At 44.2% G+C, this 461,373-nt stretch carries 393 protein-coding genes, 7 tRNA genes, 2 rRNA genes, 5 pseudogenes and 1 riboswitch (2 of these 408 only partly in view); of the genes and pseudogenes, 155 read left to right on the top strand and 252 right to left on the bottom strand.

Annotated elements, in window-relative coordinates; all coding sequences use genetic code 11:
- A protein-coding gene (locus tag MUK70_RS25860; RefSeq protein ID WP_234657280.1) for an alkaline phosphatase family protein crosses the window boundary here: on the top strand, positions 1–1,023 show its 3' portion. The gene continues 219 nt to the left of window position 1, outside the view; 1,023 of the gene's 1,242 nt are visible here — the last part of the coding sequence; its start codon lies beyond the left edge, outside the window; its stop codon occupies positions 1,021–1,023.
- 3 nt (positions 1,024–1,026) lie between these two features.
- On the opposite strand, the gene MUK70_RS25855 is transcribed toward MUK70_RS25860, so the two are convergent.
- The gene (locus MUK70_RS25855) at positions 1,027–1,689 is read right to left on the bottom strand and encodes a hypothetical protein (protein ID WP_234657281.1); all 663 of its coding nucleotides are present in this window, start codon (positions 1,687–1,689) and stop codon (positions 1,027–1,029) included.
- 102 nt (positions 1,690–1,791) lie between these two features.
- Between MUK70_RS25855 and MUK70_RS25850 the strand changes: the two genes are divergently transcribed.
- Positions 1,792–3,249 carry an NADH-quinone oxidoreductase subunit N gene (locus MUK70_RS25850; protein ID WP_234605442.1) on the top strand — a complete coding sequence of 486 codons (1,458 nt, stop codon included), beginning with the start codon at positions 1,792–1,794 and terminating at the stop codon, positions 3,247–3,249.
- Positions 3,250–3,251: 2 nt separating this feature from the next.
- Here MUK70_RS25850 and MUK70_RS25845 read toward each other — a convergent pair whose 3' ends face one another.
- The 4 genes from MUK70_RS25845 to MUK70_RS25830 all read right to left on the bottom strand — a co-directional run bounded on the left by MUK70_RS25845 (position 3,252) and on the right by MUK70_RS25830 (position 6,946).
- Positions 3,252–4,112, bottom strand: coding sequence for a TraB/GumN family protein (locus tag MUK70_RS25845; protein WP_234657283.1), 861 nt, complete (start codon positions 4,110–4,112; stop codon positions 3,252–3,254).
- Positions 4,113–4,125: 13 nt separating this feature from the next.
- Positions 4,126–5,718, bottom strand: coding sequence for a M28 family peptidase (locus MUK70_RS25840; RefSeq protein ID WP_234657284.1), 1,593 nt, complete (start codon positions 5,716–5,718; stop codon positions 4,126–4,128).
- A 213-nt stretch (positions 5,719–5,931) separates the two neighbouring features.
- A complete protein-coding gene (locus MUK70_RS25835; protein WP_234605446.1) occupies positions 5,932–6,156 on the bottom strand; it encodes a DUF2158 domain-containing protein in 225 nt (74 codons plus the stop codon).
- Between the two features lie 34 nt (positions 6,157–6,190).
- Positions 6,191–6,946 (bottom strand): hypothetical protein, encoded by a 756-nt coding sequence (locus MUK70_RS25830; RefSeq protein ID WP_234657285.1) that lies wholly within the window; start codon positions 6,944–6,946, stop codon positions 6,191–6,193.
- A gap of 340 nt (positions 6,947–7,286) precedes the next feature.
- Between MUK70_RS25830 and MUK70_RS25825 the strand changes: the two genes are divergently transcribed.
- The gene (locus tag MUK70_RS25825) at positions 7,287–8,864 is read left to right on the top strand and encodes a tail fiber domain-containing protein (protein ID WP_234657286.1); all 1,578 of its coding nucleotides are present in this window, start codon (positions 7,287–7,289) and stop codon (positions 8,862–8,864) included.
- 52 nt (positions 8,865–8,916) lie between these two features.
- Here MUK70_RS25825 and MUK70_RS25820 read toward each other — a convergent pair whose 3' ends face one another.
- Together MUK70_RS25820 and MUK70_RS25815 are read right to left on the bottom strand one after the other, a co-directional pair.
- A complete protein-coding gene (locus MUK70_RS25820; protein ID WP_234657287.1) occupies positions 8,917–9,258 on the bottom strand; it encodes a hypothetical protein in 342 nt (113 codons plus the stop codon).
- A 47-nt stretch (positions 9,259–9,305) separates the two neighbouring features.
- Positions 9,306–12,869 (bottom strand): sensor histidine kinase, encoded by a 3,564-nt coding sequence (locus MUK70_RS25815; protein ID WP_256464059.1) that lies wholly within the window; start codon positions 12,867–12,869, stop codon positions 9,306–9,308.
- A 581-nt stretch (positions 12,870–13,450) separates the two neighbouring features.
- Here MUK70_RS25815 and MUK70_RS25810 point away from each other — a divergent pair.
- The 15 genes from MUK70_RS25810 (at position 13,451) to MUK70_RS25740 (ending at position 30,747) form a co-directional block, all read left to right on the top strand.
- A complete protein-coding gene (locus tag MUK70_RS25810) occupies positions 13,451–16,171 on the top strand; it encodes a hypothetical protein (protein WP_244784539.1) in 2,721 nt (906 codons plus the stop codon).
- 217 nt (positions 16,172–16,388) lie between these two features.
- Positions 16,389–17,249 carry a T9SS type A sorting domain-containing protein gene (locus MUK70_RS25805; RefSeq protein ID WP_234657290.1) on the top strand — a complete coding sequence of 287 codons (861 nt, stop codon included), beginning with the start codon at positions 16,389–16,391 and terminating at the stop codon, positions 17,247–17,249.
- A gap of 123 nt (positions 17,250–17,372) precedes the next feature.
- Positions 17,373–17,756, top strand: a complete 384-nt coding sequence (locus MUK70_RS25800) for a hypothetical protein (protein ID WP_234657291.1) — start codon at positions 17,373–17,375, stop codon at positions 17,754–17,756.
- Between the two features lie 325 nt (positions 17,757–18,081).
- A complete protein-coding gene (gene typA, locus MUK70_RS25795; protein ID WP_234605459.1) occupies positions 18,082–19,896 on the top strand; it encodes a translational GTPase TypA in 1,815 nt (604 codons plus the stop codon).
- A 294-nt stretch (positions 19,897–20,190) separates the two neighbouring features.
- Positions 20,191–21,465, top strand: a complete 1,275-nt coding sequence (locus tag MUK70_RS25790; RefSeq protein ID WP_234657292.1) for a Glu/Leu/Phe/Val family dehydrogenase — start codon at positions 20,191–20,193, stop codon at positions 21,463–21,465.
- 199 nt (positions 21,466–21,664) lie between these two features.
- Entirely contained in the window at positions 21,665–22,756 is a 1,092-nt protein-coding gene (locus MUK70_RS25785) for a sensor histidine kinase (protein WP_234605465.1), read from the top strand.
- Positions 22,757–22,783: 27 nt separating this feature from the next.
- Complete coding sequence (locus tag MUK70_RS25780) at positions 22,784–23,083, top strand: Dabb family protein (protein WP_234605467.1); 300 nt, start codon at positions 22,784–22,786, stop codon at positions 23,081–23,083.
- Between the two features lie 219 nt (positions 23,084–23,302).
- A complete protein-coding gene (locus tag MUK70_RS25775; RefSeq protein ID WP_234657293.1) occupies positions 23,303–23,617 on the top strand; it encodes a hypothetical protein in 315 nt (104 codons plus the stop codon).
- Between the two features lie 78 nt (positions 23,618–23,695).
- A complete protein-coding gene (locus MUK70_RS25770; protein ID WP_374759731.1) occupies positions 23,696–25,009 on the top strand; it encodes an AMP-binding protein in 1,314 nt (437 codons plus the stop codon).
- A gap of 44 nt (positions 25,010–25,053) precedes the next feature.
- The gene (locus tag MUK70_RS25765) at positions 25,054–25,335 is read left to right on the top strand and encodes a hypothetical protein (RefSeq protein WP_234657475.1); all 282 of its coding nucleotides are present in this window, start codon (positions 25,054–25,056) and stop codon (positions 25,333–25,335) included.
- Positions 25,336–25,444: 109 nt separating this feature from the next.
- Positions 25,445–25,693 carry an acyl carrier protein gene (locus tag MUK70_RS25760; protein ID WP_234605472.1) on the top strand — a complete coding sequence of 83 codons (249 nt, stop codon included), beginning with the start codon at positions 25,445–25,447 and terminating at the stop codon, positions 25,691–25,693.
- A gap of 49 nt (positions 25,694–25,742) precedes the next feature.
- Positions 25,743–26,936, top strand: coding sequence for a cytochrome P450 (locus MUK70_RS25755; RefSeq protein ID WP_234657295.1), 1,194 nt, complete (start codon positions 25,743–25,745; stop codon positions 26,934–26,936).
- Positions 26,937–26,942: 6 nt separating this feature from the next.
- Positions 26,943–28,352 carry an MBOAT family O-acyltransferase gene (locus tag MUK70_RS25750; protein WP_234657296.1) on the top strand — a complete coding sequence of 470 codons (1,410 nt, stop codon included), beginning with the start codon at positions 26,943–26,945 and terminating at the stop codon, positions 28,350–28,352.
- Positions 28,353–28,383: 31 nt separating this feature from the next.
- On the top strand, positions 28,384–29,355 hold the full coding sequence (locus MUK70_RS25745) for a hypothetical protein (protein WP_234657297.1): 972 nt from the start codon (positions 28,384–28,386) through the stop codon (positions 29,353–29,355).
- 9 nt (positions 29,356–29,364) lie between these two features.
- The gene (locus MUK70_RS25740; protein WP_234657298.1) at positions 29,365–30,747 is read left to right on the top strand and encodes a high affinity choline transporter 1; all 1,383 of its coding nucleotides are present in this window, start codon (positions 29,365–29,367) and stop codon (positions 30,745–30,747) included.
- A 4-nt stretch (positions 30,748–30,751) separates the two neighbouring features.
- On the opposite strand, the gene MUK70_RS25735 is transcribed toward MUK70_RS25740, so the two are convergent.
- From MUK70_RS25735 to MUK70_RS25725, 3 genes are all read right to left on the bottom strand, one after another.
- Positions 30,752–31,753, bottom strand: a complete 1,002-nt coding sequence (locus MUK70_RS25735) for a quinone oxidoreductase family protein (RefSeq protein WP_234657299.1) — start codon at positions 31,751–31,753, stop codon at positions 30,752–30,754.
- Between the two features lie 50 nt (positions 31,754–31,803).
- Complete coding sequence (locus MUK70_RS25730) at positions 31,804–32,382, bottom strand: TetR/AcrR family transcriptional regulator (protein WP_234657300.1); 579 nt, start codon at positions 32,380–32,382, stop codon at positions 31,804–31,806.
- An 85-nt stretch (positions 32,383–32,467) separates the two neighbouring features.
- Positions 32,468–33,262 (bottom strand): SDR family NAD(P)-dependent oxidoreductase, encoded by a 795-nt coding sequence (locus MUK70_RS25725; RefSeq protein ID WP_234657301.1) that lies wholly within the window; start codon positions 33,260–33,262, stop codon positions 32,468–32,470.
- A 56-nt stretch (positions 33,263–33,318) separates the two neighbouring features.
- Here MUK70_RS25725 and MUK70_RS25720 point away from each other — a divergent pair, with 56 nt between their 5' ends.
- Positions 33,319–34,197 (top strand): PIG-L family deacetylase, encoded by an 879-nt coding sequence (locus MUK70_RS25720; protein WP_234657302.1) that lies wholly within the window; start codon positions 33,319–33,321, stop codon positions 34,195–34,197.
- A gap of 11 nt (positions 34,198–34,208) precedes the next feature.
- On the opposite strand, the gene MUK70_RS25715 is transcribed toward MUK70_RS25720, so the two are convergent.
- The 5 genes from MUK70_RS25715 to MUK70_RS25695 all read right to left on the bottom strand — a co-directional run bounded on the left by MUK70_RS25715 (position 34,209) and on the right by MUK70_RS25695 (position 38,819).
- Positions 34,209–34,979: a class I SAM-dependent methyltransferase gene (locus tag MUK70_RS25715; protein WP_234657303.1), complete on the bottom strand. Its 771-nt coding sequence runs from the start codon at positions 34,977–34,979 to the stop codon at positions 34,209–34,211.
- A complete protein-coding gene (locus tag MUK70_RS25710; protein ID WP_234605488.1) occupies positions 34,976–35,896 on the bottom strand; it encodes a glycosyltransferase family 2 protein in 921 nt (306 codons plus the stop codon). Before MUK70_RS25710 ends, MUK70_RS25715 begins: the two co-directional genes overlap by 4 nt.
- Positions 35,893–36,990: a DegT/DnrJ/EryC1/StrS family aminotransferase gene (locus MUK70_RS25705; RefSeq protein WP_234657305.1), complete on the bottom strand. Its 1,098-nt coding sequence runs from the start codon at positions 36,988–36,990 to the stop codon at positions 35,893–35,895. The genes MUK70_RS25710 and MUK70_RS25705 overlap by 4 nt, the downstream gene beginning before the upstream one ends.
- The gene (locus MUK70_RS25700; RefSeq protein ID WP_234657307.1) at positions 36,987–37,373 is read right to left on the bottom strand and encodes a sugar 3,4-ketoisomerase; all 387 of its coding nucleotides are present in this window, start codon (positions 37,371–37,373) and stop codon (positions 36,987–36,989) included. The genes MUK70_RS25705 and MUK70_RS25700 overlap by 4 nt, the downstream gene beginning before the upstream one ends.
- A gap of 246 nt (positions 37,374–37,619) precedes the next feature.
- Positions 37,620–38,819, bottom strand: a complete 1,200-nt coding sequence (locus MUK70_RS25695) for a hypothetical protein (protein WP_234657309.1) — start codon at positions 38,817–38,819, stop codon at positions 37,620–37,622.
- A 151-nt stretch (positions 38,820–38,970) separates the two neighbouring features.
- Between MUK70_RS25695 and MUK70_RS25690 the strand changes: the two genes are divergently transcribed.
- The 3 genes from MUK70_RS25690 (at position 38,971) to MUK70_RS25680 (ending at position 40,928) form a co-directional block, all read left to right on the top strand.
- The gene (locus tag MUK70_RS25690; RefSeq protein ID WP_234605495.1) at positions 38,971–39,516 is read left to right on the top strand and encodes a hypothetical protein; all 546 of its coding nucleotides are present in this window, start codon (positions 38,971–38,973) and stop codon (positions 39,514–39,516) included.
- 93 nt (positions 39,517–39,609) lie between these two features.
- A complete protein-coding gene (locus tag MUK70_RS25685; protein ID WP_234657311.1) occupies positions 39,610–40,719 on the top strand; it encodes a hypothetical protein in 1,110 nt (369 codons plus the stop codon).
- A gap of 32 nt (positions 40,720–40,751) precedes the next feature.
- Positions 40,752–40,928, top strand: coding sequence for a hypothetical protein (locus MUK70_RS25680; RefSeq protein ID WP_234657314.1), 177 nt, complete (start codon positions 40,752–40,754; stop codon positions 40,926–40,928).
- Positions 40,929–41,020: 92 nt separating this feature from the next.
- Here the strand turns inward: MUK70_RS25680 and MUK70_RS25675 are convergent, their stop codons facing one another.
- From MUK70_RS25675 to rocD, 5 genes and pseudogenes are all read right to left on the bottom strand, one after another.
- Positions 41,021–44,119: an SbcC/MukB-like Walker B domain-containing protein gene (locus MUK70_RS25675; protein WP_234657316.1), complete on the bottom strand. Its 3,099-nt coding sequence runs from the start codon at positions 44,117–44,119 to the stop codon at positions 41,021–41,023.
- A 102-nt stretch (positions 44,120–44,221) separates the two neighbouring features.
- Positions 44,222–45,736, bottom strand: coding sequence for a GH3 auxin-responsive promoter family protein (locus MUK70_RS25670; RefSeq protein WP_234657318.1), 1,515 nt, complete (start codon positions 45,734–45,736; stop codon positions 44,222–44,224).
- 109 nt (positions 45,737–45,845) lie between these two features.
- Positions 45,846–46,100, bottom strand: a complete 255-nt coding sequence (locus MUK70_RS25665; protein ID WP_234615083.1) for a GlsB/YeaQ/YmgE family stress response membrane protein — start codon at positions 46,098–46,100, stop codon at positions 45,846–45,848.
- A 64-nt stretch (positions 46,101–46,164) separates the two neighbouring features.
- Positions 46,165–47,559: a S41 family peptidase gene (locus MUK70_RS25660; RefSeq protein ID WP_234657319.1), complete on the bottom strand. Its 1,395-nt coding sequence runs from the start codon at positions 47,557–47,559 to the stop codon at positions 46,165–46,167.
- Positions 47,560–47,565: 6 nt separating this feature from the next.
- Positions 47,566–48,818: pseudogene (gene rocD / locus MUK70_RS25655) on the bottom strand (ornithine--oxo-acid transaminase).
- A 173-nt stretch (positions 48,819–48,991) separates the two neighbouring features.
- Here rocD and MUK70_RS25650 point away from each other — a divergent pair.
- The 4 genes from MUK70_RS25650 to MUK70_RS25635 all read left to right on the top strand — a co-directional run bounded on the left by MUK70_RS25650 (position 48,992) and on the right by MUK70_RS25635 (position 53,498).
- Positions 48,992–49,216 carry a hypothetical protein gene (locus MUK70_RS25650; protein ID WP_234657321.1) on the top strand — a complete coding sequence of 75 codons (225 nt, stop codon included), beginning with the start codon at positions 48,992–48,994 and terminating at the stop codon, positions 49,214–49,216.
- A gap of 100 nt (positions 49,217–49,316) precedes the next feature.
- A riboswitch (TPP riboswitch) is annotated at positions 49,317–49,413 on the top strand.
- Between the two features lie 38 nt (positions 49,414–49,451).
- Positions 49,452–51,902, top strand: coding sequence for a TonB-dependent receptor (locus MUK70_RS25645; protein ID WP_234657322.1), 2,451 nt, complete (start codon positions 49,452–49,454; stop codon positions 51,900–51,902).
- A gap of 28 nt (positions 51,903–51,930) precedes the next feature.
- Positions 51,931–52,956 carry a uroporphyrinogen decarboxylase gene (hemE, locus tag MUK70_RS25640; protein WP_234605512.1) on the top strand — a complete coding sequence of 342 codons (1,026 nt, stop codon included), beginning with the start codon at positions 51,931–51,933 and terminating at the stop codon, positions 52,954–52,956.
- An 11-nt stretch (positions 52,957–52,967) separates the two neighbouring features.
- The gene (locus MUK70_RS25635; RefSeq protein WP_234657323.1) at positions 52,968–53,498 is read left to right on the top strand and encodes a D-glycero-alpha-D-manno-heptose-1,7-bisphosphate 7-phosphatase; all 531 of its coding nucleotides are present in this window, start codon (positions 52,968–52,970) and stop codon (positions 53,496–53,498) included.
- Between the two features lie 6 nt (positions 53,499–53,504).
- Here the strand turns inward: MUK70_RS25635 and MUK70_RS30885 are convergent, their stop codons facing one another.
- Both MUK70_RS30885 and MUK70_RS25630 read right to left on the bottom strand, forming a co-directional pair.
- The gene (locus MUK70_RS30885; RefSeq protein WP_255713504.1) at positions 53,505–53,636 is read right to left on the bottom strand and encodes a hypothetical protein; all 132 of its coding nucleotides are present in this window, start codon (positions 53,634–53,636) and stop codon (positions 53,505–53,507) included.
- A gap of 110 nt (positions 53,637–53,746) precedes the next feature.
- Positions 53,747–55,228: a type III PLP-dependent enzyme domain-containing protein gene (locus MUK70_RS25630; RefSeq protein WP_234605515.1), complete on the bottom strand. Its 1,482-nt coding sequence runs from the start codon at positions 55,226–55,228 to the stop codon at positions 53,747–53,749.
- A gap of 443 nt (positions 55,229–55,671) precedes the next feature.
- Between MUK70_RS25630 and MUK70_RS25625 the strand changes: the two genes are divergently transcribed.
- The 5 genes from MUK70_RS25625 (at position 55,672) to MUK70_RS25605 (ending at position 62,542) form a co-directional block, all read left to right on the top strand.
- Entirely contained in the window at positions 55,672–56,298 is a 627-nt protein-coding gene (locus MUK70_RS25625; protein ID WP_234605516.1) for a TetR/AcrR family transcriptional regulator, read from the top strand.
- The gene (locus tag MUK70_RS25620) at positions 56,288–57,655 is read left to right on the top strand and encodes a TolC family protein (RefSeq protein ID WP_234657324.1); all 1,368 of its coding nucleotides are present in this window, start codon (positions 56,288–56,290) and stop codon (positions 57,653–57,655) included. The genes MUK70_RS25625 and MUK70_RS25620 overlap by 11 nt, the downstream gene beginning before the upstream one ends.
- A 49-nt stretch (positions 57,656–57,704) precedes the next feature.
- Positions 57,705–58,841 (top strand): efflux RND transporter periplasmic adaptor subunit, encoded by a 1,137-nt coding sequence (locus MUK70_RS25615; RefSeq protein WP_234657325.1) that lies wholly within the window; start codon positions 57,705–57,707, stop codon positions 58,839–58,841.
- 80 nt (positions 58,842–58,921) lie between these two features.
- Entirely contained in the window at positions 58,922–62,353 is a 3,432-nt protein-coding gene (locus MUK70_RS25610) for an efflux RND transporter permease subunit (protein WP_234657326.1), read from the top strand.
- A 115-nt stretch (positions 62,354–62,468) separates the two neighbouring features.
- A tRNA-Pro gene (locus tag MUK70_RS25605) sits at positions 62,469–62,542 on the top strand.
- A gap of 665 nt (positions 62,543–63,207) precedes the next feature.
- Here the strand turns inward: MUK70_RS25605 and MUK70_RS25600 are convergent.
- From MUK70_RS25600 to MUK70_RS25505, 20 genes are all read right to left on the bottom strand, one after another.
- Complete coding sequence (locus tag MUK70_RS25600; RefSeq protein ID WP_256464058.1) at positions 63,208–64,392, bottom strand: radical SAM protein; 1,185 nt, start codon at positions 64,390–64,392, stop codon at positions 63,208–63,210.
- A 170-nt stretch (positions 64,393–64,562) separates the two neighbouring features.
- The gene (locus MUK70_RS25595) at positions 64,563–64,754 is read right to left on the bottom strand and encodes a hypothetical protein (protein WP_234657329.1); all 192 of its coding nucleotides are present in this window, start codon (positions 64,752–64,754) and stop codon (positions 64,563–64,565) included.
- Positions 64,755–64,906: 152 nt separating this feature from the next.
- The gene (locus MUK70_RS25590) at positions 64,907–65,653 is read right to left on the bottom strand and encodes a glycosyltransferase (RefSeq protein ID WP_234657331.1); all 747 of its coding nucleotides are present in this window, start codon (positions 65,651–65,653) and stop codon (positions 64,907–64,909) included.
- Positions 65,654–65,672: 19 nt separating this feature from the next.
- Positions 65,673–67,577, bottom strand: coding sequence for a glycosyltransferase family 2 protein (locus tag MUK70_RS25585; RefSeq protein WP_234657333.1), 1,905 nt, complete (start codon positions 67,575–67,577; stop codon positions 65,673–65,675).
- 68 nt (positions 67,578–67,645) lie between these two features.
- On the bottom strand, positions 67,646–69,583 hold the full coding sequence (locus MUK70_RS25580) for a glycosyltransferase family 2 protein (RefSeq protein ID WP_234657334.1): 1,938 nt from the start codon (positions 69,581–69,583) through the stop codon (positions 67,646–67,648).
- A 71-nt stretch (positions 69,584–69,654) separates the two neighbouring features.
- Complete coding sequence (locus MUK70_RS25575; protein ID WP_234657335.1) at positions 69,655–70,380, bottom strand: HlyD family secretion protein; 726 nt, start codon at positions 70,378–70,380, stop codon at positions 69,655–69,657.
- Positions 70,381–70,390: 10 nt separating this feature from the next.
- Complete coding sequence (locus MUK70_RS25570; protein WP_234657472.1) at positions 70,391–72,580, bottom strand: peptidase domain-containing ABC transporter; 2,190 nt, start codon at positions 72,578–72,580, stop codon at positions 70,391–70,393.
- Between the two features lie 81 nt (positions 72,581–72,661).
- Positions 72,662–75,052, bottom strand: coding sequence for a TonB-dependent receptor (locus MUK70_RS25565; protein WP_234657336.1), 2,391 nt, complete (start codon positions 75,050–75,052; stop codon positions 72,662–72,664).
- Positions 75,053–75,100: 48 nt separating this feature from the next.
- A complete protein-coding gene (locus tag MUK70_RS25560) occupies positions 75,101–76,114 on the bottom strand; it encodes a 2OG-Fe(II) oxygenase (protein ID WP_234657337.1) in 1,014 nt (337 codons plus the stop codon).
- Positions 76,115–76,125: 11 nt separating this feature from the next.
- The gene (locus tag MUK70_RS25555) at positions 76,126–77,106 is read right to left on the bottom strand and encodes a hypothetical protein (RefSeq protein WP_234657338.1); all 981 of its coding nucleotides are present in this window, start codon (positions 77,104–77,106) and stop codon (positions 76,126–76,128) included.
- Between the two features lie 47 nt (positions 77,107–77,153).
- The gene (locus MUK70_RS25550) at positions 77,154–78,527 is read right to left on the bottom strand and encodes a radical SAM/SPASM domain-containing protein (RefSeq protein WP_234657339.1); all 1,374 of its coding nucleotides are present in this window, start codon (positions 78,525–78,527) and stop codon (positions 77,154–77,156) included.
- A gap of 133 nt (positions 78,528–78,660) precedes the next feature.
- Positions 78,661–78,825: a hypothetical protein gene (locus tag MUK70_RS25545; RefSeq protein ID WP_234657340.1), complete on the bottom strand. Its 165-nt coding sequence runs from the start codon at positions 78,823–78,825 to the stop codon at positions 78,661–78,663.
- 84 nt (positions 78,826–78,909) lie between these two features.
- Complete coding sequence (locus MUK70_RS25540) at positions 78,910–79,062, bottom strand: hypothetical protein (protein ID WP_244784537.1); 153 nt, start codon at positions 79,060–79,062, stop codon at positions 78,910–78,912.
- Positions 79,063–79,470: 408 nt separating this feature from the next.
- Entirely contained in the window at positions 79,471–80,859 is a 1,389-nt protein-coding gene (locus MUK70_RS25535) for a glycoside hydrolase family protein (protein ID WP_234657341.1), read from the bottom strand.
- Positions 80,860–80,862: 3 nt separating this feature from the next.
- Positions 80,863–81,756 carry a DUF6734 family protein gene (locus MUK70_RS25530; RefSeq protein ID WP_234657342.1) on the bottom strand — a complete coding sequence of 298 codons (894 nt, stop codon included), beginning with the start codon at positions 81,754–81,756 and terminating at the stop codon, positions 80,863–80,865.
- Between the two features lie 134 nt (positions 81,757–81,890).
- Positions 81,891–82,262 (bottom strand): hypothetical protein, encoded by a 372-nt coding sequence (locus MUK70_RS25525; RefSeq protein WP_234657344.1) that lies wholly within the window; start codon positions 82,260–82,262, stop codon positions 81,891–81,893.
- A gap of 340 nt (positions 82,263–82,602) precedes the next feature.
- Positions 82,603–82,770: a hypothetical protein gene (locus MUK70_RS25520; RefSeq protein WP_234657345.1), complete on the bottom strand. Its 168-nt coding sequence runs from the start codon at positions 82,768–82,770 to the stop codon at positions 82,603–82,605.
- Positions 82,771–83,041: 271 nt separating this feature from the next.
- Complete coding sequence (locus tag MUK70_RS25515; protein WP_234657346.1) at positions 83,042–86,119, bottom strand: lantibiotic dehydratase; 3,078 nt, start codon at positions 86,117–86,119, stop codon at positions 83,042–83,044.
- A 275-nt stretch (positions 86,120–86,394) separates the two neighbouring features.
- Complete coding sequence (locus MUK70_RS25510) at positions 86,395–87,159, bottom strand: LytR/AlgR family response regulator transcription factor (RefSeq protein WP_234657348.1); 765 nt, start codon at positions 87,157–87,159, stop codon at positions 86,395–86,397.
- Positions 87,156–88,154 (bottom strand): sensor histidine kinase, encoded by a 999-nt coding sequence (locus MUK70_RS25505; protein WP_234657350.1) that lies wholly within the window; start codon positions 88,152–88,154, stop codon positions 87,156–87,158. The genes MUK70_RS25510 and MUK70_RS25505 overlap by 4 nt, the downstream gene beginning before the upstream one ends.
- A gap of 577 nt (positions 88,155–88,731) precedes the next feature.
- On the opposite strand from MUK70_RS25505, the gene MUK70_RS25500 reads away from it, so the two are divergent.
- On the top strand, positions 88,732–91,806 hold the full coding sequence (locus MUK70_RS25500; RefSeq protein ID WP_234657351.1) for a SusC/RagA family TonB-linked outer membrane protein: 3,075 nt from the start codon (positions 88,732–88,734) through the stop codon (positions 91,804–91,806).
- An 18-nt stretch (positions 91,807–91,824) separates the two neighbouring features.
- The gene (locus MUK70_RS25495; RefSeq protein ID WP_234657353.1) at positions 91,825–93,171 is read left to right on the top strand and encodes a RagB/SusD family nutrient uptake outer membrane protein; all 1,347 of its coding nucleotides are present in this window, start codon (positions 91,825–91,827) and stop codon (positions 93,169–93,171) included.
- A gap of 226 nt (positions 93,172–93,397) precedes the next feature.
- Here the strand turns inward: MUK70_RS25495 and MUK70_RS25490 are convergent, their stop codons facing one another.
- The 12 genes and pseudogenes from MUK70_RS25490 to MUK70_RS25445 form a co-directional block, all read right to left on the bottom strand.
- Positions 93,398–93,583 (bottom strand): integrase core domain-containing protein, encoded by a 186-nt coding sequence (locus MUK70_RS25490; protein WP_234657355.1) that lies wholly within the window; start codon positions 93,581–93,583, stop codon positions 93,398–93,400.
- A 259-nt stretch (positions 93,584–93,842) separates the two neighbouring features.
- Positions 93,843–94,427, bottom strand: coding sequence for a hypothetical protein (locus MUK70_RS25485; protein ID WP_234657357.1), 585 nt, complete (start codon positions 94,425–94,427; stop codon positions 93,843–93,845).
- Positions 94,424–94,921 (bottom strand): hypothetical protein, encoded by a 498-nt coding sequence (locus MUK70_RS31255; RefSeq protein ID WP_374759732.1) that lies wholly within the window; start codon positions 94,919–94,921, stop codon positions 94,424–94,426. The genes MUK70_RS25485 and MUK70_RS31255 overlap by 4 nt, the downstream gene beginning before the upstream one ends.
- A 20-nt stretch (positions 94,922–94,941) precedes the next feature.
- Entirely contained in the window at positions 94,942–95,304 is a 363-nt protein-coding gene (locus tag MUK70_RS31250; protein ID WP_374759733.1) for a relaxase/mobilization nuclease domain-containing protein, read from the bottom strand.
- 43 nt (positions 95,305–95,347) lie between these two features.
- Positions 95,348–95,725: a plasmid mobilization protein gene (locus MUK70_RS25475; RefSeq protein WP_234657359.1), complete on the bottom strand. Its 378-nt coding sequence runs from the start codon at positions 95,723–95,725 to the stop codon at positions 95,348–95,350.
- Positions 95,726–95,847: 122 nt separating this feature from the next.
- Positions 95,848–96,132, bottom strand: coding sequence for a toprim domain-containing protein (locus tag MUK70_RS31245; protein WP_374759734.1), 285 nt, complete (start codon positions 96,130–96,132; stop codon positions 95,848–95,850).
- Positions 96,133–96,238: 106 nt separating this feature from the next.
- Positions 96,239–96,409 (bottom strand): annotated as a pseudogene (locus MUK70_RS31325) (DUF8464 domain-containing protein); the annotation flags it as partial.
- 583 nt (positions 96,410–96,992) lie between these two features.
- Entirely contained in the window at positions 96,993–97,361 is a 369-nt protein-coding gene (locus MUK70_RS25465; RefSeq protein WP_234657363.1) for a hypothetical protein, read from the bottom strand.
- Positions 97,362–97,462: 101 nt separating this feature from the next.
- Positions 97,463–98,023, bottom strand: coding sequence for a primase-helicase family protein (locus MUK70_RS25460; protein WP_234657364.1), 561 nt, complete (start codon positions 98,021–98,023; stop codon positions 97,463–97,465).
- Between the two features lie 162 nt (positions 98,024–98,185).
- Entirely contained in the window at positions 98,186–98,485 is a 300-nt protein-coding gene (locus tag MUK70_RS25455) for a helix-turn-helix domain-containing protein (protein WP_234657365.1), read from the bottom strand.
- A gap of 67 nt (positions 98,486–98,552) precedes the next feature.
- Positions 98,553–99,398 carry a hypothetical protein gene (locus MUK70_RS25450; RefSeq protein WP_244784534.1) on the bottom strand — a complete coding sequence of 282 codons (846 nt, stop codon included), beginning with the start codon at positions 99,396–99,398 and terminating at the stop codon, positions 98,553–98,555.
- A gap of 226 nt (positions 99,399–99,624) precedes the next feature.
- Complete coding sequence (locus tag MUK70_RS25445) at positions 99,625–100,863, bottom strand: site-specific integrase (RefSeq protein ID WP_234657367.1); 1,239 nt, start codon at positions 100,861–100,863, stop codon at positions 99,625–99,627.
- 307 nt (positions 100,864–101,170) lie between these two features.
- On the opposite strand from MUK70_RS25445, the gene MUK70_RS25440 reads away from it, so the two are divergent.
- Positions 101,171–101,725: a hypothetical protein gene (locus tag MUK70_RS25440; protein ID WP_234657368.1), complete on the top strand. Its 555-nt coding sequence runs from the start codon at positions 101,171–101,173 to the stop codon at positions 101,723–101,725.
- 320 nt (positions 101,726–102,045) lie between these two features.
- A complete protein-coding gene (locus tag MUK70_RS25435) occupies positions 102,046–105,267 on the top strand; it encodes a T9SS type A sorting domain-containing protein (protein ID WP_234657369.1) in 3,222 nt (1,073 codons plus the stop codon).
- A gap of 377 nt (positions 105,268–105,644) precedes the next feature.
- On the opposite strand, the gene MUK70_RS25430 is transcribed toward MUK70_RS25435, so the two are convergent.
- Positions 105,645–106,682, bottom strand: coding sequence for a chemotaxis protein CheB (locus MUK70_RS25430; RefSeq protein WP_234657370.1), 1,038 nt, complete (start codon positions 106,680–106,682; stop codon positions 105,645–105,647).
- Positions 106,683–106,881: 199 nt separating this feature from the next.
- Here MUK70_RS25430 and MUK70_RS25425 point away from each other — a divergent pair, with 199 nt between their 5' ends.
- Both MUK70_RS25425 and MUK70_RS25420 read left to right on the top strand, forming a co-directional pair.
- The gene (locus MUK70_RS25425) at positions 106,882–107,274 is read left to right on the top strand and encodes a response regulator (RefSeq protein WP_234657372.1); all 393 of its coding nucleotides are present in this window, start codon (positions 106,882–106,884) and stop codon (positions 107,272–107,274) included.
- Between the two features lie 329 nt (positions 107,275–107,603).
- Complete coding sequence (locus MUK70_RS25420) at positions 107,604–110,780, top strand: CheR family methyltransferase (protein ID WP_234657373.1); 3,177 nt, start codon at positions 107,604–107,606, stop codon at positions 110,778–110,780.
- Between the two features lie 173 nt (positions 110,781–110,953).
- On the opposite strand, the gene MUK70_RS25415 is transcribed toward MUK70_RS25420, so the two are convergent.
- Positions 110,954–111,502 carry a serine O-acetyltransferase gene (locus MUK70_RS25415; protein ID WP_234605530.1) on the bottom strand — a complete coding sequence of 183 codons (549 nt, stop codon included), beginning with the start codon at positions 111,500–111,502 and terminating at the stop codon, positions 110,954–110,956.
- 313 nt (positions 111,503–111,815) lie between these two features.
- On the opposite strand from MUK70_RS25415, the gene MUK70_RS25410 reads away from it, so the two are divergent.
- Complete coding sequence (locus tag MUK70_RS25410; RefSeq protein ID WP_234657375.1) at positions 111,816–113,066, top strand: condensation domain-containing protein; 1,251 nt, start codon at positions 111,816–111,818, stop codon at positions 113,064–113,066.
- Here MUK70_RS25410 and MUK70_RS25405 read toward each other — a convergent pair.
- Entirely contained in the window at positions 113,041–113,304 is a 264-nt protein-coding gene (locus MUK70_RS25405) for a winged helix-turn-helix transcriptional regulator (protein ID WP_256464083.1), read from the bottom strand. The two genes, MUK70_RS25410 and MUK70_RS25405, sit on opposite strands and share 26 nt — an antisense overlap.
- A 232-nt stretch (positions 113,305–113,536) precedes the next feature.
- Here MUK70_RS25405 and MUK70_RS31230 point away from each other — a divergent pair.
- Positions 113,537–113,927 (top strand): annotated as a pseudogene (locus MUK70_RS31230) (SDR family oxidoreductase); the annotation flags it as partial.
- Positions 113,928–113,993: 66 nt separating this feature from the next.
- The gene (locus MUK70_RS25395) at positions 113,994–114,317 is read left to right on the top strand and encodes a nuclear transport factor 2 family protein (RefSeq protein WP_234657378.1); all 324 of its coding nucleotides are present in this window, start codon (positions 113,994–113,996) and stop codon (positions 114,315–114,317) included.
- 5 nt (positions 114,318–114,322) lie between these two features.
- On the opposite strand, the gene MUK70_RS25390 is transcribed toward MUK70_RS25395, so the two are convergent.
- Positions 114,323–115,129 (bottom strand): hypothetical protein, encoded by an 807-nt coding sequence (locus MUK70_RS25390; RefSeq protein ID WP_234657380.1) that lies wholly within the window; start codon positions 115,127–115,129, stop codon positions 114,323–114,325.
- Positions 115,130–115,227: 98 nt separating this feature from the next.
- Between MUK70_RS25390 and MUK70_RS25385 the strand changes: the two genes are divergently transcribed.
- The 3 genes from MUK70_RS25385 to MUK70_RS25375 all read left to right on the top strand — a co-directional run bounded on the left by MUK70_RS25385 (position 115,228) and on the right by MUK70_RS25375 (position 118,155).
- Positions 115,228–116,157, top strand: a complete 930-nt coding sequence (locus MUK70_RS25385; protein ID WP_234657381.1) for a hypothetical protein — start codon at positions 115,228–115,230, stop codon at positions 116,155–116,157.
- 148 nt (positions 116,158–116,305) lie between these two features.
- On the top strand, positions 116,306–117,211 hold the full coding sequence (locus MUK70_RS25380; RefSeq protein WP_234657383.1) for an alpha/beta fold hydrolase: 906 nt from the start codon (positions 116,306–116,308) through the stop codon (positions 117,209–117,211).
- A gap of 95 nt (positions 117,212–117,306) precedes the next feature.
- On the top strand, positions 117,307–118,155 hold the full coding sequence (locus MUK70_RS25375) for a helix-turn-helix domain-containing protein (protein ID WP_234657385.1): 849 nt from the start codon (positions 117,307–117,309) through the stop codon (positions 118,153–118,155).
- A 91-nt stretch (positions 118,156–118,246) separates the two neighbouring features.
- Here the strand turns inward: MUK70_RS25375 and MUK70_RS25370 are convergent, their stop codons facing one another.
- The 3 genes from MUK70_RS25370 to MUK70_RS25360 form a co-directional block, all read right to left on the bottom strand.
- Positions 118,247–118,771, bottom strand: coding sequence for a DUF4142 domain-containing protein (locus MUK70_RS25370; protein WP_234605552.1), 525 nt, complete (start codon positions 118,769–118,771; stop codon positions 118,247–118,249).
- Between the two features lie 173 nt (positions 118,772–118,944).
- On the bottom strand, positions 118,945–120,327 hold the full coding sequence (locus tag MUK70_RS25365) for a hypothetical protein (protein ID WP_234657386.1): 1,383 nt from the start codon (positions 120,325–120,327) through the stop codon (positions 118,945–118,947).
- Positions 120,328–120,476: 149 nt separating this feature from the next.
- Positions 120,477–120,899 carry a response regulator gene (locus tag MUK70_RS25360; protein WP_234657388.1) on the bottom strand — a complete coding sequence of 141 codons (423 nt, stop codon included), beginning with the start codon at positions 120,897–120,899 and terminating at the stop codon, positions 120,477–120,479.
- 276 nt (positions 120,900–121,175) lie between these two features.
- Between MUK70_RS25360 and porU2 the strand changes: the two genes are divergently transcribed.
- Positions 121,176–124,580, top strand: coding sequence for a putative type IX secretion system sortase PorU2 (porU2, locus tag MUK70_RS25355; RefSeq protein ID WP_234657390.1), 3,405 nt, complete (start codon positions 121,176–121,178; stop codon positions 124,578–124,580).
- Positions 124,581–124,648: 68 nt separating this feature from the next.
- Here porU2 and MUK70_RS25350 read toward each other — a convergent pair whose 3' ends face one another.
- Positions 124,649–125,032, bottom strand: coding sequence for a hypothetical protein (locus MUK70_RS25350; protein ID WP_234605556.1), 384 nt, complete (start codon positions 125,030–125,032; stop codon positions 124,649–124,651).
- 35 nt (positions 125,033–125,067) lie between these two features.
- Entirely contained in the window at positions 125,068–128,517 is a 3,450-nt protein-coding gene (locus MUK70_RS25345) for a ThuA domain-containing protein (protein WP_374759735.1), read from the bottom strand.
- Positions 128,518–128,639: 122 nt separating this feature from the next.
- Here MUK70_RS25345 and MUK70_RS25340 point away from each other — a divergent pair, with 122 nt between their 5' ends.
- The 3 genes from MUK70_RS25340 to MUK70_RS25330 all read left to right on the top strand — a co-directional run bounded on the left by MUK70_RS25340 (position 128,640) and on the right by MUK70_RS25330 (position 130,924).
- Positions 128,640–129,365, top strand: a complete 726-nt coding sequence (locus tag MUK70_RS25340) for an NUDIX hydrolase (protein WP_234657474.1) — start codon at positions 128,640–128,642, stop codon at positions 129,363–129,365.
- A gap of 248 nt (positions 129,366–129,613) precedes the next feature.
- A complete protein-coding gene (locus tag MUK70_RS25335) occupies positions 129,614–130,156 on the top strand; it encodes a DUF6985 domain-containing protein (protein WP_234657392.1) in 543 nt (180 codons plus the stop codon).
- A 51-nt stretch (positions 130,157–130,207) separates the two neighbouring features.
- Positions 130,208–130,924 carry a hypothetical protein gene (locus MUK70_RS25330; RefSeq protein WP_234657393.1) on the top strand — a complete coding sequence of 239 codons (717 nt, stop codon included), beginning with the start codon at positions 130,208–130,210 and terminating at the stop codon, positions 130,922–130,924.
- Between the two features lie 94 nt (positions 130,925–131,018).
- Here MUK70_RS25330 and MUK70_RS25325 read toward each other — a convergent pair whose 3' ends face one another.
- Both MUK70_RS25325 and MUK70_RS25320 read right to left on the bottom strand, forming a co-directional pair.
- A complete protein-coding gene (locus MUK70_RS25325; protein ID WP_234657395.1) occupies positions 131,019–132,485 on the bottom strand; it encodes a Gfo/Idh/MocA family protein in 1,467 nt (488 codons plus the stop codon).
- A 210-nt stretch (positions 132,486–132,695) separates the two neighbouring features.
- The gene (locus MUK70_RS25320; protein ID WP_234657397.1) at positions 132,696–134,918 is read right to left on the bottom strand and encodes an outer membrane beta-barrel family protein; all 2,223 of its coding nucleotides are present in this window, start codon (positions 134,916–134,918) and stop codon (positions 132,696–132,698) included.
- 245 nt (positions 134,919–135,163) lie between these two features.
- Between MUK70_RS25320 and MUK70_RS25315 the strand changes: the two genes are divergently transcribed.
- The gene (locus tag MUK70_RS25315) at positions 135,164–136,204 is read left to right on the top strand and encodes a sensor histidine kinase (protein WP_234657398.1); all 1,041 of its coding nucleotides are present in this window, start codon (positions 135,164–135,166) and stop codon (positions 136,202–136,204) included.
- A gap of 22 nt (positions 136,205–136,226) precedes the next feature.
- Positions 136,227–136,937 carry a LytR/AlgR family response regulator transcription factor gene (locus MUK70_RS25310; protein WP_234657400.1) on the top strand — a complete coding sequence of 237 codons (711 nt, stop codon included), beginning with the start codon at positions 136,227–136,229 and terminating at the stop codon, positions 136,935–136,937.
- A gap of 12 nt (positions 136,938–136,949) precedes the next feature.
- Here MUK70_RS25310 and MUK70_RS25305 read toward each other — a convergent pair whose 3' ends face one another.
- The 5 genes from MUK70_RS25305 to MUK70_RS25285 form a co-directional block, all read right to left on the bottom strand.
- Positions 136,950–137,915 (bottom strand): FAD:protein FMN transferase, encoded by a 966-nt coding sequence (locus MUK70_RS25305; RefSeq protein WP_234657401.1) that lies wholly within the window; start codon positions 137,913–137,915, stop codon positions 136,950–136,952.
- Between the two features lie 72 nt (positions 137,916–137,987).
- Positions 137,988–139,202, bottom strand: a complete 1,215-nt coding sequence (locus MUK70_RS25300; protein ID WP_234657402.1) for a Gfo/Idh/MocA family protein — start codon at positions 139,200–139,202, stop codon at positions 137,988–137,990.
- 99 nt (positions 139,203–139,301) lie between these two features.
- On the bottom strand, positions 139,302–140,618 hold the full coding sequence (locus MUK70_RS25295) for a hypothetical protein (protein WP_234657403.1): 1,317 nt from the start codon (positions 140,616–140,618) through the stop codon (positions 139,302–139,304).
- Positions 140,619–140,630: 12 nt separating this feature from the next.
- Positions 140,631–141,380 (bottom strand): glucosamine-6-phosphate deaminase, encoded by a 750-nt coding sequence (locus MUK70_RS25290; RefSeq protein WP_234657404.1) that lies wholly within the window; start codon positions 141,378–141,380, stop codon positions 140,631–140,633.
- 37 nt (positions 141,381–141,417) lie between these two features.
- Positions 141,418–142,848: a Gfo/Idh/MocA family protein gene (locus tag MUK70_RS25285; RefSeq protein ID WP_234657405.1), complete on the bottom strand. Its 1,431-nt coding sequence runs from the start codon at positions 142,846–142,848 to the stop codon at positions 141,418–141,420.
- Positions 142,849–142,971: 123 nt separating this feature from the next.
- On the opposite strand from MUK70_RS25285, the gene MUK70_RS25280 reads away from it, so the two are divergent.
- On the top strand, positions 142,972–143,988 hold the full coding sequence (locus tag MUK70_RS25280; protein ID WP_234657406.1) for a LacI family DNA-binding transcriptional regulator: 1,017 nt from the start codon (positions 142,972–142,974) through the stop codon (positions 143,986–143,988).
- On the opposite strand, the gene MUK70_RS25275 is transcribed toward MUK70_RS25280, so the two are convergent.
- Complete coding sequence (locus MUK70_RS25275; protein ID WP_234657407.1) at positions 143,985–144,833, bottom strand: AraC family transcriptional regulator; 849 nt, start codon at positions 144,831–144,833, stop codon at positions 143,985–143,987. The genes MUK70_RS25280 and MUK70_RS25275 overlap by 4 nt on opposite strands.
- A gap of 79 nt (positions 144,834–144,912) precedes the next feature.
- On the opposite strand from MUK70_RS25275, the gene MUK70_RS25270 reads away from it, so the two are divergent.
- On the top strand, positions 144,913–145,983 hold the full coding sequence (locus MUK70_RS25270; RefSeq protein ID WP_234657408.1) for an SDR family oxidoreductase: 1,071 nt from the start codon (positions 144,913–144,915) through the stop codon (positions 145,981–145,983).
- 54 nt (positions 145,984–146,037) lie between these two features.
- Here the strand turns inward: MUK70_RS25270 and MUK70_RS25265 are convergent, their stop codons facing one another.
- Positions 146,038–146,400, bottom strand: a complete 363-nt coding sequence (locus MUK70_RS25265; protein ID WP_234657410.1) for a hypothetical protein — start codon at positions 146,398–146,400, stop codon at positions 146,038–146,040.
- Between the two features lie 126 nt (positions 146,401–146,526).
- Between MUK70_RS25265 and MUK70_RS25260 the strand changes: the two genes are divergently transcribed.
- Positions 146,527–147,843, top strand: a complete 1,317-nt coding sequence (locus tag MUK70_RS25260; protein WP_234657411.1) for a YihY/virulence factor BrkB family protein — start codon at positions 146,527–146,529, stop codon at positions 147,841–147,843.
- Positions 147,844–148,235: 392 nt separating this feature from the next.
- Positions 148,236–148,484 (top strand): hypothetical protein, encoded by a 249-nt coding sequence (locus tag MUK70_RS25255; RefSeq protein WP_234605582.1) that lies wholly within the window; start codon positions 148,236–148,238, stop codon positions 148,482–148,484.
- A gap of 104 nt (positions 148,485–148,588) precedes the next feature.
- Here MUK70_RS25255 and MUK70_RS25250 read toward each other — a convergent pair whose 3' ends face one another.
- The 22 genes from MUK70_RS25250 to MUK70_RS25145 form a co-directional block, all read right to left on the bottom strand.
- Positions 148,589–148,984 carry a hypothetical protein gene (locus MUK70_RS25250; protein ID WP_234657413.1) on the bottom strand — a complete coding sequence of 132 codons (396 nt, stop codon included), beginning with the start codon at positions 148,982–148,984 and terminating at the stop codon, positions 148,589–148,591.
- A 284-nt stretch (positions 148,985–149,268) separates the two neighbouring features.
- On the bottom strand, positions 149,269–151,209 hold the full coding sequence (locus MUK70_RS25245) for a KUP/HAK/KT family potassium transporter (protein WP_234657415.1): 1,941 nt from the start codon (positions 151,207–151,209) through the stop codon (positions 149,269–149,271).
- 40 nt (positions 151,210–151,249) lie between these two features.
- Entirely contained in the window at positions 151,250–152,215 is a 966-nt protein-coding gene (locus MUK70_RS25240; RefSeq protein ID WP_234657417.1) for a hypothetical protein, read from the bottom strand.
- 92 nt (positions 152,216–152,307) lie between these two features.
- Entirely contained in the window at positions 152,308–154,452 is a 2,145-nt protein-coding gene (locus MUK70_RS25235) for a xanthine dehydrogenase family protein molybdopterin-binding subunit (protein WP_234657418.1), read from the bottom strand.
- Between the two features lie 2 nt (positions 154,453–154,454).
- The gene (locus MUK70_RS25230; protein WP_234605587.1) at positions 154,455–154,916 is read right to left on the bottom strand and encodes a (2Fe-2S)-binding protein; all 462 of its coding nucleotides are present in this window, start codon (positions 154,914–154,916) and stop codon (positions 154,455–154,457) included.
- A 141-nt stretch (positions 154,917–155,057) separates the two neighbouring features.
- Positions 155,058–155,387 (bottom strand): DUF3467 domain-containing protein, encoded by a 330-nt coding sequence (locus MUK70_RS25225; RefSeq protein WP_234605588.1) that lies wholly within the window; start codon positions 155,385–155,387, stop codon positions 155,058–155,060.
- A gap of 138 nt (positions 155,388–155,525) precedes the next feature.
- On the bottom strand, positions 155,526–159,848 hold the full coding sequence (gene rpoC, locus MUK70_RS25220) for a DNA-directed RNA polymerase subunit beta' (protein WP_234657419.1): 4,323 nt from the start codon (positions 159,846–159,848) through the stop codon (positions 155,526–155,528).
- Positions 159,849–159,917: 69 nt separating this feature from the next.
- On the bottom strand, positions 159,918–163,781 hold the full coding sequence (gene rpoB, locus MUK70_RS25215) for a DNA-directed RNA polymerase subunit beta (RefSeq protein ID WP_234657420.1): 3,864 nt from the start codon (positions 163,779–163,781) through the stop codon (positions 159,918–159,920).
- A gap of 321 nt (positions 163,782–164,102) precedes the next feature.
- Complete coding sequence (gene rplL / locus MUK70_RS25210; RefSeq protein ID WP_233854903.1) at positions 164,103–164,489, bottom strand: 50S ribosomal protein L7/L12; 387 nt, start codon at positions 164,487–164,489, stop codon at positions 164,103–164,105.
- A gap of 85 nt (positions 164,490–164,574) precedes the next feature.
- On the bottom strand, positions 164,575–165,105 hold the full coding sequence (gene rplJ, locus MUK70_RS25205) for a 50S ribosomal protein L10 (protein WP_234657421.1): 531 nt from the start codon (positions 165,103–165,105) through the stop codon (positions 164,575–164,577).
- Between the two features lies 1 nt (position 165,106).
- Complete coding sequence (gene rplA, locus MUK70_RS25200) at positions 165,107–165,805, bottom strand: 50S ribosomal protein L1 (RefSeq protein WP_233854906.1); 699 nt, start codon at positions 165,803–165,805, stop codon at positions 165,107–165,109.
- A 37-nt stretch (positions 165,806–165,842) separates the two neighbouring features.
- Positions 165,843–166,292 carry a 50S ribosomal protein L11 gene (gene rplK, locus MUK70_RS25195; RefSeq protein ID WP_026631777.1) on the bottom strand — a complete coding sequence of 150 codons (450 nt, stop codon included), beginning with the start codon at positions 166,290–166,292 and terminating at the stop codon, positions 165,843–165,845.
- A gap of 76 nt (positions 166,293–166,368) precedes the next feature.
- Positions 166,369–166,923 carry a transcription termination/antitermination protein NusG gene (nusG, locus tag MUK70_RS25190; protein WP_082216648.1) on the bottom strand — a complete coding sequence of 185 codons (555 nt, stop codon included), beginning with the start codon at positions 166,921–166,923 and terminating at the stop codon, positions 166,369–166,371.
- Between the two features lie 39 nt (positions 166,924–166,962).
- Positions 166,963–167,154: a preprotein translocase subunit SecE gene (secE, locus tag MUK70_RS25185; RefSeq protein WP_234657422.1), complete on the bottom strand. Its 192-nt coding sequence runs from the start codon at positions 167,152–167,154 to the stop codon at positions 166,963–166,965.
- A gap of 16 nt (positions 167,155–167,170) precedes the next feature.
- Positions 167,171–167,241: transfer RNA gene (locus tag MUK70_RS25180), tRNA-Trp, on the bottom strand.
- A 102-nt stretch (positions 167,242–167,343) separates the two neighbouring features.
- Positions 167,344–168,531, bottom strand: coding sequence for an elongation factor Tu (tuf, locus tag MUK70_RS25175; RefSeq protein ID WP_234605594.1), 1,188 nt, complete (start codon positions 168,529–168,531; stop codon positions 167,344–167,346).
- A 303-nt stretch (positions 168,532–168,834) separates the two neighbouring features.
- Positions 168,835–168,906 (bottom strand) — tRNA-Thr (locus MUK70_RS25170).
- Positions 168,907–169,027: 121 nt separating this feature from the next.
- Positions 169,028–169,100, bottom strand: a tRNA-Gly gene (locus MUK70_RS25165).
- A 60-nt stretch (positions 169,101–169,160) separates the two neighbouring features.
- A tRNA-Tyr gene (locus MUK70_RS25160) sits at positions 169,161–169,243 on the bottom strand.
- Between the two features lie 167 nt (positions 169,244–169,410).
- Positions 169,411–170,511 (bottom strand): hypothetical protein, encoded by a 1,101-nt coding sequence (locus MUK70_RS25155; protein ID WP_234657423.1) that lies wholly within the window; start codon positions 170,509–170,511, stop codon positions 169,411–169,413.
- Between the two features lie 8 nt (positions 170,512–170,519).
- Entirely contained in the window at positions 170,520–171,308 is a 789-nt protein-coding gene (locus MUK70_RS25150) for a hypothetical protein (protein ID WP_234657424.1), read from the bottom strand.
- On the bottom strand, positions 171,289–171,879 hold the full coding sequence (locus MUK70_RS25145; protein ID WP_234657425.1) for an RNA polymerase sigma factor: 591 nt from the start codon (positions 171,877–171,879) through the stop codon (positions 171,289–171,291). The genes MUK70_RS25150 and MUK70_RS25145 overlap by 20 nt, the downstream gene beginning before the upstream one ends.
- A 162-nt stretch (positions 171,880–172,041) precedes the next feature.
- Between MUK70_RS25145 and murI the strand changes: the two genes are divergently transcribed.
- Complete coding sequence (gene murI, locus MUK70_RS25140) at positions 172,042–172,851, top strand: glutamate racemase (protein ID WP_234657426.1); 810 nt, start codon at positions 172,042–172,044, stop codon at positions 172,849–172,851.
- Between the two features lie 4 nt (positions 172,852–172,855).
- Here the strand turns inward: murI and MUK70_RS25135 are convergent, their stop codons facing one another.
- The 21 genes from MUK70_RS25135 to smpB all read right to left on the bottom strand — a co-directional run bounded on the left by MUK70_RS25135 (position 172,856) and on the right by smpB (position 195,658).
- A complete protein-coding gene (locus MUK70_RS25135; RefSeq protein ID WP_234657427.1) occupies positions 172,856–175,372 on the bottom strand; it encodes a glycosyl hydrolase in 2,517 nt (838 codons plus the stop codon).
- 132 nt (positions 175,373–175,504) lie between these two features.
- A complete protein-coding gene (locus MUK70_RS25130) occupies positions 175,505–175,786 on the bottom strand; it encodes a CAMCR motif-containing small membrane protein (protein WP_234605604.1) in 282 nt (93 codons plus the stop codon).
- A complete protein-coding gene (locus tag MUK70_RS25125) occupies positions 175,783–176,322 on the bottom strand; it encodes a DUF420 domain-containing protein (RefSeq protein ID WP_234657429.1) in 540 nt (179 codons plus the stop codon). Before MUK70_RS25125 ends, MUK70_RS25130 begins: the two co-directional genes overlap by 4 nt.
- 2 nt (positions 176,323–176,324) lie before the next feature.
- The gene (locus MUK70_RS25120) at positions 176,325–176,954 is read right to left on the bottom strand and encodes a hypothetical protein (RefSeq protein WP_234657431.1); all 630 of its coding nucleotides are present in this window, start codon (positions 176,952–176,954) and stop codon (positions 176,325–176,327) included.
- Between the two features lie 9 nt (positions 176,955–176,963).
- The gene (locus MUK70_RS25115) at positions 176,964–177,293 is read right to left on the bottom strand and encodes a cytochrome C oxidase subunit IV family protein (protein WP_234657432.1); all 330 of its coding nucleotides are present in this window, start codon (positions 177,291–177,293) and stop codon (positions 176,964–176,966) included.
- A 29-nt stretch (positions 177,294–177,322) separates the two neighbouring features.
- The gene (locus MUK70_RS25110; RefSeq protein WP_234605620.1) at positions 177,323–178,093 is read right to left on the bottom strand and encodes a cytochrome c oxidase subunit 3; all 771 of its coding nucleotides are present in this window, start codon (positions 178,091–178,093) and stop codon (positions 177,323–177,325) included.
- A 10-nt stretch (positions 178,094–178,103) separates the two neighbouring features.
- Positions 178,104–178,691, bottom strand: coding sequence for a cytochrome c oxidase subunit 3 (locus MUK70_RS25105; RefSeq protein WP_234605621.1), 588 nt, complete (start codon positions 178,689–178,691; stop codon positions 178,104–178,106).
- Positions 178,692–178,709: 18 nt separating this feature from the next.
- Positions 178,710–179,603 carry a heme o synthase gene (gene cyoE, locus MUK70_RS25100; protein WP_234605622.1) on the bottom strand — a complete coding sequence of 298 codons (894 nt, stop codon included), beginning with the start codon at positions 179,601–179,603 and terminating at the stop codon, positions 178,710–178,712.
- A gap of 17 nt (positions 179,604–179,620) precedes the next feature.
- Positions 179,621–180,646, bottom strand: coding sequence for a COX15/CtaA family protein (locus MUK70_RS25095; protein ID WP_234657434.1), 1,026 nt, complete (start codon positions 180,644–180,646; stop codon positions 179,621–179,623).
- Entirely contained in the window at positions 180,624–182,504 is a 1,881-nt protein-coding gene (locus tag MUK70_RS25090) for a cytochrome c oxidase subunit I (protein WP_234605624.1), read from the bottom strand. The genes MUK70_RS25095 and MUK70_RS25090 overlap by 23 nt, the downstream gene beginning before the upstream one ends.
- A 28-nt stretch (positions 182,505–182,532) precedes the next feature.
- Complete coding sequence (locus MUK70_RS25085) at positions 182,533–183,639, bottom strand: cytochrome c oxidase subunit II (protein ID WP_234657436.1); 1,107 nt, start codon at positions 183,637–183,639, stop codon at positions 182,533–182,535.
- 21 nt (positions 183,640–183,660) lie between these two features.
- Positions 183,661–185,016 (bottom strand): quinol:cytochrome C oxidoreductase, encoded by a 1,356-nt coding sequence (locus MUK70_RS25080; protein WP_234605626.1) that lies wholly within the window; start codon positions 185,014–185,016, stop codon positions 183,661–183,663.
- A gap of 32 nt (positions 185,017–185,048) precedes the next feature.
- Positions 185,049–185,672, bottom strand: a complete 624-nt coding sequence (locus tag MUK70_RS25075; RefSeq protein WP_234605627.1) for a c-type cytochrome — start codon at positions 185,670–185,672, stop codon at positions 185,049–185,051.
- A complete protein-coding gene (locus tag MUK70_RS25070; protein ID WP_026631756.1) occupies positions 185,672–186,202 on the bottom strand; it encodes a DUF3341 domain-containing protein in 531 nt (176 codons plus the stop codon). The genes MUK70_RS25075 and MUK70_RS25070 overlap by 1 nt, the downstream gene beginning before the upstream one ends.
- A gap of 34 nt (positions 186,203–186,236) precedes the next feature.
- The gene (gene nrfD, locus MUK70_RS25065) at positions 186,237–187,670 is read right to left on the bottom strand and encodes an NrfD/PsrC family molybdoenzyme membrane anchor subunit (RefSeq protein WP_234657438.1); all 1,434 of its coding nucleotides are present in this window, start codon (positions 187,668–187,670) and stop codon (positions 186,237–186,239) included.
- A 49-nt stretch (positions 187,671–187,719) separates the two neighbouring features.
- Positions 187,720–190,812 carry a TAT-variant-translocated molybdopterin oxidoreductase gene (locus tag MUK70_RS25060; protein ID WP_234657439.1) on the bottom strand — a complete coding sequence of 1,031 codons (3,093 nt, stop codon included), beginning with the start codon at positions 190,810–190,812 and terminating at the stop codon, positions 187,720–187,722.
- Between the two features lie 46 nt (positions 190,813–190,858).
- Positions 190,859–192,169 (bottom strand): c-type cytochrome, encoded by a 1,311-nt coding sequence (locus tag MUK70_RS25055; protein ID WP_234605633.1) that lies wholly within the window; start codon positions 192,167–192,169, stop codon positions 190,859–190,861.
- A 261-nt stretch (positions 192,170–192,430) separates the two neighbouring features.
- Positions 192,431–192,504 (bottom strand) — tRNA-Cys (locus MUK70_RS25050).
- 82 nt (positions 192,505–192,586) lie between these two features.
- Positions 192,587–194,413 carry a 30S ribosomal protein S1 gene (gene rpsA / locus MUK70_RS25045; RefSeq protein ID WP_234605635.1) on the bottom strand — a complete coding sequence of 609 codons (1,827 nt, stop codon included), beginning with the start codon at positions 194,411–194,413 and terminating at the stop codon, positions 192,587–192,589.
- Between the two features lie 199 nt (positions 194,414–194,612).
- On the bottom strand, positions 194,613–195,122 hold the full coding sequence (locus tag MUK70_RS25040; protein ID WP_234605637.1) for an HNH endonuclease: 510 nt from the start codon (positions 195,120–195,122) through the stop codon (positions 194,613–194,615).
- Positions 195,123–195,199: 77 nt separating this feature from the next.
- On the bottom strand, positions 195,200–195,658 hold the full coding sequence (gene smpB, locus MUK70_RS25035; protein ID WP_234605639.1) for an SsrA-binding protein SmpB: 459 nt from the start codon (positions 195,656–195,658) through the stop codon (positions 195,200–195,202).
- Positions 195,659–195,718: 60 nt separating this feature from the next.
- Here smpB and MUK70_RS25030 point away from each other — a divergent pair, with 60 nt between their 5' ends.
- On the top strand, positions 195,719–196,201 hold the full coding sequence (locus MUK70_RS25030; RefSeq protein WP_234657440.1) for a nuclear transport factor 2 family protein: 483 nt from the start codon (positions 195,719–195,721) through the stop codon (positions 196,199–196,201).
- Here the strand turns inward: MUK70_RS25030 and MUK70_RS25025 are convergent.
- Positions 196,198–197,175: a radical SAM protein gene (locus tag MUK70_RS25025; protein ID WP_234657441.1), complete on the bottom strand. Its 978-nt coding sequence runs from the start codon at positions 197,173–197,175 to the stop codon at positions 196,198–196,200. The genes MUK70_RS25030 and MUK70_RS25025 overlap by 4 nt on opposite strands.
- Position 197,176: 1 nt before the next feature.
- A complete protein-coding gene (gene accD / locus MUK70_RS25020; RefSeq protein ID WP_234605654.1) occupies positions 197,177–198,019 on the bottom strand; it encodes an acetyl-CoA carboxylase, carboxyltransferase subunit beta in 843 nt (280 codons plus the stop codon).
- Positions 198,020–198,260: 241 nt separating this feature from the next.
- Between accD and MUK70_RS25015 the strand changes: the two genes are divergently transcribed.
- Entirely contained in the window at positions 198,261–198,803 is a 543-nt protein-coding gene (locus MUK70_RS25015; protein ID WP_255713505.1) for an NADPH-dependent FMN reductase, read from the top strand.
- 38 nt (positions 198,804–198,841) lie between these two features.
- Here the strand turns inward: MUK70_RS25015 and ftsZ are convergent, their stop codons facing one another.
- The 15 genes from ftsZ to MUK70_RS24940 all read right to left on the bottom strand — a co-directional run bounded on the left by ftsZ (position 198,842) and on the right by MUK70_RS24940 (position 213,516).
- Entirely contained in the window at positions 198,842–200,275 is a 1,434-nt protein-coding gene (gene ftsZ, locus MUK70_RS25010; RefSeq protein ID WP_234657442.1) for a cell division protein FtsZ, read from the bottom strand.
- Between the two features lie 35 nt (positions 200,276–200,310).
- Entirely contained in the window at positions 200,311–201,669 is a 1,359-nt protein-coding gene (gene ftsA / locus MUK70_RS25005) for a cell division protein FtsA (RefSeq protein ID WP_234657443.1), read from the bottom strand.
- A 15-nt stretch (positions 201,670–201,684) separates the two neighbouring features.
- Positions 201,685–202,461: a cell division protein FtsQ/DivIB gene (locus MUK70_RS25000; protein ID WP_234605659.1), complete on the bottom strand. Its 777-nt coding sequence runs from the start codon at positions 202,459–202,461 to the stop codon at positions 201,685–201,687.
- Positions 202,462–202,486: 25 nt separating this feature from the next.
- Positions 202,487–203,878, bottom strand: coding sequence for a UDP-N-acetylmuramate--L-alanine ligase (murC, locus tag MUK70_RS24995; protein WP_234657444.1), 1,392 nt, complete (start codon positions 203,876–203,878; stop codon positions 202,487–202,489).
- 33 nt (positions 203,879–203,911) lie between these two features.
- Positions 203,912–205,009 carry an undecaprenyldiphospho-muramoylpentapeptide beta-N-acetylglucosaminyltransferase gene (gene murG / locus MUK70_RS24990; protein ID WP_234657445.1) on the bottom strand — a complete coding sequence of 366 codons (1,098 nt, stop codon included), beginning with the start codon at positions 205,007–205,009 and terminating at the stop codon, positions 203,912–203,914.
- Between the two features lies 1 nt (position 205,010).
- On the bottom strand, positions 205,011–206,165 hold the full coding sequence (locus MUK70_RS24985) for an FtsW/RodA/SpoVE family cell cycle protein (protein WP_082216680.1): 1,155 nt from the start codon (positions 206,163–206,165) through the stop codon (positions 205,011–205,013).
- A gap of 25 nt (positions 206,166–206,190) precedes the next feature.
- Complete coding sequence (gene murD / locus MUK70_RS24980; protein ID WP_234657446.1) at positions 206,191–207,558, bottom strand: UDP-N-acetylmuramoyl-L-alanine--D-glutamate ligase; 1,368 nt, start codon at positions 207,556–207,558, stop codon at positions 206,191–206,193.
- Positions 207,559–207,686: 128 nt separating this feature from the next.
- Complete coding sequence (mscL, locus tag MUK70_RS24975) at positions 207,687–208,019, bottom strand: large-conductance mechanosensitive channel protein MscL (RefSeq protein ID WP_234605697.1); 333 nt, start codon at positions 208,017–208,019, stop codon at positions 207,687–207,689.
- Between the two features lie 25 nt (positions 208,020–208,044).
- On the bottom strand, positions 208,045–208,968 hold the full coding sequence (locus MUK70_RS24970; RefSeq protein WP_234605699.1) for a DUF3078 domain-containing protein: 924 nt from the start codon (positions 208,966–208,968) through the stop codon (positions 208,045–208,047).
- A gap of 100 nt (positions 208,969–209,068) precedes the next feature.
- Positions 209,069–209,665 carry an RNA polymerase sigma factor gene (locus MUK70_RS24965; RefSeq protein ID WP_234605701.1) on the bottom strand — a complete coding sequence of 199 codons (597 nt, stop codon included), beginning with the start codon at positions 209,663–209,665 and terminating at the stop codon, positions 209,069–209,071.
- Positions 209,666–209,799: 134 nt separating this feature from the next.
- Positions 209,800–210,636, bottom strand: coding sequence for a translation elongation factor Ts (gene tsf, locus MUK70_RS24960; RefSeq protein ID WP_234657447.1), 837 nt, complete (start codon positions 210,634–210,636; stop codon positions 209,800–209,802).
- A 186-nt stretch (positions 210,637–210,822) separates the two neighbouring features.
- A complete protein-coding gene (gene rpsB / locus MUK70_RS24955) occupies positions 210,823–211,653 on the bottom strand; it encodes a 30S ribosomal protein S2 (RefSeq protein WP_234657448.1) in 831 nt (276 codons plus the stop codon).
- Between the two features lie 158 nt (positions 211,654–211,811).
- On the bottom strand, positions 211,812–212,198 hold the full coding sequence (rpsI, locus tag MUK70_RS24950; RefSeq protein WP_234605709.1) for a 30S ribosomal protein S9: 387 nt from the start codon (positions 212,196–212,198) through the stop codon (positions 211,812–211,814).
- A gap of 3 nt (positions 212,199–212,201) precedes the next feature.
- Positions 212,202–212,645 carry a 50S ribosomal protein L13 gene (gene rplM, locus MUK70_RS24945; RefSeq protein WP_138283238.1) on the bottom strand — a complete coding sequence of 148 codons (444 nt, stop codon included), beginning with the start codon at positions 212,643–212,645 and terminating at the stop codon, positions 212,202–212,204.
- 166 nt (positions 212,646–212,811) lie between these two features.
- Positions 212,812–213,516, bottom strand: a complete 705-nt coding sequence (locus MUK70_RS24940) for a hypothetical protein (RefSeq protein ID WP_234657449.1) — start codon at positions 213,514–213,516, stop codon at positions 212,812–212,814.
- A gap of 139 nt (positions 213,517–213,655) precedes the next feature.
- On the opposite strand from MUK70_RS24940, the gene MUK70_RS24935 reads away from it, so the two are divergent.
- From MUK70_RS24935 to MUK70_RS24920, 4 genes are all read left to right on the top strand, one after another.
- Positions 213,656–214,375 carry a 3-keto-disaccharide hydrolase gene (locus tag MUK70_RS24935; RefSeq protein WP_234657451.1) on the top strand — a complete coding sequence of 240 codons (720 nt, stop codon included), beginning with the start codon at positions 213,656–213,658 and terminating at the stop codon, positions 214,373–214,375.
- Between the two features lie 52 nt (positions 214,376–214,427).
- Positions 214,428–215,231: a Rossmann-like and DUF2520 domain-containing protein gene (locus MUK70_RS24930; RefSeq protein WP_234657452.1), complete on the top strand. Its 804-nt coding sequence runs from the start codon at positions 214,428–214,430 to the stop codon at positions 215,229–215,231.
- 65 nt (positions 215,232–215,296) lie between these two features.
- Positions 215,297–215,818 carry a KdsC family phosphatase gene (locus MUK70_RS24925; RefSeq protein WP_234657453.1) on the top strand — a complete coding sequence of 174 codons (522 nt, stop codon included), beginning with the start codon at positions 215,297–215,299 and terminating at the stop codon, positions 215,816–215,818.
- A 31-nt stretch (positions 215,819–215,849) separates the two neighbouring features.
- Complete coding sequence (locus MUK70_RS24920; RefSeq protein ID WP_234657454.1) at positions 215,850–216,965, top strand: acyltransferase family protein; 1,116 nt, start codon at positions 215,850–215,852, stop codon at positions 216,963–216,965.
- A gap of 3 nt (positions 216,966–216,968) precedes the next feature.
- On the opposite strand, the gene MUK70_RS24915 is transcribed toward MUK70_RS24920, so the two are convergent.
- Complete coding sequence (locus MUK70_RS24915) at positions 216,969–217,721, bottom strand: polysaccharide deacetylase family protein (RefSeq protein ID WP_234657455.1); 753 nt, start codon at positions 217,719–217,721, stop codon at positions 216,969–216,971.
- A 117-nt stretch (positions 217,722–217,838) separates the two neighbouring features.
- Between MUK70_RS24915 and MUK70_RS24910 the strand changes: the two genes are divergently transcribed.
- The gene (locus tag MUK70_RS24910) at positions 217,839–219,062 is read left to right on the top strand and encodes a metallophosphoesterase family protein (protein ID WP_234657456.1); all 1,224 of its coding nucleotides are present in this window, start codon (positions 217,839–217,841) and stop codon (positions 219,060–219,062) included.
- 1 nt (position 219,063) lies between these two features.
- Here the strand turns inward: MUK70_RS24910 and MUK70_RS24905 are convergent, their stop codons facing one another.
- The 7 genes from MUK70_RS24905 to MUK70_RS24880 all read right to left on the bottom strand — a co-directional run bounded on the left by MUK70_RS24905 (position 219,064) and on the right by MUK70_RS24880 (position 228,677).
- The gene (locus MUK70_RS24905; RefSeq protein WP_234657457.1) at positions 219,064–219,702 is read right to left on the bottom strand and encodes a nucleotidyl transferase AbiEii/AbiGii toxin family protein; all 639 of its coding nucleotides are present in this window, start codon (positions 219,700–219,702) and stop codon (positions 219,064–219,066) included.
- Positions 219,692–219,952, bottom strand: a complete 261-nt coding sequence (locus tag MUK70_RS31225) for a DUF6922 domain-containing protein (RefSeq protein ID WP_374760176.1) — start codon at positions 219,950–219,952, stop codon at positions 219,692–219,694. The genes MUK70_RS24905 and MUK70_RS31225 overlap by 11 nt, the downstream gene beginning before the upstream one ends.
- A 125-nt stretch (positions 219,953–220,077) precedes the next feature.
- Positions 220,078–220,464, bottom strand: coding sequence for a TraR/DksA family transcriptional regulator (locus MUK70_RS24900; protein ID WP_234606066.1), 387 nt, complete (start codon positions 220,462–220,464; stop codon positions 220,078–220,080).
- Positions 220,465–220,654: 190 nt separating this feature from the next.
- A complete protein-coding gene (locus MUK70_RS24895) occupies positions 220,655–221,635 on the bottom strand; it encodes a pyruvate dehydrogenase complex E1 component subunit beta (RefSeq protein WP_234605726.1) in 981 nt (326 codons plus the stop codon).
- 171 nt (positions 221,636–221,806) lie between these two features.
- Entirely contained in the window at positions 221,807–222,682 is an 876-nt protein-coding gene (locus MUK70_RS24890; protein WP_234605727.1) for a transglutaminase family protein, read from the bottom strand.
- Positions 222,672–225,209 carry a circularly permuted type 2 ATP-grasp protein gene (locus MUK70_RS24885; protein WP_234657458.1) on the bottom strand — a complete coding sequence of 846 codons (2,538 nt, stop codon included), beginning with the start codon at positions 225,207–225,209 and terminating at the stop codon, positions 222,672–222,674. Before MUK70_RS24885 ends, MUK70_RS24890 begins: the two co-directional genes overlap by 11 nt.
- Positions 225,210–225,254: 45 nt before the next feature.
- Complete coding sequence (locus MUK70_RS24880; RefSeq protein WP_234657459.1) at positions 225,255–228,677, bottom strand: transglutaminase family protein; 3,423 nt, start codon at positions 228,675–228,677, stop codon at positions 225,255–225,257.
- A gap of 311 nt (positions 228,678–228,988) precedes the next feature.
- Between MUK70_RS24880 and proC the strand changes: the two genes are divergently transcribed.
- Together proC and MUK70_RS24870 are read left to right on the top strand one after the other, a co-directional pair.
- Positions 228,989–229,792, top strand: coding sequence for a pyrroline-5-carboxylate reductase (gene proC, locus MUK70_RS24875; protein WP_234657460.1), 804 nt, complete (start codon positions 228,989–228,991; stop codon positions 229,790–229,792).
- A 12-nt stretch (positions 229,793–229,804) separates the two neighbouring features.
- Positions 229,805–230,713 carry a DUF1338 domain-containing protein gene (locus tag MUK70_RS24870; protein WP_234605736.1) on the top strand — a complete coding sequence of 303 codons (909 nt, stop codon included), beginning with the start codon at positions 229,805–229,807 and terminating at the stop codon, positions 230,711–230,713.
- Here the strand turns inward: MUK70_RS24870 and MUK70_RS24865 are convergent, their stop codons facing one another.
- The 3 genes from MUK70_RS24865 to MUK70_RS24855 form a co-directional block, all read right to left on the bottom strand.
- Positions 230,714–231,013 carry a hypothetical protein gene (locus tag MUK70_RS24865; RefSeq protein WP_234605738.1) on the bottom strand — a complete coding sequence of 100 codons (300 nt, stop codon included), beginning with the start codon at positions 231,011–231,013 and terminating at the stop codon, positions 230,714–230,716. It lies immediately after the preceding gene.
- Positions 231,013–231,276 (bottom strand): DUF4160 domain-containing protein, encoded by a 264-nt coding sequence (locus MUK70_RS24860; RefSeq protein WP_234657461.1) that lies wholly within the window; start codon positions 231,274–231,276, stop codon positions 231,013–231,015. The genes MUK70_RS24865 and MUK70_RS24860 overlap by 1 nt, the downstream gene beginning before the upstream one ends.
- 67 nt (positions 231,277–231,343) lie before the next feature.
- Positions 231,344–233,284, bottom strand: coding sequence for an SGNH/GDSL hydrolase family protein (locus tag MUK70_RS24855; RefSeq protein ID WP_234657462.1), 1,941 nt, complete (start codon positions 233,282–233,284; stop codon positions 231,344–231,346).
- A 93-nt stretch (positions 233,285–233,377) separates the two neighbouring features.
- Between MUK70_RS24855 and MUK70_RS24850 the strand changes: the two genes are divergently transcribed.
- The 3 genes from MUK70_RS24850 (at position 233,378) to MUK70_RS24840 (ending at position 235,100) form a co-directional block, all read left to right on the top strand.
- On the top strand, positions 233,378–233,668 hold the full coding sequence (locus tag MUK70_RS24850) for a hypothetical protein (protein WP_234605743.1): 291 nt from the start codon (positions 233,378–233,380) through the stop codon (positions 233,666–233,668).
- Between the two features lie 74 nt (positions 233,669–233,742).
- Entirely contained in the window at positions 233,743–234,261 is a 519-nt protein-coding gene (locus MUK70_RS24845; protein ID WP_234658927.1) for a helix-turn-helix domain-containing protein, read from the top strand.
- The gene (locus MUK70_RS24840; RefSeq protein ID WP_244784531.1) at positions 234,258–235,100 is read left to right on the top strand and encodes an IS3 family transposase; all 843 of its coding nucleotides are present in this window, start codon (positions 234,258–234,260) and stop codon (positions 235,098–235,100) included. Before MUK70_RS24845 ends, MUK70_RS24840 begins: the two co-directional genes overlap by 4 nt.
- Before the next feature lie 49 nt (positions 235,101–235,149).
- Here the strand turns inward: MUK70_RS24840 and MUK70_RS24835 are convergent, their stop codons facing one another.
- The 4 genes from MUK70_RS24835 to MUK70_RS24820 form a co-directional block, all read right to left on the bottom strand.
- Entirely contained in the window at positions 235,150–236,028 is an 879-nt protein-coding gene (locus MUK70_RS24835) for an NAD(P)-dependent oxidoreductase (protein ID WP_234658328.1), read from the bottom strand.
- A gap of 21 nt (positions 236,029–236,049) precedes the next feature.
- Positions 236,050–237,663 carry an acyl-CoA carboxylase subunit beta gene (locus MUK70_RS24830; protein WP_234658330.1) on the bottom strand — a complete coding sequence of 538 codons (1,614 nt, stop codon included), beginning with the start codon at positions 237,661–237,663 and terminating at the stop codon, positions 236,050–236,052.
- A gap of 122 nt (positions 237,664–237,785) precedes the next feature.
- Complete coding sequence (locus MUK70_RS24825) at positions 237,786–238,751, bottom strand: MlaD family protein (protein ID WP_234658331.1); 966 nt, start codon at positions 238,749–238,751, stop codon at positions 237,786–237,788.
- A gap of 40 nt (positions 238,752–238,791) precedes the next feature.
- Positions 238,792–239,586 (bottom strand): N-acetylmuramoyl-L-alanine amidase family protein, encoded by a 795-nt coding sequence (locus MUK70_RS24820; RefSeq protein WP_234605752.1) that lies wholly within the window; start codon positions 239,584–239,586, stop codon positions 238,792–238,794.
- 151 nt (positions 239,587–239,737) lie between these two features.
- Here MUK70_RS24820 and MUK70_RS24815 point away from each other — a divergent pair, with 151 nt between their 5' ends.
- Positions 239,738–242,572 (top strand): putative LPS assembly protein LptD, encoded by a 2,835-nt coding sequence (locus MUK70_RS24815; RefSeq protein ID WP_244784528.1) that lies wholly within the window; start codon positions 239,738–239,740, stop codon positions 242,570–242,572.
- A 70-nt stretch (positions 242,573–242,642) separates the two neighbouring features.
- On the opposite strand, the gene MUK70_RS24810 is transcribed toward MUK70_RS24815, so the two are convergent.
- Complete coding sequence (locus tag MUK70_RS24810; RefSeq protein WP_082216708.1) at positions 242,643–243,038, bottom strand: DUF1573 domain-containing protein; 396 nt, start codon at positions 243,036–243,038, stop codon at positions 242,643–242,645.
- 210 nt (positions 243,039–243,248) lie between these two features.
- Between MUK70_RS24810 and MUK70_RS24805 the strand changes: the two genes are divergently transcribed.
- The 4 genes from MUK70_RS24805 to MUK70_RS24790 are packed head-to-tail and all read left to right on the top strand — an operon-like array spanning position 243,249 to position 248,018.
- Entirely contained in the window at positions 243,249–245,657 is a 2,409-nt protein-coding gene (locus MUK70_RS24805; RefSeq protein ID WP_234658334.1) for an alpha-ketoacid dehydrogenase subunit alpha/beta, read from the top strand.
- Positions 245,548–246,267, top strand: coding sequence for a sugar transferase (locus tag MUK70_RS24800; protein WP_310590017.1), 720 nt, complete (start codon positions 245,548–245,550; stop codon positions 246,265–246,267). The genes MUK70_RS24805 and MUK70_RS24800 overlap by 110 nt, the downstream gene beginning before the upstream one ends.
- A 25-nt stretch (positions 246,268–246,292) precedes the next feature.
- A complete protein-coding gene (locus MUK70_RS24795) occupies positions 246,293–246,964 on the top strand; it encodes an acetyltransferase (protein ID WP_234658336.1) in 672 nt (223 codons plus the stop codon).
- The gene (locus tag MUK70_RS24790; RefSeq protein ID WP_234658338.1) at positions 246,891–248,018 is read left to right on the top strand and encodes a DegT/DnrJ/EryC1/StrS family aminotransferase; all 1,128 of its coding nucleotides are present in this window, start codon (positions 246,891–246,893) and stop codon (positions 248,016–248,018) included. Before MUK70_RS24795 ends, MUK70_RS24790 begins: the two co-directional genes overlap by 74 nt.
- 65 nt (positions 248,019–248,083) lie before the next feature.
- On the opposite strand, the gene MUK70_RS24785 is transcribed toward MUK70_RS24790, so the two are convergent.
- The 4 genes from MUK70_RS24785 to MUK70_RS24770 form a co-directional block, all read right to left on the bottom strand.
- On the bottom strand, positions 248,084–248,947 hold the full coding sequence (locus MUK70_RS24785) for an FKBP-type peptidyl-prolyl cis-trans isomerase (protein WP_234658340.1): 864 nt from the start codon (positions 248,945–248,947) through the stop codon (positions 248,084–248,086).
- 77 nt (positions 248,948–249,024) lie between these two features.
- Positions 249,025–249,687 carry an endonuclease III gene (gene nth, locus MUK70_RS24780; RefSeq protein ID WP_234606070.1) on the bottom strand — a complete coding sequence of 221 codons (663 nt, stop codon included), beginning with the start codon at positions 249,685–249,687 and terminating at the stop codon, positions 249,025–249,027.
- A gap of 64 nt (positions 249,688–249,751) precedes the next feature.
- The gene (locus MUK70_RS24775; RefSeq protein WP_234605762.1) at positions 249,752–250,000 is read right to left on the bottom strand and encodes a hypothetical protein; all 249 of its coding nucleotides are present in this window, start codon (positions 249,998–250,000) and stop codon (positions 249,752–249,754) included.
- Complete coding sequence (locus tag MUK70_RS24770; protein ID WP_026632052.1) at positions 249,975–250,574, bottom strand: RNA polymerase sigma factor; 600 nt, start codon at positions 250,572–250,574, stop codon at positions 249,975–249,977. The genes MUK70_RS24775 and MUK70_RS24770 overlap by 26 nt, the downstream gene beginning before the upstream one ends.
- 381 nt (positions 250,575–250,955) lie before the next feature.
- Here MUK70_RS24770 and MUK70_RS24765 point away from each other — a divergent pair, with 381 nt between their 5' ends.
- A complete protein-coding gene (locus MUK70_RS24765) occupies positions 250,956–251,651 on the top strand; it encodes a YjjG family noncanonical pyrimidine nucleotidase (protein WP_234605764.1) in 696 nt (231 codons plus the stop codon).
- On the opposite strand, the gene MUK70_RS24760 is transcribed toward MUK70_RS24765, so the two are convergent.
- The 4 genes from MUK70_RS24760 to MUK70_RS24745 all read right to left on the bottom strand — a co-directional run bounded on the left by MUK70_RS24760 (position 251,648) and on the right by MUK70_RS24745 (position 254,827).
- Entirely contained in the window at positions 251,648–252,538 is an 891-nt protein-coding gene (locus MUK70_RS24760; RefSeq protein WP_234605766.1) for a trypsin-like peptidase domain-containing protein, read from the bottom strand. The genes MUK70_RS24765 and MUK70_RS24760 overlap by 4 nt on opposite strands.
- A gap of 21 nt (positions 252,539–252,559) precedes the next feature.
- Positions 252,560–253,099: a DUF2911 domain-containing protein gene (locus tag MUK70_RS24755; protein WP_234658342.1), complete on the bottom strand. Its 540-nt coding sequence runs from the start codon at positions 253,097–253,099 to the stop codon at positions 252,560–252,562.
- 3 nt (positions 253,100–253,102) lie between these two features.
- Entirely contained in the window at positions 253,103–253,711 is a 609-nt protein-coding gene (gene porG / locus MUK70_RS24750; RefSeq protein WP_234658344.1) for a type IX secretion system protein PorG, read from the bottom strand.
- A 105-nt stretch (positions 253,712–253,816) separates the two neighbouring features.
- A complete protein-coding gene (locus MUK70_RS24745; protein WP_234605772.1) occupies positions 253,817–254,827 on the bottom strand; it encodes a hypothetical protein in 1,011 nt (336 codons plus the stop codon).
- 163 nt (positions 254,828–254,990) lie between these two features.
- Between MUK70_RS24745 and MUK70_RS24740 the strand changes: the two genes are divergently transcribed.
- From MUK70_RS24740 to MUK70_RS24730, 3 genes are read left to right on the top strand one after another with little or no spacing between them, the layout of a single operon-like run.
- Entirely contained in the window at positions 254,991–255,617 is a 627-nt protein-coding gene (locus MUK70_RS24740) for an ABC transporter ATP-binding protein (protein ID WP_234658346.1), read from the top strand.
- Positions 255,618–255,644: 27 nt separating this feature from the next.
- Positions 255,645–256,850, top strand: coding sequence for an ABC transporter permease (locus MUK70_RS24735; RefSeq protein WP_234658347.1), 1,206 nt, complete (start codon positions 255,645–255,647; stop codon positions 256,848–256,850).
- A gap of 58 nt (positions 256,851–256,908) precedes the next feature.
- Positions 256,909–257,361 (top strand): DUF3299 domain-containing protein, encoded by a 453-nt coding sequence (locus MUK70_RS24730; protein ID WP_234605778.1) that lies wholly within the window; start codon positions 256,909–256,911, stop codon positions 257,359–257,361.
- A gap of 3 nt (positions 257,362–257,364) precedes the next feature.
- Here MUK70_RS24730 and MUK70_RS24725 read toward each other — a convergent pair whose 3' ends face one another.
- Both MUK70_RS24725 and MUK70_RS24720 read right to left on the bottom strand, forming a co-directional pair.
- Positions 257,365–258,450 carry a complex I subunit 1/NuoH family protein gene (locus MUK70_RS24725; RefSeq protein WP_234658506.1) on the bottom strand — a complete coding sequence of 362 codons (1,086 nt, stop codon included), beginning with the start codon at positions 258,448–258,450 and terminating at the stop codon, positions 257,365–257,367.
- Positions 258,451–258,499: 49 nt separating this feature from the next.
- Positions 258,500–259,510 (bottom strand): gliding motility protein GldB-related protein, encoded by a 1,011-nt coding sequence (locus MUK70_RS24720; protein WP_234658348.1) that lies wholly within the window; start codon positions 259,508–259,510, stop codon positions 258,500–258,502.
- Positions 259,511–259,524: 14 nt separating this feature from the next.
- Between MUK70_RS24720 and MUK70_RS24715 the strand changes: the two genes are divergently transcribed.
- Positions 259,525–260,406 (top strand): Rossmann-fold NAD(P)-binding domain-containing protein, encoded by an 882-nt coding sequence (locus MUK70_RS24715; RefSeq protein ID WP_234658349.1) that lies wholly within the window; start codon positions 259,525–259,527, stop codon positions 260,404–260,406.
- Between the two features lie 50 nt (positions 260,407–260,456).
- Here MUK70_RS24715 and MUK70_RS24710 read toward each other — a convergent pair whose 3' ends face one another.
- From MUK70_RS24710 to MUK70_RS24700, 3 genes are all read right to left on the bottom strand, one after another.
- On the bottom strand, positions 260,457–261,611 hold the full coding sequence (locus tag MUK70_RS24710; RefSeq protein ID WP_234658350.1) for a peroxiredoxin family protein: 1,155 nt from the start codon (positions 261,609–261,611) through the stop codon (positions 260,457–260,459).
- Between the two features lie 32 nt (positions 261,612–261,643).
- Positions 261,644–263,137, bottom strand: a complete 1,494-nt coding sequence (gene gatB, locus MUK70_RS24705; RefSeq protein WP_234658351.1) for an Asp-tRNA(Asn)/Glu-tRNA(Gln) amidotransferase subunit GatB — start codon at positions 263,135–263,137, stop codon at positions 261,644–261,646.
- An 88-nt stretch (positions 263,138–263,225) separates the two neighbouring features.
- Complete coding sequence (locus tag MUK70_RS24700; RefSeq protein ID WP_234658352.1) at positions 263,226–263,813, bottom strand: c-type cytochrome; 588 nt, start codon at positions 263,811–263,813, stop codon at positions 263,226–263,228.
- A 276-nt stretch (positions 263,814–264,089) separates the two neighbouring features.
- Here MUK70_RS24700 and rpmG point away from each other — a divergent pair, with 276 nt between their 5' ends.
- From rpmG to MUK70_RS24675, 5 genes are all read left to right on the top strand, one after another.
- A complete protein-coding gene (gene rpmG, locus MUK70_RS24695; protein WP_026632037.1) occupies positions 264,090–264,272 on the top strand; it encodes a 50S ribosomal protein L33 in 183 nt (60 codons plus the stop codon).
- A gap of 28 nt (positions 264,273–264,300) precedes the next feature.
- Positions 264,301–264,453, top strand: a complete 153-nt coding sequence (locus MUK70_RS24690; RefSeq protein ID WP_015813059.1) for a DUF4295 domain-containing protein — start codon at positions 264,301–264,303, stop codon at positions 264,451–264,453.
- A gap of 195 nt (positions 264,454–264,648) precedes the next feature.
- Positions 264,649–265,611, top strand: coding sequence for a signal recognition particle-docking protein FtsY (gene ftsY, locus MUK70_RS24685; protein WP_234605790.1), 963 nt, complete (start codon positions 264,649–264,651; stop codon positions 265,609–265,611).
- A 420-nt stretch (positions 265,612–266,031) separates the two neighbouring features.
- Positions 266,032–267,342: a 30S ribosomal protein S12 methylthiotransferase RimO gene (gene rimO, locus MUK70_RS24680; protein ID WP_234605792.1), complete on the top strand. Its 1,311-nt coding sequence runs from the start codon at positions 266,032–266,034 to the stop codon at positions 267,340–267,342.
- Between the two features lie 72 nt (positions 267,343–267,414).
- Positions 267,415–267,891 (top strand): DUF4293 domain-containing protein, encoded by a 477-nt coding sequence (locus MUK70_RS24675; RefSeq protein ID WP_234605793.1) that lies wholly within the window; start codon positions 267,415–267,417, stop codon positions 267,889–267,891.
- 103 nt (positions 267,892–267,994) lie between these two features.
- On the opposite strand, the gene MUK70_RS24670 is transcribed toward MUK70_RS24675, so the two are convergent.
- Complete coding sequence (locus MUK70_RS24670) at positions 267,995–268,969, bottom strand: KpsF/GutQ family sugar-phosphate isomerase (protein WP_234658353.1); 975 nt, start codon at positions 268,967–268,969, stop codon at positions 267,995–267,997.
- A 92-nt stretch (positions 268,970–269,061) separates the two neighbouring features.
- Here MUK70_RS24670 and recQ point away from each other — a divergent pair, with 92 nt between their 5' ends.
- The 5 genes from recQ to lhgD all read left to right on the top strand — a co-directional run bounded on the left by recQ (position 269,062) and on the right by lhgD (position 276,471).
- On the top strand, positions 269,062–271,272 hold the full coding sequence (recQ, locus tag MUK70_RS24665; RefSeq protein WP_234658354.1) for a DNA helicase RecQ: 2,211 nt from the start codon (positions 269,062–269,064) through the stop codon (positions 271,270–271,272).
- Positions 271,273–271,322: 50 nt separating this feature from the next.
- A complete protein-coding gene (gene purD, locus MUK70_RS24660; protein ID WP_234658355.1) occupies positions 271,323–272,612 on the top strand; it encodes a phosphoribosylamine--glycine ligase in 1,290 nt (429 codons plus the stop codon).
- Positions 272,613–272,728: 116 nt separating this feature from the next.
- The gene (locus MUK70_RS24655) at positions 272,729–273,823 is read left to right on the top strand and encodes a PSP1 domain-containing protein (protein ID WP_234658357.1); all 1,095 of its coding nucleotides are present in this window, start codon (positions 272,729–272,731) and stop codon (positions 273,821–273,823) included.
- 98 nt (positions 273,824–273,921) lie between these two features.
- Complete coding sequence (locus MUK70_RS24650) at positions 273,922–275,115, top strand: anhydro-N-acetylmuramic acid kinase (RefSeq protein WP_234658358.1); 1,194 nt, start codon at positions 273,922–273,924, stop codon at positions 275,113–275,115.
- 156 nt (positions 275,116–275,271) lie between these two features.
- Positions 275,272–276,471, top strand: a complete 1,200-nt coding sequence (lhgD, locus tag MUK70_RS24645; protein ID WP_234658361.1) for an L-2-hydroxyglutarate dehydrogenase — start codon at positions 275,272–275,274, stop codon at positions 276,469–276,471.
- 154 nt (positions 276,472–276,625) lie between these two features.
- Here lhgD and MUK70_RS24640 read toward each other — a convergent pair whose 3' ends face one another.
- The 12 genes from MUK70_RS24640 to MUK70_RS24585 all read right to left on the bottom strand — a co-directional run bounded on the left by MUK70_RS24640 (position 276,626) and on the right by MUK70_RS24585 (position 290,591).
- Positions 276,626–278,077: an amino acid permease gene (locus MUK70_RS24640; protein ID WP_234605804.1), complete on the bottom strand. Its 1,452-nt coding sequence runs from the start codon at positions 278,075–278,077 to the stop codon at positions 276,626–276,628.
- Between the two features lie 125 nt (positions 278,078–278,202).
- Positions 278,203–281,178 carry a protein translocase subunit SecDF gene (gene secDF / locus MUK70_RS24635; RefSeq protein WP_234658362.1) on the bottom strand — a complete coding sequence of 992 codons (2,976 nt, stop codon included), beginning with the start codon at positions 281,176–281,178 and terminating at the stop codon, positions 278,203–278,205.
- A 179-nt stretch (positions 281,179–281,357) separates the two neighbouring features.
- On the bottom strand, positions 281,358–281,777 hold the full coding sequence (locus tag MUK70_RS24630) for a hypothetical protein (protein ID WP_234658365.1): 420 nt from the start codon (positions 281,775–281,777) through the stop codon (positions 281,358–281,360).
- 71 nt (positions 281,778–281,848) lie between these two features.
- A complete protein-coding gene (locus tag MUK70_RS24625; protein WP_234605807.1) occupies positions 281,849–282,970 on the bottom strand; it encodes a DmpA family aminopeptidase in 1,122 nt (373 codons plus the stop codon).
- 81 nt (positions 282,971–283,051) lie between these two features.
- On the bottom strand, positions 283,052–283,990 hold the full coding sequence (locus MUK70_RS24620) for a DUF4249 domain-containing protein (RefSeq protein WP_234605808.1): 939 nt from the start codon (positions 283,988–283,990) through the stop codon (positions 283,052–283,054).
- 35 nt (positions 283,991–284,025) lie between these two features.
- Positions 284,026–286,392 carry a TonB-dependent receptor gene (locus MUK70_RS24615; protein ID WP_234658366.1) on the bottom strand — a complete coding sequence of 789 codons (2,367 nt, stop codon included), beginning with the start codon at positions 286,390–286,392 and terminating at the stop codon, positions 284,026–284,028.
- Positions 286,393–286,613: 221 nt separating this feature from the next.
- Positions 286,614–287,105, bottom strand: coding sequence for a 2-amino-4-hydroxy-6-hydroxymethyldihydropteridine diphosphokinase (gene folK, locus MUK70_RS24610; protein ID WP_234658368.1), 492 nt, complete (start codon positions 287,103–287,105; stop codon positions 286,614–286,616).
- A gap of 87 nt (positions 287,106–287,192) precedes the next feature.
- Positions 287,193–287,432 (bottom strand): 50S ribosomal protein L28, encoded by a 240-nt coding sequence (rpmB, locus tag MUK70_RS24605; protein ID WP_026632020.1) that lies wholly within the window; start codon positions 287,430–287,432, stop codon positions 287,193–287,195.
- A gap of 91 nt (positions 287,433–287,523) precedes the next feature.
- Entirely contained in the window at positions 287,524–288,210 is a 687-nt protein-coding gene (locus MUK70_RS24600) for a response regulator transcription factor (protein ID WP_234658369.1), read from the bottom strand.
- Positions 288,211–289,461 carry a sensor histidine kinase gene (locus MUK70_RS24595; protein ID WP_234658370.1) on the bottom strand — a complete coding sequence of 417 codons (1,251 nt, stop codon included), beginning with the start codon at positions 289,459–289,461 and terminating at the stop codon, positions 288,211–288,213.
- Between the two features lie 41 nt (positions 289,462–289,502).
- Positions 289,503–290,348 carry an N-acetylglucosamine kinase gene (locus MUK70_RS24590; protein ID WP_234658371.1) on the bottom strand — a complete coding sequence of 282 codons (846 nt, stop codon included), beginning with the start codon at positions 290,346–290,348 and terminating at the stop codon, positions 289,503–289,505.
- Between the two features lie 3 nt (positions 290,349–290,351).
- Positions 290,352–290,591, bottom strand: coding sequence for a cytochrome b5 domain-containing protein (locus MUK70_RS24585; protein ID WP_234658372.1), 240 nt, complete (start codon positions 290,589–290,591; stop codon positions 290,352–290,354).
- Between the two features lie 137 nt (positions 290,592–290,728).
- Between MUK70_RS24585 and MUK70_RS24580 the strand changes: the two genes are divergently transcribed.
- The 3 genes from MUK70_RS24580 to MUK70_RS24570 all read left to right on the top strand — a co-directional run bounded on the left by MUK70_RS24580 (position 290,729) and on the right by MUK70_RS24570 (position 293,295).
- Positions 290,729–291,184, top strand: a complete 456-nt coding sequence (locus MUK70_RS24580; protein WP_234658373.1) for a lipocalin family protein — start codon at positions 290,729–290,731, stop codon at positions 291,182–291,184.
- Positions 291,185–291,287: 103 nt separating this feature from the next.
- A complete protein-coding gene (gene thiL / locus MUK70_RS24575) occupies positions 291,288–292,307 on the top strand; it encodes a thiamine-phosphate kinase (protein WP_234658374.1) in 1,020 nt (339 codons plus the stop codon).
- Positions 292,308–292,431: 124 nt separating this feature from the next.
- Positions 292,432–293,295, top strand: a complete 864-nt coding sequence (locus MUK70_RS24570) for a hypothetical protein (RefSeq protein WP_234658375.1) — start codon at positions 292,432–292,434, stop codon at positions 293,293–293,295.
- A gap of 55 nt (positions 293,296–293,350) precedes the next feature.
- On the opposite strand, the gene MUK70_RS24565 is transcribed toward MUK70_RS24570, so the two are convergent.
- Positions 293,351–294,181: an aminotransferase class IV gene (locus tag MUK70_RS24565; RefSeq protein WP_234658376.1), complete on the bottom strand. Its 831-nt coding sequence runs from the start codon at positions 294,179–294,181 to the stop codon at positions 293,351–293,353.
- 139 nt (positions 294,182–294,320) lie between these two features.
- Between MUK70_RS24565 and MUK70_RS24560 the strand changes: the two genes are divergently transcribed.
- Both MUK70_RS24560 and MUK70_RS24555 read left to right on the top strand, forming a co-directional pair.
- On the top strand, positions 294,321–295,292 hold the full coding sequence (locus MUK70_RS24560) for a polyprenyl synthetase family protein (protein ID WP_374759744.1): 972 nt from the start codon (positions 294,321–294,323) through the stop codon (positions 295,290–295,292).
- A 28-nt stretch (positions 295,293–295,320) separates the two neighbouring features.
- Positions 295,321–295,941 (top strand): rhomboid family intramembrane serine protease, encoded by a 621-nt coding sequence (locus tag MUK70_RS24555; protein ID WP_234605830.1) that lies wholly within the window; start codon positions 295,321–295,323, stop codon positions 295,939–295,941.
- Here the strand turns inward: MUK70_RS24555 and MUK70_RS24550 are convergent.
- Together MUK70_RS24550 and secA are read right to left on the bottom strand one after the other, a co-directional pair.
- Positions 295,933–296,592 (bottom strand): phosphatidylserine decarboxylase family protein, encoded by a 660-nt coding sequence (locus MUK70_RS24550; protein WP_234658378.1) that lies wholly within the window; start codon positions 296,590–296,592, stop codon positions 295,933–295,935. The two genes, MUK70_RS24555 and MUK70_RS24550, sit on opposite strands and share 9 nt — an antisense overlap.
- A 134-nt stretch (positions 296,593–296,726) precedes the next feature.
- Positions 296,727–300,074, bottom strand: coding sequence for a preprotein translocase subunit SecA (gene secA / locus MUK70_RS24545; RefSeq protein ID WP_234658379.1), 3,348 nt, complete (start codon positions 300,072–300,074; stop codon positions 296,727–296,729).
- Between the two features lie 293 nt (positions 300,075–300,367).
- On the opposite strand from secA, the gene MUK70_RS24540 reads away from it, so the two are divergent.
- The 7 genes from MUK70_RS24540 to bshC all read left to right on the top strand — a co-directional run bounded on the left by MUK70_RS24540 (position 300,368) and on the right by bshC (position 310,834).
- The gene (locus MUK70_RS24540; protein WP_234605835.1) at positions 300,368–300,601 is read left to right on the top strand and encodes a PspC domain-containing protein; all 234 of its coding nucleotides are present in this window, start codon (positions 300,368–300,370) and stop codon (positions 300,599–300,601) included.
- Positions 300,602–300,763: 162 nt separating this feature from the next.
- Positions 300,764–301,942: an acetyl-CoA C-acyltransferase gene (locus MUK70_RS24535; protein ID WP_234658380.1), complete on the top strand. Its 1,179-nt coding sequence runs from the start codon at positions 300,764–300,766 to the stop codon at positions 301,940–301,942.
- A gap of 103 nt (positions 301,943–302,045) precedes the next feature.
- Positions 302,046–303,062 (top strand): glycosyltransferase family 2 protein, encoded by a 1,017-nt coding sequence (locus MUK70_RS24530; protein ID WP_234658381.1) that lies wholly within the window; start codon positions 302,046–302,048, stop codon positions 303,060–303,062.
- Complete coding sequence (locus MUK70_RS24525; RefSeq protein ID WP_234658382.1) at positions 303,049–304,164, top strand: glycosyltransferase; 1,116 nt, start codon at positions 303,049–303,051, stop codon at positions 304,162–304,164. The genes MUK70_RS24530 and MUK70_RS24525 overlap by 14 nt, the downstream gene beginning before the upstream one ends.
- A 1-nt stretch (position 304,165) precedes the next feature.
- Positions 304,166–307,054 (top strand): putative Ig domain-containing protein, encoded by a 2,889-nt coding sequence (locus tag MUK70_RS24520; RefSeq protein ID WP_234658384.1) that lies wholly within the window; start codon positions 304,166–304,168, stop codon positions 307,052–307,054.
- Between the two features lie 146 nt (positions 307,055–307,200).
- Complete coding sequence (locus MUK70_RS24515) at positions 307,201–309,015, top strand: acyl-CoA dehydrogenase FadE (protein WP_234658386.1); 1,815 nt, start codon at positions 307,201–307,203, stop codon at positions 309,013–309,015.
- 265 nt (positions 309,016–309,280) lie between these two features.
- Complete coding sequence (gene bshC, locus MUK70_RS24510; protein ID WP_234658388.1) at positions 309,281–310,834, top strand: bacillithiol biosynthesis cysteine-adding enzyme BshC; 1,554 nt, start codon at positions 309,281–309,283, stop codon at positions 310,832–310,834.
- A gap of 15 nt (positions 310,835–310,849) precedes the next feature.
- Here the strand turns inward: bshC and MUK70_RS24505 are convergent, their stop codons facing one another.
- From MUK70_RS24505 to MUK70_RS24495, 3 genes are all read right to left on the bottom strand, one after another.
- Complete coding sequence (locus MUK70_RS24505) at positions 310,850–311,908, bottom strand: hypothetical protein (RefSeq protein WP_234658390.1); 1,059 nt, start codon at positions 311,906–311,908, stop codon at positions 310,850–310,852.
- Positions 311,868–312,476 carry a hypothetical protein gene (locus MUK70_RS24500; RefSeq protein WP_234605863.1) on the bottom strand — a complete coding sequence of 203 codons (609 nt, stop codon included), beginning with the start codon at positions 312,474–312,476 and terminating at the stop codon, positions 311,868–311,870. The genes MUK70_RS24505 and MUK70_RS24500 overlap by 41 nt, the downstream gene beginning before the upstream one ends.
- Before the next feature lie 93 nt (positions 312,477–312,569).
- The gene (locus tag MUK70_RS24495) at positions 312,570–313,133 is read right to left on the bottom strand and encodes an RNA polymerase sigma factor (RefSeq protein WP_234658392.1); all 564 of its coding nucleotides are present in this window, start codon (positions 313,131–313,133) and stop codon (positions 312,570–312,572) included.
- Positions 313,134–313,336: 203 nt separating this feature from the next.
- Between MUK70_RS24495 and MUK70_RS24490 the strand changes: the two genes are divergently transcribed.
- Together MUK70_RS24490 and MUK70_RS24485 are read left to right on the top strand one after the other, a co-directional pair.
- Positions 313,337–314,560, top strand: coding sequence for a 4-hydroxy-3-methylbut-2-enyl diphosphate reductase (locus tag MUK70_RS24490; protein ID WP_234658393.1), 1,224 nt, complete (start codon positions 313,337–313,339; stop codon positions 314,558–314,560).
- 151 nt (positions 314,561–314,711) lie between these two features.
- A complete protein-coding gene (locus tag MUK70_RS24485) occupies positions 314,712–320,171 on the top strand; it encodes an alpha-2-macroglobulin family protein (RefSeq protein ID WP_244784526.1) in 5,460 nt (1,819 codons plus the stop codon).
- On the opposite strand, the gene MUK70_RS24480 is transcribed toward MUK70_RS24485, so the two are convergent.
- Positions 320,172–320,912 carry an MIP/aquaporin family protein gene (locus tag MUK70_RS24480; protein ID WP_234605871.1) on the bottom strand — a complete coding sequence of 247 codons (741 nt, stop codon included), beginning with the start codon at positions 320,910–320,912 and terminating at the stop codon, positions 320,172–320,174.
- A 151-nt stretch (positions 320,913–321,063) separates the two neighbouring features.
- Here MUK70_RS24480 and purB point away from each other — a divergent pair, with 151 nt between their 5' ends.
- Positions 321,064–322,419 carry an adenylosuccinate lyase gene (gene purB / locus MUK70_RS24475; RefSeq protein WP_234605872.1) on the top strand — a complete coding sequence of 452 codons (1,356 nt, stop codon included), beginning with the start codon at positions 321,064–321,066 and terminating at the stop codon, positions 322,417–322,419.
- A 48-nt stretch (positions 322,420–322,467) separates the two neighbouring features.
- Here purB and MUK70_RS24470 read toward each other — a convergent pair whose 3' ends face one another.
- From MUK70_RS24470 to MUK70_RS24450, 5 genes are all read right to left on the bottom strand, one after another.
- Complete coding sequence (locus tag MUK70_RS24470; RefSeq protein ID WP_234658395.1) at positions 322,468–325,017, bottom strand: adenosylcobalamin-dependent ribonucleoside-diphosphate reductase; 2,550 nt, start codon at positions 325,015–325,017, stop codon at positions 322,468–322,470.
- 290 nt (positions 325,018–325,307) lie between these two features.
- Positions 325,308–326,354, bottom strand: coding sequence for a hemin-degrading factor (locus MUK70_RS24465; RefSeq protein ID WP_234658396.1), 1,047 nt, complete (start codon positions 326,352–326,354; stop codon positions 325,308–325,310).
- 24 nt (positions 326,355–326,378) lie between these two features.
- Complete coding sequence (locus MUK70_RS24460) at positions 326,379–327,173, bottom strand: heme ABC transporter ATP-binding protein (RefSeq protein ID WP_234658397.1); 795 nt, start codon at positions 327,171–327,173, stop codon at positions 326,379–326,381.
- The gene (locus MUK70_RS24455) at positions 327,170–328,279 is read right to left on the bottom strand and encodes a FecCD family ABC transporter permease (RefSeq protein ID WP_234658398.1); all 1,110 of its coding nucleotides are present in this window, start codon (positions 328,277–328,279) and stop codon (positions 327,170–327,172) included. The genes MUK70_RS24460 and MUK70_RS24455 overlap by 4 nt, the downstream gene beginning before the upstream one ends.
- Positions 328,280–328,285: 6 nt before the next feature.
- On the bottom strand, positions 328,286–329,125 hold the full coding sequence (locus tag MUK70_RS24450; protein ID WP_234658399.1) for a heme/hemin ABC transporter substrate-binding protein: 840 nt from the start codon (positions 329,123–329,125) through the stop codon (positions 328,286–328,288).
- Between the two features lie 177 nt (positions 329,126–329,302).
- Between MUK70_RS24450 and MUK70_RS24445 the strand changes: the two genes are divergently transcribed.
- The 6 genes from MUK70_RS24445 (at position 329,303) to MUK70_RS24420 (ending at position 336,614) form a co-directional block, all read left to right on the top strand.
- Entirely contained in the window at positions 329,303–330,532 is a 1,230-nt protein-coding gene (locus tag MUK70_RS24445) for a cation:dicarboxylate symporter family transporter (protein WP_275975540.1), read from the top strand.
- A 90-nt stretch (positions 330,533–330,622) separates the two neighbouring features.
- The gene (locus MUK70_RS24440) at positions 330,623–332,353 is read left to right on the top strand and encodes a M3 family oligoendopeptidase (RefSeq protein WP_234658400.1); all 1,731 of its coding nucleotides are present in this window, start codon (positions 330,623–330,625) and stop codon (positions 332,351–332,353) included.
- A 77-nt stretch (positions 332,354–332,430) separates the two neighbouring features.
- Positions 332,431–332,682 (top strand): hypothetical protein, encoded by a 252-nt coding sequence (locus MUK70_RS24435; protein WP_234605888.1) that lies wholly within the window; start codon positions 332,431–332,433, stop codon positions 332,680–332,682.
- Between the two features lie 239 nt (positions 332,683–332,921).
- Positions 332,922–333,998, top strand: coding sequence for an NAD-dependent epimerase/dehydratase family protein (locus MUK70_RS24430; RefSeq protein ID WP_234605890.1), 1,077 nt, complete (start codon positions 332,922–332,924; stop codon positions 333,996–333,998).
- Positions 333,999–334,054: 56 nt separating this feature from the next.
- Entirely contained in the window at positions 334,055–335,002 is a 948-nt protein-coding gene (locus MUK70_RS24425; protein ID WP_234658401.1) for a glycosyltransferase, read from the top strand.
- 4 nt (positions 335,003–335,006) lie between these two features.
- Complete coding sequence (locus MUK70_RS24420) at positions 335,007–336,614, top strand: hypothetical protein (RefSeq protein WP_234658403.1); 1,608 nt, start codon at positions 335,007–335,009, stop codon at positions 336,612–336,614.
- Here MUK70_RS24420 and MUK70_RS24415 read toward each other — a convergent pair.
- The 4 genes from MUK70_RS24415 to MUK70_RS24400 all read right to left on the bottom strand — a co-directional run bounded on the left by MUK70_RS24415 (position 336,609) and on the right by MUK70_RS24400 (position 341,523).
- Positions 336,609–337,058: an RrF2 family transcriptional regulator gene (locus MUK70_RS24415; protein WP_234605898.1), complete on the bottom strand. Its 450-nt coding sequence runs from the start codon at positions 337,056–337,058 to the stop codon at positions 336,609–336,611. The genes MUK70_RS24420 and MUK70_RS24415 overlap by 6 nt on opposite strands.
- A gap of 181 nt (positions 337,059–337,239) precedes the next feature.
- A complete protein-coding gene (locus MUK70_RS24410) occupies positions 337,240–339,645 on the bottom strand; it encodes a 3-hydroxyacyl-CoA dehydrogenase/enoyl-CoA hydratase family protein (protein WP_234658404.1) in 2,406 nt (801 codons plus the stop codon).
- Between the two features lie 16 nt (positions 339,646–339,661).
- Entirely contained in the window at positions 339,662–340,126 is a 465-nt protein-coding gene (locus MUK70_RS24405; protein WP_026631983.1) for a MarR family winged helix-turn-helix transcriptional regulator, read from the bottom strand.
- Positions 340,127–340,275: 149 nt separating this feature from the next.
- On the bottom strand, positions 340,276–341,523 hold the full coding sequence (locus tag MUK70_RS24400; protein WP_234658405.1) for a peroxiredoxin family protein: 1,248 nt from the start codon (positions 341,521–341,523) through the stop codon (positions 340,276–340,278).
- A 140-nt stretch (positions 341,524–341,663) separates the two neighbouring features.
- Here MUK70_RS24400 and rsmH point away from each other — a divergent pair, with 140 nt between their 5' ends.
- The 5 genes from rsmH to mraY all read left to right on the top strand — a co-directional run bounded on the left by rsmH (position 341,664) and on the right by mraY (position 348,018).
- Positions 341,664–342,581, top strand: a complete 918-nt coding sequence (gene rsmH, locus MUK70_RS24395; RefSeq protein ID WP_234658406.1) for a 16S rRNA (cytosine(1402)-N(4))-methyltransferase RsmH — start codon at positions 341,664–341,666, stop codon at positions 342,579–342,581.
- 22 nt (positions 342,582–342,603) lie between these two features.
- Positions 342,604–343,029: an FtsL-like putative cell division protein gene (locus MUK70_RS24390; RefSeq protein ID WP_234605905.1), complete on the top strand. Its 426-nt coding sequence runs from the start codon at positions 342,604–342,606 to the stop codon at positions 343,027–343,029.
- A gap of 60 nt (positions 343,030–343,089) precedes the next feature.
- Positions 343,090–345,234, top strand: coding sequence for a PASTA domain-containing penicillin-binding protein (locus tag MUK70_RS24385; protein ID WP_234658407.1), 2,145 nt, complete (start codon positions 343,090–343,092; stop codon positions 345,232–345,234).
- A gap of 7 nt (positions 345,235–345,241) precedes the next feature.
- Complete coding sequence (locus MUK70_RS24380) at positions 345,242–346,720, top strand: UDP-N-acetylmuramoyl-L-alanyl-D-glutamate--2,6-diaminopimelate ligase (protein WP_234658408.1); 1,479 nt, start codon at positions 345,242–345,244, stop codon at positions 346,718–346,720.
- Positions 346,721–346,803: 83 nt separating this feature from the next.
- Positions 346,804–348,018, top strand: coding sequence for a phospho-N-acetylmuramoyl-pentapeptide-transferase (mraY, locus tag MUK70_RS24375; protein ID WP_234605908.1), 1,215 nt, complete (start codon positions 346,804–346,806; stop codon positions 348,016–348,018).
- A 109-nt stretch (positions 348,019–348,127) separates the two neighbouring features.
- Here the strand turns inward: mraY and MUK70_RS24370 are convergent, their stop codons facing one another.
- Positions 348,128–348,703 (bottom strand): DUF4136 domain-containing protein, encoded by a 576-nt coding sequence (locus MUK70_RS24370; RefSeq protein WP_234606076.1) that lies wholly within the window; start codon positions 348,701–348,703, stop codon positions 348,128–348,130.
- A gap of 88 nt (positions 348,704–348,791) precedes the next feature.
- The gene (aroB, locus tag MUK70_RS24365) at positions 348,792–349,826 is read right to left on the bottom strand and encodes a 3-dehydroquinate synthase (protein ID WP_234658409.1); all 1,035 of its coding nucleotides are present in this window, start codon (positions 349,824–349,826) and stop codon (positions 348,792–348,794) included.
- A 291-nt stretch (positions 349,827–350,117) separates the two neighbouring features.
- Between aroB and MUK70_RS24360 the strand changes: the two genes are divergently transcribed.
- Positions 350,118–351,173 (top strand): VOC family protein, encoded by a 1,056-nt coding sequence (locus MUK70_RS24360; protein WP_234605910.1) that lies wholly within the window; start codon positions 350,118–350,120, stop codon positions 351,171–351,173.
- Positions 351,174–351,224: 51 nt separating this feature from the next.
- Here MUK70_RS24360 and MUK70_RS24355 read toward each other — a convergent pair whose 3' ends face one another.
- Positions 351,225–352,199, bottom strand: a complete 975-nt coding sequence (locus MUK70_RS24355; RefSeq protein ID WP_234658410.1) for a 1-acyl-sn-glycerol-3-phosphate acyltransferase — start codon at positions 352,197–352,199, stop codon at positions 351,225–351,227.
- A gap of 149 nt (positions 352,200–352,348) precedes the next feature.
- On the opposite strand from MUK70_RS24355, the gene MUK70_RS24350 reads away from it, so the two are divergent.
- Together MUK70_RS24350 and MUK70_RS24345 are read left to right on the top strand one after the other, a co-directional pair.
- Positions 352,349–353,389 (top strand): aminoglycoside phosphotransferase/kinase family protein, encoded by a 1,041-nt coding sequence (locus MUK70_RS24350; RefSeq protein WP_234605912.1) that lies wholly within the window; start codon positions 352,349–352,351, stop codon positions 353,387–353,389.
- Positions 353,390–353,434: 45 nt separating this feature from the next.
- Positions 353,435–354,283 carry a TIGR01459 family HAD-type hydrolase gene (locus tag MUK70_RS24345; protein ID WP_234605913.1) on the top strand — a complete coding sequence of 283 codons (849 nt, stop codon included), beginning with the start codon at positions 353,435–353,437 and terminating at the stop codon, positions 354,281–354,283.
- An 11-nt stretch (positions 354,284–354,294) separates the two neighbouring features.
- On the opposite strand, the gene MUK70_RS24340 is transcribed toward MUK70_RS24345, so the two are convergent.
- The gene (locus tag MUK70_RS24340; protein ID WP_234658411.1) at positions 354,295–355,290 is read right to left on the bottom strand and encodes an N-acetylmuramoyl-L-alanine amidase family protein; all 996 of its coding nucleotides are present in this window, start codon (positions 355,288–355,290) and stop codon (positions 354,295–354,297) included.
- Between the two features lie 60 nt (positions 355,291–355,350).
- Here MUK70_RS24340 and MUK70_RS24335 point away from each other — a divergent pair, with 60 nt between their 5' ends.
- A complete protein-coding gene (locus tag MUK70_RS24335) occupies positions 355,351–356,892 on the top strand; it encodes a YifB family Mg chelatase-like AAA ATPase (protein WP_234658412.1) in 1,542 nt (513 codons plus the stop codon).
- A gap of 26 nt (positions 356,893–356,918) precedes the next feature.
- Positions 356,919–357,578 (top strand): Uma2 family endonuclease, encoded by a 660-nt coding sequence (locus MUK70_RS24330; protein ID WP_234658413.1) that lies wholly within the window; start codon positions 356,919–356,921, stop codon positions 357,576–357,578.
- Between the two features lie 9 nt (positions 357,579–357,587).
- On the opposite strand, the gene MUK70_RS24325 is transcribed toward MUK70_RS24330, so the two are convergent.
- The 3 genes from MUK70_RS24325 to MUK70_RS24315 all read right to left on the bottom strand — a co-directional run bounded on the left by MUK70_RS24325 (position 357,588) and on the right by MUK70_RS24315 (position 360,501).
- Positions 357,588–358,328 carry a hypothetical protein gene (locus MUK70_RS24325; RefSeq protein WP_234658508.1) on the bottom strand — a complete coding sequence of 247 codons (741 nt, stop codon included), beginning with the start codon at positions 358,326–358,328 and terminating at the stop codon, positions 357,588–357,590.
- Positions 358,329–358,545: 217 nt separating this feature from the next.
- On the bottom strand, positions 358,546–359,367 hold the full coding sequence (locus MUK70_RS24320) for an enoyl-ACP reductase FabI (RefSeq protein ID WP_234605919.1): 822 nt from the start codon (positions 359,365–359,367) through the stop codon (positions 358,546–358,548).
- A 114-nt stretch (positions 359,368–359,481) separates the two neighbouring features.
- Complete coding sequence (locus MUK70_RS24315; protein WP_234658415.1) at positions 359,482–360,501, bottom strand: alpha/beta hydrolase; 1,020 nt, start codon at positions 360,499–360,501, stop codon at positions 359,482–359,484.
- A 63-nt stretch (positions 360,502–360,564) separates the two neighbouring features.
- On the opposite strand from MUK70_RS24315, the gene MUK70_RS24310 reads away from it, so the two are divergent.
- The 5 genes from MUK70_RS24310 to MUK70_RS24290 all read left to right on the top strand — a co-directional run bounded on the left by MUK70_RS24310 (position 360,565) and on the right by MUK70_RS24290 (position 364,630).
- Positions 360,565–361,251: a response regulator transcription factor gene (locus tag MUK70_RS24310; RefSeq protein ID WP_234605921.1), complete on the top strand. Its 687-nt coding sequence runs from the start codon at positions 360,565–360,567 to the stop codon at positions 361,249–361,251.
- Positions 361,252–361,374: 123 nt separating this feature from the next.
- Positions 361,375–362,361, top strand: a complete 987-nt coding sequence (hemB, locus tag MUK70_RS24305; protein ID WP_234658416.1) for a porphobilinogen synthase — start codon at positions 361,375–361,377, stop codon at positions 362,359–362,361.
- A gap of 20 nt (positions 362,362–362,381) precedes the next feature.
- Positions 362,382–362,657, top strand: coding sequence for a hypothetical protein (locus MUK70_RS24300; RefSeq protein WP_234658417.1), 276 nt, complete (start codon positions 362,382–362,384; stop codon positions 362,655–362,657).
- A gap of 3 nt (positions 362,658–362,660) precedes the next feature.
- Entirely contained in the window at positions 362,661–363,068 is a 408-nt protein-coding gene (locus MUK70_RS24295) for a type II toxin-antitoxin system VapC family toxin (protein ID WP_234658418.1), read from the top strand.
- A gap of 32 nt (positions 363,069–363,100) precedes the next feature.
- On the top strand, positions 363,101–364,630 hold the full coding sequence (locus MUK70_RS24290; RefSeq protein ID WP_234658419.1) for a M28 family peptidase: 1,530 nt from the start codon (positions 363,101–363,103) through the stop codon (positions 364,628–364,630).
- A 133-nt stretch (positions 364,631–364,763) separates the two neighbouring features.
- Here the strand turns inward: MUK70_RS24290 and MUK70_RS24285 are convergent, their stop codons facing one another.
- The 5 genes from MUK70_RS24285 to MUK70_RS24265 form a co-directional block, all read right to left on the bottom strand.
- Positions 364,764–365,513: a hypothetical protein gene (locus MUK70_RS24285; protein WP_234658420.1), complete on the bottom strand. Its 750-nt coding sequence runs from the start codon at positions 365,511–365,513 to the stop codon at positions 364,764–364,766.
- Positions 365,513–367,693: a S9 family peptidase gene (locus MUK70_RS24280; protein WP_234658421.1), complete on the bottom strand. Its 2,181-nt coding sequence runs from the start codon at positions 367,691–367,693 to the stop codon at positions 365,513–365,515. The genes MUK70_RS24285 and MUK70_RS24280 overlap by 1 nt, the downstream gene beginning before the upstream one ends.
- Before the next feature lie 73 nt (positions 367,694–367,766).
- Positions 367,767–367,955 (bottom strand): type II toxin-antitoxin system antitoxin, encoded by a 189-nt coding sequence (locus tag MUK70_RS24275; protein ID WP_234658422.1) that lies wholly within the window; start codon positions 367,953–367,955, stop codon positions 367,767–367,769.
- Position 367,956: 1 nt separating this feature from the next.
- Positions 367,957–368,820 carry an SPFH domain-containing protein gene (locus MUK70_RS24270; RefSeq protein WP_234605928.1) on the bottom strand — a complete coding sequence of 288 codons (864 nt, stop codon included), beginning with the start codon at positions 368,818–368,820 and terminating at the stop codon, positions 367,957–367,959.
- Between the two features lie 132 nt (positions 368,821–368,952).
- Positions 368,953–370,401 carry an energy transducer TonB gene (locus MUK70_RS24265; protein WP_234658423.1) on the bottom strand — a complete coding sequence of 483 codons (1,449 nt, stop codon included), beginning with the start codon at positions 370,399–370,401 and terminating at the stop codon, positions 368,953–368,955.
- Positions 370,402–370,578: 177 nt separating this feature from the next.
- On the opposite strand from MUK70_RS24265, the gene MUK70_RS24260 reads away from it, so the two are divergent.
- Both MUK70_RS24260 and MUK70_RS24255 read left to right on the top strand, forming a co-directional pair.
- The gene (locus tag MUK70_RS24260) at positions 370,579–371,451 is read left to right on the top strand and encodes a UDP-2,3-diacylglucosamine diphosphatase (RefSeq protein WP_234658424.1); all 873 of its coding nucleotides are present in this window, start codon (positions 370,579–370,581) and stop codon (positions 371,449–371,451) included.
- Positions 371,448–372,554, top strand: a complete 1,107-nt coding sequence (locus MUK70_RS24255) for a glycosyltransferase family protein (protein WP_234658426.1) — start codon at positions 371,448–371,450, stop codon at positions 372,552–372,554. Before MUK70_RS24260 ends, MUK70_RS24255 begins: the two co-directional genes overlap by 4 nt.
- Here the strand turns inward: MUK70_RS24255 and MUK70_RS24250 are convergent.
- The 6 genes from MUK70_RS24250 to MUK70_RS24225 form a co-directional block, all read right to left on the bottom strand.
- Positions 372,541–373,020 (bottom strand): META domain-containing protein, encoded by a 480-nt coding sequence (locus MUK70_RS24250; protein WP_234658428.1) that lies wholly within the window; start codon positions 373,018–373,020, stop codon positions 372,541–372,543. The genes MUK70_RS24255 and MUK70_RS24250 overlap by 14 nt on opposite strands.
- Positions 373,021–373,024: 4 nt before the next feature.
- Positions 373,025–373,594, bottom strand: coding sequence for a hypothetical protein (locus MUK70_RS24245; protein WP_234658429.1), 570 nt, complete (start codon positions 373,592–373,594; stop codon positions 373,025–373,027).
- Positions 373,595–373,638: 44 nt separating this feature from the next.
- Positions 373,639–374,928, bottom strand: coding sequence for an LVIVD repeat-containing protein (locus tag MUK70_RS24240; protein WP_234658430.1), 1,290 nt, complete (start codon positions 374,926–374,928; stop codon positions 373,639–373,641).
- 190 nt (positions 374,929–375,118) lie between these two features.
- The gene (locus MUK70_RS24235) at positions 375,119–376,354 is read right to left on the bottom strand and encodes a serpin family protein (RefSeq protein ID WP_234658431.1); all 1,236 of its coding nucleotides are present in this window, start codon (positions 376,352–376,354) and stop codon (positions 375,119–375,121) included.
- Positions 376,355–376,431: 77 nt separating this feature from the next.
- The gene (locus tag MUK70_RS24230) at positions 376,432–377,976 is read right to left on the bottom strand and encodes an outer membrane beta-barrel protein (RefSeq protein WP_234658432.1); all 1,545 of its coding nucleotides are present in this window, start codon (positions 377,974–377,976) and stop codon (positions 376,432–376,434) included.
- A complete protein-coding gene (locus tag MUK70_RS24225) occupies positions 377,945–378,514 on the bottom strand; it encodes an RNA polymerase sigma factor (protein ID WP_082216802.1) in 570 nt (189 codons plus the stop codon). The genes MUK70_RS24230 and MUK70_RS24225 overlap by 32 nt, the downstream gene beginning before the upstream one ends.
- Positions 378,515–378,793: 279 nt before the next feature.
- Here MUK70_RS24225 and MUK70_RS24220 point away from each other — a divergent pair, with 279 nt between their 5' ends.
- The gene (locus tag MUK70_RS24220; protein ID WP_234605939.1) at positions 378,794–379,090 is read left to right on the top strand and encodes a muconolactone Delta-isomerase family protein; all 297 of its coding nucleotides are present in this window, start codon (positions 378,794–378,796) and stop codon (positions 379,088–379,090) included.
- Positions 379,091–379,154: 64 nt separating this feature from the next.
- On the opposite strand, the gene msrC is transcribed toward MUK70_RS24220, so the two are convergent.
- Complete coding sequence (msrC, locus tag MUK70_RS24215) at positions 379,155–379,640, bottom strand: free L-methionine (R)-S-oxide reductase MsrC (protein WP_234658433.1); 486 nt, start codon at positions 379,638–379,640, stop codon at positions 379,155–379,157.
- 141 nt (positions 379,641–379,781) lie between these two features.
- Here msrC and purU point away from each other — a divergent pair, with 141 nt between their 5' ends.
- Positions 379,782–380,591 carry a formyltetrahydrofolate deformylase gene (gene purU / locus MUK70_RS24210; RefSeq protein ID WP_229208519.1) on the top strand — a complete coding sequence of 270 codons (810 nt, stop codon included), beginning with the start codon at positions 379,782–379,784 and terminating at the stop codon, positions 380,589–380,591.
- A 138-nt stretch (positions 380,592–380,729) separates the two neighbouring features.
- Here purU and MUK70_RS24205 read toward each other — a convergent pair whose 3' ends face one another.
- From MUK70_RS24205 to ilvD, 13 genes are all read right to left on the bottom strand, one after another.
- Positions 380,730–381,887 carry a 2-isopropylmalate synthase gene (locus tag MUK70_RS24205; protein WP_234658434.1) on the bottom strand — a complete coding sequence of 386 codons (1,158 nt, stop codon included), beginning with the start codon at positions 381,885–381,887 and terminating at the stop codon, positions 380,730–380,732.
- A gap of 262 nt (positions 381,888–382,149) precedes the next feature.
- Positions 382,150–383,220: a 3-isopropylmalate dehydrogenase gene (gene leuB, locus MUK70_RS24200; protein WP_234658435.1), complete on the bottom strand. Its 1,071-nt coding sequence runs from the start codon at positions 383,218–383,220 to the stop codon at positions 382,150–382,152.
- Between the two features lie 58 nt (positions 383,221–383,278).
- Positions 383,279–384,850 carry a hydroxymethylglutaryl-CoA lyase-like TIM-barrel protein gene (locus tag MUK70_RS24195; RefSeq protein WP_234658436.1) on the bottom strand — a complete coding sequence of 524 codons (1,572 nt, stop codon included), beginning with the start codon at positions 384,848–384,850 and terminating at the stop codon, positions 383,279–383,281.
- Between the two features lie 83 nt (positions 384,851–384,933).
- The gene (leuD, locus tag MUK70_RS24190) at positions 384,934–385,530 is read right to left on the bottom strand and encodes a 3-isopropylmalate dehydratase small subunit (RefSeq protein ID WP_234605950.1); all 597 of its coding nucleotides are present in this window, start codon (positions 385,528–385,530) and stop codon (positions 384,934–384,936) included.
- Positions 385,531–385,548: 18 nt separating this feature from the next.
- Positions 385,549–386,952 carry a 3-isopropylmalate dehydratase large subunit gene (gene leuC / locus MUK70_RS24185; protein ID WP_234658437.1) on the bottom strand — a complete coding sequence of 468 codons (1,404 nt, stop codon included), beginning with the start codon at positions 386,950–386,952 and terminating at the stop codon, positions 385,549–385,551.
- 191 nt (positions 386,953–387,143) lie between these two features.
- Positions 387,144–387,494, bottom strand: a complete 351-nt coding sequence (locus MUK70_RS24180; protein WP_234605953.1) for a HepT-like ribonuclease domain-containing protein — start codon at positions 387,492–387,494, stop codon at positions 387,144–387,146.
- Entirely contained in the window at positions 387,487–387,774 is a 288-nt protein-coding gene (locus tag MUK70_RS24175; protein WP_234605954.1) for a nucleotidyltransferase family protein, read from the bottom strand. The genes MUK70_RS24180 and MUK70_RS24175 overlap by 8 nt, the downstream gene beginning before the upstream one ends.
- Positions 387,775–387,825: 51 nt before the next feature.
- Positions 387,826–388,674 carry an AraC family transcriptional regulator gene (locus tag MUK70_RS24170; protein ID WP_234605955.1) on the bottom strand — a complete coding sequence of 283 codons (849 nt, stop codon included), beginning with the start codon at positions 388,672–388,674 and terminating at the stop codon, positions 387,826–387,828.
- A gap of 1 nt (position 388,675) precedes the next feature.
- Positions 388,676–389,932: a threonine ammonia-lyase gene (ilvA, locus tag MUK70_RS24165; RefSeq protein ID WP_234658439.1), complete on the bottom strand. Its 1,257-nt coding sequence runs from the start codon at positions 389,930–389,932 to the stop codon at positions 388,676–388,678.
- Between the two features lie 116 nt (positions 389,933–390,048).
- The gene (gene ilvC, locus MUK70_RS24160) at positions 390,049–391,095 is read right to left on the bottom strand and encodes a ketol-acid reductoisomerase (RefSeq protein ID WP_234658440.1); all 1,047 of its coding nucleotides are present in this window, start codon (positions 391,093–391,095) and stop codon (positions 390,049–390,051) included.
- A 61-nt stretch (positions 391,096–391,156) separates the two neighbouring features.
- Positions 391,157–391,690: an acetolactate synthase small subunit gene (ilvN, locus tag MUK70_RS24155; RefSeq protein WP_026631940.1), complete on the bottom strand. Its 534-nt coding sequence runs from the start codon at positions 391,688–391,690 to the stop codon at positions 391,157–391,159.
- An 18-nt stretch (positions 391,691–391,708) separates the two neighbouring features.
- Positions 391,709–393,439: a biosynthetic-type acetolactate synthase large subunit gene (gene ilvB, locus MUK70_RS24150; protein WP_234658441.1), complete on the bottom strand. Its 1,731-nt coding sequence runs from the start codon at positions 393,437–393,439 to the stop codon at positions 391,709–391,711.
- A 69-nt stretch (positions 393,440–393,508) separates the two neighbouring features.
- Complete coding sequence (ilvD, locus tag MUK70_RS24145; protein WP_234658442.1) at positions 393,509–395,194, bottom strand: dihydroxy-acid dehydratase; 1,686 nt, start codon at positions 395,192–395,194, stop codon at positions 393,509–393,511.
- 320 nt (positions 395,195–395,514) lie between these two features.
- Between ilvD and murQ the strand changes: the two genes are divergently transcribed.
- Complete coding sequence (murQ, locus tag MUK70_RS24140; protein WP_234658443.1) at positions 395,515–396,318, top strand: N-acetylmuramic acid 6-phosphate etherase; 804 nt, start codon at positions 395,515–395,517, stop codon at positions 396,316–396,318.
- Positions 396,319–396,321: 3 nt separating this feature from the next.
- Here the strand turns inward: murQ and MUK70_RS24135 are convergent, their stop codons facing one another.
- The 3 genes from MUK70_RS24135 to MUK70_RS24125 form a co-directional block, all read right to left on the bottom strand.
- Positions 396,322–397,332, bottom strand: a complete 1,011-nt coding sequence (locus MUK70_RS24135; RefSeq protein WP_234605960.1) for a zinc-binding dehydrogenase — start codon at positions 397,330–397,332, stop codon at positions 396,322–396,324.
- A 10-nt stretch (positions 397,333–397,342) separates the two neighbouring features.
- On the bottom strand, positions 397,343–398,131 hold the full coding sequence (locus MUK70_RS24130) for an NIPSNAP family protein (RefSeq protein ID WP_234658444.1): 789 nt from the start codon (positions 398,129–398,131) through the stop codon (positions 397,343–397,345).
- Between the two features lie 100 nt (positions 398,132–398,231).
- Entirely contained in the window at positions 398,232–399,263 is a 1,032-nt protein-coding gene (locus tag MUK70_RS24125) for a PorP/SprF family type IX secretion system membrane protein (RefSeq protein WP_234658445.1), read from the bottom strand.
- A gap of 225 nt (positions 399,264–399,488) precedes the next feature.
- Between MUK70_RS24125 and MUK70_RS24120 the strand changes: the two genes are divergently transcribed.
- From MUK70_RS24120 to MUK70_RS24110, 3 genes are all read left to right on the top strand, one after another.
- Positions 399,489–402,359 carry a T9SS type B sorting domain-containing protein gene (locus MUK70_RS24120; RefSeq protein WP_234658446.1) on the top strand — a complete coding sequence of 957 codons (2,871 nt, stop codon included), beginning with the start codon at positions 399,489–399,491 and terminating at the stop codon, positions 402,357–402,359.
- A gap of 57 nt (positions 402,360–402,416) precedes the next feature.
- Entirely contained in the window at positions 402,417–403,442 is a 1,026-nt protein-coding gene (gene ruvB / locus MUK70_RS24115; RefSeq protein ID WP_234658447.1) for a Holliday junction branch migration DNA helicase RuvB, read from the top strand.
- 83 nt (positions 403,443–403,525) lie between these two features.
- Complete coding sequence (locus tag MUK70_RS24110; RefSeq protein WP_234605968.1) at positions 403,526–403,951, top strand: (deoxy)nucleoside triphosphate pyrophosphohydrolase; 426 nt, start codon at positions 403,526–403,528, stop codon at positions 403,949–403,951.
- On the opposite strand, the gene MUK70_RS24105 is transcribed toward MUK70_RS24110, so the two are convergent.
- Positions 403,934–405,295 carry a dihydroorotase gene (locus tag MUK70_RS24105; protein ID WP_234605970.1) on the bottom strand — a complete coding sequence of 454 codons (1,362 nt, stop codon included), beginning with the start codon at positions 405,293–405,295 and terminating at the stop codon, positions 403,934–403,936. The two genes, MUK70_RS24110 and MUK70_RS24105, sit on opposite strands and share 18 nt — an antisense overlap.
- A gap of 47 nt (positions 405,296–405,342) precedes the next feature.
- Between MUK70_RS24105 and MUK70_RS24100 the strand changes: the two genes are divergently transcribed.
- A complete protein-coding gene (locus MUK70_RS24100; RefSeq protein ID WP_234658448.1) occupies positions 405,343–406,035 on the top strand; it encodes a ComF family protein in 693 nt (230 codons plus the stop codon).
- Positions 406,036–406,087: 52 nt separating this feature from the next.
- Here the strand turns inward: MUK70_RS24100 and MUK70_RS24095 are convergent, their stop codons facing one another.
- Both MUK70_RS24095 and mfd read right to left on the bottom strand, forming a co-directional pair.
- Positions 406,088–407,359 carry an SUMF1/EgtB/PvdO family nonheme iron enzyme gene (locus tag MUK70_RS24095; protein WP_234658449.1) on the bottom strand — a complete coding sequence of 424 codons (1,272 nt, stop codon included), beginning with the start codon at positions 407,357–407,359 and terminating at the stop codon, positions 406,088–406,090.
- A 146-nt stretch (positions 407,360–407,505) separates the two neighbouring features.
- Positions 407,506–410,859 (bottom strand): transcription-repair coupling factor, encoded by a 3,354-nt coding sequence (gene mfd, locus MUK70_RS24090; RefSeq protein ID WP_234658451.1) that lies wholly within the window; start codon positions 410,857–410,859, stop codon positions 407,506–407,508.
- Positions 410,860–411,357: 498 nt separating this feature from the next.
- Between mfd and pnuC the strand changes: the two genes are divergently transcribed.
- On the top strand, positions 411,358–411,975 hold the full coding sequence (gene pnuC, locus MUK70_RS24085) for a nicotinamide riboside transporter PnuC (protein WP_234658453.1): 618 nt from the start codon (positions 411,358–411,360) through the stop codon (positions 411,973–411,975).
- 6 nt (positions 411,976–411,981) lie between these two features.
- Here the strand turns inward: pnuC and MUK70_RS24080 are convergent, their stop codons facing one another.
- The 4 genes from MUK70_RS24080 to MUK70_RS24065 form a co-directional block, all read right to left on the bottom strand.
- Positions 411,982–412,428 (bottom strand): barstar family protein, encoded by a 447-nt coding sequence (locus tag MUK70_RS24080; protein ID WP_234605981.1) that lies wholly within the window; start codon positions 412,426–412,428, stop codon positions 411,982–411,984.
- Between the two features lie 56 nt (positions 412,429–412,484).
- The gene (locus MUK70_RS24075; RefSeq protein ID WP_234658455.1) at positions 412,485–413,984 is read right to left on the bottom strand and encodes a c-type cytochrome domain-containing protein; all 1,500 of its coding nucleotides are present in this window, start codon (positions 413,982–413,984) and stop codon (positions 412,485–412,487) included.
- 13 nt (positions 413,985–413,997) lie between these two features.
- Entirely contained in the window at positions 413,998–414,330 is a 333-nt protein-coding gene (gene rhaM, locus MUK70_RS24070) for an L-rhamnose mutarotase (RefSeq protein WP_234658457.1), read from the bottom strand.
- A gap of 102 nt (positions 414,331–414,432) precedes the next feature.
- Positions 414,433–415,251: a phytanoyl-CoA dioxygenase family protein gene (locus MUK70_RS24065; RefSeq protein ID WP_234658459.1), complete on the bottom strand. Its 819-nt coding sequence runs from the start codon at positions 415,249–415,251 to the stop codon at positions 414,433–414,435.
- Positions 415,252–415,386: 135 nt separating this feature from the next.
- Between MUK70_RS24065 and MUK70_RS24060 the strand changes: the two genes are divergently transcribed.
- A complete protein-coding gene (locus MUK70_RS24060; RefSeq protein WP_234605988.1) occupies positions 415,387–416,256 on the top strand; it encodes an AraC family transcriptional regulator in 870 nt (289 codons plus the stop codon).
- A gap of 2 nt (positions 416,257–416,258) precedes the next feature.
- On the opposite strand, the gene MUK70_RS24055 is transcribed toward MUK70_RS24060, so the two are convergent.
- The 6 genes from MUK70_RS24055 to MUK70_RS24030 all read right to left on the bottom strand — a co-directional run bounded on the left by MUK70_RS24055 (position 416,259) and on the right by MUK70_RS24030 (position 421,196).
- On the bottom strand, positions 416,259–419,084 hold the full coding sequence (locus MUK70_RS24055; RefSeq protein ID WP_234658461.1) for a PVC-type heme-binding CxxCH protein: 2,826 nt from the start codon (positions 419,082–419,084) through the stop codon (positions 416,259–416,261).
- An 86-nt stretch (positions 419,085–419,170) separates the two neighbouring features.
- Positions 419,171–419,635: a sugar phosphate isomerase/epimerase family protein gene (locus MUK70_RS24050; RefSeq protein ID WP_234658463.1), complete on the bottom strand. Its 465-nt coding sequence runs from the start codon at positions 419,633–419,635 to the stop codon at positions 419,171–419,173.
- Positions 419,572–420,024 (bottom strand): IolE/MocC family protein, encoded by a 453-nt coding sequence (locus MUK70_RS24045; RefSeq protein ID WP_244784523.1) that lies wholly within the window; start codon positions 420,022–420,024, stop codon positions 419,572–419,574. Before MUK70_RS24045 ends, MUK70_RS24050 begins: the two co-directional genes overlap by 64 nt.
- Positions 420,025–420,145: 121 nt before the next feature.
- Entirely contained in the window at positions 420,146–420,478 is a 333-nt protein-coding gene (locus MUK70_RS24040; RefSeq protein ID WP_234658468.1) for a HigA family addiction module antitoxin, read from the bottom strand.
- Between the two features lie 9 nt (positions 420,479–420,487).
- Positions 420,488–420,766, bottom strand: a complete 279-nt coding sequence (locus MUK70_RS24035) for a type II toxin-antitoxin system RelE/ParE family toxin (RefSeq protein ID WP_234658469.1) — start codon at positions 420,764–420,766, stop codon at positions 420,488–420,490.
- 70 nt (positions 420,767–420,836) lie between these two features.
- Entirely contained in the window at positions 420,837–421,196 is a 360-nt protein-coding gene (locus MUK70_RS24030) for a YraN family protein (RefSeq protein WP_234658471.1), read from the bottom strand.
- An 89-nt stretch (positions 421,197–421,285) separates the two neighbouring features.
- Here MUK70_RS24030 and lipB point away from each other — a divergent pair, with 89 nt between their 5' ends.
- The 4 genes from lipB to rnr all read left to right on the top strand — a co-directional run bounded on the left by lipB (position 421,286) and on the right by rnr (position 425,631).
- Positions 421,286–421,999 carry a lipoyl(octanoyl) transferase LipB gene (lipB, locus tag MUK70_RS24025; protein ID WP_244784521.1) on the top strand — a complete coding sequence of 238 codons (714 nt, stop codon included), beginning with the start codon at positions 421,286–421,288 and terminating at the stop codon, positions 421,997–421,999.
- A gap of 11 nt (positions 422,000–422,010) precedes the next feature.
- The gene (locus MUK70_RS24020; RefSeq protein ID WP_244784519.1) at positions 422,011–422,424 is read left to right on the top strand and encodes a hypothetical protein; all 414 of its coding nucleotides are present in this window, start codon (positions 422,011–422,013) and stop codon (positions 422,422–422,424) included.
- Positions 422,425–422,451: 27 nt separating this feature from the next.
- The gene (locus tag MUK70_RS24015; RefSeq protein ID WP_234658474.1) at positions 422,452–423,186 is read left to right on the top strand and encodes a 3'-5' exonuclease; all 735 of its coding nucleotides are present in this window, start codon (positions 422,452–422,454) and stop codon (positions 423,184–423,186) included.
- A gap of 63 nt (positions 423,187–423,249) precedes the next feature.
- Positions 423,250–425,631 carry a ribonuclease R gene (gene rnr, locus MUK70_RS24010; RefSeq protein WP_234658475.1) on the top strand — a complete coding sequence of 794 codons (2,382 nt, stop codon included), beginning with the start codon at positions 423,250–423,252 and terminating at the stop codon, positions 425,629–425,631.
- Here rnr and MUK70_RS24005 read toward each other — a convergent pair whose 3' ends face one another.
- On the bottom strand, positions 425,632–425,847 hold the full coding sequence (locus MUK70_RS24005) for a hypothetical protein (RefSeq protein ID WP_234658476.1): 216 nt from the start codon (positions 425,845–425,847) through the stop codon (positions 425,632–425,634).
- Between the two features lie 344 nt (positions 425,848–426,191).
- Between MUK70_RS24005 and MUK70_RS24000 the strand changes: the two are divergent.
- From MUK70_RS24000 to MUK70_RS23970, 7 genes and pseudogenes are all read left to right on the top strand, one after another.
- Positions 426,192–427,085: pseudogene (locus MUK70_RS24000) on the top strand (3-keto-disaccharide hydrolase).
- 87 nt (positions 427,086–427,172) lie between these two features.
- On the top strand, positions 427,173–428,180 hold the full coding sequence (locus MUK70_RS23995; protein WP_234658478.1) for a phytanoyl-CoA dioxygenase family protein: 1,008 nt from the start codon (positions 427,173–427,175) through the stop codon (positions 428,178–428,180).
- Positions 428,181–428,298: 118 nt separating this feature from the next.
- Positions 428,299–429,954: a gliding motility-associated ABC transporter substrate-binding protein GldG gene (gene gldG, locus MUK70_RS23990; RefSeq protein ID WP_234658480.1), complete on the top strand. Its 1,656-nt coding sequence runs from the start codon at positions 428,299–428,301 to the stop codon at positions 429,952–429,954.
- Positions 429,955–430,059: 105 nt separating this feature from the next.
- Complete coding sequence (gene dnaN / locus MUK70_RS23985) at positions 430,060–431,184, top strand: DNA polymerase III subunit beta (protein ID WP_234606011.1); 1,125 nt, start codon at positions 430,060–430,062, stop codon at positions 431,182–431,184.
- A gap of 311 nt (positions 431,185–431,495) precedes the next feature.
- Positions 431,496–431,870: a BlaI/MecI/CopY family transcriptional regulator gene (locus MUK70_RS23980; protein ID WP_234606012.1), complete on the top strand. Its 375-nt coding sequence runs from the start codon at positions 431,496–431,498 to the stop codon at positions 431,868–431,870.
- A gap of 144 nt (positions 431,871–432,014) precedes the next feature.
- Entirely contained in the window at positions 432,015–432,431 is a 417-nt protein-coding gene (locus MUK70_RS23975; RefSeq protein WP_244784517.1) for a hypothetical protein, read from the top strand.
- Positions 432,346–433,779 (top strand): M56 family metallopeptidase, encoded by a 1,434-nt coding sequence (locus MUK70_RS23970; RefSeq protein WP_244784515.1) that lies wholly within the window; start codon positions 432,346–432,348, stop codon positions 433,777–433,779. Before MUK70_RS23975 ends, MUK70_RS23970 begins: the two co-directional genes overlap by 86 nt.
- Before the next feature lie 58 nt (positions 433,780–433,837).
- Here MUK70_RS23970 and MUK70_RS23965 read toward each other — a convergent pair whose 3' ends face one another.
- Together MUK70_RS23965 and MUK70_RS23960 are read right to left on the bottom strand one after the other, a co-directional pair.
- Complete coding sequence (locus MUK70_RS23965) at positions 433,838–434,905, bottom strand: ferredoxin--NADP reductase (RefSeq protein WP_234658484.1); 1,068 nt, start codon at positions 434,903–434,905, stop codon at positions 433,838–433,840.
- Between the two features lie 96 nt (positions 434,906–435,001).
- A complete protein-coding gene (locus MUK70_RS23960; RefSeq protein WP_234606015.1) occupies positions 435,002–436,231 on the bottom strand; it encodes a pyridoxal phosphate-dependent aminotransferase in 1,230 nt (409 codons plus the stop codon).
- A gap of 182 nt (positions 436,232–436,413) precedes the next feature.
- Here MUK70_RS23960 and MUK70_RS23955 point away from each other — a divergent pair, with 182 nt between their 5' ends.
- Positions 436,414–437,940 carry an RtcB family protein gene (locus MUK70_RS23955; protein ID WP_234658485.1) on the top strand — a complete coding sequence of 509 codons (1,527 nt, stop codon included), beginning with the start codon at positions 436,414–436,416 and terminating at the stop codon, positions 437,938–437,940.
- A 1-nt stretch (position 437,941) separates the two neighbouring features.
- Here MUK70_RS23955 and MUK70_RS23950 read toward each other — a convergent pair whose 3' ends face one another.
- The 4 genes from MUK70_RS23950 to MUK70_RS23935 all read right to left on the bottom strand — a co-directional run bounded on the left by MUK70_RS23950 (position 437,942) and on the right by MUK70_RS23935 (position 441,048).
- Positions 437,942–438,148 carry a prevent-host-death family protein gene (locus MUK70_RS23950; RefSeq protein WP_234658486.1) on the bottom strand — a complete coding sequence of 69 codons (207 nt, stop codon included), beginning with the start codon at positions 438,146–438,148 and terminating at the stop codon, positions 437,942–437,944.
- Positions 438,148–438,405 carry a type II toxin-antitoxin system RelE family toxin gene (locus tag MUK70_RS23945; RefSeq protein WP_234658487.1) on the bottom strand — a complete coding sequence of 86 codons (258 nt, stop codon included), beginning with the start codon at positions 438,403–438,405 and terminating at the stop codon, positions 438,148–438,150. Before MUK70_RS23945 ends, MUK70_RS23950 begins: the two co-directional genes overlap by 1 nt.
- A gap of 73 nt (positions 438,406–438,478) precedes the next feature.
- A complete protein-coding gene (locus MUK70_RS23940; RefSeq protein ID WP_234658488.1) occupies positions 438,479–439,642 on the bottom strand; it encodes a BamA/TamA family outer membrane protein in 1,164 nt (387 codons plus the stop codon).
- A 194-nt stretch (positions 439,643–439,836) separates the two neighbouring features.
- Positions 439,837–441,048: an NADP-dependent isocitrate dehydrogenase gene (locus tag MUK70_RS23935; RefSeq protein ID WP_234658489.1), complete on the bottom strand. Its 1,212-nt coding sequence runs from the start codon at positions 441,046–441,048 to the stop codon at positions 439,837–439,839.
- A gap of 160 nt (positions 441,049–441,208) precedes the next feature.
- On the opposite strand from MUK70_RS23935, the gene MUK70_RS23930 reads away from it, so the two are divergent.
- The gene (locus MUK70_RS23930) at positions 441,209–441,787 is read left to right on the top strand and encodes a 5-formyltetrahydrofolate cyclo-ligase (RefSeq protein ID WP_234658490.1); all 579 of its coding nucleotides are present in this window, start codon (positions 441,209–441,211) and stop codon (positions 441,785–441,787) included.
- Between the two features lie 150 nt (positions 441,788–441,937).
- A complete protein-coding gene (locus MUK70_RS23925; protein WP_234606022.1) occupies positions 441,938–442,948 on the top strand; it encodes an aspartate-semialdehyde dehydrogenase in 1,011 nt (336 codons plus the stop codon).
- A 123-nt stretch (positions 442,949–443,071) separates the two neighbouring features.
- On the opposite strand, the pseudogene MUK70_RS23920 reads toward MUK70_RS23925, so the two are convergent.
- A pseudogene (locus tag MUK70_RS23920) lies at positions 443,072–444,287 on the bottom strand (NADH-quinone oxidoreductase subunit D).
- Between the two features lie 2 nt (positions 444,288–444,289).
- Positions 444,290–445,807 carry a glycoside hydrolase family 10-like protein gene (locus tag MUK70_RS23915; RefSeq protein ID WP_234658492.1) on the bottom strand — a complete coding sequence of 506 codons (1,518 nt, stop codon included), beginning with the start codon at positions 445,805–445,807 and terminating at the stop codon, positions 444,290–444,292.
- Between the two features lie 380 nt (positions 445,808–446,187).
- Here MUK70_RS23915 and MUK70_RS23910 point away from each other — a divergent pair, with 380 nt between their 5' ends.
- Complete coding sequence (locus MUK70_RS23910; RefSeq protein WP_234658493.1) at positions 446,188–448,002, top strand: glycosyltransferase family protein; 1,815 nt, start codon at positions 446,188–446,190, stop codon at positions 448,000–448,002.
- Between the two features lie 51 nt (positions 448,003–448,053).
- On the opposite strand, the gene MUK70_RS23905 is transcribed toward MUK70_RS23910, so the two are convergent.
- Entirely contained in the window at positions 448,054–448,452 is a 399-nt protein-coding gene (locus tag MUK70_RS23905; protein WP_234658495.1) for a type II toxin-antitoxin system VapC family toxin, read from the bottom strand.
- Complete coding sequence (locus MUK70_RS23900) at positions 448,453–448,686, bottom strand: hypothetical protein (RefSeq protein ID WP_234658496.1); 234 nt, start codon at positions 448,684–448,686, stop codon at positions 448,453–448,455.
- A gap of 126 nt (positions 448,687–448,812) precedes the next feature.
- Between MUK70_RS23900 and prmA the strand changes: the two genes are divergently transcribed.
- From prmA to MUK70_RS23880, 4 genes are all read left to right on the top strand, one after another.
- A complete protein-coding gene (gene prmA / locus MUK70_RS23895; RefSeq protein WP_234658498.1) occupies positions 448,813–449,643 on the top strand; it encodes a 50S ribosomal protein L11 methyltransferase in 831 nt (276 codons plus the stop codon).
- Between the two features lie 12 nt (positions 449,644–449,655).
- The gene (locus tag MUK70_RS23890; RefSeq protein WP_234658499.1) at positions 449,656–454,338 is read left to right on the top strand and encodes a hypothetical protein; all 4,683 of its coding nucleotides are present in this window, start codon (positions 449,656–449,658) and stop codon (positions 454,336–454,338) included.
- Between the two features lie 153 nt (positions 454,339–454,491).
- A complete protein-coding gene (plsY, locus tag MUK70_RS23885) occupies positions 454,492–455,145 on the top strand; it encodes a glycerol-3-phosphate 1-O-acyltransferase PlsY (RefSeq protein WP_234606038.1) in 654 nt (217 codons plus the stop codon).
- 103 nt (positions 455,146–455,248) lie between these two features.
- Positions 455,249–456,622, top strand: coding sequence for a dipeptidase (locus tag MUK70_RS23880; protein ID WP_234658501.1), 1,374 nt, complete (start codon positions 455,249–455,251; stop codon positions 456,620–456,622).
- 16 nt (positions 456,623–456,638) lie between these two features.
- On the opposite strand, the gene MUK70_RS23875 is transcribed toward MUK70_RS23880, so the two are convergent.
- Positions 456,639–457,865 carry a tetratricopeptide repeat protein gene (locus tag MUK70_RS23875; RefSeq protein WP_234658502.1) on the bottom strand — a complete coding sequence of 409 codons (1,227 nt, stop codon included), beginning with the start codon at positions 457,863–457,865 and terminating at the stop codon, positions 456,639–456,641.
- 175 nt (positions 457,866–458,040) lie between these two features.
- Between MUK70_RS23875 and hpt the strand changes: the two genes are divergently transcribed.
- The 3 genes from hpt to MUK70_RS23860 all read left to right on the top strand — a co-directional run bounded on the left by hpt (position 458,041) and on the right by MUK70_RS23860 (position 460,140).
- Positions 458,041–458,568 carry a hypoxanthine phosphoribosyltransferase gene (gene hpt / locus MUK70_RS23870; RefSeq protein WP_234658503.1) on the top strand — a complete coding sequence of 176 codons (528 nt, stop codon included), beginning with the start codon at positions 458,041–458,043 and terminating at the stop codon, positions 458,566–458,568.
- Positions 458,569–458,582: 14 nt separating this feature from the next.
- A complete protein-coding gene (locus MUK70_RS23865; RefSeq protein ID WP_234658504.1) occupies positions 458,583–459,983 on the top strand; it encodes an MBL fold metallo-hydrolase RNA specificity domain-containing protein in 1,401 nt (466 codons plus the stop codon).
- Positions 459,984–460,056: 73 nt separating this feature from the next.
- Positions 460,057–460,140: transfer RNA gene (locus MUK70_RS23860), tRNA-Leu, on the top strand.
- Between the two features lie 228 nt (positions 460,141–460,368).
- Here MUK70_RS23860 and rrf read toward each other — a convergent pair.
- Both rrf and MUK70_RS23850 read right to left on the bottom strand, forming a co-directional pair.
- Positions 460,369–460,480 (bottom strand): 5S ribosomal RNA (rrf, locus tag MUK70_RS23855).
- 139 nt (positions 460,481–460,619) lie between these two features.
- Positions 460,620–461,373, bottom strand: a 23S ribosomal RNA gene (locus MUK70_RS23850) (it continues 2,067 nt past the right edge of the window).

Below are 461,373 nucleotides of genomic sequence, written 5' to 3'. Positions count from 1 at the left end.
CAAACGCCTACCATTTCTGCCGTGGGCTATAATAGCTTATTAACAGGCACTTGGGTCAATAAGCACAATGTTTGGGACAATGATATCGCCGATCCAAACTACCATTACTGGACGATTTTCAGGTTTTTAGAAACACAATATCCACAGAAGAAAACAGCCATTTTCTCAACCTGGCTTGATAACCGTACCAAGTTGGCTGGCGAAGGGCTTCCGCAAACCGGTAAGCTTCAACTCGACTATTTTTTCGATGGCTTTGAGCTGGATACGATTCATTTTAAGCATGATAAAGACAAGCAATACATTCACAAGATCGATGAAAAGGTGGTGAATGAGGCCGCCTCATACATTCAGCAAAATGGCCCCGACCTTTCCTGGGTTTACCTCGAATTTACAGATGACATGGGCCACAGATACGGTGATAGTGAGCAATTTACAAAGGCGATCCAGATCATGGACGATCAAATGGGCCGACTTTGGAAAGCGGTTTCAAATCGTGAAAAGGATTTTAATGAAGACTGGCTCGTCGTGATCACAACCGATCATGGGCGCGATGCAAAAACGGGAAAAGGACACGGTGGACAATCGGATCGTGAGCGCGGCACATGGATCGTGACCAATGCAAAAGATCTTAATCAAACATTCAAGGAAACACCTGGTATTGTCGACATTATGCCCACGCTCGCAAAGCATCTTGACATTAATTTTCCAAAAGAACAGGCATTTGAAGTGGACGGAACGGCTTTTACCGGAAAAATTTCGATTGCCAAGCCCATTGTGACAAGAGCTTCCAAAAAGCTGAATGTCTCCTGGAAAGCATTGGATAAGGCTGGGAAAGTGAAAATTTGGCTGACTAGAACCAATCATTTCGCCAAAGGCGAGCGCGACCTTTATCATTTAGTTGGTGAGGCGGATGCCGCCAATGAAAAAGCCGAAATAGATATATCGCAATATCCTTCCGGCTTTTTCAAAATCGTTCTTGAAGGGGAATTAAATAGTGTTAATCAATGGGTTGTTGAAAAATAACCCTTAATTTCCACCGCGACCTGCTTTATAGGAATCATATTCCTCCAAAAGCGTTCTTAGATCATCATCGCCCGCAAAGTCCAGCTGCGATTCTCTGATCACATAATTCATTTTGTTTTTCTCGTCGGTCAGCAGTTTCAAAAAGCTGTTCCGGTTGTTTAACTGAACGGGATTGAGCTTATCATTTTTCATGATATAAAGCTTCGCATCCGGCTCCAATGTGCGCGTTGCACTTGCTTTCTCCACCTTGATGGGCGCCACATACTTTTTCAAAAGCTTGGTGTTCCCGTCATAAATCACCCTGTAAAAGCTCTTATCTGTTTGTTCTCCGACGGCAGGATAACCGTTTTTGAAGATGTACAAATCAGTGCCTGTGGGGATCGTAAATTCCTTAACGCCAGTGGAAACCCTGTATAAACCAGAGTCAGCCATATACTCGACCTCGTCTTTTTTCAGATCATATCGGATTTTTACGCCGTCGTGCACAATGTCATCATTGGTGCGAACAGTGCCCATATACCATTCTTTAAAAAGGTAAGGCGAGCTTCCTCCGTCGGCAGCCGCCTCTTTATAGGGAGTTCCCGACAACCCGGTTGAATCCTGCGCAATAATTGTATTGCTCCAAAGAAAGAATGTGAGCAAAAAAAATCTTAGTACATATTTCATGATTAAGTTGGTTAATTTGATAAGTTCGAAGTCTGATAATGCGAGAATTTAGATTGCTGGCATCTTTCTGTACTTTTGCCAAAAAAATTGTACCCGCTCAAATTGGATATTAACGAACAGCTTATACATATACGCCGGAGCCTGGCGGGAATCACTCCTGAAATTTTTCTGGCATTGCTCTTTTGCTTTTTCCTCTTTGCGGAACTGGTTTTTTTGCGTTGGCTTAAAAAAGACAAAATTGCCTCCTATCTTCAAAATATAGCGCTTGCAGGCAGCATTATAACACTTTTGCTGATACTCGGTCAATGGAACACCGAACCTGCCTTTCGATTTCAACCACTTCTGTTCCTGGATAGGCAGGCCGTTTTTTTCAAAATCATGATCACGCTCGCCTGGATTTTCACGCTGATCCATGTGCGCGTATTGAAATATGATTTCCCGCCTGAATTCAATGCGCTGCTGATTGCCGCTGTTGCAGGAATGAATCTGCTGACAATGTCGACACATTTGCTGACTATTTACCTTTCTTTAGAATTGATTTCCATCAGTTCTTACTTGCTCGTATCCATATCTCCCTTTAAAAAAGCGGCCGAAGGAGGCATTAAATATTTGCTTTTTGGTGCAGCAAGCTCAGCAGTAATGCTTTATGGAATCTCATTGATTTACGGCTTAACCGGCACAATGGACATTACCAGCGAAGCCATGACGGCCGGGTTGATGAATAATTCGCCGCTGGTGATAACGGTAACCATTGTACTTACGCTGGCTGGACTGCTTTTCAAGCTTTCGCTCGTGCCCTTTCATGTCTGGACGCCAGACATTTACGAGGCTGCTCCTACTCCACTTGTCTCGTTTTTGTCTGTTGCGCCAAAAGCTGCAGTAGTTCTTGTTTTAATGCGTTTAGCCGGAATTTTACCCGCGCAATATTTCCCTGTTTTAGGCGGAATCGCATTAATCAGCATGACGATTGGAAATGTCGCTGCCCTTCTGCAAAGCAATGCCAGGCGACTGCTAGCTTATTCTTCTATCGCGCAAGCTGGATATTTGCTGGTTGGGATTGCGGCTTACAGCCGTTTTGGGTTCGAATCCGCCGTTTTCTATACAGCCGCATATCTGATTATCAACCTGACCGTTTTCTTCCTGATTGATCTGTTACAACCGGTGTCCAACACAAGCCTAGCCAGTTTTGAAGGGTTAGGCCGCAGAAACATGTGGATTTCCAGCATTCTGACCATTGCCATGATCGCATTGGCTGGTCTGCCGCCAACGGCCGGTTTCACCTCTAAACTATTGGTCTTTTCTGCGCTTTGGGAAAGTTATCATCAGCAGGCATTTCCATGGATGCTGTGGCTGCTTATTGGCGGAATTTTGAATGCGGCGATATCGCTTGCTTACTATTTGCGAATCCCTTATTTACTATTTTTCAAAGCATTAAATCAAAAGAGAGCACTTCCAAATCAAAGCATAACCGGCAAAGTAATTGCCGGCTTGCTCGTCATAACGATCTTTTTATTGTTTTTCAACCCAGGTCTGGTAACCAGTTTCATTTCAGCATTTTAAGATCAATTTATAGCTCTGACCTTAAATCCTGCTTTTCTTAATAAAGAAATCACACCGCGATTACCTCCAAGGTGACCCGCTCCGACGGCAAAAAAGGTTGGTTTTTCAGCTGCAATTTTCTTGATCCGGGGCACCCATTTTTTGTTTCTGGCAAAAAGCATTACCTCTTCATTTCCATCCATCCCATAATTGCTCGCCATCATAAGATTGTACAAATCGTTGATTCTCTGTGATTTGTACAAAGCAACAAGATTACTAAATTCTTTTCGCGCCTGAGGGAGGCTGTCAATCATCGCAATGATCGTTTTAATCTGATCTTTATACGGAATAGTGTCAAAAATAGCCATTTGTTCCTCCAATGTCTCAATCCCAATCACTTCTGACTTCTGTTTTCCAGCTAATTCAACCAGCGACATTTCATAGGACTGGGGCTGGCAGGATAACACAGCATTGAAAAGCGGCCCCATTAAAATAAAAGGCTTCGCTTTTTCAAACATATCAATCCCTACACCAACTGAATCCTTATAGAACGTGCTCAGCTTTGCGTATTCCTGCTCTGTCACCAACTTTTTCAATTCATTACCACCCGACATATTCATCGATTTCATCATGCTGGCCATCATACCGGGATCATCCATATCTATTTCCAGGGCAACTTGTTCACTGCGCGCTAATGTTGCTCTCAATGAGTCACTCAACGAGAAATCAGCAGGGCAAATCAAATGTATGGTCCCAAACAGATAGGACGGTTTTGCCTGCCCCGGTGATGTAATTTCCCATAGCAGGGAATTCTCAACCGGCGCCTGCGCTGTGGCAAAAAAGCATGTAATAAGCAGAAGAACACTTAAAAGTAATTTTTTCATAGCCTTATGGTCGTTACTCTTTGTTGCTGTCAACCTCAATGCGCTCTTCCCGATTTACCAATTCCCATGCGGTATGAAAAACCAGTTTCACAATCGGCGCTTGCTTGTCAAAAAGAATCTTTTCCACATCATCGCCCGGCTTGTGATAATCCTCGTGGACACCTGTAAAGTAGAAAATGACAGGAACGCCCATTTTGGCAAAATTATAATGATCCGAGCGGTAATAGAACCGGTTAGGGTCTTTCGGATCGTTAAATGTGTAATCCAGTTTGTAGTTAACATATTTCTTGTTTGCTTCCTCGCTGATTGCGTGCAATTTGGAAGAAAGCTTATCCGAACCGATCAGATAAACATATTTGTGATCATTGGCATGTGCCTGGTCTACACGCCCGATCATATCAATATTTAGATCCGCAATCGTGTTTTTCAGCGGAAAGAGAGGATTTTCAGAATAATATTCCGATCCAAAAAGCCCCTTTTCCTCACCGGTAACATTCAGGAATAAGATACTTCTCCGTGGCCCCTTACCGTCGGCTTTTGCTTTGCTGAAAGCCTCCGCAATTTCAAGCAGGGACACTGTGCCCGATCCATCATCATCTGCACCATTGTTAATCTCCCCATTTTCAGAAATTCCAATGTGGTCCAAATGCGCGCTAATGACAAGGACCTCATCTTTCTTATCAGAACCTTCCATAAAGGCGGCAACATTCTCGGTTTCCATAGTCTCGCTCTTACGCTCCGCTTTGACCGCTACATTCCCCGTCATTTGCTTTAAGAGCGGCTTACCCGACTTGTCAATAGATGCCTTTTCCTTCAAAAGCTTATTGGTAGAAGTATTCATGATCTGAGCAGCAATACCGGGAGAAACGGCAAACGCCGCAACACTGTTGGGTGCTTCTACAACCGGCTTTAACGTAGGCGCGCTGAAACGTCTGGCCATCACTGCACGCTGCCGGATTTCCTTGTCAAGATCCTCGCCCGTCTTTTCCGTGATGATAAAAATATAAGTTGCACCTCTGTCCAGCGCAACCCTGGCCTTTGCCTGCCAGGAAACCGGACCGCTCCACTTTGTTTTTTCCGTAGTGCCGCTTACCAGATATTTGCCATCAGCACTTCTCGGTTCGCCTTCGAACATGACGACGGATTTTCCTTTCACATCCAGATTATTGTAGTCCGTGTAGCTCGGATCATCAATTCCGTAGCCAACTAAAATCACCTCAGAGCTCGATTCCTGAGGGACATTCAAAAGGCCGTTGACATAAAAGTCTTTGTTAAATTCATACTTTTTCCCACCTACTTTCACATAAACTTCGCCCCAGCTCCTCTTGTAGAGATTGTATTTTTGTAAATAACTTTTGGAACTGTCAGGAGCGGTTGCAGCCGGTGCCAAGCCGTATTGCTTATAAAATCCAGAAACATATTCGGCTGCCTTTTTTTGACCAGGGGAGCCCGTATCACGCCCTTCGAGGCTATCTGAAGCAATGATTACCAAATGCTTTTTTAAATCGGCGGGCGTTATACTTTCAGCGTATTTGGCAGCGTCATCCTGCGCAAAAGCCAAAGTTGTAAATGACAGGAACATTCCTGCCAGCAAATTTCTGTTCATAAGAAGATAATCTAGAATCAATTCTTGCAAAGAAACTAAACACCCCCGCCATTGCAAAATTTGATTAGACTGAGCCAGCGCAACATTATTTCCCTGCCTCCAAGAATGAGCAGACCATTGCAAGGGAATAGACACAAAAAAGTCCCTGAACAGCCTGACTCACTTGAAAGTAAAGTCAGAAAGCCAGGGACTTTCGCTTGTATCTCAACCTTGCTACTGGTTTTCAGACTTGTTCTTGGCTGAGAATTTTAGTGTATGCTCGGTCGTCGTCAAACTAAGCTGATTGAAATATTCAGAAACAGCATTTCCTTCGTCATTAAACCAAAAACATCTGTAAAAATTTTTAGAAGTCTGGTGAAACCCATCCACCGTCATCGAAGGACTCCCCGATTTCAGCCAAACGACGTCGCCTATTTGAATTTCTTCTTGTTGTTGCATTATAATAGTATTAATGAAAAAAGTTTGGTTGCACTTAGTGGCCGCTTATATTGCCATAGAACACATTACCATTTTTGTACTTCACATAAGGACGGACGTATAGATGAGAAACAGAATTTCCCGGAGTCGGTAATGTAATTTCTTGTTTTCCCAATTTGATAGGGATGGCTGATTTAGCTTTGTGATCAGCCAATGTTGGCCTTGAGCTGATGGGATCGTTACTATTGACTTTGTAAGAATATACAAGCCCATATTCCTCTACATCAACCGCTCCCAAGCTTGATATATCTACGGTGCCGGAGATAGGTGCACTTTTTCCGGACACATCCGTTACACGTATGCCAACTATGTCAAGAGGTGTAAACTTCATAATCTCGCCGTAAATGACTTGCCCGTCGGCTAATTCTGCATAGGCGCGATAATACACTTCTGCTATCTCATCGCGCTCAAAGCCGCCTTCCGTAAATGTATGCTCTCCAAGACTTGGCGCTTCTTCGATTGACAAAGTTTGATTACTGGTGGTGGGCTGTTCCGTATAATCATTGTCTCCAATCCAGTGAATGGAAATGACAAGCCCAAATTCTTTTACAGGTTTAATTCCCAATTTTTCTATGGCTACCCCAAGTTTCGTGCGACTATATTCTCCATTGGTCGGAGATTCTATAGGCAAAGTTTTGATTTGTAATGTTTCAGGTTCCGGTTCCTCCGGCACATAATGATCCTGGCAAGAAAAAGCAAAGAGAAACAATGCGGCGAGCAGCACTGAGAATTGAAGAGAAATACGTCTCATAATCGTGTTGTTTTTTGTGAGTAATGTTCCTAACTGCAATAATAGATCAGAACACTCTTCCGGACACAATGCAGCAGGCAGCCAATGAATTAACGGCCTTCGCGCAATTATTTAACGGTTAAATTTTAGGACTTGTCTACTTTGCCCTGATCCCGGTTCGACCTGCATTGCGACTATATTGAGCCAGCGACATAACTTTTTTGATAGGCATATTAACCGATCATTCATTAGCTATACCTGTAAATAAACGCTTTTGAGAATTGAGGTCTTTAAAGTTTACTTCCCCTAATCTTCTGGTTTGAGAAGATGAAATCATCATGTAAACTTAATCACGCTATCAATGAAACAACTTCTTTTAGTGTTTTCGATTTTTCTTTTTAGCCACATTTCATTGGCACAGGCACCTGTTAAATTTAGGTTTCAAGGTGTTGCCCGGGATGCAACCGGCAAAATTATAGCAAGCAAATCCGTCGGAATCCGAACGACAATCAGGCAGAATATAAGCGCTGATGACCCTGACTTTCTAGCTAGGGAAGTCCATGGGCCGATAACGGATGCAAACGGAATTTTCAATATTACTATTGGAGATGGAATAATCAAGGATGGTGATATGAGCACCATTTCATGGCAGGACGGAAGTTATTACCTGCAGCTCGAATTAGACGTCGACGGCAGCTTTAATTATGTAAATCTTGGCGTTACTCAAATGCTTAGCGTCCCATATGCGTTACATACAAAAACTGCCGAGCAGGCTGTGACCGCAAAAACTTCGGACAAGTGGATAGATGGAGCGCCGATTATTCAAAGTGGGACTTTGGGTGGCGGGAAAGTGCTCGACTTCCTCGGCAATGGAGTCAACTTGTTATGGTACCCTCATAATGCCGCTTTTCGGGCCGGAAGTCATACCGGGCAATGGACTCCTGAGAACTTGGGCAATTACTCCTTTGCTGCGGGACAAAATACGTTGGGGTTAGGCACATATAGCACAGCCCTCGGAAACAACACAAAAGCACAAGGCATTGCTTCCACCGCACTCGGTCATTTTGCCAATGCCTTCGGTGTTTCGTCCCTTGCGGCAGGCTCATCGGCCGAAGCAAATGGTGATGCTTCCGTTTCAATCGGAGAAGCAACCGTGACTAAAACTTTCGCCGGTATTGCGCTGGGGGCCTATAATAATGTTCAGGATAATCCGGAAGGAAGCGCAAAAGTTAACGCAAAGCCAACTGACCGAATCTTTCAGATCGGCAACGGACTAAGCAGCCAATCTCTTTCCAATGCAGTTACTATTTTACGAAACGGGAATATGGGAATTGGGCATGATGTCTTAGTGCCAACGCACACACTTGACATAGGTGCACGCGCACGAATCAGGCACAGCGCTCAGTCAGCGGGCATTTATTTCGATGGTTCTGAAATCACTCAGGACGCTTTTGTAGGAATGAAGCAAAATGATCAGGTGGGTTTCTATTTGGGAGGTATGTGGCGATTATGGGTAGATAAGCAAGGATTAGGATATGTTGACAGCGGCATTCTGCAAACTTCCGACCGCCGCCTCAAACGAAACTTCACATCCCTTTCAGAAAGTCTAAGTAAGCTCAGTGCTCTTCAAGGTTACAATTACTATTGGAGAGACACGCTGAAAGATCAAACTATTCAGACTGGCCTTATTGCTCAGGAAGTTGAAACACTATTCCCTGAATTGGTAAAAACAGATGATAAAGGCTTCAAATCAGTCAACTACGTCGGCTTGGTGCCACATTTGATTGAAGCTGTTAAAGAATTGCATCAAGCGAACAATAAGCTTGAAAAAGAAAATAAAAATATGTCGTCAGAAAACAGCAAAAACAGTGAGGCTATTAAATCCCTGGAAGCCAAGCTTGATCAACTGCTTTTAAATGCAGCATCAGCCTCGAAGTAGCTATTTCCCATATTGGCGCGCTAGATCGTTTTGTTTTTAAGGATCTAGCGCCTCAAAATTGGCCGATGAAGTTCACAAAAACCACCTCTTTTTGATTTTTGACCAGATACTTAATTCTCACTTTAGCGCCGACCTTCACAAAACTGACGTAGGCCCGCGGTACATCTGTCAATTCCGTAACGAAGTTTCGTCCCATAACAGGCTCTACCTGAATTTGAATTTTAAATGGCTGACTTGTTGCGTCATCCCCTTCCTCGATAAAGAGGATGGTTGCTTGTGCCTCTATTCCCAGGAGTTTGATTTTTGCCTTTTTGGCCAGTTCCAGGCTTTTAGGAAGACCGAAGTAAAAATAGAATGTGGCAAGAAGAATGATTATGCATAAACCTAATTCCATTGCTCCTGTGTATTAAGTAAGTAAAACTTTAAGAATGAGCAACTAGCCTATTTCAAGAAGCTGGACAGCTTTACTATCACCAACGTTCCCGCCGCCTCCCCATTCTCATGCATTTTGTCAATAAAATTAACTTCCGCATGATGACCTTGCCTTGTCAGCACTTGCAGGCGGTCACTGGAAATGCCTAACCCTCTGGAAACGTGATGCCTGGATTTACTGGTGAATGCCTTGATCTCAAAAGATTTTTTTCTGCCAATTCCATTGTCATCAATCCTGCACTCAAACATATCCTCGTCGATCTTTTTGAACTCGATTAATAGTTTCCGTTCCAACTTTGAATGCATCAGGCCATGCCATAGTGCATTTTCCACATAAGGCTGAATTAGCATTGCGGGAACCAGTATTTCTTCCACTTCAAGATCTTCATCAACACGGATTTCGTAGGAGAAGCTTCTGGAGAACCGCATCTCTTCCAACTGCAGGTATAGTTCCAGCACATGCAGTTCCTCTTCGATCGTTACCAGGTTTTTGCTTGAGTTATTCAATAATGTTCGGAATAGTTTCGAAAAAAGATTCAGATAAATACTTGCCTCCTGAAATTTTTCCGTCACAATACATTCTTGAATACTGTTCAGGCAATTAAAAACAAAGTGCGGGTTCATTTGTGCACGTAAAGCCATTAATTGGCTTTCAGCCAGCATTTTATTGATCTCCAAAAGCTCAATTTCTTTTTCCTTTGTAGCAGCCTGAGCGAGTGCTTCGGCGATTTTGCCTGAGCTAATCGATGCAATGATAGACAGAGCCTTCAGATGTTCATCCTTAAAATAGTCTCTTTCCTCATGTTCCGTATCTATAACACCGATCACTCTCCCGTCGTGTATCAAAGGCACTGCCAGCTCGGAAAGCCGCCTTTCCTCGCTTACAATATATCTTTCATCTTTTGAAGTGTCGGAAATTATCAAGTGCTTCCCTGTGGTTGCCACAGTTCCTACAATTCCCCTGCCAAGCGGGATATCGACAAGGTTATCCAATTCCGCCTCCTTACTGGCTTTATTGATGATTACTGCTTTTTGTACAAGCACATCTCTCTTCTTATCCAACAAATAGACCACACAATCCTGGAAATCGAGCTGAGAGATGCAATTACGCGCAATGTCCCAGCAGATCTCATTCACTGAGTTCGATCCATAAACTGAATTAGCAAAATAATCGATGCTTGCTTCCATCATCCGCGCTCGTCTTCTTCTTATCAGGTAAAAATGCAAAGCGACACCTATATATGCCAGAATGATGAAAATGCATGCCATAAACCAGGACGATTTCCACCACGGAGGCATAATGTAAATTTCCAGAGAGCTAAACTGCTTCATCCAATTACCATGCTCATCTGTACTTCTTACCTTGAATGTATACTTGCCCCAAGGCAGATTTTTATAGGAAGCTACCAACGAACGGCCCGCATTGATCCATTTTTTGTCATACCCTTCAAGTATGTAACTATATTTCAATGTGGGAACATCCCGGTGATCCAGGGATGCGTATTGAAAGGTGAGATAGTCCTCATCGGATTCAAGATTAAGCTGCGTATTCTTGGCAAAATCTTCTTTTTCATTTCCAAGGACTTTTACGGATGTGATATGCGGTGGTTTCTTCACCTTTACTGATGCGAATTTCGAAGGATCGATTACGACGACATGATCTAACATTGCAGCATATACACGTTTGTTTGCCACGTAAATGTCATTCCAATAATCCTGAAGATTCTGGCCCAGATCAATTTTAACTTCCGTAACAGCTTTCGAATCTGGATTAAAGAACAACAGACCTTCGCTACCCCCAGCCCACACATTTCCTAAATGATCCACCGCAATGCTGCTCAGATTATCGTAAGGAAAACCGTTGCCGGTATGAAGGCTATCGACGAGGTTATTTTGTCTGTCTAATTTTAAAATCCCCCTGCCCAAAACGGCAGCCCAAACATTTCCGACGCGATCCTCGGTTAAATCGTAAGCAACAAATTTGTTTGGGTTGCCAACAGGCACCTGGGAGAATTTTTGAAGTTTTGCATCAAATTTTAAAAGGCCCAGACCATTCACCGCAAACAAAATGTCCCCATTTCTCCTGACCACAAAACTCTGACTACTGCTGTAATTGAACTCCCCATAATTTTTGTCCGTTCCATCAAACCGGTCTAATTTACCGGTCTTGGGAGAATACCGATAAATTGCGTCTTTCCAAATCTGAAACCAGACCTGTTCGTTACGATCAGCGAAGATGAAGTTAGAGAATTTGTTTGCAGACTTATATTTGATTTTCTCAAAAGACTCAAACCTGGTACTCCCTGCCCTTAAAAAATGAATTCCATCAACGCCTCCGCACCACCATGTGTCATCAATTTTCGTCGACATCATAAATCTATTCCGAACTAGCTGCTGCTTGTTTCGGGTCACCACATGCCGGCGATAGGATTTGTGATTCATGTCATACATAATAAGTCCTTCTTCTTTGGACGCAATTATCTTTTCCTTATCAATGACGATAGAATTGGAATGTGCGAATCCGGTTTGCAAAAAAAATTCAAAGCTAGGCAACTGATAGATCGCCTGAACAGGCGTGTTGGCGGGTGCCTCGCTAATCCCGTTAATTGTGGCTATCCAGACATTTTGTTCATTATCATCAATGATATGTCTGAAAGATCCGTAGCCTATAGAGTATGTACGGTTCTGACTATACGGTATCTGCTTTATGTCCTTTCCCGGCTCCTTCATGAATGCAGAATACATTGGTGTCGAGATCCATAACCGTTGCTTGCTATCTAAGTATAGATAATTACATCCCCCGAAATTCTTTTTTCCGTCCAGTTCTACAAAAGTCGTGACTATATTCTTGTCAGCGTTCCAAAAATTCAATGATTGATTAGCATTGCAACCATACCATATGTTAGACGCCATATCAACGGCAATTGCGTATACATCCTGTGTATCTAAAAGTGGTATTCTATTCGGATTATTTAATTTGTGATAAATCGTCCGGTTCTTACAATCGATAAAGAAGGTTTTCTTACCTCCAAGCCAAAAACCTATTCTCTTCGCATCCCAGGTTATTACAGAGGTTTCATAACCCTCTTGTTGAATGATTTTTAAGTCTGGAATCACTTTTTCAGCGATCACAAGCTCATTGTCTAGAAAAACATATATTTCTGAGCTGGTGAATATCCACAACCTGTTATATACATCCGAGTTGATGCTGACTACATCCTTGTTGTCCAATGCTATAAATCGCTGGTCACTATGAAATGCACCCAATCGCTTATCGAAAATCTTTACTCCTTCCTTGGTTCCGATCAACATCTCTGATGCTCCGAAAGGCTGAATGGCATTGATATAAAAATCTTTCATGCCCGGCCCGCTTCGATATTGCTTTACAACTGCACCGTCGTAACGATTTAAGCCCTTAGTTGTACCAATCCATAGAATGCCGTCATTATCCTTATATAGACATTCTATCATTTTGCTGCTAAGACCGTCAGCTGTGCGCAAATTTTGAAAGATAAACTGCCCGTGCACCAGACTTGGTAAAAGACAAAGCAACAAGCCAATTTTATACACCATTGCGACTCCCGAGATAGAATAAAATTTAAGTTCAGATTTTTTGTAAAAACACTGCAATGCATTTATTAAACGGCTGGCGATAATTGATAAAAGGGATTTCGGCCTTCAAAGATGGTGGCTTACGAGGAGAATGGTTTTGCTTTAACACCTGTTTTTGAGCACTAATCCTACGCAGAAGCTATTTGTATATACTACTAATAAATAGAGCTATTTCTGCTTTGCAAGCCGAACATTATCAAGCACTAACGATGCCAGATAAAGCTGATTCAGCAAAACATTGCCGTTAATTCACTCATGCCCGCCCTTCAATCATCGCTTTCGACAAATTCAAAATATCGCTTTCAAATTCGAGCCTTGATTTGACTTACAAGGTCGACTGGTCTTTTTTAATCACTTAATCCATCACTCTATTATGAAGAAACACACATGACAACACGCAATTCCGACACAGCGTTTGCTGGCCATGACTGCCACAAGCCCGACAAATCACAACGCCTGACATTTACCTCCCTATTTAGCTGACAACATGAAAACAGAGATTTTTCCAGGGCTGAAAACCTGACACACTAAACAGTAATACGATGAAAAGATTAATATTTTACTTACTGCCAATTATACTATTAAGCGCACACTTCCTTAAGGCGCAGAATGCTTCGACAGCAGGTGTGATTCCTGGCAAATTTCCACCCACCTTATGGTTTAACTATGCAGACTACGAACCTGGTCACACCTCTAACATTACTCATGAGTCAGGCCAGTCCGGTGGTATTGGTTTTAATCGGCCCTGGTTTCCTGCGTTAAAACCTATTCCATCAGGAAACAACACTTTTCTCTCTATATTTAATCAGCTAGGTTCGCCTTCACAGGTTGCTCATAAAGGCGCAGCCGCGGCGTTTATTAAGGATCTAATTCCGGGGAGGAAATACTGGCTGGAATATCATATGCTCTCAGCTTCAATGCAATATCAAGGATCAGATATTCCTGTAACATCTTATGGCACAAGTGGAACACTAACTCTTTCTAACGGTGCAAGCGGGACTCAAACAATACCTTTTGACCCCCTGCCGCCATTAGATAATGTTGGCTCGTGGGTTCCCGGTTTTATTGAATTTACGGCAACTTCAACACAAGCAACTTTGGTATTTACTGGAACAGCGGGTTATGAAGGTGGATTTACAGCCTTGGACATTGGGCCTACCGGTATTAAACTTGCATGTAATGCATCAGGCACTTCTCAAGTGTTACTATCATCAACAACGCTTGCTGCCGATTGCGCCGGGACAGTGGATCTTAAAAATTCATACTCCGGGACACCTCCTCCAGGCACTGTTGTGGCTTGGTACTATACTCCAAATCATGTCAAGAATACAGTCGTAGCTGATCCCTCGCATGCTATGCCTGGCACTTACTACGCTTTCTATTTTGACAATTCAAGTAATCAGTGCTTTAATACCGATAATTCCAGCGCAAAGGTGGTCGTTTTACCATCTCCTTCTAAAGCTGGCACACAGCAGGTGAAGTTGACAGACGACTACTTAAATCTTGGATCTTGCACAAATAATCCGACAGTAAATCTAAATAGCTTACTCAAAGACCCTATACCCGTAGGTGTGCAAGTACGTTGGTTTAACAACCCTGCTCATACAGGCAATCACTACTCCTTTGTCTCCCAGATCAAGACACCAGGGATCTATTATGTCTTTTACTATGACAGTAACGCCAATTGTTATAATACTAATAATTCAACATCCAAGGTAGCAGTTTCTGAACAAGTTGTTTTACGAAAAAATAATGCTTCTAATCAATGTCCTGACAAGTTAGTAAACCTGAATAACGAATATGATAGTCCAATTCCCTCCGGATCTAAGCTAGTTTGGTATACTAATCCGACACATCATGGGCTGGCCGTTTCAGATCCTACACAGGTTACCACAGGAAATTACTATGCATTTTTCTACAATTCCGCCAACAATTGTTTTAATACAGACCTTTCTTTCGCAGTAATTGAGGTAAGTATATTTCTTCCATGTCCTTGCAATGCGGGTACAAGTGAAGTTACACTGAAGGCGAATTCCTATAACGTTGATTGTCCGCTGACAATGGACCTTGCAACGAGTGTCTCCACAATCTCACCTCCCAATACAACAATCCAGTGGTTTTTGGATCCAAAACACACAACATCTGTACCAAATCCCGAGGCAGTGGGAATCGGCACCTATTATGCTTTCATTTATGATGCCGTTAACAAATGTTACAATACTGATAACTCTACTGCCCAAGTCACAATTACAGGAGCTGCGTGTTGTAATGCTGGAAACGAACAAGTTTCTCTAAATCGCACAAACATATCAAATACGTGTCCTAGCCAAACGGCGAACTTAACTAAATTAATTGTTTCAAATAAGCCGCAAGGATCTTCTATCGTGTGGTTTACAGATGCTTCTCATACGAGTGCTGTTCCAGACCCTACAAAAGTCGGATCCGGAACTTACTACGCATTCTTCAAGGATGATGCGCTCGAATGCTTTAATACGGATGTCTCAACAGCAAAAGTGACGGTGGCTATTTTGCTTTGCGAAACAAAGGTCTCCCTCAATCTGAAGGTCTTCCTCCAAGGCGCAACGACGCAAGAAAACGGCGTAGCAACGATGCGGAATGATCTGCAAGTTTATAAAACTGGCCCTTCCACTTTCGGATTACTTCCCACCCAAGACCCTTACGGCGGCGACGCGGTTTATCCGGAAATTAAAAACACCTTCTCAAAAGCTGGCAATGTAGTCGATTGGGTGAAAGTGGAGATCCGTAGTATGCAAAATCCATCAATCATTCTGGAATCCAAAAGTCTCTTGCTTCGAGTAGATGGAACCGTATTGGATGTGGATGGTTTCGCTCCGAAGTTTAATCCGCAGTTTGGAGGCGTTCGAATTGCTGTCAAACACAGGAACCACTTGGGTGTCCTTGGACTTGGCTTGGTTTCCTTCAATGCTGGAACTGTTAATTATGATTTTTCTGCGGAGTTATCCAAGGCTTACAACGTAGGAGCAACCGCCCAAATGGTCTTGAGTAATGGGGTATGGTGTATGATTAGCGGCGAGATTCAACAGGATTTCACAATAGACAACGCGGATTTTTCCACTGAAAGAATCTCGTTCAACAATGGCGATTTTGATACATATAAAGCAGAAGATTTAAACCTTGATGGAATCGTAGATAATGTCGACATCTCTCTTTTTTCAAGATCAGTTTTAACAAAGGATATTTTTCAACTCTTATTAACTATTAAATATGAAACGACTTTTTAGAAATCTTTTTGCAGTATTACTAATATTAACTCTAGCAAAATCTGCCATTGCTCAGAATGTTCCAATCATTCTTGACTTTACGAACAGAAAAGTTAGTGCTGACGGCCTAAGTTGGACATTTGATCTAGAAGCCAAAGCTGATGCGGGATATGTCGGGCCAAATAATAATGGGTGGATAGCTTTCAATATTAGGCTAGATCTCCTTCTTCCATCGGGAGTGACAATACTGAATGGAACGGGAAGCGGTAACACTGATTTCACGACTGGAACGGTCGGAGTTCAAACAATTGTACCCGGATCACCTCCATTAGGACAAAGTGAATTAGGCCTCACATTAGAAAGAAATAATGAGACAGACCTTAATACGTTATCTTTTGTAAAGCTCGCTACTTTTACCATTAATTTCTCGGGACCAGTGAACCAAGGCGATCCTGCAACACCTCGTCCAAATGCAATAGCCCAAGGCAGTTCATGGACGAATCTTGCTAACGACCCCCCTCTTAATCCAATCGGATTGAGAAGACCATTTCAAATGGCGCAAAGCTTCGCACTACCAGTTAAGTTGCTTTCGTTCGACGCATCCAGTGAGGGCAACGCAATCAACCTCGCTTGGTCTTCCACCGAAGAAACTAACAGCGACCACTTTGATGTGCAGCGTAGTGCTAATGGTAAGGATTGGAAAACGATTACGACTGTTGCTGCCAAAGGAGAAAGCCGTTCAACTGTCGATTATTCGGCGGTCGATAATGATCCGTTCGAAGGTGAGAACCTTTATCGTCTGCACATGATCGATAAAGATGGGACTAGCGCTTACAGCCGGATTCTCTCTGTAAAGTTTGAAGGAGTTGCTGCTTATATGTACCCTAATCCTGTCTCAGATGAACTGACTATTAAAGCAGCGGATTGGAGCAAAATTAAGAAAGTTGAGATCGTAGGTTCTAATGGCAAAAAGGTTTACTCTTCCGAAAAGCCGTCACCAAATGTCAAAGTTAAGAATTTGCTGAATGGCGTTTATCTGGTGCGTTTTACTAACACAAATGGCTCCGAAAAGACCTATAAGATCGTGGTGAACAACTAGTAGAAGACCACTAATGTTTACACTGGCCAGACTCGACTAATTCAATAACAAGACGAGTTTGGCCATTATAAATATCATAAAATTGAGATTAGCGGGATAACCACACTAGTAAACCAGAATGTTATGGTGAAGCGAATATTGATATTTTTCCTGGTAATCTTTATCGCCTCAGCTTGCGATAAAGACAAAGATGAACCTTGCGTACCGCCTGCTTTTGCTAAAAATATCCTGGGAACGTGGCTAGGATCATTAGAATCCAGCCCAAAACACACGGATGAGTTATCGTTTTTAGAAGATGGAACATTCACTGAGTCGGGCGGGATGCTTTTTGGTAAGCAGAACGAACCAATTATGACCTGGACAGCTGAAAAAGACTCCCTCAAAATCTCAGGCAAGTTCAAAAATAACACTAACGCCGTTTATGCCTTTTCAGCATTGACCAACGCTTGCGACTCAATTGTCCTTGATGTAGAAGGAATCGACAAAATATTTCTGAAAAGAAAATGAGTTAATGCAGGTTTTTCATTAAGTGTGTTGAAGTCAAAGGAGGCGCCATATTGGCGTCTCTTTTCTTGTTTATAGGCTGTTGTACTCACATTCGAAAAATTGTAACCATCCAACAATAAAAATAACTTTTTGCACTTCTCTCATTACAAACCGCCTTTTTCGGCAGGTAACAATAAATTAATTGTAAAATACTGTTATTCAGCAGAAAAAGTCCGTACATTTGCACCCTATTTGACAAAAAATCAGTCAAACTAAAAGCAAAACGGTTTACTGCCGGTTTTAAGCCGCCGAAAGGAAAAACCGTAAACAATTGATCTATAAAACAATGCAAGCCATTCGTAACATCGCAATCATTGCGCACGTTGACCACGGTAAAACTACATTGGTTGACAAAATCATTCACGCTTCAAAGTTATTTCGCGATAACCAGGAGTTTGATGACCTAATCCTTGATAATAATGATCTTGAAAGGGAGCGTGGTATCACTATCACTTCTAAGAACGTATCGGTGCGTTACAAAGACGTAAAAATCAATGTAATTGATACACCAGGTCACGCAGACTTTGGTGGTGAAGTGGAACGCGTACTTAAAATGTCGGATGGCGTTTTGTTGCTTGTTGATGCATTCGAAGGGCCTATGCCACAAACACGTTTTGTACTAGGCAAGGCAATTGGCCTGGGCCTGAAGCCAATCGTGGTCGTTAATAAAGTTGATAAAGAAAACTGCCGCCCGGAAGAAGTTCAGGAAAATGTATTTGACCTGATGTTCAACCTTGGCGCTACGGAAGACCAGCTTGATTTTGTAACTGTTTACGGCTCTTCCAAACAAGGATGGATGGGCCCGGATTGGAAAACACCAACCGATAATATTACATTCCTGCTTGATACCATCATCAGTTCGATCCCCGCTCCGGTAATCGACGAAGGGAATGCCCAAATGCAGATTACTTCACTTGACTACAACGCATTCGTAGGTCGTATCGCAATCGGTCGTGTGAAACGTGGCGTTTTGAAAGAAGGGGCTAACATGATGCTTTGTAAAGCGGACGGCGTTTTCAAAAAAGTGAAAATCAAAGAATTACAGATATTTGAAGGACTGGGTCGTGTGAAAGTTTCGGAAGTTACAGCTGGCGATATCTGCGCAGTGACTGGTATCGAAGATTTTGAGATCGGTGATACACTTGCTGATGCTGAAAATCCGGAACCACTTCCACGTATTGCGGTGGATGAGCCTACAATGAACATGCTTTTCACAATCAACAACTCTCCTTTCTTTGGTAAGGAAGGCAAGTTTGTAACATCACGTCACCTTCGTGACCGTTTGATGAAAGAAACTGAAAAGAACCTTGCACTCCGCGTAGAAGCAACAGACACAGAAGATAAATTCCTTGTTTTCGGACGTGGTATTCTTCACTTGTCTGTATTGATCGAAACAATGCGTCGCGAGGGTTACGAATTGCAACTAGGCCAGCCTCAGGTTCTTTTCAAGGAAAACGAAAAAGGCGAGCGCCTTGAACCAATAGAAACATTGGTTGTAGACGTGCCAGAATCGACAGCTGGAAAAGTGATCGAATTGGCAACGCAGCGTAAAGGTGAATTGTTGATTATGGAACCGAAAGGAGATTTGCAACACCTTGAATTCGAAATTCCTTCAAGAGGTTTGATCGGATTGCGTTCAAATGTATTGACTGCAACACAAGGTGAAGCTGTAATGACGCACCGTTTCAAAGAATTCGGTACATTCCGTGGACCAATTCCAGGACGTATCAGCGGATCTATTATCTCTAAAAATACAGGACCTGCAACAGGTTACACCATTGATAAATTGCAGGATCGCGGACGTTTCTTCGTTGAGCCGGGTGATGAAATCTACGGTGGTCAGGTTATCGGTGAGCACAATCGTCCAAATGACATCGTTGTTAACTTGCAGGAAGCCAAAAAATTAACAAACATGCGTGCATCAGGAACAGATGATGGTTTGCGGATCGCTCCGAAAATCAACTTCTCTCTTGAAGAGTCGATGGAATATATCCAGAAGGATGAATATCTGGAAGTTACGCCTCAGAGCATGCGTATGCGTAAAATATATCTGGAGGAAAACGATCGTAAACGTAATTCCGGAAAAATGGAAATGGCTTAAACAACCATTTAAGATTATATTGAAAGGAGGCATAAATTTTATGCCTCCTTTTGTATTTTTTACCAATTCACATTTTATAGAAACCCTTGCAGGAAATTTGGAAGAATCCGCGAATGGAACGCCATAATTTCAAAGAATGTATTACTCTTAATACATTCTACGTTATTGCATATTTTATACTATTTCAAGATTAAATGGTTTTTTATTTTTATAAAATATAATCAATTATGTTTGTAAGGACAAACAGATATTATTCATTAACATTCTTAATATCAATACTTTAAATAATTAAAAATGTCATATATAGAACCGGCTCCAATAAAGGATAAAGAAAATCCATTGGAATCAATGATGCAAAGGTTTGATAAGGCCGTTGACCTTCTGGGGATTTCGGAGGAAATGTATCACATCTTAAAAGTGCCGCGTAAGCAAGTCATTGTAGGACTGCCTGTTATGATGGATTCAGGGCAGATAAAAACTTTTGAAGGTTACCGGGTTATACATTCAACGATTCTCGGCCCAAGCAAAGGCGGCATCCGCTTTGATCCGGACGTGAACCTGGACGAGGTACGCGCGCTGGCTGCCTGGATGACCTGGAAATGTGCCGTTGTGGATATTCCGTATGGCGGCGCAAAAGGCGGCGTTGCCTGTAACCCGCGCGAAATGTCGGCGGGAGAAATCGAACGATTGATGCGGGCTTACACGACTGCGCTACTGGACGTTTTAGGTCCTGATCAGGATATTCCTGCGCCAGATATGGGAACGGGACCGAGAGAAATGGCCTGGTTAATGGACGAATATTCAAAATCAAAAGGAATGACAATCCCTGCGGTCGTTACTGGAAAACCCCTTGTACTGGGTGGTTCGCTGGGCCGGACTGAGGCAACCGGGCGCGGCGTAATGGTTTCGGCGTTGGCTGGAATGGAAAAATTGCGTATTAACCCTTATCGCGCAACGGCTGTGGTCCAGGGTTTTGGGAATGTGGGCTCGCATGCCGCATTGCTTTTGCGTGAAAGAGGCGTTGCAATCCATGCCATCAGCGATATTTCCGGTGCTTATTACAATGACAAAGGAATAGATATTGCGGCAGCTGTTGCGTACAGGGACGCAAATAAGGGATCGCTGGAAGGCTTTTCTGGCGCAGAGCCTATTCCAGGAGATGATTTACTAACATTGCCGGTTGATGTGCTTGTTCCGGCTGCCAAGGAAGATGTAATCACCAGGAAGAATGTGGCAGGAATTCAGGCGAAAATGATCGTAGAAGGCGCGAATGGCCCTACATCTTTTAAAGCCGACGACATTATTAATGAAAAAGGCATCATGGTTGTGCCAGATATCCTGGCGAATGCGGGAGGCGTAACGGTTTCCTATTTTGAATGGGTCCAAAACCGGATCGGTTATAAATGGACGTTAGAACGCATTAATCGCCGCACGGACCGTATCATGCAGGATTCTTTTAGCAAAGTGTACGAAACATCACTGAAATACAAAGTCTCATTGCGGATCGCAGCCTACATTGTCGCGATCGACAAAGTATCAAGCACTTACAAATTCCGCGGCGGATTTTAATTTTAGTCTTCCGATAAAAGGCAGCTTTCTTCATAGAGAGCTGCCTTTTTGCATAAAAATCTCCTTGTTAACATGAAGGAAATATTATTAAACCACAAGCCCACCTGCGCAATAGAGTTTTCTTGCAAACAGATTGTTAACTTTAAGGCTGAAATAAGACGGCTGACGGCCGAATGCCGAAGCTATTTACACCAAGATTATGTCACTAAGTCCTCGTTTTATTGCATTTATACTGGCAATCCTGATATCGCTTATCACCACTTCTTTTCTGACTTTTGTGGAAGGTGTATCAAGAGGAATGCTTTTCGTTTCGGCTATTTCCGCTTTCATTTCCTCCTTTTTTCTGGTGCTTTACACGGTTGATATTTTGGTATTCCGGGAGGTGAACAAAATGTACAGAACGATTCATAAGCTCAAAATGAAAGATTTCAACCTCGCCCCAAGAAAGAAATTGATCACAGAGTCGAACCCGTTGAAGACCATTAACGATGAAATTTTTGTTTACGTAACCAAAAAACAAAAGGAAATTGACGAGCTGAAAAAGCTGGAATTGTTTCGTCGCGAGTTTCTGGCGGATGTTTCCCATGAATTCAAAACACCGATTTTCGCGGCGCAGGGCTTTATTCATACACTGCTGGATGGCGCGATGGAGGATGAAAATGTGCGGGAGCGCTTCCTGATCAAGGCGGCGAAAAATCTCGACAGCCTGGATGTCCTGGTTAAAGACCTGCTGGTCCTCTCTCAAATGGAAACGGGCGACATCAAGATGAACATTGCGCCTATGGATATTCGCCTGCTGGCCCTGAACATTTTCAGCAGGCTCGAAAACATTGCTAAAGACAGGGATGTAACATTCAAAGTGAAACCCGATGAACTTTCCGGAGTTTGGGTAATGGCGGATGCCGACCGTATGGAACAGGTGATGCTTAATCTGATTGAGAACGCTGTCAAATATGGTAATGAAGGCGGAAAAGTGATCGTTCATTTTAGCGAAGGAAAGAAATTGGTTGAAGTGTCTGTCCGCGATAACGGGCCGGGCATTCCGCACGAGCATTTGAACCGCATCTTCGAGCGGTTTTACCGGATCGACAAAAGCCGAAGCAAAGAAATCGGCGGGACAGGCCTTGGTTTGGCCATCGTAAAGCACATTTTGAATGCACATGATACGAAGATCGCCGTAATGTCCAAACCCGACAAAGGCACTACTTTTTCATTTAAGCTTGAAAAGGCATACATTAGCCCTATATCAGAAAACCTGCCGGAAACGGCTGTCACCCAAGCGAATCCTTAATTATTTTTAACACATAAACAATTATCCATGTTTGTTCACAACGTATTTTTTTGGCTAAAAGAAAAAGATAACGAGGAAGCAAGGCAGGCACTTCTTGCTGGCATTAAATCCCTGGAGGCCATAGAATCCATTGAATCTGTATACATAGGCGCTCCTGCTGCCACACGCCGCCCGGTTATTGACGCCACTTACGACTTTGCCGAAATACTTGTATTTGCAGATGAGGCAGCGCATGACGTGTATCAAGTTCACCCTTTGCATAAAAAATTTGTAGATGAATGCGCACATCTTTGGGAGCGCGTTCTGATCTATGACGTGGAAGCTTAATTCCTAATGTTTGTTAACAAGTTATCCACAACGCACATGTGGATAACTTGTTAACAAACCTGTATTTACTGCATTTTGAGCCATTTACTGCTCATTTACCTCTTTGAAAACCTGTGGATAACTTTGTTTATAAGCGGTTTAAAGGAACGCTGAAAACCTGAAAAGGCACTATTAACCGGCGGAAATCGTTTTATGATTAGTACAAAACGAAACGAAGCCGTGAGAACAAATAGAATCCTGCTGTCAGTTATCGTCACGATCATTGCAGCGATAAGCATATCTTCCTGTGCATACCGGTCACCTGGCCCGGGCTATGGTTATGATTACGGATACGGCCCTGCATACGGCTATGGTTACAGATACCACCGCGTGCCGCCTCCACCGCCAAGAGTTGTGGTTGTGAAACCGGCCCATCCGAGAGTGATTCATGCAGACCGTTACAGGTCGAGCCGTTATGACAAAAAAGCTTATAGTCGTCAATACAATAATGGCAATCATTACGGTCAGCGAGGCAGAACCCGGGGTCCGAGATAAGCTGACAATAAAACATTGAAAAGCAGTATGGTTAAGATCATTTCTTAGTCATACTGCTTTTTTTATACCTTTGGTTTCATGGATCTATTTAGCAGACTGGAACTATTCGCCGAGCAATTCCCTGACAAGCTGGCTTATGGTTTTGTAGAAAAAGACGGAAACCTTTCGGAAGAGCTAAACTACCAAATGTTGTTGAAAGCGGTTTTAGGCGCTTCGTGTCAGTTAGCGAAGATTAGCATTGCAAATGCACGGGTTATCATTCTACTGCCCGCTGAGGCGGCTTTCATAAAGGTTTTCCTGGGCTCGTTGCACGCTGGTCTGATCGCCGTTCCCTGCCCTGTTGGCTTTTCGGAGCCGGCCATTCAAAGAATTATAAACATTATACAGGACTGCGGCGCTTCCCTTGTCATTACCAATCGCAAATCGCTCAAAATGCTTTCGCAACGGCAAACGGAAACTTCCAGGACATTAAGGGATTTGCCGGTTGATTGGTTTTTTACCGATGACCTTACCGACTGCGTTTCAGATCAAATTACAAAGCAGTTTTCACCGTCGGATAAACCTGCCTATCTCCAGTATACGTCCGGTTCAACGGGCCGGCCAAAAGGCGTAATGATTAGTCATGCTAACCTCACTGCCAATTTGAATGCCATTAATAATTGCTTTGGCAGAACAGCGGCAGACGTGTCTGTAACATGGCTTCCGCATTATCATGATATGGGACTTGTGGACGGATTGCTATCTCCTATATTTACGGGCGGAAGCGGCCTCGTTATTTCTCCTATTTTATTCATTACCAAGCCAATTCTGTTACTTGAAACCATTTCGAAACACCAGGCAGGATTTTGCGGCGGCCCGGGTTTCGGGCTGGACCATTGCGTTTCCCGGATAAGACCTGAGCAACTACAAACATTGGATTTGAGCTCCTTACGCGTCTTATATGTAGGCGCGGAACCCGTCCGGATTTCCAGTCTTGAAAAATTTTCCGAAACAATGCAGGTTACCGGCTTCAAACGCAACAGCCTGGTGCCCGCTTACGGCCTGGCCGAAGCAACTTTGGCCGTAAGTCTGCATTTGCATACAAAAACGATGATCTTCAAACCCATCTCTGAGGCAAATCCCAAAATGGTTGTCGCCTGCGGTCCGCCTGTTGAGTTTACGAATGTTGTCATTGTTGAACCTGAGCTGCATTCAATCCTTGAAGAAGGCGAAATTGGGGAGATTTGGGTTAAAATGAGGCTGTTGCGATGGGTTACTGGCAAAATCCTGACGCCACTACGGCAACCTTCAAAGCACGCACTACTTGCGGAAAAGGCCCGTTCCTCAGAACCGGTGATCTGGGATTTCTCGCTGATGGTCAACTTTTCATCACAGGCAGAAAGAAGGAATTAATCATTATCAGAGGCACAAATTATTATCCCCAAGACATTGAGGAAGTGGTTGGCTCATGCCACGAACATATTCAGCCGCACGGCACAGCTGCATTTGCCATAGAAACAGATCAGGGTGAGGAATTGATGATCGTGAGTGAAGTTAGAAGTAGTGCTCAGAATGAGCCTGATCATCATTCCATCAGAACAAACATTGCTAACAGCATCGGATTAGCATTCGGGTTAGTGCCCCATAAAATAGTGTTGGCTCCTGTGGGTAAGCTGCCGAAGACATCCAGTGGAAAGATTCAAAGACTAAAAGCGCGGGATATCTTTAATCCGGGTTGAGCTGATTTGCAGCCGCTGGATCATTTGAACATCTGTTTTCTTTAAAAAATAGATAAAATCCTTATTTTCACAACAACAAAGCATACTAACGCTCCCTTTGACATTTGAAATGAATAAAACCTATACTGAAATCTCCGGCTGGATCGTCGAACGTATAGCCCATCATGCGGAATTGGAACCAAGGCAAATAACCCTGGATACCGAAATAGTTAACTTCCGCCTCGACTCCCTTTTGATGGTTAACATTACTTCTGAGCTGGAAGAATGGCTCGGCATGGACCTTAGCCCGTCCATATTCTGGGAAATGGGTACAATAGGTGCCACAACCGAATGGATTCTGGAAAATCAGGAAGCCTGATCAATCTCCAATCTTCCGTCTTACTCAACATTTACATACCGAATTCCCCATGTCCGTAGCGGCTATCTGGTCTTCCCAAAACAACATCAGTCAAAATTACGCTGAACTGATCGACGATGTGCGCAACACAAATCCGGTGCATCTCAATGTTTTCGGTGACCTGGTTGTAATGGATTACAAACATGTGAAAAAGATCTTCGCAGACGCCGATAACTTCCAGAATTTCGATTTTACCGAGCGGTTCAAGGTTGTATCCGCAATCGCGAACAATGATCCTGTATTGCTGGAATTTGGCGAAAGTTTGCGATACTGGCTGCTTTTCATGAACGGCGAGGCACACGCGGAGCATCGCAAAATGGTCAACAAGAAGTTCTATGAGGCTAATTATGAAACCATTACGATGGATGCGATCCGGGAAGTGATCGAAACATATCAGGACCAGGAAGAAGCAGATTTGGTTGAGATTACAAGAAAATTCAGTTTTCTGATCATTAGTAAAATCATTGGTTTAAAACGTGAAGATTATGATTTCATTCAAAAATTCTCCTACGTTATCACGCTGATTTTTGAAAAAACATTAAATCTAAAAGACTTGCTGGAATGCGCGCACATGTCGGCGCAATTCCGAAATTACATGGGCGAAACGTTATCCCGGCAGGAAAAAGAACTGACAAACAGCCTTTTGCTTGAAATGAAGGAAATCATGGGAAGTTCAAGGGTGAACGAACTGATCGGAACCTGGGAGTTTCTGGTGAATGCTGCAACGGAAACTACCACATTGCTGCTTACCAGAAGCATTGCTGCATTGATAGAACACAAGGAAAAACAAATCAACTGGCACGCGCACGACAGCTGCGCAATTGCCATCGAGGAACTGATCCGCTATGTTAGCCCGGTAAACTGGATCCCACGACAGGTGAAAGCAGACATGGAATTCGAAGGTCTTGAACTCAAAAAAGGCAAAACCGTGCTGCTGGGCATTGCTTCCGCCAATCGTGACCCGGAAATCTTTGACAATCCCGAAACGTTTATACCCACACGTAAACCAAATCCGCACATTGGTTTTGGTTTCGGCATCCATCATTGCATGGGCGCCCGGCTTTCCCGCTTCGAAATGCAGAAGTTTTTGCCAAGGTTCATGGCAGCTTTTCCAAATATCCGCCTTCATCCCGAAAAGCCCGGCGAGTGGGATTCAAAGGTGTTTTTCAGAGGTCATAAGAATTTGCCTGTGCTTCTAAAATAAAGCATAATGATCAAATTCACTGATTTTACGTATTTTCTGATCCTTTTCATCATCGTTGCTGCTTATTACAACACGCCGCAAACCAGGAAATGGATTTTGCTGCTCGTCCTCAGCGTGCTTTTCAATGTGAGTTGGAGCGGCTACTATGTGCTGGTCTGGCTTGGGCTTACGGCCCTTTGTTTTTTTGGTGGTAAATATTTGGGAAATCCGGAACATTCAAAAAGAAAGCGCAAAACATTGCTGGCGCTTTTGGTGGTCATTAGCTTATTGCCATTGTTGCTTTTCAAATATCTCATCCCCATCAACAATTCATTTTCCCTGGTCGTTTTGAATTGGCTGGCTCCCATTGGAATCTCTTATTACACGTTCCTGATCATTGGTTACCTCACGGACGTCCATCGGAAATACATCAAACCGGAGCCGCATTACGGCTATCTCGCCTTGTATCTGGGATTTTTCCCAACCATGCTCGCAGGTCCGCTGGAACGCGCGCGGCATCTGATCCCGCAATTAAAAAAACCGGTTAGCTACGATCCCGAGAACATTAAGGCAGGCATTTTTTTCATTGTTTGGGGTTTGTTTAAAAAAATGGTTTTAGCGGCAAGGTTCGCAGACCACGTCAATCCAGTTTTCGACCAACCCGAAAAATACACGGCATTTTCCGTAACATTGGCCGTCTTGCTTTTTTCTATTCAGCTTTATTGCGACTTCTCCGGCTACTGCGACATTGCTATGGGATCAGCAAGGTTACTCGGCATCAGGCTCAATAAAAACTTTGCAAACCGTTATTATTTCACGCCTTCCCGGACCGAATCCTGGAATTCCTGGAACATTACCGTCACTTCCTGGTTCCGGGATTATGTGTTTTTCAACATCAGCAAAGGCATTACCAATAAAACCCGGTTAGAATTTAACCGTTTGCTGACATTCGTGATCACCGGCTTATGGCATGGGCCGAGCTGGTCGTTTGTGATCTGGGGATTTTTGCAATGGGCTTATATTAATTTTGAGATAAGGACAAAACGATTCTGGGAGCAGTTTTACGGGAGCTTAGGGCTTAGGATCGGATCCAATCCGCACACTGTTTTACGCATTACCGTGCGCCTCCTCACCGGAACCCTCATTATGGGCTGGTTCCGGGCGGCGGAGCTCGAAAGCGGTTTGAGATTATACAGCGCAATGTTTGGTTTACATTCCGGCACACACTCGATTTTAACATCCGGGTTCGGGTTAACGCTTGTCCTGTTTTTGATATTGGATCTTATAAATTATCAAATGGGTGAGAAAGAGGACATTGCTTCCTTTTTATTAAAAAAAAGTCCGATGCAGCGCAACTTGTCATTCCTGGTCCTGGCCCAGCTAGTGCTTATTTTCGGGCAGATCACCGTTGCTGATTTTTATTACATTCAATTTTAACATTCCAACCATTCATGTACATCCGCGCACAATGGTTAAAAAAATACTGCTTTGGCTTACCTTCTTTCTTACTTTCAAAATAGCCCTCGTTTTGTTGGTTGGCCAGTTTACAGTGGACCCCAGAAGAGACATTGCAACACGGAAAGCGCATTACAACGCATTCGATCCCAACTCGGTTTTTATCGGGACCAGCCGCACGCTTTACGGAATTAATCCTGCCATTTTTGATTCATTGAATACCGGAAAAACGAGAAGCTACAACATGGGACTGTTTAGTCTTTCTTTTGCTAATTCCCTTGACATCGCGCGCGATCTGATCCAAAATAATCCGGAAACCAAAACTATTTTCGTGGAATTAAGTGCACTGGATTACAGCACGATACATTTGAAACCAAATTATTTTGTCAATGATGTGTATTTCAGAACGCAGGTGATGCATGGGGCTACAAGTGTGGGTAATCAAGAAAAATGGAGTGATTTTTTGACTGGATTAAACACCACGATCTTTCAAACATTATCCATTGCTCCACAAATTGCGGCTGTCAAGAAAATGACCAAGCCGGTAAATGATCCCATCGAAGGACCGCCGGATCTTGAAAAAAATGGCATGCAACGCGTCGGTTTAAGGATATCCGGTTTAAATACAATGGTTATCAACAACCGGTTCTATACATATAAACTATTGACATTGGACAAAAAGCTTCCTACAAACGCCTATTTTCTTTCCGAAATAAACGAAGTCATTGCACAAGGTAAGGCGCATGGAAAACGGGTTATTTTTTACATGCCTAACAACATTACGACGGGTGAATTTGAAATTCTGTCGCAAGTTGCACCTTACATACCGGAAGTGAATTTCATTGCATTACAAAAAGATCCGGGTTTGGACGTTATCTTCAAACCGGAGAATTTATTTGATTCGCATCACCTGAATGCAAAAGGATCGGCCATTTACACGCGCTATTTGCAAGAACAGTTTACGAAAAAAACCGACACTTTATAATCCTTTCCAATGCTTGCTTTTTCTATTCTTGCATATTTGCTGGCAAACCTGGGCATTGGACTTTGGGCTTCGCGCAGAATTTCGACCACGCAGGATTTTGTTCTGGCAGGCAGGCGGTTACCGCTTGTTTTAGCCGCATCCGCAACATTCGCAACCTGGTTTGGCTCAGAAACCATCATGGGCGCACCCACAGAATTCATTGAGCACGGCATTCTGGGTGTTATAGAAGATCCTTTTGGTGCTTCATTGTGCCTTTTGCTGGTCGGGCTGTTTTTTGCACGGCGGTTTTATAAGATGAACATTATCACATTCTGTGACTTTTTCAGGATCCGATATGGCCGTTATGCCGAGTTGCTCTCTGCCGTTTTAATCATCCCATCCTATTTCAGCTGGATAGCTGCACAATTATTAGCGATGGGCATTGTATTGAAAGTCGTCCTGGGATGGTCGTTAACAACCTGTATTATAGGCAGTTCCATTATTGTGATATTTTATACCATCTGGGGCGGCATGTGGTCTATTTCCATCACAGATTTCGTACAGACGATCATGATCATTGTAGGGCTGATCGTGGTTGCAGCTGTGCTTTATGACAAAGTGGGCGGATTAGGGCCGCTGATCGAGGCTGCACCGGAAGGATTTTTCCGGTTTTACCCTGAATTTACTTTCAAAGCATCCATCGAATATTTTGCTGCCTGGATCACAATCGGGCTGGGGTCTATACCGCAACAGGATGTATTTCAGCGGGTTATGTCTGCAAAATCTGCCGATGTCTCGGTGAAAGCAACATTGCTGTCTTCGCTGATGTATCTTACCGTGGCGCTGCTGCCTCTTTTCATTGGCTTATGTGGGCACCATCTTTATCCGGAAACCGCCAACGACGGACAACTGATCATTCCCAATATGGTTTTGAAGCATATGAGCCTGCCATTGCAAATCGTATTTTTTGGTGCGCTGGTTTCCGCGATTCTCAGCACAACGAGCAGCGCAATCATGGCGCCTGCGGCCGTTTTGGGAGAAAATATTTTCAAATTCTTCAACCCGGCACTGACTGATCAGCAGCTGCTTCGCATCATCCGCTGGGGCATTGTGGTGATCACCGCCATTTGCATTTTCATGGCTGTGAGAAGTGACAGCATTTTCGATCTCGTTGCAGAATCCTCCGCTTTCAGTCTTGTTTCCCTGTTTGTACCGCTCGCCGCAGGGCTATACTGGAAAGCAACCAATGAGCTGGGATGCATAATATCAATGGTCGCAGGACTGTTCGCATGGCTCTTCTGCGCTTATATCGAAACGGAATATCCCCCGCTGATTTTTGGTTTGCTGGCAAGTCTGGGTGGAATGGTCACGGGCATTATCTGGAATCAGTTTTTTGGCCCAAAAGCTGCCTGAACGCTCAGGGAATCATGATTACAGATCCCGTTGTTTCCCGGGATTCAATGTCTTTATGCGCCTGAGCTGCCTCTGAAAGCGGATATGCCGTGATATTAAGTTTGCCAAATATGCCTGATTGCAGTGCAGAAAAAGTATCCCTGGCAAACAAATGCAAACTATCGTAGTCAGAAATATAGGCATTCAAAACCGGCGTCAGCATATTGATCGACCTGGCGCGCAGCGCCGCATGGTCAATGTGCTCTGGCTGGCCAGAAGATGAGCCGTACAACACAATCTTACCGCCTCTTTTGATGACGCCTGTGGATTCCGAAAAAGTATCCTTTCCAACGCCGTCAAACACCGCATCCACACCGCGGCCCCCGGTAATTTCCAGAACAGACTTTGCAAATCCCTCGCAATGTGTAAGAAACACGTGATCCGCGCCATTTTCGAGGGCAATTTTCTTCTTGTTAGCGTGCCCCACAGTGCCAATGACCGTTGCACCCAGCGCCTTTGCCCATTTGGAAACAAGTGATCCCACGCCGCCGGCAGCAGCATGCACAAGCACCACGTCTCCCGGTTTGACCTTATATGTTTCCTTAACGAGCATTCTGGCAGTAAAACCTTTTACCATAACAGCAGCGGCCTCTTCCAGACTTACATTGTCAGGAACATGCACAAGCTGATGCGTTCCCACGATACGGACTTCTGCATAAGCGCCCGGGATGAAATGATATGCGACACGATCTCCGACTTTAAAATCAGTCACCCAAGGCCCGGTCTCTTCAATGACCCCCGCAGCTTCAATGCCGGGCACATATGGAAACGCTTTTACCGGAAACATTCCGCTTCTGAAATACGTATCTACAAAATTCAATCCGATAGCGGCCTGCCGTATTTTCACTTCGCCCGGTCCCGGCTCACCCAAAACTTCCTGACTATATGTGAGTACAGAAGGATCTCCCTGCCTGCTTATGCTTACAGAGCCTGATGGATAGGATACTTCTTTATTTTTATTTGACATGGCTTTATTCAAAAAATTACGGAACGATCGTTCCGTAATTGGTCTTTACATTACTTTTTTATGGATCTGATCAGAAAGTCAGCCTGCTGCTTCACCATTTCCGAATCTCCGTACACAAGGAAGAGCTGCCAAAACCCGGTAAAATTGGAAACGATAAAGTTGGCCAGCATGACCGGATCTCTTTTTGTGCTGATCTCGTCTACCTTTTGAGCCTTTTTGATCAGGTCTTTGAGCACGGTAACAATGCTATCCGTATTCTCTTTCAAAATCGAATGCACTTCCTCGTCTTCTGAGGCAAGTTCAAAGGCCGATTTGATGCCTAAGCAGGTCTTCCCTTCCTCGATTGTCCTTGCAGCAGCTCTTCTTACTATTTTTTCTATGGCTTTAACCGGCGACTTTGCCAGGTCAGTTGCCTGCACGTAATCATTGAGCATTCCATCCGAATAACTTTTCAGGCACATTAGAAAAAGACTATGCTTATCTCCGTAGGTGTCGTAAATGCTTCCCCGGTTCAGGCCCATTGTGTCAACCAGGTCCTGCATAGATGTGCCTTGATATCCCTTTTGCCAAAAGACGTTCTTCGCCTTTTCCAATTTCTCTCCGGGTTCGAATGCTTTGTTACGTGCCATGATTATCAGACAATTATTTCAGAACGATTGTTCCAAAATAAACCGTTTTTTTGTTTAACTAATCTAACAAAATGAAAATCAGCACTTAAATGATAAATTTAGCAACGCCGCCATCCGCTTTCAATGCTGCACCATTTGTGCCTGACGACAGCGGACTTGCCACATAAGTGACCAGGTTCGCAATTTCCTCCACTGATATAAACCGTTGCAGCAACGAAGTTGGCCGTGCATCTTTAAAGAAATCCTTTTCTGCCTGCTCCGATGAAACGTTATTGGCAGCACCCAGTTGTTTCACGAATTCCGTCACCCCTTCGGACTTTGTAGGTCCTGGTAAAACCGAATTTACGGTAACATTTGTGCCTTTTGTCAATTCCGACAATCCCCTGCTCACAGCCAGCTGCGCCGTTTTCGTCATCCCGTAATGGATCATTTCTTCCGGAATATTGACCGCCGATTCACTCGAAATAAAGATAATGCGGCCCCAATCCCTGGCAACCATCTTCGGAAAATAATGTCTTGCTAACCGCACGCCGCTCAGCACGTTCACCTCGAAGAATCTGAACCAGCTTTCGTCTGTAATGTCAGCAAATGCCTGAGGTTCAAATATTCCTGCATTATTAACCAGTATATCAATTTCAGGAAGGCGTTCCAGCAATGCATTTACTTCTTCCACTTTTGAAAAATCGGCCGCTATGCCGGAAACAATGCCAGACGGGTTCTCATTCTGCAATCGCTGTACAGCTTCTTCCACTTTCAATTGCGTTCTGCCGTTGATCACGACATATGCTCCTTCTTTTAACAAATTCTGAGCTATTGCAAAACCTATTCCCTGGGTAGAACCGCTGATAAATGCTGTTTTCCCTTTCAGTTGTAAATCCATATGATGTATATTTTGTAAATTATGTTGATAACACGTCACTCTAAAAAATCGTCCGTATGAAGAACATTTATCTTTTCGCTTTTTTCATCATCGCATTTACCGCACAAGCACAAAGTCCTCGCGTATTGATCGTTACAGCACACCCGGACGATGAAACTACTTTTCCGGTCACTATATTTAAAATTACGCACGAGCTCAAAGGATCGGCTGACCTGGCGCTCATTACCGATGCGTCCGGTGGCTATAACGGGCTCGTGGCGTCGTCTTATTATGGAATGAACCTTGTGGATTCGGTCATCGGCAGAAAGCACTTGCCGCTGATCCGTAAAAAGGAAATCCTGGCTGCGGGTGAAGTGCTGGGCATTGGCAATTTTTTCTTCCTGGACCAGCTTGACGATTATTATAACCGCAACGAAAAACCTTATCTGGAAGGTAAGAACTGGAACATTAAATATGTAGAAAGCCGCCTGGACGAGATTTTGGCAAAAGGAAATTACGACTTTATTTTTTGCCTCGTTCCGGGCGAAGGCCAGCACGCACATCACAAAACAGCTTCTATCAGCGCCATAAGGGCCGTTCAGCGATACAAAGGGGATAAAAAGCCAATCGTTTTGGGTGGCCAAACGCAGAATAAAGGTACCATTTCAAAATTCACACGACTGGATGGCTACCCGGAAACGGCAATCAGCTTAACGGCCCCTATTTTTGAATTTGACAGGACTTACGGCTTTGGCGAGGACAAAAAGCACAGCTACATGATCGTTGCGGATTGGGTAAAGGCAGCGCACAAATCGCAGAGCGGCGATATGAACCAGGCCATGCACCGTGGCGATCTGGAAACTTTTTTGTACTTCGAGATCAATGGCGCTTCACGCGTTGACGAAGTGAGAGCGCTATTTGAAAAGATCAGTAACGCAGGCTTTTCAAAAAAATAGCGCTGATTCGATTAATTTTCCGAGGTCATGGTCATAAATAAGGAGCTGCCGAACGGAGCTTTAGGGACCAGCAATTGTTCCGTTTTGGTGATTCCCTTTAATATTGAATTAATCAGCGAGCCTGGAAATTTCACATCGGAATCCAGGTGCCGGGCATCAACTTTACCCTTCCGAATTTGAAAATTCTGCCACTGCCGAACCGCTAAAATGGGCAATGACAATGCGAATGGCCAGTAAGTGTTGTGCTGAATAGTCAAGCCGGCAGCTTTTGAAAAACGCTTAAATTGATCGAACTCAAACCTTCTTAAACTGCCAACAGCGATGTCATGCGTGCCGGAAAACGCTTCAAATGCGTGAATATTGATAATAATCAGTCCGTTGCTGTTCAACTTCTTCTTGAAGGCGGTCAGCGCCTGAACAATTTCTTCATCGGAAAGAAAATAAAGCGCGTCGTTGCAGCATATGACATCAAATTTCTCTGCATATTGAAAGGACCCGACATTTTTAAGATCACCAAAACTAACATTCAAATTCCGCTCGCGGGAAAAATCTATGGCGTGTTGTGAGTAGTCAAATCCGGTGAGATCGGTATATCCGGCATCTCTCAAAAACGACAGTAATCCGCCCGTTCCACAGGCAGCGTCGAGAATCCTAACGTTTCGGTTCTCAGCTCCGAAGTGCTTTTTAATTTGGGTAAATACCTTTCCGTGCAGCACCTGATACCACCAGAGCGCACGCTCTAACGCATACATGCGCTGGTATTCCAGTCTGTTGTCGATCATACGGCCTCGGCGCTGTTATATTTAATAATGTATTGAGGTTGACCACTTTGTGCCATAAAACTTTTCCCAATGTATTCACCAAGAACGCTCAGTAATGTGCATTGGATGCCGCCTATTGAAAGCAATGTGGCCGTAACCACCTGCCAGCCTTTCGGGTCCGGTCCTATGACCCACTGAATGCTGAGATAAAAAAGCAGCAAAAAACCGAATAAAGACAATCCTAACCCAATGGGCATAAACAATCGGATCGGAAGCGATGAATAGCAAAATAAAATGTTGAGAAACAAAGAAATGAGCTTCTGCCATGTGTAATTCGATACGCCTTCTTCGCGCTTCAAATGCGTGACCTGAACTGTTCCGATGTTACGCGTGATCCTGAAAATCAACCCGTCAATATATGGATAGGGGCCTTTGTACTTGATAATTTCCTGAACGACCTCTTGTCTGATCAGCTTGAAACTGGACAAATAAAGGTCCTTCGGCTTGTTAAGCAAATAACTTGTAAGCCAGTTCACAAGCTTGCTGCCCAGGTTGCGCCCTGTTGAATGTTGTTTTTTAGCATAATAAGTATAAACCACATCATTATCGTCGCGCTCTGCTACTTCGATCAATTTCAGAATTTCTTCGGGTGGATTTTGGAAATCATCATCGATCATCACGCAATAATCGCCATATGCCCAGTTCAGGCCGCACATGACCGCATTGAATTCGCCATAATTGCGGCGCAATGAGATAAAACGAACATTGGGATAAATTATGGCGAGCTGCCTGCAAACCTTTTCCGAGCCATCTTTGCTCCCATCGTTGACCATTACAATCTCAAAACTAATCTCTGATAACGCAGATTGCAATGTTTCCACCAATGGGGCGATCGTTCTTTCACTGTTATAAACCGGAATGACGACGGATAATTTCATTGCTGATAATTAAATTGATTAACGGTTTGAATGATATAAGTGACCTCCTCATCCGTCAGCACGGCATTTAATGGTAAGCTAATTACTTCGTTGTGAATACGTTCTGTAATCGGCAGTTGTAAATCCCGATATTCCAGGAAAGCCTGTTGCATGTGAATGGGCAATGGATAATGCACATTCGTCTGGATTCCGTTAGCGTCTAAATGAGCAATGAATTGGGGGCGGTCAGGATGCCGGATCACAAACAAATGCCATGCGTCGTCCTGAATCCGATCGGCGGGCGGCAAAGTAAGGTCTCTGACCTGGATTTCGTTAAGATAACGCGCTGCGACGGCCCGCCTACGGTCATTTTCAGCATCTAAAAATGGCAGCTTAACATTTAATATTGCAGCCTGAATTTCATCCAAACGGCTATTAACACCTTGATAATCATTTTTATATCTTACCAAAGATCCGTAGTTACGCAGATATCTGATTTTTTCTGCGAGCGCATCATCACTGGTAGTGATGGCACCTGCATCGCCAAGCGCACCCAGATTTTTTGTGGGATAAAAACTGAATGCTGTCGCATCGGCAATGCTGCCAATCTTTTTGTTTTTATAAATTGCCCCATGCGCCTGTGCAGCATCCGCAATCACTTTCAGGCCATACTGACTAGCCAGCGTCATGATCGGTTCCATTTCACAACTGCGCCCGTAAAGGTCAACGGCTATAATCGCTTTCGTTAACGGAGTAATTTTTTGCGCAATTTTATCGGGATCCAAAAGCATTGTTACCGGGTCCGGTTCGACGAAAATTGGTTTAAAACCCAGGTAAGCAACCGGTAAAACGGAAGCGATATAAGTGTTTGCAGGAATAATAATTTCACTGTCTTCCGGAAACCCATACGCCATCAGGATCAGCGTGATCGCATCGAGCCCATTGGCTACGCCTACGCAATGTGTTACATTACAGTAAGTTGCAAACGCTGTCTCAAACGATCTCAACTCATTTCCTAAAATATACCAACCAGAACGGATCACCCGGAGCGAGGCTGCTTCAATGGCGTTGAGATAAGGAGCATTAACCTCGTTTAAATCCAGAAAAGGGATCATTGCGATACGATCTGATTCAGCAAATAGGGCTCGTCAATGTAATCGGCGATATCGTAGTATTCGTTCGAAAGCACGATGAGAATTGCATCGTCAGAAAATGAATCCATAATGTGCCAATCCTTTGGTTCCAGAATTAGACAGGAGGTGGGGTTATCGAGGATGAAATATTCTTCTTTTTCTCCATCATTGGAATAAACCCGACAGCTTCCGTGGATGCAGATCAGCGCATTCCATGTTTTGTGGTGCCTGTGTCCTCCGCGCTGGGACTCACCTGCGCCATAAATGTAAAACACACGCTTAATCGTGCCTGGAATAATCTTTTCGAATACGGTCAGATTGCCGGCACCGGTGTTAAAGGTATTCAACTCAACTAATAGCGGCATATAGAAGTTTGCAAAGAAAGAGTTTTTATATTTTAATATATCGTTGAGTCATGCATCGGCGACAATCCGTTAGTAAAGTACAGATATTTTTTTCTGAAATAATACAATACCGTTTAGTAAAAATATTGCCTTTGTGTAAAAAAATTTAAGCTCCCACAGGTCAAACACTTCAACGAACCTCAAATAATTCATCTTTGTTAATTAGAATTAATTATTGCTTTATCGGTATTTATCGCTCAATTCGTTTCAGCTGAACACATTCCAGGACATCACTTTATCCAGCAACATGAGTGCTTTGACAGGCAGCGGTTCCAGCCACAAAATTTTGTTATAACCCATATAAAACACCTGCGGATGGGCTACGCAAATGACCATTGTAAAAAACAGGATCAACCTCAATGATGATTCCGATGCGGTTTGATACAAAATAAAAAATGCCGCAAGGATAAACGGAAACCCATACGAAAGCGCCCGATCGATATCATGGACGTAGATGCCGGTCGCCAGCAGAACGGCGAAACCGATGAAAAGCGCCGCAATCAGCCAGTAACGCTTAGTCAGCAGCAGGGCAAGTAATGCGCTTCCCATCAAAAGCCAGGTTCCCTCAAAGGCCGACCAAATACTGCTCCCCAGTCCATTTCTATGTGCATTTGCAAACAAAACAGGCGTCCCGATCGTGGAGTAACTGTGATGGGGAAAATAGGTCGCCAGAACATAATTGCGCACACCAAAATAGCATAACCAGGCGATCCAAACAACTGCGCTTTCGCCTAACAACCCGGACTTAATCATTGTTAGCACGCTGAAATCCTGCTTTTCGTAGGCTTTCACTACAATCCACCAAAGCAGCAAATAGCCTCCCGCAACAACTGCACGCTCGTCCGTAAAAAAGGCAATTTGCAAGGATATAAATGTGACAAATACATTGCGGCTCAGCAGTGCGGTTAGCAGGAAAAAATAAGCGAACCCGTCGCCGTAACCGTGTATATCAGCAAATGTCCAGACGCTGACGAAAATGTTGGCAACGGCTAAAACAAAGAAACCGGTAACGACCTTATCTGCCGAAATCCTGAAAATGAATCTCCCAATATTAAATAGAAATAACATTCCGCATAGTGCCTGCCCGACCAGGATCAGCAGAACATTATGGTTAGTAATGAACGATAGGAACGGCAATGTCCACCTCAGGATCATATTTTCACGCCTGACGTCATAATCCATATCCTTCGGATGGAACAGGTCTTGCGCCTGATTTTGAATAAAAACCCATGCATCCAGCTTTGCCCCATCGGTTTTCAGATGGGAAACGAGCAAGGAATAGGGCGGAAATGCGAGAAAAAGAGAAATAAAAACTGCAAATAATGTTAATTTCAATAACCAGTTTCTGTCTGATAATTTGGCTTCAAACCAGGAACAAAAAGACTCGTAGAAATTTTCTAAAAGCATAAACTCTGTAAAGGGCAAATTGTGCCCAAATATACATTTTAATGTCACAACCAATGACAAGCGACGTTTACACGTGTTATCAGATTATTAAATGTCGTTGCATACCGTTAAATCGGAAATACTATACTATTTTTGGAAAAATTTAGATTTTTTGAAAAGACTTCTATCCATAGCACTTCTGGGTTTGCTCTTGTACAACACGTTTGGACTTGCAGTTGCCGTGCTATGTTTTGACCAGGAGTTTGCAACGGCCAAAAAGTCTGAAAACACCTTAATACACGAAGTTCTAGCCATTCCTGCTCCTTCACTGCCCTACACCACTTCCTGGGAAAACGAAGAAGGCACTGTCGGACTAATCAAAAAAGATGGTGAATTTTATAATGTTGTTCACCAGAAAATTGAGAACGACACACTGTTTATCACATTGCAGTCCAACACGTCTGCGCGTGAACGGTTCTTTGAGCTAGCGGGCAGTATGAATGATTTGTCGGACAGCGATAAGAGTAAAAAGTCATCGTCGCAGCGCGCACTGAAGCTGCTGAACGACCTGGTGAAAAGTTATTTACCTATAGAATCCCGGTCTGAGCTGGCTTGCCATTTTATCCGGTTAACCAATCTGGTTTCTTTTCAAGACTTTGCAATTTCATTCAGATCTTCTCCCCGTTCGTTCGAGTCTCCCCCGCCCGAACTTTCTTAGTTTTTCAAGATCACACAGTTAACTCTGGCTCAGCTTCCTGTTCGGAAAATGCTGCAGCTATGTTCCATTTTACAATCTGAAAAATTAAGATCAATGAAAAAGATATTTACACTCGTGTTTTTGGTGTGCCTTTGCATTACACAACTAACAGACAACGCTTTCGCACAGGGTTGCGTAGCCATTCGCGGCATGAGCCATGCCGGTGCAACTTCTGCTGATTTTTTCAAGCAGCAAAACGGCAAATTCCAAGTGAATGCGGGATATCGCTTTTTCCGTTCGTACAAACATTTCCGCGGCGATCATGAAGAAAAAGAGCGCGTGGAACAAGGAACGGAAGTAATTAACGTAGCGCATGCACTGGATCTGGGACTTACTTATCAGCCCAATATGCGTTGGTCAATTTCTGTAACCTTACCCGTTCAGCACAATGACCGCTCGTCCCTATACGAGCATTACGGAAACGCAATAACCGCCAATCCCGAACAAAAACGCTTCCATACAAGCTCCAAAGGAATTGGTGATTTGAGGATTTCGACCAGTTACTGGCTAAGAGATCCATTGAAAATGCCAAAGTTCAATATCGCAATCGGTGGCGGAGTCAAACTCCCAACCGGCGACAAAGCAGTTGAAGGAGAATTTCATAAATTGGATAAAGAAGGCAATGATTACACAATCGTGAAACCGGTTGACCAGTCTATCCAACTCGGCGACGGTGCCGTGGGCTTCTTCCTTGAAACGCAGGGATATGTTTCATTCACGCCGAAAACAGCGCTCTATTTCAACGGCTTTTATTTGTCGAATCCCAAAGAACATAATGGCGTAAACCGTAATCCGCAATCGGCTACGATTGATCCAATCGTAGGCTATTTTGCCGCCGTGGACCAGTTTGCAGCCAGACTTGGCGTAAGCCAGGCGCTTGGCGGCGGTTTTTCCGTGTTGCTGGGCGGTCGTGCGGAAGGCGTTCCTTCGGATGACCTGATTGGAAGCAGTAAAGGTTACCGTCGTCCCGGTTACGTTATTTCCGGAGAACCTGGTGTTGCTTATATCAAAAATAAATTCTCAGCTTCTCTGTCCGTTCCCATCGCGCTATATCGCAATCGCACCAAAAGCTATGCTGACAAGCAGGATGTTACCGGTAAGGCGCACGGCGATGCCGCATTTGCAGATTACCTGATTTCGTTTAGTGTAAGCCGTTGGTTTTAAACGTTGCGACACTGTCAACACTTGTCACATTGATGGCACTTGTCACATTGCTGACACTTGTCACATTGTCGACACTTGTCACATTGCTAACACTTGTCACATTGCCAACACTTGTCACATTGCTGACACTTGTCACATTGAGCGGAGCCGAAATGTCGCCACGGACGAAGGATGACGTCCTACCCTCGCTTCGGCTCCGCTCAGCGTGACAATGTGGTAAGTTCCATCGTTTCGGCTCAGCGTGACGATGTAGTAAGTTCCATCGTTTCCGCTCAGCGTGACAATTCGTTAACTTCCCCCATCACTTCCAACTAGGCACAATACGACTGCCTTCCTCCGTTTCCTCAATGCTCAGATACGTCTGGATTTCCTGTTGCAAATCTTCGACGTGGCTGATGATTCCGACTATGCGGTTTTCCTTTCTCAGTGATTTCAATGTTTCAAAAACGGTTTGTAACGCATTTTTGTCTAACGAACCGAAACCTTCATCCAAAAAGAAAAAGTTATGTTTTGAACCATTCCTGACATGAATATGATCTGCCAGCGCCAATGCAAGTGATAATGCTGCCTGAAATTTCTGCCCGCCGGATAATGTTTTCAACAAGCGCAAATGCCCGCCATTCAACAAATCCCTGACCCAAAAGCTATTGCCTTCTCCCAATTCCAAATGCAGTTGCTGGTGCGTCATTTGATGAAAACGATGATTGGCGGCCTGAATCAGATTTTGCAGATAAATGCTGGATGCATAGTCTACAAAACCGCTCGAACGGAACAACTTGCCAAGATCGTCTAAATGCTCCTTGCGTAACTGCAAACGCGCTTTTTCAGTTAGCAATGCTGCTTTTTTTGCCAGATCTTCGGCCATCTTCTTTAATAACCGATCCAATCCGCCTTCTTCTTTACGCAATGCATTCAGGCTTTCCGTTAAAATTTCTTTGGCCTTGATGATCGTTTCGTGCTGCTGCCGATCATACTGCTGCTCCGCATTTTCCTTTAGAAGATTTTCCAAGTCCCTCGAAGTCGTATCCAAAGCATATTTGAATGTTTCGATCGCTTTTCTTTCAAAATCAATCTGAATCGGCTTTTGCAGAATTTCCTTAACCCGTTCCTCTGATTCAAAATCGAATGCTTTTAACTGCGCTTCAACATTGGCTTGCAGATTAGCAAGGTCGCGCTGGCTGGAATCCAGTGTTGTTTTTAATGTTCCCTGCGCGCCGGAAAGCACATCTCTTTCTTTCTGAACACCATCCAAATTCTTTTCTGATTGCTCAAAAAGGCTTGTAATTTCCTTGTAACTGTTTCTAAAAGCTGTTGTTTTTTCCAGGATCGCTGGCTTAGATTGGTCTTCGAACTCTCTTAAATTTACTTTTTGAAGTTGCCCTGCTAATGTCAGAACTGTATTCTCAAACCGCAAAATCTCATCTTTCAAGCTCTGCAACGGTTTTTCGATCTGCTCCGTTTTTTCTAAATTTTCAGTTTCAATTTGCAAAATCAACGCCTTAATCCTCACATCCGCTTCCTTTATATCAGCCTGATTTTTAGTGATTTCTGCAAATTGTTTATTAAAACCAGCGCGGTCGTTTTTATCAAATTTATTCCAGACGAAAAGCTTGTCATGCGCGTCAATTTGTGTTTTTACATCCGCCCAGCGATGCTTAATAGTCGCTTTCAGCTTTTCCAGATTATCAATTTGATTATAAATCCTTTCAACCGGCGCTTGTGTTGCGCGAATATCGTTTTCTCTTTTGGTTAGGACTAAAACTTCACTTTCAGCAAGCTTAATGTGTTCATTCACAGCACTGTCAGCATGTAAAACCGCCGGATGGTCCGCTGAACCGCACAACGGACAAGGCTCACCGTCCACGATCGCTCCTGCATATTGATGCAACGCAAGTTTCGTATGCAGCGAAAGCAATTCGCGATTTTTATCTCTCGATTCTGCCCCTGTTTTGGTCAAAAAAACCTGAATAGCACCTTGAAAAGCTTCCAGTGGAGGATTTTCCGGAAGGTTAAGCGCAAAAGCTGCATTCACTTCATTGATTTTCGCGATGAGCAATCGTTGCTGAGCCGTAATGTCGGCTTGCAATGCTTCCGCTTCCGCTTTCACGGATTGCCGTTTCTCAATCAATGCATCACACGTTGTGAACCATGACCCTATCTCACTGATTTCCTGAATATCGGAAAGGGCGTTTTTCCGCTGCTCATTTTCGGCTTCACTGTCCTGCTTTTGTTTGATTAAGCGCGCTATGGAGGCTTCTTTTTCTTTTAACTGTTCGGTTCCGCGTGTCAAAGCTTCTTTCCGTTTCGCCGCGGAAGTCCTGTTATCAATGATTTGAATAATTTTTTCCAATTCATCGGCTGTGTCCAGCAACTCCTCGCGCTTTTCATATTGCGGTTGAAGGCGAGTTAGTAATTCCTGCTGTTTTTCAGCCAGCTTAGTCAGTTCGTCCAGCCTGGTCTTGTTGTTTTCAAAAATCTTTTGATCGCGCGCAATGCTGGCATTCAATGTGTTTTTTTGATCCAGGATTGATTTGAAATGCAGCGAACAAGTTTCAAAAATCTTTAACATTGCCTCCCGTTCCTGCATTTGAGGGCGCTGGGTTTCCATTGCTTGCAACTGAGTTTGCAGCAACATCACTTTTTCAGCCGTTAATTTCAACTTTTGAAACGCTGCTTCCAGTTCAGTTTGAATGTGTAACGCTTCACTGACCTTCTGGATTTCGACCCGCACTTCTTCGCGGCGCTTTTCCTCGGCTGCCACCATTTCGCCCGTCACCTCGCCCAAGCCTGTTAACTGGCCGTCCACATTGGAAATGGCAAGATCATTTTGCTTGCTTAATGATCCCACATTACGGCTCAGATCATACTTTTCGAGCTGAAAAAGCTCTTTCATCATCCGCGTCCGCTCGGCATCTCTCAGCTCAATGAATTCCTGAAAACGCCCTTGCGGAATAATGATCGTCCTACGGAAATTGTCATAGCTCAGCCCGATAATGCTTTCCGCATTTTCAGTTTCCAGAAGCGGGACCCAGTTTTCGTCCTGCCAGATATAGCCGCGCCGGTCAAATGTTTTTACATCCTTGAAATTCTTACTATTTCTTTTTCCACGAACGGTGAACCTGTAACGCTCTGCATTTTTCCCTGCAATACATTCAAAATCAATGAGTAACTCATCTGAACGCAGGTTCATCATGTTGTACGTGCGGTCATCCCCCGACTTGTTAAGCCGCTCGGTATCGCCGTACAATGCAAATGTAATCGCTTCAAGAATAGAAGACTTCCCGCTTCCTACCGCGCCAAAAATCCCGAATAAAGACGCATCCGTCAGTGCATTGAAATGAATTTCCTGCTCTGTCTGGTAAGAATACAGGCCTTTGATTTTAAGATAGATTGGGATCATTGGGGCTCTCGGCCATCAGCTTTCGGCCGTCGGCTATTATTATATCTATAATTTTATTAAAAAAACCGAAAGCCGAAAGCTGATAGCCGACTGCCTACAGCCCTAAATGCTTCCAAGCAGATCATCCAGATATTCCCGGTTGTTACTTAGTCTTGGAACCTTATTTTGGCCGCCGAGCTTGTGAAGTTTCCCCATCCAGGCGTAAAATGTGCCTGAAGGGACAAAATGGACTTTGGGCATCAGCAGTGCCATATCCTTATAACGTTTAGCGTCGTAATCGGAATTTACTTCCCGGAGCGCTTCATCCAGCAAAGCAATAAAATGTTCGCGGTCGTCAGGCTCTTTGGTGAATTCGATGATCCACTCATGCCGCCCGCGCGAGCCGTCGCCCATGTAAACCGGTCCTGCCGTGTAATTGGCAACGAGCGAATCTGTTTTTTGCGTTGCTATTTTCACGGCATAATCTGCATTCTCCACAATCACTTCCTCGCCAAATGCATTGATAAAATGTTTCGTCCTGCCGCTTACTTTAAGTCTGAACGGATATTTTGAGGTAAACTTAACCGTGTCTCCGATCAGATAGCGCCATAAACCGGCGTTTGTAGAAATAACCAGCGCATAATTTTTCCCTATCTCCACTTCATCTAAAAGCAATGCTTTCGGATGCGGCTTACCCACTTCCTCAACCGGGACAAACTCATAAAAAATGCCATAATCAAGCATTAACAGCATTTCTCCAACCCTACTTACATCATCCTGAATGGCAAAGAAGCCTTCCGAAGCGCTGTAAGTTTCAAGATATAAAACCTGATCCGACGGAAAATATTTTGTCGTAAACAAATCCCTGTATGGCTCAAAAGAAACAGCCCCATGGACGAACACCTCAAAATTTGGCCAAACTTCGAGCATATTTTTCTTTCCCGTGAGTTCCAGGATCTGATCTAATAACACTATAGTCCAGGTGGGGACGCCCAAAATGCTCGTTACATCTTCCTGAGAGCAAATAGAAGCCATTTTTTCCAACTTGCTTTCCCAATGATCCATTAATGCTACGTCCAGCGGCGGCGTGCGCATGAACTCAGCCCAGGAAGGCAGATTTTGCATAATCACCGCAGAAACATCGCCGATCTGGGTGTAGTCGTCGAAAGGATTTGCGTGTAAAGTGCCGCCAATGGACAAGCCTTTGCCGTCAAAAACCATTGTATCCGGCCGGTTGTTGATGAGTAAAGTCATCATATCCTTTCCACCTTCGTAATGGCATTCTTCCAACGCCTCGGGGGAAACCGGCAGAAATTTACTGCGTGCATTCGTCGTTCCCGACGATTTTGAAAACCAATCAATCTGGGATGGCCACATTACATTAGGCTCGCCGCGCAGCACACGCTCAATGTATGGATAAATTTCTTCGTAAGTAGAAACGGGCACCTGATCCTGGAACTCTTTGATCGTCCTGATCTGGCCGTAATTGTATTTGCTTCCCCATTCCGTGTACCGCGCTGTTTCAATCAACTCTGAAAAAACGCGTTGCTGGGTTTCAATCGGGTTTTTCATAAACTGCTCGATCCTTTCGAAGCGCCGCTTCAAAAACCAGACAGTCATATCGTTAACCAGCTTCATGAGTAAATCAGTTAGGAACTTAGCATTGCAATTTGTAAAAATAGCAATAAAAAATGGTGAGAGAACAGTTTACACACGTTCCCTCACCAGACATTTCGACTTTGATCCGTTAAGACCTCGTACTAAACTTTCTATAAATAAAGAGCAATATTACTGCTCCTAAAATAGCGACGAAAAGACTTCCGATGTTGAAACCATCCACGGTGCCGTAACCAAGCATTGAAGAAATCCAGCCACCTACAACGGCGCCGGCAATACCGATCAGAATTGTAACAATGAAACCACCCGGGTCTTTCCCAGGGTGAATTGCCTTTGCAATTGCGCCTGCAATCAGGCCGACGATGATCCAAGTGATGATTCCCATAATGCTTCGTTTAGATTAATGTTCGTTTGAAATCATTAATTAAAAAAACTATGCCTTATGACGCCTATTTATCATAGAACATATTGCTTCCTCCCGCTTTCCGCTGAATTGTAGACGTAATTTCCTGACTATCTTCTTCTTGTAATGTGCGGGCATTTTTCAACTGCCGCGTAACGCGCGTTCCTGTGATTTTAAATAGTGCTTCACTGAGCAAAGGGTCTTTGGGATTTCCGTATGGATAGAGAATGTTGCCTTCATTAGCCACGATATCAGGCGTGAACCCCACATTGTAATCAGATTTTTTGTCTTTGTTTAAAGATTTTGAAACAATAGGCTGCAATCCCCATTTCACCTTCTTTTTCGGATCCGTTAATGTGACAGAACCTACATTTTTACCAACCGTTTTACCGCCCACCAGCGTCACATTCATGTAAGGCTTCAACCCATTAATCAAAAGCTCGCTCGCCGAAGCCGAACGAGAAGAAACTAAGAAAACAACATTGTCAAGCTGGGAACCAATGTTCTGACTTTTGCTGGCAAACTTGTCGTAAAAATAGGATTCTCCATATTTCTTCATGTTCGTTTCCGTCACCTCCGTGTTGTATTCCTTGTAATAAAAAACATCATTGGCGGTCGCTTTCGCAATCAAACTCCCCAGATTCGTTGCAGAACTCACATAACCGCCCGGATTATAGCGCAGATCAACAATCAGCGCATTAACATTTGCATTCTTGAACGAGTTGAAAATGTCGTCCAGCTTTTTGTCATACTGCTTGTTATTGGTTTGGTAAGGCTCCGGAATGAACTGGTGGTAAACGACATAGCCAATTTTATTCGTACCAATGTTATAGGTTGTGTCAAAGAAAACAGGATCTTCCTGTAAAACCACGGGCGTAATGTCGCGTGTTGTTGTTCCTTCTGTCAAAGTCCCTTCTGCATTGATAGTCGCCAGCGTGTAAGTCAGTCTTTCCTGGGAATTAAGGAGTTTGCTGTAATTGGAGCCCGTCAGTTTCTGGCCGCTCACGCTGCTAAAAATATCGCCTCTCTTGAAGCCTGCTTTGGCCGCGGGAGAATCCGGAAGCACATAAAGCACGACGCCGATCACGTTCTGGCTGCCAGTCGGGAAGTAGGTAAGCTTATATTCCATTCCCGAAGCTTTTGATTGACCTCCCAGGGACGCTTCCAGTTCCTCCGCACTCTCCTGAATCCAGGAAAACCGGTCGCCATCGGGACGTAATGCAGCGTCATATCTGTAAAGCAACGACTCGAAAAATGAGGCGGGCTCTTTGGAATAATCTGGCTTCGTGGTCATGTTATCATTCCAGTAATACCAGTATTTCATATTTTCGTAGATCCATTGATTGGTTTCCGTGTCAGTGGCAGGGTCTACATTTTTCTCTTTGCATGAAAGCACTGCCGCGCTGATGGAAAGAATGGCCAGTAATAGTTTTATTTTCATAAACGGCTACGCATTTGCTAAAAATACCTGCTCAATAATATCACATGCCTGGTTCATCTGTTCTTCGTTAATGACCAAAGGCGGCGCAAACCGGATCTTGTTTCCGTGCGTTGGTTTACACAGCAATCCTTTTTCCATCATTTTGTAACAAAGATCCATTGCGGTGTGGCTGTCTTCAGTATCATTAATTACGATTGCATTCAACAAACCCTTTCCTCTAACGACCTCAATAAGAGAACATTGTTTTTGTAAATCACGCATTCTATTTCTGAAAAGCTGACCCATTGTTTCCGCATTTTCAGCCAGATTTTCGTCTATAACCACTTGCAATGCAGCAACCGTAACCGCACAGGCCAAAGGATTTCCCCCGTATGTGGAGCCGTGCTCGCCGGGTGCAATGGTCAGCATCACTTCATCATCCGCGAATGCAGCCGAAACAGGCATTACGCCGCCGGAAAGGGCTTTTCCCAAAACCAGAATGTCCGGTTTAACACCTTCCCAGTCGCACGCAAGACGCTTTCCTGTGCGCCCGATGCCCGTTTGCACTTCGTCGGCGATAAAGAGCACATTGTATTGGGTACAAAGCTCCCGGACGCCTTTGAGATAACCTTCTTTTGGAACCACAACACCAGCTTCGCCCTGAATCGGTTCCACCATAAAGCCTGCAATGTTGGGATCGGCTTTGAAGGCATTTTCCAGAGCTTCCAGGTCGTCGAAAGGGATTATTTCAAAACCAGGTAAAAACGGTCCGTAGTCATTTGTGCTGGAAGGGTCTGTAGAAGCGGAAATCGCTGCCAATGTTCTTCCCCAGAAGTTGCCCGAAGCGTAAACCGTTTTGGCTTTGTCCGGCTCAATTCCCTTTACTTTATAAGCCCATTTCCGCGTCAGTTTCAAAGCAGTTTCCCCGCCTTCCACACCGGAATTCATCATAAGGACTTTATCAAAACCAAAATATTCACAAAGACTTTTCACATTCCCCAAGCTTATCATTATAAAAAGCCCGGGAAGTCAACGTTAGCTTTTGCGCCTGCGCGATCATTGCGTCAATTATTTTCGGATGGCAATGCCCCCTGACTGACCGCACTATATGCAGACAAGAAATCCAGATATTGCTTACCCTCCACATCCCAGACATGCACGCCCAGCCCACGTTCCAGAACCACCGGCATCGGCTTATAATTATGCGCCCCATAGCGATATTCCAGCTCCATCGCCTGCTGCGAAGCATTCATTTCAATTGTGTCTGTATAGTTAGCCATTGTTAAATTTAATGTAGTCAGGTTGGTTTTGTATGTTATGTAAAAATAAGGAAAAGAAGGTGAAGTTTCAGAGATTGAGCCAATCGCCCCTTCACTTTTAAATGTTTATGTTTGTAAAAGACCGGAGTCATTACTTTGGACAAAAGATGATTCTTACAAATAAAGCAAAGCTTATGAAACTCCAATATATTTCAGACAGCCAAGGTGTTACAATAGGTGTTTACATTCCGATTACAGAATGGAACGCATTGAATGCCGACATTGAACATGAGGAAACAGACAACGTTCTGCAATGGCATAAAGATATTGTTTCAGACAGGTTAGTAAGCTTCAAGAAAAATCCTGAGGAAGCGATTGACTTTGACACAGCTATGGATGAAATTGAAAAGAGTCTTTAATAAGCATTTCCATACAAGTCAGAGTCCGGAAAAGTGGTTAGAAAGACAACAATAATTTAACAAAGCTTGAATCATCCGCTGATCCGGCGTAGCTTTGCAGCATAATCTCAAGGGGTGCCCTACCGAACGGGCTGAGATCAAACCCATATGACCTGATCCGGGTAATGCCGGCGTAGGGAGAGAAAAAGCAACCATTTGATAGGTGGCCCCTGCCTGTTGTAACCAAAAAATCGCAATGCGAAACGTTACTACCTATCTGTTTATATTCATAATCAGCACATTACCATTCAGTTCTGCGTTTGCACAACGATCCATTTCCGGCCGTGTTACGGACGCGGAAGATGGAAAAGCATTGCCCGGAGCGACCATTAAAGCCAGCGATATCCGCGGCACGCAAACCGATGGCGCGGGGAATTTCAATCTGCGCAACATTTCTGAGAATATTTCCACATTGGAAGTCTCCTACATTGGCTATCAAACCTTGAAACTGCCCATTTCTTCTGAAAGCCAACTGGAAATCAAGCTTAACAAGAGCACTTTCCAAGCCGATGAAGTCATCATTAATGCAACCCGCGCCAATGACAAATCCGCTATGGCATACAGCACGGTCACAGCGGAAGCCATTGACAAACAAAACCTTGGACAAGATTTACCCGTTCTGCTCAACTTCACGCCTTCGCTCGTGAGCACGAGTGATGCAGGCGCGGGTGTGGGTTACTCGGGCATTCGTATACGCGGCTCGGATGCAACGCGCATCAATGTGACAGTGAACGGCATTCCGTATAACGATGCGGAAAGTCAGGGCGTTTTTTGGGTGAATATGCCGGATTTCGCTTCTTCGGTTAGTAGCATTCAGATTCAACGCGGCGTAGGCACTTCAACAAATGGGTCAGGCGCTTTTGGGGCAACGGTGAACATTAACACCAATGCTTTCCGGCAGGAAGCTTACGCCGAATTGAACAATTCTTACGGGTCTTTCAACACGTTCAAAAACACATTAAAAGTCGGTTCCGGGCTGATTAAGGATAAATTTACGTTTGACGCAAGGCTGTCGCGTGTTTCGTCGGATGGTTATGTGGACCGGGCTTCTTCGGAATTGCATTCTTATTATTTGTCGGGTGGATTTTTTGGTAAAAAGAGCTTTGTGCGGGTGAATGTGTTTTCCGGAAACGAGCGGACTTACCAATCCTGGAACGGCGTGCCGGAAGCCAAGTTACGCGGTGATCGCGAAGGGATTTTGAGTTACATTGATCGGAATGGTTTGAGCGAAAAAGATGCGCAAAACCTGCTGGAATCGGATAACCGGACTTACAATTCCTACACTTACAAAAACGAGGTGGACAATTACCGTCAGGATCATTATCAGATTGTTTCCTCGCATAATCTGAGCGATAAATGGATCTTTAATCTCAATGCATTTCTTGTACGCGGACTGGGTTATTATGAGCAATCGCGAGTAGGTGATGAATACAGCAATTATAATTTACCCAATGTCGTAATCGGCCAGGATACGCTTACCAGCACGGATCTGATCCGTCGCCGCTGGCTGGATAATTACTTTTACGGCTCCACTTTTTCATTGGAATACAATTCTTTCAAAAAGCTGACTGCCAGCTTCGGCGGTGGCTATAACCATTATGACGGCGACCATTACGGACGCATCATCTGGGCACGGAACGCCGGAAACGTTGAAAACGATCATCAATATTATTACAGCAAAGGCGTTAAGAAGGATTTCAACATTTACGGAAAGCTCTATTATCAGCTGACGCCAAAATTGAATGCATTTGCAGATTTGCAGTTCAGAACCGTAAACCATAACATTCAAGGCACTGACAATGATCAGATTGCGCTCGCATTCGATGAGTCTTACTCGTTCTTTAATCCAAAAGCAGGACTTACCTATCAATTAGCAGATCAAAGTTCTGTTTATGCGTCTTATAGTGTCGGAAACCGCGAGCCTAACCGGGATGATTTTACTTCGTCAACGGCAGGTTTGTTTCCCAAAAGCGAGCAGTTGCAGAATGTGGAAGCGGGCTTCAAAACGCAGCGCGGCATCTGGGCTTTCTCGGCGAACTATTATTTGATGGCTTATAAAAACCAACTCGTTTTGACCGGCCAGATCAATGATGTTGGAAATTCAATTCGCGTCAATGTTCCGAAAAGTTACCGCACGGGAATTGAGTTGGAAGGCGCCATTGCATTGAGCAAAGCTTTGAAATGGAATGTGAATGCAACATTCAGCCAAAACAAGATCAAAGACTTCACTGAATATGTCATCAATTACGACACGGGCGATTACAACACGATCAACCACGGAAAATCGGACATTTCTTTCTCGCCTAATGCCATCGCTGGAAGCCAGTTGACTTATATTTTGAGAAAAGATCTCGAAATAGCGCTGCTAAGTAAATATGTGGGAAAGCAATATCTGGACAACACATCATCCGAAACCCGAAAACTGGATGCTTATTTCACCAATGACGTTCGCCTCTCCTGGACGATCCGGCCGAACTGGGCGAGAGAGATTTCTTTCAATTTGCTAGTTAATAATGTGCTTGAAGAAAAATACGAATCCAATGGTTACACATACGGATATTTCGCTGGCGGCGCGTTAACGCAGGAGAATTTCTACTTCCCACAAGCCGGCAGGAATTTTCTGGTTGGGGTGAATTTTAGGTTTTGATCTGCCGCTTTCTCCCTAACTTTGCCGCATGGAATTGAAAAATGATCTTTTGCTCCGGGCAGCGCGTGGGGAGAAAACAGAACGTACTCCCGTTTGGATGATGCGGCAGGCTGGCCGGATTTTAGCTGAATACAGGGCCGTTCGTGAAAAGGCCGGAAGTTTTATAAAGCTGGCGACAACGCCTGAAATGGCGGCTGAGGTTACACTGCAACCCGTTGATTTATTGGGCGTTGATGCGGCCATTATATTTTCCGACATTCTGGTAATTCCTGAGGCTATGGGATTGCCTTATGAAATGGTAGAGAAAAGCGGGCCGATTTTTCCTGCAACAGTTCATACGATTCAAGATCTTGACAAACTGCACATTGCCGAACCAGAGACGGATTTGAAATATGTGCTAGATGCGATTAAACTGACCAAAACAGGCTTAGCCGGACGTGTGCCACTGATCGGTTTTGCCGGAGCGCCTTTTACGATCTTCTGTTATATGACGGAGGGCAAAGGCTCGAAAACATTCTCTGTTGCCAAAAAGCATCTTTACGCAGATCCGGAATTTTCGCATTTATTACTTCAAAAAATAACGGACAGCACTATAGCTTACCTGAAAGCACAGATTGCAGCGGGCGCAAACCTTGTTCAAATTTTCGATTCCTGGGCTGGAATTCTCTCGCCGGAACAATACAACACATTTTCTCTGCCATACATTAAACAGATTTGCGACGCCGTTGATGAAGTGCCGGTTACCGTTTTTGCCAAAGGTGCATTCTTCGCACGCAAAGCCATTAGTGAGCTAAGTTGCTCGGTTGTAGGTTTAGATTGGAACATGGACATTGCGGAATCACGCGAGTTAATTCCTAACAAAACATTGCAAGGAAATCTTGACCCTTGCGTGCTATACGCTTCGTATGATCAAATCAGGAAAGAGGTGAAAAATATGGTGCAACAATTTGGTACACAGCGCTATATTGCCAATTTGGGCCACGGAGTTTACCCGGATACAGATCCTGATAAAGTGCGCTGTTTCATCGAATCCGTTAAAGAATTTTCTTCCTAGCCTTTTATTTTATGCCGTTATCTAAAACTAAATGCATCTTCCTCGACCGCGACGGAGTGCTGAATGAGGATTGCCCGGATTATTTGTATGAGCTGCAAAAGCTGGTTATTCCCGAAGGCGTTGTAGAAGCGCTTCAAGCTCTCAAAAAGGCTGGTTATCTGTTGATTGTGATTACAAATCAGGCTGGGATTGCGAAGGGGCTTTATACTTCGGATAATGTGTATGCCATTCATGAAGCGATGCAACAGGCATCTGGAAACGCATTGGATGACCTTTATTTCTCGCCTTATCACCCTAATGTTTCCGGCATTTCACTTTCCAGAAAGCCTGGCTCGCTGATGCTGGAAAAGGCAATTGCAAAATATAATATAGATGTGGAGCAGTCCTGGATGATTGGGGACCGGGACAGGGATATGGAGGCTGGAAGAAATGCGGGTGTAAAAACAATTCAGATTGTTCCTGAAACAGAAGCTTCAACAGGCGATTTTGCTGCGGTCAGTTTTTTTGAGGCAGCTAAAATAATCCTTGAAGGCGAGATTTAAACTTTTTCAGCTGACGCGTGTAACAGGTGCCGGCTGCGTTACTTTTTGCGTAGAACCATAAGCGGGACAAGCATGCTTGGTGCAAGATGCAAATGCAAGCGAACCGCAGATAGTAAGGAGAAGTAATGTCTTTTTCATTTTCCTGTTCGTATAAAATTTGTCACCGCAAAAATATAAAAAATAATTCTTTGAATGAGCGTTTTAGTTTGACTAATAACGAACTCATTCAAAGAACTTTATATAGAAGGTCAGATTTTTGTTTCTACCAATTCTTCCTCTTCCTCGATCGGCTGCATTTCCGTTCCCACATTCCTTTCCGGAACAACAAACGACTCCTCTTTAAAGCCTAATATTTTAAGCATTGAATCGCTGTTTTGCTCTTCGGCGAAAACGCGTGTGACGATCTTGCCATCTTCGTCCTTATCAACCAAAACGTGTTTGGGCGCCGGAATGAGGCAATGTTGAATGCCGCCATAGCCTCCGAGAGATTCCTGGTAAGCGCCCGTGTGGAAAAATCCAATGTACTGCTTCTCCGAATCTTCTTCGAAAATCGGCATATACAAGTCGGCGCTGTGCATTTCACTGTTATAGAAATCCTGCGAATCACACGTTAATCCACCAAGATTGACCTTTTGATAAGGACTATCCCAGTTATTGATCGGCAGCATGATGTATTTCTGGTTCATGCCCCAAGAATCAGGAAGCTGCGTAATGAAAGAACCATTAATCATATACCAAAGCTCCTTGTCATTTTGAAGCTTCTTATCAATGATTTCATATATTACCGCACCGCTTTCACCTACTGTGTAACTTCCAAACTCAGTGAAAATGTGCGGAACAGGAACATTATTCTTGTTGCAGATCCACTGGATGTTCTCAATGATCTCGTCGATCATTTGCTGGTAATCATATCCGGCTTGCAATGAGGTTTGGATCGGTAACCCGCCGCCAATGTCGATCGAGTCTAGTTCAGGGCAAATTTTCTGCATTTCGCAGTATTTGAACATAAACCTCGTAAGCTCACTCCAATAGTATGCACTGTCTTTAATGCCCGTATTAATAAAGAAATGGAGCATTTTCAGCTTAAACTTCGGATTAGATTCGATCTTCTCCTTATAAAGCTGCTGAACATCATTGTAGCGGATTCCCAGACGAGACGTATAAAAAGCAAAATTGGGCTCTTCATCCGTTGCAATGCGCATCCCGAAATTGACCGTATCCGCCGTAACCTGCTGTTCGTATGATTCAATCTCTTTAAGGTTATCCAAAATCGGGATAACATTAAAACCTTCGTTGATCAACTCACTCAGATACTGCGTATAACGTGGCAGTTTGTAACCATTGGCAAGAATATAAGTGCTTTTGGTTACTTTGCCCCGGCGATACAATTCGCGGATAATGGGAATATCAAAAGACGAAGAAGTTTCGAGATGTATATTATGCTTCAAAGCCTCTTCCAGCACAAAGCTGAAATGCGAAGACTTTGTGCAGTAACAATAAGTGTAGCTTCCTTTGTAATTATGTCTTTTGAATGCATTCCGAAAAAACATATTCGCATTTTCGATATGCTCCCCTATTTTCGGCAGATAATTGATTTTTAACGGCGTACCATGTTCTTTGATGATATCCATCAGTGGTACATTGTTGAACAGCAATTCATTATTATCGACGTTAAACTCCATTGTAGGAAACTCGAACGTCTGCTGAATCAGGTCAATGTAGCTTTTCATTGATTTGTTTGTCGCGATAGCAATTAGTGAATTGGAAGTTATTAACTAAGACAAATAACCGGAAAATTGGTTAGAATATGTGTCAATTCCAAACATCGATTACATCTAAATCATTCCCTTACCAACGCATTTTATCTCCCGATTTAATAAGTTCATACCCCAAATAATCCGTTTAATAAATTTTCGGTTGTTCCATTTGCCCGTGCTGACCTACTTTTGGCGCATCAGTTTTCCGGATTTTCATCAACTCAACCCAACAACTATGCATTTTGTAAAATTACTCCCCTCTCAAACAAGAAAAAATCGGCCCGTAAGTCTGTGGAACAGCACGGTCTTACAGCAACGCTAGAACCTGAGCGTCAGCGTTTACCCATCGTCAGAAAACTTTAAACATTTTGAAAGTTTTCGTAGTTTATATCGTTTGAATATTTCAAATTTGCTCCGTGAAAGAGCGAATAATAAAATCAGCCTTAAATCTTTTCTGGCGCTATGGAATCAAGAGCGTTACCATGGACGATATTGCCAAAGATCTGGGGATTTCGAAGCGGACCATTTACCAGCACTATTCAGACAAAGAGGCCATTTTGGCATTGGTGATCCAGAAACAAATTATGGACCAAAAGTGCGAAATGGAGAAGTTGGAAGAGAAAGCAACCAACCCGATTGAGCAAATGATGTACTCATCGACACAAATGCAAAACACGCTTTCGGACATGAATCCGGCTTTGTTGTACGACCTGAAAAAATACTATCCGACGGCCTGGGAGCAGTTTGAGACCTATAAACATGAATTTTTACTCAAAAGCATTCAGGAAAACCTGATTATAGGCATTGAGCAGGGTCTCTACAGACCGGACATTGATGTGGATGTGCTCGCACTACTCCGTATTGAACAGATAGTGATGGCTTTCGACCCGACTATCTTCCCACAAAAAAAATTCAGCATGATGCATACCCAGATGCAATTCCTGCTCCATTTTTTAAGGGGAATTTTATCAGAAAAAGGATTTGAATATTACAACACCATAAAAGACAGATCAGCAATTGAAATCAATACCCATGAAAAATGACCAAATAATACGCCGTAGCCTGATGCTGCTGGCGATCTTACTCAGCTTTGTCCCGCTTCACGCCCAGGACGGGAATTTTTCGCTCGAACAAGCCGTGGATTATGCTATCAAGCATAATTTGAACATTAAAAACGCACAACTGGATGCAACATCTGCCGAAGCACGGATTGGTGAAATCAGAGCGGCTGGTTTGCCGCAGGTAAGCGCAACTGTTTCCGTAACCAATAACATTATTATACCGCGATTTTTCCTTCCCGGAGGCAGTTTGGATCCCAACACACCGCCGGACGCACCACCGGCAGCGCTAGAATTCGGGATTCCGTGGCAGGGCGCAGCATCCGCTAATTTAAACCAGCTTATTTTCAACGGTTCTTATTTTATCGGACTAAAAGCTGCCGCAACTTATCGTGAACTGGCGCAGAAGAGCACAACTTCGTCGAAAGTGTGCGTAGCGGAGGCGGTTACAAAAGCTTATTACTCTGCGCAAGTGGCGGAAGAACGGGCTAAACTACTTGATCTCAACATTTCCCGGGTGGACTCGCTCATGCGTGAGACCAAGGCAATGAATGCCAGCGGTTTCGTGGAGCTTCTGGATGTAAACCGGCTTGAAGTGCAGATCAACAACCTACAAACCGAACGTCAAAAGGTGCAAAATCTCATTGAGCTTAGCTATGCACTGTTGAAATTTCAGATGGGAATGCCTGCTAATGAGCCTATTAAGCTGACCGACGACATTAATGCAGTGAATGTGGATTCGCTGAGAGCAGAATCTGCAAACTCCGACCTCAGCTATGAAAACCGCATTGAATACTCATTACTGAATACACAAGAAAAACTGGCCGGCTTGGATCTGCGCAATGTAAGAAGCGGTTACCTGCCCAGTGTATCGGCTTCTTTGGGCTACGGATACAATGCTGGTGCGGATAAGTTTTCGCAATTATTTACCAACAACTGGTTTCCCAACATGGTGCTGGCGATCAACCTGAACATCCCAATCTTCGACGGTTTTTCCAAAAAATACCAGATTAACCAGAAAAAGATTGCCATTGATAAGGTGAAAAACAACCAGACATTGCTGAAACAGTCGATTGATCTAGAAAACAACCAGGCGAGTATCAGCATCAAAAATGCATTCGCAACGCTGGAAACGCAAAAGCGGAACCTGACGCTGGCTGAGGAAATCGTTCGCGTCTCAAAAATCAAGTATAAAGAAGGTGTTGGTTCCAACATTGAGGTGATCAATGCAGAATCTTCACTGAAAGAAGCGCAGACAAACTACTTTACAGCACTTTACGACCTGATGATCGCCAAAGTTGACCTGAGCAGAGCCAAAGGAGAACTTTATACTGAAAAATAAGCAACACATTAACACGAAACAAAATTTGAAACTGCTACTTACCTATATCATGAAACGAAATATTTTAATTATTACAGCCATGACCGTCCTGCTTACAGCGTGCGGCGGAGGAGAAAAGAAAGAAGGGTTGGACGGTAAAAAAGAAGAACTGGCCAAGCTTAAGGCAGAGCGTGCAGAGAATGAGAAAAAAATCAAAGCGCTTGAAATTGAGATTACCAAATTAGATCCCAACAAGGCAGCAGAAGCGAAGGTAAAACCGGTTACCATTGATACGTTGAATGCTGAAACATTCCGCCATTACGTGGAATTGCAGGGAACGGTGGATGCTAAAAATAATGTGCTGGTAACGCCAAAAACAGGCGGCGCCATTGTCGCAATGTATGTAAAAGAAGGTGATTACGTAAAGGCAGGAGGCATCATCGGGAAAATTGACAACAGCATTCTATCTGAATCCGTAGAAGAGCTAAAAACACAAATGTCGCTCGCCAACACGATTTATGAAAAGCAAAAAAATCTTTGGGACCAGAAAATCGGTACCGAGATTCAATATCTGCAAGCCAAAAACAACAAGGAGTCTCTGGAAAGAAGAATGAGCACGTTGAACAGTCAACTGGCGCAAACCAGCATTGTATCGCCAATGGCCGGTGTGGTTGATATGGTCAATGTAAAAGTGGGAGAAACAGCTTCCCCGGGCGTTGGCGTAGTGCGGATTGTAAACCTGAGCAATCTGAAAGTAATTGCAAAAGTATCTGACACATACGCAGCCAGCGTGAAAAAAGGCGATGAAGTGATTGTGAAATTCCCTGATCTTAAAAAGGAATATAAAGCAAGAATCACTTTCGTAAGCACTGCCGTGGACCCATTGTCGCGGACATTCACAATTGAAGCCAACCTTCCAACGAGCAAAGACATCAAGCCTAACATGATGGCGCAGGTGCAGATCAATGATGCGATCAGCAAAAATGCTTTGGCGATCGATCAGAACTATGTGCAGAGCACGGAAAAAGGGAATGTTGTATATGTGGCTGTAACCGAGGGCAATAAGAAAGTGGCCAAGGCAAAAGAAGTGAAAACCGGTTTGAGCTACAACGGAAAAGTAGAAATCCTGTCCGGCCTCACCGCAGGCGACCAGCTGATCACATTGGGTTACCAGGAAGTCTCCGACGGTCAACCAATTAGTTTTTAAGAAAGCAATGATGAGCGAAATCACATGCACTCATTCTGTCATCGCACCGGCGATCCGGTCACTAATTCAACATTAGCTATATGAAATTCGAAGAATATAAAACCCTAAGCTTCACCAATTGGTGCGTAGAGAATCGGACGACGATTTACATCTTTACGTTCATCATTACGCTTGCCGGGTTTATGGTCTATAATAACCTGCCCAAAGAGCAGTTTCCGGATATCAAGATCCCGCAGATCTATATCAACACGATTTACTTCGGGACAGCGCCTGCGGATATCGAAAACACGATTAACAAACCCATTGAAAAGCAGTTGAAATCGCTGAATGGGGTTAAGAAAATTAAATCCAATGCATTGCAGGACGTTTCGGTAATCCTGGTTGAGTTTACGCCGGACGTGGCTGTGGAAGTTGCACTCCAGCGAGTCAGGGATGCGATTGACAAAGCCAAAACGGACTTACCGCAAAACCTGGATTCAGGCCCGACGGCACAAGATGTGAACTTCTCGGAGTTCCCGATCATGAACGTCAACATTGCGGGTAACTTCTCACTGAAACAGTTGAAGCAATACGCCGAAGATTTGCAGGATGGAATCGAAGCGCTGCCTGAGATTACGCGTGTGGATATTTTAGGTGCATTGAACCGCGAAATCCAGATCAATGTAAACCTGGACCGCATGAAATCATCCGGTCTGACATTCTTCGACGTGCAAAGTGCAATTCAGAGTGAAAACATCAACGTTTCGGGTGGTGAACTTAATGTACAGGGTGTCCGCAGAACGCTTCGTGTTAAGGGTGAGTATACCAATGTTGCCGACATGGCAAACATTCGAATCCGGACTGCAACAGGCGCAACGGTGCGCCTGGGCGATGTAGCCGAAGTGTCTGACAACTTTGAGGAGCAACAGGATTTTGCCCGTTTGGCCAACAAAACAGTAATCACGTTGAACGTCATCAAGCGTTCCGGTGAAAACCTGGTGGAAGCCGCAGACAAGATTGAAAACGTAATCGCCGACTTTAAAGAAAACCGCTTTCCTCCGGGATTGGATGTGAAGATCACTGCCGATCAATCCATTCAAACGAGGGCCGATTTGCATGACCTTATCAACACCGTTGTGCTTGGTTTTATCTTCGTCGTAATGGTGCTTATGTTCTTCATGGGCGTTCGTGATGCGATTTTTGTCGGACTTTCCGTACCGCTTTCCGCATTGGTTGCGTTCGTAATGATGCCGGTCATTGGGCCATTGGTAGGAACGGAATTTACGTTGAACACCATTGTTCTTTTCGCATTCCTGCTCGGAATCGGGCTTGTGGTGGATGATGCGATTGTGGTAATTGAAAACACGCACAGGCTATTCAACAACCATAAAGACTGGACGATTCAGCAAGCCGTGAAAGCTGCCGCAGGTGAAGTTTTTATTCCCGTGCTTTCCGGAACATTAACAACCATTGCGCCATTTTTCCCACTGCTTTTCTGGACGGGAATAGTCGGGGAATTCATGAAATTCATGCCGCTGACGCTCATTATTACCCTGGGCGCGTCGCTTTTTGTGGCCTACGTAATGAACCCGGTGTTTGCGGTGTCATTCATGGGTCGTCACGACGATGAAAAAGAAGCCCACGACACGAGTTTCAAAGCCATTCGCAGGCCATTGATTATCCTGGTCGTAGCGGCATTGATTGGTTATCTGATCGACCGCGGGGTTGGTAACTTCTTCGTATTCATACTCATTCTTTGGGTTTTCAACCATTATATCCTGACACCAAGAATTCTGGTCCCATTCCAGGACCGCTTGTTGCCTTCTTTGAAAAATGGCTATCGCAAGTTGATCGACTGGCTTTTGAGAGGCTGGAGACCTGTTGTCGCTATTCTGATCGTGTTCGGTCTGCTGGTATTTACGTTCGTGCTGACTGGTATCGTTCAACCCAAAGTTCTTTTCTTCCCAAGTGGTGATCCCGATTACGTTTATGTTTACAATAAATTGCCGATAGGAACAGATGCGCGGGTGACAGATTCTGTGACCAAGATCATTGAGAAGCGTGTTTTTGATGTTTTGGAAAAAGAAAAAGCGATGGATATGGTGAACTCCGTAATTGCCAATGTTGGTAAAAACGCGGGAGACCCTTATAACCCAGACCGTTCTGCAACGCCGCATAAATCAAAAGTAACCGTTGCATTTGTATACGGAACCGAGCGCGGCGGACGATCATCAGAAGCCATTCTTCGCAAAATCCGTGAAGCCGTGAAAGGCATTCCGGGAGCCGAAATTTCGGTTGAACGCGAGGCAGTAGGACCTCCCACCGGAAAGCCGATCTCGATCGAGATTTCAGGTGATGATTTTGAGGTGCTTCAAAAACTTGAAAAAAGCGTTTTGCAAAAGGTGCAGCAATCGGGCATAGAAGGAATTGATCAATTGCGCTCGGATCTGGTAACAAACAAACCTGAGATCGTCATCGACATTGACCGTGAAAAAGCACAACGCGAAGGCATTAGTTCCCAGCAAATCGCGCTTGCCGTCCGCACCGCACTTTTCGGTCTGGAAGTCTCCAAATTCAGGGATGACAAGGACGAATATCCGATCATGGTAAGGTTGGAAAAAGATGACCGCGAGCAAATTGAAAAACTTTTGAGCCTGAATGTGGTTTACCGGGACATGAATATGGGTGGTGCATTGCGCCAGGTTCCGATCACTTCCGTTGCCAACATTCATTATTCAACGACTTTCAGCCAGATCAACCGCCAGGACCAAAGCCGGATTGTAACATTAGGCTCGGACGTCTTGCCTGGCTATAATGCGAACGAAATCGTGGCGCAAATCCAGGCATTGATCCAGGATATGGAAGTTCCAAATGGTTATATTATCAAAATGGGCGGCGAGCAGGAAGAGCAGAATGAGTCTATGGCGTTCCTTGGAACTGCATTTGGCGCAGCGATCTTACTGATCTATTTGATCCTCGCAACCCAGTTCAACTCGGTTGTAAAGCCATTCATTATTTTCTTTACGATCCTGTTATCGTTGATTGGTGTATTGCTCGGCTTTATCATTTTCAATAAGGATTTTTCCATCATTATGTCAGGCGTCGGTATCATTGCACTGGCCGGGATTGTGGTGAAAAATGGTATCCTGCTCATTGAGTTTATCGAAGAGCTACGTGGGCGGGGCTACCCGATGCGCGAAGCCATCATCGAAGGCGGAGCGATCAGGTTAACGCCCGTATTGCTGACAGCCTCGGCTGCTGTGTTGGGCCTTGTGCCATTGGCTTTGGGTATCACGGTTGACTTCGTAGGTCTTTTCAGGAATCTGGAACCACACCTGATCGTCGGCGGACCAAGCTCCATTTTCTGGAACATTCTAGCCTGGACCATCATTTTCGGTCTTACATTCTCGACATTACTTACATTGATCATGGTTCCATGCATGTATTATGTCAACGAGCGTGTCCGCGACAAGTGGTTCAGAAAAGGCAAGAAAGAAGTTGTGAACCCCAACTGGCAAAACGAAACTATTTAACAGCTTGGAATACTGTCTGTCTCATTTTTTTTCGAAATGAAATAGACAGTATTCCAAAAATTCCTAGATTTGCAACCCCGATGAGTTCGGGCGCTGACTCAGTCAGCAATTATTTCGGGATGTAGCGCAGCCCGGTAGCGCACTAGCATGGGGTGCTAGGGGTCGCAAGTTCGAATCTTGTCATCCCGACATTGATTATCAGCAACTTACAAGTCAAATTGTAAGTTGCATTTTTTTTAGGTCGAACATAGGTCGAACATTTTTTTCGACTAACCCTGAGTTTTTGCTAGTTTTAATTAGGTCCGAGGTTGTATTTTCTATAATTTTTTAGCCCTTTAACTGCCATGTAAAGCGGCAAATTCGTGTCCAAATTGTTGCAAACCTTCTGCTGACAAGCCTCTTTTCACATAGTATATTGAATAACAACCATTTCGCCGTCAACCCTTGTTAGTAAGCATTTCTGAAAATTAGCTCTTTCAATTCCATAAAAACATTATCAGAATTAGAGTAGAAGTAGAGTGCTTATTCGGAGGAAATGAGTCACGCCCTGTTTATCATAAGACAACTCATATATGTTGTACATAGAGTACCGTCGCCCCTGCTAGGAAGCTCGAATGGCACTTTTTATAAAAATTAATTTTTGGCAAAAACTTTTGTAGGCTTATCTGCAGTATTTTAATGGCAGAATTTTGATAACATTTTGAAAGATGACGTTGAGATTCGAATACAGCTGATATATACTCGGCCACTTTGCCGTGCAAAACGCGTGGCGGTTTTTACACTTTCTTTTAATTCAACCCATAACTAGGTCACAGGGACCCATTTACGATATAGGCGATCACAAGACGGGAACTTCAATCCCGGCCAATGTCTGCCAAAACCTCCCGTACATCAATGGCCTCGAGCATCGCAGCACGGCGGGTACTCTTTGACAATCCACCTATAACGACGTTCTGAACATGTGCAATTATTTTCACCAAATCGCGACAATACACAGTCGGATTATTGAATCCTTTTTCCTGCCCATACCTATGAGCCAAAAAACCACCTCCGCATATCTCATTAATGGGACATCTCTGACATACATCAGGAAGATTTACATGGCTTTCATGATACAAGCGAATCAGTGGGGCCTGAATAGCTTCTTTCAGTTGATGAGTCTGAATATGAATTCCTTCCTTTGTAAATCCATCTCCGCAAGATTTCAATCCATCCACTGTCTCAATACTCCCGTCCGTTTCTATGATGAGATAATTGCTTGTATGATTCCCCAACATATCAAACCCTACATTACATCCCAGTACTGTAACTATTAGTTGAGTTAAGAAACGGATATTAGGCTTATCATAATCTTCATCAAAATACCACTCCGTAAATAGCCCGATCCACCAGTCTGAATAGCTATCTGCGTGTTCCCTTTTGGGGAGATTGTCATAATTGTGATGTGGAAATAAAAAATCAAGATTCCGGACTTTCACATCCTTAAAAAACCGATACAACACAATTGGATCACTTTTTGGTGTCATAACAGCTAAAACACCGATGTCTCTTCGTGATCCAAAAAATTCCATCGCCGATCGTATTCCACTTAGAGTCCTGTCGTAAGTGCTTCTGCCCCGGTGATCAATACGATGCAAGTCGTTTATGGTCTCGGGACCGTCGATGCTAATTGATAGCGACATATCATTTCTTTCAAAAAGACGAAACCAGCTCTCGTTCAATAAAAGGCCGTTCGTTTGCACCGAAAAGACCGGAATAATTTCCGGTCTCAGAATGGTGTTAAATTCTTCCAGAAAGTACTCAAAATCACCAATCGGCATTAAGAGCGGTTCTCCTCCATGAATAATAATTTCAAAATACCTTTTGTTTTCGGACAAGCAGTAGTCTCTAATCCTTTTTGCTAAGAGATTGACATGGTGTTTACTTAGAAATTTTGGCTGTAATTGAAAACTCAGATCACCAAGGTTATACATGTAACAATAGCTACAATTAATATTGCACCTGCTTGAAACTTTGATAACAAGTCCTTCTAAATTCACAATTCAGTTATCCAAGTGTATTTTGATTAACCCCGGTGTAGCGAATATACATTTTTGGTATACCCAGCTAAGATTGGCAGCAATAACTTCTATTCCTTTCAATTTGATCCAGCTATTTTTATAATTTGGTATAGAAGACTTAAATTGTATTCTCCTTCCTATAAATAGCATTATCGTATTTGATCAAGTATTACACTGGCCTGGTGCCAAAAGCTTTTATTTCGCTTTTCATACACGGGTGCATTATATTCTTTATCGCCACCTTTTACATTTTCTAAATCAGAAGGCTCTATGACTTCAAAATCGTCAACAATACCATGGACGAGTTCCTGGTCCTTGAAATATTCAATTGATTTTTTCATAAGAATGGTACGTTTAGCTGTTAATTAAATATAATAAGTTCATGCTTACTCTCGTAATTTATTCGACAACCCCACTCCTATTTTCGACCAATCAGCCTTCCGACTTTGATTTTAGTGAGCACCTACAAACCTAATTCTCTAATATCTTATAATTAGACAATTACATCTAGGTTTAAGTATTTCGCTTTTAAGCTTTCAAACAGACTATCAGCACGATACGATGCATCTTTATCTACCCGTTCAGAACTCCAAGCGCCATTGTATAGGTGGATTGCCAGAGTTTCCTGATCCAATTCATTGGCACTTTCATTTATAAAATTTAAATAATTAAACCAGGGTATTGGGCAAAAAACATGAGGAGCTTTTATAAAAGGGCTGGCATCATAGCTTCGGATAATCTCTCTGAATAAGAAAGGCCCGCACGACCCCCAGGGGACAACCTTTGATTTAAGAATTCGATCCTCGATTGCTATCAAACAATCCTGGATTATTTCCGCTTCCTGGGGAACTTTGAGATTACAAACGTTCAGTGTTGGGACTTTTCTGTCTTTGTAAAAATACTCGGTGGCAAAACAATAATCCTCTTCTACGTCAAAAAATTGTACACAAACAGAATCAAGGTCTACCCACCATCCACCATTCTCATATAGCATCCTATATCTGAACCAATCAGAAAAAGCCGCATAAAGATTTCTTGAATCTTTAAATATCCTGTCTTTGCTCAATATTGAATTGGCGTCCTTCAAAATAGTACCTTCGGGAACATTTCTTATTTTGTCGTAGCTGTATAAATGAAATTCATGGCCGTTTTTCAAGTACGAATTGATCGACAACTGCTCCATAGTTGATAAACTGTCGCCAATCCACAGGCTTTGCACTATTTCGTTTCCAAATTTCATATGATAGTAATAATATCGCTTAAAAACTGTACGTATTCATGGATACTGCGTCTTGGACTACCAAAACTGAATTATTGCTGTTTTTCTTTTGTATTACCTTTTGAAAAAATTTAATCAAATCCTCCACGTGGTGATCGAAGCAAAAATGCATTCTGTTTTTCCAACAGTTATCCCGGAGCTCCTTCATACGAGGTTTGTTTCTCAAATGCTCTCCCAATTCATCTATATTCGAGAAAAAAACCCCCATATCGTATTTGCGCATTATATTTTGTGATGCAACTGTATGCTGACAGTTATCTCGCTGAATCATCGGCAATCCGGCCGCAGCCATTGTCGACATACGCGCTGGATAGTTGAGATCCATCCAATCCATTTTCATAAGCTCTCCCTCGTTTGAACTTTCGAACACATGCAACCAACCCGCGTCATATTTCGAAAATTCCGAAGTCCATTCATCCGGACGGCAGTTATGATAAAGGTGCAAATGATCCGGCGCCAGATTAATAGCCTGCTTTATCCAGCGATCGTAGATATTATGAGTGATATCACCATAAATGTGCAGGTGAATATTTTGTAGAGACAGCCCAAAAACATCCTGAGGCTGAATGCCAAACGGACGTCCCGCGATTACCGTATGTATCTGTCCATTATCACTGTCGGAAAGCAGGCTCGAAGTCTCATCCTTGAAGTAAAACCTGGAAGGCAGATCTCCATCGATCACGTGTGGTATAGGGCTCTCGCATACGAGAAATTGCTCGAACCACTTTTTATTCTCATCGTTTATGTAAATCTGCCCGTCCGACTTCTGAAAGAGATCCATGAGCATTTGCCACATACCTTGTTGCCTGCAAAAGAACGGACCTTCCTTAAAATGCCATACGAACGGTATGTCACGATTCGTCATCAGCACTTCATGGGCAAGGGGAACGGCAACAAAATTAAGAAGTGCGTATATAATGTCCGGTTTGATTTCTTTTACCCTTTCCTGCCAGTTCCTCAGCGGTATATCTTCGACGTTCCCGAATGGCAAAGGCCCCACCGTGTTAAGATTATAGGGTCTTTCCATCCATAATCCGTATAACTTGTGCCCGCGCTCTTCCAAGGCACATATGCGTTCAGGATTGTAGGCCAGCTCTCCGACAAGCAGTATTTTCAATGAGGATTTATCTGCCCCCCGAGTTTTATATTTTATTGATTTGTAATCATTAAACTCGTCGATATAATGCCCCGTCGCCGATTGAAAGCGAAGGCGTTGTTTAACGTTATAATACTGTTTATAGCGGTGGATTCCGCCACCCCACTTCAATTCACTGATAATCTTGTGCCGTTGCAATGGTTGTGACACCCACTCAGCAGTAATTTCAGAGGTTGAAATAACACTACCATACGGCTCTAACTTATCCCAATACATCCGTCCCAGGTCATCCGTAACCAGTTCCTCCCGTTCCAACCACCGCTCCGCCGTCTTTTTATGTAAAACCTGGACCAATTGGATTGGCATGTCCTTGATTTTGCCTGTCGCAGTCTTTCCTTGGCTGCTAAGATTTGAGTCATAATAGTGGTACTTAACCCCCGAGTAAGCCATAACAGCATCTTCATTTCCGTGAAGGATTCCATACAGAGCGTTCAGGTGCTGTTTAAAATATATATCGTCAGCAGGCAAATAGGCGATGTACTCGTATTGAGACAGCTCAATTCCCCTGTTTGCACAATACCCTAAACCCCTGTTCCTTTCGTTTTCGATATATCTTATCCTGCTGTCTTCCGCTAATTGCTTGATAACTTCTTCTAAATTATCGGTAGAGCCATCGTTGATAATAATGATTTCCCATTTCCTGAAAGTCTGCGCATACATACTTTGGATTGCGCGTCCAATAAATTCCGATTGATTATAAACTGGAAGAATCACGGAGATACCTTGCATGCCCATAGGTCTACAACATCGATTAAAAATGACAAGTATTTTAGTTGTGCTCTGTAATCCGGCGTATCCTATGCTGCCGTAGGGGCAATCAGCACACTTTGTTCATTCGGATACTTCGCTGTATTCCGAAATGGCTCAGGGGAGTCGCTGGCATGCTTTCTTCTGATTACCCGTTTAAAAAAATTAACCAGCCCATGAACATGATGCTCGAAGGAAAAATGGGCCCTGCTACCCCAACAGTTCTCTCTGATGCGTCGCATGTAAACCTGATCCCTTAAACGTTCACCCAGTTCTTCAAAGGATTCGTAGAAAATACCAACCCCCAATTTGTTAGTTATGGTTTGAGAAGCAACTGTATGTTTCAAATTGTTACGCTGAATCATCGGCAGGCCGGCAGCCGCCAGCGTTGACATCCTGGCTGGGTAATTTAGGTCCAGCCATTCAGCTTTCATCAATTCTCCCGAATTCGAACTTTCAAACACATGCAGCCAGCCGGCATCATACTTTGAGAATTCGGCTGTCCATTCGTCAGGCGTACAATTACGGTAGATGTGTAAGTGCTCGGGTGCTAATGCAAAGGACTTATCCAGCCAGTTTTTATACGATCTGTGATGATAATCTCCATAAAAGTGAAGGTGAATATCTTGTGCAGCCAAGGCCTGTATGTCATCAGGTTGAAGCCCAAATGGTCGTCCGGATACCACTGTGTGCACCCCGTCGACCGAATCTGATAGCAATTCGGATCTTTGGTCTTTAAAATAGTAGTTGGGTGGCAAATCTCCGTCCAGGATATGTACTAATGGTTCGTTGGTAAACATTAAGAACTGCTCAAACCATAACCTGGTCTCCTCATTAATGTAAATTTGCCCGTCAGATTTTTGATAGAGCTCAACTAACTGATTCCAGGTACCTTGCTGCCGACAATAGAACGGGCTTTCCTTGAAATGCCAGACAAAAGGAATGCCGGGGTTATCAACCAGTACCTCATGCGCCAGCGGGACTGCTGAGAAGTTTAATAGAGCATAAATGACATCCGGCTTAATTTCCTTCACTTTCTCCTTCCAGTTCGACTTGGGTATATCTTCGACATTTCCGAATGGGAGCGGGCCTATTGTATTATAAAAGAATGGCTTATCTATCCACAAACCGTATAGTTTATGTCCCATTCTTTCGAGCGCACATATTCTTTGCGCATTGTACGCGAGTTCTCCTACCAGCAAAATTTTCAGTGGCTCACCATCCAGATTTACCACTTTGTCTTCCAGTATACTATAGTCTTTGAATTCGTCAATATAGCTTCCGCTTTGCGACTCGAAACGAATCCGATGTTTTACATTATAATATTCCTTATAACGATAAATCCCTCCGCCCGCAAACTCATTGAAAAACTGGTGTCGTTGGAGTGGGTGAGATACCCATTCCGCAGTAATTTTTAACGTAGCAACGAAATCTCCGAGCGGATTAAGCTTGTTCCAATACATCTGGTCCAGGTCAGCCGTCGTCAACTGCTCTCTCTCCACCCATCTCATATCAACTTTACGGTGCATTACCTGAACCAGTTGCAGGGAACGTTCCGGCACCTTTGCCAAGGATGTCTTACCTTGACTTGTGTGTCCCGTATCCCGGTAATTGTATTTAACACCCGAGTAGGTAAGAATCGCATCAGGATTTTTATCCAATGCTTCCACAAGGTAATACAGATGATCCTCAAAATAAACATCGTCAGCTGGCAAATAGGCGATCATATCGTACCTGGCGTGTTCGATACCTTTGTTCAAGCTATATCCCAAACCTTCGTTTCTCTCATTTTTAAGATAGGAAATCCTATCGTCTTCCAGTCGAAACATGTTCACAACACCTTCTACCTGGTCCGAAGAACCGTCATTGACAACAATAATTTCCCATTTACCAAAAGTTTGCTTTTGAACACTTCTGATAGCCCGGCTTATAAACAAAGCCTGGTTGTAAACCGGAATAATAACTGAAATTTTTTTTTCTTTGCTCATTTTTTATTCAGGTAAGTCCTAACGCTATACACTATACGAAAGCACTCAGAGTATACTGAAAGATCACAATTCTACTTGGTCTGTGAGTGGAATATTCTCTGCAATACGCTTCTATTATTGGTAAGTATCTCCGCTTTCCCAGAAAACCTCGGTTGATCAGGTATGTCGTATTTGATATTAGTAACAAGCCTCTGGTTTAGCTCTACAGATACCCGATAAAAACCTTCAATTTTTACAGGAACGATGTTCATTATCTTCCCTTCCAGGTAACCAAATTCACTGCGTGGATACTCGTCCAGATTTATTTGAACCCTCTGACCAACTTTCACTTTCCCCGACTGGTTTATCGACAGAAGCAAGATAACACTGTAACCGTTAATTTGTTGAGCAATCCAAATTGTTTGCTTTTCAGAGTTATCTTTATAGCCCTTCGTAACAAATACCCGCCCGGAAAACGGGCTGACGGTCACATGATGTTCGTGCGACCTCAAATTCTCTTCTATCAGCAGCGTGTCCCCCTTGTTAATGAACTGGTTCTCCTTCACCTTTTTGGTATAGACGACATTATCCTCGGATTGGTACCAGCTCACCTTATAGGGCTGTTCATCCGCAATGAGCTCCGACTCCGCCAAAATCACATCCGGGTAACGGATGTAATGAGAGACAAGCAGAACACATAACAGCAGAAATAATGCTACCGTAATTCCCCAGCGAATAATCCGGTTCGGAATGATTCCGATAATTTCCTGGATGTCCTCACTAGGTCTTTCAAATTGCATGGATAGATCCTTTGCCATAGTCAAGTTTTCAAGCCGCCCCTAATTCCAACTGGTTTTTAACTAACTCGAAATAATATCCTTTCGCTTGCGAAAGTTGTTTATGCGAGCCAATTTCCGCTATCTCACCATTATTTAAAACAATAATTTGATCGGCATTTTTAACTGTACTCAACCTGTGCGCAATTACAACTACCGTTCTTCCTTTGAAAAATGCATCTAGGTTCTCCATGATAATTTTCTCATTGTTCGCATCGAGAGCGCTGGTCGCCTCGTCAAAAAATAGATAATCTGGATCTTTGTAAACCGACCTGGCTATGAACAAACGCTGTCGTTGACCACCGCTGATGCCAGCTCCGGTATTACCAATTTTGGTGGTAAAGCCTAGCGGTAATTTTTTGATGTATTCTTCAATATTGGCAACACGAATAGATTTAATCATCCTGCCTTCATCTATTTGCTTCCCATCAACGGCTATATTCCGCGCAATGGTGTCAGAAAAAATGTACCCGTCCTGCATTACTGTACCACACTGTTCTCTCCATTTGGATGCGGATATCTCTGCTATATCTTTTCCGTCAATGGTGATCTCTCCTTCCTGAATCGGATAGAATTTTAAGAACAGTTTCAATAATGTAGTTTTTCCACTCCCACTGGATCCTACAATGGCAGTTACCTTACCCTTAGGGATATGCAGATTTATGTTTTTTAGCACATTAGCAGATCCGGGAGCTCCGTATCGAAAGGATACATTTCTAAAAACAATGCCATCATTGAGTGAAAGATCAAATATATTGCGCTCCGGAATTCCTTGCTCGCCATCCTGTTCCCTTTTCCAATAAAATTCCTCGTTTAATTCCTCATTAGGCTTGTTATGTATTTCGCCGAGGCGGTCAAGACTCATCTTTGCGTCTTGTATTTTCTTTACAAAATCCATTATCTGATTCAACGGACCGTTCATTTGTCCGATAATGTAGGAAATACCGAGCATTGCTCCCAATGTTATTTGGTTGTCCAAAACAAGTTTAGCAGCAACAAATGAAATAAGGATATTCTTCAACTGAGTAAAAAAAGAAGCTCCCATTTCTTGATACTGTTCCAAACTGAGGCTTTTTATATTGATCTTGAAAAGTTTGGCCTGAATCTTCTCCCATTCCCAACGGCGCGCTTGTTCACAGTTATTAAGCTTTATTTCTTGCATTCCTGTAATCAACTCGTATATCGAATTTTGGTTTTCCCTTAATCTTTGAAACCTTAGGTAATCCAGGTTTTTCCGCCGTTTCAGGAAAATAAATACCCAGCTGATTGAAAGAATGCTGCCAATAAAAAATATACTAAGCAGCCGGACATCATACATAGCCAAAACAATTGAGAAAACAATCAGATTGATAAAAGAAAACAAAGTAGTAAGCGAAGATCCGGTTAGAAATTCTTCTATCCGATGATGGTCACTTATCCGTTGTGAGATGTCTCCAATGTTTTTCGATTCAAAGAAGTTTATCGGTAACTTCATCAACTTGGTCAAGAAATTAGACACAATCGAAACGCTAAGTCGGGTATTAACATGGAGTAAGACCCAGTTCCGAATCATATCTACTCCGATATTTCCCAGAAACAGTAATAGTTGAGAAAATAGAATCAAATAAATAAAGCCGACATTCCGCATCTGGATACCGTAGTCAACCAGGCTTTGAGTAAGAAATGGGAACAGCATGCTGACCATACTTCCAAACAACATTCCCAATATAACCTGAAATAGGTATTTCGAGTACGGCGACAGATACTGAAATAGAAATCCGAATCCGGAAGGAACCGCCTTCTGCTCCTCCGTGCCTGCATAGAATTCCGGCGTTGGTTCCAGCAACAGCGCTACTCCGCGCCCGTCTGCTGTGCCTGCCCAGCATTTCATTAAGGTTTCTTTGTCTACCTTCACCATGCCGTGCCCAGGATCTGCGATCAAGTGTACTATTTCCTTACTAAATATGTTTTTTTTTCTGGTCTCATACAAAACAACAAAGTGCTCCTGGTTCCAATGTAAAATACACGGCAACGGTACTTCCTCCACCAGTTTTTTGTAGTTCAGCTTTATTGGCAAAGTCTTCATGCCAATTTTTTCCGCGGCCTGGCTGATTCCATTCAGATTTACTCCATTACGCGTGATAAACATGTTGGAGCGAAAAAAGTCCAGTGAGTACATCTTACCGTAAAATGCAGAGATCATTTTCATACAAGTCGGCCCGCAATCCATGTAGTCGAGTTGGCGATAATATTTGTGTTTTGCCCCAAACATAATTAACTGATTCTAGTTTCTTGCTCTGTTTTCTTCGTCGGCTCCGCTGCTTCTTTTTTCGTTCCGCCTGAAAGTAGATTTTCCGAACTTATAAGTGAGCTGTAGTTTTACAGACCTATTGTCGTAGGTCTGATAAATGCGAGATCGGAAGTTTTCCAGATTCGCACTGATTCTTGGGTTACCTGTAAAAAAGATGTCATTCACTACAAGCTGCGCATTGAGGTTGTTACTCAGAAACGATTTCTGAACAGCAAAACTGACCTGATAATACGACCCAATGTTATATATCAGATCCTTTGATTTTCCATTATACTCATAGGAAACCTCGAACGTGAAGCTTTTTGGTAAAGTGAACACATTGTTGCCTTGAAAAGAAAATGCAGCCTGCCTGATTTTGTGAATGGTTTGCTCATAAAGCACATTTTGTTTGAGGTAGTAGACGCTCAGGTAATGCTGCATTTTCCACCATTTGGCGGGGCCGACAGCATAACTGATATCCCATGAAAAATTCTCCAAGTTGCCCAAATTCTGGCGTGTATACAAAGTGATGTTGGTGAGTGTATCCAGATATGGTATTTGCGAAACAATGCTTACATCTTTCCGATAGCTGATGGTGCTGCTTATTTCTTTGAACGAATAAGCAATATTGGCCGTGTTGATGATGGTTGGCCGCAGAAAAGGATTCCCTTCGGTGTACATATAAGGATTCACATACCACCTGAAAGGATTCAGGTCATAAAAAGACGGCCTCTGGATTCTTCGACTATAGGCAAATGACAATAGCGCATCATCATTAATTTGATAACCCAGTTTCAGGTTAGGCAACATTTTGAGATATTCCCGGGCAATAACCTCATTGTCTCTCACGGAATTGCCATTTGTTTTTGTGTTTTCTGCCCGAAGGCCTAATTGCAAATTCACCTTTTTACCCAGGGACGTAGAGTAGGAAAGGTAACCCGCAAGGATGGTCTCGTCGTATTTAAACTCATTGCTTCTCCTTTTGTCCAGTATCCATTGACCAGCTGACAGGGTGTCGAATTTTAAATCATTGTGGCTGTATGTATGGGCTATTTTTGAGCCGATGTCCACCTTACCCTTGCCAACGGGGAAAGTGTAGTCGAGCTGTGCAGCTTTGATTTGAATGCGTGTATCGCCATTGCTCCTAAGCCTGGTGGCCACCTGACCTTGTATGAAATCGGTTATATTTTGATTTTGCAATGAATTGTAATCTGCATAGGAGGCATCTATACTGAGCCGTTTCTTTCCAAATTCGCCCCGGTAACTGGCATTTACCGATTGGTTGTGGTTTGAGGGCAGTTGAATATTTTTTGTAAGCACCGAGCTTAATTCCTCCTGAGAAGACGTATTCAGAAGTCGGGTCGTTGTGGAATTGGGGTTATTCGCGGTGCTGTTAAATCCCTTGTATAGAACACCTATGGTCTGCTTGGCGGCAATGGAATACTCTGTTCCGATCTGATAACTATGTGCTTGGTTATCACCTGGGTTACGTAGAAATGATTTTAGCTGCTGGGTATTGTTCTCGACAAATTGCGTAAGCGAATTCTTATAAAGCTGACGATTGCGATTATACCAATACGTCCCAAAAAAGCTAACTTTCTTTGCCTTATAGTTTGTAGTGACGCCGGCACCGCCAGAGTTGAATGAGTTGCGAATTCCGTATGCGGAAACATTTCCGCTCCATCCCAGATTTTTGTCCCTTTTTAGTTTGATATCAATTACGCCTTTGTATTCGCCGTCATATCTTACGGATGGATTTTCTATGATTTCAATGGATTCGATCTGGTCCTGCATCAGGCTGTTGAGATAGTTTGCAAGCTCCTCCGAGCTCATAGGAACGGGTTTTCCATCTATAAGTACCATAGGTTTCACATTGTTGCGTAGGGTAATGCCGCCACCTGCACCGACCCTTATGCCGGGTGATCTTTTCAGGACATCAATTGCATTAATAGAAGTTTTGAACAAGCTGTTGGAACTCACATTAATGATCGTTTTGTCAAATCGTCTTTCAAAGGCAGGTTTTTCGCCTCTGATCACCACTTCATTCAGCAATTTTTGATCCGTGACCATGGAGACATTACCCAAATCCATAACCACGTTTACGGAATCGAAAACCAACGGGCCACGGTATACTTTTTGGTACTCAATCGAGGATATTTCCAGGATGTATGTCCCAACAGCACTAATGGGCAACTCAAAACGACCAGTGCTATCCGTAATGTCACCCTTCACAAACGCCGAGTCAGCAGAAGACAGCAAGGTAACCGTTGCAAAAGGCACTCCGTTAACCGTGCCTTGCTGCATTGCTTTTCCCTTGATCGTCCCCGTTTGGCCCATAGCACACCATGAACAGAGTAACAGAATTGCTAGTAGTAAGTTTTTCATAAAAACTGGTTGTATTTGCCTCGTTAGTTTCACTCTTTATCGATCACGTTAGTGGGTCGCAGGCCTGCTTTTAACCCAAATATTGCAGGCATATTTTACTCCATTCTGAACGGGTAACCCTGCGTGCAACGAAAATGGCAGGATATTCCCCCTTGAATCTTCATTCATGAAATGTAAGGCCTTACCTGTGCTGGGGGAAATTTTTAACATCAGCTCAGGAAAGTATGTCTCACCACCGCTGAAGTCTTCATTGAGATAAACTAGAAGGGTATGTCTCCTCCTTAATTTATCATTGGTATCCAAATGCGGGTTAAACCACTGTCCCGAGGCGTATCGGACACATTGAAGACCTTCTATGTGCGACTTACGCACTTTCAGCATGTCGGCTGTTCTGTCTCTTATGACTGGATAAAGAGACAATTCGCGAGAGGATAAATTGATACTGTAGCTGGTTCTTGAGCCGTCTATTTTTACTTCTCCGTTTTTATCCGTGACCGTACTTTTGAAGTATCCATTTCTTGACTCAGTGTAATCAATAATTTCCAGACATTCATTGCGCGAGAAAAAATCGGGAATGAGCTTAATGCTCTTCTTTTTATATTTTTCTATGGCGAGTAGTTCTGGATCACGTTTTGACGGAATTTCTGGAAGATCTCCCGAGGCTCCTGCAACCAGCACAATGCCTGTCCATTTGTCGATAAAATCAAGATAGGTAACGATTGTCTCACCCTGATTAGGTGCGTACAGAACAATCTGGTTATCGGCCATTTTTTTTACTAGGTTGAGATATTTTGCACCATTTTCTTCTTTAACCTGCGCTATAAATGGTGGTTCAAGGTGACCTATTACTTCGGGTGTTAACCGCATCGTTGACGAAGCAATATTTGCAATATCCAGGAATTTTATAATATCCCTCAGTGATATATTTGGGTAGTTCGGGCAGGCTATAAGCTCTTTTCGGAGCAGCGTCCTGTTGGCCGTAATGCCTAACATCTCAACATACTGATGAAGTAAAAGTAGGCTTGGGCAGTATTCAGAAAGAGTTTGAGATGCTATTTTCATTGGTCAAAACTTTATGGTTGCATATAAGTAAAACATGCCAGCTTGTATCGCCTGGAAACTTTTAGTTTCTGACCAAAAGCGGAAAGATCCTTATAAACTGCGGGATCATAGTTCGAGGTTTTACGTAATGTGTCTGTCATGTTGACAATAAGTACCAGTTTCAGGATATCGAATTGAGCCGGTGCAGTCAACGCAAAATCAATTGCGGACTCCACGAATGCTTCATCGGAATGCTCCAATAGGTATAAATTTTTGAGTTTAATCCATTGGTTCAGGGGTTCGCAATCCGTTAACCCAGGTAATGGTTCAGACCAGTTTCCAAAAGCAGACTTGTACAGCTCCTGTTGTCGCAGAGTTGGCGGTAATAATTCACCCGCAGTTTCCAGTGCCAGTTGTAGTATCATTCCGCATCTAAGTGACATGGGGCATTGTCTCAACGAGTCAACGTGCCAATTAGAATCAACGGTAGGAATCATTTCTTGAGTCATGTATAACAATGCTTCAGAGATCATCTGTCCCCCGTGTTCTAACTCGTTCCGTTTAAAATACATTCTGGCTAGGTTATGCAGCTGTTGTATTCGATGGCACTCCACCATATAAAAGCCCTCCTTTACCAGGTCAGCACTTTTTGAGGTGGAGTCCCTGAGGTATTGTTCCGCAAGCTTATACTCCTTTTTCTTGTAATGAAAATACGCTTTTACAGGTAATCCGTGCAAATCAAGCAACTGATAAACAAGCGAGGTCTGAGAAAAATTTTCTTGCTCCTGGTGCGCTTTATTCATGTACCATTCTGCTTTATCCAGATCATTGTTCCGCGCAAGCGTAAGTGCCTCTCCATAATCGGCTCCAACAGCCGATAATAACTCTTTTTCATGCTGGTCTATCTTTTTTTCAACATGATTATTAAGTAGCTCTCCAAAATCTCCTCCCTGAAAAATCTCCGGCGAAACTGCCTCCTTTGCTTGCATTTTACCGTTTCGTTTCTCGGTCATAACCTAAAGTGCGCTAAGCTTTGTTACTCATTTGTATTTACTCACTTTCAGAAATCGGCCAGAGCCTCAACTCCTCCTTGACGCAATGCATAGGAGAGCACGAGTTTGTCCTTTACGTTAAATTTGCTAGTAGGGCATGCAATGAGCCCTTCTCTCCATGATTTAGGACACCCCCCACCACAAACTGGTAACATTTTACAGGTAGAGCAAGGATACTCACCGTTGGCAACTTCGTCATTGAAACTGAGCAACGGACGATATTTGGAAATAGTCGATAAGCCGTTGTTTACATTTCCCAAGACATAGTCGGTATCCGCGTAGGTGTCCACATAGGGTGTTTCCGTACAGTCGAATACATTCCCAAAGGCATCGAAGACTTCCGAGTCAGGTGTCACGGATATACAGACGACTGGGTGCAATCCTGGGAGTAATCCTGGTCTGAATCCGTGCTGATATTGGGTAAGTATCCAGTCAATTTCTTTCTTGGCAAAATCTTCTTTTTCGTGCGAAAGCAAATGGGCTTCATTGCCCCAGGAATGGATGCGTGCTACATAGAAATATTCAATCTTATCTTGCAGATTATACGATGCAAGCAGTTTGATTAAAGGTACAACACCTGCCTCATTTCGCCCGTCAACGTTGCAACGGATCGAAATACTGCAGCCTAATTCTTTAAAGTCTGGACGATTGAAAATGACCAAAAGATTTTTCAGGATCAAATCAAAAGTGCTCAGCCCCGCTTTAGTGTGCCGCCGGGCATCATGGTATTCCGCCGTGCCATCCAGCGTCACTTCTATTTTAGTGACATTGTGTTTTTTAACGAGTTCAAGAAAAATATGTTCTTTTAGACTTAAACCATTTGTTACCACTAGAGACGAATAGGTGCAGGCATGTCTGGCTGCCATTTCTTTTAATTTTGGTGTCAATTCACGAATCTGAGAAAGACCAACCAACGGTTCGGAGCCAAACCAGGAAATAGATACATGTCTGTATTCTTTATTAACAAACTTACCTTCAATCCGTTCTAAAATACGGTCACCGGCACTCTTGTCAAGATAATTTTTTGTGTGGCTTTGCCCGCAATAGCCGCATCCCAGCTGACACATGGCAGTAGGTTGTATCACGTGGTTTAGTGTATGACTATCATGTATCTGGGACTGGTTTCGCCCGATCACCGTTTGCAATTCATTATCAGAAATCGGGACGACCGATTCCATATCCAGCAATTTCGAAAAGGTTTCTGAGGGAACCTCGTCCCATGCACCTCTCAGTAACTTATCGTACAAATTGTTATTTATCACCATCACCCGGGCAGTCCTGGTTGCCAGCATCATCCGTTTGTTGATTGTCCCCTGATCATTTTCCAGCGTATCGGTTACAACAGTATAATGGGATAATTTATAATTTTTGCCTGATTCCATATGGCCTGCGTTATTAGGTTAAACTTTTGCGCTGGATCTTTCCTACATTTTCTCCTAAATTGTGCTCAAAACCTGATGCATTTGGCTAGGGAAGGAAATTACATCCCACCCTAGCTAAACACCTCTCATAAAGTTACGGCGTACAACCACTATTATTAGTAGGACAACCACTATTAGGGCTCGGACAGACACCGTTATGACCACCTTCTAGCTCTTCTAACTCTTCTAGAGTTAATTCTTCCGAATTTTCGTTTGTTACATCTTTTAACTTACTCAGAATTTTTTTTAAATCTGCCATTTGAATTGTGTTTAAAGTGAACTAATTGATTAAAGGTAAAATCGAGATATATACTGTTAACAATTTTTTAGAATCACAAAAGTACTACACACACCCGCTGTTCGGATAGCAGCCACTATTGGGAGGTGAACATCCAAAGTTAAATCCACCGCCTTCTGGTTCTTCTGGACTTAACTCTTCAGAATTTTCGATTGCTCCATCTCTTAGTTTTCGTAAAATTATTTTTAAATCTGCCATTTGCATTCTATTTAAAGAAAAATAATTAAGATAAAATATTGAATCTCACTCCCCGCGTAAGTATCATACGAAAGCTATTTGAACATGACAGCCACTATTAATTGGTGGGCAACCAAAGTTAATAGGGACTCCTTCCAATTCTTTCAGTTCTTCAGAGACTATTTATTCAAGGTTTTTGTCTTTGATACGTTCTAGTATTTTTTAAATTTACCATGGCCATTTTATCATGTTAATTTAAATAAAACAACTATCTGTTATTGAACATCTTAAAATTATTAATCTTCACATTTTTTAAAAATAAAAATAGACGTAACAAAATGAAATGATACATTTATTCGACGAAACTACTTCATTATTCGACGTATTATTATATTGTCAAGGCAATATAATAGTTAAAAAATGAAATATTTAACCTGGGATAAAAATACCTTGTTTGATGAGTAGCAATATCCTATTCCTAAAATTGTAGTGGTCAAAGTATAAACTTCTATTGTTAAAAACACTTTGTTTAAATTCATTTATGCTGCATTCTTTATTCAAAAGATATATTAGTAGTTGAGAAACAAATCTATCTAGCACATCCATATTAATAAATATATATTTATCAAATCGCCTAACCGAAAAACAACCAATTGTATTCATTTTCTTGTACTTCATTGCATATAGCCAATTGCTTTTCAAAACTATATAATGAATATCGATTTGATTAACGGCTAGCTTTATATCAAAAAAATTATGGTTATCCATTTCACTAAATTGGATGGCATAGGCATAAAATCTCGGATCAGGTTCATGCGCGTGACTAAAAATATTCGATCGATCTATGAGCCAAGCTCTTAGCCGCATTCTCCGTTGTAAGAGCCTGAATAAATTTGCATCCATGTCGAGCCTTACAGTTTTTAATGCACCGAATATTTCGTATTGATTTAACCTATGACAGGATGAAGTAATTTCTGCAATAATTCCTCCGAGATCAAATGGAGGAAGCGATGAGAAAACGTCCTTGAAATTGGCTTCAATAATGTCGTGAAACCCTTGCACTTTTTTGTTTAAACCAATGTCTATCTTTTTTTCACTGTTCTCATTATAAAGCTGATGCGTCAATCTTTCTAAAATATCCTTCCACCGCATGTTTGAAGTGCTTTTGCTAGATATTTTCTTAGACTTAAAGGGCACAACAATACTATCAATAAGAATGCGGACAAACTCATGATCGAATAATCCATTAATATGCGACAGGGATAAACGAATTCCTTCCGATTCCTGCCATATGCATGATTCTGGTTCTTTTAAATCAGATTTCAACCACGTTACGCCTTTCTTGTAAAATCGAGCGTCTTTTATTAACAATTCTAGCAATAATAAAAAAATAGAATTAATTCTTCTGTCAAATTTTAAAACTAATATATAGGATAGAGCAAGCAATATCCCAGCCCTTCCTTCCTCCAAATCATTGTACAAGACATCTGATAGAATGATGTATTTATCATTCTCAATTTTATCAAATAATGTTTGAATTTTAGATTTTTTTTCTTGATCCTGAATTGACTTTAAATAAAGGGCAACTGCAAGTATCATTCCAGATTTCCCATTAATCAATGTATAGTTTGTGCTGTCAGAATTCAGAAATTTTTCAAAAATTTCTTCTCCTAACTGAATCTGATATTTGGACAACACATTGGAATTATCAATAGGTAAACCTAATATAAAATGTGGAATGTAATCTCCGAATTCTACATTAGTTTGAACCTTTACCTCTTTAATACTTTGGCATTCATCTACAAATAGTAAACCCATGAATCAGACTAAATTATATCTTAATAATTTATTAATTAGATAGTAATGATCAGGAAAGTTTATTTTTAAAATTTCTGGAATAGATACGCAACTGCTTGATGCACATTTCCCATTTGCCATTACATGAACACTCGATACAAATGGGAAAAATTTCATGTCGGTATATTTGGATTCAATCATTATAGATGATTCATTTTCCAGACATGTAACTGGAATTTTATTATCTCGCGCAAGGCAAGTGAATAGGAATTGTTCGAGCACCACATTGAAAAAGTGGCAATTTATTTGCCTGAAAATGTGAGTGTTATTTTTGATTATTTCAAAGCTTAAATCCCAAAGTTCCTCAAAAATTTCGGTGCGATCGCCTCCCATAATACCGGCATTATAAGCCATTCTTGGTTCGTTATTGCAGAAGTTTCTTACCCTGCTATTCAACACCAAGGTTGTGTTAAGAAAGTTGGTGATATTAGGAATGTAAATATTTTGTTGTTTAGGCTGACTGAATTCGGATGTGTAAGCCACTAATGATGCGTTTGTTAGATCATCCGATAGTGGTTGCGGCAAGAAAAAATCTTGATCAAAGTGCACGAAATGCTCCCGCATGCGAGCGTAAGCGTATAGTTTCCCTGCTGCCCACAACGTTTCGTTCAAATCGTTAAGCTCGTCGAGTTCGACGATGACTTTCCCAAATGGCATATTAAGCTTATTTATGAATAAATCCTCTCCAAATCGATCCGTAACGAAAACGGTTTGTCCAGGATAATGCCGTTCCAGTAACAAAGCACTCAAAACAGAACCATATAAAAATAGCCTTTTGTTAAACCAGCCACCAGAATTAATTAGGCGACCGCTTCCATGCGTCATTGGCTTACTCCAGAAACTTTGAACTATTTTCATATATCTTTGGCACTAATGTTCATCCAAATATTCGAGAATCTCATTGATGTTGATTGGTTCAATAACGGCTTTCTTTCGTGTTTCTAGCGATAGATCATTTATAACGGTGTTCTGTATACGCGATATGATTTTGATCAGATCACGGCAGTAGACAGACGGATTATTGAATCCCCCTCTTTGCTGTAGCGGTGAGCCAGAAATCCACCACCACAAATTTCATTTATTGGGCACTCGCCAAAAACGTCCGGAAGTTTGTGGCGAGTGTTGTAATACAAGTCAATCAGTGGTGCTTCGACCACCGCCGATAATGCATGAGTGTTGATGTGCATACCTTCTTTCGTAAATGCATCAGCGCACAATTTAAGTCCCTCTACCGTTTCAATGACCAGGTATTTACTCGTGAGATTTCCAAGCATGTCAAAACCGACATTGGAACCCAGAATGGTGATAATAAGCTGGCTCAGAAAACGGATATTTGGTTTCTTATAATCAGATTCGTAATACAATATATCAAACAGTTTGATCCAACAGCCTACGCTGTAATGATAAAAAATCGATTCTGCCAGCTCTATGTTCTCAGCACAGAACCGTACAGGAATAATCTCTTATTATACTAGACGCTTGAATTGATAAGTTTTCTAGCACCCTGCGTCATTGGTTTACTCCAAAAAACTTTGTACAATTTTCATAGCTGGTGGCATATCAATGAGTCGATACGTCATCTTCATTAATGGACATAATAGTTCAGTAATAATATCGCCAAATATGACTTAGCTCTATTTGATATACATAATCCTTTTCACCTCTTGGTGACACACATAAAATCTGCAGGTTCATCTCGCTTCATTACGGCTTGTTGGAATCTCCGGATGTTGGGGGAGATATCTTTTCCAACCAGCCTCCACTAATATTATCACCAATGATTTTATTGCTATCTTTCGCTATTTCGTCCAGCGACTTTTTTGCTGTCTTTTTGTCTTCGGGGTCTATTGAGAATCGCTTTTTCTTTTTCATGACACAATCATCTATTTGTTAAAATAATATCCATTAAGATTCGAAACATGTTGAATAAAGAAATTCAAGATTTGTGGTCACTTTGTATTGGTTTGAGGGGTGAGTTCCATGGCTCTGAAGCTATTATCAATTTCTTTAATAATGCTGTTTCTCCTCAATTGGCTAGTTCCTGCAAACACGACTTCATTAATCGACTGTTAAATGTTGTAAATTTCTTTTTACACTCATAATTAATTCGATAACCTTGCTCCTTCTTTCGACCAACATGGCATTATGACCTACTTCTTGTTTTTTCTTCACGGGCATTTCTGCCATCATAAAATTTACTTAAACTGTGATAAATCAAAAGCTCTTGGCCCCGAGATTCGTCTATCAGAAATCTGTTGCAGAACATGTGCAGAAAAGCTCTTATCTGAGTAGTCGAAAATTCATCCCCTGTGCTTATTAACAATTGTTTTATCTCAACGGCATAATGAAGGAATAGTTTAACAATTCCATCCCCCGAAGAGTTTTCGTATTGCTCTATCAAACCAGTTATATCTAGGCGCGAAGATCTGAATTTATGATTTAACTGAACTCGGAGCTTAGCTGTGTGCTGATATTCTCCAAGAAAACTTTCGAACGATGTCGTTATCAATGCAAGTTTCTGCTTCAGGTCCAGGCCGAAGGCTTCAAGAGTCGCATGAACACCGAGACACGCATAAAGCCATCTAATTTCATCAAGTTTACGCTCGGATATTTCACTCAAAACATTGATAACAAGACTACTATCAACAAAAAATATTTTTTCGGCTGTCTCTATTGTATCCGACCCATATCGCTCCAACTCCCGGTCATAGGTATCAATTACAAATCGCTCGATCATGTCATGGTTCCTCATTTGTGATAATCCAAGCTTCAGTGTATCGAGGACAGCTCCGGCAAATTGCGGATATGCGGGTTTGTAAAAACGTAACCGAAGATGATGAAAGGGATCCCGAAAACGGACAAAAAACCACCTGTCTATGGTTCCTTCCTCCACTAATTCGTTCGCTAACTGCCCAATAATATCTATCAGTATTTTATCCAGAATTGTCGGTCCTGAGTAAATTTTCACGTATAACCAATCGTCACCTGGTACGAATTTTCTGATAACGTTTTCTGCTACATAACCGGGTTCAAGCGATTTCATATGAAAATCAATGGTCTTAAATGGAATTATCAGCTCATTGGCGTACTTATTCTCATTTTGGTCACCTACAACACACTGTTCAGGCATGGAAAGGAACTCCTTAAGTTCCGTTTTTCCCTTTTTCTTTAACTCGTCTGCGAGAATGGATCTTGCAAGAGGCAAATGCAAGTCCAGCAACATCTCGTTATCTCTGTCGACCAGTTGCACATATCTGGGGACATTATATAAACTGATAAACTCATCCACTCTCCCGGCCCAGATCGCGTTTATGTTCCATGTTTTTCTACTCATTATTAAACTATTGAACACAACTCGCGGTAAAACCGGGCGATCTTCCAGAAACGACCAATTCCAGGAAAAATTAATGTCAGTGGAATCAGTTTGAATGTCGCAAAGAAATCGATAAACCGGTAGCTCCGAGTCATAATTGTGGGCGTTCGACAATCTGGGAATGACTTGCTTCCCCAGTTTCTTTGAACGTAAAATTATTTGCTTTCCTTCCTTTACCGACACCGTGAGATCATTAATAGGCAATTGATAACGCTCGGGCGCGGAGGAACGCGTTATAAAAGGAATTTCGTAAGGATAAAATGGAGGATGAGAAAGAACATTTCCGGTTCTTGATTCTGGGGAAAAAATTATCTCCGCTAAAACAGCATCCTGATAACTATTTTGCTCATGATCTGCTATTTCCAACAGCCGTTCTTTCAACTCCTCATTCGAAGAAGAAAAGCGGGATAAAAGCGTAATCCCCGAATTTCCGCCTACATAATTCAGATTAAACTTGATATCTTTTTCCTTACCATCTTGGAAAAGATTGCCTATTGCATAAAAGCTGGGAGGAGGATCCGGCACAAAAGAAAATGATTTAAAATCGCTTCGAGTTAAACTGATATAATCCGATTTTTCCTCCGAGTATCGAAGATATATGCTCAGAAGGAAATGATCCCAATCACTAAATTCTCTATGATTTCCTTCAATCGGAACCAACTCTACCCCATCAAGGACTTGGGTACTGCTAAGGCGGGAAGAATCACCGTAGTCGATACCGAGTTCCCCATCCAAAATAATCGAAAGCGGCATCTCGGCTTCTCCATACTTTTCTGTAAACTGTTTTTTGAATTTTGTAAGCGCTGCTCTAGACCTGTTGCCAAATAACGGAGCTATTTGTGTGAGGTCCTTCTCAATTCTGTTGATAGTTGCCCGACCAATCTGAGCGCTTTTATATTTCTGCTGCAAAGTAAGTTGGACAAGAACGCTTTCGGTGGTCGTTGATAAAAGATTATCCACTAAGTCCTTAACCGTCTTCAAGGATTTAATGGATAGTTGCTTATCGCTATTCAGCGAGATGGCAATCTGTTCCAGATGTGATAAAAAGCAACTGTCCGCCTTCGACTTTCTTAACTTGTCGATAAGCATTATCAAGCCGTTGCCACCAGTAATTTGAGCTTCAAACTCGTTCTGTATAATTTTCAGTTCAATAAGATCGCTTACGCATTCTTCGGATGCGGACACCGAATAGCCTCGGGATACAAGCCCTTGCTTAATCTCACTCAGATAACATCCGTTTCTGGCCATGGCCAGAACTGATTCGAGGGCTTCAAAATTTCGGATAAAAGAGAGAAAATATTCCCTGCGCCCCTGATCTACGACATACTCTACATAGCGAAACCCATTCCCAACTTTATAGATACTATTATTGGCAAAAAATAATATGTTTTCTTTAACGCAATCGTCCAGCAAAGCAAGCTCTGCCAGACGATTGATAATCAGAATGTCTAAGTCCACAAAAATCTGATCGTTTACCTTGTCTACCTCGATAGAGGTTTGCTCACCCCAGCTTGCTAAAGCAACTCCTGAAAATAATCCATATGGTGTGGGGCGGGTACAAATCCTCCCCCAGTATTTATAGAGTGTTTTCAGTAAACTCTCTTCCTCAGAAATGATTTCTCCGTCAATCCATTTCCTGGTTCTTTCGCACAAAGCCGGCGAAGCTATATAAATAGCTTTAAGAAACTCAGGTTCTTTGCGGATAAATTTTTTGAATAGTTCTAAATACACGGAAGTCTCTCTACGACTATTTCCACCAACTTCTAATAGAAGATTAACAGGGAAATTAGGTCTTCGAATGACTGAGAAATCAAAAGGAGCAATTTTAAGTTGATGTCTTACATCCATTGCTAGGCTACAAAGGTCGGAACATTTACAGTGGACTATAAGCGGGCTTAGAATTACCGCGCCATACCAGTCGTAGTGGTACTGTCTGTACCAAAGGTACCATTGAGCTTAGCCACATTTTTCGCTTTAAGTTTCAAGATTCTTTTTCTTTCTGGTCGGATTATTGGCTGGTTACTGAGCATGGGAGAAGTTGTTTAAGATTTACATTCTAAACTAATCCCACCACAAGTAACAACAAAATTAATTAGACAAAACACAGAAATTTTTAGACCAAATTATATTATTCGCCCTTGTAAGTTCTTCAACAGCACTTCTCGAAAAGTACCACCGATAATTACCTTTTGCTTGTTGGATAGTTCCATTTCGTTACCATTTATGGCATTTATTTCCCTCATGTTAACAATATACGATTTGTTGATCCTGATAAACTGGTGTTTTTGAAGAATCCCTTCCATTTTGGATATAGTCATGTGAACAATGACCATGGTGCTGACCAGATGAATTTTCAGATAATCCTTCATTCCTTCAACATATACAATATCTTCAATATTGATTTTAATAAGCTTTTTATCACTTTTTACCATAAAAAAATTCTCCGTCAAATATTCATTCTCCGTCAAGGACTTCTGGGTTAAACTGCTGTCAACCTCGCCACCCCAAGCATTGTTTTTTAATTCAATTTGCTCAGATACCTTATTGACAGCCCGCACAAAACGGTCAAATGAGATTGGTTTCAATAGATAATCGACGACTCCAAAATCGTAACTTTCCGCCGCATAATTGGTGTAAGCGGTGGTAAAGATGATGTACGGCCGCAAGCCAGCTAGCATCTTTACCATCTCCATACCAGATACCTCGGGCATATTAATATCAAGAAAAATAATGTCGGGGTTTGTGTTATGAATGACTTCAAGTGCATTTAAAGAATTCTGACACACTCCTACCAGCTGCAGATATGCAAGCCGATCTACATATCTCCGCATGAGATCCTGAGCGAATGGTTCGTCATCTACAATCAGGCATGTAATATTTTTCTTCATTTTAAACTAAGACTCAGGTAAATCTTATACACGGATTCAGAATCTTCAACTTTCAATTCATATTGATTTGGGTAATAAATATCCAATCTTTTCTTAATATTTACTAATCCAATCCCTCCTTTTTGAGCATTGGGTCTTGTCCGTTGAGGCTTGCTATTACTAACCTCCAAATTCACCCGTGATTCGTCGGCCGTAATCCTAATATTTACCCAACCCTCTTCAATGGTGTCAAGCCCGTGCTTAAATGCGTTTTCGACGAATGGAACAAGCAGGAAGGGAGGAACGCGGTAAAAATCAAAGCTTCCATGAGATTCGAAGCTGATTCTGGAAGCATTTGAATGTCTTATTTTTTCCAAAGCAATATAGTCCTCTAAAAACAACACTTCCTTAGAGAGATGTACCGTTTCAGAGTTGGACTCGTAGAGCAAGTAGCGCATGAGGTCTGCTAACTTTAGAATCGTGTCACCCGCTTCCTGATTTGTCTCCTCCACCATCGAGTAAATATTATTAAGGCTATTAAACAAAAAGTGTGGGTTAAGCTGAGATCTTAAAAAATCAAGTTCCAGAGCAAGGTTGTCCTTTTGCAGTTGCAGATTTCTGTTAAAGTAAAAAAAAGTGTTGCTGATCCCGATTATGGCCAAGGGAGCTACTATATAGTTGCCGGTTAGCGCCCAAATGTACAAATCAACAATACGGTCAAAAGGAGCCTTGAACAGGTTGATTGACTGCATTCGCTCATTGGCCAATAACACAAATTTGGACGGGTTCGGAGTTTCCGCTAAAAACTTAATAGAAAAATAGATAAAGTAAGCATTGAAAAAATATACTACTACCGCGACTACTATAAATAGGTAAAACCGTGAAGAAAGACACTTTTTCAGAGCATAAGTGAGCGAGAACAGAGAAACTATGATGATTACAAAAATGCTGTTGGTAAAAACACTGTTCCACATGCTGTCGCCTGTTGAAGCAATAGTCACGTTGAAGTCAGACATGATGTAAAACCAGTATAAACAACAAAATATTAAATACTTGGAAATTCGAACATACTTATTCTTCAACCACAAATCCTCAAAAGACAAGGCCATACATTTGAAATTTTCACGCATAGAAAAGATAAAGCTTATTTGAAGTGCATCAAAACACCATTTTAATATGCCAACAACTAACTTAAATCTGCACACTTGGAAGCTCCCCGACTAAAAAGCGGCTCGTAACTTACCTAATTGTCCTGAGGTCCTTCAAGCCGCCTTGGGCCCATGCTGTAAAATGCAAATTTGTGAGTTTGACGATCCACAGCTAAGTGAGTGTGTTTCGTCTCATAGCAGATTAAAATTAGAATTTTTTTTTAATTCACCATCACTCTGTTGGGGGACGCGTAGGAACAATCATGAAACAATCTCACCGTTATAGAATGATCTCATTTGCAATACAGTCGTTTATCGACGCAGGTTGAACATCCAGAGGCAACTTACATTTTAAAACACACTACTATTGTATTTTCCAACAATCCCAAATAAGTACGAATTGTTTTCTTATTATTACGAATCGCACCTCACCTTTTTAGCTATCATGAAAGCAATTATGCTGATATTATGCGTATTTCTCGGGAGAGGACTTCTGAATGCGCAGGATATGCAGGTGTCTGGGAGGGTGACAGACAAGAATGGAGCCATTTTACCTGCGGTGTCTATTCAGATTAAAGGAACCAATAAGGGAATTCTCAGTGATGAAACCGGTTCATTTAAGATTACCTTTCCGATGGGCTCCAATGTCCTAGTATTTTCGTTAGTCGGTTTTGTAAGAAAAGAGATTAAGATAGAAAATGAATCAATAATCAATGTTGTATTAAACTCCGATGACCAATCACTTGCCGAAGTACTTATAGTCGGCTACGGCACCGAAATTAAAAGAGATCTTACCGGTAATATTGCAAGTATTAAAGGATCGGAAGTGGCCAACACGCCGGTTGCCAATTTCACTCAGGCCTTGCAGGGTCGCGCCGCCGGTGTATTTATTGAATCCAATAGTGGAAAGCTAGGTGAGGGAATAAAAGTACGCATCCGGGGAACAGGTTCGATAAGCGCTTCTAACGAACCTCTCTATGTTATAGATGGCATACCGATAAATGCTGCTTCGCAGTCGGGCATTCCGCTTCCCGGAAGTTCTGCCACATCATCTTCCGTCAACCCGCTCGCTGATATCAATACAAACGATATCGAATCATTTGAAATATTAAAAGACGCTTCTGCCGCCGCAATTTATGGTTCACGTGCAGCAAATGGGGTTGTGTTGATCACTACCAAAAAAGGAAAGTCAGGCAAGACAAGTCTCATAGCCAACTTCCAATATGGCATCAACAGATCTACTGGTCGCCGCAAATTTCTGGACGCAAAACAATACATAAGCCTGCTTAGGGAAGCAGCAACTAATTCAGATATCCGAAATGGACTTGACCCGACAAAGCCAGGCCAATATAAAGGTTCATGGCTGGAGTTTGCCGAAGGACGATTGGACCGCTATTCAGGAGGGACTGATTGGCGCACTTACCAAACGGACACCGATTGGCAAAAGCTTGCATTTAACAACCAGTCCAGGACCAGGATTGTCGATATTGGCGCATTAGGTGGTAATGAAAAAACGAGGTTCTATATAAACGGGAGTTATAATGATCAGGACGGAATTTTGGTCGGAAACGATTTTCAAAAATTATCAGCTCGATTAAATCTTGAACATGACTATAATTCAAAGTTAAAATTTGGCCTTAATATCGGCCTTTCCAGAACAGTTGTCAACCGGATTGCGCAGGACAATCAGTTCTCAACTCCTATGCAGGTTGTAGCCCTCGCTCCAATTACGCCTCCATACGATAAAAATGGCGCGGTCAATGACCGGCCTGTCACCACATATTACAACCCCTTAATTGAGCTTGACAATTCCCGCGATATATCAACAGCTTACAGAAACATTGGTAACGCATATTTAAGTTATAATCTTACAAAAGGTCTTGCTTTCAGGACAGAGCTGGGGTTTGATCTTGGTAATCAGGACGAGGATGTTTTTTACGGTGTAAAAACAGAGGCGGGCCAGTCTGTAAATGGACAGGGCACATCATTTTGGAATCGCAATCTTACCTATAACACCAACAATTACTTCAATTACAGCACTTCTATCAATGCACGTCACACCCTGGATTTTACGGTTGGTATGTCATTCCAAGAATATAAAAATGACCGTAATTACGTAACAGGCCATGATTTTCCCGTGGATGCTTTAAAAAAAATAGAAAGCGCCGGGAAAATTGTTGCCGGTTCTTCCTCGTCATTGGGATCTTCCTTTCTCTCGTATTTCGCTCGCTCTAATTATAAATTGAGAAATCGTTATCTTTTTACCGTGAGCGGAAGAATCGATGGTTCTTCCAGATTCGGAAAGAACGCAAAGTATGGTTTTTTCCCTGCTGTTTCAACGGGCTGGATTATATCGGAGGAACCGTTTTTGTCTCAATCGCGAGTGCTTAGTTTTCTCAAATTAAGAGGTAGTTGGGGCATTACCGGTAATGCGGACGGTTTCGGTGATTTTAAACAACTCGGCTTATGGGGAGCTGGAAAGTATGCGGGCTCTTCCGGGCTTGTTCCTACCCAGCTAGCTAACCCGGATCTTAAATGGGAAAAATCCAAACAGATTGACTTCGGAATTGATTTCGGAATCTTTAATAACAGGTTCAGCGGTGAAATAGACTATTATTCTAAAAATACCAATAACCTGATATATGACGTTCCCGTGCCGGGCATTTCGGGGTTCGCTACTCAAACTGTCAATATAGGTTCTATGCAAAACAAAGGTATTGAAATCGTATTCAGCTCAACGAATCTTGACACCAGATTGTTCAAATGGAATACAAGTATTAATCTTTCAAAAAATACTAATAAAGTAACAAAACTGGATGGAGAACAGAACCTGGTATCGAGTAACGATGGACGCTTTTTCAATGCGTTAAAGGTAGGCGAGTCCATCGGGATATTTTATGGCCCGAAGTTTGCCGGAGTGGACCGGGTAACTGGTGATGCACTTTATTATGTACAGGATGGAAAAGTTACGAATGATTATAATGCAGCCGGAAACTTTACAGTGGGAAACCCCAACCCAGACTGGATTGGTGGAATTACCAACTCAATAACTTTCACAAATTTCGAACTGAGTATTTTATTTCAAGGCGTCTTCGGAAATCAGGTACAAAACGGGGCAGGTGCGTTTATGAGTTCGAGTTTTGACTGGTTTGACAATCAGACCGTCGACCAGCTTGACAGGTGGCAAAAAGAAGGAGATATAACAAATGTTCCACAATTAAGATTTTCCGGAGGCAATGGCACAGGAGCGTCCAGCCGTTTCATTTTTAATGCTTCATATGTTAGATTGAAAAACATTACCCTGGCATATAGATTTTCTAATTCCTTACTGCAAAAAATTAAATTAAGCACTGCGAAACTTTACATTACCGCTATAAATCTTGCAACTTTTACGAAGTATCCAGGCTGGGATCCGGAGGTAAATGCCGATTACCGTGCGAGCAACCGGAATCAGGGTGGGGATTTCTATTCCGCGCCGCAAATCAAGTCGCTAACATTGGGGATTAATTTAGAATTTTAAAATTCAAATCACTTCAACGTGCAAAAATTAACTCTCTTGCTTGTTGCTTCTGCTTTGCTACTTTACTCGTGTTCACATAAGCTGGACCTGATCCCGCAGCAAAACACAACGTCGGAAATGGCATTAAGTTCCGATGCCAGCGTGAAACGCGTACTTCGTGGCGCCTATGACGCAGCCAGCGACTCCTACGTATTAGGCGGCAATCTGATGCTTTTTTCGGAACTGCTGGCAGCGAATGGAGAAATTAAATGGGAAGGATCGTTTACACAGCCACGTGAAGTTTTTAACAAAAAAATATTGGTGACTAACAGCTATCTCGCCGAGGGATGGCTCAAAAGCTTCCAAACCATCCATATAGCTAACAGTATTTTGTCTGCCCTGGACGTTGTGACGGAGAAAGACCGCGAACGGGTAAAAGGTGAGGCACTGCTTCTGAGAGCCATTATCTATTTCGAATTAGTGCAATTGTATGCTCCACCATACAGTGCTGGGAATGTGACAACAGCCCTAGGGTTACCGCTTGTGCTTTCACCAACTGTTTCGAAAAGTGATGTCAAAAAAATTTCCAGAAATACGCTGGAAGAAACTTATACACAAATCGTCAAAGATATGACGGAGGCCGAAGAAATTTTACCTATAAGCAATGGTGTATTTTTAAACAAAATGGCAGCGTCAGGGTATCTTTCTCGTGTATTTTTGCAAATGGGAAATTATGAGAAAGCTCTGGAATTTGCTGATAAGGGGATTGACCTGGCGACGAAAAATGGATACGATCTGGTAGCGACCTATGCCGATGCTTTTAATAACGCTGTCAATTCGCGAGAGGACCTATTTTCAATTCAGGTGTCCGAGCAGGATGGCAGCAATAACATGCAGCTTTTCTGGTCTGTTCCCGAGTATGGAGCAAGAGATGGCGATGTTTCTATTGAGGCAAAACATCTCATCCTTTACAAACCGGGAGATGCAAGATTGCATTTCTTTTATACCAGCAATGGTGCAGCTCGCAGTGGAAAATGGAAATTGAGGTATAAAAATATTTCCCTTTTCCGGCTAGCAGAATTATATCTCACCCGCGCTGAATGTAACATACGTCTGTTTTCATCCATTGGCGACGATCCTGCCGATGACTTAAATCTGATTAGAAAGCGTTCGGGTCTTATTGCAAATCCCAATCCCTCACTATCTGATATACTCCATGAACGTAAACTTGAACTTGCACATGAAGGCCAAGCAATCCACGATTTGAAAAGACTTAAAGGAAAGACAGATGGCGTCGAATTTGATGCTCCCAATCTCGTCTTACCGATTCCACAAAGGGAGATTGCTGCGTCGGAAGGTGCTCTGAAACAAAACGAAGGTTACTAAGTCAGCAACGTCACTCCATCTTTTACTACTATGCCATTCACCTATCGATGACCGCAAAGTACTTCCAGGGAAAAGAAGAAGCGTATGCTACTAAAATCGGTTGACAGCTAGCCAGTGCGTTGGGAATGAGCGCTGTCTTGACCATTTCCAAAACGCACTTTTTAATACGGGTACCATTTTAGTGGCAGCGGACCGGAGCGGCGATGTGTCTGATTGGGGGTTAAAATTAGCCTATGGACGCATGCGGACGAAAGGTGTTGTAGGCGTGGATGGCTTTCGCGACACTTTTTCTGCTGATGAAAAAGAGAAAAAGCCAGTCAATTTGAAATCCTCCGCCCGGCGGCCCGACACTTAGCTGCTTCCTCCTTTCCAGCTGCAATCTGTTCCATTTTGGAACAGATTGCAGTACCATCTACTCACGCATTTATATATTTTAAATATTGTAAATATGTTTACCATGGCAGGAAGCTATACCGAAAATATTTCAGCTAAGAATTGAGCTGTTTTATAAAAATGTAAGTAATACACCTTTATTCAGCTTCCTTTTCTTGGGTGCAGCGAGTCACGTACAAAGCTTAACTAAGTGTACCCTACCAATTTGCATAAACTTTTATTACCGGATTCACCCTTCTAAATCAAGGAATACGATTATCCTTCAGCAAAAGTCAAAATCAATCCTTTTTGAGTTTGTTAAGCAACTCCCTCGCTTGTTTGGCCTTGTTTTGCCTCTGTTTCAAAAGTTCTTCGGCTTCTCTGACTGTTAGCTCATGCGCCTCACGCCTCTGCATTTCAAGTTTCGCCCGGTTTGGATCTTCATAATAAATACTATCAACTCTGGCCGTTAAAGCTGGACTGAGCTGTCTTGCAATCCCGAACTTGAGATCGCTTTCTTGCAAACGGCTACTTTCAGTGTAACTGCTGATTGCAACCGCAAAGCTTATGCCCGTTGTGATCAGCAGCACTGCTGCCGAGATGATAAAGCCTTTCGATCGGAGATCGAAGTGATGGTGGTGCTGGACTTCCGAAGTTTTTGGCACACTTGCAGCTGCTTGCCTTATTTCCGACAGGTAAGGCTCTAAATGCTGACTTGACGAATTGTATTTCAAATCCCTTTTTAGCTCTATCACCGTATCCGCAAGCGTCTTGTTTTGAGATTCAGTCGCCGTTTGAATAAGGTTCTCAATAGACGCGTTTTTCCTGATTACAAGTGATAGCACTTCTTCAATCGATTCGAGTTGTTCTTCTATCTTTTTCATAAGCTTTGTCCTAAGTATTTTTTACGTTTCTTCTTTTTTGATGGGTTATTGATCTGTTGTTCATATTGTTGGACGGGTTGCAGCAAGTCATCAAGTATTTTGTCGTCCCTAGTTTGTTGGGAAAGGGTAGCGTTCCGGAATCTTTCTTGCGAGTGGTCGGGCAGATATTCTGGCTGCATTCCAAATGGCTGCGACATCGCCAGTTTCTGGTTGTGCCGGAGTAGTGCATCCAGCTTGCCAAAGCTCAAACTACGGTCGATCTTCGACCCTTTGAATTGCAGATTGCCTTTTACGAAGCTGACACCTTGTATCTCACTTGTGCCCGATTTGTATTTGAAAGTTGTCTGAATGCCTTGCCTTTCCAAGGTTGCGGTCAACTCATTCCAGCTGCCAGCGTTCGCACTTGCCAATTTAATTGCATCATGCAATTCATATCTGACCTTGTCTGCACCTTTAAGCTGCTGCCGGCTAACCTGCTGTTTGCCTTTCCCCAAATGGTAACCGTATTTAAGGGTTATCTCTTTGCAGATCTTGTAGTTCCTGTCTTTCTGAAACCGGTCTGTGATCGTCTTGCCAGTATTATAGACGCGGTTGTAGATGAGATGAGATGTGGATGATTTTTATCCCGGTGCTCGACCAGAATAAACTGGGTGCTGGTGATCTTCATCTTTTCCATGTACTCCAGTGCATGCTGCTTCATAATCTCAGGCGATAGTCTAGCGGCATCTTCCTTACTCCAGCTCAGCGAAATATGCCTGACAGCTTTCGTCACGTCAGGATTCAATTTCCTTTGCAGATTGAAATCGTCGATCATGGATCGGACTTCACCCGTTCTCACACCTTCTGCTATCAACAGACTGGCCTGCTGCTTTTCCATAGCATACCTGATTACGCCACCAAAACTGCTTCCAATTGTTACCTTACCGATCATCGCTGCTAACCTTCTTTAAGATCAAATCGATTTGCAAAAGCAGCTCTTGGCAGGATTGCCGAATCAATGTCAAACCTTCCTTATGGGCAAGATGCGTGAGCTGGTTCAAGTTATTAGCCATACCCGTCAGCGTTCTCAGATGTTTGAGGTCATCAGGTCTTAACCTGGCTAAAACTTTCGCCTTCTTAGCCGACTGCCGCAGCCAGGCGCTTGGTTTCATGCCTGCATACCTGGCTTTTTCTTCGATTAAAAAGCGCTCGATTTCACTCAGCCTGACCATGAGCTGGTTCTGCCGTTTTACTTTCTTGGGTGGCCTGCCGCCTTTGGGGTTATGGTGCTTTCGGTCTTTAATTTCTGTCTCTTCCATCTCACATTCCATTTTCTGTTTCAAACCTTTTGCGACCAACGGGAGAAAAAGGCAAGTTTTAGTCACGCGGGTGCGGGACAGGTTTTTGCGAAGCGAAAACACAAACTTGCTCTCTGAAGACTTTACAAATGTAGCCCGCCAGACTTTTTGAAAGTCTGCTGCTTTTTCATCTGTTCTTCAGCCGATTTATTTGCCATTAGTAGCTCATTTAGATCCTTGTGATTTTGATAAATGCCCGAAGCGTCCACGCAGTTTATTCGCGCATCCTGATATTTTTCCATCAGCTTTTTTCCTGCTTCGTCCCGGTCTGGATAAATGAAAGCGGTCCGGTAATCTTTGAGAATATCCAGGCTTCGGTCTGCCAGACTGACGGAATTGAGCACCAGAAAATCGCTGTGGACAGGCATTTGTTTTCGCAGTGTTAAAAGGGAAAGGAAATCTATGAAGCCCTCCTACACACACTGACTTGTGCCCGCTATTGACATGGGTAATGTCTTTTGGAGATGATGAGCCCTTAAAGTGCTGGCTTCTGAGCTCGTAACCTCCTGAGCGGTTTTCAAACCCTGCGGCATAGTAGCTCTTGCCTCCAACCTGATAGTAAACCTCCTTGCAGTAGGGCCTGGCAATAGATAGGTCAATGCCGCGATTTTGCAGATATTGGCTGATAGCAACGTTACTCCCCAAATCTTTTGTGCCCGTTATCTGGATTGCCGGTTGTTTGGTTTCAGGCGTAACGTTCCTATCTATATGCGCATTCCGTTCAACGGACTGTTGCAGGTGAAACAACAAATATTCAGACCCAAGTTTTTGCAGCAATGCTTTCGTATCGCATTGGAAAAGCTGACAGCCCAAGTCGATGATGTCGCCTCCCTGGCCGCTTCCGTGGTCAAAGTATAGGTTCAATTTCGCATTGACCTTAATGATGGCGTCTTCTCGTCGCGCAAAGGCGAGAGATACCAATAGTCCTGGCCGCGGACGTATTGTGGATGGATCTTACAGTTTTGCAGGAGTTCGACAATGGAAATCTCCCTGGCTTGTTCACAAGTCATAATTTACAGGTCTTAAAAGTTTAAAAAAGTGATGAAATGATGCGAGAATCGCGTAAGTGACCCTACATCAGCAACTTATACCCGCATCAAGAAAGCATCAATTTGCATCAACAGCCGCATCGCGCATTTTAGGTTGATGCGTCTTGATGCTATTTTTGATGCGCTATAATTATTTACTAATCAAGGTATTAAATATGATGCGCATCAATTCACCAAAATCATAGCAGTTCATTGAGCTCGTAAATCCGGCTTCGGGAAAGGTAATAATACCTCCCTTTTCCTGTCTGCTCATAGATGGTCCCATCCGTCAAAAATTTGAACTGCGAGTAGGTTAGTGAGTTTTTCGCGGGGGTTAGTTTCCAGGCATTTTGCAGGACCCGTTTGATTTGCACGACGTCTTTGTATCGCACATGCTTCTTATTGAGCCAGTCTTGGACATCTCCGGTGCAAAACCGCAGTTCGTCAAGATCCTTCTCATCGCATATGGTTAGCAAAATGTGAGCAATTTCCACTTCCAGCTTGTTCCGATTTTGGTTAAGCAACTTTTTCAGGGCTTGCGTGGCGATCTGCTCTGGGGTAAACCACATCCTTGTTCTGTTTGGATGGGCAAAGTCCCGGCTGGATAGGAAATGGATAAAGAATGGGATCTCGCTTCGAAGCTCATTCAGTAATTTGTGATTATCTGATTTTAGTGGCGGCACCTTCCTGACCCAGTACCGAATCTCTCCAGGCTCGGCAATAATGAAATGATCTTCATTGTTGCTGCAAAGGATAAACTTGCCAAAAACTCTGTTTCCTGCCGGTCGACTCCTTTTGCTTCAACCTTGTAAAAACAGGCGGTGCTCAGGTTCTTAATGCGCTCTGAGTCTTCCTTTCTGTCAAGGAACGTTTCATCGACTCCTATGACCAGCTTTTGCGCCCATTCGATGTTGAAGTTTGAACGAAAATCTTCATTGCTGTTGATGGTCATGTTCTCTCCAAAAATCGACTTGACAAAATGAAGAAAGGTCGTTTTTCCTGTTCCACGTTCTTCACTGACCAAGCATAGAATCGGCAGGATCTGTGTAGGCCGTTCAAGCAAGATCTTGAAGTAGTCATAGCCCATTTCGATCTGCTCCCCGAAAATGTGTTTGAGAAAATGAAAGATCGTGAAGCGTCGCCCTGACGGGCCACATGCTGAAACGGCTGGTAGCGGTTGTAAAATCCGCCTACTTTCTGCTGGTAGTCCAGATGGCTTGGAACGAAGCAAAAGCCATCGTAACATTTTACTCTGTCTTTCAGATAGTCCCGGCTATGGTCTAACCGGATACATTCGGCAGACCATGGGATTAAAGTCGTCATCGAATCTCCGGAAGATAAAGGACGGTTTACCTGTTTAAAGTAGCTGGTGCCAATGCGGAGATAAAGCGGTTCATCTTTCATGGCTACCTACCGTTTTTTGTTGTCCGTTAGCGATCCATTCCAGAAGCTCTTTACGGGAGAACAGAAGTTTGCCTTCCATTTTGCAGAACGGGATCTTCTTTCTTTTCACCAGCCCATATATCGAAGTCTCCTTGTACTTCGTGAGCACTGCCGCCTCTTTTGTATCAAGCAGCGTGTCGCTGGTATCTGCAACCGTAGCAGGTTTTGACTCTAAAACTTTTCGCAATGAGGATTCAATCAGGTCAGCGAATTGCTGATCACTCAATGAAACTAAAACTGTTGTGCTCATCCCTTTTGTTTTTTGGTGATAAGCAAGGCCAGAAAAAGGTGAAAAAACAATATGAAGTTGACTAAGTCTATTCTCTGATCCTGTATTCGTTGATCTTTCTTAATGTTTTTAAAACATTTTTAGAATAGGGGCTCTCAGTTAAGTTGCTGATACTTTGTACAATGTTGCCGCGCTCCTTATTAATATTACTTCGAAGGCTTTCAAGCTTGGTCTTCGAGTAGCACGAGAATGTATCGATCAGAAGTTGACAGTAACGCTCCAAGCCAATGTTGTTCCGGTCAGTATTTAGCTTGTAGGTTGCATGCATCAAAAGATTGAGGATCCTTTCATAGTTTCCCGGCGGCAGTTCAAAGAATTTGTGGACATGCCTTTCAAGCTTACCGTCCTTGTCTTCAAACAGCATTCCCAAAAGCTGCAATACTTCCGCCTCCGAGGTAAACACCTGGATCGAATTAACCGGTTTGCATTTCCACGCATCAACTAAGATCAACCATAGCGAGATGATTTCATCGACGGAATAATCGAGTGGAATCCGGTCGTATTCCCCCGGAACTACTATAACGGGTTGTTGGGGTTCATTGGATAACACCACAGCTGCTGGCTGATGCGGCATTATCCGCAAAGTGTTTTCACGTTCCCCGCAGGCACGGACAAGATAGGCTTGAATAAAGCCCAAAGCGTACATGCAGGATGGGACCGCAAAACCCTCAAAAAACAAATGATCAGCGCAGAATTTAATGAAGTGATCAAGTTGCTTGATTTTCTGATAAAGATCCGGATTCAAGAGGGCAGATACGATTTGACCCGGGTAATCCTTCATTCCTTCAAAATAACCTTGCTCGAATTTACCTCTCAACTCGTTGACATAATTCTGCCCAACTGTAAAAAGGTGATCAACGATGATGTTGTCCAACTTGCTTTGTTTGCCGAAAAGAGCTAGCAAATTGGGTTCGCTGACAAAAACTGGGGCCACATCATCACCTGCGATATTTTGAAAAGGAAAATGGAAAGAGAGATAGTCGGTCTCGCCCTAAGCAAACACGCGATCTTCAAACCTAAGAAAAGGGTATTTTCCTTGCTCATCCAAATCTATCCCAAGATTAGGATGAAAACCCTGCAAATTGAAAAAGTACATTAAGCTAGATTGTTGAGTTGATCAATTCATCTAACAACGGATCACCGATGTCTTCCAAATAGATATCTGTCGTCTTAAGGCTATCATGCCCCAGGCTTCGACCGATGGTTTCCTTTGATATGCCATTCCTGCGGAGAGCTGTTGCATATGAGTGCCTGGCCACGTAGGTGGTTATTGGTTTTAAGATACCAAGGGATATTCCAAGTTCTTTAATTTGCTTGTTTACTCGTGTGAGTATTTTCTTCTTACGTTCTCGGATGGACTGGATAGTTGCATGCCGCTTGTAAAGAATGGGGAATAAATAGCCAGCATCGCTATTCCCCTTCAAATCTCTGTAGTATTCTAAGATCTGAATTGCTGCTGGATGCAATCGAAACCTGAACTCCTCCTTGGTTTTAGATCTTACATAGTGAAGCTCTTCGTCTACGATGTTAGTCCATTTGAGTTCAGCCAAGTCGGTAAAATTTAATCCCCTGCAATAAAAGCTGAAAAGGAAGTAATTTTTCGAATTGATTAAAGAGTCGTTTTCAGGATCTATCACCGCAGATGCAATCAGTTCAATCTGATCCCTGGTTATAGCCCTTTTCTTGGTGCGAGGATTATTATACTTAGAAAATGAAAAGTCCTTAAACGGATAACGTGTTTCAGGGTAATACTTTTCCTTGATCCCAGCTTTCCAAAGTGTACGTAATGTTCTCAAGTAAAAACTTCTCGTAACTATAGAGCAACCCCTGTCAATCAGCCAGTTCTCATACTTATTCAAAAATGAAAGCCCAATTGACAAGATATCTGGGTCCTTTTGGTTAGTGAAATTTTTTAGGCTTTTCAAAGTTGAAACATAGGACTCTGCGCTTCCCAACCGGTTCAAACTACGAAGCTTGGCGATATGTTCTTCGAAAAGTACAAAGAGCTTCTTCTTCTCGCCTTCCGTTTGGCCTCCGGTCAGCTTTTTTACCAGAGCCTTGACATCTTCGAACGATGGACGTTTGCCTTGTTTGCCAAAGGAAATTATCATAAAATCAACTTCTGAGTCTATCGTCCTAAGCAAAAGGTTGATTTCCTTATGTTTTGGATGTATTTTGCTTACAGATTGAGATTTAGACTGCCATTCCTTTTCACCCGAATATCTCCTTGTACTAACCAGCAGGTTCTTTCTGTCGATAATTATTTGGAGCATTATCGCAAACTGATCTTCCGCTGATTCATGTTTCTTTCTTAGGACAAACTTGGTTGAAATAGCCATGATGCTGCAACTTTAGGTCGAACATAGGTCGAACATTTCGTGTCTAACGTAAGTTAACCAAAGTTACAAAAAATAATGAAAATGCTCATTTAGAGGTGCTTAGGATAATTCTACGTAGAGAAACTTCTTGAAATAATACAATTTTTCTCCGATTGGGTGCTAGGGGTCGCAAGTTCGAATCTTGTCATCCCGACATTGGTTTCAGCCACTTACAATGAGAATTGTAAGTGGCTTTTTTTTAGGTCGGACATTCTTTTAGGTGATGATTGTGTTTATTTTCACCAGCTGATTTCAAATCCTATCTCTCATGAAACAAGTATTTGCGCTGGTTGTCTTGTCTTGCGTGTTCCAATCGTGTCAAAAAGACCAAGTGACAACCGAATCATTCATGACGGCCACTGTGAATAATTTATCTTGGGTTTCAGATAAAAATATGGCTGCCGCCCAGCTTGATTTCAACGACAATACAAATGGGCACAACTTGTCGGTGGGTGGACATATGGAAAATTCTCTGACTGATGGGTCGCGTTACAATTTGAGTATAGGCGTCAATAGCCCTGTTAGCAGAGGGAAGTTTTATTTCAATAACACTAAAGAAGAAGCAAGCGCTATTGGCGGGGTTTATGGAAACGTAATAACCTACAAAATGAATACGAATGATTTTCTTAGTTCGAGCATAAACGGATTTGTAGAAATTACGCTTCTCACTGATCATGAAGTCGGAGGGAATTTTGAGTATGATGCTGTAAGCTATACCAAAGGTCTCGATCGCGTTCCCATTGATACAGTCAAAGTCAGAAGCGGACGGTTCCGGGTTCCAATAGTAATGGTCAGCGGCCGTGAATGGACAGCCCCAAAATGACGATGCAGCGAAGCTGACCTTCCCCATTTCGTCCAAAAGGCGATGAGAATTACCTTTCGACCACATGCGTCCGTGGCCTATTTAACTCCACAATCAGGCTCATCACCGTCCGGTCCATTGCCCCTAAAATGGTATCCACACAAAAAAGTGCATTTTGAAAATGTACAATACAGCGCTCATTTTCAACGCACTGGCTAGCTGTCAACGGATTCTATAGCGTGCGGAGCAGCTTTTACAGGCACCCAACACAAGAAATACTATGCGTATGATTAAACAAAATCAAAAAAAAGTATCTTTATTTTCATTTTAACAAAATTACTATGCATACACACCTATCAAAACATGTTCTTCTTCCGTGGATTTTGGCGCTGATTTTTTTGCTGCCAGTTGTATCACCAGCTCAGAAAACCTATGTTGCCGGTCGAAAAGGTAGCGAAAAATTGGGGTCTCACATTACCGTTCTAACAAACGGAAATTATGTCGTAACAGATCCTGAATGGAACGATGGAGGGAAAACACACGTCGGCGCAGTGTATCTTTATAATGGGGCTAACCATCAGTTAATCAGCACGCTCACGGGTAGCGGGAAAAATGACCGGGTAGGAAGCCGGGGGGTAACAGCCCTTTCCAATGGAAATTTTGTTGTGTGCAGCCCGGATTGGAGCAATGGCTCGGCAGCCTTTGCTGGCGCAGTAACCTGGGCGAACGGTACAACGGGCATTTCAGGAAAAGTAGACGCCTCCAATTCGCTGGTAGGCTCGAAGGCCAACAACTTTGTCGGTGTGGACCAGGTCGTATCGCTACCCAATGGAAATTACGTTGTTCGCAGCACACTGTGGGACAATGGTGCCGCAACCGATGCGGGTGCAGTGACCTGGGGAAACGGAGCCATGGGCATAACAGGCGTTGTAAGTGCTTCCAATTCACTCATAGGAACTAAGAAAGAGGACAAAGTAGGTTTTGACGATGTCAAGGTTCTTACCAACGGAAATTATGTTGTGCAAAGTCGTGCCTGGGATAATGGTTCTGTGCAGGATGCAGGGGCGGCAACCTGGGGTAATGGCACGACTGGCGTCACAGGAGAGATCAACGTTTCCAATTCATTAATTGGATCACATAGCAATGATCAGATAGGATATGCTGTCGTCGTTCTGACAAATGGAAATTATGTGGTTCAAAGCGAATATTGGGACAATGGTTCCATCGTAGATGCAGGAGCGGCGACCTGGGGAAGTGGCTTGACAGGGGTTACCGGGATCGTGAGTGTTTCCAATTCACTGGTTGGTACGGTCGAAGCTGATAATGTTGGTATTGTAACTGCCCTCACCAACGGAAATTATGTAGTTTCTACCACGCATTGGGCCAATGGGGCTGCAAAATTTGCAGGTGCAGTGACGTGGGCTGATGGCACGAAAGGCATAACCGGCACAATTTCGATTTCCAACTCATTGGTCGGTTCTAAACCTAATGATGGGGTCGGGTTTGGATATGTTTGTGCCCTGGCCAATGGCAATTATGTAGTTACAAGCCAAAGCTGGCAAAGCACGCCTGGAGTGTATGTGGGCGCTTCCACGTGGGCAAATGGCGAAACAGGTATGACTGGCACGGTCAATGCTTCAAACTCGCTGATTGGTTCTACAAATGAAGACGGCGTAGGCAAACACATCATTGGTCTGACCAACGGCAATTATGTTGTTTCCAGCCCAAATTGGAGTAATGGTATTACCCCAGGTGTTGGCGCGGCAACTTTTGCCAATGGGGCAACAGCATTGGTCGGCGTAATAAGTAAGTCCAATTCACTGATAGGGTATCGTATGTACGATCATGTAGGTAAAAGTGCAATACCTCTGAAAAACGGAAATTACGTTATCTGCAGCCCTTACTGGACTAATGGTCCGGCGCGAGAGGCAGGAGCTGTAACCCTGGGCAATGGAACCACTGGGTCGGTTGGTTTTGTAAGTCCCTTTAATTCGCTGGTCGGGTCGACCGAAGGTGATTTGGTAGGTTGGGATGTTACCGCCCTGAGTGACGGAAATTATGTTGTGGCAAGCCGGACTTGGCGCAGTTTGCCGAAAAACCATATAGGTGCAGTAACATGGGGTGATGGAAATAAGAATTTGAAAGGTCCGGTAAGCGCTTCTAATTCATTAGTAGGATCCTCTGAGTTTAGATATGTAGGCTACGTCAAGCCTTTTGAAAATGGAAATTATTACATCGAAGACAACTTTTGGTACAATTATAACATTAACGCTTATGCGGGAGCAATGACTCCTATGCCCGGGAAAACACCTCTATCGGGCGTGGTGAAGTCTTGCAACAGTATTCTGGGCACAAAACCTCGCTCTGGTATTGCACTTAACGTAACATGGAACACCGTATATCATTATTCACTGGTCGGATATGGCGAAGGTAATCTTTATGTAATCGTGAATGAGGACCCCGTGACCGATAATAATCTGGCAGGTGATTACTCAGAAGCTACAAAAACAATGTACTATGCTCCTGCAACTTTTCGCACTGATTGTGGTGAAATCGGCATGGTAGTGCCTTCGGATGAAAGTACTGCTGTAACTGGTCCCGTCAAAATGAAAGTGTATGTGGCCTTAACGGCGCCTTCCACAGACCAGCCGTATGTTCGGCGTTACTATGATATCACGCCCGAAGCCAATGCCGGCACGGCTACCGGGCAGGTAACGCTTTTTATAGCCCAATCTGATTTTGATGATTTTAATCAGAACAGAGGTGATGCCCCGGCATTGCCCAGCGGTCCCACGGATAGTGACGGCATCCAGAACATTCGCATCACGCAAATTCACGGTACCAGCCAGACGGGTTACCCAAATAGTTACACGGGCTGGACGGGCAGTGATCCTAGGGTTGTTTTGATTAATCCCAAGGATCAGGATATTGTATGGAATGATAATGCAAAGCGCTGGGAATTAAGCTTTGCGGTAGAAGGCTTTTCAGGATTTTTTGTGCACAGTAACGTGAACGAGCAGGCTCTGCCAGTTCATCTGGCTAGCTTTACAGCAGTGAAGTCGGAAGGAAATGCGCTGTTAAAATGGAAAACCACCAGCGAAATAAACGCTTCTTATTTTGATATCGAGCGCAGTGTTGATGGGAAAAACTTCGTTAAAGCCGGAACAGTGAAAGCCACCGGCAACGAAGATTACGCGCATAGCTATTCTTTTGTCGATACCGCTTTCGCATCCCTCGGCCAGCTTGCTTATTACCGTTTGCGTGCTGTGGATACAGATGGTAGCTATGCGTACAGCGCTATCCAGCGTTTGCGGGCAGAGGATAAACCAGTATCAACCTACGTATACCCCAACCCGGTCAGGGCTGGCTCGTCTGTTACGATCAGTACCGTCGGGGCACCGAGGAATATTCAGATTGTAGATTTAGCGGGCAGAAGCATTGGCGCAGCAATCATTCAGCGGAGCGATACCGGATTTGTCCTGAGCAAATTACCCCAAGGTGTTCACCTGGTAAAATTCGATACCGACCACGGGCCTGAAGTCCGGAAGTTGGTGGTGGAGTAAGTAAGGTTGTCTGAGTTTGCCCCAAACCTACGGCGCTGGGGCAGAAGCAATTTTGAAATGTAGAACGATCAAATGATGTTTTAAGGCTGGCTGGGAACAGAAGATACGGAAACAGAGAATCAAAAAATCCAGGTCTGTTCTTCTGGTATTTCCAGCGAGACAGCTGGAAGAAGAAAATGAACCAACACAGTGCGAAAATGCTTATCATCCTCTGCGGCAAACCGCCCGGGTGAATATAACATTTCCTATCCTTTTGCTAATATCCCAAGGTACATTCCGATATTATGCACGGAAACTCAAGCGGACGATCCCTGATCCAGTCTTCTTGGATTATGATGGCCAGCCAATGCCGCTAATGACAATCAAGCAAAACACTTTCAGCTTTGGGTTATTTCAGAGTTTATTTCAGTACTAGTCTGAGTCATCAGGTGCTCATAGAGATATGCTCTTAGGGCGTTTACACTATTTGTCGCTGTCTGTGCTTTTGATGTAAAATCTGCCGTTGCCTCCTCATTACCTTTCTCGGCAAGATTGTTTGCAATGATGTTAAGCAGCATGATCGATTCTTCCATGCTGCGAACGGATTGCCACAACTTTTTCTCAGTTGTTTCTTTGACTTCGTGTAACAATGAGCCTGATGAGAATCCATGGCCTGTATGGCATCGGAAACGGAGAAGGCTACCTTCTTTTATCTGAACCATAGCCCCGCCGCAATCCGGGCAGCTGAAATGAGAAGGCTCGCCTATTTGCAACACACCGTTTTCAAAACCATTGCCTTGTGCAGCAATGCTGGTTTCCAACTTCAGCCGCTGCTTCTCGTCTTCAAGACCCGCTTGTTCTGCTCGCATCGCTTTGTTCGTTAGCTCGATCAGCAGGGCACTGATCTGGTCCAGGGGTAAGAGATAATCTACATCCACATATTGTAAAACACTCGAGGGCATACTGGGATACATTGCCTCGATCGGGTCTTGCACGATCGTAGTCCCTCCCATTCGCTGCACGGACCACATTCCTGAGCTGCCATCGTCGAGCATGCCCGTCAGGATGACCCCAATTACATTAGGTCCATAAGAATACGCAGCTGACCTGAATAAGGCATCAATCGATGGCCGAAAACGGTTTTCCTTGGGACCTTGTTTAACCAAGATATGCCCTCCTTCAATGAGTATGTGGTGATCAGGCGGCGCAAGGTAAATGTTGCCTGGCAGTATCAGTTGCCCATCCTTTGGATGACAGGCAGGCAAAGGGCCTTTCTGGGTCAGTATCTCAGGTAAATAACTTTTTACATCTGCCGCAACATGCTGGACAATAAAAATCGGCACCTTGAAGTCAGAAGGCAAGTCGGCTACCAATTGCTGTAGCGCTGTGACTCCCCCTGCCGAAGAGCCGATCACAATTACATGGGAATTTGACATATTTGTTCAGGCCTAAATCATAATGATGATCGTTCCGCTATAAAACCGTTCCAGAGCAGAAGTTCCCAGGTGGTTAGGCTATTAGTGCAGTTCAACCCTGATCGCCCCGAAATATTGAAGTGAATCGGTTGAAAAGGATCATGCAAGCAGGTATGAATTTTTAGGGGTGTCTGTAATATCTGTAATAATCTAAAATTAGATGGGGAATAAGCGGCTTTTTGTGATGATCGACGACGATATTGACGATCACGAAATTTTTCAAATGGCAATCGACGAGCTAAATGAGCCATTGCAGTGCCAATTCTTTGCAGATTGCGAGTCAGCAATAACGCATTTTTCGGAAAATTCAGCATCACCTCCCGGTTACGTCTTTATTGATCTGAGATTACCCAGAATAGATGGTGACCAGTGTTTACAGGAGCTGCAAAAATTGAAACAATTTGATCATCCGCTGCTTGTCGTCTATTCATCTTCCATACCTGAGGAATTTCGTAACAAGCTTGTACAAATCGGAGTGGATGAATTTGTGGAAAAGACAGGTTCTATACAACTGCTTGCGGGCCGGATTCAGCGTTTGCTTACCGTAGACTAACCGATTTGTTGATGCGGCTACCCGGCCTCTGCAAAGCCAGTGCGTTATTCGATGACCCTGGAAACGTCGCGACGCGGGAGGGACTTAGTATGAGGTTTCCAACATCGTTCAGGCTTATGACCTTCCGGGAAACCCGACAAAGTGTTAAGCGCTGTATAAAAAGTAGTTATAATTCGTTCATATTTTCTGCTTTGGCATGCTCTTAATAGCAGGCTGTCTACAAATTTACAGGTAGTCCGTTTGAAGGTATAGGCTTTGCTTTTTACCATCAATTTCAAGTAGGTAGTCATAAATAATACCTTGTTAATTATCACCCATCTACAACCTATATGTTTACAGCAGAACCGCACCATATCATTGCAATAGGCGCTTCGGCTGGTGGCCTTGACGAGCTTAATACATTTTTCGACCATACCCCATCCGACGGGGTTTCATATATCATTGTCCAGCACTTATCTGCCGAGTTCCAAAGTCATATCGTGGCGCTGCTTTCCAGGCACAGCAAGCTTGTGGTGCAACAGGCCGAAAATGGGATCCCCATCCAGGGGAATAAGGTCTATACGATCCCCAATGATAAGATAATGACAGTCCGCGACCATAGTTTGTATCTGACCGACAAGCAGGATGAGCGCAGTCCCCATATGACCATTAACACTTTTTTTCAATCCCTTGCTTCAGACTATGGGACAAAAGCAATCGCGGTCGTGCTCTCAGGCCTGGGATCGGATGGTACTGATGGGATCAAAGCCATAAAAAAGGCTGGCGGCCTGGTGATTGCCAGGGAGCCGGACGGCACAGAATTTCACAGCATGCCAGCTAATGCAATCGCCACCGGGATGGTGGATTATATCCTGGAACCGGAAGCGATGCCTGCTGCCATTGAAGACTATGTGAAGCGGGAGCTTGACCTGTTAGCCACGAGCATTCATGATGAAGAACACGTAGGTGAAATCATTGCGTTGATTAACCAGAAACTTCCCCTGGATTTTTCTGATTACAAGCAATCCACCATTTTAAGAAGGATAAAAAGAAGGGCGGCCTCCAATAATTTTATAGAGTTGCAAGGCTATATCCAATTTATCAAGGCCAATCCTGGTGAGCTGGAAGTTTTAGCGAAGGATTTTCTAATTAGTGTAACGGCGTTTTTCCGTGATACGGAATCTTTTGAGTTTGTTGAAAGCCAGGTCATACCCGCTATCATGGCCGATTTGACACCATTGCAGGAAATCAGGGTTTGGGTCACCGGGTGCGCCACTGGTGAAGAAGCGTATTCGATGGCTATGTTGATCAGTGAACAATTGGGGGATAGGATCAATGATCATGTTGTAAAGATTTTTGCAACCGATATCGATGGCGCCGCATTGTCCCAGGCAGGTAAAGGTGTATATAAAACCGGCGTTCTAGCTGGCCTGTCACAACAGCGCTTAAAGCGGTTCTTTACGAAAGAAGGGAATGATTACAAGGTCATGCCCGAACTACGCAAGATGGTCATTTTCGCCCAGCACGACCTGGTCAAAAATCCGCCGTATTGCAATATGCATTTTATAAGCTGCCGGAATGTCTTGATCTACATGACACCGTCGCTTCAAAAGAAAATCTACCAGATGCTCCTTTTTGGGCTCAGGCCGCAAGGCTACCTTTTTCTGGGTTCAAGCGAAAACCCGCTGCCCATCATGCAAAGCCTGAAAGTAATCAGTAAAAGATTTAAAGTCTATAAAAATCAGGGAACGCAGCACCCGGGAAGGTTTGAATCCTATTCGCTGCCAGATGTACCTTATAAGAAGCTGATGGGTACGGCACACTCCCAGGAACAAACCTATAAGATCCCAGACAGAACCCTTGGCGACGCGATCAATGAGACATTGATGAAGGATCTGGAGCAGCTCGTAATCTGTATTGACCCAAATGAAAAGATTGTGAAGTTCTATGGGGATACGACGAAGTTCCTGCTTCAAAAAATCATGACCAGCGAGTTTACCGAACTACTTCCGGGCCCGCTTGCAGTAGCGTACAAAACGGTTTTTAACATTGTTTTACAGAGCGGAGAGACATCTTCGGTCACCGGGATCAACATCAAACAAGGTGAGGATATCGTCAGTGTTACATTAACAGTAAGCCCTATGGTTTACAAAGGCCGCTCCAATGGTTTTCTGGTCGTGCGGATCAGTGAAGAAATCCCTGGTGAAAAGGTGGTAGCGCACGGGCAGGTCTTTAATGAGCAAATCTATTTTGACCAGTACACACAGAGCCTGGAACAGGAAGTGAAGGACCTGAAAGAAAAGCTCATGGCCTCCAATGAAAAACTGTATGCACAGGAAGAGAACATGCAGTCCTTTAATGAAGAGCTGCTTTCTGCAAACGAAGAAATGCAAAGTACCAGTGAAGAAATGCAGTCAATCAATGAAGAGCTGCATACCATTAATTCCGATTATCAGCTCAAAAATAAAGAGCTTTTAGCGCTCAACGATGATTTAAACAATTATTTCCGGAGCAATGTCAACGGGCAACTTTTCCTGGACGACCAGCTGCGGCTGATCAAATACTCCCCAGGCGCTGTTAAACTGATTAACCTGCTTGAAAGTGATATCGGCAGACCTTTGGCCAATATCTCTACAAACTTCAAAATCGAGACCATTATTGAAGATATCAATGCGGTATTGTCGGGTGATGCCGTGATCACCAAAGAAATCCAGACCAAGAACGGCAAATGGTTCCAGGTGATGACAATGCCTTACATCAAACAACTCGACAATAAGACATCAGGGGCCATCATTACTTTTAACGACATCACCGACTTGAAGATAGTCCAGCAACAGCTTGACAAAAAGAATGAAGCGCTGATGCGGATTAATGCTGACCTGGACAATTTTGTCCATACCGCATCCCATGACTTGCTTGACCCATTAGCCAGCATTGAAGTGAGCATTTCACTGATGAGCTCCATTGATACCAGCGACCCCGAGATCAAAGAAGTCCTGCCCATCATCAACGGCTCGGTAAAGAAATTCCGCGCCCTGATCAGTGAGATCGCCGTGGTTGCCAAAATTGAAAACAATGCGCTGGAAACAGAGCCAGTCGATATTGATGAGCTACTCGATAACATTGAATGGAGCCTGGATGAGCGGGTCAAATCCAGCGGGGCGGTTATAAAAAGGGACGTGCAGGTAAAGCAAGTTATATTTTCTAAAAAAAATCTGCGTAGCATTCTGTATAACCTTATTGCAAACGGCATTAAATACAGGTCCGAACGGCGGCCACTTATTACGGTCCGGATTTGGGCAGAAGGTAACCAAACCGTCCTTTCTGTTGAAGACAACGGGTTGGGAATGGAAAAGCGTCACCTTGATGCCATTTTCGAGAAATATACCCGGTTGAACGCAGGTGGTGATGGCTATGGGATCGGCCTATACCTGGCCAGCAAAATAGTCAATGCTGCCGGCGGTAGAATAGCCGTAGAAAGTGAGCCAGGTGTCGGCAGTAAGTTTGTGATTTATTTAAATAACTGAGCTAACGTATTACACTGAGAAACCTTACAGCTTTATAAATTCTACCCTGCGATTATCGGCTTTACCAAAAAAAGTAGCTCAAAGTTACATAAAGTACAAATGCAGAACTTATCGCTAAAACCGGCCATTTTTATTTTCCCGGAAAAAAGACGTCAGTACAAATCCGCCAGCTATTATTCAAATATATTCTCAATATAGCCTTCACACGGGTTATCATTGCTCACAATTTTACAGGGATTTCCCAGCACCAATGAATAATCCGGAACATCGACATTTACAAATGAGTTAGGAGCAATTAAAACATTGGATCCGATTTTTATATTACCCACAATTACCGAACCCGTTCCTATCCAAACTTTATTGCCGATTGTTGGGCAACCTTTCAACTTTCCTCTATTGGTTTGTCCGATCGTAACACCGTGCGCGATATTACAATTTTTCCCAATTTTAGCTTTTTCATTAATTACAATTACCCCGTGATGTCCGATATATAATCCCTCCCCAATTTCAGTATTTGGGGAGATTTGGAAGCCGTATTTATAAGAATACCTTTTGATGAGGGCGGTAAAGAAAAACCATTGAATTGAATATTTCGTATGCCTGGCAGCATTACGCACCAAATACATATATCTGAATCCTGGAATTCGAAGACCTTTCAAAAAGCCTGTATTCCCTGAAAGTCCTCCATAGCGAAAAAGATCTGCTTTACTTGCTCTGTTCATTTTCTTCTTTATTTAGATTTCTGCCACAACGTTACTGGTCTGCTCATGAAACGGACTAACCCAAATAAAAAAAACTTTGATCAGTTATAAATAAATGATGCGTCCCCGAAGGCTTTGACCATCTAACTCACGATGAGACCATTGTGATCTTATCCTCCCATTGTTGCATGGATGCGCGCGAAAGTCGTGGATGGCTAAATGTGCATGACTGCTCGACTTTTGTCCATTCTCTCCCACATTGCAGTCTGCCAATTTTGCATTCAGTTCAAAGGGACGGTTAGTTCCGCTCCCATCATCTTTAACTCAATGTAAAATGAAAAGACAACAAAACCGCACGTTAGGTGCATTCGAAAAAACATTTTGGCTGCTCGACCAGATCGATTCCAAAGACTTTGCGCTTGCAGCAGACATTGTCGGCACCCAGCCAATTGAAAAATGGCGAAATGCCATTCAAATGGTACAAAAACGCCATCCGAACCTTTCAGTAAGGGTGGTACTGGATGAGCTGGCAAGGCCCACGTTGCAGCATGTAGAAAACCTGCACATTCCGCTCCGCGTGGTGCATGCTCAACAGGGTTACCGCTGGCAGCAGGAGGTTGAAAAAGAGCTTTCAGTGAGGTTCAATACGGAAGAAGGCCCGCTCCTAAGGGTTGTTTTGGTTCAAAATACAGACAGCACCGTCCTGATTCTGGTCGCAAACCACACCGTGGCCGATGGCACATCATTGAGCGTTTTAACACGGGATATACTGCTGGCCGTTACCGGAAAAGAACTTGAACCAATGGCGCCGCAGGTTTCAAACGACGAAACGCTCGACATGCCGGAAGATCTGCCAGCTCAAACGTTCAGTAAGGTGCTCGAACTGAAAATGAAAACGGACATTGTCAAACCATTGGTTTCTTCGCACCGGTTTTCTGAGGACATCACGCGTAACATTCTCGAACGCGCCAGGCAGGAAAACACAACCGTTCATGGCGCGATCTGTGCGGCGGTGCTGGTGGCTTCCAGGAAAATGCGCCCGGAATGGGACGAGGCAAAAATGGAGCTGGTTTCACCGATCTGCACGCGGGCAGCGCTTAATCTGGATGATAATTTTGGTCTCAATATCACCACACAATCGGTGTTTTTTGAAAAAAAGGCCTATCTAACTTTTTGGGATCTGGCAAGACTCGCAAAAGCAGGACTCGAAGGCACGAATTCCGTGGAATATGTGACGGGCTATTTGTCTTTTTTCCGGGACATTGTCTTCGGCCATAATGATATACAGCAAATGCTGGATGCACTGAAACAGGCATTCAACCATCACATTATGGTGACCAATCTGGTAAAGGTGAGATACAAAACTGATTTCGGACCATTAAAACTGGAAGCGTTGTATGGCCCGATGGTGCGCTCGGGCAAAGGAATGGAACAGACGATCGGTGCGTTAACTTCCAATGGTTCGCTTTGCCTGACTAACACCAGCGATACGCCAATCCCTGGCTTGCTGGTGGAAATGGAGAAAATCTTGCGGGAAGCTTGTCAGGGAACTACGGTCGTTAAGAATGTATGTTCTTTTCAATAAGCGTCCGTAAACGCTGGTCGTGCTCGTCGCCCCATTGCCCGATTACACCGATGACCGGAATGAGTGATTTTCCAAAATCAGTGAGATAATATTCAACTTTTGGCGGGACGACGGGATAAATGATTTTACCAACCAGCTCGTGGCTTTCCAGTTCTTTTAACTGCACATTCAACACCCGGCGGGATGCTCCCGGAATTTTCCGTTGCAGCTCGCTGGGGCGTTGAAAACCTTCGTTGATAAACTACAAAAGCCGCATCTTCCATTTGCCATAAAGCACTTCGCCGATCAGGTCGGGCATTGTCTTTCTTTCGTACATAATGCAAATATAAACATATGCGTCTGGCGGTTCAATAGGGATAAATTTATCCCTATCTGAATCGTAAGTCCGTACTTGTCAGCGAGTAGCATAGTGCTGAAATTTGTCCTAAACAAATCAGCAAGGTCATGGACTTTAATTTTGAAAACGAACCGTCATTATCCACATTGCATCCATTCAGGCGAAGTTGCCACTGTATGACTCCACGCTTCCTTATGCAGCGGCGAAAGCTGCTTTGGTCAATTACAGCAAAAGCCTTCCGAATGAAGTCGCACCAAAAGGCGTGCGCGTGCTGACTGTATCGCCGGGATGGATTATGACTACGGCATCGGCCAGAATAGATGGAGCGCATCGCTGAGAGCTCAGGCGTCACTGCTGAACAAGCTGCGAAAGGCGTCATGGATGCATTGGGCGGCATTCCGTTCGGCAGGCCGGCCTGGCCGGAAGAAGTTGCAGAATTGGTTGGCTTCCTGGTTTCGCCTCGCGCGGCTTATCTCACGGGCACCGAGTATGTGATCGACGGCGGCACAATTTCTACTGTTTAGACAAGCATTTACCCAATCCTTATTAAATCAATAACCATTTTTAATCAACATAAAACTTAAATAATCATGAAACTTCCTAACAACATTGAAGGCCTGATCAAGGCACAGAACGATTTGGACACCACCACTTTTGCCACGTATTTTACAGAACACGCAACCGTTTCCGATGAAGGCTCGTCCTATTCTGGCAGGGAGGAAATTAAGGGGTGGATTCAAGAGGCGACAGAAAAGTATAATATGCAGTTGACACCCATTGATTTTCATCAAAATGACACAAAAGGAAAACTTACGGTGGAAGTGAGCGGTACATTTCCGGGCAGTCCGGCTGTGATGAATTATCATCTTGAATTGGAAGATGTATTAATTAGCTCGTTGAAAATCACTGATTAAATCCTTTAACGTTTTAATGTATCAATGATATCTAACGCCGTCAGACCAGGATATACCTGTAAACGCGACATAATAAAGGAGAGGAGGTCGCTGGCTGATCGGGGAACATCTGTCGATTTCAAATACTTCCGCGATCCATTAAAATAAATATCGATCGTGATTTCCGGAGAGTCATTCACCACCATATTTCCAAATCGCAGCGTTCGTATGCCACTGTTTTGCAGCGTCGCAATAAACTGGTTGTAAGTGCCATCATCCAGCACTGCGGTGTAATGACCGGTTGCCAGGTTGCCATTATACTTATAAAAGTCATTTGTAATCTCTAACGACAGATTTTTGCGGTTGTCGAGTTCGAGTGAAACCGTGGGACTAAACCAAGCCGGTGTAGCGTGATAAGTCATTTTTTCAAAGATAATCGTCGTATCAATCACCTGCTCTTTTCTCCTGAGTTTCAGAAGCGGACGGCCCTGAAAATAAGCTTTTGACAACTTGGAAACCGGCTTTACAACGAGATTCGAATCATTACAACTGACGACTTTCAAGTCGTATCGATCTACATATTCCACTTTGAGGTCTGTTGCAGAGCTTGTATATATTTGTTGAAAACTCAATGTGTCCCCGAAAACGAACAAGAGGAAATAGTCCTCTCGCAGCGATTTATTAGCTAGAACATTGCTTGAATCCCGGCCGAGATTTAAAATTTCGATCAACTCTTGGTCCGGGGTAATCCAGGTTCCTTTCAGCAACGAGGACTGTGCGCAGGCCTGATGCGCAAGCATTATTAAAGTCAATGTGGCAAAAGATAATTTCATAATCAAAATGATAAGATTTTCAAATATATATAATTAAGTTATACAAGTGCTGTTTAACGTTCATTCAAAAATTTTTGCTATCATATTTTCACTTCCAAATGACCATTCAGCCTCGACTTTCAGTTGCTATTGCCACATTACTTACGCTGTGTATGCTATCCCTTACCTGGGCGCAAAAGCAGGTTCATGTTGATAGAAGTGATCCTTCCCAACGCATTCAAATTGCACCCGAAAGTGTTTTCAAAAGCTTCCGCGAGGCTGGAATGAAGCCCGTTAACCGCACGTTGACACCCGCCGAAAAAGAGAAAGTAAATAAAGCTTTTGCACATTTGACACCACTGCACCAGCGCATCTTGAAACAACATTTGCAAAGCATCAGCTTCATGGACAACATGCCGAATACTGCCTTGACCTCACCGGTTGACACGGGAGGCGCAACGAAAATGTTTAACATTACTTTTCGGGCCAGCTTGTTGGACGAGAACATTTCCCAGTGGGCGACTTGGAAGGAAAATACCTGTTTCAAGCAGGAAGCGGATTCTAATTATAGCGTTCGGGTCGAGGGCGGGAATATGGATGCGATCATTTACGTGCTCATGCATGAGGCGACGCACATTGTGGACGCGGTGCTGGACATTAACCCGCACCCTGCCAAAGCAGGCGCAATCGTGCCACCGACACAGTTTACCAAAGATATTTGGCGCATGATGAATGTGCCTGCCGAACCATACATTGATTCTCTGCTCGAACAAACCCGTTTCCGAAGCGGAAAGCCATTGCCGATCAGCCTGGCACCGGAAGTTTATACGAGACTGGCGAAGACGCCTTTTCCTTCCTTATATGCAATGGCGGCGTGGTTTGAAGATATCGCAGAACTTGCAACTATCTATCACCTTACAGCAAAAATGAATCAACCATTTTATATCGTCGTTACAAAAAACCATGTAGAGCTGGCACGGTTCGAACCCATGAAAAACGCGCTGGTCAGGCAGCGATTGAACCAACTCGCGACTTTTTACCGGCCATAATTCCCCCTTTCGGGAAAAATGTACAAGGCGCATTGCCTTTTATCCATTCTTCTGCGCGGTTTATCCTGCCACCTTTGTCATGTCAAAACAGAACGACAATCCGCTAACGGTTAGCAGATTAACTTAAAATTTCAAACTTACCATTCAGATGAAAACTATTGCCTTGACCATCGCATTCATGTTCACTTTTATCCAAAGCCAACTCCTGTTCGCACAAACACGCAAGTCGGCATCCCTGGGAAGAGAAGAATACATTGAAGTAGAGAAAAATGTAAAACTACACGTGATCGACCTTGGCGAAGGTCAGCCCGTGGTGCTCATCCACGGATGGCCGCTGAACAATGAGATGTACGAATATCAATACCAGTATTTGGTTGAAAAAGGGTTCAGGGTTATCGGCATTTCCCTCCGCGGTTTTGGAAAATCAGACAGACCTTATGGAAAATACGATTTCGACACTTTCTCCGACGACATTAAAGTGGTTTTGGAAAAACTGAAAATTGAAAACGCAACGCTTGGAGGATTTTCGTTGGGAAGCGCTGTGACCCTACACTTTGTGACTAAATATAATGGTGCACATATCAAGAAATTAGCCTTATTCGGTGCAACAGGTCCATCATGGAAACAACGCGAAGGCCATCCTTACGGCATCACCGAACAGGGCGCAGCCGATCTGATCAAGCAGACAAAAACCAACCGCGAGCAACTCGTAGCAGGTTTCGGGAAAGCATTTGAAGGGCAGGAAGGCGGACTTTCACCGGAATCTATCAAATGGCTGGAAAGCATCAACCTGAATGCATCACCCTACGCTACTACACAAGCCATTACAGCATTGGGTAACCTGGATCTTCGTCCTGAGTTGTCAAAAATCAAAATGCCGGTCGCGATATTCCACGGCGTAAACGACAAACTGTGTGATTTCGCTCAGGCTGAACAGCTGAATAAAGCCATCAAAGGTTCCTACATTGTGAAATTTGAAAAAGGCGGACACGGGTTATTCCTGGAAGAAATGGATAAATTCAACTCCGAACTTGAAAAGTTTGCCAGAAATTAAACAAACGATTACACCTGTGAAGCAAATCATCGCTTCACAGGTTTTTTATCTATTTTGAAATAAAAAACTCCTGCCATTCACAAGCGTATATAGCCATGAGTACGACCGTTTTCAACAATAATTTAAAGACGCTGGGGTTGCTGCACGTAAGCCAGGAGCAGACGGACGCGATCAACGGGCCAGCCTATAAGGAATACATTAAGATCCTTTATCTGCCCGCCGGCTACAAGCTGAGGGTGGATTTTGCCTGTTACGACACGCAGCAGCCGACATTGTTTTTTATCAGCCCCAATCAATATCTTGAATTGGAAGCAGCTGGCGAAGAAAGCGGTTATTTCATTTTTTACAACCGCGATTTTTACTGCATTCAGATTCACGATCAGGAAGTTGCCTGCGATGGCTTGCTTTTCAACAACATCAGGAATATGCCCAAAGTGGAGCTTTCTGAGGCGGAAAACGCTTTTCTGGGTGGTTTGTTTAAAGAAATGATCCAGGAATTCAATCTCAATGACAGCTCGCTGGAAGAAATGGTCAGGACCTATCTCAAACAACTGCTCATCCGCGCGACGCGCTCCTGGAAAAGACAGCATTTAACCAATGAAGTGACCGACCAGCAAAGCGATCTGGAATTTTTCCGCAAGTTTACCCGGCTCGTGGAAGAGCATTATAAATCCAAACACACCGTCGCCGATTATGCCGATTTCCTGTGCATGGCGCCGAAGACAATTACCCATAAATTTAACCGCTTGCGTTTGCCGCAGCCTAATGAGGTGATCAAAAACCGCATTATACTGGAAGCAAAACGCCTATTGGTTCATACTTCGCTTACAGCCAAGGAAATCGCCTATGATTTGGGTTATAATGATCCTGCTTATTTCAGCAGGCTGTTTCAAACCAAAACGGGGGAATCGCCATCCAGTTTCCGGGCGAACTTTTCGGGGTGAGGACCGATAGCTCAGCTTCTTGCGGACACAATAAAGCCGTCCAGGCAAATACTTATGGCGCTGAACGGCTTTACTCTTTACGGTTATCAGGTTACTTTACGGTTGAACCGGCAGAATTTGCAGGCCACAGGGCTTTCGCCATTTCCAGATGATGCTTTAATGCCGGGATCTTGGAATCTGCCCATTTCTTGAAATCAGGATCCTTTCCTTCATTCGATTCATTCTGAAATAGACCAATCGTTTCTTCATGGGAAGCAATCATCATGTTCATATACAGCAAATCAAATTTCTCACCACTCTGCGCAGCAAGACTGTCAAACTTCTGCTGTTTTGCAGGGCTTAGCGCAGCAGGGATAGTCACCTGCTTTTTGGCAGCCATCGCTTTCAGTTCATCGTTGACCTTGGTATGGTCTGTGATCATCATTTTACCGAAATCCTTGCATTTTGCCGATACTGCTTTTTTCATTGCCAGTTCGCCCAGCTTTACTTCAAGCATGCCCCCGGCAGCAGCAGCCAGCACAAACGTTTTGTCTGGCGAATCGTTTTCAAAACGGTCTGAAAATGCCAGAACGGCACTTAGCAAGACACAGGTAACTAATAATAAGGTCGCTTTCATTTGGTCAAAAAGTTAATTGATGTAGTGGTTTGTTGTTCATACTGTCTGTTCGCATTCGATTCTGCGCGTAGTATGACAATAGGACCCAAACAATTTGTTTAGAATCATCCGCGATCACTAAAAATCATGCCAGAGAAACCTTTTTCAAATACAGCGAAGCATACAGACGAAACTTACCGTATTTCCATCTTCGACCAATATGGCTTGGATTCCTTACCGTCCACGACGTGGATTGAAGTGACTTCATAGGCTCCTGGTGCCAGGTTGGCAGGAATGGTGTACTTGCCAACTGCAAAACTTACCCCTGCTATTGCCCAATGAAAGATTTGTAGTGATGCTTTCAGTTCGACGGTCACTCCGTCGCGTTTCAAACGCAGGTTGGGCAATTTTGCATTACTTAAATTCCCGGCAACCAGTGGCAGCGTTCTTGCAAAGAAAAAATCCCCCCTATTGCAGGACGGCAAATTTACATTTCGAATGACAGCTCCGCCCAGCTCACCTTTCCAGATGTTTTCTATGGCATTTGTTTTGCTCATCCAAATGCTTGTAACGGCACTAGGTCCAAGATTTGACATATATATGGCGCTTTTACCCAACAGCTTGCCGTTTTCGTGGAAAGAGATCAGGTAGGGCCCCTCAGGAAGGTTGGCAGGAATATTGTCCAGTGTAAGTCGTGAAACATCGTGGTAACGGACATTTTTCGTAACCGGTGCGGACAGGAAATCACTGCTGAATGTTACCGAATATTTTGCATTGGGAAGAAAAAAGCCGCCAGTGACTTTAATGGTGTCCTTTCGGGAATATTCGAATTTATAGTCAGGCGCTACAAAAAACGCAGGCACTCCCCTGGTAAATTTGACCCCTTCGAAAACAACAGCATTTTGATTATACAAATGGATTTCGATTGCGAGGGGATCGTTTGTAATCAAATTCTGCGCTTCGTTAAAGTTCACGTACAGATTCTCCAACTGAAGAGAACTTTCGGTTATGAAACCCGTTTTCCGATTGATGATCCTGACCATTGTGCCATTCTGCTCAGGTGCTGCGGGGATACTGCCAACTTTGGCCAGGTAACGGATCGGCAATGTGCTCCCAGTTGAGTTGATAGGTATTTCTTTACTAAGCAGCTCTATTTCAGGTGTGCCCGAAAAATTGAAATACACATTAAAGATAAACCAGCTTTTTTCCGGATTATCACTTACTTTGAAATTTAGCGGACTTGTACCTTTATACTTGTACTTAATGATGCTATCGGCCGTCACGCCGGTTTTATAATTATCCCAGAGCACGATGTCTTTTTGCATGGATACCGTAATCTCAGCTTCGTTCTCATCGTACCTGTCCGGCAAACTTACCATGTAGCTATTTGTGACGCTGTCAAATACAATTTTATCCGCACCGGTAACCGAAATTCCTTTCAGGAATTCAACAGCCTTGGTCAAATTCGCTTTTTCAGGCTCAGGATTTGGTGCTATAACTAGAACTTCGGCGTTTTTTTTACAATTTAAAAGCAGGCCGGCTAGCGCAAGAAAGATCAGGCAGAGCAATTTTTTCATGGCCAATCACAAATAAGAAGGTGGTTACAAGATCTTTCGAATTACGCTGTAATGCAGATAAAATACAACTAATTTTACAAATAATCTTATATCACCAAATGGCTAACCGCATGTTCTCAGCCGATCCACAACCACGTTAGGCTGGCGCCTTAAAAATTATTTGGTGCGGCGCACTTTCTCCAGTAGTCAACGATCAGCTTAATCGTGTCTCTCAGCTCTTCGAATTTGACAGGTTTTACAAAAAACCCTTGTGCGGACATGCTGTATGCCTCGATCACGGCACTTTGATCGATACTGGTTGAAAAGAAAAGGTAGGGAATGCAGCGCAAGTTCAGTCTGGCATCGGTGTATAGTTTCTTTCTTAGCTCCAAGCCGCCCAGCTTTGGCATATTTACATCTGATAAGATCAAAAAAGGCAGATCGTTTGTACTTTCAAGGTATTCGAGGGCCGCTGATCCGTCGTCGAAATATTTCCGTTTGTTGGGAAAATCTAAAATAATGAACACTTCTTCGAGCATGAAGCGGTCATCTGGATCATCTTCTATGATAATGATATCTCCATTTTTGTTCATGTTCTTATAAATATGTTCGGTTGCAAATTTAAAGGACACAATATACAACGATCTTACATGCTTGCAAACGGTTATTTCCAGCTATAAGCGTTCATCCGGTTTTTTATACAGGCTTAAAAATGCGTGCTACCGATGTCAGAGACTATCAATTCCAGGCCTCCATCACGAGGGTAACATGTATATGAGCGCACTCCGTCAAATGAAGATGCTCTTAGAAAGTAACCTCAGAATAACTCATATCCGACGTTTACTAAATGGAAAAGCATTTAGTGGATCATGCGCCCTTTCTTGCGGGACATTGGCCAAAATCCGGCCTGGTTTCCAAAAGCCTGTATGCGTCACGATATCAATACATTCATTAAAATAACATCCCTGATTGCAGCTTTGCTGACGGCAAATATGGCTAATGCGCAATGGGGAGCGCCTTTTGCCAATAGTTGGATCCATTATGGCAAGCCTTATGTGAGGATTGGGGTGGCCAAAAAAGGGCTGCATAAAATCTCTTTTTCTGACTTACCCGGGAGTTTCCCTACCGATTCTCCCGATAAAATTCAGCTATGGAGAAGAGGCAGACAAGTATCAATTATAAGCATATCTGATAAAGAAATCCTTTTCTATGCCGTACCCAACGACGGCGCGAGCGATTCCCTGCTGTACCGACCGATGAACTCACGCATCAATCCGTATTTCAGCATGTATTCGGATGAAGGCTCTTATTTTTTGACATTGGGCGATTCACCGGGCCACAGAGCAAAGGTCATCGACGAGCCGATAGACAGCAATGTGCCCCTCCTCCCATTCCATAAGGAAAATGTAGCAACGGTTTTCAAAAACGAATATTCGCTGGGTACAACCAATCCGATCGGCAAACCCTCCTTTCTGAACAGCTTCTTTGAGCTGGGCGCTAGCCGGACTGGCAAAATGCAGGATAAGGACGGAGCTGGTTCTCTGACCGGAAAGTTTAAATTACAAAACCTGGTTAACATAGCTCAAAAACCAACCATTAAGCTGCTGATACACGGCAGAAGTGATAAGGAGCATAAAATTGAAATTTATGTTGGTAAAAATTCGAAGTCGCTGCGGCTTGTTACGGTGCTTGCAAGTTCCCGATTCACTCCCACAGAATACACTTTCGAACTGAAACCTGAGGATACGGATGCTGATAACAGCGGGATGATTTCTCTTAAAACAGTTAATGCAGATAGATTGGACAGGTTTTCCCTCACTTACTATGCTGTTGAATTTCCACAGCAATTCCAAATTGGTAATGAACCGGGTAAGGAGTTCAGGCTACTTCCAACGAAGGACAATGCGAGCAGAGTTTCGATTAAAGGCGCTTCGGCCGGCTTTACATTACTGGATATCTCGGATCCCGACAATCCGATTTTGTTGAAAGGTAAAAATGAAAGCGTTATGGTTCCGCGCCGGGCTGGCAAAGAACAAATTTTACTTGCCACAAAAGAGGTTGTGAAAGTGGATGCTGCAAAAATCAAAGAGGCCAAATTTCAGACATCGATTCCAAAAGAACCCGATTACATTATTATTACAACAGACAGCTTACTGGAAGGCGCGAAGCAATTTGCTAATTACCGTGCATCACAGGTTGGCGGAGGATTCAAGCCGCTGGTTATCAACATTCTGGACATTTACAATCAATTCAATTACGGCGAGCCCAGCCCTGTTGCGATCCGGAAATTTTTGGCCTATATGCTCACCGACGGAAGTAAGGATAAATATTTGTTCCTCATTGGGAAGTCTATCACACAAAACGAAGCAATGAAACGGGAACTGCCAGGCGAAGTGCCCACGATCGGGTATCCAGCTTCTGATATATTGCTTGTGGAAGGGCTGGCCGGAGCACCGCAGGACGTGCCCGCAATTCCTGTCGGCCGCTTATCAGCTGTTACTAATCAACATGTTATCGATTATTTGCAAAAAGTAAAGGATTACGAAAGCATGAAAGATTACAGCTGGCGGAAGAATGTGCTGCACCTGAACGGAGGAAAAACGGTTGGCGAAATCAGTCAGTTAAAGGGGCTGCTGACCGCACTCGAACCTGACGTAGAAAAAGGCGAGCTGGGCGGGAAAGTGAAGCAATTTGTCAAGCAAAAGGCCATGCAGGAACCGGAGCCAGTCAATATAACCGCCGAAGTGAATGCAGGTGTAGGGCTGATCACTTTTTTCGGACATGGGTCCTGGTATATTACAGATTTGGATATGGGCTACATTACCGATGCCGCTCGCAGTTACAATAATCTGCACAAATATCCGATGATGTATTTCAACGGCTGTGGGGTAGGAAACATTTTCGCTAATAAATTTAATCAAAAACCGAAAACAGCTAACTCCACTGACCGGATTACACTTTCCCTGGATTGGCTGCTGGCGCCGAACCGCGGAGCGATTGCCATTATCGCCAACTCTTATGAAAGCTACGTGAGCCCTTCCGCGGCATATTTACAAAGATTGTATCATTTTATGTTCACTGACTCGGCTACCGCCCATTTGCCGATCGGAAAGATTCAGATGGCTGTCGCGAACGACATTGTTTCAAAGCACAATGACGCACACAGCATTGCCAATGTACACCAAACTTTACTGCAAGGCGATCCTGCTTTAAAGCTGATTACGATAAACAAACCTGATTATGCAGTTGATCCCGACGAAAGCATTGCACTGCATGGACAGTCTGCGAATAAGTCCATCGGCACGTCGGATTCCTTGAAAGTGCAGATTAAAATGTCAAACAATGGCCGTTTCTTAGCGGGACAGAATGTTCCTGTTTCGGTGACGTATTTCGGAAGGAAAGGAAACCGCATCAAAACAGAATCTGTTGAATCGTTTGCCTCCCAAAACGTATTGCAGGTCACTTTTCATAATTCCCGCGACATTCAAAAAATCCGTGTTGAAATCGATCCGAAACGAGCCATTAATGAGCTCAATGTCAATAATAATGTTGCTGAGTTAGATATTGACTGGGATCTTATAAAAGACAAAAACACATTTACCTCAGAGAATGCAAAAGATGTTGTTCCGCCGTTGCTGACTGTAAAATTTAATGACCGGTTATTGGCAAGCAAAGAAATCGTTGCGTCTAAGCCTGAGATTGCAATTTATCTTTCGGATGACAGGCAACTTATACCGGACACATCCCTTATCGAAATCTTTATCAAGCGCTGTGGGGATGATGCGTGTGACTTTGAGAAAATCACTTATTCGAAAAATAATATTAAAATAAACCCAACTGACTTAAAAGCGCTACAACTGAGTTATTTATCGGACCTGGCGCCAGGGGTTTACGAAATTTTAATCAATGCCAAGGATCGCGCTGGAAACGCTGTGGTTCAGCCTTACAGGATGCTTTTCGAGATCCTTGACGATGATGACATGCCTACCGAACTCATCGTAAGCCCAAATCCCGCCGCGTCCTATTTACGTTTCGAGCTAAAAACGAGCGAAAAGACCGATCTGAAATCAATACGATACATTATTTATGACCAAAGGGGCATTGTAGTAGAAGATAAAATTCTTTCGTTAACCTCGGGAGCGCTTACTAATGAATGGTATTGGATGCCATCTGACCAGTCGGCCGGGCTTTACACTTACAAGGTTTTGCTGATCAATGACCGGAATGAAGCCTTCGTCACATTTCCGGGTAAAGTGATAATTCACGGAAAATAAAATGCCGGAAATGAGTGCCTTGCCAATGGCATCTCATTTCCGGCAAAAATACGTTTACTGATTAAAACCTACTCCTTAATCCTAACCGCTGTCGCATCAAACATGCCGCTCATTACGGAACCTTTCAAATGGTCATCATCCACTTTTGTAAGGTCCAGTGAAACCTCCGTTCCCTGTGCTTCGAAATAGATGGTCATCTTATTGCCTTCCTCGATGATATTCGAGATTGGCAATGCATCCGGATTTTTGCCTGTCGGATCTTTTAATTCGCCGGTCAGTTTACCATCTTTCCTGGTGAGTTCTGTAACCAGTTTGGAATCTCCATCCGGCGTGCCGACAACCAAAACTTCCCATTTACCCAAAAACAGGTCATTTGTTGTAGCGGTTTGTGAAAAGCCTTTAACGGCAATTCCTAAAAATAAAACTACGATAACGATACAGGTTCTTTTCATTGCATTGGATTGAGTTAAATTAAAACGATCATTATTTATTGATTTTCAGCAAGTTTGAATTCCGCACCTAACAGCACCATCAGTGTGTGACCGTCTGCTTTTGGATTAGTAAAGACCAGATAAACGTCATGCAACTTGCCATCTGCCTTGTCAGCAATTTTGATCGGGATACTGAGCATATTAGGCTTAAAGTCCAGTTTTTCGGATGGTTCCAGGAATTCGGATACGCCGACTAACGGGCCTGTCGGGCTGTCAAGGCGCAGTTCCACTTTTCCGCCCACTGCATTTACCTGCGGTTTGGGTGCAAGAGCCTGTAACTGCAACTCCGAAATTCCATTCAAATCCGCCTGTTTCAACACAATGTATGCGCCGGTCTTCGAAGCGATGGCCAGGTTCATTCCACCATTGGAAATCTTCATCATGTCTTCGTACACGTCAAAGCTGTGCATATCCACCTTTGCATTCTTCAAGACAAGCGTTTTTTCCGATTTTAATGCTGGCAGGCCGCTGGCACCGCTATCCTCATAGGCTGCCCGTACAATGTAAACGCCCTTACCTTTATCGCCAGCAGGAACTTTGGCCACATAAGTGCCTTTTACCGGCATCGATTTTTCCGCAGACTTTTCATTGGCAACATTCAATATGTATTTGACCATTTCCGATGCGTCAGCCGCCGACAATTGTGGGTGTGCCGCCATGGCCGTTTCCCCCCAAACGCCTCCTCCACCAGCGATTACTTTCTTTGTGAGCTTTTCGACAGCAGAATTATCGCCTTTGTATTTCGCTGCAACTTCGCGGTAAGCAGGCCCGATTGATTTTTTATCCACGCTGTGGCAGGCCTTGCAATCGCTGGCCTCAATCAGTTTTTTGCCAGGGGCAAACGCAGCGCTGGCGTCCGCCGAACGGTGCCCTTGTGCAATAGCGACTTTATCAAAACCTTCGGCCAGATAATCAATATTTACCGCGACACGCTCTTTGTCAATGCCTTTTTCCAACGTCCCATCCTCTTTATCAGAAACTTTGACATCATAGTTGAACGGTTTATTTGCCGAATAGAAGGATTTATTGCCCATCGGCATATCGAGGCTCAAAACAGGTGGTTCATTGCCTACTGTAATGTCCATGGATTGTGAGCTCACACCGCCTTTACCATCATTCACCGTCAGCGTCGCTTTATAAACCCCTAGCTTTGTAAGTGTCAGATTTGCTTCCGGAGCATTGATTTGTTTGGTAAAACCATTTTTGGAGGTGATTTTCCATGAATAATTCAGCATGTCATTATCTGCATCGACAGTCCCTTTCGCGTCTAGTTTCAATGCAAGCGGTGCAGCGCCTCCCATTTTATTTGAAGCCATCTGGATCTGCGGTTTGCGGTTGCCGCCATTGTATTCAATGCGAATCAAACGGGCATCGTCATTGGCAGAAAACCAGCCAGTCCCATACTCAAGCATATATAAATCTCCGTTTTCTGCAAATTCCATGTCCATCGGATTTGAGAATTTATAGCTGGGCATAAACCGCTCCATCGCCGCAAAATTGCCTTCCTTATCCATGGTAACAGACATAATCCAGCCGCGCATCCAGTCGTAAGTGAGCAACTTGCTGTTGTAATAAGCCGGAAAAGCATTGGGCGCACCCTGAAATGCATCCGAATAAAAAACGGGACCAGCCATTGCATTTCGACCGCCGCTTCCTGTTAAAGGAAATTCTTTGGATGCACCGTAAGGATACCAGATAAATGCTTTCTGAGCAGGTGGAAGCACTTTTAGGCCTGTGTTATTAGGAGAATTATTTGTTGGCGCGGCAACGTCCCATAGTTCCGAGGACTTGTTTGCGGTAAAATCAAATTTGTTATATGCCTTATTGTCCCCTACAAAATGCGGCCAGCCGAAATTACCCGCTTTACGCGCCTGTCCCACCTCATCATGACCGGCCGGCCCTCTGCCCGAGTCGGGCTTTGCCGCATCAGGGCCAACCTCTCCCCAATATACGTAATTCGTTTTCTGATCTACTGAAATCCTGAATGGGTTTCTGTGGCCCATTGTAAAAATTTCCGGGCGCGTTTGTGGCGTGCCTTTGGCGAAAAGGTTGCCATCCGGAATCGTATAGGACCCGTCCGGCTGTGGTTTAATTCGAATGATTTTGCCACGGAGGTCATTGGTGTTCGCAGAGGATTTTTGTGCATCCCATGCCGATCTCCCCTCCCGCTCGTCGCTAGGGCTGTAACCGTTTGAGCCGTGCGGATTGGTGTTATCGCCTGTTGACAAATACAGGTTACCCGCTTTGTCCCAGGCAATTGAGCCGCCAGTATGACAGCATTCCTCACGCTGCGTCTCTACTTCCAACAACACCTTTTTTGATTCAATATCCAACTGATCACCCTTCATTTCAAACCTTGCAAGCACATTTTTAGGCGCTTCGGGAATGGAATAGTATAAATAGATCCAGTGGTTTTGAGCAAAATTCGGGTCTTTGTTTAAGCCTAATAGCCCATCCTCCCCTGTGGACTCTTTGCCTTCCTTGTTTTTATACTTTGTACTGACAGGAATAGTGGCAATGTTTTTCAGTTCTTTGGTTTTAACATTATAGAGCCGCACTTCGCCTTTACGCTGAATGAAAAGGATACGATCCTTATCCAGCACGCTCAGCTCCATTGGTTCATCCAGCTTTTCTTCCAAAATAACTTTGGTAAAACGGTTTTCTTCCGGTCTGGATTTCGAGAAATCAACTGTCTTCGGCGCGTCGCCGCCAGCAGCGTATTTAATGCCGGCATAAAGATGGTTCAAAAAGAGAGGTTCCGAGAATGTCTCGTCGGTATGTCCCATAGCGGTGTAAAAAGACCGGCCTCCATCAAACTCGTGATACCAGCTGATTGGGTGAAAATCGGGGTTCTTACCGCCTATATAGCTTTTTTCATCAATTTTCAGAACAACATTGATCTTGGGTGAAATGTCTTTGAAGCTGTAAAACTCATCGGTTCTTTCAAACTCATCCGGCATGCCTTGTGTAGCCCAATGATTTTTTTCGGTCACAATAAATTTCCCTTTCTGCACATTACTGGGTGTCATGGGATGATCCAGGAAATAAGCGCCCGCCAGTTGCCCGTACCAGGGCCATTCATATTCCGTATCCGTGGCTGCATGTATACCCGTGTAACCGCCTCCTGCCTGAATGTATCGTTCAAATGCAACTTGCTGCTCGTTGGTCAACACATCTCCGGTGGTGTTGAGAAATACAACCGTGTTGTATTTTTTCAGGTTGGGCTCGTTGAATTGGGAGGCATCTTCTGTAAAGCTCACGCCAAAACCTTTTTCCTTCGCCATCTTCGCCAACGCCGTTTTACCAGCAGCAATGGATTCGTGCCTGAAAGAAGCCGTTTTGCTGAAAACCAGAACATTAACCTTTGCAGTTTGCGCATCAGCGGTTTTAAAAACCATGCAAAAACCCAAAGCGAGCATCTGCAATAGTAGAAATTTAACTTTCATCCGATATCTTGGTTTTGATTAAGTGAAACAAAGCTATAATTAATTTATTTATTGTCTAAAAATTAGACAATAAATATTTTTCTACTTTACATTTGTATAGTACCACATCCTAAACCTACATGATGCGTAATCCAAGTGAACAAAACTATATCCAGCAGCTGTCCATCGACTGCGTGATATTCGGTTATCACGATAAACAGTTGAAAGTTTTAGTGCCGAAACTAAATTTCAACGGCGATTTCTGGGCATTACCCGGCGGGTTTGTTTCGCAAGATGAGGATATCGATACGGCGGCAAACCGTATTCTTCAGCAACGAACGGGAATCAGCGAAATTTATCTTGATCAGTTTTACATTTTCGGAAAAGCTGCCAGGAACAGCCTGATCTTCATGAATAAGCTGATTGCGTTAAATCCTCAACTCCTTAGTGAAAATGGGCAGCACGGGAAAGAATTCGATTGGTTTACCAGGAGATTCGTTTCAATTGGCTATTACGCGCTCGTGGATCTGAATCAGGTCGTTCCCGAGAAAACGGATCTCGACTCGTCCATTAATTGGTATAACATCAAAGAGCTGCCCGAAATGATCATTGACCACAACGAGATCGTGGAAAGGGCGCTGAACGCACTCCGGTTTAATCTGGATGAAAAGCTGATCGCATTCAACCTTCTGCCTGAAACATTTACAATGAAGGACGTTCAGGAACTTTACGAAACCATTTACGATAAGCCTTTCGCCCGCAACAATTTCCAAAAAAAGATCCTGGATTTAAATGTGCTGGAACGTCTGGAAAAGAAATTCACCGGAGCAGCCAACAAGGCTCCGTATCTGTATCGACGTAAAGGTTAGCAAACCATCCCTTATAATTATTTAGACTTTTAAAAGGACATTCCACACTTTTGGGACGTCCTTTTTTGCTTGTTAGCTATTCTGCTTTACCTTAAAATAACCCATAACATCCGGAAGGTAAACATTGACTGTTTAGTAAATCAATAAATGATTCTTTGCAAAAGAAATGAGGCTATTTACTTGACAAGTTTGAATCACATCTATAATTCTGAGTCCCGTCCTAGTCTGATAACGAAAAGAGATGCAACATGGAAAGAGTCATTAAATCAACTGTTATCGGAGAATGGAAGTCAAAATTTTATCCTTTTGATTGCTGGGAAAGCATACCTATTGAGATTCCTTTTCTGAATAATCAGGCAATGCGAATATCCCTAAGAGCATCTAACCCAGACGAAGCCGCTAAGCTTGCGGCTGAAACAGATCCGATATTAAACGCATTTCTAGAAAAGACAATTTTAGATCGAAATGCACTGTCGGCGCTTGTTTATGGCCACTGCACTAACATTTTTGAAATAACAGGCTTCGATCATGAATGTATAACAATGTTCAAACAAGTACAGAATCCAGAATCCTGGATTCTAAATGCGATTGCATTAGAGGAATTACTTGATCTAGCCCACATCAATGATGTTTGGAAATTTGTGAGAGCCAATGGCATCTACATTTCCAGAGGTAAAGAAGGCGAAATCTATTTACAGATCAGCTTCAAATGCGATTGGGACGAAGAACACGGGCTAGATTTAGTATTTAAAGATGGAATTGAATTTGTTGGGATGGACAGCTTGATATAAATACTTCATGCATTTATCACTTTGATATGATCTAATGTTAATGCACTTTCTATGACAAATCAAGAAGCCCAGATCAAATTAAATGCGTTAAAACGAGCTCATGAGCGTAATTTAAAAATCAGATATCAAAAATCAGCAGAACAAGGTGTTGAGCGTCAGGAAAAGTATCTGAGATTAATGGCGCGTCAAAAACAAGAGTCGGCTGAGTTAAATCAAAAGTTTGCCCTCGCTGAGCAAGATCCCAAGTCACAGATATATCAGTTAAAAGAGTTTCATAAAAAAGAAATGGAAACCTTTATTAAAGAGTCCGCGCCGGCAGATGCGAAATACAAAATGAAGCTCATTTCTTTAAAAATTAAACATAAAACAGAACTGATTGGCTGCAAGCGCCAGCTTCAAGCTGAAGAAACAGAATTATATATACTTCATCATTCAGAGCGGGATGCGTTGGATATTGAGCGTGATTACCAATGTAACATGTCCGCCAAGGAGTCTGAGCAATTGAACATTTGCTATGATATTGAGCGCAAAGCTGTCATAAATTCATTCATGTACGCCAATAAAAAATACAAAGTTGGTGATACCTTATCTGATCAAGATCGCGCCATATCAGTTCGCTGGTTTTCCTGCGGTGATCGCTCGTCTCCCTGGGAAAAACTGGACGACTCTTTGGACGTATCCTACGGAGGTTACCTTCTTGATAAAAACGGGAAACCCCGGGCCGATGGCGCCACGGCAAGAATATGGCAGTCAGATGTAATAAAATAGCAAAATACAAGGATCTCAAACGAAAAGCCGGATCACGACATTGACTGTGATCCGGCTTTTTGTTACTTATTAAACTTTTAAACTTTCTTACTCTCTAAACCCCCAAACTCCAACCGTCACGATACTGTCGGCGGACGAACTGGTTCACCTCATCGAAGTTGGTGACTTTCATGTTTTGGGCGTCCCAAAGCATTTTCATATTGCTTCCAGGGTAAGTGAAGCCTTTTCCGTCTTCCCTGGCTTTTGGCATGTCGGCTCCGCGAATGGCGAGATTTGCGCCGAGAATTGCTTCGGTTAACGGACCTGCGAGTTCGAATGGCGAGCTCAACTCCATTTTACCGTAACCTGCGATGCAGCCTTCTACCCACTGCGCATAGTGACCATCGGCGCTCCCTGGTACGCGGGCAAACTTTTGTTTTACTTTCACGTCCTGCATTTTACTCAATGGCAGCAGACGTGGATTTGCCGCATATTCGCTGGCCATCATTTTACCTTTTGAACCGACAAACAAAATACCGCTGTTGCCATCTCCAAACAATTCATTCGGCCCCAGTTCCTCAGGACGTTCCGGCTTAATGCCGCCGTCCATCCAGTGCATGGTTACCGGGCCTTTGGTTTTTGGTGTTTTTGGGAAAGTTAATGTTGCGTGGCTTGATGGCGGGCAGCTGTCCGGGAAAATGCCTCTTTTGCCAAAAGCAGTGAAAACACTGCCCACACTGGCCTGCATATCCGTCGCATATTTCAATCCAAGCACACGGAACGGGGCCTCCATCAGGTGGCAGCCCAAGTCACCCAATGCACCTGTTCCGTAATCCCACCATCCTCTCCAGCTTCCCGGGATCAGGTTTTCTACGTAATCTTTTTTAGGTGCAGTTCCCAGCCAGAGATCCCAGTCCAATTCTTTCGGGACCGGTGGTTTTTCCGTCGGCCAGGGAATGCCTTGCGGCCAGATCGGCCGGTTGGTCCAAATGTAAACGGTGTCCACATCGCCGATTGTGCCTGCGTCGTACCATTCGTGCAATGTTCTTACGCCATCGCCGGATGATCCCTGGTTTCCCATTTGGGTCACCACTTTATATTTCGCTGCTGCCTCGGTCAGCTTTCTTGCTTCGTAAATGTCGTGCGTCATGGGCTTCTGCACATACACGTGCTTACCCAGCTGCATGGCCGCCATTGCTACAACCGCGTGGGTGTGATCGGGTGTGGAAACCGAAACGGCATCGAAGTTTTTTGATTCCTTTTCAAACATTTCCCGGAAGTCCTTATAATATTTGGCTTTGGGGAAATTAGTAATGCTTGTCGCTGCGCGGCGATCGTCCACATCACACAGGTAAGCTATATCCGCCTTTCCGCTTTTTGCGAAATTGGCAAGGTCCGACGTGCCTTTCCCACCGGCTCCCACACCAGCAACAAGAAGCTTATCGCTTGGTGCCGTGAAACCTTTTCCACCCAGCACATGCCTGGGGACAATCATAAAGCTGGCTGCCGTAATGCCTGCCGCTTTCACAAAGTCTCTCCTGGAAGAGGTCAACTTCTCATTTTCTTTACTCTTGTGTTCCATTTCAGGTTTTGGTTTAGTCCTAATGATAGGAGGAAATGTGGCCCTGTTCCAAATTATGGGCAGGCCTATTAATTGTTAAGCAGGTTATTTTCATAATTTACTCGAAAATTATCCGGTCGTTTCCCTGCTGCAATTGTTCTACTCCAAAACGAGTTGTTAAGACCATTGGGATAATTAAATGATATCATAATTGATCCCAAGCGGCCCGATTTAGTCAATCCTGCCTTTTTCCTCGTCCGAAGCATTGTTATTATGTCGGCGCTTGCGGGCGAAAGTATCTTTTCCGAAACGATAGGTCATGGCAAAACTTATGCGCTGCGTGTCCGATTCACTCGTCTGGAAATATTCGGATTGTTTGAGGCTTAATGATTGGTTATTATAAATCCAGGAATGGAACAAATCATCGAAAGCTACGCGCATGCTGCCTTTTCGTTTTAAGATCTTTTTTTGAATGCCGCCATTCACGCGATACATTCCTTTGGTTAATGTCTGCCCGTTCATATCCCGGCTGGCATAGTAACCGCCCAGTTCTGCGCTCCAAGTTGGGCTGATCGTGAAATAGTTGTTTACTTCGAGACGCAGGATATTTACATTGAAATGCAGGTTTTCCGTATAAACCCGGCCATTCATTCCAATTTTGGAAAGGCGCGCTGTGTAATTTAAATACCACCATTCGGCCGGAGAAGTGGACACGGTTGTGTTCAGCAAAAGCATAAATCCTCCCGCAATGTTCTTGGGTCTGGTTGTAAAAATGTCGTTAACCGCCTCTGTTGTCTGAAAAATAAGATTAGAAAATTTGTTGTAACTCAAACCCATATTCAGGAACTGCTTATGCTGATATTTCAGCTCTATCCGGCTCTGATACTGCGGATTAAGCAGTGGATTTCCTGATGTGTACGAATATTGGTCCCGGTAAAAAAGGAACGGATTTAGCAGCTGATAATTCGGGCGGCTAATCCGTCGCACGGCCATTAGTCCCAATGTGTTGTTGCCCAGCGAGTCCAGTTTGTAGCTGATGTATGCGCTCGGAAAAAGTCCTGTATAGTTTTTTGTAAAAGCGCTGCCCTGGACTGCATCGTTTCCCAGCTGTTTGCCTCGTACCAATGTATTTTCAGTTCGCAAGCCAAATTGGACGCCCAGCCTCTTCCAGGATTTTTGCCCATTTAAATACACTGCATTGATATTTTCATGGTATTTGAAATGATTGGACTTGCTGTTATCAATCGTTTGCTCAGCGCCATTTACATTGTAAAATTTATTCAAATTGTCATTATCGACAATACTCGATTTAAAACCCGCTTCGAACCGTGCTTTGTTTTTCAAGGGATGCACATAATCCGCTTTCGCCGTGTAAATGTCGATGCCCGCTGGAATGACATAACGGAATTTCTCGTGTCCAAGCAATGCGCCTTCCGGTGCGTATGTGAAGTTTTGCAAAGCCTGGTTTCCCTTAGATTGGTAATTCAAATAATTAATGTCCGCAGAAAGCTCTTTGCCTTTGTTATCAAATTTGTGCTGTAAATTGAAGTTAAAACCAAGGTTCGTTCTGCTGTCTTTGGCTTTCGTATCGCCTTTTCCGGTGCGCTCCAATTGATGATTGGCATTGAAGTCGCTGCTTTCATAGTCAAACATGCCGTTTCGCTCGCCTTTATTCACATTGAAGATCAAGCCGTAAACTGTTTTCGAAGTCGCCGAATAGTCCATTCCAAAATTGGCATTGAGACTGCGGTCATTGTATACTAAATTATTTTGCAGATCAACCGTCGAGATCAACCTGCCGCCTTCGTCGAAAAAGCGCCGGTCGAAATGATCCTTGCGGTAATTTCGTTCATAATTATAGCCCAGGTTCGCAAACAGATTCAGCTTTTTATAATTGTAATTTAAATTAACCGCATCATTGTTCCGGGCATATCTTCCCAGCGAAACGCCAGCCGAAATGTTGCCGGTAAACCCTCCTATCCTGTTCTTTTTCAATTTGATATTAATGATTGCATTGCCAGAGGCGTCGTATTTTGCAGACGGATTGTCAATGAGCTCGATTTTATCCAGATTGCCACCAGGTAAAGACTTTAAGTAAGCCGCCAAATCCTGCCCTGACATGTAAGTGTTTTTTCCATCGATCAGCACCAGCACACCGCTGCGACCATTCAAGCTGATCTCGCCATTGCTGTTAATCGAAACGCCCGGCGTTTTTTCCAGAACTTCCAGCGTATTGCTTGCTGCAGCACTGATCATCGCTTCCACATTCACCACAGTTTTATCAATTTCCTGCACGATCAATGGCTTTTTTGACTGAATTACCACTTCGTTTAAATTGATGTCCTTCGCCTTTTCCGGCACTTTTTCAGCAGGCTTATTTTGAGTAGCTGGCGTCTGCGCCATCGTTTGCATTGAAAGCAATGCGGAGAGTAGGATAATGCTGGTCTTTTTCATGTTTTCAGATTTTATGGCTAATCCATTTTGATGGCTCAAATATTGAGGTAGCATCATTTGAATGAAAACATGGCTGTCGGACTAAGGCTTTCTGCTGACAGAACGGATTTTTACCGTGTCCAACCTTTTCGACCAGACGAATGTGCTTTTCGTCAGGAGCGCGGCATTGTCTGACCGGAATACTCTATTAAATTATGGTGGTTAAGCACATTTGCATCATCTTTAATGTATAAACGGAGCGGGCCATGAAGCAGTTAGCGGAGAATCAACTCATACAATTCGTACGCATCAACATTTACTATATACTGGCGGCCATTGCAGCCGTGCCCATCTGGCTGGCCATTGATTCTTTTGCCAATGCTGTTGGCACCAATAACGACGAAGCTGTGGCTGCCGCGGCGACTGGATGCCTGATTATTTGCATTTTCCTGGGCAGGCATTTTGGGGAATTGTGGGCTTTGAAATATAAAACAATCTCTAATGAAGTGCTTATCACGCTGTCTGTCATCACATTTGGCAGCATTGTATTCGTGTTTGTACACGCAGAATATCTTAATGAGGATTATGGGCCGTTGAATCTGCTTTTATATTGGGTTCCTTTTTTGCTGAGTGGTTTGGCGTTGGGAATGCTCATTAAACTAGGCCGCAGCGTTACGCAAAATCAGTTGAAAGAAGCCCGGGCCGCGGCGGAACACAGCAAAAGTGAGCTGCATTTGCTCCAATCGCAGCTCAGTCCACATTTTTTGTTTAACACCCTGAATAATTTATATGGCTTGTCGCTCACGCAGCACGAGCGCATTCCGCCTCTGCTTTTGAAGCTTTCGGACCTGCTGAGATATTCTGTTTATGAAGCCAATGAGGTTTTTGTTCCGCTCAAGGATGAGCTTGTTTACATTCATAATTACATTGAATTTGAAAAAATCCGGATTGGCGACAGGCTCGTATTAACCACCAGTTTTGAGGAGATCACAAGCTCCGAAATCAAGATCGCCCCGATGCTGCTTATCGTGTTTATTGAAAATGCATTCAAGCATTCCAAAAACACAGCCGATGAAAAGATCTTTATTTCGATTGAATTAAAAACATGGGAAGACCTGATCCTTTTTTCAATCAGAAATTCCCATGATAAGCGGGAAAAAGAAATTTCAGCGGTTGAAAAACACAGCGGATTCGGGCTTGGGAGCGTAAATAAGCGACTGGAATTGCTTTATCCTGATGAGCACGAGCTTGTTATAAAAAATAATCCGAATGTTTACCAAGTCGTTTTGAGGCTGAAAGTCAAGTAAATACCGATTAGCAAACCTGTTTATGCAAAAATTCAATTGCCTTATCGTTGACGACGAGCCTATTGCGAGGGATATCCTTAAAACCTATTGTGGCCATCTGGATAACCTGGAAGTGATTGGTTTATGCGGCAATGCATTGCAGGCGAAGGCAGTTATGCAGCAAATAAAGGTCGACATCCTGTTTCTGGACATTAATATGCCGGTAATGGATGGAATTGCATTTTTGAAAACACTCAAAAAGCAGCCCCAGGTCATCTTTACAACCGCTTACAAGGAACACGCTGTGGATGCTTTTGACCTGGCCGCCTGCGATTATCTGCTCAAACCATTTTCACTGGAGCGCTTCATTATAGCTGTCGACAAGGCACTGGAACATTTGGAGGAACCGCCAAAAATAGCTGTGGAGGTTAATAATGACAAAGCTACGGATTACATTTTCATCAAAGCAGGCGACAAGATCTACAAAATCCTACATGACGAGCTGCTATATGCCGAGGCTAACGGAAATTATACCAAAATCGTCACAAGCCAAAAGACGCTTTTGCCAGCCATGACTTTTTCGGGTTTCGAAGAATTGCTTCCGCCAACATTGTTTCTCCGCATTCACCGCTCCTTCATTATTAATAAAGCCAAAATCAGCCATATTGAAGGAAATCGGGTTTTCATAAACGGAGCTGAGATTCCTATCGGGCAAAATTACCGGGAAGGCTTTTTAAAAAGCATCGGGTTGTGATTGTAAGACTTGTCATTTAAGAAACTGGGTAAATCCGGCGGTGCTGGTGTCGGCAACAGTGCCGTCCGGCTTTTGATAAATAAAATAAGCATGCAGGTCTTTATGCTTTTCCAAAAATTCCATAGAACGCTGTAAACCAATGAGCAGCAATGCATTATCGTATCCGTCTGCGGTGATTGCATTGTCGGCAATGACGGTTGCACTAATGATTTCGGTCTGTGCGGAATAGCCTGTTTTCGGGTCTATAATGTGTGAGATCCTGCCCGAGCCGACCTTCCGAAAGTTGCGGTAACTTCCCGAGGTGGTCACTGCGCCAGCCGGGACTTGAATAACCTGCCTGATACCCGTTGCCGAAAATGCATTTTCCGAGGGCGTTTCAATTCCGATAGACATGGGGGTGTTGTCAGGATATTTTTTTCCCTTAACCCTGATTTCGCCACCTATTTCAACAAGATAATTTGCTATCCCATTGGCTTCCAGAAAATTAGCCATCACATCCACACTGTAACCCTGCGCAATGCCATTGACGTCAATTTTTACGCAGGGAATCTTCTTATCCAGTCTCTCGCGGCTTAAACGGAGCTTTTCAGATCCTACGCAAGGCAATAAAGATTGAATTTCAGCAGAGTCAGGCATAATGTTGACCCGCTCATTTGCGAACCCCCAAGCCCGCACCAGCGGGTAAACGGTTATGTCAAATGCACCGCTCGTTTCCTGATGGATTTCCAGGGACTTTTTGATAACATTATAAAAATGCTCGTCGATAGCAACGCCAGCGTCAGATTCATTAAACTGACTGATAACGGAATGGGGATTATAAATAGAAAGTGACTGATCGAGTTGGCGGAAAATGCTGTCGATCCGGGGCTTTTTTACTGATTCAAATTCACTGTAATAAGTGATCGCGTAAGTCGTGCCCTGCGCCAGACCTTCGATTTGAAAGCGCCTGATGTCCTTTTTTTCAGACGGATTAATCACGCAAAAAGCAGGCAAAACCAAGAGGGTCGAGCCTGCAAAAATGTTTTTTATATAATGCAATAGCCGCATGGCTCAGACGGAATATTCAGGCTTCCAGATCTGCACGGACTCCGTGTCCGCCGCAGCATTGCCCATATGGATGGCTATGGAGCCGTCGCGCCCGGTCTCAACATTTGAAATGGGTTTCTTTTTATCCTTAATGCATGTTACGAAGTCCTGCAATGCATAAACTGTCGGTTCCAGACTTTCCTCGCCAGGTTTTCCATAACTTACTTCTACGCCTTTTCCCTGGGTGGTCACCGCCAGTGTCGCACCTGTCACACCATCCACAGTTCCTTTGGCATTATTAGTGGTTTCGGCATAAATGTATGCTTTGTCGCGAAGGATCTCGACCGTTGCTTTGTCTCCTAAAATCCTGATACTGTAACCATTGTATGCGTTGGAAAGCACAGAAGTTACGCTTGCCTTGACGCCGCCCGGATAATCGTAAACTGTCCGGATGTTGTCATAAGTGTCGCGCCCATCCTTCCAGTAATTAATGCCTCCCAGGCCGACGACTTTTGTCGGGTGGCTGTCGACCAGATAATTCACCACATCAATTTCATGCGCGCAAAGCTCGGAAAGCGGGCCTCCGCAATATTCGCGATACATTCTCCAGTTGATCTGACGCTCCATTTTGGGATCTTTCACCGGAAAGCGCCAGTTGGAATTGCGGTTATACTGACATTCAAAATGCGTAACCTTACCCAGCCAGTTTTCCTTTATAATTTCCTTAACCCGGTGATATAAACCATAGTAACGATACTGATAACCAATTTGAAAAACCAGCTTAGAATCATTCACTTTTTTGACCAGATCAATGGCTTGCGGAATGTCATAAGTCATTGATTTTTCAAGATAAATGTGCTTTCCGGCTTCTATGGCCGTAACAGCCATGGGATAATGCAAATAAAGGGGCGTAGCAATAATCACTGCGTCAATGCTTTTGTCTTCCAGCAATTTGCGATAATCGGAGTAGCCTTTTGCTCCTTTTTCTGCCAGGCTTAACCCTTTTTGCAGGTTTTCAGGGATCGTGTCACAACATGCCACCAATGCAATCTCAGGCATTTCCTTGATCAATGTGCACAAGCCAGCTCCCCGGGAACCTGTGCCAATAATGCCCAGACGTATCTTGTCGGCAGCTTTTGGCAGCGCTGCGAAGAGCGGATGGTTGATTACCGACAGGCCTGCGGCTGCGGTTAATCCTGTTGCAATAAAATGCCTGCGGGAAGAAGATTGAGCTGCCATGATAGTTACAAGTTTACATTTACGGGCACGTGCCCGTAAATGTAAACAAATTTTTGTATTTTCTATAAATGATCCCGATGCTAAATGGGATGCTTACTATCAGCTATTTTTAAGCCACTTGTCAAACCAATCAAATGCATCCTTCTGCATTACAGCATCGAACTTGTGTTCTCCATCATAAAATTTGCCCAGATATTTGTCCTTTGCTCCTGCTTTTGCAAAAACATCGCCTAAAACCTTATCTGCTTTTTTCATTTCAGGAAGCGTGTAAAGCTCATCCTGGTTATTGTTTTGGACTAATGTCGGCAACGGCACACGCAGTCCCAGGATTTCAGGAAAATCAAGATAATTGGGCAAAAGCGGCGTGTAAGTCATCCAGGTGTGGGTCACTGATTTGTTCAATATCAAGTCTGTCCACGTGGTCATGAAACCGACGCAAACTGCACATTTGATCCGCGCGTCCATTCCGCCGAGATAAACCGTTCGTAAACCGCCGCCCGACAAGCCGCCACACCCTATGCGTTGCGGGTCCACGTCGCTACGCTGCTCCAAAATATCCAGCGCAATCTGATCTTCTGCCAGAAAAACGCCCGGCCAGGTGGTTCCGGCGCAAAAAAGTGATTTGGACATGACATGCTCATGCGCAATTGACCATTCGTTATAGGCTTCAATGTTCTCTTTTTTCTCGGGGTCCTGGTCTGATTTGCCAGCCGTGTCTACTTCACCCCAGCTGAGCCCCTGCACATCTTCAAATCTGACGCGCCTGCTGCCAAATGTGAATGCGTCATGCACAAGCACCACATAACCGCGCTTCGCGACTTCATTGGCCCACGCCAGTCCGCTATAATCCGTTACCTGGTGCTCTTTCAAAAGCGGGTGCTGGTCATCGGAGGTTTTGACAATTTTACGATATCCAAAATACTTTTTCCCTGCGTGATCGTGCAAACCAAGGATTGCGGGAAGTGGCTTGGTTGCGCCTTGCGGCTTCAATACAACGGCCTGCGTTTTGTGCCCATAAGGCAATTGCCAGGAAATTTCTTCAATGTCCAGACCGTCGTAAACGTACTTTTTATCAACATTAACCTTTGGTAAAGGCGATTTCGGCGGACTGGCAATCAGTTCCTGTGCTTTGGCATAGGCTTCTTTTTTCCAGGTGCCGAGATCTTTCCATCCGGGGTCCCTGAAAGACAACGGCGGGACTGGTTTCAGCAACGAAGCTGCCCAGTTCCCATAGTCGCCAATGATGCTTTTTCCTGGTAATTGAACGTTTTCAGAAACCATATTTTCCATTGGGACAGAATTTGATATTGCATCTAAATTAAAACTAAAAGGAATGGCCATGGCAGTCAATGACGTTTTCAGAAATTCCCGTCGGTTGTTGTCTGCATTTTGGCCTGTCGGATTTCCAGGTTTCATATCATTTTTAAGTTAAGCGACCACTTTTTCTGATAACAGGGATGCGGAGTTTTTATCCAGAAAAAACGTGCATTGCGCGTGCTCCTGCAAAATACTCGCTGGATACATGTTGCTCACTTCTTCCAGCAAACTATTTTTGACAGCCAATGCTTTACGCTCGTCCGGCACGGAGCAAACGATATACCTGGATTTCATGATCTGCCTCACCGTCATACTGATCGCCTGCAAAGGGACCTCTTCCAGTGAGCCAAACCAGCCTTCGCCCATTTGTTGCATGCGGCAGGGCTCGTCCAGATTTACAACATGATATGGGTCTTCATTTTCAAAATCGGCAGGCGGATCATTGAATGCAAGATGTCCGTTTTCACCAATGCCTACCAATGCCACATCAATCGGATGCTGGCTGATAATGCCGTTCAGATGTGCGATTTCTTCGGGAATGACGCCTTCACCATTGATGAGGTAAACGGCTTTTAATGCTGGAACTTTATCCAGAAAGCGCTCTTTCAAATACTTTCTGAAACTGGCGGCATGGGCCAACGGCAAGCCGATAAATTCGTCGAGGTGGAACATGGTAACCTTCCCCCAATCGATGTTTTCTTCTTTTATTAATTGTTCCAAAGTTTGAAACTGACTGGTTCCCGTGGCAAGAATAATGTCTGCAGAACCTTTTTCTGCGATGGTTCTGCGGATCAGTTCTGCGGCAAGCGCAGCAGCCTTTACTCCCAATTCGTGCTTATTCTCCGAAATGACAATTTTCATTACAAATCTGATTATGACTTTTATTTAACTCAAAAAACTAAGATTTCACACCCGTATTTCCTCCTTGCGAAAGCGCAATGTCGACGGGTTTATTGGTTTTCCAGGCTCCGGCAGTAAAATCGGGAATGTCGATGGAATTGGAACGGTGCGCAACAGACCATTCGCTCAGAGGTGCGATAACACTCCACGAAGCTGCGTCATAAACGTCCTGGTCGAGCGCTAAGCCATTTCTCAGGCAGTCGATCAGTCGCCAGTCCATCAGGAAGTCCATGCCTCCGTGGCCTCCAACTTTCTTGGCGAGCTCGCCAATTCTTTTCACAATTTCAGGCTGGTATTTTTGTTCCAATGCTTTGAACTCGGCTTCTTTAAGCCATTCGTGGCCCTGGGCAATACGACCTTCCGGGCTTCCAGCCGGGCTCCCAGCCGGCCCTGCTTCGGGCAATGGATATTTTTGTGCTGATCCCTTTGTGCCGCTGATCACGTGCAATCGCGAATAAACGCGGGGCGAAGTTACGTCATGCTGCAGCATGATCGTTTTTCCTTTTGCTGTCCGGATCGTGGTCGTGTTCATATTCCCCCGGAATTTCTTGCCCTTAAATTGTTTGAACTCGGGATCTTCGGCGGCCAGCTTCTCGGCGCGTGCCTGCAGCATGAAATCGTTACTGGCCATGCTGACCAGATAATCCATCTTATCGCCGCGGTTGATGTCCATAATCTGCGCCACAGGCCCTAATCCGTGGGTTGGATAGAGATTTCCATTACGCTGATTTTCTTTCAATCGCCAGAGATCGAAACGTTTGGATTTATCAAAAAATGAATCGTAAATGTCGTGTATATAAGCACCCTCGGCGTGGATAATTTCGCCGAAATAGCCTTGGCGGGCCATATTCAAGGTGAGTAATTCAAAAAAATCATAACAGCAGTTTTCAAGCATCATACAATGCTTCTTGGTTTTCTCCGAAGTCTGAACCAATTGCCAGCATTCATCGACCGTTACAGCTGCGGGAATCTCGACGGCTACGTGCTTGCCTCGCTCCATTGCGTAAATGGCCATGGGCGCGTGCAGGCTCCAGGGCGTGCATATATAAATGAGGTCCAGATCTTCCTGGTCGCACATTTGCTTCCAGGCATCGGCCGTTCCGGAATAAACCTTTGGATTATGCTCCGTGCCTTCAAAAGTTTTTTTCGCTTGCTCCGCCTTTTCCGTTCTGATATCACAAAGTGCCTTAACCTGCACATTTTCCAATTTTTTGATCCGCTGAATGGCACCCCCGCCTCGGTTGCCGAGTCCAATGTAACCCATGCGAACGATTTCGATTTTTGGCGCTGCATAGCCGCTCATGTTGAATTTCGGAGCGGAGGGAATAACCTCCGGGGTCTGTTCGAGTGGGCTGGCATTAGCGTAACCGGCATTCAGCAGTCCGATGCTGCTTAATCCGGTGAGTTTGAGGAAATCTCTTTTTTTCATGGGTTTAGTTTGATATACTTACAATGCTACGATAACTCGATTAGCTATCCTGAATTTTCGAATTAATTATTAACGAGAACGTTATCGGAAAACAGCAGCGGTTTCCTGCTTCCAGACCCTACCATGCGCAGATTAGCCACCATTAAAGACATTGCAAAAGCACTGGGCATATCCGTCGCGACGGTTTCCAGGGCGTTGCGCGACGCCTATGATGTGAGCCCGCGAACGAGGCAACTGGTGCTGGAAAAGGCACAGGAGTTGCATTACAAGCCCAATTTTAATGCAACGGGTTTGGTAAAAAGCAGTACGCACAAGATCGGCGTAATCATCCCGGCAATTACCAATTATTACTTTTCAACGGTGATTACCGGCATTCAGGAAGTGGCTCAAAGCAAGGGTTATAACATCATTTTATACATTACAAATGACTCGCCGGAGCTTGAAAAAAAGATCGTCTATGATCTTTCGCTAAGCAGTCTGGATGGTTTGCTGGCCTGCGTTTCCTCGCCTTCGGATGCTTGCAAACATTTCCAGGAACTGATCGATGATGGCCTTCCTGTTGTCTTTTTTGACCGTGTTCCTGAAAAAATCAGTATTTCAAAGGTCATGCAGGACGATTACAATGGGGCATATCAGGCTGTGAACCACTTGATTGAAATGGGCTATCAAAAGATCGCTCACATCACGGGGCCGAAGGGCATGTTTCTGACAGAAAATCGGCTGCGTGGTTATAAAGATGCACTTCGGGATCAACAGCTTGATTTTGATAGCGACTGGGTCGTTTATTCCGGATTTTCCCAACAGGATGGCGAGGCGGATATTGAGCAATTATTAATAGAAAATACGAAAAGACCGGATGCAATTTTCGCAGTGAACGATCGCAAGGCAATTGGCGCAATGGTGGCTCTGAAACGTAAAAATATCCGGATAGGCGCCGAAGTGGGCGTTATAGGCTTTACCAATGACCCAATTTGTGAAATCATTTCTCCCACCTTATCAACTGTTGCCGAGCCCGCTTACGAAATCGGCCGAAAGAGCTGCGAATTGTTGCTCACCCACATTAAAAAGGTCAACTTTGCCGGAGAAGAAGTCGTTCTTTCGGGCGCGTTGATCGTGCGGGAATCTACATCCCGCATTTAGGGATTTTTTAGTTGGCTACGGAGTTCAGAAGGTGTGTATCCGCGGTGCTGCTTTACAAACTTGTTGAAATGGCTCAAATCCGTAAAGCTGAGTTCGTCACTAATTTCTTTAATCGAAAATGAGCTGTATTTCAGCCGGTTCTCGATTAAGTGAAGCTTGTTATTCGAAATGTATTCCCGCAGGGTAAAACCTGTTTGCTCCTTAAAAAACAACCCAAAATAGTGTTTTGAAAAGCCGAAGGTGTGCGCTAAATGCGCCGCCTGCGTTTTTTCCACTGCGTAAATGTGCTCGTGAATATATTGAATGATGCGGTTGATTTTCTCCACATGCTTAGGTGCCGATCCGACGAAGCCAGGCACTAGGTTTCGCTTAATTATGGCAAGTATCGCCTGAATGAGGAAGAATACTGTTTCATTCCCCTCATTTTTATCATCCTGCCACTCCCGGGCAATGAGCCGCATGAGGCTGTCGGTCTTCTGTTTCTCGGAATCTGTTTGTAGCAAGGGCCTGGTCCTGTTTTGCGCCTGGATCAGCAGCTGGTCCATATTTTTATTCCAGCTATCAGTAACTTGTATATTTTCAATACTTCTCAGATATGTATAGCTGAATTTGATAAAGGTGAATTCGGTTTCTTCTTCTATTTCAAACCTGTGATAATCGCAAGGTGCAAGCAGGAACAACTGCGGCCCGTCATAGGGAATATAGGTTCCGGAAACACAATGGGCGCCTCTTCCTTTGTGTACGAATATAATTTCGAAATGATTATGGTTGTGCACGGGATGCTCCCACTGACCGGCGGTGAAGTGCGACAATTTTAAATATTCGTGTTGAAAATACCTTTTCATTGCATTAATAATTTACCGGTAATCCATGCAAATATACCAGTTAACCCTTTCATCCCCGATATAACTTTGCTCCGTAACAATGAAGCAGCAAACCATGGAAAATGTAAAAACAGCACTCGTTGCCGGAGCAAACGGCATTATCGGCGAGAATCTCATTCAATATCTAGCAGCCCTGCCGGATTGGAAAATTATTGGGCTATCCAGAAGAGGTGGAAAAGGAACTGAGAAGATCTCCTACATTTCGGTTGATCTTCTGGACATGAACGATGTTGAGGTCAAACTGGCTGGCCTTTCCCAAGTCACACACGTTTTTTATGCGGCATACCAGGACAGGCCGACCTGGGCAGAGCTTGTTGCGCCCAATCTTTCCATGCTCACGAATTTGGTGGAAGCGATTGAAAAAATATCACCGAAGTTGGCGCATGTAAGCTTAATGCAGGGTTATAAGGTTTACGGCGCTCATCTGGGGCCTTTTAAAACGCCTGCAAAAGAAAACGATGCGGGCCATATGCCGCCCGAATTCAATGTCGATCAGCAAGATTTCCTTGAAGCAGCTCAAAAAGGCAAGCATTGGAGCTGGTCGGCGATCCGTCCTTCCGTTGTGGGAGGCATTGCGCTGGGCAATCCTATGAACCTGGCCGTGGCAATTGCCGTGTACGCCTCTATTTCCAAAGAATATAATTTACCGTTGCGCTTCCCCGGTAAACCGGGTGCTTATCATTCCTTATTGGAAATGACCGACTCGGAGCTGTTGGCAAAAGCGACCATTTGGGCAGCAACTGACGAAAAGTGTGCAAACCAGGCATTTAATATTAATAATGGCGACCTGTTCCGTTGGAATGATATGTGGCCAAAAATTGCCCGTTATTTTGGAATGGAAGTTGCACCGCCGTTACAAATGTCGCTCACAACGATCATGGCCGATAAAGAGGCTCTTTGGAAAAATATGATTCAGAAATACTCCCTTGCGCCCCATAACTATGGCGAATTGTCTTCCTGGACATTCAGCGATTTCGTATTCTCCTGGGATTACGACATGTTCGCGGACGGATCAAAAGCAAGGCGGTTTGGCTTCCATGAGTATGTGGACACCGAAGAAATGTTTATAAAAATTTTTGATTCGCTGAAAAAACGAAAGGTAATCCCATAAAAAAGTAGTCTGTCTTAAAATCACGACAGACTACTTTTAGCACATGTATGTTAATCAGTCCTTCTTTTTGGGCGTTGCTTTGTCACTTTTATTCAGAGAGGCGTCGCCTTTGTTGAGTTTAGTGGCATTTGCCCTGCCCTTCGCTTCATTGCCTTCCTTACCAGTGCCGCTGGTTGCATTGGAACCATTGATCTGGCCAGCCTTCCCTGATTGCGTGGCCTTACTATTTCCTATTTCATGATTCGCGCCCTGTGTCGTTCCCTGCGTATCCGTGCCCTCATTCTTCCCACCTGCTTTGCTACTGTCCGCCGTTGCAGTTCCCTGCTGTTTCGGATTGGTCGATTGCGTAGTTGACTGGGCGTAAACTGCGGAAGAAATTGCAAAAGCGAATATGAAACTTGCTATTATCTTTTTCATGATTGGATTAATTAGTTGATGATTTTCCAGTGCATGCCTTTAAAAATCATACCCGCACGCACGGCCTTCGAACTGGCATGGATATTGTTGATTGGTTGGCGTTTAACCAGATAGCTCGCATTCACTATGAACATTACTACATCACGACCAAAATTCATATGGTCGCTTTTTAAAGACAGCTTTTCTGAATTTATGGAAGACAACGGTCTCAAACTGAGCGCTGCATTGTCGTACTATACCATATTTTCCCTGGCTCCCATGCTCCTTGTAATTATTTCCATTGTGAGCATTGTCTTTGGCAAGGAAGCGTTTCAGGGTGAATTGTTTGGGCAAATAAGTGGGCTTGTGGGCAAGGAAGCCGCTGCTCAGTTGCAGGATTTGATAAAAAATGCAGAGCTCTCGAATAAATCGGGTATTGCGGCCACAGTTGGGATCGTCACGCTGCTGATTGGTGCGACGGGGGTTTTTGCAGAAATCCAGGATTCGATCAATTATATATGGTCTATCAAATCCAAACCGAAGAAAGGCTGGCTACAATATCTTAAAAACAGGTTGCTATCTTTTTCTATAATCCTTACCCTTGGGTTTTTGCTCATTGTGTCGCTCGGAATAAACACATTGGTAGATCTGATGAGTGCGCAGTTGGAACGTTATTTCTCGGAGGTTTCAGTTATCTTTTTTTCCGTGTTGAATGTAGTTGTGGTAATGGCGGTCATTACTGCACTTTTCACAGTCATATTTAAAGTCCTGCCCGACGGGCATGTACGCTGGAAAGAATGTATGGTGGGCGCTGCATTCACCGCCGTTCTTTTTGCTATTGGCAAGTTTGCGATCAGTTTCTATCTTGGTAAACAGGATCTCGGCGCAACTTATGGCGCATCTGCATCCATTGTCATCCTGTTAACCTGGGTATACTATTCCTCCATTATACTATATTTCGGTGCCGAATTCACAAAAGTGTATGCAAGAACGGACGGTGTGAACATTTCTCCCAATGAACATGCTGTACTCATGGTAAGGCGCGAAGTGGAACAGGAGAACCCTGCGGAAGCGATAAAAGAGGCGGATACTAACACATTTAGCCCAAAAGAAGTTACGCATAAAGTGATGGATACTGTCACCCAGTTCATTGATGACAAGCTCAATGCGATCCGGGCCGAGATTAAGGCGAAAATTGCAGAATTCACTGCTCCTTTCTCCTTCTACGCTTATGCGGCCGTTATCGTATTCCTGATTGTGATTACAGTGGTTGTTTTACTCGGACATTTTTTGAATAATGCGTTTAACAGTGATTATCTCGGCTTTGTGGTCTTACTGGGCTTTACCTTAGTGTTATTTTCTCTTTGCTTTATCTTCCGGGAAAATTTGCTCGAATCTATCCGGAGAATGATTGCTAAAAGAGTTCAGACAAAAAATGAAGAACAGAAGCAAACATTAAGCTGAAATACAGAACCTCTGGTTTTTCGTCTACTATTCCGTAGCCTATCAGCTTTTCACTTTGACTTTTCCATTTTTGTGCGGCCATAGTTGTGAAGTTGGATTCAGATTTCTGATTCCGCGTTGCATAATTCGGAAATTTAAATTATCCTAAAATATATTTAAGTAATCTAATTTATAAGTTAATATACGTTTCAGGCCGTCAAAAGGGCTTTTTGTAAACATCCGTTTAATCAATAATTCAATTTTTGTTGATACTAAAAAGCCTGTCGGCTATGTTTGTACAAATATTTCTACTTATTTGTACTACATTTTAAAATCCCACATTTACGGCTGATAGCAAATTAAATTTTTGGCATAAAAATTTAAAAACTACCTATCAGTAAAAACATAAACCTATGGTCACATTAAATTATATGAAGAACGACTGGGTGAAGGAAAAGAACGGATCCCGGATTATGCAAGTTGACGAATATCAGATTGTAGAAACTGTAACTTATGCCAACGGAAACTCAACGCCTATAACGAAGAGAGCTTACAATGGAAAGGTGTGGTGCACATGGGTAAATGAAAATAAAGCCGTGGTAACCCAACCTTTTCCCGAATCAGACCTTGAACCGGCAGTACCCGAATTAGCACATTACTGATTTTGCAGTGACATTCGTTTTCCGACCATAAAGCGATTGCAATGTGAATTAAAATGCCCGGACTTTCTGTTCCGGGCATTTTCTGAATTTAGCAATATTGATGATTATGGTTTTGCTGTTGGCTCGTTAGCGGTTCCTGTTGCATCAGACTCAGCATCTTTTGCTGCCTTTTTATTTTTCTTGCGGTTCATTTTTTCCGCTTTTCTGTCAGTCGCGGGCATTAAGGAATCCTTAATTACCGCACCGGATTTTTGCTGGTCTTTAATTAATGTATCATCTGACGGCGTGTTGGATGGTCGTACAGGTGATTGCGGCGAGTTGAATTCGGCTTTCTTTTCAGTTGTCGGGTTGGTCGACGCCGGCTCTGTGGTTGTTGGGTCCTGCGTCGGCACACTTTGCGGCTGCGCGGGTGACGTAGGCGTTGTCGGGACTGTCTGAGCATAGCTGACAGCAGAGAAAGCCAATGCTGATATCAGGATAAAAGTTTTTAAAGTTCTCATTTTCAGTTCAGTTAGTTTACTAATGATGTGATACATTCAGTTACATCCAAAACTATTCCTGAAACCAATAAGTCAGGCTCAAAATGCAGAATTTCGTAATTGCATGTTTAGGCCCTGATAGCGGGCATTTTTGCGTACTCGTAATAAGTGTTAAGGGTTGTATCTTACTAGTTATAAATAACTTATCCACAAATTGCGCATTGTCTTACCCAAAAGTCTCAATTTGAAATTTTGGAATAAAATTACAGCCTTATAAATAACACTAAATAGTTCTACGCGACGAACTAGCTATATACTCTTTTCATCCGGATCTTCTCGCTTGGCGTCAGCACCAGCGGCACTTTTTCGACTTTGACCGCACTGCTATCCAACCCAAACCATTTATCTTCCGAAGTTGTAATGCTTTTAATTGCAAAATAAATCTTCATGATTACCTCCTCCATGAAAGGCAGATTGTTTTCAAGTGAAAGATAACGTTCAAGAACGATAAAACGGAAGTCGCCGGTTATGTTCTGGCGGTTCAAAGACTCATAACGGCTGGTAATATCAACTTCCTTATTAGCCACCATATCTTCAACCACCTTGCGGAAAAACAGATTTATGCGTTGCTCAATTCGGAAACCTAACCTGAATGTTACTTTAATAACATCATCCTCAGCAAGAATGTTGACGTGATAATCCATCGTATATGGCTCATCGGTCGTTTCTACATGCACAAACCAGTAAATATCGGCGCGTTTGGGGCGCTTGTAAAAGACGGAGTAAATGATCTTCGTCTCGATTTCGGATTCATGCGACGCATTGGACATAAAAATCAGGTGGGTGGAGTATTTAGGAATGCTAATATCATTGCTAAGCTCACGCAAAGGTCCTATGTACTTTTCCAGACTTTCAAACTCTGTAAGTCTTAATTTGATAAAATAGGCTCTAAGCCAGACCGTTATAACAAAACCAATGACCATTGCAAGCAACAGGGAAACCCATCCCCCGTGCATAAATTTCAGCAGGTTAGCAGCCAGAAAAGCCCCCTCAATTGCCAGATAGACTACAATAAAAATCGCAAGCAGCCACTTTTGCACTTTGTTTACATATAGATAGACCGACATGAGAATTGTGGTCATAATCATTGTCATTGTAATAGCCAGACCATAAGCTGCTTCCATGTGTGATGATTCCTTGAAATAAAGGACAATCCCTATGCAGCCGGCCCACAAAAGCCAGTTTACACTTGGCACATATAGCTGGCCTTTCTGATCACTTGGGTAGACCAATCGCACCTTAGGCCAGAAATTGAGGCGGATCGCCTCGGAAATCAATGTAAATGAACCGCTTATCAAGGCCTGGCTGGCAATGACGGTCGCCATGGTTGCAATCGCAATCCCGGGCAGGAGCCACCAGTCTGGCATAATTTCGTAGAAAGGCTTTTTACCTTCCAGATGGGTTCCCGTGTGGGCAATTAACCATGCACCTTGTCCGAAATAATTGAGAATGAGGCAGGTTTTCACAAAAACCCAACTCACCCGGATATTCCCGCGCCCGCAATGCCCGAGATCGCTATATAATGCTTCTGCGCCCGTCGTACAAAGAAACACGGCGCCCAACATCCAAAACCCGCCGGGATGGTTTGCAAGTAACTGATAGCCGTAGTACGGATTCAGCGACTTTAATATTTCCAAATGCCCGCTTACCTGGTGCACACCTAAAACGGCAAGCATCACGAACCAGATCATCATAACCGGTCCGAAAGCACGTCCGACAATGGTTGTCCCAAAGATCTGAATGATGAACAGCAGCGTCAGAATTCCGATCACGATGGGAATGGTCTGAATATTGGGATAAAGAATTTGTAAGCCCTCCACTGCGGATGATACGGAAATAGGCGGCGTTATGATGCCGTCAGCCAGCAATGTGCTCGCACCAATAATAGCCGGAACGGTTAGCCAGCGCGCATTTTTCCTTACTAATGCATACAATGCGAGAATCCCTCCTTCGCCTTTATTATCTGCACGGAGAATAAGGATCACATATTTCAGCGTGGTTTGGAGGGTTAAAGTCCAGAAAATGCATGAAACGGCTCCGTAAACAACCTCCTCAGAGATCATTTCTTTGCCAATAATCGCTTGCATTACATACAGCGGCGAGGTGCCGATATCTCCAAAAATGATTCCTAATGCAACCAGAAGCCCGGCTGCAGATGCCTTGTCAAGATGTTTATGCGATCCCATTTAATGAATATTGAAAGTGTGCGAAGTTAGCGGGACGCGTTCAGAAAGTGTAAAATTCATAATTAACATTCCATTTTGTTTCTTGTCCTGGCTTCGCGCTGATATGAATGTATGGTTCAGGGCAAGAGGTTGTGGGATTAGCCCAGTAGACCAATTTTTCCAAGGGCCTGTCTCCCGTTATTCTCACGCCTGCTGACGTTTTGATGTTTTCAATACGAATATCGTAGTCTTTGGCATTTGGCCCAAAACCTTTTAGCCCGCTGCTGAAAACCTGATCGCCTGGTACAACTGGCCGCGCATAGGTCAGCGTTTTTTCCTTTGCATTAATAATTGTTCCAAAACCTGCTCCCTCTCCACTTACGGTAAAGGGGAATACAATCCTGATATTCTCGTTGGTCGGTTCTTTATCAATCATGAAAAAATTATGATTGTAAGTGCTCGTGGCAATGTCTTTGGATCCTGTATTTTTAAGACTGTGCTCCAATACAAGCTGAGGCTTTCCTTTTACCAGTTTCAATGTCTTGGTATACACATAGCCATAACCGGTTGGATCTTTCAGGGTATGCGTGAATGTTACCTGGTCTTTCTTTTTATCCACCGTCCATTTGCCTCCATCTTTGATCTCGTAATTGGTGGCAAATGAGTATTTTTTGTCATCTGGTTTTACCAAAACACCTACGCCTATTTTGACAAATGTTCCACCTGCTTTGGCCTTGTCAAAATCCAGCGCTACAAATTCTTCGACCGGTCCCATGATGGCGTCATGCAATTTAGGATCATAAGTGCTGTTCCACTGCCCGAAATAAGAATGTCCTTTGTATTCAAGAGTTGGCACCTGACCCGCCCAATCGAACCTTACACCGCGATAATAACCGTTTGCACTGTCTGGCAAAAACAGTTTAGCATTGATGACACCGTTGGAGATTTCAGCTTGTGGGAAGTCTATTACCCTGAATGCACTGATGGCCAGGCATATCAAAGCAAAGAGCAGTGTTATTCTTTTCATGGTTGTGGTTTTGGAATATCGGGACAAGTAAAAGGCAGTAAGATAATGCAATGATACATCTCTTACTGCCTCGGACTGTATTCTTTTTTTCTTTACGAAATGCCTTTAAATGCTTCCTCGTTCACAAATGGCTGATTACGCAGCCGTTGCTTGGTTGCTTTGTAAAATGCGTTTGCCATTGCTCCGCCAGCCGGGGGCAAAGCAGGTTCGCCGAGGCCGGTGGGGGAAATGCCATTGTTCACAAAATGCACATCCACTTCGGGGATTTCATTCATCCTGATCAGGCGAAAACCATTGAAGTTGCTCTGATCCGGCGCACCGTCTTTGAATGTCATATTGCCATACATGGCATGTCCGAGGCCATCCACAACGCCACCTCTTACCTGCTGCAATGATCCGCTTTGATTAATTACGATACCGCAATCCACTGCTGCAATAACGTTCTTCAAAACCGGTTTGCCTTTCTGCATTACAATCTCGCCTACTTGGGCAACGTATGATCTGTGCGAAAAGTAGACACTGAATCCTTGGTAAACGCCTTTTTTCTTGCCCCAGTTGCTTTTTTCTGCCGCCAGCTTGATTACAGCTATCATCCTGTCCACGTCGTATTTTATCGCATTAACCGGTGATTTCTTGGCTTTTTCAAGCAATTCGAGCCTGAACGCGACCGGATCTTTTCCGGCTGCCTCTGCTACTTCGTCCAGAAAGGATTGCTCTGCATAAGCGAGAAAATTGGTGATCGGAGCGCGCCATGGGCCTGTTGTAATGGGTGATTTATGCTCCACCGAGTCGATTAACAGGTTATCCACAGATCCGGAAGGGAAATTGTCTTCGCGGGTGGAGTTGCCTGAATTCATTCCTACGCCACGTAATTTATAGCCGATCAATGTTCCGCTTTTGTCCAATGCCGCTTCAAAACGATAACGCACCGCGGGACGGTAAGTGCCGCCAGTCATATCATCCTCACGCGTCCAAACTACTTTTACCGGCGCTTTTACAAGTTTTGAAACATGCGCTGCTTCAATTACAAAATCAGCTGAAAGCCTGCGACCGAATCCACCGCCCTGGCGTGTAATTTCAACCGTTATTTTTTCTGGTGCGATGCCAGTAAGTTTAGCAACCTCTGTACGTGCGCGCTCGGGTGTTTGCGTAGGCCCAACCAGCTCAACGCCATCTTCACGAACATGCGCGAAGAAGTTCATCGGCTCCAATGGGCTATGTGGCAGGAAAGGACATTGATATTCGGCCTTAATGACCTTTGCAGCATTTTTAAATGCTGCTTCCACGTCTCCGTCCTTACGCCTTACCGTTGCCTCGCCATTATCCATTAACTGCGAGAAAATGCGGTTGTGATCGGCAGTGCTTTCAAGTTCCGCTGCTTTTTCATACTCAATTTTCAACGCATCTTTGGCTTTTTTCACCTGCCAGGTGGATTTGCCCACGACGGCAACACTGTTTTCAAATGTTACGACATCCACGATGCCCGGCATTGCTTTCGCCGCGGCGGAGTCAACAGACTTCAATTTTAATCCGAATGCTTTTGGTCTTTGGATTAAGGCAAACAACATTCCTTCCTTGTAAAAATCAAGTCCGAAAAGCGGCTTCCCAGTGGCTATATTATGATTATCAACATTCCGAACAGATTGTCCGATCAGTTTGAAATCCTTTTCATTTTTTAATTTGACCTCCGTTGGGGCAGTTAGCTTTGAAGCAGCCTCTGCCAATTCACCATAAGTAGCCGATTTACCGGAAGTTTTGTGTAAAACTTTACCATTCTCCGTTGTCAACTCTGATGCAGGGATATTCCATTTTGCTGCGGCCGCTTCTATCAAAAGATGACGCGCCGTTGCGCCTGCTTTACGAAGCCGTTCCCATGAATGGGGCACCGCGCCGCTTCCACCTGTAACCTGTCTTTCAAATATGCCGGTGTCCAGATTTCCCTGAACCGTTTTTACCTGTTTCCAATCTGCATCCAATTCTTCCGCCACGACCATTGGAAATGCGGTTTTAATTCCTTGTCCAATTTCCGGGTTTGGCGAAACAATTGTTATGATATTATCTGTGCCAATGGACAAATAACTGTTGAAATTTATCGAGCCGGCTGCAATGCTTTTGGCATCTACAACCACAGGCAATGCAGTGGAATTGGTCCAATTGAAACCCAAAAACAGCCCGCCACCTGCCGCAGCCGCAATCTTCATGAAATTGCGCCTTGAAGTTTGTTCTAATGTCTGCATGGTCAGTTGGTTTTGGATGCTGCTACTTTGACTGCCTCGCGAATCCGGTGGTAAGTGCCGCAACGGCAAATGTTGCCGCTCATGGTAGAAACGATTTCTTCTTCGGTAGGTTTTGGCTTTTCTTTCAACAATGCAGCTGCTGTCATAATCTGACCGGCCTGGCAATAGCCACATTGCGCTACGTCAACCTCATCCCAGGCTTGCTGAACGGGATGATCTCCCTTTTCAGAGAGTCCTTCAATGGTTGTAACCTTCGCTTTTCCAACAGCGGAAACAGGCAGCACGCAAGAACGCACCGCTTTACCATCCATATGGACTGTACAAGCGCCACATTGTGCAATGCCGCAGCCGTATTTAGTGCCTACAAGCCCGAGATTGTCCCGGAGCACCCACAAAAGCGGGGTGTCTCGCTCCACATCCGCGTCGTATGAGCGGTTGTTAATTGAAAGTTTAAATAACGCCATGGTGAATTTATTGGGTTTCGGAAAAGATTTGTTCCTTATGCAGATTCCGAAGTTACAAAAAATGTCAAAAGTATGGTGACATTAAGCCACTTAAGTTAAATGGCTAATCAAAAGAACTTAGTAAATAAAACCGCGATAATGCTATGCTTCGCCGCCTGGACCACCGAAACTGATTGGGAAATTAAATGTTGGCTCGCTGTCCTGAGAGTTGGGAATAGGTCCGTATTGGTCTTCGTACTTTTGAATGTTGTCTTTCAACGCTGCAATGAGGCGTTTGGCGTGCTCTGGGGTGATGATGATCCGTGCCTTTACTTTTGCGCGCGGGACCCCGGGCATCAGGCGAATAAAATCGAGGATGAATTCGCTGTTTGAATGTGCGATCATGGCTAAATTGGAATAAACTCCTTCGGCCATTTCCTCTGATAATTCTACGTTGATCTGTTGTTCGTTTTCTTTGTTTTCGTCTTCCATCGGTTGGTTTTTATGCGCGCCGTGGCGCCGGGCAGCGATTGCGTATCTCTGCGGAAATTACTAAAAATTAGTATTAATACAGCAAAGAGCCGGTCCCACTTGCGCAGAACCGGCTCTTTTATTTTTTATTCAATTGATCTAAACCAATTCCTTTTTCTTACGTGAAAGTTTTTCACGGGAATCAGTCAAGGCATCGAACTCTTCTTTTGATCCAACGATCAGGCTTTCGTATTGACGCATTCCTGTTCCGGCTGGGATCAAGTGACCTACGATCACGTTTTCTTTCAAGCCTTTCAGTTCGTCGCGTTTTCCACGAACAGCTGCTTCGCTCAATACTTTGGTTGTTTCCTGGAACGAAGCCGCAGAAACGAAACTTTCAGTACCCAAAGAAGCTTGTGTGATACCCATCAAAGTAGGTTTCGCAACAGCTGCCTGCGCATCACGTGCCGTAACCAATTTCAAGTCACGACGTTTCAGGCTTGAATTTTCGTCACGTAAACGGCGAACAGACACGATCATACCTGGTTTCAGCGTCTCGGAGCTACCAGCATCTTCAACAACTTTCAAATCAAGGATCTTATCGTTTTCTTCACGGAATACAACGCGGTCAACTGGCTGCATTTCGAGGAAGTTCGTATCACCTGCATCCAGGATCTCCACTTTCTGCATCATTTGGCGTACGATACACTCGATATGCTTATCGTTGATTTTCACACCTTGCAGACGGTATACTTCCTGAATTTCATTTACCAGATATTCCTGAACCGCTGTTGGTCCTTTGATAGAAAGAATATCAGCTGGCGTGATCGCGCCGTCAGACAATGGATCTCCTGCTCTCACGAAGTCACCATCCTGAACCAGAATGTGTTTCGAAAGGGCAACCATGTAGCGACGTTGCGTTCCGTCTCTTGATTCGATGTGAATTTCACGGTTACCGCGTTTCACACCTCCATAAGAAACTACACCATCGATTTCAGAAACTGTTGCCGGGTTAGACGGGTTACGTGCTTCAAAAAGTTCAGTTACACGTGGCAAACCTCCCGTAATGTCGCGTGTTTTACCAACAACACGTGGGATTTTCGCCAATGGCTGACCCGCTTTAATGTTCGCTCCGGCCTTAACAACCAAACGCGCTCCAACAGGAAGGTTATAACCTTTTTCTGTCTGATCCTTCAATAACGTAGACTTACCTTTCACCACGATCGCCGGGTTTTTGGTTTTATCACGTGTTTCAATGATCACAGATTCCTGGAAACCAGTTTGCTCATCAAATTCTTCACGATATGTAATGCCTTCTTCAATTGCATCGAAAGATACTACTCCGGTGAATTCTGAAAGGATTACTGCGTGATATGGATCCCAAGTACAAAGTTCTTGTCCTTTTTGAACCTTCTCACCATCTTTTACCAAAAGGTGTGCTCCATAAGGAACGTTGTTCGAGATCAGCAACTGGCCTGTTTCAGGATTTGTAATTTTCACCTCTCCCGAACGACCCATTACTACGGTTACTTCATCTCCTTCCGAATTCACAGACTGAACAAGACGAAGATCTTCAAAACCAATCACACCATCGAATTTCGCCTTGATGTTTGCTTCAACAGAAATGTTGGAAGCTGTACCACCGACGTGGAATGTACGAAGTGTCAACTGCGTTCCCGGCTCACCGATTGACTGCGAGGCAATTACACCCACAGCTTCACCAATGTTAACCATATAAGCAGAAGCCAGTGAACGTCCGTAGCATTTCGCACAAACACCATTACGTGTTTCGCAAGTCAATACGGAACGAATTTCAACTGTTTCAATGCTCGTTTCATCAATGTATGAAGCGATTTCTTCTGTAATTTCCTGGCCGGAAGCCAAGATCATTTCATTAGAAAGCGGATCGAACACATCGTGAACGCTCACACGACCAAGGATACGCTCAGATAGTGGTTCAACGATATCTTCATTATCTTTCAATGCAGAAATTGCAATTCCACGAAGTGATCCGCAGTCATTTTCGATAACAACTACATCCTGCGCAACATCATGCAGACGACGTGTCAGGTAACCCGCATCAGCCGTTTTCAAGGCTGTATCGGCAAGACCTTTACGCGCACCGTGTGTTGAGATAAAGTATTCAAGAACGTCAAGACCTTCTTTAAAGTTAGAAAGGATTGGGTTCTCGATGATTTCACCTGCACCACCCGCGATGTTTTTCTGAGGCTTGGCCATCAGACCCCTCATTCCACCCAGCTGACGGATTTGCTCACGCGAACCACGTGCACCTGAGTGCATCATCATATAAATTGAGTTAAATCCGCCTTGGTCAGTTTCCAATTGCTTCATCAACGTCTCTGTAATGCGTGAGTTAACACGTGTCCAGATATCAATAACCTGGTTATAACGCTCGTTTTCAGTAATAAGACCCATCAAGTAGTTGCTCCAAACGTTTTCCACGTCCAGTTTCGCTTGCTCGATCAGTTTCACTTTTTCGTCTGGCACCATTACGTCGTTCAATCCCATTGACAAACCGCCCTTGAAGGCCATTTGGAAACCAAGTTCTTTGATTTCATCCAGGAATTGAGCAGTACGGGCAACACCAGCCAATTTGAATACAAGACCAATGATCTGCTGCAATTTCTTCTTAGTCAGCAACTCATTAATGTAACCTACTTCCTCAGGAACAGCCTGATTGAAAAGGATACGTCCTGCAACAGTGTCAATCAATTTTGTTTCAAATGTTCCGTCGTCGTTACGAACACGCAGGCGGCATTTGATATTGGCATGTTTTGAAACTTTGCCTTCATTGATTGCAATGATTACCTCGTCAGGACCGTAGAAAATCATTCCTTCTCCAATAATTGGATAATGGTCTGTGCTCACGCGGCCTTTTGTAACATAATACAGACCCAAAACCATGTCTTGTGACGGAACCGTAATCGGCGCGCCATTCGCAGGGTTAAGAATGTTATGTGACGAAAGCATCAACATTGAAGCTTCCAAAACGGCTTCCTGACCCAATGGCACGTGAACGGCCATCTGGTCACCGTCAAAGTCAGCGTTGAATGCAGTACACACCAATGGGTGCAACTGAATTGCTTTTCCTTCGATCAACTTAGGCTGGAATGCTTGAATACCCAAACGGTGAAGCGTTGGAGCACGGTTTAGCAGAACAGGGTGTCCTTTCAAAACGTTTTCCAAAATATCCCAGATCACAGGATCTTTACGATCTACAATCTTCTTCGCTGATTTTACAGTTTTAACAATTCCACGTTCGATCAGCTTGCGGATAATGAACGGCTTGAATAATTCTGCCGCCATATCTTTTGGCAAACCGCACTCGTGCAATTTCAATTCAGGTCCTACTACAATTACCGAACGACCAGAATAATCGACACGCTTACCAAGCAAGTTTTGACGGAAACGTCCTTGCTTACCTTTCAGCATGTCAGAAAGTGATTTCAATGCACGGTTACCTTCAGAACGCACTGCATTCACTTTACGACTGTTATCGAAAAGCGAATCAACCGCTTCCTGCAACATCCTTTTCTCATTACGCAAGATCACCTCAGGTGCTTTGATCTCGATCAGACGCTTCAAACGGTTGTTCCGAATGATCACACGACGATAAAGGTCATTCAAATCGGAAGTCGCAAAACGACCACCATCCAAAGGCACAAGTGGACGAAGTTCTGGTGGAATAACCGGAACCATTTTGATCACCATCCACTCAGGACGGTTTTCAATGCGTGTGTTCGCATCACGGAATGCTTCTACAACTTTCAGACGCTTTAATGCTTCTGCTTTACGTTGCTGCGAAGTGTCCGTTGCTGCCTGGTGACGAAGTTCGTATGAAAGCTCATCCAGTTTGATCCGGTTCAAAAGCATTTCAAGCGCATCAGCACCCATTCTCGCGATAAACTTATTTGGATCCGCATCCGGAAGCATTTGGTTTTCGCGTGGTAACTTGTCGATAATATCCAGATATTCATCTTCGGTCAAGAAATCCAGATAACCAACGCCATCTTCTTCCTTGATACCAGCCTGAACAACTGCATATCGCTCGTAATAAATAATTTGATCCAATTTCTTGGTCGATAGTCCCAACAGGTAACCGATTTTGTTCGGCAAGCTGCGGAAATACCAGATATGTGCAACTGGAACAACCAGTTCAATGTGGCCCATACGCTCACGACGCACCTTTTTCTCAGTAACTTCTACGCCGCAACGGTCGCAGATGATTCCTTTGTAACGGATACGTTTGTATTTCCCACAATGACATTCCCAGTCCTTCACAGGTCCGAAGATTCTTTCGCAGAATAATCCGCCCATCTCCGGCTTGTAAGTCCGATAGTTGATGGTTTCAGGCTGGGTTACTTCACCGAATGAGCTCTCAAGGATAGACTCAGGTGAAGCCAGACTGATCGTCATTCTGGAAAAATCACTATTCAGTTTTTTGTTCTTTTTGAAAGACATAATTAAAAAGTCGTTTGTCTAAAAGTTGATTTCAATAATGGCGCGGTTTCCCGCGCCAACGACTAAATATTAGTCCAGCGTAATCTCCAATGCTAATCCACGAAGCTCGTGAACAAGTACGTTGAATGACTCCGGAATATTTGGTTTCGGAAGGTTTTCACCCTTCACGATTGCTTCGTATGCTTTGGCGCGGCCAACCACGTCATCGGATTTAACAGTCAGGATTTCTTGAAGAATGTGAGATGCTCCAAACGCTTCAAGCGCCCAAACTTCCATTTCTCCAAAACGCTGACCTCCGAATTGTGCTTTACCACCCAATGGTTGCTGTGTAATGAGCGAGTATGGCCCGATAGAACGCGCGTGCATTTTATCGTCAACCAAGTGACCCAGTTTCATCATGTACATCAAACCAACAGTAATTTGCTGATCAAAGCGCTCTCCGCTCAAACCATTATAAAGGAATGTACGTCCCCAATCCGGCAATCCAGCTTCTTTCAACTCAGCCGCAACTTCTGCTTCCGTGGCTCCATCGAAGATCGGAGTGGCATAGCGACGACCCAATTTCAGACCTGCCCAAGCAAGAATGGTTTCATATATCTGACCAATGTTCATACGTGAAGGCACCCCAAGCGGGTTCAACACGATATCCATTGGTGTTCCGTCTTCAAGGAAAGGCATATCTTCATCACGAACGATACGGGCAACAACCCCTTTGTTACCGTGACGACCTGCCATTTTATCCCCAACTTTCAATTTACGTTTTTTGGCAATGTATACTTTCGCCAATTTCACGATTCCAGCTGGAAGCTCATCACCTACTTCAAGCGCAAAACGATCGCGTTTGAAACGGCCCATCAATTCACTGCGGGCGTTCAGGTAATTTTTCAAAACCAAAGAAACTTGCAAGTTGGTTTCAGAATCCTCAGTCCAAGAATCTGTCAACACGTCACCGATCAAGTTAACTTCTTCGGCAACTGCATACTGAGATTCATCGCGGTAAGGGTTGTTTGCAGGGAAAAGGTTCTCCGAGATATTTCTCACATTGAACTTCATTCCTTTGCTAACCAATTCATCACCAAACTTGTGCTTAACACCCTGGCTCGTTTTACCGTCAACCAATGCAACCAGTTTCTCAATGATACGTCCACGAAGCGCTGTAAGCTCACGTCCGTATTTTTTCATCAATAAACGAAGCTCATCTTTGTGTTTTGCACGCTCTTCTTTGGTTGGGCGAGAGAAAAGTTTGGTATCAATAACCACACCTTTCATTGATGGTGGCGCTTTTTTCGAAGCATCCTTCACATCACCAGCTTTATCACCAAAGATCGCACGAAGCAGTTTTTCTTCCGGAGTTGGATCTGATTCTCCTTTTGGAGTAATCTTACCAATTAAAATATCTCCTTCTTTAACTTCTGTACCAACTTGAACGATTCCGTTTTCATCAAGATTCTTAACTGTTTCCTCGCTTACGTTCGGAATTTCAGCAGTAAGTTCTTCTTCTCCACGTTTCGTATCACGCACTTCCAATTCAAATTCTTCAATGTGAATTGAAGTGAAAATGTCCTCACGAACCACTTTCTCCGAGATTACAATCGCATCCTCAAAGTTGTATCCCTGCCAAGGCATGAATGCAACCAAAAGGTTACGGCCTAATGCAAGTTCACCACCTTCCGTTCCATATCCCTGGCAAAGTGCTTCCCCTTTTTTCACCTTCTGGCCTTTAAGAACCATTGGTTGAAGGTTAAGGCAAGTATCCTGGTTGGTACGACGGAATTTAACCAGATCATAAGAAACGCTGTCTTCAATAAAGCTTACAAGGCGCTCACTATCTGTTCTATCATATTTAACGACTATTTTCTTCGCATCAACAAACTCAATCACACCGTCGCCTTCTGCAACAACCAATGCTCTTGAATCCATTGCAACACGCTTTTCAAGGCCAGTTCCAACGATAGGCGCTTGTGGGCGCAACAACGGAACACCTTGACGCTGCATGTTAGATCCCATCAAAGCACGGTTAGCATCATCATGTTCCAGGAATGGAATCAATGAAGCGGCAACCGAAACGATCTGGTTCGCAGCAACGTCCATAAACGACGCTTGTGAAGGATCCACCATCGGGAAATCACCTTCGAAACGCGTCTTGATTTTTTCCACCGTAAAGTTTCCTTTATCATCCACAGAAGCATTTGCTTGTGCAATGTATTTGGAATCTTCTTCTTCGGCAGTCATATAAATAAGCTCATCAGTCAGCTTACCAGCACCATCGATTACGCGATAAGGTGTTTCGATAAAGCCCATTCCATTCACTTTTGCAAAAACGCAAAGGGATGAAATCAAACCAATATTCGGTCCTTCAGGAGTTTCAATCGTACAAAGACGACCGTAGTGTGTGTAGTGAACGTCACGAACCTCGAAACCAGCTCTTTCGCGAGAAAGACCACCAGGCCCAAGTGCCGACATTCTACGCTTATGCGTAATCTCAGCCAATGGATTGGTTTGATCCATGAACTGAGACAATTGGTTTGTACCAAAGAATGAGTTGATTACCGAAGACAAAGTCCGCGCATTGATCAAATCAACGGGCTTAAAGTCTTCATTATCACGCACATTCATACGCTCCTTAATTGTACGCGCCATACGTGCAAGACCTACACCAAACTGAGCATAAAGCTGCTCGCCTACTGTACGCACACGACGGTTTGACAAGTGGTCAATATCATCGACAACCGCTTTTGCATTGATCAAACCGATCAGATACTTCACGATAGAAACGATATCACCTGTTGTAAGAACGCGAACGTCCAAACTTGTGTCAGAACCTAATTTTTTGTTGATCCTGTAACGGCCAACGTCACCAAGGTCGTAACGTTTGTCACTGAAGAACAAACTCTGAATAACATCGCGAGCAGTTTGTTCGTCCGGTGCCTCTGCATTACGCAATTGGCGGTAAATTTGCTCAACTGCCTCTTTATCAGAGTTTGAGCTATCTTTTTGCAGCGTGTTATAAATGATGTTATAATCCGCAACATTCATATCTTCTTTGTGCAAAATCACAGACTTCTGTCCGGATTCTACAATCACTTCGATATCCTCAGGAGAAATGGTCGAATCACGTTCCAACAAAACTTCGTTACGTTGGATAGAAACAACCTCGCCTGTATCCTCATCCACGAAATCCTCAGTCCATGTACGAAGAACCCTTGCAGCCAAACGGCGGCCTACTGCTTTTTTCAAGTTTGCAGGCGTTGCACTGATTTCTTCCGATAGACCAAACAGGTCAAGAATATCTTTATCCGAACCAAAACCGATGGCTCTCAAAAGTGTTGTAACAGGGAATTTTTTCTTACGGTCGATGTACGCGTACATCACATTGTTAACATCCGTCGAGAATTCAATCCAAGATCCCTTGAAAGGAATAATACGCGCAGAGTACAATTTGGAACCGTTGGTGTGCTTGCTCATGGAGAAGAACACACCTGGGGAGCGGTGAAGTTGTGAAACGATAACGCGCTCAGCACCATTGATTACAAAAGAACCTCTTTCGGTCATGTAAGGAATGTTTCCTAAGAAAACCTCCTGCTCAATGGTTTCAAATTCTTCATGATCAGCATCATTACATATCAAACGTAATTTTGCTTTCAACGGTACTGCATAAGTCAGTCCGCGATCAATGGATTCATCGACAGAATATTTCGGTGGTTCAAGAAGATAATCGATGAACTCCAACACGAAATTGTCGCGTGAATCGGCAATAGGAAAGTTTTCTGCGAAAACTTTGTACAATCCTTCTCCCGAACGATCTTCAACCGATGTATCAAGACTGAAGAAATCCCGGAACGATTGAACCTGGATTCCTAGCAAATCTGGATAATCGATAATCTGATTGATCCTGGAAAAATTCTTTCTAGGTGTTGCTTTAATTGTAGCCAAGGCTATGTCTGATTTTGGTTAGTAGAAAAACTAATGCGCCGAAGAAAACTTTACGCAACGCAATCGTAATAATTAGTTTTAAACCTAATCTCTTGCCTCGTAGAGATAAATAATTGCCCCTATTCTCCTTTCCTACGAGTAAAGAAGTGTTTCGCGCAAATTATTTGAAAAGAAGAATGATAGATCCGGATAAAAATTTGGGCTATCTAAATTCAAACGTAAAAAACTCGTTTTTCGTTTGGTATATACATAAATAGGAAAAAGACCTGACGTAAATCAGGCCTCATTCCTTAGAATTATAGGCTATTGGTATAAAGCAAATTACTTCACTTCAACTTCTGCACCAGCTTCTTCAAGTTGTTTTTTCAAAGCTTCTGCTTCGTCTTTTGCAACTCCTTCTTTAACAGGCTTAGGAGCGCCGTCAACTAGTTCTTTTGCTTCTTTCAAGCCAAGACCAGTAAGGTCTTTAACCAATTTCACAACAGCAAGTTTGCTTTGACCAGCTGCTTTCAAGATTACATCAAAAGATGTTTTTTCCTCAGCAACAGGAGCATCTGAACCACCGCCAGCAGCAGGACCTGCTACCATAACTGCACCAGCAGCTGCAGGCTCAATACCGTACTCGTCCTTAAGAATTGTAGCCAATTCGTTCACTTCTTTAACCGTAAGGTTAACAAGCTGTTCTGCGAAAGCTTTCAAATCTGCCATTTTTATTTAGATTTTTTGATTATACAATAAGATGATTTTAAAAGCTCCATTTTCTATCCCGGAGAGCTTAGCCTGGCTATTAATATTAGTCTTCTTTCTCAGACAAGGTTTTCAAAATACCAGCCAATTTGTTTCCACCGCTTTGAAGGGCGCCGATAACATTTTTAGCAGGTGATTGCAACAATCCGATAATCTCTCCAATCATTTCTTGCTTTGATTTCAGAGCGATCAGAACGTCAAGCTGGCTTTCACCAACGAAAACAGATGAATCAACAGAAGCTCCTTTAAATTTAAGCTTGTCACTACCTGATTTCTTCTTGAATTCTTTAATCAATTGTGCAGGAACCTTACCTGACTCCGGGTGAAACATAACTCCGGAAAATCCTTTTAAAACTTCGTCAAAAGAGGAATAATCCGTATCTAATGTCTCTAGTGCTTTTCTTATCAATGTATTCTTAACAACACGATACTCCACACCACGCTCGAAGCAAAGGCCTCTTAGTTGGTTTGTCTCACCAACAGACATTCCGTTTGCGCTGGTGATATAGAAGTATGGGGTGCTAGAGAATTTTTGACTTAACTCGTCTATAATTACTGCTTTCTCTTCCCGTGTCATATTATAATCCTGGAATCGTGTTTTTATCAATAGTAACACCCGGGCTCATCGTGCTTGACAAGTGAATGCTTTTAACGTAAGTTCCTTTTGCCGATGATGGTTTAAGGCGAACCAGGGTATTGATAACTTCTGTAGCATTTTGCACAAGCTGTTCGTTTCCAAAAGAAACTTTACCAACACTTGCATGAATGATTCCTGTTTTATCAACTTTGAAATCAATCTTACCTGCTTTTACTTCCTTCACAGCTTTCGCTACATCCGGAGTTACCGTTCCTGATTTAGGGTTTGGCATCAATCCGCGAGGACCTAAAACCTTACCTAACCGTCCCACTTTTGCCATCACACTCGGCATTGTGATAATTACGTCGACGTCTGTCCAGCCTTGCTCAATTTTTTGAATATATTCATCAAGACCAACATAATCCGCTCCTGCTTCTTTCGCTTCTGCCTCCTTATCTGGAGTACACAAAACCAATACACGAACTTCTTTTCCGGTTCCGTGTGGCAATGTTACCACGCCACGTACCATTTGATCAGCTTTACGTGGATCTACGCCCAAACGAACGTCGATGTCCACGGAAGAGTCAAATTTGGTATAAGAAATCGTCTTAAGTACGTCCGCTGCTTGTTCAAGAGAATAAACTTGATTTGCGTCGAATTTCGAAAGAGCTTCTTTTTGCTTTTTGGTTAATTTTCCCATGTTCTTTGTTTCTTTCAGCGTATAAATATTTTTACGCTCAGTTGTTTTCTTCCCACGGGGCCTTGCCTGCAACAGTAATACCCATACTACGAGCCGTTCCCGCTATCATTTTCATAGCAGAATCAATTGTAAAGCAGTTTAAGTCAGGCATTTTAGTCTCAGCGATCGTACGAACCTGATCCCATGATACCGAACCTACTTTCAAACGGTTTGGCTGAGCCGAACCTGTCTTTACTTTTGATGCTTCCAGAAGCAGAATCGCGGCCGGGGGGGTCTTAATGACGAAGTCAAAAGACTTATCCTTATAGTAAGTAATAACTACCGGCAATACCACACCCATTTTATCCTGGGTACGGCCATTGAATTGCTTGCAAAACTCCATGATATTCAAACCCTTCGAACCCAATGCAGGACCGATAGGAGGTGAAGGATTGGCTTGGCCACCTTTTACCTGTAGTTTGACGTATCCACCTATTTCTTTTGCCATTGTTTTTGTAATTTTCGGTTCATTGATTGCTTAACGGCTTATATGCAAGTGGAAGCTTACCCTGCCCATTATGCTTTCAACTATCCTTTTCGACTTGTGCGTAACTGAGTTCCACGGGTGTATTACGCCCGAATATTTTTACAACTACATTTAGTTTTTTCTTCTCGTCAAATACTTCCTCTACCACACCAATAAATCCGCTGAAAGGTCCATCAACAACTTTGACAGTTTCCCCTCTAATAAAGGACATACTTGGCGCTTCTTCATGCTGCTCAGCTTCATCAACTTTCCCTAAAATTCTATTAATTTCAGATTGACGAAGTGGCACAGGAACTTTTGAGTTACCCTCTGCATTTCCTAGGAAGCCTATAACACCAGGAATACTGGTTATAATGTGTAAAACCTCACCTTTTGATAAATCCGCCGAAATGATAATGTATCCAGGGAAAAAGTTTTTCTCTCTAACACGCTTCTTTCCATTACGCATTTCGTATATCTTCTCAGAAGGTATAAGAATCTGCGGAACGAATTCATTTAGTTTCTGCCGTGTTATCTCATTTTCAATGTAGGACTTGATTTTTTTCTCCTGTCCCGACACTGCCCTTAATACAAACCAATTTAGACTACTCATACCATTCTGGGGGTTGCCACTATAATAATAATAATAGCCTTAGAAAGACTGATAAAACAGCTTAAATGCATTTTCAAAGACAAGGTCCATCACTCCAACTACAAATGCGAAGATGAGAGATCCTACCAGGACCAAAGTCGTATTAGCCTGAAGCTCGTTAAAAGGAGGCCATGTTACATGCTGGGTGATTTCTTCCCAAGAAGCTTTCAAAAAAGAAGTAAATTTTTCCATTTGTCCTTTTATTATGCACGGGTGGAGAGATTCGAACTCCCATCAACGGTTTTGGAGACCGCTATTCTACCCTTGAACTACACCCGTTTATCTAACGACCCGTACTTTCGGGCTGCAAAGATACGATTTAATTATAAAAAACAAGTGCATCCCATAGGAAATGCACTTGTTTTAATATTCTAATCTTGATTAGTCAAGAATTTCAGTAACCTGACCAGCACCTACGGTACGTCCACCTTCACGAATCGCGAAACGAAGACCTTTTTCCATAGCAATCTTGTTGATCAATTTCACATCAATTGTGATGTTATCACCAGGCATAACCATTTCTACACCAGCTGGAAGAGAAATTTCACCTGTTACGTCCGTGGTACGGAAGTAAAACTGAGGACGGTATTTGTTAAAGAATGGAGTGTGACGTCCACCTTCTTCTTTCGAAAGTACATAAACCTCGCCTTTGAAAGCAGCGTGAGGCTTAACTGAACCTGGCTTACAGATTACCATTCCACGACGGATATCTTCTTTGTTGATACCACGAAGCAAAAGACCTACGTTGTCACCAGCTTCTCCACGGTCAAGGATTTTACGGAACATCTCAACACCAGTTACTACTGATTTAAGACCTTCTGCACCCATTCCAAGGATATCAACTGCTTCACCAGAGTTGATTACACCTCTTTCGATACGACCAGTTGCAACAGTACCACGACCAGTGATCGAGAATACGTCTTCAACAGGCATAAGGAAAGGAAGATCAGTCATACGAGGAGGAATTGGAATGTAGCTGTCAACAGCATCCATCAAATCTTCGATCGTTTTCACCCATTTGTCTTCACCATTCAAACCACCCAAAGCAGAACCTTGGATAACTGGAATGTTGTCTCCATCGTAATCGTAGAAGCTCAAAAGCTCACGAATTTCCATTTCAACAAGTTCAAGAAGTTCTGGATCATCAACCATATCCACTTTGTTCATGAACACAACAAGCTGAGGAACACCAACCTGGCGAGCCAAAAGAATGTGCTCACGTGTTTGTGGCATTGGTCCATCAGTAGCAGCAACTACGATGATAGCGCCGTCCATCTGGGCAGCACCAGTTACCATGTTCTTTACATAATCCGCGTGACCTGGACAGTCAACGTGAGCATAGTGACGGTTTGCTGTCGAATACTCAACGTGGGATGTGTTAATTGTAATACCACGCTCTTTCTCTTCAGGAGCATTATCAATTGATGAGAAATCGCGAAGTACTGCTAAACCCTTTTTCGCCAACACAGTTGTGATAGCTGCAGTAAGGGTAGTTTTACCGTGGTCAACGTGCCCGATAGTACCAATATTTACGTGGGGTTTCGAGCGGTCAAACGTCTCTTTTGCCATGACTTAAGTACGCTTAAAATTAAAAGTTACAATTTATTAAACACTAATGATTGATCCTGTTTAGCTTACACTAGCCAAGCACTCCAAAATCAATTAAAACTAAATACAAGGATCAAAACTTTTCCGAGCCATTGAGGGGATTTGAACCGCGCGGCAGACCGTCCCTGACCTCTTCCTTACCAAGGAAGTGCTCTACTCAACATCTCATCTTCCGAGCTTTTGAGGGGATTTGAACGGCACCGGCCGCCCGGCCCTGACCTCTTCCTTACCAAGGAAGTGCTCTACTCAACTTCTCATCTTCTGAGCTTTTGAGGGGATTTGAACCCCTGACCTCTTCCTTACCAAGGAAGTGCTCTACCCCTGAGCTACAAAAGCAAAACTCCAATACATTTAGAAATGTTACGTTTGACATTTCGATCAGTTAACACCAAAAAGCGATTAGCGAAAAAGTATCTAATGAATGTTTTCGCTAATCGCTTCGATGGTGTTTTAAATGAGCGGAAGACGAGGTTCGAACTCGCGACCTATAGCTTGGAAGGCTATCGCTCTACCAGCTGAGCTACTTCCGCATTTGTTTTATGCCTCCTCCTGAAACTGGTAATCTCAGAAGCTTATTGTGGCACAAACTGTGGGGGCGGATGGATTCGAACCACCGTAGGCATACACCAGCAGATTTACAGTCTGCCCCATTTGGCCGCTCTGGTACACCCCCAATCAACATTTCAACACAACCGTGAAAACCGCTTGTCTCACTTTTTGGAGTCGCAAAATTAAGCTCTTTTCTTAAATTCTCAAATTGTTTTCAAAAAAATAAAGAAAAAAATAGCGGCTCAAACAAAATACATTGTTTTAAGCCGCTATTCCGCACATTTAGACTTTTTAAAATAATCTTACTCCAAAGCTGAGCATCCTCACAGAAGGCCCCTTACCCGCTTCATACAGATTATTGAAATCATAGTTCAAAAAGAAATCGGGGAAATTTCTAATGCCTAACTCTGCCGCAAAACCATATCGCAAATCTTCGATATAAAAATTTTGCCTGACATGATCCACATCCTTACTTCCCTCGCGCCTAAGTTTGGTATAGCTTCCCAGTCGGTATCCTCCATAGACTCCGGCGCTTATGTAGGAGATAAAAGATCTCGGGAAACTGAGTGTCGGCATGAAAGAAATATTCACATACGGCACAACCAGCTTGCTTTTTCTCATCTCGACTTCTTCCCGATTTTCGTTTGTAACCAACGGGAAATCGACTTTGAGTGAGTCTTTGGTAATCGTGTTATTCCCGTCAAACATCAGGTTGTACCAAGAGAAGTCAACGCCGAAATCAAGATGCAGTCTGGCATTCTTGCCTCTTGCAATTGTTGTGCTGGCAATGTAGCCAAGGCTTATATAGCGTGATCCGAACGGTTTTAAATCGTATTTATCTTTTATAAAGCCTGCTGTGGCTTCATTTGTACCATATGTATTTAAACCTAATGCTATATTAAATCCCTTACGCGGGCTCGAACCACCACCCGACCTGTAAAAACGTTTTCCAGTTCGTCTGTAATTTGAATCTGTCGTAACTGTGTCGCCGTCGCTATTGACTTCAACACCTTTTGCATTGATCCTCACTTCTGTGTCTCCGTCCTTAATATGAATACCCCGCAGGCCAATCCGTACATAATCTTCGTCGTTTGTCTTGTCCTTCAAATACTTATTACCGTTTATCTCCTCTCTCAAATATGTGGTGTCCGCACTTGAACTATCTAGCTTGATTTTTAGATCTTTAAGCAATGTATTCAGATCATACTGCATAATCTTATCCAGTTCCTTCCGGTTTTCTCCATAGATAATGAGCCTCGTCCTGTCGCCGAATGTCACGATAATGGAGTCTTTTTCAGATGCATATCCGGAATGCGCGTTGCGTAAGTTTCCTGCGTTTACATTCATCGCAAAAAAGAGGAGAATGCCTGCTATATATAATTTCAGTTTCATGGCTAGAATTAAAGTTTTGTTTTCTCTTTGAGGTTATGGTACTTTTCTGACACTTTATCTTCCCCGTTGCGCAAGCGATCGTCTACTTTTGCAACAAGGCTTTTAGGATTGAAACCCACTTCTTCCCAATCCACGCGCTCGCCTGCTCTCGCATTTTTTAACTGGCGAAACACTCTCGAAAACTTGGAGGTTTTAGGTTCTTCCTGATCATTGGTCTGAACCGCAACGACGATCGTTCGCGTTGGTTCAGGACTTACTTTACTTGCACTCGCTTCTTCAATTTTCGGAAAATCGTCAACATTAGGTAATGCAGCCTTATTTTCCTCTCTTATTTCTACATCAATGGCGGCCAACTTTTCAGGCAGCTGTATTTCAACTTTTTCACTCGATGCAACGGGCTGAACATTTTGCTTCGACGACTGCTCTAAAAGCCCCGCTTTTTGCTTCCTCTCGATGATAGCAAGTTCCCTGTCCTGCATCTGATTGTCTTTAACATCACTTTTGATTTCAGGAAGACTATCCTTTTGCGTTGTTAATGTTGTTTCAGGTTTAACCTGAACATTAGCTAACTTTTTGCCATCACCAATAGATTCAATGTTACTTCTTTCACTATTCCAGATGACATAACCGGCCATAAGCGCTATGACAATACTCGCTGCCGCATACCAAACCCAATCCGCAAGCCGGCGCTCCTTTTTTGATCTTGCCTGAATCTTCTCCCATGCAGCAGATGAAGGCGTTTTTTCAATATCTGACAGCTTGCGTTTGAAGAGATCGTCAACCGAATGCTTTCTCATATTCTACTTTTTTTTTAAAATCATTTTCCCAATCCGCCACCATTTTCTGGAGCATTGCCCTTGCCCGGTGCAATTGCGACTTTGATGTACTTTCTGTTATACCGAGCATTTGCGCAATTTCAATGTGTGGATAACCTTCAATTGCATACAAATTAAAAACCGTTCTGTATCCCGTTGGCAATGATTCAATCAATTCCAGCAACTCTTGCGTTTCCAGATTCTGATCAGCATGTGCGTAATCCGGAATGTTGTTTGCTTCGTCGGACAATGTGTCTTCCAGGATTCGTTTCTGTTTTCTCAAATAACCCAGTGCCTCATTCACCATAATTCTGCGGATCCAGCCTTCAAAACTGCCTTCCTCGTTGAACTGCTCTATTTTGGCAAATACCCTTATAAAACCTTCAACCATTACATCTTCTGCCGCCATATCATCACAGATATAACGAAAGCATAAAGCCAGCATGCGAGCGCTGTATTTATCATACAACTGTCGTTGTGCCTTCGGATCTTCTTTCCTAAGCGCTTTGAGCAGCTGTGCCTCGTTACTAAAAAGTGATAAAATTCGACCCATTCATTTGGTGGTTTCAATAGCAAGATGCGTATTCCTGATCGTGAGGTTGCATCAGTTCACAAAAAATTTCTGAATTGACTTAATTTTTAAAAAGTTTATTCAGACCGTTCCTTTAGTTTTGGATCAAATATCTTTTAATCAAATTGATTTACTCCTTTTATTATGTTTGATTCTTCTGCGCCGATTGGGATTTTTGATAGTGGCATTGGTGGAATGACCGTGGCCAGTGCAGTTACCAGGCTCCTGCCTCAGGAGAATACAATTTATTTCGGCGACACGGCACATCTGCCTTATGGAGACAAGTCTACTGCTGCAATCCAGGCATATTCGATCAAAATCTGCAATATGCTTTTGCAGCAAAATTGTAAGCTGATCCTCATTGCCTGTAACTCGGCCTCTGCCGCAGCTTACGAGCTTGTTAGGGAATATGTAGGAAGTAAAGCGAAGGTTTTGAATGTGATCGATCCCGTGGTTGATTACATTAAGGAACATTACGACGGCAAGACGATCGGCCTCATCGGAACGAAGCAGACGGTCCTTTCCAATGTTTACAAGAAGAAAGTAGATGCTTTGGGAAAAAATATTCAGTTAAAATCGCTGGCCACTCCTCTGCTGGCGCCGATGATTGAGGAAGGTTTTTTTGATAATAACATTAGTGAAAGCATTATAACCAGTTATTTGTCCGATGCTTCGCTTTCAAACATTGAAGCATTGATTCTGGGATGCACGCATTATCCGCTTATCAAAAACCAAATTGGTCAGTTTTACAATGGCCATGTTGAAATTCTCGACACTTCTGAAATTGTCGCTTTTTCACTTAAATCCTGGCTGGAACAACATTATCTAGTGAATGAAAAAGGGCAAGGCAAACGTGCGTTTTATGTATCGGACTACACGCTTTCTTTTGAGCAATCCACTAACATTTTTTTTGGCAGTCAGATCCAGCTTGAACATTATCCGCTTTGGGAATAAGGTTTTAATGAAAAAGGATTTTCACCGGCCCTAGCAAACCCGATGGCATAGACTCCCATTTCGTCGCGTCAAACTTTTTGTAAGTGATATCGACAATATTAATGTCATGAAATTTTTTCCAATCAGGCTTCTGCGTGTCCCGAAGGCGCATATAGTTGGCTGAAAGATTCGTTACTTCAATTTCAAGTACATTATCTTTCGATTTGAGCTGTTCTGAAATTGCTAACTGAAAAGGAATGCTCCAAGCGGTCCCTATGGGCTTACCATTAAGCTTGACGACTGCCACTTCCCGCACATCACCCAGATCCAGGATTTTGAATCCGCTTTTCAGCAGGTTATCCGGACAATCGAAATGAATTTCGTATCGAGCTGTTCCTGAAAAGTATACTGCCGAATCAGGTAAGCTTGTCCAGGTTTTCAGCTCGTCTATATCTGCAGAGTTTGGGATCGAAGGCCTGCCTTTTAGAAATTTCAGATTCCAATCGCCTTTTATTTCAAATTCCTTGTCTGCTATGTTGTGCTGCTTTGTTCCTGCATTCTTAGCCAATTCTCTCAAAAAGCACGACTGCCCGGGCAAAAGCTTTAAATAAATCGCTGATCCATTTTGGGGAACCGGCTCCCAGGCACTATTCTGATCTAATGCATCCAGTTTCTCAAATGCGCCTGTAATGCTAACCTTAATCCAGCCTTCCTTAAAATGATCTGCCAAATTCGCGACAAAATAAAGCCGCTTGTTATCCTGTGTTTTTTTACGGATAAATGTCAGTTCCTCATCCGCGAACGATTCCCGAAGCGCTCCGGTTGCTATTAGGTCTTTTTCAAAATCAGCAGACACACGGACACTTTTCTTTTTTTTCAACTTAGCTAATTCTGCCAGGAAACTGTTTTGTCTTTCAGTATCTATTGAATAACCTGTTGCCTTTTCGGGGAAATGATCCTGGAAAACGATTTTTGCTCCTGCCGATGCAAGCCGTTGTAACTCTTTTAATGTTCCTTTGGGCATATATGTACTCGCCGGGATAATCAGGGATTTATAAGCTGCACTTCCACTGGCGAGATTACCATTGACATCCGTTTTCAGGCGGGTGAGCTGTAAATCCGAAACGTAATCAAATCCGAAACCCTTTTTCCAAAGCCGCTGCGTAAGCTTACCGAATGGCAGGTCCAGCAGCCAGCGATCCACGTGATGCACTTCCAATAAATGTACATTACCGGACGACTTAGCTTTCGTTGCCCAAAGGTCATGAATAGGAAAATAGACCAGCACATCATTGTCAGACTTGCTGTTTTGCAGCAGCTCCTGACAACGCTGTACGTATTGGTTCAGCAAAGAAAAGTGCTCAGCGAAATGTGAGGTCGGTCCAAAGTTCGTAGAAGCATAAAATAGCCAGCCCGGAAACTGCTCCTGGGCAGGCGAATAAGTGCTTCCATGGTAGAAAATGTGATTAATGCCGGCCGTAAAAAGTTCGTCGATCTGTGGCTTAACCTGTGACAACGAAACTTTGAAATGATTCGCCAGCCATGTGCCGGTTTCCGAACTCACGAGCTTCTTGCCTGAAAAATGCGCTGCCGAAGAAGCAAATTTCATAGCCAGAGGATTTGGTGTTCCGAATTGGTCTATGGAGTAATCGGGATCAATGCGCAGTCCGGGAATGGAGAAGCGGCTGGTTCCGAATGATTCGGTTTCAGGAATGTCTGCCGCGTCATAAAGATCAAGCAAATTACCGGGCGAACCATGCGCCTGATATCTTGTCAGAAAACCGTGCTTCGTGCTCCAATCGGTCCAGGGCTTCGCATAGCGTTCCAGAAGCAATTCCGACAATGTTTGATGATAATCGATACGCACCAGATCGGGCACCGCTTTGGTAGTAGAGTCAGTCAGCAATGTTAAGTTCTTATCCAGGTCATAACCCCGCCGTTTTTTAAATTCCTGCAAAAAGTCATCTGTCCAGTTAGCACCATATGCTTCATATGAGTCATTATACATGGAGCGTGGCAAATCTTTTCTATCGGCAAAAGCAGAATCGAACCTTGTCAGATAGTGTGACATTGCAGTTGCATTAAATGGGTCAAGGACTAAGCCCTCTCCACCCGGCGCGGCTCGCTTCACTTTCTGTTTTGTTGGCTGGACTATTATTTCATTATTCTTAACCGTCATGTTCTTTGCGCCCAACTCCTGAGAAACATTCGGACCACCAAAAGGCCAGCCTGTTCCCGTCGTCAAATCCACTCCTAAGCCTAACCGCATTCCTTCACGAACCGTATACTGCACCAAATCCAGCCATTTTGGAGTCAGGAAAGGAACGGATTGCGACTCGTAACCTTTCACTTCGTAAATCGGAATGATATGCACGCCGCCTAGTCCCGATTTTTTAAAGTATTCCAACTGGGTTGTAATGTCCTTCTCATTCACGGCGCTGCCCATCCACCACCAAAAAGTCCAGGGTTTGGAAGTTGAAATAGCCTGTGCATTAACGAGTGCGCTATTTAAAAGCAGAAAAAGAACAAGTGTCAATCGCATGAATTCAAGTTTCTGAATAAAGGCTTCAAATAAGTTTTCTACGCTTTTTAGCACCATTATTTGTACATTCATTTGGAAATAAAAAAAGCGAAGCATGTTGTTGCTTCGCTTGATATATCGTTTTTTAAAATGTCAGCCTTGGTAAGCCTGCTTCACACGGGAAGCGATAAACTGGCGTTCCTGCAAGGCCTTTTTGCTATTGCGATACCAAAGGTAACCGATGACGGCCACCAGCAAATAAGGCATTACAAACAGAAACATAATACCCGTATTTAGCCCAACGCCAACATTGTTCCTGCCATTTCCCATAGAACTTTCAACAGAACCACGGCACATCGCACATTGAGCCCACGTATCTACGCCCGAAAGCACAAACAAAATTACAAATCCGAAAATAACCTTGAAACTTTTCATATGTAATAAGGACTGATCATCAAGTAAACAACAACCCCGCTGATACTCACATAAAGCCAAATTGGCAATGCCCATTTTACCGCTTTTCTATGGGCCACAATCTGATTAGTATAACCAAAATACACCGCACGCAACACAAACCAAACGACTACGATGGACAATGTAATGTGCGAGATCAACAAAAAGTAATAAACAGGCCTAATAAAACCCTGCCCTCCAAACGGTGTTGACTCGTTTGAAATGTGATACAGAATATAACAAACCAAAAAAACAGCTCCCAAAAGAAAGGCACCCGTCATTGCCTGGCGATGTGCATTAATGTTCTTGTTTTTGACAAAATAAAATCCGGCAATCAGGAAAAGTGCAGTTAATGTGTTGATTACGCCGATTACGTGCGGGAGAACCTTCGTCCACGTCCCAAGATCAATTTTCTGACGAATTCCCAGCAATGCTGCAACTGCAATTGGAATTACAATGGCCAGAATGTTGATAATGCGTTCGTATTTAGGCTTCTTTTCTAAAACTAATGTTGCCATAATTATGGATTAGCACGCGCTTTTTTTTCGTAGTTCAAAATCTTCACCTCTGCCATCAGCCGATCTATCTCCGCGGGGTCTGCACCGTTGTAATAGCCTCTTGTGTAGCCTTCGCTGTCTATCAACGTTAACCTCCTTTCCCGCGGATAAAGTTCAGCAGTTTCTCCCAAAGATTTAGGTCTTGCATCCGGTAAGGCGTCTGCTTCATTAGGCTTCACCTTTAATATTTCCCAACCCTCTTTTCCCATCTCTTCCGGGTGACCAATTGCACTGCGAAGGCTGTCTTCTGATAGTGTTTTTATGGTTAAGCTGTTTGCTTCGCTCCGCATATCGTAAACCCTCTTCAAATTAGACAGCACCAGCTTACACGAGTCTGCACATTCTTTCGGCAAAAAACTGATTACCGAAATATCGCCTTCCAGCTTTGAATTTCCAGAGGCCAGTTTGAGCTCAGCGGTTCTTTGAAATGCAGTATCTCCATTTACAATAACAACCTTACCGTCGCTATCGAGCTGTGGATTGAAGTAAGGAAGATCGAAATGGTTGGTTGCAAATAACCGGAGCATTACAAAAATCAAAGCCGGTATTACTAATGTTATGATCAGTAATCCGGCCTTGGGAAAATTCTTCATGCGTAATACTTAATCGAATATGGCTTCAAAAATGGCATTTCCCTCTAACATGAGCGCCAAAATCAACCAGGCAACAAAGATAACGGGAACTAGAATCGACCAGATCAGCGACTTCGTCTCATGCTTCAAGTGCATAAATTCGCCAACGATATAGAATGCTTTCACGATCGTCATCACGATGAAAATAGTGATTTTCAAAATTCCATGAGGAACCGTGAATGCGATAAGAAATTCAACTGCTGTAAGAATAAGAAGAATCCAAAAGGTTTTCCAAATCGCTTTACGCTGCTCGGCCCCTGCATTCGGATCTTGGTTATGAATATGGTGTACTTCCGACATTTGATTAGGAATTAATATTATTGGATGATTTAAACCAGATAAAAGAATGTAAATACGAACACCCACACTAAATCTACAAAGTGCCAGTAAAGTCCAACTTTCTCAACCATTTCGTAGCTTCCTCTCTTGTCATAAAAACCGGTTGCAGTGCGGAAGAAGATCAGAATGTTCAGGATTACCCCACTGAAAACGTGCGTTCCGTGGAAACCAGTAATAAAGAAAAAGAAGTCAGCAAAAGCAGGAGGGCCATATTGGTTTTCGGTCAGATTCGCTCCGAAAATTGTTTTTTCCACCCAGGTGCCATTTTCTATTACTTTCATCACACTTCCCGTATCCGTACCATGGATAAAGTGAGCCCATTCCCAAGCCTGGCAGCCCAGGAAAGTAAATCCACCCAGGATTGTCCAAAGCATATATTTTTCAACATTGGCGCGATCCATGCGGTGACCCGCTTCCACTGCAAGGACCATTGTCACGCTACTCGCAATCAGGATGAATGTCATAATTCCTACGAAAACCAGGGGAAGAGACATTCCGTGAAGGAAGGGAACCGCCTCATAAACCTTCTCAGGAATCGGCCAATACATGTTTGAAAATGTAAAATCAGCTACATCCCCGGAAAATGCCGGGAAGCTGAACCGCGCTGTACCGTACGCAACGAGCAGGGCTGAGAAAGTAAAGGTATCCGAGATAAGGAAAAACCACATCATCAGTTTCCCATAACTTGCTTTCATAGGCTCAATTCCCCCCATCCACAATTTGGGTTCTACCGCGCCAGGTGTTGTTACATTTGCAGCCATTGAAAAAATATTAATTAAAAGTCAATAAAAAAACAAAAAGGTATAACCAGAGTATATCTAAAAAATGCCAGTAAGTGGCACAAATTTGAATGCGTCTTAAATTCTTCGCATGCACTTTCAGCTTAAAGGCAGCTGTCAGCGAATAAAGCAGCACAATTAATCCGCTGATAATGTGAAAGCCGTGCAATCCGGTAAATACATAAAAAAACGAACCAGAGGGGTTCCCAACAAAATAAACATTCATTGCAACCAGCTGTTTCCAACCTTCGAACTGCATCCAAAGGAAGGCCACACCTAGTACAAAAGTAATAGAAATTGCTATTCTCAATTGTTTGAATAGATCTTTTTTTGCCGAAAAATAAGCCCATTGCATCGCCGCACTACTTAATAAAAGGACACCTGTGCTATACCAGAAAATCTGTGGCATGGCAAATTCCAGCCAGTTCCCCTCGGCTCTTCTCACAAGATACGCACTTGACTGAGAAGCAAATAACATAATAATACTAACCAAAAATAACCACAGGATGAATTTCATCGGATCCATTGCCAATGTTGCCTGAGGTTCTTTATCTACTTTATACTGCTGAACACTTTCCATTTCACTGATTTTTCAATTTCACAATTTATCCAACAAAAACGCGATCTGAACAATTGGCAAATATATGAACGATCCGAACATCAATTGCCTTGCGGTTTTGTCTGTGCAAGTGCGCATTAAGTGGAAAGTCTGAGCCAAAAATAACACGCCAAAAACCGTAGCTACAAAAGCCGAATTGATTCCGGTCATACCTAATTCATATGGTAACCAGCCAATCGGAAGCAGGAATACGGTATAGATCATGATTTGCAAAGTCGTATTAACGTCCTTCAAGCCATTTGCAGGAAGGAGCTTGAACCCCGCTCTTTTGTAATCTTCATCAAGCACCCAGGCAATCGCCCAAAAGTGGGGAAACTGCCAGAAAAATTGGATAGCGAACAAAATCCCAGGTTCCAACCCAAAATGATTTGTTGCTGCAACCCATCCGATCATTGGGGGAAACGCTCCCGGAAAAGCCCCAACAAAAACCGCGATTGGGCCAACTCTTTTCAAAGGTGTATAAACAAAACCATAGAGAACCAAAGAAAGCAGCGAAATCAACCCTGTGCTGAGATTAAACATCAACACAAAAATCGCCAGGGACGTAACGCCCAAGAATACAGCCCAAACAATAGCCTGATCAACTGTAATTCGTCCACTAGGCAGTGGCCGGTTTGCAGTTCTCTTCATTAACTTATCGAAATCCTTTTCAAGGATCTGATTAATAATGTTGGCTGCTCCTGTAATGCCTATTGATGCAATAATGAAAAAGATCAGCTTTCCTGTCTCTACTTCTTTTGCTCCCAGGCAATAACCCATTGCACCCGAAAATGCAATCAGAGATGCCAGTCTGAATTTAAGCAACTCAAATAAAACGCCTATTCTTTCTCTTATCTTCCCTACTCCTCCTAAGCTTTCCTCGGCTGATATCATTACTTAATTTTTTATCTCTAAATCGTACTTTTTTCTAACCGGCTCTCCGGCAAATATGTCAAATACTTTTTGCCATTTACTACCAGCCAAATCACAAATTGCAACCCAATCAATAATATAGCCAATGTCAAATGCAATGGCTGCGCAAAAGGCGGAACTCCGAAATAGGCCATTATAACGCCTGTTCCAATTTCGAGGATTAATATCCAAAAACAAGCAGTGGCTATCTTTCCTGCTACCGATTCCCTTCCCTCCGCTTTAAGGATCGTATTGACCCAGTAAAGATTGATGACGAATACAAAAATTGAAAAGGACCTGTGTATATAAAAATTAAAGCCTAACTCATCAATCCATTCACTTCTAGCCCCATATCCTAACCTCATGATCGCCTCATCCATCGCTTCTCTTACCTGCGTCCCAAGCAAAATTTGAATCAATGACAATGTGATTACCAAAACGCCTATCCCGCCAATCGCTTTTTTACTCGACTCTTTTAACTGCAAAATGTTACCAGCGTAAGCCGACCAGGTAAAGAGGTACAAAAGCAGAAAAACGATCACAATGGCCAAAAGCATATGGAGCGTAACAACAATTGGCAGCAGTTCAAAGGACACAACTTTAGCTCCTAGCCACCCCTGAAACCCAACCAAAATAAACGCTGACAAACTATAATAAAAGATACGCTTGTTACCGGATCTCAGGAATGGAATAGAGGCTAACAGGGTCAGAAAGATCATTACTCCTGTAAAAGCGCCCAGAAGTCTGTTCACATATTCAATCCAGGTCTTAACCGGATTAAATTCAATCTCACCTTTGAGCTTCGCGCCGTAAAGCTCCTTGTAATTGGCTGGCAACTGTGAAATTTCAGTTGGCGGAACCCATCTTCCGAAGCATCTGGGCCAATCCGGACAACCCATTCCTGCGCCCGTGCTCCTCACTACCCCACCCGCTATGATAAGAAAATAGAGTACAATGATAGTATTCAAGGCCAACCGACGGAAACGCCGATTGGCCTTAACATCAATGTGAGTTGAACTGGTCATTATAATTTTGTGACTCAATTGCCTTTTCTGTGGCTATCTGCTCATTCTCATGGGGGAAGTTGGATTCCAGGGTTTGAGAATAAGGTATGTTTTGTGGAATAAAATCTTCCTTCGCTCCTGGCTTGCTGTAATCGTAAGACCAGCGATAAACTGCCGGAATCTCGCCAACCCAGTTCCCGTGTCCAGGATTTACCGGCGCCGTCCACTCTAATGTATTTGAATTCCAAGGATTTTGCGGAGCTCTCTTTCCTTTGAAAATGCTGTAAAAGAAGTTCCACAGGAAAATGAATTGCGCAAGGAAAGACAAGATCGCAGCAATCGAAATGAACATGTTCATGTCCATAAACTTATGCGTAAAGTCGTAGCTTGTAAACTGGTAGTATCTGCGTGGGAAACCTGCTATACCCACATAGTGCATTGGAATAAATACAAGATAAATACCAATGAACGTCAACCAGAAGTGAATCTGACCCAATGTCGTATTCATCATTCTACCGAACATCTTAGGGAACCAGTGATAGACCCCGGCAAAAAGTCCGAATGCAGATGCAGCTCCCATCACAAGGTGGAAGTGGGCTACAACGAAGTATGTATCGTGAAGTTGGATATCAAGTGCACTGTTTCCAAGAATAATCCCCGTCAAACCACCTGATACGAACAATGATACAAGACCAATCGAAAACAACATCCCTGGTGTGAAGACAATGTTTCCCTTCCAAAGTGTTGTAATGTAGTTAAAGCCCTTCACGGCAGATGGAACCGCAATAATCAGTGTAAGGAACATGAATACGGATCCAAGGAATGGATTCATACCCGTCACAAACATATGGTGGGCCCAAACGATAAATGCAAGGAAGGCAATACCCAACATTGACGCGATCATCGCACGGTAACCGAAGATAGGCTTACGTGAGTTTGTTGCAATAACTTCAGAAGTGATTCCAAGTCCTGGTAACAATACAATGTAAACCTCAGGGTGACCTAAGAACCAGAACAAATGTTGGAACAAGATTGGGCTACCACCTACATTTGGCAGCGCTTCACCATTGATATAAATATCTGAAAGATAAAAGCTCGTCCCGAAGTGACGGTCCATGATCAAAAGCAATACGGATGACAAAAGAACCGGGAAAGAGATCAGACCCAAAACAGCGGTAATAAGGAATGACCAGATTGTCAACGGAAGACGGTCAAATGACATACCTCTCGTACGCAAGTTGATTACCGTAGTAATATAATTAATTCCTCCTAAAAGCTGAGACACAATGAAAAACGCCATACTAGCCAACCAAAGTGTCATTCCCATTCCTGAGCCTGGATGTGCCTGAGGCAAAGCACTCAATGGCGGATAAATTACCCAGCCACCCGCTGCTGGTCCTGCTTGCAGGAACAACGACGCAAACATGATAACGCTCGCAAGGAAGAAAAACCAGTAAGACAACATGTTCATGAAACCCGACGCCATATCGCGCGCACCGATTTGTAACGGAATCAAGAAATTACTGAATGTTCCGCTTAGACCAGCCGTTAATACGAAGAATACCATGATGGTTCCGTGCATGGTAACCAAAGCAAGGTAAAAATTCGGATCAAGTTTCCCGGCATCACTAATCCAGCCGCCCAAAATAGGTTTCAGCCAGGAAAGATTCGAATCCGGCAAACCCAATTGAATACGGAAAATGATCGACATGGAAATTCCGATCACAGCCCACATGATCCCGGTGATCAGATATTGCTTCGCTATAACTTTGTGATCTTCACAAAATATATATTTCTGCCAAAAGTTTTGTGCTTCATGGTGGTGTTCATGCTCACTTTCGTGGTGATGAGCTGTTTCCAATCCTTCAATAGCTGACATATACTTTTAATGTATTTAAATTAACAAATTAGCGTAGAGTTGTACTTGATCCTGCTCCCCCTGTAGAAGTTGCTGAACTATCAGCAGGAGTAGCCGCTTCGGCTGGCACATATTTCATGGCCTTCGCTTTCAAATTCTCCGGTACTTTTGCAAGATACTCAGGATATGTCTGAAGGAAAGTCGCTTGCTCAGCACACCATTTCTTATAAGACGCCTCGTCTTCTACTATCAAACGCATTTTCATTGAGAAGTGCCCTTGTCCACAAACCTCCGTGCAAGCGATTTCATAATCGAAGTTAGCATTTCCAGTTTCAGCACGCATGTCAGCAGTCGTCTTATCTGCTACAAACCAGAATTTGGTTGGCATTCCAGGAACAGCATCCATTTTCACACGCATGTGAGGAATAAACACACTGTGCAAAACGTCCCTCGCCCGAATTCTAAGCAGCACCGGACGATTTACTGGAATGTGCATTTCACTTGGGTTTGTAAAGTCGTCAAATGAATTTTCATCGGAAAGATCAATACCAACTTCATTTTGAGAATCAATCAATTTGTAATTGTAATCTCCTAATTTATTATCATTCACGCCAGAGTAACGTGCGATCCAGTTGAATTGCTTTCCGGTGATTTCAATCACCTCCGCATCCCGCGGCGCATCGGAAGTAATATCCGACCAGGCTTTCCATCCTGTAAATACAAGAAGTGCCATTACAATCGCAGGAACAATAGTCCAGATAAGTTCAAGCCTGTGGTTATCAGGATAAAATGATGCGCGGTGGTTCTTCTTGTGCTGATATTTCCAGGCGAAGAAGAAAATCAGGAAATTGACAATAATGAACGGAATTGTCAAAATACCCATTGAGAACCAAAACAAATCATCCGTTCTGCGACCGTGAATGGAAGATGCCTCGGGCAGGAAAAATTCGCGAGCGTGCAGATATGACCACGTGATACTAACCGCGCCGCCAATCAGAATGACGATAAACATCGCCCCATTCCATTTGTTGCCTGACGGCTCCGCATCCGGCGAATCGGTTTTGTTTACATTTTTAAGAACATTCTGAAGCCTGGATACCACAACGCCTGTGAGAACCAGAAAAACAAGAGCAACTAATGCGATAATAATATACATAATGATAAACTGGTTTTGCAATTAGGCGATATCGTGATGCAATGACTCTTCCAACATTGGATGATTCCTTGGTATCAAATTTGCCTTCTCTAACTGGCTTGCAATTGAATAACCGAACGCACAAATAAACAGAAGGAAAAATCCCCATTCCAACGGACCGAACCCTGCACTTGACCCAAGCGTACCGGGCATTATATTGGTATAAAAATCCATATAATGACCAATGATCACACTCCAGCAAGCCACTTTAAGAATTGAATGTGTATACTTCGCATCCCGCGTCATCAACACAAGGAACGGGAAGAAAAAATTCAAGAACAATGTAATGAAGAACGGCGCTTTGAAAATTCCGTCATGCCCTCTGAAACGCTCCAAGTAATAGATTGTCTCTTCTGGTAAGTTAGCATAGTAGATCAAAAGAAACTGTGCAAACCACACATATGTCCAGAAGATGCTGAATGCAAATACAAACTTTCCTAAATCTCTTAAATGGCTTGAGTTAACCGCTCTTAGATATCCGCGCTCTCTTAGCATTACAATAGTTAACGTAATCACAGCCAGACCAGCTACATGCCAGCTCGCCAATGTGTACCATCCAAACATTGTACTAAACCAGTGTGTATCAATTGACATTACGAAATCCCAAGCGGATGTTGACGATGTAACACCAAATACAACCAAAAACGCAGTTCCAAAACGGATCGACTTTTCGTAAAATTCAGTTCCACCGATTTCATCTTCTTTCAAAGACAAATTGCGGATCACACGCCACATTCCGTACCAGACAACGAAGTAAAATACAAGTCGGAATACAAAGAATGGCGTATTCAGGAATCCTCTTTTACCTGCAATAATAGGATCGTATTCTGGCCCACCAACTTCGTACAGCCCCTCGTGTGTCCAGTGAAATAGGTCATGGCCACCGAAGAAAAAAGTCAATAACATAACTATCCCCGTGAAAGGCAGAAAAGCTGGCAGCGCCTCAGGCACTCTTTTGAAAACCGCTGACCATCCGGCCTGAGCCAGATAATTGTATGAAATGAAAAACATTCCTATAACCGCCATACCTGTAAAGTAAACACCATTTACCCAAAGGTTAGCCCAAATGCGTGTCATCCAGCTCGCTTCGTGATGTCCTCCTGTTGCCGCGGCAGCTTCGTGTCCGGCAGCCCCATGCTCTGCTGCGCCATGTCCTACTGCTGCAGCCGCTTCTGCACCATGTGCAGCAGCTTCGTGTCCACCGCCGTTAGCAGCCAGATAAGCACCTAATATGATTAGCGCAACGCCTATGCCACCGCCTATTATCAAATTTCTTTTAGCCCCCGATGTAAATTCAAACCGTTCTTCAATAGAAGGAATCGAATGTGCTGATGCCATTATTTTTTTATTTCTCTGTTATCAAAAAGTAATTAAGCTCCCTTCTGCAATTTTTGTACATAATGTACTATTTTCCAACGCTCCTCAGGATTGATCTGAGATCCGTGTGGCCACATACGTGCTTTCCCATGCGTAATGACGTGGAAAATATGACCTTCATTCAGATTTTTATAGGCGTCGCTCGCATAGTTAGGAACCCCTTTATACATCGCAGCAACTTTTCCGTCTCCGGCTCCTGCTGCTCCGTGGCAATGCTGGCAATATCTGTCGTAAAGTACTTTACCTTCCGCCAATGTATTTTCATTTAATGGAATCGGGTTTTTCAATACACGTTCCGAGATAGAAATACTGTCGGCCGGAATGTTGTAAACCATCAAATCCGTGCTAGCAGAATCCGATTCACCGAAAGACGTTTGGTAATTACGTCTCGCGACTGTTCCTGCAACCGGCAATCTCATGGTCAAGCCCATCGGGTTAATAGGGTTGGCTTTTTCCTGTTTATAAGGTTCATAACCCACAGGGAGATACATATTAGGCGCATACTCTTTACCGGGATCGTTCGGATCCCTTTTGCAACCAGCGGCAGCAGTAAGCATTACGGCAGCAACTAACAGATACTTATATAGATTTCTAAATTTCATTTTCTCAAACTCCATTAAAATTGCTTAATGTTGACTTCCTCTGCTCCGCTATCTTTCAATGCCCTTGAAATCTCATCTTCTGACATTGAATTTCTTCCCAGATCTATCGCCATTACAAATTTGTTATCTGTCGATCGCAAGTCAAACCTCGGATGAAAGTGAGTACCGGGTCCCAGGCCATTTGAAATAAAGAATGTTGTTACCATTCCAAAAGCCGTGAACAAAACAGTAAGCTCGAAAGTAATAGGAATATAGTTTGGTATCGAAATCGGATCCTTGCCACCGACGATCATCGGCCAATCAATTCCCATTGTCCAGATCATCAACGTCAGTGCAACACAGCATCCCGTAACCCCGAACATAAATGCGGCAATCCCGATCCTTGTTCTTGGGTGACCTAACGCTTCGTCCAATCCGTGAATCGGAAAAGGAGAATACACTTCTTTAATTTTTACTCCTGCTTTTCTGAGCTTTGGCACTGCGTGAAGAACAGTATCGTCATCGTCGTAGACTCCGACCAAATATTTACCAGATAATTCTGCCATATCAATACTTATATTAAAATACCTGTCAGTCTAATTATTCTTTGTCCTTATCAAAAGCCGGTTCTGCCGTACCACGCTGTCTCACTTTTGCAACACCCGCAATTTTTGTAGGCAGATTAGCAGAAGTTGAACGGATCACCGCTTTTACTTCGGCCATATTCACCACCGGCAGATATTTCGAGAACAACAGGAATAGGGTAAAGAACAATCCGAATGAGAAAATGTAGTCACCAATGTCATAACGGGTAGGCGAGAACATTGCCCAGCTAGAAGGGATATAGTCACGGTGCAACGAAGTAACAATGATCACGAAACGCTCGAACCACATACCAATGTTTACAACTACCGAAATAAAGAATGTAAATGTGATGCTTCTGCGCAGTTTTCTTGACCAGAAAAGCTGTGGAGAAATTACGTTACAAGTCATCATCGCCCAATATGCCCACCAATAAGGTCCAGTCATACGGTTGAAGAATGCATAATATTCATATTCAACACCTGAATACCAAGCGATAAAGAACTCGGTAATGTAGGCCACACCAACCACAGAACCGGTTAATGTGATAACCTTGTTCATTGTTTCAATGTGCTCTAATGTGATGTAATCTTCAAGCTTGTAAACAACCCTTGTGATAAGCATGAGGTTTTGAACCATTGCAAACCCGGAGAAGATCGCACCTGCAACGAAGTAAGGAGGGAAAATTGTCGTATGCCATCCTGGAATTACGGACGTTGCAAAGTCCATACTTACAATGGTGTGAACCGAAAGTACAAGCGGGGTTGAAAGACCTGCAAGAATTAAGCTGATGTATTCGTAACGAGCCCAAGTTTTTGCTGATCCGTCCCATCCCATTGCAAATGTTCCGTACATCAAACGGGAGATTTTGCTCGTTGCACGGTCGCGGATTGTAGCAAGGTCAGGAATAAGACCAATGTACCAGAATACCAACGAAACCGAGAAGTATGTGCTGATTGCAAATACGTCCCAAACAAGCGGTGAGTTGAAGTTAACCCAAAGAGATCCGAACGCGTTTGGAAGCGGAAGCGCCCAATATGCCATCCAGGGACGGCCCATGTGCATAAGGATAAATGATGCCGCGCAGATAACCGCAAAAATAGTCATCGCTTCTGCCGCACGGTTAATAGATGTTCTCCACTTCTGACGGAACAAGAGCAAGATCGCTGAAATCAGGGTTCCGGCGTGACCGATACCAACCCACCAAACGAAGTTTGTGATATCCCATGCCCAGCCAACTGTCTTGTTAAGACCCCATACGCCAAGCCCTTCCCACCAAGTCCATGCAAGACAAACCGATCCATAAGCCAAAACAATCAGAGAAAGCCCAAAAGCAATTTTCCATTCCTTGGTTGGAGCTCCTTCAACATGCCGACAAATGTCTTCCGTTACGTCTGCGTACGTTTTCCCACCTTGGATCAGTGGTTCTCTTACAGGTGAAGTAACATGCATACTACTATAATTTATAATGATTTAATCTTCTTTAAACTCTATTTTCAAATTAAGCGTGTTCCTTTTTTTCAGGAGCTTTCGCAGCAGCGTCTTTGTTACGGACCTTGGTCAGGTAAGAAATCTGAGGACGTACGTTAATCTCTTCCAACATATGGAATGCGCGGCCTTCTTTCTCAACTTCAAGCAATTTCGAAATTCTGCTTTCAGGATCGTTCATATCTCCAAAAGTGATCGCGTTGGTAGGGCAAGACGAAGCACAGGCAACATTTACTTCTCCATCCACGATGCGTCTTCTTTCTTTCTTAGCAGTCAACTTAGCGTCCTGAATTCTGTGAACGCACATTGAGCACTTTTCAATAACTCCTCTCGAACGTACAGTTACGTCAGGATTGATCACCATTTTACCTAAATCATTGTTGAAGTGGTAATCAAAGTTATCGTTGTCGAAATATTTGAACCAGTTAAAACGGCGTACTTTATAAGGGCAGTTGTTTGCACAATATCTTGTACCAACGCAACGGTTGTAAGTCATTTGGTTAAGCCCTTCTGAACTGTGCGTAGTTGCTAAAACAGGGCAAACCGTTTCGCAAGGCGCGTTGTTACAGTGCTGGCAAAGCATTGGCTGGAACGTAACTTCCGGGTTTTCAGAAGCGATTTCCAATCCTCTCAAATCTTCCACATCCGCGTCACTGCTGTAATAGCGGTCAATCCGTAACCAATGCATTTCACGGCTATTGATCACTTCCTGACGTCCTACAACCGGAATGTTGTTTTCTGCCTGGCAGCTAATTACGCATGAGCCACAACCAAAACATGTGTTCAGGTCAATGACCATTCCCCATGAGTGGTTTTTATATTTATGTCCGTTCCAAAGAGACAGATCTGTTGCATCAACAACTCCATCAGATGTCGGGATTTTCGGAACAAACCGGCCCGCCATTGGATCTTTCTGGAAATGAGCAAGCACTGTTTCCTGCAAAACCGATTTACGGTTCATTACCGTGTTGTGCGTCTGAGTCTGAGCGATTTCTCTGGTTTCACCTGTTTTGGAAACAATAGCTTCACCAGGGGCAAAGGTCAAATAACCGTCAGCAAATGCAGCCAATGGATACACATTCTTTCCAACACCATTTGCAGATTTACCAGCTTTCTCCCGGCCAAATCCAATCGCAATCGCAACCGTTCCATTTGCCAGACCTGGCTGAATGATTACCGGCACTTCAACCGCTTTTCCTTTAATATCTACCTTAACCACATCTCCCTGCTCGAAGCCAAGCTCTGCAGCTGTTTTTTGGGAAATACATGCGTGGTTGTCCCAGCACGCTTTGGTTATCGGCTCAGGCAACTCCTGAAGCCATGGGTTATTTGCTGCAAATCCGTTACCAAGACCGATGTTTTCGAACAAGGCAAGTTCTATTCCCGTAGAAGAAGCTTTATATTTTTTTGCAATTCCGGAAGCTGCCGCGCTTAGATTTCCTGCGAAAGTTGCTCCCGAAGCTGCCAGAGTTGCAGGCGCGTCATACACACCATCATGAAGGGACTTAATCCAGAATTGCTCAAAATCTCCTGTTCCTCCTTGTGTGTAGACACTTTTTCTCCAATATGCCTTAATGTATTCGTGATAATCAGATGCCAATCCTGCCCATTTCAACAAGCTGGCTTGCGCCTGACGCGTGCTGAAAATCATGCTGATCGCTGGCTGCGCAAGACTGTAAGATCCGGCAACAGGCTCAGCATCATTCCAGGATTCAAGATAATGTGGGGCTGGACAAATGTATTTTAACAATGAAGATGTTTCGTCAGCGCGATCATTGAATGAAACGCTCAGGCCGACTCTTGGCAAAGCCGCTGCCAGTTCTGCCCCACGTGGGTGGTCGTAAACCGGGTTAGCACCGAATAAAATCAATGCTGCCACTTTTCCGCCTTTCACATCGTCGATCAAACCGTTCATCGCCACATCATTTCCTTGACGATAATTAGCAGGCTTATCCAGGTTAATGGTCGTTCCGTAGCTGCCTAGCAAGCTGTTCAATGCATTAATAACCACCTGAACAGATGCATCATTAATACCACTTACAACCAGTGACTGCCCTTTCGCAGCAACTAACTCTGTTGCTGCTTTGTCAAGGTTAGGAACTTCTATCGCAGCAGCTGAGATTGGAGATCCTCCTAATTTGGCTGCCACTTTATTATAGAGAGAGGCTGCAACCAGTCCTAGCTGTGATGGTTTTACTGCCGTGCGGTAATCAGCATTGGATCCCGTAACTGAAAGAATCGATTCAAACTGATAGTGGCGCGACATTTCTTTTTTACCTTCTTTGTCGCTGCCCAATCTGCGTGTTTCTGCAAACTGTGCGGAGAAAGTATCAGGAGAAATCCAGGTTCCAAGAAAGTCAGCGTCAATGCCGACGATTACCTTTGCTTTACTGAAATCGTAAGACGGGAAAACTGCTTTGCCAAACGAAAGCTCATTTCCTTTCAAAATCGCAGAAGACGAATTCGCATCATACATGACATGCGAAGTTGTCGGGTATTTTGTAGTGAAATCGGCAATAACTGATTTCGTAGACGGGCTCAAAATAGTAGAAGAAAGAATTCTGATTGCTCCGCCCTGTGCAGCGATCCGCCCTAATTGATCAACTATTTCTTTGTCAACTGTATCCCAGCTAACTTTCGTATCGTCACCCTTTTTAGGTCCTTTTAATTTTTCGTTATCATACAATCCTAAAAGCGACGCATGAACACGTGCGCTTACACCATAAGATGTTTTAGAAAGAGAATTGGGTTCAATCTTAACAGGTCTTCCTTCGCGTGTTTTGACCAAAATGCTCGCATAATCTCCGCCTTCGGCGTAAGTTGATGCGTACCAGTTTGCTATGGTCGGGAATTCTCCTTCAGGCTTGTTAACGTATGGTATTGCTTTCTTTACAGGTGCTTCGCAAGCTGCTAACGATACAGCAGCCATTCCAAAACCCAGCACTTTCAAAAAATCTCGGCGGTGGGTTCCCGCACCATCCACCAAACTTTCGTATTGGCTTTCGGTTGGTCCGTCGGAAAACTCAGAACGCGCTTCTTTTACAAACTTTTCGTCATTCCGCAGCTCTTCCAGTCCCCGCCAGTATCTTTTATTAGTATTTTCCATAAAACTATTCAATACAAATGAGTTGTATCAGGTATTATTTTTTTGATTAATAGTGGCATTTAGAACACTCCAACCCACCTATATCAGCAACTTTCAATGCTTCTTTGCTTTCGCCAGCGTGCAGTTGTACCAACTTATCGTAGTACTTATTATCCTTGGTATTAACCTCCGTTTTACGGTGACAGTCGATACACCATCCCATCGTTAAGGATGAGCGTTGCTGGATCACTTCCATTTTTTCAACTTCGCCGTGACAGTTCTGACATTCAAGTCCGCCAACATTAACGTGTTGAGCGTGATTAAAATAAGCCAGGTCGGGTAAGTTGTGAACACGCACCCATTCAATCGGCTGATTGTTCTCGATAGAAGTGTAAATTTTCTGAATTTCAGGAGATTCCTTTTTGATAACGCCGTGACAGTTCATACAAATGTTGGCAGAAGGAATGTGCGCCGATTTACCACGATTAACACCGGTGTGGCAATAATTACAGTCGATCTTATACTCACCTGCGTGTAATTTGTGCGAGAATGAAATCGGCTGTTTTGGTGCGTAACCTTGTTGCACACCCACACTATACGCACCATCCAATGTTGCCTTTAAAACAAGCAAAACGAAGATCCAGATCGTTGCCGAACGAATCGCGGGATCGGAAGCAATTCTTTTTAGTGAGTTGCCAAGGCGCCCCATGAAGTCTCCCTTTTCAACAACCTCTCCTTCGCCGCTAACCGCTTTTGAAAGCAACGAGACGATCACAAGAAGAACGCCTAATACAAGCAGCATCACTACTACCAGCGCAGCAAGAACAATGACAAATAAATCGGAAGGACCACCTCCTTGCGCAGAAGCAGTTCCGGCAGAAGCACCACCTGCCGCAGGGGCAGCTGCCGCAGGAGCAGCAGATCCAGCCTGATCCACATATGCAAAGATTCCTTTAATATCATCATCTGATAAATTAGGGAAGCTCGTCATCTGCGCTTTGGAATATTCATTGTAAATTTTAACTCCATAGGGATCACCCGAAGCGATCACAGCCTGGGAATTACGAACCCACTTGGCAAGCCACGCAAAGTCATGACGGCCGCTTGCACCTTTAAGGCCTGGGCCAACTACGCGCTCGTCTGTGACAGCATGGCACTGCGCGCAATTGTTTTTAAATAACGTTTCACCTTTTGCGGCATCACCTCCACCAGCTGGAGCTGCCCCCGCAGCGGCCCCGCCCGCAGCTGCTGTGCTGTCCTGTGCGTATATTAAGTTAGGAACACCTAATAAAATAGCAAGAGCGACACTGGCTATAAATGTTTTTGAGTAACTAAAGAAGGAACAAAACTTAGCGTCCTTTCGGAATGGTATATTCATAATCAACTATTCATTATTCTTCAACAGACAAAACTAGTTCACGATCTTTTATCCACAAAAGTATTTAAAGGATATTTTGAGCGCCCACCTTATTTATAATTTGTCTAATTTATCCACACTTTGCCCCACTTACGAAGGTTAAATTTTTTGTTGATTTTCAGGCACTTAGCAATAAAAAATGCCATTTGGAAACCTAATCCGAGGTTTCAAGCAAATGGCATTTTTCTGCTATAAAATTGTGTGCCAATTCCATCATGACACTGGAGGTTCCGAGCGGATTCGAACCGCTGTACGAGGTTTTGCAGACCTCTGCCTAGCCACTCGGCCACGGAACCAAATTTGGATTAGCTGCTGCTTACGCTGGCAGCTAATCCGGGTGCAAAAGTATCAAAAAAATCCGCTACTCCGCTATATTCTTTACTTTTTTCCTTTCTTTTCGCTTTCTTCCATTTGCTCTTTCAATGCTGAAAGAACGCTCAAGTCTCCGAAAGTAGATTTCTCACCTTCTTTGGTTGAATCCGCAACAGGAGCACTTTTCGCAGGAGCAGACGACTGTGCTTTCGCAGGACGGTCTTCTTTCTTCTCCTCAGGAGCAGGCGCTGCTTTGGTTACTTTGGAATGCGTAAGAACTATTTTCTTCTCGTCTTTCAAGAATTCAAGGACAGTGAAGTCAAGGCTTTCACCAACTTCTGCCACTGTGCCATCTTCCTTAGTCAGGTTTTTAATAGCCGAAACGCCTTCGATTCCGTAAGGAAGTTCAAGTGTTGCGAATTTATCACCTTTTGCAACGATTGTAGATTTATGAACAGAACCCACTTCAAAGATGCTTTCGAAAGTATCCCATGGGTTTTCTTCAAGTTGTTTGTGACCAAGAGCCAGACGACGGTTGTCCGCATCCAATTCAAGAACAACAACTTCAAGCTCGTCATTTACTTTAACGAAATCCGAAGGATGTTTGATTTTCTTAGTCCAAGAAAGGTCAGATACGTGTACAAGACCGTCGATTCCTTCTTCAAGCTCGATGAACAAACCGAAGTTAGTAAGGTTGCGAACAACTCCTTTGTGACGTGTTCCGATTGCATACTTGTCTTTCAACGAAGCCTGTGTCCAAGGATCCTCAGTCAGTTGCTTAATTCCAAGAGACATTTTGCGCTCGTTACGATCCAGTGTCAAAACTACTGCACTGATCTCATCATTTACGTTCATGAATTCCTGAGGATTGCGCAGGTGCTGAGACCATGACATTTCAGAAACGTGGATCAAACCTTCAACACCTGGTTTGATTTCAAGGAATGCGCCGTAGTCAGCAACATTAACGATACGACCTGTAACTTTCGATCCAACCTGGATTTCTTCTGCAAGAGAATCCCATGGGTGAGACTGAAGTTGTTTCAAGCCAAGAGAGATACGTTTTTTCTCTTCATCAAAGTCAAGAACAACCACGTTCAATTTCTGATCAAGCGCAAGCAAGTCAGATGGGTGGTTGATACGACCCCATGAAATGTCTGTAATGTGAAGAAGACCATCAACACCACCAAGGTCAATGAACACACCGAAGTTTGTCATGTTCTTGATAACGCCTTCCAGAACCTGGCCTTTTTCAAGGTTGTTCAAGATTTGCTGACGTTGTGCTTCAAGATCTTTTTCGATCAATATTTTGTGAGAAACAACTACGTTATCATTTGCGTAATTGATCTTAACAACTTTAACCTCCATACGTTTTCCAACAAAAATGTCGAAATCGCGGATTGGTTTAACATCGATTTGTGAACCTGGCAAGAAAGCCTCGATGCCGAATATATCAACAATAAGACCACCCTTGGTTCTTCTTTTCACGTTAGCATCAATAACAACATCCTCGTCGAACGATTTCTGAATGTTATCCCATGCTGTAATAACTTTGGCTTTTTTGCGTGAAAGAACAAGCTGACCTTGAGCGTCTTCCTGGTTTTCTACGTAAACTTCCACTTCGTCGCCAATTTTCATTCCTGGCAAATCGCGGAATTCATTGGAAGAAACGATACCATCAGATTTGAAACCGATGTTAAGGATAACTTCCCTGTCTGTAATACCAACTACAATACCTTTTACTACTTCTTTTTCCTGAACAGGAGAAATCGTAGTCTCATACATTTGTTCGAAACGATCGCGGTCCGCAGTTGAATAACCTGTACCGAAACCTTTGTCTGCTGCTTTATCCCAATCGAAATCGGGAAGTGGTTGAGTTTGAATTTCCTTAGACATAAATAGGAATTACTGCTCTGTGTACATCAGCCTCCGAGCTAAACGGCTGAAAATTAGTTAAACAAGTATTTTTTGAAAAAATAGAGCGCAAAAGTACACGTTTTCAAAATATTATCCCAGGATGACAGGATTTTTATTTGAAAATCAGGAGAAAAGGAAATCTTAATGAAGGGAAGGGCGGTGAAAGGGGAAACAAAACTTAGTAATTCCGCTCCTTAACGCCCAGATAGGGAAGCCATTCATCGTCGGCTAAACCGGAAAAATCGCGGATAAACATTAAAAACGAAGGACGAAACGGGCGCTGGCGGAGGGGCATGCCAACTTCCTCTGGTGTATGGTCGCCTTTTCGGGAATTACAGCGCTTGCAGGCGGTGGCGAGATTATCCCAGGTTGTTTTGCCGCCTCTGGACTTCGGGATAACGTGGTCTAATGTAAGGTTATCATGTGTGCCGCAATACTGACATCGGTTACTGTCCCGCTTGAAAAGGTTTTGCCTCGTCATAACTACGCCTCGGTAGGGAATATGAATGTATCGGTTGAGGCGGATCACGACGGGCATGGGATATTTGTCGTTCACCGTTCGCAGATAATCCCGCGGGGATTCGGCCAGCATTTCGGCCTTGTTCATGTAAACTAATAAAAACGCCTTTGGAACTGTGCAAACACTTAACGCACTATAATCTTGATTAAGAACCAGTACTTTACCCATGAGCCCTCGAGGTATTTAATTCCGACAATATAGGAATTTTTACCTAAAAAAACGCGCCAGGAATTTCAATTATTGCGCTAAAAATTCATCCGATCCGTTTCGCGCTTTACATCTCTTTCTTTGATCGTATCACGCTTATCGTAAAGCTTTTTACCTTTCGCCAGAGCGATGTGTAACTTCGCAAATCCGCGTTCGCTTGTAAACAGTCTAACCGGAATAATCGTCAGACCTTGATCTTTGAGGTTTTCGGTCAATTTTTTCCTTTCCCTTTTTGTAATGAGCAGTTTGCGATCGCGCATAGGATCGTGATTGAAATGCGTTCCTTCGGTATAGGGAGAAATGTGTAAGCTTCTGATATAGAGCTCTCCATCCATAAAAAGACAATATGCATCCTGAAAATTCACTTTGCCTTGCCGGATTGATTTAATTTCAGTTCCAGTCAATGCCATTCCGGCCGTGAATTCTTCAAGGAAGAAGTATTCAAATGATGCCTTGCGGTTTTTAATATCTACTTTTTTAACTATTTTTTCGGACATATCAATTTCTCAAATTCAAAAGGGGCTCAAAATTAAGCTTTTGTTAAAACTATACCAATTATGAAAAAGCACGCACGCATGAACTATCCAAGATTCATCCTCTTTTCTTTCATCTATGTTTTTTGCGCTAATAGTGCATTTAGTCAACAATATGATCCTGGCATTATGGGCACGGTGAATGCATTATTTGACGGTATGCGAGCGGGAGATTCAACGAAGGTGCGAAACGCTTTTGCGCTGGGTAGTACAATGATGTCGGTGCCGGAAAACCCAAAGGACTCTATTGCTGTTAAGAAAAGTTCGATTGATGGATTTGTGAAAGCGGTTGGCAAGCCACATCCGGATAAGTGGGATGAGCGGATTTATAGTCCTAAGATTTCCGTGGACGGGCCTATGGCCATTGTTTGGGCGCCTTATAAGTTTTATTTAGGAGAGAAGTTTTCACATTGCGGTGTGAATGTCTTCACATTGGTCAAAATAAGCAAAGGATGGAAAATCAGTTCAATTACGGATACGCGTAGAAAGGACGGCTGCTCAAATTAAAGCCCAACCATTTGTTTCCAGGTGCCTTTAATCCGATTGTACTTAATGGTGCTGGGAAGTGCTTTCCACCAGTATTTATTCATTTCAACTGCAAAGGAAGGTTGCATGTAGCAGTTAATTGCGCAACTTTCACATGCGGGCAATTTCCCTTCGAGCGCAACGAGTTTTTGCACTTCGTCGGAATGATAGAGATCAAAAAGATTTCCTTCGATTGGAAAATCTTTCAATCCCAAATGATAGCAGGGCAAAACAAGTTTGTTTTCTGGAGAGATAACAATTGTTGTGCTGGCGGCTTTGCAAACAGGGTTATCTACGTGATTTCCGCCATCAAGTCTCAGTTGAACAAAAGCATCGTTGAGATAGACATTCTTTTGTTTTCCCCACCAGGTGAGCTCATTTAATGTTTCTTTCGAAAGATTAGAGCCAACATTGTTATATTCAAAAACCGGATTTAAAATCAGGATAAGGTCATTTGGCAAACAAACTTCTTCCCACAACCGTCTTATTTTATCAACATTGTCCTCGAAAACCGTGAAAATAATATCCGGACGCTCGCCTAATGATTTGGCAATAGCAATGGATTCCATCACTTTATCAAAGCATTTTACTCCTCTCGATTTATCATGCTCGTCACGATCAGGCGAATCGAGTGAGAAGTGGAGCATATCAACAAGGCCGCGGAGTTTTTCAGCCTGTCTGGGATAAAGTAAACCATTGCTTGTCACGGTTGTGATCATTCCATGGTCCTTGGCTTCATTTAAAAGCACATCCAACTGCCGGTGAAGCAGTGGTTCTCCACCGGTAAAATCAATGACCTTAACGCCGAGCTTTTTTAAATCCCTTAAATTTTCTCTTAGATTTTCAACTGTAATGTAAGGCGAAGGCTTTTCCCAAATGTCGCAAAAACTACATGAAGCGTTACAGCGATAGGTTACGTAGTAATTGCAAAGGACCGGATGGGAAATCAAACGCATATCAACGAAGCATGGTAAGCAGGCTGGTTAACTTATCTTTCAAATCCTTACGATCCACAATGAAATCCAGGAAACCGTGTTCAAGCACGAACTCAGCGCTTTGAAAACCTTTTGGCAAGTCCTTACCAATCGTCTCACGAATAACACGTGGTCCCGCAAAGCCGATTAAAGCCTCTGGCTCGGAAATGTTAAAATCTCCCAACATTGCATACGATGCCGTAACGCCGCCCGTTGTAGGGTCCGTCAACAATGATATATAAGGCACTTTTGCATCGGATAACTGAGCGAGGCGCGCAGAAGTCTTAGCCATTTGCATCAATGAAAAACCTGCCTCCATCATACGAGCGCCACCGGATTTGGAAATCATTAAAAAAGGAGACTTATGCTCCAAAGAATAACTGATAGCACGGGCGATTTTTTCTCCTACAACAGATCCCATTGATCCACCAATGAAATTGAAATCCATACAGGCGATAACAATATTCAAACCATTCATCTTTCCATGTCCCGTGCGCACCGCGTCTTTCAGCCCTGTTTTCTGCATTGTAGACTTAATGCGATCCGGATAAGCTTTGGTATCAACAAAATGAAGCGGGTCGCCCGACGTAAGATTTTCGTCCAGCTCTATAAATTCATTATCATCAAACAAAAGGTTGAAATAAACATCAGATCCCACTTTTTCGTGGTAATTACAATGCGGGCAAGTGTAAGCATTCTGCTTATGTTCTCTGGTAGGCGTAATTTTCTTGCAATTCGAACATTGATACCACAACCCGTCGGGAGCTTCACGCTTCATTTCGGTGGGTGTATTAATGCCTTTCTCTTTCCGAATAAACCAGGACATATTAGTACGTGAGTTAATGTTTAAAAATCTGAATATCAGACCCTTAACCTCTTTTCATGATGAATATTAGGCTCAAATATAACAATAAATGTTGTGTATAGTGAAACGAAGTGAGCCGTTATACTGCATTGATAAGCGCTTTACGTCTCTAACTTGAACAATTTTGTCCTTAATTTGTTACTTTATCAACGCCTTATGACCGGCTAAGTGGGCTCCGGACTATTTATACTTTGCTTTTCTAATGACAACAACTTCTTCCCCTATCGTGATAATCGTTGGTACGAACAGGCCCAATTCAATGTCGCGGAAAATAGCTGATTATTACCAGGAAATACTGAATAACCTGAACGCTCCGAGTACAATTCTGGACTTGGTTAACCTGCCAAACGACTTTACTGTGTCGGCGATGTACGAAAATTCTGGAAAGAACGAAGATTTTAATAGCCTGAAATCTTTACTTGAACAAACAGACAAGTTCGTTTTTATCGTTCCTGAATACAATGGCTCTTATCCAGGCGTTCTGAAAGCATTTATCGATGGACTTCCCTATCCCAATAGTTTTACCAACAAAAAAGCTGCTCTTGTAGGTTTGTCTTCTAATATGCATGGTGCTGCATTGGCACTGAGCCATTTGAATGACGTATTTAGCTATCTGGGAATGAACACATTAGCGTTAAGGGTAAAGCTTGGCCAAATCCGCACGCATTATCACGAGCGCGTGATATCCAATGCTTTGTATAAAGAACTTTTGGAATTGCAGGCAGGTCAAATGATCCATTTCTAAACAAAATAGGGAGCGAATGCTCCCTATTTTGTTTAGTGTTATTTCAACCAATGCTGCTCCATTTCGGTGGCTGGAACTGCCGGGTGTTTCCAGAGTTCTACGCGGCTGCGACGGAACGCAGGCCCTTCCAGATCTCCGTATTTAACCAGGCCGTCTTTAAAGGACGCAACCATTATATCCAGTTTTTCGATCTCGTCATTATTCCAATCGTGATTGCCTCCAATATCGGTGATAGGCAATTGTGTGAACCTGCCAGGGATCATGTCACGATCAATAACAAGATCAATTGGGCCGGTTGGCGTAGCACCTTCCAGTTCGCTGGTTACAACCAGATCCGTTTCAAACGCTGGCTCTTCAATTGGTTTTATCTCTTCAACAACAGGTTTTGCCTGAGGTATTTTAGATTTAATGCCGTTTTTTAGCTCAATTCCCGGGATCGGCGACTCAATGCTGTCAAACCCTGCGGCAACAATGGTAACCCTTAATTTATCGCCCAAAGAATCGTCCGTGATCGTTCCCAGCTTGAACATCCGCGCTTCCCCTCCCACTTGCGAGAGTACATAACGCCAGATTTCACGCTGCTCCTTCATCGTGGCTTCTTTCTTTTTGCTGGTCGCCAGCGTTACCAGGATGCGTTTTGCTCCGCGGATATCCCTGTCATTCAAAAGCGGTGAATCCAACGCTTCTCTAATCGCCGTCTGCGCTCGGTCGGCTCCGGTTGACTCAGAGGTTCCCATTACGGACTGTCCCGCATTTTTAAGGACCTTCTCTACGTCTTTAAAGTCTGTGTTGATATTCCCGTTTGTCGTAATGATCTCGGAAATACTTTTTACGGCATTCAAAAGAATTCCATCCGCCTCTGCAAAAGCCTGGGTGAGTGTCATATCCTCATACAACTCTTCCAGCTTGTCATTCAAAACCACCAGCACTGTGTCGCTGTACTCTTTCAGTTGTTCAATTCCTTCCAGTGCCTGTTCTTTCTTATCAAGCCCTTCCCAAGTATAAGGCGCTGTAACGACAGCCACCGTGAGCTTACCCATTTCCTTTGCAAGCTGGGCAATGACGGGGGCAGCGCCTGTTCCCGTTCCACCACCCATACCGGCCGTAATAAACACCATTTGGGTCGATCCACCTAGCAGGTTTTTGATTTCCTCAATAGTTTCCAAAGCGGCTTCTTTACCCTTCGTAGCATCCGTTCCGGCTCCCAAACCTTGCGTTAATGTCGCCCCAAGCTGGATTTTCACGGGCACAGGGCTGTTGGCAAGCGCCTGGCGATCGGTATTGCAGACTGCAAACTCCACATCTTTGATCTTTCTCTCAAACATGTAGTTCACAGCATTGCTTCCCCCGCCCCCGACACCAATTACCTTGATAATGGCCGGTTCTTCCTGGTGTTCGCCGGTGGGCTGGTCTTTGATGATTTCGTTCACAATGTAGTCCTGGTCTAGAGATTGCAACAAGCTTTTATTCATATTTTCAGAGATTGAATGCGTTAATTGCTTTGTTTTCAATAGTCACTCAGACCATCATCTTTTTTACGGATAATACTATTAAAACTGTCCCAGAAAGTCCCGTTCTTCTTTCCTGGTTCGTCCTTTGTCACTTCCTTCACTTTTTCTCTTTGTACAACAGTGGCTGTATTAAAGGAAGTTGTCGGCTTGCACACAGACTTAACCCTCGGGTCAATGTTTCTGAGCCCTGCCCACGCCAAGCCTATGGCTGTGCTGTATGAAGAATTGCTTACCGCGTCTGCTTTCGCGGTTCTTTCCAGGTTTTCCGGATATCCCACACGCACAGACATATTTGTAACTTTTTCAAAAAGCTTTTCGATCTCATCAATGTTGGCAGAGCCTCCCGTTAAGACCAGGCCGCCAATCAGTTTGTCGAGATATCCTGACTTTATAATTTCTGCATACACCATCGCGGCGATCTCCTTTAAGCGCTCCTCAATGATTAATGCTACGTTTTTCTTCAGAACCTGCTTTGGAGCGCGCCCTGCAAGGAAATTAACAAGGATCTCAATGTTCAGCGGAACATCAGCCGAAATAGCAACTCCATATTCCCGCTTCAGTCGCTCTGCATTTTCAACCTGGATCCCGCAGCCGATCGCCAGGTCATTGGTAATGTGTCTGCCACCTATCGGAAATGTGGCGATGTGACGCACAATACTGTCATGATAGATAACGAGGTCTGTGGTATGGTCGCCGATGTCAATCAGCGCGATGCCTGCTTTTGTTTCATTTTCATTCAAAACCGCAAGACTGGTTGCCAGCGGAGCAAACACCATTTTATCGCATTTCAGGTTTTGGTCAGCATCAGCCAGACTCTTTTTGGTGCGCAAAATAGATTGGCTGTTTGCCGAAATGATGAGGAAGTTACCTCCCAGCTTGATACCCGTCCTGCCTACAGGCTCGCGCACATTCATGGAGTTATCTACGACAAACTCCATCGGCAAAACATGCAACACGTCATAATTCGGCTCAATTTTAGCGCGATACATGTCGTCGACAAGTTGGTCCACATCTCTTTGCGTAACTTCTTCGCCGGATGATGCGGAAGGCCTGATGACGCCATCGTTATGCTGGCTTACTTTCACCTGTGTGCCGCCGAAACTCACATTCACCACAGCAATATCCAGGTCTGAACGTGAAGATGCCTCTGCAAGTGCCTCGCGGACCGCGGTTCCTACCTGTTTTATATTTTCAACGGCGCCATTTACAACTGCCCCTTTCGGAACAGGAACTTCGCTAAAACCTAAAATTTCAATATTGTTTTGACGGGAACCGGACGCGGCTCCCTGTGCAGCAACCACGGTAATTTTCGTGCTCCCAATATCTACGCCTACTACAATTTTGTCGTGTGCCATGCTGATGGTGAATTATTATTCACAAACTATTTGATTCTGAAACTTAATACTAATCTTTTTATATCTGCTCCAGTCCTGGCTCAGTACTTCGTTGTAAAATATTTTAAGCTTGTTGAACTTGGATTCGTAATTTTCTGCTGTCCCAAATTCAATGCGCTGATCCCCCAGGACTGTTATAAGCGAGATTTCACCATCTTTATCTGCATTCAATTGCGCTACTTGTGCCTTCCAAAAGGGATCGGTGTTCAAAAAACGCAAAAGCTCCATTATTGAAGCCCCCTTGGTTGTTTTCAACTGTTCCGCATCGCTGAAAAAAGAACCGGAAACAAGCAATGCCCTTGCGGAATAACTATCTGACAACGGAAAAAAAACGCCCTCATCACTGATATAATAACCAGATGAATTGCGCATTTCACCATTTTCAGAAGTGTTAATCCATCTCGCCAGCGGCTTCTCCTGCTCAACCTCCACCACCACATTTCCCTTCAAGTCACGATAGACCTGACATTTTCTGATCAGCTTGTTCCTGCGTACCCGGTTTTCGAGATCATTCAGTGCAACGTCGCTTAACCTGCTGCCTAACAGCGGATCAGCCCCGTTTTCAGTCACCAGCATCCGCACGTCCATCTGATTCAGAAACCTCGTTCCCGAATCACCTTCAATGGCTATCACAAGATTCGTACAACGCTGATTACCAAGCTTATTTTCTGCCATGCCTATCCCGGCAATCGGCAAAATGAGCCACAAACTGCGTTTTAACAAAAGCCATGGATAGTCAAATTTACGTAACATCTTAGTAATATTAAAAATGCTTTGACTAATTATTCACAATTGAATTTTTAAGCAAGTTCCTGATCGGTTCCACCAATGTATCAATGTCTCCGGCCCCGATTGTCACCACAATATCCGTATTTAAATCAGCTAAAACGCTCAAAACTTTATCTTTAGTGATAAGTTGTTTCTCCTTTGCTGTGATCTTTTCCATGAGCATTTCCGAATTCACGCCCGTAATAGGCAATTCTCTTGCGGGATAAATTTCAAGCAGCAGAACCCGGTCCGCAAGCGATAAGCTTTCAGAAAACCCATCTGCAAAATCACGCGTACGTGTAAATAAATGTGGCTGAAAAATGGCTGTCACATGCCTTCCCGGGTATAAGCCTTTTACCGACGAAAGGAATGCCTCGATCTCGGTAGGATGGTGTGCATAGTCATCAATGTAAATGCACCCGTCTTCTTCCAGCTGATATTCGAAGCGGCGTTTTACCCCTCCGTAATTTTCCAACGCCTCTTTTATTTTATCAGATCCTACACCTAAGTGCAAAGCAACGGCACTTGCTGCAACAGCGTTTTCAATATTATGGTAGCCCGGAATTTTCATCGCGATTCCTTCAATTTTTCCCTCCGGGTAAATCAGATCGAAAACAAACCGGGCATTTTTAATATGAATGTCTGCCGAGTGATAATTCCCTGAATGTAATGAGTATGTTAAGACTTTGGCCTTGGTCGATGCGGCCAGCTCCAGTCCTTCACGCATAAAAAGCACGCCATCGTCGTCGATCTGGCTCACATAATCGCGGAAAGATTCCAAAACGGCTTCATGCTGTCCATAAATATCCAAATGGTCGGCATCGGTTGAAGTAACAATGGCGATTTCGGGGAACAACGTGAGAAAAGATCGGTCAAACTCGTCCGCTTCAACCACACAAAAAACCTCTTCCAGATTATCCGTTGGCTCATTAAGTAGCAAATTAGTGCCGTAATTCTGCGTAATCCCCCCCAAAAAAGCGGTGCTGTTAACTTTCGCATGACGTAATATGTGAGCAACCAGTGAGGAAGTTGTCGTTTTTCCATGCGTTCCGGCAACACCGATCGTCCTCAAATTCTTGGTTAGCAACCCTAAAACCTGCGAGCGTTTCAAGATCAGGAAGTTATTGTCACGGAAATAGATCATTTGCTTATGCATTACCGGAACTGCCGGCGTATATATCACCAACGTTTCCGACGGGTCGGCGGCAAATGCGGCTGGAATGGTACTGATCTCGTCTTCAAGCGTCACCTCAATATCCTCATCCATTAATTTTTGAACTAATACCGTGAGTGTCTTGTCATAACCGGCCACATTAAATCCATTCGCCTTGAACCAACGCGCCAGCGCACTCATCCCTATTCCGCCAATTCCAACAAAATATATGTATTTCCAATTTGTCATAGATGATGACATAAGATCAGTTCCTGAGGTTATTTACTTGATTAATTTGAAAACTTCTGCGGCAATATCGTCGGCAGCATTGGGGCGTGCCAGCTTGCGGATATTTAATTTCAATTCACCTTGCTTAACAATGTCCTTCAGGAGTTCGAGTGCCTGTGGAATAAGCTCCTGCATTGCCTTGGAATCCTTGATCATTAACGCCGCGTCCTGCTCAACCAAGGTTAAAGCATTCTTGGTCTGATGATCCTCCGCCGCAGCTGGAAACGGAACCAGGATAGCCGGTTTCGCAGCCAGACATAATTCAGAAACAGATAATGCGCCAGCTCTTGAAATGACCACATCCGCAACTGCATAAGCAAGATCCATTGTATAAATGAAATCAAAAGCTTTTACTTTATCTGTTCCAAGGCCTGCGATGGTTTGCTTGGCCGTGTCAATGTAGGCTCTTCCGGTTTGCCATAAAACCTGATAACCAGCCTCTAATAGCTGTGGCAAACCTGCATTAATGCTTTCATTAATAGATCTTGCCCCAAGACTTCCACCCATCACAAACAATGTCTTATGGTCGCCGTTCAGGCCAAACTCCACGAGTGCTTCCTTATTTCTTGCAGACACATCCACAATGTCACTTCTCACCGGATTTCCTAAAAGCGTAATTTTATCTGCCGGAAAAAACGCTTCCATCCCCGGGTAAGCCACGCAAACTTTTCTGGCTTTTTTACCCAAAAACTTATTGGTAATCCCTGCGTAGGAATTTTGCTCCTGAATTAATGTTGGAATGTCGGCTAACGACGCCATCATCAACAACGGGCCACTGGCAAAGCCGCCCACTCCCACCGCAACGTCGGGTCTAAAGTCCTCAATAATGGCCTTGGCCTTGAACAGGCTGTTCAAAAGCTTGAAGGGAACCAGCAGATTTTCCAGGGACAATGATCTTTTCAAGCCGGCAATTGGCAGACCCACAATCTCGTAGCCCGCGCGCGGCACCTTTTCCATTTCCATTTTGCCCAAAGCCCCTACAAAAAGCACTTCCAGTTCAGGATCCTTTTTCTGTAATGCATTGGCTATCGCAATTGCGGGATAAATGTGCCCACCAGTGCCGCCTCCGCTGATAATGACTCTTTTTGACATTTTAAATCTTTTTCTCTTCTACTGTTTCCCCCCGGCTTACGCTCAGGATCATGCCCATTGCAATGCCGGTGAAGAGCAAAGATGTTCCGCCCTGACTAAAAAATGGCAATGTTTGCCCGGTGACCGGCACCAGCCCGACCGTGACGGCCATGGCCGAAAACGCCTGACTGACGACAATGAATGTGAGCCCCGCCGATAGCAGTCCACCAAATGGTCGTTTTGTTGCTTCAATCGCTTTTAAGCCACGATATAGAAGAATGAGATAAAGAACAATTAATACGGTGCCGCCCAATGTGCCATATTCTTCTACGGCAACGGCGAAAATAAAGTCTTTCTGCGGCTCAGGCAGGAAGCGACGCTGGCGACTTTTGGCAACGCCTTCTCCATATAATCCGCCCCTGGCCATAGCCATGTAAGATTGTTGCGATTGATATACAACAACATCTTTGTCAAAAAACGCTGAGATCCGGTTTTGTGCAGTTCCTGATCTTTGTGTAGAGTTGAGCAAAATGGCAATGGTCGCGAAGAAAACGAGGCCCAATGCTGTAAAAAACAAATAATGCAGCGGAACTTTGCCTACAAACATTAAAAGAAAGCAGATGCCAGCCAGCATGACGGCCGTAGAAACATTGCTTGTAAATATAAGCCCGCAAACGATTCCTACCAGCGCAAGCGGCTCGGTAAAAAGCTCCCTCGTATTCCAGCCGCCTTTAATGTGTCTTGCAAGGATTAAGGATAAATGGGCAATTAACGCAACTTTTGCCCATTCCGAAGGCTGAAAACGCTGGCCTATCACTGGAATTTCAATCCACCGGGCCGCATCATTAACGGATGTTCCAAAGAACATCGTGAAAATCAAAAGCAATATTGAACTCCATACTGCAAGCCGGGTAACGTAGACGAATTTGATATAGGGAATGCGATGGACGAAGTACATGACCATCAGCGAAAGAAAGCATAACAGGACGTGTTTGTAAAGATAGTATTCCGTGTTTCCATCCATCTGGCTGTAAGCGTCCTTTACACTGGCGCTATACACCACCACAATGCTCCACATCAGCATTACAATGCAAATTCCCCAAATCCAGGGATCTCCTTTAAGGTTTTTGCTGAACCATGCCTGCGTGTCTTCTCTTGATTTTAGCAAGAAATCCATATTGGTGACCGGTAATGCTTAATGATTATTTTTGACTGGTTAGATTTCTGACCGCAGCTTTGAATTTTTCACCTCTGTCCTCATAGTTTTTGAATAAATCAAAACTCGCGCATGCAGGAGAAAGAAGCACAATATCACCCGCAATGCTCCATTCCTGCGCCTTGTTAACCGCATCCTGGACATCCTGGGTTATGTATATTTGAGGGACAATTCCGAAAAAGTAACTTTCCAACTTATCGGAATCTTTACTAAGAACTATCAAAGCCTTCACTTTATTACGCACCAGCGCTTCAATCTGGCTATAATCATTCCCTTTATCGACTCCGCCTGCGATCAAAACGATTGGTCGTTCGAAACTCCCTAACGCGTAAAATACGGAATCCACATTGGTTGCTTTGGAGTCGTTAATGTAGGTAACGCCGTCGATAACTTCCACTTCTTCAAGCCTGTGCGGCGCATTTGTAAAGGATTTTAATCCTTCGGAAATTTTTTCAGAACTTACTCCCAATAGCTGCGCAACCGATATTGCTGCCAGTGCGTTAATGGCATTATGCGGGCCTTTGATAGGCAATTCTTCAAAGTTTTGTTCAAATGTGCCGTTTGCAGCATTTGAGATCAGTTTCTGCTCGTCTAAATAAGCGCCTTCTGATAATTTATTCGCAAGAGATATTTTTATTTTTTGAGAATCAATGTTCCGTTTCGAAAGCTCAGCCGCAATCACTTCACTATCTTCAAAATAAATGAGATGATCCGCTGTTGTTTGATTTCGGACAATGTTGAATTTTGAATCAATGTAGTTCTGGAAATTGTAACCGTAGCGATCCAGGTGATCCGGTGTAATGTTAAGCAAAACAGCAATTTGCGGATGGAAATCTTCAATATTATCTAACTGAAAACTACTGATTTCCAACACATAATAGTCGAATTGCTTTTCGGCAACCTGCCAGGCGAAACTGTCGCCAATGTTCCCTGCCAGGCCAACATTCAGTCCCGCATTTTTCAGCAGATGATACGTTAGAAGCGTCGTGGTGGTTTTGCCATTGCTGCCTGTTATGGCAATCAGTTTGGCCGAAGTGTAGCGGGACGCAAATTCAATCTCCGAAATGACCGGAATGCCCTTTTCTTTTACTGCGATAATAAGTGGGACGGTGTCCGGAATGCCCGGACTTTTGATAATCAGGTCGCTTTCTAAAACCCGTGATTCTGAATGAATTCCCTGCTCAAATGGAATGTTTTCCCGGTGAAGAATGTCAATATATTTTTGGTTTAACTGTCCGCGATCTGACAAAAAAACATCAAAACCTTTGGACTTGGCCAGGATTGCGGCTCCTGTGCCACTTTCTCCCCCACCCAAAATAACGACCTTTTTTTGCACAAGACTACTTTTAAACATTGAACAAACAGCACTAAACGCGAAGGTAAATCTTTTCCAGAAAAAAATTTTGCCTATTAAATTAATAACTCAATAAAAAACGAGGCACATCAAATGCACCTCGTTCTACTGTTTTCGAATCAAATTTTTTACTCTTTTTTAACAAGCGACTCAGAAATCCGGAGCCGGTTGGCAAGTTTCACGACCATAAAAATTACCCAGGCAATGATAATAAACTGGATTAAAACCTGGATAAAATTACCATATTTGATAGAAACCTCCGGGGTTTTATCAACGGCCTCCTTCAATACGATTTTCAATTGGGTAAAATCCACGCCGCCTATCAGCAGACCCAAGATTGGATTAATAATGTCTTCCACGAGTGAGGTTGTAATTTTAGCGAATGAGGCCCCAATTACAACACCGACAGCTAAATCGAGAACATTCCCTTTGGCAATAAAAATTTTGAATTCCTGAAGCATAACAAGTTGAGGTTAGTTGGAACAATTAGAATGAGTATAAAAATCCGATGCTTAAAGCTTGCGCGAACTGCACTTTATCACTCTGGTCGTCATCATATACCATAATAGCTCCCAGGTTCACATTCACATACTTATTAATTTTCGCTGTCAGCATAGCATCCAGACGGTTATCAATATTGCCGGGATTTTTAAAGTTGGAGAACATCAGATATCTGAATTTCAGATTCAAATCCTTTACAATGTCCTTATCGAAATTTGCCACAATCTGTATCAATGCTGCCTCTGTCCGCACCCTTTTTCCGATAGGAACACCGTAGTTATTCTGGTCTGGCGTATTCACATATAAATTTTTATCTAAAACGATGGTCTGCCGCAAAGCCCCAGGCGCAAAATCTATGAAGAAATAAGGCGCGGGACGGTATTCAATCCCGATGGCCTCCGTTACATATGCAGGCGAAAATATTCCTGACACCTTTCTTTTAACATCCGTAGAGTCTGGGGCGGCTGAATAATTGTATCCGTCTCCAAACTGCGAAAGAAAATTGACATTGGCAAAAAGGCTCCATTTGGCGCCGATAGACCTGTTATACTTAGTATCAAAAAATATACGGTCTACATTCTTTCGGCTTTGCTGTCCTTTGTTTCGAACAACCCCGTATTGAGATTGGAAATCATTTCGCCAAGCGTTTTTGCCCTTAATTTTTTCACTAAGTGCATTGAAAAACAAACCAAGAGCAACTGAATTCACACCTCCGCCCGTCCAGTTAGAACTAAACGAACCTTGGTTAAGATTGGCCCCAAACTCAATTTTTTTCCATGTAGTGTCGCCGGGTATCTTCAATTTTCCGGCATTGAGAGAATTACTGAGGTCCACGGTTTGTGTCAAACCAGGCAATGATAATGTAAGCAGCGTCAGGATCAAGAGGTAATGTCGAAGTTTTCCGCTCATACTTGATGTTTTAGTGAATAAATATAGAAAGTTCACTTTTAACCCGTGAGGGAAGGGGGTCTGCCGCCGTAAGTACTTAATAGTTTATCAAAATTCATAACTATTTGCAGAAATTCCCCAAATATGCGATCTCCAGATATACGCGCCTGAGCTTCTCACGTGAGCGCATAAGCCGCATTTTAACCGCGCTTTCGGTTAAATGAGCGTTTCCTGCAATGTATCGGATGCTCCGGTCATCCATATACTTCATGTAAAGAAGGGCTTTCTCCTCAGGCTGTAAATGGTCCAGTGCCTGCCGCAGTATCTTTGTATTAACCTCTTCAACCCCGAACAGGCTATCCAGATCCATGTGTTCTACACAATCCGCGCTTTCCTCATGCACCGTTATGACCCTTTTTTTGTTGGACCGCATCAGGTCCATGCAATGGTTATACGTGACGGAATAAAGCCAGGTGGAGAATTTTGCACCTTTTTTGAAGGTACCCATTTTAAATACCAATTTAAGGAACACATCGTGGGTGAGGTCTTCGGCCCGGCCGACATCACGTGTTAATGAAAGGCATTTCTTGAATACTTTGAGCGCGTATCGGTCGTAAAGTTTTTCAAAATACCGGTTATTACCGGATTCCAGAAAGAGCTTAACCAGTTCTTCGTCTGTTACATTATGCCATGCATAATCTGCTAATGTGTCAACCATCTCAATCAATGTCACTGATAGTGTGTGTCCAAAAAATTAATGGATTAATTAATTTTTTGTAAATATTAAAAAACAACGCCTGGTATACAAATAGATACCAGGCGTTGTCAATATTATTTTATAAGAAGTGCTTCCTAAGCTCCGATAGCGACTCTTTTGAAAGATTTTACCGTTAAACCCTTTGCAGTTTTCTCTAATAACTGACGGATTGTCAGCGAAGAGTCCTTTACAAATTCCTGGTTCAGCAAGGTGTTGTCCTTATAGAATTTCTGAAGTTTTCCTTGTGCAATTTTCTCAAGCATTGCTTCTGGCTTGCCTTCTGCTCTTGCTTGCTCTTTACCCACTTCGATTTCACGCTCAACAGTTGCTGAATCTACTTCGTCTTTGTCCAAGGCGATAGGTTTCATAGCAGCGATCTGCATAGCAACGTCTTTTCCAAGCTCGCTTACATCTGTGCCATTAACGCCTTCGAATGCTACCAAAACGCCCAATTTGCCATTGGAGTGGATGTAAGGAACAACTTTGTCAGCTGTTACATTTTCGTATGAAACAATCTCCAGTTTTTCACCTAGCTTTCCAACAAGGTCAACGATGTGTTCGCTAACAGGACGGCCATCAGGCAATGTAGCTGAAAGCAAAGCGTCTTTATCAGCAATGTTATCCGCAACAGCTTTGTCCAAAATGCTTTGTGCAAGATTTTTGAAATCTTCAACATTAGAAACCGGCTCAGTTTCGCACGCAAATGCGATCAACTTACCATTTGTTCCGTCAGCGCTGATTGCTACAACCACGGTTCCTTCTGAAACTGCGTTATCAGCACGTTTTGCTGCAACTTTTTGTCCTTGCTTACGAAGAATATCAACGGCTTTGTCAAAATCACCGTCAGCTTCCTGAAGTGCCTTTTTACAATCCATCATGCCCGCGCCAGTCATTTGGCGGAGTTTGTTTACATCTTGTGCGGTAATTGCCATGATCTATTTTAGTATTGATTATTACTGATTTGAAAGGAAACGGCTGTTACTGAAATGTTAGAAAACAGTTAAGAAATCCGCTTCCGGTTGAATTTTAAAAAACTGTAGCCCATAGCAAAAGGGCTATGGGCTACTTATATCTGTTCAGACAGGAGAAGGCCGAAACCTTATTCCATATTGCCCTGATTACTCTTCATCACCTTCAGCAACGCTTGTCTCCGCGGCAACTTCGGCACGAGGCGCTGCAGGTGCAGCTTCTTCGTTGCCTTTGTCAACCTGGCGCTTCGCTTCTTCTTCCTCTACAAGGCGCTGATCGTCTTTATCTTGTTTGCGTTCCATCAAACCTTCTTCAATTGCTTTTCCAATTGCCAAAGTAATCAATGAGATGGCTTTGTAAGCATCATCATTGCTTGGAATCGGGAAGTCAACCAGTTCAGGATTTGAGTTGGTGTCGCAGATCGCAAAGATGGGTATGTTCAATCTTTTTGCTTCTGAAACTGCAATGTGCTCGCGTTTTACATCAACGATGAAAAGGGCAGCAGGTAGACGGGTCAGGTCAGCTACACCACCTAACACTCTTTCCAGTTTATCCTTTTCACGTGTAAGCATCAGGCGTTCTCTCTTCGCTATATTGCTAACCGTGGTTTCGTCTTTTAGCATCTTCTCAAGAGTCTGCATTTTTTTCAAAGACTTGCGAATTGTGCCGAAGTTTGTAAGCATACCACCCAACCAGCGATCAGTTACGTAAGGCATTTTAAGGCGTTTCGCCTCTTCCGTTACGATTTCCTGCGCTTGTTTTTTAGTAGCAACAAACATGATCTTACGTCCTGAACGAACGATCTGCTTCAAAGCGGCTTCCGCCTGATCGATGCAGCTCAAAGTTTTATTCAGGTCAATGATGTGGATCCCGTTTTTCTCCATGAAAATGTATGGAGCCATGCGTGGATCCCACTTGCGGGTAAGGTGACCAAAGTGTACACCTGCATCCAATAATTCTTTATATTCTATTTGTGCCATTACAGATAATGTTTTAAAAATAAAATGTTTTGTAGATTACGCAGCACAGCACATCGGGCACGATAAGTACTGTCTGGACATTTTTTAGTTTAAAGTGTACGAGTTTAGAGTTAAAAGAATATTGAACTTTAAACTTATGGACTCTAAACCCTGAACTCTTAACGTTTCGAGAACTGGAATCTCTTACGAGCCTTAGCGCGTCCGTATTTCTTACGTTCAACCATACGAGGGTCACGTGTAAGGAATCCTTCTTTTTTCAAAGCGCCACGGAATTCGCCATTGTATTCGCAAAGTGCACGGGAAATAGCCATACGGATTGCTTCCGCCTGTCCTGAAATCCCGCCGCCTCTTACATTGACTTTAAGATCATAACCATTGCCTCCGCTGATAACAGCAAAAGGCTGCTGAAGAACGATCTGGTGCACTTCAAAAGGAAAATATTCCTTGTAATCGCGTCCGTTAACCTTAATATCTCCTTTGCCGGGCGTCATATAAATACGGGCCACAGCAGTTTTTCTCCTACCTATTTTGTTGATCACTTCCATGAATTACAACTTGATTTCTTTTGGTTGCTGAGCGCTGTGCGGGTGTGTTGCATCAGCATAAACAAACAGATTTGTGAATAAACGACGTCCCAAACGATTCTTTGGAAGCATGCCTCTTACGGCTTTCTCGATTACACGACCTGGGTGTTTTTCGAGCAACTCGCGGGGAGTTTGAAAACGCTGACCTCCTGGATAACCTGTGTGGCGAACATAAATTTTGTCCGTCATTTTCTTTCCTGTCAACTTGATTTTATCGGCGTTGATAATGATAACATTATCACCACAGTCCACATGAGGAGTGTAACTTGCCTTGTGCTTGCCTCTGATAATTTTCGCAACTTCACTTGCCAAACGGCCTAAAATTGCATCCTGAGCATCCACAACAACCCACTCCTTGTTCACTGTGTTTTTGTTCGCCGAGATGGTTTTGTAGCTTAACGTATCCACGATTAACAAAAATTTAATTGATTTTCAATAAATTACACTGTAACAAGACAGTCCCATCGCAAAATGGGAGTGCAAATATAGAGTTTAACAAATTGAATAACAAGTATGTTTGTGAAATTTCGCCCGGCTGTGGGGAATCAGCGCATATTTAAAATTTCTGCCATGCTTAATGCAGTATGGGAAAACTCAATGCGGCATATGGCATTCCGTAGTTTTGTGAGACCCGGCGCTGATTGTTGTCCAGGAATACCTTACGGTCGTCTGCATTCCTCGTCCGGTAGGCAATATGCCCATACAAGTATCCGACTTTAAGGCCAATGCGCTTACTAAAATAAATACGCGCGTATGCCTCGGACTGTCCATTATAATTCTCCAAAAACAACGGTGCTGCATTAAAAATCACCGGCGAAGTTTTCAACCATTTTCCGTTATTGGGAGATCCTGTTCCAGGCCCGGTCAAATTTCTTTCATAGTAACCGCTTCTCCGTGAACCGAATGATGCGCCTATTAAATCGGTATTTATACCCAAATCAATTTTCCACAACCTTAAATTAGCCCCAACTACGAAGCTCAGCCCGTTAGCCGACACTTTGTTGTATTCCAGATAATCCGGCGGAGAACCCGTCTTTGTGTACAAATCCGTCCGGTTTGCATAATAACCCCACGCCCTGATCCCCAGCCCGAACCGGAACCACGGAATGCGGTTCATGCTTACCTGTTCATAATATAATACAGAAGGTGCCCAGGAATTGTCATCACTGAAACCGGTGCCGAAGTCAATCACCGCGCTGGCTTGTGATTGCGTCTGACCGTAAACACGAACAGAGCTGAGTGCAGCCGTCAGAATTACAAAAGCATAGAAAACTTTCATCCGAAACATTTAATTAAATTTTAGTGTGAGAAAATTATGGTAATCAAATTAACCTGGATTCAAATATAGGTTACAGCGTTTGAAGAATTGCGATATTGCATCATTCCTGATCCTAAACCTTTACTGGTAAATCATTAACATGAAAAACACTTTTCCCAAACATTATGCGATGGCCATGCTGGTTTTTGCCCTGTCGCTCAATTTAAGCCGTGCTCAAACTGTTGAAAATCTCTCTTTCAGGCCGCTTTTTAATGGAAAAAACCTGAACGGCTGGGTTGATGTCAACACATCCAAAGACACCTGGAAAGTTAAAAACGGAACATTGATCTGCTCCGGCAAGCCTATCGGCGTAATGCGGTCCGATCGCCAATACGAAAATTTCATATTAGAAGTGGAATGGAAACATATGGAAGCAGGCGGCAATTCGGGGATTTTCGTATGGAGCGAAGGCACGCCGCAGGAACACGATCCGCTTACAAAAGCCATTGAAGTGCAGATGCTGGAACTCGATTATGCAAGGCAACACAACGCAACGGATGACTACGTGCACGGCGAGCTGTTTCCGACCATGGGCATGACGGCAGTTCCCGACAACCCACGAGGCATAAGAAGCAAATCCCTTGAAAAACGCTGCAAAGGAAAAGGGGAATGGAATAAATATGTGGTAGTTTGCGTCGACGGAACTGTGAAGCTTTCTGTTAATGGCAAGTTTGTAAATGGCCTGAGAAACTCCGAGCGAAAACGTGGTTACATTTGCCTGGAAGCGGAAGGTGCTGAAATCCATTTCCGTAACATGCGCATTATGGAATTGCCCGATGGCATAACAAGTGCTGCGCAGACAGCCCCGCTCGTCAACTGATTTGCTAAATTAACTTTATGCCATAACTTAGGGCGGATATAACGCTTTGTGCATGAAAATCTCCTTCGTTGGTTCCGGAAATGTGGCCTGGCATCTTGCCCAGGCTTTTGAAGACGCCGGTCATTGGATTTGTGAAGTTTATAGCCGCGACACCCAAAAGGCCCGTCAACTGGCTTCTTACCTTTACGACACCAACATTCAGCCAGACCTTAATTTTTCCGAAAGTGAAGCCGATTTGATTGTTATAGCCGTTTCTGATGATGCATTGGAAAGTGTTATCGAGCGTATCGTGCTCCCCGAAGGCGTCGTGCTTGTCCACACCTCGGGAACGAGGTCGCTAGCGGAATTTCAAAATCTGGTTGAAATTTACAGCGACGTATATGTGCATACCGGTGTCTTTTATCCGCTTCAAACCTTCACAAAAGGATTGGAAATGGATTATAAAGAACTGCCCTTTTGTATTGAATCAAAAAACGAACTCATTGAAAACAAGCTCATTCAGCTTGCGCAAAGTGTAAGCGATCACGTGAGCCGCATGGATTCCGACGAGCGGTTTATCCTGCATGTCGCGGCGGTTTTCGCCAGCAACTTTACCAATTATCTCCTTACAGTTTCCCAAAACATGCTGGAAAGGGAACAGCTTAATTTTGATTTATTGAAACCACTTATCCAAACGACCATTCACAAAGCATTGCTTTCCAATGATCCTTCGCTGGGCCAAACAGGTCCTGCACGCCGCGGCGACTGGAAAACGACCAACCGGCATTTGGAATATTTGCAGGAAACCAATGAGGATTGGACGGAGATTTACAGGCTCCTTACTGACAAAATCAGGAACTTCTACATTTCAAAATAATAGGACCCCGCGCTGTCTCCTGAAAAGTTAGGCTATATTTGCGGGATTCATTATCCTGATTTTTCATGAATACAGCATTAATAGACCGCTTCAAACGCATTACAACCTTTATTTTCGACATTGACGGGGTCATGACAGACGGCAGCGTGATTGCGCTGGAAAGCGGCGAGCAGCCCCGCAGTTTTAATGTTAAGGACGGTTACGGCATCAATCGCGCGATCAGGATGGGTTATCGTGTGGCTATTATTTCTGCACAAAATCAAATAGGGGTCCGCAAACGACTTGAATATCTTGGCGTGACAGACATTTTTATCGGAACTTCACCCGACGGAAAGCTGCCGATTTTCAAAAAGTATCTTGCAGAAACCAACCTGACAGAAGATGAAATCGTATTCATGGGCGACGATCTGCCCGATTATGAAGTAATGCGAACCAATGTGCTCAGCGCATGTCCTGCCGATTCGGTGGAGGAAATCCTCGCATTATCAGATTATATATCTCCAAAAAACGGCGGTCACGGCGCAGTTCGCGACCTGATCGAGCAAGTAATGAAAGTTCAGGGCAAATGGATGGCTTGGTTTCAGTAATCAGTCAGAGCAGAAATCAGGCTTAGTATAAGTGGAAAAAAAGCGTTACTTCCCAAATCTCAATGGTATCCGGTGCATTGCAGCCATGCTGGTGGTTTTTCACCATCTGGAACAGGCAAAACATGCTTTGGGAATTGCTAATATTTACGAACTCCCTATTATTCAGCATGCTGGCCGATTAGGCGTTGGGCTGTTCTTTGTTTTGAGCGGCTTTTTGATCACCTATTTATTACTCGAAGAACGCGGCCGGTTCGGCGATGTGGATGCCAAGAAATTTTATCTCCGCCGGGTTTTCAGGATCTGGCCCATTTACTTTCTGATCATCGGCCTTTCCTTTTTCGTATTTCCTCACATTGAACTGCTCAGTTTTCCGGGAACTGAAGAAAAGCTTACCGTACACGCCGCCGAGCGACTTACATTGCTCCTCCTGGTTTTGCCTAATTTCGCTTTTGTCCTTTACGACCTCCCATATTGGTGCGCACAAACCTGGTCCATTGGCGTGGAAGAGCAATTTTATTATCTCTGGCCTTGGCTGATCAAGTATCCTAAAAAGCGCATTCCTATTATTCTGCTTTTTCTGGGCATTACCGCTGCCATTCTGTTCACCGGCTTACATTATGTTAATGTTGATGAGGGAACAAAGAGCACAATGATATCAACTTTCCTGGGACAGTTCAGAATCCAGACCATGGCGTTGGGCGGGTTATGCGCGTGGCTTGTTTTTAATCAAAAAACGCACATCCTTCACGTCGTTTTCAGAAAGGATCTGCAAATCATCGTGTACGTTCTTCTTGCAGCACTTTTCCTTTCAGGCATTCACTTTTATGGCTTTTTAGAGGTCTACGCGCTTTTCTTCGCCTTCTTTATTTTAAATGTTTCGTGTAATCCAAATACGATAATCAGCCTGAATAATAGTGTGATGAACCACTTGGGGAAAATCTCCTATGGCCTCTACATCTACCACGTGTTTGTAATTGTATTGATAATCAATTTTTTAACTAAATATTTTCCTGCCTGGACCGGCACATCGTATCACATCGGTTTATATGTACTCACCTTTGTCGCGTCCGTTGCAGTGGCCTCATTCTCCTATTCGTATTTTGAAAAGCCGCTGCTGGCTTATAAAGACAGGCGCTTCGGGAGATAATGCTCACTTCTCTTCCGGCAGTTCCGACATCGTGTAGAACTTCAATTTTTTCCGGTCGGCTTCTTTCAATATTTTTTCAAGAAACGGCACATTGAAGCCGTATTCGCCATTTTGTGGCTTGCCATATAGTGGTTCGTGTCCAAACAGCATTAAGGCTTTATTTGTGCTTTTTGCTTTTTCAAGCGCCTCCATCATTTCCGGCTCTGTTAATCCGGCGTCTTCATCAATCAACAGCGCATCAACAACTTGCTGATTATCAAATGAATAATAAATCCAAGGCATAAGCCGCGGAGCCAGCGCATACATTTGAAATCCCATCATTTTCCTACGTGATATTGCAACGTCACGAAGGATCTTAAAGCCGCTGGCCAGCAAAACGGAGTCCACCTGGTCATTGTGATTTCCGCCGGGATGCGCATAGGACGTTGGATTAAAGCCTGCTTTGGCCATATATGAAAGGCCGGGAGTCAATTCTATCTTTTTATAATTTTCTGGTCCTGCCGCGATCAATTCTGTTGATTTACCATGAATCGTGCCGTGAAAACCGATTTCGTGGCCGTCGCTTTGTAGTAATCTGAGCTTCTTGATTTCGTCTTGCGTGAGGCTATCGGGGCAGGTCACAAAAAAGGTGACTTTCGCATTATATTTCTGGAACATGGGCCTTAATGCAAACCATTCGTTGATAAAATGGTCGTCGAAGGAGATTGCTACGCCCGCTTTTTCATGCGTTTCTGCATTTCGCCGGCAATGCATCATGCTGATTCCAATACAGAGAAAAATGCATTTAAGGAGGCAACGACGCAAGAATGTAGCAGCTGAATATCTCAATACTTACAGGATGAAATGTTATTTTCGCTAAATTAATCACACAAAATGAAAATCCTCCACACGGCTGACTGGCACATTGGTAAAAAGCTCGATAATTACTCGAGACTGGAAGAACAACGTCAGGTGCTCGATGAAATTTGTCAGATCGCCGAAAATGAAAAGGTCGACGCCGTGGTCGTTGCGGGTGATTTGTTTGATAATTTCAATCCATCCTCCGAAGCTACCGAACTATTATACAGCACATTGCATCGCTTGTCAGCCAACGGAAGCCGCGCCGTAGTCGCCATTGCCGGCAACCATGATTCCCCGGAACGCATTCAGGTTCCGGACGCATTGGCAAAGGTCTGCGGAATTATTTTTGTAGGTTTTCCAAACAGCGAGATTTCATCATTCTGCACGCAAGCTAAGGTAAACATGCTCCGGACTGCAAAAGGATTTATTGAAATCGAGCTTCCTAATGCTGACTTTCCGCTAAGAATTTTACACACACCTTATGCCAATGAACAGCGTTTGAAAACATTTTTAGGCGTTGAAGATTCGGAAGAAGCATTACGCAATCATTTACAGGAACATTGGCAGGAATTAGCGGATAAATATCTGGATGACAATGGGTTTAATCTTTTAATGACCCATTTATTTGTAATGAAAAAAGGAGAGCCTGTTCCGGAAGAACCGGAAGAAGAGCGCCCTATTCTGCACATTGGCGGTGCACAAGCCATTTACACCGAAAACTTTCCAAGCAAAGTGCATTACATTGCACTCGGACATTTACACCGCTATCACGTTGTCGACAAAAATCCCGCGCCTGCCATTTATTCCAGCAGTCCGCTCGCATACAGCTTTTCAGAAGCGAACCAAACCAAATATGTAGTCCTGATCGAAGCAGAAGCCGGTCATCTCGTTTCCTATCGCCCTATTGAATTAAAAAACGGGAAAAAACTCCGCAGAAAAAGCTTCAACGATATTGAAAAAGCCATCGAATGGCTAGGCGAGCATGGTGAAGATCTCATCGAACTTACCATCATTTCAGACAATTACCTCGAAGCCGCCGACAAAAAGCGCCTGAACGAAGCCCATTCCGGTATCATTCAAATCATCCCCCAAATCAAAAAAAGCGAGCTGGCTACCGCCAACACAGAAATCGATCTATCCCTGAGCATGGAAAAATTATTTCAGGAATATTTCAAAACAAAAAACAAAGGACAAGAGCCTTCGGATGGTTTGATGGAAGTTTTTCGGGAGGTTTTGGGGACGGAAGAGGAAGCTTGACTTATGGAAAGAGCTTATTTCCTGAAATGATAGCCTGTTCAATGCGTTGCTGAATCTTTGAAAATGGCAATTTAACTTTGAGTTTTGGCGGGTCCATTTCCGGATCGATATCATTGAAATAGGATAGTGATTTCAATGCGATCAGCGGATTCATGTGTGGATATTTTTTTTCAAAAAATGAAATAATCTCATTCAGCGAAAAATATTCAAGCAAAAAATAGATATCCACAAAGTCTTTCATCCGTTTGCCTGAGTTAATGATGGCGTTTACCTTCATTGCGGCAATATCTTCCATTCCTAGAAACGTAATGCCTTCTTCTTTTTGAGGCTGTTTGATCAATTCGTAATCATGCCGGATGAAATCGGTCTTAATGTTATCTATGAAGGTAAAAAGGTTGTTTGTGCTCTTTTGATATGAAACTTCTACTTTGAAAGATTCGCGTAGCAATTCTATCAACTCATTTGTTTCAAATGGAATGTTGGTAAAAAGATCGATATCAATAGAATTTCGGTGCCCGATTTGCAATGCAAGTGAAGTGCCTCCAACCAAATAAAAGCTTTTCAGTTCAGGAATAGCTTGAATATGCTGTATCAGCTTAAATGTATCGGGATGAATTACGAAAGGATCCTTATGTAACATTAACAAAATCTGAGTTAATGAATAGTCTGGAAAAACGTTTGTCTCTTTCTTCTATTTGTGATGACCAATCTATTGTTTCCAAAATTTGGCTTTTTGAATAAAATCGAATCATCTCACGCCAATTATCAAGATTACCACGTTCTAAAATCCGCTCAATTACGATTTTATACGACTTTTCAAAGTCGAAACTGTCATAATCAAACTCCCAAAGAAGCCGTGACGGAATGTTAGGCTTGTCGTATTCAGGCATCATTCGTTATTTAGACCTCTGTAAATTTACATGGTGTGAATGACAATTGGGATACGTTTGTAAACAAAAAAGCGACAAGCAATCCTCTGATCACTTGTCGCTTAATATTGAAAACTCCTGAATCCTTAGCTTGCTCTTCTTAGCTTTGCTTCGATGGTTTGCTGTGTATGGGGGACAATTCTTAGTCTTTCTTTTGGGATGAGTTTGCCTGTGTCGATGCAAACGCCGTAGGTGCCGTTTTTAATGCGAACCAATGCATTTTCCAACTGAATGGAATATTTCTGCAATCTGGCGGCCAGTTGGCTCAGGTTTTCACGCTCGCTGGCGTCTGCTCCGTCTTCTACAAGTTTGGCAGAACCGGCAGTAATGTCCGTGCCGCTGTCGTTTTTTTTACTTAAACCTCCTTTGATATAATTAAGCTCACTCATAGTCGCTTCCAATTTGCCGCGAATGAGTTCTTCAAACTCCCTCAGCTCTTCCTCTGAATATCTTGTGCGTTCTTCTTGCATAATCTTAATTGATTTGTAAATCTATATTAAGGAGCGTTTCAAAGTACAAAAGTACTAGTATTCTGCCTATTTTGGAATTATTTAATACAACAAAGCTGCCGACTAAAAAATCTTACTTGTAGTGACATCTGGCACTTAACAGACAAAGCCATAACCTGTATCAGGAAATGGCTTTGTCTCTTTTATTACTTTCTTACTTGTAAAGCACTGATTTTACAGCTTCAATAACGCGTTTCGTGCTCGGCAGGATCTCTTCGATCAAGGTCGGCGCGTATGGAAGCGGCACATCGCGGTTGGTTACGCGGATCACCGGCGCATCCATATAGTCAAATGCGTGGCGCTGAATGTGATATGTGATTTCAGTTGAAATGGATGCAAGTGGCCAGGCCTCTTCTACAACCACGCAACGATTTGTTTTCTTAACGGATTCAATGACAGCAGGATAGTCGATAGGACGAACTGTTCTCAAATCCACAACTTCCACGTCAATTCCTTCTTTTTCCAATTGCAAAACAGCCGGCATAACAACCCGTGGGATCATTTTACCAAAAGAAACGATCGTAACATCTTTTCCCTGACGTTTCACATCCGCTTTGCCCAATGGAATCAGATATTCTTCCTCAGGAACCTGCATCTTGTCTCCGTACATTACTTCCGATTCCATGAAAATAACGGGGTTATTATCACGAATAGAAGATTTCAGTAGTCCTTTTGCATCATAGGGGTTGGATGGAACAACCACTTTCAAACCTGGCGTGTTAGCAAACCAGTTCTCGAAATTCTGGGAATGCTGAGCACCCAATTGTCCGGCATTACCCGTTGGTCCGCGGAAAACAATAGGGCAGCCATATTGTCCGGCAGACATGGAAAGAATTTTCGCAGCGCTGTTGATGATCTGATCGATTGCAACCAAAGAAAAGTTGAAGGTCATGAATTCAACGATCGGGCGAAGTCCGTTTCCGGCTGCTCCAACTGCGATCCCTGCAAAGCCAAGCTCAGCAATGGGCGTGTCAATTACGCGCTCGGGACCGAATTCGTCCAACATTCCCTGACTTGCTTTATAGGCGCCGTTGTATTCTGCAACTTCCTCTCCCATTAAAAAAATACTCTTGTCAAGGCGCATCTCTTCCGACATGGCGTCGCGAATGGCATCTCTGAATGCTAATTCTTTCATTCGTAATTTTATAATTATTTAATTCTTAGAAGAAACCATTGCAAATCCAGAATAAAAATTGGATTAACCTTACTTGGTTACATTAAAAGAGGTTTTGTATACTTATTTCAAAATGATGTGTAAAATTAGAGAAACAAGGTCAATTCTCAAATTCTTTATCTGAACTATTCTTCACACCGGAATCACATCCACTTCCACCGAAAGCGTATGTTTTCCATAACTGAAAATAATGCCCTTCAATGGCGGAACATCGGTGTAATCGCGGCCCCAGGCGGTGACAATGTGGCGCTCACCGGGAACAATGTTATTCGTCGGGTCAAAATCGCACCAGCCATGATCGGGAATATAAACCGATATCCACGCGTGCGACGCATCAGAGCCTTGTAATTTCTGCTTTCCGGGCGGCGGCAATGTTTCCAGATATCCACTAACATATCTTGCAGCAAAGCCAAAACTCCGGATACAAGCAATCGCCAAATGCGAAAAATCCTGACATACGCCCTTTTTAGCATGCAAAACTTCCTTAATAGGCGTGTTAACCGTCGTGAAATCGGGCACAAACTTAAATTCTCTGTAAATCTTCCCACAAAGCGCATTGACACAATCAAACAATGGCAAATGATCCGCAAAACAATCCTGCGCAAAGTTCCTGATTTCCTGATCCCACTTTATAGACGGACTCGGCAGCATATATTCCAGCAACGAAATTTTAAGCGCCCGGTCGGAAATGAGACGTTGTAGCGCCGCTTCGCAGGAAATGTCTGATGGCGGGAACAAAGAGCCGTTGGGGGCGAGTGTGCGTTCAACTGTTGCTGTGGTGAGCACAGTTAACGTTTTGTGCGGGGCATGCAGGGAAAAATAATGTGTTTTATTTCCATAAAAATCGGTGCGCTCGATGACCTGGGTGGGCTCTGGCAAAATTTCTATTTTAAAATCGCTGCATTTCTGATCGGGCAATGTTCTTGGCGCAAGGCAAAGCAGGCTGTGATAATTGTTCACGGCCTCCGCGTATTTATATTCCGTTTTATGGATCAGTTTATATTTCATCCGTGTCGTAATCCACTGGTGCGTAAAATGAATGATGCATAAGCGTATGGCTGAAATACATATTGGTCAAATTCACCGAAACCGCGCTAATAAGCTTGGAAACTTCGGAAAGCAGATCAAACAAATCAGCCCTTTCAAATGACCCATTGCTTTTGCTCAATTCCGAAATGTCGGCAAGCTTGATTAATGTCGATGCTTTCAAAACATATTTCTGCGCATCATTAAGCCTTTCTCCCCGCGTCGTTACGGGTAATTTGCCAATGTTGTTTTTGAGCTCATCCAGCATGTAAACCAACGAGTAAGGCAATGTTTTTTCCAACAAAACCATATCCAGCATCGCTTCCACACTCAAATGCGACTTATAAATCTGCCTGTAATTGACCAGCAAATGGTGGTTGATCAATGTGGCCTCAATCAACTCGTTTTCCACGCCCGGCGCATTTCTGACACCAAAATTAGACTGTATAACGCTAATCCTTGAAAGAATCCGCTCGATCAGCTTTCCGGTTTCCAACAATAAAAAACTATTGTCCCGCGGCATGCTTTCCGCGATCACACCCAGGAACGTGAACATATTATTAAACAAGCCATCCAATGTCTTCTGAATGTTGTTATGATGCATTGAAGATGCATTCAAAATCTCGTGATAACCATTATCAATCAGATCCACAATCCGCCATATTTCCTGGTCCCACTGGTTCCTGACCGCTGCCACTGCATTCAAAAACGAGCCAATGTTAGCCGCAATCGTTCCGGGCCGGCTGGTGTTGGAAATCAGGTCAATGATTTCGTGATAAGGGTCTGACAAAGGATCTTCTTCTTCCAAAAAGCCGGGATAGGTTGAGGAAAGATGCGTCAGCGATTGCAGCAGGATCTTGATATGCTCCTGTTTGGCTGAGCCTCCGAAGTTGCGGTCCAAATTGAGCACATTGATCGTAATGTTCATAAACTTGATCACCGCCATCGTCCGCTCGCAATAACGGCCAATCCAGAATAAGTTTTCAGCACTGCGGCTGGGCAGTGAAACGTGTTTATTAACCGAAACCGGCGAAGTGAAAACGATTTTTTCCTGAATCTCTTCCGTCGTATCGGACACAATCCACGTGTCTTTTGACAACCCGCCATTTTGATTTGAAATTACAAACCGGTCTTTTACGGCCGAACTCCTCGTCAAACCGCCTTGCATGACATGGTAACCGTTTTCGTCAGCAACCATAAAAGCCCGCAATGCTGCATAACGCGGCTCAATGTTGCCATTCACAAATGATGGCGTCGTAGACAAGCTCACTTCCTGCTGCGCAATAAACTCATGCGGCCGCTGCATGATCATTTTTTTCAGCTCTTCCTTCTCTGCAAAACTCAGCAGCCTGCCATATATAGACTTAAATCTCGTTTTTCGATTTGCTTTCTTAATAATAAGCTCATCCATGTGATCCAGCACATACCGAAGCTCTTTCACGTGCCCGCACCACCAGGTTGCAACGGACGGCATCAGTAACTTTTCCCCCAGAAAATAATTGCTAATGTTGCCCATAAAGGCATGAAACGCATGATTTTCCAAAACACTGGTTCCGGGCGGATTCAGCACCTGGACATTTCCCAGCCGGATCGCTTGCAGCAATCCCGGAACGCCTAATCTCGAATCTTCACGCAATTCCAAAGGATCGCACCAGTCGTCATCGATCCGACGAATGATAACGTCTACTTTTTGCAGCCCATCAATGGATTTAAGCCAAACACAGCCATTCCGAACAAGCAAATCGTCGCCCTGTGCGAGTGTGTAACCTAGGTAGGAAGCCAGATAAGCATGTTCAAAATAAGCTTCATTATTAGGCCCCGGAGTCAGATAGACAATGTTGGGCGCTTCTTTGCTTTTATCCGATAATTTTAAAACCGTGTTTTGAAGACTATTAAAATACGGCGACAATTTGCTCACATACATTCCCTCAGCCAGCTCGGGGAGCAGCTTACTCATCACCACGCGGTTTTCCAATGTATAACCCGAGCCCGATGGCGCCTGCGTCCGGTTATCCACGACCCACATTTGACCGTCCGGACCGCGTGCCATGTCTGCCGCAAACATCGTAAGTTGTTTGTTAGCAGGGATTTTTATATCAATGCAGGCGCGAAAGAAACCAGTATTGTCAAAAACGAGTTCAGCAGGGATTATTCCATCTTTTACAAGATTTCTGGGTCCGTAAAGGTCTTTTAAAATCAAATCAAGCAGGATAGCGCGTTGTTCAAGGCCTTTGGCAATGCCGTTCCATTCTTTTTGTTCAATCAAAAATGGGATCGGATCCAGCTGCCACGGGCGGTTGAGGCCGTCAGGCGTTCCGTACACATTATAAGTCACCCCGTTTTCCCTGAGCTTGCCGATGATTTCCTGGTCACGGCTTTTCAGCTCGTGCATCCCCAGTTTTTCCAGCTTCTCAAAAAGTGCTTTCCAGTAGGGCTTGATATTTCCGTTCAGATCAAGGACTTCATCGTAAGAACTCAGACCGCTTTGATAGGATTGTAAAAGATTCACGGAAGCCTCGGTAAGCATAATTCAGTTAGGGGTTGTATTGAAAATCTATTTCGATTTCCAGTATTTACGTAAATCCAGCGTATTTGGATACTCCGGATTGATTAATTCTATCGGCGTGTCGCTTTTCATTTCTTTCTTCGTTTCTGCAACAAAGCGGGATACGCTGCCTGTTGATTTTTCCAAAATAGGCACTTCCTGCTTGGCAGATGGCGTGTGTCCAAAACCTTGAAACAAGCTGATCTTGCGCGATTCTGCTTCAAAACTATTGACAGGATAAGTATCAAAACTGCGGCCGCCAGGATGCGAAACGAAATAAGTGCAACCGCCCAAGATACGGTTATTCCATGTATCCACAATGTCAAAAACCAGCGGCGCATCGGCCCCGATCGTCGGGTGCAACGCGGATGGCGGATTCCAGGCTTTGTAGCGGATTCCGGATACGAATTCTCCTTTGATCCCCGAACTGCGCAAAGGAACGCGACAGCCATTACAAACCAGAATATGCCTTCCTTCCACAAATCCGCTCACTTTTACCTGCAAGCGCTCCAAGGAAGAGTCCACAAAACGGGCCGTGCCGCTGTTGGATAATTCTTCTCCCAAAACATGCCACGGCTCAATCCCAAGGCGCAAATCGAGCTGAATGTTATCAACTGTAATGCCGCCATAATGGGGAAAACGGAACTCGAAGAAGGGATCAAACCACGAAATATCGAAGTTATAACCCGCATCTTTCAGGTCATTCACAACGTCCACCATATCCAGGTAAGCGAAGTGCGGCAGCAGGAATCGGTCGTGCAACTCGGTTCCCCAGCGAATAAGCTTGTGCTTGTATGGTTCTTTCCAAAATTTGGCTATTAATGCCCTTACCAGCAATGTTTGCACCAAATTCATGTGCTTATGCGGCGGCATATCGAACGCGCGGAATTCCAGAATCCCTAACTGTCCCGTTGCCGAATCAGGCGAATAAAGCTTATCCATGCAAAACTCCGAGCGGTGCGTATTCCCAGTAATGTCCACCAGCAAGTTTCTGAAAATGCGGTCCACCATCCAGAATGGCACTTCTTCGCCCTCAGGAATTTGTTCAAAAGCAATTTCAACCTCATAGAGTTTCTCATCCCGCCCTTCATCAATGCGCGGAGCCTGACTTGTGGGGCCAATAAATGGTCCTGCGAAAAGATAACTCAATGCGGGATGATGCTGCCAGTAAGTCACTAAACTCCTGAGCAGATCCGGACGGCGCAAGATAGGGCTGTCAGAAGGCGTTGCGCCTCCGATTGTAACGTGGTTGCCGCCGCCCGTTCCCGTATGACGCCCATCCACCATGAATTTATCTGTGCCCAATCTTGAAAAGAAAGCCTCTTCATACAGCGCACTAATGTTGTCAACCAGTTCCTGCCAGTTTTTGGCCGGATGAATGTTCACTTCAATAACACCTGGATCGGGTGTAACAATCAGCTTTTGAACGCGGTGATCAGTTGGCGCAGCATAACCTTCAATCCTGACCGGCATTTGAAGCTTTTCCGCCGTGGCTTCAATCGAAGCCATCAGATCCAAATAATGTTCGAGATAATCTGTTGGGGGCAAATAAATATACAGAATGCCGTCCCGCTCTTCCACGCAAAGCGCAGTTTTGATAATAGGAAGCTCAAACAACAGCTTGTCATCTTCGTCGCTGCTCTTTTTCGTCTTTTGATCATCATCTTCCTCAACCACCGGATTCACCGGAAGCACATAAGGCGGCGCAACCGAGCCATAACGTGATTCAACGATGGGCTTAAAATCAAGCAGCGGCGGCAAATCTTCAAAAGAACTGCGCTCAACAGGCTGCTCGCGATGCGCTTTTGCAACTTCGGGAAGTGATTTTAGCGGTAACCTAAACCCGATTGCGGAATTTCCCGGAACGAGAAAACAATGTTCACGCTTAAACTGCCATGCTGAACTTGACCAATGCTTACCTTTTTCATTCCATTTAATGGGCAAAACAAATCCAGCAGGGTTATTAAGCCCTTTTTCCAGCAATTTGGCCAAAGTCCTTCTTTCAATAGAATCTTTGAGATTAACCTTTAACGGATCAACATTAACGGGCAGTTTGCCTTCTTCCATCGCCCAGTAAATCGGGTCTTCGTAGGCGGGTGTAATGTTGTTAGTATCTAAACCAAGATATTTTGTAAGCTCCGTTGTAAAAAGCTCAGCTTCGCGGAAAGTGTATTTTGTCTGGCCTTCTTTGGTTACCAAATCATCATTGCGCCACATTGGAACACCGTCATTTCTCCAGTAAAGCGCATATTGCCATCTTGGAAAGGGTTCTCCGGGATACCATTTGCCCTGTCCGAAATGCAAAAGTCCGCCATGTGCAAAGCGCTGTTTAAGCCTTAATGCCAGATCATACGCCAACTGTCGTTTCAATGGCCCATCAGCAGCAGTGTTCCATTCCGGTGATTCAAAATCATCGATTGAAATGAATGTTGGCTCGCCGCCCATGGTCAGGCGCACATCGCCTTCCTGCAAATCTTTCTCTACATCATGCCCAACCTGCATCACAGCCGCCCATTGCTCTTCGGAATAAGGCTTGGTTACGCGCGGATCTTCGTGTATGCGGAAAACTTTGTTATCAAATTCAAATGTCACCTCGCAAATGTCCGTCGCGCCCGAAACCGGTGCAGCACTCGCATAATCGGGTGTGCAGCAAAGCGGAATGTGGCCTTCACTTGCGAAAAGCCCGGAAGTCGGGTCCAAGCCGATCCATCCCGCGCCGGGCACATAAGCCTCCGTCCAGGCGTGCAAATCCGTAAAATCCTCCTCCGGGCCAGATGGCCCGTCCAATGATTTAATATCAGAAGTTAGCTGAACGAGATAACCCGAAACGAAGCGCGAAGCAATGCCTAAATGTCTGAGTATCTGCACAAACAACCAAGCCGAATCGCGGCAGGAACCGCTCTTGATATTCAGTGTTTCTTCGCACGTCTGGACGCCCACTTCCATGCGAATGTTGTAATGGATTGCATTGTAAATCTGTTGATTCAAGTGAACCAGAAAATCTACGATCTTAATGTCACGATTAACCTTTGCTTTTTCAACCCATTCCATCAAAGCCGGACTTGCTTCTCTGGGTTCAAGATACGGACCGAGCTCTTTTTTTAATGTTTGCTCATAGGAAAACGGATACATTTCCGCATACTCTTCCACAAAGAAATCGAAAGGATTAATGACCTGCATTTTGGCTATCACCTCGACTTCTATGCTTAATTCCGTCGTTTTTTCCGGAAACACCACCCGTGCCTGATAATTGCCGAACGGATCTTGCTGCCAGTTTATAAAATGTTTTTCAGGGGATATTTTTAATGAGTAACCTTCAATGGCAGTTCTGGAATGAGGGGCAGGGCGCAACCGGAAAATGTGCGGTGAAAGCGAAACACTCCGGTCAAACTTATATTTTGTTTTATGAGAAATAGCAACTTTTATAGCCATAATTGAAGTATTACAATAGTCTTAGGTTAATTTGGTTAGCAAGAAATTTCCGGCCCGTAAAAAAATGTATTATACTTATTTTTCAAAATATAAACTTGCACAAAATCCTTTGCACCGAATATTATTCACATTAGCCGCCAGATTTCGGAATTGAAATTTTTGTCGTTGCAATAACGGCATATGTTTCCAAACATGCCGCTATGGCGATTCATTCCCTGCGAAATTTTACAAATTGTTTTTCCTGCACCAATTATTGTTTAAAAGTTACGTAATTCGTTCAAAGCTTACGAATACAAATCCTTATCCTTCTAATGAAAATTGCAATTATCGGCTGCGGCAATATGGGAATGGCCTTTGCGCGCGCTTTCCTGAAATTTGATCTGGTTAAAAAGGAAGACTTTTTGATGGTCGAAAAGAGTGAAGACCGCATGGATAGTCTGAACAGTTTCCAGCCCGGCGTCATTTCAGGCGTTATCGGGCCGCAGATCGGTGAATATGACCTGATCATTCTTTCTGTAAAGCCGCAGGATTTCACGCCCGTATCACAAGCATTGCGCGAAGTGGTGAAGCCGCATCAGGTGATTTTGTCGATTATGGCGGGTGTAACCATTGAACGCATTCAAAATTCGCTGGAACATAAAGCCGTTATTCGGGCCATGCCTAACACGCCTGCAATGCTCGGAATGGGTATAACCGCCTATTCCGCGTCGCCGGAAGTGGACATTAACCAGCTCAGAAAAATCGAAAACCTGATCAACGCAACGGGGCGGTCTGTGTTCTTGGAAGATGAGGATCAATTGAATGCGGTTACTGCATTAAGCGGCAGCGGGCCTGCTTATTTTTTCTATGTGGTAAAAGCAATGATCGAAGCCGGTAAGCAAATGGGTTTTGAAGAGTCTGTGGCTGCGTTATTAGTGAAGCAAACCATGCTGGGATCATTTCACTTGATCAATACGGCGGACAAATCTTTGGATGAACTGATTAAGGCCGTCGCCTCGAAGGGCGGAACTACGGAAGCAGCATTAGGACAGTTCGAAGCGGGACATCTAAATGAAACATTGAAAAACGGCATTATCGCTGCGCAAGTAAGGTCAACCGAATTATCAAAAGGATAAAAAACAATTATTATGAGCCATTCACACAAATTTGAAACACTGGATGTCGTGTTGAACGGGCTGATGCGCCGATATAAAGAACGTGTTCCGGATGTAAGCGTAATATTGAATGCAATGGTCGCCGACGGCGTTGTAAATAATGTAGACGACATTGAAAATGACCACATTGCATTTCGCACGATGGGCGTTCCAAATCTGGGCGTCCGGTCGTTTGAAAAGATCTTTTTGCATTATGGCTATGAAAAGCGTGACCATTATTTTTTTGAAGGTAAAAAACTGGACGCCTGGTGGTTTAGCCCGCCAAGGGAAACCGATCCGCGTATTTTCGTCAGTGAGCTTCGGGTAAATGATCTTTCGGAAGAAAGCCAGCGCATAATCACAAGCTATACCAATGAAGTGACCACTGATCCTGTGGATGCATTGGACCTGGACAATGGCGTGGAGGTCGATGCATTCCTTCACCGCCCTTTGTGGCGCACACCGACTGTGGCTGATTATCAGTCGCTTTTACATGAAAGTGAGTATGCTGCCTGGGTGATTTACAACAGATATTATCTTAATCACTTCACAATCAGCGTGCATAACCTGCCGGACGGCTATAATACAGTCGCAGCATTTAATGAATTTTTGGAAAAGAATGGCATTCGGTTGAATACTTCGGGAGGAAAAATAAAAATCAGCCCGGATGGCGGCCTGCTCCAAAGCGCCACCATCGCCGAAATGATCCATGCAGAATTCGCAAACGGTGAACATTTAGAAATTTCCGGTTCCTACGTTGAATTCGCAGAACGAAAAGTCCTTCCCCACTTCCAAAACATCCCCCCAGCCGAAATCACAAGAAGACACCGCCGCGATGGTTTTGAAGCTGCAAATGCCGATAAGATTTTTGAGAGCACATACACAACGCAGACTCGGAAGTAATTAATCCTCCAACACCGATTGCTGAAATAACACATCCGGGCAAAAATCCAACGGGGCAGGGATGAGTTTGCCATCGTAGTCAACCATTTCTGATACATTGTCCCAATAAATGGTTCTGCCGTCGGTTTTTGCTTCTAGAAAACGCTGTTCGTTCAGAATTTTATAATAAAGACTGTGTTCCTTTTGAAAATAGTCCGAAAGAAAAGAGCCAAAATCAATTGTCCTCACCTTATCATCACTCCACAAAACTTTGATAGTGAATGGCTTGATTGATAATATTTCTTTCACTCTGGGATTCATTATTGTAAAGGTTTGATTTTTCTAAACTGCCCATTGTCCTTTTGCGACTCCTGATAATTGATCGTCAAATCATCTCTATAAAGCTCCACCCACGCCTGAATGAGCCTTATTTGCTTCCTGGGTAAATCACCGACAATAATGTTACCGGTTTCAATAGAGAATTGCGCTTCCTGATCGCCGTACTCGGCATGAAAATGAGGTGGAAAATGATCTTTGAAATACATGTAAATCACTATTCCAAAAAAACGAGAAATTTCGGGCATCAGTTCGTAGTTAAGTGTGTGAAAATTGAAAAAATAAGCGACTTAACGCCTGACCAAATTTATAGAATCATTCATTCACTAAAAAATAAACAATCCTACAAGCGTTACCAATGCTTTTTTCATTCTTGTCGCCAGCAATGGTTAAGCGGAGTTTGTGCTTGCCCGGGGAAAGTTCGTCGCCCAGCATTAGATACCAGGGTAAGTGCAACTGGTTGCTCCATGGGGTAAAGAAGTCCAGGGTTTGGGGCTTTTTGCCGTCGATGGTGTAGGTGATTTTTCCTGCATCGGGGCCGGAGATAATGGCTATGCCTACACCTCGGCCTTTAAACTCGAAGTCTAATACTGCGTTTGCTTGTTCGCCAACCAGCATTGGCACATTGACAAAACCTGGCCTCGTTGGCACCTTGTCCGCTGGCTTCCAGTCCGGGCTAAGTGTGAATCCTTTCATATTTTTGGCCTCTGCGACTTCGTGATAGCTTCCTTTTTCGTAGGAAAACTTGTCCATTGGCGCGGGCAGTTTTATCGCATTTTTAGCGGCGCTGCTGTCCGTTTTGATTAGCTCTTTAATTGTTTGAAAATACACCTCCTGCCCATAGGGCGATGGATGCAGGTCTTTAAAATCATATTTCCAGGAAAACTCACCTGCTGTAATCCGGTCGTAGACTTCTTTGGCAAGGTTAATGTACGCCGTTCCGTAATGTTTCGCAACCCGCTCGTGGACCGCAACTTCTGTGGGCACTTTTCCTTTTTCGTAATCCGCATTCTTGGCTGGCTCTGCAAATGCCATTAATATAACATTGGCACTGGGGTTAGCAGCATACAAATGTCTTAAAATCCCTTCCAAGCCTCTGATCTGCGCTTTTTCGGTGAATCCATTTCCCCGATCATTTACAGCTGCTTCCAGGAAGAGCAAATCGGGCGTGCCCTTGGCCAGCACGTCGCGCTCGAAACGGAATGCGTGCGGCGTGCTCCCCAGCGACGGAATGCCCGCTGCAATGAAGGTAAAGTCGGTTTCAGGAAAATGTTCTTCCAGATATTGCGCCGTTTTATCGCGCCAGCCTGGGTTGTGTGTGATAGATCCGCCCAGGAATGCGACCGTGCCTTTTTTCTCTTTTTTGAATTTATCAAAAGCATTGCCCAAGCCCTTATTAATCTGAATGTAAGGCTTATGAGACAAGACCTTTTGCACAGGAACGCTATGCTGCTCGATGAAATTGGCAAAATATTCGGGATGCTCGATGGGGAAATGATGTCCCTCCATTTCCTGATCGCCGCGGTTCATGGGATAAACACTAATGGGCCCGCCCAGCTGCATATAGTTTTTTACCAATAAGTCACTGTTTTCTTCAGCCGGAACATGCTTATCTTTCAGGCCGATAACATGAACTATCGGGACTTTAAATGATGCTAACCCGGCGAGATCATTCAAAGGAATGTCCGTAAATTTCGCTGCTTCATTCTCGGTAACATTGAAGAGTTTTAACCATGCCGCCCAATCTTTTTCCGATCCCGGGCCTTTTCCCTTTCCTCCCGGCCAGCTTTTCGGATCGCAAACGGGCGCTTCGGCGTAAATGCAGCTTACTTTATCGGGATTGCGCTTGGCCCAGCCATACACATACAATCCACCACGACTTACGCCTTCCAGCGCCACTTTGGATGCAAAATGCTTTTGATTTACCAGATAATCATAAAAAGCATCCCAAACCTGCATGGCTTTTGGATGCCCAAACATGTCATTGGTGTTGATATAGGCGATGTAAAAACCACGGGAAAGCAAAATGCTGTCCATTTCTGTGTGCCAGGTGGGGAAATGCGCGCGCCACACCCAGGGGTTTCCGGCAATGGCTGTTCGCGGTTTCACATACCAGGCATTCCGGCCTTCAAAAGTGAATTCAACCTTTTCAAACCCTTTCCAGGAAGACATTTTCGCTTCCGGCTGAGCATTTACAAACGGTCCTGAGATCAGCAGGACCGCAAACCATAACCAATTTAAATTTCTTTCAATCATGCCGGATAAAGAAATGTTTGCGTCAAATTTACCGGTAAGCTTGCCTGATTGGTATGATATTTTAGGTGTTTATACCAAACTAAAATAAGACTTATGGACAAGATCGAAAAGTATAAGACCATGGAGAAGGTCCTTCGTGAAATAGAGGATTTGAAAAATAGTGAGACCGCGGTCATTAAAAAGATAGGCCAGATCGAAACAGAGAACATGAATTTAAATGTTCAGGGTTTGGATAAAACACTTAATGAAATCTACGATGGTGTTTATAAAAATCTTCAACATGTGGAGGATCTTCAAACCTCGTTCACTGAAACAGTCGCTGACTTTAAAGAGAAGAACAATATAACTGATGAGATGTTACTTGAATTTAGTGAGAATAATTAATTGCTCACTAAATAATGAAAAAGGCTGCATATGCACTGCCCCCAAAAAGTTAGACACTTCTTGGGGGCTTTTTTATGGGCAAAAACAGAAAACACAGTGTAGCTTTCAGGCTAAAGGTCGTTAAAGCCTATCTAGCCGGTGATGGTATCAATGAATTATCCAGACGCTTTAAGATTGCTAAATCCAGTGTGCAAAAATGGATTGGACATTATAAGCAAGGCGGGGGTTCAAGCCTTTTGCCGCAATACGGGCACAATTACACAAAAGAATTTAAGCAACAAGTCGTGCATGCTTATCAGAACCAGGGCTTATCTTTGAATGAGTGCTGCTTCAAATTTAAAATACCCAGCATGAGTACTTTACATGTCTGGATCAGGCAGTATGAGCAGTTTGGTATAGATGGTTTTATCACGGCCCGTGGCAGGCCCAGGTCTATGAAAAACAAACCCAAGATCATTAAAACATACGGTCCATTGACCCGATTGGAGGAGCTCGAAAACGAGAACCTGCGCCTGAGGGCAGAGAATGACTTGCTAAAAAAGCTGGATGCCTTAATCCGCGAGAAGGAAGCTGCGCAAAAGAAAAAGCGTTGACAATCCATGGGTTAAGGCAGAAATACCCGCTTGAATTGCTTTTGGACCTCTTTGAAATACCCAGAAGTAATTTCTACTACCATATTAAAAATAGCGCTGCCGACAGCAAGTATAAAGACGCGCGAAGGCAGATCAGGCAAGTTTATGATCGGCATAAGGGAAGGTTCGGCTACCGTCGCATTACAATGACTATCCGTAAGATGGGCAGCAACATCAACCATAAAACGGTCTTAAAGCTGATGAAGGCCATGGACCTTAAATCGCTGGTCCGCGCCAAAAAGTACCGCTCTTACAAAGGTCAGACAGGCAAGGTAGCGCCCAACATCCTCAACAGGGATTTTAAATCTATAAAGCCATCACAGAAATGGGCAACGGATGTCTCTGAGTTCAGGGTGAAAGACAAAAAACTTTTTCTATCTCCTATTATTGATCTCTTTAATGGAGAAATCATCAGTTATAGCCTATCTGAATCGGCTAATTTCAAACAAGTCACACAAATGCTCAAAACCGCATTTAAAAAGATAAATAAGCCAGAAAGCCTGGTGCTACATTCGGATCAGGGATGGCAATACCAAATGAGTGAATATCAAAAAATGCTCAAATCAAAAGGCATTACCCAAAGTATGTCCAGAAAAGGCAATTGCCTGGACAACGCTATTATTGAAAACTTTTTTGGAACAATTAAATCGGAATTGTTCTACCTGAACAAATATCAAAGCATTGATGAGCTCAAAAAAGACATCAAAGATTACATTCACTATTACAACAAAGATAGGATCAGGCTTAATTTAAATGGAATGAGCCCGGCTCAATACCGGGCTCATCACACTAATCGTTAAATCTTAACTCGTCCAACTTTTGGGGTTCAGTCCAATATGCAGCCTTTTTTTATGCTCCGGCGTCATCGGAAGCGCCCTGTGCCAGCGCGCTCCAGTCCAGATTGTCCCGCTTTTTGGCCAATGCTGAAATAAACCGGTTACGGATCAAATCGGCCATCGGCATAGGAACATTAACGTCTGAGGCCGTTTGTAAGGTAAGATTAATGTCTTTCAGCCCTAATGCAAGTTTGAATGCGACTGGCTCGTAAACATTATTGGCAACAAATTTTCCATAATTCTGGAATATGGGCGCGGCAAATAATGTCTGCGTAAGCATTTCGTAAATGCTTTGGCGGGAAATCCCGTTTTTCTCGGCCATAGTAAAAGCTTCTCCCATCATTTCCAAACTCGCCGCGATCATGAAGTTTCCGGCCAGCTTTACCACATTCGCTGCTCCCGGATCTTCCCCAAAATCATAAATGCCTTTCACAAAACCCTGCAAGATTGGTTTCGCGATTTCCTTCGCTGCCGCTTTCCCAGATATGGCAATGTTTCCTACCCCTGCAACGACTGCTTCCGGCCTCGCAAAAATCGGTGCGGCAATGTAAGTGGCTTCATACCAGTCATGTATCTGGCTCAGTTGGCGGGAGGTTTCAGGTGAAATGGTGCTCATGGAAATATGAATGCCACCTTTGCCGAGTTTCTCAACCAGTTCCATGTTGAAAACTTCCTCAACAACCGAATCATCAGCCAGCACGGAAATGACAATTCCGCCAGTCTCAATCGCGTCTATCGCATTCTCAACGACTTTTGCCCCTAATTTAGCCAAAGGCTCTGCTTTTGAGGCTGTTCTATTCCAAACGGTCAACTCGTAACCTGCTTTAATCAGACTTTCTGCAATCGGTGTTCCGAGGTTACCCAAACCCAGGAATGTTATTTTTTCAGACATAATTATTAACGTTTAGTAAAATCAAACCTGCATTACCCCAACATTAAACGGCTTCTCGATCGGAGACTGGTCTGCTGCTGCAATGCCCATAGAAATAATTTTCCGTGTTTCTACCGGATCAATGATGCCGTCGACCCATAATCGTGCCGCAGCGTAGTAAGGTGATAGTTCCTGATTATAACGATCCGTGATTTCATCGAGCAATGCTTTTTCAGCTTCGGGCGTGATGGTCTCGCCTTTTGCTTTTAATGTTGCTGTTTGTACTTGCAACAGCGTTTTTGCTGCTGTCGCGCCGCTCATAACAGCCATTTGGGCGGTGGGCCAGGCAAAGATCAATCGCGGATCATAAGCCTTTCCGCACATGGCATAATTGCCGGCGCCGTAAGAATTGCCTACAACAAAAGTGAATTTTGGAACAACAGAATTGGCAACGGCATTCACCATTTTTGCACCGTCTTTAATGATCCCCCCTTGCTCTGCACGACTTCCTACCATAAAGCCCGTCACGTCGTGGAAGAAGATCAAAGGAATTTTTTTCTGATTACAATTCATAATAAACCGTGCGGCTTTATCGGCCGATTCGCCATAAATCACACCACCCATTTGCATTTCACCCTTCCCGGATTTGACCATCTTGCGCTGATTGGCCACAATGCCGACAGCCCAGCCATCCACGCGCGCATAAGCACAAATCAATGTTTTTCCATAATCGGGCTTGTATTCATCCAGCTCAGAGTCGTCCACAATGCATTCCAGGATATGGCGCATGTCGTACGGTTTTAGTCGGTCCGTGGGCAATAGTGTGTAAATTTCTTCGGGAATGCGCTTGGGTGCGAGGGGTGTTTTTTTATCAAAACCTGCGGAAGCGGGCCTTCCAATTTTATCAATATGTCGCTTAATGGCATCCAGACAGGATTTGTCGTCCGGAAACTTGTTGTCGGTCACGCCGGAAATCTCGCAATGCATGGAAGCCCCGCCCAGTGACTCCGAATCCACATCTTCGCCAATGGACGATTTTACCAGATAGGGTCCGGCTAGATAAACCGAGCCGGTTCCTTCGACTATAAATGCTTCGTCGGACATGATGGGCAAATATGCGCCACCTGCGACACAACTGCCCATAATGGCGGAAATCTGCACAATTCCCATGGCAGACATTTGTGCATTGTTCCTGAAAATCCGTCCGAAATGTTCCTTATCCGCAAAAACCTCAGCCTGCATGGGCAGATAAACGCCTGCGCTATCCACAAGATAAATGACCGGCAAGCGGTTTTCCATGGCAATCTCCTGCGCACGGAGGTTTTTCTTGGCGGCAATCGGAAACCATGCGCCTGCTTTCACAGTAGCGTCGTTAGCGACGATCAGACATTGTTTTCCTGAAACATAGCCGATCCCAGCGACCACGCCGCCGGACGGACATCCGCCTTCTTCGGCGTACATGCCATCCGCTGTAAAAGCTCCGATCTCAAGGAAATACGAATCCGTGTCGATCAGATAATCAATTCTTTCTCTGGCTGTGAGCTTGCCTTTTTTATGTTGTGCTTCAATTTTTTTGTGACCACCGCCGAGTTTTACCTGCTCGTATTTTTGCTGGAGAACCTGGATGAGTTGGGGAAGACTTTCTTGATTAGTCATATTGATGAAGTAATGTAATTCGTCACTGGCCGGAAGGTCAGGTTTATTTTCAAAAATAAAAAGTCGTTTACCCGTAAGCAAACGACTTGAATTTTATTTAATAATGCTGGAAAAACCAATAGCTACTTGATCACCGTGGTTGTGTCAAGCGGTGATTCCGACGGTCCTTTATCTTTTTTTCCAAAAACAGAAATGTTAATGTAACGTTTCGGATGCTCCCGCAAATTTGTCAAAAGCTTGTTGAGGCTCACAACTGTCCGGTCGATGTTGTTGTAAAGCGTTTCGTCTTTGATGAGCTTCCCCGCGGTTCCTTTTCCCGATTCAACGCTTGCCAGCAATGTATGCAGTTCTCCAATGGTCCTGTTCGCGTTCTGAACCGTTTCCCCGAGCCGCAATGCATTCAGAGAGTCTGCCAAGGTTCCTGTTTTGGCAAGAAGCGGTTTCAGCTCTTTTTCTGTTTCTACCAAAGATGTGGAAAGCTTGTTTAAATTAGACGTTAATGCGACCAGATTAGTGCGGTTTTCATTCAGTAACCTCTGTAAATTTGTTCCCGTCTGATTATAGTTTTTGAGGACTTGGTTCAGTATCAAACCTGTTTCTTTGAACCCCATCACAACCACATCCAGGTTTTTGATCAGTGAATCGGCGTGATTGACAAGCGGCAGCGCTTGCTCCTGTAGAACAGCCGAAATCCCTGCTTCCTTGCGGGATACCAATGTGTCGCCATCCTTTAAAGCTGGCCCGGTCCCGACTACCAGATTAATGACTTTACCGCCCAGCAAACCACCATCCGCCAGGGTAGCTGCCGTCCCGCCCGGTATGATAACGCCTTTTTGGATGTCAATGCTGACCAGTATCTGATTTTTCCGGCTTTGCAATAACTTGATTTCCTGCACCCGACCTACATTTAATCCATTGAGTAAGACGGGATTGGATGCGGTCAAGCCGTCGATATTGTCGTAAACCACGTAATATTGATGGGTTCTGGAAAAAACGTCGGAGCCTTTTAAAATGTGAAAGCCGAAATATAACATTACAATAGCGACGACCGCCATAACTCCGACTTTTGCTTCTCTTGATATTTTCATGAGCTAATTAATTGAAATCGAAATGCAAGATATGACCTTGTTAACGGTCCATATCTTTTTTGTAGGCCATAAATGCCTGGTGAATAGACTCTGCAACTTCTTCCTGTCCATCCTTTGAACCCAGGTATTCTTCTTCATCAGGAGTGGACAAGAAGCCGGTTTCGATCAAAACGGCTGGCATCGCGCATCTCCAAAGCACCAGAAACCCGGCTTGTTTCACGCCGCGGCTGTCCCGATCTGACACAGATTGAAATTTCTTTTCAATTAAATCCGCAAGACGAAGACTGCTGGAAATAAACGCGCTTTGGTAGTTGGCAAGCATAATGTGCGCGAGCGGCGAATTGGGGTCGAAGCCTTTGTATTTTTGCTTATAGTTCGTTTCCTGCAAGATAACCGAGTTTTCCCGCTTCGCAACGTCCAGGTTTCCTTGTGTTTTGTGTAAACCCATTACGAATGTTTCCGTTCCTCTCACCGACCGGGAGCTGGGTGTGGCATTGCAGTGAACGGAGATAAAAAGGTCTGCATTGTTGCGATTCGCAAATGCGGAGCGTTCCCCTAACTCAATAAAAACGTCAGTTGATCTGGTATATAGTACTTTTACTTCCGGAGTTTCTTCTTTGATCCTTCGCCCAAGTTCGAGTGCAACTGCCAACGCAACGTCTTTTTCTTTGGTAACACGTCCCCTGGTCCCAGGATCTTTCCCCCCATGACCGGCGTCGATGACAACCGTTTTAACTTTGCTGGATTTGGCCGGTGCGGGATCGTCTTGGATTACAAAAGCGAGGCTTGCAAAAAGGGTGCTTGCGACAATTACTAATTTAAGAACTTTTAACATTATTTTTTAATTAGGGCGTTACTCGTTAGAGGTTTCTCTGCTAATTTTGAAATTCGTTACGCAAAAATACGCTATTTGTTAGAACTGAAAAGAAAGGCGATTATTATATCGTCAGTAGTTGCGGCGTTTCTTATATTCAGCACAGTATCCTGTGTACAGCAACGCACAAAGAGGACCGGGGAAAAATCAGGGAAAGCCGAACGTTACAACTTCAGCCAAACAGACAGCGGATTCTCTCCTTGCTGTAAAAAAACAATCTGGCGCCGACACAACCGGTGCCGGGAAGAATGCTACGTCCATCAATGGTGCAGTAACGCCAGGTGATACATCACTCACAAACAGAGGATTAACAGATTCCACTGCGGTCGATTCGCTCTCAAACCCGGACGACCTCCAAAACGCTGTCCAATATACCGCAGAAGATTCTACGATCATGGATGCGGTTCTTAAACAGGTTCATCTGTATGGAAATGCCGAAGTAACTTACGGGACCATTAACCTCAAAGCCGCTTATATACGCCTCAATTGGGTCACCAACGAAGTTTATGCCATTGGAACAACCGATCCTGCCGATTCCACTTCCAAAAAAACGATCGGCGATCCGGTATTTCAGGATGGGCCGGAGACTTACAACACCAAGGAAATCCGCTACAATTTCAAGTCTAAAAAGGCACTTATCCAAGGCATTGTCACCCAGGAAGGCGACGGTAACATTCGTGGGGAAAAGGTAAAAAAGGATGCTGAGGGCAATTTTTACATTCGCCATTCCATGTATACAACCTGTAATCTTACGCACCCGCATTACTACATCAATGCGCCGAAGATTAAGATGGTGAATAAAAAACAGGTCATTTCCGGGCCTTTCAATCTTGTTATCAGCGATGTTCCACTTCCTATCGCTCTGCCATTCGGTTTCTTCCCTTTTCCGAAAAAGAAAGAAAACGGAACATCAGGAATTCTCTTCCCTACTTATGGTGAGGAACCCAATGGCCGCGGTTTCTATCTGCGTGAAGGCGGCTACTATTTCGCGATCAGTGAATATATCAACGCATCTGTGACCGGACAGATCTATTCGACGGGAAGCTGGGGATTGGGCGTTGCTTCCACTTATTCCAGACGTTATCAATACAATGGTAATTTAGCATTGCGGTTCAATAAGAATAAGTCAAGTGATGAGGTTGACCGAGATCTGGGGCGAGGACAAACCAATGATTTCAGCATTGTATGGTCTCATGCGCCAAGGCCGCGCGGAAACTCTCAATTTTCTGCGAACGTGAATGTGAGCAGCAACAGCTACAACCAGTTACAGGAATTTGAAACCAACAAATATATCTCCAATGTGGCCAGTTCATCCGTTCAGTATAACCGCACTTTCGGACAATTCATGCGGGCTGCGGGGAGTTTGCGTGTGAACCAGAATTTTGGGCAAGTTGATCCTGATCCTGCTAGTAATGGAAGAAAGAAGGATGGAAAAACGAATGTTTCAACCGATTTTAGCTTCGGCGTGAACCAGATCGCTCCATTTGCTTTGAAAGGCGGCAGAGGTCGCTGGTATGAAAGTTTTCGTTTAGGGCTCGATTTCAGCGGTAATTATGCATTAACCAACTCACTGACTGCGATAGATACTTCGTCATCGAGTCTTGGTTTTTCTATTATTAATGAAGTGGATCCAGCCCGCGCTAATAAGACGAAGATTGTCGCTTTCAATATGGCAAACCTTCCGGAAATGTTGAAGGATGCGCAATTTACCGGCCGTTACAGCTTGCCTATCTCACTTCCTAACTTCAAGGTTTTACGATTCGTCAATGTTACCCCGAGCCTTTCCTTACAGGGCGAAGTTTTCACCAAACAATACGCCTATTCAGTTGAGAGAAACCAGGTGCGCATTGATACATTAAGGCAGGCAGGAACGGAATACTCGTACAATTTCGGAGCGGGGGTTAATACCCGTTTTTACGGAACATTCTTTGTAAAAGGCAAGCGATTGGAAGCAATCCGTCATACAGTTATTCCTTCATTATCATTTACTTATACACCTGATTTTACAGGAGACGCATTCGGATTTTATCAAAAAGTAAACATTAAAAACCGCGGCCTGGACAGAGAATTTTCGTTGTCCAGATTCAGGGGAATCGGAACAGGCGTGAGCAATGGGCGCGCTTCGAGTGTCATTTCTTTCAGTTTGAACAACTCTTTCGAAATGAAACTGAAAACGAAAAGCGACACAGCTGCGCAGCAGTTTGAAAAAGTATCGTTGCTGGATAACCTGAGCTTGGGAGGAAACTATAACCTGCTGGCGGATTCGCTGAATCTTTCCAACATTACGGTAAATGCGAACGCGCGAATTGGAAAAAACCTGAACTTGAACTTTAACATGAACCTGGATCCATATGCATATGAGGCAAATCCCCGGGTTTTGGGTAATCAGGTGGGAACAAGGGTGAATAAATATGCCATTACGCAAGGTCAGGGACTGGCCAACCTGCAAAATCTGGGCTTTACATTAGGGACCAGCTTTGCGCCAAAAAGCTCCGATAAGACCAAACCTGTACCGCCGGCAGCGAATGGAAACCCAACCGTCACCGAGGAGCAGCGCGAGTTTATCGCCCAAAATCCCGAATTGTATGTCGATTTTAATATTCCCTGGAATGTGTCTTTGAACTATAACTTCGGCCTAACCAAGTCCGGACTTTCGAATGCACAACTTATTCAGGCTATACAGGTGACGGGTGATCTTAGCTTATCCAAGAATTTCAAGGTAAGTGTGAATTCTGGTTTTGACTTCACCGCCTTCGAGCCTACCATTACTTCCCTCACCCTTTACCGCGACCTGCATTGCTGGGATATGAGTTTCAGCTGGACTCCATTTGCAGGAAGTGCTTCGCGGGTAAGCAATTACAATTTCACATTAAAGGTGAAATCTGCTATTTTACAAGATCTGAAAGTTACGCGCCGCCGCTCATTCTACGACAGATCTGCTTACTAATATTGACGTAAGGACATAAAAAAATGGCCGCCCAAACAGGACCGCCATTTTCACCAAATATCTTTACAGATTATTTGGAAGATTTTGCTGCTGCTTTCGGAACCACTTCCCCGTTCAGGTACAAAGTAATTGAACCTCCTTCTGTGTTACTGAAAACTGTAACAGGCTTGTTGAAAGGACCTGCTGCTGCTGCATTGAATGTTGCTTTTACAGAACCCGTTTTACCTGGAAGTACCGGCTCTTTTGACCAAACCGGCGTTGTACATCCGCAAGACACGGTTACGTTTGAAAGTACAACCGGATCAGATCCTGTGTTAGTGAACACAAATTCATGCGTTACAGGCGTTCCTTGTGGTACTTTACCAAATTTGTGCGTTTCTTCTTTGAATTTCAACACACCTTTTTGCGCAAAACTAACGGTGGACAAGCCTACCAATAAAACCAGCGCGGAAAAAAATACTTTCATGATACTAACTATACATTTAGTGGTGAAAAAAAGTAACTAGCAAACAAGATTAAGTTATAAAATTTAAATTTAATAATCATTAACCAATATTAACAATGCAGTCGAAAGTTATACGTACCACTGCGGTGTTTATTATTTTCCTGCATAATTTTGGCTTGCATTCAAAAAAACGTAATTTAACTAAGGATTCATTCCAAGTAAATTTTGCATATGCTTCAAAATGATAGTTTGACCGGTTCCAGTGTATTGAGTAAGGAGAGTATCACCAAAGACTATCGCCTTGCTTGCGAAAGTCGTCAGGTGAGTTTGCTGGGAAGGAAGGATACAATGGGTGGCCGTTCTAAATTTGGCATTTTCGGAGATGGTAAGGAAGTGGCCCAGATTGCATTGTCGAGGGCATTTAGGATGGGTGATTTTCGCTCCGGATATTACCGCGACCAGACTATTGAAGCGGCTCTGGGCAATGTGAGCTGGCAACAATTTTTTGCACAAATGTACGCCCACGCTGATCTCGAACACGAGCCAAGTACGGGCGGGAGATCTATGAATGGCCATTTTTCTACCCGATGGCTCGATGAAAACGGACAGTGGCTGGACCAGACAAAACTTTATAATTCAGTTTGCGATATCTCCTCCACGGCGGGGCAAATTCCACGGGCCGTTGGCCTTGCATATGCTTCCAAATTATTCAGGAACAATAAAGAACTGCATGATCTGACCAATTTTACACGGCAGGGAAACGAGATTGTTTTTGCCACAATCGGTGACGCGTCCACTTCCCAGGGAATGTTCCTGGAAGCGATGAACGCGGCCGGAGTGTTGCAGATCCCGCTGCTGACTTCTGTCTGGGATGACGGTTACGGCATCTCCGTTCCTGTTGAATATCAGACTACGAAATCAAGCATTTCCAAAGCGCTGGCAGGTTTGCAGCGCAATGAAGAGGAACCCGGACTAGAAATATTTACGGTAAAAGGATGGGACTATCCAGCCGTTATTGAGACTTACCAACGGGCTGCGAAGCTTTGCAGAGAAGAACAGGTTCCCGTTTTAATCCATGTTACCGAGCTTACACAACCACAAGGACATTCTACTTCCGGCTCGCATGAAAGATACAAATCCAAGCAGCGACTGAAATGGGAAAATGACCGCGATTGTAATGTAATATTCCGCAATTGGATCCTGCAAAATGGATACGCAACGGATGAAGAGCTAGAACAAATAGAAGTTGAAGCCAAGGAAACGGCGCATAACGCACGCAACATGGCATGGCAGGCATATCGCAAGGAACTCGATAAGGAATATCTCGAAACGATCCAGCTTCTGCAAGATGCCATGCGTTCCAGTTCGCACGCCGATGAGCTGAGTAACATTGTCCTGGAACTCTCCAAAACATATTTACCGGTAAGGCGCGATATGGTTTCCAGCGTCCGAAAGGCATTGCGATTGCTGGGAAGAGAAGATAACCCAACAAAAGACGCACTCAAAGCATCCCTTCAAAATAGCCTGAGAGACAACGCACAGCGTTTTAGCACACATCTTTACAGCGATTCTGCGGATTCCCCGTTAAATGTTCCCGAAGTAAAGCCTGTTTTTTCCGAAGAAAGTCCAACCGTTGATGGCCGTGAGGTGATCCGCTCTTATTTCAATGCGCTTTTTGAAAGAGATCCACGCGTGGTGACGCTGGGTGAGGATGTTGGGTTTATTGGTGACGTAAATCAGGGATTAGCAGGGTTACAGGAGAAATTTGGTGAATTAAGAATCACAGACACCGGCATTCGTGAAACGACCATTGTAGGACAAGGCATTGGTATGTCCATGCGCGGATTAAGGCCAATTGTCGAGATCCAGTATTTCGACTACATCTATTATGCCCTTGCGACATTAACAGACGACTTGGCAACATTGCGTTACCGCACAGCCGGCGGACAGAAAGCACCATTGATCATCCGTACGCGGGGGCACAGGCTCGAAGGAATCTGGCATTCCGGTTCTCCGATGGGCACTATGCTGAGTAGTCTGCGCGGGATCCACGTTATTGTACCACGAAACTTTGTGCAAGCCGCCGGATTTTACAATACATTAATCAAAGGCGATGACCCGGCTCTGATTGTTGAGCCGCTTAATTCTTACCGCCAAAAAGAAATTCTTCCTGATAATATCGCCGAAATCTGCTTCCCATTGGGCGAACCGGAAATAATTCGTGAAGGAAATGACATTACCATTGTGACCTACGGCTCAATGTGCCGTATAGTAATGGAAGCCGCTGCTCAGTTGCAAAAATCAGGCATTGAAGCAGAGGTTATTGATGTGCAGACTTTGTTGCCTTTTGACATCCACAGCCGCATTGCTGAATCTGTCAAAAAGACCAACAGGGTTATTTTCGCTGACGAAGATTTGCCGGGAAGCGCTTCTGCATATATGATGCAGCAGGTTGTTGAAAAGCAAAATGTGTATCGCTGGCTGGATTCTGCGCCTGTAACCGTTTCGGCGAAAGATCACCGTCCTCCATATGGATCGGATGGCGATTATTTCTCTAAACCCAATGCAGATGACATTTTTGAAGCAGCATACCGAATCATGCGAGAAGCCAACCCGGAACTTTACCCGGAGCTTTTCTGACGTTGTCAATGCTGTTTATTTCAAAGTAGGAAAAAGAATTTTAGATATAATTTTAGCGGCGACCGGACTAATCATCCTGTCGCCGCTTTTTATTTTAATTAGTATTATCCATCGGCTGAAAGCCGACGGTAATTTGTTTTTTTGCCAGTTTAGGCCGGGGCTTGGGAAGAAGCTTTTTGTTTTGGTTAAGTTTCGGACGTTGACTGTCGTTCAAAATACTTATAATGAAGGAAATAGGACACATTGCATGTCTTCTTTTGGCAAGTTTCTACGCAAATCTTCTCTAGACGAGCTTCCTCAACTGTGGAATGTATTAAAGGGCGATATGAGCCTGGTAGGGCCGCGGCCGCTACTCCCGGAATATCTGGAATTGTACAATGCCGACCAACGCAGGCGTCACGATGTCTTGCCGGGAATAACAGGCTGGGCCCAAGTTAACGGACGCACTGCAATTAGTTGGGAAAAGAAGTTTGAACTTGACATATGGTATGTAGAAAATCGGTCTTTCCAGCTGGATATGAAGATTTTGTATTTAACCTTTTTTACAATTTTCAAAAATCCCGGGAAGCAAGTTGCTGCAACATTTGAAAGGTTTAAAGGCAATTTATAATCATCACACACTTAACTATTACACTATGCTCATTTACGGCGCAGGCGGTCATGCCAAAGTAATTGTTAGTTTATTAAGAGATTCAGGAGTTGAAGTTGCTGCAATTTTTGACGATGACCCGGTCGGCAAAGTGCTTGGTAACCTATTCATTTCAGGTCCCTATGATCGAAATGTCTATGAGGATCAGCAACTCATTCTTGCGATTGGAGATAATTTTATTCGAAAAAAACACGCTTTGCAAGTGAGTCACCGCTTTGCAAATGCATTTCATTCTTCTTCACTGATCGAACGAAACGTTCCGTTTGGCTTAGGCAATGTGGTTTTGCATCGTGCTGTTATTCAAACAGATTCAATCATTGGAAATCATTGCATTGTTAACACCGGTGCATTAGTCGATCATGAATGTAAAATTTCCGACTTCGTTCACATTAGCCCGGGCTCGGTGCTTTGCGGCAATGTTACGGTTGGTGAATGCACACTTATTGGCGCTGGAAGTGTAGTCGTTCCCAATGTTGTTATTGGTAAAAATTGCATAATCGGTGCAGGAAGTGTCGTTACGAAAGACATTCCAGATGGAGCCATCGCTCGCGGAAATCCTGCGCGAATCATTAAACAAACACACTATGGAAAAGAAAATCTGGCTTTCGCCTCCGCACATGGGCGGGACGGAGATGATGTACATTCAACAGGCTTTTGACACAAACTGGATAGCACCGGTTGGTGCGAATGTGAGTGCTTTTGAGAAACAGATTGAGGACTTTATCGGCTGCGGACATGTAGCAGCACTGTCATCGGGAACCGCAGCGTTGCATCTTGCACTGGTTTTGCTCGGCGTCGGGAAAGGTGACATTGTGATATGCCAGTCGTTTACATTCGCAGCGAGTGCCAATCCCATTGCTTATCAAAGTGGCATTCCCGTTTTTGTGGATAGCGAGCCGGAAACCTGGAACATTTGTCCTGACACATTGGAACGAGCCATTAAGCATTGTATAAATAAAGGCAAAAAACCCAAGGCGATCATAATCGTGCATTTGTACGGAATGCCTGCGCGTATGGATGAAGTTTTAACATTATGCAACCACTACGACATTCCATTAATTGAAGACGCTGCCGAAGCGCTCGGTTCTGAATTTAATGATCGGAAAGCAGGCTCCTTTGGTACATTTGGCATATTCTCCTTCAATGGTAACAAGATTATTTCAACATCAGGAGGCGGAGCGCTTTGGTCAGCAGATCCGGCACTCATTAAAAAAGCAAAGTTTCTGGCTTCACAGGCAAGAGATCCTGCTTTACATTATGAACATTCAGTAACCGGTTACAATTATAGTTTGAGTAATGTTTGCGCAGGAATTGGAAGAGGTCAAATGGAGGTTTTGAGAAACCGCGTAGCACAGAGAAGAGCTAATAATGCGTTTTATCAAAAAGCTTTGGAAAAACTACCCGGAATCAACTTTCAAAAAGAACCCGCTGAATGCTTTTCAAATCGCTGGCTAACCGCGCTGACATTGGATTTCCAACAATCAGAAATTTCCCCGAAAAAACTTATCGCAGAACTGGAAAGTGAGAACATTGAATCACGGCATTTATGGAAACCAATGCATTTACAACCTGTGTTTAAAGACGCGCCTTATTTTGGCGGAAACATTGCCGGTGAATTATTTCACTCAGGAATTTGCTTGCCATCCGGTTCTGGACTGAAGGCGGATGATTTACAACGCGTTACCAGTGCCATCACTAAACTTTTTGCATAAAAAAATGTCCACGGACAGATTCCGTGGACATTCAATTTTCACTGATATCAAAAAGCTTACAAATTCTAATTTGGCAAGACCTCTATTTCGAATTGCAAAGGTGCATAAGGCAAAATCTTGTCCCTGCCGCTTTTTCCATATCCAAGAGAAGACGGGAAAACAATGATTGCTTTTTCGGTTTTGCGTAGTTTACGCAGCGCACGATCAAACCCTGGAATCGTTCCGGCGGATGAAGTTGTAAAAGCGCTTGTGCCTTCGTCGAACTTGGTGTCATCGAGCAGCCTGCCCACATATTTTACACTGACCGCCATTCCAGCTTTGATCGTATCTCCCGTTACTTTGTTCGTCCTGATAATCAACAGGTTGTCGGATGTTCGTTCAACGTTTGTGTAACCTTTTTTAGCGATGAATTCATCAATTTGCTGCACTTCCGAACGCGTCTGAATAAATTCAACTTCGAGGCGGATCGGGGAATATGCCGGGATATTAACTTTATCCGAATTTCCTGAAGCCAGATAAAAAGGTAAAAAGAATGTTGCTTTTTCGCCCGTTTTCATCAAAAATATGCCCCTCTCAATACCACCCCAAAAAAGGTAACCTTCCACCGGAAATGTAAATGTCGTTTTGCTGTCCACAGTTGAAGAAACCACTTTGGTTCCATCGAGCAAATAACCCGTGTATTTAATGGTTGCAGCATCGCCTCTCTTGGCAAGCTGGCCGTTTGGATTGGCTTTACGGATAATGTAATAAAGCCCCGAGCTGTCTCTGATTGCCTTTGAACCCAGGCTGTCCGTTTTAAGATAATTCTCAATCGCAACCTCATTCTCTTTCACTTTCGCTGTATCATCCGTATTGTCTTTATCCATACAACCCGACAAACCGATGAGCAGGGCAAATACGATGATCAATGATAAATTAATTCGCTTCATTTCTTTTCCTTCTTTTCTTTTAAATAAATGGGAACTGATTTTTTACAGAGATGCTTATAAACCGGAAATGGTTGTAATCAGGATTGAAAAAGAGGAACATTCACATTCTTTTCAAAATATTTACAACTCGGTGATAATGGGCACTCCATGCACTTGGGACTTCTCGCGAGGCAGATGTAGCGTCCATGCAGAATTAGCCAGTGATGCGCTTTATGAACGAGAATTTTGGGAATGTATTTTAAAAGGGCTTTTTCCACGGCCAATGGCGTCGTGGCAGTAAGCGGCACTAGCCCTATTCGCCTTGAAACACGAAAAACGTGCGTATCAACAGCCATAGCAGGCTGATTGAAAATTACAGACGCGATCACATTCGCTGTCTTCCTTCCTACCCCAGGCAATTTTTGCAAGTCCTCTATCGAGGCAGGAACCTCAGCGTTAAATAGCTCAACGAGCATTCTCCCCATCCCAACCAAATGCTTTGCTTTGTTATTGGGATAGGAGATGGAGCGGATGTAAGTGTAAACTTCTTCCACATTGGATGCAGCCAATGCTTGCGGGTCAGGAAACCGTTCAAAAAGTGCAGGCGTAACCATGTTCACGCGCTTGTCTGTGCATTGCGCGGAAAGGGCTACGGCAACGAGTAACTCGTATGGACTTCCGTAATGCAGCTCGGTCTCAGGTTCAGGAAAGTTATTGGTAAAATAATCAAGGAAGAACTTGAATCGGTCTTTTCTAAGCATACGGGATATCCTGACTGTGAATTTCACAGCCGGTTACAGATTTGGACAAAAAAAGACCCACCTCTTAAAATGAAAGAGCGGTGGGTCTTTTTGGTGAAAATTGTTGAGAATATCTGAAGACTTTCGCTACAGAGTGATCCGAAGGCATCCGAACGATTTTATCCATCTGGCTCTGAATGTCGAGTGAGTCCAGATAAAAGCTCATCAAATCATTGTCAAGCGCCAGGGCTTCAACAATCAGGTCATTTTCAGTCTCTGTTGTTTCGGCATATAAATACCTTACAACATCATCGTAAGTAAAAGTTTTTGTCATACTGTGGGGCACGTTGGTTGAATTGCTTACGCAAGTTTATCAACGCGTAACGCATTCTGCCCAATGCCGTATTAATGCTCACTCCTGTTGCATCGGCAATTTCCTGAAAGCTCATGTCCTCATAGTGGCGCATGATCAGGACTTGCTTCTGAACATCAGGTAACCGCTGGATCATCTCCCGCAGTTGCTCGTGTGTTTCCTGACGAATCTGGATTGACTCAACGGAATCCTCCGAAAAATCCAGCGTATTGAAAACACTGCTTCCATCTTCAAATACTACATTGGGGTAGCGTTTATCGCGTCTGAAATAATCAATGGCGAGATTGTGTGCGATACGTATAATCCATGGCAGGAATTTGCCTTCATCATTATATCTACCACCTTTTATCGTGTCTACGGCCTTAATAAATGTATCCTGCAATAAATCTTCGGCTACATACTGGTCTTTGACAATTAGATAAATAGTGGTGTATATTCTTGATTTGTGGCGCTGAACAAGCTTTTCAAATGCCTTTTCATTACCGCGGATATACAAGGTTACCAACTCACTGTCGCTAACTTGGACTTTCTCCATTTTTACTATTCGATTTAGTTAACGTAGAGCGGTTCGTCGATATTGTTTCTCCTTTCTGTTTAGTGAAATAATGAACTGTCTTTTCTGTATTTTGAATTATACATATCAAAGAAATGGATTTGAAAAATAATTTGCAAATCTTTAGGTTTCTTTTTTTTGTAAAATAAATTTCATTAACAACTGTTAACAACAAACCCCTCATTTGAAGAATATACGTGTGCAGGCCGGAGGTCGTGTTCTTATTGCAATAATTAATAGAACTTATCGAATGACTTACGTTAACGTTATGGTGTTTGGATCACTTGTAATTTTTTATTTATGATTTTTACCGAATAAAAATTAAATTTCACTTTTCTAATAAAATTTGAATTTTTACCAGATATGAAATACAAGCATCTTTTCTTTGATCTGGACCATACACTCTGGGATTTTGAAAAAAATTCTTCGGAATCACTGGAAGAAATTTTTCATACACTGACCTTAATTCAGTACGGAGTATCGTCTCTGGACTCTTTTATCCAGTCTTTTCTGAAAATTAACACCGCACTCTGGGACGCGTTCGATCGCGGAAAGGTGCACCATACCTATATACGCGAGAATAGGTTTAAGATGGTTTTCGAAGAATTGGGTGCCGAGCTGCCGCCGAATCATAACGAAATCGGCGAAGCCTACCTGCGAACATTGCCTGATAAAAAACACTTACTGGAAGGCGCCCTGGATTTGCTGAACTATGCCAACTCCGCGGGCTACTCCATGCACATCATTACGAACGGTTTCAACGAAATCCAGGCAAGAAAAATAGCGAGCTCGGAAATCGGCCATTTTTTTGAGAATATTATCACATTCGAGACCGCGAATGCGAAAAAGCCTGATCCGAAAATTTTCGCCTATGCATTGGAAACTGCGCGAGCGGTGCCATCCGAGAGCATTATGATCGGTGACAACTGGGTTGCAGACATTATGGGCGCGAAACAATTCGGGATGGACACGGTATATTATAATCCGGCAGGATTACGGTTCGATGAAAGCCCAACTTACGATATCAGGCGCCTGGAAGAACTGATGCTGATCCTCTAAGCTTCCTCTTCGTAAAAAGTGACTTGCTTATCCCGCAAGAATTGCTTGATCACATCCACATGCACGCATTGACCTACGTTAAGAAAAGGATAATTGGAGACTTTCTTCCGATGGCCTTCCGTCACCACTTCCCTGTTGACCTGATCGAACCCTAAGTGCAGATGCCTGGTGGAGCTTTGCATGCCGTAGATTATGCCGTTTTTATCAAATAGCGGCCCCCCGCTCTGGCCTCTTAGCCCGGGCGTGCTCATTTCAATGCCTACGACGCCGTTGCTCTCGCCGATGTGGCGCGTAATGATCCCGTCAATCGGGAAACTGGGTGTGTTGATACGGCCGGTGCTGAGCCATTCAATGTCGCCAGTGTTTTTGTTGTATTGATAATTGGTAAATTCCGGAAACGGATAACCCAGGCGGCACAGATATCTTCCCTGCTTTACAAGCCTGGAATCTTTTAAAAACCGCGCATAATCCTGATACTGCCTGCTTTCAAAATCCCGAAAATGAATAATGGCCAGGTCCTGTGTCGGATGCAAGTGGATGGCCAGGCCCTTGTAAGCAGTTACGCAGTTTATGAAATTGAAAAGTATACGGATTGGATTGTCGCCATTGATCCTGTATTTGTTTTCCAGAAAACCGCGTTGCGTATCAAAGCCGGGGTCTTTTTCAAACTTTCTTAGCTCGCTTTTGAATTTCAGGTAATTCTCGTAAATGGAGCTCGCATACAAAATTTGCTGCGCAACATGCCTGCAGGTTATCGCAAAGCCATTTTCATTCACAAAAAATAATGTAGCGGTTCCCGGCACAATGTCGCTGCCGGTGTAATATCGCAGTATAAAGTGAATGGGACGGGTGTACTGGTCGACTTTTTCAATAGCTTCAACAAACATAAGGGCGAGCAGGCGAGCAGTTTACTTGGTGATGGGGACCAATGCTTCCGTCTGGTCCCAGCTTAAAATCATATTTACACCACCCGGTATATCTTCAAAATAAATGTTGAATAATTCTTGCACCGTATGACGGATGCGAATGGGCACTTCTACGCTCATAACATCTTTGCCATCATTGTATTCCGTGCCCCATTGGCCAACCTCCGAGTTGAGAATAATTTTCCAGGTGCTTTGCCCGGGAACGGAATAAAGAGAATAAGTGCCTGCCTTAACCGGCTTGCCGCCAAATGTTAATCCTTCCCCCAACTCAATTAATGTGGCTTCATTCGCGCCGGTACGCCAAACCTTTCCATAAGGCAGCAGGGCTTTATCCTGTTCCCTGCCAAAAAGAAGCCTTCCCTTTTTACCTGGCTTACTGTATGTGACCTTGACATTCACACCATTATTTGCGGTTTCGGCGACGGCTTCGGGACTGAAAGATTTGGTGTACATTCTCATGCCGAGAAATCCGGCTAAAACAACAACAAGCAAGACAGCAACAATGAGGAGAATTCTTTTCATAGATCAGGGGCAAACGATTTTATAAAACGTGTATGTGACAGAAAGTCTTAAATAATAATAATTGTCCTTTAAAGACGGATCTCCCTGCTGCAATTTATCCGTATTCACCGGGTCCCCTCCTAAATTATCCAGATAATCGGAATAGGTTTTTCTTGCACCATATTCGATGCCAATGTTCCAGGGACGGCGCACCTGATATTTGATCCCTACCCCGTAAGGAAGCACGAATGTGCTCGTTTTGTAACCTCCGACCTGCGGGCTCGGATTAAATTTGGAGTAACCAATCCCTCCAAAAAGATAAGGGCTCCAGTTCACAGCAAAACGGCGTTCCTGAAAATTAAGGAAATTATATTCAGCCACAGCACTCCCTTCAAAAATGCGGGACGTGAATGACATGTTTCTTGCCTGTTGAAATGGATCTTTACTATGCTTGTCATCGGCACCAATAACACCACCCATCAGTTCCGCCTTCAGCGAGACTGTCTGATTGGGGTTATAACGAAAAAACACACTTCCCGCAGGCTTGAAAAAGCGAAGCCTGAGCGACGGGGAAATATCCCCTTTATAATTTAAGGCCCCTAATCCAGCCCCGATCTCAATTTTTTGAGCCATGACATCATTCCCGGTTGCCCCAAAAAAATAAATACCTGCTGCCAGATTTAGCAGCAAGTATTTAGCATTAATAAATTTCGAAAAAGACTTCAATGGATGCCTTAGTTATTTTAATGGAGGACATTTGATCTGGGATGGCAACATATAGTTGATATGGATCATACCAAATAAATAGTTGTCCGTATAGCTCGGGCTATTCCCCCTGTCGGTTCCTGGAGCTCCGAAGCCTGTTGTTGGTATTGCTGCCAAAGGATCGCTGGCTTCCAGATTGTAATTAACAACCAGAAATTTCTTTAATGCTTCGGTTCTGTCCGCACCCTTTCTGGCTGCATAACGCTCTGTTGTTCTGTTGCTTAATGCAAGTGCGGTAGGATTATCAGCAAATAATGCCGGATCTGCATAAGCACCGTGTGCATCATCCAGGTAATCGGTAAATGTCTTACGGAAACCTAGCTCAGCTGAAATGTCCAGCTTGGAATTGATCTTGTAACGAACGCCTATTCCGATCGGGATAGCGAATTGTACCAGCGAATAGGGTTTGGCATATCCTTCATTTCCCTGCCCCTCAGTGCCGAGAGGCTGCAATTTTATCCAGTCGCCATTTAATGAATCAAGTGCTTTTGGATTGTGTGCAGTAAGCGCTATTCCAGCAAATAAATAGGTTCCGAACTGCGGCCTTCTGTCGTAGCTCCTGTTATCTGGGGTCAACTTAAAAATTCCTTGTACAGAGAATTCTTTCAAATCGTTTCTGAAATGTAAGTTCCTCGCGTAAAAAATGTTTGACTCGTGTTTCTCGCTGCGGTTCATAATGTAGTCATCACCCGCGATCCGTGCATAAATAAAGCTTGCCCTGGCAGCCAGACGCGGCGTAAAATGGCGTGTGTAATTCCCTCCGATGCTCCAACGCATCATCTTGAAAGTGGAAGCCAGAGGCCTTCTGTAAGGTGCGAAATCTCCAAAATAGCTAGAAGTCCCGAGCCCAAATCCCGCTGTTGAATACGGCACAAAAATGCCCCTGCTTTGCGCCTGGACGTCCTGATTCATAAACAAAAGCCCAAAAGTCAAGATGAATACCAACGCTCCGGATACTTTTTTTAATTCAGATTTTCTACGCATTTGTAAGATCAATTTTTTGCAAAAATAGAACAGTTGTTGGTTTTATTCAGGGTGTATCACCATTTCAACGTATTTACCAATGATTTATTTGTAGGAGGATTTCTTTTTAATGCGCTCGAAAACAAAACTTCATTATCATTGTAAATGAAAAACAGCCTTTGCAATGATTTCAAGCACTAATCTTCACTTTTCCTATTCTCCTCAAAAGAAATTCAGCTTTCCTGACATTCACTGCAACGGCAGGGAAACGCTGCTTATTTTGGGGCAATCCGGAAAGGGAAAGACCACATTGCTTCATTTGCTGGCATTGTTGCTACAACCGGAATCAGGGCAAATTTTGATCGCCCAAAAGCCGGTATCCGGTCTTTCAGCGGAAGAAGTTACCAGGATCAGGGCCAAAAATATTGGCATTATTTATCAAAAACCGCATTTCGTAAGCTCACTTTCTGTGCTGGATAATATATTGTTATCCAACTATCTGGCAGAACAAAAAGAGAATGTTCAAAAAGCACGGCTGCTGGCTGAGAAGCTAGGATTTGCAGAGCATTTACCAAAAAAAACGTCCCGGTTAAGCCAAGGCGAGCAGCAACGTGTAAGCATTGCACGCGCTTTAATGAATGAGCCGAATGTAATTCTCGCTGACGAACCAACATCCAGCCTGGACGATAACAATACCCAAAAAGTAATTACACTATTAAAGGAACAATCGGCTTCCATTGGCGCAAGCCTGGTCGTGGTAACGCATGATCAGCGTTTGAAAGATGAATTTCCAAACCAGGTTCACCTTTAAAAGGTAATTATCTAAATCCCCAACGGAATGAATGTTGTTAAAATAAGTCTGGCCAATCTTAAAGAGAAAAAGCTCAACAGCTTTTTAAGTGCGCTGCTCCTGACGCTCGGCATAGGCATGATTTCGCTGCTTTTATTGCTTAATAAACAACTTGATGAGCAATTCCGCAGAAATATCCGCGGCATTGACATGGTGGTGGGCGCAAAGGGAAGCCCACTGCAGCTGATCCTGTCCAGCATTTACCAGATTGACGCGCCTACCGGCAATGTTCCGCTGGCAGAAGTGGATGCATTGCGTAAAAATCCTTTTGTCAAAACCGTGATCCCACTGTCCATGGGCGACAGTTACCAGGGATTTCGCATTGTTGGCACCACACCAAAGTATGTTGAGCATTTCCAGGCCAAGCTTTCACAGGGGCAACTTTATAATGCATCCATGGAAGTGGCGATCGGCAGTAAAGTGGCGGCGGCTTCACAATTGAAAATTGGCGATACATTCGCGAGCTCTCACGGTCTGGATGCTGAGGGAGAGGCGCATAACGAGAAAAAATACAAGGTTACGGGCATTTTTGAAGGCAATGGCTCCGTAGTCGACCAGCTTATTTTGACGCGGCTTTCGAGCGTTTGGGATGTGCATGCTCATGAGGAAGAGCACGGCAAGCATGAGGAGCACGAGGGAGCCGAAGGCGGCAGGCAGGTTACAAGCGCATTGGTTCAATTCAGGAATCCAATGGGCTTAATGACCATTCCGCGACAGATCAACGAAAACACATCAATGCAGGCTGCATTGCCCAGCATTGAAATAAACCGGCTTTTTTCGCTGCTCGGCGTGGGCATTGAAACGCTTCGCGCATTGGCACTTATCATTATCAGCATTGCCGGGATCAGCGTTTTTGTCTCCCTCTATAATTCACTCAAAGAACGAAAATACGAAATGGCACTCATGCTTTCCATGGGCGCAACGCGTACGAGACTTTTCCTGATGCTTTTGCTGGAAGGCTTAATGCTGGCTGTTATCGGTTATTTTTCAGGGATTATTTTGAGCCGTGTGGGGCTGTGGCTATTTTCAAAAGCGGCTGAGCAGGACTTTCACTATTCGCTAAGGAAATTCACCATTCTGCCCGAAGAAATTTACCTGTTTTTTGCTGCCCTATTCATCGGATTTTTAGCCTCAGCACTTCCTTCATTAGGCATTTACAAGCTCAATATCTCCCGGACGCTGGCGGAGGAATGATATTCTGCGTAAATTTGTTAACTTAGTTAAATCCTAACCAAGACAAAAATCAGGCGCGATGAAATCTGTAAGAATCATAATATTGCTTTTTTGTTTTACCTCTTTATTTGCTTTCACACCGGCTTCTAATCCGGTAAAAGTAACTTGGGAAACATTGCGGGATGTGACTTTTAAGAAGAAATGGTATGCCGAAGAATCCATATATATGCTTCACCCGACTTTCGGTCCGAGCGTTCAAAAGTTGAAAAATCAGCAGGTTACCATTACAGGTTATATACTTCCCGTGGACCTGGATGCTAATTTATATGTGTTATCAGCATTTCCATTCAGCGCGTGTTTCTTCTGCGGAGGCGCTGGCCCTGAGACGGTTATGACGTTGAATTTCAAGAAAAAGGACGGCCGGAAGTTCAAAACAGACGAACGCCTGACTTTTGTAGGAACTTTGAAGTTGAATGCGGATGATATTTACCAGATGAATTACATTCTGGACGGAGCAGAAATCGCTGAATAACAGTCAGATCCCGATCAATCGCCAAACGCCGGAGATAAAGAAAAGTACAAGTCCAACCGGCGTTAAAACTTTCCATCCCAGATACATTAACTGATCCACACGAAGACGCGGAAGTGTCCAGCGTGCCCACATCTGGATTAAAATTCCAAAAATTGCTTTGCCCAGCAGCCAGAAAATTCCTGTTAAATAACCAAACCAGGTTCCGGGTTCCCCGCTCGTCCAATCTGCCAGTTTCAATGGTCCAATATTTGGAAAGGGCGTGTTCCAGCTTCCCAGGAATAAAATGGCGCCTAACAGGCAAACCAGCAGCATCATCCCATACTCCGAAAGCATAAAAAGTGCCCAGCGCATGCCCGAATATTCAGTATGAAATCCGGCAACCAATTCAGATTCACCTTCCGGCAAGTCAAATGGTGCGCGGTTACATTCTGCTAGTGAAGCGATGAAGAAAACAATGTAAGCCAATAATAAAAAGGGATTCCGGACAATGTTCCAGGTCAAAAATCCACCCACATTCGTCACATCAATGCCCAGGTCTTTTATGCCAAACAGATAAACAGGCTCATTGGAATAAATGCCTTGCTGGAAGCTGATAATTTGAAGATCAAGCGTTTGCGTGAGCATTACCACACACAGAATGGACAGTCCCAGCGGAATTTCGTAGGAGATAATTTGCGCCACAGCACGCATCGCGCCAAATAACGCAAACTTATTATTGGAACCCCATCCGGCCATTAAAAGCCCGATAACGTCCACAGAAACAATGGTTAGCAAGAAAAAAACCCCCACCGATGCTCCGGAACCAGCCAGGTCTGGTGCTAAGGGAACAACCGCGAATCCAGTAAAAACAGATACGAAAATGACAAATGGTGCAAGCAGAAAAAGGCGTCTGTCAGCGGCTTTTGGAACGATATCTTCCTTTTGAAGCAATTTGAGCAAATCAGCAAAGAGCTGTAGAAGCCCCCATTTACCAACCTCCATCGGCCCCATCCTATCCTGGATAAATGCAGAAACCTTGCGCTCCAGATAGACGCCGATGACCACAAAACCCGGCACAAGAAGGAGAAAAATGATGAGTGTAAACGGTATCAACGGCGTTTCGGGATCTTAGTGACTGCCGCAAAAGTAAACAAAAAACTTACTCCTCTTCGTCTGGCTCACCGTTATATCCCGATTCCTGTAAAATCTGTGCAGCGTTCTCCATGTCCATTAATTCCGGAAGCGTCACACCTGGATTTTCAGCACGAAAGCGGTTAACGATCCGCCAGCCAACCCAGCGCGCAATGGCGCCCGGCACTTTCTGCCCGATTTCCGTTGTGAATGGTCGTTCTTCAATGAATTTCTTCTTTTTCATCTCAACTGACTCGTACAGCAATTTCCCTGCGATGAAATAAGCCCAAATTTGTTGCTGGCTCGCGTCCGTTCTACGCAAATTGTCGGCCGAATATCCAATGATCAGGCTGTCGGCAGCATTAGGCATGACTTGTTTTACAAATGCATAACCCTTGCCATAACCGATCATATCCGCCAGCAATGTCTTATCGGTAGGATCAATTTTGTTGAAACGATTGGATTCGAAAAAGACGATAGAAGGAACAATGTATTCTTTTTGATATCTACGCAACTGATAATCAAATACATCCGGGCGATACATTGCAGCGGGGCCGCCGAAATAATCAAGCCCGATTATGATCAGCGAATCGGAAATGTATAAATCGGTGCCTGTAAAACCAGTCACCAGAAACTGCACTTTTGGAGCTTTAAAAGCCGGATAATGGTATTTAATTTGCTTGAATGCGTCGGCCAGCGGATCGAGAATGTTCTTTTTACGGTCACCAATGAGGCTGTCGAGCTGATCACGGAATGCCCGGAAATCGGGGTTTTGCAAAATATTGAATAAATGCGCGGCCAGCTGTCGCGGATCTATTTGTGAACTGGCGAAATATTCCTTTGCCAGATATGGATGTGCGTCGAGAAAATTTTGCACATCTTTAACCGATTGGCAAGCAAAAAGTGCCTGGTCCAGGTTTTCGGATTCAACATTAACCACAGTCTCACTCGTATCAGATGCGAGCCGGTTATCTTTATTGCAGGAAAAAAGAAAAACAGAAATAAGAGAGCAAAAGAGAGCAATTCTCGATAAGCACATAGCCTTAATATCAAATGACGGATAACGATTCAAAAGTAGAAAAAAAACAAATAAGCATTCTGGGATGCGGCTGGTTAGGTTTTCCACTAGCTCAACGCTTGCTCAGCCTGCATAGTACGTGGGAGATAAAAGGCAGCACAACATCGGCATCGAAGATCGATGCATTCGCTAAGAACGGCATTGAAGGATTCTTGCTTCCACTTAATCCGGGTTTTGACGTCGACCGTGTGGCATTGCATTCATTTTTTGACGTCGATACGCTGATCATTTCCTTGCCTCCGCGCTTGCAACAACATGACCCGGGTTTTTACGTAAAGCAAGTTGAGTCAATCATCAGCGAGATTGAAATATCCCGGATCACCAACATTATTTTCATCAGCTCCACGGGAATCTATCCCGAACTAAACCGGATTGTGGTTGAAGATGATGTGAAAACGCCCGAAGCATCCGCTTCACCGGATATGGTCGCGGCTGAAAATCTGTTAACTGCATTGCGTCCCGAGCGTAATGTTACGATCCTCAGATTAGGCGGCTTACTCGGTTACAACCGCATTCCAGGAAAATATGTGCAGGGAAAGAAAGATATGACAACCGGCTCAATCCCTGTTAATTACATTCACCGGGACGATGCTGTGGGAATCATTATGACCATTCTTGAAACGGGCTTTGTGAATGAGACCTTTAACATTGTATCGCCGATTCATACTACGCGTCGGGAAGTTTACGAGGCTTCTTGCGCGCAATTTGGCTGGGAAGCCCCAACATTTGCAGAATCAAATGAGAAACCAGATTTCAAGGTAATTTCAGCTGAAAAATTTGATAAACATTATCATTATTCATTCAGGTTTTCAGATCCTTTGCATTTTTATTACAGTCTGGAAGATGGTGGCGCATAAAAAATCCGCAAGACAGTTCCTGCGGATTTTTGATTACATCTAATCTATTACTATTGAGCACCCAGCAATTCGGTGAGCTTACTTTCCAAAGCTGGTCCGCGTAAGTTCTTGGCAATGATTTTTCCTTCTTTGTCGATCAGGAATGTGGCTGGAATTGCGTTTACGCCGTAAGTCTGCGCTACGCCGGAATTCCATTTTTTCAATTCCGATCCGTGCAGCCATTTCAATTTATCACGCTCAATAGCCGTTTTCCAGGCTTTTTCGTTGTCGTCCAAGGATACGCCGTAAATGTCGAACCCTTTGTCCTTGAATTTGTCATACATACGTACAACATTCGGATTTTCCATCCGGCAAGGCCCGCACCACGATGCCCAGAAGTCGATCAAGACAAATTTTCCGCGCAAAGATGACAATGCAACCGGCTTTCCTTCGGGACTATTCAAAGTAAAATCAGGTGCTTGCTGACCAACCGAAACACCTGCAATTCTTTTAATTTGACCAATAAATCCTTTTGCTAATGTGGGAGTCGGCTCTACTTTTTCATAATCGTCCGCCAGCTTCTTCAGGATTTCCAAGTCCGTGTCCGGATTCAAAAAGTTATTGGCCGTGAAAAGCGCGACCAATGATGTGCCCATTTCAGGCAGGAGCTTTTTAACTACATCCAGACGCTCTTTATCAGCCTTGGCAAAATTTTCCTGCACTTCCTGAATTTTTTTGGCATCTTTCTTTTCCTCTGCTTTGGCATATTCTTCATTCCAAACGGTCACCTTGCCAGCAAAAGATCTCATTAATTTATCTATCTGGGCATAGTACTCCATATTTTTGGAGCCTGTAATGTCTGCATTTCCTCCGTTTCCTTTGGCATCCCTGGTCGTTCCGTCTGCCATCACATCAAATTTTTCTCCGCCTTCTACGAGGAGAATCACTTTTTGACGGTCGGCAATGTTCAATGAAAAGAAGCTTCCACGATCGTTTTCAACGCCTTTTAATGCAAACGACCCATCTGCTGCAAGTTGTGTAGAATCCAGCTTGATGGACGATCCGCCGGCAGTTGAACGCAGCAATGTTACTTTTTCTCCTTTTGCACCATTTTTCACCTTTCCATTAACAGAAAATTCTTTGGGTGCAAGTTGCTGTGCCTGAGTTTGAAGGCTCAAAAAAGCAATACTAAATATGAAAATGCTTTGTCTAAATATTCCTTTCATGACCTCTTTTATAGTTTTGTTAGGCGTAACAATCAAAGTTTCGCGCTTAGCAGTTGGCTAACCAGCTTGGGATCGGCAGTGTTATTTGATTTCTTCATGACTTCTCCCACAAAAAGCCCCAGTAAACCCTTTTTCCCTTTTCTGTATGCTGTAACCTTGTCAGGCATTGCGCTAATAACCTCATCTACCAACGTTTCAAGCTCATTTGTATTGCTGTTTTGAAGCCAGTTATTTGAGGAAGCGATCTCTTTCGGATCACGTTGGGGCTCGGCCAGAAGCACCGGAAATATCTTTTGCGTAGCCACGGAATTACTCACAATATCGGACTCGCTCAGGTCAATCAACGCAGCCAGAGTTTCCGGGCTGATCGGGAAACGATCGATGTTGCCTTCGTGATCATTCAGATAAGATTTCACAGGGCCCATTAACCAGTTTGAAGCAGCTTTATAGGCAGGCGTTTTGGCACAAACTGCTTCAAAGTAAGCTGCGATTTCACGTGTGTCTGTGAGCACAGCCGCGTCATAAGCCGGGATTCCATAACGATGCGTAAATTTCTCGCGCAGCTCGTGTGGCAGTGCCGGCATATCAGCCTTAATGCTGGCCAGCCATTCGTCAGACACGACGACCGGGCTCAGATCCGGATCCGGGAAATAGCGATAGTCATTCATCGTTTCCTTTACCCGCATTCCGTAAGTCTGTCCGCTTTCAACGTCAAACATCCGCGTTTCCTGTTGTATCTCCTGCTCACTTTCTAACATGGCCACTTGCCTCTTTTCCTCAAAGCTAATGGCACGCATCATGTTCCGGATCGAGTTCATGTTCTTGATCTCCACTTTGGTGCCCAACTTTTCAGCTCCTTTTTTTCTGAGCGAAACATTGACGTCGCAGCGCAATGAACCTTCTTCCATATTACCGTCACTAATGTTCAGATAGCGAACCAGGCGGCGTATTTCCGTAACAAATGCCCCCGTTTCTTCGGCGGACCGCAAATCGGGTTCCGAAACCATTTCAACTAACGGCGTTCCGGCCCGGTTATAATCCAGCAACGTTTCGGTAACACTGCCATCATGAACCGATTTTCCTGCATCCTCTTCCAAATGGATATGATGAAAGCGGATCACTTTTTCGATCATTTTCCCTTCCTCATTCTTCACAGAAATCGTCACGCCGCCGTTTTCGCAGATCGGCTTTTTATCCTGCGAAATCTGGTACCCTTTCGGCAGGTCGGGATAAAAGTAATTTTTACGGTCAAAGATGGTTCTTCTACTGATCGAGCAGCCGCAAGCCAGGCCCAGCCGGACTGCATATTCAACCGCTTTTTTATTGATTTTAGGTAAAGTTCCTGGTAGTGCAAGCGTAAGCGGACCAATGTTGGTATTTGGTTCAGCACCGAAAAGGTTTCGGTCCTGCGCAAAAAGTTTGGATTCCGTCAAAAGCTGACAATGCACTTCGAGCCCGATAACCGTTTCATACTGGGCTAAAAGTTCATCCGTAATATCAGCAGGTTGCAGTGCGTTTTGAGTCATATTAAAATAAAAATGCTTTCGCAAAGATACGAATACGGGCCGTCCATAGCATGAACGGCCCGTATTTTCTAAAAATGTCAGCTTACTATTATAAAGAGTTGATCCAGTTGGCGATAACCACAATATCAGCCTTTGGAACGTGGGCCATCGGTGCCATTGGAGGATATCCAGGCCAATGTTCAGGTTTAGGGTTGTGAACCAATTCTACGATTTGATCCGACGTATATTTCTTTTTAGCAACCTCCGCGTAAGCCGGCCCGATCACCTTGTCATAGGGCTGGTGGCAAGCGAGACACGCGTGTTTGTTAAGCAATGCGGAAACATCAGCCGGAACTGGTTTGCGTTTTGCGGGAGCTGCCGCAGCGGTAGGCGCTGCTTCTGCGTTAGGATTCGTTGCTGCCGCTGCCGCGCCTCCCTGACCAATTGCAGCAGAGTCACCAGCATTGGCTGAATCTCCCGATGCTGCTGCCGGAGTTGCTGCGCCCGTAGCGGCCACTGGTGCAGGTTGATTTTTTCTTTCATTTTGCAGCGCTACAAGCGCTGTTTCTTCCCTCGATTTACTGCCTGACCCGTAATAATGATCATATTTATCTTTGTCTTCCTGCGAAGAGCAGCCGATGAGTAAGGAAACCGCCAGAGCAACAAGCGCCAAAGGGGTACTTTTTTTAAGAGTCATTGTTTTTTAATTAAGATTTTCCGCCAGATTAAGGATTTGCAAAATAAATCGCACACGAAGAAACTAAGTTTGCGCTAAATTTCCTTCAAATTTAAGACAGAAATCGGAAGCAAGTCGCGTGTAAGCATAACTTATTTATTTGTCCGCCAAGATTTTAATGTTACACGAGCATGAATAAATTTTTTCAAAAATTATACTAAATTTAATAGAGAGCATTGTGTATAAAACTAAATGTTCTTACTTTTGCAGTCCTATTTGTAAAAACGATGTAAAGCAATGGCTAAGAAAGGTAATAGAGTACAGGTTATATTGGAATGCACAGAACAAAAAGATAGTGGTGTTCCTGGAATGTCACGTTATGTGACTACAAAGAATCGGAAAAATACGCCTGGCCGTATGGAATTGAAAAAATTCAATTCGTTCCTGAGACGCTATACAGTCCACAAAGAAATTAAATAAGGTTTTACACTTTTAACAATATACAGACATGGCAAAGAAAGTAGTTGCTACCCTGAAAAAAGAAGGCGGAAAAGCATTCGCTAAGGTTATTAAGGCTGTAAAATCTCCAAAAACAGGAGCTTACACCTTCAAAGAAGAGATCGTTCCCTTGGACGGTGTTCAAGGTGCACTGAAAAACTAGTCTTCGCCCGCCGGGCGGCCCCGTGCGCTCAGACTGACATTTAAGCTACGCTCAGGCTGACATTATTGACGCTGGTCATCACGAGCAGATCCGAAAGATGATATCGAGTTTTGTAAAAAGTCCCTTTTGGGACTTTTTTTGTTTTATTTTTGAGCGCACTTACACGATTTCAGATCTTACTACATTCACACCGTTATGAGCTTATTTGGTTTTTTTTCAAAAGAGAAAAAAGAAACATTAGATAAAGGCCTGGAAAAAACCAAAGACAGTTTCTTTGGCAAACTTTCCCGTGCTATCGTTGGTAAAACCACAATAGATGAAGACGTTCTTGATGAACTGGAAGACATTCTCGTAAGCTCAGACGTAGGTGTTGAAACCACTGTAAAGGTCATTAAGCGCATTGAAGAGCGGGTGGCCAGAGATAAATATGCAACTACGGCTGAACTGGACGGCATACTCCGGGAGGAAATCGCAGCATTGTTGACGGAAAACAAATCTGTTGATATCAAAGACAGCTTTGAAACCCAGCATCTTCCCAAACCGTTTGTGATCATGGTCGTAGGCGTGAATGGTGTTGGAAAAACAACCACGATCGGAAAACTGGCGCATCAGTTTCACCAAAGAGGACACAAAGTTGTGCTAGGCGCCGCCGATACATTCCGCGCTGCGGCCGTAGAACAGCTCAAACTTTGGGGAAAACGCGTTGACGTCCCGGTCATCGACCACGGGATGAACACGGACCCTTCCGCCGTAGCTTATGATGCATTGAAAAAAGGAATGGAAACGGGCGCTGATGTCATCATTATCGATACCGCAGGACGTTTACATACGAAGGTGAACCTCATGAACGAGCTTTCGAAGATCAAGCGCGTCATGCAGAAAATCATTCCTGATTCTCCACACGAAGTCTTACTCGTTCTCGATGGCAGCACCGGCCAAAATGCTGTAATTCAAGCCAGAGAGTTCACCAAAGTCACGGAAATTACTGCATTAGCGATCACAAAACTGGATGGCACAGCGAAAGGCGGCGTAGTAATCGGCATTTCGGACGAATTCAAAATTCCGGTTAAATATATTGGTGTGGGAGAAAAAATGGATGACCTGCAAGTTTTCGACCGCAGTGAGTTTGTGGATTCTTTATTTAAGAAGATTGGCTGAGCAGCTTACATTTTTTATCTTTGATCATGGGCAAAACAAAAATATCCAAAAAGAATCTTGTGATCTCTGGGGCGCCGTTGAATGCCGATGAGTTCAGGAATATGATTCAGTTGAAACTTTCTCCTACGGTTCTGCTTCCGTATTTGTCGATGAAATCTACGCTAGCATAGCAGGCCTCTCCACCAATTATCTTCATCATCCCGAGTGCAGGCAGCTGGTAACCAAGTCCAAAAAGTATATAAATATTCGGTGCGGGAGTTATTTAATCATTAATAAGGTTACACCATTGCGGATCGAGGTTTTAAACATCATTCATTCGAATCGAAGCATTTCGCAGATAAAATCTGTTCGTAAGATCAAAATCAAATCTACATAGTCAGTTACTAAAAGCTAAAAGCCAGCCGCGGATAGCTAAAACCAATGAAAACCAAAGGAATAGTTAAAAATAAAGTCAACATTGTCACGCTGGGCTGCTCCAAAAATCTGGTGGATTCGGAAGTGCTCTACACGCAGCTCAAAGGCAACGGATTCACCGTTGATCATGAGTCTAAAAAAGATGATTCGCAGATTGTTGTAATCAACACTTGCGGATTTATTGATAATGCCAAAGAAGAATCCATCAACACAATTCTGCGCTATGCTGATGCAAAGGCGGCCGGAATGGTTGATAAAGTTTACGTTACAGGCTGTTTATCACATAGATACAAAGATGAGCTTTCCGTTGAAATCCCGACTGTGGACGCCTGGTTTGGAACTAATGAACTGCCACGACTGCTCAAAACGCTCAAAGCGGACTATAAGCATGAACTCGTCGGCGAGCGGTTGCTGACCACGCCCACACATTACGCTTACCTAAAAATTGCCGAAGGTTGCGATCGTCCATGCAGTTTCTGCGCGATCCCCATTATGCGCGGCGGCCACGTTTCCCGTTCGATTGAGGAGCTTGTGAAGGAAGCGAAATCCTTGGCAAAACGCGGCACAAAAGAACTTATCCTCATTGCTCAAGACCTGACTTACTATGGTCTTGATATTTATAAAAAAAGAAATCTATCCGACTTACTTGCGCAACTTTCTGACGTAGAAGGCATTGAGTGGATCAGGTTACAATATGCTTATCCGGCTGGGTTTCCAATGGACATTCTGGATATCATGAACGAGCGCAGCAACATTTGCAAATATCTGGATATGCCTCTGCAGACCGGCTCAACAGAAATCCTGAAATCCATGCGACGTGGCATTACACGTGAAAAAACGGAAGCATTGATCGAGACCATCCGCGCAAAAGTGCCGGATATTACATTGAGAACAACATTAATAGTTGGTCACCCGGGAGAAACGGAAGCGCTGTTTGATGAGACTTACGATTTTGTTGAAAAAATGCGCTTCGACCGTTTGGGGGCATTTCAGTATTCTCACGAAGACAACACGCATTCCTACACCATGCCGGACGACATTCCTGCCGAAATCAAGCAGGAACGCGCAGATGCCATTATGGAGCTGCAACAAGGCATTTCCTATGAATTGAACCAGCAAAAAATCGGAAATACTTATAAAGTGCTTTTCGACCGCAAAGAAGGCGGGCACTTCATCGGCCGGACCGAATTTGATTCACCGGAAGTTGATAATGAGGTTCTTGTGCCTGCCAGCCAATATGTGCGATTAGGTGACTTTGCCCAGGTTAACATTACATCCGCTGAGGAATTTGACTTGTACGGATCGGTTATTTCCTGATCCGGCTTTCAGTCTCATACTCTCTTTACTAAATTTGCGGCTCATGAAGCCCATGCATAATATTTCAAAAATATGTTACAAAGGATACAAACCGTTTTTTTAGCCCTTACTGTCATCGGAATGGGCATTTTTCTTGCCTTTCCATTATGGACAAAAGTTTCAACTGCCGGGGAAGAAAGAGCCGATTTGACAGCGATCAAACTGACGCACCAGATCAATGCCGTACAGTCTAACGTTCAACCGGTTTATTACCTGATCATTCTGGCGATTTTAGTTGCAGGCGTTGCGGCTTACGCTATTCTTCAATACAAAAAAAGGGTTTTGCAATCCGCCCTTTGCGCAGTTAACTCCATCCTGATGACCATCCTGATGGGACTCGTCATCTATTTCACATTCTACAAAACCGCAAAACTTTTCGATCCAAACCTGCCCGGAACCTATGAAATCGGGTTTTACGGGTTAGTAGGTGCAATGTTGGCAAATGTTTTTGCGAATCGTTTTATTAGGAAAGACGAGCGGGAAGTGCAGCAGTCTAAGCGGTTTAGGTAGTTGCTTATCAGCCACTTGTCAGCCTGAGCGGAGTCGAAGGCACGTTACCAAGGAGTAGCGCGCCTTCGACTCCGCTCAGGCTGACAAATAAGTGCCAAGCCAGCTACACCAACCCTTCCCTTAACAAATCGTGCAAGTGCACAAACCCTAGAATCTCACTATTCTCCACAACCACAACCTGCGTAATGCTGCGGGACTGCATGATTTCCAATGCTTTAACAGCATATTCGTCAGGTGAAACTGAGATTGGCGATTTGGTCATAATGTCCTTTGCTTTCAGATGCAGAATCACATTTCCATCGAATTGTTTCAGCATTCTCCGTAAATCTCCGTCGGTAATAATGCCTGCCATTTTGCCCTCAGCATTGTTGACGGCAGTCGCCCCCAACCTTTTGGAAGTCATTTCTAGTATAATTTCCTGCAAGCCTGCATCTTCTGAAACCATTGGCAATGCATTATGCGGATAGATGTCGCAGATTTTGAGGTAAAGCCTTTTGCCCAAAGCGCCGCCCGGATGAAATTTGGCAAAATCATCGTGTGTAAAACCTCTCGCTTCCAGCAAACAAATCGCTAATGCATCGCCTAATGCCATCGTAACGGACGTGCTTGTCGTAGGAGCAAGATTCAGTGGATCAGCCTCTTCCGGCGCAAATGCATGCAGAATGTAGTCTGCGTTTTTGGCCAGATAAGAATCCTTGTTACTTACCATAGCGATCATTTTAACACCGGTTCGCTTTAATAGCGGGGTAAGGACTTTTATTTCGGCTGTGTCGCCACTCCGGGATATTACAATCACCACATCATTATCCTGAATCATGCCGAGATCACCGTGAATGGCGTCGGCAGCGTGCATGAATAATGCAGGTGTTCCGGTTGAGTTTAATGTAGCAACTATTTTTTGTCCAACAATGGCACTTTTGCCCACGCCCGACACAACAACACGTCCTCCGCAGTTGATAATGGCATATACGCAGTTTTCAAATTCTTCATCAATCAATCCGATCAGATTATGCAATGCTTCTGCCTCTTGCCGTAATACTTCTTTTGCTATTGACTGAATATTTTTTATTAATTTCAAATCTGAAACACAGTTTTATTGGGAACCAATGGGATTTTTAATTTCAAAAGCAAAGATATAGAAGTTTGGGATAACCATTTTGTTAACAGAGTATGGTAAATAATGTTGATGCAGTCGTTTTAGACACGTTAAAAGATAGGCTTAAAGAAATTTTTGGATACAGTCAGTTCCGGGGTGAGCAAGAGGTAATTATTCAAAATATCCTTCTTGGCAAGAATACTTTTGTGATCATGCCCACCGGAGCGGGAAAATCGCTTTGCTATCAATTGCCTGCTCTTGTCAGCGATGGTCTGACGATCGTTATATCGCCGCTAATTGCATTAATGAAGAATCAGGTTGACCAGCTCACTGCTTTTGGTATCAATGCACAGTTCCTGAATTCCACGCTTACCAAATCTGAAATGACGCGGGTGAAGAGCGACGCACTGGACGGCAGCCTTAAGTTGCTATACATTGCCCCTGAGTCACTTACAAAAGAAGATAACCTTGATTTCCTTAAAAAAGTTAAAATATCCTTTGTTGCCATCGATGAGGCACATTGTATTTCGGAATGGGGACATGATTTCCGGCCGGAATATCGCCGCATTTATGGCATTATAGAGAACATTGGCAAGCTTCCGATCATTGCGCTTACCGCCACTGCCACGCCAAAAGTGCAGCAGGACATTCGCAAAAATCTACAAATGGAGGAAGCGGAAACGTTTAAATCCTCATTTAACAGAAAAAATCTTTACTACGAAATCCGGCCTAAAAAGGATGTTAAGAAGCAGCTGATCCGCTACGTTCGCAACAATAAGGGCAAGTCCGGAATTGTATATTGCCTTAGCAGAAAGACGGTCGAGGAAGTGGCTGAACTGCTTAGGGTTAACGACGTTCGTGCATTACCGTATCATGCCGGACTAGATAGTAACACGCGCATGGCAAACCAGGATGCATTCCTGAATGAGGAAGCGGATGTCATCGTTGCGACCATCGCGTTTGGAATGGGGATTGATAAGCCGGATGTTCGGTTTGTGATCCATTATGATGTTCCCAAATCGCTGGAAGGTTATTATCAGGAAACTGGTCGTGCCGGAAGAGATGGTTTGGAAGGAAATTGCCTGATGTTTTACAGCTATGAGGACATTCAAAAGCTGGAAAAATTTAATAAGGACAAAACGGTCACCGAACGGGATAATGCGCGCCATTTGCTGAATGAAATGGTGGCTTACTCAACATTAGGCGTTTGTCGCCGCCGCCAATTGCTAAGCTATTTTGGCGAATATCTCGAGAAAGATTGCGGGTTCTGCGACAATTGCATGAAGCCAACAGAAAAAACAAAGGTTCAGGACGGCGTAATACTCGTTTTGAGGGCAGTTCAGCTTACCGAGCAACGATTCGATTGCGAACACATTGCAGACGTCCTGACGGCCACTGAAAACCAATATGTTAAAAGCTACGAGCACGACCAGCTTGATGTGTATGGTAAAGGGTTGGAAATCAATGATTCCCGCGAATATTGGATTTCGACCATTCGCCAGCTTGTGATTTTTAATTACCTGGAAAAAGACATTGAAAATTACGGAGTCATTAAATTGGGTGAAAAAGGCGCCAATTACCTGAATGATCCTTATCCGGTTACACTTCATAAAGACCATAACTTCGATGAAGAGGAAGTAAAACCGGAGGATGATGACAAGGATGCAGCCGCCGGTGGAAGCGCGCATGCTTATGACGAAGCACTTTTGGGAATACTTAAAGCGCTTCGTAAAAAGGTCGCAAAGGAGAAAAACCTGCCTCCCTATGTTATTTTCCAGGATCCGTCCTTAGAGGAAATGGCAACGACTTACCCGACGACGCAACAGGAAATGGCGCAAATCAATGGCGTCGGAATGGGAAAGGTGCAAAAATTCGGTCGCCAGTTCATTGAAGTGATCACCCGTTATGTTGAAGAAAACGAGATTGAGACAGCAAAGGATGTTGTCATTAAGTCGACTGTCAATAAATCTAAGATCAAAATATTTATCATCCAGCAAGTCGACCGCAAGGTAAGCCTGGATGAAATCGCAGAAGTAAAGGATCTGGCCCTCGCAGACGTCATTGAAGAAGTTGAACATATTTGCTATTCGGGAACCAAGCTTAACCTCGATTATTATATCAATCAGGTCATCGATCGGGAAAGGCAGCAGGATATATATGACTATTTCATGACTGCTGAAACAGATAACATAGCCGCAGCGTTGGGAGAATTTGCCCATGACGAAATTAGCGAAGAAGAACTGCGGCTTATGCGAATCAAGTTTTTATCGGAACTGGCGAATTAACCGGCTACGAAAACTTGTTGTCAGAGTTTGAGTGAAACAATTAACCATTTATGAATATACTAATATTGGGATCAGGCGGGAGAGAACATGCCTTCGCCTGGAAAATAGCCCAAAGCCCTCTTTGTGACAGTTTATATGTAGCGCCCGGTAATGCGGGAACTGCAGGTGTTGCTACGAACCTCTCTATATCTTATAATGATTTTGATGCCATCGCAAACGCGGTGTTGGAAAACAAAGTTGAACTTGTGATCGTTGGACCAGAAGAACCATTGGTAAACGGCATCGTTGACTATTTTGAATCAAGAGAAGATCTTTCCAAAGTGAAGATCATTGGCCCGAATAAAGCTGGGGCACAATTGGAAGGAAGCAAGGATTTTTCCAAACAATTCATGGAGAAATACGGCATTCCTACTGCTTCTTCCCAAACATTCACTGCCGAAACACTGGAACAAGGCCTGGAATTTCTTGAAAAACAGCCACTTCCTATTGTTTTGAAAGCAGATGGACTTGCGGCAGGCAAGGGAGTTATCATTGCAGAGAAGCATATAGAAGCAGAAACAGCTTTTAAAGAAATGCTTTTGGACCATAAATTCGGTGATGCTGGTAACAAAGTTGTGGTTGAACAATTTCTGAAAGGGATAGAATTATCCGTATTTGTCCTTTCAGATGGAGAACATTATAAAATTTTGCCCGAGGCCAAAGATTATAAACGCATCGGCGAAAACGACACAGGCCTTAATACGGGCGGAATGGGCGCTGTGTCGCCAGTGGCCTTTGCGGATGCCAATTTCTTGAAGAAAGTGGACGAGAAAGTGGTTAAACCCACTTTGCACGGTCTGAGAAGTGAAGGGATCAAATACGTTGGTTTCATATTTATTGGCTTAATGAACATAAAAGGAGAGCCTTTTGTGATCGAATACAATGTAAGAATGGGTGATCCGGAAACGGAAGTGGTGATTCCGCGGATACAGTCCGATTTCGCTATGCTCATGGCCTCAACGGCGAAGGGAACTTTGAATGATTTTGAATTGCAAATCTCCCCGCAGGTGGCCGTGACGACCGTGGTTGTGTCAGGAGGTTATCCAGGAGATTATGAAAAAGGAAAGGTAATTTCCGGCAGCCAAAAAGTAGATGATGTGTTTTTATTTCACGCAGGCACTACTTTCAATGGAAACACCGAAGTTGTGACAAATGGAGGAAGGGTGATGGCGCTAACAGGCCTTGCCAATTCCCTCGAAAATGCGGTCCATAAATCGCAGCGTGCGGCACAGGCCGTGCAGTTCGAAGGAAAGTATTTCCGTCATGACATCGGTGTGGATTTAATACGTTATAACGATTGAAGATATGAGTAATTATGGGATGTGGATCATGTTCATCCGGCGGATGCAGTACTAGTGGATCGACTGTCTCCGGATGTGGAAGTAATGGAACCTGTGGAACAGGCGGATGCAATAAAATGAATGTTTACGACTGGTTAAGCCACATGGATGTGCCTGTCAGTCAACGTTTTGATGTAGTCGAAGTTAAATTTAAGGGAGGAAGAAAAGAATATTTCAGAAATATAAATCAGCTGGAATTCATTACAGGCGACTATGTTGTTTGTGAAATGGCTTCCGGCCAGCATATTGGGACGGTTTCTTTGCAAGGAGAGCTGGTAAGGCTCCAAATTAAGCGTAAAAGCGTGGTTATCAATGATGATATGCACGTGATTTACCGCGTTGCAAATGAAAAAGACCTTGATAAGCATACGCAGGCAATGGCGCGGGAAATGCCGACACTTTATCGCACACGCGAAATTATTCGTGAGATGAAGCTGAATATGAAGCTTTCCGACGTTGAGTTTCAGTCAGACAATACAAAAACGACATTCTATTATTCTTCCGAGGAACGCGTGGATTTTCGTGAGCTAATCAAATCATTGGCTTCCGAATTTAAGGTAAGGATTGAAATGCGGCAGATCAGCCTGCGCCAGGAAGCGAGCCGCTTAGGTGGACTTGGCTCCTGTGGCCGTGAATTGTGCTGTTCAACTTGGCTTACGGATTTTAAAAATATATCAACAGCAGCAGCGCGTTACCAAAATTTGTCATTGAATCCTGCAAAGCTCTCAGGACAATGCGGACGTTTGAAATGCTGTCTGAATTACGAGCTTGAAACCTATATTGATGCTTTACGGGACATTCCGACGGTGGATGTGCCTTTGAAGACAAAAAAAGGAGTGGCTGTTTTGCAAAAAACAGACATTTTCAAGAAAATTATGTGGTTCGGCTTTGACAAAGACACCAACTGGTATCCGGTGGCGATCAGTAAAGTGCTCGAAATCATGGAGCTGAATAAAAAGGATATCATTCCGGAATCATTGGAAATCCTTACGCCGCAAGCAGAAAAAACAGCCATTGACAGGGCGCCCGGAAAGATCAACAGCGATCTTGAAAACCTGGACAAAAAGTACAGCGAGGAACAGAAAAAGAAGAAAAAGAAGAAGAACCGGTCTGGCAAGAACAAGAACAATGCCAACAAACCACAGGCTTCTTCTCCTCAAAAAACGGACTAAATTCCGACAAGAATCATAACTGGAAGGAAGTCAAGACTAAGCGTCGCCAATCAGGAGCAATGTTTAGCGCTTGGCTTCCTTCTTTTACAAAATGGCTTATGAAGGCGCATATTGACAAACTATATCAAATATCTGGCAAAAAGTCCCGCAGAATTATCGGGTTAATGTCCGGAACCTCGCTGGATGGGCTGGATGTGGCCGTTTGTAACGTCGAAGGAAGCGGCACTGAAACAGTTTTGGAGCTGGAATACTTTACAACAGTCTCTTACTCGGATGAATTTCGTAATGAAATTCTTCAAATCTTCGCCAAAAGGCAAATTGATTTCCAACAGCTTTGCCTCCTTAACCCCTACATTGGCACCATCCATGGAAAAATGATCCTGGATTGCCTGGAAGCCTGGGACATTGGCATTGAACACATTGACCTAATCGCAAGTCACGGTCAAACGGTTTTTCACGCGCCTAAAAAACAGCACAAGCTTCCCGATTTTCCAAATGCAACATTGCAAATCGGTGACGGTGACCACATTGCAACCAAAACGGGCATCATTACATTAAGTGATTTTCGCCAAAAACACATTGCTGCTGGTGGAGAGGGCGCGCCACTTGCCGTTTACGGGGATCATTTTCTTTTTTCCAAAGCGGGCGAAAACAGGATTCTGCTCAATATGGGCGGAATTGCCAACTTTACATTCCTGCCCGCGTCACTGGACACCACGCGAATATTCACAACAGACACGGGTCCTGGAAATACATTGCTGGACGCTTATGCGAAGCGCTTTTTTCATAAATCCTATGACGAAAATGGTGCGATTGCTGCGAGTGGCAAGGTGAATAATACGCTTCTAGTCGCGTTGAAATCTTTGCCTTTCTTTAAATCGCCTTTCCCTAAAACAACCGGCCCCGAGGTTTTCAACTTCGATTATGTTGAAGCTGCCATTCAGCAATCCAAACTGATCTCGGTTTCAAGGCAGGATATTATCGCAACATTGACGCAGCTCAGCGCTGAGACCATATCCGACGCAATAAAGAGCGTGATGAACGAGGATGACTCATTCACAATTTATGCAAGCGGTGGCGGAGCACATAATCCTGTCCTGATGTCCGGAATTGCCCGCGCCCTAAACCAACCGATTGAGAAAATTGATACATTGGGTGTTTCAGGTGATGCAAAGGAGGCTGTCCTATTTGCGGTTTTGGCGAATGAAGCGGTCGCTGGTCAGCAAATGCATTTTGGGGAAAAAGAAGGAGTTCCTAGCGTTTCCATGGGAAAAATATCGTTTCCTGGCTGATTGCAGGAGCGGAGACTTGCTAAGTTTTGAAAACTTAGCAAGTCTTGTCCCTAACAACCCCAACGATAAAAAACTATGGAGAAACTTACCAAGTTTTGGAAACTTAGCAAGTCTTGTCTCTAACAACCCCGACGATAAAAAACTATAAAGAATAACATGTACGACATTACCATTGTTGGCGGTGGCATCGTTGGTCTGGCCACAGCATTGCGACTAAAAGAGCAAAAGGCTTCCCTGAAAATCTTACTTTTAGAAAAAGAGAACGAAGTTGCAAAACACCAGACCGGCCATAACAGCGGCGTAATCCACTCGGGGTTATATTACAAACCCGGCAGTCTGAAAGCCACAAACTGCATTCGTGGATACCAAATGCTGATCGATTTTTGTAATCGCGAAGGCGTACATTACGACCTTTGCGGCAAAATTGTGGTTGCGACCAGCGAGAACCAGAGCCCATTGCTCAGGAATCTCTTTGAACGAGGCAACCAGAATGGCCTGATAAAAAACAGAATGCTCTCGCAAGGAGAAATTCGTGAAATTGAGCCGCATGTGGCTGGCTTAGAAGGCATTTGGGTTCCTTATACTGGCATTATAGATTATAAAACGGTTTCAGAAAAGTATGCCGAATGTTTTCAAAAGCTGGGCGGAAAAATCCAGTTCGGAGAGAAAGTCATTGACATTAGGAACCGCAATTCACATTCAGAAGTCGTATCGGCGACAGGTAAAATATTTGAAACAAAACTGATCGTAAACTGCGCCGGGCTATATTCCGACAAAGTTGCCCAATTGACTCAACCAGAGAACATTAAGGTTCGTATCATTCCTTTTCGCGGCGAATACTATAAGATCAAACCGGAGAAGCACCATTTGGTTAAAAACCTGATTTATCCGGTTCCCGACCCTAATTTTCCATTCCTGGGTGTACATTTTACGCGCATGATCGAAGGTGGCATTGAGGCCGGACCTAATGCAGTTTTTGCGTTCCGCCGGGAAGGTTATGATAAGCTGGACTTCAATGCTTCGGAACTAATGGAATCACTGGCCTGGCCGGGTTTCCGAAAAGTGGCGATGAAATACTGGAGAACGGGAATGGGGGAATATTACCGATCCTTCTCCAAAGCTGCATTTACCAAAGCGTTACAAGGGCTTATACCTGAGATTCAGAGCGATGATCTTATTCCCGGTGGGGCGGGCGTTCGTGCGCAAGCTTGTGATTACGACGGCGGGCTGCTGGACGATTTTTCAATTATTGAAAACAAACATGCAATCAATGTGTGTAATGCTCCCTCACCAGCGGCAACTTCTTCATTATCAATAGGACAGACAATTTCTGAGCGGGTTTTGGCAAGAATGTAGGCAGCTTTCGGCTGTCGGCTGGCGGCTGGCGGCTGGCGGCTGGCGGCTGGCGGAAAACAGAAAAGGCCCTGCTTTCGTTGCGAGAGCAGGGCCTTTTACATTATATCAAAACCGAAAGCCGACAGCAGATAGCTGATAGCCGACAGCCGATAAACTATTCTTTTCCTAACTTACTATTCTTCTTGCCATAACCGAAGTAAACTGCCAATCCTATTGCCAGCCAGATCGCTAGTCGATACCAGCTTTCCACAGGCAAAGAATACATTAAATAAAGACATACTACAATCCCCATAATAGGCACAAAAGGAACTAAGGGTGTACGGAAAGAGCGCTGGAGATCCGGTCGTTTAACACGCAGCATCCATACGCCCACGCATACGAGGCAGAATGCAAAAAGTGTTCCGATACTCACCATATGTCCCAAATCACTCACAGGAACAAGCCCGGCAAAGATGCTCACAAAGCCCATGAAGAATAAATTGGTTTTCCATGGCGTTGCGAATTTAGGATGCACATCGCTGAAAAATTTCGGCAAAAGTCCGTCCCTGCTCATGGAATAGAACACGCGGCTTTGGCCTAAAAGCATTACAAGCATTACAGACGTGTAACCGGCTAGAATTGCAATGATCAATGCAGTCTGCAATGAATCATACCCTGTTTTGGCAAAAGCAGTTGCAGCAGGTTTAGCGTCGTTAGCGAACTCCGTATATTTAACCAGACCAGTCATTACATGCGCAAAAAGCACATATAGGATCGTACAAACAACCAATGATCCCAGTATACCGATCGGCATTCCTTTCTGTGGATTTTTGGCTTCCTGAGCTGCTGTTGATACTGCATCAAAACCAATAAATGCAAAGAATACGACGGCGGCTCCTGTTGCAATACCCGTCCAGCCAAAGTTTTCGTAGTTTCCTGTGTTTTCAGGAATGTACGGAACATAATTCTGTGGATCGATGTGGCTCCAACCTAATGCTATAAAAATAAGTACAACTGCTACTTTTAAGATAACCAGGAAGTTGTTAAGGAAAGCAGACCCTTGCGTTCCTCTGATCAAAAGCAGTGAAAGCATGCATACAATGAATATGGCAGGCAAATTGATAATTCCGTTGTCGATAACCGTCCCGTTGCTCAACTTCACAACTTCAAAGGGCGAGCAAACAAGCTGTGTAGGAAGGTGAATGTCAAATTTGCTCAAAAATTCAAGCAGGTAACGCGACCAGCTAACCGAAACGGTAGCAGCTCCCAATGCATATTCCAGAACAAGGTCCCATCCGATAATCCAGGCAACAAACTCTCCCATAGTGGCGTAGGAGTAAGTATAAGCGCTTCCTGCTATGGGAATCATGGAAGCAAACTCAGCATAACAAAGGCCGGCAAAGCCACAACCCAATGCTGCAAGTATAAATGAAATGGTAACTGCCGGTCCGGAATGTTCAGCAGCCGCAATTCCGGTTAAGGAAAAAAGACCGGCTCCAATGATCGCGCCTATCCCCAGAGCAACCAAACTGGTTGAGCTAAGTGACCGCTTTAACTGGTTTCCTTCTCCTGTTGATTCTAGTAGTAATTTGTCAATAGGCTTTTTGACCCATAATTGATTTGCCATATAATGCGTTTGTTGTAGTTATAATAACATCCTATAAAACTAAAAAGAAATTTGGCAATTGCGTATATTGACAAAATAAAAAGGGGAAAGTGTAAAACTTAACCCCTTTTTATTCTAAAAAATGCTTATGCTTTGATCTTCTTGCCTGCGACCGGTGCGATAGGCTCCGCAACAGTCAATGCAGGCTCTTTTCTTTTTTCGCGTTGCAGCAAGTCAACTACGATTGGCGCCGCCACGAACAGCGACGAATACGTTCCTACGATTACCCCAAGAAGCATACAGAATGTAAATCCGCGTATTACAGCTCCTCCAAAGATCATCAACACGATCAAAACAAGGATTACAGAAATACCCGTTACGGCCGTACGGCTCAATGTACTGTTAAGCGCATTGTTAATAACCGTTGGCAAGCTTTGACCACGTGCTTTATCATCTTTCAGGTAATCACGAATACGGTCATAAATTACAACCGTGTCATTCATTGAATATCCGATCATGGTAAGAATTGCACCGATGAACGCCTGATCAATGTCAAGCGACCATGGCAGCCAGCCGTTGAACAGCGAGAAGATCGCCAAAATGATGATCACGTCGTGACCCAGGGACACAACCGCTCCATAACTGAACGCAACCCTTTTGAAACGAATAAAAATGTAAACGAAGTTAGCAGCCAGCGCGAGCAGGATTGCGTAAACGGCAGACCAAAGCGTGTCATTCGCCATGGTAGGCCCTACTTTGTTCGAGCTAACGATTTTAGCTGGATTGTTCGGAATTTTCTTAACACCAGCCATAATTTTAGCCTCTGCCTTTTGATCTGCATCCGTAGATGTTTCCTCAATCAGGTAAGCAGTTGTAATTTTCACCTGATCCTGTCCACCGAATGTTTTTACTTCAGTAGTCGAGCCAAGATCCGCATCCATAATGCTTCTCAGCTTATCAGCATCAACGGATTCTTCAAAACGAACCACATAGGAACGTCCGCCTTTGAAGTCGATACCCAGACCAAATCCTTTAAAAATGAATGAACCTATCCCCACGGCAATAATGACTGCGGAGATAATGTAAAAACGACGACGCTGTGAAACGAAATCGAAATGGTTGTCCTTAAACCAGTTTTTGGTTAAGCCTGAATAAAAATGGAAGACTTTTCCGCTTTTGATCTGCTGTTCAAGGAACAAACGTGTAATAAATATTGCGCAGAACAAAGACGTAAGCAAACCCAGAACCAATGTGGTTGCAAATCCAAGAACAAGCCCGGTTCCGAACGTGTAAAGGATGATACCCGTTAGCAACGTCGTAACATTGGAGTCAATGATAGCTGTAAGTGAATGTTTAAAACCATCCCGAACCGCTTGCGCGAAAGGTTTTCCTTCCTCCAGCTCAACTTTAATACCTTCATAAATAAGCACGTTCGCATCCACGGCCATACCAATGGAAAGCACTATACCCGCAATACCCGACAGCGTTAAAACCGCTCCCAAAGAAGCCATGACGCCCAAAAGGAAGAACAAGTTGATCAGCAATGCGATATCGGCGATCCATCCTGCACGGCTGTAATAAGCAACCATGAAAACCAAAACGATCAGCAAACCAACCGCAGATGAAATAAGTCCGTCATTGATAGCCTCAGCTCCCAGCGAAGAACCTACGACCGCTTCTTCAACAATGTGCGTAGGAGCAGGCAACTTACCCGCTTTCAAGACATTGGACATATCTTTTGTCTCTTCCACAGTGAAGCTTCCCGTAATGCTTGAGTTACCATTAGGAATCTCGCCTTGTACAGTTGGAGCCGTGTAAACCAGGTTATCGATGATAATCGCAACCGGACGGCCTACGCTGCGGGCCGTTAATGTACGCCATTTACGTGCGCCTTCGCCATTCATACGCATAGTCACCTCCGGGCGGCCACGCTCATCGTAGTCGTGCGTTGCATCCACGATCACGTCACCTTCCATTGCAGCCTGGCCATTTTGCTTTTTAATAAAATATAATGGCAGGATCAGCTGGTTATTTACACCTTCTGTTCCTTTACGGTCCCACATGAATACAAGATCCGCAGGGAACAGTGATTTCACTTCCGGACGGTTAAGAATTTCGTTTGCGCGTGCCGTATCTTTCAGGAAAACGCCCAGACCTTGTGGCATTGGAACGAATAAGTTGGTCAAAGCAGCACTTTGAGCAGCTAGTGCAGAAGAGTCAGTTGCAGTTGAATCAGAGGTCTTCTGTGCCAATTGGGCAGCCAGGCCTCCGTCTGTTTTCTTGGTTGTATCGGTTGCAGCCGGTGCGCCAACAGCTGGTTTCCCTGTTGCTTTTTTAATTTCTTCCTGCTTAGCCAAATATTTCCCCAAGCCATCCAGTCCAGAAGCCAGTTCGTTGGTCAGGTAAACCTCGGAGAATTCCAGTTTTGCAGCACCGGATAGCAAACGACGCACACGCTCAGGATTATCAACACCCGGAAGCTCAACCAAAATACGGTTCTGGCCAGGCAGACGCTGAATGTTAGGGTTTGTTACACCAAACTTGTCAATACGGGCCTGTGTGATCTGGAATGCACGGTCGATGGAACCATTCACCTCAGTATTAAGCATTTTGATCACATCACCGTCAGACGAGCTGCTGCTGATCTTGCCTCTGTTTGAGCTTGTCGCGAAAATGCCGGCCAGGCTTGAATTAGGAGCCGCTTCTTTATATGCAGCTGCAAAGCGATTGATAAATGCACTGTTGCTGGCCGCTTTATCCTCGCCTGCTTTCCGCAATGCAGTTTGGAACGCCGCGCTGCGCGCATTTCCACCGGCCATTCCTTTCAAAATGTCAGCAGGAGCCACTTCCATCACTACGTGCATACCACCCTGCAAATCAAGACCAAGGTTCAGTTCACGTTCCATTACTTCCTGCAGAGTATGACCGATATACACATCCTCGCGCCACAGCGAGTCGATGTAACGTTGTTTTTTTGCCAGGTCTACTTCCCCTTTCGCATCCGTTGCATAAGCCACCGATTTGGCTTTAATGTTACGTGATACAAATGTAAAGGAGAGATAATAGACGCTAATCAGGGCGATCACGATGGTTAGCCCGATAATTCCGTTCTTATTAGCCATTATTATGTATTGAAAAAATTAAAGTGATATTCCTGAAAGATTAAAAGAAGCATTTCCGCAAGCTTCATGCAGCAGATAGATCAGATGCAACAAACAACAGGCGCTCAGCCCATTAGTAAGATCCAATAATATAAAAGCAGTGAAGTCTGCCGCAGCATGCCTGCGCGGAGAAAACGGCATTAAGGGGCGTTGGTGACTATATACCGACCGAAGATCCTATGGAAATAGGAAAAAAGAAATACAGATTCCCTGAAAACAACCGGGACAACCGATGCACTGGCTACGAAATGCCAGACGGGCTGGGGTAAAAAGTAGAAATAATGGGAAAAATCAAATGATAATGCGGGCGTAATAACCGCGTCCAGGGACAATGCACTAACTTTTGCCTGGCTTTGCTCCGGCGACTGGGAGGCGTTTTTTGTAAGATCCTTACCAATCTCTTTGGCGTGTGCAACGTGTTTTTGCGCTGAATCCGATTGATCAGACCATGAACGCATTCCCGCAACCATCAACAGCATGATGGCAAGCATGAAGCTCATTGTCTGATTAATAACTCTTTGCGCTTTCACTTCGAATTCAGATCTCTTATTAAACGGCAAATTTTAATCTAAAAAATCACAAACGCAAACTATTTTTTTAAACACCGCCGCTATGGCTGGTCGTTGCGACATTATTTCAACCTTCCGTACTTCTTCATAATTTCAAGAAGCTGCTCTTTGGGAAGTTCTTCTACTTTGTGGCCTTGCGTCCCTTCGCTGGTTTGCGCCATCACGAGTGAATTGATGATTGCTTCTTCGGTGGACTCTATAACGGCCAGAAAAAGCGGGCTGATAGCATCGTTATGAAGATAAGTAGCGCCAAAAGTACGTTCCGGCATTTCGTGAAGCATGCGATTGGCCGTTGAAAATGCGATCACATAATCTCCGCTGCCATTCGATGCGATCCCGCCGGTTTGTGCGAGGCCCATAATCGCCCGTTTTGCAAGCCTTTTCAAATTTCTTGCATCCAGCGGCGCATCCGTGGCCACCACCATCATGCACGAGCCGTCGGAAGTTTTATCTAGTGATTCTTTAAATGCAAATTTCCCCAGTTCCTCCCCCACCGGAACGCCGTTGACCTTCAAAACCCCGCCAAAATTTGTTTGCACTAAAACACCAACCGTGTAGCCGCCGAGATTGGCAGGAAGCTTTCTCGATGCGGTTCCAATGCCTCCTTTAAAATTAAAACAAACTGTCCCCGTTCCTGCCCCCACATTACCTTCTGCAACCGGGCCGTTTTGCGCTTGCGCCAATGCATTGAGTACATGCTCCTTACGTACGTGACGCCCGCGAATGTCGTTCAGAAAACCATCATTGGTTTCTCCCACAACCGGGTTCAGCGATCGCACGTTTTCGTTGCCCTGCTGGCCTAATGTCCAGTCAATGATGGCGTCAGCGACGGTTGGGACGCTCAATGTGTTGGTGAGAAGAATAGGCGTTTCAATGGTGCCAAGTTCTTCAACTTGCGAGTAACCCGTGAGTTTGCCAAAGCCGTTGCCGATATAAATGGCTGCCGGCACTTTTTGCTGAAACAAATTTCCATCGTGCGGCATAATGGCTGTTACGCCTGTGCGCACGTCGGCGCCTTCCCGCAATGTCACCTGACCTACTTTCACTCCACCCACATCCGTGATCGCATTCAGTGATCCGGTCGGCAGCACACCGATTTTGATTCCCAGCTCACGCGCGCGTTGTTGCGCGAAAGCAGGCGTTGCAAAAAGTACGAGGAGGATCAGTAAATTTCGTTTCATCATGATATTTTATAAAAATGAAATATAACAAAAATCCACTGGCAAAACGCGTTTACCAGTGGATCAAGAGTGTTTTTCAAGAAATTAATCCTCGTCCGGACGCGCCTTTTCAGGATCAATGATCGTTTGCTTCCGGCTTACCGCCGAAGCGCTGAAAAAGCCCAGTGCCTTCATTCCATTTGGATTCGAGTTTTTGACATTCGACTTGATATTCGAGTTGGGAACAGCAAAAAGTCCTCCATTCGCAGCTTGTTCTCTGATCTGTTTCAAAAACTCAAATGTCTCATTGCTAATGCTGTGCAACTCTACGCCTACAGACGCTCCCGCCGAGTAAAGTGAATCAACTGTGAGCGACTCTCTGATAGGAAGAATGAAAATTAAGCCGTCGGATGGTGCGCCAGCCCCAAAAGCTGCATCATAAGCAATGGAAATGTTGACCGCTTTTTCCGTTGCCGGCTTGCCGTTCACGAGCGGCTTGATCCAGTAAGTGTCACCTTCACCAACAAAGTCCCTGGCATAAAATTGAGCGACATAACCTTCCTTGGGGCCTTTATCCGGCTCAAATGGCAGCTTTTCCTTGCGATACACGATCGAATCGACTGTCGGAACCCGTTTCAGTTCACTGGATGCAGTATAAATATCAGACTGGTTTTTAATCTGCAATGCATAAGTGCGACCAATCCTGCCTAATGTGTCTGTATTGGTTTTCCCCCAAATATACTGACCGTTTCCAGCCAAATCTTCAAACTTGAAGACCTTGCCTTTGTCGTCGGTTACTGTCACTTCGGCACCTAAAACTGGTGTTGCAGGACCGTTGTTGAAATATCCAGCTGACCAGTTCAGCTTTATGGTTTGCGGACCGGGCTGATTAGTGACCCAACCGTCCACCACAAGCTGCTGCGGACCAGTCTCTGTTTCCAGGTCAATAACATCTTCGCAACCAGAAAGGAAGATCAATGATGCCAATAAAACCGGGAGTACGGCTATTTTTTTTATAAATAAAATATCTGATATCTTCTTCATAGCAATGATTTCTACCAATGATGAGTTTACTTTCTTTAAAATTTAAAATTGTAAGTAATAGCCGGAATCATGCTCCCGATCACCGAATAACGAACTGCTTCCGTTTTAAGCGGGGTGTCCTCATTGGCACGGGTGTAGACCGAGAAGGGGTTGCGGCGATTATAAACATTATATATAGAGAAAACCCACTCGCCTTGTCCTGAATTGAAAAGCTTTTTCTTGGATTTCAATGTTGCTGCCAGATCCAGGCGGTGATATGCCGGAATGCGGTTGTTGTTCCTTAAACCATTATAATTATTAGCGATCGGCCAGCCCTGGTAGTCGTAACGGTTTGTCGGGAATGTGGCTGGCGTGCCGGACATGATTGTAAAGTTGGCTGAAAGAGACAAACGTTTACGCATTTCATAAATGGCAACCGAAGTGAAATTATGTGGTTTGTCAAATCTGGCCGGAAACCAATCATTGTTGTTAATGGTCTCAACGAGCCGCTCGGTCCGGGCCAATGTGTAACTCACCCAGCCGGTTAGTTTTCCTTTGTTCTTTTTTAGATAAAATTCAGCTCCGTAGGCCCGACCTTTTCCTGTAAGCAGGTCGCCTGCAACGAATTCATTGAGCAGCAATTCCGAGCCCGGAACATAGTCGATCTGGTTATAAAGTTTTTTGTAATAAACCTCAACAGAAGCCTCATACATGTTGTTGCTGAAATTCTGAAACCAACCCAATGCAACCTGATCCGCCTTTTCAGGCAGGATGGTTGTCGAGCTCAAAGTCCAGACGTCCAATGGTGAGCTGGCAGCTGTGTTGGAAAGCAAATGCAGATATTGTGCGGTCCGGTTGTAGCTGGCTTTGATAGAGGCATCTTTGGTAATCCCAATGTTCAAAGACGCCCGTGGCTCCCAGTTTCCGTAACTTTTGATTACGTCTCCTTTTTTATATGTATTACCGGGAAAAACCGGATACTTCCTTTGCCCTTTTTCAACTTCCAGATAATCATATTCCGTCCCCGGCCCTAAGCTTCTGAAATAAGAATAACGCAAACCATATTGCAGCGAAATCTTGTCACCGAACTTCTGTTCATTGCCTATATACAAAGCGGATTCATCAGCGTAGCGCGGTTCGAGGCTAATATCTGTACTTTGCCCTTCCGAAACTGCAATGGCCTTTCCGGGGCGCGTATCATAATAAATGTATTGCCCGCCGAATGTCAGTTGGTTGTTCGGTGTAATGTAGAATGTAAAATCCGGCTTAATGCTCGTGCTGATGATCTTGGATTTCCAATCAAACCTGTCTTTTGCATCGGGCTTGTTTTGGTTCTGCCCCAGATTGTAATCGTAATTGCTGTAATAACCGGTCAGGTTCATGAATAATTTGTTGGAAAAAACGTGATTCCAGCGCGCTGTGGCGGTTGCATTACCCCATCCGAATCCAAAATCACCGCCACCAAAAACATCTTTACCAAAATAACCCGAGGCAAAGAATGTGTCCTTTTCTCCAATTTTATAATTCACTTTGGCCGTAAGATCATAGAAAAAGAACTTGGAATCTTTCAGGTCCGAATTCAAAAATGGTTTGGCCAAAACATCAATGTAAGACCTGCGACCGGCAACGATGAACGAGCCTTTTCCTTTTGCAAATGGTTGTTCATAGGTTAACCTTGAAAAAATAGACCCGATCCCGCCATTGATCTCCCGCTTCTTAGCATTTCCTTCCTTCATCCTGACATCCAGAATGGAAGAAATACGCCCGCCATAAAGTGAAGGAATTCCGCCTTTTATCAACTTTACATCCTTAACCGCATCGGGATTGAAAACCGAAAAGAATCCGAATAAATGGGAAGAATTGTAAACCGGCGCTTCGTCCAGGAGCACAAGATTTTGAGAAATATCCCCACCCCGCACATTAAAACCGGAAGCACCTTCCCCAACCGAAGTAACCCCAGGCAGTAATTGAATGCTGCGGATCAGATCCACCTCACCTAGTAATGCCGGCATTTTGCGGATTGTCTTCATTTCCACCTTATTAACAGACATTTCAATGCTCTTCACATTTTCGTCTTCCTTTTGTGTAGAGATTGTGACTTCCTGCAAATCGGTGCTTTCATCAGACATTTCGATGCTGACAGTCTTGTCGGAGTCCAGATTGGCAGTTTTTTCAACTTTTTGGTAACCTATATATGAGAATACAAGCGTATAATTCCCCTCCGGAAGAGTCAGGGAATAAAAACCGTAAGGGTTCGTCACTACGCCGGTCTCGGCTTCGCGAACATAGACAGAAACTCCGATCAGACCTTCACCATTTGACTGGTCTTTTACATAACCGCTGACAGTGTGCCGGTTTTGCGCAAATGCGCTGACACAAAAGAAGAGCAAGAGAATACATTGAGCGAGTACTTTGTTTTTCATGGGCTTTGATTTCATTATTGAACTTTTCCTATTCTGATGACAACCTTAGAGACGTATACCCTTTTTAAATACTTCAAAAGTTTTTTTGAGAGTCATGCTAGGAGCCGGTAAAGCACGTGTAAATCAACTTCATATAACAGAAAAAAGTGATGAACCGGCCAAAAAACGGAATAAATGGCTAAAACTCAAAAACCGAAGGCTAAAACGGAAATAGTATTTTTTTATGAAATTTTTGACACAACGCCATCATCCGTGCACATTTGCAACAGTTCAAGAGACGTTTTTTTGAGAAGCGGGTTTATAAAATCAGGAGCAATTTCCGTAAGGGGAATCAGGTTAAAAAGGCGGTCCTGGAGGCGGGGATGGGGTAATGTCAGGCTTGCGCTGTCGAGCACCAATGCATTGTAATACAGCAAATCAATGTCAATGACGCGCGCTCCCCAGCGCTCGTGGCGGACACGGCCGAGTTCGTGCTCGATGTCCAGGATGATCCTTAAAACTTCTTCGGGAGCAAGCGCGGTTTCAACGCGGATAACCTGGTTCAGGAACGCAGGCTGGTCGGCAAGGCCCCAGGGTTCTGTTTCGTAAACGGAAGACTCGCCGGATATCGTGCCGATCCTTTTTGCAATTTCTTCCCGCGCAGACGCAAGCGTAGCTTGCCTGTCGCCCAAATTAGAGCCTAGCGAAAGAAAAATGCCTTCGGAACCCGCCATCTTGCAATCGTTATGGAGTGGAGCGCACGGCGCATGAAAAAAGGACTTCCCGGATAGGAGAAGCCCTTTTCAAACTCGTAAATATTTTTAGAACGTAAGTGTTCCTTTGTCGTATGCTTTTTGAATCGTTGCTTCGATACCATTCTTGTTGATAGTACGAAGTGCAGAAGTAGCTACTTTCAACGTAACCCACTCTCCTGTCGAAGGAAGGAAGAAACGTTTCTTTTGCAAATTCGGGAAGAATTTACGCTTTGTTTTATTGTTAGCGTGAGAAACGTTATTTCCAACGCGAGTTCTTTTACCTGTAATTTGACAAACCTTAGCCATAACTTGCAATTTTTTCCAAATGAGGGTGCAAAGATGCGTTATTAATTTTTTTTGAGCAAACTTTTGTAAAACATATTTTCAAAAAATTGGCTTACCACCTCATTCTGAACCCTACACCGTGAATATTATCAATTTTAATATCCGGATCGGCCGATAAATATTTCCTTAGTCTCGAAATAAACACATCCAGGCTGCGCCCCATAAAATAATCGTCATCGCCCCAGATCGCCTTCAATAATTCATCCCGGCGAATTACCTGATCGGGCCTTTCCGCCAGAAATTTCAGCACTTCCGCTTCTCTGAATGTCAGGTTTTGGCTGCTTCCGTTAATGGCCAATGTCAGCTTTTGAAAGTCGAAAGTATATTTCCCGACCTTGCTGGAATCTGCTTTTGCTACTAAAGGCTCCTCGGATTTGCTGCGCCTTAAAAATACGTCAATACGCAATTTGAGCTCTTCAATGCTGAATGGCTTGGTAATATAATCGTCCGCGCCGAGTTTGAGGCCTTTGATCTTATCTTCCTGCAAAGCGCGCGCGGTGAGAAACAGGATGGGCACCTGGCTGTCGGAATTACGGATTTTTTCGGCTAATGTGAATCCGTCCATCTTAGGGAGCATAATATCCAGCACGCAGATATCGAAATGATCCTTCCCGAAATATTCCAATGCTTTGATGCCGTCGGGCGCGTGAATTACTTCATAATCATACTCTTCCAGGTTGTCTTTCGTCGCAAATGCCAGGTTCGGATCGTCCTCGACGTACAATATTCGTTTTTTCATTTAGGCTTGTTTCTGGGGAATTGATATTTTAAATGTGCTTCCTTTTCCAAGCTCGCTTTCGAGGTCAAGCTTCCAGTGATGCGCACGGACGATCTGTTTCACGTAACTGAGCCCGATGCCGAACCCTTTCGCATTGTGCACATCGCCATATGGAATGCGGAAAAACTGGTTGAAGATCTTTTTACGATATTCCGGCGCAATGCCAATGCCATGATCCTGCACAGCTATAACCAAGCATTTACCTTTATTGTAAGTCTCGATTTTCACGTCAGGCGTTTCGTTGGAATATTTCAATGCATTGTCGATCAGGTTATTGATCATGCATCTGAAATGAAATGGGTCCGCTTCTATCAATGTGTTCGCCGCATGGTTCAGAAAGGTGATCTTGTTTTCAAATGGCAGCAAAACTGATTCGATAATGTCTTCCGAGCGCATCATTTCTTTTTGCAAAGTCAATGCATTCCGTTCTGCTTTTGCCATGGAGAGCACCATTTCTACTTGTCCCTGCAACCGCAAAATCTCATCCTGGACAATCTGGACATATCTTTTATGCCGTTTCGGCTGATTGACAATGTTGTCGGAATTCAGAACATCCGCCGCAATGCGAATGGTTGAAATCGGCGTTTGCAGTTCGTGTGTCATATTATTGACGAAATCCCGCTGCACTTCCGACAATTGTTTTTGTCTCAAAATCACAAAAAGCGCATAAGCAAAAAACGAAACGGCAACTAAAACCAGGACAGAAGACCATATCGCTCCATTGATGGTGCCCGCAAAATACGTGTCCTGTTCAGGAAAGCGCACACCGAAATAATAGGGATATTTATCTGTTTTAATCCAATTGGAAGTGGGCGTAGGGATCTTATCATTGTTTTTCGTGCTCAGCGACATGCCATAGCGCATCCGGTTGGTCGTACAATCGTAAATCCCAACCTCGAAATCAGTGATCAGGTTATTTTTTTGAAAACTGTCTTTGATAAAATTTTCCAGCAGGTCCGGTTGTGTGGTAGCATTGGTATTCACCAAAAAATATTGAGGCGATAATTGTTCCACAGGATTGACGCTTTGCATAACACCATTCACTTTCGCGAGCTTGGTAGCCACATCCTGCAATGCAACGTGCGCATTTTGGTTAAACTGCCTGTGCCTGAGATCCAGCGCCTGCTTCACCCAATAGATCTGCGTAATCACCACACCAATGATGAGCACAGCAGAAAAAATGGTGAGGGACTGAATGGTACGTCTTGACATGGCGCAGGTTAAACGTTCATTGCTTTGATTATTGTGAAAGATCAGGAATAATACTGCAAAAGTCCTTCCAGCGGCGAACGCAGAATGCGTCCCGGCTTCAAATTCAGGATTTCGAGCACATTCTTCAAAATATCCTGATAATAATAGGCAACTGATCCTGTGAAATGAATGGGGACGGTTTGTGCTTCCGGATGTTTACAAATGTATTTTTTGGCAAAAATCGCGAAAGCGCTTGAAACCACGTTTTCTAAAAATGGATCCGATTTGTTCTCTGCTATAAACTTTGAAAAAGAAGCGAAATAACGGTTAGGATAAGGTTTTTTATAAGCATTTTCCAAAACGGAAAGCCGGTTAACCTCTGGAAATTGCGCGGCAAACTTTAAATGTAAATGTTCCGGCAACTCATTTTGTAAAAAGTGAACAACCAATGTTTTCCCTAGGTAGGAACCGCTTCCTTCATCACCCAGCCAGAAACCCAGGGAACCAATCGAGCGAACAATGTTGGTGCCATCATAAAAAGCATTATTGGCACCCGTTCCCAAAATACAGGCCAAACCCGCCTCATGCCCGCACAACCCACGCGCAGCGCCCAGCATATCCGAAGCGACTTCTATCATGTCGGCAGAAGAAATACATTTGGTCAATGCATCAAAAACCGGCCTACTAGTCTTTTCGTCCGCACAACCTGCACCGAAAAAGTAGATTTTACCAACCGTCCCCATTAAATTAGGAATCACTTCTTTTTCCAAAACCGGAATGATTTCCTCCGCAGTTTGATAAAACGGATTGATCCCGGCCGATTGGAACGAATGTTCTCCTGATGAATTTTTAATGACCCAATCCGTCTTCGTCGATCCGCTGTCGGCTATTAAATATGATTTCTGCATGGATTATTTTTCCGGTGACTGCAATTTTCCGATGGCGCTGAAACGCTCAAAAACCTTTTCTGTGTGCGGCGCGTCGCCCAATTCTTTGGTCAGGTCCTGCCCTGCCCAATGTTCGTAATGATGCCCGTTTCGCCAAAGTCTTGATGAGCCCACATCATATATAATGCCTTTATACGCGCACCAGATTTCTTCCCGGTCCTGTCCGTTTCTGAGCGCAAGCTGCGCTTTTGTATATTCTTTCATTACTGCCATTTGGCCCGCAATTTAGTGATAACGGTTTTTCGGTTCGAAATTAAAAATGATCTTGGATGAATATTTTGATAATAAGACTAAAATGTAAGAACTTGGCGTTCTGTAAAAGAAATTCAAGCAATAGAAATATGAAAAAAAGTTACTCTTTAATTTGGTGTACAATACTGGCACTGACCCTGATTGCAACCGGATGTAAGAAAAAAGTGAAACCCGTTTCAGAACGCATTGCGAAGGCCTGGACGGCGGAATCTGTTAAGCACGGGCCAACTGTTGTTTACACCAGAGGAGGTTCCACCAACGCTGTTCCCGCTTACTCGGCTTTCAGGCTGACATTGAATGATGCATCGGGCACCAAAACGGTTTCCTATACGGAGTTCGACGGCAGCACATTCAGCGGGACCTGGGAACTGGACGGAGATTCAAAGCTGATCCTTAAAGAGTTGACTCCTCAGCCAACCGGAAGCGGCGGAACCATTGAATTTACGATCACATCACTGGATGACGCGAGATTGATCCTTACCAGACTGAAAACCAGTCCTAAAACAGGTGGAACAATCAACGAATACACATTAAGCAATCCATAATCTTATCCACTGGCATTTTAAAATGCTTTTGAGATAAACCATCATATAGCGAAGCCATTTCTACCAGAAAGTGGCTTCGCTTTTTTTTAGCTAATTTTGCACCATGGAAACAAGAACTGAAATAAGCAGCCTGGGTGAGTTCGGGCTCATAAAAAGAATAAATAGCGGAATAAAAACGATATTACCGGATACAATCAGGGGAATTGGTGACGATGCGGCGGTCATTGATGCAGGAGAGGAATATGGTTTGCTATCGTCCGATCTGCTGCTGGAAGGCGTGCACTTTGATCTGACATTTTTCCCTTTGAAACATTTGGGTTACAAAGCCATCTCTGTCAATGTTTCGGACATAGCGGCCATGAACGGAATTCCGAGACAAGTTACTGTGAACCTGGCATTGAGCAACCGGTTTTCATTGGAAGCGATAGATGAATTGTATGAAGGAATGAAAGTGGCTTGCGCGGATTTTAATGTGGACCTGGTTGGCGGGGATACATCATCGTCGCGGTCCGGATTGCTTATCTCTGTAAGCGTTTTCGGGAAGGTTAATAAAGATAAAATTACTTACAGGAACACTGCAAAACCCAACGATCTGCTGTGTGTTACGGGTGATTTGGGCGGCGCTTATCTGGGTTTGCAGTTGCTGGAAAGAGAGAAGCAGGTTTTCCTGGCTAACCCTGATATGCAGCCGGAACTGGAAGGAAAGGATTATGTAATTCAGCGCCAGCTTCGGCCGGAAGCGCGTATGGACGTCATATACGAGCTGGCGGAAGCAGGCGTACTGCCCACTTCCATGATCGATGTTTCTGACGGACTGGCTTCGGATCTGCTTCACATATGTGCGCAATCAGGTGTGGGCGCGGTGGTTTTTGAAGAGCGGATTCCTATTGACGAGCAAACTTACCTGGCGGCTTCGGAACTGAACATTGGGCCGATCACTGCGGCCATGAACGGAGGGGAAGATTATGAATTGCTTTTCACCGTTTCACAGGCTTCCTATGATTTGATTAAAAATAATCCCAAAATCAGCTTCATAGGCTATATCACGGGCGATAAAGAAGAAATTGTGCTGCATACCAAAGGTGACAGCCGGGTGCCGATTACTGCCCAGGGTTGGAGTTAAAATCTAAATAATATTGAATGAAAAGCATAGCCACGGTTATGCTTTTTTTGTACGCAACCATCGGACGGCTTTGCTCGTATTCACGACAAACCAATTCATCTCTAACAATAAAAATTTGAATCCGATGAAAATCTTCAACCTTTCCCGTACGGTCTTTGCCCTGGGATTCGTCATGTCCGTCGTCATAGCCTGCTCGGACGATGACCCGAACCCTGATCCAATCCCGGCGGTTACCAACGACATTCAGCTCAAAGACAACGCTACTTTGGGGAAAATTTTGACTGATAAGGATGGCAAAACACTGTATTTCTTTTCGAAAGACGCTAATGGAAACTCCGCATGCTCCGGCAATTGTGAAGTGAACTGGCCGGTTTTTGCTGTGACTGATCTTAGTAAACTCAAAATCGACGGTGGCTTAACTGCCAGTGATTTCGCGAACATTACCCGTGCTGACGGCAAACCACAAACCACTTATAAAGGATGGCCTTTGTATTATTTCAAAGATGATGCAGCTGCTGGCGAAGTGAAAGGTGAGAATGTGAATGGAATATGGTTTGTCGCCAAAACGGATTACACGGTTATGCTGGCCAACGCGCAGCTCGTTGGTAATGACGGGAAATCCTACAAACCCGATTTGACGGAAGGAACCGGAGAAACGCAGTTTTTTGTGGACGGCATGGGAAGAACATTGTATGCGTTTGCACGCGATTCATCAGGAATCAACAACTGGACAACCAATGATCCTGAGAAGGATAAAACCTGGCCAATCTACATTGCAGACGAGATTAAAGGCATTCCAACCGGTGTGGACAAGGCATTGTTTGCAACCATTGATGTTTTTGGAAAAAAACAACTTACCTATAAAGGATGGCCGCTTTACTATTTTGGACCTGACGAGATGAAAAGAGGCATGACCAAAGGCGTCAGCGTTCCGAGACCTGGCGTTTGGCCCATCGTAAACAAAGATTCACCGAATGCGCCTAAATAAATTCTAGCTTATTACAAGAATAGGAAAGTGGCAGCCATCTGGCTCGCCACTTTTTTTATTTACCCCAATCAGCAACAAGCTTTTCGAATAACTGCTGCAAGAAAAGCGTCCGTTTTCCGGCTTCTCCGCTGCCAACCGGCAAGTCGCCAATTTGAACAACGGGCATAACCCACTTGGTAGTGCTGGTCGTAAAAACCTCGTCCGCCAAAATCACCTCTTTATACAAAACCGGCCTGACCTGCACTTCAAAATGTGGTTTCGCAAGCTCCATAACGACTTTTCTTGTAATGCCTTTAAGAATGTTGCGGTCGGAAGTAATGAGCTTGTCGCCCTGGAAAATGAAAATATTGCTTCTCGTCAGCTCACTAACCTCTCCTTCTTTATGAAAAAGCAGGTCGGCCGCCTGCTGACGTCGCAATTCATCCGCCATTAAAACCATATGGACGTAATTTGTCGTTTTTACTTCCGGCAAGTCACGCACATAGTCATAAGGCAAAACTTTAATGCCTTTCAAACGGCCGGCAGGATTGTCCTGTGGCAATGCTTCCGTCCTGATCAAAAAATTAGGCTCCACAACATTCACGCTGTCGGGCGAATAACCGCCGGTCAGGACAAAGCGAAAAGCAACTTCCCGCTCACCCGACAATGCATACAGATCGGCTAGTGCTTTCTCCGTTTCCTGTTGCGTTACGGGCAATGTAAGTTTCAGCAGCCTGGCTGAATTTTCAAACCGCTGCCAGTAATCGTCCCACCGGAAGGGCACGCCATTATAGGTCCTGAAATAGTCAAAAAGCCCAAAACCACGGAGCAATCCAAGATCATTGGTTTTAAAAATCGGACTGTCAATAGGAAGAATTTCTCCGTTGAAATATTGATGAAAAGGCATGCCGGGTGAATTAATATATGATGGGCGGAATCTCAAAGTTATTAATTTTCCCTACTTTGCATACATATCTGATCAAATCAAAACGTTACTATTTTACCCGTCAGATTTATCTGAACGGATCTTTTTTACTCTGCGAATGATTAAACCCGAACAATTACTGCAAACGCTGCAAATTGAATTTGAGAAACAATCCTACGGCGAACATCCCACTGAGCTTTACGAGCCTATCCGCTACATTATGTCGCTTGGCGGGAAACGTTTTCGTCCGTTATTAACCTTGCTTGCCGCTTCTATATATTCCGACAATTGGGAAAATTCCATTAAACCAGCCATGGCGGTGGAGCTTTTTCACAATTTCACTTTAATGCACGACGACATTATGGATCAGGCGCCGCTACGAAGAGGCAAGGCGACGGTTCATGAAAAATGGAATGCAAATACGGCGATTTTATCAGGAGATGTCATGCTGATCAAGGCATATGACCTTTTGCTGGACATTCCGGCCGAAAAACTGCGTCGTGTTTTGGAAAGATTTAATAAAACAGCGGCAGAAGTTTGCGAAGGTCAGCAGTTGGATATGAATTTTGAAACCCGCTGGGACGTTACCGAAGAGGAATATCTGGGAATGATCCGTCTGAAAACATCGGTTTTGCTGGGCTTTGCATTGGAACTCGGTGGAATTATCGGTGGAGCTGATGAAGAATCCATTCAGCTTTTGTATTCTGCCGGCGAAAATATGGGGATTGGTTTTCAATTGAAAGATGATCTTCTGGACGTTTACGGCGATCCCGACAAGTTTGGCAAGCAAGTGGGTGGCGACATTATTTCCAATAAAAAGACATTCCTATTGATTGAAGCATTGTCCAAGGCAGATAACGATTCAAAAATCGAACTGGACAAATGGATCGGTCTGGAAACTTTTGACAAGCAGGAAAAAGTGGCTGGCGTAACGGCCATTTATGAAGAACTAGGCATCCGCGCATTTACGGAACAGAAGATCCAGGAATATTTTACAAAAGGGCTTTCAGGCCTGCACGCACTGAAAATAGATGAAGAAAGAAAACAGCCATTGCTGCAATTTGCAGAGCAATTGGTTGAGCGTGAAAAATAACAGCCATTCAAACATTTAAAAACCGAACATGTCCATAACCCTCATACTCGTCATCATTACATCCGGCATCAGTTATTATGCATTGAACAATTATAGTTTAATGGAAAAACTGATCCTGAATCCCTATAAAGTCACGCAGCGCAACGAATATTACCGTTTCGTAACATCCGGCTTCATTCATGCCGATTTTGGGCATTTGATCTTTAATATGCTGAGTTTATGGTTTGTAGGCGAAGGGATTGAAAGGCTTTTTAGTATGCTTTTCGGGCCGAGCGGAACAATCTATTTCCTGTTCCTGTACATTGTCGGGATCATTGTTTCCGATATTCCAACATTTTTAAAACACCGGAACAACTCTAAATACAATTCACTAGGAGCTTCCGGGGGCGTTTCGGCTGTGCTGTTTGCAGCCATCCTTTATTCTCCGTTAATGCAGGTTTGTCTGTATTTCTTTATCTGTATGCCCGGGTTTATCTTCGGCTTGCTCTTTTTGGGATATTCATTTTACGAATCCAAGCGCGGAACAAGTTATGTGAACCACAGCGCGCACATGGTTGGGGCGATTTTCGGGTTTGTGTTCATGGCTGTGGTTTACCCCAGCGCGGTTCCCGGATTCCTGCAGCAAATTTTGAGCTGGCGATTATTTTAATTCCGCGAGGACAGTTACGCTGCCGACTGTTTTGTCCTGCAAATTAACCTTTACTTCCGCATCCAGCGGCAAGAAAATATCCACACGCGATCCAAACTTGATAAAGCCCATTTCTGTGCTCTGCTCCACCTGATCGCCTTCCTTCACATACCAGCGTATGCGGCGTGCGGCGGCGCCTGCTATTTGGCGGAAAAGAATTTCGATGCCTTCAATGGTTTTAATTACAATGGTTGTACGCTCATTATCCGTGCTTGATTTGGGGTGCCAGGCTACAAGATAAAGTCCTGGATGATATTTAAAATATTGAATTACTCCGCTGATCGGGTTCCAGTTGATATGCACATTCAATGGAGACATAAAAATGCTGATCTGCCTCCTGGGGCCTTTAAAATATTCACTTTCAACCACTTCCTCGATTACAACCACTTTTCCATCACAAGGAGCTACAATTTGCCGGTCGCTTTTATAGACAACACGCGAGGGCACTCGGAAAAACTGAACAACAAGAATGAAAACGATCACACTGCCAACCAACACCAATCTTGGGATCCAATAACCGTCAGGCAGCATATAATATATGCCTAAGTTTATCAGTATCAATATAATGGCTGTAACGGCCATGATGGTGTAACCTTCTTTGTGCAGTCTCATGCAGGGTGATGTTTCGTTAATGACTTGCTGTAAAATACAAATATCGTATAAATACTGATTTCCTTTCAATCAAAAGCCCTGCCAATCCATTCAGAAAGGCAGGGCTTCACAATTTATTAATGTTTTGTGACTGGTTATTCGATCACAACACAGTCTCCGTTCTTCACCTCCTGCTCCACTTTTTTAAATTTCACATCGCGTAAAATCCGGCCATCGCGATATTGAACAGACACTTTCTGATTCCTATCTGCAATTTTAATGGTGCGAACAGGCTGCGCTTTCGTTGTAGACTCCATATTGCGGGCGTACTCGCTCGGGCCGCCATCCAATTCAGCATCAAAGTCCTCTTCGCGGTTCGTATGCAACGCAGGCGCAGGAGCCGGACGACGCACGGTTTGTTGAACCGCAGTTGCCGGAACTTCCTCCTCCTGAGGAATATCTGCCTTCATCAGGAAGGAGATCATATCAAAATTCACTTTGCTCAGGAAGCGCTTAAACAGCTCAACCGATTCGAATTTATAGATCAACAATGGATCTTTTTGTTCAAACACCGCATTCTGAACGGACTGTTTCAGATCATCCATTTCGCGCAAATGCTCTTTCCACTCCTGATCGATCAGCGAAAGGACGATGGCTTTTTCCATCTCGTTCGTAATCTCTTTCCCTTCGTTTTCAATGGCCTTTTTCAAGCCTACAACCACGCCAGTCTGACGGATTCCATCGCTGAATGGAATCATAATCTCGGATATAGTTGCACCGCGTTCAGCATTGATAGAACTCAAAACAGGCAACGCTTTTGCCGCTATTGCCGCGTTTTTGTCCTGGTAGTGTTTCTCAGCCGCATTATAAAGCTTCTGCGAACGATCCGCTGGCTTCAACGATCCGTATTCCGACTCGCTGTATGGAACTTCCATTCCTAATGTGGTGATCACTGCTAATTCAAGCTCGGCATAAGAATTTGCTGTGCTTACAAGCTCGTCACACACATCATATAATGTATTGGCAATGTCAACAGCCAGACGTTCTCCGAACAATGCATTGCGGCGACGTGTATAAATGGCATCACGCTGATAGTTCATGACGTCATCATATTCCAAAAGACGCTTCCGCATGCCGAAGTTGTTTTCCTCAACCTTTTTCTGCGCACGTTCAATGGATTTGGTAATCATTCCGCTTTGGATCACTTCGCCTTCTTCCAATCCCATTCTGTCCATCACCTTCGCCATCCGGTCGGAGCCGAACAAACGCATCAGGTTATCTTCCAACGAAACAAAGAATTGCGATGAACCCGGGTCACCCTGACGACCGGAACGGCCGCGCAGCTGCCTGTCGACGCGACGGCTTTCGTGGCGTTCCGTACCAATAATGGCAAGTCCACCTGATTTTTTGGCTTCCGGCGTCAGCTTAATGTCTGTTCCACGACCGGCCATGTTGGTGGCAATGGTCACAGTTCCGGGTTTACCGGCTTCCGTCACAACTTCCGCCTCACGCTGGTGTTGTTTGGCATTCAAAACCTGGTGCTGGATTTTTCTCAATGTAAGCATCCGGCTGATAATCTCGGAATTTTCAACCGAAGTCGTACCCACCAAAACAGGCCGTCCGGCTTCCACAAGCTCCACGATTTCGTCTGTTACTGCATTGTATTTTTCACGAACCGAACGATAGACTTTATCTTCATGATCTTTCCGAACCGCATTGACATTGGTAGGGATCGAAACCACGTCCAGTTTATAGATTTCCCAGAATTCACCTGCCTCAGTCTCCGCTGTTCCGGTCATACCGGCCAGCTTATGATACATACGGAAGTAATTTTGCAAGGTAACCGTCGCGTAAGTCTGCGTCGCATCTTCAACACGCACATTCTCCTTTGCTTCAATCGCCTGGTGCAAACCGTCAGAGTAACGACGGCCATCCATAATACGACCAGTTTGCTCATCAACGATCTTAACCTTTCCGTCCATGATCACATATTCCACGTCTTTTTCGAAAAGCGTGAACGCTTTCAAAAGTTGGTTAACAGTGTGGATACGGGCAGTTTTAACAGAGTAATCGCGGATTAATGCTTCTTTTCTGATAATGCGTTCCTGCTCATTCAGTGATGCATCTTTTTCAATTGCATCCAAATCAACAGCAATGTCGGGTAGGATAAAGAAGTTGGTCTCTTCGGATTCGCCGGTAAGGAAATCAATCCCTTTTTCAGTTAATTCAATGCTGTTATGACGCTCGTCGATCGTGAAGTAGAGCGGCTCATCGGCCACCGGCATCAGCTTCTGGTTTTCCGCAAGATAAATCGATTCCGATTCCTGCATCAGCGCCTTAATTCCTGATTCACTCAGGTATTTGATCAAAGGTTTATATTTTGGCATCCCGCGATGTGCGCGGAACAGGGAAAGTGCGCCTTCTTTTTTATCACCGGCTGCAATTTTCTTTCTGGCATCATTTAGGAAATCCATCGCCAGCTTTTTCTGCGCCTCAACGATCCTGGATACACGTGGTTTCAACTCCAAATATTCCTGTTCGTCTCCGCGCGGAACCGGCCCGCTGATAATCAATGGCGTACGTGCATCGTCAATCAACACGGAGTCAACCTCATCCACCATTGCGAAATGGTGCTTGCGCTGGACAAGCTCCTCCGGTGTCCGTGACATGTTGTCACGCAGATAGTCAAAACCGAATTCATTGTTGGTTCCGTAGGTTAGCGAAGCTTTGTATGCATTCCTGCGGGCAATGGTGTTGGGCTGGTGGCGGTCGATACAATCAACGCTCATGCCGTGGAATTCGAAAAGCGGTGCGTTCCATTCCGCATCACGTTTTGCCAGATAATCGTTCACTGTTACAATGTGAACGCCATTTCCAGCCAATGCATTAAGAAAAGCAGGAAGGGTTGCAACAAGCGTTTTACCTTCCCCGGTCGCCATTTCGGAGATTTTACCCTGGTGCAGAACCACACCACCGATCAGCTGCACATCATAATGCAGCATATTCCATTTAATAGGCTGACCAATTACATCCCAGGTTGTATTCCAATAAGCCTTGTCACCTTCAATGACAACATGTGACTTTCTGGTAGCCACTTCCCTGTCGAAGAAGGAAGCGGTAACTTCCAGCCTGTCATTCTCTTTAAAACGGCGGGCTGTTTCTTTTACAATGGCAAAGGCTTTTGGTAAAATATCCAAAAGAATCCGCTCAAGTTCTTTATTACGATCCAGGTCCAGCGCATCAATTTTTTTGAAAATCGCTTCTTTGCTGTCCACATTAGGCTCATCAGCAGCCTGTTGTCTTAAAACAGCAATCTGATCGTCAATGGATTTCAGGTTGTCGGCAATATGTTGTTTCAGACCTTCGGATTGTGCCCGTAGGTCGTCATGGGTTAAGGAAGCCAGGAGCACGTATTCGGCATTGACTTTATCAACGTACGGAGTTAACTCTTTTAAATCCCGTTCTGATTTTGTGCCGAACAGCTTTGAAAATATTTTAAACATGATTTTAGTATATGTTTTAACCGATCATTTACAGAAAAATAATTGCGCCTGCCTGATTAACCGTGTCAGATTGTCAGCAAAGCTATCAATTTCAAGCTCAAAGGTAATTCATTGCAAATAGTATTGTATATCAATCCTAAGAATCCTAATGTAACTCTAATCCTTTTTGCCGTTTGCTCAACCAAATCTAGCGCCCATACTCAGGTCTCAGAACCGTTTATACCAAATAATTTCAACTACTATGCAATACATAGTACCTTTAAATCATCAAACAAAAATAAATAGCCATAGCCATGAACAACAACAGATTATTCCGCAATACAAATAGTAAAGTTTTAGGTGGAGTTGCAGCCGGGATCGCCGATTACCTGGACATAGATGTAACGATTGTCCGAGTACTTTTCGTCCTTGGTGTTTTTATCCCCGTCACTTTCCCGATCATCCTGTTTTACATTGTCCTGTGGATCGTCATGCCGGACGGTGCCAGAAGACCCAAACCATTGGAAGGAAACAGGTATTCCGCCTAAAAAAGTAAAGATTCCATCAGTAAAGACTTGGTAATTGCAAACCACCGGAAAACAAATTCCGGTGGTTTGTTGTTTTATGATTAATTGCTATTTTTACAAATGGTATGCAGGCATACTAATCGTCAAATGCCTGTGATTTACTTCAAATTAAAATCAGACATTATGAATGCATACATAGTTGCCGGTTACCGCAGTGCAGTCGGAAAAGCTTCACGAGGAGGTTTCCGTTTCACCCGCCCTGATGACCTTGGAGCAACTGTTATCAAATATTTGCTTGAAAAAATTCCTGGCCTGGATCCTGCACGTGTGGACGACGTCATTGTGGGAAATGCGGTTCCTGAGGCCGAACAAGGCATGCAGATGGGCCGTTATGTAGCATTGCTGGCGCTTCCAAAAAACGTTTCAGGAATTACGATCAACCGTTATTGCGGCAGCGGCGTGGAAGCCATTGCGATGGCATCCGCCAAAATACATGCTGGAATGGCCGATTGCATCATTGCAGGCGGAACAGAATCCATGTCGCTCGTTCCTACAATGGGCTGGAAAACAGCATTGAACTATGACATTGCACACACAAACCCAGACTATTATTTAAGTATGGGCCTGACAGCCGAACAGGTTGCCAAAGACTTTAATATCAGCCGTGAAAAGCAGGATGAATTTGCTTTCAGCTCACACCAAAAAGCATTGAGGGCGCAAAAAGAAGGCTGGTTCGCTGATGGAATTGTGCCTGTAACCGTAAAGGAGACCTATTTCGATGCTGCTTCCGGGAAAAAGAAAACAAAGGAAACAGTAGTAAGCCAGGATGAAGGGCCGCGCGCGGACACAACTTTGGAAGCACTTAATAAATTGAAACCCGTTTTTGCAGCTGGCGGAACAGTAACGGCAGGAAATTCTTCGCAAACTTCCGATGGGGCAGCATTTGTAATGGTCATGTCGGAGAAAATGGTGGAGGAACTCAACCTGAAACCGATCGCGAAAATGCTTTCCTATGCAACCGCAGGTGTTGACCCGCGCATTATGGGCATCGGTCCTGTGGCTGCTATCCCCATCGCATTGAAACAAGCGGGATTGAAGTTGAACGATATCGAACAAATAGAACTGAATGAAGCCTTTGCGGCACAGTCGCTGGCAGTAATTCAGGAGCTGGACATTGATCCGGAAATTGTGAACCCTAATGGCGGCGCCATCGCTTTGGGCCATGCATTAGGTTCGACGGGAGCGCGGCTTTCGGTTCAGTTATTCAATGAAATGGAACGGAGAAATCAAAAATATGGCATGGTAACAGCGTGTGTGGGTGGCGGACAAGGTGTGGCTGGTATTTTTGAAAGATTAAATTAAATCCGCTTAATAACCGGAAAACTAAATTGACGGTCTCCGTTGAAGAATTAACCATCTTCGGCGGAGATTCTTTATTTTTGCCCGCAAACCGACACACCTGTTCATGGATGTATCCATAATCATTATCAATTACCGGACGCCTCAACTCATAATCAATTGCTTAGACTCTATTTACAGGTTCACTTCGGGCATTTCTTTTGAGGTTATTGTTGTTGATAATGATCCCGGAAACGGTGGCGGGGAACTCGTAAGAAAGTCCTATCCGGAAATTAAATGGATCGATTCCCCTTCGAACGAAGGTTTTGGGATTGCCAATAACAGGGGAATGGCCGTAGCGAAAGGAAAATACTTCCTGCTGCTGAATGCGGATACATTAATAACTGACAATGTCATTTACCGCTGCTTCGAACGCCTGAACGTACGAACGGACATTATCGCCTGCGGCGCACTTCAATATTATGCTGATGGCAGCCCGATGCCCTTTTACCAAAGTTTTAATGAATTCAGAAGAACATTCTTCATCCTTCCGATCAGTAATGCCGTAGATAAGGTGATAAAGAAGTTTTATCCCGATCCCCAATATGCCGATCCGGACCAGCACGACTGGCTCGTAGGCGCTTTTATTTTTGTGCGTAGGGAAGGATTTGAGAAAACAGGCGGGTTCAGTGATGATTTCTTTATGTATGGCGAGGACGTTGAATGGTCGGGGCGGCTCGGGAAATTGGGAAAACTTTGCTATTTCAAGGACTGCAAATTCATTCACCTGGAAAATAATAACCCATTCCGCCGCACGAATATTTCCTGGATCAACCGTTTCAGCACGCAAATGCAGATTTCCAACTTCCTCTGGGTGAGGAAACAATATGGAATGTTCCAGTATTTACTGCTAATCGTCCATTATATTTCGATGATCCCGGTTGTTTATATTTGGAAAATGGCTTTGAACTTACGCAAGCACGGAGACCCGTTTATCGAATTGCGCACACAACATATATATGTTCGCAAAACCAGGGTAATCCTGAAATATTTTTGGCGAACACTCCTATTGAAAAAAGGGCTCTACAAAATAAAGCCCGAAGAAAATATTGATCTGCTAACAGCTGTACATGAACAACGTTAAGAAAAAGATCCTCTTTTTTACTCCTTATGCTACCCGGACAGGATCAGAAATGATGCTGCTTTATATCGTAAAAAAAATTGACCGAAGCCGGTTTGACATTGGAATCGTAAGTTTTGCCAATGGCGAATTGTTAAAAGAATTCCCTTCGGACATTCCGGTTTATATAGCGCCCAAAACTTTCAACATGGTGGAAAAAATATCTTTTCACCTTGGAATTCATCCCACATTGAAATATCTGAGGAAGCTCGCAAAGGATTTTAAAGCAGATTTTTGGTATGTAAACACCACCATGATGCCGGAAACGATCGTGGTAGCGAAGGAATTTTCTATTCCGGTTATCACGCATTTTCACGAAATGCCGTTGACTTACACTTATTTGAGCTCACCGGATTTCAAAAGCATTATCGATTATTCGAGCCTGCTTCTCGGTTGCTCCCAAACAACCTGCGAGCCCATTAAAGATGCTGGCGGGAAGAATGTGGAGTTGCTTTACTCCTTTATTGATCACACGCTCGTAAAAAAAGATGAAAAGCGGACAGCCGAGTTAAAACGCGCACTAGGGATTCCCGCTGACGATTTTGTCTGGATTTTATCCGGAATGACATCCGAAAGAAAAGGTTTTGATATGTTACCCGATCTCGCACAAGAACTTAACGATCCGCGCGTTCACTTGATATGGGTTGGGGCGAGCATTGACGACGGGCTGGTTTATTATACAGAACAACGTTGCAAAAATTCCAAATCCGCGACCAAAATTCACCTTGTAGGAAAGCAAAAAGAAGATTATTATAATTACCTTAACATGGGAAACGGGTTTTTACTGACATCCCGCCAGGACCCTTTTCCTTTGGTGATGATTGAAGCTGCGCTGCTCGGCAAGCCTATTGTTTCATTCCCTTCCGGCGGTGTTTCTGAGTTTATAAAAGAAGGAATGGGCATTGTAACCCAGGATATTAGTATAAAACAAATGGTAAAAGCAATCCGCTCGATTATGCGTGGTGAAACGGTTACCGACAGTGAAAAAAGCATTGAAGTGGCGAGCCAATTTAACATTGACAATGGCTACAACGAATGGATCAGATTAATTGATAAAAACTATTAGCATGCATAATTCTACGTACGGGTCCAAACTGCTCACGAAAATTTTTTTTGTGGTTTTGGCTTGGACCATTTCTTTCCAATCCCTTAACGCCCAGTCTAATCCGGCACCAACCGAAGCGGACAATCAGCGTTATCTGGCATTGATGTTGCTCAATGTCCTGGACAAAGATGAAAAAGGACCGGAGCTTGATCTGATCCGTTCGGCGCATGCGTACGGAATGAATGCGGTTTATCTTACCATTCCCTGGGATAAAGTTTATTACACTTCACCTAATGAGAAGCCGCTTTGGGACAAATTTGATCAACAGATCAAAACTGCCACAGACCTGGGCATGAAAGTGGCGCTGCGTATTCACCTCGGCAGGCATAGTACAAGAATTAAGGGCTTCTGGGAGCCGTCTGACAGCCATATGAGCTCCACGGGCAAGCCTGTTCTCAGCGGATATCAGGACACTTCATTCGGATTTGATAATCAGCCTGTTGTAAGCAGAGCACAGGCATTTGTAAAAGAAACCGTTACGCGTTACAAGCATCTTCATACCAATAAGCAGCTCCTTTTTATCTCCATTACCAACACCGGAACGCAGGAAGGTGAATATCCGGGTGGATTGATAGAAAACGGCAAGGAAAGTGCTGCGATTTACGATTATTCCAGATCGATGATCTCTGGCTTTCGCGAATTTTTGAAAACACATTATAAAAAACTGCAACGGCTTAATTATCTATGGGGCGTCGAGCATAAGAGCTATGAAGAAGTGCTTCCACCAGCAACGCCTTGGGAACCAGGCGAGACATTCCGCCAGCGTGCCGGAAAAGACTGGTACATTTACCGGCACCTCATCCTGAAACGCTACACCGAGCAAATGATCTCCACAGTGAAGTCAGTTGACCCGAATATAAAGTTTGTATCCGATTATGGCTCCGTTTTCGACAAACCTTCCAGTGTACGCGGTACGCTGGGTTTCAGAAGTTTAAATGAAAAATCGGATGGCATTAAAATTAATGATGATCTGGCCAGTGATCACCGGTGGTCAGTTGACATCATTAAAAGTTCATCTCCTCCCAACTTCATAGCAGCTAATGAGCTGTTTATCAACGCCTCGGTTGATAACAATGCGCATTTGAGGCAGATCAATGAGAATTTTGCGCACGGCGCGAATGTCGTTGCAGTTGTGGCTTCTGTTCAAAACACGATGAACAGAGCCGAGCCATTTCTCCGGCAGGCCGCACAAACGTGGCTTGGTCAGGCTATGAAGCCTATTGTATACACCGATTCCGTGCGTTACAGACTTTCGGCGGCCGTGGAAAAAGGAGGGCCGATCAATGTTATTTTTGATGAGTGGAGAAAACGCGCTTATGCCGATCCTGCGAACCCAAAACCAGTTTGGATTGGCTTGCAGGAGGATATTCTTGCGCCTGAGTATTGGAACGACGCAGCCAATTATCCTCCATATGTGTTCCGGCCGGTGCCGATGCAGATCGTTGCGGTAAACAAAGATTTTGCCTACAAATTGCCGATCGATACATTTTCGGACGTCGACGGAACGATCGCAAAAATGGAAGTAGGCGCTTTGCCAGGCTGGTTACGTTTCGAAAATGGCCAGTTAAGAGGCAGGCCAACAACATTGGGCGATTACCGGATCCAGGTGAAGGGAATCGACGATGAAGGCGGAATAACTGAAGCCTTTTTGACAATTCGTGTGGATACGCGTGAAAACGCAAACAAACCGCCGATTGTTGACGCCAACTTCTCCAATCAGACAATTGCGCTGAACAAGCCATTTTCTTTGCCTATTGCCGAGGGCGCATTTGAGGATGTGGATGGTGAAGTGACAAAAATCGAAGCGAGCGAGCTTCCGAACTGGCTTAAATTTACAAATGGTGTCCTGACAGGAACGCCCACAAAACTGGGCGAATACAGGATCAGCCTGAAGGCATATGATGATCTGAATGCATTTGTGGAAACCTACTTTACGATCAAAGTCGTTGAGCCGCAGTTCCTGAATGCGCCGCCTTATGCCAGCAGCTCGCTGCCCGTAAAATACGCGCAGCTGAATATGCCATTCAATTACATTTTACCAAGCGAAATTTTTGGCGATCCGGACGGTTATATCTCTTCCATTTCATTACAGAACCGCCCTTCCTGGCTGAATTTCCAACTGAATGTTTTTTCCGGAACGCCTACGGAAGAGGGAGATTACAGGCTCATTATCAGGGCTTATGATAATGCAGGAGCTTATGTTGAAGTGCCATTTATTTTGAAAGTAGAAATCCCCCAAGTGCGCTTCGAGCTTGTACAGGGCGGAAACAAAGTGGACCAGCGTGTGATCCGGAAGCTGGACGGCGACGATGTCATTCCTTATAACGAACTGCCGCAACTGCTGAACATCTTCGCCTACGGGAATTTTGAATATGACAGAGTCGATTTCAATATGACTGGTCCGTATAACAAGAAATCACAGACCAAAACCTTCCCGTTTGCGCTTTATGAAAACGCAGGCGGATTTGCGCCTTACATTGGCCGCTACACATTGACCGTCACCGCCACGAAAGAGGATTCCGTCATTGTTACGAATTCTATTCAGTTCAGCATTTCCTTTGGCGACTCTGTTAACATTACCAAAGACCTGGAAGACTGGCGCTTTTTCCCAAATCCGGTTGAAAGTGTTTTCAATGTAAAGCTCCCGGCAGACCTGGTTGCTAATGATATCACTTACGAACTGATCACGGTTTCCGGCAAGCGGATCCATTTTCCAAAAGAATTTGTCACTGTTTCCGACGACCTGGCCAACATTGATTTATCGAAATTGAACATTTCTTCCGGCATGTATTTTATCCGCCTGAACAGCAACGGCGCGCTTCTGAAACAATTTAAGATCTTCAAAAAGTAAGTTTCAAACACCGGAAACATCCTCTTTCGATTTTTGCGAAAGGTATGCTTGCATAATAATGCGAATGATTTATATTTGCAATACACAAAGTAGTATGCAAGCATACCTTTAATTCAAATCTTAATCATTAATAAAAATTAACGAATATGGCCGTTGCAGAAGTGAACAAGACGTCTATTAAGGGAGGGGAATTTTTGATAAAAGAAACCTCATCTTCACAAATTTTTATTCCTGAGGAGTTTTCGGAAGAACAGCGTATGATTGCAGACACTTGCAGGGAATTTCTCGGCAAGGAAATATGGCCGATCCTGGACGAAATAGATCATGCAAAAAGCCCAGATCTGATCTCAGGGTTAATGGATAAGGCAGGTGAATTAGGCTTGCTGGGAACCGCGGTTCCGGAGGAATATGGTGGATTTGGCATGAATTTCAACACTTCCATGCTGGTTGCGGAAACCACTGGCGCCGGGAATTCATTTTCCGTCGCACTTTCGGCGCACACGGGAATTGGCACATTGCCTATCCTTTACTACGGTAACGACGAACAAAAAAGTAAATATTTGCCCAAGCTGGCAACAGGCGAATGGAAAGCAGCCTATTGTTTAACAGAGCCAGATTCCGGCTCGGATGCCAACTCCGGGAAAACCAAAGCGATACTCACCTCCGACGGCCAACACTACTCCATTACTGGCCAGAAAATGTGGATTACCAACGGCGGTTTCGCGGATGTATTTATTGTCTTTGCCAAAATTGAGGAGAATGGTCAAGCCGATAAAAACCTGAGCGCTTTCATCATAGAAAAATCCTTTGGCGGAATTACGATGAATGCGTCGGAGCATAAAATGGGCATTAAGGGCTCGGATACGCGCCAAATCTTCTTTAATGATTGCCTGGTCCCGGTTGAGAACATGCTTTCCGAGCGCGGAAACGGTTTCAAAATCGCAGTTAACATTCTGAATATTGGCCGGATAAAATTGGCTGCCGCAGCATTGGGCGGCGCTAAAAGAGTGACGCAACAAGCCATTCAATATGCCAACGAAAGAAAACAATTCGGAACGGCGATAGCGCAATTTGGCGCGATCAAGCATAAGCTGGCAGAAATGGCCACGCAAATGTTCGCAACGGAATCAGCGGCTTACCGGGTTGGACAGAATATCGATGACCTGATTTCTGCTTTTCAGGAGAAAGGAATGTCGGACGCTGAATCCAAACTAAAAGCACTTGAAGAACTGGCCATTGAATGTGCCATCATGAAAGTACACGGCTCCGAAGTGCTTGATTATGTGGTAGATGAAGGTGTTCAAATTTATGGTGGAATGGGTTTTTCAGCCGATGCGCCGATGGACCGTGCCTACCGCGACAGCCGCATTAACCGGATCTTTGAAGGAACCAATGAGATCAACAGACTGCTTGTCGTGGATATGCTTTTGAAGCGCGCGATGAAAGGCCAGATCGACCTGATGGGACCTGCAATGGCGGTTGGGAAAGAGATTATGTCCATTCCCGATTTTAGCATAAATGAAGATGAAACGCTTTTTGCGGCGGAAAAAAAGGTCATTCAGAATCTCAAAAAAGCAGCGTTAATGGTTGCCGGAGCAGCGGTGCAGAAATTTATGATGAAACTTTCCGAGGAACAGGAAATTATCATGAATTTGGCTGATATGGTTATTGAAATTTACGCAGCCGAATCGGTTCTCCTGCGTGTTGAAAAAAGGATTGATCTGCTGGGAGCGGAAGCAAACAAATTGCACGCGGACATGGCCATGATCTATCTGCATAGGGCCGTGGAGAAAGTAAACAATGCCGGAAAAGCCGCTATAACAAGTTTTGCAGAAAGTGACGAGCTGCGGGTCATGCTTATGGGATTGAAAAGATTCACGAAAATTGAACCGGTTAACCTCAAAGATGCCCGCCGAAGAATTGCCGACGAGCTGATTGCCAAAAATGACTATGTTTTTTAAATATGATATTTCAGGCGGATAGCCCGGGCGGAAAGTCCTGAGCTAATGCCTGCACAACTGAAAACCAAATGAATTCCCGAAAGCCGTATCTGAATCAGGTCCGGCTTTTTTGTTGTGATGAAAGGTTTTTTATTCTACCCCAAAATGCGCAAATTTGGGAAACCAATGTCCGTTGTTTTCACGTTAGGTTATCGGTTTGTTTGAATAAAATATCGCTAAATAATTTACGTTGGATTCTCTACTAGCTACTGAAAAACCACCTTTCATGACCCTGCATTCCCTGGATCTTCGTACAACGGGCCAATTTCCTGCATTACTGCTTGATTATCTCGATCAAAAACCGGCATTGGAATCGTTTTACAGTATTTATCCAACATTGGAGAATGCAAAAGAAGCCATCATTAGCAAGCAGAATTTCGATATTGAGAAGCGTAAAACGCTGGTTGAAGTTTTAGAAAAACAATACACGGGGCTTCCCTATCTCCCTGATTTTTCAATCCTTTTAAAGGAAAATACATTCACTGTAACAACCGGCCACCAGCTGAACATTTTTACCGGGCCGCTTTACATTATTTATAAGATTGTAACGACCGTGAAGCTCGCGAGAGCGCTGAAAGAGGCATACCCTGAGTACAATTTTGTGCCCATTTACTGGATGGCTTCCGAAGACCATGATTTTGAGGAGATTGCCACTTTTCATCTGTTTGGACAAACGCATAAATGGACAGGTGAGCACAAAGGAGCCGTGGGCAGGCTAAATCCGAAAGAATTGGAAAGCATTATCAAGCAAATGCCGGACAAGCCGCTGTTGTTTGCAAAGGCTTATCTGGAAAATACGACGCTGGCCAATGCGGTTCGATGTTATATGCACGAATTGTTTGGAAAGCAGGGCTTAATCACGCTTGATGCAGATAATGCAGATTTAAAACGCCACTTCCTCCCGGTTATTCAAGAAGAGCTGACCCACTCCGTTTCGGAAAAACTGGTCACGGAAACCACCGGCAAACTCAATGCACTGGGTTATCACACGCCGCTTCACGCAAGAGAAATCAACCTTTTTTACCTGGCCGACGGACTTCGCGAGCGCATTACGCGCGACGGCAACGATTTCCAGGTTTTGAACACCGACATTACATTTACTGAGTCAGAAATCCTCGATCTGGCTTCAAAAAACCCAGAATTTTTCAGTCCGAACGTCGTTCTCAGACCACTATACGAAGAAGTGATTTTGCCAAATCTTGCGTATATAGGCGGGCCGTCAGAAGTGCCTTACTGGATGCAGCTGAAAGGCGTTTTTGAGCATTTCCATGTGCCTTTCCCGATGTTAATGCCGCGTAACTTTGCTTTGTATATTAATAACCAGCAGTGTAAAAAGGCGCAGAAGCTGAAGATCAATTACAAAGATCTTTTCCTGGACGAAGTTGCGCTGCGAAAAACATTTATTGAAAGAAATTCAGAGCATATGTTAAGTCTGGAAGAGCAGAAAAATGCCTTTAATGATATCTTCGAAGCGATTTTAGGCAAAGCGACTGCGGTGGATCAAACTATGCACGGTGCAGTTAAAGCGGAGCAAACGCGTTTACTGAATTCATTAAAACATTTGGAAAAACGCATTATCAAGGCCGAGGAGCGCAATCATGAGTCTGAAATTACGCAACTGATCAGCCTTAAAAACAAGCTGTTCCCGAACGGAATCGCCCAGGAACGCTATGATAATTTGCTGAATTTCTACATTAATGATCCGGAATTCATCGAAAAACTATTCGACCTTTTCGATCCGCTGGATTTCAGATATAATGTGATTGTTGAAGATAAATAGCTAATTAACAGCTGTTTAATCTTTCAATTTCACATCTCCAAACCTCGAAACGACGGTTATTCTTGTCCCGGAGCCAGTGCCAACCTTTCCCTGATATTGCTTCTGTTTATAAGCTTTGTCATCCTTCGCAGGCTGCATTGAAAAATTGACGTTTGAGGAAGGATAACTGAAATTCCCGTAAGTAACCGTCACATTGAACTGGTTAGCATCTGCCGGCAAGATAATTGAGGAGTAAGATGCCTGAATGTCAATATCTTCCGCAGAATTGGTCAGCTGATCGATCTTGAAATTCCCTGAATAATTCAGCTTTATTTTCCCCGATCCGCGCATGGTCCCGATTTTCGCTCCGGAATAATCAATATCCGCATCCAGATTCGTGACGTCGCCAATGTTCAGCTCACCGAATTTATTGGTTATAAAAACTTTTTTAGCCAAATCCAGCTTCAAGTTTGAATACTGACATTCCAGCTTTCCACCATCCATTCTGCCAATTTTGGCACTTCCATAACGCACGTCAATGATGTTTTCGGCATTATCCAAAAGATTGGCAACAAAGTTTCCGTAACGGGAATCAATGGTCAGCGGCGCATGAAACGAAGGAATGTCCGTGTCGCCAAACTTGTTGCGAACGACCAACGCGTTTTCTTTGGGCATGTAAACTGTGTAATCGATCTGTATGAAGTTCTTTTCGCCTTTCCGGTTATTCCAGCCATTATTTCCAAACTGGCTTCGGTCAATATGAGTGGTGAGGTTAATCTGGTTCTTAACCCGTTTTTCATCAATTTTAATCGCTCCCAAATATTCCGACGCCCGGCCGTCCGTTGGCGCATTGGCCGTTATAATGATCTCAACCTTAATCTCTTCCTTATTCCAAAGATTGATTTTGACCTGACCGAACTGGTTATCAACCACAAGCTGGTCATTATTTTTAACATCAAAAACCTTTACTATATTCCTTCGCTTTTCTACGAGTCCGTTCTGTTCCGGATCCGGGTTTGCTGCCAGCGCCATCTGCGGCAGCACGACCAGCATGCTAAATAACAGGTGCGCTGTTAACTTCTTTATCGTCTCCATTTTTTACTTTGTTAATCCGTTGCAAAATTTCTAATTGTTGGTTGAGCAGGTCAACCTGCCATTGTAAGTTCTGGACCATCGCTTCCAGCAACGCTTCCTGGTTGGGAGCATTGGATAAGTTGGAACGCAGGTTTTGATAACTCACTTCCAGACTTTCCAGATCAGCAGAGAAATCTTTGTACAACTCCGGATTGTTCCGTGCGAGCTTAATGATTTCCTCTCTTTTCTGGTCTATTGCAACATTGTAAGCATTGAATTCACGGGCATAGGTGGGGACTTTGAGCGCCACTTTCGGATCGCGGGTTATGCCGTATTCATTATTAAGGTAAACTAAAAATCCGATTCCGAGGGCCAGAAACACACCGGCGGCTATGCGCCAGTCGAAATAGGGGCTGCTCAACCTCCTAATTTTTTTTTTGGATTTCTCCGGCACTATCGGAATCTCGCTATGTAATTTGCTATCGATCTGGCTCCATAAAGAATCCTGCGGTAAGAAAGTATCAAATCCATCCCTGTTATCTCGCACAAACCGCTCCAATCGATCTTTTTTATCAGAAGAATTTTTCATAAAATCATTAACTTGTCATGTGTAAATAATGTTCTCAAATCCTTGTTTGTTTAGATGGAACTCAAACGATTAAGTTTAAAATTATTGCTACAACTATTTTGAAAGCATTTCTGTAAGTTTTCTTTTAGCCCGCATATATTGCGTCCGCGAAGTAGTTTCGCTGATCCCCAGCACCTCCCCTATTTCCTCGTGATCGTAACCTTCAAATAAATAAAGGCTTAAAACCACTCTGTAACCATCCGGCAGTTTCTGGACCGTGTTGCGCACCCGCTCCACTTCCAGATTTGTCTCATGCTCGTCCATTCCGAAATAGCTATCATTCCGGTCGCTGTCTTCCATCGTTTCCTGCCATTCTTCAATCTCCACCCACTTCACTTTCCGGCTCCGCATGTGGTTAATCGCCTTATTAACGACGATCTGCTTCAACCACGCACCAAATGTCGACTGCTGCCTGAACTGGTGCAGGTTGGTGAATGCATCCACGAATGCCTCCTGTAAAGCGTCCTCTGCCTCCCCCATATGATTCAAAATCCGCATGCAGATGTTGAACATGGCTTTCGAATACGACTTATAAAGCTCGTATTGCGCTTTGCGCTCACCGAGTTTACAACGTTCCACCAGTTCGACGTGCCGGTCAGGGTAAAATTGTGTTTTCAAGCAGCAGGCTAATATATATTTTGAACGTTCTGTATAAAGGACAGTAGATGAGACTACATGTTGCATCAACAGGAAAAAAATTTTCCGGAAACGTCGTTCGAACAATGTCGGGTCAACCGTTGTTCTTAAAAAAGGCGCGCATATTTTTGATTTTTGGTCATAATATACCCTAATTTGTTAACTGCAATCTACCAATTTAGTCAATGAAAACGTTCAACATTCCTGATTTTTACCGGAGCAGGATTATTACGCCGATTAAGGAGTTCCGTCGTAAAAATGATAAGCTGAAACGTGACTATGCGCCTACTTTGCTGGATTTTGGCCCGGTCCAGTTCCTGATTGCACGCCATTTTGGATTTTGTTATGGGGTTGAAAACGCCATTGACATTGCCTACAAGGCCATTGCCGAAAACCCGGATAAACGAATTTTCCTGCTCAGTGAAATGATCCATAACCCCGACGTAAACCGTGATCTGGTGGATCGCGGCGTCCGTTTTATTATGGATACGAAGGGAAACCCTTTAATTCCCTGGGAAACCCTTACTTCTGAGGACATTGTGATTGTTCCTGCATTTGGAACGACCGTTGAAAACCAGCAAAAACTGACTGAACTGGGCATTAACGCGTATGTTTATGATACAACCTGTCCTTTTGTAGAAAAAGTCTGGAACCGCGCCGCGCAGATCGGAGAGAAAAATTATACGATCATTGTCCACGGCAAACCCAATCACGAAGAGACACGTGCCACATTCTCGCACAGCAAGGAAAATGCGCCGACGGTTGTTGTGGAAAATATGGCGCAGGCCGAACGTCTTGCAGAATATATGAAAGGCACATTGTCGGCAGCGCAGTTTTTTCAGGATTTCAAAGACCAGTATTCCAATGGCTTTGATCCCGAAAAAGATTTGCAGCGTATAGGCGTCGTGAACCAGACAACCATGCTGGCTTCCGATACACAAGGCATTGCGGATTTTTTAAAAAATGTAATGATCAAACATTACAGCCTCCGCCCCGAACAGGTGGAAGATCGTTTTGCCAATACACGCGATACATTGTGCTACGCAACGAATGATAATCAGGATGCAACTTATGCATTGCTGACGCATGAGGCTGATCTGGTGATTGTTGCGGGTGGATATAACAGCTCAAACACCACCCATTTGGTGGAGCTTTGCGAACAGAAATTCCCGACTTATTTCATTGAGTCAGTGAATAAAATTTTGGATAAGCAGCTTATACGCCACTTCAACATGCATTCCAAAGAAGAAATAGTTACAGAAAATTACCTCCCCAAGCACACGCCTGCCCGCATTATGCTCACATGCGGCGCCTCCTGCCCGGATGCGGTCGTGGAAGGGATTCTGACCAGGTTACTGTCCTTTTACGAAGGCACAAAGGACATTAACGAGGTGATGGAACAATTTTGAATTTGAACCGAAAAAACATTTAGCTTACCGTTCGCTCAATTAAATGGACTTGCGGATTTTACTAAAATTATATTCGTAGGATGGCTCAGAACGGCCGTCCTTTTTTCGTTTCTTACGCGTGTTCTCACTTACGTTTACTCCCTTCGTGATTATGAAAAAGACTTCTGCTTTTGCATTCTTTTTATCCCTTTTTATTCCAATACTATTCAACAGCTGCTCTTCTCTAAATGAAATTCGCGTCGCAGGGACCAACTTTACAGATGAGATCAGCCAGTCGCAAAATCTGGTTTTTACATTCAACAAAGACATTGTTCCCGAAAACGAGTTGAATGATTGGGATTCCACACAATATGTGCAGTTTGAGCCCGCAGTGCGCGGGAAATTCAAATGGTCGGCGCCTAACGAGCTCGTTTTCTCACCCGTAGCCGGATTTGGGGCCGCTACCAAATATACAGCCAAACTGACCGATCAACTGATTGAAAAGGCTGATAAAGACACAAAATTATCCATTTCAAAAGACCCGCTCGATTTCCATACACCTTATCTTCAACTGGTTGAAACAGAAAGCTGGTGGGCACTTTCCCAGGAAAGCGGCAAGCAGGAGGCCCGGTTGAGGTTGATCTTTAATTATCCGGTTAGCAGTCAGAATGTTGCCGAAAAACTGAAAGTGACGATTGCAGATAAGTCTTTGGATTACAAAATATTGCCGGTTACAAATGAGCATTCGGTCACGCTCGCCATCAGCAACCCTGGCAAGACGGACAACAATCCAATTCCCGTTAACATTGCCATTGAAAAGGGCCTCAAAGTTCAAAACACTTCATACATAAGTGAAGATGCGATTACGAAAAGTGCCAGTTTGCCTTCGCCTCTTCACCTTGAAATCGTTGATATAAAAACCGGTTTTGAGAACAATTCAGGTTATGCTCGCATTGTCACAACCCAGGAACTGGACAAGGAAAGCATTGCGAACGGCTTCAAACTAAGCCCCGAAATCCAGGTGCAGACGGAGCCAACAGAAAATGGCTTCACCATCCGTGGCGAATTCAACGAGACAGAAACATATAATTTACTGATTAACAAAACATTGAAAGGTGTTCTGGGTGCTTTCCTGGAAAATGAAACTTCTAAGGACCTGTTTTTTGGAAAAATGCCTGCGTCCATTGCCTTCGCTAATAAAAAAGCACTTTATATGACGCCTCGGGGCTCCAAAAACCTGGGCGTTCAGATTGTCAATATTCCCAAAGTACAAGTTAAAATTTCAAAATTATTTGCCAATAATATCCTGAGCTACGTCCGCAATAACCGCTGGAACGAGTATGGCTATTCCGGCGATGATTGGGTGGAAACGGGGGCATTTAATTATAGCGACGACCGGGATAATGAGCTGAGCGACGTGATCGTAGACAAAACAGTTGAAACCGAAAACCTGCCAAAAAGTAAAGGAATAGCGGCATTGAATGTTGCCTTACCCGAAGATAATCAGCGAAAAGGCGTTTATCTGGTGTCGGTCAATTCAAAAGAAGAGGCTTATTTGGGCGCAACCAAGTTGGTGTCCATTTCCGACATTGGTTTAATCGCGAAACAGGGCAAGGACGAAATGTGGATTTTTGCCAATTCCATTAAAACAAATGAGCCCCTTGGCGATATAGAAATCACGCTCATCAGTTCCAATAACCAGACTGTGCACACCGCAAATACAAACGGAGAAGGCATTGCACACATTGAGAAGCTCAGCGAAAAAGCGCCGGGATTCAAGATCGCCATGCTCACGGCCAGCGTCAAGGAAGACTTTAACTATCTGATTTTAGAAGACACACAAGTTGAAACATCGCGTTTTGAAGTGGAAGGTTTGCGGGATAATGTATCTGGCTTACAGGCTTTTATTTATGGCCAAAGAGACATTTACCGCCCAGGCGAGACCATGCATTTCAACACGGTCGTCCGCACAAAAAAATGGGATAGCGCCAAAGAAATTCCGCTTAAACTGCGCATGGTTACGCCCAATGGGCGCGAATATCGCACCTGGCGCAAAAATACGAATGACCAGGGCGCAGTAGAAATTGAAGTTCCGATTGACGCGGCCGGACTTACCGGAACCTATGTGCTGGAAGTTTACAACGGCAATGACATTCTGCTCGCGTCGCATGCAGTTAGCGTTGAAGAATTTATGCCGGATCGGATAAAAGTGGATCTAAGTGGTGCGGCAAAGGAATATCCTTCCGGCAGCAATGTATCGCTAACTGCAACCACGACCAACTTATTTGGCCCGCCAGCCAGCAACCGGACTTACCAAATGGATGCCCAATTCAAAAGAAAGGGATTTTCTGCCACTGCTTTTCCTGAATACATCTTCGACATTCCCGGAGAAACCGCATTTGAAAAACAAAGCCGCCAGGGCGTAACCAATGAGCAGGGACAGGCGACAGAAAGCTTCCCAATATCTGCTGATTTAAAAGACATTGGCGTGCTGGAAGGCAAAATTTTCGTCACTGTTTTTGACGAAAATGGCCGCCCGGTCAATCGTTTGCAAAGATTTGACGTTTTCACGCAGTCCACATTCTACGGAATCCGCCTTCCGGACGCGTACGTCGGCACCAATGCCCCGGTTCCGGTTGGAATCATTGGTGTGAACAATAAGGGTGTTTTGAAAAAAAGCGCCGCAAAAATCGAGATCGTTCGACTTGAATATCAGACGGTTGTCGAGAAAAGATATGATGTGCTGCAATACACTTCCAGAAAAAGTGAAAAGACGGTTTATTCCACGACATTGGACCTCAAAACCGGAAAAGGCAGCATTCAATATGTGCCGACGGTTTCGGGAGAATATGAAGTGCGCGTGCGTAGGCCGGGCGCAGAGCATTATACGCTCGCTCATTTTTATGCGTACGGCTACGGTTACACGCAGTATTCTTCATTTGAAGTGAGTAATGAGGGACGCGTGCTGATGGAAACGGATAAAAGCAATTATAAGGTTGGAGAATCGGCCAAAGTTTTGTTTAAAACACCTTTTGACGGGAAACTTCTGGTCACGGTCGAGCGCAATAATGTGCTCGAACAGCATATTTTAAAGACTGAGAAAAAGGCTGCGGAATTAACATTAAAGTTGAAAGAAGAACATTTACCCAATGTCTTTATCACCGCCACGTTAATCCGCCCGTTCGACACCACGGACATGCCGCTCACCGTTGCGCACGGATTCACACCAATCCTCGTAGAAGATCCTCACAGAAAGCTGCCCATTGCCATAACGGCGATTGAAAAATCCAGATCTAAGACAAAACAACAAATCAAAATTAAGACCTCGCCTAATGCGCAGGTTACGCTGGCGGTTGTGGACGAAGGCATTTTACAGATTAAGAACTCCAAAACGCCGGACATTCATGGCCATTTTTATCAGAAATGTGCCCTGGAAGTAACCACACACGATCTATACGCTCAATTGTTTCCTGAACTTACCATAAGCGGTTCTTCCAGCTTTGGTGGCGATGGTTATGATCTGGAAAGAAGGATTAATCCTCTGAGTAATGGCCGGACAGAACTGGTTTCCTTTTGGAGCGGCTTATTAACCGCCAATAGCAGTGGTGAAGTCACGTTTGACGTCAATCTGCCGCAATTTAGCGGTGATCTCAGGATTATGGCTGTGGCTTATAAAGACAATGCGTTTGGTTCAGCAACCAAAAATATGAAAGTGGCGGATCCGGTGGTGATCAGCGCAGGTTTACCCAGATTTTTGAGTCCAGGCGACGAACTGACATTGCCCGTTAACATTAGCAATACAGAAAACAAAGCTGCGAATGCAACCGTCTCCGTGCAACTAAGTGGCCCGCTTGCCTCAGGAGCGGTTCCTTTGATCCAAAAGATGACGATCTTGCCTGGCAAAGAAGCACGTGCCGTTTTCTCCGTGAAAGCCCTGCCATCCATCGGACTTGCGAACATTACGGTAAAGGTTTCGGCATTTGGCGAGACTTTCACAAATCAAACAAACATTACAGTTCGTCCGGCATCGCCTCTTTTAAAATCGAGTAATTCGGGTCAGATTGCGGCTGGTAAATCTGGGTTCATTAATCTTTCCTCCACATTCATTCCCTCGACCACCAGAAGTCAGATTGTTTTGAGCCGGTCACCGTTGGTGCAGGGCGGCGGGAAAGCGCTTTCTACATTGCTTGGTTATCCTTATGGCTGCCTGGAACAGACTGTTTCAAAGGCTTTTCCTCAGATTTACTTTGCTGATCTTACCAAAGCGATGGCCGCGCCGGTTTACACGGTCAAAAGTGGCGCCAGCGACTTCAATCCCATGACGAATGTGCAACAAGCGATCAGGAAAGTGGAATCGCTGCAATTGTTTAATGGCGGCTTGGGCATGTGGCCCGGCGCCACGCAGGAAGATTGGTGGGCAACGGCATATGCCGCTCATTTCCTTGAAGAAGCCAGAAGAGCCGGCTTTGAAATCAATGCAAAAACGCTCAGCCGGGCATTGGATTACCTTAAATCACAAACCGGAAATACTGCAAACAAAGAAGTGGTGACAGCGAGCACAGGAAATAGCTTGAATTACGGAAGTGAGCAGTCACCCGGATCGCAATCCCGCAAAACGGTGGCACGCAGAGAGGCCATCTATTCGCTTTATGTCCTGGCACTGAATAGCCGGCCGAACCGCGCTTCTATGAATTATTACAAGCAAAACCCCCATTTGCTCACGTTGGATTCTAAATATTTACTTGCAGCTGCATTTCAGCTGGCAGGCGACACCAGAAGTTTTAATGCTTTATTGCCTAAAAAATATGTACCTGAAAACGGCACGCAGGGTTTTGACAACAGCTATTCGTCTCCATTGCGAAATATGTCATTGGTTTTAAATACGCTTTTAGAATCAGATCCGGATAATCCGCAGATCTCTGTGTTAGCGCGTCAATTGTCCAAAACTGTTCAATCAGCGGCCTATCTCAACACGCAGGAGGCTGCATTCTCAGTTTTGGCACTGGGGAAATTGGCTAAAAAGACCGCGGGATCAACAGTCACAGCGACGGTTTCAGCCAACGGAAAGAACCTGGCGTCATTCACCGGCAAAGAACTTAAAGTTTCCAAAGGAATAAACAACCAGAAAGTCGCTATTCAAACGCAGGGATCGGGTGATTTATATTGGTTTTCACAATCTGAAGGCATGTCGGCCAGCGGCGCATACGCGGAGGAGGATCAGGGATTAAGCATTCGCCGTCAGTTCCTTACCCGCGACGGCGCACCAGTTCAGACATTTAAACAAAATGACCTGGTTGTTGTGAAGCTGACATTAACCAGCACAAATGGTCTGCCGATCGAGAACATCGTGGTAACCGATATGTTGCCATCCGGTTTTGAAATTGAAAACCCAAGAATTACCGAGCCACGCGATATGCCCTGGATCAAAAACGCATCAAGCCCTGAATATCTGGACATTCGTGATGACCGCATTCACTTTTTCACCACGGCAAATAATGTGGCCAAGACATTCTATTATCAGGTCCGCATTGTTTCCAAAGGAACATTTACCGTAGGTCCGGCCGCTGCGGATGCGATGTATCAAGGCGAATACCGCAGCTATTCAGGTGGCGGAAAAATAACAGTGGAGTAATTAGAAATAGAAAAAACGCAAGATCAACCCGCCGGCGATGGCTCCTAAAACGGGGCCCGCCACGGGGACCCAGCCATATGACCAGTCTGAGCTGCCCTTATTGGGAATGGGCAAAATAGCATGGGCGATCCTCGGCCCCAAATCCCGGACCGGATTAATAGCATAACCCGTGGTGCCGCCTAATGATAATCCAATGCTCCAAACAAGCATTCCGACCAGATATGGAGTGACACCGGAAGGAATTCCGCCCTTATCGGGATCAGATGTGCCGGCATAGCCGATGGCAACAACGCCGACTATCAGGATGATGGTAGCAATGAATTCACTAACAAAATTGGAACCGGAAGATCTGATGGCAGGGCCAGTAGCAAAACAAGCCAGCTTGGAGCCTGCGTCTTCGGTAGCTTTCCAATGTGGTAAATATTGCAGCCAAACAAGCACAGCGCCCAAAAAAGCACCAATCAATTGCGCGGGAAGGTAACTTGCGAGCAAGCTATAATCCTGACGTAGGAATGCAAACGCAATGGTTACAGCAGGGTTCAGATGCGCAGCTGCACTTCCAAAAGCATTGGCAGTGAAAATTCCGATCATCACTGCAAAGCCCCAACCCGCCGTAATAACGATCCATCCGGCATTTTCACCCTTGGTTTGTTTGAGAACAACATTGGCGACGACGCCGTTACCTAATAAAATGAGGACCATCGTACCAATTAATTCTCCAAGAAAGGGTGAAGGTTGCATAAGTTACAAATATGGTTGGATCAGCGAATATGCGAATAGTTTCATAATTTCTGGCATCGATACTAAAAAGAATATTTCACAAATTTTTTACCAATTTTCGACGCTGATTTCTACTAACTTTGCCTAATAATCTATTTTTGTATTGAAAATCATGTCATTAAACCAACTTACGGCTATCTCTCCCGTTGACGGCCGTTACTACAAGCAAGTATCCGAGCTTTCTGCTTATTTCTCCGAATATGCCCTAATTTATTACAGAGTTTATGTGGAGATCGAATACTTTATTGCGCTTTGCGAAATTCCATTGCCTCAATTAGCGGAGTTTGACAAGAAACATTATGCTTCCCTGCGCAAGATATATGAGGATTTTAGTGAAGACGACGCGCTGCATATCAAGGATATAGAAAAAGTTACGAATCACGACGTTAAGGCCGTTGAGTATTTTATAAAAGAACAGTTCGAGAAACTGGGCATTGAATCCTGCCAGGAATTCATCCATTTTGGACTTACATCACAGGATATCAACAACACCGCGATCCCGCTTTCATTGAAAGATGCGCTGGAACGTCAGATCAAACCATTGTTCCGGCAGGTTCTTTTTGTATTAAAAAGAATGTCGATCGAATGGAAAAATGTTCCTATGCTGGCATTCACGCACGGGCAACCGGCATCGCCTACACGTGTAGGAAAAGAATTCCTTGTTTTCGTGGAAAGGCTTGAACGTCAGTTGGAAATGTTGGATAAAATTCCGCATTCGGCAAAATTCGGTGGCGCAACAGGAAACTTCAATGCGCATCACGTGGCTTATCCGAAACACGATTGGATGGCGTTTGCCAACCATTTTGTAGAAGGTTTGGGATTAAAAAGAAGCCGCCACACGACGCAAATTGAACATTACGATAACCTCGCCGCCACTTTTGACTGCCTGAAAAGACTGAACACGATCCTGACCGACTTGAACCGGGATATGTGGACGTACATTTCAATGGGTTATTTCAAACAAAAAATCAAGGCTGGTGAAGTGGGTTCGTCTGCTATGCCGCACAAGGTAAATCCGATCGATTTTGAAAACTCAGAAGGAAATCTTGGCTTGGCAACGGCGTTATTTGAGCATTTCGCCGGTAAACTTCCGATTTCCCGTTTACAGCGTGACTTGACTGATTCCACTGTGCTAAGGAACATCGGTGTGCCGCTTGCACATTTGGCCATTGCATTGAATTCATTGCTGAAAGGTTTGGGAAAAGTGGAGCTCAACGGAGAGATCCTGAAAGCCGAACTGGAAGAAAACTGGGCCGTGGTTTCAGAAGCGATTCAAACCATCCTGCGCCGCGAAAGTTACCCAAAACCTTACGAGGCCTTGAAAGAACTAACAAGGACCAACGAAAAAATCACGCACGATTCAATTTCGCGCTTTATTGAAACATTAGATGTTTCGGAAAAAATAAGGGAAGAATTGCGCGCAATCTCCCCATTTAATTATCTGGGCGTTGTAGAGGATACGCATTAAGCGATGTGTAGACTTTCCAAGTCTTGAAGACTTGGAAAGTCTCTCCTATCACCCACACTTCGAAGATCCGCAATCCTTGCAAGTCAAACACCCTTCCTGATATAGCAAGTTCGTAGAATTACAATTCTGGCATTTCTGCTTTTTTGCCTCGGTTCCGTCTGGGATATATTGTTTCAATGCTCTGGCTACGCCATTTTTCCAGGTGTTAATGGATTCGTCCAGTTGCAGACTGCTGATCAGATCCACGACCTTCTCGATCTGCATTCCATGACGTAATGTGCTGGAAATCAACTTTGCGTAATTCCAATATTCCGGATTGAACTTGTAAGAAAGTCCTTCGATAGTAGTTTTATAACCCCGGGTGTTTTTATATTGAAAATCATAACGTGAACTGCCATCTGCCTCCCGATTTTTGATAATGACCCCCTCATTAACCCATCTCGGCAACAATATGCCATCTTCATCATCGGCTAAACCTGTGAAAATCTCATAAGGTTGATTATCGATCAAGCCCACGAATGCAATCCATTTGTCTTTTTTATTCTGAAAACGAACAACATCCGCTTCCAGAATTTGCGGTCTGATTGTTGGAAAAGGCACATGACCGGCAACGGTTTCCTCTTTTTTCTCCGTATTTGCGATCAGCACGCCAGATCTTGAACCATCGCGATAAACTGTAACTCCTTTACAACCAGCTTTCCAAGCTTCCATATAACATTCGCCAACCAATTCTTCGGTAACGTCATTGGGCATGTTAATGGTTACGCTGATCGAGTGGTCAACCCATTTCTGAATTGCGCCCTGCATTTTGACCTTTTTCAGATAATCCACATCATTGGAGGTCGCTTTGTAATAAGGCGATTTTTTTACAAGATCGTCCAGTTCTTTCTGCGCGTAATTTTTGCTGATATCAAAGCCATTGATCTCCATCCATTCCTTGAAACGATGGTGGAAAACGACATATTCTTCCCAGGAATCACCCACTTCGTCTACGAAATCCACCCGGACGTCTTTGTCATTTGGATTAACTTTCCTTCTTCTTTTATAAACAGGCAGGAAAACCGGCTCAATGCCCGACGTGGTTTGCGACATTAAGCTCGTTGTTCCGGTTGGCGCAATGGTCAGCATGGCAATGTTACGGCGGCCATATTCCAGCATTTCGTAATAAAGCTGCGCATCAGCCTCCTTCAACCTCAGAATGAACGGGTTATTTTTTTCCCTTTCAGAATCAAATATGGCAAAAGCGCCCCTTTCCTTGGCTGTATGGACAGATCCACGATAAGCTTCAAGCGCAACGGTTTTGTGTATCTCAACGGCGAATTCGGTCCCTTCGTCACTTCCGTAACGCAGGCCTAGCGCTGCCAGCATATCGCCTTCGGCAGTGATGCCGATTCCTGTTCTTCTGCCTTCCTTAGCTTTGGTTTGAATGTTCAGCCACAGATTGCGCTCCACTCTTTTCACCTCTTCATCTTCCGGATCCTCGTCGATTTTTTGAAGAATCGCATCCACTTTTTCTAGTTCAAGATCAATAATGTCGTCCATCATGCGCTGGGCAGCAGCGACGTGCTTTTTGAACAAATCCCAATTGAATGTTGCCGCGTTGGTGAAAGGCTTGTCCACATAGGAAAACAAATTGATCGCCAGCAAACGACAGGAATCGTACGGACACAATGGAATTTCGCCGCAAGGATTGGTAGAAACCGTTTCATAACCCAGATCTGCATAGCAATCGGGCACAGACTCGCGAATGATGGTGTCCCAAAACAAAATGCCCGGTTCAGCCGACTGCCACGCATTATGCACAATTTTCTTCCACAAAGCCGTCGCGTCAATGTCCTTAATGTGCGTTGGTGTTGCGCTTTTGATCGGATATTGCTGTTTGTACGTCTCGCCGGATTCAACGGCCCTCATAAATTCATCATCGATGCGGACAGAAACATTGGCGCCGGTCACTTTGCCTTGTTCCAGTTTTGCATTGATAAAATCCTCAGAATCGGGATGCCTGATCGCCACTGAAAGCATTAATGCGCCTCTGCGACCATCCTGGGCCACTTCACGGGTTGAATTCGAAAATCTTTCCATGAAGGGCACAATGCCAGTGGAAGTGAGCGCTGAATTTTTCACAGGCGATCCTTTCGGACGAATGTGCGACAAGTCATGGCCTACGCCACCGCGCCTTTTCATCAGCTGCACTTGCTCCTGATCAATTTTCATAATGCCGCCGTATGAGTCAGAAGCACCATTGTTGCCGATCACAAAACAGTTGGATAGCGACGCAATTTGGTAGGGATTGCCAATGCCGGTCATGGGGCTTCCTTGCGGAATAATGTATTTGAAATCTTTAATCAGATCAAACACTTCGTCTTCGCTCAGTGGGTTTGGATAAATTGCCTCTATGCGCGCAATTTCTTTCGCAATGCGTCTGTGCATGTCGTCCGGCGTCGCTTCATATATCGCACCGTATGAATCTTTCAATGCATATTTATTCACCCAAACGCGCGCCGCCAGATCGTCGCCTTTAAAGTATTGAAGAGAAGCTTGATACGCCTCGTCTGTGGTGTAAGTTTGCGCAGTGTGCGAAGGTTTTATTGTTTCCATGTTAATTTTATATGAAGAACATTGTATAAAGTCGAATGATAAATTTACATCATTTAAAACTTTAATGTTCATTTTAATTACTAATGTTTACAGAAAAGATTTTTAATGCTTTGATAATGAAATAATTAAAAATTATTGAACCGAAAAAAGTTTACAAAAAATTTATTCCAAATAGTAAAGCAAAAATACATGAAACAAAAAAATCCGGCTCAAATTGAAACCGGAGATTTTTTAATTACTATGGCGAAATTTTATCTTAACTCAATCCATACGGAGCTCTTTTGGAATAATTACAACCGGTTAACTGATTTCTCAATCAATGCCGGCCACTCAGGCAGCTCGGGAATCCCTGGCTTTCTTTTTCCAAAAAACTGATTGAACATTGTCCCCTCTTTATCGATTAGTTCAATGCCTGTCACAACACCATCCTCTGTCGGTTTTCTCACAACCCAGGCCTCATCAATAGCATCCTGACGCAGGTGCAGGTTGAATTCCGGGTCCATAATGTTCAACCAGGGTCCCATGACAAAAATCTTGTTGATCGGACCGGTGTGAATTTGAATGCAGTTTGGATTGGAGACAAACACCATAATCGGTAATTGTTCCTCCGAAGCGGCCTCGAAAACGGGCTTCATGCTTTCCGGAGTGATCCTGTATGCATAACCCTCCGGCGCATTGCGCAAAGCTTGCTTACGGCTCAGATTGTATTTGCGAAGCAGTGTGAAAAAATCATGCGTGTCTTTTAAAGCGAGCCATTCCGCCTGAAATGCTGCCCTATCTATTTCCACAACCGTCTCCGATTCGGCTGGTTTCGGCGTTTTTTCCGAAATCGCGAGGCTAACGTCCTGATCCGGCTCGCTGTATTTGGTTACTAATGCGTCGTAGGCATCTTTATCGCTTTTTTCGGTTAAATAAATCTTATGCGTTGCGTCTCCGAAACTATTAAAAAATTGCAAGCTGTGGCGGTCGTTTTCAGAAACAGCGAAGCCGAATTTCCAGTCGCCCAGAAAAAGCCGCAGGTCAATGTCCTCTCCTAAAACCAACCCTACGTGATCATTAAAAGATATTTTTTCATAAACTCCCTTCCGCTCGTGCACGACGTGATCATTACGGGTAAGCGCCATCACGTGCCCCAGCGAGCCCACTTCTTTGATCAATTCACGAAAATCTCCGACCAGCAATGTTGCATTTTCACCGATCCCCGTGGCCACGAGCTCTGCTTCAGTAGTATTCAATTCCTTCGCAGCGTCCCGGATTCGGGTTTTGGGGTTGATAGCCTTGAATTCAGACCAACGTTCTTTCAGCTCAGTTCTTTCTGGTGACAGGGTAGATTTCATTTTGATATTTTGTTATAATGATCTTTAATAATCCATGGAAACCATTGGCACATCCGGCACAATGACTGGATAACTCAAATTTTCGGACTGGACAATTTTTACCGGCAATCCAAAAACATCCTTAATAACGTGCTCATTCAGAACCTCTTCCGGTGAGCCGATTGCATAACGCTGTCCGTTCTTCAACATTAAAACCTGGTCTGCATATTGCAAAGCCTGATTCAGGTCATGAACCACCGCAACTATTGAAAACCCCTTGGCGGCCAGTTCTTTGGCCAAATGAAATGTTTCAAACTGGTGCAAAAGGTCCATTCCTGTTGTCGGCTCGTCCAATAGCAAAAGCCCGTTTTCAGTTTCCCAAATCTGCGCCAATGCCCTTGCAAGCTGCACACGCTGCTGTTCTCCGCCCGAAAGCGTTGGGTAAGGTTGATTTTTTAAAGCGCTAATCCCTACTTTTTTAAGACATACTTCAACGATTTCCAAATCTTTCTGCGCAGGCTCGGCTTCGTAAAACGGATATCTGCCCATTAACACAATCTCCTGCACAGTAAATGACAAACTGATCACATTTTGTTGAGATAAAACCGCCCGTTTCCTTGCCAGATCTCTCAACTTATGCTTTTTCAAATCCTTTCCATTCAGGAAAACGGAACCTGATGTGGGCGAAAGCTCAGCAGAAAGTATTTTAATCAGCGTAGATTTCCCCGCACCATTAGCGCCAACGACCGCCCAGAACTGGCCAGGCGAGACATTGAAACTGATATCCTTTAAAAGCGACTTTTTCCGGACTTCAAAACCAACATTCATAATCTCAATCATAGCCGCTTCCGTTTTTGCTCCCAAAGAATATATATGAAAAACGGCGTACCCAGTAATGCTGTGAGAATCCCGATGGGAAGTTCCGAAGGCGCTACAATTGTTCTTGAAAGTGTGTCTGCTAATGTTAAGACGATAGAACCAGCCAATGCTGAGCCAATCAGCAGCGTTTTATGATTAGGGCCAAATGTTGTGCGTATCATGTGCGGGACGACAAGTCCCACAAATCCGATCGTGCCTGCGACAGCCACGGACGCGCCGACGCCCAAAGTTGCCAGGATAATAACTTGCCGCTTTAAAACCTTTAAGTTAACACCCAGACTCCCAGCCTGGCTTTCGCCGAGCACCAGCAAGTTCAACGCTTTGGAAAGGTAAGGCATGAAAAATACCGAAATGCCTACAAAGGGTAACACGGCCAGCACGGAGGCCCAGTTGGCCCCACCCAAACTTCCCAGGTTCCAGAATGTGATGGAACGAAGCTGCGCGTCGTCGGCCAGATAAGTCATAAGCCCGGTCATTGCGCCTACGAAAGCATTAATGGCAATTCCGCAAAGCAGCAACGTCGTGACGCCGCCGTCGCCGGTGATTTTTGATAGTTGATAAACCAATAATGTAGTTAGCGCCGCGCCCACAAATGCCACAAAAGAAATGCCGTAAACGCCGACCCATTCATTTATTATCCCAAAATATTTGACATTAAGCATGATTACGAACACAGCAAACAGGGATGCACCCGAGGTCACGCCAATCAATGTTGAATCTGCAATAGGGTTTCGGAAAAGTCCCTGTAATGATGCTCCTGCAATACCCAAACCCGCCCCTATCAGCACTGCCAGACAAACCCGCGGCAAACGGATGACCCAAAAAACGATTGATTTTTGCTCTTCCACTCGCGTTTCCTGGATAAAGCCGAGTTTCAGCGCGATAATTTGCCAGAGCTCAGTGGGCGAAATCGATAATGCGCCCGTGCAGGCTGAAAACACTACGCAAGCGAACAAAAGCGAACCCAGTATCCACGACATTTTTCCCGTCAGCGACGGAAGTTGCAACTGTTTTACAGATGCCTTTTTCGTAAACTGATCCGGTTCCTTTGTGATTTCAGCCAACATTCAATGCTATTTTACTTTTTGCGATAATTCAAGGGCTGCTTTGCCAAGCCGTGGCCCGAAGCCGGTCAGCAACTGGCCATCCATCGAGATCACTTTTCGGTTTTTACCTGCATTTGTATTCGCAACGCCCGGCACTTTCAGCAATCCGTCCATGCCTTGCAAGCTTTCCAGCCCACTCGAAAACAGCACAAGCACATCGGGATTGGCCGTTATTAAGGATTCTGCGGTTAGTGGTTTGTATTCTGTAAATCCGTTGACTGCATTTTTATGGCCTGCCAGCGTGAACATTTTATCAATAGAAGTGCCTGTCCCGGAAACCATCAATGTCCCCGTTCCCCTGGCATATATAAAAAGGAGTTTTTTGGGTGCAGCATTAGGTTTAACCTTCGTGAGATCCGTCTGAAGTGATTTTACGAGCTTTTCCGCCTGTGGCTTTGCATTAAAATAGTCACCCACCTCCCGTATCAGCTTAATCGCACCTTCTTTGGAATATTCATGCTTGAACTCGACCACTTTTTTGCCGCTGCTGCTGAGCTGTTTTACTACCGTGGGCAACAACAAGCTTTGGTCTGTATAAATGATCACATCCGGGTTTAATGTCAAGATCCCTTCCGCCGCAATGGTCCTGTTATGACCTATTTTAGGGATTTTTTCCAGAGAAGCGGGATAAGTGCTTGTTACATCTACCCCAACTAATTGATTTTCCAGTCCCAACCCACATAAGATCTCACTCAAAGTTCCATTTGCCGACACAATGCGCTGTCCCGGACCTGCCAATGCGTGGATCATTGTTATGCTAAACAGCAAAATAATGGTTAAGGCCCGGCGGAAATAATTCGTTCGCATGGAGGTGTTACTGTCTTTTTAACATTCGGTTGTGAGGCAAATATAAAATTATAATTTAGACCAAATATAAATAATTAAGAAAAATTTACTTTTCCATTCTTGAAACAATTCCTCGGACTTTTATTATTGTAACTTCAAAACTTGCGCGAACCGCTCCGACCTTAGACCCGTATCCTATTGAAAAAGTTATTCACCAATCTTACCTTCTGGGTTCTTACAGCCATAACGGCCGGCGCCTTAATGGGACATTATTTTCCTGAGCAGGCCGTGAAAATGGAGATTCTCGGGAAGGGTTTTATTTCAATTGTCAAAATCTTCATCAATCCGATCATTTTCCTGACCATTACATTAGGGATCATCGGGATGGGCGACTTGAAAAAGGTGGGGAAAGTAGGCGCTAAGGCGCTGATTTATTTTGAAGTGGTGACGACGTTGGCATTGATCGTGGGTATAGTGGTTGCGAATGTGATCCGGCCGGGTGAAGGCGTGGTGACGAGCAATTTACAAAAGGGCGATGCGTCTGCATTTACCAGCAAAGTGCAGGATTTCAGCTGGTTGCAATTTTTCCTGGACAATGTGACGCTGCAAGTATTGCTGTTTTCATTGGTGCTGGGAACTGTTTTAAGTAAATATTCGGGTAAAGAAAAAGTCACGGAATGGCTGAACTTCGCTTCCAAATACGTTTTCCGCGCTTTGCACCTGGTCATGATCTTCGCACCGATCGGAGCATTCGGCGGGATGGCTTATACAATCGGGAAATACGGCATTGATACATTATTACCGCTTGCCAAGCTGATGGGAACGGTTTATGCAACAATGGCGATCTTTATTTTCGGTATTCTCGGGCTTGTTTTGAGGACATATAAGATTAGCCTGTGGTCGTATTTAAAATACATTCGCGAAGAATTGCTGATCGTGCTTGGCACATCGTCCTCGGAAGCCGGTTTACCTTCCTTAATGGTCAAACTGGAACGGATGGGCTGTTCTAAACCGGTTGTCGGGCTTGTAGTTCCGGCGGGTTACTCCTTTAATCTGGACGGAACGACAATATATCTTTCCATGGCCACCATTTTTCTTGCGCAGGTTTTCAATGTACACCTAACATTCGGGCAGATCCTTTCGCTGATCGGCATCCTTATGGTGACTTCCAAAGGCGCTGCGGGTGTTACGGGAAGCGGGTTTGTAGTGCTTGCGTCTACATTAACGGCCATCAAAGTGATTCCTGTGGAAGGACTGGCCCTGCTTTTAGGCGTAGACCGTTTCATGTCCGAAGCCCGTGCGATCACCAATTTTATAGGAAACGGCGTGGCGACGATCTGGCTGGCCAACAATGAAAAAGAATTTGACCGAAGCAAAATGGAATACGCCTTCGCGAATGTTAACCAAACGGAGAATGTTTACCGATAACCTGACGGACACAACGCAACGGGCGGATTCGGTTTAGAAATTTGCAATTCGGTTTTAACTTTGAAAAAACAGTAATAAGCTTTTTAAAAAATGACAACGGATAATATTGACATACTGACCCGGGGAAAGCGGGTTTTCATAGGAGAAGAATTTGATTTGAAAAAATGGGAAGATGTTGAGCCGTTTTTTGAAAATCTGAAAAACAGGGAGATCAATTCTGCGGAAGATTTGCAGCAATGGTTTCTGGACCGCAGTGAAATTGAATCTTATTTGTCGGAAAACTTTGCCTGGCGCTATATTCGGCAGACTTGCGACACGGCTAACACGAGCCTGATCAACGCATTGCAATTTTTCATCACCGAAATCCAGCCCAAACTGGCGGAATATGGCAATGCTCTGGACAAAAAAGTGGTCGACAGCCCTTATCTGAGCGAATTAACAGAGCCTGGCTTCGACATTACGTTGCGGGGCATGAAGAAAGCCATCGAGATCTTCCGCGATGAGAACATTCCGCTGATCACCGAAATGCAGACCAAAGAGCGCCGTTACGGAGCTATTGCCGGCGCTATGACGGTGACATTGGATGGCGAAGAAATGACTTTGCAAAAGGCAGCGGACCGCCTGCAATCCACCGACCGGAGCATCCGTGAAGAAGCCTGGCGCGCCATCAGCGGCAGGCGCTACGACGACCACGAGCAACTGGACGAGCTGCTGGGCAAGCTGGTAACATTGCGCGATCAGGTTGGTACAAATGCTGGTTTTGCTAATTACCGCGATTATATGTTTGCTGCCATGGGCCGCTTCGATTACACGCCCCAGGATTGTTTTAATTTCCATGGTTCGGTAAAAAAAGCGGTTGTGCCGATGCTGGACGAAATGGCTGCGAGCAGGAAAGCTGCTTTGAAAGTAGATCAGCTCCGCCCGTGGGATATAAAAGTGGATCCGCAGGGATTGGCACCATTGAAGCCTTTTGCGACGGGAGAAGAGTTGCTGGACAAAACAATCCGCTGCTTTTCAAGGCTGGATCCTTTTCTGGGAAACTGTCTGACCACAATGAAAAACATGAAACACCTTGACCTGGAATCCAGGAAAGGAAAAGCGCCGGGCGGTTATAATTATCCGCTGGATGAAATCGGTGTTCCGTTTATTTTCATGAATGCGACTTCCAATCTGCGTGATATGGTTACGTTACTCCACGAAGGCGGTCACGCGGTGCATTCGCTAGTTACGCGGAATTTGAAGCTGAATTCATTCAAACACACACCTTCCGAAGTTGCGGAGCTTGCTTCGATGTCGATGGAATTGATCACAATGGATTATTGGGATGAGTTCTTTGAAAACGAAAATGACTTAAAAAGAGCGAAAATCCAGCATTTGGAATCCATTCTGGAAACGCTTCCCTGGGTCGCGACGGTGGATAAATTCCAGCATTGGATGTACGAAAACCCACAACATTCAGCTGTTGAGCGCACAGATGCATGGGTTCGGATCTATGAAGAATTTACAGATCATGTGATGGATTGGAACGGTCTTGAAATTTATAAAAAGTATCTGTGGCAGCGCCAGTTGCACATTTACGAAGTGCCTTTCTATTATATTGAGTATGGAATTGCGCAATTGGGAGCGATCGGCGTTTGGAAAAATTACCGCCAGGACCCTGCAAAAGGGCTTAAAGGATATCTAGATGCCCTGAAACTGGGCTATACGGCCACGATCGGGGAGATTTACCAGGCCGCTGACATTCCGTTTGACTTCTCGGAACAGCATATCACTGATCTGATGCAATTTGTACGCGATGAACTGGCCGAATTAAAAAAGTAACATTTCACCCGGGCTGATTTGGTGGTTATGAAAATGACGGTTATTTTTGCCCATATTACATATGAACGATCAAAGAAATGAAATTCAATAAAATTGTTGCATTTGTTGCCGGTCTTGCATTGCTTTCATCATGTGACTATCAAAAATACAATCACATCGAGCAAAAAGACCTGAATACTGGCAACGAATTGGTTTATGGCGTAAGCCCGGATTCATTGCCACGCCAAATGTCTTTGAAATACGAAGCGAAGCCTGAACTGGAAACGCGTGTAAATGATATCCGTGCCAAATTGTATAGCGGCACAACGAATGCAGTTGTAAAACAATAATTTTTTCCTGCCAAATATTGAAGATATCCTCACCGAAATGAGGATATCTTTTTTTTGAAAGAGTGTTTATATCGTATTGAACAATTTTAATATTGCTTTTGGCGTATAATCCTTTTAGTAAGCTCCTTTGAATAATCGAAGTTGTGACAATTGAACAATTTTAATTTACTTTACGTATTCGAGGCAGGATACATTTGTATTTAATAAGCAAGAACAGGCAATTAAAAGTATACAAAAACATGAATATAGCTTTGGTAACCGGCTCAGCCGGACTGATAGGAAGTGAATCGGTTGCTTTTTTAGCGGACAAATTTGATCTGGTAATTGGTGTTGATAATAATTTAAGAGAATACTTTTTCGGCGCTGACGGAAATACCGAATGGAACCGTAACAGGATCCAGGACCAGTTCAATAACTACAAACATTACTCTGCTGATATTCGCGAAGTAAGCCAGCTGGAACCCATTTTTAAAGAATACGGAACAGACATTAAGCTGATTATCCACGCAGCCGCACAGCCAAGCCACGACTGGGCAGCGAAAGAACCATTCACAGATTTTGGTGTAAATGCGGTCGGAACGCTTAATATGCTGGAAATGACACGCTTGCATACGCCGGAAGCTGTGTTTATCTTCACTTCTACTAATAAGGTTTACGGTGATAATCCTAATTATCTGCCATTAATCGAGCTGGAAACACGCTGGGAAATCGATCAGAACCATCCTTATTTCGAGAACGGGATCGACGAGCAACACAGCATTGATCATACAAAACATTCAGTTTTTGGTGCTTCCAAAGTGGCTGCTGACATCATGGTGCAGGAATATGGTCGTTATTTCGGCATGAAAACGGCAGTTTTCCGTGGCGGATGCCTTACCGGCCCGAATCACTCCGGTGCACAGCTGCACGGATTCCTTGCTTATCTGATGAAATGTGCGATCACTGGCAACCATTATACGATTTTTGGTTACAAAGGAAAGCAGGTTCGCGACAACATTCACAGCCATGACCTTGTAAATATGTTCTGGCATTTTTACCAAAATCCACGTCCGGGTGAAGTTTATAATGCGGGCGGCGGTCGTTTTGCCAACTGCTCTATGCTGGAAGCCATTGCGCTTTGCGAAGAGATTACAGGAAACAAATTATCTTATTCTTACTCAGAAACAAACAGGATCGGTGATCACATCTGGTATGTGAGCGACCTTTCTAAATTCAAGTCACATTATCCAGGCTGGAACTGGGAATACGGCTTGACTGAGACATTGACCCAAATTCACGACGGCATTTCTTCGAGATTAGGAGTAAAAACCGTTTAAAATCATTTCAGAAGCCTCCGAATGTTATCTTTCGGAGGCTTTCAAATTCCTCCCACATGCCAGAAAATTTTGTCATTATCATTCCTCAATTCAACGACTGGGAGGCGCTGAACCTGCTTATAAAAAAGATTAATGCGGATCTCAACGCCTCAATCTTAGAGAACACTACGCTATTTATCGTTGACGATTGTTCGTCCAAAGACAGAACGCAGCCGTTTGCTGGTTTTGGAGGAAAAGAAATAAAAGTCCTGCGCTTATACCGCAACCTGGGCCATCAAAAAGCGATTGCAATAGGCCTCTCTTACGTCGCCGAACACATGGCCACTGATAAAGTGATCGTTATGGACGCTGATGGGGAAGACGCCCCGGCAGACATTAATTTACTGGCTGAAAGGTCATTACAAGAACCCGGCAAGATCATTTTTGCAGAGCGTAACAAGCGCACGGAAAATTTGCTGTTCCGTTCTTTTTATGTGATCTATAAAATGCTTTTCAAATTGTTAACCGGGAAAGTGATCACTTTCGGTAATTTCAGTCTTGTTCCGCAGAACCGTTTGCAAAATCTGGTTCGTGTTTCGGAGATCTGGAACAATTATCCTGGCGGCATCATTAAATCCAGAATTCCTTACGATTCGGTGCTGACCAACCGCGCGAAAAGATTAGCGGGGGAAAGCAAAATGAACTTTGTTTCCCTTGTTTTACACGGATTAAGCGCCATTTCAGTTTTGGTTGATACGACCGCAGTCCGCATCCTGATTTTTTCCATTTTCATGTCAGGCGTGGCGATCGCATTTATCATTTTCATCATTTTCTTGAAACTGATCGGCAATGCAACACCGGGCTGGGCATCCACATTAGGTAGCACATTAATGATCCTGATGCTGCAATCCTTTCTGATTTCGCTGTTTTTGGTTTTCATGGTGTTACAATATCGCTCCCAGCAACATTTTATCCCAGCCGTTCACTATCGCGATTTTGTGGAGAAGGTAGACACTTTCAGTTAAGCCTATGCTCACTTTCGACAACTCCCCGCCGGTCTATTGGTTTATTGGATACGCGTTAGCGGCGTTTGTTGTCTTCTCGGCTTTTTTCAAACCCATTCCTACCAAAATTTACCTTGCATCAGCCATTTTGCTGCTGATTATCATGCGTTTACCAGTCATCGTTTTCAACCGGGAGCTTAATCCCGACGAGAGCCAGATGCTGAGTCACGCCATTACATTTTTCAAAGATCCGGTTTATTGGCGTTCGGTAGACGGGACTACAATTGGCCCACTGGACAATTATCTGCTGGCAATTCCCAGATTATTGGGTTTCCAGATCAACTACACTTCCGGGCGGATCATGGGCCTTTTGTGCTCCGGAGGCGCTTTGCTCCTGCTTTTTTACTCACTGAAAAATTGGTTTGGTGCTGCAATTGCACGCAAAATATCGGTTGTACCCATTCTGTTTCTGGCTTTTACGCAGGAAGTGGATTTCGTGCATTATTCCAGCGAGCAGCTGCCTGTTCTTTTACTTGCCGTGTGCGTCTGGTGCCTGTCAAAAGCAACATCAAATTTGGGGAATCTCAAAAGCGATTTATATTTCCTTGGGTTAGCGGCTGGCACCATTCCTTTTGCAAAGTTACAAGCCGTCCCCCAGGCGCTGGTTTTGGCGGTCGCAGGATTATGGGTTGGTTTTCAATATTTTAAATCAAAAAAAGAATCGAAACCACTTATTTTCCTGATCCTGGGAGGTTTGACTTTCCCGCTCCTAATGCTAATCTGGACACTCGCTTTTAATGTGTTTTCGGATCTGATCGAATTTTACATTTTAGGGAATGCGATCTATGCGGACGGAAAAGGTTTTTTCGAAATCCCTGGTCAGTTTCTAAGAATTTTTAGATTAACCACTGATTTTCAAATCTTTACATTAGCATTAATTGTTCCAATCATCTGCGCTTTCTACCAGATTTTCAGAAAGCCGAATGCTGATAAAACGAACCTGGTTATTCCCGTAACTATTCTTTTGCTGCTATTTTCAAGCATTTATGCGGTTACCAAATCCGGCAATGATTTTATACATTATCTCAATTTCTGCATCATTCCCTGGACATTAATGGCGGGTTATGGTTTGTCGCGGATTGAGAAATGGTCGGTTGCTTTTCCTGCGGTTGTTCTAATCTGGTTTGCTTCAAATGATGCTTATCACTTCATTAAGGAACGCCGGTTAAATGCTTTCGATTCTGTAAATGCGCGCACATTAGCACAGAGTCCGGTTGTTTTGGAATTGAAAAAATATAGCCAGCCAGATGACTACATGGTCGTATGGGGCTGGCAATGTGTGTATTATGTTGAAGCGCAACTGGCACAGGGAACGGCTGAGAACCATTCGGAACGTTCCATTTTCAGCCATCCGATGCAGGAGAAATATAAAAGCCGTTATCTGTCCGACATTGAGCGGAACAAGCCGGCGATTGTGCTGGATGCGGTGGGAAAAAATAGTATGTGGGTGCAAAACAAAAAAGCCCAGGGAATTGAGAGTTACCCTGCGCTTTTTCAATATATCCTAAACAATTACAAGCTGATCGGCGACTTCGATGACACACGCTTGTATGTGCGTAAAGACCGCCTATAATTGTGACAAAACATCCGTTTGCTGTGCGTTTTCAGCTTGAAGCAAGTCGTTTAATGTCGTTTGGTCCAGAACAGCGAGGTTAGCATCACGCCATCTTTCGAGCACGGAACGCAGGCTGCACGTTTCTTCATCCTTACAATCGTCGCAACGACCGTAAAAAAACATCGAAACGCAAAGTGCCGGTGCAATGGGGCCGTCGATAATCCGCAGGACCTTTGAAAAATTGACTTCGCCGGGTGGGATACGCAGCAGATATCCGCCGCCTTTTCCTTTCTGACTTTGCAAAACACCATTATTACGCAAGTCAAGCAATATCGCTTCCAGAAATTTCTTTGGAATCTTCTCTTTTTCAGCAATATAGGAGATCAGCACAGGGCCTTTCCCATATTGTTCAGCCAAAACCTTTAAAGCCTTCAGCGCGTATTTTGCTTTTTTTGAAATCATTGTCCTTAAATGTACTTTATAGTCGATGTAGCATATAGGCGAATCGGCTCCATCCCGTATTCAGGATGATCAACTCTAAATATCGAACATTTCACCGAATATCCTGCTAATTGCAGAACATTAATTGGTCAAACAATAATTCCCTTGAAAATTTCCGAATGAAATCGAAATCACCGTTTGACTAGTTTCTAGGCGGTTTACCACCATTCAGCAAGCCTTGCATTCTTTCCAGTGTTTTCTTTTCACCGCAAAGCGACAGGAAGGCTTCCCTTTCCAGATCGAGCAGATATTGTTCGGTAACATTCTGCGCATAGCTCAGATCACCGCCATTAATTACATAAGCAAGTTTGTTGGCGATTTTAGCGTCGTGATCGGAAATATAATTTGCCAGACGCATCTGCGCGATACCGGCCATGAACAATGCGATGCCTGTTTTTCCCTGCACTTTAATGTCATTACGCTGCTTAGGCTGCGTATATCCATTGTTTGCCAGCTCAATTGCCGCTTGCTTCGCCTCCACGATCAATCTCGACCGGTTTAAAACGATCTGGTCTTTGTCCTGCAGATAATTCATTTCACGCGCTTCCTGAGCCGAGGTCGAAACTTTCGCCTGCGCAATGTTCATGAATGCGGTTTGCAAAATGTTCAATTCCGTGTCTCCCGCATGATACATATCCGAGCACCTGAGCGCCATTTCCTTCGTGCCGCCGCCCGCGGGAATAATGCCAACGCCGAATTCCACCAGTCCCATGTAAGTTTCAGCGTGCGCCACAACCTTGTCCGCATGTAAATTAAGCTCGCAACCACCACCCAGCGCCAATGTATGCGGCGCAGTGACCACCGGAATGGCAGAATAGCGCGCCCGCATCATGGTTTGCTGGAATTGCGCAATGACCATATTAATTTCATCAAATTCCTGCTCGATAGCGAACATGAACAGCATTGCCAGGTTCGCACCCGCAGAGAACGCCTCACTGGACTCGTTACCGATCACCAATCCACGGAAATCTTTTTCTGCCAGACTAATGCCTTTATTGATTCCCTCAATCACCTCGGAACCCATTGTATTCATCTTTGACTTGAATTCCAGGTTCAGAATTCCGTCGCCAATGTCATACAGATTTGCCCCTGCATTCTTCCATACAATGTTGTTAGTGAGATTACTAAGCAGGATAAAGCTCTCCTGACCAGGAATTTTCCTATATGTTTTTGAAACAATGTCGTAATACGAACGCTTGCCGTTTTCCACTTTATAAAATGACTCATTGCCAGCTGCGACCATTTCGTAAACCCAGTCCGCCGGCTTCATATCCAGGCCTTCCATGACAGAGAGCATATTTTGCACACCAATGGCATCCCACGTTTCAAAAAGGCCATATTGCCAGCCAAATCCCGCGGAAATAGCCTGATCGATCCGGAAGATTTCATCTGATATTTCAGGGATTCGCAAGGATGCATATCTGAAAATGTCCGAGAAAGTCTTTCTGTAAAACGCTCCCGCTTTGTCCCTTCCCGCGATCAGCACCGGGAAACGCTTCGAAACGTCGCTGATGGCCTTGGTGCCCTCTAATGTTTCAAACTTGACTTTTTCAGAAGGCTTGTACTCTAATGTATCGAAATCCAATGCAAGAATGACGGATTTGCCTTTGTCATCCTTTATTTTTTTATAAAAACCCTGTCCCGATTTGTCTCCAAGCCATTTGTTATCATATAATTTCTGCATCACATCCGGAACTACAAAGGCATCTCGCGATTCATCTTTTCCTTCGCCCGAAGCATATAAATTATTGGCAACATGAACCGTCGTATCCAATCCCACAACGTCCGAAAGGCGATATGTGCCTGACTTTGGACGTCCGGCAACAGGACCAGTAAGCTTATCCACTTCATCCACACTCAGCCCCATTTCAGCCGCAACACGGATTGTTTGGATCAATGCGTAGATTCCCAGCCTGTTAGCAATGAAACCCGGTGTGTCTTTCGCCAAAACGGTCGTTTTACCCAGGAAAAGATCGCCGTAATGCATCAGAAAATCGACAATTTCCTGATCGGTTTCCGGCGTCGGGATGATTTCAAGTAAGCGTAAATATCTCGGTGGGTTAAAGAAGTGCGTTCCGCAGAAATGCTTCCGGAAGTCATCGCTACGGCCTTCGGCCATTAAATGGATCGGGATTCCGGATGTGTTGGATGTTACCAGCGTTCCGGGCCTGCGTAAGGCATCCACTTTTTCGAAAATACTTTTCTTAATATCAAGCCGTTCCACAACGACTTCCATCACCCAATCATAATTTTTGATATCGGCCAGGTTATCGTCGAAGTTTCCCGTTTTAATGCGTGAGGCAAAAGCCGGGCTGTAAAGTGGCGCCGGGGATGCTTTTATAGCTTGTTGTAATGCATCATTCACGATCCTGTTTCGGAAAGCAGGGTGTTCGTTGGTAATTCCTTTTGCTTTTTCGGCGTCGTTAAGCTCTTTCGGAACAATGTCGAGTAATAAAACTTCCACACCGATATTGGCAAAGTGGCAAGCAATGCGCGATCCCATAATGCCCGAGCCCAAAACGGCTACTTTACGAATTGAACGATTCATTATTTAAAGGTTTGGTTTAAAGCTCTTCTTCTATTTCGCCGGCTTTGAGTTTTTGATTTTCCTCTTCCACCAGTTTGTTGATATCCTTAATTACATCAAAAAAAACGACCAGTTTATCCAGCGGAATTTTATCCCTGATCATAGTATTGAAAGAAATAACGCCTTCCCGCGCCAGTTCCCGTTTTTCTTTTCCTAAATCCGTCAGCACGATCCGGACAAACCGCTTATCCTGTTCACTTACCTCCCGTTTGATCAGCCCGCGTTCTTCCAGGTTTTTCAGCATCCGCACCAGACTTCGTGGCTCCATGCCGAGCAAAGGGGCTATTTTGGTTGCGGGCGTGCCGTTTTCAATGTCAATGTTGAGCAATACATAGCCCACAGCCATGGTTGTATCAAAACGTGCGGCATAAGCATTGTACATTCTGGAAATCGAATGCCAGGCCCATTTTATCTGGAAATCAATCGTTTTTTCCTTGCGCATCGTCGGAGAAAGCTTAATGGTGTCAGGAGTGCCCCTTGTCACAAATGTAAGAAATCAGCTCACTATTATGCAAGCATACTAATTTTAGTTTCATAAAAAACGCACCGCCCGGAGTTGGACAGTGCGTTTTTAAATGAACAATATTAAATTTATTTTTCTGCGATCAGCTTGTCCATCAGGCCATTAAAATCAGTCACAAATTCATCAAAATATGCGCCCGTCCCCTGACCAGAGAAACCTGTGTGGATCTCGCGCACTTTTCCTTTTCTGTCTATAAAAATCGTTGTAGGATAAGACATTACCTTGTTCAGCATGGGTAATGCTTTCGCAGTCGCTTCGTCGGTGTTGGTTCCCGCCAAAAGGATTGGATAATCGATTCCCATGCGTTCAATCATGCGTTTGATCTTGGGATTGGAAACTTTTGGATCATCGGATCTTTCAAAGGACAAGCCAACAACCTCAACACCGCGGTCCTTATTCTTTTTGTACCAGGGCGCTACGAAATTAGTTTCGTCCATACAATTCGGGCACCACGAGCCCATAATCTGAATGATCACGACTTTGTCCTTAAATCTTGGATCTTTCAATGAAACAGGCTTGCCTTCCGAGTCGGGAAATGTGAAGTCAACCGTCTCATAACCTGGCTTTAAGTAAGTGAGGCTCGCAGCATCAGGCAGTTTCGCTTTATCGTTTTTCGAGGCAGTAAAGCTTCGCAAACTTTTCACGCCCGACCACATGGAGCCTTTTAACGAGCCGTCGCTTTGGATGGCTGCTTTGAAAAGCTTGGCATTGGAGCCGTCAAATGTGGACAAAAACAGACTGTCACCATTTACATTGCCAGTCAGGAAGCGATAATCGCCCGTTGTAGTCAGTATAGAACCTTTCACATCCGTTCCATTCTGGATAAATGTCCCTACGGATTGCGTCGTGTCGCCTGTTGACTCTGTTATAAATGTGGCATCCCACTTCCCGGCAACGGTTTTTGTGCTCTTTGCCTCACCTGATTTGAAAAATTTATAGTCCTTTCCAAACTCCGCTTCGAAAGGGATTGAACCTGCCACTACGCCTTTTGCATAGCGATAATAAGTTCCTTTCAGCTTTTCTCCTTCTGCTTTTGCAATGATTTTCATATCAAAAAGCTCCATAGGTATCACCAGCGAATCGTTTTGAAAGAATGCGGTGTCCATTTTGAGCCTTTCTGTATCATTGATAACCACAACAGAATAAGTTTTCCCGTCCGGGTTTTTAGACACATCCATAATGAATGGAATCCTGTTCACATCCCTGCTCAATGTTGCGCGCCAGGTGCCGGTTTTCAGGTCCGGCTGTTCGGTAGAATTACAGCTGATCAATACAGATAAAATCAGGCTTGCAGCAATCTGACCAATTAGTCTCATATACAGTGGGTTGTTATTAATTTGACGAAAAGCGGCCGAAATTAAATCCTTTGCCGACAGCCATTCGTACGCTTGAAAATTGCTAAGTTTGTAACTGCCTCCTGGCAAGAATTAGTTCCTAAGTACGTTGCTTTTAACAAATGGATTTACAAAGTACATATCACGAGCCTGTCATGTTGTCCGAATGCCTGGAAGGGCTTAACATTCAACCGGAGGGTGTTTACGTGGATGTGACTTTTGGCGGCGGCGGACATTCGCGGGCCATTCTTGAAAAACTGACGACAGGCAGACTGCTGGTTTTCGATCAGGATCCCGATGCCGCAGCCAATGCAGCGGAATTCAACGACGACAAACGATTTACATTCATAGCGGCCAATTTCAGGCATTTGAAGCGCTATCTCAAACTGCATAAGGCCGAAAAAGTGGACGGAATCCTGGGAGACCTGGGCGTTTCTTCACACCAGATCAACACCCCGGAAAGAGGCTTTTCCACCCGGTTTGATGCGGATTTGGACATGCGTATGAACCCGAACATTGAAAAAACGGCCAGAGAAGTGATCAATACACGGTCTTCGGCTGAATTACAGCGGATTTTGGGCATGTATGGCGAGGTTACCAATGCCCGAACAGCGGCCGAAGCAATATTTACTTCCAGACATAGCACGCCGATTGACACAGTCGCGGATTTGAAAGGGATTTTGCTCAAATATGCCCCTAAGCACCGTGAAAACAAGTATTTTGCTCAGGTGTTCCAGGCATTAAGGATTGAAGTGAATGATGAGCTGGCGGTTCTGGAAGAGTTTCTGACGCAGGTCCCGGAAGTGCTTAATCCAGGCGGGCGATTGGTTGTGATGTCCTATCATTCGCTGGAAGATCGTTTGGTCAAAAATTTTATTTTAAAAGGAAAATTTGACGGAGAGTTAGAAAAGGACTTCTATGGAAATGCGATTAGGCCCCTTAGCAGCGTTACCAGAAAGCCGGTGGAAGCATCCGATGAAGAAGTTGCACGAAATCCGAGGGCCAGGAGCGCGAAGCTCAGAATAGCAGAGAAAATATAATTTCAAAAATCCCACTTGAGAAATGTCGGAAAACAAAAGAAGACCTAAGCCCATTCCGCCTAAGCCTCCAAAGCCTGCGAAGCGCAAGCGGGAATATCATTTATTCAACTGGCTGAACAAGTTTTTGCCGCTGGACAAGGTTTTTGGTGAAAAAGCACCGGGTAAAGAAGAGCGGCTTCCGGTTAAATATTTCTATTATTTTGGCTGGATTGTGATTCTGCTCGTGGCTTACGAACGGATTGGTTTTCAGTCTGAACAATATGTCCGCAACAGCATTAAGCTAAAAAAAGAAGTGGACGATCTCCGGGCTGAGTACACGTCCATTCACGCTGAATACATGAAAAGCGGGTTGCAGTCGGTGATCATTGAAAAAGTAAAATCCGAAGGTTTGGAAGAAAACCTTATCCCTCCCAAAAAGATCATTATCAAGTCGGAAGAAGACGATTAGTCGGCCCCGGCACCTGAAATATACTCAATCTTTATAAGCTCAAATTTCTTCTAAGAAGTAATGAAGAACGACGTTGAAAGCGGTCAGAATAATAAGAAAGCGCTGATTGCCCGCGCAAGAACTGTGGGCTGGCTTTTGTTTTTACTGGCCATAGCGGTTTTTGGTAAACTGATCCGTGTTCAGTATTACGATGAATTCAAAGGCAAAACATGGGCGGAATATTCGGCCAAAAATGACTTAAAAATCGACACCATTCCGGCCATGCGCGGGAACATTTATTCAGTTGATGACCGTCTTCTGGCCACGTCGCTCCCTTATTATTATGTCGGTTTGGATACGAAAGTGGCTGATTCGGCTTATTTCAGAAATAACATTGATGAGCTGTCGTCCTTACTTGCCAAAAGTTTTGGAGAGCATACTGCGGCCGGTTATAAAAACAAGATCATGCGCTATCGCGTGAGCAAAAATAAACGCTATCTAAGGCTTAAATCCCGTCAGATTAGCCATCTGGATCGTGAAAAGATCAAGAAATGGCCGTTTTTTGTCAAAAACAGAAAAGGCGGCGGCGGTAAATTTGAAACGATCTACAAACGCTATAAACCATTTAGCCCAATGGCGGACAGGACCATTGGTGGCATCGACCCGAAAAGCGGACGCGGCTACATCGGGCTGGAATCCAGTTTTGACAAAAATCTTGAAGGAAAAGCGGGCATAGGATGGGTTGAAATGGTGGAAGGCGGCATGAAAATCCCAGTCGGCGATGCGCTGAATGTACAGCCCGAAGCCGGAAGGGATATTTATACAACGCTGGATATGAATTTCCAGGATCGGGCAGAAATTGCTTTGCGCAGAAAACTTATCGAAAGCAAAGCCAATTACGGTTGCGTGATCATTATGGAAGTAGCAACCGGCGAAATCCGTGCGATGGCCAATTTGACAAAACGCGGAGAAGGCAAATATGAGGAGGTTTTTAATTATGCCGTTGCCGGCGGAGCAGATCCAGGCTCAACTTTCAAATTGCCGACCATGATGGCACTTCTGGAAGAAACAAAAATGAACCCGGATCAGATCACGGTGAATACAGGAGCTGGCTCGGTCCGTTTCCGAGGAACGTCTATTAATGATTCCAAAAGAGGCGGACACGGCGTTCTGACAGCCACACAGGTTTTTGAAAAATCGTCCAACATTGGCGTGCATTTACTCATGCAGCGCTATTTCTTTTCAAAACCAGACGCATATCTTTCCTATTTGAAAAAATTCCACCTGACTACACCGACAGGCATTCACATGAAAGGAGAAAAACCTCCTTACATTAAAGACCGCACATCCAAGCAATGGAGCGCCTATTCATTGACCTTTATGTCGTACGGCTACGAGATGTCAATGACCCCGCTGCAAACCCTTGCTCTTTACAATGCAGTTGCTAATGACGGTTATTGGGTGAGGCCGATGATCGTGCGGGAGATCAGAAATGCAGAAGGCGTTGAGGACAAAATCCCGCCATACGTTGAAGATAAGCCTATTGCCTCTCCCGAGACCATTAAAAAAGTGAAGCAAATGCTGGAAGGCGTTGTCAAAGCTGGTTCGGCGAAAAACATCAGCTCTGAACTTTACCAGATCGCTGGCAAAACCGGAACAGCACAGAAACTGATCAATGGCATTTATACGCCCGGAAAATATTACACTTCGTTTGCCGGTTATTTCCCTGCCGATAAGCCAAAGTACAGCGCTATTGTGATCATCGACACACCGCAAGGGTCGGGTGCCAATTACACATTATATGCAGGAAGCGTTGCGGCGCCTGTTTTCAAAGAAGTGGCTGACCGCATTTATGCGTACGATATGAGCATCCAGAAACCGATCAAAGATTCGTTGCCGGAGGTTTCCAAAGACGTGAAATGGGCTGGGCGCTCGGAAGATCTGAATGTAATCAGCAAAGAGTTGAAACTGACACCCGTTCCGGCAGGCAGTGAATATGCCGCTGCGTCTCTTTTGAAAAAAGGAAAAACCAATTGGCAGAAGCGCCATATGAATTCCCCGGATGTGCCTGATCTCCAAGGATTAGCAATGCGCGATGCATTGTATATTTTGGAAAACAAAGGATTCAATGTCACATTTAAAGGCTCGGGCAAAGTGGTGGAACAATCGCTGCCACCTGGCACCAACCCCGGAAGCAACAAAACGATCCTATTAACATTACAGTAATTCCTGCATGGAGAGCACCCCAGAGAAAATTTTAAGTGATATCCTGATAGGCGTGGCCGGGGCCAATGTTACCGGTTCTGATATAGTAGTAATAAAAAGCATTATCCTGGATTCCAGAAAAGTGCTGCCGGGAAGCTTTTTCGTAGCCCTCAGGGGAACACAAACGGATGGACATCAATACATTGGCACTGCAGTGCAGCTTGGCGCAGCAGCGATTTTGTGTGAACAGTTACCTGAAAGCCTGAGTGACAATGTTACTTACATTCAGGTTCCGGATTCAGCGGAAGCGATGGGGCTAATTGCCGCTGCCTTTTATGATAACCCATCACAAAGGCTCACACTTGTTGGCGTAACGGGAACAAATGGTAAAACATCTGTTGCGACATTCCTATTCCAACTTTTCCGCGCGCTGGGTTATCGCTGCGGCCTGATTTCGACCGTTCAAAACCAGGTTGAGGACGAAGTGATTCCATCCACGCACACCACGCCGGACGCAGTTGCATTGAACCAGCTGTTGTCCCAAATGCAGAAAAAGAATTGCAGCCACGTGTTCATGGAAGTGAGCTCTCACGCCGTTGCACAACACCGCATTACCGGTCTGCATTTTGCAGGAGGCATTTTTACCAACATTACCCACGATCATCTCGACTTTCACAAGACATTCGATAATTACATTAAGGCAAAAAAGGGCTTCTTCGACCAGCTTCCTAAAACAGCTTTCGCACTTGTAAATCTGGATGACCGGCGTGGAGCTGTAATGGTGCAGAATACAAGAGCCAAGGTGGAAACCTATTCTTTGCAAACACTGGCGAATTTTAAAGGAAAAATTATTTCGGATACGCTGGCTGGGATGCATATGGACATCAATATGCAGGAGGTCTGGTTTCGGGTGATCGGGCGATTTAATGCTTATAACTTGCTTTCCGTTTATGGTGCGGCGGTTCTTTTGGGAGAAAGACCGGAATCGGTGCTCACGGAGCTTTCCAACCTGAAAAGTCCTCCGGGACGTTTTGAGCAGTTTCATTCAACTGACAACATTGTCGGGATCGTGGACTACGCGCATACGCCCGACGCACTGGAAAATGTGTTGGAAACGATCAACCATTTGCGGAGCGGCAATGAAAAGGTGATCACAGTTGTGGGTTGCGGGGGAAACCGGGATGCTGAAAAACGGCCCAAAATGGCTGCTATTGCTTGCAAATTCAGTAACCGCGTTATTCTTACATCCGACAATCCGCGTTACGAAGATCCTCTGGATATTTTGGAACAAATGCGAAAAGGCGTTCCGCCATTGGATTACAAAAAAACTTCTGTGATTGAGGATCGGCATGAGGCCATTAACCGGGCTTATGAAGAAGCGCATCCCGGGGACATTATTTTAATAGCGGGAAAGGGTCATGAAAATTATCAGGAAATCAAGGGCGTAAAACATCATTTCGACGATAAGGAAGTTTTGCTTGAAGCTTTTGCTGAGCGTAATTCCTGATATCGGCGTTAAAAATCCAATTGCCTTTTTGCGTAGTCTTTGAAAAGAACCAACTTTGCAAAGTCATTCCCAATACATTATTCATGCTCTATTACTTATTCGATTATCTCGACAAGCACTTCAATATCCCGGGAGCGGGTGTTTTCCAATACATTTCTTTCAGGGCGCTGGGAGCCACGGTTTTATCCCTTTTCATCGCCGCGACTTACGGAAAAACCATCATTAACTTTCTGAGGAAGAAGCAAATGGGCGAGACAATCCGGGATTTGGGATTGGCCGGTCAGATGGAAAAGGCAGGAACGCCGACTATGGGCGGTTTTATTATTCTGGCTTCCTTGCTCATTCCCGTGCTGCTTTTTGCAAAACTGAGTAATGTTTACATTGTCCTGCTCATTATCACAGCGCTTTGGACAGGGATGATCGGTTTTGTGGACGATTATCTAAAAAAATTCAAGAACAACAAAGACGGCCTTCATGGACGATTCAAGATTGTTGGCCAGGTTGGATTGGGTTTGATCGTCGGCCTTACACTTTCTTTCAATGATAATGTAAGGATCCGGATCTACGAGCAGCCGTTGCTAAGCTCCAATTTAGGAGAAATCCAGCGTTACCGCGACATTATTCACCCGACGGTAACGACAATCCCATTCATAAAAAATAACGAATTTGATTACAAAGCATTACTTTTCGGCTGGTTACCAGAAGAATACACCTGGGTTATTTACACTATTATTGCCATTTTCATCATCACGGCCGTCTCCAACGGAGCCAACATTACCGATGGGATCGACGGTCTCGCAGCAGGCGTTTCCGGGATTATTGCGCTTACACTGGGCGTTTTAGCCTATTTGTCAGGAAACACGAAGTTCTCGCAGTATCTGAACATCATGTACATCCCGAATTCTGGTGAGCTCGTGATCTTTTGCGCGGCATTTATAGGGGCCTGCGTCGGGTTTCTCTGGTATAATGCTTATCCCGCCCAGGTTTTCATGGGCGACACAGGAAGCTTAATGCTTGGCGGAGTAATCGCAGTTATTGCGCTGGCAATCCGTAAAGAATGGTTGATCCCGTTTATGTGCGGGATTTTCATAGCTGAAAACATGTCTGTAATTGTCCAGGTCAGCTATTTCAAATACACCAAGCGAAAATACGGCGAAGGCCGAAGAGTCCTCCTAATGTCCCCGCTACACCATCATTACCAAAAAAAGGGCATTCATGAATCGAAGATTGTTACCCGCTTCTGGATTGTAGGGATTATTTTGGCGATTTTGACGCTGGCGACTTTGAAGTTGAGATAAATTACTTGACTTGTCACACTGAGCGGAGTCGAAGTGCTTGCACGATGTACCTGCACTTCGACTCCGCTCAGTGTGACAAGGGAGGTTATGCTTAGGCTGACAGTTTAAATTACCGCCCTACCGCCTCGCTGTAACGTCTCGGATCGTAACCTTTCGCAAACAGCGGATATTGGTCAAAAATCCTTCTGACAACACTTCTATAATGGTTATTGGAGTTTTCGACGCCTTTGAAAATTCCGGATGCATAGCCTCTCCATACAACCTGGTCGCTTTCGGCATCGATCAGGGAGACGATGAGCGTTCCTTTATCTAATGCGTATTTGATGGGTTCATAACGGAAACCGTCGTTTTCCGTATCCACCCAGTTTTTGATGACGGGCTGCATATAACCCTGATAACGCAGGTTATCATAGAAAATACCATAGTTAACGAGTAACGTGGGCTTTTCAGCGGTAAGCTTGTAGCCTCTTACTTGCATTTGACGGCGGATCGCCTCGTAAATTTCTGTGCAGAGATTGTTAGTGTCTCGCTCACATTCCAAAAATGTATAAGAAGAGTAATCCTTAAAATTGGTTTCATAACTGTAATCGTGCTCCACAAACACTTTCCGACCACTGGAGCACCCCGCTACAATAATAACCAGGAGTAAAGCGACATAAGTAAAAATTGACCTTAGCATAAGTATTTAAATTGTCAGGTTGTGAATAATATATATCAAGAATGTATTTTTACAATCCTACAAACCAATAACTTATGCCAGATATCTTTTAAAACTATCCCAAATAATAAGCTATTGATTTACGCATTTCAGAAGCAGAAACCACTATATCAAAATCACATTGCCCTGCTCCTTTAAGCAATGAAAACCGCACTTCGTTACCCTTATTCTTCTTATCCTGACGTGTCAGGGCAATGATTTCTTCAATATCCTCAGATTCGATGTTCACCTTGCCATAGGTGGCAAACAAGAACTCTTCAATATTGGTAAGTGTCTGTTGGTCAATCATCTTTCTTGAAAAAGAAAGATAACTTTCCATAATCATACCTACTGCAATCGCTTCACCGTGATATAGTCTCTGGCTAGCCGGTTTGTTCAGAAAACAAGTTTCTACTGCGTGCCCAAGTGTGTGTCCAAAATTCAATATTTTTCGCAAACCTTTTTCCGTAGGATCTTGATCTACAACCGATTGCTTAATTTTTACCGAATGTGCAATCAGATCCGTCCAGTTTTGCTCTTCAAAATCATTTTGTCTGATCTCATGCCACTTCGCAGCATCCGCAATCAGACAATGCTTAATGATTTCTGCAAAGCCAGACCTGATTTCTCTTTCCGGCAATGTCTTTAAAAAAACGGGGTCGATCAGCACTCTTTCAGGTAAATTAAAAACACCTAAATGATTTTTAAACCCCTGGAAATCAATCCCCAATTTACCTCCAACGCTTGCATCCACCTGCGAAAGCAAAGTCGTCGGCACCTGTATAAAATCTATTCCACGCTTGTAAACCGCGGCACAAAATCCGCCCATATCTCCGATCACCCCACCTCCGACATTGATGACCAAAGCATGTCTGTCCAAACCTTCCTTTGTCATCGCATCCCAAATTTTCTCACAGGTCAACAACGATTTATTCGATTCTCCACTAGGGACGGTGACAACACTATGTCCTGGCAAAACCGCTTTTAAATGAGGATAACAATGCTTCTTGGTCTGATTATCCGTTATTATAAATACTTTGGAATACTCAGACGAACTCAAAAATGTATTCAAACTTTCACTGATCGGGGCAATAATAACAGACTCGTTCATTCTACTATTTAGTGAGACGGCGCTCGTAACACATACGATGAATGCGCCATAATGGATGCGTTGATTGTCAGGTTTTTAAAATAATATTCTGAAAATCTCATTTAAAGATATGAATTATTATGTTTATCAAATAACCAATTATGTTTTGTATCCTAAGAAATTTTTTCCACACCTCACATTTTCGCCGCAATTGCGTTTACTGGTGCCTGGTTTGCATTAAATTTTGTAAAATTGCCTTCCGCTTCACGCGGACTTCATATTTTTTAAGCCCAAAATAACCTTTATTTGAGAATGAGTGCTCCGCTGATTTCAGGAATTCAACAAGTGGGAATTGGTGTCCAAAATGTGCCGGACGCTTGGAAATGGTATCGAAAGATGCTGGGTTTCGATGTTCCTGTTTTCGATGAAAAAGCGGAAGCGCCGCTCATGACGCCTTACACGGGCGGCGAGGTGCATAAAAGACACGCTGTTTTGGCCATTAATCTGGCCGGCGGAGGGGGATTGGAGATCTGGTCATTTACGAGCAGGAGGTCTCAACCTGCAAATTTCAAAGTTGAGATTGGCGACTTAGGCATCAACGCAATCCGTTTCAAAGCGCCAGACGTTAAAAAGGCACATGAATGGTTGAAAAGTCAGTCGAAAGAAGCCGTTGGACCATTGGTTGCATTGCCGGAGGGAGAAGGGTTCTGGGCCAGCGACCCCTATGGAAATACATTTCAGATTACGAGCGATGAGACTTGGTTTCAGCAAACGGGAAAACCAGTTGGTGGCGTAGCAGGTGTCGTTGTAGGGGTTTCGAACATTGATGAATCGCTGGTTTTTTATGAAAATCTCCTTCAACCACTGGAAGTTGTTTACGATCAATCGGGTGTTTTCGAAGACATTCCGGCTTCTATCAAAGGGCAGCGTTTCAGAAGGGTTTTATTGAGAAAAACATTTACGCCGCATGGCGCATTCAGTCGGTTGCTGGGCAATGTTCAAATTGAGCTCGTACAGGCACTTGATCGTACGCCTAAGAAAATCTTTGAGAACCGGTTCTGGGGTGATTGCGGCTTTATCCATTTGTGCTTTGACACCATTGATATGGACACATTGAAATCCAAACTGCAGGCACAAGGATATCCTTTCACGATTGACAGCGAAAGCTCATTCGGCATGGAATCGGCCGCGGGACGTTTTGCCTATTTGGAAGATCCGGACGGAACGCTGATAGAGCTCGTGGAAACGCATAAGCTGCCTATTTTGAAAAAAATTGGCTGGTTCCTGGATATTCAGAAAAGAAAAAATCAAAAGCCGCTGCCCGATTGGATGCTGAAATTGATGGGTTTGAGCCGGGTAAAGGACTGATTCGGTGAGCGTTTAGACTTTCCAAGTTTCCAAAACTTGGAAAGTCTCTTCCTAGTAACGGCTTCCCAATAAAGCCAGGATTGGCAATGCAAAAAACAATGCTAATCCTGCCTGCCAGCCAGCAATTGCGCCTATGATAACGGATAGCAAAACAACAATAGTGGGATACAAATACATTAACATTCCGAAAAGCACAGAATCATAAAAAACCGATCTTGCTGTAAGTTTTGCAGTTTTTCGTTCAAACAAGTTATAAACAGGACGATGAATTGCGCGTCCAAACCAACCGATTGCCTTCTGAATTGCATTGCCCTCAGCGGGAACCGGGCAATCGCCAAACAATGCATCCAATCGCTGAGCCTTCTCTTCCTTTGATAATTCAGCCGGAATTGACCAAACTTCTGCACTCATTTTCCGCTCCAAAATTTCATTGAATTCACGCAGCCATCTCTCGTATTCCAGCGGATCCGTTTTGATATCATTGATCAAAATAGCTTCACCGAAGCGCAGAGAAACTCTTTTTCCCGGTCCACGAAAGTGTTCGTAGTTAACTCCGGTGGGCACGACACCCATGTTTTTCAGTGCATTATCGCCATGCCAGGTATGGTAAGCCATTCTTGCTGTTCCTTTTCCAAGCGGACGCAACCGCCATTCATTCACGCAAACGCCTTCCGAAAATATGATCACCGCGCCGCCGCCCTTCATGGCATCATAACCTTCCTGAACGGTAACATCGTGATTTTTAACATATTGACGGCCTTCTGAACCTCTGAATACCGGAATTAGCTTGATCTGCCGGAGCCAGAATGCTGCGGCTTTTTTCTTAAAAACGTCGCCGCGGGTAAGCGTGAATATGGGCTGCTGCACAATGGAGCCTATAACCACGGCGTCAAAAAACGAACCTGAGTGATTGGAAGCTAGCAGCACCGGACCCTTGTGCAGCTTATCGAAGCCTTTTACACAAAGCTTTTTCAAATAAATCGGCAATGCTAGTCGGACCAGAAAACGGGAGAAGTAGAAGAACAAAGTATATAAGGTAAAATTGCCCTGCAAAATTATTCAAAGTTTCGATATATGCCTCGTGTCGGCTCAGGTGAAGTTGCTAACTTTGACACCAAATTGAGATTCTAAAGAGCATAGCATCAACATTTTGCAATGCTGAAATAAATATATAAATGCGTTTAAAAGATTATCCTGAAATTATCCGAAAAGCCTGGGCGGGGTTTGATAATTCCATTGGAGTAAAATTTGTTGAAGATATAAGTGCCAAAGTATCAACGAATCACGTCTTTCGCGTGACGCTGGATAACGATGATATTGTTGTTGCAAAACTCTCCTATTTTGGCAAATACGAGCATTTCAAAGAGGATCACAGGATCATTCAGGCGCTTGCCAATAATTTGCTTTACCCGTTTGAGAATGTGCTAGCGAGGTCACTTGTAAAAAACAATCAGGTTTATACTTACCGATATCAGGAAGATTTTGTGGACACCTGGGTGGTTTTTTACAACCCGATCAGAGCTATGAACCGGCTTCCGAAAAGGCTCAACGAAGATCATATCAAGAAGCTAGGCAATGAGACGGCGAAATTCCATTTGGCTTGTCTGCGGGCTGGAAAATCCATTCCAAAATCTTCCAAAAACCTGCGCACGGACATTCAGCATTTACTGGAAATTCTTGACACTGATACGGGCCAGTACGAACATCGCGGTTATATCCAGCTTCTGAAAAGGCAATGCGATATTTTCATGAAGAACATCCAGCGACTGAATGTTAGCTCATTTGATAAAATGCCTGTTTTCGTAGACTGGAACATTGGGAATTTCTCGGTTACGGATGATTTGAAGCTGTATTCCAGGTGGGATTACGACTGGTTCCGGGTTTCTTCGCGCATTATGGATTTCTACTTTTTCGCCCGCGTCTGCTCGAATGTAGGCGACAGAACGGTTTTTAGCTATCTCCTGGGGCCGTTAATGGAAGATCGTTTTATGATTTTCCTGAAAGAATACCACCAGGTTTACCCACTGACGGTCAATGAAGTCCGGTTTATGAAAGAAGCTTACCGGTTTTTTATTTTGAATTATGTAATCAAATACGGCAAATATTTTTTCCACAGATCTTACTGCGCCAAACTACAAAAGGAAGCTTATGAACTTTATTTCCCTTCAATTGATGGTTTTGACGAAGACAAAATCCTGAGAGCGCTCGATTTATAGCAACATTTCCGCTCTCATTTTATTCACTCCAAGACACCAGCACGAATGATCCTCGACAATTTTAAGTCTGTAATATCCAAATATGAAGTTATTTTCTTCGACGCTTTCGGCGTTTTAAAAACATATAATGGCCTTATTCCGGGCATTGAGAATACATTTGCCTATTTACGGGAAACTAACAAAGATTTTTATGTGGTTACCAACGACGCCTCCCGCAGCCCGGAACAATTGGCTGAATCCTATGTAAAACTGGGGATCAACGACGTTACGCCCGACCGCATCATTTCATCCGGAATGCTGGCAAGGGAATATCTCGAATTAAAAGTAAGAAAAGGTGTCGTGGCGTATTTGGGCACCGACAATTCTGCACATTACATTGGATCAACTGACTTGCAAACCTTGTCAATCAGAGAATTAGACCTGAACGCAGTAAATGATGTAAATGCGCTGGTCTTCCTGGATGACGAAGGCTTCGACTGGAATACAGATTTGACAAAAACATTGAATTTGCTGCGCAAACGCAACATTCCGGTTATCGTGGCCAATACAGACAAAACCTATCCTGCCTCCAAAAGCCGTTTGTCCATTGCCGTTGGTGCATTGGCAAAAATGATCGAGGACACCATTGGCCGGCAATTCATCCGCTTCGGAAAGCCTGATCCCCAGATGTTTATCTTTGCTTATCAGCACATTAAAAACTACCCGGATGTCAATAAGCAGAACATTCTCATGGTCGGTGACACATTGCACACGGACATTCTGGGCGGAAATAAATTTGGCCTGGATACTGCGCTTGTCCTCACAGGAAATACGCAAGCCGAAGATGCAGAGGTTCGTATAAGGGCCACCGGGATTATCCCCACGTACATTTGCGTTTCAGCAGTTGTTGAATAACAGCACATTAGCTATCTACGAAAATTTACGTAGTATTCATTTACACGCTGCGCTTCCTGAGCTGCTTCTGTATTTTTGCTCTGCAATGCCAGGATCTTGGCGCGGCTTGCATGACATTGTGCCGCAACCGGCGAATCCGGAAAAGAACGTGCTGATCTTGTAAACAAGTCATAAGCCGTATTTAACGACGCAGGATCTTCCCTGGTCATCAGGTGCTCAGCATCTAAGAAGTCCTGTTTCCAGCGTTTGGCAATGGGCGTCATCCGCTCGGCTTCCTGGAATACAATGAAGGGAGGGATAGCAGGAACTTTGGAATTTTTTACTTCAATTTTTGCTATTGGTTTGGTAAAAAAAGCTTCCAATGCTTCCATGTAAGCTTTCGCCTCATGGCGGTTGTGCGATTCTTGTTTCAACTTTTGCTCTTCTCCGGCATTTGTAAAAAACGAAGCCTCAGCCAGAATTGCCGGAATGCCGTAAGTATTTCTCAGAACAGAAGCGCCCGAAGTGGCAAAAACGGTAAAATCCGAAACCAGTGAAACGGGTGAATCTGGTTGATGTAAGTGGATTAGCAATCGCGAGGCTAGCGCTTTTCCCAAATCCACGCTAGCTGCATTTTCCGAAGCGTTCCCATGAAAATAAATGATCGGGAAGTTCACGGATGAGTCTGCGGTTGCATTATGGTGAATGGAAACGAAAACATCAGCCTTGTTATCCACTGCGATTTTAGCCCTTTCGGGCAGTGTAACCACTTTATCTTCCGTTCTCGTCATGATGACTGTTGCGCCTTTTTCCTGCAACATTTTTTGAAGCATAGACCCTACTCTCAGATTGACCCATTCTTCGCGCTCGCCTGTGGGGCCAACGCGGTAACTGTCGGTTAATGCGGTCCCTCCATGACCCGGATCAATGCAGATGGTCTTGCCTTTCAATGATTGAGTGGTTTTCTGCGAAAATCCGGCAGTGGCAAGCGCCATCAGAATTAGCAACAACAGGAAGAACTTTTTCATTAGTAGGATTGATTTTGTCGATAAAATAGGCATTTTTGCTGAAATTAAAATTACACACACATGCTTGCGAAAACTTACGGAAGCGCCGTTTACGGCGTGGATGCGACAATCACAACGATTGAAGTGAATGTGGCCCAGGGAATGGGCTTTTATATGGTCGGGCTGGCCGATAGTTCTGTGAAAGAAAGCCAGCAGCGTGTTGAGGCCTCGCTCAAATATTACGGCTACAAAATGCCCCGGCAAAAACTGGTGGTGAACCTCGCCCCTGCCGACATTCGCAAAGAAGGTTCCGCCTATGACCTGCCTATTGCGCTCTGCGTGCTCCAATCGTCGGAACAGCTGAATTGCCAACTCAATCTTGAAGACTACATTATTCTTGGAGAACTTTCGCTGGATGGTATTTTGCGACCAATTAAAGGTGTTCTGCCCATTGCCATTGAAGCGCGCAAACAAGGTTACAAAGGTTTTGTCCTGCCCGCCGAAAATGCCCACGAAGCCGCGATTGTCAACAACATTGACGTCATTCCAGTGGAAACACTCGTGGATGCGATCGCCTTTTTTGAAGGTAAATCCAATGTTCAGCCTTTAGTTGTGGATACACGTGATTTATTCTTCACATCACAGAATGAGTATGACGCCGATTTCGAGCATGTTCAGGGACAGGAAAATATCAAAAGGGCTTTGGAAATTACGGCCGCAGGCGGGCACAATGCGATTATGATAGGCCCTCCCGGCGCTGGTAAAACAATGTTGGCCAAGCGCATTCCAAGCATTTTGCCGCCGTTAAGTTTGCCGGAAGCATTGGAAACGACGAAAATACATTCTGTTGCCGGGAAGTTAGGCAAAAGGGCTACGCTTGTTTCGCGCCGGCCTTTTCGGTCACCGCATCATTCTATAAGTGACGTTGCGCTGGTGGGTGGTGGCAGCTTTCCGCAGCCTGGTGAAATTTCCCTTTCCCATAATGGTGTGCTGTTTCTCGATGAACTGCCCGAATTCAAACGTTCGGTGCTGGAAGTGATGCGTCAGCCGCTGGAAGAACGGAAAGTGACCATTTCCAGGGCAAAAATGACGGTTGAATTTCCTGCTAACTTTATGCTCATTGCGAGCATGAATCCCTGTCCGTGCGGCTACTACAACCATCCGGAAAAGCAATGTGTTTGCGGAACGGGTGTTGTACAAAAATATCTCAACAAAATCAGCGGTCCGCTCCTGGACCGCATTGACCTGCATGTGGAAGTTACGCCCGTTTCCTTTGACCAAATTGCCTCAACGCGCAAATCGGAAAGCAGTGAACAAATTCGTGCACGTGTGATCAAAGCACGTGAAATGCAGACCGAGCGGTTCAAAAACCACAAAGAAATTTACTCCAACGCCATGATGTCCCCCGAAATGGTTAAGGAGATCTGCATCATCAGCGACCCTGGAAAAGCCCTCCTACGCACCGCCATGGAACGCCTCGGCCTCTCCGCCCGAGCTTATGACCGCATTCTGAAAGTATCCCGAACCATTGCCGACCTCGCGGGAAGCGCTGACATTAAAGTAGAACATCTCGCCGAAGCGATTCAATATCGGAGCCTGGATCGGGAGAATTGGGCTGGGTAACACAACACTATTTAATCTACAAAAACATGAACCAAGATTACAAGCAATTAAGAGAAAATGCGATTGCAAGACTTCTCGATCAGCCAGACGCATACTTAATTATTGAAAAGATTAATGATCTTTTAAGGGACGAACAGATTCTGCTTTCTAACTTCTACATTAATAATCTAAATGGAGAAAAGAGCGAATTCATCAATGGTTCTATCATACCAATTTCGTCGTCCTCCTCGCAAGAAGCAGTCGGCCTGTTTCTTGCGAGGTTACTTGATGAATTCATAATCGACATTTCCACGAGCTTCCTAATTTTTGATGCTATGGTTGCTTTTACAAGAAATTGCTATCGACCCAACATATGCTTTTACCGTAAAGAAAAAACACTTTTTATCGAGTCATTACCGGTTCTTCCGCCCCCAAACTTTGTGGTTGAAATACTTGGTTTTTCGACACAAGTATCACATAGGATACTGAAGTTTCTCGATTATCAAGCTCACAAAATTGAGGAATATTGGATCGTTGACCCTGAAAACCAAACGATCGAACAGTATCACCTTGTAGATGATGAATATAATCTTATACTAAAATCTTCCCAAGGCCATATTGAGAGCTTTGTAATTGAAGGGTTTAAAATTCCTATTGCCGCCATGTTCAACGACGCGGAGAACTTAAAAGCACTTCAAAATTTCTGATAACCTAACTCAAAGTTCCTCTACACTTACCCCGCCCAGTTCCTGGAATAATGTTTGCCAATAATGTGTTACGTGCGGGTTGTTTTCTTTGCTGGATGCAGTTGGTTCGAATGGGGAGACGATTGTTACTTGTGGTGAGCCAATAGCGTATTTCTCTAATTGCTTGGTGTCTTCTTTTGCGTCTTGCTCTGCTTCGGAGTCATTTTTGGGAGGCTTAATGTGGAAATCGCGGCGGTTAGCCCCTTTTACACTTTCTACCATATCGCTGAAATAGTAAACCTTTACTTCTGAGCCACTTTCGCCTGCTTTTGCAATTACGGGCAGACTAGCCCAAATGTCTGTTGATTGATTGGAAGCGCCTGTGTTTTGCTGATTGAGCTTGGCTAGCAATTGTCTCAAATAAATGCCCTTTTCCTTTTGCAATGAAAGCTGAAATGCCGTCTCGATTCCCTCGCGGTCGGTTGCACTTGCCCCTTCTACATTGTCTTTTTCACTTCTGACAGTCAATGACAAAGCGCGCGCCTTTGATGTGTTTTCATGAATAAAATAGACTTCCAGCTTATCGCCCTTATTCTTCATGTTGGTTTCGATAATGTCCGTTAACGTCTGGCGATATTTGTCGTTGACATATTGCTTATCAACGTGCACGCTTTGCGTTTTATCCAAAAAAACCAATGTATAAACCGGCGCATCCGGAGCCGCAGGCTTTTCTTCTTTTTCACCTCCGCAAGAAGCAAGCGAAAGCGTCATAACCGAAAGCAAGATAAGCTTCCACCGAACATTAAAATCCTTCATAAAAGGCATATTTACCTTGAAATCCATAGGGTCAAATTATTTGGCTAAAACTAACTGGTTCACAAATATTACACAACGCGAAACGGACGATCGGTTGCATTATTTTACATAAAAAAAGAAACCCTTCAAAACATGTGCCTTGAAGGGTTTCAAAATTTTATTCCAGTATATGTTATTTGTGCTGATTCTGGATCATTGTAACCAGTTCCTCGGAAATCCCTGTTGACGAATATCCGCCATCGTGATACAGATTTTGCATAGTAACAAAGCGCGTCAGGTCGGAGAACAATGTGATGGCGTAATTCGCACAATCATCGGCTGTTGCGTTCCCTAATGGGCTCATTTTCTCTGCAAAATCATAAAATGCATCGAAACCTTCAATTCCTGAACCTGCTTTTGTCTTGGTAGGCGACTGTGAAATGGTGTTAACACGCACATTCTTGGCTTTTCCGTAACGGTAACCATAGCTGCGCGCAATGCTTTCCAACATCGCTTTTGCCTCAGCCATATCGCTGTAAAAAGAATATGTGCGCTGCGCTGCAATGTAGGATAATGCTACAACCGATCCCCAATCATTGATCGCGTCCAGCTTTTCGCCAACCTGCAAAAATTTATGAAGGGAAATAGCCGAGATATCAATGCCTTTTTGAAACCATTCGTAATTCAGATCGCCGTAAGACTTGCCCTTACGAACATTAACAGACATGCCAATCGAATGCAGGACGAAATCAACTTTTCCGCCCAGGATCTCCATGGATTGTGTATAAAGATTTTCGATATCCTCGACAGAAGTGGCATCGGCGGGAATGATCTGTGCGTCGCATTGTTTGGCCAGATCATTAATAGCGCCCATACGCATGGCAATCGGCGCATTTGTTAATGTAAATGTGGCTCCTTCCTCTTTCGCTTTCAGTGCTACTTTCCAGGCAATGGAATTTTCATCCAATGCGCCTGAAATAATTCCTCTTTTTCCTTTTAATAAACCGTAAGCCATGTTTTCCTTTTATAATTGATTAATTAGGATAGTCCATTTGAGGCGGCAAAGTAAAGCATTTTTGGCTTGTTAAACCAGATCCTCTGCCCGATCCGCTATTTCAAAGCCCTAAAATCAAGGCTGTAAAACGCTATTTTCTACTGGTTTAAGATGCAGCTTTTGCTGAAAAAACGAATCCGTGGCATCATACACACCTTTTAAATCTTTGGATCGCAACTTTGAGGCAATAACGTGGTCGCCACTTTCGGGAAATGCTTTCAAAACTTTCTGATCATCGGGCGTGCCGATCTTTGGAAACATATCCTCAATGGCCTTCACGGAAACCACTTTGTCCTGCTCCTCTTCGTTTTTGTAATAATAACCTACAAAAATGGGCATCTTGATCTTCTCAAAAACTTCCGGCCGGGAAATGGCGTCCATCATTTGCTGCAATGTGATCAGGCCATTGGTATGGTAACCCTGTAACCAGAATTGCGCGCGCTCGGGAATCGTGTCCCTCGACTTGCTGTATTCGCCAATTGCCTTATGCAAAATCTGCTTGCCCCAGGGACGGGTTATGAGTTTCAACGTTGAATTTTTCACTTCAATACAAGGCGAATAAAGTACGACGCCTTTGATTTCAGGATGGGTTGCTGCCAGGTAAGTGGTTAGCAAGCCTCCTGCTGATGTTCCGATTACGATCACACTGTCTCCTAATACTTTACCAATGGCTAATGCGCGTTTCGCGCCTTCCAAAAAGTTTTCAGGCGTCAGATCCTGCAATGCATTCGTATCCGCAATGCCGGCATCGTGCATACGCGCCAGGTAAAGGTTCGCACCGTATTTTTTGGCCAATTCTTTGTGAATCGGATCGCCTTCTGCCCAGCTGGCGCCGAAGCCGTGAATGTAGACGACGCTGTAAGGTGTTTTCTGCTTTTTAAAAGAATCAGCCCAGATAATGCGGGCTTCGTTGTCTGGTTTTAAGTCGGGCGTGGCCTTTTCGGTGCTGGTCACTTCCTTTTCCAATGCTGGCAAATCGGATGTTACTGTGGGTAAATTCGGCGTAAGGTTTGCCTCTGGAACTTTCGGGCCGACCATGTAGACGATGCCCAAAACCGCGATGATTCCAATGATCCAAAGAAGGAATTTTAACATTTTTTATGAGTTAAGAAGGTTTATCATAATTATCTTGCAAACATAATTTAATTATCCTTTCCCATGCCCAATCTTTTACTCGTTGAGGACGATGCCAACCTGGGTTCCTTGCTTCAGGAATATTTGATAGATAAAGGCTTCCCCACCGATTTAGCTACTGATGGGCAAAAGGGCTGGCAATCATTTGTCGATAAAACTTATGACCTCTGCATTTTCGACGTAATGATGCCGAAAAAAGATGGATTTTCACTTGCCAAGGAAGTGCGCATGAGCGGCCGCGATGTGCCGATCATCTTTTTGACAGCCAAATCGATGAAAGAGGACACGATGCAGGGTTTTCGCGTCGGTGCGGACGATTATGTTACCAAGCCTTTTGACCGGGAAGAACTGCTCCTGCGCATTGAAGCTATTCTGCGGCGCTACAAGAAACAGCCTGAAGGTCAGGAAGAAGCGAAAATATATCAGGTTGGTCAATATTCCTTCGATTACAGCCATCAACAGCTTTCTGCGAACGACAAATCAGTGAGATTAACGAGCAAGGAATCAGAACTGCTTAAACTTTTTTGCCAAAACCTAAACCAGCCGATCAGCCGCAGTTTCGCGTTGAAAACCATTTGGGGCGATGATTCCTATTTCAATGCGCGGAGCATGGATGTGTACATTACTAAATTGCGAAAATATTTGCGTGAGGACACTTCTATCCAGATTATGAACCTGCACGGCGAGGGTTTTAAGCTAATGGTTGGATAAAAAGCGAAGAAATTGGAAAAAACGCTTCGCAAAGAAACTCTAACATTTTCCCGATGGTTCTTTCCTTAGTAAAACAGTAAAAAAGCCGACAGCCGACCGCTGATCGCCGCCAGCCAATCCATCATGATCAATTTAGCCCGTCGGCCACGACGCAACAGGAAATCCTCCGGAATCAGAGACCTGGTTCAGGAAACGACGCTTCAGGTTTCCGATTTTATTTATCCAATGTTCGTTCAGGAAGGTTCTAACCTTAAAATTGAGGTTAAGTCGATGCCTGGAATCCACCGTTTTTCTCTGGATAATCTGCTTGAAGAACTGAAAGAAGTCACAGATCTTGGCATTCGCGCCATTGATCTTTTTCCCAATTATCCCGAAAGTAAAAAGGACAGGTTTGCCTCTGAAAGTTATCATGAGCATACATTCTATCTAAAAGCGATAACCGCCATAAAGGAAAAATTCCCTGAATTGGTGATTATGACGGACGTCGCGATGGATCCTTACAGTTTAGACGGTCACGACGGACTCGTGGAGCATGGTAAAATATTGAATGATGCAACGCTGGAAATCCTTGGAAATATGTCGCTGGCGCAAGCAAAAGCAGGTGCCGACATTCTGGGACCCAGCGATATGATGGACGGGCGGGTTGGTTATATTCGAAAACATCTTGATAACCATGGATTTACCGATGTAAGCATCATGTCTTATTCGGCTAAATATGCCAGCGCATTTTACGGCCCTTTCCGCGATGCATTAGAATCCGCTCCGAAATTTGGTGATAAAAAAACCTACCAGATGAATCCGGCCAATAAGCGGGAGGCATTGCTCGAAGCGCAGCTGGATTTCGAAGAAGGCGCTGATATGCTCATGGTTAAGCCTGCATTGTCCTATCTCGACATTATCCGCATGCTGGACGAAAATTTCGACATTCCCATCGCTGCCTACAATGTCTCCGGCGAATACGCCATGATCAAAGCCGCAGCCCAAAACGGCTGGCTTGACGGCGACCGCGCCATGATGGAAGTTCTCACGAGCATCCGCCGGGCAGGAGCAAAATGTATATTGACATACTTTGCGAAGGATGCGGCGGTGATTTTGAATGGTGCTCGGTAAGAGGTTGATTTCAATTTGTTGTGGAAAAAGCTATATTTGTTAGAACAAGAAATACAGCTATGCAACACACCATTCAAATCAATACGTCTCAGCTCGATGCCAAGTTTTTGACATCTATAAAGTCACTTTTTGGTAAAAGGGATATTAAAATTATTGTTGAAGATGTTGATGTAAATAATTCTGATTCAACCGATTTAGAAACTAAGCGATTTCTTGCCCACAGGGAAAATCACCCATCAGTCATTATTTCTGACAAGCGGGATTTCAATTCAGTGGTTGACGACATTAACATCTAGTCAATGTATTATTTTGACTCCGATGTGATCTTTAATTATGTTGTAATTCAAGATCCAGTAAAGCACGAACAGGCAAATCAACTGATTTTTGAGGCGATTGCACAGGATCGGTTTGTTATTTCCACACTAGTCATTCAGGAAGTAGGTTACGGACTGGCAAGGTTTGAGCTCAAAAGCGATGTAATCAAATATGAGCTTGATTATTTGCTTTCTCTCAACATTACCAACATTCAAAAGCAACACCTTTCGAGAGCTTTGCAATTATCCGAGACAATCGGCTTCAAGCACATTAATGATTGTCTTCATGCAGCGGTGGCGGAAAGCCTTAGTTGCGATGTCTTTTACACTTACAATAAATCTGACTTTCGGCGTATCCAAAATCTTACTTCGCTGGATATCATTATTTTATGAATTATTTATTATTCAGCCTTGATATTACCCTTATGAAATTAACATTCCGTCCGCTTTTTTTTGCTGGCTGTTTGCTGTTAACCCAAACAGCCTTCTCCCAAAAGAAAACCAACTCCCTACCCGAGTTTCAAATCAAAAAATCCGAAACGGAAGCGCATATGCGGTTTTTGGCGGCGGATGAGTTGCTGGGTAGGAGGACTGGAGAGCAGGGAAATTTGGTGGCGGCGCGATATATTGCCGAGCAGTTCCGGAAGCTTGGCGTGGTTCCGGTTCCAGGGAATGCCGGGACTAATAATGCAACGTATTTTCAACGTGTGCCTTTTGAGAAAATGGGCTCTAATGGAAGCGGAGAGATTATTGCGGACGCGGAGATCATGAAAAGCGGTGAAGACTGGATCCTGATGAATGGCGAAGCCATGAGTGTCAAGGCACCGATTGTTTATGCGAGTTTTGGTTTGGAAAATGCCGCTAAAAATCAGGACGATTACAAAGGCCTGGATGTAAAAGGCAAGATTGTCCTTGTAGAAAGCGGCACAACGGAAACGCAAACGCCTCGCGAAATCATCAACACATCAAACGAAAAGCGGAAAATTGCGATGGACAAAGGTGCCATTGCAGTCATAGAACTGTTTAATGCCCCCATTCCATGGAATATTGTCGTCAAAAATTTTGCGACAGAAAAACTGGCACTTCTCGAAGGCGATGCGGCCGCGAAGACCATTCCGCATGCTTGGGTTAACGGCAAGGAAGCCAAATATGCGCGTGCATTGCGGGCTGTTAAGGAGGTGGAATTCAAGACGGAAGGCAGAAAATCGCAGATAATCGGCAGCTACAATGTGGCAGGTTACATTCCCGGCAGCGATCCTAAGCTGAAAGAAGAGTATGTCTTGTTAAGTGCTCATTATGACCATATTGGCATTGGCAAGCAGGGCGACCAGCCTTACACGCCTGAGGATAGCATTTTCAATGGTGCGCGTGATAATGCATTTGGCACCGTTGCATTGCTGACGGCCGCAGAGGCATTGTCCAAAAATCCACCAAAGAGATCAGTCCTGATTGTGGCCTTGACGGGCGAGGAAATCGGGTTGCTAGGCAGTAAATATTACGCGGCGCATCCGTTGCTGCCTTTGAACAAATGTATTTTCAACATTAACTCCGATGGTGCAGGTTACAATGACACTACCATCGTTTCTGTAATGGGATTGGACCGAACTGGCGCTCGCGCAGAAATTGAAATGGCTTGCAAAGCATTCGGACTTGGCATTTTCGCAGATCCTTCGCCGGAACAAGGCTTATTTGACAGGTCGGATAATGTAAATTTTGCCAAAGAAGGAATTCCAGCACCGACATTCACGCCCGGTTTCAAAGAATTCAATGGTGACATTATGAAAAATTACCACCAGGTTTCTGACAATCCTGAGACAATCGACTTCAATTATTTACTGAAATTTAGCCAGGCTTACACGTATGCAACGCGCCTGATCGCAGATCGGAAAGTAGCTCCGCAATGGAGTGTGGGGGATAAATATGAAGCGGCCGGGAAGAAGTTGTACGGGAAGTAACCTTGTCCTGCTGAGCGGAGTCGAAGCACGCTACTTGCAAGTGACGTGCTTCGACTCCGCTCAGCAGGACAACGCGAGTGGCGCTCAGCAGGACAAGGCTAGTGGCGCTCAGCTTAACAGGCTAGTGGACAACCTACATTTTATTATAGAAGTTGAAGACGCTTTTCAAATCTAAGTCACTTTTGAGCCCAACCTTATTTTCGTTTAAGTAGGCTTCCACCTCCTTCTCTTTATCCCCCATTACAGCCAAAACAGCCTTTTTACTGGCGTTGAATTTCTCTGGCTTGCCATTTGAGACAATGTAATAATCACTATCCAGGCGCACGATTGTGCTTTTCTGGCCGGTTCCAAAGCCCGGATTGTAGTTGGGTTTTGTGATTTTTGGTTTATAGTGTTTTACTAATGTGAGTTTGCCGGAGCTTAGCACTTCGCATATGCCTTTGAGTCCCGTGCTCGGAATGAGTGACCTGATGCTTATGAAGCGTTGCGGGTTGCCATTGTTTTTTGTCTCAAAACTTTTTAAATAACTGGCCTTGATAACGCGAATGTCGTTCTTGCTGGCCAGCACTTCCAATTCGTCATTTAGTACATTATAGCGAACGGTAATGCCTGCAAGGCTGTCTGATTCCATGCCCCCAAACTGGGCCATAGGTGCATTAAGCTTGACAGATCCCTCGTGCCACAACGAGTCAATGTAAAAGTCGCCGATTACATTGGACGACTCAGTAAGCGACGACCAGAAAACGCCGGATCTATCTGTATTAAGGCCTTTTCCGGTTGCTATGCCAACCTTTGTCCCGTCGCTGAATTGCGCGTGAACAGCGCCAGCAGACAAGGCCAGTGCTGCTAAGATGCTAAAAACGTCTTTTATCCGATTCAACATTATCTCGCTCCCGGAGGGCAGTTCTTTTTAAGATAGTCTGTGAATAAGCTCCTCAAATGCTGTGAAGTTCCTTCGCCTTCCGAAATTCCGTGAGAGCGGTTGGGGTAAGGCATAAACTGGAATACTTTGTCATATTTAATTAGCTCGTTTACAAGCATTTCGGCGTTTTGATAATGTACATTATCGTCACCAGTTCCGTGAATGTAAAGCAAATTTCCTCTTAAATTCTTGGCATGCGTAATCGGCGAGCCTTTCACAAAATCCTCCCGGTTCTCCTGCGGAACACCCATATACCGCTCCTGGTAAATGTTGTCGTAAGTAAGCTGATTGGCCACGGCAGCCACCGCAATGCCGGTTTTGAAGTGGTGCGGATATTGGAACAACAAATTTAATGTAGACGAACCGCCGCCGCTCCATCCATGCACGGCAACGCGGCTGGTGTCAATGAATGCATATTGCTTGAACATCGCCGTCGCTGCGCCGTCGATATCCTTAATGTTTATGGTGCCAATGTTTTTATAAATCGCTTTACGCCAGGCGGCTCCTTTTGGAGACGGCGTTCCACGGTTATCGACAGAAGCGTAAATGTAACCGTCATCGGCCATGCTTCCTGCATACAAGCGGTTGCGGCCGGTTCCATATGAGTCTTTTACGGTGCTTCCTGCCGGCTCTCCATAAACCATAAATACGATTGGATATTTTTTAGCCGGATCGAAATTCGTTGGCTTCACCATCCAGGCATCAATTTCGACTCCTTCATCCGTTTTGACTTTGAAAAACTCAATGTTTAATTTCGCAGCATCGATCTTGTCGGCAGATTGTGCAATCGAATTTGTCGGGTCAATAGAAACGTGTTTTGGCAAAGATATCCACTCCTGCATCGGGGCGGTTTTGGCGTTGGAGAACTGATGTCTTGCAAATTTTCCACCCGGAGAAATTTCATAACTGTGCGTTCCTGATTGGTTAGCAGGCGTTATGCGCTCTGCTTTTCCTTTTCCGTCCAGTGAAATTTTATAAAGATATGTCTGCGTGGCATTATCCGGAGATGCGGTGAAATAGTAAGCATTATTTTTTTCATCAATGCGCACCGGATTGATCATATCAAAATTTCCGATGGTTATCAATGTTTCCTTCTTCCCGTCGCGGCTCACGCGATACGTGTGACGCCAGCCGTCTTTTTCGCTTACCCAAAGAAATTCCTTGCCATTATTGATCCAGTCCCAGCCCATCGGGTCGTTTTCCCAGCGGCTTTTAATGTCTATCCAGGCTGCGTCTTTTTCTGTGTAAAAAGGTTTTGCACTGCCATCGGTTGTGTTGATGTATAAAAGCGTGCTTTCATTTTGCTTGCGGTTCAATTGCTGGATAACCAGCTCATCAGGCATACCTGACCATTCCATTCTGGGAACATAAGTATTTTGCGGATCGCCCGGAATGTTCATCCATTTTGTCTGCGCGCTGGCAATGTTCACAACCCCGATTTTATAGGGAGAGGGCGTTTCACCTACCTTGGGGTATTCCACCGGAACATTGAATGAATAAATAGAGTCCGTTGTGTTGATCATCAGAAAGTTACGGATCTTGCGCGCGTCCAGCTGCCAGTAAGCAATGGATTTGCTGTCTCCGCTCCACCGAAACCCGTCGCGGCAATCGAATTCCTCTTCATATGCCCAGTCGAATGTCCCGTTAATAACGCGGTCGGTTCCATCGGTGGTAAGCTGCTTTATCTCACCACTTTGAATGTCCTCTGCATATACATTATGCTTGCTGACGTAAGCTGCTTTTTTTCCATCGGGAGAGAATTTGGCAAACATTAATGACGAGGCCGGCAATCCTTTCCCGAGTTGCTTCAGTGTTTTACCGGCAATATCGAAAACCCAATAATCACCGCGCGTCTGATAGCGCCACACACGCTTGGAATTGGTGTATATCAACACTTTATCGCCAGCCTGGCTGATCGTGTAACTTCTGATGTCCATTGGAGACCCGTCGGCTTTTTTAAGCAAATCCTGTGGAACGATCACCTTTTCCTGCCGGGAGGGCAATGCAGTTTCCACTATGCCTTGCTCGGTTACATCCCGGTAACCTGCACCGTCCGGGAGCCACTGAAATGTATCGGGGATTTGTGAAAAAAGTTGAAAGGAAAGAAATGTCAGTATTAAAGTGATGACAAAGTGCTTCATAAGAGCTTTAAAATATCAGATAGTAAGACAACTAAGTTAGGCATTTTTGAAATAATGATGAACAAAAATACCATTAGCCTGCTTCATCTGCGTCCTCCGCCTTGCTGTCTTTTTGCTTTGCACGTTTCTGTTTTTTCAACGCTTCGCTCAGCAGATATTCAATCTGGCCGTTCAAACTGCGGAAATCCTGCTGTGCCCAAGCTTCGAGTTCTTTGAGCATATCAGGATTTACGCGTAACACAAATGCTTTTTTTTCTGCCATATTAAGGATACAAAGTGCCCGCGTTCAGGATCGGGGTTGCCGCCTTTTCACCGCAAAGTACGACAAGCAAATTGCTTACCATAGCCGCCTTCCGCTCTTCATCCAGCTGAACAATTCCCTTTTCAGAAAGCATTGCCAATGCCATATCCACCATTCCCACTGCTCCGTTCACGATTTGGCGGCGCGCCGCCACCACTGCCGAGGCTTGCTGGCGCTGTAACATGGCTCCGGCAATTTCGGGTGCATAAGCGAGGTGACTAATGCGCGATTCCAGCACGTCGATGCCTGCGCGGCTCAAGCGTTCGGTAAGTTCGGCTTCCAGCATTTCATTGATCTTGCCGCTTCCGTCCCTTAATGTGACTTCCTGAATTTGCAGGTCTTCATCTTCCATGGTGTCGTACGCATACACGCCGGCCAGATGCCTTACTGCTGCTTCGGACTGGATCTCGACATATTTTACATAATCATCCACTTCAAATGATGCCTTCGCCGTGTCGCCCACGCGCCAGACTACAACCGCGGCGATTTCGATGGGGTTACCAAGCTTATCATTAACCTTCAATTTCTGACCATTGAGGTTTCTGGCACGCAGACTTATTTTTTTGCGACGAAACAACGGGTTGACCCAACGCAAACCGCTCTGCTTCATCGTACCCATATAATCACCAAAGAAAGTAGTCACAACAGCTTCATTGGGATTAATGACTGTCAGGCCTATCAGAATGACAAAGCCGATTCCAAAAACAAGAACGCCGCCAAGCAGGCTGCCAGCTGCCGCGACGAAACCAACACCACTAAACATTAAAAGCAGGCCGAGGCCAAAGAGCGCGAAGCCTGAGGATGATCGTAATTCTTTCTCATTCATGGTCATATTTATGATAGTAAAGTGATATCACAATATTATCAAACCAAGATCACATTTCACTGTTTTTTGGTATAAAAAAAATTCCAAAGCCTTTGACCGGCTTTGGAATAGGATAAGTGGTTGAATGCTCTCTTAATTCATTTGAAAATTGATAGGCAGGTTATATTTTACCCGAACCACTTTTCCACGCAGCATACCAGGCTCCCACATTCCACTCATTTTCTTAACTACGCGCAATGCTTCCTTATCAAGCCCAAAACCAACGCCACTTTCTACCTTATAGTCACACATGCTGCCATCCTCACACACGACAAATGAAAGGTAAACCCTTCCGGTAACGCCACGCCTGGATGCTTCCAATGGATATTGAATGTTCTCGCCCAAAAATCTGTAGAACTTATTAGGGCCACCCTTGAACTGAGGTTGGATGACAGCTTGCTCGTAAGTCCTTTTTTCTCCTCCATCGTAAGAAATGCCATGGGTAAGTACGCCAAGCTCGTAAGTTTCTTCGTAATGCAATGTGCTATCTGTCCATTTGCCACGCCATTTGCCATTTTTTTTCCCGGCAATTACAGGCCCTTCTTCCGAGAGTAACTTTCCCTCGTAAGTCCTGGTTAATGATTTCCAATAGCCATCCCCTTCTGAAACGAGCTGTGTCCCATCTTTGCTCCAAGCATTCACAAATATCTTTTCTCTGTACTCATTAGGCTTCTGAACCGGCGTTTCTATTACGGTCCTCATCTGCCCGTTGTCAAACCAAGACAAATGCAGGTCTGCACTGTCGGCCGGCACCTGTAAATCTCTTACCATTCCGTTGAGATCGTATTTTTTGATGAGAGAGGCTTTGTTATTAGGGCCATATTCTGTGTAGGAGAGCAATTTTCCATTCATCTGGAATATTGCTTCCGACGAATGACTTGCCTCATTATCATCCCTGGCATACACTAGATAAGCTTTTACAGAATCGGCTCCACTTTCAAGAATATCCATGTGATGCCAAATCTCTTTCTTCTTAAAAGGCACCCGGCCGACTTCCTTCCATTTCGATCCTTTTAATTGTTCATAAATCACATCCTGATTGATATAACCCTGCTCATTAACGGGCATAATGCTTCTGAATTCGTATCTCTTAGGATCTTTCTCAGGCATATACTGGCTATCAAAATAGTTAACCAGAGCAAATCGCGCGCTATCAAAATTGGCAAGAGCGGGCGTTTTGAAAGCAATAGGATACACTATCGATTGCCGTACTTTTTCGCCCTTCCACTCCGCTGGCTTCCAGGCTTTGTACAGGCTGAGAATACGGATGGCCTCTTTATTGATCAGAGAATCCAGGCCACGGGTAACTTCAAGCTGTGACATGCTCCCGTCCGGCTCCACGACTCCTTTTACATAAACCCGGCCATTAATCCCTTTTATAGAACTCAAAAACGGGATCTGAACATTGGAAGCAATAAACTGTCCAATATGCGTGTGGCCGCCAGCCGGTTCAGCGGCTTTCTCAACTTCGTGTGGCAAATGTATTTTTTGACCAAAAACGGTTGCGCTGCAAATGTAAAACAGAAAGAAAAGTCGCCTCATGAAGTATAAAATTGTTCAAACAAATATAAAAAAAGTATTCTTTTGATTTCCATAAGTAACCGCAAATAACGCTTAACTACTTCTACAAGCGCATTTCAAGTATTTTAACTCATATTCTTAACCATCTGATAACCTGCCAGTAACATCCAGGTAATGTTAAATGAGAATATTTGTAATATGGGAGAAACAACTCACTTTCGAACAATCATCATTTCTGACTTACACCTCGGGGCAGGTGGTTCGAAGGCAGAAGAAGTTACAAATTTTTTGAAAAGCTATTCCTGCAAAAAGCTTATCCTGAACGGCGACATTATCGACGCCTGGCAGTTGAAAAAATACGGGGTCTGGAAACGGAAGCATACGATGTTTTTCAAACGGGTTTTGAAAATGATCGAGGAAAACAAAACCAAAGTGATCTACATCCGCGGCAATCACGATGATTTTCTGGATCAAATCATTCCCCTAAGGCTTGGAAAGCACTTTCAGATTCGAAAAGACTACATTCTCACCTCAGGTTCTCAACGATATTACATTACACACGGCGACGTTTTTGACTCCATCACAACCCATTTGAAATGGCTCGCTTACCTCGGTGATATGGGTTACACTTTCCTTTTGTGGGTTAATAAGCTGTACAACAAATATCGGGCATGGCGCGGATTGTCGTATTATTCGCTTTCACAGCGCATTAAGCAGTCTGTGAAAATGGCTGTTAATTACATGACCGACTTCGAAGAAAAGCTTACCGAGCTGGCCCGTTCCAGAAATTGCGATGGCGTGATCTGCGGGCATATTCACCACCCAGCCATCCGGGAAATAGACGGCATCATGTACATGAATTCCGGCGATTGGGTGGAAACATTGAGCGCGTTGGTTGAAGATTTCGAAGGAAACTGGAGTTTGCTTTATTACGACCAGCACACGGTTCAGGAGAAAGGGTTTTCGAAAAAAGCGGCTCCTAAGGCGATCATTGAAGACTTTCCCGGCAGCATTCAAAAGCAGGTTGCATTTTCAAGCTTGCTCCCCGGGAAAAACCAGCAATTCCTATGAAAATCCTCTTTCTTGTTCAGGGAGAAGGGCGCGGGCACCTAACCCAGGCCATTTCTATGAGCCAGATTTTACGGAATGCGGGCCATGAAATAGCGGCAGCAATGGTGGGTGTTTCGCCAGGACGAGTTATTCCGGTTTTTTTTGAAGAACAAATATCAGCACCGGTTTTTCATTTTTCTGCACCCAACATTGTTTACAATAGCAAGGTCGCGGGAATCAATCTGAAAGCTACAGTATATAATTTATTCAAAAACCACGCTGAATATTTAGCTGGATTGCGTCTGATAAATAAGACCATTGAAGACATTCAGCCGGATTTGATCATTAGTTTTTACGAAACATTCAGCGGCATATATAATGTGCTGTATCGTTCCAAAATTCCGATGGTTTGCATTGCGCATCAATATCTTCTGCTCCACCCATGGTTCATTTTCCCTAAGAACAGTAAGATAAACCAGCTGATTATCAACTTAAACTCCAAATTTACTTCTTGGCATTCTGCGAAGCGCCTGGCATTGTCGTTCCGGGAAATCGAGTCCCGAAATGATCTCAAAATAACCGTCGTTCCACCATTGCTGCGACGTGAGGTTGTCAATATGAAGGCTGTTAGCGAGGATTTCTTTCTGGTTTACATGACGCACCACAGCCTCAGCAAGCAAATCATCGAATGGCATCTCGCTCATCCGGAGGTTCGGCTGCATTGTTTCTGGGATAAAACGGAGGTTTCCGACGAGTTTGTTTTTGATGAAACACTAACTTTTCATCGCATCCACAGTGAAAAATACATGCAGATGCTTGCCAGCTGCACTGCACTTGTTACTACGGCAGGTTTTGAATCGGTTTGTGAGGCCATGTATCTGGGTAAACCCGTTATGATGGTGCCTGTTCCCAATCATTTTGAGCAAGAATGCAATGCCATGGACGGCGTAATCTCCGGTGCGGGGGTTACTTCAAAAACTTTCGATCTGTCGATAATCCTTGACTATTTGCCAAAACATATTGACCAATCTCAAAAATTCCGCTCCTGGTATCACCGTGGAGAAGCGATGTTTCTTAAAGAAATTGAGGCTTTTGGCGAACAAAATAAGGTTATTGCTTCTTGAAGATCATGCGATATGCACCGTTCTGAAAACCCAGAATCAGCTGATTGCCATTCCGCTTATAACTTCCTGTGGCTCCCGACACGAGCCAGGCTTTGCCGCTCCATCCCGGTTCACCCACTTTTGTTCCACCGAATGTTTCTATTGTCAATTCGCATGCTGATGAGATTGTGTAAGCTCCCTCAATTTCATTGGCAACTGTGTGCCCGGTGATTTTGCCTTCTTTGCCTGAATCCGTAAATGTGAAAACAACCCCTCTGCCTTCGGTATCAGGATCATTGTCCATTATTCCACTGATGTTGTTCTGGTAACCAGCCAGCCGCCATGTGCCGCTGAGGGAGGCCACGTCGCTGCAGGGCAGCATTGCGCAGCAGACCCGTTGTTCGCCGTCTGCATTCGAATCGGAACATTGAAATGCCGTTAATCCTAACAGCATCAGGAACGAAATAAATGAAATGGTATGCTTCATGGCCTTAAAAGCTGATTCCTAATCTTAATGCAAGCCGGTTATAAACCCTATCTTCCCAACGTTCCACCTGATTCCATAGCGGGACTTTCGTAATGTGCGCTTCCTGTCTTTTATAACTCATTGTGAAAGTAACTGCCGTACCGCCCGGTTTGCCCATTCGAAGACCTACCCCAGGATTTATCATGAGCCCGCCGGTTGTTCCGAAACCATCAGAATCATCATGAAACCATGCAAAAGCGTAGCCCGCATCTGCCGTGGCAAACAGTCTTACATCCCCCCTTTTAGTAAGATCAAATCGTATTCCTGCTGCGACAGGGTTTAGTAACGCTGTTTTATACCAGTCCACGCCAACAGTGATACCAGCCGCCAGACGATTACTTAACATGACTCCATTAAAGGTTTGCAAAGTCAGATTAAGCCTGTTATCCACCTGATTCTGACCCTGATTGCCGGGAAATCCATATTTTACCCTACCAAACAAACCGCCAAATTCAGTATGGTTTGTGTATTTCAGCGGAACGTGATTTTGCGCCTGCAAGCTGCTTGCGAGGAACAAGCAGTTTGCAATTATCATAAATGCTACATTTTTCATCGGGATGATTTTGAATAGGAAATAGCCTAGATAGCTTTGCCTACGGGGATTTTACTAAGCAACCTCAGATCCTTGGGATCACTGGAATCGTACTGATAGAATCCGTCTTTTCCTATAAGCAGTAATGTTTTTCCCAATGAGATCACATCAAAGGCATCCATATCCTTGAAATGAGCCAACAGATTTTTGTCGATTTTGAATTTATCCTTTACATCAAAAACTTTCAGTCCGTGTGCACCTTCACAGAGGAACAATGTAGGCGAATCAATGCTCAAACCGTGCGGGTTCTCCATTTGATAGCTCTTGATTAGCTGTGGCGAGGAGGGATTGCTCACATCCACAAGATCCAGCTGGTTCTGCGATCCCTGACAAAATGTCCCGGTCCTGATCGTCACATAGGCAATGTTGTCCTGCACCACCACCGGGTCGCAGGCGCGACCATGCTGGAATGTTGAGAGTTGTTTTGGGTCAGCGGGATTACTGTTGTCGAAAATGAACATTCCGGTGTTTGAACCAATGAAAAGCTTGTTTTCATGAGGAAAAATGGTCTCAATCCCCCAACCAAAATTGATGGTTGAAAAATCCTTCGGTTTCGACGGTGTTTTAACATCGAAAAGATGCAGGCTGTTTTGTGTCACCGTGTAAAGAAAGTTCTGATACAACGCGAACCGCGCCATAGAGCCTGCTTTTCCGCTGCTGCCACCCGAACTTGGTGCGGAGGAAGATGATCCGGAGAATGAAGATTGGGCGAAGCTGTCATTAAACCATCCACCCCACCAGCCGGGACTAACATCTTCTTCGCAATTCACTGTCACTGTTTCTGTTACCAAATCCACATTCTGGTCATTAATAGCACCCGTAGTCTCGTTTAATGTCCAGGTGCCGCCATCGAAAAGGCCATTTTTGAAAACATTTTTGATCCGCTCGATTTCTTTTGGATTCAGAGGATCGCTAATGTCAATCGCAAGAAGGTCCGAAAAACTATCAGCATACAAAATGTTGTCCCGAACGGCCATATCGCCGTTTCCCGGGATACGAATGAAGGTCATAAATTCGGGGTGTGACTTATCTTTGTTATTAATGATATGGATGCCTTCCTTGATCTCATTTACAAACAGATAATCTCCCTTAATGTACATTTTACCGGGACGCTCCAACGATCGCGGAGATTCCTTTTTGACCATCGTCCGCAATTCGAGAAGGGAATGCGTAACATTGGTAAAGCGTCTGGTAATGCGGGTCTCCGTGCATTGGTCATTGCATGACCAGCACATTGCAGCGAAAACAACTAACAAGAGTAAAGGATTAGTTTTCATAGCGGTTAGGTTATAGAGGCCAGTAAAAGTTACATTTATACTTGGTTTATTGCATGACACATGCGATTTGTGAATGGTTGTAACCTAAAACAAAATCGTCCGAAAGCAAGGCCTTCGGACGATAACGCACCCCGAAAATGCCAGGACTACCGGCATTTTTTATCTTTGATATTTTGGCTAATAGAACATGCTATTTACTTTCTGGGCTCTTGATCCTGCCCATGAAGAGGATTGTATTGGACGTATTTTCACTGATGATTAAAGCAAACGGGCGGTCGCAGATGATCCTCGGATTCGGACCAGCCGATGTGGCACCAACGCCTATTGAAGTCACTGCGGCAGCTTCTGTTCCTTTTTCATCAATGCCTAAGTAAGTATCCTGCTTTACGAAATCTACAAACAGGTCAGCTGTTGGGTTAATCTTCCCAAGTTCTGCTGCGGATGTGAATGCCTTTTGAATGCCCATTTTTTCCAGCGTTGCTTTCAATTGTGCTGAATATTCCAATGTGAATCTGGGTAAGCCTACTTCTATTTTCGACTCTGATGTTCCGTTGCGCAACTTCTCCCAGTCACTGGAATTGAAGTCCGCAAGCATTTTATTCACCGTGTTTTCTCCTTTTGGAACGAGCAATGTCATATTAAACTGCCCATTCGAGTAGGGAAGCTGCACCATGTCGTAACTGGCGGCGCTGAAATTTTTGAAACTGGATTTGGCATACATCATTTTAACTGACTTGCTGCTTCCATTTTCCAGTTTAAATGTTTCGTCCCTCGTATTCTTCGCATCAAACTGATATTTCCAGTCTCCCTTGAAATACAATGCATTAAGCAGGAACATGACGTGCTCAGGCTTGATCTCTTCTATGACTTTTTTAATCTTACCATTGGTTTTATCACTCGCCCACTGATTAATCTTGTCTTTGGCCGCATTATCGAAGGGAAGGCCTGTCGCTTCAGCATTGAATGAATTCTTCAAAACCGATTGAAAATCCGGCTTTACGGCAAAATCGCTTCTATACCAAAGGGAATTGGCAAGGCCCAGTTTAACTTTGGAATCAGCAACCGGCAGGTCATTAATTAGCGTTTTGTAAGCATTGTTGAGATCCACCAGTGATACGCCTTCCATCTCAAGGGCTTTAAGAATTTCATCTGCGGTTTCCTGCTCGGCCCCATTCAGCAGCATGCCTAGTGCCATATGCAGGCTTAGCGGCGATACAAAGAGATTTTCCTCGGGAGCCTCCGTTTGCTGCAAGGTGTGAAGGAAATTGAATGCAAATTCATTTGTTCCTGCTGAAATACGAGCTGGAATCTGAACCGGGTACACCGGATCCGGCACACTGTCCGGACCGGGATTGTCGTTGGTACAGCCGATCATTGCGCTGGCAACGACTCCTGGGATTAATAATGATTTAAGAATCTTGTTCATGGCTAATAGATTTTCTGAATCTACATTATCCTAGAAACTCAAAATCAAAAAATGGTTGGAACCGGATTGCATTTATTTCAAAAAGAATAGCGCATTCCCCATGAAATGCCATACAAATAAGGGCGGGATTCCAAACTTTGGTTAGATCGGAAACCAGATGTCACAGATTTCTGGTAAGATCCCGTCAGGTTCGCATTCCAGCGTGTGGAAAGCCTGTAATTGAATCGCAAGCCTGTAGTGGCGGCCCAGTTCATGCTTCTGTATATTTCGTCGCTGGCCTTGGTGGTTATGATTTCGCCCGATGCCGATTCCAGCTCATTGCTGAGGAAGAAATTGGCCATCATTCCACCCAGAATGGAAGCATTAAACTTTTTCTCCGGATAGATAGTGAACCCGGCTTGAACCGGCAGCTGCAGATAGTGATAATTATTGCTCACCGTTTTGGCAACATCAATGTAAAGTGCCCCGTTATTGACAAAATCCGCCGCTTTATCTCCATTCATTCCGGCATAACCAGGTGCTAAGCCTGCATAGGCGTTCTCCAAAACATTCGCAGACTTATTGCTGAATGCATTCATCACATAGCCCCCGCCTTCATAAGTTGAGTTTCCTTTCAGATAGCTTACGCCCATTTCAACCGACCAATGTTTCGAAAGCTTCATCCCGCCTTGCGTTTGCACGGCGTAGGAAGCACCTGCCTCGCTACTTCCTGTGACGGCCTTTCTTGTCGATAATGATTGTCCGGAAAAGCCAACTGGCGCTGCTTTTACTTTCACGTTTGGATTAAAAGAGGCCGGCATAAGGCTGAGTGCCGCATAGTATTCTGTGTGTTTTACAGGTTCGACGGGTTCTTCAATCTTAGCGTCTGGGCGAAAATAAACGTAGCGTTTTTGCACGTGTATGTCCAGGTCACTGTAAGGCGTTGTAGGCAACAACGCAAGCGCCATTGTGGATTCCGTTGCAGCGACTGCTTCATCATTAACAGTGCTCTCTTTTGTCACAGCAGCAGCGTAATCTTCATTGATTTTGTTTTCAATTGCCGTAGCCGCTGGTTTTTGAACCTGGGCCAATGCATTATCCGGGCCCTGAGCCGGCGTATTGCCAGTGCTTCCTGCTTTTATATCAGACCTTCTCGCAGCATCAGCATTTCGGGAAGCAGTGGTTGCTCCTTTGCTATCTGATCTTAATGCATTGTTTCTCACCGCGTCCGAAGCACTTTCAGCTTTACTTTCCTCCAACGCCAATTGCTCCTTATTCACATCAGCGCTTACATCTGCATTACTTTCTATTTCGGCGCTGCTTTTAGTGGATTCATTTTCAGCAGAAATACCAGCTTTCGGATTCTGGCTGGCAGCGATTTCGTGGTTGACTTTGCTTCCTTTCATGCCTGAATTTGAATACCATATACCACCGCCAACTAATAGAAGTGCTGCTATCGACGCTGCTGCATACCATATCTTAGACGACTGCCACCAAATCGGCAGTATCAATCCCTTATCTTCCTGCTGATCAAGACGCGCCTCAATGCCCTCCCAAACGGATTGAGGAGGAGCTTCGGAGGCTTCCTTCAAAGCCTTTCGCCACTGATCTTCAAAGTTGTTTATCTCGGACGGATCCATCATTAAATCTTTTTTCTTTGTTCAATTTTTGTTGAAGAAGTCCTCTTGCCCGCGCATATTGCGACTTCGACGTTCCTTCTGATATGCCCAATTTTTGGGCTATTTCATTGTGCTGATAACCTTCAATGGCATACAGGTTAAATATAGTCTGGCATCCAGGCGGCAACTCTTGTATTACTTCCAAAAGTTGTTTCAACTGAAAATCCCCCAATGTTACTTCCTTATCAGCAATGCCATTATGGTGTAAATCAATGTCATCCAGGTCTTTCAAATATTTCTGCTGCCTCAGATGGTTTAATGCTGTATTCACTACTACAGAACGGAGCCAATACTCCAACGGGCTATCGTTCCTGAAAGAATCTATATTTTCATATATCTTAATGAACGCATCCTGTAAAACATCCTCCGCATCCGTCCGGTTTTTAGTGTAGCGCAGGCATATAGCAAACAGCTTGCCCCCGAAGACGTCATAAAGTTGTCTTTGGGCAGTCCTGTTGCGCTGCTTGCAGCCTTGCACTAGTTCCTGTTCGTTAAAGGTCATCCGAAGTTTAGGGGTGCTTCGTTCGGTTTATATGTAAATCAGCACCACTATCCCAAAGATAATTGAATACTGCTTCATGGCTAACGCATTGCGCAATTCTGAACAAGGCAATTCGTAATAGGTTTGACACGATCAACATTAAAATGGTTGGAAAAAGTAAAAAAGGTTTTTTGAGAATGTTTGCTACATTACATGCAGGAACTATTCATCGATACATATCCTTTTAATACAAGTGAGGTAAACGCTAAGGTATTTCTGTACACCTAACTTCTATCACCTATGAGCCAATACATGGTTGAAATTCAACTTCCGGCTGTTATGTCGGAAGATTTTACAGCGAAAATACCTGCTCAGAGAAAGAAAATTAATGAAATGATGGAGCAGGGACGATTGATGTCCTATGCGCTTTCGGATGATTACTCCAAACTCTGGTGTGTGGTGAGGGCGGACAGCGAGTTTGAAGTAATGTCGCTCGTTTCGGAGTTTCCGCTGATTGATTACATGGATCCAAAAATATCCAAACTCATGTTCAACAATGTTGTTGCGCTGAGATTGCCTATGTTTTCTTTGAACTAGGTTTTAATTAAATAAACAAAAAGCCTTGCTATTCATCGATAGCGAGGCTTTTTTGCATTATCTGCTACAATTTTCTTTCTATTAGCCTAAGAATTTTCCCCAGTTCGCGAGCGTCTGTTTCGCTGAAATCGTCGAGCTGGTCACTATCCACGTCCAACACCATTGCCACGGTTCCATTCCGGTGAAAAACGGGTAAAACGATCTCGGATCTGGAAGCCGAATTACACGCAATGTGACCCGGGAATTCCTCTACGTCGGGCACAATTAATGTCTTTTTCTGACTATAACTCGCTCCGCAGACACCTTTGTCGAATGCAATGCGTGTGCAGGCGATAGGCCCTTGAAATGGTCCCAGCACCAACTGGCCTTCTTTTACAATATAAAATCCTACCCAAAAAAAGCCGAATGCTTCTTTTAATGCTGCGGCAACATTCGCCAGGTTGGCGATCAGGTCGCTTTCCGTACTTATTAATGCCTCAATTTGAGGAAATAATGCATTGTAAACCGTCGCTCTGTCGGTGTTTGTAGGGAGTAATAGTTCTTCTGCCATTGCGGTAAATATCGATGTCAGTCTTTGAAACAGCCGGTAAAGGAGATAAGTTACCGCAACCTTTGAAAAAATATAGCTGGTTAAATATTAATTTTAAGTCCATTTAGTTTAAAACGAATGATCCAACGACATATCCTATTGATGGACGGGCCCGATCATAAAGGCTTGATTTACCAGGTTACCCGCATACTATTTGCTCATAATCAGAACATTATACGCAATGATGAATACGTTAGCCCTTCCAAATATTTCTTCATGCGGACAGAGTTTGAAGGCGAAACAGATATTGACAAACTAATGGAAGTTTTGAAGTCTGACCTGCCAGCCGGACTAAACCTGCGCATTAACCCAAAAAAGAAGAAGGATATTGTACTCATGGTCACCAAGGAGCACCATTGCCTTGGTGAATTGCTGATTCGTTATGCATTTGACGAACTGGATGCGACCATCTTGGCTGTGATCAGCAACTATAACACTTTGCAGCCACTTGTAGGTAAATTTGGCATTCCATTTCATTTTATTTCGCACGAAAACCGTTCGCGGGAAGAGCATGAGGAAGCGATTCTAAGAACATTAGACATTTACCGGCCGGAATATTTGGTTTTGGCAAAATACATGCGCGTGATCACGCCGAATTTTGTAGATCATTTCCCGGACAAGATCATTAACATTCACCATTCCTTTCTTCCGGCGTTCATTGGCGCGAATCCTTACCGCCAAGCTTATGAGCGCGGTGTCAAAATTATTGGAGCCACAGCACATTTTGTAAACAACGATTTAGACGAAGGGCCGATCATTGCGCAGGATGTTAAATCGGTAGATCACAGACAAACTGCATCAGATATGGCTACGCTGGGAAGGGATACTGAAAAGGGAGTTTTGTCGAAGGCTTTGAAGCTCGTTTTCAATGATCGCGTGTTTATTCACGGCAATCGTACCATTATCCTGTAACAAGAAAAAAGCCCTTAGTCAGAATCACCGAGGGCTTTTTGCAATCTGATGGATGTTATTGAATATGTAATGTTACAAATAATTCTTTAAAACATCAAATTCAGATTCAATGGGTTATGCTTTTTAATGATTTTCTAATTATTCCACTGGGATCGCCGTACGGGCCAAATCGACCAGATCTGCGTCGTTCACTTCCTTCTTCAAATCGGCCACTTCCAGGAATCTTGTGTACAATTCATCCAATGCTGGCTTGTCGAAGCTGAATCCAAGTAATTCTAGGCGGTGCTTCAAAGCATGTCTACCGCTACGGGCTGTAAGCACAATGTCAGATTTGTCAACTCCCACATCCTGTGGGTTCATAATTTCGTACGTCAACTGGTGTTTCAGGAAACCATCCTGGTGAATTCCGGATGAATGTGCGAACGCGTTTCGTCCCACTATCGCCTTGTTAGCCTGGACCGGCATACGCATCATTTTTGACACCAATTGACTGGTCGGATAAATAAATTGCGTATTAACGCCCGTTTCCAAACCAAGTTCCTTGTGAACCGTTAATGCCATCACAACCTCTTCCAAAGACGTATTTCCGGCACGCTCGCCAATTCCGTTTATTGTAACCTCCACCTGGCGCGCACCCTGGCTTATGCCTGCGATAGAATTGGCCGTTGCCAATCCAAGGTCATTATGGCAGTGAATAGAAATAACCGCTTTATGAATGTTCGAAACGTTCTCAAAAATGTATTTGATTTTTGAGCCGTATTCGTCTGGAAGGCAATATCCTGTTGTGTCCGGAATATTGACAACGGTTGCGCCAGCGCCGATTACCGCTTCGACCAGTTGGGCAAGAAAGACAAGGTCCGCCCGACCTGCATCTTCGCAATAAAACTCTACATCCTCAACCTTACTTTTCGCATATTTCGTCGCGGTTATCGCTCTTTCAAGGATCTTCTCCCGCGTCGTATTGAATTTGTGCTGAATATGAATATCCGAAGAACCGATGCCTGTGTGAATCCGTCCTCGCCGCGCGTATTGCAATGCATGAGCAGCCGCATCAATGTCCCCGGGAACAGCCCGTGAGAGCGCGCAAATGATCGGTTCACGCACTGCTTTCGAAATTTCAACCACAGAATTAAAGTCGCCAGGGCTTGAAACCGGGAAGCCCGCCTCAATAATGTCTACACCGAGTATTTCGAGCTGCTTGGCTACAACAATCTTTTCTTCTGTCGTTAATTGGCTGCCAGGAACCTGCTCGCCGTCTCGCAAAGTTGTGTCGAAGATCTGGACTCGATTACTCATTGGTGGGAATTAAAATTTAATGGATACGAATTTAATAAATTTCAAACAATATAAAACCCTTTCCGGATTAGAGAAAGGGTTTTAAACGAATCAAAACACGACCTTTCCCGTCTTCACGGTGTTAGCAAAATCAGGAGATTAAGGTTCAATTCGAGTGCGTTCATGATATCAGGTGGCGAAATTTCGCTAACAACATTTTGTTCTGCAAATAAAACATAAGTTTTCCTTCAAACAAATATTATTTGGCAAAACTTCTAAAAAATCAGATTCTTTTCAAAAGCTCAGCACCAGCCGATTGTGTGTTCAAAAGCAGGTGAGCAGGCGTCGAAGAGTCTGAAATATCCTTAGTTCTGAAACCGTCTTTCAACAGCTTATCAACAGCGGCAATTATCGCATCAGATTCTTCTTTCAAGCCGAATGAAATGTCGAGCAGAAGAGCCGCCGAAAGGACAGAGGCCAACGGATTAGCAATTCCTTTTCCCGTAATGTCGTGCGCAGAACCATGGATTGGCTCGTAAACGCCTGTGCTATCTCCTACAGAAGCAGATGCCAACATGCCCATTGACCCGGCAATCTGGCTGGCTTCGTCTGTCAGGATATCTCCAAACAAGTTCGCCGTAACCACAACATCAAAGCGTCTTGGATCTTTGATCAGCAACATGGCGGCCGAATCCACAAACTGGTGTTCAACCGTAACATCCGGATATTCGGGAGCAAGCGCCTGGATCACTTCTCGCCACAAGCGGCTTGTTTCCAACACATTGGCTTTATCAACTGACATTAATCTTTTGCCACGCGTGCGAGCAGCTTCGAATGCTTTACGGCCAATGCGCTCCACTTCGTATCTGCTGTATTCAGCAATGTCATAAGCTGTGTTATTATCGTTTTTACGGCCTTTTTCTCCGAAATAAATGTCACCCGTAAGCTCGCGGAAGAAGAGAATATCCGAACCTTTCAAGATTTCCGGCTTGATAGAAGAAGCACCTAAAAGCTCGTCAAATAATTTAATAGGGCGCAAATTGGCATATAGGCCAAGTTCCTTACGCATTTTCAGCAAGCCCTGTTCCGGACGAACTTTTGCAGTTGGATCATTATCATATTTGGGATGGCCCACGGCTCCGAAAAGGATTGCGTCTGAATTGCGCATTTTTTCAAGCGTTTCATCAGGAAGCGGGTTTCCGGTTGCTTCAATCGCAACGTGGCCCATTAATGCTTCATCATAGCTGAATTCATGACCGAATTTCTCAGCGATTTTCACCAAAACACTTTTTCCAACTTCTGTAACTTCTTGTCCGATTCCATCACCCGGAACGATTAGGATATTTTTTTTCATTAATTATTTGAATTGATAATCAGTAATTTAAATTAAATCAATGTCGATAGCGCAGCTGTTAAATGGCGCTTACCAACGGGATCTCCGGCGTCAACTCGGTTGCTGACGGAATGCCAATCAAATTCAGCATTTTCTGTGTTGCCATAATCGCGGAAACGGTCTGATCGGAGTCTAAGCCTCTGGTTTTAACATCTTTGCCATTGATTGCCCAAGTAATGATCGTTTCGCAAAGCGCGTCCGTCTTTCCACCTGGAGGAATGCGAACTGCATAGTCCGTCAACATCGGCAAACTGATGCATTTTCGGCTATAAATCTTTTTGAGTGCGTTCATAAAAGCGTCATACTGACCGTCACCCTGCGCATTTTCTTCAAAAACTTCTTCGCCAAATTTGATCTGCAATGTGGCCGAAGGTTTCAAGTTTTTCGAATGCGTTAACACATAATTGACGATCACAACCTTTTCCTCAATCGCATTGCTCGCCAAAATGTCGGAAATGATGTACGGCAGATCCTCGGGTGTAACCGCTTCTTTGCGATCGCCGAGTTCGATGATCCGCTGAGTCACTTTTTTGAGATCCGAATCAGAAAGCGAAATCCCCAGATCCCGCAGATTGTTTTCAATATTGGCTTTCCCGGAAGTTTTACCCAAAGCATAAAGCCGCTGACGACCGAATCTTTCAGGCATTAACTTACTGAAATAGAGATTATTCTTTTTATCCCCATCGGCATGAATGCCGGCCGTTTGCGTAAAAACACTTTCTCCAACAATGGGCTTATTAGCAGGAATCCGAATCCCGGAAAAGGTCTCAACAAGCTTGCTTACAGAATACAATGAACGCTCATTAACCGAAGTTTTGAACTCCGGCATCAGGTCATTTATCACCGCAATCGTGCTCGCAAGTGGCGCATTACCCGTTCTTTCACCCATTCCGTTCACCGTTAAGTGCAGGCCATGCACACCTGCACGCAATGCTTCCATGACATTCGCAATGCTCAGGTCATAGTCATTATGCGCGTGAAACTCGAAATGGCTGTTAGGATAACGGTCAACAATGGCTTTTACAAAACTGTATGATTCTGAGGGAGTTAGAATACCCAGTGTGTCCGGTAAAAGAATCCTTTTGACCGGCTGAGTAACAAGAAAATCAAGCGATTGATAAACATATTCAGGCGAATCCCGCATGCCATTGCTCCAATCTTCGAGATAAACATTGCAGTCAATTCCGCTATTCTCGGCCAGTTCAATTACCTTTCGAATGTCCTCAAAATGCTCCTGGGGCGTTTTTTTGAGCTGGTGTTTCAAATGATTAAGCGAACCTTTAGTCAAAAGATTCATCACTTTGGCACCGGATTCTAACATCCAGTTGATGGAAGCATCGCCATCCACAAATGTCAGGACTTCAATTTTATCCAGAAAACCATTTGCCTTTGCCCACTCGGCAATTTTTTGAACGGCCTGAAATTCTCCTTCCGAAACACGGGCAGAAGCGACTTCAATGCGGTCCACTTTCACTTCCTGTAACAGGATCTGCGCAATGGTCAATTTTTCTGATGCGGAAAACGACACGCCACTGGTTTGCTCACCATCGCGAAGTGTCGTGTCCATTATCTCAATATAGCGGCTGTTCATAGGGGGCTGTCGGCTGTCGGCTGCCAGCTGTCGGCCCTGATTCGGAAAATACCGAAAGCCGATCGCCGACAGCCGAAAGCTTATTAATAAATTCTCTCTGCTTCAAACTCCTTAATCTCTCCTTTCATGGCTTGCAGATAATCGATATCGTCAAAGCCATTGATCATATTATGCTTTTTATAACCATTGATATCGAAAGATTCAGATTCGCCAGAGCTAACTATCGTGATCGTTTGTTTCTCAAGATTTACTTCAAACTCAGCATTTGGATCTGCCTCAATGGCGAGGAAAATCTTATCCAGAAACTCGGGACTTACCTGAACAGGTAAAATACCGATATTCAACGAGTTCCCTTTAAAAATATCAGCAAAAAAGCTGGACACAACACAGCGGAAACCGTAATCATAAATTGCCCACGCAGCATGCTCACGGCTCGATCCGCTTCCGAAGTTATGTCCGCCAACCAGGATTTTTCCCTTGTATATCGGGTTATTTAATACAAAATCTGCCTTGGGCGTGTTGTCGCCATTGTAGCGCCAGTCGCGGAAAAGATTATCACCAAATCCCTCGCGCTTGGTTGCTTTAAGAAAACGTGCCGGGATAATCTGGTCTGTATCAACGTTTTCTATCGGCAAAGGAACTGCCGTACTTCTTAATAATGTGAATTTATCGTAAGCCATGTTAATGTCGGGTTTGAATTAAAGAAGGTCTCTAGGGTCTGTAACTACTCCGGTTACCGCAGCAGCGGCAGCCACCAACGGACTAGCTAAAAGCGTTCTCGCGCCCGGGCCTTGACGACCTTCGAAATTGCGGTTTGAAGTGCTGACAGCATATTTTCCAGCCGGAATTTTGTCATCATTCATTGCCAGACAAGCTGAACATCCAGGCTGACGAAGTTCAAAACCAGCTTCGGTAAGAATGTCTAAAATCCCCTCTTCTTTAATCTGAGCCTCCACAATGTGTGAACCCGGAACAACCCAAGCCGTCACATTATCGGCCTTTTTACGACCTTTTACAATCGAAGCAAATGCACGGAAATCTTCAATGCGTCCGTTTGTGCAGCTTCCGATGAAAACGTAATCAATTTTCTTTCCTAACATGGATTCATTTTCATGAAAGCCCATGTAAGCCAATGACTTATCATATGTAGACTTTCCACCTTCAACTTGTTCCGAAGTTGGGATATTCCTGGAAATTCCCTGACCCATTCCCGGGTTCGTTCCGTAAGTGATCATTGGCTCAATGTCGGCAGCGTCAAACGTATATTCTTTGTCAAAAACAGCGCCTTCGTCCGTTTTAAGCGTTTTCCAATATGCCAATGCCTTGTCCCACTTCTCTCCTTTTGGAGCCTGGTCACGGCCATTGATATATGCAAAAGTGGTTTCATCCGGTGCGATCATGCCGCCGCGTGCGCCCATTTCAATGCTCATGTTACAAACCGTCATACGGCCTTCCATGCTCATTTTTTCAAAAACCTCACCTGCGTATTCAACGAAATATCCCGTTGCGCCGGCAGTTGTCAGTTTTGAAATGATATATAAAGTAACGTCTTTTGGCGTAACTCCTTTGCCTAACTCTCCAACAACATTCACACGCATTTTCTTAGGCTTCGGCTGCATAATGCATTGCGAAGAAAGCACCATTTCAACCTCAGAAGTGCCTATACCAAAGGCAATTGCACCAAAAGCGCCGTGTGTCGATGTATGAGAATCCCCGCAAACGATTGTCATGCCGGGAAGTGTAATTCCATTTTCAGGACCCACCACGTGAACAATTCCATTTCTTGCGTGACCAAGTCCCCAATGCGAAATGCCATATTTTAGTGAGTTGGTTTCCAATGCTTTCAACTGATTTGCAGAAAGTGGATCCGCTACCGGGAGGTGTTGGTTAATCGTTGGAGTGTTGTGGTCGGCTGTGGCAAATGTTCTTTCCGGATACATTACGCCTATATTTCTGCTTTCGAGACCCAGGAATGCAACCGGGCTGGTCACTTCGTGGATAAAATGACGGTCGATGAAGAACACATCCGGACCATCTGCAATTTTACGAACAACGTGTGCGTCCCACACCTTATCGAAAAGGGTATTTGCTTGATTACTCATTTTATATTTATTAAAATTTCGCCTCTTCAAGACTGACTTCTAAGAAATTGCGCTATTAACAGCCGTTTTCTCAAAAGGAGAACTGAGATTACAAATTACCACAAATTCAAGGTAATAAGTATAACGTTAAAGGTTCAAAAAATAGTGATTTTAGTTTTTCGGAAAGGTTTGAGCGGAAATTGTTATTGAAGTTATGAAGACTTGCCCTTATCCGTCATTGTCAATAGTGCATCCCGAAGCGGCGGCAAATGCACTTCTATTATCCGCCAAACAATTTCGAAGTCAATTCCGGCATAATCGTGCACGAGAATGTGCCGGGATCTGATAATGCGCATCCATTCAATATCGGCATATTGTTCTCTAACTTCCTTTGGAACACGATTCGCAGCCTCTCCAAGAACCTGAATGTTTCTAATTACAGCATCCCTTGTTTTCCTATCATTCATAAAATCGTCAAAACTGATCCCGGACGTGTAATCCAAAACTGTCTCCACCGAATCCAGCATATCCAGGAATAATATAGAGGGCGCTCGCTCAGACATAGATTAGATTTTTCTCTATATAAGGCAGTAACGGAGCTTTCAAACCTTTTTTACTAACAAGGTCTACTTTCGTTTGCAGCACATCTTCTAATTCTATTGCGAGGTCAATAAACTCAAAGCCAATAGGAGCCGAAAACTCCACAAGAATGTCCACGTCGCTTTGTTCGGTCGCCTCATTTCTGGCATGAGAGCCAAAAAGAGCCATCGATTTCAAGGGATATTTCTGAAAAAAATAGCTTTTTGATTTGTGTAGCCTATCTAATACCGCCTGTGTATTCATGAAAACAAGATATCATTATTGAATCTAATCCATTTAAAATAGAAACCCAAATCAGCTCTGCTTTTTGGGCGTCCTTCCGTATTTCTCCTTATAAGTCTTAATAAAATGCGAAACACTTTCATAGCCGATCTCAGTGCTGATTTCCGACACATTCTTAGTGCTGTTTCTTAGCAAAAAGTCCGCATAATCCAGCCTTTTATTTTTGAGCCAAAGCGCTGGTGATGTTTTGAATTCGTCTTGAAAATCTCTTTTGAATGCGGAAAGGCTTCTCCCAGACAGCCGCGCTAATTCATCCAATGTTAAAGGTTTCAAATAATAAGTGTTCATCATGAACGATAAATCAGCCTTTTCACCTTTATACAAGCTGTAAAGAATTGCGCGGAGTTGTTTTGAATCATCCAGTTCCAGTAAGTGAAGCAATAACTCTTGAAATTTAAGACGTAGAAAATGATTTTTCAGCTCTGTTCTTGACCTAAAATAAGGAAACACGGATTGAATAAACTTCTCAAAGTTCTCATCTGATTGAAGTAACAAAATCGGGTTTTCAAGAACAGGAGTCGCCTTCGCAGGATTGAAAAGTTCAGGATGCAGGCTGACAAATTCCTTCAATAATTTTTCATCAAAAAAGAAAACCAGGCTTTTGTAAGATTCGTTAATTGATTCCGACATTAAGTAAAAACCGCGCTGAACAAATAGAATGTCCCCTTTTTCAACATGCACTTCCTGTGTTGGACTCGTGAATTTCTTCTCTCCTTCCAAGACCACAATCACCGCATGCTCTTCAAAAAACACGTCATACTTGGACGGATAAACTTCATTGCGATAGGCAACAAAAGTCATATCCTGGATCTTCAAAGATTCAAATTCCTGTGAGCTGATATCGGATGGGACACGAAGCATATCAAACCATAAACTGAAACAAATCCGGCTGATCATTCAAATATTCGTAAACCACCCGGTTCGCATCCATTCGCTCGATTAATGGTGCGAAATCTTCGCGGTTTTTGAGTTCGATGCCTACTAATGCTGGGCCTTGCTCACGGTTTGTTTTCTTTACGTATTCGAAACGGGCAATGTCGTCATTTGGCCCGAGGACATTCAGGAATTCGCGGAAGGCGCCGGATCGTTGGGGGAAGCGGATGATGAAGTAATGTTTTAAGCCTTCGTAAAGTAACGAGCGCTCTTTGATTTCTTCGGTTCTGGTAATGTCATTATTGCCTCCACTTATCAATGCGACGACATTTTTGCCTTTAATTTCATCTTTTATTAAATCCAATGCAGCAACTGTAAGCGCTCCGGCTGGTTCTGCAACAATCGCTTCTTCGTTGTAAAGTTGTAAGATTGATGAGCAAACTTTGCCTTCCGGAACGAGGATTACTTTGTCTAGGCTCTTGCTGCAAATTTCAAAAGTGATTTCACCAGCTCTGCGAACAGCCGCTCCATCGACAAACTTATCAATGCGCTCCAATGTGACGACATGCCCATCTTTTATTGCCTGATACATCGTCGGCGAACCTTCGGGCTCAACTCCTATCAGTTTTGTTCTGGGTGAAAGTTGTTTAAAAACGGTTGAAATGCCCGACGCCAAACCTCCGCCGCCAATGGCCATTAACAAATAGTCAATCTTGAAATCAGCATCTTTGAAAATCTCCAAACCCACGGTTCCCTGACCTTCAATCACTTGCAAATCATCAAATGGATGCACAAAAACAGCTTTTGTAACAGTTTGATATTCTTTCGACGCATAATACGCATCGTCATAAGTGTCTCCGACCAAATGAATCTCAATCCATTCTTTTCCAAATAATCTAACCTGCTTGATCTTCTGCGCTGGCGTGGTGGTCGGCATGAAAATGGCTCCCTTCACCTGCATTTTCCAGCATGCATACGCTACTCCCTGCGCGTGGTTTCCCGCACTCGCACATACAATGCCGCATGCAAGCGCCTCTGCAGACAGGCTAGCCATTTTGTTGTAAGCGCCGCGAATTTTGTAAGAGCGAACGGTTTGCAAATCTTCCCTTTTCAGATAAATATTGGCCTGATATTGCTCTGAAAGATGTGCATTATAAAAAATCGGTGTGTGGTTAATAATGCCTCTAAGCCTTTCGGCTGCAAGGAAGATATTGTCTAATGTCGGAGCGGAGTGAACTGTATCCATTGCTGTGAATGAAAAAAGCCTTGCATGCTGCAAAGCTTCTATATTTTTCTTTTTTCAATTTTCAAACATTGCCGGGGGCTTAAGCCCCCGGCAATGTTTGAAAATTGAAAAATTATTTAATTATTTTCCGGGCGCAAGCTGCGAACAGTTTTGCCGGCTTTCCACATTTCTGATTCGCGAAGCTCAGCCAATTCTTCTTCCAGTTTCACGCGGTAATCCGATTGTGAGTTACGTGTGATGGAGATTCTAGCTTGCTCGCCGCTTTTTACAGAATTATAAAGTTGCTCGAAAACAGGCTTGGTAGCGTCACGGAAAGGTTTCCACCAGTCCAATGCACCGCGTTGTGCTGTTGTAGAGCAGTTTGCGTACATCCAGTCCATGCCGTTTTCAGCAACCAGCGGCATCAATGATTGCGTCAATTCTTCCACTGTTTCATTGAATGCTTCTGATGGCGAGTGTCCGTTTGAGCGAAGCACTTCGTATTGAGCTGCGAAAATTCCCTGGATAGCACCCATCAATGTTCCGCGCTCACCTGTAAGGTCAGATGTAACTTCACGGTAGAAATCAGTTTCGAACAAATATCCTGAACCAACACCGATTCCCATTGCGATACATTTCTCACGTGCTTTGCCCGTTGCATCCTGGAATATTGCAAAAGAAGAGTTCAAGCCCTTTCCTTCTACGAACAAACGACGAAGTGAAGTTCCTGATCCTTTTGGCGCAACCAAATACACGTCTACATCAGCAGGAGGAATAATTCCAGTTTGATCTTTATAAGTTACGCCGAAACCGTGTGAGAAATACAATGATTTTCCAGCAGTAAGGTTAGCCTTAACAGTCGGCCATAATTCAATTTGAGCGGCGTCGGAAAGCAGGTAACAAATGATTGTTCCTTTTGCCAATGCTTCTTCCAATTCGAAAAGTGTTTCGCCAGGAACCCATCCGTCTGCAACGGCTTTGTCCCACGATTTACCTCCTTTGCGTTGGCCAACGATCACATTGAATCCGTTGTCGCGCATGTTCAAGCTTTGGCCCGGGCCTTGTACGCCGTAACCAATTACAGCTATGGTTTCGTTAGAAAGTACTTCACGTGCCTTTTCAAGAGGAAATTCTTCACGGGTTACTACTTCTTCTTCGAGCCCGCCGAAATTTAATTTTGCCATTGATTATTGATTGGATTATTGATTACTCGATTTAAAAACAATATTAGGTAAAGTTGCCCGACTACTGATAATACTCCCACTCAGCCTCAGGAAGATAATCCACCAGCGTTTGAGGAGACTTGCTTACCGCAACACGTCCGGATCTTACGAATTCCAGGATCTCGTGTGGTTTGATATAGTCGAAAAACTCAAAAATTTCTTCTTCCGTGCCCGTCTTCTGAATGATCACATAAGTCAGGTGCCAGTAAACGACCCATGCTTTGTATGTTTTGTTAATGGTCTCAATGTCAAGCGGTTTTGCGCCGATTGGTGTTGAGATTTTAAACAATGCGATCTCATTGTAAGCGATGTCGTCATTGAGATAACCAAAAACAGCCAGCACTTCAATCACTTTACGGATCTGGCGGACGAGTTTTTCAACTGCATCGCGCGACTCATGGCGGATGACGATCGTAAACCTTGAAATGCCTTTGCGTTCCGTTTCAGAAACCGTAAGACTATCAATGTTAATGCGTCTGCGTGTCAGAATGGTGGTAATCTTGTTCAGAATACCAATCGTATTTTCTGTAAAAACACAAATGGTGTATGTTGTCATGATCAATTAATGTCTATATTATTCCAATCTGATATCTGCCACGCAAGCTCCCGTTGGAACCATTGGGAACACATTTTCTTCTTTCTCTACCAGGACTTCCAATAAATAAGGCTTGTCGGATGCCAGCATTTTGTCGAGCGAATCATTCAGGTTTTCCCTCGCGCTGCAAGTGTGACCGTCTATTCCAAAACCTTTCGCAATGGTGATAAAATCCGGATTTTGCAGCTCAACAAATGAATAGCGCTTCTGATGGAAAAGCTGTTGCCACTGGCGCACCATTCCGAGGAAATTGTTATTCAAAATAATGATCTTAACCGGCAAACCGCTCTGTGCAATGGTCCCCAATTCCTGGATGGTCATTTGGAAACAACCATCACCAATGATCGCAACAACCTCACGATCCGGCGCTCCCACTTTTGCACCGAATGATGCGGGCAATGCAAAGCCCATCGTTCCCAATCCACCGGAAGTAATGAAGGAGTTCGGTTTTTTAAACTGATAGTAACGCGCAGTCATCATTTGATGCTGACCCACATCCGCTACGATCACCGCTTCGCCTCTTGTTTTATTCGAAAGCGTCCGGATCACCTCAGCCATTTTGATCTTTTCCGTAGTCGGAGCAAGTTCGGGCTGTGTAATCTTTTGATCTTCAATCGCATCGTATCGCTTAAATTCCTCGCGCCATGCTTCATGATTATTTTCTTTCACCAACGGAAGCAGCATTTCAAGCGCTCTTTTAGCGTCGCCCACAACAGGTGCGTCCGCTTTTACGATCTTGTCAATTTCAGCAGGATCAATTTCAATATGAACAACCTTCGCCTGCTTGGCATAACGGCTCAAATCACCTGTAACACGGTCGTCGAAACGCATTCCTATCGCGATAATGACGTCGCATTGATTGGTCAAAACATTGGTTCCGTAATTTCCATGCATGCCCAGCCAGCCCACATAATTCGGGTGGTCAACGGAAACAGACGAAAGTCCGAGCAATGTTGAAGCAGCCGGAATGCCTGTTTTTTCAAGAAATTGAATTAATTCAGCTTCGGCATTCGCAATCTGCACTCCATGTCCAAAGAATACAAAAGGACGTTTTGCATTGTTGATCAACTTGGCAGCCGCAGCAACTTGCTCTTCTTTCGGAGACAGACGCGGATGATAACTGATCAGCTTCTCACATTTTTTGTGAACAAAAGGCCTCGTCATCAATTTCTGCTGCGCATCCTTGGTAATGTCGATCAAAACCGGTCCAGGACGACCGGATTTTGCTATATAAAATGCTTTTGCAATGATCTCAGGAACTTCGTCCGCATTGGTAATCTGGTAATTCCATTTTGTAATTGGAATCGTTACGCCCATCACATCTGTTTCCTGGAAAGCATCCGTTCCCAGCAAATGAGAAGCCACTTGACCCACAATGCAAACCATTGGTGTTGAGTCAATTATCGCGTCAGCAATCCCGGTTACCAGGTTCGTTGCTCCAGGCCCGGATGTAACCAGACAAACGCCAACTTCACCCGTAATGCGTGCAAAACCTTCCGCAGCGTGTGCCGCGCCTTGCTCGTGACGCACCAGAATGTGGTTAACCTGATCCTGATAATCATAAATCGCGTCATAAACCGGCATAATCGCCCCACCCGGATATCCAAAAATGGTCTCGACGCCCTCTGCGATCAGCGACTGGATCACCGCATGTGAACCATTGATCAATTCCGGCTTGACTATCGCGGCCACCGGCTCAACAGCTTGCATTGTCTGTGTTTGATTTTCATTAAATCCCATGACTCCTCTATTTATTTAGTCGGGTGAATTTTATGCTTATTACGCTTCGTCCGTTACGCAGCCTTCGCTGGCGGATTTTACGGTTCTGATGTATCTTCCCAGCATTCCTTTTGTGAAAAGTGGCGCGGGTTGCACCCATTGTGCTTTTCGGGCTGCCATTTCCTCGTCGGTAATGTGCAATGTTAACTGGCGTGTGTTGGCATCGATGGAAATGCGGTCACCGTCTTTAACCAATGCAATTGGTCCGCCGTCGAATGCTTCGGGCGTAATGTGACCTACTACAAAGCCGTGCGTTCCGCCTGAGAAACGGCCGTCGGTGATGAGTGCGATCTTATCTCCTAGTCCTGCGCCCATTACTGCTGACGTTGGTTTTAACATTTCCGACATGCCTGGACCGCCTTTTGGACCTGCATTACGGATTACAACCACGTGACCTGCTTTAATCTCACCCTTTGAAAGCATGTTAATGATCTGCGACTCATGCTCGCAAACCTTTGCTTCGCCATCGAAAGTCATCCCTTCTTTTCCAGTGATTTTCGCAACCGCGCCATTTGGCGTAAGGTTACCATACATGATCTGAATGTGACCGCTTGATTTAATGGCTTGCTCCAATGGGAATACCATTTTTTGTGTATCAAAATTAAGATCAGGCGCTTCCGCAAGGTTTTCGGCAACCGTTTTACCTGTTACCGTAATGCAATCTCCGTGGATCAAGCCTTTGGAATACAAATATTTAGTAATGGCAGGAACCCCGCCGATTTCCAGAATATCTTCCATGTAATATTTACCACTCGGTTTCAAATCCGCGATAAAGGGTGTACGATCTGAAATAGCCTGAATGTCATCCAATGTTAACGAAAGACCTGCTGAACGCGCAATCGCCAGGAAGTGCAATGCTGCATTGGTAGAACCACCGAGCGCCATAACCACGGTTAATGCATTTTCAAGCGATTTTTTAGTGATAATTTCCTTCGGTGTGATATTCAGTTCCAAAAGCTTTTTCATCGCAGCGCCGATTTTCTTACATTCATCCTGCTTGCCTTCATGCGTAGCCGGGTAAGAACTGCTGAATGGCAAACTCATTCCCATTGCCTCGATGGAAGCCGCCATCGTGTTTGCTGTATACATGCCACCGCAAGCGCCCTGACCAGGAATTGAATTTTGAATAACTCCCTTGAAATCTTCGTCTGAAATGTTGTTGGCAAACTTCTTTCCCAGCGCCTCAAATGCCGAAACGATATCGAGTTTTTGTCCTTTATAATGTCCAGAACGGATTGTTCCGCCATAAACCATAATTGCAGGGCGATCCAACCGCGCCATCGCCATCACGGCACCCGGCATATTTTTATCACAACCCACAACCGCAATTACACCGTCATACCATTGTGCAGAAACCACGGTTTCAATTGAATCGGCAATGATATCACGGCTTGGCAACGAGTAACGCATCCCGTCATTTCCATTGGTCATCCCGTCGGAAACGCCGATTGTGTTGAAGATCAAACCAACCATATCATTGGCAGTTACACCTTGTTTCACGTAAACGGAAAGCCCGTTCAAGTGCATATTACAAGGATTTCCTTCATAACCTGTGCTGGCAATCCCGATTTGCGGTTTTGAAAAATCCTCTTCTTTCAACCCAATGCCATAAAGCATCGCCTGCGCGGCCGGATTGGTAACTTCTTGTGTAAGGGTTTTCGAAAATCTGTTAAGTTCTGTCGACATGGTGAATATGTTGTAAATAAAAACACCTCATTCAGTGCGGTGAGTGAGGTGCCAGGTTATATGCAATCGTCCTCACTCACGCTAATGCGTGACTAGAAGTAGAACTGGGACGATTAAAATGAATTTCATTAGCGTAAAATTATTGGTTAGCGAAATTTCGCTGATTTCATATTGGCGATACAAATTAGAAGGGTATCTTTTTATTTTCCAAACATTCGCGCGATTTTTTGCAGACATTCTAAGATTAATACCAAATTAAACTTTGCTAATTGATGATTTGACGAAAATATTTAATTTTGACCATTCCAAAATCCAATCTTATGCTAACCACTGAGTCGTCTTCCAATTACCAGGATCTTGAAAAAATGAGTGTTCAGGATATTTTGTTTTCCATAAATAAGGAAGATAAAACTGTCCCGAATGCTGTCGAAAAATCCATCCCACAAATAGAAGCGCTTGTGTCGCAGATTGTTCCACGGATGCAGAAAGGCGGGCGGTTGTTTTACATCGGGGCAGGCACGAGCGGGCGGTTGGGCGTTGTGGATGCATCAGAATGCCCACCTACATTCGGCGTTCCGTTTGATCTGGTGGTTGGGATCATTGCCGGCGGTGACACAGCGATCAGAAAAGCTGTGGAAAATGCAGAAGACGACTGGAACCAGGCATGGGTTGATCTGGCACCTTATGAACCTAACGAAAACGACACATTAATAGGCATAGCAGCCTCGGGTCGCACGCCTTACGTGATCGGCGGATTGAATGAAGCACAAAAAGCAGGTTTGCTGACCGGTTGCGTGGTTTGCAATGATGGCTCCCCGGTTGCGAAAGCCGCAGAGTTTCCCGTGGAAGTGGTCGTAGGACCCGAATTTTTAACAGGAAGCACGAGAATGAAGTCCGGAACTGCTCAGAAACTAGTCCTTAATATGATCTCAACGGCTGTAATGATCCGTTTAGGCAAGGTGAAGGGCAACAAAATGATCGATATGCAGCTTACCAATGAAAAACTGGTGAATCGTGCGCAACAAATGATCATTGATGAGCTCAATGTGGATGCGGCAGAAGCTGAAAAATTATTGAATCAATATGGAAGCGTTCGCGGCGCTATTGAATCCGTGCAGAAATAAAAGCTAGATTTTCAAAACAATTTTCCCAAACTGCTGGCCCGAATCCATCAGACGCAATGCTTTTTCAGCTTCGTCAAGTGGAAAAACGGTGTCGATGATGGGCATAATCTGTTTTTCTTCAACAAATTTGATCATTTCCTGAAACTCGGACTCGGTGCCCATTGTGGTTCCGAGAATGTTGAGCTGCTTGAAGAATACTTTGGCTGGAACAACGTCGGTAATGTTGCCGGTTCCTCCGCCGTAGAAGCAAATTCTGGCACCGGGAGCTGCAATGTCAGTTAACTTGGCGAATCCCGCGCCGCCCGCACTATCAATGATCACATCGAAATAGCCTAATTTCGGCCCGCGCGCTTTGACTAGCAAGTCACGAAACCAGGTTGGATTTTTATAGTTCACCCCTCCTTTGGCACCCATTTCAACAGCTTTTTGAATTTTCTGATCCGACCCGGAAGTAACCCAAACTTCCGCACCGGCTGCAATCGCAAATTGGATCACAAATAATGCGACGCCTCCGCCTGCACCGGTTACCAAAACTTTGTCGCCTGGCTGCCATTTCGCACGGGTATGCAATGCGCGCCATGCGGTTAATGCACCAAGCGGCAATGTGGCAGCCTGTTCGAATGAGAGATATGCTGGCTTTTGAACCAGATAACGGGCCTCTACTTTGACAAATTCTGCAAAAGTCCCGTTATCCGGCAAGCCTAATATTTTATGTTCTTCTCCGTAAAAAGCAGGATTATCACCCCAATTTTGAGAAGGATTAATGATCACTTCCTTGTCCAGCCACGCGGAATCCACTCCCTCACCAATTTCACTTACAATCCCGGCCCCGTCGGAACCGGGAATGATCGGCGTAGTAATTTTCGGGTAAAGTCCTTTTTGTATCCAGACGTCCCGGTGATTTAATGAAGCCGCTTTCAGCTGAACAACCACTTCACCGGGACCGGCTTGTGGCTTTTTAACTTCTTCTATTACCAATGGCTCATGAAGATTTTTTATAAAAGCAGCTTTCATTAATCGGGATTTAAATGTCAGAATAATCGGTCGGCGTAAGGAAAAAACTTGTGTTTTTCGATACATTGTTCTGATACTCAGGATTTACTTTCAATTTATTCCATTCTGCATCTGCACTGAATGCTTTCCAATGTTCGTCGCGGGACGCTTTGTTTTCAAAAGTAGTCATGTACATTAAATTCGGCTGGTGACTACCGGCAATTACTTCTGCGTAAAAAACCGCGTTGAAGCCAAGTCGCTCGAAAAGAGGAACTTCGCCGCCATCATTGAACATTTTCACTTTGTTTTGATAGATCTTTTCTGTGTGGCCTTCGTAGCTGCGCAATTCATAGACACGTTCCGATTTTGGTCCGGTTAATGCTGGCTTTTTGTGCATCGGCATGCCTGTAAATGCTTGTAAAACAATCGTTTCGTAGCGAGCATAAGGAGCATTTTTGTATTCTGCATCAATGTAATCTTTACCCGCAGAAGCGTAAGCTGCATCTTTCGCAAGCGTTTTTGGCATGTCGAGCAATTGTTCCAATGATTTCAAAGGCGTGAAAACGTAGATTAATTTGCCGGCTGCTGCTGTATCGGAAGCCACGGGTTTAAAAACCCCCACATTCTTGATTCCTGCGCGGTGCATGGCCGGAATGTAGGCGTCTTTTAAATAATTCTCTACCCTCGTTGCCTGATCAGCCGTTTTCACTTGGTAGATTTTAATTTCGTAAAATTCTCTCTTCGGGGGAGCTGCAACCGCGGCAAAGGCCACTGTTAGGAATAGCAGAAGTAAAGTCTGGATCTTGAAGCGTTGACTCATGAAACTTTAAATATTAAAATAGGTGATTGTTGTAAAAGAAAAAGACAGCGGTTCTTTTGCTCTACCCTAAATACCCGATAAGATTTATGTTTCTTGAAAACTAGAATTTGGGACAGGAGAGCTGCTTTTTGCTGCTCTTGCTCCGTCTCGGTTTGGATTCGATCGGATCAAAAACGTAGGAAAGCGATATTTCATGCGCACCGCCGCTGCTGGCACCTAATGTAGAAATGGTAAGGTCGTAGCTGTAACCGATTGAAAACTTGTCCTGGCGATAACCGGCAAGGAATACGAGCGATTCGTGGTTGTTAATGTTCTGTTCGTATTTTTTGAATGGAATGCCTCTGTACCAAGCGCCCAAAACCAATGGTTCGATAGTTGCATATAACCCCGCATCGAACTGATCGTATTTGCCTTGTTTTTTATACATAATGGCAGGCGAGATCGTCTTTTCCTTGTCAATTTCATCACCAAGGAATGTATAACCAGCAAAAGGAATTCTTAAACCCGCCTGAAAACTGGTCTTGACGGGCAATCTTGCTTCCGAAACGGATGAAAAAGCCTGATTAGGGCGATTCAAATGATGCGCCGAGAGTCCGGCCCAATACCAATCCGAATAAAGCATTAATCCCGAACCGAAGTCGGCATAATTCACATTCGGCCCGCCTTGTGCAAACGGATCTCCCGAAGGCTGTCCCGTAAGTCCGCCATTATTATATTGGTCGCCGAATGTTAGTCCAAAATAATCCAGCTTCCGCGAAACAAATCCGCCCTGGATTCCCAAACGGAGTGAAGTAACATCATTCAACTGGATTTGGTAAGAATATTGAAGTGCGATGTCTGTTGATTTAAGGTTACCCAAACCCTGGCTGTCCATCGTCACGAGCACCCCAAGTCCGCTATTATAATTGGGTAAAAAAACGTCTGCACCAATGGAAGTCGTTACAAAGTTTGCTGATAATGATGGCCATTGGTTCCTGTAATTAATCGTCGCACGTGGCGCGAGCGCACCACCGGCCAAAGCAGGGTTCAGATATAACGGATTCGCATAAAATTGAGAAAACTGCGGATCCTGGCTCCAACCTTTCAGGCAAAGCAGTGTCAGTACAAAAAGGAGAAGTAAACGCTTTGTCATATATATTTCTTATTGCCGCAATTTGTATCAGCGGCAGGAAAACAAGCTCGAAAAAAATACAAAATTAAATTCACAAAATATCATCAAATTGCGTATTAATATTCAAATTAGAGTGCTTTTTACGACATTACCGCACAAAATTTTAACATTTTATTTTCGTTAGTATTGTCAGGTAATCCGAATATTAAGTGTGGTGCGTGGGGGTGTTTGAACAAGTAACGAAACATGGGGCGATTTTATAATAAGTATCAACAAATTTTTTATTCATTCATTCTGATACTGCTTGCCACAATGTGCGCGAATGCGCAGGATTTTGTGGTGGAAGGTCAATGTATGCAGAATCCTGATTGCGAAGCCGACTCGACTACATTCAGGGATACGCTCAGCACGGCCATTGCGTGGCAATGGAGTTTTGGAGAAGGTGCCGCAACGGACACACGACGCATTGCCCAACATTCTTACATGGCGCCTGGCTCTTACACAGTTACACTGGTCAGAACATTGAGAGGCGGGACTCAACAAACCGTTAATAAGGTTGTCCAAATCGGTGAATTGCCTCCTGCTTTTCAGCAATGGAAAACGGACACAACGATTTGCCCCGGAGATACATTAATTCTCGATCCTTATCCGAATGGCGCTCCGGACGGGGCAAAATATGTCTGGTATCCGAAAGGCGACACGACACAGACGTTGAATGTCGATAGTTCAGGCTGTTATTCTGTGGAAGTGATTCTGCCCAATGGCTGTAAAATCCAGGACCGGATCAATGTGAAAATTTGTATGGAACCGGCCAATCAGGAAGGAGCGAAATGGTATTTTGGGGGAAATGCAGGTCTTGATTTCTCCAATAATCCGCCCACGCCCATCACCGATGGTAAATTAAATACACCGGAAGGAACCTCATCCATAGCCAATTCCAAAGGTCAGCTCCTCTTCTATTCCGATGGTATAACGGTCTGGAACAAGAATGGGGACGTCATGCCCTGTTTTCAGCCGGGGAATTGCGCTCCGCTGAAAGGAAGCCCGAATTCCACCCAATCCGTTCTCATTGTGCCGCAGCCCACTTGCAAGGGCTGTGAATATTTGTTCAATGTGTTTACGACCTCAGATATCAATGGTGAAAAACTGTTAACCGTAAGCGTCGTGGATATGCGCAGGAATAATGGCCTGGGTGCGATCATTGAAACAAACACAACATTACAACAGCCCACGACCGAACGTATAGTGTCGGCACGTAATGACCGCGACAGCACTTACTGGGTTATTTCTCACGACTACGGAACCAACAAATTCCGCATTTTCCATGCTACAACGGGTGGATTAGTAGAATCAAGTGCTCCTGAACTGGGAATGAAGCATGACAGCTTAGGAAAAGCCGAAGGTTATATGAAATTTTCGTCACCCGATAGTGCCACCGGTCAGCGCAGACTAGCTGTTATCATCCCCGGACCTCCCAAAAATTACGTTGAATTATTCAGTTTCAATGATTCAACCGGCACATTAACCTATGATAAAACCGTGGATCTGGGAGCCGCGCCGCCCACAGCTTATGGAATTGAATTTTCACCCAGCGGGGAAAAAATGTACATTTCATTTTCGGGGGAAAACGGCACCAGTTCCTATTTAAAGCAATACGATCTCACATTACCCGATAGTTTGCTGACGGAAACGGCCATAACCATTGACAGTTCTGCTAATCGAAAATTCGGGGCATTGCAATTTGGTCCCGATGGAAGGATTTATATGGCCATTGAAGGCAGCGAATATCTGGCCGTCATAGGCGAGCCGGAAGGAAATTCGCTTACGGGAGTTGAGTATGAGCGTGATGGTGTGAATCTGGGGGGTAAGAAAAGTGAGTTAGGTTTGCCTAATATGGTTCAGGATTTCACACAGGAGTCATCCGGCCCTGGTTTTGAGGCAAGTGGTTTTTGTACCAATGAACCTACAACATTTGAAGCCAGCCCGATTTGCGACCCGATTGAGGACACTTATCAATGGGATTTCTTGGGAGACGGTAGCTTTACAGCGCCATCCAAAGAGCAAAAAGCCACTTACACGTATACGCAACCGGGAACATATATGGTTCGTATGCGCGCAACCAATAAATGCAAAGACACAATTATTATTAACGAAGTTGTAATTTTTGAAACGCCTCCTCCGATCAATCTAGGAGCCGACAAGGACACTTGCGGTGCTTTTGTTCCTTTGGATATGGGGGTTCAGGCTGAGGTTTATGCATGGATTCACCGTGGAAGGGTCGTGGGTCGTCAGAAAACTTACAATGCGACAGCCACTGGACGCTATATTGCTGTTGCATTCAATGGCCCACAAGGCGAATGTTTCTCTGCCGACACCATTGAAATTACATTACGCCGTCCACCCGCATTCTCAATCGGGCCGGACACAACACTGTGCCGTGACAGTTCAATCGTTTTAACCGTTCAAAGCGACCGATGGATTGAGTTCGATTGGAGCACTGGCGAAGACACAAGAGACATTACAGTAGGCCAGCCAGGATCTTATTTTGTGATCGTGAAAGACCGCAATGACTGCTACAATTCAGATACAATTCAAGTGGGCGAGCGGCCTTCACCGATTTTGAATCTATTGCCTGAATATGCGATATGCATCCCCGACGGACAATCCGTTATCCTGGACGCTAACGGACAAGGCGTCCAATCGTACGAATGGCCGCATTCCGGCGACACGACGCGGACCGTGACGGTTGGCACGGAAGGAACTTACACGGTGATCGCTATTAATAAAGAGGGTTGCGTGGCGCAGCAAACGACCGAAGTGGTCGACCGGTGTGAGCCGCGGTTCTTCATTCCGGATGCATTTACGCCCGACGGCGAAGGTCACAATGAGCAGCTGGACATTTTCGGAGCCTATTATACTAATTTCTCAATCCGGATCTACAACCGCTGGGGTGAAGTAATTTATGCTTCCACGAACATTGAGGACCGTTGGAATGGAACATATAAAGGGCAGAAAGTCCAGCCCGGAGCTTATCCCTACGTAATCTCTTACGAGGCCCTTTACTACCCCGAACGTGCCCCGACAGTGAAGCGCGGTTCGGTTATGATCATCCGGTAAGCTTCTTTTTGCAGATTAAAACGAGTATTTTTGATTAAGTTTATTTAGCCAATCATTATGCGTCAGGATTATTTGTCCGGAGATAAAGAAAATCTTTCCAATACAGAAAAAGAAATCGAGCGGGCCCTGCGTCCGCTCACTTTTGAGGATTTCACGGGTCAGGAAAAGATTCTGGAAAACCTTAAAATCTTCGTTCAGGCTGCCCGTCAACGCGGTGATGCGCTGGACCACGTCTTGTTGCACGGCCCTCCGGGTTTAGGAAAAACAACATTATCCAACATTGTGGCCAATGAATTAGGAGCAGGAATCAAGATCACTTCCGGCCCTGTTCTGGACAAGCCGAGCGATCTGGCCGGCTTGCTGACCAACTTGCAGGAACATGACGTTTTGTTCATCGACGAAATCCACCGGCTGAATCCCATTGTTGAAGAATATCTCTACTCCGCAATGGAGGATTACAAAATCGACATTATGCTGGACAGCGGCCCTAATGCCCGCAGTATTCAAATAGGATTAAATCCATTTACATTAATCGGCGCAACAACGCGCGCAGGAATGCTGACGTCGCCTTTGCGGGCGAGATTCGGCATCAATGCACGTCTGGAATATTATGATGCGCAGTTATTATCAACCATTCTAAAACGCTCGGCAGCGATTTTGGGGACGCCTCTGGAAGAAGACGCAGCATTTGAAATCGCCCGCCGTAGCCGTGGAACACCGCGTATCGCAAACAATCTCTTGCGCCGGACGCGTGATTTTGCACAAGTGAAGGGCAATGGAAAAGTAACTGTCGAAATCGCTGAAATCGCATTGCTTGCATTGGATGTGGATCAGAACGGACTCGATGAAATGGACAATCGTATATTGTCAACAATCATTCAGAAATTCAAAGGCGGACCAGTGGGACTTTCGACCATAGCGACGGCTTGTGGCGAAGAAGCAGAGACGATCGAAGAAGTTTACGAGCCCTTCCTGATTAAGGAAGGATATATGAAGCGCACCTCGCGCGGTCGGGAGGTTACCGAAAAGGCTTACAAGCACTTAGGGATTCTACCCACGTATCGCTCAGGAGAACTTTTTTAGGATTATACTCCTCGAAGTTTTAAGAATTAATCGCGTATTAACATTAGAAGTTGTAATTTTGCGGTAAATTACTGACCGCCTCTATGAATGAAGTACTGGTTTCCGAAAAATTGGTTGTGAGAGTGCCCTGTGCTGTGATTGAACATAACGGAAAAGTACTGGCTGGACAACGTAGCGCTGCATTATCTTTCCCTTTGCAATGGGAATTCCCCGGCGGTAAGCTCGAAAAAGGCGAGACAGATGAAGAAGCACTGGCCCGCGAAATAAAAGAAGAACTTGACGTTGAAATAGAAATTCTGAACAGATTGCCCGAAACTTCAAAAGATCAGGGCTGGCGCGAAATTATCCTCGTTCCCTTCATTTGCAAGCTTAAAACACTCAACATTACCTTATCCGAACACGAGCAGATCCTATGGCTTACGCCTGGCCAGTTGCCGACTTTGGACTGGACCGAGGCTGACCTGAATGTAATTGAGAATTATTATCAATATTTAGCGACTAAAAAGTAATCGCTGCCCCTTCACTTTTTCATTGAACTTCCCATTTTCATAAACCAGGTTTCCCGATACAAATGTGTGCGTGACACTGGATTGGAAATTCATCCCCTCAAATGGCGACCAGCCGCATTTTGAATAAATATTAGCTGGCTCGACGTTGGTTTGCGCATGTGTATCAACTAATATCAAATCTGCCCAATAACCCTCACGTATATAACCCCGTTTGCTGATTTGAAATAAGTCGGCGACCGTGTGGCTCATTTTTTCGACAATTCTTTCGATCGAAATTTTACCTGCTTTATTTAATTCCAACATTACATTTAATGTGTGTTGCACCAAAGGCAAGCCCGAAGGCGCCTGCCAGTAACCCTGCGCCTTTTCTTCAATGGTGTGCGGCGCGTGGTCTGTTGCAATAACATCAATGCGGTTGTCCAGCACAGCTTGTAAAATGGCTTCCTTATGATGCGGCGCTTTGATCGCCGGGTTGCATTTAATTTTATTTCCCAATGTGTGATAATCCTCCGCGTCAAACCACAAGTGATGGACGCAGGCTTCGGCGGTCACCAATTTTGGCTGGCCATCGCTCAGCAGAATCTGTCCGTTTTTCCTGATTCCCGGCTCGAAAAGCACGACTTCATCGCCCGTTGAAATGTGCAGAATGTGCAATCTGGTGCCATGCTTATGCGCAAGTCCGCTTGCAAATGTGGACGATTTCAAACATGCTTCTTCATTTCTGATCAATGCGTGAATGTTGTAGGGCACATTTTCTCCGTATTTTTCTTTGAAATGCTCCATTCTCTGGCGAACCGTAGGTTCATCTTCACAGTGCGTGGCGATAATGCAGGGCGCATTTGAAAATATTTTTTCCAACACGTCCGGTGCATCTACGAGCATATTACCCGTTGACGAGCCCATAAAGATTTTGATCCCGCAAACTTCCGCTGGATTGGTCTTCATTACTTCCTCATAATTATCATTGGAAGCGCCCATGAAGAAGGAATAATTGGCGAGTGAAGTCTCAGCGCCAATCTTGTATTTATCTGCCAAAAGCTCCTGCGTAAGCGCATTAGGAACCGTATTGGGCATTTCCATGAATGACGTTACGCCCCCGGCAACGGCTGCTTTGGATTCTGTGTAAATGTTTGCCTTATAGGTCAATCCCGGCTCGCGGAAATGCACCTGGTCATCAATCACACCCGGCATAAGATATTGCCCTTTTGCATCAATCACCCGATCCGTTGCGACATGCTGTAAATCTTTTCCAATGCGATGAATGTGACCATTTTCAATTATGACGTCAAACTCATTGATCTCATTCTCATTTACTACTTGCGCATTTACGATCAGCGTGGTCATTCGGGGTAGATTTTGATGTGATGCAAAGTTATTCAAAACCCGTAAAAATGAATCTGAAAAATTTTTTAAGTGATTTCAGCGATCTGATTTTCCCGAGATGCTGCGAAGCTTGTGACTGTTCACTCGTTGGAAATGAAGCCACAATCTGCACATCCTGCATGATTTCGCTGCCCAGAATCCAGTTTAATGGTCTGCACCAGGATGTCATTCGCTATAAGTTTGTGAATGTTCCCGAAGTAGCTCTGACACATTCCTTTCTGCTTTTTACAAAAAAAGGAAAAGTGCAGCGGCTCTTGCATGCATTGAAGTATAAGGGAAACAAAGACGTCGGGCTGCTGTTGGGATTTATGTTTGGTCAGGAAATGATAGCGGCTGGAATGCTGCCAGAAGCCGGATTGATCATCAGTGTGCCTCTACATGCCAAGAAAAAGAAATTAAGAAGTTACAACCAAAGCGATCTGCTGGCGGAAGGCTTTTCAAACGCAACCGGCATCCCCTGGTCAGCAACGACTTTGGAAAGAATAAAACACACGGCAACGCAAACGGGTAAAAGCAAAATCGAACGCCGGGAGAATGTGAAAGGCGTATTTGCAGTAAACGAGCATATTAAACACAAGAGCGTAATCATTATGGATGACGTTCTGACGACAGGCGCGACTTTGGAAGAATGCGTACAGACCTTAAAACTGGCGGGTTGCGAATCCTTTACCATTCTCACCATTGCATTGGCCGAGCATTAAAAAAGGCGTTGCTCAGTGAGCAACGCCTTCCTAATATTCTTAAATCTTAATCTTATTCTTTGTGACTTCCAGTGGCAATCATCGCGCAACGGAAACCAACCATTGCAGTCGCTGAATCCTGATCCATGTAACGACGCGTTCCTGGTGAAAGCCAGTATGCAACGTCAGACCAAGAACCACCTTTAAATACTCTCAAATTATCACTAACCAAAGAGTTGCCGTTTTTACTATCGTAATTTTTAGCTTCATCCTGATAACCATCGCGGCGGAAAGAGTTCAAGTCATTCACGTCACTGTTTGAAAGCGGGCGATAAACGTCATAAACCCATTCACTTACATTTCCAGCCATGTCATACAAACCATTGTCGTTGGCAGGATATGAGCGAATTTCCTGTGTAATGATCGCTCCGTCATTGGATTTACCTGCAATACCCGCGTAATCACCAGGACCACGTTTGAAGTTTGCGAGCATCGTTCCTTGCTTACGGCCACGTGGCTGACGCATTGTAGAACCGTCCCATGGATAAATTCTTTGGTTCGACTGGTTTTCATCAGAATACTGCGTTCCGATCATTGCCATCGCTGCATATTCAAATTCTGCTTCCGTTGGCAGACGGTAAGGAGGCATCACGTAACCACTTTCAATTCTAAGCTGTGGTGCCGGTGCGTCTGTTGCCGCAACTGCTGCGTCTGCCGCTGCTGCATCTTTTTTCTTTTTGCCAAAAGAGAATCCTTTTTTCTTCTTGCCGCCTGCTGCTGCTTGTCCGGCCGTATTATTAGCCTGGCTCACTGCCGCAGTTCTCCAAGCACAATAATCATTTGCCTGAACCCATGAAACGCCCACAACCGGATACAAACGGAAGCCTGGGTGACGCAAATACATGGTTACATATGAATCGTTGAATGATAATTCATTAAACCAAACATTCGTATCAGGTAATGCTTTACTGTAAAATTCCTCAGATGAATCTCTTTGAACTGCATTTAAATATTCAAGATAGTGGACGTTTGCCACCTCTGTTTGGTCCATGTAAAAGGATTGGATACTGACAGTACGTTTTGGATTATCCCGTCTGCTCATCACCTCTTCCTCCAGAGAACCCATTGTAAACCGGCCACCTTCTATATAAACAAGGTCGGGGCCTGCTGGCAATGCTTTGTACTGCTTAACCTCAAATCCGTCTTTGCCATTGTAAGCCAAACCCGTTTTAGAGCTTGTTTTACCAGGTTTAAGACTGGTTGGTCGTTTCTTTTTACTACAGGCAGTAGCCGCTATTAACACAATCAGAATCAACGCGATCGACCGGATACCCATCTTATGCATGCAAATCATTGCTTTAAAGTGACTTAAGTGTTTGGTATTTTTATAGTATGCGAAATCGCAAATGTAAGAAATGAAAAGAAATTATTTCTAAAAATCAATTATTGGTCACATTGCATTAATCAAATAACCCCTGTAATGTGACCCGGTCAATTTGACCCAGTCATCTCCTTGAGAACCTTTCTGGCTTGCTCAATGCTTTTAATGTCTTCACAAATGAGCATTAACTTGCCTTTCTGGTCTTTTAGAGCAATTTTCTTCGGGTGTTGTTTAATGTAATCAATCACCATTCCGAACTTCGGAGACTGAAAGAATTCGTCGTTCTGCGAAGTAACGAAGTAGCCTTTCAATGTATTGCTTTTCAAAGTTAATTTTTCAAAGTGCAAAAGCTCTGCTTCCCAGCGTAAACGCACCGTTTTCAACAAATCGCCGACCTCTGCAGGAACGGGCCCAAATCTATCTAGAATTTCCTGTTCAAATTTAGCCAGCTCTTCTTCCGTCGAAATATTGTCGAGGCGGGTATATAACGACAATCTTTCTGAAATATTTTTGACATAATCATCCGGAATCAAAGTCGCAAAATCCGTCTCGATCTGGCAGTCCGGAACCAATTTTGAAGGCAAGCCTAATGCATTGGAAAACAAGTCTTTGAACTCATTATTTTTCAGTTCCGAAACGGCTTCATCCAGCATTTTGTGATACAATTCGTAACCCAGGTCATTCACAAATCCGCTTTGCTCAGCGCCAAGCAAGTTTCCAGCACCACGAATGTCCAAATCGCGCATAGCGACCTTGAAACCGTCCCCTAATTCTGAAAACTCCTCCAAAGTTTGCAAACGCTTCCGCGAATCGCTCGCCAATGTTGAAACGGAGGGAGTCAGCAAATAACAGAAAGCCTTCCTATTAGAACGACCAACGCGCCCGCGCATCTGGTGCAAATCCGACAAACCGAACATATGCGCCGTATTGATAATGATCGTGTTCGCATTCGCAATGTCAATTCCGGATTCGATAATGTTGGTCGAAACCAGCACGTCGTATTCGCCTTCGATGAAACTCACCATCACTTTTTCCAGCTTATCGCCGTCCATTTGCCCGTGCGCGACGCCAATGCGCACGTCGGGGACGAGCCGCAGAATAATGTTGGCAATGGATTCAATGTCATTAACACGGTTATGGACGAAGAAAACCTGGCCCCCGCGCTGCACTTCAAAGCTGATGGCATCACGGATAAATTCTTCACTGAATGTATGCACTTCCGTTGTAACCGGCTGGCGGTTAGGCGGCGGCGTAGCGATAACTGAAAGATCGCGTGCGCCCATGAGCGAGAAATGCAATGTTCTTGGAATAGGCGTCGCCGTTAATGTCAAAACGTCTACATTAACCCGCATTTCTTTCAGTCTGTCTTTGGCTTTTACACCAAATTTTTGCTCTTCATCGACAATCAGCAACCCAAGATCTTTGAATTTCACATCCTTATTGAGAATGCGGTGCGTTCCTATTAATATGTCAATTTTGCCTTCCTCAGCTTGTTTGAGGGTTTCCTTAATCTCTTTGGGTGATTTGAAACGGTTGATATAACCCACTTTGGCAGGAAAATCGCCTAGCCGATCACTAAATGTTTTAAAATGCTGCATCGCCAAAATGGTCGTAGGAACCAAAACAGCCACTTGCTTGCTGTCACAAACGGCCTTAAATGCTGCACGGATTGCGATTTCTGTTTTACCAAAACCCACATCCCCACACACCAGGCGGTCCATCGGATGCGCTTTTTCCATATCCTCCTTCACATTGGCAGTCGCTGTCGCCTGATCGGGCGTGTCTTCATATAAGAATGACGATTCCAGCTCGGCCTGCATATAATTGTCTGGTGAGAACGGGAACCCGGGCGCTTGGCGGCGCTTGGCATACAATGCAATGAGCTCGTGCGCAATGTCTTTAAGCTGCTTCTTAACCTTCGATTTTTTGGCCTCCCACTCACCTGAGCCCAACTTGCTCATGGCAGGCGGCGTGCCTTCCTTACCTGTATATTTCGCGATCTTGTGCAGGTTATGGACACTCACATAAAGCAAATCATTATCACGATATATAAGCCGGATCGCTTCCTGCTCCTTACCATTCACATCTTTCCGCTCCATGCCGGCGAAACGGCCAATTCCATAATCCACGTGCGTCACGAAGTCGCCGGGATGCAGGGATTTCAGCTCTTTGAGCGTTATCGCCTTTGATTTACTGAATTTTTCTTTGAGCCTATATTTATGAAAACGGGCGAAGATCTGGTGATCCGTATAACAAGCGACTTTTAAATTATCATCCACAAATCCTTCCCGCAGCGAAATGTGCATCGGACGGAATTTTACGAACGGGTCCAGGTCTTCAAAGATCCTTTCCAGGCGATCGAGTTGCTTGGGCTGCTCGGCTACAATAATGTTGACATAGCCTTTTGCTTGATTATCAGACAGATCGTCCAGCAATCTTTTAAAATCCTTGTTAAATGAAGGTTGGGGTTTTGAAGAATAGGGAAGCTTACTTTCAGTTTTGAAATAGCCTTTTTTACCAAATTCAACGGTTTTAAACTTCTTAACCTGATTCAAAAATCCCCTGCGTGTTTCGAAAAGATCCTGCGGATTGGAAACAATCTGAATGCCCCCGCCGGTCACTTCCTGCAATGCCTTTTCTGCTTTTTCAAAACAATTTTCAATCACTTCCAATGTCAGCTCAGCGTCTTTAAACCACAAAACGGTGTCGGCTGCGAAGAAATTAAGAAACGATTCACGGGTTTCGTGCGCAAGCTTTTGTTGAATGTCCGGCACAATGTTGATCTGCTTCGCGGTTTCGAGCGAGAGCTGTGTGTCGGGATCAAATGAACGGATGCTTTCGACTTCATCACCAAAAAGCTCAATCCGGAAAGGATGCTCGCTGGCAAATGAAAACACGTCCAAAATCCCACCACGAACGGAAAACTGCCCTGCTTCGAAAACAAAGTCAGTGATTTCGAATCCATAACTCGTCAAAAATTCCGTCAGGAACGAAGGATCGAGCTTTTCGCCGACCTTAACCGAGAATGTATTGGCTTTCAGCGACCGCTTATTGATCACTTTTTCAAACAATGCTTCGGGATAAGTAACAATTTGCGTAGCGACAGATTTACTGGCGCTCAGCTTGTTAAGAATTTCACCACGCATCAAAACATTGGCATTATCGACCTCTTCATAATGATAAGGCCGCTTATAAGACGTTGGGTAAAACAAAACCTCCGTTTTCCCGATCAAATTCTGCAAGTCATTTTGAAAATAGGCCGCCTCTTCCCTGTCGCTCAATATATAAACCGCCGGGCCTTTCTTTTTTTCCTGAATAGAGGCCGCAACAACCGCGTCCAGGCTTCCTACCAATCCTTTGATCTGAACATGCGCCGCTTCGGGATCCTTCGAGGCAATTTGTGTACTCAGGACGTCAAGGTAACTGTCTCCCTTGTACAGTGTTAGTAAGTCTTTAACTTCCAATTATGTATAGTAATAAAGCGTAATTCGCTATGTGAATACAAATGCAAAAAGCCGTTTCAGGATTTTCCCTGACCGGCATTTTAAATAACAATGTATCGGTACAAAATGTTTGCCAGTTTGTAAACCAATTTTTTCAATACAAAAATAGCCTGAAACGCAGAACACGGCAAATTACAAAATTGTTAACGAGATTATTTTTAAAAATAGAGTCGAAAGGTTAGCAGAATGTGCGCGAGCAATCACGGAGGGATAACCTGTTTCTAGCAATGTATTCCCCGGCAAATCCCAACTTCGGCAGGAGCTTCCTTTCGCCGCCAAGGAGGCTCCTGCCGGAGCCTAGACGCCAGAATCAAACTTACTTGCTAGAAACAGGGGGCCCTGCTGGGGCCTGGGATACAATATTGATCGTTTTGCTAGAACCAGGAGGCGCCGCTAGGGCCGAATTTGCCGTGTTGAATGTATATTTACTCTTTGAACTTAATAACCCTAAACGCTTTCATGACCGATTGGCTCAATCAAACCATTTCTTTGGCGGGCATTGCCACCACCTGGCTTGAAATACTGGGCTTTATTACCGGGGCGATCTGCGTTTACCTGAATACGCAGCAGAATGTCTGGGGATGGTTTTTCGGGATTATCAATGCTGTGCTTTATGCTATCGTTTTCTGGCAGGTCCGGCTTTATGCTGACACGGGTTTGCAAGGCTATTATTTCCTGACGAGCATTTACGGCTGGTGGATGTGGAAATTTGGCGGAAGAAATCATGACGGAATCAGCGTAACGCGAACGCCGGCCCGCATGTATCCCGTATTTGGGGTGATATTCCTGATAATAACCGCTTCCTGGGGATTTTTGTTAGGAAAATTTACAGATGCCAGCCTTACTTACGCAGACTCTGCATTGACTGTCGCGAGCCTGATCGGACAATGGATGATGGCGCGTAAATATCTGGAAAACTGGATCTTGTGGATCATTGCAGATGCCTGTTATGTGGTCATGTATTTTTATAAAGACCTGCATCTGACTGCAATATTATATGCTGTTTTTCTTGCGCTCGCTGTTGGCGGTTATTTCCAGTGGAGACGGGATTTACTACGAGATGCGGCAACTGTCTAAGCTTTTTCAGCTCAAAACCCAATAAGGAATTTCCTGTTCTTCAAGCAATGTCCGGATGCGCTCCGAATCGTGGAAAATGATCTGTAATTCTTTTTTGGGCGTGCCTTCTTCTTCCTCGTCCATCCATTTCCAGTCCTCAGCTGTTGCGTCCAGAATGTCGATAACGGATAGCAATTTCTCTTCCGATTTCTCTTTTGCAAGCCAATCAGCCGAATTTTCAATGTATATGATGACTTTTTGCTCTTTGATCCATTCCAGATCGTTCAGCATTTCGTCCAGCGCGTCCAAATTTTTCCCATCATATTCGGGGAAATGCATGGCTGTTGAAATTTCTTGGTAAAAATCTTTGAGAGAAGTTGCTTTGCTTCCATCGACTTGCGCGATGAATGCGCCCAGGAACAGGGTCCGGACATCCGATTGCTCCCTGGCAATCAGGAAGTGTGTGTTCTTCATACTTTTTGCAGATTACAATGCTGCAAGTTAGAAAAAATAAAATTGCAACATCGCAATTACGGTGCCTTTGATTTCGCTTTTAATGCGGTTGAATCGCCTGCTTTCAGAAATTCCGCAACGGCGGCTTCATTAAAACCATTTACGACCATCAGTTGCGGATTTTTTCTACTCACCTCACTCACAGCAGAATCCGTCACGGCAGACTGCCAAACGTAAACAGAACGAAGTCCTTTGAATGTGGCCGCTTCCCTAAGCCCCGCATCGCCGACTTTCGTATCCACCAGATTAATATATTCCAGCAAGGGCAAACTTTTCAGATTCGCAATGCCCGCGTCGGTAACGATTGTATGCTCTAAATGGAGCTTATTCAGATTCTTAAACTTCGGCATTTCTTTCAAAGCCGTGTCCGTTATTTTGGTGTCACCTAATTTCAGCCAGGCAATTTGCTGCGCCACCGGCGTGAGTAACGCCATATTCTTATCGGCAAAATCAGGGGCATTCACTGCGCTCACTTCCAGCAGGTTCTGATCCTGCGCCAAGGCATTTACAATCAATCCGGCTTTTCTTAACGCGTCCAGATCTTTCTCATTAGCCGCCGGCACCTTTACATGCTGAATTGCGGAAACTGTGCTTTTCGCCGCTGCATTGCCCGTTCCGCCTGTTCCTAATGCTGCCAAAGCGGGCTTTACCTGTTCAGAAACAGTAAGTTCCGCCACTTTTTTATCCGCAGGCGCTCCCTGATCGATCCACCAGGAAATTAATGTGATCTGATCCGTTGTTAATTGGGGTTTACCTTTCGGCGGCATGTGTTCGTCGTCATTTTCGGGAAGAAGGCAACGTTTGATCATATCGCTTTCGGCGCTTTTTCCGGCTACAAATGCAGGCCCGCCTTCACCGCCTTTGATCAATAATGCAAGCTGATCCATCCGCAAATCACCTTTTTGCTTGCTTTCATTATGACATTGCACGCAGCGCATTTCCAGAATCGGCTGCACCACATCCTTGTAAACCAATGCCTGGTTCACATCGGCCAATGGTTTTATTTCTGTGACTGCTTCTTTGGCTGGCGACATTCCAGCGAGGCTGCGGAATGGTTCGGGTGTATATTGGGTCAAATATTCTTCCCCATGTGTAAGCGAGCCGCCATCATGTCCAGCTGTCAGCAATAATAATGTTGCTATGCCAAATGCAGGAAGATAAATTATGGAGCTAAAAGGAATTACTTCCCGAAAACGGTCCGACTTTACAAGCCAGGCAATCCAGGCAAAAACCGCAACGCCTATGCCCTGCCACATATGATCGTTCAGCAAACCGGCATCATAACCGCCGCCTAACGACAGCAAATATCCCGCAATGCAAGCAATGGTAGCACTTATAGCAGACCAAAAAAGGATAAAAGAGACAGTCCCTTCACTAACCGCAACCTTCCCCGTGCGACGTCCGATTTCCAGCAATGCTGCAATCAGCAAAAACCCGATGGGCAAATGCACGAGCACCGGGTGAAACCTTCCAATAAAAAGAGCCCAGGACGATGCCTGTAAAAGGATTTGCAACATGAAGGGTCAAGGATTAGGACTGTATTTGTAACCGGAAAACTTCCGGGCAAGCAACCGTTTTCGGTGAATTATCTTCATTAACTTCCATCAGGTCAGCCATATAGTCCCACCACTTTTTCATAATCGACAGAGATGCCAAACCCGCGGTCTGATCATTGGGCCCTTTCTTCTGGAATGCAAAGAGCGCCAAGGTAACCTCGTCCAGAAAAATATAATATTCCTTGACGCCCGCATTTTTCAGCAACTCAGCCAATTCAGGCCAAATTTCATCGTGGCGTTTTTTATATTCTCTTTCATTGCCCGGTTTCAATTGCATCCGGAATGCTGAAATTGTATCCTGCTCCATAAGGTGCCTCGTTGTGCTTTGTACGTCTGGAAATGGCTGTCGGTCGCCTACAACGTTTAAGCATTCAAATGCTAATCCCTACCCGTTTGTGAGGGATCTTTGTCAGAGGATCAATGGATTCAATGGAGAATTTAGTGGGCTGCCGGCTGGCAAACCGCACATCCAGCGTTGCCGGTCGGCTTCCTGGTGCTTATTTTGGGGCTCGGTAACTGTGGCACCGTCTGCGGTAAAGATAACTGTCATTACCTCCCGCATTGTTTCAGCCGATTTATTTCCAGGCGCCGAATGCAATGTCCAGCCGTAATGCCAGGTTGCGTCACCTGCTTTCATGGTTTGGGCGCGTGTTATCTGGAAACCTTTGTCTTGAATAAATTTCTCTAGCATGGCCTCCGATTCATCGGAGATTGGCACATTTTCCACAAAACCCGCCCGGTGCGAACCCGATGCAAACGTGAGCATGCCCATATTCACATCGATATCAATTAACGGCATCCACATTGTAATGGTATTGGCCGTGTCCACAGGCCAGTAATATTGGTCCTGATGCCACGGTGTAAACCCACCACCAGGCTCCTTATACAGAGCCTGGTCATGGTAAATTCTGACATTCTCTACTCCCAACAGGTCTGCGGCAATTTTCCCGAAGCGTTTGGCAAGCGCATAGGTTTTCACGTTTTCATCCACTTCCCACAGATTTGTAATCTGTAAAAAAGCCCTTCCGTACGTATCCCTGTCTTCCAGTTTCCGCTTTTCCGTGTTGAACTTTGTAGCAGCGCTATTAATGACCCCGCGATAATGAGAAACTTCCGCTTCATTCAACACGCCCGGAATCAGCACATGACCATTTTCCCTGAAACTATCAATTTGCGTTTCAGAGATAGCCTTAAAATCAGCCAGGTCGGGAGCAGTTAAGGATGTCATAAATTTTTAAGAGTTTAGAAATAATCAATTCAAATTTCGATCCTTTCTGGCTTGATGGCTAGGCTGATAATGGATATTTTGTGGTTAATATTATCTAATTTTACATTTCCAAAACCATTCCGAATAAAATAGTCAATGATAAGAGCCTTGTTTGAGACGATTAACGCAGGATCTGATGCTTCATTCCTGGTTAATTCATTCAATCTGGAAAAATTTAATGTGCCATATCATTTTCATCCCGAATTTGAGCTGACGTTGATCTTAAAAGGCAAAGGAAAACGCTATGTAGGCAAGCAAATGGCGGATTTCGATTCGGGTGATCTTGTCTTATTAGGCTCAGATCTGCCCCATTCCTGGAAATCTGAAAGTGTCGCAACGCCCGGCTTTCACGCCAAATCCATTGTGGCGCAGTTTGATAAAAACTTCCTCGGCAGCGACTTTTTCGAGCGTCCGGAGTTATCGGGCATTCGTAACCTACTCAAAATCAGTGCGCACGGCATTCATTTTGTGGGACAAACCGCAAAAGAAATTGGCGGAAAGATGCGTATTCTGGCACTGGAAGAAAACGCATTTAGGAAAATGTGGCTGCTGCTGGATATTCTCGAAGATCTGGCTGCATCCAAAGAATTTGTGTTATTGGATCAGGATGGCGTCGTTGCCACGCAGATAAACAGCAATAAAGACCGCATTAATGCCGCGCTGGGCTACATCGTGGATAATTTCAGGAACGACATCGTGTTGAATGAAGTGGCGGCGGTTGTGAATATGTCACCCAACGCTTTTTGTAAATATTTCAAAAGGGTTACCAACAAAACATTTCTGGACACCGTGATCGACTACCGCATTAATTTCGCCGTTCAGCAACTGCTTTCCACAGACCGGCCTGTGACAGAAATTTCCTTCGATAGCGGCTTCGGAGACGTTTCTCATTTTTATAAACTTTTCAAAAGACGCATGAAAATGAGCCCGCTTAATTATAGAAAAAATTTCCAGAGGGGACTTTAGGATTATTTAAACTGCATTAAATAACCCGTCAAATCGGCCAGATCCTGCTCATTGAGACCCAATGCTGTTGGTTCAGGCATGAGCGAAGACGCCATTTTTTCCCGGCTTTTGATTTGATCCGCTTTGACGGAATGTTGCTGTCCGGCGGCATCTTTTAACACCACATTAGCGCCATCGCTCATCAGAAAACCGAAGAATGTTTCTCCGCTCTTTGTGACAATGGTGTAGCTTTCGTAACCAAAAACCATACTGGCCGAAGGATTCACGATTGCGTCCAAAAGCCCTGTTTTATCAAATTTTTTATGGATTAATGTTAAATCCGGCCCGATCTCCGCGCCTTTTGTTCCGTGTTTGTGACAGGCTTCACAGTTGTTTGCAAATAACTTTTCACCATGCGAGACATTCGGGCTCATTCTGGAAATAAAATCTGTCTTCAAGACCTTCCCGTTTTTGGGAAAAAACTGGCTGGCTACAATGCGGACATTCTGATCCGGGTTTTTGAAAATAATCTCACTGACCGATTTCGCAATGCTGTCCGGTAACTGTCCCTGCACACGCATATCCACGAGCATATTGCCGCCATGCTCATCAGCGGCCATCTCTTTGGCGGCTTCAATTCTCACTGGGAAAGTTTGGTTTTTATCCGAAACAATTTTTTTGCTTTCCAGCATTTTCTTGTAAGCTGGCGTCATTTCCTGTGCAGCGGCCTCTTCCCAGTTCATGAGATCTGCCCAGTCATTGGTTTTGCGGAAATTAACCCACCAAGCAGCTTGCGAAGCTACATCGGGAAGTAGAGATTTCGATAACGCTATCATGGCCACAGCTGCCTTTTTGTTTCTGATAAAACCAATGGCTGTGAGCGCCTTACGTCGTTCTGAGGCTGGCACTTGCGAAGATTCAGCGCGCGTTTTCATTTCCTCAATAACCTCAGCCGGGTGCAAGCGCCAGGCTAGATTGGCACGCTGGGGGGAGAAGTTGATCGGTTCGCCCGGATAAGCTTCACGCACCATTTTGTAAACTTGCTGCTCCTTTCCATCCGCCGCCGTCCCGATCGCTTCCAGCATCCAGGGATCTTTGCCATCATACATTGCAATGAGACTCCCTATGCTTTCTTTCGCCTCTGCAAACGGCACATCCCGAAGCGCAATGCCTACTTCGCGCCGAGTAGCAGCATCCTGATCCTTAGCCATTTGCGTCAGATAAGGTTTTTCAGCACCAATGGCTTTCAGTGCCCGGAAAGCGGTAAGTCGATGCGACGCATTGGAGGATTTTAAAAGGTTAATCACTTCACTTTTACCATTGTTATCCAGTTGCGCCATCAGCCAAATCGCTCTCGCCTGGTAAAATGGATTTTCAGCATTGAGTAACTTTTTGACGTCAGTTAATGCTGCATCGCCTTTGTTTTTTAAACCTTCAAAACCCAAAGCCCGCACATTTACTGCCGGATTCTTCAAAGCTTCTATCAGACCTTTTATTGTTGAAAAATCCAAATTTGGAACAGTTAACTTCTTTCCTTTTGGTGCAATGCGATAAATGCGTCCATAGCCTTTTTTATCCTTCATACTATGACCACCCACGACAGGATCATACCAATCCGCAATGTATAAAGCGCCATCCGGCCCAACCGCAATGTCCGACGGGCGAAACCATTTCCGGATGTCGTTATCGGTTTCATACCATTCATATCGCTCCGAAGCCTGCGGAAACGAGCTGATCAGATCGCGGCGTTTCAAATCAAAACCAGCGCCATTCACCTTCGGCTGATAAGCAAATATTACATTGCGGCCGGCTTCACAGCTCAGTAATGTTCCGCGATAATTTTTGCCCAATGCGTCGCCTTCATAATAAGCAATGCCCGTCGGCGATCCTGCACCGGAATTGTCGCCCGCTGGCATTACGCCCGGATCTTCCTGGTGCCAATGCGTTGCAAATATGTCTTGTCCCGGCCTGCGGTCGGCTTGCCAGTAACGTGTGCCGTCTGCCGAAAAATAACCCGCATTACCGTTTTCCTGCAAAAACGAAACGCGGCATGTAATCACCTGATCATCATTATCATTCTGCCACATGTTGCCATAACTATCAAGGCAGACTTCGTAACTGTTTCTGAAATTATGACTCATCACTTTTAGTCCCGTGCCATCCGGGTTCATACGCAATGCCAGCCCGCCGACCCAAATGCGGCCGTCGTCCGACTTTTGATTTCCCTCATTGGTTTTGTTATACGGCGTTCCGCCCGTGTAAAGGCTGCCACTGCGAAGCGTCCAGCCACTTTTGTCAGTTACATTATGCGGCCCAGCATTGCCTGTGTTGAAATAATATCTTCCATCAGGACCTGTAACCAATGAATGCAGCGAATGATCGTGGTCAAAACCGCCAAAACCTGTCAGCACGACTTCGCGCTTATCCGGCTTGTCATCGCCATTTGAATCGGTGTAAACAATCAGGTTTGGAGCGCACGAAACGATGATTTTATTGCCAAGAACAGCGATTCCCAATGGTGCTGTCAATAATGTGTCTTCTGTAAAAAATTTTGAAGATTCCGCTTTTCCGTCGCCGTCTTTGTCTTCCAAAATCATAATCCGGTCGCCCTTTTGCTTATGGCTGAGCCGCTCGGCAGGTTTTGTATTGAAATCGCGATAATTCACGGCCTCTGTAACCCATACCCGGCCCTTTGCATCAATGTCCATATTGGTTGGATTATAGAGCATCGGCGCTTCTGCCCATAATGTTGCTTCGAGGTCATCGGGCAGATAAAGGCAGGAAGAATCGTCGGGAGAAAACACTCCCAATGAGCTTTTTTGAGGCCAATGTGGCTTATTGCTTCGCATATGCATGGCTGTGAACGCCAGCATCAGGCACAAACATCCTGTTAATAATCGAGTTTTCGGTAAAGTTTGAATCAAAGCCGCCATTATTATTTGAATAAAAATAACCCTTCGAGATATTGCCTGTTGTATGTATAACATTCAATTATATCGGCTCCGGGCGGCGTTGCGCCTTCAATTTGCATCCAACCAGCGTAGCCAATGTCTTTCACCACTTTGGCGATTTTCGGCCAATCCATTGTACCCTGCCCAAGCTTTTGGCCGTTTTCTTTCATGTGCAGCTCGCAAATCATTTCTTTTCCCAGCATGGTGATCTCCTTAAACACATCGTTACCGGCATCAGCAGCATTCCTGAAATCGTAATAAACCTTCACCGACTCACTGCCAACGGCCTGAATGATATCCAAATGTTCCTGAGCTGTTAAATAAGATTCTATGCCTAATGTGACTCCTTTCTTCTCAGCATAAGGCGCTACTTTTTTAAGCTTTGTTACAACCGCTTTCTTACCCTTTTCATCATTTCGAAGGTCTCCGTCGGAGAAAAAAGCAAGCAAACAACCTTCACGCCCAATCCTGCCGCAGCATCCACGCTATTCCAAACCCAATGCTCGGCGATTTCAGCAGATTTGTAGGGCACGCGGTTGAGCTCACCAATCGCCAGGCTCGAAACTTTCACACCGGTCCGTTCTGCCGCAGCTTTAATAGATTGCAAAGTATCAGCAACCGAAAGGCCGTCGGGAATTTTTGAAGTGTTATAGCTGACCTGAATGCCCTGTAAACCAATTTGTTTGGCTCTATCAAATGCTTCGGGATTGAGGCTCTTGCCCACCGACCAATCGCAAGCGCCCAGCTGAAATTGCGGCACTGGCAACGGCCAAGCATCCGGAGAAGCCGCCGCTGCAACCAGCCAAGCACTTTTCCTGATCATTGCCCTGCGATTCATCAAAGCATTATGGTTCATTGTGTTATGGTAAGGGGATTGTTAAACCATAACTTTGTAAATGTGGGGTTTGTGGAATTCTACTTAGCAGCTCCCGCAGCAATCGAATAATAAAGTAAATGTCCTAGGACTTCATATGTTGATATGTTGTTTCGGATGCAGTCCAAAGCGGTTTTATAGCACTTATATCAACTTTATTTTTAGCCTTCGCCAAGTCGAAGTTTTGCTGAACCTTCATCCAAAATTCCGCAGTTGTATTAGGAAATCCCGCAGCCAGGCGAACGGCCATTTCGGGACTAAGATTTGATTTTCCGTTAATAATAGCGGACAAAGTTTTTCTGGTAGTTCCAAGGCTTAGCGCAACTTGTTCGATAGTAAACTGATATCCTTCCTCGCGCAAACCGTCTAATGTTTCACGAATTAACTCGCCCGGATGGGCTGGATCAAATATTGCCATGGTTTTCTGTTAATGATAGTCTAAATAATCTACGTCTATTGCATCATTTCCCTCAAAACGGAACACAATCCGCCAATTTCCAGACACTTTCACGGAATAAAACCCGTTTAAATTTCCCTTGAGCGCATGAAAGGCATAACCAAGCTGATTCATTTGTTCAGGAAAACTAGCCGCATCGAGACGTGTCAATATCAACCGTATCTTGGGCACATGACTTTGATGGAGCTTAGATCGATCTCCCCTTTTAGCGTACAATTCCAAACCCTTGTGCCTATAACTTTTAATCATAACACAAGTGTGTAGTGAAACGTGTCAGGTGTCATGAATTATTTTTGTAAGGAAGTCCGTAATCTACTATTCACTTACAAAAAGCATCTTCTATATGACAGATCTCCGACTTTCCATTGGGAGAGATCAAGATGGAAACAATATCAAACCGGATGTCGAAATGCCAGTCTTTGTCGAAAATGTAATGTTCCGCTGCGCGCATGATGAGCCTGGCTTTGGTGACATTCACAAATTCTTCGGGCATTCCGAAACCAGTTCCACTGCGCGTTTTGACTTCGACGAAAATTAACATTTTGTCTTTCCTGACGATCAGGTCAATTTCTGAGTGGTTTTTGCGGTAGTTTTTTTCGATTATTTCAAAGCCTTTTTTTGCAAGGAACCCTGCTGCCTGGTTTTCACCCCAGTTTCCGAGGTCATTGTGTGCTGCCATAAGAACAATTTATATGTGAAAGTGTGTTAAATGATAAATGACTCACTTACATTGAGACGTCAAAAAGTAAACTGGTCACAAAATTTTAAATGAATACCCTCATCAATAAAAACGTCCACTTTCAGGATCTGGGGCTGATTGATTATCAGGAGGCTTGGGATTATCAGGAGAAAATCTTTGCAGAGACGATTTCGATTAAGACTGCAAATCGGAATCTTGCAGCGGACGAGCAACTTTCGACACCCAATTATCTGCTTTTTTGCCAGCATCCACATGTTTATACGCTTGGAAAAAGTGGCAAGGCGGATCATTTGCTTCTCGGGGAGGATGATCTGGTTGCAAAACAGGCCAAATATTACAAGATTAAACGCGGCGGCGACATCACTTACCATGGCCCCGGTCAGATTGTAGGTTATCCGATTTTTGATTTGGATAACTTTTTTACCGATATCCACCGTTATATGCGGACTTTGGAAGAGGCGATTATCCTTACATTGGCCGATTATGGACTAAATGCGGGCCGGATTAATGGTTTAACGGGTGTTTGGTTTGATTATGAAGAGCAAAAAAATCCAAGGAAAATCTGCGCATTAGGAGTAAAATCGAGCCGGTGGGTTACGATGCATGGCTTTGCTTTGAATGTGAATACGGACCTTTCTTACTTTGGAAATATTGTGCCGTGCGGCATTGAGGATAAGGCGGTGACTTCTATAGCGGCGGAATTGGGGAGGGACTTGGATATGCAGGAAGTTTCCGATAAATTAAAAAATCATTTAGCAGGACTGTTCCATATGGAGCTGTAAGTTGAGAATTAATGAAAAAAGACATCATATTTCACCCGGTTCAGGGCATACAGGTTGCAATTGTAAGAAGTATCAATGAGTTGGGTGCGGACGAATGGAATGTGGTCGTGATTAACAGGAATCAGGATCGTATTACCAATATTTTTGTGACCTCCAAAGGTTACGGCAACACCGAATCGGGGACCAATTCGGATCAGCGAACTTCGACATTAAGACATTTTTTTCCGGAAATAAAAGCAGGTGAGCATGTGGTCGTGGAGCCCATTATGCCGGATGTTTTTCATCTTAACAATGAATTTTGGGTCAGCTATTTCATTGGAAACCAGATATACGATAAAAAGTTTATCTTCGTGCCCGACAGCATTATCGAAGATAACCTCATCCCGATCAGCCCTTTGGGCCTGGAAGGCGTGGTGCACGAGTAGCAGCATTTTTTATACAAGACACACATTATGACAGAAGAATTTAGAAGGCGTGCCAAGAACTTCTTGTTACTGGACATTGAAACCGTTTCCTCATTTGCATCCTATGATGAACTTCCCGAACGGATGCAAAAGCTTTGGGACAAAAAAGCGCTGACATTCAGAAAAGGAGACGACGAAACCTCCAATGCCGCTTATTTCTACGACCGCGGCGCGATTTATTCAGAATTCGGAAAGATCGTCTGCATTGCATTCGGCGCATTTTATTGGAATGAAAAGGAAGAGATTTCGTTCAAAGTCAGCAGCTTTTCGGGAGATAATGAGGCTGATATCCTATTGCAGTTCAAGGCATTAATAGAAAAATATCCGGCAGACCAGCTCATTTTATGCGCCCATAACGGAAAAGAATTTGATTTTCCGTTCCTATGCCGCCGAATGCTGATCCATTGCATTGAAATCCCAAAAGCATTACAGATTTCGGGGAAAAAGCCCTGGGAAATCTTGCATCAGGATACAATGGACCTTTGGAAATTTGGTGATTACAAGAACTATACTTCGCTTGATCTGCTGGCAGCCGTTTTTGACATTTCGGGCAGTAAAAATGAAATGAGCGGCGATCAGGTGACCAAGGTATATTACGAAGAAAATGATCTGGCCAAAATTTGCCGATATTGCAGAGAAGATGTTGTCGTTCTGGCACAGCTTTATCTGAGATTACATTGTTTCAAAGTCGTCCAGCCCGAAAACATATTAAGAATTGAATAGCCGATGGCTGGCGACCGGCGGCAACCCGCTTTCACACTTGTGGAGGCTTTTATAAAAGAATAAATGAAAGACAAAAAAATAAAAATTAACAAAGGCAATGATAAGAAAGAGGTCAAAACGCCTCATCACATCGTTTCCTACATTGACAATCTGAAAGCTGACATTGCTGCTTTTTTTGATTTAAACAGCGAACACACTTTCCGTCCTTTTGATGTCCATGATCATTTCGGTGTTCAGGACAAGAAGGTTAAGCAGCTTATTAATGAAATTATTCACGAGCTGGAAGAAGACGGAAGGCTTATGCATCAGAACGGCGGCTATTCTGCGGGTCCAAATAAGGAGGTTAAAAAAGGACTTACAGGGCGCGTGGATCGCGTAAACAAATCGTTTGCATTTGTAATTATTGAAGGCCGTGAGGACGATATTTATGTAGAATCTGAAATGTTGAATGGCGCTTGGGATGGTGACATTGTTGCCGTTCAGCCGTTGACAAAAAACAGCCGCAATGCCAGGTCTGGGCGTAATGACTCAGGAAAAAGCCGGGTAGAAGGACGGGTTGCTGAAATTGTGGAGCGTTCAAGTGTGGAAATTGTCGGGATCATTGAAATCACTTCCCGTTATGCAGTCGTACAGCCGGATAACAAAAAGCTTTTCGACCCGATTTACATTGAACCAGAGGAGGTTAAGGAGGCGCAGGACGGTGATAAGGTGATTGTGAAAGTTACGCAATGGCCGACTAGAAGAAGCCAGGCTGAGGGTGAAATTGTGCAGGTTTTAGGAAAAGCGGGGGATAATGATGTTGAAATGCACGCCATTTTAGCAGAATTCGGTCTACCTTATCATTTTCCTGAAATCGTGGAGGCGGAAGCACAACGGATTCCGGATAAGATCTCTGAAAAGGAAATCAAAAACCGCAAAGACATTCGCGAGGTGTTGACGTTTACGATTGACCCTGTTGATGCGAAGGATTTTGATGACGCCCTTTCTGTGCGTTATCTGGATGAAGGAAATGTTGAAGTCGGCATTCACATTGCCGACGTTTCACATTATGTTTTGCCGGGAACGGAGTTGGAAAAAGAGGCGTATCGTCGTGCTACATCGGTTTATCTGGTTGACAGGACAGTTCCTATGCTGCCTGAAAAGCTCTCGAACAACCTTTGCTCACTCAGGCCCAATGAGGACAAACTTTCGTTTTCAGCGATCTTTGAAATGAGTCCGAAAGGAAAAGTGCTGAAACAATGGTTTGGCAGAACGATCATTCATTCGGACAGGCGGTTTTCTTATGAAGAAGCGCAGGGTGTTTTGGATTCAGGTGAAGGAGATCATGTCCGCGAGTTGAACACATTGAACACTTTGGCCAAAATCCTGCGTAAAGAACGTTTTAAAAATGGCGCGATCAACTTTGAGACTACGGAAGTTCGCTTCAAGCTGGACGAAAAAGGGAAGCCGCTTGGCATTTATACAAAAGAGCGCCACGATTCCAATAAATTGATTGAGGAATTCATGTTGCTTGCCAACAAGCGGGTTGCAGAATATGTGTATTCGCTGTCGAAAGGCGAGGATAAAAATACAATGGTTTACCGCGTTCATGAAGCGCCGGATACGGACCGTTTGCAGACTTTCGCGACGTTTGTTGCAAAATTAGGCTACAAGCTGGAAGTGGAAGAGGAGAATAAAATTGCCAAATCCATGAATAGTATGCTTTCCAAAGTGGAAGGAAAGCCGGAGCAAAATCTGATAGAGTCCCTTGCCGTGAGAACAATGGCGAAAGCGCGTTACAGCATCGAAGACTTGGGGCATTTTGGCCTGGCATTTCAGCGCTATTCGCATTTTACGTCGCCAATCCGCCGCTATCCGGACGTCATGGCACACCGTCTTTTGCAACATTATCTGAATGGCGGCGCTTCGGTTCCCAGGGACAGTTACGAAGATGCATCAAAGCATTCGTCTGAAAGAGAACGACTTGCAGCAGAGGCGGAAAGGGCTTCGATCAAATACAAGCAGGTCGAGTATATGAGTATGATGGACAAAGACCGCGAGTTTGATGGCATTGTAACAGGTGTCACGGAATTCGGCATTTTTGTTGAGATTACAGAAGCTGCATCGGAAGGATTGATCCGCATGACGGATCTGGGTGATGACTATTACGAGCTTGACAAAGAAAATTACAGGTTAATTGGCCAGCGCACGAAGAAGATTTACACTTTTGGTGAGAAGGTTAAGGTCAAAGTGAAAGAAACAAACCTGGCGCGCCGAAGCATGGATCTGTATCTGGCTGGGACGATTCCTTCGCCGGTTCGAAATAATAATGGTTCTGGTGATAAGGATAGGCGCCCGAGGGAGTCGCGTGAGTCGCGATCGTCGGGAAAAAGTGGTCGGTCCTCGACGTCATCTTCCCGATCATCTTCGTCGGCGAAGCCGAAAGAGCGTCGTAAGCGGCGATAGTCAGACGGGTTGTCTTACTTTTTTCAAAAGTTCATCCACTCGGTCAGATAAAGCTATCAGGCCTTTTTCAATTTCCATATCTAATGTACCCGGAGCAAACTGGTCTTTGTTCCGGGCCATCGTCTTCCAGAATTCTTTTTTTTCTTCCTCGCTTTGCAATGTTGAGAATTTGTTGAATGCGTTACGCAAAGACTTAGGGATTATCTGTTCGTTCATGTGTCCAGAATTGATTGAAGTTCAAGTAATCGATCCAAAATACCATTAATATGTGCTTCCAGTCTAGGTCCTTTCAAACTTGTTAGTTCGCTTGCTGATCCACTGTAAAAATCGAGAATATATTTAAGATAAATTATCTCTTCTTCCAGTTCTTTCCTTTCGGCAGGTGACATTTATTTTGTTCTAGTGCGTGTTCTAAATTCCAGAGAAATATATACAACACGTCTTGGAGTTTAGCAAATAAATGATCTGCCGGTAAATACGCGCCGTTAAATTTAACGGAGGTATGTTAGATTGATGGGCTTAAAGGCTTTGAGTTTAAAGGCAAACCTCAATCTCCTAACATGCTCAAATTTCTGAAACTCGCAGTTTTTTTACTTATCCTCTCTCACAACTCCCAAGCCCAAAAAGCCGCCGACAAAGAAGAATGGCTATCTCTGTTCAATGGCAAGGACCTGACGGGCTGGGACATTAAGATTGCTGGGCATAAGGTGAATGATAATTACAAAAACACATTCATTGCCGAGGATAACATGATCCGGGTGAACTATAAGTAATATGATAAGTTCACGACCGAATATGGGCATATGTATTACAACAAGCCCTTTTCTCATTATAAAATCAGGCTTCAATATCGCTTCACAGGAAACCAGGTGCCGGGCGGCGCTTCCTGGAATGTAAGGAACAGCGGCATCATGCTGCATTCGCAGTCGGCTGCGAGCTTGGGTCTGGATCAGGATTTCCCTATTTCTTTGGAAATGCAATATTTAGGCGGCTTAAATGCCCGCGAAAGGACAACTGGCAATCTTTGCACACCTGGAACGATTGTTGAAATAAACGGAAAAGTGGACCAGGCGCATTGCATCAACTCCACTTCAAAAACTTACAATGGCGACCAGTGGGTTACTGCTGAAGCAATCGTGCTAGGTGATTCCATTGTTTATCACATGATCGAAGGCGACACCGTTCTGGTGTTTACCAATCCAAAAATTGGCGGTGGTTATGTAGGTAAAAATCATACATTTAAGGATGGAAAAGTGGGCAGCGAGGAAGACTGGGTTCGTAAGGACAACACGCCATTGGGCAGCGGCTACATTGCATTGCAGGCCGAAAGCCATCCGATCGATTTCCGGAATATTCAATTACTGAATTTGAAAGGATGCATGAACCCAAAGGCAACCAACTATAAATCTTATTACAAATACCCCGATAACAACACCTGCACGTTTAATAAGTAGTTTACAACGGTGACGTGTTGGCTCAGTCACGCGTCGTGGTTTTGATTATATTTGGTAACCATCATATTTTCTCAACACATTCACAACATGAGCATTGTTCAGCGTGTCCTCCGCAAAGCCGAGTCAATTAAAGATCATTACTTCCCGATTAAGGAATTTGATCAGGCGACGCTTCCCTGGATTGATAAACCTAATGCCGATATCGCCGGTTTTTTGAAAAAAAATCCGCCACGATACAATGTGCCTTACGACATGGCGGATAAACTAAAAGGCTGGGAACAAAACGGTTATGTAGTTTTGGAGAAAATAATTCCAGAAGAAATGATTGACAAGTTTTGGGGTGATTTTCAAGAGCTCGTTCAAAACCCGGACAAATATGATCTCTCCGTCCGCATTGATCTGGACGAATTCAAACCCAACCAGGAACGGAACATTAAAGAATTTCCCAAAGAAGCACTGCTTGGCAAATACGTAAAGATCAACGACTTCCATAATTCTTCCGTGGCTGGCAAAAAGTTGATGACGCACCCTTACATCGTGTCATTTCTGGAAGCCATTTTCAATCAGCAGGTTGTGGTGATGCAAAGTTTGGTTTTTATGTACGGAAGCCAGCAACCAACGCATCAGGACTTTCCCTGGGTGACTGCCAAAATCCCGAGCCATTTGGCGGCAGCGTGGATTGCTCTGGAAGACATTAAGATTGATTCGGGCCCGCTCTACTATTACATCGGCTCCCACAAAATGCCTAAATTTAATTTTGGCAACGGTATTTTATTCAAAAAAGAGTCAACAAAATCGCCTCTTGAATTTGCTCAGTATCTCGACCAAACCTGCACAGAACATCAATATCCAAAAGAAACTTTACTTATTAAAAAAGGGGACGTCCTCATCTGGCATGCGGCACTCGCACATGGCGGTTCAATGATCACGAATCCCGAACAAACCCGAAAATCTTTTGTCTGCCATTATTCAACGGAGCAAGCATTGCCTTACCACAGAAATTTCATAGCACAAGTGCCTGTCAAACAAGATTACAACGGCGTTTATATCTACGACAACCCGGTTTTCCCGCAATCTGAGGATGTATTGAAGTAATTTATAACCAATTCATTTTTGGTTTTTTATATTTTTGCAAAAAATGGACGTTTATACTGGACACAGCATCGTCCATTTTTTGTTTTATCTAATCTGCCCAAAGGCCGTATCTTCCTGAATGAAAAATACAACACTCCGGTTTGTCTTGATTGTGGGTTTGCTCGCCGGGGTAAACTGGTTGGCTTCCCAGTTCTTTTTCCGGCTGGATCTTACTGAGGACAAACGTTATAGCATCTCGGACGCAACAAAGGCGCTTTTGGGCAATTTAGACAAAGATGTAGTAGTCAATGTTTATCTCAGCGGTGACCTGCCAGCTGGCTTTGAGCGGCTTGAAGCTGCTACGCGCGAGACACTTGACGAATTTAAGACTTATGCCAACGGACACTTAATCGTTAACTATTCCGATCCTTCCGAAGCGACCAGTGAAGAGCAGCGGCAAAAGCAGTTCCTTAACTTGGTTGACAGAGGGTTAACCCCGACAAACATATTCGATAATGAAGACGGGAAGCGAACGGAAAAGATCGTTTTTCCGGGTGCAATTGTTCAGGCGGACACACTGTCCGTTCCTGTCCAGCTTTTGAAGGGCAACAGGTCGGCTACGCCAGAAGAGCAGCTCAATCAATCGTACGAAGGTGTTGAGTTTGAAATCGCGTCAGCTATTCGACTGCTAGGCAACCAGGAACACAAAAAGGTTGGTTTGGTTGTCAGCCATACTAAGATCTCTCCCGCGCGTCTAAGTGATCTTATTGCAACGATCCAGCAGAATTACGATGTATTTCTGGACATGAACAACCCCGAGTCCTATGCCGGATTGGACGCATTACTGATCTTAAAACCAGACAGCGCTTTCTCCGAAGACGAAAAGTTTAAGCTGGATCAATATATCATGGGCGGCGGTAATGCTTTGTTTTTCGTGGACGGCGCACGTGTCGACAGCGTCAGTCTGGACGGAAATTATGCGCAGCCATTGGATCTGAACCTCAGTGATCTTTTTTTCAAATGGGGCGCAAGAGTTAACACCAATCTTGTTAAGGATCTCAAAAGCAGCGCGGAAATTCTTCTAAATGTTGGCAATCTGGGTGACAAACCAGACATTAGACCCGTGCCCTGGCGCTTTTTCCCTTTGTTGAATAATTTTGGTAAACATACCATTACGAGGAATGTTAATTCCGTTTATACAAGATTTCTAAGCTCGATCGATACGGTTGGAGGCGCTGACAACATTAAGAAAACGCCTTTGCTAATGACCTCCGAAAATACCCAAATCCTCAACGCGCCCGTGCTTGTTGGTTATAACGAGGCACGTAATGATCCTGATCCGGCAACTTATACTGGCGGGCCGAAACTGGCCGGTGTTCTTTTAGAAGGGTCGTTCACTTCCTTGTTTGCAAACCGGATTTTGCCGGGTGATCCGAGAGCGGCAAAATTTAAATTAACCGGAAGCCCAGCCAAAGTCATCATTTGTTCGGACGGAGATATCATCGTGAACGATTATGATTATAAAAGGAATGCGCCATTACCGCTGGGTTATGACCGAGTGACCAGGCAAACCTTCGGAAACAAGGACTTCGTGATGCATGCGCTTGATTACATGACGGATGCAAACGGACTGATTAATGCACGCAGCAAACAAATTGACATTCGGGCATTGGACAAAATCCAGATCAGGGAGGATAAAAAGTTTTGGCAAGCACTTAATTTATTGCTCCCAATTGCCTTGATAGGAGTTTTTGGTGGATTACGCTACTATCTTCGAGGCCGAAAATTCGCTTAAAGCACCGTACTTCATCGGTTATTTTTTATACTTTTGTTCCCTACAAAAGGATTTTCAAATCCGCTATTTTATAAATTTATCATCTAAACACTTACGTCACGAATTATGAAGTTTGTCGTTTCGTCATCAGTTCTACTCAAACAGCTGTCTGCTATAAACGGTGTCGTTTCAACGAACCCAATTGTGCCCATTTTAGAGAACTTCCTTTTGTCATTGGAAGGAAATACATTAACCGTGACGGCTTCTGACCTTCAAACAGTGATGATCACTGAAATTGAGGTTGAATCTTCCGAAAAAGGGGCCATTGCTATCCCTGCTAAATTATTGCTGGATACGCTCCGCGGATTGCCCGAGCAACCAATCACATTGCAAGTAAACAGCGAAACATTCGGAACGGAGATCATTTCCGATAATGGCCGCTATAAGCTTTCTGGTGAAAATCCGATTGATTTCCCGAAAACACCAGCCGTAAATCGCGGTCAGTCGGTTGACTTTTCGTCCTCATCATTAGGCGCAGCCATTGCAAACACATTATTTGCGACAAGCACGGATGACCTTCGTCCTGCTATGACTGGGGTTTTCGTTCAAATGGGGACAGAGAATGCAACATTCGTGGCAACTGACGGTCACAGGCTGGTAAGATATCGTCGGACTGACATTAAATCTGAGGTCGACACTTCCATGATCATCCAGCGCAAGGCATTGAATTTATTGAAATCGTGTCTGCCATCCGAAGATCTGCCGGTTAAGGCTGAATTCACGTCCAGTAATGCGTTTTTCAGCTTTGGAAATATCCGCATGATCTGCCGTTTGATTGACGAGCGTTTTCCAGACTATGAAAACGCAATTCCAACGAATAACCAAAATACACTTACCATAAACCGGATGGAAATCCTTAGCTCGCTAAGACGTATTTCCATTTACTCGAACAGAACAACGCACCAGGTTAGGTTAAAAATGTCGTTGAACGATCTGGTTATCTCTGCTGAGGATCTTGATTATTCCAATGAAGCAAATGAACGCCTGATGTGTGAATATAATGGTGACGATATGGAAATCGGCTTCAATGCGAAGTTTCTGATCGAAGTGCTAGGTAACCTTTCAAGCAAGACTATCACATTCGAATTGTCTGCTCCTAACCGCGCTGGTTTGATTATCCCGGTTGATCAGGAAGAGAACGAAGATATACTTATGCTGGTGATGCCTGTAATGTTGAATACTTACGTTTAGTATTTGATTTATCACAGCGTTTAAAGCAATAAATTACCCAACCCCTTAAAGGTTACGCAATAGTTTACCCCAACCCCTTAAATGGGCTTACGTCACATACAAGAATATCGCAAAGTCCCTTTAGGGATTTAGGGCTCTGATACCACGATGATCCGGCTAGACTTAGCCGGATCTCCTTGTTTCAAAGCCTTCTATACCAATCATTTAACTTATTTTAACAATCAACTACGAAAAAAATCGTAGTTGATGCTTGCAAGTACGATTTTTTTCGTAGACATTTGGTACGAAGATTATCGTATAACATTCTCGCCATGTACATCAAGCCGACCGATTCTGAATTAGAAATTTTAAATTACTTATGGCAAGCCGGGCCCAGCACGGTTCGTGCAGTGCACGATGCATTGTCTGCTACCAAAGATGTCGGCTATACAACGACATTGAAGTTAATGCAGATTATGCATGACAAAGGACTTTTGTATCGTACCGAACAAGGGCGTTCGCATATTTATGTAGCGTTGCTGGGAAAAGAGGAAACGCAGCAGAACTTGCTGGGCAAGCTGGTTGAAACTGCATTTCAAGGATCGGCTGCGCAGATGGTTATGCAGGCGCTCGGGAATCACTCCACTTCCAAAGAAGAATTAGATGAAATACGTGAGTTATTAAATAACCTTGAAAACAATCGTTAGCCATGAACCTTATCAAAAGCCTTCTTACTGACGCGACCATCGCTTCTTTTGGATGGACATTAATCCATTCACTTTGGCAGGGCACATTGATTGCAATCCTTGCCGTTGCCAGTTTCTACCTGTTTCGCCGCAAGTCAGCTAAATTTGAAGTACATACTCGGCGTCGGTTTTCTGGCCGCTCAGGTTCTCGTATCCGTGCTGACATTTTCTTATTATCATTTTAAGGCAACCTCAGCGGCAATAGCAGGAGCAACTGTAACGGGCAAATCTGCTGAAATGCTACACTTGGCCAGCTCTACCGCAAACCGTGCGATCAACCTGAAACTTTCTCTTTCCTCTAAAATGCAAATGTGGCTATCCGCTCATTTGAATGAGCTTGTAGTATGCTGGCTTATTGGCGCGGCTTTTCTCCTCCTGCGTTTTTGCTGGCGGTTGGATTTTTACAGAAAGACTGAGGGTAAAAGCGAAAATCGTAATGGACAAAGAATGGCGCGCGCGATTTGGTGTAATGACTGCGAAAATGAACATTACACAGTCCGTGGAATTCCGGGAGACAGCTAAAATCGTCACGCCGATGGTCATCGGTGCGCTGCGCCCTGTGGTATTAATTCCTATCGGACTGCTCTCAGGATTTTCTACGGCACAAATTGAAGCGATTCTGGCCCACGAACTGGCGCATATCAGGCGTAATGATTATTTGATCAACATGTTACAATCATTTGTGGAAGTCGTTTTCTTCTTCCATCCCGCTATCTGGTGGTTATCTGACCGCATTCGCGCCGAGCGTGAGCATTGCTGTGACGACATTGCATTAAGTGTTTGCGGAGACAAAATGTCGTTAGCGCACGCATTGGTGAAAGTGGCCGAATGGCAGCGTACGCCTGGATTTGCAATGGCATTTGCATCAAAAAAACCATTGCTTTTACAAAGGGTTCAGCGCGTTTTGGGATTAAATCCTAAACCAGCCAGAACGCTTGGAAATTTGCCCATTATGCTTTTCGCTTTGAGCTTGGTTATTGGGGTGTCAGTTTATGCTGTGGCGCAAAAGAGTGAAAAGCAAAAGGAAGGGAAAAAGATAGCGAAACCGGTCAATAAAAAGCATAAGCAGCAAACTTATAAAGTTAAAGAGGGTGATGTATATGAAGTTGCCGCCATCGAACCTGCTGAAATACGCTCAGACGACGTTGCCGAAATCAGCATTCCGGAATTTGACATTCCTGAATTTGAAATCCCTGACATTGACCTATCCGGCATGGCGGCCGTTCCATTCATGAACGACTCGACTCAGAAGAAAATGAATGAGATCCATCGCAAGTTGCAAGCGCTTCAAACGGAAATGGAGCCTTATAATCAGCGCATTGAGGAGCTCAATCTTGAAATGGAAAAATATCGTTTTGACGTTGAACGTGTAGAACGAAACATGGAGAAACTCGAATGGAAGAAAGAAGGTGCGATGGAACTGCGAGAAGATTTGATGGAAAAAAGGTCATCTCTTTTGGAAAGAACGCGGTCTAATGATGCTAAAACAAATGAATCGGAACTGGAAAAGCAACTGACTGATTTTGAGCAACAAATCAAGGTGCAAGAGCAAGCGATCTCTGAATTAAACGCACAAATCGCGTCAACAAGAAAAGAAGCATTGAAAGCAGAGGAACCTATCCGCAACCTTGAAAAAGAAGTGGACGGCCTTCGTGAAAAAATGGAGGCGATAAGTGAAAAAATGGCAGTTGAATCGCGGGGTCTTGAAAAATTTGAAGCAGTATCAATTTTGAAAGCAAGGACTGCCAAAGCACCACGTGCGGCAAAAGCCACCACAATCCGGCGTGGCCAAGCACCTCCGCCACCGCCAGCTCCTGCAAGGCCGGCAAAAGCACCAGCAGCACCGAAACCACCGGTTCCTAACAAATGAAAAAAATAAAGCGGGCAATGTGATCATTGCCCGCTTTATTTTTGGTTGCATATCTTACTTATTCTACCTCAATAATCACATCATCACTCATCGGGTGACTGACGCAGGTTAAAATAAATCCTTCGTTCAATTCCGCCTCCGAAAGTGCATCCTCTTCATCCAAATGCACTTTCCCGGATGTACACCTACCTAAACAAGCCGTACACATTCCCGCCTGACACGAATAAGGCAAATCGATGTCCATGTTCAATGCCGCTTCGAGCACTGTTTCATGCGGTTTTACAGGCAACTTGTATTCTGCACCTTCATAAAACAATGTGATTTCACGTGTTTTCAATGTGTCGTCGTCTTCTTCCAAAGTTACTTCGCCAGGTTGGGCAGCGGTTGCCGTCATAAAACTTTCTTTGCGAATCTTATTCTCAGGAACGGCCAGAATGGCTAAGGCCCGATGCGCTTCTTCCATCATATCATCCGGTCCGCAAAGAAAAACTTCGGCTTCGGATTTATTCAATGTGGGGAGCTTCTCTAACATTTTAAGCAAATGGCTCTTATTCAAACGTCCCTTCTCCCCTTCCCAGGTTTCCGACGGCTGGCTTAATGTATGCACCACTTTCAAGCGCTCACCATATTTCGCTTGTAAAGCGTCCAGCTTATTCTTAAATATAATACTTGCCTCGTTCCTGCTACCATAAATAAGGAAAACCTCGCTCTCCGGCTCCACCATTAATATTGATTTCAAAATAGAAAACAACGGCGTTACGCCACTTCCGGCCCCTATAAAGACGACTTGCCGGGTTTGGTCATCACTTTGCTTTGGGAAAAACGAACCCATAGGCTCCATAACTTCCAGCGTATCACCTACTTTGACAGAATCGAGCAATAAATTAGACGCATAACCGCCAGGAACCCTCTTTATCGTAATGGCCAAGGAAACATCCGTATAAGGCGAACTCGACATGGAATAGGAACGCCTGATTTTCTTATCATCAACCGGCAAAAGCAAAGTTAGGAACTGCCCGGGCCTATAAGCAACCACCTCATTCAGCGGATGCCAAAAATGCAGCGTCGAAGCCTCCTCAGTTTCCTTTTCAATTTCTTTGACCTTCAAAAAATAATACTTACTCATTAATTCTGATATTGCGATTAACAGCTGATTCCGTTTGTCGGAAATACAAAAGCCTCACAGGTAACACCTATGAGGCTTTGATGATTTCAATTCTTATTATTTTAAAGTCGCAACCGCGTCCTTAATGCGCTGAACAGCTTCAACGAGCGATTCGTCAGCAGCCGCAGTGGAAATACGGATGCAATCGGGTGCACCGAAACCTGAACCAGCCACTGTTGAAACATAGGAATTGTTTAACAACCAGTTTGAGAAGTCGTCGGAGTCATTGATTTGTGTGGTTCCGTCTGACTTTCCGAAGTAATAACTCACGTCAGGAAATGCGTAAAATGCTCCCTGAGGCACATTTACCTTAAATCCGGGAATTTCTTTCAATAACCCAACAACCAGGTCACGGCGGCGTGCGTAAGCTTTCGTCATTTCAATTGTTGGCTCCGTAGGCCCGTTGAACGCCGCAGTTGCCGCTTTCTGAGCGATGGAGTTGGTTCCTGAAGTGACCTGGCCTTGCAATTTTTCAACACCGTCGGCGATCCACTTCGCAGCAGCCGTAAAACCGATTCTCCATCCGGTCATTGCATAACCTTTTGCAACTCCATTCACTGTGATTACGCGGTCTTTCAACGCAGGAATTGATCCAATGCTAAAATGGCCCTCGTCCGTAAAGTTGATATATTCGTAGATTTCGTCAGCCAAAACATAAACATCTTCGTGTTTTTCAATCACGGCTGCGATCTCTCTTAATTCTTTTTCTGAATAAACTGCTCCGGTTGGATTATTAGGAGAAGCATACATGACGATTCTGGTGCGTGGCGTGATGGCAGCTTCCAACTGCGCAGCGGTCACCTTGAAATCATTATCAAAAGCACCATTAATTATAACCGACTTACCCTCAGCAAGTTTCACCATTTCAGAATAGCTTACCCAGTAAGGCGCAAAAATGACAACCTCATCACCCGGATTGATCAATACCTGGATCACATTGGCCAGTGAATGTTTCGCTCCGGTAGAAACCACGATATTCTCGGGCTTCCAATCTATATTATTGTCGCGCTTTAACTTGTCGGCAATTGCCTTGCGCAAATCAGGATAACCTGCAACCGGAGAATAACCATGAAAACCATCATCAATAGCCTTCTTCGCAGCCTCGCAAATGTGCGCAGGCGTCTTAAAATCTGGTTCTCCTACGCTTAGACTAATTACTTTGTGGCCCTGTGCGGCCAATTCACGCGCCATTTTAGTCATCGCAAGCGTCGAAGATTCTTCGAGTGCGTTGATCCGGTCGGCCAATAACCGGGGTGCAACCTGGGTTTGCTCTGCTACTGCGGACATTGCAACAAATAATTTAGTTAAAAAAGATACTGCGATCTGTATGAACAAATTGCCCGCAAAGGTACGTGTTTTTTAGAAGTTGTATTGTGTAATGCAAAGAAAGATTTGTGAAAAATAAGCGTTACCAAAAGAAAAATCTACGTCTAAGGAGAAACTCATTTTTTAACTAACACTTCTTCCAGATGAAAACGGAGATCACTATTGAGGAAATAAAATTTTTGGCCAACATTCCTGATGATCTGCATACGCCTGTGCTGCGCGTTGCAAACGGCTTGCATCATCGGGCCAAATATCCAAAAGACAAAATTTTTCTACTGCTGGTCAAGATGTTGCATAGCCCAAAAAAGTATGCATTATCGAGGAACAAAATGACAAATCTTGCCAAGATCGCATATGAATATAAAAGAAATGGCAAGGAAATTACGCTTACAGACGACGGCAAGGAGCTGTTATTCAATGAAGAAGCAGTATTAACCTTGGAGGAAAAGGATACGCAGCAAAAGCATTCATTTCTTCTGAGGGAAGATAAGCTGCATTATACCATTTTTGGCAAAGAGCACATTGAAGCCGGCGCATTATTGCAAATGGAGACAGCGGCAAGTTTACCCATTTCCATTGCGGGTGCCCTAATGCCGGACGCTCACCAGGGATATGGGCTGCCTATTGGCGGCGTGCTCGCGACTGAAGCCGACAAAGTGATCCCATTTGCCGTGGGCGTCGATATTGCTTGCCGGATGTGTATGTCTGTGTTTGACTTGCCTGCGGATTACCTGAAACGGGAGCCACATTTTCTTAAAAAGATCCTGACGGAAAATACCAAATTCGGCATGGGTGGGGAAACGACGCGCAAATATGACGATAGTGTTATGGATCTTCCGGAATGGAATTCGGTAAAAATTGTCCGCAATCTCAAAGACAAAGCTTACCGCCAGTTGGGGACTTCCGGCACTGGAAATCATTTTGTCGAGTGGGGAACTGTGGAGGTTTTTGAGGATGATCCATTGCTCAAACTTCCAAAAGGCACTTATCTGTCATTGCTTTCCCATTCCGGCTCACGGGGATTTGGCGGCAATGTTGCTAATCACTATTCGAAAATTGCGATGCAAAAGACCGTTCTTCCAAAGCCAGCAGCCCATCTCGCATGGCTGGATCTGAATACACAGGAAGGGCAGGAATATTGGATCGCCATGAATTTGGCTGGGGAGTACGCCTCTGCCAACCACCACGAAATCCATAATAAGATTGCCCGCGAACTAGGGCATAAGCCATTAAGAATGATCGAAAACCACCACAATTTTGCCTGGAAAGAGCAGCTAGCCGACGGCAGGAATGTCATTGTTCACAGAAAAGGCGCGACGCCGGCTGGGATTAATGAGCTTGGCATCATTCCCGGGTCAATGAGTCAGCCGGGTTATGTAATTCGCGGAAAAGGAAGCGCTGAGGCCATCAATTCCGCTTCACACGGTGCCGGGCGCGTTATGTCCCGCACGAAAGCATTTTCGACGACTACAAGAAGTGAAATGAATAAGGTTTTAGAAGATGCGGGAATTCAGCTCATTGGCGGCGATCTTGACGAATCGCCTATGGTTTACAAAAACATCGACAAAGTTATCGCTGCACAAGCCGACCTTGTAACTGTTCTGGCTAAATTCTCACCAAAAATCGTAAGGATGGCAGACGCCAATCGGAAAGAAGGAAGAGAGGATTAGGTTAAATACCCAATTCGGCCTTCACATCATTCAGTGTATGCCAGGTTTTGTTTTCTGTTTTAATTTTAATTGCTCTTAAATAATCTGCTAGATCTTCGATGCTGTCAAAATCCGACAGTTCATTCAGTAAAGATTCGTACTCAGCGATCGGGAGAACAGCAAATTTTGGTTTTCCCGACTCCTCTATGATTTGTGCATGTAGGTTCATTAGTAAATGTGTTTTCGGTGTCCGATATCGATTATCTCGATAATCCTTAATGCGTCTTCCTTGTCAAAAAGAACGCGATAGTCTCCTATCCTTAAACGAAAAACCGCTATTGGATGATTTTGCAGCCGCTTTACATTTCGTGCATCAATCGGATCCGCAGAGAGTTCTTCCAGCTTTTCCAAAATTTGCGAAGCGTCGCGCTTAGAGATCGCCTTTAAGCTTTTGAGGGCTCTATTAGTAAAAATCAGTTTGTACATTAGATTATAGTGTGCTTTGATAAAATTAAGCATCCCAATCCGAATTGCCAAACATTCAATAACCGAACTTCCTCTAAAAAACTTCCCCCAAATTCACAAACAACCCTCTGGACCCTTTCATGCCGAAACCGTAATCAATAGCAACATTGGCTCTGGATTTTTTGTTGACTTTAATCCTTAAACCAACGCCTCCGCCGGGTGCTACTTTCGTGAAGTTGTTTGAGGGCCAGTTCGATACGCTTTGGGCATTTCCGAAAACTACGGCGCCTATTAAGCCGTTGCGGGTAAGCGACATTCGATATTCAGTTTCAAAATATAACAATTTTGGACTGCGAAAACGGCCTTGAATGTAGCCGCGACCCATGGCGGTTGCAGGGTCCCAACCGGTGCTTGGGAGATCGAGATAAGGAGCTTTACCACTCACAACCAGCCAGTTGTAGTTCCAGAACGCAAGTGTGTTTCTACTGCCTTGCGGGAGATTGAAATATTTTCGAATATCAACAATCACTGAGTTCCAGTTGCTAGTGCTATTCAGTTTTTTCAGGCTTGATCGATATTGCACGCTTGTATAGAAGCCCTTTTCCGGGTTGATGGAGTTTGTACGGTTATCATAAACCAATGTGGCGACTGGCCCGGCTGATCTAGATTTTAGCGTTAACCCGTATTTGGTAACGTCTGGATTACTGTCTTCCTGACGAATATGCCAGCGGTAATCGTAAAAGAACCCAAGTCCAGCATAAAATGACTCGGTAACCTTTTTCAAGACCGTTTGATGTAGTCGAACATGCTTGTAATCAATTTCGGAGGCATCACTCAGCTCACTGTTTGGCCCGAGACCGTAGGTGTCCTGCGGATATTTGAAATAACGCCAATCGGTGAGAATATTAAGGTCATTATTACGTGTCCAGATGCTGGCTTGAAGCGGAACCGTGATTTGTTTGTATTGGGTGTAAATAAAGTTTGCGGTAATGCTCGATAACCTGGTTTTATGCGGATTGCTGGAATAAAATGCGGAATTCACATTCATTGAACCGATAAGGCCCGAGGTCAATGTATAGCCGAAAGCAGGAACGATAGAGAACAGTACTTTGCCCGTTTTCAAAACCGTGTCAATTTTAACCGAATCCTGCCGATTTTTTTTCCGCAGGCCTTTAATTACATCAATGATATCCTTCTGCAAAACAACCTTTTCGACTGAATCCGCCTTTGCTACGGGTTGATCATCAGGGATTTGCATGGTTCGGCTGTACGATTCCACACCTGTGAACGACAGGTAAAGAAACAGTATCAATATGCGTAAAAAATTTCGCTTCAACTTATTTATGGGGGTAACATTTGTAACAAATCATTTTTATACCAAAATGATACCTAAACAAAAACGCCACCGATTCGCAATGAATCAGTGGCGTTTTGTAAACAGTTAAAAGTGAATTAAGCCAATGCAGCTTTCAGATTTTCATCAATTGCATCAAGGAATTCCTCAGTATAAAGGTAATGCTCGCCGTGTTTCACGTCATTTCCGTGAATGTTGACAGCAAGATCCTTCGTCATTTTACCACTTTCAACCGTTTCAACACACACTTTTTCAAGAGCAAGACTGAAATCGATCAATGGTTGGTTGTGGTCCAACTTTCCACGGAAAGCCAAACCACGTGTCCACGCAAAAATGGACGCGATTGGGTTTGTGGAAGTTGGCTTTCCTTTTTGGTGCTCGCGATAGTGACGTGTTACTGTTCCGTGCGCAGCCTCCGCTTCCATGGTTTTGCCATCTGGCGTTACCAAAACAGAAGTCATCAGACCTAATGAACCAAAACCTTGCGCAACTGTATCTGACTGAACGTCACCGTCATAGTTTTTACAAGCCCAAACAAAGTTACCTTCCCATTTAAGTGCGGAGGCAACCATATCATCGATCAGACGGTGCTCATAATGCACTTTTCCTGCGTAATCACTTTCGTAAACTTCCTGGAAAATATCCTTGAAGCGACCGTCGTACTTTTTAAGGATTGTGTTTTTTGTCGAAAGATATAATGGCCATCCTTTGTCCAATGCAACGTTGAAACAAGCATAAGCAAATCCACGGATCGACTCATCAATGTTGTACATTCCCATCGCAACACCCGCGCCTTTGAACTGATAAACCTCGTGCTCGATCACATTGCCATCTTCGCCTTCAAACTTAATGGTAAGCTTTCCTTTTCCAGGAACAACAAAATCAGTTGCTTTATATTGATCACCAAATGCGTGACGTCCAACAATGATAGGAGCTGTCCAGTTTGTAACCAAACGAGGCACATTGCTCATTACGATGGGCTCACGGAAAACGGTTCCATCCAAAATGTTACGGATTGTTCCGTTTGGCGATTTCCACATTTGTTTCAGATTGAACTCTTTAACGCGGTCTTCATCCGGTGTAATAGTCGCACATTTGATACCCACGCCATATTCTTTAATCGCATTTGCTGCATCTATGGTAACCTGGTCATTCGTTTCGTCGCGGTATTCCACGCCTAAATCGTAATATTTAATATCCAGTTCCAGGTATGGCAGAATCAGTTTTTCTTTAATAAACTTCCAGATAATTCTGGTCATTTCGTCTCCGTCAAGCTCCACTACGGGATTTGCAACTTTAATTTTGCTCATGTCTTGTTTATAAACTATGGTTAAAGAATTTAAAATGCGAGCGTGAAAGTACGAACAATAGCATTAAAAAGGCGAAAAAAGGAGAACATTGTTAAGGAGTTAACTTTGGCAGGTTAACCCTAAATTTCGATATTGTCTGCCTAATTTAAACACGCAAAGAATGGACAAAGCGGCGCTGCGCAGGGATTTTCTTTTGAAACGAATGAATTTGACAGAGAACGAAGCATCCAGCAAAAATGACCTGATTTGCAGAAATCTCATCCAGTCAAGCACATTAAGCGGCGATGAAACCATCCACATTTTTTTGCCCCAAATCAATAAAAAGGAAATAGACACCTGGAACATTATCAATGCGTTACAGACATTATTCACGGGCATTCGCATTGCCGCGCCTTTTGTTATTCCAAAGACAAAAGAAATGCAACATTACATATTAGATGTCCAGACTCGGTTGATAAGCAATCAATGGGGCATTCCCGAACCTGACCCACAAACTTCAAAGCCTGTGCAAGTTCAGAAAATCGATGTCATTTACATTCCGTTACTCGCCTTTGATGAGCATGGTTACCGGGTAGGATACGGCGGTGGATATTATGACCGCTTTTTAGACAAATGTCGTGCAGATGCAGTTAAAACCGGACTTTCATTCTTTGAGCCCGTTTCAAAAATTGATGACATTAATCCTTATGACATTCGAATGGATTCCTGTATAACACCTGAAAAAACCTGGATCTGGTGATATGATCTGCTTCTTATCCTGAATTTCAGCGCTTAAAATGTTAAAATCCACATTCATTCTAAAATTCCTCGTAAATTTGCGGCACTTTTCAATTGCTCAGGCAGGAGAAAGTAAATCAAATTTCTATCCACTTTTTATCTTAATGCTAGAATGAAAATCGCAGTAGTAGGCGCTACCGGTTTGGTAGGCGGCGAAATCCTCAAAGTGCTCGAAGAGCGTAATTTCCCGGTGACGGAATTGTTGGCCGTTGCATCTGAAAGATCTGTTGGTAAGGAAGTTACATTCAAGGGTAAACAGATAAAGGTGATCGGATTTGAGGAAGCCATTGCAGCCAAACCTGAGATAGCAATATTTTCAGCAGGTGGAGGCACGTCATTGGAGCTTGCACCAAGATTCGCAGAAGCCGGCATTACAGTAATCGATAATTCCTCGGCATGGAGAATGGACCCAACTAAAAAACTGGTTGTTCCGGAAATCAATGCAGGTGAATTGACAAGAGAAGATAAAATTATTGCAAATCCCAACTGCTCAACCATTCAAATGGTGGTGGTTTTAAATCCTTTGCATAAAAAATATAAAGTCAAACGAGTGGTTGTTTCCACTTATCAATCTGTAACCGGAACAGGTAAGGCGGCGGTAGACCAGCTTTTCTCGGAACGCGCGGGCGATCATAGCAAAGGAAAAGTTTACCCGCATCAGATTGACCTGAATGTGCTGCCGCACATTGACGTATTCCTGGATAACGGCTATACGAAGGAAGAGATGAAAATGACAAACGAAACGAAGAAAATCATGGGCGACGACAGCATTGCTGTTACAGCCACAACGGTTCGTATCCCAACCATCGGCGGTCATTCAGAGGCGGTTAACATCGAATTCGAAAATGAATTTGACCTCGACGAAGTACGTCAGATTTTGAGCGAAGCGGAAGGTGTGATTTTGCAGGATGATCCTAAAAAAGCACTTTATCCCATGCCATTAACGGCTCACGGAAAAGACGAAACGTTTGTCGGCCGTATCCGTCGCGACGAATCTCAGCCTAAAACCTTGAACCTATGGATTGTGGCTGACAACCTTCGCAAGGGTGCAGCAACGAACACAGTTCAGATTGCTGAGTTCCTGGCTAAGCATGATTTGGTAGGCGTTGCGCAGGCTGTTTAAGATTTTTTGGAATATATAATAAGAAGGAGCTGCTGAAAGGCGGCTTCTTTTGCCCCAAAGGGGACTTGCCTCTAACTTGCAGCGCCGTAAAGCCCCTTCAGGGGTTTGGGGCTAAGCACAACGTCACCTATCCACCTCCCCCATTACCACGTCAATAGATCCGATAACTGCAACCAAATCTGCCAGTAATGAGCCTTTTGTAATTTCTCCAATTACAGAAAGATTGTGAAAACAGCAAGAGCGTGCCTTACAGCGGAACGGAATATCAGAACGGCCATCTGTCCTGAAAAAGAACCCCAACTCACCTTTCGGACTTTCGCCACGCACGTAAAAGTCCATTGCTTTTGGACGGATTTTCTTGGGAACAATGGCTTGCGGATCGAAATCGCGAGTTCTCTTATAGTCTCCGGTCAGCTGCTCCAGACTTTGCTCAATAAGTTTTACTGATTCCCAGCACTCTACCACACGAACCCAAGTCCTATCCCAGCAATCGCCGGTTGTCCCCATTGCTCCTTCGCCGATCGGTATTTCAAAATCCAGTTCCGGATAAACTGAATAACCGTCGACCTTCCGCAGATCGTAACGCAAGCCGGAACCACGCAGCATTGGGCCCGTACAACCGTAATTAATGGCAACAGGCAAGGGTAGGACGCCCACATTGGCTGTGCGCTGGATAAAAATTTTATTGTCAACGACAAGTTGTTGCAACTCTGTTAACTTAGGTTTTAAGTATTTGATAAATTCCAGACAGCGTTCTTCGAAGCCAACGGGCAAATCATAGAATAGCCCTCCTATCCAGATATAATTATAAAGCATCCTGGCGCCACAAGTCCATTCCAACAAACGCAGGATCTGTTCCCGGTCGCGCATCATCCACAGAAACGGCGTGTATGCCCCAATATCCATCGCATAAGTTCCTAGCGCTACGAAATGTGAGGCCAGCCTATTCAGTTCGGCAACCACCACGCGGATGTATTCAATGCGTTTTGGAATGTCATTTTCAATGCCCAGCATTCTTTCCACACCCATTACATAGGCGTGCTCCGAATTCATGGCCGCAACGTAATCCATACGATCCACATACGGGATGATCTGGTTGAAAGGTAACGATTCTGCATGCTTTTCAAAACATCTGTGCAGGTAACCCAAGCGGAACCACGTCTACGATGATTTCCCCGTCTGTAACGACTTCCAAACGAAGAACTCCGTGTGTACTAGGATGTTGCGGTCCCACATTCAACACCATTTCCTCTCTACGAAGCGTTTCGGAGGCATATTTTGTAGGAACTGAGACAGCCAGATACTCAGGCTTATATTGGTATTGAATAGAATTGCTCATAGTTAAAATCTCACAAGCTTTTGATCATGGACCTCCACTTTCAACGGCCCGATTGGCCGTCCCTCGTTATGGAGCCGGTCAACTGCCGTCACATAATAGATGTATCGCTTTCCTGATTCGGCCGTCATATCCACAAACTTCTGACCCTCGTAACACATACCAATGATACGCCTTGGATCGTGTGCAGTTGCCTTTTCCTCGGGAGCGAAACGATAAATTACGTAATACCATGCCCGGTCACCATCCGGTGCTGCGTCGGGCATCTCCCAGGTCAGCTCGAGGCCTTTAGATAACAATGTTGCCTTTAAACTTCTGGGAGACAATGGTGCAATCCTGTCTTTCCAGGGCATTGTCGGCACCATAGCAGGATAGCGAAAAAAGTTTGTACGAAGCGAGTCTACAAATCCCAGACTATTCCCACGCAAGGATCGCGAACTGAAAAAAATCGCCCCATCCGTTTCACTCTCCCTTAAATAACGGACCTGATTAGGAATCTCCATAGGATTGGACCAATGCTTGTCCCGATCCTTATAACCTACGCGGTATGCGCCCATTCCTATATATAAATGTCTGTCATAAGAATTCTCCGTCCACCAATCAACCAAATTTCTGTAAGGGACACGCGAGAAACCGGAGGAAAAATAAACCTGCGGCGCAATGTAATCGATCCATCCTTCTTTAATCCAGCGCCTGCTATCCGCAAAAAGGTCGTCAAAGGAAGCCAAAGCGCCAAAAGTTTTTGACCCTTCCGCATCGCGGTCTTTATTTCTCCAGACACCAAACGGGCTGATCCCAAATTTCAGGCGCGGCTTCACAGCCTCAAGTCCATCGTGAATTTGTTTAACTAACAAATCAATGTTGTGCCTTCTCCAGTCCGCTTTATTGGCAAAGCCTTCTCCGTATTTTTGATAGGTTGCTTCGTCCTGGATAACCTGCCCGGGAGCGGCATAGGGATAAAAGTAATCGTCAAAATGGATTCCGTCTACATCGTAATTTTTGGCGACATTCACCGTCATATCCGTGATAAATTGCCTTACTTCCGGAATTCCAAAATTAAAAAGCTTGTAGCCGTCATAACTCAGGATCCATTCCGGGTGTATTTTGCTGATATTTTCAGCGGAAACGCTGGTGGAGGATTTGTGAACGAGTCTGTTCAGGTTAAGCCAGGCGTGGAATTCGAGGCCGCGCTTATGCGCTTCATTAACCATAAAATCCAATGGGTCCCACATTGGATCCGGCTGCCTTCCCTGCCGCCCCGTTAACCATTCCGACCAGGGTTCTGCGCTTTTAGCATAAAACGCATCACCGGCGGCGCGCACTTGCACGAACACGGCGTTCATTCCCACTTTTTTATGGAAATCAAGAAGCGCTGAAAATTCTTCCTGTTGTTGTTCTGGTATAAGATTTTTGCTGCTCGGCCAGTCAATATTATCAACAGTAGCGATCCAAACTGCCCTGAATTCCCTTTTTGGAGGTAGGATTTCTTCAGTGTCGGCACTTTGGGCAATACAACTTTCCATTATAAATAGAAGGAATGTAAAGGAAAGCGCAACTATTTTTATTTTTTTCACTATCTAACCAATGCAAAATGTTAATCCAATCAAAGTAACGTAATTTGGAACAAAGTTAGCCGAGAACGGTCTTAAATTCATGTGGTGACGGTTTGAATTGGCTCTCTTTATCGAGTGAACAACAAAAATGCATTCTTGACTTTGTTATATTTTGGGCAGCACATCGCATATTATGCTTTGTTTAAGGTCGAAGAAACAAACGACGGATTGTTGTTATTGTGAATAATTTTTCTGCATATTTATTGTGTAATTACAAGGATTTTTGTGAATTAAAGAAAACAAAAACGCTTTGCGAATGCAGCTAGTAACGTTTAAACCTACATCCCGTATTGGAACCATTTGTCAAAACCACTAAGAAAAACGTCCTGTTTGAAATTGCATGGGAGGTTTGTAATCAAGTTGGAGGAATTTATACTGTAATACGGACCAAGGTCCCCGCGATGGTAGAGAAGTGGGAAGACAACTACTTTTTGCTAGGCCCATATTTCGAGAAAAAAGCGTCATCCGAATTTGAAATAATTACGGATCTGGAAGATTCTCCCGCCGGACGCGTCGTAAAGCGCATGCGTGACATGGGCTACACTGTTTTCTATGGTTACTGGCTGGTGACCGGCAAACCGCGCGTTATCCTCTTTGATCTGGAAAGCATTGCGCATGAGCTTGACACCATTAAATTTAACCTCTGGGAGCGCAGCCGAATCCCGACGATCAATGTTGAGCCGCTGGTTAACCAGACTCTTTGCTTCGGGGAGTTTGTACGGTTATTTTTAAAGGAATATGCTGAGGAAAATGCAAAACGCGAAGAGATTTATGCTCAATTCCACGAATGGATGGCCAGCAGCGGCTTACCTGATCTGAAACGCGACAATGTTAAAATTGCGACCACATTCACCACGCACGCAACCATGCTGGGGCGTTACCTGGCTCAAAATGTAAGCGGATTTTACAGCAAGCTCCCATTCTTCGACTGGGAACAGGAAGCAAAAAATTACGGTATTCTGGCGCAATGTTCGGTCGAAAGACAAGCCGCATTAAGCGCGCACGTGCTCACGACGGTAAGTGACGTCACGGCACGTGAATGTGAAGTTTTTCTAGGAAGAATGCCTGATCTGGTTACGCCTAATGGTCTTAATGTTGTGCGTTTTCAGGCTGTCCATGAATTTCAAAATCTCCATTTAAAGCATAAAGAACGTATTCACGAATTTGTATTAGGTCATTTCTTTCCGAGTTATTCATTTGATCTGGACAAAACACTCTACTTCTTTACCTCCGGGCGTTATGAATATAGTAATAAAGGTTATGACCTTACACTGGAAGCATTAGCCCGGCTGAACTGGAAAATGGTGCAGGCGAATATGGATATGACTGTTGTGATGTTTATTGTAACCAAACAACCTTATTTTTCTGTCAATCCTGACGTTTTACAGTCGAGGGCTGTGTTAAATGAGTTGCAGGAAACTTGCACGGCAATTGAAAAAGAAGTGGGAGAAAAACTTTTTCTCGCCACAGCCTCAGGCGCTGACCATAAGATGCCCGACCTCAACAATTTCGTAGATGAATATTGGAGATTAAGGCTCAGAAGAACCATTCAAAGCTGGAAAACAGACAAGTTACCCGCTTTTGTGACGCACGATTTGAAAGCGGAAGACGGCATTACAGAATTTTGCAGAACTGCAAACCTCGTTAATAACGAGCGCGACCGCGTAAAAATCGTCTATCACCCGGATTTCATCTCCTCAACCAACCCGCTTTTCGGACTTGATTACGGACAATTTGTGAGAGGTTGCCATTTAGGCGTCTTCCCAAGTTATTACGAACCGTGGGGTTATACGCCATTGGAATGCGTAGTTAGAGGCGTTCCAACCGTAACCAGCGATCTTTCCGGTTTTGGAGATTATATCATGCAAATCATGCGGGACTACGAAAACCGCGGCATTTACGTAATCAACAGAAAATCACAAACATTCACCCAGGCAGCCGACCAGCTCGCCGATATCCTCTTCAAATTCGTAAGAATGCAACGCCGCGACCGCATTATGCAAAGAAACCGCGTTGAGAACATTTCGGACGTGTTCGACTGGATGAATTTGAGATCGTATTATGATACTGCGCATGATCTGGCAGCGAAGCGGCGGAAGCCTTGATTTATAACAATAAGAGAAACGCGCTTATGTCTTAATGATGTGAGCGCGTTTTTATGCTTCAATGAGTTGAATAAAGTCGCTATAAAGCTTGAAATTTAGATCAGCGGAAATGATTGCGATGTTTTCAGCGTATGCCGTTGCAAGGAGAAGACGATCAAAAGGATCTCGGTGATTAGCATATAATGGAATTTCCTTGTATGCGATTATATGCTTTGTTTTCAAAGGAATTATTTGAAACCCATCTCTAACAATAATTGGCTCCAATTCTTCAATTGAAATTTGCAACTCAGGAAGCTTGTTGATCTTTTGTTTAATTGCAATTTCAAGAAGGCTCAATTGGGAAGTGTAGATTTGCTCTGACGATAGACGCTTCAAAACATCTAGGCCAAGTTTGTCAGGGGAAATAAGGGACCAGATGAGAATTTGTGTATCTATTAAATATCTCCCCATCTATATATAGTCATTTAAATCATCCAAAGGATTGTTGAAGTCATCAGGAATTTTCAATCCTTTGTTAGCTAAGCTTCCTAAAACAACACCCGGCTTAGGCTTTTTGCCTGGAAACTCGCTTTCCTCTTGTTTATCCATGAATAAAATCACGACTTCCGACTTTTCGACGGAAGGCGGCGTTTCTGTGAATTTCAAAACACCATTCTCGTAAATTCCTTTAACCGCAGTATACATAACAGATAAGCTTTATCCTAAATTTACAAACAATAGGCATTAGTATCCAAAAGTCAACCATATTAATCTATACGGATAAAAGCCGGATGATATTGCGGCCTTAAAAAAATCAAAATTTAGTCAAACATGAATTACATAGAAGTTGATTTAAAAGTAGACCCGGATTTTTCGGAAATATTGATGGCGGAGTTGGGGGAGGCTGGGTTTGAGTCTTTTGTCGAGACGGAAGAGGGGCTTTTGGCTTATATTCAGGAAAATGATTTTGATGAACAAAACTTGCATGATCTTACTGCCAAATACCTGGAATTAACGACAATAGCGGCCACGTGGAAATCGTTAGAAAGAAGAAATTGGAATGAGGAGTGGGAAAAAAGCTACGAGCCAATAGAAGTTGGTGACCAAATCCGGGTGAGGGCCACCTTTCACGAGCCGGACCCTGCATTTAAATACGATTTGCTGATCCAACCGAAAATGTCTTTTGGCACAGGACATCACGAAACAACGTGGCTCGTCATGAACGAGCAGCTGAGTTTGCCGCATACCGGATTGTCCGTCATGGATGTGGGTTGCGGGACGGGAATACTGTCCATCCTGGCCGCAAAGTTAGGCGCGACACATTTATTGGGTTTCGACATTGACGAATGGGCCGTCGAAAACACCAGAGAGAATTTTTTAATGAACAATCTGGGGACCGAAGCTGAGGTTTTCCAGGGAACAATCACCGAAGTGCCTGACGAACGGATGTTTGGCGGCATTCTGGCCAACATTAACAGAAATATATTATTAAGCGAAATACCCGCCTATGTAAAGCATTTGCAACCCGGCGGCTGGCTGGTGACAAGCGGATTTTATGAAACGGATCAGGCTGATATTGAGCAATGTGCATTTGAAAACGGGTTAACGAAAATCAATTCCAATACACGCAATCAATGGGCCTGTGTTGTATTTAAAAGTTGAGAAACAAAACAAATGAGGATACTTCGTACTGCATTATTTTTTTGCATTCTGGCATGGGCGGGCAAAACTGCGTCCGCTCAAAACCTAAAACTTTCGGATGATCCCGGGCAGTTTATGGTGCAATTGCGCAAGCTGATGGACGGCAGCCGGAATCCCCAATACATTCGCTCCGCCGCGCAGCTCGATAGCGTGTGGATGTCTGCGCTGAATGCTTCCCAGCAGACGAAGTTTATCAACATTGTTAAAACACAGATCTCCAAAGGTCAAAAGGCGGGGCCGGTGATGTTCCTGTTGGTCCGCAATACGCACGCGTTTGCGCGACAGTCGCCCGAAAATCTGGAAGGGTTTCTCGATCTCGCGACCAGCTCCGGTCAGCAATATGATGGTAAGACACTCCAAAAAGTGCTGGAAACGGTCAGGACGATTAATGAAACCAACAAACTTTATGCGGCAAATTATAACTCACTTTACCTTTTAGAAGGAACATATAAATATCGTTTCGACACAACGAATGCTGTAACAGCTAATGCTGAGGCGAACGTCGCCGCGGCCAATGACAGCTGGGACACGCCTGTTGATTCTAACTACGTAATAACACCCAAATCCAATCCGTTACCGGCTATTACCGGCGCTTTACTTGATTTGCAAAACGCAACTTTTGCCATGGTTACGGCTGGCGATTCTGTTGTTTTTGGGCCGGCTAATGGGAGTGTTTCGCTTAAAGATGGAATTTTTGTGGGGAAAAACGGCAAGTTTAACTGGCAGGCTGGCGGCGATTCGTCCATCTATGCTGATCTGGACAGTTACTCATTCAACATTTCACAGCCCAGACTTGTTGCCGAAAATGTAACGCTTCACAGCGACGCCCAACTTGCCGCGCCGATTAAAGGAACATTGGAATATCGCGGTGTCAAGAAAATAAAAGGCCAGCCCGCTCCCTATCCCCGTTTTGTTTCAAACGGAATTGACGCGAAATTGAAGGAAACGCGCAAAAACATTGACTATAAGGGCGGTTTCGCATTGATCGGGACCGAAATGTATAGTTCATCGTTAAGTGATCTGCCATCGACGATTAAAGTAAAATACAAGGACAAGCTCGCTTTCACGGCTCAGAGCAAAAAGTTTGAATTGAAAGATTCGGTCATTGCAGCTTCATTTGCCACCTATTCTATGCCGCTCGGTGGCGATTCGCTGTATCATCCCGGTGTGACATTTAAATACAACGATGACGAAGGGTTGGTAAAACTGGGCCGCGTAGAAAGGACAGATTACGCGCCGCTTCCCTATAAAGACACTTATCATAAAATGAACATCTGGTCGCAGGCCATGCGATGGAGATTTCCGAACGATAAGGTAGAGTTCTTTCGCATTAACGGCAAGCAGGTTGCTCCTGTGAAGCTGGAATCATTGGATTACTTTAAAAAAGAGCGTTTTAAGGACATTAGCAAGGAATATGGATTTCAGCCGTTGATTATGGCCGCGAACTACACGCAGACAGAAAAAAAATCAGCATTCCTGTCGGATGATCTTGCCCGGAAGTTTAAGCAAAAACCTGAAATCATGCGTAACACGCTGCAAAGACTTACGCTTGAAGAATATTTTATTTATAACAAAGCAACTGATGAGTTTGCATTAAGCAAAAAGGGAATTTTGTTCGTCCTCGCAAACCTGGATAAGGCAGATTATGACAACTTCCAGGTTACTTCTCAGTTTACAGCCAACGATGAGGTTGCTAACGCGACCATTTATTTGCCGGATACTATGCTGACCGTCATGGGCGTTTCGCAATTTGTGGTGAGCGATTCCCTTAAAATCTACGCTGTTCCTCAGGACAAAAAACTAATCATTGGTAAAAACAGAAATTTCACTTTGAACGGCCAAATGGTCGCGTCTAACTATCAATTCAGAGGACAGAACATCAAATTTGACTACAACCAGTTTTTTGTGAATGTTGCGCCTTCTGATTCCATCACATTTACGCCGAGAGAAAAATTTGCGAAGGGTCAAAAAGGGGAAGTCGGCGGTCATGTGAAGTATGAAAAAGGAGGAACATTCTATCTGAGTGACCCTAAGAACAAATCCGGCCTTCAAAAGGGTGTCAAGAAGTCGCCTCGGCTGGTTGTGGAGGAAGGGATGATGGTTTATTTTGATCAGCCCGAGCGCGGCACCGTCGTTTATCCGAGAGAGGTTAATTTCAAAATCCCGAAGATTGATATGGGGGGGCTGGATGAGCGCGACGTAATTTTTGAAGGAACATTCAATGCAAATGGCATTATACCGAACATTCAGACGGTTTTGAAAAGCATGCCGGACAATTCGCTCGGATTTGAATATAAGCCGCCGGTTACGGACATGAAGCTTTATGAAGGCAAAGCAATGGCCCGCTTCACAGATACGCTCACGATGGACAACAGCGGTCTGCATTCCAAGGCAATTTTGAAATACATGTCTGCCTCAATGACTGCCAAGGAAGTTTTGCTCACAGCCGATTCCTTAATGGCATCCGGCGAAGTAGCCAGCATCAAGGAGGCGACCATTGGAAAAGGCTATTTCCCGGCGGTTCAGTTGAAGGATTATGCATTAAAATGGTATCCCAATGCGGACAGCATGTTTATTAACACGCAGGGAAAATCTTTCTCTTTCTATAATGGAACTACGAGCCTGGAAGGTGGCCTTTTACTCCGTTCGACAGGTTTATATGGTAACGGAAAGTTGAAAAGGGCGGATTCTGAGTTGTCTTCACCAGATATTAAGTTTAATAAAGATGGTTATCTGGCCAATCGCTCGGAATTTGCCATTAATAGTGTTGATCAAAAATCGACAAAAAAGCTGCTTACCGGTAAGAATGTCAACATTGACTTCAACTTCAAAACCGGCATCGCCAACTTCTTAACGGACGAAACGGGCTTCGGCACGGATTCCTCGGGGATGGAAATTCCCACGGCTTCTTACAAAACCTTGATTGGAAGCGCGAAGTGGGATATGGCCAAGAAAACGATCCTGATGAAAGGGTTTGGCGAAACCTCGTCCTACACTTCCATGGATCCGGATCAGGAAGGGCTTACATTCAATGGTTCTGAGGCTATTTATGACGTCGAGAAAGTAACATTAAATATTAAGGGCGTTCCTTTTATCCAGACTGCGGATGTGAAAATCATCCCGGATGGCGGTTTGGTAAGCGTAGACAGCAAAGGCAAAATCGCTCCTCTGAAAAAAGCGCGCATTGAAATTGATACATTAAATACTTCGCACCGAATGCGTGACGCGGATATCCGCATCGATTCCCGCAACCACTTCGAAGGTTCGGCAACATATCAATACATTACGGCAAGAAAAGACACCTTCAATATCAAAATGCAGAATTTTGAATTGAGAGAAATCGGCGCAGCCGAAGAAGGGAAAAAACAGCGTAATAGCAATCAGGCTCCTGCTGCGGTTAAATATTACACAACTGCTCGGGCAGATATTAAAGAAACCGAAAACCTGCTCCTATCGCCCCGCATTCAATATAAAGGCGGCATTAATCTGATTGCCTACGAACCATCATTGCAATTGGATGGGTTTGTGAAGCCTGTTATCAAATTCAGAAAAGATTTTCAGAGCTCGTGGATTGTATATAAAGATGCGCCCGGCGAGACTGTTGCCATCAAAATTGACAAAGACCTGAAAAACGAGCACGAAATTCCACTTTCGGTGGGGTTACATTATAATGAGGCAAAAGGAATGTATATGTCGTTCCTGTCACCCAAAGATTCGGATGGGGATGAGGACATTTACCAGGCCCAAGGCGCATTAAACTACGACGAGGACGAAAAAGCTTTCAAAGTGATGCCCCCTCCCGGAGCCGATGGCCTGATTGACGAGGCAAATGCTCTGCGATTCGATGACAAAACCGGACTTGCAACATTCTCCGGTCCGCTTAAACTGACTGGCGCGACCTGGTTGCAAGCTGTGGGAACGGGCGAGGCGCAAGTGGATAGCGCCAGATTTTCATTCAATACAATGTTATTAATGAAACTGCCGGCGCTGGATCCTATTTCGCAGCCGTTAGCAGCAAAAATCGTTGAAGTAAACCTGGAAGAGCAAAACAGCACTGCGGCGGATGACGATGCGGAGCAATTGAACAATAAATTATCTGCGCTAATCGGCCCGAAAGCGACGGATGCATATGCTAAGCTTACTGCTGCCGGTTATAAGCCTTTATTTGAGGCCTCACCGGCTTTGGACGTTCCTATGCTTCTGTCCAATGTCAATTTGTATTGGTCCGCTTCGCACGGGGCATATTATTCACAGGGTCCGATTGGCGTGGCCAATTTAGGCAGAAACAACATTAATGCGCAAATGGAAGGTGTGCTGGAAATCAGGCGTTCCGTTGATGGCGACGAGTTTAGTTTATATTTACAGGCATCTCCGGATGTCTGGTATTATTTTGATTACAAACTTGGAGAGCTGGGCGTTGTTTCTTCTCAGGTTGATTTCAATGACCAAATTACAGCGAAGTCCAAGAATGTAAAGTCTAAGGATATGTCGCTGGTGTCGATTGGTTCTGAGGAGAAAGATGCTTTCGTTAACCGATTTGATGACTTTTATCAGCCGGCAATTAAAAAGGCCAAGCTAGCGGCTAAAACGACGAAGAAAAAAGTGGTGCCGACCGAGACCAAAAAGAAGAAGGTTGAGCCAACCGAAGGATTTTGACGTGAATGTCGAATTCGCAATACTTAATGCTACAATTTGAAAAATTGTTTGTATAATGTTAGTTTTGTATGCGTTTTGCTTGTAAAATCCCTCAACTATAGTATTTTTGGATAAAACATTTTAACGTTTAAAATTTTCTGCGAATAGTACAATATGAGTATTGCCTTATTAATAATTACGATTATAGCTGCCTACTTGTTAGGATCAATCCCGAGTTCAGTTTGGTACGGAATAGGATATTTTGGGATTGACGTAAGGAAACATGGCAGTGGAAATGCCGGGGCAACCAACACATTCAGGGTTTTAGGAAAGCGTGCCGGAACTGTTGTCATGTTAATTGATGTGTTGAAAGGATGGACTGCTACTTGCCTTGCTTCCATGCTTTTCTACATGAACGAGATCGGTGAAACGGAGTTGTTAATGTACAAAATCCTGTTTGGGATTATAGCGATCATTGGCCATATTTTCCCTGTTTTCGTCCGTTTTAAAGGCGGAAAAGGAATTGCAACTTTGTTGGGTATGGTGCTGGCCATTCATCCCGAACTGGCCTCCGTTTGCATTACAATATTTATTCTGACCTTACTTGCTTCTCAATATGTTTCGCTGAGTTCCATACTCGCTACATTAGCATTTCCCGTGCTTTCCTGGGTTGGCGTTTTCGGGCATCCCGAGCCGCTGTTAATTGTTTTCGGGTTTACAATGTTTGTTCTGGTTGTTTTTACGCATCAAAAGAACATTGTGAGACTTTTGAATGGCAATGAGAACAGGGTTAACCTTTTTGGCAAAAAAGCGGGAAACCACAAATAAGAAACTAAATTCAAAAAAACAGCCTCTGAGGGACGACCTTAGAGGCTATTTTTTTAACTTGACGCGCCGTTTATCGGTCCGTTTAACAGAAAACACCTCAAAAATGCTTAGCTATATCAATGAAAACCGCGACCGGTTCTTGAATGAACTTTTGGATTTGTTGCGAATCCCCTCCGTGAGTGCAGATTCTAAATTCAAGCCGGAAATGCGCAAAGCGGCGGAATTTGTACGCGACCGCATTTCGGAAGCAGGTGCAGACCGGGTTGAGATTTATGAAACTGCCGGACATCCGGTTGTTTATGGTCAAAAAATCGTTGACGAAAATCTGCCTACCGTGCTTATTTACGGACATTACGATGTGCAACCAGCCGATCCTTACGAACTGTGGAACTCCCCGCCATTCGAGCCGGTGATCAAAAACGAGCGCATTTATGCGAGAGGATCTTGCGACGATAAGGGCCAGTTCTATATGCATATCAAGGCGTTGGAAACGATGTTGGCTACTGGTAATCTCACTTGCAATGTAAAAATAATGATCGAGGGAGAGGAAGAGATCGGTTCGTCCAATCTCGGCTCATTTGTGAGCGCGCATAAGGAAATGCTGAAATGCGATACGATCCTAATCTCGGACACAAGCATCATTGCGAACGACGTGCCCTCTATTGAAACAGGGCTCCGTGGCCTTACATATGTGGAAGTGGAGGTTATAGGAGCCAATCGGGACCTGCATTCCGGCGTTTATGGCGGTGGCGTTGCCAATCCTATCAATGTTCTTTGCGAAATGATCGCTTCTCTCAAAGACGAAAAGGGGCACATTACTATTCCTGGTTTTTATGACGATGTCGAAGATCTGACCGCGGATCAACGTGCAGCCCTAAACGCAGCGCCTTTTGATTTGGAAGAATATAAAAAAGATCTCCAAATTGATGACATCATGGGCGAGGAAGGTTACTCGACCATTGAAAGAACATCCGTTCGCCCAACATTGGACGTAAATGGAATTTGGGGTGGATATATTGGCGAAGGCGCTAAGACAGTGCTTCCTTCAAAGGCCAATGCTAAAATCTCGATGCGCCTGGTCCCGCACCAGACGGACGAAGAGATTCTTGAATTATTTACCAGACATTTCGAGTCCATTGCACCGGCTGCGGTAAAGGTAAAAGTAGCGCCGCACCACGGCGGTTTGCCTTACGTAACTCCGACCGATTCTGTCGAGTATAAAGCGGCGGAAATGGCAATGGAAGAGTCTTTTGGTAAGAAGCCAATTCCAACGCGCGGTGGCGGCAGCATTCCGATCGTGGCGCTATTTGAGCAGGAATTGGGCTGCAAAAGCATTCTGATGGGTTTTGGGCTGGATATTGATGCGCTGCATTCTCCTAATGAGAGCTATGGATTGTTTAATTATTACAAAGGAATTGAGACAATCCCGCTGTTCTTCAAACATTATGCAGCATTAAAAAACCCAGCTAAGGCTTAGCTGGGTTAAGTTCAGATCACCTTTTCCTGCGCTGATCCCGTTTCATCTTTTTCAGGTTAGCGATGGCTGTCTTTGCCTCCCTATCCTGACTTGATTTTTTTTCCGCCTTATCATCCGCTTGCTTATAATAGCGCAGTGCTTCGTCATAATCTTTTCTGATCTCGGCGATTTTACCCAATCCAATCAATGATGAGACGTAGTAACCTGCATTTAATGAGTTGGTTTGGGTTGAATAATCGATTGCCTTCTGGTAATACTGCGCTGCCAGATCGTAGTTTTTGTGGTAAGTCATGTTGTAATAGGCGAGCACATAAGCAGCATTCCTTCCGCTTACCCCTTCATATCCCGGCATTCCGCTGCTTATTTTTTCAATAATATTCTGCGCCGCTTTTTCTGCTTCCGCCATTTTTCCTGTTACAAATGCAGTCCGGCAAAAATATCTTTCAAAATAGGGATTGTTAGGAAATGTTTGCCACATATATTTTGCCATTTCATAAGCCTTGCCATATTCATTTTCCATGCTGTAAATCTGCAATAAAAAATACCTGGCTTCCACGCGCGTGTAAAAGGCATTATTTCCAACCTTTTCCAATTGCTGCTCACCCAGCTTTTTATTTCCTTTTGGAAAAAGTGACATGACGGGTTTCAAAATCGGATATTCTTTGGGCACCCATTCTGCGTAGTAATTGTAAAGTCCGTCACCAAACAGCAATTCCGGGGTTAGGTCCCCATTTCCTTTACATTGTTCAAAATATTTCAAAGATTTTTTGCCTGCAAATGCGGCTTTGGTCCAGCTTTCTCTTTCCGCATATAATCGACCTTTAAATGCATAGGCCGCCGCGAGGAAGAATGCGGGCTCCACTTTATTTTTTTCCTTGTCGTAAAGGACTTCAGCCAGGGTAATGGTCGAATCCATTTGTGCCAAAAACGCCTTATCGTGCATTTCGTTTTCAGTGTTAGGGACTATTTTCCACCACTCGGCAAGGCCCATTAAAAAATGGGGCATCGGATGCTTCGGATAGCGATATTTAAGCCAGCGAAACTCGGTATCCGCTTCCGCAAATTTGTAATTATATAGCATATTTATCGCTTCCGTGGACTCGATTTGTACGCTTGGATTTTTCAGGATCATATCGTAGTTCTTGTCCAGCTCGGAAGAAGAATACAATTGAGCTGATGCAAATTGGACAGAAGCTACGATGAAGAGACAGTATGTGGCAGTATGGATTATTAAACTTTTCATATCAGGGGTAAATCTCCCTATTTAACGCGGGAATCATATTTTACGTTTGCCACAGGCTGGGTTTTTGAAAAAAGAGTTAATATTGATCCTCAGACCATTCCACTGCTTCTGACAAGAACAATTTTTATATTATCCACTTCCAAACGCGGATCCTGGTAAGCTGACACCTCAAATTATGATCAATATTCTCGATAAAAAATTTGTCCCGCTCATTTCCAGGGAAGTTATAGAAAATCGCATTGCTGCTATCGCCTCTGAAATTACGAATGATTATGAAGGGCGTTGCCCGCTTTTTATTGTTGTTTTAAATGGAGCCTTTCTTTTCGCAAGTGAACTGGTAAAAAGAATTCCGCTTTCGTGTGAAATTACATTTATTAAGTTGGCTTCTTATAGCAAGACCCAGTCGACAGGTTCAGTAAGGGAGATTATCGGTCTTAATGATGATATTTCAGGCCGGGAGATTATTATCATCGAAGACATTGTTGATACCGGGCTAACAATGGCCCAGTTGATACGCCAAATTAATGATCACGCTCCCGCCTCTGTAGCGATTGCGAGCTTGTTGCATAAACCAGAAGCGCTTCAAACACCTATCTACATTAGGTATACCGGGTTCAATATTGAAAATAAATTTGTTGTCGGCTATGGGCTGGATTATGACGGCATAGGCCGGAATCTGGACGCAATTTATGTTTTAGCTTAAATTAGGTTTACATTATGAACATACAATTTTTTGGCGCTGCAAGAACCGTTACGGGAAGTAAGCACCTTATCACCACAGAAAAGGGGACAAAAATCCTGTTGGATTGCGGACTTTTCCAGGGCATTCAAACAGATGAGCTGAATGAGAAGTTCGGCTTCAAACCTTCCGATGTCGACTATCTGGTTTTGTCACACGCACACATCGATCATTCCGGACTAATTCCACGACTTGTCAAGCAAGGATTCACCGGACCTATCTATTGTACAGCTGCCACAGCAGATTTGTGCCGGGTGATGCTGCTGGACAGCGCCCACATTCAGGAGAAGGATCTAGAGCGAATTAATCGCCGCCGACAAAAGCAAGAGAGGCCGCTGCTTGAAGAGCTATATACCACTGAAGACGCTGTGCATGCATTGAGCTTATTTAAAACTGTACAATATGGGCAGACATTTTATTTAGGTGCGGACAATGAGGTCGCCGTGCTGCTTACAGACGCCGCGCATCTTTTGGGCAGTGCGGCTGTCCATCTAACTATCCCTGACGCAGGCACTTTCAAGCAGGTGACTTTCACAGGCGACATCGGCCGTCCCGAAGACAGGATTTTACGCAAGCCAGATGTTTTTCCACAGGCCGACTACATTATATGTGAATCAACTTACGGTGACCGGCTACACGAGAAGCAAACAGACATGCAAGAGCATCTTTTGAAAATCGTCCATGAAACCTGCGTTGTGCGAAAAGGCAGGCTCATTATTCCTGCATTTGCTATTGACCGAACTCAGGAGCTGATTTACGCATTGGACCAACTTTCCAGCTCGGGAAAGCTGCCACAAATCCCCGTTTATATAGACAGTCCCCTGGCGATCCGGGCAACCAAAATCATGAAGGAGCACGACGAGTGTTTTAACCCGGAGATCCTCGCATACATTGAAAAAGACGGTGATGCTTTTGCTTTTCCTTATCTCAAATACATTTCCGATGTAAATGAGTCCATAGCGCTTAATGACAAAGATGAACCTTGCGTCATCATATCCGCATCTGGGATGGCAGAGGCAGGTCGAATCAAGCATCATATCAAGAACAATATCGGAGATGCGCGATCAACTGTTTTATTGGTTGGATATGCCTCAGGAAACACACTTGCCGGAGCATTAAAACGGGGTGATCAAAAGGTGAATATTTTTGGTGAGCAATTCGATGTGGTTTGTCAAGTGGCTTCTATGGAATCGTTTTCAGGTCACGGCGATTATAATGAAATGCTCTCTTATCTATCGTGCCAGACACCGGAAAAGGTGAAAAACATTTTTCTTGTTCATGGAGAGTACGAAACGCAAGTGGCTTTCAAATTAAAATTGCAAAATGCAGGTTTTAAGAACATTGTTATCCCCGCGCAGTTCGAAAATGTCACAGTATAAAAAATCGAAATTTTTGCATTGTGCCATCTTATAAAGCAGAAAACATTCTTATTTTTGCCAACCAGTTTTTTATGCCGAAGTGGTGAAATTGGTAGACACGCACGTTTCAGAGGCGTGTGGGGGTTGCCCTGTGTGGGTTCGAGTCCCATCTTCGGCACATTTTCAGCCCGTTAGACTTAGCAAGATATTGCTGTTTAACGGGTTTTATTTGGGAAACCGGGGTTGCGAACAACCTGGGCGCCCCCGGCTTAGCCGGCCGCGCTTAACTTCTCTGTTCCGGGACGCGTAGTCGAGACGGGCCGCGTAGCCTGGGAAAAGGTGAACACTGGTTAATGGGCACAAAAAAAGACCATCCTTTTGAGATGGTCTTTCGTATTTAATGGTATTGTGGCGACTACCTACTTTACCAGGTTTGATCCAAGTATCATCGGCGGTTCTGGGCTTAACTTCTCTGTTCGGGATGGGAAGAGGTGAACACCAGGCCAATAGTCACCAACAAGCTCTTTGAGTTAGAGTTCAGAGTTTAAGAGTTAAAAGTCTTATGAGTAATCTTACTCATGAACTTTGTACTCTTGCACTTTTTACTCTTTTCATGTCATATTGGAAGTAGAAGAGATCAAGATTGTTAAGATGTTAATGTGCAAGCTCTTGGGTAATTAGTACTGCTCAGCTGAATGTATTTCTACACGTACACTTGCAGCCTATCAACGTCGTAGTCTACAACGACCCTTATGTGGAAGATTCATCTTCGGGCTAGTTTCGCACTTAGATGCTTTCAGCGCTTATCTATTCCCCACATAGCTACCCGGCCATGCCACTGGCGTGACAACCGGTTCACCAGCGGTGGGTCCACCTCGGTCCTCTCGTACTAAAGGCAGCCCCCGTCAATCTTCCTACGCCCACCACAGATAGGGACCGAACTGTCTCACGACGTTCTGAACCCAGCTCGCGTGCCACTTTAATCGGCGAACAGCCGAACCCTTGGGACCTTCTCCAGCCCCAGGATGTGACGAGCCGACATCGAGGTGCCAAACCTCCCCGTCGATGTGAGCTCTTGGGGGAGATCAGCCTGTTATCCCCGGCGTACCTTTTATCCTTTGAGCGATGGCCCTTCCATACAGAACCACCGGATCACTATACCCTGGTTTCCCACCTGCTCGACCCGTCGGTCTCACAGTCAAGCCTGCTTGTACTATTGCACTCCACACACGGTTACCAAGCGTGTTGAGCAGACCTTTGGAAGCCTCCGTTACACTTTTGGAGGCGACCACCCCAGTCAAACTACCCACCATGCACGGTCTCCGACTTTGTCGGATTAGATCCCAGGCCAGCGAAGGGTGGTATTTCAACGTTGGCTCCTGAACGCCTGGCGACGCCCACTCACAGCCTC

Origin of the sequence: Dyadobacter chenwenxiniae (assembly GCF_022869785.1) — a bacterium.
Lineage (GTDB): Bacteria > Bacteroidota > Bacteroidia > Cytophagales > Spirosomataceae > Dyadobacter > Dyadobacter chenwenxiniae.
This window is presented reverse-complemented; position numbering and strand designations above follow the sequence as displayed.

Coding starts and splice junctions, on each gene's coding strand:
- MUK70_RS24425 (WP_234658401.1), top strand. CDS start 334,055: ATGCCAGAAAATTTTGTCATTATCATTCCTCAATTCAACGACTGGGAG.
- MUK70_RS24485 (WP_244784526.1), top strand. CDS start 314,712: ATGAAAAAGACTTCTGCTTTTGCATTCTTTTTATCCCTTTTTATTCCA.
- MUK70_RS25285 (WP_234657405.1), bottom strand. CDS start 142,848: ATGAAAAAAAGAGATTTCCTCAAACTCACCGGATTAAGCAGCATCGGA.
- MUK70_RS31250 (WP_374759733.1), bottom strand. CDS start 95,304: ATGGAAAAGCAGCAGGCCAGTCTGTTGATAGCAGAAGGTGTGAGAACG.
- MUK70_RS24530 (WP_234658381.1), top strand. CDS start 302,046: ATGGATGTATCCATAATCATTATCAATTACCGGACGCCTCAACTCATA.
- MUK70_RS24450 (WP_234658399.1), bottom strand. CDS start 329,125: ATGCGAACGAATTATTTCCGCCGGGCCTTAACCATTATTTTGCTGTTT.
- leuD (WP_234605950.1), bottom strand. CDS start 385,530: ATGGCTTACGATAAATTCACATTATTAAGAAGTACGGCAGTTCCTTTG.
- MUK70_RS24830 (WP_234658330.1), bottom strand. CDS start 237,663: ATGACTAATCAAGAAAGTCTTCCCCAACTCATCCAGGTTCTCCAGCAA.
- MUK70_RS24335 (WP_234658412.1), top strand. CDS start 355,351: ATGCTTGCGAAAACTTACGGAAGCGCCGTTTACGGCGTGGATGCGACA.
- MUK70_RS24080 (WP_234605981.1), bottom strand. CDS start 412,428: ATGAAGAACACACACTTCCTGATTGCCAGGGAGCAATCGGATGTCCGG.
- MUK70_RS24860 (WP_234657461.1), bottom strand. CDS start 231,276: ATGCCCGAAATTTCTCGTTTTTTTGGAATAGTGATTTACATGTATTTC.
- MUK70_RS25295 (WP_234657403.1), bottom strand. CDS start 140,618: ATGAAACCTGGAAATCCGACAGGCCAAAATGCAGACAACAACCGACGG.
- MUK70_RS25845 (WP_234657283.1), bottom strand. CDS start 4,112: ATGAAAAAATTACTTTTAAGTGTTCTTCTGCTTATTACATGCTTTTTT.
- MUK70_RS24360 (WP_234605910.1), top strand. CDS start 350,118: ATGAGTGCTCCGCTGATTTCAGGAATTCAACAAGTGGGAATTGGTGTC.
- pnuC (WP_234658453.1), top strand. CDS start 411,358: ATGACCGATTGGCTCAATCAAACCATTTCTTTGGCGGGCATTGCCACC.
- MUK70_RS24175 (WP_234605954.1), bottom strand. CDS start 387,774: ATGAATACACAGGCGGTATTAGATAGGCTACACAAATCAAAAAGCTAT.
- MUK70_RS24470 (WP_234658395.1), bottom strand. CDS start 325,017: ATGGAAACAATAAAACCTTCGCACACTGCGCAAACTTACACCACAGAC.
- MUK70_RS25330 (WP_234657393.1), top strand. CDS start 130,208: ATGACAAATCAAGAAGCCCAGATCAAATTAAATGCGTTAAAACGAGCT.
- MUK70_RS25590 (WP_234657331.1), bottom strand. CDS start 65,653: ATGAAATTTGGAAACGAAATAGTGCAAAGCCTGTGGATTGGCGACAGT.
- MUK70_RS23960 (WP_234606015.1), bottom strand. CDS start 436,231: ATGTCCGCAGTAGCAGAGCAAACCCAGGTTGCACCCCGGTTATTGGCC.
- MUK70_RS24915 (WP_234657455.1), bottom strand. CDS start 217,721: ATGATGCATTGCCGGCGAAATGCAGAAACGCATGAAAAAGCGGGCGTA.
- plsY (WP_234606038.1), top strand. CDS start 454,492: ATGAGTATTGCCTTATTAATAATTACGATTATAGCTGCCTACTTGTTA.
- MUK70_RS23900 (WP_234658496.1), bottom strand. CDS start 448,686: ATGTATACTGCGGTTAAAGGAATTTACGAGAATGGTGTTTTGAAATTC.
- MUK70_RS25110 (WP_234605620.1), bottom strand. CDS start 178,093: ATGGCTGCAAATGTAACAACACCTGGCGCGGTAGAACCCAAATTGTGG.
- MUK70_RS25485 (WP_234657357.1), bottom strand. CDS start 94,427: ATGAAAAAGATAGAAGAACAACTCGAATCGATTGAAGAAGTGCTATCA.
- MUK70_RS31225 (WP_374760176.1), bottom strand. CDS start 219,952: ATGCCTGAATACGACAAGCCTAACATTCCGTCACGGCTTCTTTGGGAG.
- MUK70_RS25660 (WP_234657319.1), bottom strand. CDS start 47,559: ATGAAAATAAAACTATTACTGGCCATTCTTTCCATCAGCGCGGCAGTG.
- leuC (WP_234658437.1), bottom strand. CDS start 386,952: ATGAGTAATCAAGCAAATACCCTTTTCGATAAGGTGTGGGACGCACAC.
- MUK70_RS25580 (WP_234657334.1), bottom strand. CDS start 69,583: ATGAGCAAAGAAAAAAAAATTTCAGTTATTATTCCGGTTTACAACCAG.
- MUK70_RS24415 (WP_234605898.1), bottom strand. CDS start 337,058: ATGATTTCAAAAAAAGCAAAATACGCGCTGAAGGCTTTAAAGGTTTTG.
- MUK70_RS24250 (WP_234658428.1), bottom strand. CDS start 373,020: ATGAAGCATACCATTTCATTTATTTCGTTCCTGATGCTGTTAGGATTA.
- MUK70_RS25015 (WP_255713505.1), top strand. CDS start 198,261: ATGACAACAACTTCTTCCCCTATCGTGATAATCGTTGGTACGAACAGG.
- MUK70_RS24400 (WP_234658405.1), bottom strand. CDS start 341,523: ATGAGACTAATTGGTCAGATTGCTGCAAGCCTGATTTTATCTGTATTG.
- MUK70_RS25440 (WP_234657368.1), top strand. CDS start 101,171: ATGAAACAAGTATTTGCGCTGGTTGTCTTGTCTTGCGTGTTCCAATCG.
- MUK70_RS25465 (WP_234657363.1), bottom strand. CDS start 97,361: ATGTGGTTTACCCCAGAGCAGATCGCCACGCAAGCCCTGAAAAAGTTG.
- MUK70_RS25735 (WP_234657299.1), bottom strand. CDS start 31,753: ATGTCAAATAAAAATAAAGAAGTATCCTATCCATCAGGCTCTGTAAGC.
- hpt (WP_234658503.1), top strand. CDS start 458,041: ATGATCAATATTCTCGATAAAAAATTTGTCCCGCTCATTTCCAGGGAA.
- MUK70_RS25825 (WP_234657286.1), top strand. CDS start 7,287: ATGAAACAACTTCTTTTAGTGTTTTCGATTTTTCTTTTTAGCCACATT.
- rpmB (WP_026632020.1), bottom strand. CDS start 287,432: ATGGCTAAGGTTTGTCAAATTACAGGTAAAAGAACTCGCGTTGGAAAT.
- MUK70_RS24740 (WP_234658346.1), top strand. CDS start 254,991: ATGATTTCAAGCACTAATCTTCACTTTTCCTATTCTCCTCAAAAGAAA.
- MUK70_RS25510 (WP_234657348.1), bottom strand. CDS start 87,159: ATGAAGAAAAATATTACATGCCTGATTGTAGATGACGAACCATTCGCT.
- MUK70_RS24490 (WP_234658393.1), top strand. CDS start 313,337: ATGAAAACGTTCAACATTCCTGATTTTTACCGGAGCAGGATTATTACG.
- secE (WP_234657422.1), bottom strand. CDS start 167,154: ATGGAAAAATTTACTTCTTTTTTGAAAGCTTCTTGGGAAGAAATCACC.
- ruvB (WP_234658447.1), top strand. CDS start 402,417: ATGCGTCAGGATTATTTGTCCGGAGATAAAGAAAATCTTTCCAATACA.
- MUK70_RS25325 (WP_234657395.1), bottom strand. CDS start 132,485: ATGGAACACAAGAGTAAAGAAAATGAGAAGTTGACCTCTTCCAGGAGA.
- MUK70_RS24255 (WP_234658426.1), top strand. CDS start 371,448: ATGAAAATCCTCTTTCTTGTTCAGGGAGAAGGGCGCGGGCACCTAACC.
- rpoC (WP_234657419.1), bottom strand. CDS start 159,848: ATGTCTTTCAAAAAGAACAAAAAACTGAATAGTGATTTTTCCAGAATG.
- MUK70_RS24260 (WP_234658424.1), top strand. CDS start 370,579: ATGGGAGAAACAACTCACTTTCGAACAATCATCATTTCTGACTTACAC.
- MUK70_RS23940 (WP_234658488.1), bottom strand. CDS start 439,642: ATGCAAATCCCTGATGATCAACCCGTAGCAAAGGCGGATTCAGTCGAA.
- MUK70_RS24040 (WP_234658468.1), bottom strand. CDS start 420,478: ATGGCAATATTTGATCCAGCCCATCCGGGCGAGTTAATTCGTGAAACA.
- MUK70_RS24195 (WP_234658436.1), bottom strand. CDS start 384,850: ATGAACAGCCGCTATATTGAGATAATGGACACGACACTTCGCGATGGT.
- MUK70_RS25670 (WP_234657318.1), bottom strand. CDS start 45,736: ATGAAGCTGGTTAACGATATGACTGTCTGGTTTTTGAAGCGGCGCTTC.
- MUK70_RS24170 (WP_234605955.1), bottom strand. CDS start 388,674: ATGCTTCGTGTCCCATCCGATATCAGCTCACAGGAATTTGAATCTTTG.
- MUK70_RS25820 (WP_234657287.1), bottom strand. CDS start 9,258: ATGGAATTAGGTTTATGCATAATCATTCTTCTTGCCACATTCTATTTT.
- MUK70_RS24430 (WP_234605890.1), top strand. CDS start 332,922: ATGAATATAGCTTTGGTAACCGGCTCAGCCGGACTGATAGGAAGTGAA.
- MUK70_RS24655 (WP_234658357.1), top strand. CDS start 272,729: ATGAATGTTTACGACTGGTTAAGCCACATGGATGTGCCTGTCAGTCAA.
- MUK70_RS25530 (WP_234657342.1), bottom strand. CDS start 81,756: ATGAAAATAGTTCAAAGTTTCTGGAGTAAGCCAATGACGCATGGAAGC.
- MUK70_RS24845 (WP_234658927.1), top strand. CDS start 233,743: ATGGGCAAAAACAGAAAACACAGTGTAGCTTTCAGGCTAAAGGTCGTT.
- MUK70_RS24065 (WP_234658459.1), bottom strand. CDS start 415,251: ATGACATCCTTAACTGCTCCCGACCTGGCTGATTTTAAGGCTATCTCT.
- rhaM (WP_234658457.1), bottom strand. CDS start 414,330: ATGGAGCAGGATACAATTTCAGCATTCCGGATGCAATTGAAACCGGGC.
- MUK70_RS25815 (WP_256464059.1), bottom strand. CDS start 12,869: ATGGTGTATAAAATTGGCTTGTTGCTTTGTCTTTTACCAAGTCTGGTG.
- MUK70_RS24435 (WP_234605888.1), top strand. CDS start 332,431: ATGAAATTCAATAAAATTGTTGCATTTGTTGCCGGTCTTGCATTGCTT.
- aroB (WP_234658409.1), bottom strand. CDS start 349,826: ATGAACGAGTCTGTTATTATTGCCCCGATCAGTGAAAGTTTGAATACA.
- secDF (WP_234658362.1), bottom strand. CDS start 281,178: ATGGCTAATAAGAACGGAATTATCGGGCTAACCATCGTGATCGCCCTG.
- rnr (WP_234658475.1), top strand. CDS start 423,250: ATGAAAGACAAAAAAATAAAAATTAACAAAGGCAATGATAAGAAAGAG.
- MUK70_RS24120 (WP_234658446.1), top strand. CDS start 399,489: ATGGGGCGATTTTATAATAAGTATCAACAAATTTTTTATTCATTCATT.
- MUK70_RS24030 (WP_234658471.1), bottom strand. CDS start 421,196: ATGGCAGCACACAATGACCTCGGAAACTGGGGTGAAAACCAGGCAGCA.
- MUK70_RS25685 (WP_234657311.1), top strand. CDS start 39,610: ATGAAAAAGATATTTACACTCGTGTTTTTGGTGTGCCTTTGCATTACA.
- MUK70_RS25425 (WP_234657372.1), top strand. CDS start 106,882: ATGGGGAATAAGCGGCTTTTTGTGATGATCGACGACGATATTGACGAT.
- MUK70_RS24310 (WP_234605921.1), top strand. CDS start 360,565: ATGCCCAATCTTTTACTCGTTGAGGACGATGCCAACCTGGGTTCCTTG.
- MUK70_RS25780 (WP_234605467.1), top strand. CDS start 22,784: ATGTTTGTTCACAACGTATTTTTTTGGCTAAAAGAAAAAGATAACGAG.
- MUK70_RS25830 (WP_234657285.1), bottom strand. CDS start 6,946: ATGAGACGTATTTCTCTTCAATTCTCAGTGCTGCTCGCCGCATTGTTT.
- rpsB (WP_234657448.1), bottom strand. CDS start 211,653: ATGGCACAAATAGAATATAAAGAATTATTGGATGCAGGTGTACACTTT.
- MUK70_RS25555 (WP_234657338.1), bottom strand. CDS start 77,106: ATGACCGAGAAACGAAACGGTAAAATGCAAGCAAAGGAGGCAGTTTCG.
- MUK70_RS25135 (WP_234657427.1), bottom strand. CDS start 175,372: ATGCGATTGACACTTGTTCTTTTTCTGCTTTTAAATAGCGCACTCGTT.
- MUK70_RS25705 (WP_234657305.1), bottom strand. CDS start 36,990: ATGATCCCTTTTCTGGATTTAAACGAGGTTAATGCTCCTTATCTCAAC.
- MUK70_RS24825 (WP_234658331.1), bottom strand. CDS start 238,751: ATGAAAATATCAAGAGAAGCAAAAGTCGGAGTTATGGCGGTCGTCGCT.
- MUK70_RS25505 (WP_234657350.1), bottom strand. CDS start 88,154: ATGTCTGACTTCAACGTGACTATTGCTTCAACAGGCGACAGCATGTGG.
- MUK70_RS25275 (WP_234657407.1), bottom strand. CDS start 144,833: ATGAAAAGGTATTTTCAACACGAATATTTAAAATTGTCGCACTTCACC.
- ilvD (WP_234658442.1), bottom strand. CDS start 395,194: ATGTCGACAGAACTTAACAGATTTTCGAAAACCCTTACACAAGAAGTT.
- MUK70_RS24460 (WP_234658397.1), bottom strand. CDS start 327,173: ATGATTGAGATTATGAATGTTGGTTTTGAAGTCCGGAAAAAGTCGCTT.
- MUK70_RS25550 (WP_234657339.1), bottom strand. CDS start 78,527: ATGGAATCAGGCAAAAATTATAAATTATCCCATTATACTGTTGTAACC.
- MUK70_RS25090 (WP_234605624.1), bottom strand. CDS start 182,504: ATGTCAGCTATTGAAGGATTGGAAACAGCTCATCACCACGAAAGTGAG.
- MUK70_RS24125 (WP_234658445.1), bottom strand. CDS start 399,263: ATGACAAAGCGTTTACTTCTCCTTTTTGTACTGACACTGCTTTGCCTG.
- murD (WP_234657446.1), bottom strand. CDS start 207,558: ATGTTTAAAAGTAGTCTTGTGCAAAAAAAGGTCGTTATTTTGGGTGGG.
- MUK70_RS25565 (WP_234657336.1), bottom strand. CDS start 75,052: ATGAAAAACTTACTACTAGCAATTCTGTTACTCTGTTCATGGTGTGCT.
- MUK70_RS25315 (WP_234657398.1), top strand. CDS start 135,164: ATGAAGCAGTTAGCGGAGAATCAACTCATACAATTCGTACGCATCAAC.
- MUK70_RS25145 (WP_234657425.1), bottom strand. CDS start 171,879: ATGGGTCGAATTTTATCACTTTTTAGTAACGAGGCACAGCTGCTCAAA.
- MUK70_RS24720 (WP_234658348.1), bottom strand. CDS start 259,510: ATGTGCTTATCGAGAATTGCTCTCTTTTGCTCTCTTATTTCTGTTTTT.
- MUK70_RS24075 (WP_234658455.1), bottom strand. CDS start 413,984: ATGTTGCAAATCCTTTTACAGGCATCGTCCTGGGCTCTTTTTATTGGA.
- MUK70_RS24455 (WP_234658398.1), bottom strand. CDS start 328,279: ATGTTGGCTGAAATCACAAAGGAACCGGATCAGTTTACGAAAAAGGCA.
- MUK70_RS25070 (WP_026631756.1), bottom strand. CDS start 186,202: ATGGCAGAATTATCTGGTAAATATTTGGTCGGAGTCTACGACGATGAC.
- porU2 (WP_234657390.1), top strand. CDS start 121,176: ATGCGCCCTTTCTTGCGGGACATTGGCCAAAATCCGGCCTGGTTTCCA.
- MUK70_RS30885 (WP_255713504.1), bottom strand. CDS start 53,636: ATGAAAAAGACATTACTTCTCCTTACTATCTGCGGTTCGCTTGCATTT.
- MUK70_RS25610 (WP_234657326.1), top strand. CDS start 58,922: ATGAAATTCGAAGAATATAAAACCCTAAGCTTCACCAATTGGTGCGTA.
- MUK70_RS24895 (WP_234605726.1), bottom strand. CDS start 221,635: ATGAAAGAATTAGCATTCAGAGATGCCATTCGCGACGCCATGTCGGAA.
- MUK70_RS25570 (WP_234657472.1), bottom strand. CDS start 72,580: ATGATCTCTGCATTTTACGGTAAGATGTACTCACTGGACTTTTTTCGC.
- MUK70_RS23970 (WP_244784515.1), top strand. CDS start 432,346: ATGGACAAAGAATGGCGCGCGCGATTTGGTGTAATGACTGCGAAAATG.
- MUK70_RS25810 (WP_244784539.1), top strand. CDS start 13,451: ATGAAAAGATTAATATTTTACTTACTGCCAATTATACTATTAAGCGCA.
- MUK70_RS24405 (WP_026631983.1), bottom strand. CDS start 340,126: ATGCGCAAGGAAAAAACGATTGATTTCCAGATAAAATGGGCCTGGCAT.
- MUK70_RS25710 (WP_234605488.1), bottom strand. CDS start 35,896: ATGAAATTATCCGTCGTCATTCCGGTTTATAACAGTGAAAGAACGATC.
- ftsA (WP_234657443.1), bottom strand. CDS start 201,669: ATGGCACACGACAAAATTGTAGTAGGCGTAGATATTGGGAGCACGAAA.
- MUK70_RS25245 (WP_234657415.1), bottom strand. CDS start 151,209: ATGGGATCGCATAAACATCTTGACAAGGCATCTGCAGCCGGGCTTCTG.
- MUK70_RS24550 (WP_234658378.1), bottom strand. CDS start 296,592: ATGAGACTGCACAAAGAAGGTTACACCATCATGGCCGTTACAGCCATT.
- MUK70_RS24535 (WP_234658380.1), top strand. CDS start 300,764: ATGAATGCATACATAGTTGCCGGTTACCGCAGTGCAGTCGGAAAAGCT.
- MUK70_RS24765 (WP_234605764.1), top strand. CDS start 250,956: ATGAAATACAAGCATCTTTTCTTTGATCTGGACCATACACTCTGGGAT.
- MUK70_RS25095 (WP_234657434.1), bottom strand. CDS start 180,646: ATGACCAGTTCAACTCACATTGATGTTAAGGCCAATCGGCGTTTCCGT.
- MUK70_RS24055 (WP_234658461.1), bottom strand. CDS start 419,084: ATGCGAAGCAATAAGCCACATTGGCCTCAAAAAAGCTCATTGGGAGTG.
- MUK70_RS25120 (WP_234657431.1), bottom strand. CDS start 176,954: ATGAAGAATTTTCCCAAGGCCGGATTACTGATCATAACATTAGTAATA.
- MUK70_RS24390 (WP_234605905.1), top strand. CDS start 342,604: ATGTCGGAAAACAAAAGAAGACCTAAGCCCATTCCGCCTAAGCCTCCA.
- MUK70_RS25260 (WP_234657411.1), top strand. CDS start 146,527: ATGAACATTACTACATCACGACCAAAATTCATATGGTCGCTTTTTAAA.
- MUK70_RS25340 (WP_234657474.1), top strand. CDS start 128,640: ATGCGTAATCCAAGTGAACAAAACTATATCCAGCAGCTGTCCATCGAC.
- MUK70_RS25715 (WP_234657303.1), bottom strand. CDS start 34,979: ATGATCGACAACAGACTGGAATACCAGCGCATGTATGCGTTAGAGCGT.
- MUK70_RS25645 (WP_234657322.1), top strand. CDS start 49,452: ATGCGAAACGTTACTACCTATCTGTTTATATTCATAATCAGCACATTA.
- secA (WP_234658379.1), bottom strand. CDS start 300,074: ATGTTTAAAATATTTTCAAAGCTGTTCGGCACAAAATCAGAACGGGAT.
- MUK70_RS24700 (WP_234658352.1), bottom strand. CDS start 263,813: ATGACTCTTAAAAAAAGTACCCCTTTGGCGCTTGTTGCTCTGGCGGTT.
- MUK70_RS25075 (WP_234605627.1), bottom strand. CDS start 185,672: ATGGAGTTTGAGAAAATGAAATTTAGAAATCTATATAAGTATCTGTTA.
- MUK70_RS24925 (WP_234657453.1), top strand. CDS start 215,297: ATGAATACAGCATTAATAGACCGCTTCAAACGCATTACAACCTTTATT.
- MUK70_RS24380 (WP_234658408.1), top strand. CDS start 345,242: ATGGAGAGCACCCCAGAGAAAATTTTAAGTGATATCCTGATAGGCGTG.
- MUK70_RS24520 (WP_234658384.1), top strand. CDS start 304,166: ATGCATAATTCTACGTACGGGTCCAAACTGCTCACGAAAATTTTTTTT.
- MUK70_RS24650 (WP_234658358.1), top strand. CDS start 273,922: ATGAAGGCGCATATTGACAAACTATATCAAATATCTGGCAAAAAGTCC.
- MUK70_RS25650 (WP_234657321.1), top strand. CDS start 48,992: ATGAAACTCCAATATATTTCAGACAGCCAAGGTGTTACAATAGGTGTT.
- leuB (WP_234658435.1), bottom strand. CDS start 383,220: ATGAAAAAAAATATCCTAATCGTTCCGGGTGATGGAATCGGACAAGAA.
- MUK70_RS25535 (WP_234657341.1), bottom strand. CDS start 80,859: ATGGGTTTACTATTTGTAGATGAATGCCAAAGTATTAAAGAGGTAAAG.
- MUK70_RS23955 (WP_234658485.1), top strand. CDS start 436,414: ATGAAAACGGAGATCACTATTGAGGAAATAAAATTTTTGGCCAACATT.
- MUK70_RS24515 (WP_234658386.1), top strand. CDS start 307,201: ATGGCCGTTGCAGAAGTGAACAAGACGTCTATTAAGGGAGGGGAATTT.
- MUK70_RS24220 (WP_234605939.1), top strand. CDS start 378,794: ATGAGCCAATACATGGTTGAAATTCAACTTCCGGCTGTTATGTCGGAA.
- MUK70_RS25545 (WP_234657340.1), bottom strand. CDS start 78,825: ATGGCAGATTTAAAAAAAATTCTGAGTAAGTTAAAAGATGTAACAAAC.
- MUK70_RS25695 (WP_234657309.1), bottom strand. CDS start 38,819: ATGCTTTTAGAAAATTTCTACGAGTCTTTTTGTTCCTGGTTTGAAGCC.
- MUK70_RS25840 (WP_234657284.1), bottom strand. CDS start 5,718: ATGAACAGAAATTTGCTGGCAGGAATGTTCCTGTCATTTACAACTTTG.
- MUK70_RS24890 (WP_234605727.1), bottom strand. CDS start 222,682: ATGAAATATAAACTGATCCATAAAACGGAATATAAATACGCGGAGGCC.
- MUK70_RS25385 (WP_234657381.1), top strand. CDS start 115,228: ATGACCATTCAGCCTCGACTTTCAGTTGCTATTGCCACATTACTTACG.
- MUK70_RS24905 (WP_234657457.1), bottom strand. CDS start 219,702: ATGTTACATAAGGATCCTTTCGTAATTCATCCCGATACATTTAAGCTG.
- MUK70_RS24295 (WP_234658418.1), top strand. CDS start 362,661: ATGTATTATTTTGACTCCGATGTGATCTTTAATTATGTTGTAATTCAA.
- MUK70_RS24675 (WP_234605793.1), top strand. CDS start 267,415: ATGTTACAAAGGATACAAACCGTTTTTTTAGCCCTTACTGTCATCGGA.
- MUK70_RS24880 (WP_234657459.1), bottom strand. CDS start 228,677: ATGGCTATAAAAGTTGCTATTTCTCATAAAACAAAATATAAGTTTGAC.
- MUK70_RS25770 (WP_374759731.1), top strand. CDS start 23,696: ATGGATCTATTTAGCAGACTGGAACTATTCGCCGAGCAATTCCCTGAC.
- MUK70_RS25740 (WP_234657298.1), top strand. CDS start 29,365: ATGCTTGCTTTTTCTATTCTTGCATATTTGCTGGCAAACCTGGGCATT.
- MUK70_RS24320 (WP_234605919.1), bottom strand. CDS start 359,367: ATGGCTTACGGTTTATTAAAAGGAAAAAGAGGAATTATTTCAGGCGCA.
- MUK70_RS24110 (WP_234605968.1), top strand. CDS start 403,526: ATGAATGAAGTACTGGTTTCCGAAAAATTGGTTGTGAGAGTGCCCTGT.
- MUK70_RS24745 (WP_234605772.1), bottom strand. CDS start 254,827: ATGCGTAGAAAATCTGAATTAAAAAAAGTATCCGGAGCGTTGGTATTC.
- lhgD (WP_234658361.1), top strand. CDS start 275,272: ATGTACGACATTACCATTGTTGGCGGTGGCATCGTTGGTCTGGCCACA.
- MUK70_RS24315 (WP_234658415.1), bottom strand. CDS start 360,501: ATGTTAAAATTCCTTCTTTGGATCATTGGAATCATCGCGGTTTTGGGC.
- msrC (WP_234658433.1), bottom strand. CDS start 379,640: ATGGCAGAAGAACTATTACTCCCTACAAACACCGACAGAGCGACGGTT.
- prmA (WP_234658498.1), top strand. CDS start 448,813: ATGAATTACATAGAAGTTGATTTAAAAGTAGACCCGGATTTTTCGGAA.
- ftsY (WP_234605790.1), top strand. CDS start 264,649: ATGAGCTTATTTGGTTTTTTTTCAAAAGAGAAAAAAGAAACATTAGAT.
- MUK70_RS25380 (WP_234657383.1), top strand. CDS start 116,306: ATGAAAACTATTGCCTTGACCATCGCATTCATGTTCACTTTTATCCAA.
- MUK70_RS24850 (WP_234605743.1), top strand. CDS start 233,378: ATGGACAAGATCGAAAAGTATAAGACCATGGAGAAGGTCCTTCGTGAA.
- MUK70_RS24940 (WP_234657449.1), bottom strand. CDS start 213,516: ATGAAAGTTTTCTATGCTTTTGTAATTCTGACGGCTGCACTCAGCTCT.
- MUK70_RS23925 (WP_234606022.1), top strand. CDS start 441,938: ATGAAAATCGCAGTAGTAGGCGCTACCGGTTTGGTAGGCGGCGAAATC.
- MUK70_RS24235 (WP_234658431.1), bottom strand. CDS start 376,354: ATGAACAAGATTCTTAAATCATTATTAATCCCAGGAGTCGTTGCCAGC.
- rsmH (WP_234658406.1), top strand. CDS start 341,664: ATGGATTTACAAAGTACATATCACGAGCCTGTCATGTTGTCCGAATGC.
- MUK70_RS25725 (WP_234657301.1), bottom strand. CDS start 33,262: ATGGATTTACAACTGAAAGGGAAAACAGCATTTATCAGCGGTTCTACC.
- MUK70_RS25125 (WP_234657429.1), bottom strand. CDS start 176,322: ATGGCAACATTAGTTTTAGAAAAGAAGCCTAAATACGAACGCATTATC.
- MUK70_RS23965 (WP_234658484.1), bottom strand. CDS start 434,905: ATGAGTAAGTATTATTTTTTGAAGGTCAAAGAAATTGAAAAGGAAACT.
- MUK70_RS24480 (WP_234605871.1), bottom strand. CDS start 320,912: ATGCAACCTTCACCCTTTCTTGGAGAATTAATTGGTACGATGGTCCTC.
- ilvN (WP_026631940.1), bottom strand. CDS start 391,690: ATGACAACATACACCATTTGTGTTTTTACAGAAAATACGATTGGTATT.
- MUK70_RS24800 (WP_310590017.1), top strand. CDS start 245,548: ATGGATCGGATGGCGATTATTTCTCTAAACCCAATGCAGATGACATTT.
- MUK70_RS25560 (WP_234657337.1), bottom strand. CDS start 76,114: ATGAAAATAGCATCTCAAACTCTTTCTGAATACTGCCCAAGCCTACTT.
- MUK70_RS23890 (WP_234658499.1), top strand. CDS start 449,656: ATGAGGATACTTCGTACTGCATTATTTTTTTGCATTCTGGCATGGGCG.
- MUK70_RS24935 (WP_234657451.1), top strand. CDS start 213,656: ATGAAAAACACTTTTCCCAAACATTATGCGATGGCCATGCTGGTTTTT.
- MUK70_RS24615 (WP_234658366.1), bottom strand. CDS start 286,392: ATGAAAAACAAAGTACTCGCTCAATGTATTCTCTTGCTCTTCTTTTGT.
- accD (WP_234605654.1), bottom strand. CDS start 198,019: ATGTCCTGGTTTATTCGGAAAGAGAAAGGCATTAATACACCCACCGAA.
- nrfD (WP_234657438.1), bottom strand. CDS start 187,670: ATGCATGTTACTTCACCTGTAAGAGAACCACTGATCCAAGGTGGGAAA.
- MUK70_RS25595 (WP_234657329.1), bottom strand. CDS start 64,754: ATGAAAAAATCAATTGAATATTTCAAGGACCAGGAACTCGTCCATGGT.
- rimO (WP_234605792.1), top strand. CDS start 266,032: ATGAAAACCAAAGGAATAGTTAAAAATAAAGTCAACATTGTCACGCTG.
- gldG (WP_234658480.1), top strand. CDS start 428,299: ATGAAAAATACAACACTCCGGTTTGTCTTGATTGTGGGTTTGCTCGCC.
- MUK70_RS25615 (WP_234657325.1), top strand. CDS start 57,705: ATGAAACGAAATATTTTAATTATTACAGCCATGACCGTCCTGCTTACA.
- nusG (WP_082216648.1), bottom strand. CDS start 166,923: ATGAGTAGTCTAAATTGGTTTGTATTAAGGGCAGTGTCGGGACAGGAG.
- MUK70_RS25085 (WP_234657436.1), bottom strand. CDS start 183,639: ATGTATATTATTATCGCATTAGTTGCTCTTGTTTTTCTGGTTCTCACA.
- MUK70_RS24100 (WP_234658448.1), top strand. CDS start 405,343: ATGAATCTGAAAAATTTTTTAAGTGATTTCAGCGATCTGATTTTCCCG.
- MUK70_RS25025 (WP_234657441.1), bottom strand. CDS start 197,175: ATGCGTTTGATTTCCCATCCGGTCCTTTGCAATTACTACGTAACCTAT.
- MUK70_RS23980 (WP_234606012.1), top strand. CDS start 431,496: ATGTACATCAAGCCGACCGATTCTGAATTAGAAATTTTAAATTACTTA.
- purU (WP_229208519.1), top strand. CDS start 379,782: ATGGACGGGCCCGATCATAAAGGCTTGATTTACCAGGTTACCCGCATA.
- hemE (WP_234605512.1), top strand. CDS start 51,931: ATGGAATTGAAAAATGATCTTTTGCTCCGGGCAGCGCGTGGGGAGAAA.
- MUK70_RS24440 (WP_234658400.1), top strand. CDS start 330,623: ATGACAACGGATAATATTGACATACTGACCCGGGGAAAGCGGGTTTTC.
- MUK70_RS25345 (WP_374759735.1), bottom strand. CDS start 128,517: ATGAAAGTTAAATTTCTACTATTGCAGATGCTCGCTTTGGGTTTTTGC.
- MUK70_RS24580 (WP_234658373.1), top strand. CDS start 290,729: ATGAAAAAAAGTTACTCTTTAATTTGGTGTACAATACTGGCACTGACC.
- MUK70_RS25055 (WP_234605633.1), bottom strand. CDS start 192,169: ATGAATATACCATTCCGAAAGGACGCTAAGTTTTGTTCCTTCTTTAGT.
- MUK70_RS23995 (WP_234658478.1), top strand. CDS start 427,173: ATGAGCATTGTTCAGCGTGTCCTCCGCAAAGCCGAGTCAATTAAAGAT.
- MUK70_RS24280 (WP_234658421.1), bottom strand. CDS start 367,693: ATGAAGCACTTTGTCATCACTTTAATACTGACATTTCTTTCCTTTCAA.
- MUK70_RS23915 (WP_234658492.1), bottom strand. CDS start 445,807: ATGGAAAGTTGTATTGCCCAAAGTGCCGACACTGAAGAAATCCTACCT.
- MUK70_RS25790 (WP_234657292.1), top strand. CDS start 20,191: ATGTCATATATAGAACCGGCTCCAATAAAGGATAAAGAAAATCCATTG.
- MUK70_RS25320 (WP_234657397.1), bottom strand. CDS start 134,918: ATGAAAAAGACCAGCATTATCCTACTCTCCGCATTGCTTTCAATGCAA.
- MUK70_RS24565 (WP_234658376.1), bottom strand. CDS start 294,181: ATGCCTTTTCATCAATATTTCAACGGAGAAATTCTTCCTATTGACAGT.
- MUK70_RS25240 (WP_234657417.1), bottom strand. CDS start 152,215: ATGAAAAGAATAACACTGCTCTTTGCTTTGATATGCCTGGCCATCAGT.
- MUK70_RS24420 (WP_234658403.1), top strand. CDS start 335,007: ATGCTCACTTTCGACAACTCCCCGCCGGTCTATTGGTTTATTGGATAC.
- MUK70_RS25520 (WP_234657345.1), bottom strand. CDS start 82,770: ATGAAAAAGAAAAAGCGATTCTCAATAGACCCCGAAGACAAAAAGACA.
- MUK70_RS24930 (WP_234657452.1), top strand. CDS start 214,428: ATGAAAATCTCCTTCGTTGGTTCCGGAAATGTGGCCTGGCATCTTGCC.
- MUK70_RS24595 (WP_234658370.1), bottom strand. CDS start 289,461: ATGTCAAGACGTACCATTCAGTCCCTCACCATTTTTTCTGCTGTGCTC.
- MUK70_RS24240 (WP_234658430.1), bottom strand. CDS start 374,928: ATGAAAACTAATCCTTTACTCTTGTTAGTTGTTTTCGCTGCAATGTGC.
- rpmG (WP_026632037.1), top strand. CDS start 264,090: ATGGCTAAGAAAGGTAATAGAGTACAGGTTATATTGGAATGCACAGAA.
- purB (WP_234605872.1), top strand. CDS start 321,064: ATGTCATTAAACCAACTTACGGCTATCTCTCCCGTTGACGGCCGTTAC.
- MUK70_RS25785 (WP_234605465.1), top strand. CDS start 21,665: ATGTCACTAAGTCCTCGTTTTATTGCATTTATACTGGCAATCCTGATA.
- MUK70_RS25575 (WP_234657335.1), bottom strand. CDS start 70,380: ATGGCAAAGGATCTATCCATGCAATTTGAAAGACCTAGTGAGGACATC.
- MUK70_RS24735 (WP_234658347.1), top strand. CDS start 255,645: ATGAATGTTGTTAAAATAAGTCTGGCCAATCTTAAAGAGAAAAAGCTC.
- MUK70_RS24015 (WP_234658474.1), top strand. CDS start 422,452: ATGACAGAAGAATTTAGAAGGCGTGCCAAGAACTTCTTGTTACTGGAC.
- MUK70_RS24775 (WP_234605762.1), bottom strand. CDS start 250,000: ATGACAAAAACTTTTACTTACGATGATGTTGTAAGGTATTTATATGCC.
- MUK70_RS25675 (WP_234657316.1), bottom strand. CDS start 44,119: ATGATCCCAATCTATCTTAAAATCAAAGGCCTGTATTCTTACCAGACA.
- MUK70_RS24325 (WP_234658508.1), bottom strand. CDS start 358,328: ATGACGCTTTCGCTTGCTTCTTGCGGAGGTGAAAAAGAAGAAAAGCCT.
- MUK70_RS25665 (WP_234615083.1), bottom strand. CDS start 46,100: ATGGGAATCATCACTTGGATCATCGTCGGCCTGATTGCAGGCGCAATT.
- MUK70_RS25745 (WP_234657297.1), top strand. CDS start 28,384: ATGGTTAAAAAAATACTGCTTTGGCTTACCTTCTTTCTTACTTTCAAA.
- tuf (WP_234605594.1), bottom strand. CDS start 168,531: ATGGCAAAAGAGACGTTTGACCGCTCGAAACCCCACGTAAATATTGGT.
- MUK70_RS23945 (WP_234658487.1), bottom strand. CDS start 438,405: ATGTACAAACTGATTTTTACTAATAGAGCCCTCAAAAGCTTAAAGGCG.
- MUK70_RS24245 (WP_234658429.1), bottom strand. CDS start 373,594: ATGATAATTGCAAACTGCTTGTTCCTCGCAAGCAGCTTGCAGGCGCAA.
- lipB (WP_244784521.1), top strand. CDS start 421,286: ATGAATACCCTCATCAATAAAAACGTCCACTTTCAGGATCTGGGGCTG.
- MUK70_RS24710 (WP_234658350.1), bottom strand. CDS start 261,611: ATGAAAGGAATATTTAGACAAAGCATTTTCATATTTAGTATTGCTTTT.
- MUK70_RS24730 (WP_234605778.1), top strand. CDS start 256,909: ATGAAATCTGTAAGAATCATAATATTGCTTTTTTGTTTTACCTCTTTA.
- MUK70_RS25585 (WP_234657333.1), bottom strand. CDS start 67,577: ATGCAAGGTATCTCCGTGATTCTTCCAGTTTATAATCAATCGGAATTT.
- MUK70_RS24795 (WP_234658336.1), top strand. CDS start 246,293: ATGCTCATTTACGGCGCAGGCGGTCATGCCAAAGTAATTGTTAGTTTA.
- MUK70_RS25040 (WP_234605637.1), bottom strand. CDS start 195,122: ATGGGTAAAGTACTGGTTCTTAATCAAGATTATAGTGCGTTAAGTGTT.
- rpsA (WP_234605635.1), bottom strand. CDS start 194,413: ATGTCTAAGGAAATTCAAACTCAACCACTTCCCGATTTCGATTGGGAT.
- smpB (WP_234605639.1), bottom strand. CDS start 195,658: ATGTCCGAAAAAATAGTTAAAAAAGTAGATATTAAAAACCGCAAGGCA.
- MUK70_RS24835 (WP_234658328.1), bottom strand. CDS start 236,028: ATGTCTGAAAAAATAACATTCCTGGGTTTGGGTAACCTCGGAACACCG.
- MUK70_RS25755 (WP_234657295.1), top strand. CDS start 25,743: ATGTCCGTAGCGGCTATCTGGTCTTCCCAAAACAACATCAGTCAAAAT.
- MUK70_RS24970 (WP_234605699.1), bottom strand. CDS start 208,968: ATGAGCGGAAAACTTCGACATTACCTCTTGATCCTGACGCTGCTTACA.
- MUK70_RS24045 (WP_244784523.1), bottom strand. CDS start 420,024: ATGAATCGCAGGGCAATGATCAGGAAAAGTGCTTGGCTGGTTGCAGCG.
- MUK70_RS24760 (WP_234605766.1), bottom strand. CDS start 252,538: ATGTTTGTTGAAGCTATTGAAAAAGTCGACCAGTACACCCGTCCCATT.
- hemB (WP_234658416.1), top strand. CDS start 361,375: ATGATCAATTTAGCCCGTCGGCCACGACGCAACAGGAAATCCTCCGGA.
- MUK70_RS23950 (WP_234658486.1), bottom strand. CDS start 438,148: ATGAACCTACATGCACAAATCATAGAGGAGTCGGGAAAACCAAAATTT.
- MUK70_RS24285 (WP_234658420.1), bottom strand. CDS start 365,513: ATGTTGAATCGGATAAAAGACGTTTTTAGCATCTTAGCAGCACTGGCC.
- MUK70_RS24270 (WP_234605928.1), bottom strand. CDS start 368,820: ATGAATGAGAAAGAATTACGATCATCCTCAGGCTTCGCGCTCTTTGGC.
- MUK70_RS24340 (WP_234658411.1), bottom strand. CDS start 355,290: ATGAAAAAGTTCTTCCTGTTGTTGCTAATTCTGATGGCGCTTGCCACT.
- MUK70_RS25455 (WP_234657365.1), bottom strand. CDS start 98,485: ATGAGCACAACAGTTTTAGTTTCATTGAGTGATCAGCAATTCGCTGAC.
- rplK (WP_026631777.1), bottom strand. CDS start 166,292: ATGGCAAAAGAAATAGGTGGATACGTCAAACTACAGGTAAAAGGTGGC.
- rplA (WP_233854906.1), bottom strand. CDS start 165,805: ATGGGAAAATTAACCAAAAAGCAAAAAGAAGCTCTTTCGAAATTCGAC.
- MUK70_RS24585 (WP_234658372.1), bottom strand. CDS start 290,591: ATGAAAGAATATACAAAAGCGCAGCTTGCGCTCAGAAACGGACAGGAC.
- MUK70_RS25475 (WP_234657359.1), bottom strand. CDS start 95,725: ATGGAAGAGACAGAAATTAAAGACCGAAAGCACCATAACCCCAAAGGC.
- MUK70_RS25490 (WP_234657355.1), bottom strand. CDS start 93,583: ATGGTACTGCAATCTGTTCCAAAATGGAACAGATTGCAGCTGGAAAGG.
- MUK70_RS25105 (WP_234605621.1), bottom strand. CDS start 178,691: ATGGAAAGTGTTCAGCAGTATAAAGTAGATAAAGAACCTCAGGCAACA.
- MUK70_RS24135 (WP_234605960.1), bottom strand. CDS start 397,332: ATGAAAGCTGCTTTTATAAAAAATCTTCATGAGCCATTGGTAATAGAA.
- MUK70_RS24690 (WP_015813059.1), top strand. CDS start 264,301: ATGGCAAAGAAAGTAGTTGCTACCCTGAAAAAAGAAGGCGGAAAAGCA.
- MUK70_RS25155 (WP_234657423.1), bottom strand. CDS start 170,511: ATGAAACTGAAATTATATATAGCAGGCATTCTCCTCTTTTTTGCGATG.
- MUK70_RS24625 (WP_234605807.1), bottom strand. CDS start 282,970: ATGATGAAACGAAATTTACTGATCCTCCTCGTACTTTTTGCAACGCCT.
- MUK70_RS25390 (WP_234657380.1), bottom strand. CDS start 115,129: ATGAAATTATCTTTTGCCACATTGACTTTAATAATGCTTGCGCATCAG.
- MUK70_RS25350 (WP_234605556.1), bottom strand. CDS start 125,032: ATGAAAAGAACCTGTATCGTTATCGTAGTTTTATTTTTAGGAATTGCC.
- MUK70_RS25800 (WP_234657291.1), top strand. CDS start 17,373: ATGGTGAAGCGAATATTGATATTTTTCCTGGTAATCTTTATCGCCTCA.
- MUK70_RS23880 (WP_234658501.1), top strand. CDS start 455,249: ATGCTTAGCTATATCAATGAAAACCGCGACCGGTTCTTGAATGAACTT.
- tsf (WP_234657447.1), bottom strand. CDS start 210,636: ATGGCAATTACCGCACAAGATGTAAACAAACTCCGCCAAATGACTGGC.
- MUK70_RS25370 (WP_234605552.1), bottom strand. CDS start 118,771: ATGAAAGCGACCTTATTATTAGTTACCTGTGTCTTGCTAAGTGCCGTT.
- MUK70_RS25445 (WP_234657367.1), bottom strand. CDS start 100,863: ATGGCTATTTCAACCAAGTTTGTCCTAAGAAAGAAACATGAATCAGCG.
- mraY (WP_234605908.1), top strand. CDS start 346,804: ATGCTCTATTACTTATTCGATTATCTCGACAAGCACTTCAATATCCCG.
- MUK70_RS24865 (WP_234605738.1), bottom strand. CDS start 231,013: ATGAATCCCAGAGTGAAAGAAATATTATCAATCAAGCCATTCACTATC.
- MUK70_RS24130 (WP_234658444.1), bottom strand. CDS start 398,131: ATGAGTCAACGCTTCAAGATCCAGACTTTACTTCTGCTATTCCTAACA.
- MUK70_RS25130 (WP_234605604.1), bottom strand. CDS start 175,786: ATGAAAAGTTTCAAGGTTATTTTCGGATTTGTAATTTTGTTTGTGCTT.
- ilvB (WP_234658441.1), bottom strand. CDS start 393,439: ATGCAAGCTGTTGAGCCGGTGGCCGCGATAGTCAAGCCGGAATTGATC.
- MUK70_RS25620 (WP_234657324.1), top strand. CDS start 56,288: ATGAAAAATGACCAAATAATACGCCGTAGCCTGATGCTGCTGGCGATC.
- MUK70_RS24180 (WP_234605953.1), bottom strand. CDS start 387,494: ATGTCTGAGCGAGCGCCCTCTATATTATTCCTGGATATGCTGGATTCG.
- MUK70_RS25115 (WP_234657432.1), bottom strand. CDS start 177,293: ATGTCGGAAGTACACCATATTCATAACCAAGATCCGAATGCAGGGGCC.
- MUK70_RS24965 (WP_234605701.1), bottom strand. CDS start 209,665: ATGGTTGACACATTAGCAGATTATGCATGGCATAATGTAACAGACGAA.
- MUK70_RS25270 (WP_234657408.1), top strand. CDS start 144,913: ATGAAGCAGCAAACCATGGAAAATGTAAAAACAGCACTCGTTGCCGGA.
- MUK70_RS24640 (WP_234605804.1), bottom strand. CDS start 278,077: ATGGCAAATCAATTATGGGTCAAAAAGCCTATTGACAAATTACTACTA.
- ilvC (WP_234658440.1), bottom strand. CDS start 391,095: ATGGCAAAATTAAATTTCGGCGGGCTCGAAGAAGAAGTAGTAACCCGT.
- MUK70_RS25540 (WP_244784537.1), bottom strand. CDS start 79,062: ATGGCAGATTTAAAAATAATTTTACGAAAACTAAGAGATGGAGCAATC.
- MUK70_RS25375 (WP_234657385.1), top strand. CDS start 117,307: ATGAGTACGACCGTTTTCAACAATAATTTAAAGACGCTGGGGTTGCTG.
- MUK70_RS24290 (WP_234658419.1), top strand. CDS start 363,101: ATGAAATTAACATTCCGTCCGCTTTTTTTTGCTGGCTGTTTGCTGTTA.
- MUK70_RS24095 (WP_234658449.1), bottom strand. CDS start 407,359: ATGCATAAGATGGGTATCCGGTCGATCGCGTTGATTCTGATTGTGTTA.
- MUK70_RS25225 (WP_234605588.1), bottom strand. CDS start 155,387: ATGGAAGACGAAAACAAAGAAAACGAACAACAGATCAACGTAGAATTA.
- murQ (WP_234658443.1), top strand. CDS start 395,515: ATGCTAACCACTGAGTCGTCTTCCAATTACCAGGATCTTGAAAAAATG.
- dnaN (WP_234606011.1), top strand. CDS start 430,060: ATGAAGTTTGTCGTTTCGTCATCAGTTCTACTCAAACAGCTGTCTGCT.
- MUK70_RS25410 (WP_234657375.1), top strand. CDS start 111,816: ATGAAAAGACAACAAAACCGCACGTTAGGTGCATTCGAAAAAACATTT.
- MUK70_RS24225 (WP_082216802.1), bottom strand. CDS start 378,514: ATGACCTTTAACGAACAGGAACTAGTGCAAGGCTGCAAGCAGCGCAAC.
- murI (WP_234657426.1), top strand. CDS start 172,042: ATGTTTGATTCTTCTGCGCCGATTGGGATTTTTGATAGTGGCATTGGT.
- rplJ (WP_234657421.1), bottom strand. CDS start 165,105: ATGACACGGGAAGAGAAAGCAGTAATTATAGACGAGTTAAGTCAAAAA.
- MUK70_RS23905 (WP_234658495.1), bottom strand. CDS start 448,452: ATGGGGAGATATTTAATAGATACACAAATTCTCATCTGGTCCCTTATT.
- MUK70_RS24020 (WP_244784519.1), top strand. CDS start 422,011: ATGAAAAAAGACATCATATTTCACCCGGTTCAGGGCATACAGGTTGCA.
- MUK70_RS24265 (WP_234658423.1), bottom strand. CDS start 370,401: ATGAGGCGACTTTTCTTTCTGTTTTACATTTGCAGCGCAACCGTTTTT.
- MUK70_RS24035 (WP_234658469.1), bottom strand. CDS start 420,766: ATGATTAAAAGTTATAGGCACAAGGGTTTGGAATTGTACGCTAAAAGG.
- MUK70_RS25635 (WP_234657323.1), top strand. CDS start 52,968: ATGCCGTTATCTAAAACTAAATGCATCTTCCTCGACCGCGACGGAGTG.
- MUK70_RS24715 (WP_234658349.1), top strand. CDS start 259,525: ATGACGGATAACGATTCAAAAGTAGAAAAAAAACAAATAAGCATTCTG.
- MUK70_RS23865 (WP_234658504.1), top strand. CDS start 458,583: ATGAACATACAATTTTTTGGCGCTGCAAGAACCGTTACGGGAAGTAAG.
- MUK70_RS25280 (WP_234657406.1), top strand. CDS start 142,972: ATGCGCAGATTAGCCACCATTAAAGACATTGCAAAAGCACTGGGCATA.
- thiL (WP_234658374.1), top strand. CDS start 291,288: ATGGAAACAAGAACTGAAATAAGCAGCCTGGGTGAGTTCGGGCTCATA.
- MUK70_RS25000 (WP_234605659.1), bottom strand. CDS start 202,461: ATGTTACGTAAATTTGACTATCCATGGCTTTTGTTAAAACGCAGTTTG.
- rpsI (WP_234605709.1), bottom strand. CDS start 212,198: ATGGAAGTGATCAACAAAATAGGTAGGAGAAAAACTGCTGTGGCCCGT.
- MUK70_RS25855 (WP_234657281.1), bottom strand. CDS start 1,689: ATGAAATATGTACTAAGATTTTTTTTGCTCACATTCTTTCTTTGGAGC.
- MUK70_RS25760 (WP_234605472.1), top strand. CDS start 25,445: ATGAATAAAACCTATACTGAAATCTCCGGCTGGATCGTCGAACGTATA.
- MUK70_RS25835 (WP_234605446.1), bottom strand. CDS start 6,156: ATGCAACAACAAGAAGAAATTCAAATAGGCGACGTCGTTTGGCTGAAA.
- MUK70_RS24345 (WP_234605913.1), top strand. CDS start 353,435: ATGATCCTCGACAATTTTAAGTCTGTAATATCCAAATATGAAGTTATT.
- ilvA (WP_234658439.1), bottom strand. CDS start 389,932: ATGGATACAGTTCACTCCGCTCCGACATTAGACAATATCTTCCTTGCA.
- rplL (WP_233854903.1), bottom strand. CDS start 164,489: ATGGCAGATTTGAAAGCTTTCGCAGAACAGCTTGTTAACCTTACGGTT.
- MUK70_RS25515 (WP_234657346.1), bottom strand. CDS start 86,119: ATGGATGTAAGACATCAACTTAAAATTGCTCCTTTTGATTTCTCAGTC.
- MUK70_RS24465 (WP_234658396.1), bottom strand. CDS start 326,354: ATGAAATCTACCCTGTCACCAGAAAGAACTGAGCTGAAAGAACGTTGG.
- mscL (WP_234605697.1), bottom strand. CDS start 208,019: ATGCTTCAGGAATTCAAAATTTTTATTGCCAAAGGGAATGTTCTCGAT.
- MUK70_RS25435 (WP_234657369.1), top strand. CDS start 102,046: ATGCATACACACCTATCAAAACATGTTCTTCTTCCGTGGATTTTGGCG.
- MUK70_RS25720 (WP_234657302.1), top strand. CDS start 33,319: ATGAAGAACATTTATCTTTTCGCTTTTTTCATCATCGCATTTACCGCA.
- MUK70_RS25395 (WP_234657378.1), top strand. CDS start 113,994: ATGAAACTTCCTAACAACATTGAAGGCCTGATCAAGGCACAGAACGAT.
- MUK70_RS24230 (WP_234658432.1), bottom strand. CDS start 377,976: ATGATGGATCCGTCCGAGATAAACAACTTTGAAGATCAGTGGCGAAAG.
- bshC (WP_234658388.1), top strand. CDS start 309,281: ATGACCCTGCATTCCCTGGATCTTCGTACAACGGGCCAATTTCCTGCA.
- cyoE (WP_234605622.1), bottom strand. CDS start 179,603: ATGATATCAGCCGAGGAAAGCTTAGGAGGAGTAGGGAAGATAAGAGAA.
- MUK70_RS24205 (WP_234658434.1), bottom strand. CDS start 381,887: ATGAGTAATCGAGTCCAGATCTTCGACACAACTTTGCGAGACGGCGAG.
- MUK70_RS24855 (WP_234657462.1), bottom strand. CDS start 233,284: ATGATTGAAAGAAATTTAAATTGGTTATGGTTTGCGGTCCTGCTGATC.
- ftsZ (WP_234657442.1), bottom strand. CDS start 200,275: ATGAATAAAAGCTTGTTGCAATCTCTAGACCAGGACTACATTGTGAAC.
- porG (WP_234658344.1), bottom strand. CDS start 253,711: ATGGCTCAAAAAATTGAGATCGGGGCTGGATTAGGGGCCTTAAATTAT.
- MUK70_RS25750 (WP_234657296.1), top strand. CDS start 26,943: ATGATCAAATTCACTGATTTTACGTATTTTCTGATCCTTTTCATCATC.
- MUK70_RS24330 (WP_234658413.1), top strand. CDS start 356,919: ATGAACCAAGATTACAAGCAATTAAGAGAAAATGCGATTGCAAGACTT.
- MUK70_RS25250 (WP_234657413.1), bottom strand. CDS start 148,984: ATGAGAACTTTAAAAACTTTTATCCTGATATCAGCATTGGCTTTCTCT.
- MUK70_RS25730 (WP_234657300.1), bottom strand. CDS start 32,382: ATGGCACGTAACAAAGCATTCGAACCCGGAGAGAAATTGGAAAAGGCG.
- MUK70_RS25300 (WP_234657402.1), bottom strand. CDS start 139,202: ATGGCAGCTCAATCTTCTTCCCGCAGGCATTTTATTGCAACAGGATTA.
- MUK70_RS25630 (WP_234605515.1), bottom strand. CDS start 55,228: ATGAAAAGCTACATTGACCTGATTCAGCAGACGTTCGAGTTTCCTACA.
- MUK70_RS24500 (WP_234605863.1), bottom strand. CDS start 312,476: ATGAAAAATTCTTCTGATAAAAAAGATCGATTGGAGCGGTTTGTGCGA.
- MUK70_RS25255 (WP_234605582.1), top strand. CDS start 148,236: ATGGTCACATTAAATTATATGAAGAACGACTGGGTGAAGGAAAAGAAC.
- MUK70_RS24060 (WP_234605988.1), top strand. CDS start 415,387: ATGATAAGAGCCTTGTTTGAGACGATTAACGCAGGATCTGATGCTTCA.
- MUK70_RS24985 (WP_082216680.1), bottom strand. CDS start 206,165: ATGGATTTCTTGCTAAAATCAAGAGAAGACACGCAGGCATGGTTCAGC.
- nth (WP_234606070.1), bottom strand. CDS start 249,687: ATGCTTAGAAAAGACCGATTCAAGTTCTTCCTTGATTATTTTACCAAT.
- purD (WP_234658355.1), top strand. CDS start 271,323: ATGAATATACTAATATTGGGATCAGGCGGGAGAGAACATGCCTTCGCC.
- MUK70_RS25230 (WP_234605587.1), bottom strand. CDS start 154,916: ATGGCGTTATTTAAACTTTCAATTAACAACCGCTCATACGACGCGGAT.
- MUK70_RS25310 (WP_234657400.1), top strand. CDS start 136,227: ATGCAAAAATTCAATTGCCTTATCGTTGACGACGAGCCTATTGCGAGG.
- MUK70_RS24755 (WP_234658342.1), bottom strand. CDS start 253,099: ATGAAAAGAATTCTCCTCATTGTTGCTGTCTTGCTTGTTGTTGTTTTA.
- MUK70_RS23935 (WP_234658489.1), bottom strand. CDS start 441,048: ATGAGCAAAATTAAAGTTGCAAATCCCGTAGTGGAGCTTGACGGAGAC.
- MUK70_RS24105 (WP_234605970.1), bottom strand. CDS start 405,295: ATGACCACGCTGATCGTAAATGCGCAAGTAGTAAATGAGAATGAGATC.
- MUK70_RS24540 (WP_234605835.1), top strand. CDS start 300,368: ATGAACAACAACAGATTATTCCGCAATACAAATAGTAAAGTTTTAGGT.
- murG (WP_234657445.1), bottom strand. CDS start 205,009: ATGTCAAAAAGAGTCATTATCAGCGGAGGCGGCACTGGTGGGCACATT.
- MUK70_RS24590 (WP_234658371.1), bottom strand. CDS start 290,348: ATGCAGAAATCATATTTAATAGCCGACAGCGGATCGACGAAGACGGAT.
- MUK70_RS23930 (WP_234658490.1), top strand. CDS start 441,209: ATGGACAAAGCGGCGCTGCGCAGGGATTTTCTTTTGAAACGAATGAAT.
- MUK70_RS24770 (WP_026632052.1), bottom strand. CDS start 250,574: ATGGAGAAAGTCCAAGTTAGCGACAGTGAGTTGGTAACCTTGTATATC.
- MUK70_RS24820 (WP_234605752.1), bottom strand. CDS start 239,586: ATGTTAAAAGTTCTTAAATTAGTAATTGTCGCAAGCACCCTTTTTGCA.
- MUK70_RS25290 (WP_234657404.1), bottom strand. CDS start 141,380: ATGAAAATTGTCATTTCGGAGAATAAGCACGAATTGGGAGTAAAGGCT.
- MUK70_RS24570 (WP_234658375.1), top strand. CDS start 292,432: ATGAAAATCTTCAACCTTTCCCGTACGGTCTTTGCCCTGGGATTCGTC.
- MUK70_RS25080 (WP_234605626.1), bottom strand. CDS start 185,016: ATGGCATCAGCACATTCGATTCCTTCTATTGAAGAACGGTTTGAATTT.
- gatB (WP_234658351.1), bottom strand. CDS start 263,137: ATGACTCAAAACGCACTGCAACCTGCTGATATTACGGATGAACTTTTA.
- MUK70_RS24870 (WP_234605736.1), top strand. CDS start 229,805: ATGAGCCATTCACACAAATTTGAAACACTGGATGTCGTGTTGAACGGG.
- MUK70_RS25700 (WP_234657307.1), bottom strand. CDS start 37,373: ATGCCGCTATTAGTTGAGTTGAATACCTTTAACACCGGTGCCGGCAAT.
- MUK70_RS24350 (WP_234605912.1), top strand. CDS start 352,349: ATGCGTTTAAAAGATTATCCTGAAATTATCCGAAAAGCCTGGGCGGGG.
- MUK70_RS25030 (WP_234657440.1), top strand. CDS start 195,719: ATGAAAAAGCACGCACGCATGAACTATCCAAGATTCATCCTCTTTTCT.
- MUK70_RS24555 (WP_234605830.1), top strand. CDS start 295,321: ATGTCCATAACCCTCATACTCGTCATCATTACATCCGGCATCAGTTAT.
- MUK70_RS24785 (WP_234658340.1), bottom strand. CDS start 248,947: ATGAAGCGAATTAATTTATCATTGATCATCGTATTTGCCCTGCTCATC.
- MUK70_RS25060 (WP_234657439.1), bottom strand. CDS start 190,812: ATGGAAAATACTAATAAAAGATACTGGCGGGGACTGGAAGAGCTGCGG.
- typA (WP_234605459.1), top strand. CDS start 18,082: ATGCAAGCCATTCGTAACATCGCAATCATTGCGCACGTTGACCACGGT.
- MUK70_RS24275 (WP_234658422.1), bottom strand. CDS start 367,955: ATGGCAGAAAAAAAAGCATTTGTGTTACGCGTAAATCCTGATATGCTC.
- MUK70_RS25335 (WP_234657392.1), top strand. CDS start 129,614: ATGGAAAGAGTCATTAAATCAACTGTTATCGGAGAATGGAAGTCAAAA.
- MUK70_RS31245 (WP_374759734.1), bottom strand. CDS start 96,132: ATGCCTGTCCACAGCGATTTTCTGGTGCTCAATTCCGTCAGTCTGGCA.
- MUK70_RS24385 (WP_234658407.1), top strand. CDS start 343,090: ATGAAGAACGACGTTGAAAGCGGTCAGAATAATAAGAAAGCGCTGATT.
- MUK70_RS24790 (WP_234658338.1), top strand. CDS start 246,891: ATGGAAAAGAAAATCTGGCTTTCGCCTCCGCACATGGGCGGGACGGAG.
- MUK70_RS25265 (WP_234657410.1), bottom strand. CDS start 146,400: ATGAAAAAGATAATAGCAAGTTTCATATTCGCTTTTGCAATTTCTTCC.
- MUK70_RS25365 (WP_234657386.1), bottom strand. CDS start 120,327: ATGAAAAAATTGCTCTGCCTGATCTTTCTTGCGCTAGCCGGCCTGCTT.
- MUK70_RS24525 (WP_234658382.1), top strand. CDS start 303,049: ATGAACAACGTTAAGAAAAAGATCCTCTTTTTTACTCCTTATGCTACC.
- MUK70_RS25500 (WP_234657351.1), top strand. CDS start 88,732: ATGAAAGCAATTATGCTGATATTATGCGTATTTCTCGGGAGAGGACTT.
- MUK70_RS25415 (WP_234605530.1), bottom strand. CDS start 111,502: ATGAACAGAGCAAGTAAAGCAGATCTTTTTCGCTATGGAGGACTTTCA.
- MUK70_RS24620 (WP_234605808.1), bottom strand. CDS start 283,990: ATGAAGAAGATATCAGATATTTTATTTATAAAAAAAATAGCCGTACTC.
- MUK70_RS25430 (WP_234657370.1), bottom strand. CDS start 106,682: ATGTCAAATTCCCATGTAATTGTGATCGGCTCTTCGGCAGGGGGAGTC.
- MUK70_RS24600 (WP_234658369.1), bottom strand. CDS start 288,210: ATGAAAAAACGAATATTGTACGTCGAGGACGATCCGAACCTGGCATTT.
- MUK70_RS25150 (WP_234657424.1), bottom strand. CDS start 171,308: ATGAGAAAGCATTCGGTTGACGATCTCTTCAAACGCAAGCTGTCAGAT.
- folK (WP_234658368.1), bottom strand. CDS start 287,105: ATGGCGGGTTCCGAAGGCATTTTTCTTTCGCTAGGCTCTAATTTGGGC.
- MUK70_RS25420 (WP_234657373.1), top strand. CDS start 107,604: ATGTTTACAGCAGAACCGCACCATATCATTGCAATAGGCGCTTCGGCT.
- recQ (WP_234658354.1), top strand. CDS start 269,062: ATGGTAAATAATGTTGATGCAGTCGTTTTAGACACGTTAAAAGATAGG.
- MUK70_RS25680 (WP_234657314.1), top strand. CDS start 40,752: ATGGCACTTGTCACATTGCTGACACTTGTCACATTGTCGACACTTGTC.
- MUK70_RS24910 (WP_234657456.1), top strand. CDS start 217,839: ATGAAAATCCTCCACACGGCTGACTGGCACATTGGTAAAAAGCTCGAT.
- proC (WP_234657460.1), top strand. CDS start 228,989: ATGAAAATTGCAATTATCGGCTGCGGCAATATGGGAATGGCCTTTGCG.
- murC (WP_234657444.1), bottom strand. CDS start 203,878: ATGACAAATTGGAAATACATATATTTTGTTGGAATTGGCGGAATAGGG.
- MUK70_RS24805 (WP_234658334.1), top strand. CDS start 243,249: ATGCTTCAAAATGATAGTTTGACCGGTTCCAGTGTATTGAGTAAGGAG.
- MUK70_RS25360 (WP_234657388.1), bottom strand. CDS start 120,899: ATGAACAAAAATGGAGATATCATTATCATAGAAGATGATCCAGATGAC.
- MUK70_RS24005 (WP_234658476.1), bottom strand. CDS start 425,847: ATGAACGAACAGATAATCCCTAAGTCTTTGCGTAACGCATTCAACAAA.
- MUK70_RS25235 (WP_234657418.1), bottom strand. CDS start 154,452: ATGCAGACATTAGAACAAACTTCAAGGCGCAATTTCATGAAGATTGCG.
- MUK70_RS24810 (WP_082216708.1), bottom strand. CDS start 243,038: ATGAAAGTATTTTTTTCCGCGCTGGTTTTATTGGTAGGCTTGTCCACC.
- MUK70_RS24505 (WP_234658390.1), bottom strand. CDS start 311,908: ATGGAGACGATAAAGAAGTTAACAGCGCACCTGTTATTTAGCATGCTG.
- MUK70_RS23875 (WP_234658502.1), bottom strand. CDS start 457,865: ATGAAAAGTTTAATAATCCATACTGCCACATACTGTCTCTTCATCGTA.
- MUK70_RS24410 (WP_234658404.1), bottom strand. CDS start 339,645: ATGAATCGTTCAATTCGTAAAGTAGCCGTTTTGGGCTCGGGCATTATG.